This window comes from Paenibacillus sp. JSM ZJ436, from assembly GCF_044383795.1.
Taxonomy (GTDB): Bacteria; Bacillota; Bacilli; order Paenibacillales; family Paenibacillaceae; genus Paenibacillus_AQ; species Paenibacillus_AQ algicola.
Window position 1 is genome coordinate 1 of sequence record NZ_JBISEO010000002.1, and the last position, 442478, is coordinate 442478.

The 442478-nt window shown below is 52.4% G+C and carries 363 protein-coding genes, 1 tRNA gene, 1 other RNA gene and 7 pseudogenes; 107 read left to right on the forward strand and 265 right to left on the reverse strand.

Annotation, left to right across the window (positions count from 1 at the left end; genetic code table 11):
- The 7 genes from ACH6EH_RS02350 to ACH6EH_RS02380 form a co-directional block, all read right to left on the reverse strand.
- The coding region (locus ACH6EH_RS02350) for a helix-turn-helix domain-containing protein (protein WP_397330965.1) at window positions 1–250 on the reverse strand (250 nt) is incomplete at its 3' end.
- Window positions 251–355: 105 nt separating this feature from the next.
- On the reverse strand, window positions 356–1273 hold the full coding sequence (gene rbsB, locus ACH6EH_RS02355; protein ID WP_208204206.1) for a ribose ABC transporter substrate-binding protein RbsB: 918 nt from the start codon (window positions 1271–1273) through the stop codon (window positions 356–358).
- Between the two features lie 14 nt (window positions 1274–1287).
- The gene (rbsC, locus tag ACH6EH_RS02360; protein WP_138224417.1) at window positions 1288–2256 is read right to left on the reverse strand and encodes a ribose ABC transporter permease RbsC; all 969 of its coding nucleotides are present in this window, start codon (window positions 2254–2256) and stop codon (window positions 1288–1290) included.
- A gap of 1 nt (window position 2257) precedes the next feature.
- Window positions 2258–3739, reverse strand: coding sequence for a sugar ABC transporter ATP-binding protein (locus ACH6EH_RS02365; protein WP_397330966.1), 1482 nt, complete (start codon window positions 3737–3739; stop codon window positions 2258–2260).
- 17 nt (window positions 3740–3756) lie between these two features.
- The gene (gene rbsD / locus ACH6EH_RS02370; protein WP_208204207.1) at window positions 3757–4155 is read right to left on the reverse strand and encodes a D-ribose pyranase; all 399 of its coding nucleotides are present in this window, start codon (window positions 4153–4155) and stop codon (window positions 3757–3759) included.
- A 1-nt stretch (window position 4156) separates the two neighbouring features.
- Window positions 4157–5035: a ribokinase gene (gene rbsK, locus ACH6EH_RS02375; RefSeq protein WP_397330967.1), complete on the reverse strand. Its 879-nt coding sequence runs from the start codon at window positions 5033–5035 to the stop codon at window positions 4157–4159.
- The gene (locus ACH6EH_RS02380) at window positions 5035–6018 is read right to left on the reverse strand and encodes a LacI family DNA-binding transcriptional regulator (protein ID WP_138224409.1); all 984 of its coding nucleotides are present in this window, start codon (window positions 6016–6018) and stop codon (window positions 5035–5037) included. The genes rbsK and ACH6EH_RS02380 overlap by 1 nt, the downstream gene beginning before the upstream one ends.
- Window positions 6019–6446: 428 nt before the next feature.
- On the opposite strand from ACH6EH_RS02380, the gene cyoE reads away from it, so the two are divergent.
- Window positions 6447–7370, forward strand: coding sequence for a heme o synthase (cyoE, locus tag ACH6EH_RS02385; RefSeq protein WP_397331241.1), 924 nt, complete (start codon window positions 6447–6449; stop codon window positions 7368–7370).
- Between the two features lie 72 nt (window positions 7371–7442).
- On the opposite strand, the gene ACH6EH_RS02390 is transcribed toward cyoE, so the two are convergent.
- Window positions 7443–8336 (reverse strand): exosporium glycoprotein BclB-related protein, encoded by an 894-nt coding sequence (locus ACH6EH_RS02390; protein WP_397330968.1) that lies wholly within the window; start codon window positions 8334–8336, stop codon window positions 7443–7445.
- Window positions 8337–8523: 187 nt separating this feature from the next.
- Between ACH6EH_RS02390 and ACH6EH_RS02395 the strand changes: the two genes are divergently transcribed.
- The 5 genes from ACH6EH_RS02395 to ACH6EH_RS02415 are packed head-to-tail and all read left to right on the forward strand — an operon-like array spanning window position 8524 to window position 11147.
- Entirely contained in the window at window positions 8524–8886 is a 363-nt protein-coding gene (locus ACH6EH_RS02395; protein WP_397330969.1) for an alpha-helical endospore appendage domain-containing protein, read from the forward strand.
- Complete coding sequence (locus ACH6EH_RS02400) at window positions 8852–9175, forward strand: alpha-helical endospore appendage domain-containing protein (protein ID WP_397330970.1); 324 nt, start codon at window positions 8852–8854, stop codon at window positions 9173–9175. Before ACH6EH_RS02395 ends, ACH6EH_RS02400 begins: the two co-directional genes overlap by 35 nt.
- A 36-nt stretch (window positions 9176–9211) precedes the next feature.
- Window positions 9212–9595: an alpha-helical endospore appendage domain-containing protein gene (locus ACH6EH_RS02405; protein WP_397330971.1), complete on the forward strand. Its 384-nt coding sequence runs from the start codon at window positions 9212–9214 to the stop codon at window positions 9593–9595.
- 40 nt (window positions 9596–9635) lie between these two features.
- Window positions 9636–10190 carry a hypothetical protein gene (locus ACH6EH_RS02410; RefSeq protein WP_397330972.1) on the forward strand — a complete coding sequence of 185 codons (555 nt, stop codon included), beginning with the start codon at window positions 9636–9638 and terminating at the stop codon, window positions 10188–10190.
- A 24-nt stretch (window positions 10191–10214) separates the two neighbouring features.
- A complete protein-coding gene (locus ACH6EH_RS02415; RefSeq protein ID WP_397330973.1) occupies window positions 10215–11147 on the forward strand; it encodes an MBL fold metallo-hydrolase in 933 nt (310 codons plus the stop codon).
- A 37-nt stretch (window positions 11148–11184) separates the two neighbouring features.
- On the opposite strand, the gene ACH6EH_RS02420 is transcribed toward ACH6EH_RS02415, so the two are convergent.
- The 6 genes from ACH6EH_RS02420 to ACH6EH_RS02445 all read right to left on the reverse strand — a co-directional run bounded on the left by ACH6EH_RS02420 (window position 11185) and on the right by ACH6EH_RS02445 (window position 16919).
- Window positions 11185–12264, reverse strand: a complete 1080-nt coding sequence (locus ACH6EH_RS02420; protein WP_397330974.1) for a glycosyltransferase — start codon at window positions 12262–12264, stop codon at window positions 11185–11187.
- A gap of 51 nt (window positions 12265–12315) precedes the next feature.
- Window positions 12316–13341 (reverse strand): sugar phosphate nucleotidyltransferase, encoded by a 1026-nt coding sequence (locus tag ACH6EH_RS02425; RefSeq protein ID WP_397330975.1) that lies wholly within the window; start codon window positions 13339–13341, stop codon window positions 12316–12318.
- Window positions 13338–14336, reverse strand: coding sequence for a GDP-mannose 4,6-dehydratase (gmd, locus tag ACH6EH_RS02430; protein WP_397330976.1), 999 nt, complete (start codon window positions 14334–14336; stop codon window positions 13338–13340). Before gmd ends, ACH6EH_RS02425 begins: the two co-directional genes overlap by 4 nt.
- 198 nt (window positions 14337–14534) lie before the next feature.
- On the reverse strand, window positions 14535–14876 hold the full coding sequence (locus ACH6EH_RS02435) for an alpha-helical endospore appendage domain-containing protein (protein ID WP_397330977.1): 342 nt from the start codon (window positions 14874–14876) through the stop codon (window positions 14535–14537).
- Window positions 14877–14965: 89 nt separating this feature from the next.
- Window positions 14966–15700, reverse strand: coding sequence for a DUF11 domain-containing protein (locus ACH6EH_RS02440; RefSeq protein ID WP_397330978.1), 735 nt, complete (start codon window positions 15698–15700; stop codon window positions 14966–14968).
- Between the two features lie 97 nt (window positions 15701–15797).
- Window positions 15798–16919 carry a glycosyltransferase gene (locus ACH6EH_RS02445; RefSeq protein ID WP_397330979.1) on the reverse strand — a complete coding sequence of 374 codons (1122 nt, stop codon included), beginning with the start codon at window positions 16917–16919 and terminating at the stop codon, window positions 15798–15800.
- A gap of 144 nt (window positions 16920–17063) precedes the next feature.
- Between ACH6EH_RS02445 and ACH6EH_RS02450 the strand changes: the two genes are divergently transcribed.
- Window positions 17064–20321 (forward strand): glycosyltransferase, encoded by a 3258-nt coding sequence (locus tag ACH6EH_RS02450; protein WP_397330980.1) that lies wholly within the window; start codon window positions 17064–17066, stop codon window positions 20319–20321.
- On the forward strand, window positions 20308–21117 hold the full coding sequence (locus ACH6EH_RS02455) for an FkbM family methyltransferase (protein WP_397330981.1): 810 nt from the start codon (window positions 20308–20310) through the stop codon (window positions 21115–21117). The genes ACH6EH_RS02450 and ACH6EH_RS02455 overlap by 14 nt, the downstream gene beginning before the upstream one ends.
- Before the next feature lie 139 nt (window positions 21118–21256).
- On the opposite strand, the gene ACH6EH_RS02460 is transcribed toward ACH6EH_RS02455, so the two are convergent.
- The gene (locus ACH6EH_RS02460; RefSeq protein WP_397330982.1) at window positions 21257–22480 is read right to left on the reverse strand and encodes a TraB/GumN family protein; all 1224 of its coding nucleotides are present in this window, start codon (window positions 22478–22480) and stop codon (window positions 21257–21259) included.
- A gap of 191 nt (window positions 22481–22671) precedes the next feature.
- On the opposite strand from ACH6EH_RS02460, the gene ACH6EH_RS02465 reads away from it, so the two are divergent.
- The 5 genes from ACH6EH_RS02465 to ACH6EH_RS02485 all read left to right on the forward strand — a co-directional run bounded on the left by ACH6EH_RS02465 (window position 22672) and on the right by ACH6EH_RS02485 (window position 27184).
- A complete protein-coding gene (locus ACH6EH_RS02465) occupies window positions 22672–23106 on the forward strand; it encodes a hypothetical protein (RefSeq protein ID WP_397330983.1) in 435 nt (144 codons plus the stop codon).
- Window positions 23107–23129: 23 nt separating this feature from the next.
- Complete coding sequence (locus ACH6EH_RS02470) at window positions 23130–23507, forward strand: hypothetical protein (protein ID WP_138224377.1); 378 nt, start codon at window positions 23130–23132, stop codon at window positions 23505–23507.
- Window positions 23508–23643: 136 nt separating this feature from the next.
- Complete coding sequence (locus ACH6EH_RS02475) at window positions 23644–24876, forward strand: glycosyltransferase family 2 protein (RefSeq protein ID WP_397330984.1); 1233 nt, start codon at window positions 23644–23646, stop codon at window positions 24874–24876.
- Window positions 24873–25940 (forward strand): glycosyltransferase family 4 protein, encoded by a 1068-nt coding sequence (locus ACH6EH_RS02480; protein WP_397330985.1) that lies wholly within the window; start codon window positions 24873–24875, stop codon window positions 25938–25940. Before ACH6EH_RS02475 ends, ACH6EH_RS02480 begins: the two co-directional genes overlap by 4 nt.
- The gene (locus ACH6EH_RS02485) at window positions 25937–27184 is read left to right on the forward strand and encodes a sialidase family protein (RefSeq protein WP_397330986.1); all 1248 of its coding nucleotides are present in this window, start codon (window positions 25937–25939) and stop codon (window positions 27182–27184) included. Before ACH6EH_RS02480 ends, ACH6EH_RS02485 begins: the two co-directional genes overlap by 4 nt.
- 21 nt (window positions 27185–27205) lie before the next feature.
- On the opposite strand, the gene ACH6EH_RS02490 is transcribed toward ACH6EH_RS02485, so the two are convergent.
- Window positions 27206–28099: an AraC family transcriptional regulator gene (locus ACH6EH_RS02490; RefSeq protein WP_397330987.1), complete on the reverse strand. Its 894-nt coding sequence runs from the start codon at window positions 28097–28099 to the stop codon at window positions 27206–27208.
- Between the two features lie 180 nt (window positions 28100–28279).
- Between ACH6EH_RS02490 and ACH6EH_RS02495 the strand changes: the two genes are divergently transcribed.
- A complete protein-coding gene (locus tag ACH6EH_RS02495; RefSeq protein ID WP_397330988.1) occupies window positions 28280–29107 on the forward strand; it encodes a phytanoyl-CoA dioxygenase family protein in 828 nt (275 codons plus the stop codon).
- A 58-nt stretch (window positions 29108–29165) separates the two neighbouring features.
- On the opposite strand, the gene ACH6EH_RS02500 is transcribed toward ACH6EH_RS02495, so the two are convergent.
- From ACH6EH_RS02500 to ACH6EH_RS02530, 7 genes are all read right to left on the reverse strand, one after another.
- Window positions 29166–30584: a hypothetical protein gene (locus ACH6EH_RS02500; RefSeq protein ID WP_397331242.1), complete on the reverse strand. Its 1419-nt coding sequence runs from the start codon at window positions 30582–30584 to the stop codon at window positions 29166–29168.
- Window positions 30585–30830: 246 nt separating this feature from the next.
- Window positions 30831–31748, reverse strand: coding sequence for an NAD(P)/FAD-dependent oxidoreductase (locus tag ACH6EH_RS02505; RefSeq protein ID WP_397330989.1), 918 nt, complete (start codon window positions 31746–31748; stop codon window positions 30831–30833).
- 58 nt (window positions 31749–31806) lie between these two features.
- Window positions 31807–32301 (reverse strand): RrF2 family transcriptional regulator, encoded by a 495-nt coding sequence (locus ACH6EH_RS02510; RefSeq protein ID WP_138224360.1) that lies wholly within the window; start codon window positions 32299–32301, stop codon window positions 31807–31809.
- Between the two features lie 266 nt (window positions 32302–32567).
- A complete protein-coding gene (locus tag ACH6EH_RS02515) occupies window positions 32568–34145 on the reverse strand; it encodes a tetratricopeptide repeat protein (RefSeq protein WP_397330990.1) in 1578 nt (525 codons plus the stop codon).
- A gap of 17 nt (window positions 34146–34162) precedes the next feature.
- Window positions 34163–34843 (reverse strand): ABC transporter ATP-binding protein, encoded by a 681-nt coding sequence (locus ACH6EH_RS02520; protein WP_397330991.1) that lies wholly within the window; start codon window positions 34841–34843, stop codon window positions 34163–34165.
- A gap of 24 nt (window positions 34844–34867) precedes the next feature.
- The gene (locus tag ACH6EH_RS02525) at window positions 34868–35842 is read right to left on the reverse strand and encodes an ABC transporter permease (protein WP_397330992.1); all 975 of its coding nucleotides are present in this window, start codon (window positions 35840–35842) and stop codon (window positions 34868–34870) included.
- Window positions 35843–35860: 18 nt separating this feature from the next.
- On the reverse strand, window positions 35861–36940 hold the full coding sequence (locus ACH6EH_RS02530) for a hypothetical protein (RefSeq protein WP_397330993.1): 1080 nt from the start codon (window positions 36938–36940) through the stop codon (window positions 35861–35863).
- Between the two features lie 403 nt (window positions 36941–37343).
- Here ACH6EH_RS02530 and ACH6EH_RS02535 point away from each other — a divergent pair, with 403 nt between their 5' ends.
- From ACH6EH_RS02535 to ACH6EH_RS02550, 4 genes are all read left to right on the forward strand, one after another.
- Window positions 37344–37739, forward strand: coding sequence for a hypothetical protein (locus ACH6EH_RS02535; RefSeq protein WP_397330994.1), 396 nt, complete (start codon window positions 37344–37346; stop codon window positions 37737–37739).
- 9 nt (window positions 37740–37748) lie between these two features.
- A protein-coding gene (locus tag ACH6EH_RS02540) for an IS5 family transposase (protein WP_397330995.1) occupies window positions 37749–38512 on the forward strand; the annotation gives its coding sequence in 2 pieces (ribosomal slippage) (window positions 37749–38090 and window positions 38093–38512; 762 coding nt in all).
- A 126-nt stretch (window positions 38513–38638) separates the two neighbouring features.
- Window positions 38639–38905: a S8 family serine peptidase gene (locus ACH6EH_RS02545; protein WP_397331243.1), complete on the forward strand. Its 267-nt coding sequence runs from the start codon at window positions 38639–38641 to the stop codon at window positions 38903–38905.
- A gap of 384 nt (window positions 38906–39289) precedes the next feature.
- Window positions 39290–39715 (forward strand): hypothetical protein, encoded by a 426-nt coding sequence (locus tag ACH6EH_RS02550; RefSeq protein WP_397330996.1) that lies wholly within the window; start codon window positions 39290–39292, stop codon window positions 39713–39715.
- 187 nt (window positions 39716–39902) lie between these two features.
- On the opposite strand, the gene ACH6EH_RS02555 is transcribed toward ACH6EH_RS02550, so the two are convergent.
- The 3 genes from ACH6EH_RS02555 to ACH6EH_RS02565 form a co-directional block, all read right to left on the reverse strand.
- Window positions 39903–40328 (reverse strand): NUDIX hydrolase, encoded by a 426-nt coding sequence (locus ACH6EH_RS02555; RefSeq protein ID WP_397331244.1) that lies wholly within the window; start codon window positions 40326–40328, stop codon window positions 39903–39905.
- Window positions 40329–40441: 113 nt separating this feature from the next.
- Window positions 40442–41068, reverse strand: coding sequence for a type 1 glutamine amidotransferase family protein (locus tag ACH6EH_RS02560; RefSeq protein WP_397330997.1), 627 nt, complete (start codon window positions 41066–41068; stop codon window positions 40442–40444).
- A gap of 110 nt (window positions 41069–41178) precedes the next feature.
- Complete coding sequence (locus ACH6EH_RS02565; protein WP_397330998.1) at window positions 41179–42141, reverse strand: helix-turn-helix transcriptional regulator; 963 nt, start codon at window positions 42139–42141, stop codon at window positions 41179–41181.
- 254 nt (window positions 42142–42395) lie between these two features.
- Here ACH6EH_RS02565 and ACH6EH_RS02570 point away from each other — a divergent pair, with 254 nt between their 5' ends.
- Complete coding sequence (locus ACH6EH_RS02570; protein ID WP_397330999.1) at window positions 42396–42893, forward strand: hypothetical protein; 498 nt, start codon at window positions 42396–42398, stop codon at window positions 42891–42893.
- A gap of 365 nt (window positions 42894–43258) precedes the next feature.
- Here ACH6EH_RS02570 and ACH6EH_RS02575 read toward each other — a convergent pair whose 3' ends face one another.
- From ACH6EH_RS02575 to ACH6EH_RS02635, 13 genes are all read right to left on the reverse strand, one after another.
- Window positions 43259–44560, reverse strand: a complete 1302-nt coding sequence (locus ACH6EH_RS02575; RefSeq protein WP_397331000.1) for an ABC transporter permease — start codon at window positions 44558–44560, stop codon at window positions 43259–43261.
- Window positions 44553–45455 carry an ABC transporter ATP-binding protein gene (locus ACH6EH_RS02580; RefSeq protein WP_397331001.1) on the reverse strand — a complete coding sequence of 301 codons (903 nt, stop codon included), beginning with the start codon at window positions 45453–45455 and terminating at the stop codon, window positions 44553–44555. The genes ACH6EH_RS02575 and ACH6EH_RS02580 overlap by 8 nt, the downstream gene beginning before the upstream one ends.
- A gap of 18 nt (window positions 45456–45473) precedes the next feature.
- The gene (locus tag ACH6EH_RS02585) at window positions 45474–46376 is read right to left on the reverse strand and encodes an ATP-binding cassette domain-containing protein (RefSeq protein WP_397331245.1); all 903 of its coding nucleotides are present in this window, start codon (window positions 46374–46376) and stop codon (window positions 45474–45476) included.
- The gene (locus ACH6EH_RS02590) at window positions 46376–46780 is read right to left on the reverse strand and encodes a GntR family transcriptional regulator (protein WP_397331002.1); all 405 of its coding nucleotides are present in this window, start codon (window positions 46778–46780) and stop codon (window positions 46376–46378) included. The genes ACH6EH_RS02585 and ACH6EH_RS02590 overlap by 1 nt, the downstream gene beginning before the upstream one ends.
- A gap of 55 nt (window positions 46781–46835) precedes the next feature.
- The gene (locus tag ACH6EH_RS02595) at window positions 46836–47561 is read right to left on the reverse strand and encodes a hypothetical protein (protein WP_397331003.1); all 726 of its coding nucleotides are present in this window, start codon (window positions 47559–47561) and stop codon (window positions 46836–46838) included.
- 260 nt (window positions 47562–47821) lie between these two features.
- Window positions 47822–48289, reverse strand: a complete 468-nt coding sequence (locus ACH6EH_RS02600) for a DUF420 domain-containing protein (protein WP_397331004.1) — start codon at window positions 48287–48289, stop codon at window positions 47822–47824.
- Window positions 48290–48343: 54 nt separating this feature from the next.
- Entirely contained in the window at window positions 48344–49255 is a 912-nt protein-coding gene (ctaG, locus tag ACH6EH_RS02605) for a cytochrome c oxidase assembly factor CtaG (protein ID WP_138224345.1), read from the reverse strand.
- A gap of 190 nt (window positions 49256–49445) precedes the next feature.
- A complete protein-coding gene (locus ACH6EH_RS02610) occupies window positions 49446–49769 on the reverse strand; it encodes a cytochrome C oxidase subunit IV family protein (protein ID WP_138224344.1) in 324 nt (107 codons plus the stop codon).
- Window positions 49770–49772: 3 nt separating this feature from the next.
- Window positions 49773–50399, reverse strand: a complete 627-nt coding sequence (locus ACH6EH_RS02615) for a cytochrome (ubi)quinol oxidase subunit III (RefSeq protein WP_138224343.1) — start codon at window positions 50397–50399, stop codon at window positions 49773–49775.
- Window positions 50396–52243 (reverse strand): cytochrome c oxidase subunit I, encoded by a 1848-nt coding sequence (ctaD, locus tag ACH6EH_RS02620; RefSeq protein WP_138227595.1) that lies wholly within the window; start codon window positions 52241–52243, stop codon window positions 50396–50398. Before ctaD ends, ACH6EH_RS02615 begins: the two co-directional genes overlap by 4 nt.
- A gap of 104 nt (window positions 52244–52347) precedes the next feature.
- Window positions 52348–53397 carry a cytochrome c oxidase subunit II gene (gene coxB / locus ACH6EH_RS02625; protein ID WP_397331006.1) on the reverse strand — a complete coding sequence of 350 codons (1050 nt, stop codon included), beginning with the start codon at window positions 53395–53397 and terminating at the stop codon, window positions 52348–52350.
- 407 nt (window positions 53398–53804) lie between these two features.
- Window positions 53805–54554 (reverse strand): type I methionyl aminopeptidase, encoded by a 750-nt coding sequence (map, locus tag ACH6EH_RS02630; protein WP_397331007.1) that lies wholly within the window; start codon window positions 54552–54554, stop codon window positions 53805–53807.
- A gap of 165 nt (window positions 54555–54719) precedes the next feature.
- Window positions 54720–54908, reverse strand: a complete 189-nt coding sequence (locus tag ACH6EH_RS02635) for a hypothetical protein (protein ID WP_138224340.1) — start codon at window positions 54906–54908, stop codon at window positions 54720–54722.
- Between the two features lie 355 nt (window positions 54909–55263).
- Here ACH6EH_RS02635 and ACH6EH_RS02640 point away from each other — a divergent pair, with 355 nt between their 5' ends.
- The 3 genes from ACH6EH_RS02640 (at window position 55264) to ACH6EH_RS02650 (ending at window position 57178) form a co-directional block, all read left to right on the forward strand.
- Window positions 55264–56292 (forward strand): serine hydrolase domain-containing protein, encoded by a 1029-nt coding sequence (locus ACH6EH_RS02640; protein ID WP_397331008.1) that lies wholly within the window; start codon window positions 55264–55266, stop codon window positions 56290–56292.
- Window positions 56293–56463: 171 nt separating this feature from the next.
- Window positions 56464–56742, forward strand: a complete 279-nt coding sequence (locus tag ACH6EH_RS02645) for a transposase (RefSeq protein ID WP_138224338.1) — start codon at window positions 56464–56466, stop codon at window positions 56740–56742.
- Window positions 56743–56839: 97 nt separating this feature from the next.
- Complete coding sequence (locus ACH6EH_RS02650; protein WP_138224337.1) at window positions 56840–57178, forward strand: DUF4870 domain-containing protein; 339 nt, start codon at window positions 56840–56842, stop codon at window positions 57176–57178.
- Window positions 57179–57557: 379 nt separating this feature from the next.
- Here the strand turns inward: ACH6EH_RS02650 and ACH6EH_RS02655 are convergent, their stop codons facing one another.
- The 4 genes from ACH6EH_RS02655 to ACH6EH_RS02670 form a co-directional block, all read right to left on the reverse strand.
- On the reverse strand, window positions 57558–58655 hold the full coding sequence (locus ACH6EH_RS02655; RefSeq protein WP_397331009.1) for a metallophosphoesterase: 1098 nt from the start codon (window positions 58653–58655) through the stop codon (window positions 57558–57560).
- Window positions 58656–58750: 95 nt separating this feature from the next.
- On the reverse strand, window positions 58751–59056 hold the full coding sequence (locus tag ACH6EH_RS02660; protein WP_397331010.1) for a hypothetical protein: 306 nt from the start codon (window positions 59054–59056) through the stop codon (window positions 58751–58753).
- 101 nt (window positions 59057–59157) lie between these two features.
- Window positions 59158–60030 (reverse strand): TrmB family transcriptional regulator, encoded by an 873-nt coding sequence (locus ACH6EH_RS02665; RefSeq protein ID WP_397331011.1) that lies wholly within the window; start codon window positions 60028–60030, stop codon window positions 59158–59160.
- A gap of 123 nt (window positions 60031–60153) precedes the next feature.
- On the reverse strand, window positions 60154–61005 hold the full coding sequence (locus tag ACH6EH_RS02670) for a zinc ribbon domain-containing protein (protein WP_397331012.1): 852 nt from the start codon (window positions 61003–61005) through the stop codon (window positions 60154–60156).
- Window positions 61006–61311: 306 nt separating this feature from the next.
- On the opposite strand from ACH6EH_RS02670, the gene ACH6EH_RS02675 reads away from it, so the two are divergent.
- Window positions 61312–61680: a hypothetical protein gene (locus ACH6EH_RS02675; protein WP_138224331.1), complete on the forward strand. Its 369-nt coding sequence runs from the start codon at window positions 61312–61314 to the stop codon at window positions 61678–61680.
- Between the two features lie 136 nt (window positions 61681–61816).
- On the opposite strand, the gene ACH6EH_RS02680 is transcribed toward ACH6EH_RS02675, so the two are convergent.
- The 3 genes from ACH6EH_RS02680 to ACH6EH_RS02690 all read right to left on the reverse strand — a co-directional run bounded on the left by ACH6EH_RS02680 (window position 61817) and on the right by ACH6EH_RS02690 (window position 67165).
- Window positions 61817–62812, reverse strand: a complete 996-nt coding sequence (locus ACH6EH_RS02680) for a D-alanyl-D-alanine carboxypeptidase family protein (RefSeq protein WP_397331013.1) — start codon at window positions 62810–62812, stop codon at window positions 61817–61819.
- Window positions 62813–63250: 438 nt separating this feature from the next.
- On the reverse strand, window positions 63251–63943 hold the full coding sequence (locus ACH6EH_RS02685) for a hypothetical protein (protein WP_397331014.1): 693 nt from the start codon (window positions 63941–63943) through the stop codon (window positions 63251–63253).
- Between the two features lie 60 nt (window positions 63944–64003).
- On the reverse strand, window positions 64004–67165 hold the full coding sequence (locus ACH6EH_RS02690; RefSeq protein WP_397331015.1) for a DEAD/DEAH box helicase: 3162 nt from the start codon (window positions 67163–67165) through the stop codon (window positions 64004–64006).
- Between the two features lie 213 nt (window positions 67166–67378).
- On the opposite strand from ACH6EH_RS02690, the gene ACH6EH_RS02695 reads away from it, so the two are divergent.
- Entirely contained in the window at window positions 67379–68134 is a 756-nt protein-coding gene (locus ACH6EH_RS02695) for a tryptophan-rich sensory protein (protein ID WP_397331016.1), read from the forward strand.
- A gap of 84 nt (window positions 68135–68218) precedes the next feature.
- Here ACH6EH_RS02695 and ACH6EH_RS02700 read toward each other — a convergent pair whose 3' ends face one another.
- From ACH6EH_RS02700 to ACH6EH_RS02750, 11 genes are all read right to left on the reverse strand, one after another.
- Window positions 68219–68602 carry a RidA family protein gene (locus tag ACH6EH_RS02700; RefSeq protein ID WP_397331017.1) on the reverse strand — a complete coding sequence of 128 codons (384 nt, stop codon included), beginning with the start codon at window positions 68600–68602 and terminating at the stop codon, window positions 68219–68221.
- A 76-nt stretch (window positions 68603–68678) separates the two neighbouring features.
- Window positions 68679–69359, reverse strand: a complete 681-nt coding sequence (locus ACH6EH_RS02705) for an oxidoreductase (RefSeq protein WP_397331018.1) — start codon at window positions 69357–69359, stop codon at window positions 68679–68681.
- A gap of 24 nt (window positions 69360–69383) precedes the next feature.
- Window positions 69384–70685, reverse strand: coding sequence for an MFS transporter (locus ACH6EH_RS02710; RefSeq protein WP_397331019.1), 1302 nt, complete (start codon window positions 70683–70685; stop codon window positions 69384–69386).
- A 75-nt stretch (window positions 70686–70760) separates the two neighbouring features.
- A complete protein-coding gene (locus tag ACH6EH_RS02715) occupies window positions 70761–72176 on the reverse strand; it encodes an ATP-binding protein (RefSeq protein ID WP_397331020.1) in 1416 nt (471 codons plus the stop codon).
- Window positions 72177–73097: 921 nt separating this feature from the next.
- Complete coding sequence (locus ACH6EH_RS02720) at window positions 73098–73385, reverse strand: hypothetical protein (RefSeq protein ID WP_233281110.1); 288 nt, start codon at window positions 73383–73385, stop codon at window positions 73098–73100.
- A gap of 199 nt (window positions 73386–73584) precedes the next feature.
- On the reverse strand, window positions 73585–74196 hold the full coding sequence (locus ACH6EH_RS02725) for a class D sortase (RefSeq protein ID WP_397331021.1): 612 nt from the start codon (window positions 74194–74196) through the stop codon (window positions 73585–73587).
- A gap of 41 nt (window positions 74197–74237) precedes the next feature.
- Window positions 74238–76226: a hypothetical protein gene (locus ACH6EH_RS02730; protein WP_397331022.1), complete on the reverse strand. Its 1989-nt coding sequence runs from the start codon at window positions 76224–76226 to the stop codon at window positions 74238–74240.
- A gap of 12 nt (window positions 76227–76238) precedes the next feature.
- Window positions 76239–77684 carry a hypothetical protein gene (locus ACH6EH_RS02735; RefSeq protein ID WP_397331023.1) on the reverse strand — a complete coding sequence of 482 codons (1446 nt, stop codon included), beginning with the start codon at window positions 77682–77684 and terminating at the stop codon, window positions 76239–76241.
- Between the two features lie 187 nt (window positions 77685–77871).
- Entirely contained in the window at window positions 77872–78072 is a 201-nt protein-coding gene (locus ACH6EH_RS02740) for a twin-arginine translocase TatA/TatE family subunit (RefSeq protein ID WP_138224320.1), read from the reverse strand.
- A gap of 115 nt (window positions 78073–78187) precedes the next feature.
- The gene (locus ACH6EH_RS02745; RefSeq protein ID WP_233281109.1) at window positions 78188–78757 is read right to left on the reverse strand and encodes a RidA family protein; all 570 of its coding nucleotides are present in this window, start codon (window positions 78755–78757) and stop codon (window positions 78188–78190) included.
- Between the two features lie 76 nt (window positions 78758–78833).
- Window positions 78834–80441, reverse strand: a complete 1608-nt coding sequence (locus ACH6EH_RS02750; protein ID WP_397331024.1) for a flavin monoamine oxidase family protein — start codon at window positions 80439–80441, stop codon at window positions 78834–78836.
- Between the two features lie 270 nt (window positions 80442–80711).
- Between ACH6EH_RS02750 and ACH6EH_RS02755 the strand changes: the two genes are divergently transcribed.
- Window positions 80712–80957, forward strand: a complete 246-nt coding sequence (locus ACH6EH_RS02755) for a MerR family transcriptional regulator (RefSeq protein ID WP_138224318.1) — start codon at window positions 80712–80714, stop codon at window positions 80955–80957.
- Window positions 80958–81007: 50 nt separating this feature from the next.
- On the forward strand, window positions 81008–81763 hold the full coding sequence (gene tatC, locus ACH6EH_RS02760; protein WP_397331025.1) for a twin-arginine translocase subunit TatC: 756 nt from the start codon (window positions 81008–81010) through the stop codon (window positions 81761–81763).
- Window positions 81764–81783: 20 nt separating this feature from the next.
- Here the strand turns inward: tatC and ACH6EH_RS02765 are convergent, their stop codons facing one another.
- Window positions 81784–83280 (reverse strand): HD domain-containing phosphohydrolase, encoded by a 1497-nt coding sequence (locus ACH6EH_RS02765; RefSeq protein ID WP_397331026.1) that lies wholly within the window; start codon window positions 83278–83280, stop codon window positions 81784–81786.
- 554 nt (window positions 83281–83834) lie between these two features.
- Here ACH6EH_RS02765 and ACH6EH_RS02770 point away from each other — a divergent pair.
- Both ACH6EH_RS02770 and ACH6EH_RS02775 read left to right on the forward strand, forming a co-directional pair.
- A complete protein-coding gene (locus tag ACH6EH_RS02770) occupies window positions 83835–87221 on the forward strand; it encodes a WIAG-tail domain (protein WP_397331027.1) in 3387 nt (1128 codons plus the stop codon).
- Window positions 87222–87400: 179 nt separating this feature from the next.
- Window positions 87401–87625: a DUF2642 domain-containing protein gene (locus ACH6EH_RS02775; protein WP_397331246.1), complete on the forward strand. Its 225-nt coding sequence runs from the start codon at window positions 87401–87403 to the stop codon at window positions 87623–87625.
- A 124-nt stretch (window positions 87626–87749) separates the two neighbouring features.
- Here ACH6EH_RS02775 and ACH6EH_RS02780 read toward each other — a convergent pair whose 3' ends face one another.
- Entirely contained in the window at window positions 87750–88313 is a 564-nt protein-coding gene (locus ACH6EH_RS02780; protein WP_138224314.1) for a hypothetical protein, read from the reverse strand.
- 8 nt (window positions 88314–88321) lie between these two features.
- Window positions 88322–88984 (reverse strand): cobalamin B12-binding domain-containing protein, encoded by a 663-nt coding sequence (locus ACH6EH_RS02785; RefSeq protein ID WP_397331247.1) that lies wholly within the window; start codon window positions 88982–88984, stop codon window positions 88322–88324.
- Between the two features lie 256 nt (window positions 88985–89240).
- On the opposite strand from ACH6EH_RS02785, the gene ACH6EH_RS02790 reads away from it, so the two are divergent.
- Window positions 89241–89648, forward strand: coding sequence for a hypothetical protein (locus ACH6EH_RS02790; protein ID WP_397331028.1), 408 nt, complete (start codon window positions 89241–89243; stop codon window positions 89646–89648).
- A gap of 4 nt (window positions 89649–89652) precedes the next feature.
- A complete protein-coding gene (locus ACH6EH_RS02795) occupies window positions 89653–93294 on the forward strand; it encodes a CheR family methyltransferase (RefSeq protein ID WP_397331029.1) in 3642 nt (1213 codons plus the stop codon).
- A gap of 250 nt (window positions 93295–93544) precedes the next feature.
- Here the strand turns inward: ACH6EH_RS02795 and ACH6EH_RS02800 are convergent, their stop codons facing one another.
- Window positions 93545–94306: an N-acetylmuramoyl-L-alanine amidase gene (locus ACH6EH_RS02800; RefSeq protein ID WP_397331030.1), complete on the reverse strand. Its 762-nt coding sequence runs from the start codon at window positions 94304–94306 to the stop codon at window positions 93545–93547.
- Window positions 94307–94856: 550 nt separating this feature from the next.
- Here ACH6EH_RS02800 and ACH6EH_RS02805 point away from each other — a divergent pair.
- Together ACH6EH_RS02805 and ACH6EH_RS02810 are read left to right on the forward strand one after the other, a co-directional pair.
- On the forward strand, window positions 94857–95051 hold the full coding sequence (locus tag ACH6EH_RS02805; RefSeq protein ID WP_397331031.1) for a hypothetical protein: 195 nt from the start codon (window positions 94857–94859) through the stop codon (window positions 95049–95051).
- Window positions 95052–95102: 51 nt separating this feature from the next.
- The gene (locus tag ACH6EH_RS02810; RefSeq protein WP_397331032.1) at window positions 95103–95234 is read left to right on the forward strand and encodes a hypothetical protein; all 132 of its coding nucleotides are present in this window, start codon (window positions 95103–95105) and stop codon (window positions 95232–95234) included.
- Here the strand turns inward: ACH6EH_RS02810 and ACH6EH_RS02815 are convergent.
- Window positions 95212–95517, reverse strand: coding sequence for an MTH1187 family thiamine-binding protein (locus tag ACH6EH_RS02815; protein ID WP_397331033.1), 306 nt, complete (start codon window positions 95515–95517; stop codon window positions 95212–95214). The genes ACH6EH_RS02810 and ACH6EH_RS02815 overlap by 23 nt on opposite strands.
- Before the next feature lie 1098 nt (window positions 95518–96615).
- On the opposite strand from ACH6EH_RS02815, the gene ACH6EH_RS02820 reads away from it, so the two are divergent.
- From ACH6EH_RS02820 to ACH6EH_RS02830, 3 genes are all read left to right on the forward strand, one after another.
- Window positions 96616–98949, forward strand: coding sequence for a ribonucleoside-diphosphate reductase subunit alpha (locus ACH6EH_RS02820; RefSeq protein ID WP_138224308.1), 2334 nt, complete (start codon window positions 96616–96618; stop codon window positions 98947–98949).
- 1245 nt (window positions 98950–100194) lie between these two features.
- Entirely contained in the window at window positions 100195–101226 is a 1032-nt protein-coding gene (locus tag ACH6EH_RS02825) for a ribonucleotide-diphosphate reductase subunit beta (RefSeq protein ID WP_138224307.1), read from the forward strand.
- Window positions 101227–101423: 197 nt separating this feature from the next.
- Complete coding sequence (locus ACH6EH_RS02830; RefSeq protein ID WP_397331034.1) at window positions 101424–101588, forward strand: hypothetical protein; 165 nt, start codon at window positions 101424–101426, stop codon at window positions 101586–101588.
- A gap of 6 nt (window positions 101589–101594) precedes the next feature.
- Here ACH6EH_RS02830 and ACH6EH_RS02835 read toward each other — a convergent pair whose 3' ends face one another.
- The 3 genes from ACH6EH_RS02835 to ssuE form a co-directional block, all read right to left on the reverse strand.
- Window positions 101595–102329: an AAA family ATPase gene (locus tag ACH6EH_RS02835; protein WP_208204524.1), complete on the reverse strand. Its 735-nt coding sequence runs from the start codon at window positions 102327–102329 to the stop codon at window positions 101595–101597.
- Between the two features lie 75 nt (window positions 102330–102404).
- Window positions 102405–102995, reverse strand: coding sequence for a P-loop nucleotide/nucleoside kinase family protein (locus tag ACH6EH_RS02840; RefSeq protein ID WP_138224305.1), 591 nt, complete (start codon window positions 102993–102995; stop codon window positions 102405–102407).
- 34 nt (window positions 102996–103029) lie between these two features.
- Complete coding sequence (gene ssuE, locus ACH6EH_RS02845) at window positions 103030–103587, reverse strand: NADPH-dependent FMN reductase (RefSeq protein WP_138224304.1); 558 nt, start codon at window positions 103585–103587, stop codon at window positions 103030–103032.
- 667 nt (window positions 103588–104254) lie between these two features.
- Here ssuE and ACH6EH_RS02850 point away from each other — a divergent pair.
- A complete protein-coding gene (locus ACH6EH_RS02850) occupies window positions 104255–104707 on the forward strand; it encodes a hypothetical protein (RefSeq protein ID WP_138224303.1) in 453 nt (150 codons plus the stop codon).
- Here the strand turns inward: ACH6EH_RS02850 and ACH6EH_RS02855 are convergent.
- Both ACH6EH_RS02855 and ACH6EH_RS02860 read right to left on the reverse strand, forming a co-directional pair.
- Complete coding sequence (locus tag ACH6EH_RS02855; RefSeq protein WP_397331035.1) at window positions 104702–106525, reverse strand: NAD(P)H-hydrate dehydratase; 1824 nt, start codon at window positions 106523–106525, stop codon at window positions 104702–104704. The two genes, ACH6EH_RS02850 and ACH6EH_RS02855, sit on opposite strands and share 6 nt — an antisense overlap.
- 43 nt (window positions 106526–106568) lie before the next feature.
- Complete coding sequence (locus tag ACH6EH_RS02860) at window positions 106569–107201, reverse strand: NAD(P)-dependent oxidoreductase (protein WP_138224301.1); 633 nt, start codon at window positions 107199–107201, stop codon at window positions 106569–106571.
- 946 nt (window positions 107202–108147) lie between these two features.
- On the opposite strand from ACH6EH_RS02860, the gene ACH6EH_RS02865 reads away from it, so the two are divergent.
- On the forward strand, window positions 108148–109089 hold the full coding sequence (locus ACH6EH_RS02865; RefSeq protein ID WP_397331036.1) for a hypothetical protein: 942 nt from the start codon (window positions 108148–108150) through the stop codon (window positions 109087–109089).
- A gap of 184 nt (window positions 109090–109273) precedes the next feature.
- Here ACH6EH_RS02865 and ACH6EH_RS02870 read toward each other — a convergent pair whose 3' ends face one another.
- Window positions 109274–110338, reverse strand: a complete 1065-nt coding sequence (locus ACH6EH_RS02870; RefSeq protein ID WP_397331037.1) for a lactonase family protein — start codon at window positions 110336–110338, stop codon at window positions 109274–109276.
- Between the two features lie 210 nt (window positions 110339–110548).
- Between ACH6EH_RS02870 and ACH6EH_RS02875 the strand changes: the two genes are divergently transcribed.
- Together ACH6EH_RS02875 and ACH6EH_RS02880 are read left to right on the forward strand one after the other, a co-directional pair.
- Window positions 110549–111715 (forward strand): stalk domain-containing protein, encoded by a 1167-nt coding sequence (locus tag ACH6EH_RS02875; RefSeq protein WP_397331038.1) that lies wholly within the window; start codon window positions 110549–110551, stop codon window positions 111713–111715.
- Between the two features lie 146 nt (window positions 111716–111861).
- Window positions 111862–112293, forward strand: a complete 432-nt coding sequence (locus ACH6EH_RS02880) for a hypothetical protein (protein WP_138224298.1) — start codon at window positions 111862–111864, stop codon at window positions 112291–112293.
- 82 nt (window positions 112294–112375) lie between these two features.
- Here the strand turns inward: ACH6EH_RS02880 and ACH6EH_RS02885 are convergent, their stop codons facing one another.
- From ACH6EH_RS02885 to ACH6EH_RS02900, 4 genes are all read right to left on the reverse strand, one after another.
- Window positions 112376–112510, reverse strand: a complete 135-nt coding sequence (locus ACH6EH_RS02885) for a hypothetical protein (RefSeq protein ID WP_397331039.1) — start codon at window positions 112508–112510, stop codon at window positions 112376–112378.
- Window positions 112486–112695 carry a hypothetical protein gene (locus tag ACH6EH_RS02890; protein ID WP_397331040.1) on the reverse strand — a complete coding sequence of 70 codons (210 nt, stop codon included), beginning with the start codon at window positions 112693–112695 and terminating at the stop codon, window positions 112486–112488. The genes ACH6EH_RS02885 and ACH6EH_RS02890 overlap by 25 nt, the downstream gene beginning before the upstream one ends.
- A complete protein-coding gene (locus ACH6EH_RS02895) occupies window positions 112688–113221 on the reverse strand; it encodes a sigma-70 family RNA polymerase sigma factor (RefSeq protein WP_397331041.1) in 534 nt (177 codons plus the stop codon). Before ACH6EH_RS02895 ends, ACH6EH_RS02890 begins: the two co-directional genes overlap by 8 nt.
- Window positions 113222–113306: 85 nt before the next feature.
- The gene (locus ACH6EH_RS02900) at window positions 113307–113501 is read right to left on the reverse strand and encodes a hypothetical protein (protein ID WP_138224295.1); all 195 of its coding nucleotides are present in this window, start codon (window positions 113499–113501) and stop codon (window positions 113307–113309) included.
- Between the two features lie 215 nt (window positions 113502–113716).
- Between ACH6EH_RS02900 and ACH6EH_RS02905 the strand changes: the two genes are divergently transcribed.
- Complete coding sequence (locus tag ACH6EH_RS02905; protein ID WP_397331042.1) at window positions 113717–114430, forward strand: MBL fold metallo-hydrolase; 714 nt, start codon at window positions 113717–113719, stop codon at window positions 114428–114430.
- A gap of 99 nt (window positions 114431–114529) precedes the next feature.
- Window positions 114530–115027, forward strand: coding sequence for a CcdC family protein (locus tag ACH6EH_RS02910; protein WP_483875077.1), 498 nt, complete (start codon window positions 114530–114532; stop codon window positions 115025–115027).
- 141 nt (window positions 115028–115168) lie between these two features.
- On the opposite strand, the gene ACH6EH_RS02915 is transcribed toward ACH6EH_RS02910, so the two are convergent.
- The 11 genes and pseudogenes from ACH6EH_RS02915 to ACH6EH_RS02965 form a co-directional block, all read right to left on the reverse strand.
- Window positions 115169–116551: an MASE4 domain-containing protein gene (locus tag ACH6EH_RS02915; RefSeq protein WP_397331043.1), complete on the reverse strand. Its 1383-nt coding sequence runs from the start codon at window positions 116549–116551 to the stop codon at window positions 115169–115171.
- A gap of 214 nt (window positions 116552–116765) precedes the next feature.
- Window positions 116766–117782, reverse strand: coding sequence for an NADP-dependent oxidoreductase (locus tag ACH6EH_RS02920; protein ID WP_397331044.1), 1017 nt, complete (start codon window positions 117780–117782; stop codon window positions 116766–116768).
- A gap of 128 nt (window positions 117783–117910) precedes the next feature.
- On the reverse strand, window positions 117911–119041 hold the full coding sequence (locus ACH6EH_RS02925) for an MBL fold metallo-hydrolase (protein WP_397331045.1): 1131 nt from the start codon (window positions 119039–119041) through the stop codon (window positions 117911–117913).
- 58 nt (window positions 119042–119099) lie between these two features.
- Window positions 119100–119657, reverse strand: coding sequence for a sulfurtransferase TusA family protein (locus tag ACH6EH_RS02930; RefSeq protein WP_397331249.1), 558 nt, complete (start codon window positions 119655–119657; stop codon window positions 119100–119102).
- A gap of 93 nt (window positions 119658–119750) precedes the next feature.
- On the reverse strand, window positions 119751–120236 hold the full coding sequence (locus ACH6EH_RS02935) for a DsrE/DsrF/DrsH-like family protein (protein ID WP_208204514.1): 486 nt from the start codon (window positions 120234–120236) through the stop codon (window positions 119751–119753).
- Window positions 120237–120332: 96 nt separating this feature from the next.
- Window positions 120333–120560 (reverse strand): annotated as a pseudogene (locus ACH6EH_RS02940) (sulfurtransferase TusA family protein); the annotation flags it as partial.
- Between the two features lie 112 nt (window positions 120561–120672).
- Window positions 120673–120933: a metal-sensitive transcriptional regulator gene (locus ACH6EH_RS02945; protein WP_138224288.1), complete on the reverse strand. Its 261-nt coding sequence runs from the start codon at window positions 120931–120933 to the stop codon at window positions 120673–120675.
- Between the two features lie 215 nt (window positions 120934–121148).
- Window positions 121149–123584 carry an EAL domain-containing protein gene (locus ACH6EH_RS02950; protein WP_397331046.1) on the reverse strand — a complete coding sequence of 812 codons (2436 nt, stop codon included), beginning with the start codon at window positions 123582–123584 and terminating at the stop codon, window positions 121149–121151.
- A gap of 15 nt (window positions 123585–123599) precedes the next feature.
- Window positions 123600–125165, reverse strand: a complete 1566-nt coding sequence (locus ACH6EH_RS02955; RefSeq protein ID WP_397331048.1) for a methyl-accepting chemotaxis protein — start codon at window positions 125163–125165, stop codon at window positions 123600–123602.
- Between the two features lie 142 nt (window positions 125166–125307).
- Complete coding sequence (locus ACH6EH_RS02960; RefSeq protein ID WP_397331049.1) at window positions 125308–126444, reverse strand: response regulator; 1137 nt, start codon at window positions 126442–126444, stop codon at window positions 125308–125310.
- Window positions 126422–129571, reverse strand: a complete 3150-nt coding sequence (locus ACH6EH_RS02965) for a hybrid sensor histidine kinase/response regulator (protein WP_397331250.1) — start codon at window positions 129569–129571, stop codon at window positions 126422–126424. The genes ACH6EH_RS02960 and ACH6EH_RS02965 overlap by 23 nt, the downstream gene beginning before the upstream one ends.
- Before the next feature lie 309 nt (window positions 129572–129880).
- On the opposite strand from ACH6EH_RS02965, the gene ACH6EH_RS02970 reads away from it, so the two are divergent.
- Together ACH6EH_RS02970 and ACH6EH_RS02975 are read left to right on the forward strand one after the other, a co-directional pair.
- Window positions 129881–131629, forward strand: a complete 1749-nt coding sequence (locus tag ACH6EH_RS02970; RefSeq protein ID WP_397331251.1) for an alpha-glycosidase — start codon at window positions 129881–129883, stop codon at window positions 131627–131629.
- A 414-nt stretch (window positions 131630–132043) separates the two neighbouring features.
- Window positions 132044–137653 carry an S-layer homology domain-containing protein gene (locus ACH6EH_RS02975; RefSeq protein WP_397331050.1) on the forward strand — a complete coding sequence of 1870 codons (5610 nt, stop codon included), beginning with the start codon at window positions 132044–132046 and terminating at the stop codon, window positions 137651–137653.
- Window positions 137654–137885: 232 nt separating this feature from the next.
- Here the strand turns inward: ACH6EH_RS02975 and ACH6EH_RS02980 are convergent, their stop codons facing one another.
- The 7 genes from ACH6EH_RS02980 to ACH6EH_RS03010 all read right to left on the reverse strand — a co-directional run bounded on the left by ACH6EH_RS02980 (window position 137886) and on the right by ACH6EH_RS03010 (window position 146604).
- A complete protein-coding gene (locus ACH6EH_RS02980) occupies window positions 137886–140078 on the reverse strand; it encodes an alpha-galactosidase (RefSeq protein ID WP_397331051.1) in 2193 nt (730 codons plus the stop codon).
- A 115-nt stretch (window positions 140079–140193) separates the two neighbouring features.
- On the reverse strand, window positions 140194–140931 hold the full coding sequence (locus ACH6EH_RS02985) for an ABC transporter permease (protein WP_397331052.1): 738 nt from the start codon (window positions 140929–140931) through the stop codon (window positions 140194–140196).
- 2 nt (window positions 140932–140933) lie between these two features.
- A complete protein-coding gene (locus ACH6EH_RS02990) occupies window positions 140934–141650 on the reverse strand; it encodes an ABC transporter permease (protein ID WP_397331053.1) in 717 nt (238 codons plus the stop codon).
- The gene (locus ACH6EH_RS02995; protein WP_397331252.1) at window positions 141647–142567 is read right to left on the reverse strand and encodes an ABC transporter ATP-binding protein; all 921 of its coding nucleotides are present in this window, start codon (window positions 142565–142567) and stop codon (window positions 141647–141649) included. The genes ACH6EH_RS02990 and ACH6EH_RS02995 overlap by 4 nt, the downstream gene beginning before the upstream one ends.
- A gap of 64 nt (window positions 142568–142631) precedes the next feature.
- The gene (locus ACH6EH_RS03000; RefSeq protein WP_397331054.1) at window positions 142632–144056 is read right to left on the reverse strand and encodes a sensor histidine kinase; all 1425 of its coding nucleotides are present in this window, start codon (window positions 144054–144056) and stop codon (window positions 142632–142634) included.
- Window positions 144053–144727, reverse strand: coding sequence for a response regulator transcription factor (locus tag ACH6EH_RS03005; RefSeq protein ID WP_397331055.1), 675 nt, complete (start codon window positions 144725–144727; stop codon window positions 144053–144055). Before ACH6EH_RS03005 ends, ACH6EH_RS03000 begins: the two co-directional genes overlap by 4 nt.
- 143 nt (window positions 144728–144870) lie before the next feature.
- The gene (locus tag ACH6EH_RS03010) at window positions 144871–146604 is read right to left on the reverse strand and encodes an alpha-amylase family glycosyl hydrolase (protein WP_397331056.1); all 1734 of its coding nucleotides are present in this window, start codon (window positions 146602–146604) and stop codon (window positions 144871–144873) included.
- A 517-nt stretch (window positions 146605–147121) separates the two neighbouring features.
- On the opposite strand from ACH6EH_RS03010, the gene ACH6EH_RS03015 reads away from it, so the two are divergent.
- The 3 genes from ACH6EH_RS03015 (at window position 147122) to ACH6EH_RS03025 (ending at window position 151465) form a co-directional block, all read left to right on the forward strand.
- On the forward strand, window positions 147122–148159 hold the full coding sequence (locus tag ACH6EH_RS03015; protein ID WP_397331057.1) for a LacI family DNA-binding transcriptional regulator: 1038 nt from the start codon (window positions 147122–147124) through the stop codon (window positions 148157–148159).
- 202 nt (window positions 148160–148361) lie between these two features.
- A complete protein-coding gene (pgmB, locus tag ACH6EH_RS03020; RefSeq protein WP_397331058.1) occupies window positions 148362–149033 on the forward strand; it encodes a beta-phosphoglucomutase in 672 nt (223 codons plus the stop codon).
- Between the two features lie 110 nt (window positions 149034–149143).
- Window positions 149144–151465: a glycoside hydrolase family 65 protein gene (locus tag ACH6EH_RS03025; RefSeq protein ID WP_397331059.1), complete on the forward strand. Its 2322-nt coding sequence runs from the start codon at window positions 149144–149146 to the stop codon at window positions 151463–151465.
- A gap of 378 nt (window positions 151466–151843) precedes the next feature.
- Here ACH6EH_RS03025 and ACH6EH_RS03030 read toward each other — a convergent pair whose 3' ends face one another.
- The 3 genes from ACH6EH_RS03030 to ACH6EH_RS03040 form a co-directional block, all read right to left on the reverse strand.
- A complete protein-coding gene (locus tag ACH6EH_RS03030; RefSeq protein WP_397331060.1) occupies window positions 151844–152533 on the reverse strand; it encodes a copper homeostasis protein CutC in 690 nt (229 codons plus the stop codon).
- 2 nt (window positions 152534–152535) lie between these two features.
- Window positions 152536–153582, reverse strand: coding sequence for an EAL domain-containing protein (locus ACH6EH_RS03035; RefSeq protein ID WP_397331061.1), 1047 nt, complete (start codon window positions 153580–153582; stop codon window positions 152536–152538).
- A 211-nt stretch (window positions 153583–153793) separates the two neighbouring features.
- Window positions 153794–154210, reverse strand: coding sequence for a pyridoxamine 5'-phosphate oxidase family protein (locus ACH6EH_RS03040; RefSeq protein WP_397331253.1), 417 nt, complete (start codon window positions 154208–154210; stop codon window positions 153794–153796).
- A gap of 134 nt (window positions 154211–154344) precedes the next feature.
- Between ACH6EH_RS03040 and ACH6EH_RS03045 the strand changes: the two genes are divergently transcribed.
- From ACH6EH_RS03045 to ACH6EH_RS03070, 6 genes are all read left to right on the forward strand, one after another.
- Window positions 154345–154728, forward strand: coding sequence for a VOC family protein (locus ACH6EH_RS03045; protein WP_397331062.1), 384 nt, complete (start codon window positions 154345–154347; stop codon window positions 154726–154728).
- Window positions 154729–155052: 324 nt separating this feature from the next.
- Window positions 155053–156072 (forward strand): ABC transporter substrate-binding protein, encoded by a 1020-nt coding sequence (locus ACH6EH_RS03050; protein ID WP_397331254.1) that lies wholly within the window; start codon window positions 155053–155055, stop codon window positions 156070–156072.
- Window positions 156073–156113: 41 nt separating this feature from the next.
- Complete coding sequence (locus tag ACH6EH_RS03055) at window positions 156114–156407, forward strand: MTH1187 family thiamine-binding protein (RefSeq protein WP_397331063.1); 294 nt, start codon at window positions 156114–156116, stop codon at window positions 156405–156407.
- The gene (locus ACH6EH_RS03060) at window positions 156404–157201 is read left to right on the forward strand and encodes an ABC transporter permease (RefSeq protein WP_397331064.1); all 798 of its coding nucleotides are present in this window, start codon (window positions 156404–156406) and stop codon (window positions 157199–157201) included. The genes ACH6EH_RS03055 and ACH6EH_RS03060 overlap by 4 nt, the downstream gene beginning before the upstream one ends.
- Window positions 157198–158013 (forward strand): ABC transporter ATP-binding protein, encoded by an 816-nt coding sequence (locus ACH6EH_RS03065; protein ID WP_397331065.1) that lies wholly within the window; start codon window positions 157198–157200, stop codon window positions 158011–158013. Before ACH6EH_RS03060 ends, ACH6EH_RS03065 begins: the two co-directional genes overlap by 4 nt.
- Before the next feature lie 52 nt (window positions 158014–158065).
- Window positions 158066–158926 carry a TatD family hydrolase gene (locus ACH6EH_RS03070; RefSeq protein WP_397331066.1) on the forward strand — a complete coding sequence of 287 codons (861 nt, stop codon included), beginning with the start codon at window positions 158066–158068 and terminating at the stop codon, window positions 158924–158926.
- Here the strand turns inward: ACH6EH_RS03070 and ACH6EH_RS03075 are convergent.
- From ACH6EH_RS03075 to ACH6EH_RS03085, 3 genes are read right to left on the reverse strand one after another with little or no spacing between them, the layout of a single operon-like run.
- Window positions 158845–159648 (reverse strand): exodeoxyribonuclease III, encoded by an 804-nt coding sequence (locus tag ACH6EH_RS03075; RefSeq protein WP_397331067.1) that lies wholly within the window; start codon window positions 159646–159648, stop codon window positions 158845–158847. The genes ACH6EH_RS03070 and ACH6EH_RS03075 overlap by 82 nt on opposite strands.
- 59 nt (window positions 159649–159707) lie before the next feature.
- Window positions 159708–160454 (reverse strand): oxygen-insensitive NADPH nitroreductase, encoded by a 747-nt coding sequence (nfsA, locus tag ACH6EH_RS03080; RefSeq protein ID WP_397331068.1) that lies wholly within the window; start codon window positions 160452–160454, stop codon window positions 159708–159710.
- Window positions 160455–160484: 30 nt separating this feature from the next.
- Complete coding sequence (locus tag ACH6EH_RS03085; protein WP_397331069.1) at window positions 160485–160694, reverse strand: cation transporter; 210 nt, start codon at window positions 160692–160694, stop codon at window positions 160485–160487.
- Window positions 160695–161005: 311 nt separating this feature from the next.
- On the opposite strand from ACH6EH_RS03085, the gene ACH6EH_RS03090 reads away from it, so the two are divergent.
- The 7 genes from ACH6EH_RS03090 to ACH6EH_RS03120 all read left to right on the forward strand — a co-directional run bounded on the left by ACH6EH_RS03090 (window position 161006) and on the right by ACH6EH_RS03120 (window position 170920).
- The gene (locus ACH6EH_RS03090) at window positions 161006–161605 is read left to right on the forward strand and encodes a DUF5317 domain-containing protein (RefSeq protein WP_397331070.1); all 600 of its coding nucleotides are present in this window, start codon (window positions 161006–161008) and stop codon (window positions 161603–161605) included.
- 282 nt (window positions 161606–161887) lie between these two features.
- Window positions 161888–163741: a bifunctional diguanylate cyclase/phosphohydrolase gene (locus tag ACH6EH_RS03095; protein ID WP_397331071.1), complete on the forward strand. Its 1854-nt coding sequence runs from the start codon at window positions 161888–161890 to the stop codon at window positions 163739–163741.
- Window positions 163742–163825: 84 nt separating this feature from the next.
- Window positions 163826–164056, forward strand: a complete 231-nt coding sequence (locus ACH6EH_RS03100) for a hypothetical protein (RefSeq protein ID WP_138224265.1) — start codon at window positions 163826–163828, stop codon at window positions 164054–164056.
- A 214-nt stretch (window positions 164057–164270) separates the two neighbouring features.
- Window positions 164271–165425, forward strand: a complete 1155-nt coding sequence (locus ACH6EH_RS03105) for an ArnT family glycosyltransferase (protein ID WP_397331072.1) — start codon at window positions 164271–164273, stop codon at window positions 165423–165425.
- Between the two features lie 124 nt (window positions 165426–165549).
- Window positions 165550–166524: an aldo/keto reductase gene (locus tag ACH6EH_RS03110; protein ID WP_138224264.1), complete on the forward strand. Its 975-nt coding sequence runs from the start codon at window positions 165550–165552 to the stop codon at window positions 166522–166524.
- A gap of 204 nt (window positions 166525–166728) precedes the next feature.
- Entirely contained in the window at window positions 166729–169191 is a 2463-nt protein-coding gene (locus ACH6EH_RS03115) for a UvrD-helicase domain-containing protein (protein ID WP_397331073.1), read from the forward strand.
- 220 nt (window positions 169192–169411) lie between these two features.
- Window positions 169412–170920, forward strand: coding sequence for an MDR family MFS transporter (locus ACH6EH_RS03120; RefSeq protein ID WP_397331074.1), 1509 nt, complete (start codon window positions 169412–169414; stop codon window positions 170918–170920).
- 112 nt (window positions 170921–171032) lie between these two features.
- Here the strand turns inward: ACH6EH_RS03120 and ACH6EH_RS03125 are convergent, their stop codons facing one another.
- From ACH6EH_RS03125 to ACH6EH_RS03140, 4 genes are all read right to left on the reverse strand, one after another.
- Window positions 171033–171872, reverse strand: a complete 840-nt coding sequence (locus ACH6EH_RS03125; protein ID WP_397331075.1) for an aldo/keto reductase — start codon at window positions 171870–171872, stop codon at window positions 171033–171035.
- A gap of 152 nt (window positions 171873–172024) precedes the next feature.
- A complete protein-coding gene (locus tag ACH6EH_RS03130) occupies window positions 172025–174118 on the reverse strand; it encodes a serine hydrolase domain-containing protein (RefSeq protein WP_397331076.1) in 2094 nt (697 codons plus the stop codon).
- A gap of 148 nt (window positions 174119–174266) precedes the next feature.
- Window positions 174267–174632, reverse strand: coding sequence for a hypothetical protein (locus ACH6EH_RS03135; protein ID WP_233281104.1), 366 nt, complete (start codon window positions 174630–174632; stop codon window positions 174267–174269).
- Window positions 174633–174780: 148 nt separating this feature from the next.
- Window positions 174781–175374, reverse strand: a complete 594-nt coding sequence (locus ACH6EH_RS03140) for a nitroreductase family protein (RefSeq protein WP_397331077.1) — start codon at window positions 175372–175374, stop codon at window positions 174781–174783.
- Window positions 175375–175656: 282 nt separating this feature from the next.
- Here ACH6EH_RS03140 and ACH6EH_RS03145 point away from each other — a divergent pair, with 282 nt between their 5' ends.
- Window positions 175657–175803, forward strand: coding sequence for a hypothetical protein (locus ACH6EH_RS03145; RefSeq protein ID WP_208203574.1), 147 nt, complete (start codon window positions 175657–175659; stop codon window positions 175801–175803).
- A gap of 114 nt (window positions 175804–175917) precedes the next feature.
- Here the strand turns inward: ACH6EH_RS03145 and ACH6EH_RS03150 are convergent, their stop codons facing one another.
- The 5 genes from ACH6EH_RS03150 to ACH6EH_RS03170 form a co-directional block, all read right to left on the reverse strand.
- A complete protein-coding gene (locus tag ACH6EH_RS03150; protein ID WP_397331078.1) occupies window positions 175918–176715 on the reverse strand; it encodes a formate/nitrite transporter family protein in 798 nt (265 codons plus the stop codon).
- Window positions 176716–176960: 245 nt separating this feature from the next.
- Entirely contained in the window at window positions 176961–177137 is a 177-nt protein-coding gene (locus ACH6EH_RS03155) for a hypothetical protein (RefSeq protein ID WP_397331079.1), read from the reverse strand.
- Window positions 177138–177330: 193 nt separating this feature from the next.
- Window positions 177331–177609 (reverse strand): cold-shock protein, encoded by a 279-nt coding sequence (locus tag ACH6EH_RS03160; RefSeq protein ID WP_397331080.1) that lies wholly within the window; start codon window positions 177607–177609, stop codon window positions 177331–177333.
- Window positions 177610–177688: 79 nt separating this feature from the next.
- Window positions 177689–177889 (reverse strand): cold-shock protein CspD, encoded by a 201-nt coding sequence (gene cspD / locus ACH6EH_RS03165; protein WP_006207896.1) that lies wholly within the window; start codon window positions 177887–177889, stop codon window positions 177689–177691.
- Window positions 177890–178160: 271 nt separating this feature from the next.
- Complete coding sequence (locus ACH6EH_RS03170) at window positions 178161–178625, reverse strand: pyridoxamine 5'-phosphate oxidase family protein (protein WP_397331081.1); 465 nt, start codon at window positions 178623–178625, stop codon at window positions 178161–178163.
- Window positions 178626–178751: 126 nt separating this feature from the next.
- On the opposite strand from ACH6EH_RS03170, the gene ACH6EH_RS03175 reads away from it, so the two are divergent.
- Window positions 178752–179198: a DUF6376 family protein gene (locus ACH6EH_RS03175; protein WP_397331082.1), complete on the forward strand. Its 447-nt coding sequence runs from the start codon at window positions 178752–178754 to the stop codon at window positions 179196–179198.
- 158 nt (window positions 179199–179356) lie between these two features.
- On the opposite strand, the gene ACH6EH_RS03180 is transcribed toward ACH6EH_RS03175, so the two are convergent.
- From ACH6EH_RS03180 to ACH6EH_RS03250, 15 genes are all read right to left on the reverse strand, one after another.
- On the reverse strand, window positions 179357–179779 hold the full coding sequence (locus ACH6EH_RS03180; RefSeq protein WP_397331083.1) for a DUF1801 domain-containing protein: 423 nt from the start codon (window positions 179777–179779) through the stop codon (window positions 179357–179359).
- A gap of 172 nt (window positions 179780–179951) precedes the next feature.
- Entirely contained in the window at window positions 179952–180740 is a 789-nt protein-coding gene (locus ACH6EH_RS03185; protein WP_397331255.1) for a LamB/YcsF family protein, read from the reverse strand.
- Window positions 180741–180752: 12 nt separating this feature from the next.
- A complete protein-coding gene (locus ACH6EH_RS03190; RefSeq protein ID WP_397331084.1) occupies window positions 180753–181763 on the reverse strand; it encodes a 5-oxoprolinase subunit C family protein in 1011 nt (336 codons plus the stop codon).
- Window positions 181760–182485, reverse strand: coding sequence for a 5-oxoprolinase subunit PxpB (gene pxpB / locus ACH6EH_RS03195; protein ID WP_397331256.1), 726 nt, complete (start codon window positions 182483–182485; stop codon window positions 181760–181762). The genes ACH6EH_RS03190 and pxpB overlap by 4 nt, the downstream gene beginning before the upstream one ends.
- A gap of 167 nt (window positions 182486–182652) precedes the next feature.
- Complete coding sequence (locus ACH6EH_RS03200) at window positions 182653–183654, reverse strand: zinc-dependent alcohol dehydrogenase (RefSeq protein WP_397331085.1); 1002 nt, start codon at window positions 183652–183654, stop codon at window positions 182653–182655.
- Window positions 183651–185912 carry a helix-turn-helix domain-containing protein gene (locus ACH6EH_RS03205; RefSeq protein ID WP_397331086.1) on the reverse strand — a complete coding sequence of 754 codons (2262 nt, stop codon included), beginning with the start codon at window positions 185910–185912 and terminating at the stop codon, window positions 183651–183653. The genes ACH6EH_RS03200 and ACH6EH_RS03205 overlap by 4 nt, the downstream gene beginning before the upstream one ends.
- A 63-nt stretch (window positions 185913–185975) precedes the next feature.
- Window positions 185976–186848 carry a carbohydrate ABC transporter permease gene (locus ACH6EH_RS03210; protein ID WP_138224247.1) on the reverse strand — a complete coding sequence of 291 codons (873 nt, stop codon included), beginning with the start codon at window positions 186846–186848 and terminating at the stop codon, window positions 185976–185978.
- Complete coding sequence (locus tag ACH6EH_RS03215) at window positions 186842–187807, reverse strand: ABC transporter permease (protein ID WP_138224246.1); 966 nt, start codon at window positions 187805–187807, stop codon at window positions 186842–186844. Before ACH6EH_RS03215 ends, ACH6EH_RS03210 begins: the two co-directional genes overlap by 7 nt.
- Before the next feature lie 78 nt (window positions 187808–187885).
- Entirely contained in the window at window positions 187886–189499 is a 1614-nt protein-coding gene (locus ACH6EH_RS03220) for an extracellular solute-binding protein (protein ID WP_138224245.1), read from the reverse strand.
- Between the two features lie 474 nt (window positions 189500–189973).
- Window positions 189974–190873, reverse strand: coding sequence for a Gfo/Idh/MocA family oxidoreductase (locus tag ACH6EH_RS03225; protein ID WP_397331087.1), 900 nt, complete (start codon window positions 190871–190873; stop codon window positions 189974–189976).
- Window positions 190870–191805 (reverse strand): L-serine ammonia-lyase, iron-sulfur-dependent, subunit alpha, encoded by a 936-nt coding sequence (gene sdaAA, locus ACH6EH_RS03230; RefSeq protein WP_397331088.1) that lies wholly within the window; start codon window positions 191803–191805, stop codon window positions 190870–190872. The genes ACH6EH_RS03225 and sdaAA overlap by 4 nt, the downstream gene beginning before the upstream one ends.
- Window positions 191802–192488: an L-serine ammonia-lyase, iron-sulfur-dependent subunit beta gene (sdaAB, locus tag ACH6EH_RS03235; protein WP_138224242.1), complete on the reverse strand. Its 687-nt coding sequence runs from the start codon at window positions 192486–192488 to the stop codon at window positions 191802–191804. Before sdaAB ends, sdaAA begins: the two co-directional genes overlap by 4 nt.
- Window positions 192489–192545: 57 nt before the next feature.
- Window positions 192546–193616, reverse strand: a complete 1071-nt coding sequence (locus tag ACH6EH_RS03240; RefSeq protein WP_397331089.1) for a dihydrodipicolinate synthase family protein — start codon at window positions 193614–193616, stop codon at window positions 192546–192548.
- 1 nt (window position 193617) lies between these two features.
- Window positions 193618–194634, reverse strand: a complete 1017-nt coding sequence (locus tag ACH6EH_RS03245) for an NAD-dependent epimerase/dehydratase family protein (RefSeq protein WP_397331090.1) — start codon at window positions 194632–194634, stop codon at window positions 193618–193620.
- A gap of 123 nt (window positions 194635–194757) precedes the next feature.
- Window positions 194758–196101, reverse strand: coding sequence for a hypothetical protein (locus ACH6EH_RS03250; protein WP_138227577.1), 1344 nt, complete (start codon window positions 196099–196101; stop codon window positions 194758–194760).
- Window positions 196102–196339: 238 nt separating this feature from the next.
- Here ACH6EH_RS03250 and ACH6EH_RS03255 point away from each other — a divergent pair, with 238 nt between their 5' ends.
- From ACH6EH_RS03255 to ACH6EH_RS03270, 4 genes and pseudogenes are all read left to right on the forward strand, one after another.
- Window positions 196340–197191, forward strand: coding sequence for an AraC family transcriptional regulator (locus ACH6EH_RS03255; protein ID WP_397331091.1), 852 nt, complete (start codon window positions 196340–196342; stop codon window positions 197189–197191).
- A gap of 17 nt (window positions 197192–197208) precedes the next feature.
- Entirely contained in the window at window positions 197209–197733 is a 525-nt protein-coding gene (locus ACH6EH_RS03260; RefSeq protein WP_397331092.1) for a hypothetical protein, read from the forward strand.
- Between the two features lie 318 nt (window positions 197734–198051).
- A pseudogene (locus ACH6EH_RS03265) lies at window positions 198052–199006 on the forward strand (IS30 family transposase).
- Window positions 199007–199082: 76 nt separating this feature from the next.
- Window positions 199083–199877, forward strand: a complete 795-nt coding sequence (locus ACH6EH_RS03270) for a helix-turn-helix domain-containing protein (RefSeq protein ID WP_397331093.1) — start codon at window positions 199083–199085, stop codon at window positions 199875–199877.
- Between the two features lie 53 nt (window positions 199878–199930).
- On the opposite strand, the gene ACH6EH_RS03275 is transcribed toward ACH6EH_RS03270, so the two are convergent.
- The 13 genes from ACH6EH_RS03275 to ACH6EH_RS03335 all read right to left on the reverse strand — a co-directional run bounded on the left by ACH6EH_RS03275 (window position 199931) and on the right by ACH6EH_RS03335 (window position 214309).
- Entirely contained in the window at window positions 199931–200956 is a 1026-nt protein-coding gene (locus ACH6EH_RS03275; RefSeq protein ID WP_397331094.1) for a hypothetical protein, read from the reverse strand.
- Window positions 200957–200960: 4 nt separating this feature from the next.
- Window positions 200961–202160: a cytochrome P450 gene (locus ACH6EH_RS03280; protein WP_397331096.1), complete on the reverse strand. Its 1200-nt coding sequence runs from the start codon at window positions 202158–202160 to the stop codon at window positions 200961–200963.
- A 26-nt stretch (window positions 202161–202186) separates the two neighbouring features.
- Entirely contained in the window at window positions 202187–202861 is a 675-nt protein-coding gene (locus ACH6EH_RS03285) for an RraA family protein (RefSeq protein WP_397331097.1), read from the reverse strand.
- A complete protein-coding gene (locus tag ACH6EH_RS03290; protein ID WP_175415148.1) occupies window positions 202836–203129 on the reverse strand; it encodes an acyl carrier protein in 294 nt (97 codons plus the stop codon). The genes ACH6EH_RS03285 and ACH6EH_RS03290 overlap by 26 nt, the downstream gene beginning before the upstream one ends.
- A 40-nt stretch (window positions 203130–203169) precedes the next feature.
- Window positions 203170–204732 (reverse strand): amino acid adenylation domain-containing protein, encoded by a 1563-nt coding sequence (locus ACH6EH_RS03295; protein WP_397331098.1) that lies wholly within the window; start codon window positions 204730–204732, stop codon window positions 203170–203172.
- Between the two features lie 6 nt (window positions 204733–204738).
- Entirely contained in the window at window positions 204739–206454 is a 1716-nt protein-coding gene (locus ACH6EH_RS03300; RefSeq protein WP_397331099.1) for an ABC transporter ATP-binding protein, read from the reverse strand.
- The gene (locus ACH6EH_RS03305; protein ID WP_397331100.1) at window positions 206451–208202 is read right to left on the reverse strand and encodes an ABC transporter ATP-binding protein; all 1752 of its coding nucleotides are present in this window, start codon (window positions 208200–208202) and stop codon (window positions 206451–206453) included. The genes ACH6EH_RS03300 and ACH6EH_RS03305 overlap by 4 nt, the downstream gene beginning before the upstream one ends.
- 13 nt (window positions 208203–208215) lie before the next feature.
- Window positions 208216–209424 (reverse strand): aminotransferase class III-fold pyridoxal phosphate-dependent enzyme, encoded by a 1209-nt coding sequence (locus ACH6EH_RS03310; protein WP_397331101.1) that lies wholly within the window; start codon window positions 209422–209424, stop codon window positions 208216–208218.
- Between the two features lie 5 nt (window positions 209425–209429).
- Window positions 209430–211193 (reverse strand): thiamine pyrophosphate-binding protein, encoded by a 1764-nt coding sequence (locus ACH6EH_RS03315; protein WP_397331102.1) that lies wholly within the window; start codon window positions 211191–211193, stop codon window positions 209430–209432.
- Window positions 211186–212379 (reverse strand): pyridoxal phosphate-dependent aminotransferase, encoded by a 1194-nt coding sequence (locus ACH6EH_RS03320; protein ID WP_397331103.1) that lies wholly within the window; start codon window positions 212377–212379, stop codon window positions 211186–211188. Before ACH6EH_RS03320 ends, ACH6EH_RS03315 begins: the two co-directional genes overlap by 8 nt.
- The gene (locus ACH6EH_RS03325) at window positions 212376–213185 is read right to left on the reverse strand and encodes a class I SAM-dependent methyltransferase (protein WP_397331105.1); all 810 of its coding nucleotides are present in this window, start codon (window positions 213183–213185) and stop codon (window positions 212376–212378) included. The genes ACH6EH_RS03320 and ACH6EH_RS03325 overlap by 4 nt, the downstream gene beginning before the upstream one ends.
- A gap of 328 nt (window positions 213186–213513) precedes the next feature.
- On the reverse strand, window positions 213514–213885 hold the full coding sequence (locus tag ACH6EH_RS03330) for a hypothetical protein (RefSeq protein ID WP_397331106.1): 372 nt from the start codon (window positions 213883–213885) through the stop codon (window positions 213514–213516).
- A 121-nt stretch (window positions 213886–214006) separates the two neighbouring features.
- Window positions 214007–214309, reverse strand: coding sequence for a hypothetical protein (locus ACH6EH_RS03335; RefSeq protein ID WP_397331107.1), 303 nt, complete (start codon window positions 214307–214309; stop codon window positions 214007–214009).
- Between the two features lie 233 nt (window positions 214310–214542).
- On the opposite strand from ACH6EH_RS03335, the gene ACH6EH_RS03340 reads away from it, so the two are divergent.
- Window positions 214543–215121, forward strand: a complete 579-nt coding sequence (locus ACH6EH_RS03340; protein ID WP_397331108.1) for a hypothetical protein — start codon at window positions 214543–214545, stop codon at window positions 215119–215121.
- Between the two features lie 75 nt (window positions 215122–215196).
- Here the strand turns inward: ACH6EH_RS03340 and ACH6EH_RS03345 are convergent, their stop codons facing one another.
- From ACH6EH_RS03345 to ACH6EH_RS03370, 6 genes are all read right to left on the reverse strand, one after another.
- Window positions 215197–215847 (reverse strand): peroxiredoxin-like family protein, encoded by a 651-nt coding sequence (locus tag ACH6EH_RS03345; protein ID WP_138224223.1) that lies wholly within the window; start codon window positions 215845–215847, stop codon window positions 215197–215199.
- 125 nt (window positions 215848–215972) lie between these two features.
- Entirely contained in the window at window positions 215973–216290 is a 318-nt protein-coding gene (locus ACH6EH_RS03350; RefSeq protein ID WP_397331109.1) for an ArsR/SmtB family transcription factor, read from the reverse strand.
- Between the two features lie 56 nt (window positions 216291–216346).
- Window positions 216347–217009: an NUDIX hydrolase gene (locus ACH6EH_RS03355; protein ID WP_397331110.1), complete on the reverse strand. Its 663-nt coding sequence runs from the start codon at window positions 217007–217009 to the stop codon at window positions 216347–216349.
- Window positions 216966–218207: a cation:proton antiporter gene (locus ACH6EH_RS03360; protein ID WP_208203594.1), complete on the reverse strand. Its 1242-nt coding sequence runs from the start codon at window positions 218205–218207 to the stop codon at window positions 216966–216968. Before ACH6EH_RS03360 ends, ACH6EH_RS03355 begins: the two co-directional genes overlap by 44 nt.
- 358 nt (window positions 218208–218565) lie before the next feature.
- Window positions 218566–219990 (reverse strand): aspartate ammonia-lyase, encoded by a 1425-nt coding sequence (locus ACH6EH_RS03365; protein WP_397331111.1) that lies wholly within the window; start codon window positions 219988–219990, stop codon window positions 218566–218568.
- 124 nt (window positions 219991–220114) lie between these two features.
- Complete coding sequence (locus tag ACH6EH_RS03370) at window positions 220115–220975, reverse strand: endonuclease/exonuclease/phosphatase family protein (protein ID WP_397331257.1); 861 nt, start codon at window positions 220973–220975, stop codon at window positions 220115–220117.
- 234 nt (window positions 220976–221209) lie between these two features.
- On the opposite strand from ACH6EH_RS03370, the gene ACH6EH_RS03375 reads away from it, so the two are divergent.
- The 4 genes from ACH6EH_RS03375 to ACH6EH_RS03390 all read left to right on the forward strand — a co-directional run bounded on the left by ACH6EH_RS03375 (window position 221210) and on the right by ACH6EH_RS03390 (window position 227903).
- Window positions 221210–222277 (forward strand): helix-turn-helix domain-containing protein, encoded by a 1068-nt coding sequence (locus ACH6EH_RS03375; RefSeq protein ID WP_397331112.1) that lies wholly within the window; start codon window positions 221210–221212, stop codon window positions 222275–222277.
- 156 nt (window positions 222278–222433) lie between these two features.
- Window positions 222434–224296, forward strand: coding sequence for a class I mannose-6-phosphate isomerase (locus ACH6EH_RS03380; protein WP_397331113.1), 1863 nt, complete (start codon window positions 222434–222436; stop codon window positions 224294–224296).
- Entirely contained in the window at window positions 224293–225336 is a 1044-nt protein-coding gene (locus ACH6EH_RS03385) for an ROK family protein (RefSeq protein WP_397331114.1), read from the forward strand. Before ACH6EH_RS03380 ends, ACH6EH_RS03385 begins: the two co-directional genes overlap by 4 nt.
- Window positions 225333–227903 carry a glycoside hydrolase family 38 N-terminal domain-containing protein gene (locus tag ACH6EH_RS03390; protein WP_397331115.1) on the forward strand — a complete coding sequence of 857 codons (2571 nt, stop codon included), beginning with the start codon at window positions 225333–225335 and terminating at the stop codon, window positions 227901–227903. The genes ACH6EH_RS03385 and ACH6EH_RS03390 overlap by 4 nt, the downstream gene beginning before the upstream one ends.
- Window positions 227904–227960: 57 nt before the next feature.
- On the opposite strand, the gene ACH6EH_RS03395 is transcribed toward ACH6EH_RS03390, so the two are convergent.
- From ACH6EH_RS03395 to ACH6EH_RS03410, 4 genes are all read right to left on the reverse strand, one after another.
- The gene (locus tag ACH6EH_RS03395) at window positions 227961–228086 is read right to left on the reverse strand and encodes an IS3 family transposase (protein ID WP_397331116.1); all 126 of its coding nucleotides are present in this window, start codon (window positions 228084–228086) and stop codon (window positions 227961–227963) included.
- Window positions 228087–228277: 191 nt separating this feature from the next.
- Window positions 228278–228481 (reverse strand): hypothetical protein, encoded by a 204-nt coding sequence (locus tag ACH6EH_RS03400; protein ID WP_397331117.1) that lies wholly within the window; start codon window positions 228479–228481, stop codon window positions 228278–228280.
- Window positions 228471–229061 carry a hypothetical protein gene (locus ACH6EH_RS03405; RefSeq protein ID WP_397331118.1) on the reverse strand — a complete coding sequence of 197 codons (591 nt, stop codon included), beginning with the start codon at window positions 229059–229061 and terminating at the stop codon, window positions 228471–228473. Before ACH6EH_RS03405 ends, ACH6EH_RS03400 begins: the two co-directional genes overlap by 11 nt.
- 96 nt (window positions 229062–229157) lie before the next feature.
- A complete protein-coding gene (locus tag ACH6EH_RS03410) occupies window positions 229158–229931 on the reverse strand; it encodes a sugar phosphate isomerase/epimerase family protein (RefSeq protein ID WP_397331119.1) in 774 nt (257 codons plus the stop codon).
- 140 nt (window positions 229932–230071) lie between these two features.
- Between ACH6EH_RS03410 and ACH6EH_RS03415 the strand changes: the two genes are divergently transcribed.
- The 5 genes from ACH6EH_RS03415 (at window position 230072) to udk (ending at window position 237556) form a co-directional block, all read left to right on the forward strand.
- On the forward strand, window positions 230072–230893 hold the full coding sequence (locus ACH6EH_RS03415) for an AraC family transcriptional regulator (protein ID WP_397331120.1): 822 nt from the start codon (window positions 230072–230074) through the stop codon (window positions 230891–230893).
- Between the two features lie 103 nt (window positions 230894–230996).
- Window positions 230997–232667, forward strand: coding sequence for an SWIM zinc finger family protein (locus tag ACH6EH_RS03420; RefSeq protein WP_397331121.1), 1671 nt, complete (start codon window positions 230997–230999; stop codon window positions 232665–232667).
- A complete protein-coding gene (locus tag ACH6EH_RS03425) occupies window positions 232664–235816 on the forward strand; it encodes a DEAD/DEAH box helicase (protein ID WP_397331122.1) in 3153 nt (1050 codons plus the stop codon). The genes ACH6EH_RS03420 and ACH6EH_RS03425 overlap by 4 nt, the downstream gene beginning before the upstream one ends.
- A gap of 105 nt (window positions 235817–235921) precedes the next feature.
- The gene (locus tag ACH6EH_RS03430) at window positions 235922–236779 is read left to right on the forward strand and encodes a glycosyltransferase family protein (protein ID WP_397331123.1); all 858 of its coding nucleotides are present in this window, start codon (window positions 235922–235924) and stop codon (window positions 236777–236779) included.
- A 144-nt stretch (window positions 236780–236923) separates the two neighbouring features.
- Window positions 236924–237556 (forward strand): uridine kinase, encoded by a 633-nt coding sequence (gene udk / locus ACH6EH_RS03435; protein ID WP_397331124.1) that lies wholly within the window; start codon window positions 236924–236926, stop codon window positions 237554–237556.
- A 175-nt stretch (window positions 237557–237731) separates the two neighbouring features.
- Here udk and ACH6EH_RS03440 read toward each other — a convergent pair whose 3' ends face one another.
- The 3 genes from ACH6EH_RS03440 to ACH6EH_RS03450 form a co-directional block, all read right to left on the reverse strand.
- Window positions 237732–245309: a pullulanase gene (locus tag ACH6EH_RS03440; protein ID WP_397331125.1), complete on the reverse strand. Its 7578-nt coding sequence runs from the start codon at window positions 245307–245309 to the stop codon at window positions 237732–237734.
- A gap of 232 nt (window positions 245310–245541) precedes the next feature.
- A complete protein-coding gene (locus ACH6EH_RS03445) occupies window positions 245542–246834 on the reverse strand; it encodes an ABC transporter substrate-binding protein (protein ID WP_397331126.1) in 1293 nt (430 codons plus the stop codon).
- A 19-nt stretch (window positions 246835–246853) separates the two neighbouring features.
- Window positions 246854–248122 carry a response regulator gene (locus ACH6EH_RS03450; RefSeq protein ID WP_397331127.1) on the reverse strand — a complete coding sequence of 423 codons (1269 nt, stop codon included), beginning with the start codon at window positions 248120–248122 and terminating at the stop codon, window positions 246854–246856.
- Between the two features lie 204 nt (window positions 248123–248326).
- Here ACH6EH_RS03450 and ACH6EH_RS03455 point away from each other — a divergent pair, with 204 nt between their 5' ends.
- A complete protein-coding gene (locus ACH6EH_RS03455) occupies window positions 248327–250084 on the forward strand; it encodes a sensor histidine kinase (protein ID WP_397331128.1) in 1758 nt (585 codons plus the stop codon).
- 141 nt (window positions 250085–250225) lie between these two features.
- On the opposite strand, the gene ACH6EH_RS03460 is transcribed toward ACH6EH_RS03455, so the two are convergent.
- A complete protein-coding gene (locus ACH6EH_RS03460) occupies window positions 250226–251449 on the reverse strand; it encodes a family 8 glycosyl hydrolase (protein ID WP_397331129.1) in 1224 nt (407 codons plus the stop codon).
- A 250-nt stretch (window positions 251450–251699) separates the two neighbouring features.
- Here ACH6EH_RS03460 and ACH6EH_RS03465 point away from each other — a divergent pair, with 250 nt between their 5' ends.
- The 4 genes from ACH6EH_RS03465 to ACH6EH_RS03480 all read left to right on the forward strand — a co-directional run bounded on the left by ACH6EH_RS03465 (window position 251700) and on the right by ACH6EH_RS03480 (window position 256486).
- A complete protein-coding gene (locus ACH6EH_RS03465; RefSeq protein ID WP_397331130.1) occupies window positions 251700–253007 on the forward strand; it encodes an ABC transporter substrate-binding protein in 1308 nt (435 codons plus the stop codon).
- Window positions 253008–253091: 84 nt separating this feature from the next.
- Window positions 253092–254012, forward strand: a complete 921-nt coding sequence (locus ACH6EH_RS03470) for a carbohydrate ABC transporter permease (protein ID WP_397331131.1) — start codon at window positions 253092–253094, stop codon at window positions 254010–254012.
- Between the two features lie 9 nt (window positions 254013–254021).
- Entirely contained in the window at window positions 254022–254843 is an 822-nt protein-coding gene (locus ACH6EH_RS03475; RefSeq protein WP_397331132.1) for a carbohydrate ABC transporter permease, read from the forward strand.
- A 47-nt stretch (window positions 254844–254890) separates the two neighbouring features.
- Entirely contained in the window at window positions 254891–256486 is a 1596-nt protein-coding gene (locus ACH6EH_RS03480; RefSeq protein WP_397331133.1) for a glycoside hydrolase family 43 protein, read from the forward strand.
- 322 nt (window positions 256487–256808) lie between these two features.
- Here the strand turns inward: ACH6EH_RS03480 and ACH6EH_RS03485 are convergent, their stop codons facing one another.
- From ACH6EH_RS03485 to ACH6EH_RS03540, 12 genes are all read right to left on the reverse strand, one after another.
- Window positions 256809–258569 carry a sensor histidine kinase gene (locus ACH6EH_RS03485; protein ID WP_397331134.1) on the reverse strand — a complete coding sequence of 587 codons (1761 nt, stop codon included), beginning with the start codon at window positions 258567–258569 and terminating at the stop codon, window positions 256809–256811.
- Between the two features lie 14 nt (window positions 258570–258583).
- Window positions 258584–260191 (reverse strand): response regulator, encoded by a 1608-nt coding sequence (locus ACH6EH_RS03490; RefSeq protein ID WP_397331135.1) that lies wholly within the window; start codon window positions 260189–260191, stop codon window positions 258584–258586.
- A gap of 36 nt (window positions 260192–260227) precedes the next feature.
- Window positions 260228–261520 carry a sulfatase family protein gene (locus tag ACH6EH_RS03495; RefSeq protein ID WP_397331136.1) on the reverse strand — a complete coding sequence of 431 codons (1293 nt, stop codon included), beginning with the start codon at window positions 261518–261520 and terminating at the stop codon, window positions 260228–260230.
- Between the two features lie 2 nt (window positions 261521–261522).
- On the reverse strand, window positions 261523–262605 hold the full coding sequence (locus ACH6EH_RS03500; protein WP_397331137.1) for a glycoside hydrolase family 88 protein: 1083 nt from the start codon (window positions 262603–262605) through the stop codon (window positions 261523–261525).
- A gap of 77 nt (window positions 262606–262682) precedes the next feature.
- Window positions 262683–265064: a hypothetical protein gene (locus ACH6EH_RS03505; protein ID WP_397331138.1), complete on the reverse strand. Its 2382-nt coding sequence runs from the start codon at window positions 265062–265064 to the stop codon at window positions 262683–262685.
- A gap of 23 nt (window positions 265065–265087) precedes the next feature.
- Entirely contained in the window at window positions 265088–266581 is a 1494-nt protein-coding gene (locus tag ACH6EH_RS03510; RefSeq protein WP_397331139.1) for an ABC transporter substrate-binding protein, read from the reverse strand.
- A gap of 82 nt (window positions 266582–266663) precedes the next feature.
- Entirely contained in the window at window positions 266664–267509 is an 846-nt protein-coding gene (locus tag ACH6EH_RS03515; protein ID WP_397331140.1) for a carbohydrate ABC transporter permease, read from the reverse strand.
- Window positions 267510–267542: 33 nt separating this feature from the next.
- Entirely contained in the window at window positions 267543–268481 is a 939-nt protein-coding gene (locus ACH6EH_RS03520) for a carbohydrate ABC transporter permease (protein WP_397331141.1), read from the reverse strand.
- 474 nt (window positions 268482–268955) lie between these two features.
- Window positions 268956–270338 (reverse strand): MATE family efflux transporter, encoded by a 1383-nt coding sequence (locus ACH6EH_RS03525; RefSeq protein WP_397331142.1) that lies wholly within the window; start codon window positions 270336–270338, stop codon window positions 268956–268958.
- A 135-nt stretch (window positions 270339–270473) separates the two neighbouring features.
- A complete protein-coding gene (locus ACH6EH_RS03530) occupies window positions 270474–271454 on the reverse strand; it encodes a glycoside hydrolase family 43 protein (protein WP_397331143.1) in 981 nt (326 codons plus the stop codon).
- Window positions 271451–272752, reverse strand: a complete 1302-nt coding sequence (locus tag ACH6EH_RS03535) for a helix-turn-helix transcriptional regulator (protein WP_397331144.1) — start codon at window positions 272750–272752, stop codon at window positions 271451–271453. Before ACH6EH_RS03535 ends, ACH6EH_RS03530 begins: the two co-directional genes overlap by 4 nt.
- Before the next feature lie 66 nt (window positions 272753–272818).
- Window positions 272819–274000, reverse strand: coding sequence for a helix-turn-helix domain-containing protein (locus tag ACH6EH_RS03540; RefSeq protein ID WP_397331145.1), 1182 nt, complete (start codon window positions 273998–274000; stop codon window positions 272819–272821).
- Between the two features lie 226 nt (window positions 274001–274226).
- On the opposite strand from ACH6EH_RS03540, the gene ACH6EH_RS03545 reads away from it, so the two are divergent.
- Entirely contained in the window at window positions 274227–274670 is a 444-nt protein-coding gene (locus tag ACH6EH_RS03545) for a DUF2500 domain-containing protein (protein WP_397331146.1), read from the forward strand.
- Between the two features lie 93 nt (window positions 274671–274763).
- Here the strand turns inward: ACH6EH_RS03545 and ACH6EH_RS03550 are convergent, their stop codons facing one another.
- The 19 genes from ACH6EH_RS03550 to ACH6EH_RS03640 all read right to left on the reverse strand — a co-directional run bounded on the left by ACH6EH_RS03550 (window position 274764) and on the right by ACH6EH_RS03640 (window position 295990).
- A complete protein-coding gene (locus tag ACH6EH_RS03550; protein WP_397331147.1) occupies window positions 274764–276434 on the reverse strand; it encodes a DUF4179 domain-containing protein in 1671 nt (556 codons plus the stop codon).
- Entirely contained in the window at window positions 276421–276954 is a 534-nt protein-coding gene (locus ACH6EH_RS03555; protein WP_397331148.1) for an RNA polymerase sigma factor, read from the reverse strand. The genes ACH6EH_RS03550 and ACH6EH_RS03555 overlap by 14 nt, the downstream gene beginning before the upstream one ends.
- 214 nt (window positions 276955–277168) lie before the next feature.
- A complete protein-coding gene (locus tag ACH6EH_RS03560; protein ID WP_138224190.1) occupies window positions 277169–278119 on the reverse strand; it encodes an ABC transporter permease in 951 nt (316 codons plus the stop codon).
- Window positions 278120–278123: 4 nt separating this feature from the next.
- Window positions 278124–279176: an ABC transporter permease gene (locus ACH6EH_RS03565; protein ID WP_138224189.1), complete on the reverse strand. Its 1053-nt coding sequence runs from the start codon at window positions 279174–279176 to the stop codon at window positions 278124–278126.
- Complete coding sequence (locus tag ACH6EH_RS03570) at window positions 279173–280702, reverse strand: ABC transporter ATP-binding protein (RefSeq protein ID WP_397331149.1); 1530 nt, start codon at window positions 280700–280702, stop codon at window positions 279173–279175. The genes ACH6EH_RS03565 and ACH6EH_RS03570 overlap by 4 nt, the downstream gene beginning before the upstream one ends.
- Before the next feature lie 126 nt (window positions 280703–280828).
- Complete coding sequence (locus ACH6EH_RS03575) at window positions 280829–281941, reverse strand: BMP family lipoprotein (RefSeq protein WP_397331150.1); 1113 nt, start codon at window positions 281939–281941, stop codon at window positions 280829–280831.
- A 185-nt stretch (window positions 281942–282126) separates the two neighbouring features.
- On the reverse strand, window positions 282127–284763 hold the full coding sequence (locus tag ACH6EH_RS03580) for a cation-translocating P-type ATPase (RefSeq protein WP_397331151.1): 2637 nt from the start codon (window positions 284761–284763) through the stop codon (window positions 282127–282129).
- Window positions 284764–284994: 231 nt separating this feature from the next.
- On the reverse strand, window positions 284995–285621 hold the full coding sequence (locus ACH6EH_RS03585; protein ID WP_138224185.1) for a hypothetical protein: 627 nt from the start codon (window positions 285619–285621) through the stop codon (window positions 284995–284997).
- Entirely contained in the window at window positions 285603–286475 is an 873-nt protein-coding gene (locus tag ACH6EH_RS03590) for an ABC transporter ATP-binding protein (RefSeq protein WP_397331152.1), read from the reverse strand. Before ACH6EH_RS03590 ends, ACH6EH_RS03585 begins: the two co-directional genes overlap by 19 nt.
- Window positions 286462–288147: a hypothetical protein gene (locus tag ACH6EH_RS03595; protein ID WP_397331153.1), complete on the reverse strand. Its 1686-nt coding sequence runs from the start codon at window positions 288145–288147 to the stop codon at window positions 286462–286464. Before ACH6EH_RS03595 ends, ACH6EH_RS03590 begins: the two co-directional genes overlap by 14 nt.
- 241 nt (window positions 288148–288388) lie before the next feature.
- Entirely contained in the window at window positions 288389–288766 is a 378-nt protein-coding gene (locus tag ACH6EH_RS03600; protein WP_138224182.1) for a hypothetical protein, read from the reverse strand.
- Between the two features lie 715 nt (window positions 288767–289481).
- On the reverse strand, window positions 289482–290348 hold the full coding sequence (locus tag ACH6EH_RS03605; RefSeq protein ID WP_397331154.1) for a helix-turn-helix transcriptional regulator: 867 nt from the start codon (window positions 290346–290348) through the stop codon (window positions 289482–289484).
- Between the two features lie 23 nt (window positions 290349–290371).
- Window positions 290372–291109, reverse strand: coding sequence for a phytanoyl-CoA dioxygenase family protein (locus tag ACH6EH_RS03610; RefSeq protein ID WP_397331155.1), 738 nt, complete (start codon window positions 291107–291109; stop codon window positions 290372–290374).
- Window positions 291110–291419: 310 nt separating this feature from the next.
- A complete protein-coding gene (locus tag ACH6EH_RS03615; RefSeq protein ID WP_233281098.1) occupies window positions 291420–291560 on the reverse strand; it encodes a hypothetical protein in 141 nt (46 codons plus the stop codon).
- 147 nt (window positions 291561–291707) lie between these two features.
- Entirely contained in the window at window positions 291708–292730 is a 1023-nt protein-coding gene (locus ACH6EH_RS03620; RefSeq protein WP_397331156.1) for an SPFH domain-containing protein, read from the reverse strand.
- A 29-nt stretch (window positions 292731–292759) separates the two neighbouring features.
- Window positions 292760–293632, reverse strand: a complete 873-nt coding sequence (locus ACH6EH_RS03625; protein ID WP_483875078.1) for a TPM domain-containing protein — start codon at window positions 293630–293632, stop codon at window positions 292760–292762.
- A complete protein-coding gene (locus ACH6EH_RS03630; protein ID WP_208203647.1) occupies window positions 293629–294660 on the reverse strand; it encodes a TFIIB-type zinc ribbon-containing protein in 1032 nt (343 codons plus the stop codon). Before ACH6EH_RS03630 ends, ACH6EH_RS03625 begins: the two co-directional genes overlap by 4 nt.
- Before the next feature lie 27 nt (window positions 294661–294687).
- Entirely contained in the window at window positions 294688–295311 is a 624-nt protein-coding gene (locus ACH6EH_RS03635; protein WP_397331157.1) for a PspA/IM30 family protein, read from the reverse strand.
- Window positions 295312–295351: 40 nt separating this feature from the next.
- Window positions 295352–295990, reverse strand: coding sequence for a hypothetical protein (locus tag ACH6EH_RS03640; RefSeq protein ID WP_397331158.1), 639 nt, complete (start codon window positions 295988–295990; stop codon window positions 295352–295354).
- 307 nt (window positions 295991–296297) lie between these two features.
- Here ACH6EH_RS03640 and ACH6EH_RS03645 point away from each other — a divergent pair, with 307 nt between their 5' ends.
- The 4 genes from ACH6EH_RS03645 (at window position 296298) to ACH6EH_RS03660 (ending at window position 302378) form a co-directional block, all read left to right on the forward strand.
- Window positions 296298–300236 carry an endo-1,4-beta-xylanase gene (locus ACH6EH_RS03645; RefSeq protein ID WP_397331159.1) on the forward strand — a complete coding sequence of 1313 codons (3939 nt, stop codon included), beginning with the start codon at window positions 296298–296300 and terminating at the stop codon, window positions 300234–300236.
- Between the two features lie 171 nt (window positions 300237–300407).
- Window positions 300408–301100, forward strand: a complete 693-nt coding sequence (locus tag ACH6EH_RS03650; protein ID WP_325053172.1) for a DUF421 domain-containing protein — start codon at window positions 300408–300410, stop codon at window positions 301098–301100.
- 49 nt (window positions 301101–301149) lie between these two features.
- The gene (locus ACH6EH_RS03655) at window positions 301150–302136 is read left to right on the forward strand and encodes a dimethylarginine dimethylaminohydrolase family protein (protein WP_397331161.1); all 987 of its coding nucleotides are present in this window, start codon (window positions 301150–301152) and stop codon (window positions 302134–302136) included.
- A 65-nt stretch (window positions 302137–302201) separates the two neighbouring features.
- A complete protein-coding gene (locus ACH6EH_RS03660; RefSeq protein WP_175415141.1) occupies window positions 302202–302378 on the forward strand; it encodes a hypothetical protein in 177 nt (58 codons plus the stop codon).
- Window positions 302379–302496: 118 nt separating this feature from the next.
- On the opposite strand, the gene bglS is transcribed toward ACH6EH_RS03660, so the two are convergent.
- Complete coding sequence (gene bglS, locus ACH6EH_RS03665) at window positions 302497–303207, reverse strand: beta-glucanase (protein ID WP_397331162.1); 711 nt, start codon at window positions 303205–303207, stop codon at window positions 302497–302499.
- A gap of 210 nt (window positions 303208–303417) precedes the next feature.
- Window positions 303418–303648, reverse strand: a pseudogene (locus tag ACH6EH_RS20210) (IS4 family transposase); the annotation flags it as partial.
- Between the two features lie 24 nt (window positions 303649–303672).
- Between ACH6EH_RS20210 and ACH6EH_RS03670 the strand changes: the two are divergent.
- Entirely contained in the window at window positions 303673–303789 is a 117-nt protein-coding gene (locus tag ACH6EH_RS03670; RefSeq protein WP_138227568.1) for an IS3 family transposase, read from the forward strand.
- A gap of 55 nt (window positions 303790–303844) precedes the next feature.
- Here ACH6EH_RS03670 and ACH6EH_RS03675 read toward each other — a convergent pair whose 3' ends face one another.
- From ACH6EH_RS03675 to ACH6EH_RS03700, 6 genes are all read right to left on the reverse strand, one after another.
- A complete protein-coding gene (locus tag ACH6EH_RS03675) occupies window positions 303845–304195 on the reverse strand; it encodes a DUF3221 domain-containing protein (protein ID WP_397331163.1) in 351 nt (116 codons plus the stop codon).
- 337 nt (window positions 304196–304532) lie between these two features.
- Window positions 304533–304802, reverse strand: coding sequence for a type II toxin-antitoxin system RelE family toxin (locus ACH6EH_RS03680; protein WP_138224169.1), 270 nt, complete (start codon window positions 304800–304802; stop codon window positions 304533–304535).
- Window positions 304786–305013 carry a hypothetical protein gene (locus ACH6EH_RS03685; protein WP_208203653.1) on the reverse strand — a complete coding sequence of 76 codons (228 nt, stop codon included), beginning with the start codon at window positions 305011–305013 and terminating at the stop codon, window positions 304786–304788. Before ACH6EH_RS03685 ends, ACH6EH_RS03680 begins: the two co-directional genes overlap by 17 nt.
- Window positions 305014–305290: 277 nt before the next feature.
- Entirely contained in the window at window positions 305291–305779 is a 489-nt protein-coding gene (locus tag ACH6EH_RS03690) for a GyrI-like domain-containing protein (RefSeq protein WP_138224167.1), read from the reverse strand.
- Window positions 305780–305966: 187 nt separating this feature from the next.
- Window positions 305967–306431, reverse strand: coding sequence for a hypothetical protein (locus tag ACH6EH_RS03695; protein WP_397331164.1), 465 nt, complete (start codon window positions 306429–306431; stop codon window positions 305967–305969).
- A 170-nt stretch (window positions 306432–306601) separates the two neighbouring features.
- Window positions 306602–307276, reverse strand: a complete 675-nt coding sequence (locus ACH6EH_RS03700) for a class I SAM-dependent methyltransferase (RefSeq protein WP_397331165.1) — start codon at window positions 307274–307276, stop codon at window positions 306602–306604.
- Between the two features lie 238 nt (window positions 307277–307514).
- Here ACH6EH_RS03700 and ACH6EH_RS03705 point away from each other — a divergent pair.
- Window positions 307515–307957, forward strand: a pseudogene (locus ACH6EH_RS03705) (transposase); the annotation flags it as partial.
- A gap of 86 nt (window positions 307958–308043) precedes the next feature.
- Here ACH6EH_RS03705 and ACH6EH_RS03710 read toward each other — a convergent pair.
- From ACH6EH_RS03710 to ACH6EH_RS03745, 8 genes are all read right to left on the reverse strand, one after another.
- Window positions 308044–309663 (reverse strand): response regulator, encoded by a 1620-nt coding sequence (locus ACH6EH_RS03710; RefSeq protein ID WP_397331166.1) that lies wholly within the window; start codon window positions 309661–309663, stop codon window positions 308044–308046.
- Window positions 309641–311350: a sensor histidine kinase gene (locus tag ACH6EH_RS03715; protein WP_397331167.1), complete on the reverse strand. Its 1710-nt coding sequence runs from the start codon at window positions 311348–311350 to the stop codon at window positions 309641–309643. The genes ACH6EH_RS03710 and ACH6EH_RS03715 overlap by 23 nt, the downstream gene beginning before the upstream one ends.
- Before the next feature lie 83 nt (window positions 311351–311433).
- Window positions 311434–313134 (reverse strand): extracellular solute-binding protein, encoded by a 1701-nt coding sequence (locus tag ACH6EH_RS03720; protein WP_138224163.1) that lies wholly within the window; start codon window positions 313132–313134, stop codon window positions 311434–311436.
- 121 nt (window positions 313135–313255) lie between these two features.
- A complete protein-coding gene (locus tag ACH6EH_RS03725; RefSeq protein WP_138224161.1) occupies window positions 313256–314134 on the reverse strand; it encodes a carbohydrate ABC transporter permease in 879 nt (292 codons plus the stop codon).
- Window positions 314135–314152: 18 nt separating this feature from the next.
- Complete coding sequence (locus ACH6EH_RS03730) at window positions 314153–315124, reverse strand: ABC transporter permease (RefSeq protein WP_138224159.1); 972 nt, start codon at window positions 315122–315124, stop codon at window positions 314153–314155.
- Window positions 315125–315348: 224 nt separating this feature from the next.
- Window positions 315349–318771, reverse strand: coding sequence for an endo-1,4-beta-xylanase (locus ACH6EH_RS03735; protein WP_397331168.1), 3423 nt, complete (start codon window positions 318769–318771; stop codon window positions 315349–315351).
- Window positions 318772–318982: 211 nt separating this feature from the next.
- The gene (locus ACH6EH_RS03740) at window positions 318983–319366 is read right to left on the reverse strand and encodes a hypothetical protein (RefSeq protein WP_397331169.1); all 384 of its coding nucleotides are present in this window, start codon (window positions 319364–319366) and stop codon (window positions 318983–318985) included.
- Window positions 319367–319409: 43 nt separating this feature from the next.
- Window positions 319410–320525: a response regulator gene (locus ACH6EH_RS03745; protein ID WP_397331170.1), complete on the reverse strand. Its 1116-nt coding sequence runs from the start codon at window positions 320523–320525 to the stop codon at window positions 319410–319412.
- 206 nt (window positions 320526–320731) lie between these two features.
- On the opposite strand from ACH6EH_RS03745, the gene ACH6EH_RS03750 reads away from it, so the two are divergent.
- Window positions 320732–322402: a DUF11 domain-containing protein gene (locus ACH6EH_RS03750; protein WP_397331171.1), complete on the forward strand. Its 1671-nt coding sequence runs from the start codon at window positions 320732–320734 to the stop codon at window positions 322400–322402.
- Window positions 322403–322460: 58 nt separating this feature from the next.
- On the opposite strand, the gene ACH6EH_RS03755 is transcribed toward ACH6EH_RS03750, so the two are convergent.
- Together ACH6EH_RS03755 and ACH6EH_RS03760 are read right to left on the reverse strand one after the other, a co-directional pair.
- Window positions 322461–322952, reverse strand: a complete 492-nt coding sequence (locus tag ACH6EH_RS03755) for a fasciclin domain-containing protein (RefSeq protein ID WP_138224154.1) — start codon at window positions 322950–322952, stop codon at window positions 322461–322463.
- A gap of 208 nt (window positions 322953–323160) precedes the next feature.
- Entirely contained in the window at window positions 323161–324588 is a 1428-nt protein-coding gene (locus tag ACH6EH_RS03760; protein WP_397331172.1) for an FAD-dependent oxidoreductase, read from the reverse strand.
- 212 nt (window positions 324589–324800) lie between these two features.
- On the opposite strand from ACH6EH_RS03760, the gene ACH6EH_RS03765 reads away from it, so the two are divergent.
- Window positions 324801–325271, forward strand: coding sequence for a MarR family winged helix-turn-helix transcriptional regulator (locus ACH6EH_RS03765; protein WP_397331173.1), 471 nt, complete (start codon window positions 324801–324803; stop codon window positions 325269–325271).
- Window positions 325272–325356: 85 nt separating this feature from the next.
- Here the strand turns inward: ACH6EH_RS03765 and ACH6EH_RS03770 are convergent, their stop codons facing one another.
- From ACH6EH_RS03770 to ACH6EH_RS03795, 6 genes are all read right to left on the reverse strand, one after another.
- Window positions 325357–325779 (reverse strand): hypothetical protein, encoded by a 423-nt coding sequence (locus ACH6EH_RS03770; protein WP_397331174.1) that lies wholly within the window; start codon window positions 325777–325779, stop codon window positions 325357–325359.
- Window positions 325780–325928: 149 nt separating this feature from the next.
- A complete protein-coding gene (rarD, locus tag ACH6EH_RS03775; RefSeq protein WP_138224150.1) occupies window positions 325929–326807 on the reverse strand; it encodes an EamA family transporter RarD in 879 nt (292 codons plus the stop codon).
- A 101-nt stretch (window positions 326808–326908) separates the two neighbouring features.
- Entirely contained in the window at window positions 326909–327151 is a 243-nt protein-coding gene (locus tag ACH6EH_RS03780; RefSeq protein ID WP_397331175.1) for a helix-turn-helix domain-containing protein, read from the reverse strand.
- 210 nt (window positions 327152–327361) lie between these two features.
- On the reverse strand, window positions 327362–327670 hold the full coding sequence (locus ACH6EH_RS03785; protein ID WP_397331176.1) for a hypothetical protein: 309 nt from the start codon (window positions 327668–327670) through the stop codon (window positions 327362–327364).
- A 299-nt stretch (window positions 327671–327969) separates the two neighbouring features.
- The gene (locus ACH6EH_RS03790) at window positions 327970–328419 is read right to left on the reverse strand and encodes a hypothetical protein (RefSeq protein ID WP_397331177.1); all 450 of its coding nucleotides are present in this window, start codon (window positions 328417–328419) and stop codon (window positions 327970–327972) included.
- Window positions 328420–328778: 359 nt separating this feature from the next.
- The gene (locus tag ACH6EH_RS03795) at window positions 328779–331778 is read right to left on the reverse strand and encodes an amidase family protein (RefSeq protein ID WP_397331178.1); all 3000 of its coding nucleotides are present in this window, start codon (window positions 331776–331778) and stop codon (window positions 328779–328781) included.
- Between the two features lie 1199 nt (window positions 331779–332977).
- Between ACH6EH_RS03795 and ACH6EH_RS20215 the strand changes: the two are divergent.
- Window positions 332978–333310, forward strand: a pseudogene (locus tag ACH6EH_RS20215) (transposase); the annotation flags it as partial.
- Window positions 333311–333455: 145 nt separating this feature from the next.
- Here the strand turns inward: ACH6EH_RS20215 and ACH6EH_RS03800 are convergent.
- From ACH6EH_RS03800 to ACH6EH_RS03825, 6 genes are all read right to left on the reverse strand, one after another.
- The gene (locus tag ACH6EH_RS03800) at window positions 333456–337262 is read right to left on the reverse strand and encodes a GH32 C-terminal domain-containing protein (RefSeq protein ID WP_397331259.1); all 3807 of its coding nucleotides are present in this window, start codon (window positions 337260–337262) and stop codon (window positions 333456–333458) included.
- 2 nt (window positions 337263–337264) lie between these two features.
- On the reverse strand, window positions 337265–338149 hold the full coding sequence (locus ACH6EH_RS03805; RefSeq protein ID WP_397331179.1) for an ROK family protein: 885 nt from the start codon (window positions 338147–338149) through the stop codon (window positions 337265–337267).
- Window positions 338150–338171: 22 nt separating this feature from the next.
- On the reverse strand, window positions 338172–339647 hold the full coding sequence (locus tag ACH6EH_RS03810) for a glycoside hydrolase family 32 protein (protein ID WP_397331180.1): 1476 nt from the start codon (window positions 339645–339647) through the stop codon (window positions 338172–338174).
- A gap of 136 nt (window positions 339648–339783) precedes the next feature.
- Window positions 339784–341364: an ABC transporter substrate-binding protein gene (locus ACH6EH_RS03815; protein WP_397331260.1), complete on the reverse strand. Its 1581-nt coding sequence runs from the start codon at window positions 341362–341364 to the stop codon at window positions 339784–339786.
- Between the two features lie 87 nt (window positions 341365–341451).
- Window positions 341452–342333: a carbohydrate ABC transporter permease gene (locus ACH6EH_RS03820; RefSeq protein WP_397331181.1), complete on the reverse strand. Its 882-nt coding sequence runs from the start codon at window positions 342331–342333 to the stop codon at window positions 341452–341454.
- A gap of 17 nt (window positions 342334–342350) precedes the next feature.
- A complete protein-coding gene (locus ACH6EH_RS03825; RefSeq protein ID WP_397331261.1) occupies window positions 342351–343235 on the reverse strand; it encodes an ABC transporter permease in 885 nt (294 codons plus the stop codon).
- Window positions 343236–343782: 547 nt separating this feature from the next.
- Here ACH6EH_RS03825 and ACH6EH_RS03830 point away from each other — a divergent pair.
- A complete protein-coding gene (locus ACH6EH_RS03830; RefSeq protein WP_397331182.1) occupies window positions 343783–344820 on the forward strand; it encodes a LacI family DNA-binding transcriptional regulator in 1038 nt (345 codons plus the stop codon).
- A 109-nt stretch (window positions 344821–344929) separates the two neighbouring features.
- On the opposite strand, the pseudogene ACH6EH_RS03835 reads toward ACH6EH_RS03830, so the two are convergent.
- A pseudogene (locus tag ACH6EH_RS03835) lies at window positions 344930–345145 on the reverse strand (helix-turn-helix transcriptional regulator); the annotation flags it as partial.
- 176 nt (window positions 345146–345321) lie between these two features.
- Between ACH6EH_RS03835 and ACH6EH_RS03840 the strand changes: the two are divergent.
- On the forward strand, window positions 345322–345585 hold the full coding sequence (locus ACH6EH_RS03840; protein ID WP_208204663.1) for an AbrB/MazE/SpoVT family DNA-binding domain-containing protein: 264 nt from the start codon (window positions 345322–345324) through the stop codon (window positions 345583–345585).
- Window positions 345582–345989, forward strand: coding sequence for a type II toxin-antitoxin system death-on-curing family toxin (locus ACH6EH_RS03845; RefSeq protein WP_397331183.1), 408 nt, complete (start codon window positions 345582–345584; stop codon window positions 345987–345989). Before ACH6EH_RS03840 ends, ACH6EH_RS03845 begins: the two co-directional genes overlap by 4 nt.
- Before the next feature lie 461 nt (window positions 345990–346450).
- On the opposite strand, the gene ACH6EH_RS03850 is transcribed toward ACH6EH_RS03845, so the two are convergent.
- From ACH6EH_RS03850 to ACH6EH_RS03925, 16 genes and pseudogenes are all read right to left on the reverse strand, one after another.
- Window positions 346451–346687 carry a hypothetical protein gene (locus tag ACH6EH_RS03850; protein WP_397331184.1) on the reverse strand — a complete coding sequence of 79 codons (237 nt, stop codon included), beginning with the start codon at window positions 346685–346687 and terminating at the stop codon, window positions 346451–346453.
- Between the two features lie 169 nt (window positions 346688–346856).
- A pseudogene (locus ACH6EH_RS03855) lies at window positions 346857–347687 on the reverse strand (tyrosine-type recombinase/integrase).
- 9 nt (window positions 347688–347696) lie between these two features.
- A complete protein-coding gene (locus tag ACH6EH_RS03860; protein ID WP_397331185.1) occupies window positions 347697–347972 on the reverse strand; it encodes a hypothetical protein in 276 nt (91 codons plus the stop codon).
- A gap of 53 nt (window positions 347973–348025) precedes the next feature.
- Window positions 348026–348244, reverse strand: a complete 219-nt coding sequence (locus tag ACH6EH_RS03865; protein ID WP_397331186.1) for a helix-turn-helix domain-containing protein — start codon at window positions 348242–348244, stop codon at window positions 348026–348028.
- A gap of 833 nt (window positions 348245–349077) precedes the next feature.
- Window positions 349078–350484 carry a restriction endonuclease subunit S gene (locus ACH6EH_RS03870; protein ID WP_397331187.1) on the reverse strand — a complete coding sequence of 469 codons (1407 nt, stop codon included), beginning with the start codon at window positions 350482–350484 and terminating at the stop codon, window positions 349078–349080.
- 1 nt (window position 350485) lies between these two features.
- On the reverse strand, window positions 350486–351955 hold the full coding sequence (locus ACH6EH_RS03875) for a class I SAM-dependent DNA methyltransferase (RefSeq protein WP_397331188.1): 1470 nt from the start codon (window positions 351953–351955) through the stop codon (window positions 350486–350488).
- 30 nt (window positions 351956–351985) lie between these two features.
- Window positions 351986–354346 (reverse strand): EcoAI/FtnUII family type I restriction enzme subunit R, encoded by a 2361-nt coding sequence (gene hsdR, locus ACH6EH_RS03880; protein ID WP_397331189.1) that lies wholly within the window; start codon window positions 354344–354346, stop codon window positions 351986–351988.
- A 35-nt stretch (window positions 354347–354381) separates the two neighbouring features.
- Complete coding sequence (locus ACH6EH_RS03885) at window positions 354382–354555, reverse strand: helix-turn-helix domain-containing protein (RefSeq protein ID WP_397331262.1); 174 nt, start codon at window positions 354553–354555, stop codon at window positions 354382–354384.
- Between the two features lie 295 nt (window positions 354556–354850).
- A tRNA-Ala gene (locus ACH6EH_RS03890) sits at window positions 354851–354923 on the reverse strand.
- Between the two features lie 298 nt (window positions 354924–355221).
- Window positions 355222–356061 carry an MAE_28990/MAE_18760 family HEPN-like nuclease gene (locus ACH6EH_RS03895; RefSeq protein WP_397331190.1) on the reverse strand — a complete coding sequence of 280 codons (840 nt, stop codon included), beginning with the start codon at window positions 356059–356061 and terminating at the stop codon, window positions 355222–355224.
- The gene (locus tag ACH6EH_RS03900; RefSeq protein WP_397331191.1) at window positions 356058–357164 is read right to left on the reverse strand and encodes a GmrSD restriction endonuclease domain-containing protein; all 1107 of its coding nucleotides are present in this window, start codon (window positions 357162–357164) and stop codon (window positions 356058–356060) included. The genes ACH6EH_RS03895 and ACH6EH_RS03900 overlap by 4 nt, the downstream gene beginning before the upstream one ends.
- A 361-nt stretch (window positions 357165–357525) precedes the next feature.
- Window positions 357526–357890, reverse strand: a transfer-messenger RNA (tmRNA) gene (ssrA, locus tag ACH6EH_RS03905).
- 309 nt (window positions 357891–358199) lie between these two features.
- Entirely contained in the window at window positions 358200–358679 is a 480-nt protein-coding gene (gene smpB, locus ACH6EH_RS03910) for an SsrA-binding protein SmpB (protein ID WP_397331192.1), read from the reverse strand.
- Between the two features lie 249 nt (window positions 358680–358928).
- Entirely contained in the window at window positions 358929–361571 is a 2643-nt protein-coding gene (rnr, locus tag ACH6EH_RS03915) for a ribonuclease R (protein ID WP_397331194.1), read from the reverse strand.
- A 235-nt stretch (window positions 361572–361806) separates the two neighbouring features.
- Window positions 361807–362037: a preprotein translocase subunit SecG gene (gene secG / locus ACH6EH_RS03920; RefSeq protein ID WP_138224126.1), complete on the reverse strand. Its 231-nt coding sequence runs from the start codon at window positions 362035–362037 to the stop codon at window positions 361807–361809.
- 152 nt (window positions 362038–362189) lie between these two features.
- A complete protein-coding gene (locus tag ACH6EH_RS03925; RefSeq protein ID WP_397331195.1) occupies window positions 362190–362486 on the reverse strand; it encodes a hypothetical protein in 297 nt (98 codons plus the stop codon).
- A 116-nt stretch (window positions 362487–362602) separates the two neighbouring features.
- On the opposite strand from ACH6EH_RS03925, the gene ACH6EH_RS03930 reads away from it, so the two are divergent.
- The 3 genes from ACH6EH_RS03930 to ACH6EH_RS03940 are packed head-to-tail and all read left to right on the forward strand — an operon-like array spanning window position 362603 to window position 364968.
- Window positions 362603–362929: an ArsR/SmtB family transcription factor gene (locus ACH6EH_RS03930; protein WP_208204670.1), complete on the forward strand. Its 327-nt coding sequence runs from the start codon at window positions 362603–362605 to the stop codon at window positions 362927–362929.
- A complete protein-coding gene (locus ACH6EH_RS03935; protein WP_397331196.1) occupies window positions 362926–363903 on the forward strand; it encodes a cation diffusion facilitator family transporter in 978 nt (325 codons plus the stop codon). Before ACH6EH_RS03930 ends, ACH6EH_RS03935 begins: the two co-directional genes overlap by 4 nt.
- 9 nt (window positions 363904–363912) lie before the next feature.
- Complete coding sequence (locus tag ACH6EH_RS03940; RefSeq protein ID WP_397331197.1) at window positions 363913–364968, forward strand: flavin-containing monooxygenase; 1056 nt, start codon at window positions 363913–363915, stop codon at window positions 364966–364968.
- 101 nt (window positions 364969–365069) lie between these two features.
- Here ACH6EH_RS03940 and ACH6EH_RS03945 read toward each other — a convergent pair whose 3' ends face one another.
- Window positions 365070–365429 (reverse strand): winged helix-turn-helix transcriptional regulator, encoded by a 360-nt coding sequence (locus ACH6EH_RS03945; protein ID WP_397331199.1) that lies wholly within the window; start codon window positions 365427–365429, stop codon window positions 365070–365072.
- A gap of 208 nt (window positions 365430–365637) precedes the next feature.
- Between ACH6EH_RS03945 and ACH6EH_RS03950 the strand changes: the two genes are divergently transcribed.
- Entirely contained in the window at window positions 365638–366852 is a 1215-nt protein-coding gene (locus ACH6EH_RS03950; RefSeq protein ID WP_397331200.1) for an MFS transporter, read from the forward strand.
- Window positions 366853–366997: 145 nt separating this feature from the next.
- A complete protein-coding gene (locus tag ACH6EH_RS03955) occupies window positions 366998–368173 on the forward strand; it encodes an acyl-CoA dehydrogenase family protein (protein ID WP_397331201.1) in 1176 nt (391 codons plus the stop codon).
- A gap of 144 nt (window positions 368174–368317) precedes the next feature.
- Here the strand turns inward: ACH6EH_RS03955 and ACH6EH_RS03960 are convergent, their stop codons facing one another.
- The 4 genes from ACH6EH_RS03960 to ACH6EH_RS03975 form a co-directional block, all read right to left on the reverse strand.
- Window positions 368318–369922: a BCCT family transporter gene (locus ACH6EH_RS03960; RefSeq protein ID WP_397331203.1), complete on the reverse strand. Its 1605-nt coding sequence runs from the start codon at window positions 369920–369922 to the stop codon at window positions 368318–368320.
- Between the two features lie 188 nt (window positions 369923–370110).
- Window positions 370111–372315 carry a DEAD/DEAH box helicase gene (locus tag ACH6EH_RS03965; RefSeq protein ID WP_397331205.1) on the reverse strand — a complete coding sequence of 735 codons (2205 nt, stop codon included), beginning with the start codon at window positions 372313–372315 and terminating at the stop codon, window positions 370111–370113.
- Window positions 372312–373667: an ATP-binding protein gene (locus ACH6EH_RS03970; protein WP_397331206.1), complete on the reverse strand. Its 1356-nt coding sequence runs from the start codon at window positions 373665–373667 to the stop codon at window positions 372312–372314. Before ACH6EH_RS03970 ends, ACH6EH_RS03965 begins: the two co-directional genes overlap by 4 nt.
- A 7-nt stretch (window positions 373668–373674) precedes the next feature.
- Window positions 373675–375399, reverse strand: a complete 1725-nt coding sequence (locus ACH6EH_RS03975) for a TerB N-terminal domain-containing protein (RefSeq protein ID WP_397331207.1) — start codon at window positions 375397–375399, stop codon at window positions 373675–373677.
- On the opposite strand from ACH6EH_RS03975, the gene ACH6EH_RS03980 reads away from it, so the two are divergent.
- From ACH6EH_RS03980 to ACH6EH_RS03995, 4 genes are all read left to right on the forward strand, one after another.
- Window positions 375390–375677, forward strand: a complete 288-nt coding sequence (locus ACH6EH_RS03980) for a hypothetical protein (RefSeq protein ID WP_397331208.1) — start codon at window positions 375390–375392, stop codon at window positions 375675–375677. The genes ACH6EH_RS03975 and ACH6EH_RS03980 overlap by 10 nt on opposite strands.
- 129 nt (window positions 375678–375806) lie before the next feature.
- Window positions 375807–376508 carry a M50 family metallopeptidase gene (locus ACH6EH_RS03985; RefSeq protein WP_397331209.1) on the forward strand — a complete coding sequence of 234 codons (702 nt, stop codon included), beginning with the start codon at window positions 375807–375809 and terminating at the stop codon, window positions 376506–376508.
- Window positions 376509–376710: 202 nt separating this feature from the next.
- Window positions 376711–378537 carry an ABC transporter ATP-binding protein gene (locus ACH6EH_RS03990; RefSeq protein ID WP_397331210.1) on the forward strand — a complete coding sequence of 609 codons (1827 nt, stop codon included), beginning with the start codon at window positions 376711–376713 and terminating at the stop codon, window positions 378535–378537.
- Entirely contained in the window at window positions 378497–380230 is a 1734-nt protein-coding gene (locus tag ACH6EH_RS03995; RefSeq protein WP_397331211.1) for an ABC transporter ATP-binding protein, read from the forward strand. The genes ACH6EH_RS03990 and ACH6EH_RS03995 overlap by 41 nt, the downstream gene beginning before the upstream one ends.
- 79 nt (window positions 380231–380309) lie before the next feature.
- Here the strand turns inward: ACH6EH_RS03995 and ACH6EH_RS04000 are convergent, their stop codons facing one another.
- From ACH6EH_RS04000 to ACH6EH_RS04025, 6 genes are all read right to left on the reverse strand, one after another.
- Window positions 380310–380741 carry a hypothetical protein gene (locus tag ACH6EH_RS04000; RefSeq protein WP_397331212.1) on the reverse strand — a complete coding sequence of 144 codons (432 nt, stop codon included), beginning with the start codon at window positions 380739–380741 and terminating at the stop codon, window positions 380310–380312.
- Between the two features lies 1 nt (window position 380742).
- Window positions 380743–381135, reverse strand: coding sequence for a hypothetical protein (locus tag ACH6EH_RS04005; protein ID WP_397331213.1), 393 nt, complete (start codon window positions 381133–381135; stop codon window positions 380743–380745).
- 220 nt (window positions 381136–381355) lie between these two features.
- Window positions 381356–382570, reverse strand: coding sequence for a chromate efflux transporter (chrA, locus tag ACH6EH_RS04010; RefSeq protein ID WP_397331214.1), 1215 nt, complete (start codon window positions 382568–382570; stop codon window positions 381356–381358).
- 353 nt (window positions 382571–382923) lie between these two features.
- Entirely contained in the window at window positions 382924–385941 is a 3018-nt protein-coding gene (locus tag ACH6EH_RS04015) for a glycoside hydrolase family 2 TIM barrel-domain containing protein (protein ID WP_397331215.1), read from the reverse strand.
- 160 nt (window positions 385942–386101) lie between these two features.
- On the reverse strand, window positions 386102–387667 hold the full coding sequence (locus ACH6EH_RS04020) for a sulfatase-like hydrolase/transferase (RefSeq protein ID WP_397331216.1): 1566 nt from the start codon (window positions 387665–387667) through the stop codon (window positions 386102–386104).
- A gap of 69 nt (window positions 387668–387736) precedes the next feature.
- Window positions 387737–389983 (reverse strand): FAD-dependent oxidoreductase, encoded by a 2247-nt coding sequence (locus ACH6EH_RS04025; RefSeq protein WP_397331217.1) that lies wholly within the window; start codon window positions 389981–389983, stop codon window positions 387737–387739.
- A gap of 146 nt (window positions 389984–390129) precedes the next feature.
- On the opposite strand from ACH6EH_RS04025, the gene ACH6EH_RS04030 reads away from it, so the two are divergent.
- On the forward strand, window positions 390130–390933 hold the full coding sequence (locus ACH6EH_RS04030) for a helix-turn-helix domain-containing protein (RefSeq protein WP_138224098.1): 804 nt from the start codon (window positions 390130–390132) through the stop codon (window positions 390931–390933).
- An 81-nt stretch (window positions 390934–391014) separates the two neighbouring features.
- Here the strand turns inward: ACH6EH_RS04030 and ACH6EH_RS04035 are convergent, their stop codons facing one another.
- The 13 genes from ACH6EH_RS04035 to ACH6EH_RS04095 all read right to left on the reverse strand — a co-directional run bounded on the left by ACH6EH_RS04035 (window position 391015) and on the right by ACH6EH_RS04095 (window position 414569).
- Window positions 391015–393369 carry a beta-galactosidase gene (locus ACH6EH_RS04035; RefSeq protein WP_138224097.1) on the reverse strand — a complete coding sequence of 785 codons (2355 nt, stop codon included), beginning with the start codon at window positions 393367–393369 and terminating at the stop codon, window positions 391015–391017.
- A gap of 210 nt (window positions 393370–393579) precedes the next feature.
- Entirely contained in the window at window positions 393580–399714 is a 6135-nt protein-coding gene (locus tag ACH6EH_RS04040; RefSeq protein WP_397331218.1) for an S-layer homology domain-containing protein, read from the reverse strand.
- Window positions 399715–399934: 220 nt separating this feature from the next.
- Window positions 399935–400747 (reverse strand): sugar phosphate isomerase/epimerase family protein, encoded by an 813-nt coding sequence (locus ACH6EH_RS04045; protein ID WP_243896132.1) that lies wholly within the window; start codon window positions 400745–400747, stop codon window positions 399935–399937.
- Between the two features lie 607 nt (window positions 400748–401354).
- Window positions 401355–401441 carry a hypothetical protein gene (locus ACH6EH_RS04050; protein WP_397331263.1) on the reverse strand — a complete coding sequence of 29 codons (87 nt, stop codon included), beginning with the start codon at window positions 401439–401441 and terminating at the stop codon, window positions 401355–401357.
- Window positions 401438–403078 carry an extracellular solute-binding protein gene (locus ACH6EH_RS04055; RefSeq protein WP_208204301.1) on the reverse strand — a complete coding sequence of 547 codons (1641 nt, stop codon included), beginning with the start codon at window positions 403076–403078 and terminating at the stop codon, window positions 401438–401440. The genes ACH6EH_RS04050 and ACH6EH_RS04055 overlap by 4 nt, the downstream gene beginning before the upstream one ends.
- 319 nt (window positions 403079–403397) lie before the next feature.
- Window positions 403398–405278: a glycoside hydrolase family 127 protein gene (locus tag ACH6EH_RS04060; protein ID WP_397331221.1), complete on the reverse strand. Its 1881-nt coding sequence runs from the start codon at window positions 405276–405278 to the stop codon at window positions 403398–403400.
- Window positions 405279–405364: 86 nt separating this feature from the next.
- Complete coding sequence (locus tag ACH6EH_RS04065) at window positions 405365–406984, reverse strand: extracellular solute-binding protein (RefSeq protein WP_138224090.1); 1620 nt, start codon at window positions 406982–406984, stop codon at window positions 405365–405367.
- A 57-nt stretch (window positions 406985–407041) separates the two neighbouring features.
- On the reverse strand, window positions 407042–407932 hold the full coding sequence (locus tag ACH6EH_RS04070) for a carbohydrate ABC transporter permease (RefSeq protein WP_397331222.1): 891 nt from the start codon (window positions 407930–407932) through the stop codon (window positions 407042–407044).
- Window positions 407933–407945: 13 nt separating this feature from the next.
- Window positions 407946–408839 carry an ABC transporter permease gene (locus tag ACH6EH_RS04075; protein WP_138224088.1) on the reverse strand — a complete coding sequence of 298 codons (894 nt, stop codon included), beginning with the start codon at window positions 408837–408839 and terminating at the stop codon, window positions 407946–407948.
- Between the two features lie 189 nt (window positions 408840–409028).
- On the reverse strand, window positions 409029–411197 hold the full coding sequence (locus tag ACH6EH_RS04080) for a helix-turn-helix domain-containing protein (protein WP_397331223.1): 2169 nt from the start codon (window positions 411195–411197) through the stop codon (window positions 409029–409031).
- A gap of 199 nt (window positions 411198–411396) precedes the next feature.
- Entirely contained in the window at window positions 411397–412749 is a 1353-nt protein-coding gene (locus tag ACH6EH_RS04085) for an ABC transporter substrate-binding protein (protein ID WP_208204297.1), read from the reverse strand.
- Window positions 412750–412820: 71 nt separating this feature from the next.
- On the reverse strand, window positions 412821–413651 hold the full coding sequence (locus tag ACH6EH_RS04090; protein ID WP_233281091.1) for a carbohydrate ABC transporter permease: 831 nt from the start codon (window positions 413649–413651) through the stop codon (window positions 412821–412823).
- Window positions 413652–413669: 18 nt separating this feature from the next.
- Complete coding sequence (locus ACH6EH_RS04095; RefSeq protein ID WP_397331224.1) at window positions 413670–414569, reverse strand: carbohydrate ABC transporter permease; 900 nt, start codon at window positions 414567–414569, stop codon at window positions 413670–413672.
- 231 nt (window positions 414570–414800) lie between these two features.
- Here ACH6EH_RS04095 and ACH6EH_RS04100 point away from each other — a divergent pair, with 231 nt between their 5' ends.
- Window positions 414801–416390 carry a sulfatase family protein gene (locus ACH6EH_RS04100; protein ID WP_397331226.1) on the forward strand — a complete coding sequence of 530 codons (1590 nt, stop codon included), beginning with the start codon at window positions 414801–414803 and terminating at the stop codon, window positions 416388–416390.
- Window positions 416391–416664: 274 nt separating this feature from the next.
- On the opposite strand, the gene galB is transcribed toward ACH6EH_RS04100, so the two are convergent.
- Both galB and ACH6EH_RS04110 read right to left on the reverse strand, forming a co-directional pair.
- A complete protein-coding gene (gene galB, locus ACH6EH_RS04105; RefSeq protein ID WP_397331227.1) occupies window positions 416665–419100 on the reverse strand; it encodes a beta-galactosidase GalB in 2436 nt (811 codons plus the stop codon).
- Window positions 419101–419120: 20 nt separating this feature from the next.
- Window positions 419121–420629 (reverse strand): sulfatase family protein, encoded by a 1509-nt coding sequence (locus ACH6EH_RS04110; protein WP_175415125.1) that lies wholly within the window; start codon window positions 420627–420629, stop codon window positions 419121–419123.
- A gap of 124 nt (window positions 420630–420753) precedes the next feature.
- On the opposite strand from ACH6EH_RS04110, the gene ACH6EH_RS04115 reads away from it, so the two are divergent.
- Complete coding sequence (locus ACH6EH_RS04115) at window positions 420754–421611, forward strand: AraC family transcriptional regulator (RefSeq protein ID WP_397331228.1); 858 nt, start codon at window positions 420754–420756, stop codon at window positions 421609–421611.
- 140 nt (window positions 421612–421751) lie between these two features.
- Here ACH6EH_RS04115 and ACH6EH_RS04120 read toward each other — a convergent pair whose 3' ends face one another.
- The 6 genes from ACH6EH_RS04120 to ACH6EH_RS04145 all read right to left on the reverse strand — a co-directional run bounded on the left by ACH6EH_RS04120 (window position 421752) and on the right by ACH6EH_RS04145 (window position 428657).
- Window positions 421752–423155 (reverse strand): sulfatase family protein, encoded by a 1404-nt coding sequence (locus tag ACH6EH_RS04120; protein WP_397331229.1) that lies wholly within the window; start codon window positions 423153–423155, stop codon window positions 421752–421754.
- 21 nt (window positions 423156–423176) lie between these two features.
- Window positions 423177–424580, reverse strand: coding sequence for a sulfatase family protein (locus ACH6EH_RS04125; protein ID WP_397331230.1), 1404 nt, complete (start codon window positions 424578–424580; stop codon window positions 423177–423179).
- Window positions 424577–425437 carry a helix-turn-helix domain-containing protein gene (locus ACH6EH_RS04130; RefSeq protein WP_397331231.1) on the reverse strand — a complete coding sequence of 287 codons (861 nt, stop codon included), beginning with the start codon at window positions 425435–425437 and terminating at the stop codon, window positions 424577–424579. Before ACH6EH_RS04130 ends, ACH6EH_RS04125 begins: the two co-directional genes overlap by 4 nt.
- Window positions 425438–425478: 41 nt before the next feature.
- Complete coding sequence (locus tag ACH6EH_RS04135) at window positions 425479–426114, reverse strand: bifunctional 4-hydroxy-2-oxoglutarate aldolase/2-dehydro-3-deoxy-phosphogluconate aldolase (RefSeq protein WP_138224066.1); 636 nt, start codon at window positions 426112–426114, stop codon at window positions 425479–425481.
- A complete protein-coding gene (locus ACH6EH_RS04140; protein WP_397331232.1) occupies window positions 426111–427142 on the reverse strand; it encodes a 2-dehydro-3-deoxygalactonokinase in 1032 nt (343 codons plus the stop codon). Before ACH6EH_RS04140 ends, ACH6EH_RS04135 begins: the two co-directional genes overlap by 4 nt.
- Before the next feature lie 93 nt (window positions 427143–427235).
- Window positions 427236–428657, reverse strand: a complete 1422-nt coding sequence (locus ACH6EH_RS04145) for an aldehyde dehydrogenase family protein (protein WP_397331233.1) — start codon at window positions 428655–428657, stop codon at window positions 427236–427238.
- 210 nt (window positions 428658–428867) lie between these two features.
- Here ACH6EH_RS04145 and ACH6EH_RS04150 point away from each other — a divergent pair, with 210 nt between their 5' ends.
- A complete protein-coding gene (locus ACH6EH_RS04150; protein ID WP_138224063.1) occupies window positions 428868–429656 on the forward strand; it encodes an IclR family transcriptional regulator in 789 nt (262 codons plus the stop codon).
- A 93-nt stretch (window positions 429657–429749) separates the two neighbouring features.
- On the opposite strand, the gene ACH6EH_RS04155 is transcribed toward ACH6EH_RS04150, so the two are convergent.
- Window positions 429750–430898, reverse strand: a complete 1149-nt coding sequence (locus ACH6EH_RS04155; protein ID WP_208204283.1) for a mandelate racemase/muconate lactonizing enzyme family protein — start codon at window positions 430896–430898, stop codon at window positions 429750–429752.
- Between the two features lie 226 nt (window positions 430899–431124).
- Here ACH6EH_RS04155 and ACH6EH_RS04160 point away from each other — a divergent pair, with 226 nt between their 5' ends.
- Window positions 431125–433038: a glycoside hydrolase family 127 protein gene (locus ACH6EH_RS04160; RefSeq protein ID WP_397331234.1), complete on the forward strand. Its 1914-nt coding sequence runs from the start codon at window positions 431125–431127 to the stop codon at window positions 433036–433038.
- Window positions 433039–433160: 122 nt separating this feature from the next.
- On the opposite strand, the gene ACH6EH_RS04165 is transcribed toward ACH6EH_RS04160, so the two are convergent.
- From ACH6EH_RS04165 to ACH6EH_RS04195, 7 genes are all read right to left on the reverse strand, one after another.
- Complete coding sequence (locus ACH6EH_RS04165) at window positions 433161–434597, reverse strand: hypothetical protein (protein ID WP_397331235.1); 1437 nt, start codon at window positions 434595–434597, stop codon at window positions 433161–433163.
- A gap of 281 nt (window positions 434598–434878) precedes the next feature.
- Window positions 434879–436165: a phosphopyruvate hydratase gene (eno, locus tag ACH6EH_RS04170; protein WP_397331236.1), complete on the reverse strand. Its 1287-nt coding sequence runs from the start codon at window positions 436163–436165 to the stop codon at window positions 434879–434881.
- Between the two features lie 72 nt (window positions 436166–436237).
- Window positions 436238–437782: a 2,3-bisphosphoglycerate-independent phosphoglycerate mutase gene (gene gpmI / locus ACH6EH_RS04175; protein WP_397331237.1), complete on the reverse strand. Its 1545-nt coding sequence runs from the start codon at window positions 437780–437782 to the stop codon at window positions 436238–436240.
- Window position 437783: 1 nt separating this feature from the next.
- The gene (gene tpiA, locus ACH6EH_RS04180) at window positions 437784–438533 is read right to left on the reverse strand and encodes a triose-phosphate isomerase (protein WP_138224055.1); all 750 of its coding nucleotides are present in this window, start codon (window positions 438531–438533) and stop codon (window positions 437784–437786) included.
- A gap of 91 nt (window positions 438534–438624) precedes the next feature.
- Window positions 438625–439806: a phosphoglycerate kinase gene (locus ACH6EH_RS04185; protein WP_397331238.1), complete on the reverse strand. Its 1182-nt coding sequence runs from the start codon at window positions 439804–439806 to the stop codon at window positions 438625–438627.
- Window positions 439807–439944: 138 nt separating this feature from the next.
- Entirely contained in the window at window positions 439945–440949 is a 1005-nt protein-coding gene (gap, locus tag ACH6EH_RS04190) for a type I glyceraldehyde-3-phosphate dehydrogenase (RefSeq protein ID WP_397331239.1), read from the reverse strand.
- Between the two features lie 105 nt (window positions 440950–441054).
- Entirely contained in the window at window positions 441055–442101 is a 1047-nt protein-coding gene (locus tag ACH6EH_RS04195) for a sugar-binding transcriptional regulator (RefSeq protein ID WP_397331240.1), read from the reverse strand.
- Window positions 442102–442478: the final 377 nt, after the last annotated feature.

Below are 442478 nucleotides of genomic sequence, written 5' to 3' on the forward strand. Positions count from 1 at the left end.
ACTTTGATAGTCCACTATTCAAATAATCCAGTACTGCTTGGAGTTTAAGCTCCGCAGAGTAACTTCGATAATGGGTCCGTACTTCTAGGCCTTCATATCCGTGAACCTCATAACGACGTCTCCATTTAGCAAGAGTTGATTTAGAAATACCGTATTTTTTCACTGCAGCCTTAACTCCGATATGTCCCAGTCTGATTTCTTGAATAATGGCAAATTTCTCTGAGGCACTCCGCTCTATTTTTCTGGACACAAAAAATGCTCCCCTCACGAAAACAGGTTTTATTATTTCACCTGTCTACCGTAAAGGGAGCATATCAGATTTCAAGTCCTGAAGGAGACAGCCCCCTGCTCTTTATTATTCTTTAATCACCAGCTTCAGCGGTGCCGGAATGACCTCCTCAACCTCTTTGCCGGAGGTGACATCCACGGCGGCCTGTACAGCCAGCTGACCGATCAGCTCTGGCTGCTGCGCAACCGTAGCCGTTAGCTTGCCGGCCTCAATGGACTTCAATGCATCGTCATTGCCGTCAAAGCCGATCACCATAATGTCCTTGCCCGAGCTTTGAATCGCTTCAATAGCTCCCAGCGCCATCTCGTCATTATGAGCGAAGACCGCCTTCACATCCGGGTTGCCCTGGAGCAGATTCTCCATAACGTTCAGTCCCTTCGTCCGGTCGAAATCAGCAGCCTGCTTGGCAACGACATCCAGCTCCAGGTCAGCTACATCATGAAAGCCCTGACCGCGTTCGCGGGTAGCGGACGCTCCCGGCACTCCCTCCAGCTCAATGACCTTCGTGTTCTTGCCCAATTCTTTTACAATATGCTCTGCCGCCATCTGGCCGCCCTTTACGTTATCGGAAGCGACGAGCGCTTCCACCTCACCCTGGTCCGCGGAGCGGTCAAGCGTGATCACAGGAATGCCGATGCTGTTCGCAGTCTGTACTACGGTCGAAATGGCCGCCGAATCGGTTGGATTAATGAGCAGGACATGAACGCCCTGCTGGATCAAATCATCCACGTCATTGCTCTGCTTCGCAGAGTCGTTCTGCGCGTCGACGACAATGACCTCCATCCCCTGCTTGGCGGCCTCCTCTACAACACCATCCTTTAATGAAACGAAGAAGGGGTTATTCAGCGTAGATACGGACAAGCCAATCTTGAGATCCTTCACATCGCCGCTGAGCTTGGGCTTGGCCCATTCAGGCGGCTCCATGGAACAGCCGGTGATGAACACCAGCAGGAGCGACAGGAGAAACAGGTTCGCTTTTTTCATCGGGAATTTCCTCCTTACACCGTTTTCTTCCGGTCGAGCAGAACGGCTATCGCAATAACAACGCCCTTGACGACCATCTGATAAAATGAATTGACGCCCAGCAGGTTCAGGCCGTTATTCAGCGTTCCGATAATCAGTACGCCGATTAATGTACCCACAATCCGGCCTCGACCTCCGGTCAGGCTGGTGCCGCCAAGCACTACGGCTGCGATGGCATCCAGCTCATAGGAGGTGCCCGCTGTCGGCTGTGCCGAGTTCAGACGGGACGTCAGGATCGCTCCGGCCAGGGCGGACAGCATGCCTGCCAGGGAGTAAATCATAATTTTTACACGAGATACCTTGATACCGGACACAATGGATGCTTTCTCATTACCGCCAATGGCATAGGTTTTGCGTCCGAAGGAGGTCTTGTGCAGAATGATCCACAGCACGGCGAAGGTAAGAATCATGGTAATCGCCGGAACCGGAATGCCGAGCAAGTAGCCGCGTCCAAACAGCTGGAACGGAAGGCTGTCACCAAGGCCGGTAATCGGGTTCCCCTCGGTATAGACCAGCGTGAGTCCGCGGAATATGGTCATCGTCGCGAGTGTAGCGATAAATGGAGCCATTTTGCCTTTCGTAATGAGCAGGCCGTTGACCGCACCCATGATCCCCCCGGCTGCACAGCCGATAATAATGGCGAAGATCGGGTCCACGCCTGCGACCATCAGATTGGCAACGAGTGCGCTGGAAAGCGCCAGGATGGAGCCTACGGACAAGTCGATACCGCCGGTCAGAATTACGAATGTCATCCCGAATGCGATCAGGGCGTTAATAGATACCTGACGCAGCAGGTTGAGTATATTCAGCGGCTCAAGAAAGCTTGGGTTCATGACAGAGACGATCACAATCAGGATGATCAGTCCGAGCAGCGGACCGAGCTTCTGGGTGAATTGGCCAAGCTTGAAGTTTCTTTCCGCTTTAGGTTCATTGAGGGTTGTCATGTTACTGACCTCCTGTAGCTAGTGTCATAATCTGTTCCTGGGTAGCTTCGCTGCCCTTCACTTCTCCGGCAATCCGGCCTTCATGGACGACCAGAATGCGGTCACTCATGCCGAGCACCTCCGGCAGCTCCGAGGAGACCATCAGGATGGCAACCCCGCGCTCGGTCAGCTCGTTCATCAGCTGATAGATTTCACGCTTCGCGCCGACATCCACCCCGCGGGTCGGCTCGTCGAGAATGAGGACACTCGGGCCAATCCCGATCCATTTGGCGATGACCACTTTCTGCTGGTTACCGCCGGAAAGGCTGCCAGCCGGCGTTTCAGTCGTATGCGTCTTGATCTGCAGCCGCTTCACGAGCGTATCCACGAACTCCTGCTCCTTGCGGGTGGAGATAAAGCCCTTTGAGGAGAAGCTGAACAGATTCGGCAGCGCCATATTCTCGCGGACTGAGAAATCCAGTACGAGGCCCTCATCCTTCCGGTCCTCCGTAATCAGGCCGATGCCATGCTTTACGGCATCATCGGGCTTGCGGATGGACACCTTTTTGCCGCGAATCCACACCTCACCGCTGCTCAGCGGATCGAGCCCGAAGATGGCCCGCATCATCTCGGTGCGGCCTGCTCCCATCAGCCCGGATACACCGACGATTTCTCCGGCTCTGACCGAGAAGCTGACATTCTCAAACCGGCCTTTGCCGCTGATGCCCTTGACCTCCAGCACGGTTTCGCCTGGTGACGGGCTGCGCGCCGGATAGCGCTCGGTCAGCTCCCGGCCGACCATTTTGCGAACGACCTCATCAAAGCTGGTGTCCGGGATGGGCTTGGTGTCCACGGTTTTGCCATCGCGCATAACGGTAATCCGGTCACACACCGCGAAGATTTCCTCCATCCGGTGGGAGATGTAGACGATGGACACACCCTGCTTCTTCAAGGAGTCAATGACCTCGAACAGCTTGCGGATCTCCCGCTCGGTCAAGGCGGCGGTAGGCTCATCCATAATAATGACCTTGGCTTTCGTCATCAGCGCTTTGGCAATTTCAATCATCTGCTGCTGACCAACCGAGCACATTCCCGCCTCCTGGGAGAGAGGAATGCTGACCGACAGTCTGGAGAACTGCTCCTCGGCCATGGCCTTCATCTGCTTCTGGTTCAGTACCCCGAGCCGGGACGTAATCTCCTTCCCGATAAACAGGTTGTCCAGCACGGTCATGTCCGGCCAAATGTTCAGCTCCTGATGGATAAAAGCGATTCCATAATCCTCCGCCTCCCGCGGGCTGGAAAAAGCAATCTTTTGCCCGTCAATCGAAATGCTTCCCTGATCCCGGCTGTGAAGGCCGGTCAATATATTCATCAGCGTCGATTTACCGGCGCCGTTCTCACCCATCAGGGCATGAACCTCTCCCCCGGTCAAGTCAAAGTCGACACCGGTCAGCACCTGGTTTGTGCCGAAGGCTTTATGAATGTTGCTCATCTGGATATGCATAATGGTTAATCCTCCTCTTATCCAAAATGAACGCCCGACTGCAAAATACAATTCGCATAGGGTCTGGCTTCCCCGGTTCGGATGATAGCCTTCGCCTGCCGGGTCAGCTCCTTGAATTGCTCATGTGGAACCTGGGATAGGGTACTGTCCGGAAAGGCTCCCTCTATATATTGCATGGTTTCCATATTTACAGAATTTATCTCCTCAGCGACAATAACGCGTTCCACCACCATGTCCGCCGCCACGGCGCTCACGACGTCCTGAAAGCCCGGAGTCCCTTGCGTCACCGCCAGGTCAATCTTCAGCACGCCCGGAGGCACCGGGAGCCCGAGATCGGCGATGACAATCAGATCGGTATGGCCAAGATCGGCCAGCACCTTCGCAATATGGCTGTTCACCATGCCCTGCTTCTTCATCTTAAAGGCTCCCTTCGACGTCGCTGCGCTGCGGCATTCCGCCTTGAGCGCCAAACTTGGTTACCGACAGCGCTGCTGCCCTGTTGGCAAACCGGAGGCTGTCCTGCAGACTCTGACCTTCCGCGAGTGCAGTGGCTAACGCCCCGTTAAAAGTGTCTCCTGCCCCTGTGGTATCTACCGCTTCGACCGCATAGCCGGGCACGACAACCTCCTGCTCTCCATCAAAATACCGGACGCCCGCTTTGCCCTCGGTAACAATCAGCTTGTTCGGATAGCGCCTCAGCACCTCGCCAAGCGGCATTCCCTGGAACAGGATGGCTGCCTCATGCTCATTCGGCGTAATATAAGCGGCACGCTCAATGACAGACGGCGGCACCGGACGTGCCGGAGCGGGGTTCAGCATCAGCGGCACGCCGTACTCCTGACACAGCTCGCTCACATGAACGACCGTCTCTTCCGGAATTTCCTGCTGAATCATGACGATGTCTGCATCCCGGATCGCTGCGGACGCCCGGTCCACATAAGCCGGAGTGATGCAATCATTCGCGGCTTTAACGACGACAATGCTGTTATCACCTTCCGCGAGCACAATATGTGCTGTACCGCTCTCCATACCTGTAACCGGTTCCACATAGTCCGTATGAATCCCGTTCTCCTTGAAGTTATTCAAAATGATCTTACCTAGATGATCATCCCCGACACAGCCGACCATCGTGACGTCTGCTCCCAGTCTGGCCGCTGCAACGGCCTGATTCGCTCCCTTACCGCCGGGCACCGTCTTGAAGCTGTCGCCCAGCACCGTCTCCCCGGCACCGGGGCGCTTGCTGGAGGTGACGACCAGATCCATTGAGGAGCTGCCAATTACCGTTATTCTTGCCATTACAATTCCACCTTTCGGGTTGTCTGCCGCTCGATAAAAGAGACTGCAAATTGGATATTTCTGCGTTCTACATAGGCTTCCTCGATCAAGGCAATGATCAAATCTGCCGCCGCCCTGCCCATCTCATAGGCCGGCTGATGAATCGTCGACAGGGAAGGGGTTAACAACCGGCTCAGCGGAATGTCGTCAAATCCGATGATCTGCACATCCTGCGGCACCTTCTTCCCAAGCCGTACAGCCTCCTGCAAGACAGCAAAGGCTACAATATCATTACTTGCAATAATGCCATCACTGTCCGGATATTGCCGGAACAGCTCCTGTGCCCACGCTTCTGCTTCTGTAAAAGAGAACGAGTCTGTCTTCAGCACCTGATAGGATGCTCCCAGCTTCTCAAGCTGCTCCGCCGCTCCCTCATAACGGTCCATGGCTGTCCTTACAGCAGCAGGTCCCTGAATAATGACGATTCGGGCGCTTCCGCGCTGAACCAGCTCCCGGGCAGCCTGCCTGCCGCCCTCTCTGCCGTCTGCATAGACGCTCGGGCTGTCATTCACAGTCCGGTCCAGAAACACAACCGGGATCTTGAGACCTGTATACATTTCATGGTCAGGCGCATGGGTTGAAGAAATAACACCTACCACATTATTCTGCAAAAAGGTTTGAATATATTCCGTTTCCTTCTCCCGGCTTTCATCACTGTTGCCGAGAATAACCCGGTAGTCCTGCTCCTGCAGCCGATCCTCGACCCCACGGGCAAGCTGGGGAAAGTACGGGTTCGTGATATCAGGGAGCAGCAAGCCGATCAGCTTGGATTTTCTCTTGTATAGAGATCGTGCTACCTCATTGGGCGTATAATTCAGCTCCCGGACCGCATCCTCTACTCTGCGCCGGGTATCTTCATGAACGTAACCGCTCTCGTTGATGACCCGGGAGACGGTTGCTACCGACACCCCCGCAGCCTGAGCCACTTGCTTGATCGTTGCCATCCTTGTTATCACTCCGTTTATAAGCATGTTTCATTCCATAGGTACATGTGTCGTTACAAGCACGCTTCATCATACTAATCTCTATGTAACCCGTTACACACTGTGCGAAAGTCAGTCTGTAACCGGTTACAGGTATAAGTTAACACAATTGTTTTCTTGATGCAAGCGTTTCATTGATGGAAGATTCAACCTCTATTGGATCGATAGTTATGTGCTTTTTGCGGAACACGGGCTGCCAAATATGAAGCTTCGTGCAAGAAAATGCTACTGCACTCCCTATACTTTGTGGTAAGATATTGATATTTGAGTAAAATGTCGGCTTAAAATTGACATTATTATTAATATTGTGACTTTATCGCAAAAAGCCGAAGCCGGAATGCTATAATTGTAAAGCACACGAATATTCTAAAATGGAAAGTGAGCAGATGATGATAAATAATAGATCACAGGCGAACCTTACACTGGAGTACAAGCCATTCTCCAAAGCTCTAGGCGAAACCGTCAAAACCGGAATTATCCGCTCCAATATGATCGCCGTGTTTACCGGCCTGTGCATGGCGCTTTATGTTTATGATGCCTCCATTGCGGAGCACTGGCTCGCTATTCTCGCCTCCCTGGTCGGCTCCTCCTTCATCATTGGAGCTGCAGGTGCCTTTAACAACCTGTATGACCGGGATATTGACGCGGTGATGGAGCGCACCCGCAACCGGCCTACGGTCACCGGACAGGTGGACACCCGAACCGGTCTGGCGCTGGGGATCTTCCTTACCGTTGCCGGAACATTGCTGCTGCTGTTTGCCTCACCGATGGCTGCCTTGTTCGCACTCCTCGGCCTTTTTCTATATATGATTCCCTATACGATGTGGACGAAACGCCGCACCGTCTATAATACCGAAGTCGGAAGCATTTCCGGCGCAGTCCCCCCTTTGATCGGCTGGTCGGTCATTTCGCATGACTATGCCCATGCCGGAATCTGGGCACTCGTGATTACAATGATTCTCTGGCAGATGCCCCACTTCTACTGTATCGCCATCCGGCGCTTTGACGAGTATAAAGCGGCGGGTGTCCCGATGCTGCCTGTGGTGAAAGGGATTAAACGCGCCTATACGCAGAGTAATGTTTATCTGGTCCTGCTGAGCGCGTCCAGCTTCCTGTTCTGGTCGTTCAGCCCCATCGTAGCTGTCATTGTCCTGCTGATTAACCTGGCTTGGCTGGTGACCAGCTTCAAGACCTATAATCCAGCGGAGCAGAAGGCCTGGGCTACGAAGATGTTTATCTTCTCCATTCAGCACTTGATTCTCGTGTACCTCGTCATTGTGCTGTACTCCCTGATTGCTAAAGCGCTACTCTAATGACGGACAGGCATACAAAATAAGCTCATCCTGCAGTTGATGCGGGGATGAGCTTATTTTAGTGGGCATCATTTAATTAATCGTAATCCCTGCTCCGGCATAGCCGACGACCAGGTTTATCAAGCTCAAGCCCGATGCTGTTGCCTCAAAGGCCAGCAGCAGCCGATCCTCAGCAGCAACCGGAATAGCCAGCCCGGAATTCAACCCGTTGCTCGTCGTTCCAACCGCAACCGCACCCGATAAAGACGGCGCCAGCGTTACGAAGCCTCCCGGAATCGCGACAAAGGTGTTGCTAGGCGGCGAGGCTCGATACAACTGCGCTGTAATGGTGACCGTGCTGCCGATCAGGTTCAGGGCAACGGTCGTACTGAAGAAGGCCGCAATATCGGTAATCGTCCCTGCACGCGGAGCCGAGAATGCAAAATTCAGCAGGTTGCCGCCAACACCTGTCAAATCTATAGTTCCTCCAAGCACACTGACTCCGGCGACCGAGCTCCCAAAACCAATTAAGCCGACCGTGCCTACAAGACCGCCTGCAACCGTTGTCAGTGCTACAGGCAGCCCAGAAGCGTATGGAATGACTGCTCCGGCGCCTGCCGCTCCGGTTGCTCCCGTAGGTCCGGTAGGTCCTGTCGGGCCTGTTGCTCCGGTAGTTCCTGTTCCTCCTCCGGTTGCAACGGCACCTAATACACTTTCCAGCTTGTGCTGCAGCAGCATTTCCTTCTTCAGCAATTCCTGCATGGTGCTCTTCACGCTGGAGTCTACCGCAATCAAATCATTTATCGTTGAAGGCACAGTAAGTCCCGGCAGTGTGCCGACCGCGTATTGAATTTTTTCAGCCTCGGCATTAATGATGTGTCCCAAACCTAATTCTTCAATAGCGATGGAAGCAAGAAGCAGATTTAACGCATCATCTCTTGTGACCGTGATACTCGGCGTCACATTGGGGATATTCGCTTGCGACAAGGCCAGTCACCCTCTTTCGATAAGATATTTACGCTATACGGTATGCTGCATCTGTCCATCAGGCTTGAGCCATTGTCCATACTAGCCAAGAAAAATGCTCGCAGCAGTAATAATCCGCCTGCTGTAAGACATAGGTATAAGTGCTTGCAGTATACGGTTATGGTACCCGAAGAAAGAGGTGAACCGCTTGTCACAGCCCAGCCTCTCTAATGCTCCTGATTCCGCTGCCAACGTCAGCATTACCATTCATGAGGCCGAAGCTTTATGTCTCACCGCCATTGCACTAACCGAGCTCTCGCTAGCTCACGTTATGCATTCAGAAGCGAAGAAGACTCAACGTCTGCTGGCAGCATACCCCCAGCATGAGAAGGTCCAATCCCGGGAGCTGTGCAGGCTCCTCCTGAATGATACCGCGTCTCTGGACATGATGCAGAGCATTATTAAGCAAGAGATGCTGCTGCAGTCCAGGGTAGAAAGCATCGTGGAGCTTTACACAGAAAGAGAGGTGATCAAGCATGTCCATGCCCAACATTCCGGATATACGTCCTGAAATCACATTGAAGAGGAAAGAAGCGATCAACCTGCTGCTGTCCTCCATCGCTCTGGAAGAGATCGGATTGTCCCATATCATTAACGCCGAGGGCGAAAAAATCCAGCGCTTTGTAAAAGACCACTGCGTAGATCTGGAGGACATCTTAAGAATTAACCGCAGTGTCGAGCTCATGCTCCGCAATGTGATCAAGAACCAGATGCTGCTGCAGTTCAAGCTGGAGGATGTCATGCAGCTCGATCTCAAAGAGCATACAGACTATGATGACGACTGCTATCCGGAGGAGTAGTACAAACGATCAGCTTAGTAACCAGGAGGTCATATTATGCCGTTCGATCCTTCCCTCCATGAGCCCGGGCACTGGGATGAGGCGGTTTCGAAGCTGCTGACATCCATCTCCGCCGAGGAGGAAGCTCTCGCTACACTGATGAACGCCGAAGCTCAAAAAATTCTTGCCTTTATTCATCAGGATCCCGCCCTCTCTAATGCACCTTCCAGCCAAGAGTACATTCAATTCAATCATGCCATTACGAGAATGCTCGATACGATTCTGATGACGAAATGGATGCTTATGAAAAAAATGGATTCCGTATTGTTTTATCAGTCCTCTGAAAAAGAACTTAAAGAATCGGGCGGGGCCAGCACGGACCAAAAGCGGATGCCGGAATACTGGGATGAGCTTGCCCGGGACGAAGGCATGGACTATTAAACCCTTCTTTAAGCTTCGTAATGGTAAGGTGGGGAAGTCATTGAATGATTCTCATCACAGGTCGCACTACACCGCTTCTGTTTACGCAGGAGCCATTCTACGCTGGGTCGGGCTCTATGCCAACAAAGCCTCGGCGCTTCATGAGCAGGATCAAGTCATTGCCGTTCGCATCAGCACCAGGCAGCTGGGCTTGCTCGAACGGCTTCTAGATTTACATGCTGATCATGATCTTTCCAAGCAGGAGAACCCTGCTTGGAATCAGGAGCAGCTCCTTGAATTAACGACTCTCTGGAGTCAACTAACCAATGATACGGGTCTGCTAAAGCCTTGCAGAGCTTCATGGATCTCCATTCAACAAAAACTGAATATCCCGGCGGCAGGCGCTAAGCCCAAGTTAAGCTCACCCTCTTCCGCCAAGCCCGCCAAGCAGAGCAACACGAAGAAAAGATCAAAGGCAAGGCCTAATCCCAAGCCTCCTGCAGCCCTGTTTATATCCACCCTTGGAGGACCATCCAAAAAACACAATCCGGACCGGAAAGAAGAAGCTGCGTTCATGGCCATGATAGGTTCAAAAAAGTATAGTATCAAATATTAATCTGATGGACAGGAGCGGAAGAAAATGTCTAAGCCTACTTTCATTCAAGTCGCCGGCAATACGTATTGCTGGTCTGGAAAATACGCGATCGGAGGATATCTGAATCCCTCAACCCGCGAAGCCCATTTGATTGACAGCGGTCCGGATTTTAAGACGGCCGAGCTTATAGAGCAGGATCTCACGGATAAGGGATATACTTTAAGCAGCATTCTTTTAACCCATGCTCATCTGGCGAGTGCCAAGGGAGCCTCTTATTTGAAAGAGATGCATCCCTATCTGAAGTGCTATGCTTCCCCTCTCTCGGCTACCATTGTTAACGATCCCGGTGCCAGTGCAGTGATGAACATGCTAGATTATGCCCCGCAGCAGCAGGATGCCAGAGCGGAAATTCTCGTAACAGAGAGCATCCCTTACCATGACGGCGTGTTTTTCATTCAGGGAGTCAAGTTTTCATTTGTGACCTTGCCCGGGCACTTTCCGGGAATGTTCGGTATTCTAACCCCGGATCAGGTTTTATTTTGTGCCGACGCCCTGTTTGGAGCCCGAACCTTGTCCAAGCAGAAGCTGCTTATGTTTACGGACCCCGGTAACGCCAAGCAGTCCCTTCAGAAGCTTAAATCCATCCGGGCCAGCCACTATGTGCTGTATCACGGAGGGCTGGAGAAGGATATAAGCAGCCTGATTCAGCAAAATCTGCAGTGTCTCGATGATATGTATCAGCAGATCCAGGATATCATCAAGCATTACCAAGGCCAGACCTTTGATATTATTGTACAAAAGCTCATGCAGCGCTATGGCATTGATGACCATGAGGACCATTACGAGCTTGTAAGAGTGATCGCACGCTCTAATATCAACCAGCTGCTGAAAGAAGGCAGAATCCGTAAAAAGGTCGCCGGAGGCATCCTGATGTACAGTACTGAGCAGCCTGTTTACGATGGGGCCCCTTCTCTGTAGCTTCATGGAAGGGGCTTATCATACTGGGTATCCAGGTTCAATGACCCGCCTTATCCTGCATCATCTGCTTCATAAAATGATAATTGTACATAATAATAGGATGCTCCGGTTGATAGCTTCTTGCTTGTTCGTTGTGGAAATAAGCCTCGTCGAGCTTACCCATACAGCTGTAGGACAAGCACAGCTTGAGATGAGGAATCCATGTTGAATACGCTTCATTCACGAGAGACATATGCTCCTTAGGCAGCTCATAGGAAAGCGCCTGCTCAAACCAGTACGCTGCCGTACGATATTCACGCTTTTCCAGCAAATGCTCCCCGAATGCACAGCAAAACTCCGGCCGGGGCTGATCGTATTCCAGTGTCTGAAGCCAGGATTGCAGCGATTTTTCCTTCTGCCCCAGCTTTTGATAACAATCTGCTTTACGCATGCAGGCCTGAATTTGGTCCTCCACCCACCCCTGCTGCTTCAAGAAACGGTCATAATATTGTATGGCTTTCTCATGCTGCCCGTGCTCGCTTAATTCGTTACCGAAATAATACATATCTCTTGAGGAAAAAGGCAGGTTCTCCTCTTCGCGCTTCAGATATATCCTCAGATTGCGGTCTGAATGGCTCTTCATCTTCCCATGAACGATTGCTGGAGAAGCGTGATAGATGTTGCCTGACACCTCCAGATATTCATGCACCGCTCCAATCCATGTAAAACCGCGGTCTGAGCGCACGATCCGATTACGGCGAAGAGAGGACGCAGCGCCCCCAGAGGGATTCATGCTTAGATAATAGGGCAGTGTTACACTGTCAATGTCCTCAGGAAGCTGCTTCAATGCAAGAAAGGCCTCTTCGTCGCCTTCCTTCAAGTAATCATCGGCATCCAGCCAGAGAATATATGGCATAGTGGCGAGGCTGAAGGCATAATTCCGGGCCGCAGAGAAATCATCGATCCATGTGAAATCGACAACCCGGTCTGCAAAGACTGCCGCAATCTCCTTCGTCCGGTCTGTGGATCCCGTATCAACGATAATGATTTCATCTACCAGGCGGTGAATGGAGCTTAAGCACCGCTCCAGCACCTCTTCTTCATCCCTGACAATCATGCATAGGCTGATCTGAATCATGTCCTCTCCTCCCCATGAAAGCTTCTTTATTTCCCAAGCCCTGTACGCACATCAAGGCTTGGGATCTTCCGTGATCTCGGGATGCTCGGCGAGCAGCAGCTTGATGTCATCACAGGCCTCTCTGGAAGTTACCAGAATACCATGGTCCGTAGCCACAATCATCAAGTTTGACACACCTATACATACGACCGGAACATCCGTCAAATTCATGGCGGTAACAGCCTCGGTGCCTCTCCGGTAAACCTTGCTTTCAAAATGCGGGTGGCCCATCGTATCGACCAAGCGATCCAGACTTCCGATATCGGTCCATCGGCCATGGAACGGGACTACTACAATATCCGGGGTTTTCTCCAGCACTTCGTAATCAAAGCTGATGGCAGGCAGGCTGCTATAGCCTGCCTGGCAAGCTGGATAGCTTGCGGGATCCCCTTTGCTCTGTACATATTGCTTCATAAAGGACAAGCGAAAGATAAACACTCCGCTGTTCCACAGCGCTCCCTCTGATATGAGCTCAAATGCCCGGTCCAGAGCCGGCTTCTCGACAAACTGCGAAATGCCATAAACCGGTCCTGCCGGATGAGCGGTTTCAAGCTGTGGAACAATATAGCCGTACTTTCCGGAGGGTTCGGTCGGCTCAATTCCAAGCAGGGCAATGTTCACTTGACACCAGTCCAGCCGCTGCGGCATGGCAGCCAGAAGGTCCACGAAATCTTCTTCTATATACAAGTCGGCAGGACAGAAACAGACCAGCTCATCCTCTGGCAGCTTCAGCTCATCCAGCAGATACAGCGAGCTCAAGCATATACTGGGAAAGGTGTCCCTTCTTTCCGGCTCGACAATGATGCGGGGACCCCATGGCAGGCAGCTGGAGATCTGCTCTTCATGCTCCGCCATGGAGGATACCAGCACATCATCAGGGCTGAATTTCTGCAGCATCAGCCGGGCATTTCGGGCGAGAATCGCTTCCATATTCCCTGCTTCGTCCTGAAACAGAGGAATAAATTGCTTGGGCACCGACGATCTCGATAGCGGCCATAGCCTGCTTCCGGTACCTCCCGACATAAATACGACCTTCATGAGTCATGGCAGCCTTTTTTCAGTTTCAGCTCCTCCTTGACCCGCCTCAGATCACTCTCCACCATCATCCCTGCCAGCTGCTCGATGCGGGTTCTGGCCTTCCACCCCAGCTGCTGCTGTGCTTTCGAAGCATCACCGAGCAAAATATCGACTTCAGCAGGCCGATACAGCTTCGGATCCACCTGTACATGCTGTTTCCAATCCAGATTCACATAATCAAATGCCATTTTGCAAAAATCCTGCACGGATGTCGTCTGGCCGGTCGCAATCACGTAATCATCCGGCTGGTCTTGCTGCAGCATCAGCCACATCGCTTCTACGAAATCGCCGGCAAAGCCCCAGTCTCTCTTGGCCTCCAAATTCCCCAGCTGAACCTGATCCATGAGTCCGCAGCTAATTCTGGCCACGGCATCGGTAATCTTCCGGGTTACGAACTGAATGCCCCTTAACGGAGATTCATGATTAAACAGAATGCCGCTGCAAGCAAATAAGCCATGGCTTTCCCGGTAGTTTACCGTCATCCAGTGGGAGAACAGCTTGGCTACACCATACGGGCTTCTGGGATAAAAAGGCGTCCCCTCCGTTTGCTGCTGATGCTGGATTTTACCAAACATCTCACTGGAAGAGGCCTGATAGAATCGGCAATCCGGTCTCACCAGACGCGCAGCCTCCAGTAAATTCAAGGCTCCCAGGCCTGTAATTTGAGAGGTTAGAATAGGCTGATTCCACGATGCCCCTACAAAGCTCTGGGCCGCCAGGTTATATATTTCGTCCGGCTTATAGACCTCCAGCAGCTTGATGACCGAGGAAATATCCACGACATCTCCTTCTACAAGCTTGACCTGATCCAGAATGTTCAGCTCCTGTAACCTCCACAGGTTCGGAGTGCTTCGCTGCGGATGCATTCCGATGACCTCATAGCCTTTGGATAGCAGTAATTGAGCCAGATAAGCTCCGTCTTGGCCGGTAATTCCCGTAATGAAAGCTGTTGTCATCGTGGTCCTCCTTCAATAGGCGTATGTGTATTAAACATAATTTGTTTACTTTATGCGCAGCAGGCGCCTGGTGTGCGGGATATCGTAAGGCCTATGATATGAAATCAAGGTGGACAAAAGAAGGTGGACAAAAGAAAGAAATGGCTTGCATCTGTCGTACAATGCAAGCCATTATGAACGTAATTAAAGAGGATCTATTTAAGTTCCAATGACCGGATTTCCAGGAGAAACTTGAATCAGGTCCAGCACATTTTCAAACTTGAATTGCAGCAGCATTTCTTTTTTGATGACATCCTGAAGTGTTCTTCTGACACTGGAGTTGACGAGCAGCAGGTTGGAGATCGTAATATCCCCTGGAACGAGCGTGGACGTGGTTGGCGTCAAGGTTCCCAGAACGAATTGAAGCTTCTCAGCCTCGGCATTAATAATGTGAGCCAGGGCAAGCTCCTCCAGAGCAATGGAAGACAACAGTAAAGGTACCGTCTGACCCAGTGTGATACTAATGCTCGGAGTAATATTAGGGATATTTGCTTGTGACATAACTCTACACCTCACTAATTTGTTTTTTTACATGGTATGCCGGTCACTGAAAACCGGTATACGCTTTTGTCCCGTGTCAATTGCCGTTTCTATGGCACGATCGCTTGAGTCTCCTCCACGGTTTGCACAGGCGCCGTTTCATTCGAGGTCACCGTTGATGTATTACTCAGCACACCGCTTACCAGAGACGTAACTAAACCGTTGAAGGTAATTACTCGAACCTCACCCGGCAGCAGGGTACCTACATTACAAATAACTGTTCCACCTACAGGCAGGCCTACAAGAACACAGTCCGCAGGCAAGGACAACACATTAAGTGTAAAGGTTGGGCCAAGCGGGCCTGCAACCGGCGGGAGCGTATCCGTCACAATAACATTCGTGGCTGTACCAGGACCCGTATTCGTTACAGTTATCGTGTAGGTGAGCACGGTAGGGCCAAGAACAATCACCGGATCCGGATTATCGGTTTTTTCAATCGTGAGCACTGGAGGCGGTGGAGGGGGCGGTGTTACAATCTGGATAAGGTCAAGCACATTTTCAAACTTGAACTCAAGCAGCATTTCCTTCTTGATGACATCCTGAAGTGTTCTGCGTACGCTCTGATCTACAAGCAACAAATTCGATACTGTCACGGTCGCCGGAGTCAGTGCTGTTGCAGCAGGGCCTAAGGTCCCCAGAACATATTGCAGCTTCTCAGCCTCCGCGTTCATCAAATGAGCGAGTGCAACCTCTTCCAAGGCAATGGAGGAAAGTAACAACGGAATCGTTTGATTGATAGTAATACCGACACTCGGCGTAATATTGGGTATACCCGCTTGTGACATATTTTCACCTCTTTCACTGTGGCAGTTGTAGCCGTTGTGGAACTACACCGCATTATATTCCTCTTCTGCGAAAATGACTTGGCGTTTGCCTAGAAAATTAATTCAATTTCATCTTCAGCTTGTTTAAAGCCTCTATCGACTCGGCATGCTGCGGGTAGATCATTAGCGCCTGCTCATAGCACTTTTTCGCCTCTTGGTTATTTTTCAGGAGCTCCTGACACATCCCCTTATAATGCCAAGCCTGAAAGCTTCCCAGACCCTTCTGGGTGAGATGCGCCAGATTGGAATCCCCGATCTCAAGGCACTGCTCAAATGCCTCCAAGGCCGCTTCAAATTTCTTCAGCTGCATCAGTACAACGCCCTTGTAAAACACAAGATCCACATAATCCGGATACAGCATAATCGCCTTTTCAATCGCGGGATATGCACCATCATAGCTTCCTACACTGATCAGAATGGAATACTTCAGTTTGTACAGCAGCGAAGGCGGAGTCAGCCTGTTGCTCAGAAACAACACAATTGAGCGGTTGGTATGCTGAAAAGACTCGTTCAGCTTCTTCAGCCGGTAGCACTCGGACGCCATGTGATAATGCAGCCAGGGGTCCTCTGGGTTATCGGACAGCGCCTGTTGCAGCAGCTGCAGATTTCGTTTGGCTTTATCCTTCACCTGAACCTGTGACTCCAGATAACCGTAGTGCCATAGCGTTACCGTTGCATTGCTCATACGCTGAAGCATCTGACTACCGCTGCCGAACACTTCTTCCACATTGAGTGCCTCATGAATTTGGTTGCGGAATTGAAATCCGATGCCATTCCGGAACATTCGGGGATGCGAGATCTGGATAATATGATGATCATCCACTTCAGTGCCGTAATAATTGTTCAATTGAAAAGAAAACAGATCATATTCCTCAGTCATGGCCAGCTGCTTCAGCAGCTCTCCTCCTTCGCCGAGCTCTTCATCGGCATCCAGCCAGAGAATCCATTGTCCGCGGGCTTGGTGCAATCCGAAATTTCTAGCCTCTGCAAAATGCTCATTCCATGTGTAATCAAGCACTTTCGCACCATACTCCTTACAGATCGCCGGCGTTTCATCCGTTGAACCGGTATCTACAATGATCATCTCATCCACATAGGGGCTCACGCTGCTTAAACATCGGCCGATACAGTCCGCTTCGTTTTTGACAATCATACAAAGCGAGATTACAGGCGTCTCCACAATCAGTTCCTCCTCCTTTTAGTGTTATTTAGTTTATGTGCTGAATAACCATGAAGTGTAGATATTCGGAAATTAGCTCCCTAGTGTGATGAAGCGGCACTTCGGCTGCCAGCCCGATCAAAACCAAAAGAAGGTGAAAAACCTGTGAGTAGAACCCTGAGCATAACTTGGGAAGGTGACTTCTCCAAAACCAACAGCCTGGCTCTAGTGAATGCCCATATCTATGAGCAGCTGGTGGAGGATTCCCGCTTTCAGCTGCATCGATTTCCGGAGGATCGGCCTGATCCGGCGGAAATCCATATCTCCCACTTATGGCCGCCCAGACTGACCAGGCCGTCGGGTGCAGAGTATTGGATCAGTATCTTGCCCTGGGAATTCGGGGCCGTCCCGGTCACCTGGTATATGTCCATGAAATATGATATGGATGAGATCTGGGTGTACAGCCAGCACAACAAGAACAGCTACATAGCATCCGGCATTCCGGGAAACAAGATTCGTGTGCTGCCCTTGGCAGTGGACCCGGACATCTTCAAGCCGGAAGAGAAAGAAGAGTCCTCTGCCTCTATAGACACTTCCTTTCGCTTTCTGTATGTTGGCGGCAGCATTGCCCGGAAAGGCTTTGATATTCTGCTGGATGCGTACCTGGAGGAATTCAGCCCGGAAGAGCCCGTCAGCCTGATTGTGAAGGATCATGGAAACACCACGCATTATCATGGAATTTCCATGCAGCAGCGCGTGCTGGATACCAAAGACAACCCGCAGTCTCCGCAGATTCTTTATACCGATCTCCACTTAAGCAGCCAGCAATTAGCAGACCTGTACCGAAGCTGTGACTGTGCGGTGTTTCCGTTTCGGGGAGAAGGGTTCGGCCTTCCTATTGCGGAGGCTGCTGCCTGCGGCACTGCAGTCATCGTGCCGGACCAGGGGCCTGCCTCTGAATGGCTGAACCATGATGAGGCTATATTCGTTCCCTCCAGGCTGTTTAGACATCCGGAAGCGAAGATTGGGGATTTGGCGACACTGGATGAACCCACCTGGATTGATATTGACAAAAAAGCGCTGCAAGCTGCCATGAGATATGCCTTTCAGCATCGTGATGCCATCCATTTGAAGGGCAGGCTGGCCAGCAGCAACATACGCTCCAGCTACACCTGGCAGCAGACTGCTTCCCTGGCAGGCCGCTATATCCTGGATCTCTGGTCCCGGCAGTTTGCCTGGTGCGGTCCATCTGCAGAACAGCAGCTTCGGCGGGAGCTGGCAGCTGTATCCGCCTGCAGCCAACGGGAACAGGAGGTCAAGGCTGAGGGCCTGCTGGCCGCCCTCGTCCAGCGGTTTCCTCACTATGCCTCTCTTCATATGCAGCTAGCCTCAAAATATATTGCAGCACGCCGGTTTCTGCAGGCGATATCCCTGCTCGTACCCATTACAGAACAAGCTTCAGAGGAAGGACAGTCCCGTTATTCCGACTTGACGGATGAAAGCATCGGGACCGCCTGGATGCTGCTGGCTGTCTGCTATAGTGAAATGCAGTCCTGGTCCCTCGCTATTCACGCCTTCAATGAGGCCAAGAAGCTTCATATTCCGGTGCATTCGTTACAAATCCCTTATTTTCAGGTGGCTGTAAGAGCGCTCCGGCTTCTACTCGGGGAGTTGCATAAGGAGATGGGGGAAACGTATCTTGATCTCAATGCCGATGTGAACGCGGTAGAGGAGTTTCAGAAAGCCCTGGACTGCACTCCCGGGATGGAGAAGGCCGTGCAGCGTCTAGAAGAAGTGAAGGAGCTCAGAGAAGCCGGAGCCAAGAAGGTCTCATCGTTATTTACCAATAATGGTCGGCTCCTCTCGGCGGCAAAAGGGGACTGCGGTAAGGTTCAATGGGTCTGGTCTTCGCATTCGGAGGTTTCTTCAGACATTCAGCCTTTATGGGAGAAGGCCGCCATGTCGTGGTTTCATCCCGGTCAACAGGTCCTCTGGGTGGAGGCCGGAGAGTCGCTCGCGGAATATGACGCCGCAAGCGTATATGCTTCTGTTGTCCTGCTGCTGAGTGAGGGCATAGACACCCAGGAGCTTATTGACTGGACCACTTGGTGCTCCAGCCGCGCTGCCGCTGGCAGTACGCTCATCGTATACCAGGGTCAAGCCGCTACCGAGTCATTTAGCGCGGTATGCTCGCTGCTGGAATATGGCATCTGGAGCCTGAAAGGCCAAGGCACCCTTCATGACCCTGAGGATGGCCGGCTGAATGCCTACAAAGCATTTCAGCGTGAAGAGATTGGTATTCACTGGGACTGCCCGTTCTATAATGCGACTGGATATGCTTCGGAGCAGCGGCATTTTATCGAGAGCCTGAAACCGCACCCCTACCTGATCAAGGTCCGGGCTATGGATGCGGCAAGATCTGTACCTGAACCGCCGGAAGAGCAGATCGGGAATGCATACGCCGTATTCAAGCAGCCTCCGCTGGTTCACATGCAAGCCGCTCCTGCCCACTTATTCAGCATGCCCCGCGCCCCGATCAGCATTGGCCGGACCATGTTCGAGACGGACCGGATCCCGGCAGATTGGGTTCAGGTGCTCAATACATTGACAGAGGTGTGGGTGCCTTCGCAGTTTAACTTTGACACCTTTGTAGCTTCCGGTGTGGATCCTTTGAAGCTTCAGGTGGTACCCGGTGTGCTGGATGAACGAAAATATTCTCTTACTTCACTACAACGCTCAGCCATTCCAGGAGCCCGCAGCTTTGCTTTTCTTTCCGTATTTGACTGGAGCATCCGTAAGGGCTGGGACTTACTGCTTCGAGCTTATTTATCCAGCTTCACAGAGGAAGACGATGTCACTTTGGTGCTGAAGGTGAGCCAGATTAATGAGCCCAATGCTCGAATATCCCAGCTCATTGAACAGTTTACAAGGGAGCTACAGCTTCATTCTCCTCCGCATGTGCTAGTCCTCGATGCTCGCCTGACGGAGCAGGAAATGCTGGAGCTGTACGCTTCCTGTCATGCTTTTGTCCTGCCTACACGAGGTGAGGGCTGGGGGCGGCCCTACATGGAGGCTATGGCCTTGGAGGTACCGGTCATCGGGACGAATTGGAGTGCTCAGCTGGAATTTATGAATGAGCAGAACAGCTATTTAATTGATGTCGAGCGGTTAGTTGAAGTCCCCCCTTCCATGCCTGCTCACTTCAAGGGTCATATGTGGGCAGAGCCCAGCATCGAGCATCTGATCCAGCTTCTGCGCGATGTATATCGCCGCTATGATCAAGCCAAGCAGCGGGCGCAAATTGGAAGACAAAGCATTTTTCCTAAATATTCAACACAGAGCATTGGCAGGATCATCAACCGGAATCTAGAGCGGGTCATCACCCAATATTACGAAACCGAGGTGTATCATGAGCAGAGTTAGCGCCTATCTTGGAGATTACACGTATTTAACCCAACTGGAGGCCGGCCCTAAAATCTATGTCGATACCCGCGAGCTGTCCATGAGTGCCCATCTGATTGCTGACGGCTTCTGGGAGTCCTGGATTTCCAAGCTGTTCACCGCCTCCCTCTCTCCAGGAGCAACGGTTCTGGACATTGGAGCCAACTGCGGCTACTATTCGCTGATTGCTGCCATGCATACAGGAGCTGGCGGCAAGGTCCATACCTTTGAGCCTAACCCTTTTCACCACCAGAATTTATTAAAGAGCAAGCTTATTAACGGGTTCTATCATATGGAAATTCATAAAGCTGCGCTGAGTGATCAGGAAGGCACGCTGTCTCTGTATTCTCCAACCATGCTTACGGCTTCAGCCAGCATTATTGAAAGCCTGGTTTCGGCCATTAAGGATACAGATCCCCTCCAGGCCATTGAAGTACGCACGGTCCGGCTGCGGGATTACCTGCCTGACGTTGTTGCCGATGTCATCAAGGTTGACATCGAAGGCGCGGAGCCGCTCATCCTCGATGATCTTGTAGAAATTCTGGAACGTAAGCAGGGCTCCAAGCTGTTTATGGAATACAACCAGAAGGCGTGGGAGATGCAGGGCTATGACTGTCTCGCACTGCTGGATAAATTTCGAAGCAGGCAATACAGCATTTATATCATCGGCCACGATCAGTTGCTGACGCTGGTATCGCCGGAGGAGCTGATTCAATTGACCGCAAATGCGACTCATTTCGACTTGTTCATTACCAAGCCGGCCAGCGCGGCTGGCTAAGGCAGTTGCGAAGGGATTTATATCGTTTAAAAAAGGAGTCGCCATGGCAAGAATATCTTGCCATGCGACTCCTTTTACATCTTGATCCGCTATGCGTATATCGATCGTCTACATTAGAATATGATGCCCGTCTTGCCGACTACTTCCGCTTCACCGTATAGCCCTTGTCCTCCAGCAGCTTGATGATACCATGCTCACCCAGATAATGCGCTGCCCCGACGACAATGAAATACTCCTCATTCTTGCCGTTCCGGAGATAGCCATCAATCTTGTCGGCCATTCCAATGTTACGGTCAATCAGCATCGCCTGAACATACTCTGCATCCTCCGAGACGCTGTTTGTCAGCTCCAGCAGCTGCTCTTCGTTGCCCGTTTTCCACATTTGGGCCATCTGATTCACACTCTGGTCCAGTTGGTTGAACTGCTCCAGCGCAGTGTTCAGGTTGCGCTCCTGCAGCTCCTGAGAGAAGCCGTTAAACATGCTCAGCTGGGATTCGTAGGATTCAAGCTCCAGCACAGGAATGCTCTTCTCCATGGCCTTCTGAACAAAATACAGATCAATCCCCGCTGCAGCCTCATAGCCCGCCGCCGACGCCTGCAGGCTGCCCAGCGTGCTCTCTACCACCCACGGCTTGAAGACATCCAGTGCATCCGGCGCAATACCGCTCTGACGGAGCACTTCTCCCAGCTTGGCATACGTATCTGCGGAGATATGATCCTTCAGGGTGGTGCCATCCTGGTACATACCGAGCTTCATGATAAGCTGCTGCTGAGCCTCATCCGCCGCTTTGCTTACATCAATCTCGACGCCCAGATAGTCCGCCTCGGCAAAAGCTTCATCAAACTCCGGGCGCAGCGGATAGAAGCTCTCGTCCGCAATATGCATGGAGCCGACCAAATATACGGTATTGCCACCGCTCTCTACCTCCCACATAAACCCGCGGCCCGCAGCAGCCTGTACCGCCTCCTTGACAGAAGCCGTAAGAATGACCGTACGGGTCTTGGCATCCCAGGCTACCGTATAGCCGGCAGCCTCTCCGACCACCCGGATCGGAGCGTAGGTGACACCGTTCATCTTCAGAAGCTTGGCTTTCAGAATCTTAGAATCTCCGTCCGTAATAACGTAGATCGTATCCTCCGAAGCCTGAGCCAGCTTCGCGCCCAGCTCCTGCAGTGTCCATCTCAGCGGTACATACGTTGTACCCTTCTCCACCATCGGCTTGCTTGTGCTGTACTCCAGCACCTGTCCTTCCATGCTTACTGCCGGTGATACAGGCGCGGCGTAAGCCGGGGCTGCGGCCGTTGCCAGCAATCCGGCTGAGATCATCAGCGATAGCAGCGCCTGATTCCAATTCTTTTTCATCGGGTACGCTCCTTTTCCTATGTATCTTCTATTAGACCCTGCTATTTTACCATATCCTTCATCGTCTTTCATTTGGATGCACTGCCTTGCGAGCTATCGAAGTCTATCAAATTGTACGCATTGCCCGCGGTGATCATCCACGCTTTGTCTTGACCAGAAGCATACGATACCGAGAAAGGAGATGATCACTTATGCCTGCACAGTTTCTGGATTCAAAGACATCCCAGAATGCCAGCTACGCCAATTCCATTGCTATTCCGCTGTCCATCATAGGCGTCCCTCAGCTCATTGCCCAGCAGACGCTCGATCTTTCAGCCGGAGGAGCTGGTCTGACCCGGGTTGAATTTTCCGGTGTACTTGCTGTTCAGCTTCCACTGCTACCGGTAGCCACTACCGTAACCGTGTTTGTAACCCGGGGATTGACACCATCCGACACCATCGTATTCTCGGCTGCCCGAAGCCTGGATCTCTCAATCCTGGGTCCGCAATTAATTGCCTTCTCCGGTTCGGACTTCAATGCGCCGAATACGACAGCTGCTGCTTATTCTGTATTTGTAAGCACCACCGCCCTTGGCGTTACGCGTGTCGGACCGGAAAGCTTCAATTTCACCGGCACCTCGGATTAAAGTGAAAAGAGGAGGTCTGTACCATGGCGACCTTTACAACCAGCTTAATTACCAATACCCGGGCAACCGGAACTGCGGCTACGAACCTGATCGTTAACTCCAGAAACCTCGGCTCTTCCAGTGCCTCCATTGTAGTTGTCGTGTTTGGCGTTCCGGAGTCCACGCTGATTCTGACTCCCCTGTACGTCACCGGCTTTACACTGCCCGCCAATTCAGCAAACATCCGCCAGTTCTTCATAGCCGGCAATGTCTCTTATGAGGTTCAATACAGTATCACTTCACCGTTCAGCCAAGTCGTGATGTCCAGCTATGGCATCGATGAGTTCGGAAATCTCGTTACAGACCAGCGGGTGCTGCAGTCCGAGCTGACTCCAACGAACAGCTTGTCGATCCCGGTCTAGGATTCACCTCAAAGAGAGCAGGCGGCTGCAGAGCATCCTGCTCTCTTTCTCATGAAGAGACGATTCGCACAGGCATCTTCCTGTGGCTGCCGTATACTGTGCTGTAACTGAATGTATAAAAAAAGAGGTGGCTTGCATGATCGACGTAGGTGTTGTGATGCCATTATACAAGCAAGAGCCCGAATTTCTACGAGCGGCTATAGACTCCCTTCGCAGCCAGCGCTACGAGCATTTTATCGTGATCGTAGTCATAGACGGGGCTCCGGAGATGGAGCCGCTTGTTCGGGAATATATCGGTGAAGACGACCGTTTCGTTCTTCTGCCGCAGCCGGAGAACCGAGGAGTTGCTGCAGCCCTGAACAAGGGCTTCGAGGAGCTGTTCACCTTTCCGGACATTCGATATGTAACCTGGGTCTCCAGCGACAATATTTATTATCCCGATTTCCTGCAGCGGCTTCGTCAGCGGCTGTCAGAGGGACCGGAGGAGCTGGGCCTGGTATACTCCTCCTTTCAGTCCATATCGAATGAGGGGACGCCCTTGCACAGTGAATATCAGCTGGCTGCCCAGCGCAAGTATCAATCCAGCGCTAAAGACAAGCTGCTGGATGCCTGTATCATCGGCGTGTCCTTCATGTACAAGGCTCAATATGCGAAGCTTATTGACGGATATCATATGGTACCTGTAGAGGATTATGAATATTGGCTGCGTCTGACCGAGCATTGTGATATCCGCTATTTGCCTGTAGAGCTGATGGACTACCGCGTTGACTCCACCTTCAGTGTATCCGCCTCCCTGAAGGACGAAGCCCGGCATCGCCAGTGGAGATATACGTACCATCTGGCACGCCATCAGGCACGAGTGCGCCAAGGCATTCCGCATGCCCTCACGGTTATCTACCCCCTGTCCACCGTCAGTCCTGTGGACGTGGCAAGAATCGAGAATTTGTATGATCAAAGCTTCAGCAATTACGTCACGGCCATTCTGGATTTAAGTCCAGATGAAAGTGTATCCGCCGCTCTATCCAATATTCCGCATCCACTGACCAAATTCATGTGGCTGCCGGGGGAACGAGAAGAGCAGGTAGTCTATTATGCAGCACAGATGATCGAGACTCCCTTCGCCATGATGATCGGCACTGAGCCTTTTGCTGCAGTCACTGATCTGGAGGTGCTCACGAAGCAGCTGCTCAAAGCTCCGGCCGAGGTGGAATCTAATTACTACAACAGCACTCATTCCGATGTCGATTACCGCTATCCGGGTGTGCCGTTTCAGTTTCGTGCGATTCAGCACGAGCTGTTTAGGACCGACTCGCTTCGGGCCCGGCTGAAGACGTACATGATGTCACAAAGACAGGAGGGCTTGCTATGAAGGTGCTCTTTACCTTTTTCAATCCCAGCGGCGGCATGGAAACCTTGAATCGGGTGCGTTGCAAAGCCTTAATGCAGCACGGCATCGAATGCCATTTGTTGTACACCTATGATGGAGAGGGACGAAAGAACATCAAGGGCATTAAGACCTTCATTCTATCTAATCCGGAGCAGATTCAAGCTCTAATCCGCCGGGAGCATTACGATACCATTGTCATCTGTTCCGATATTCAATTAATGGAATGGATGCATCAATGGGGCTATACTGGCCATCTCATTTATGAAATCCAGGGACTCGGCACCGTGGAAACGGCCCGGGAAATTCTGGTGGATTACCAAGCCCGCATTGAAGCTTATGCAACGGCGCTGCTCTATCCCCGAACCTCTCATATTCAAAATATGATGAAGGAGCTCTTTCCCGGCAAGCTGCACTTCTGCTTTGACAACCCGCTCGATACCGAGCGCTTTCATTACATTCCTTATCCGCCTAAGCCCTTTCCTATTCTGGGATGGATCGGGCGAATTGAGAAGAACAAGAACTGGAGAGATTTTCTGAAGCTCGGCGCGGCCTTGAAGCAGCGGTATCCGGATATGTATCTATGGATGTTCGGCGATGATACCCTGTTTCATCCCCAAGAGCAGGCGGCGTTTCAGCAGATGGTGGCGGAACTGCAGCTGTCCGAAGCATTAATTCAGTACTCCAACGTCCCGCATGAGATTATGGCCGACTATTTATCCATCATTGGCGACTCCGGCGGTTTGCTGTGCTCGACATCCATCACGGAAGGGTTCGGATATGCAGTAGCTGAAGCGATGCTCTGCCGATGCCCTGTGCTGGCTACAGATTCCGATGGCATCAGAGCCTTTCTCTATCCCGGCAAAACCGGACTGTTCTACGAGATGGGGAATATCGAGCAGGCGCTACGTTCTGCTCTGTTGATGATGGAGAATGCTGTTCTTCGAAGCCTCATTGTAGATAGCGCCGAGGCATTGATGCACCAGCGATTCTCGGCTGCGCATTATGTCCGTCATTTTAATTCCATGCATAAGGTGCTGGATCCATGACCATATTTAATTTTCAAGTGACTCCGGGCGGCCCGCCCCGCTTCGAGCCTACGATTGCTGTCAATTTGCTCAGTGTTAACAATATGGTGGCGACCTCCGTTTATTTTGAAGGCAATATCCCCTTGGTCGGGGCGTATACCTCGTTTGACGGCGGCGGCACCTGGAATGTGCAGGTTCTGCCTTTACCAGATGGCTTCACCGGTTCCGAGGCGCCATTTGTCGCCTATGCGTTCCCTTCTACCTTCGTCATCGCGGTGCATGCGTTTCCCGGCGCTTTCAGCGGCACGACGGTGGTCTACCGTTCTACAGATAACGGAGTCACCTTTTCTCCTCCGGTCACCGTAGCTCCGGGCTATGGGCTGTACATCAATAATGATGAGCCGGCGATTGAGGTGGACAATGCGACGGCCAGCCCTTTTATCGGCAATTTCTATGCTGCTTATAACCGCCAGTTCAACATTGAGGCCAATGCCCGATCGGTCGCTTTCTTTCAGCGTTCTCTCGATCAGGGGGTAACCTGGGAGCAGCCAGTGCTGCTGTCCAGCCCCAGCGATGTCGTAGAACGTCCTGATATTACCGTAAGCCAGACCGGCAGTGTGTTTGCAACATGGATTACGACGAATCCTCCCTCGCCTACCTTTTTTCTAAGGAGATCTCTGGATGGGGGGCAGACCTTTGAGCCGTCCGTCGTGATCTCCCCCGTGGATCTGGTGCCGATCGTGCTGCCGGTCCCCGGATACGGATTCCGCGTACTGACCTTTCCTAATATTGCAGCAGATATTACAACGCTTTCGACCTCCGGCAACCTGTATGCCGTCTGGCAGGATTTCCGCTTGGGCTATTCGGATATTTTCTTCTCGAAATCTACCGATCAGGGGCAGAGCTGGTCTCCACCGGTTCCGATCACCGGTGCACCTGCCAATTCCCAGAGCTTTTTTCCGGCATTGGATGTGGATCCGTTAGTCGGTGTCGTGAATGTCATTTATTACTCAAACCGGATCGATGGCTTTGACCTGGATGTATTTACTGCGCGTTCCATTGACGGCGGCAATACGTTTACCAATCAGCGGGTCACCGCCCAATCCTTTAACCCCAACGAAGGCAGCCCTACCCCGGTTCCGCTCATTGGAGATTATATCGACATCAAAAGCGTCCCTCCCTACGGCTATATCGGCACCTGGACCGACACTGTAACGGGAACGCAGACGATTTTTGCCGGATTTAACACAGATCCGGTAGCTTGAAGCGAGCGGTTAATGAGTGTATTACAGGTGCGGAGATGAGCCTTGCCTGCGATACTTTCCGGGCGAGAAGCCCATGCGGGATTTGAACATTTTGGAAAAATGATGGACGCTGGAGAATCCGCAATATGCCGCGATTTCCTCCTGGGTCCAATCAGACTGCCGCAGCAGCTCGCAAGCGTGCTGGATGCGCATATGGAGTAAATACTGATGCGGCGACATGCCGTACTGCAGCTTGAATACGTCATGAAATCGTGAGACGGACAGGTTAGCCCGGCGGGCCATATCCGCTAATGTCAAAGGCTCACTGAGGTGCAGAGAGAAGTAAGAGGTGATCCAGCTCAAGGCCTGAGGCGCCGGAGCCTGCGACAGCCTGGACTCCGGCTCATAGTACTCCAGAATTCGGAGAAAGACCTCCGTCATGGCCGCTTGAGCCCGAAGCTGCGACATGGGGGTGTGCTTACGCCAATGCTCCACGGCAATCAGGAAGGCGTTCCGGATCCGGCTTGTCAGCGCAGCTGGCAGCTTGACCGGGATCGCAGTCCCCAGCACCTCATCCAGCCTTGGCTGCAGTAAAGAAGAATAGGCCTGAAGATCGACCTGCCCGGCACGGGTCGGAAATCCGTCCTCTCTTTTCTCGTTATAGAAGACATCCAGATGAGCGTAGGGCGTAATGGTGTTCGTAACGCCTTCAAGCGAATGCAGCGTATGGGGCTGCAGCAGACAGAACTCCCCGGCATGAAAGCTTACCTTCTCCCCCTCGATCCAGAAACAGCAGGTGCCTTCCTGGATATAGATCAGGAGATAATCCAGCAGACGCCGAACCGGCATCGACCATGGCTTTCGCACTGCGTAATCGCATTCCCTGATATAGGGCAGCAGCGGCTGCTTGGATAATACATGTGATAAGGTATTCATGCTGAGCCTCCTGTCCGGGTTTCGGATATTCCTTCATACTGGTTCCCTTATTGTACCTTGATCTTTGCGCCTATGGCAGTAGTTTTTGATCAAAATGCAGGCCTTCTGGATAAAGCCAGCAGCCAGACAGGCAGATATAGTAAAGAGGCAGGGAATTGAAAAAAACAGGAGGCTCAATCCATGGAGCTATTGAATCAGGAGCTGCAGGCAGACTACTCGCTGTCCGCGGAGCAGATCGAAGAATATCGGCAGCAAGGACACGTTTTTTTGCCAAATGTGGCAAGCCCGGAGCTTGCCGCTGCCTACGAGGAACACATCACGAAGCTCGTGATGAAGCACAATTACCATAACAAGCCGGTCCAAGAGCGGGATACCTACGGCAAAGCTTTCATCCAAGTAGGAAATCTGTGGACGCTGGATGAGCAAATTCAACGCTTCGTCACCGCAGTCCGCTTTGCCAAAATTGCAGCCGAGCTGATGGGGGTAGACGGGGTGCGGATCTACCACGACCAAGCTTTGTTCAAGGAGCCGGGAGGCGGTCATACGCCGTGGCACCAGGACCAGATCTACTGGCCTTTGGATACGGCAAATACCATTACCATGTGGATGCCTCTCGTTCCGGTTCCGCAAGAGGTCGGCACGATGACATTTGCTTCAGGAAGCCACAAGCTGGGCTATGTGAGCCGCAAGGAAATTTCCGATGAGTCCCACACTACACTGGGTCAGTTCATTGAGGCCAAGCACATTCCGCAGGTCAACTACGGGGCGATGGCTGCCGGAGATGCGACCTTCCACGCGGGGTGGACGATCCATAGCGCTCCCGGTAACCCGACAGACCAGATGCGTAAAGTGATGACGATCATTTATGTAGCTGACGGTACGGTGATCGCCAACCCGGAGAGTAAGGCGCAGGAGAGCGATTTGAACAAATGGCTGCCCGGACTGGCTCCTGGCGACCTCGCTGCCAGCCCCCTTAATCCTCTCGTCTATCAAGCGGGCAGTAAATAAGCTGGATCAACCAAGAGCCGGAGCAGGCCTGCTCCGGCTCTTCCTGTTCAGAACCTGCTCAGATGAGAAAAATCGCGGCGGCTGTTGTCACCAGCAGCCCGATCAGCACCGGCTTGAGATTCCGGCGCGCCAGCTCAAACGGACTGACTCCGCAAATGGCGGCCGCAGGGATCAATGCCCACGGCACGAGCGTACCGCCGCCCACCCAGATCGCGGCCACCTGGCCCAGTGCCGTTAAGGTTGCTGCATCTGATCCTGTAGCTGCAGCAAAGAGCTGGGCAATAGATCCCGCGAGGGAAATGCCGGAGAAGCCGGAGCCGTCCAGCCCGGTGATGACTCCGGTGATCGTCAGCGTCACTGCACCGACGGCACCGTTCAGCGGTACAACGCCGGCCAAGGCCATGCCCAGATCGTTGACAATGCCCTGCGAGCCTTCCGGCAGGACGGCGCCATACAGCTCCGTCAGGGCCGCATCGCCAAGATAGAAGAACGCCGCGATCGGGATAACAGGGCCGAACACCTTGAAGCCGAATACCAGCCCGTCAATCATATAAGACGTTACCTTTTCCAGACCCTGGTTCCGATGTGCCAGCAGCGTGACCCCGACCAGAATGAAGACGGCCGTCCCGCCCACCAGCGCAGTCGCATCCCCGCCCTGGAGCTGAAGCATGAACATTGCGGCGACATCGGCCACAAACAGCAGCGGAATGATCACAGCCAGAGCGCGCCGGAGATTTCGCGTGAGCACGGGCGGGGCTCCCTCATCCTGATCACTGCCGCGAAGCGCCCCGGCTGCTGACGGCTCTGCTACCAGCCCATCCCGCCAGGTGCCGTTCTTCAGATCCCGCCGCATCATCCAGAAGGCTGCGCTCGTAGTCACCAGCCCCATAATGATGACCAGCGGTACGCTTGCCTGAATGACACTGGACACCGGGAGTCCCGCAGCATCTGCCGTCAGCTTCGGAGCGCCCTGGATGATGTAGTCACCGGACAATGCAATCCCGTGGCCGAACAAATTCATCGCTACGGCCGCTCCTAGCGCAGGCAGGCCAACACGGGCTGCTACCGGGAGCACCACCGCTCCAATCAGGGCGACTGCCGGAGACGGCCAGAAGAAAAAGGAGGTCAGCATCATAATCAGACCAATCCCCCAGAAAGCCATCGCCGGGGTCTTGATGAAGCTCGTCAGCGGAGCCACCATCGTCTCATGGATGCCCGTGCGGATCAGCACCCGGCTCATGGCCACAATGATGGAAATGATCATAATGGTGCCCATTAGCTCCTTAGTAGCATAGATGAACGAATGAAATACCCCGGACACCGATCCAACCAGCGTCTCGGCTGCCAAGAATCCCAGAGCAAATAACCCCGCCACACAAATCATTGTTGTATCCCGTCGCCGGATCATTAGCGTCAGAATGAACACGATAAACGCCAGATATACATAATGAATGCCCGTTAATGAAATACCTACCACCCCGATCACACCCTCTCATCATTCAAAAGTGGTGCTATACCGTATGCTTGGGCATAGGCAATGGTTCTTCATTTACGGGAGCATGGGCATTCGCTGATCCTGAAGAGAAATCAGCACCTTGCCGTAGCGTCCCCCCTCCTGAACCGTAACCGTGCCGGATTCATCCCCTTTACGCGCATGCTCTCCAGCTTGACGCCACTCTCATCTTTCCAGGCCTTTTCCATATAGCATCATCGTAAAAATGGTTCATGCCTCTCTCCTCCAAGCCTCCATATTCAGTTCATTATTGAGGATCACCGCGGCCAGAGATCCTGACGATGCGGCAGCAATAGTCTGATGGAACGGGGATGCGGCATCGCCGGCACTAAACACCCCGGGAAGGCTCGTTTTGCCGAGCTCATTAACTACGACCGCTCCGGCCTCCGTCATCTCGCACCCGATGCTTTGCGGTAAATCCGAGCCTGTCGTCAGCTGAGGCTTGAAAAAGATCCCCCGGCATGCCACCGCCGTTCCGTCTTCCAGCACCACCTCCTGCACAAGGCCGTCACGGGATTCAATCCTCCGGATTGGCGAATCAAACAGCGGCACCCCTTTTCTCTTCAGCTCCTCTCGCTCGGCATCTGTCAGCTCATCCGGTCCGTTCGTGCAGACCGAGAAAACATCTGTCCATCCTGCGATCACAGGAGCAAAATGCAGCAGCTCCTTCCCTTTCTGAATAATAACGAGCGGCTGGTCTCTCAATTCCCATCCATCACAGTAGGGGCAGACAAAGGCGCTTTTTCCGTACACCTCCGCAAGTCCTGGAATGTGCAGCGGAGAGTCCTTCATTCCTACAGCGAACAGTATTTTCTTGCCATTGAATACTGTGCCTTCCGATGATTGAAGCTGGAACGCGCCGTCTGCTCCGGAGATTGACGTTACGCTTTCCCCGTAAATGGATACCGAAGGATAGGCGCCCAGCTCTTCTCTGGCCATTCTGCGAAATTCGCTCGGCGCCACGCCGTCACGGGTCAGAAAGCCATGCATCCGGGAAGTTACCGCATTCCGAGGGCGTTCTGCATCGATAAGTGCAACCTCTTTCCTTGCCCTACCCAGCACGAGAGCCGCGTTCATTCCGGCCGGACCCCCGCCAATCACAACAACATCCACGTGAATATTCTTCATTTTTCCCTAACCTCCAATATAGATCTATAATATCCATAATTAAAGCGCAAGAAGCTCATTACTTCTTGTCTTCTTGCGGGCTGCAGGAAGTCAGTGCCTCATCCAGAACCGACTGGATGGTATGCTCCTGCAAATACTGGTACAGCTGCTGTTCGGCGCCGAGCATGACTTTCTCAACCAGGCATACCTTCGGTTTGTGGCGACACTGGACATCCTCCGTGGCTGCACCCGGCTCCTGCCCCACTAGTAATTGGTGCTGCTGGGATCTGGAGTTCGAGCATTCAAACAGCTGCTGCCGTCCTTCGATCACCAGAATGACATCCAGAAAGGAAATCTGTTCTGCCGGCCTCGCCAGCTCATATCCGCCATTCACTCCGGGGACCGCACGAATGATGCCATCCTGCCTCAGCTTGGACATAATCTTGGACAGATAGCTTTCGGAGACGCCCAGCGTGCTGGACAGGGCCTTGATCCCTACATTCTGACTTTTCCCGGAAAGTCCCAGGTGGATTAAGGCATGCAAGGCATAGTCTGTGCTTTTGGAAAACTGCAAGGGTCTTCTCCTTTCCGTGTTACGTCGATGACTATTATAGATAGCTAGTATCCATAATATATGTTAGCGGGGATCGCGTCAACAGGATTGCCCGGCTGGTTGATGTGGCGGGACCGCGGGGGATAGCACAACCGCGGGATATGGCTGTACCGGTGAGTAAGGGGGGAGGTCATTCTTTTCCAGGTGAAGGTCAGGGTAAACACATAGCCGTTTGGAGCTTCGGCCTCGAAGCTCCAAACGGCCATGTAAGGATGAATCTATACTTGTTACATACTCAGATCGGTCGATGGCTCGAAATGGTCAAGCAAGGCCATAGCCTCCTCGTGATCCGGCTCCAGCTCTAACAATTCCCGCAAATACTGCACTGCCTCCTCCATCAGATCCAGCTCAAAGCAGCAGATCGCCAGGCAATAATAGACGGTGGATGGAACCTCATCATAGCGCTGCTGGACGGATATCTCCAGATAGCGCTTGGAGTGCTCATACAGTTCCATCTCAAACAGGATCAATCCCGCATCCAGTGCTACATCGTAGCGCTGTGCCAGAACGTAGTAGGAGGACCACATACGTTCAATGCCGCTCAGCAAATCCTGCTTCTCCTCATCGTTCGCGTCCGGCAACAGCTCGGAGAGCCGTTTGGTGCTCTGCACGAAAAACTCTGTGTCATAGCCTCCTAGACGCCAGAAGCTGAAGATCTGCTGTAAGCCCATATGATCCAGACGGACATCCACCCATTCCTTCAGACTGAAAAACTCATCCGGACCAAAGCGTTCAATGCTTCGACGGTATGCTAAACGCGTATGTGCGTACTGCTTGGGATTGTTCAGGCTGAGAATACAGCCTACATTTAAATTCTTGTAGTGCTGAGAGGGAAATAACGCTTCTCCTCCTCTCTCCTCAAACACATGCTGAAACGCGTGGTAGTTCGCCGTCAAAGAAAAGCTGCCATGCAATGTCAAAATGGGCGGCTCTGCAAATTTCCAGCTATCAAGGAGATGATCTCCCTTGTCAGCCGTTATGAGCAAAAAGCCTTGCTCCGATAACCGGGATAAACGCTCTAAACAATCCAGTCCGGCAGCAGGAAATAAAATATGCGAGTCCTCCAGCTCCTCCTGATACAACGCAATCGTACTGCGGTACGGGTAAGAAAGATGTTCATACTTCGGTTCCCGCCGGTGCTCATAGCTCAGCGTGATTTGATCCAGCCACTCGGAAGGACGCAAGGAATTCGCTGACTGTACAGGTGCTTCAATATACACATCCGCTTCATAGATGCTCCCATCGCCAACATAAATCAGCTCTTGCGGGATGCTGTCAAAGAAGTAGTTTCCGATAATAATTAACGGCTGCTTCACATCCCCCGGATGCAGGGTAGCTCCCGATACAATCAGGTTCAGCTCGGTATCCCGGACAGCATCAAAGCGCGCAAAATCCAGAATTCCCTCAGTAATAAAAGACTGCAAGGCGGGATGCTCCCTCCAAGCCACCACATTACTCATGGGCAGATCTGTCATAATATACTGGAAGGGAGGCAGCTCCATTCCCGCATAATCCCGGAGCTCACATAATTCCTGCAGCACATGATAAGCCAGGCGTCCGGCGCCGGCGCCAAGCTCCACAATGTACACTACGGAGTCCGCACCGTCTTCCTGATTCATCCGATCCTGAAGAAATCCCAGAATCATCTCTGCATAGGCTCCGGCAATCATCGGATTGCTCGTTACATATTGAGGAACCTGGTCATTTCTCCAGGCCTCTGTGCCTTTCTCTTCATAATACTGTCGCTGCACATTCCATATAGGTGCCTCACTAAACCGGTAACGCTGCTTGCTTAAATCTGACATGTACACAATCCTGCTTTCTACAATAGGTTTAATCCTGTTTCACTTAAACGATACACTTTATTGGCCCGCTCAGCCACCTCTATGTCGTGGGTAACGATTACAAGGGTCAGCTTCTCCTCCTGATGCAGTCTTTGGAGAAGATCCAGAATTTCATGGGTTATGTCAGAATCTAAATTTCCTGTAGGCTCATCCGCAATGAGCAGCTTCGGCTTATTGACCAGTGCTCTTGCAATGGCCACCCGCTGCTTTTGTCCTCCGGAAAGCTCACTCGGGAACACCCGCTCTTTACCCGATATTTGTAACTGCTCCAATACCTCCATAATCCGCTGCCTCCGCTGGTGCTTATTCAGCTTGTTGGCATAAATCAACGGGATCTCTACATTTTCAAAAACGGTCATATCCGTAATAAGCTTGAAATCCTGGAACACGAAGCCGATCATTTCATTCCTTACCTTGGTATACTCTTTATTAGATAAAGTGTCAACAGCCTGATCATGAAGCCAAATGCTCCCGCGATCCGGCTTGTCCAGCAAGCCGATAATATGAAGCAGTGTAGATTTTCCCACTCCAGAAGTACCTAGAATCGCAATATAATCGCCTGACTGAATTTCTAGTGTAATGTCCTCCAGTACCTTCAAGGAGCTCTTTGGATTGCTGGTATGAATATAGGACTTGCATATATGAGAGAGGGTTAACATAAGCAGGCCTCCTTATTCTCGGCTTCACGATAGATGGCTGATCAGGGGAGTATTTTTAAATTTGAAGAATGGCAGGACAGATAACAACGTCATGCATGTCAATACCAGCAGAGCAGCTAGAACGGTCCAGGGCAGCTGCTGTACATAATCAGGCTCATAGTAATAGACAACGAAGGATGACAATATGGTTGAACATAGTAGTATAGGCAGAGACATCATCATAAACTGCAGATTGTAGCTCAGTATAATATGTGTTCTGGAGGCTCCCAACAGCAGATGAATCGCCCAATTACTTTTGTTTCGCAAGTAGTCTAATAACACGGCTCCCAGATGACCGATGGCGAAGCATACCATAATCGATATCGTAAAGATCAGGAACACTAACGAAAGTCCTTTCGCGGTATTGAGACTTTCCTGGCTTGCACCCAGGACATTTTCCAAATGGAAGTACAAGTCTCCCCCATGCTGTCCCAGAATTTGCAGTAATGTACGCTTGGTTTCAGGGTTTACCTCCCCTTGGATCCAGGCATAAGTGACACTTGAGGAATGATTCGGCGGAAGTGAAGTCACTTCAGTGCTCTCCGATAAATAACGATAGCCCAGCCTCGATAATAGATCCCATTGGATCCCTTTGTCTGATACTACTGTTTTGTAAAGCTCTTCGCTTAATAATAGTATTGTCTTGCCGTCTTGCCCTGCTTCAAAGCTGCCTATGTAAACCTTGATCTTATCTACGCTCTGCAGCTGTGTCATCAGCTCACTGCTGAACTGAAACGGCTGCCTGCCGCTTTCTGAGGTCGCTCTACCATGGACGTTAATATTGTATAAATCCGAACCAAATGCATGCTTATACATCCGGATACTATGTTCCACACCAAGGTATATGGTGAGCACGGTAACGAAAAGCGTCAAAGCCATGCCCAATTGAAAAGCCGATAGCAGCGTTTTGGCCTTGGAGCGCATAATTCTCCGCCAAGCCAGTTGGAAGGTATACAGCAACTTCGATGCTCCTTTTCCTTAATGAAAATGTAATTCCTTGTGCAGGTTTCTTAAGTCAATGCTCCGAATCCAGATATAGCCGAAAATAATGGTAATCCCCATAGCAATAGCAATGATACCGCTAACTACAGACAGACTCATGTCCAACGGAATGTTCACTTGTTCCATGACAAGCTTGAGCACATACAGAAGCGGCAGCATAAGGATATACGCACAAAACGTATACACAAACAACTCCACATATATCTGCCTGTACACACTTCTCTTACCGCCTCCAAACACAAACATCAACGACCACTTCAAATGATCCCGCTCAAACTTATACACTAGCAGGGAGATAATATTGACCAGAGTGAACAGCCATAACAAGATGCACAGAATGATAGCAATAGCATGGGATTTGTTGGCTTGTGCCATCTCTTCAGCCTTAAACGCCTCATAGCTCGACAGCGAGGCATCCGGATTATAGGACTTCAGCACGTCTAGCACTTCATCATACACCGATTGGGAAAAAGAACTGAACTGAATGACCGCCGTAGTCATTGTTGGTGATACGTTGTCCGGGCTTACCAGCATATTGGATTCTAGAAGTGTGTCAAAGCGAACAGCCTTTTCATGGTAGACTTCTTCGACCAAAAGTGACTCCCCAAGAAGCTCCAGAGCTTCTCCTTGGGGATGTATTGCGGGCAATAACTTCTCCGCAGTTTTCGGAGTAATATGTATTCGATCACTATGAGTCTGGAGTACGCGGAGTTTCTCCTTGTCTACGCCTTCGAATAAGAGCAGATCTTCATTAGCCCAGCGAACAGGCAGCTCCTCCACCGTATATTTTGAAAACACTTGTACTGCTGTATTACCTCCATACCCGAATCCGAGCACGCCTTCGATCTCCAGGAGCTTCTGATGGAGACCCCGGGCATTAGCCCAGCTCAAAGTCGATATACCATCTTCATTGAGCAGATAATAGTTCTCCCCTTGATAAAAAGAGCTTTGCTGATCCTGATAGTTACTATACACATTCATCAAAGTAGCTGAAGGAAACAGCATCGCAGCGACTAAAACGACAACGATCACAATGCTGAACACTTTGTTTCTCACTATGCTCTGCATTGCACTCCTAAATTCATAATATAATAGGTTTTTCATCTTCCATATTATAGCAATGATTACAGGTATGATCAACGATAACTCCTTATTGAATAGAGCTCATCAGCTCATAAAAACAGCCAGGCTGTGAGTGTATTTTTGTTATCTACACAATCATGCCATAGTGTAGCAAATCCGTTGTTGAAAATTACAGGTATCATATGTTGATTCTACTAACCGTGTAAGAAGTACGCATATTTATGCAGGTAATTTGAACGCAGCGTTTGCCAACTAACCGACAGCAAGAGCGGTAATTGGTGGTACGGATTATTACAGGTGATTAATAGTTTAAAATACCAATATAAGTAATATAATTAAATACTTCCTAAGAAGTAAGATTAGGAGTAACTGCCCTATGGAAAAGAATAAAGAAATTGTCTTCAATGCTACTATTTTTTCTGCAATACTAGCTGTAATTGTAGGATGGTTTATGGCCTCCGTCAGTGCTAGTAGTCAGGGGCTAAATCCTGATGATCGGTTTATTCCGTTTATAAGTTTATTCCTGCTTTTGTACGTCTTCAATTTAGTTGTTAGTATTATTAATTATGTGCTAGGTCGGATAATTTATAGCTTACCAGTACGCCTCCTGATCTTTAATGCATTTGGGATAATTATTATTTTAGGAATCAGATATATCCTTGATGATCCCATCTTTTTAGCAGCATATTCAACATTCGTGTTGTTTTCTTTTATCACGGTGTATTTTACTAGGGCGTGTCTTCAAACCACTCGGGTTGACTTAATCTGGTAAAATAAAGGTATGAGACAACGATACGAGTTACGTGACGACCAGTGGGACAAGATGAAAGACTTGCTGCCTGCGGAGCGGAAAGCTCAGGGCGGCCGGCCTGCCAAAGACAACCGAACTATGATCAATGCAATGCTGTGGATTGCTCGAAGCGGAGCGCCATGGCGCGATTTACCGAAATATTACGGACCATGGAAATCGGTCTACACTCGATTTCGACGCTGGGAGAAAGCAGGTGTATTCCATCAAGTTTTAGAGTGCCTCGCATCGGAACCCGATTTGGAAAGCTTAATGATTGATGCCTCGATCGTCCGTGTACATCAGCATGGTGCTGGCGCAAAAGGGGGCCAGACAAGCAAGCAATCGGGAGATCCCGAGGAGGCATAACTACGAAAATTCATGCGGTCGTTGATGCGTTAGGATGCCCGCTGAGCATCGTTCTTTCTCCTGGCAACACACATGATTGTGTGATTGGATATGAGATGCTTCAGAATCTGGATTTAACCAATAAGCAAGTCATCGCAGATCGAGGTTATGACACTAATCAAATTCTCGATCTACTGAAGGAACAGCAAGCTACATCGGTTATTCCACCTAAGAAGAACCGTGTAGAGCAACGAAAATGTGACTGGTGGTTGTACAAAGAACGCCACTTAGTCGAATGCTTTTTCAATAAACTGAAGAAATATCGACGTTTGGCTACTCGCTATGAGAAGCTGGCCTGTACCTTTGCGGCCTTTTTATCCTTGGCATCTAGCTTAGTTTGGCTTGCCTAGGTTTGAAGACACGCCCTAAGTCAAAAAAAAATTTCAAAAAAAGGCAGCTTCGGAGTGATAACCGAAGCTGCCTTTCATGAATTCACTTAACCCACAGATATTCTGATATGTGTTCTAAAAAAAGCTATAGATAGTGGGATAATAATCATTACTTCTGCAGGAAATGATATGACTAAGCAAGACCTATATCCTTCCGTATACCCAGGAGTCATAACTGTGACGTCTTTAGATAAAGAAAACAACCATTTATATACAAATAATTTCAATGATCATCTAACAATTAGTACTCCAGGAGTAGATATTTCAACCTCTTTAGTAGATAAAGAGAAGAATGAAGTTACTTTGTCTTTTGAAAAATCAAGACCTATTAGATATTTTCAGCAAGACATCTGATGATATTGGAAAAGCAGGAAAATATCCACATTACGGTTATGGTATAATAAATGTCAAAAGGATATTTGAATATATGAATAATAACTAAAATAAAGTAATATAATTGAGCATTTTGCATAATTCTAATTTTGACGTAAAGACAGCAGGATTCATTCGGATCAAAGCGGATCCAGTAGCTTGATTCTAAAAACCCCGTCATTGACATGGGCCGGCATGACTTCTAGAGAGCTGCCAAAAGTGCACGCAAAATGCCTTCTCTGCAATGCCCGCCAGCCCCTCGGGTGAACGACTTCTCAGTTCTTTCATGTACGGACGAAGACCAGACTTTCTTGGAAAATATAAACATTTATAACCTAAGACAATACATTAAAGGGGGAAACGAAGATGAAAACTAAGTTTTTATTTATATTGTTCAATTCACTTTTTATATTTTTATTGCTTGTATCATGCAGTCCAGATAAAGACCAAACGGAGTTAGACCTATTGATCGATGCTATGCATGATTCAAGTTTGAAGCTTGAAAAAAATCACCCTTCTATTGAAACCACACATTTTGCATACAATTCTGATGAGAACACATTTTATTTAGGGTTAACATTTAAAGATGGCAAAGTCCCGTCACTTGACCAACTAAAAGCTATATTTGATGAATACTTATTTAAAGCAGCCGAAGTAACAAATGAAAATGACTGGAAGATTGCCTTTGAGAATTATGCTATTAATTTTGAACAGTTGCTTACAGACAACAAAACAAAACTTCTTGCAATCAAAAAAATCAATTCTGAAGAAATTGAATTACAGAGTAATTAAAGCTTGCTTCCTCGCTACACTAAGTGGCTGAAGTCTGATTGAGTATGAAACCGCCTCCTTGTAACATGGCGGCGGTTCTATACAATATATGACACATACAAGATAACTGCTTCTTCGCTCTTCCTGATGTTTAGTATCAGACTCTGGATGGTTCCTGTACTAAATTATAGATCTAGATTGTTAACACTTAACACTCACCTTGAAAAGTATAGGGAGATGAAGATTTCAGCAGTCCTTCCACTCCATTTTTATGGTAAGGCATTAAGTGGTTAGCAGTATTTATATCCACCCATCTTATCTCTACAATTTCATTCTCGTCTTCGACGGTGACTTCTCCTTCGATGACTTTCGCACGGAAGGTAATGATTAGAGCATGATGTCCTTGATTTCCGTGTTCTAAAAAAAAAGCTTCATTAACCGCAATTACATTCCCTACTTCGATTGCTAAACCAGTTTCTTCTTTCGTTTCTCGAATAACTGCTTGCTCTAACGTTTCCCATTTTTCTACGGCCCCACCTGGTAGAGACCATCCGCTACCTTTGTTATGTACCATTAGAACCTTTTCTACCCTATCATCATAGATCAACGCATAAACAACATCTACTCTCTTCAAATCATCCACGCCTTCAATTCTATTCATCTTGATTAAGATGGTTTAGGATTTATGCTATAAACTTTATATTCCAGATTATAGCGATGATTACAGGTATGATCAACGATAAATCCTTACTGAATAGAGCTCATCAGCTCATAGAAATAGCCAGGCTCCTGAGTTTTATTCAGATGATACCAGGCATGTAGGGTTTGGGGTGACCATACATTTAACACGGTTAATACATGCAACGAGAATTCTAATGGAGCTACGCCGGAGGCCGTGATTAACATTCCGTCTGTGACAGCAGACTCCGCTTTGTAATAGGCTTCGCCTGTATAAGAAGGACAAATCATCTTCAGGTAGGACAGATCATTGCTAGTGTGTGCACGTGAGTCTAACAAGCCTGCTAGAGCCAGTCCCATGGTAGCACCGCAAATGGCTCCAACTAAGATATTCTTCCTTAAACACAGTTCGGCTATCTCTAGGATGGGAACGTGAATAGCTTCTGTCCACGTATTCCCACCAGGCAAAATCAGAGCATCTATGCTTGTTACGCTGCACTCATCTACGGTGAGATCAGGTACTATGGTCAATCCCCCCATGGTGGTCACCGGCGTCTTCTCGATCCCTACCGTTACTATTCGCGCCGGGGCCACCCCTTGTCTGAAGTATCTTCCGGAGTTCAGCTCCGCGGTTACATAACCGATTTCCCAGTCAGACATCGTATCAAATACATAAAGATATACCGTATGATTCATTTCCAATTCTCCTCATCAAGTTCGTTGTATGTACAGCACCATTCATCAGTCGTGAGTGGATGTTATCATCATAAAACAACTTCACTGACAGCTGCTGTCAGTGAAGTTGTTTAGCCTTGATAATATTCCATCAAATCTGAGGCAACCTCCACAAGTTTATTTTTCAAACCCTGCGGCTCTATGACTTGAATGGATTTCCCGTAAGGAAGAATAATAGATGGAACGTAGGTATACAGTGCCTCTTCTTCCAGTACAAACACAGCTTGCGTGGATGTCCGCTCTAGTAGATGATGCTCCAAAAACCAATGCATACATAGATTATCCAGCGCTCCGGCCCTGCCACGAATCTTACATGCAATGTATCCGGATTTATCGACTGCGTCAGGCAATAGATTGTTCATAAAAAAAGAACGCACCGAGAAATCCTGAGGACGCCTGAAGCTGCAGTCCGTGGAGGTAACGCTCAGAATACGTTCAACTCGAAAGCTGCGAATCTCCTTTCGCAGGCGGCAAAACGCAATGATGTACCATTTATGATTCCAATTAACGACGCCATAAGGGTCGATTACCCGATTAGGAGACCGCTCTTCATAACGGTTACGATAAGTAATGTCTACAGACCTTTCATGGGCGACAGCTTGCTCCAATTGCTGCAATACCGGCTGTATAGCCGGGTTCCCCTTGCGGTTAATAACTTCAAATCCGGCTAAGTGGTGGCTAAGTATATGTTCCTGCTCATGATTGGAGTACATTTTCAGCTTGGATGCTGCCTGCTCTAAGGCCTCACCTAAAGGGTACCCGGCTTCTTTGGCAAACAGAGCGGCCTGGAGCAAGGCCTTGTTCTCATCCATACTGAATCTCAGTGGAGATTGGATGAAATGATGCAGCAAGCTGTATCCACCATGATGTCCGGCATCAGAAATGATCGGAACACCGCTGGCACATAGTGCATCAATATACCGGTAAACGGTTCTAATGTTGATCTCCAGCTTTTCTGACATTTGCTTTGCAGTATATTTCTTTCCCGAATTCAGCATCCATAGAATGGCCAGCATGCTATCATTTTTTGGCATAAAATAAACCTCACATGGTTTCCATTGATTCTTCTATATCCATCATACTACTATATCCTCTTTCATTAAGACATCGATTTCTATGCAGCTGAGGCCACAAGTGACCTGTAAGCTTTGATGTCGATCAACAAAAGTCAGTAGAATCAAATCAAGCTTGATCCCAATATATGGTATGATAATCACGTATATAAATCTAAATCAGTATATTACAATTTGTAAAGTTATTCTCAAAAAATTGTTAAGGAGAAGATTGAATGAGAAAATCTATTTTGTTGGTGCAGATGTTATTATGCAGTATGCTTCTGATCTCATGCTCCGTTCCAGAGCGCACAAATCAAGGCAATGAGCCAGAAGAAGTTTTGTCAGGGATAAATATATCGATTTACAACGATAATTCAATTAAGCCACAACCTGAGTTATTTGATGTCGAATCCGAAGCAGACCTATTAAGTACTACCGTTCGTGAGATTGAAAATGCTGATCCTGCCCCAGTAACTATACCGACGATAGATGAAATAAATAGAATTTTGATTCTCGAATTTACCTACGAGAAGAAAGGGGAGACTACTTCTAAGACAGACTACTACATAATGATTTGGGATAATAGCGAAAAGTACTATATTAAAAAGTTTACAATGACACGTGATTTCTATTACGATAAATACGACGAACGGGCGAAAGAAAAGATCCTCCAAAGTGTAGGTTCTGATAACTGGAGATCCATTCTCCCATTAACGATATTGACGAATTAAGTTTGAATCAGCAGCTTACTGGGAAATTCGTGTTCAAGGTCGGCAAAGCATGACGATCAGGACCCTCTTGCGATGAGCAGGGGGTTCTTGTGTTGGCGGCTATTCTTGTTTCCGGTATTTCAGTATAATGGAGGCTACGTTTTACCAGATACCCCTTTCCACTACTTTTTGCATTGAGCCAGGATTAAACAAGTTATTTTATATTTTGTTCTGAACATAAAATAAAAAAGACCAGCTAGATCAAGAATCTGAATAAGCTGGTCTTTCCATTTAGTCTCATTTTATTAATGATATAAAAAGTCTCATGTAAAACTAAACTCTTACTCTTTGATAAAAATTACTCACAATATATTACACCACACCACCTAAATCTTATACGCCTTCATCGCCTTGCGCAGCTCTTTAAAGCTCGGACGCTTGCCGTACATGAGGACGCCGGTCCGGTAGATTTTGGCTGCAAGCCAGCCGAAGACCAGGATGGAAACCAGCAGAATGCCCAGGGATACAAGAACTTCCCACAGCGGGGCATCGCCCAGGCCAATCCTTACGATCACGGAGGTCGGGGAGACGAATGGAATGTAGGAGGACACCTTCATCAATGTAGAATTTGGAGCTCCCAGGCTGAAGATGGCAATGTAAAAGGCTGCCAGGGACAGCATGGTGATCGGCATAATCGCCTGTCCCAGATCCTCGGTGCGGCTTACGATCGAGCCTACGGCTGCGAACAGCACCGCATACAGGAAGTACCCGAAAATGTAGAACAGCAGGCCAAAGACCAGCAGCATCGGATCAACTGCACCGAAGTTGAGATCCAGAGAAGCCATAGCGTCTGTATTGTGCGGCAGCATCAGATTCACTACGGCGACAATGACAAAGGTCAGGATTTGCGTAAGCCCCAGCAGAAACATCCCAATGATTTTGCCAAACATCTGGCTTAGTGGTGAGACGCTTGTGATCAGAATCTCCATAATCCGGGAGCTTTTCTCCGTTGTGACCTCGGAAGCAATCATATTGCCTGTGCTCATCAGGGTGACGAAGAACAGAATGACCAGTGCATACACGATAATGAAATTAATCGGCTCATTGGATGCCGCTTCCTCCGCTTCTGGCTCGCTGTTACCTGCTCCCGCTTCCTCTACACTGCGGGTGCTAATCTGAACCGGCGTGTTAATCTCCTGAATCTGCTCATCACTCAAGCTAAGATCATTCAGCACCGCACGGGTCTTTGCGCCTTGAAGTGAAGCCTGCAGAACCGCCTGCAGCTGAGGCTCCAGCACGTCATCCTCCGAGCTGTAGATGACCGCCGGGAAGCTTTGACCTTCCTGGGCCTCAAAACGGATATAGCCGTCAATCAGGCCGCTCGAAACGTCGGAATTCAGCATCGTCTCGTCGAGCGTATCATACTGGATCAGCTTATACTGTGCCGCCATCTCCTCCATCGTGCTTTGGAGCTCTTCGGCGATGGCTGCCTGCTCACCATAGACAAGCCCGATTTGCTGCGGGGCTCCGCCCTGGTCTTCCTGATCACCGCTGAACAGCTGAATGAAAAATGGAATATTAATACCAATCGTAATTAACAGGGCAAAGATCAAGGTCGATACCACAAAAGATTTCGTTCGAACCTTATTCATAAACGTAAACCGGATTACCGTCCACATGTTATTCATTGGATTCACCCACCGCCTTGATAAAGATTTGATTCAATGTCGGCTCCTTCACCTCAAACCGGTGCACCGTACTCTGCGCCATCGCCAGCTGCAGTATCTCCTGGGCTGCGCTCTCTGCTTGAATGCGAATCAGATAGCCGTCCTCCAGCCGATCAACCTGGGTAACACTGGCAATCCGGTCCAATCCATTAACCTCTCCCGACGTGCCTAGTGTAACGTCTTCTCTCGGATACCGGGATTTGATCTCCTTAATGCCGCCCTGAACAACCGTATTCGACCGGTGCAAAATCGTAATATTCCGGCACAGCTCCTCAACATGCTCCATACGGTGAGTCGAGAACAAAATGCTGGTGCCTTGATCCCGCAGCTCTCTCACCGTAGACTTCAGCAGCTCTACGTTCACCGGATCCAGTCCGCTGAAGGCTTCATCCAGAATCAGAATTTGCGGCCGATGTACGACTGCGGCAATAAAGCCCATCTTCTGCTGATTGCCCTTAGACAGCTCTTCGATCTTCTTGTTGTAATACTCCGGAACCTCAAACCGATCCAGCCAGTAGCGGATGCTCTGGTCGGCGTCCTTGGATGACATCCCCCGCAGCTGAGCCAGGTACGAAATCTGCTCACTGACCTTCACCTTGGGATACAGACCCCGCTCTTCCGGCAAATAGCCCATGATCTGGCGAAGCTCCTTATTGTAAGGCTGACCGTTGTACAAAATCTTCCCTTCATCGGGGTAGATCAAGCCAAGCACCATCCGCATCGTTGTCGTCTTGCCGGCTCCGTTCGCGCCCAGCAGCCCGTAAATCTCTCCTTCCTCCACCTGAAGTGAGATTTGGTTTACTGCGGTTTTGTCCGCGTAAATTTTTACGACCTCTTCCAATTGCAATCGCTGCATCCTTCTGGTCTCCTCTCTTTATGGCCGAACCGCTCCGGGCTCACTGCCTTGAATCCACAGATCCAGTACTTCATCCAGTTCTAATGCTCTTGTCTTCAGCAGCTTCAATTCTGACGATTGCAGGATCTGCTCCACCGCCATACACTCTGTTGTAACAAAAGAAATCTTCCCCGCGCCCTCCGGCTTCCAGCTCACAATGCCCGGAAGCTCCTCCACCAGCTCAGCGTCTGCACTGATCCAGCATTCCTTCCAATTGTCCAGCAGGCTGTCCTTCTCTACCATCCCGAGCACCTTGCCGTGATGCATGAGCACAATATAGTCTGCCAGGCGGCGCACTTCGTCCACGATGTGCGTGGACAGGATAATCGTCGTTTCGCCGCCCTTCATGCATTCCTGCAGCTGATGAATCATCTGTTTCCAGGCGAATGGATCAAGCCCGGAGGAAGGCTCATCCAGCAGCAGCAGTCTCGGCCTTGGCGCCAGCGCGGCCGCAATTTCGAACTTGCGGCGCTCCCCCTTGGACATACTGCCCAGCTTCATCCCCCGGGGCACTCCGAATACCGACAGCAGCTCGTCAAAATAATATCCGTCCCACGTATCGTACCACTGCGACCGGAAGGCCGCGGCAGCCTCCACAGTACTATGCTTCTCTTCCACACTAAGCTGCTCCGGCACAAAGCCAATCTGCTTGCGAATATGTAAGGGAAGCTCATTACAGTGGCTCTCATGAAGCCACGTAATCTCTCCTTCATCCGGAATGACCGCTTGAATAAGCATATTCATGAGCGTGCTTTTGCCCGATCCGTTTGGACCCACTATAGCGACAATATAGCCTTCCGGAATAGACAGTGTAATAGGCCCGATCCGCTTCGTGCGCCGATGCTTCGTTACACCATGCATTTCAATCAGTGCCGGCTCCATCATCCTTCCCCCCCTTTTCCCTGGTACTTCTGCTGCAGCATGGCCTCAAACAGGACTCGAAGCTCCTGCTCGCTGCAATGGACCGACAAGGCTGTATTCACGGCTCCCTCCAGCGCCTGAAGCACCGCATCCTGCTTGAACTGCTGCCTTGCCTCCTCACCAACCCCGGCCACAAACGTTCCCGTCCCCTGCCTCGTTCTTAGCAGCCCTTCATTCTCCAAATCCTGATATACCCTTCTGACCGTAATCACACTACAGTTCAGTCCGCTTGCAAATTCCCGAATCGATGGCAGCATGGTGCCCTCCTCAACCTCACCGGTAATAATAAGTGAACGCAGTTGGGTTTCAATCTGGTGATATAAAGGCTCGGCACTGTGCTCATTGATCTGGATCGGGATCCGCACCCATGGTCACCTCTCTTCTATGTACTCTTTAGACACCGCTCAAGTTTCATCTCATTTACATCAGGTCCCGTTTTTTCATCCGGCGACACGTTAGCCGCAGCGCGCATCCGTAGCTAACAAGCCCCGTCAGCACCGTAATATATAGCCATGGAGTCATCAGCCCATACTCCTGTGAGCTCGCCATGATTCGATGAATCAAGCTGAAACGCAAACCGGCAGTTTGAATCCCGATCAAGACGAGGACAAACGCGCCAACGACCGCCATGGTCATCCAAAAATACCGTTTGCCGCTCTTCATAAACTCCAGGTAAATATACATGCCGTATACCATAAGCCCGAACCCGATCCAGGTGATGCTGAACAGAATGTACGCACTGAGTGAAACGTAATCCTTCACCCCGTCGCCCGGAAGCAGATACACGGCTCCAAAAAAGATCACCCCATTAAATATAAAAGCGAGCAGGCCAAGAATGCCTCGACTGAGCACGACAGCCTCCAAGGGGATCGGCAGGCTTTTGTAAAAATAAAGCATTTGCGTGTAGGAGTCCTCGCTCAAATACTTAAAGGCCCTTCTGGAAAGATAGAAGCCCAGCATTGGCGTAAAGATCATAAGCCAAATGTCGTAAAAAGGCAGAGGTGCGGTTTGCTGAAATGCGGTCTTTAACATGAGCCCGAATGAAGCCCCCGCATACAGCATAAATACGGAAGTCCATAGCACCATCCATTTATCCTGCCGGAATTCCTTGATGATAATTTGGGTGACCTGCTGCGATAAAGTCAAATTCTTCACCTCCCATTTCCAATAGACTTCAGGTCCGACGGTCCTCCTGTTTCTCAAGCGGCCTCTACCCGATGTGCTTACTTGAAAACTATGTGTGCTTACTGTATATATCTTTATACACACTATAGATGGCAAACCCAATTCCTGTCAACCTTTAATTGCTGACTCCATTTCTTTGACCTTATACGAATGTAACAAAACAGGCGCTCCAAGAGATCCTCGATCTCTCGAAACGCCTGTACTTGCAAGTATAACCGTCCCTACTCTATGCCAAAAATCGCTTTCCACACTGGCGCGGTATGACCGCCCGGGTACAGGAGGTACAGCAGTACATATACCGCTACGCCTGTAATGGCGGTAATAAACCAGATCACCGAGGTAATGCGGCCCCATTTCCGGTGCTTTGCATATTTTTCCTTGAAGCCAAGCACCAAGGTGCTAATGCCGAACACGGCTGCAACCGTGGCCAGGACAATGTGGAAGATCAGAAACACCTGATAAAATGGCTTGAGATCATCCGGTCCGCCCCAGGTCGTATTGCCAACAAATATGGTGCGCGAGCTGTAAATAATAAAGAAAATCACCGCGGCAATCGCAGCCAGGATCATCGTCTTTTTGTGCGCTGCGCGCTTGCCTTTTATGATGAGCCCCCACCCGATCGCAACCAGCACGGCACTGATCACAATGAATGTTGTGCTGATGGTGGGAAACAAGAAATACAGATCCATGATTATCCTCCTTCGTTATGATGCGGTGATGCCAATTACTCCAGCCTGCCTGGTTTAGCTCAGCATGCCGCTCGCAGATGATACCTCTGCCGGCAGCGGATCATCCTCTTCATTCTCCCGCTTGTACCAATGGAAGAACACGTAAGCCAGCATGGAAGCGAATATAATCTCCTGGAAAAACTTCATGATAATCCCGCCGACTCTCTGATCCACCTTGGGATCCATCACACCGAAAAATTCCGGTCCGCCAAAGCGGTTCAGCAGTGCCGAAGGGTCACCAGATACACAGTATCCCATCGCCTTGGCCCAGATGGCCGGATCACTGTACGTCGCATACATCGGCTCACTTGCAAAAATAATGAGTGCACACGCCGGTGTCAGCAGCACCATGTTCAAGAAAATGAAGCCCATCTTTGCAAGCCCTGTTGACCGGTCCTTCTCCGGAATCGGCTGCAGGATCGACCACCACATCAGAATGGAGGCAATGAACAGAATCAAATAGTATGCCCGGTGCACCCAGAAATTAAGCATCACAAAGTCATGGATCGCCGGGAAATGGTACAGCGAGAACAAGCCGTTAAACAATACCGCTGATAATACAGGACGCGTTAGAAAGCCTAAGGACCGCCCAAACGGATTGACCCGGTCGAAGGAGCGCCACAGCCACACGGGAATGCCGAGAATCAGCAGCGGTGTCGCCACCAGATAAGACATGGCCATACTTACCATATGGAATGAGAACATCGTATGTCCCAGCAGGCTGACAGGACCGCCCTGCGCGATATACATCGACAGCATCCCGCTGACAAACAGCAGCTTTCGGCCGGCTGATACCGGTTCACTCCCTTGAAACCGGCTTGACAAGGGACCCGTCACCGCGAAATAGGCTGCGGTCAGCAGCAGCATAAAGGCGAGAAACAACGGACTCCACTGCTCTTCAAACGTAAAATATTCCAAGCCCAGCATGTAAAAAACCTCCCCCTACCGGGTCAAATCTGTCGAAATTGTGACAAGGGCCTTTAACGAGAGAGAAACGGTATAGCTGCCATCCTGGGCAGGAACCGTTTCTGTAGAAATGCAGGATCGCTTGTCCTGCCATATCCGTAATCTTGATCTTGAAAAAAAGAGGTGGCGCAAAAGCCCACCTCTTCGTATTTTACCACCAAACCCAATAGATTGCCATGACGATTGCCGTGCTTGCCACAAAGAATCCACCGACCATAAACAGAATTGGCATCAGATGGCCTTTATCCTTCAAGTGCATCCAGTAGCCCATTTGCACGAACACCTGAAGCACTGCCATAACGAGCAGCAGAATGATCGTAAAGGCCGGGTTCACATCACCGGCAGCTACTGCCGCAAAGGCAATCGCGGTGAGCACGATGGAGAAAATGAACACTACAATATGCTTTTGGGGACCTTCTGTACGATGACGATGCCTTACTGCCTGATTCTCCGGTTGCTGTTGATTTGCAGCCATTTCTTAGCCCACCTTTCCAAGAAGGTATACGACCGAGAAAATAAACACCCACACGACGTCGATAAAGTGCCAGTACATGGCGGATACATAAACCTTAGGTGCCGTAACGACAGTCAGGCCCTTTCTATACAGCTGAGCAATCAGCAAGCCGATCCAGACTACCCCGAACGCAACGTGAGCGCCGTGAAAGCCGACCAAGGTATAAAATGCGGATGAGAATGCACTCGTCGTCAACCCGAATGATTCATGTGCAACGTACTCGTAAAACTCATAAATTTCCAGGCCCAGGAACGCCAGACCCAAAGCGACCGTAACGATGAGCCATACCTTCAGCTTCTGAAGATCGTGGCGGTGCATCGCCTGGATGGCGAACACACTGGTCAAGCTGCTGACCAGCAGGATTGCAGTAGCAATCGCTGTGATCGGCAGAGAGAACAATTCCGCAGCCGTAGGGCCGTCATTGTTGGAATTGCGAAGTGCAAGGAATGTTGCGAAAAGCGTACCGAAGAGTACGGCTTCCCCGCCCAGGAAGAGCCAGAAGCCGAGCGTCTTGTTGCGGCCCTCGAGGGTCGCTTTTTCGGGCTCGTGAGGAAGCTCTCCGTTTACGTGCTCTGCGTGTGCGGATGTCATGCTTTTTCCTCCTCTTCCTGATCTTCCGGTTCAATATGATAGCCTGGGTCATCGATCAGGGAACGAGTGATCATAGCCCCGAACGTAATCAGCAGACCGACAATCAGAACAAGATAGTTGTTAAAGATAAACGACATGAATGAGTTATTGAAGCCTTCTCTGCTGAACATGAAACCCAGACCTGCGATGAACAGACCCAAGGACATAATGAACGGCAGAATGGAAGGAGACGGCATATGAATCGAGCCAACCGGCTCCGCAGGCGTCATGCCCTTGTTCCCGGACATTTTCTCTTTCCACAGGGCATCAATACCGCGTACAAGCGGAGTCTGCTTGAAATTGTACTCCGGCGGAGGAGAAGGAATACTCCACTCCAGTGTACGTCCATCTTCCCATGGATCGGCCTTGGCATTCTTCGGCTTCTTGCTAGTGATGATGATGTTGTACAGGAACAGCAGAATACCTACGCCCATCAACAGGGCACCGATCGTACTGATCAGGTTCAGGGTGTCAAAATTCTGGTTCGGCAGGTACGAAACGATCCGACGCTGCATTCCCAGCAGACCCAGGAAGTGCTGTACAAAGAACGTCAGGTGGAAGCCAATTGCAAAGGTCCAGAAGGTCCATTTGCCGATCGGCTCGCTCAGCATACGTCCGAACATCTTCGGCCACCAGTAATGGAGACCCGACAGCAGGCCGAATACCAGACCGCCGACAATAACATAGTGGAAATGCGCAACTACAAAATACGTATCATGATACTGGTAATCCGCGGGTGCGGATGCCAGCATAACGCCGGTCACGCCGCCCATAACGAACGTCGGAATGAAGCCGACAGCGAACAGGTTGGCGGTCGGGAACGAAATCTGGCCGCCCCACATGGTGAAAAGCCAGTTAAAGATCTTAATCCCTGTAGGGACCGCAATCAGCATGGTTGCAATGGAGAACAGTGCATTCGCCACCGGACCCAGGCCCGTTGTAAACATATGGTGAGCCCAGACCATGAAGCCCAGGAACGCGATCAGAATGGTCGCAAACACCATGGAGCTGTAGCCGAACAGACGCTTACGGGAGAATGTAGGAATAACGTCAGAAATAATACCGAAGGCCGGCAGAATCAGGATGTACACCTCAGGGTGTCCGAAGATCCAGAAAATATGCTGCCACAGTACCGGGCTGCCGCCCGCTGCTACATCAAAGAAATTAGCGTCCAGGATCCGGTCAAAGCTCAAAAGAACCAGACCGACGGTAATTGCCGGGAACGCGAACAGGATCATAGCCGATGTAATGAAGGATGCCCAGGTAAACATAGGCATTCTCATGTAAGACATGCCTGGTGCGCGCATCGTAATGATCGTTACCAGGAAGTTAATACCGCCGATCAGAGTTCCGAGACCGGCAATCTGAAGACCGATCGTATAGAAGTCAACCCCGTGGCTGTCACTGTATGTCGAGGAGGACAACGGTGTATATGCCGTCCAGCCTGCATCCGGTGCGCCGCCCATAACCCAGCTCAGGTTCAGCAGAACACCACCGAACAGGAACGTCCAGAAGCCCAGCGAGTTCAGAAACGGGAACGCAACGTCACGTGCACCGATCTGCAGCGGTATGACCGCATTCATTAATGCAAAGATGACGGGCATAACGCCCAGGAAGATCATTGTCGTCCCGTGCATTGTAATCAATTCGTTAAATACTTGAGCCGATACGAAATCATTCATCGGCTTGATCAGCTGAAGCCGGATCAGAATCGCTTCAATGCCGCCGATTCCGAAGAAAAAACCACCCGCAATCAGATACAGTATGCCGATTTTTTTGTGATCGACTGTGGTCAGCCAGTCCATGATGCCGGTATAGCGCTTTACGCTATGATGGTGGTCGCCATGGACATGACCTTGAGCCTGTGCTTGAGCCAAGGTTTGTACCCCCTTCTAAAGTCCTTGCTGTATTAGTAATCCAACTTGTAATTGGCCAGGTAATCGGCAATCTGCTCAATCTCTTCGTCGCTGAATCCGAGCTCTTTCGGATCAGGCATGGTGTTGCCAGGCTTAACCTCCTGCGGCTCGGAGAGCCATTGTACCAGGTTGTCCTTCACCGGGCTGGAGCCTTTTGCACCGTTAATATCATTCAGCAGAATTCCAGCGATCGTCTCCCGGGAGCCGATCCCTGTCAGATTAGGGCCTAAAAATCCACCTTGGTCACCTACAGCATGGCAGGAGAGACAGTTGGTTTTGAACTTCTCAGCCAGCTGGCTGTCTTCAGGCAGCACGGCCGGCGCTTTGAATGCTTCCACCCAAGCGTCGAATTGTTCAGCTTCAACCGCTTTCACGCGGAATTCCATATATCCGTGTGACTGACCGCACAGCTCTGCACATTTACCAATGTATGTACCTGGGTTTCCTGTACTGAGACTCATATGGTTGATGGAGCCGTCCGGATTCGTATCCGTCTTACCCGCCAGAGAAGGCACCCAGAAGGAGTGAAGCACGTCTGCTGTTCTCAAACGCAGTGCTACCTCACGGTCAACTGGCATCAAGAGCTCTTGAGCGGTTGTAATGTCGTATTGAGGATAACTGAATTCCCACCAGAATTGATGGCCAGTAACCTCAACCTGGAGAACCCCTTCCTCATTCCATTTGTCTTCGCCATAAGCGAATACCTTTTGAATCGTTGGAACTGCAAGCACGATTACGAGGAGAAGCGGAATCGCTGTCCAGATAATCTCGAGCTTGTGGTTGCCTTCAACCTGTACCGGCACTTCGTTCTGGCCCGGTTTTCTGCGGAACTTGATCAGTACATACGCCGCGATTACAAACACGACCACGACCACAAGAGCCATAATCGAGATTGAAATCGTGATCAATCCCAGCTGTCCTTCAGCCACCGGACCTTGTGGATTCAATACTGACAAGTCCTCACGGCCGCAGCCGGACAAGAGCAAAGAAAACATGGCCAACAAAGGAAGAAGACGCTTTAGAGCCTGCCACCGTTTCATCATTGATCTACCCCACTTTTCCGATTTTCGTAGACTACCATCCAAGCGCGAACAGCGGTAATCTACCTGCAGTATCACGGATGAAGTAATCCTGTCCATTAAAGCAATCACCTATTAAATATAAGTTTAAGGTCACCTTTTGTCAATGATTCACAAGGAGTTCACAAATTGTTCGAAAAGATGTCAAAGTCGCGCCACGACTGAGTTTGTAAACGTTTTCATATGTAGTCTGCAACATTTGCGAACCGCTTGCAGCTTCCTTGTCTTCTTGACATCGACATAATGTAACACGCACTGCTATATGTACATATTTGGACATGCTCACTCTAGCATTCATGCGGCGGCAGCAGCTAGAATAGTCCCTAAAGCCTTCGCCTCTTGGTCTCAGCCGCCTTCAAATCTCTCAATCCTTACTCCGTCAAAATGAGCGGCCCGCCCTTCGTGATCCCAATGGTATGCTCATACTGGACTCCGAGCGTTCCATCTGCCGCAGAGATTGTCCACCCGTCCTCCTCCCACAGCACGGCTCCTGTAGGACCCAGCGTAAATACCGGCTCAATGGTGATGACCATGCCCTCTTTCAGGCGCCGGCCTTTGCCGGGGGTGCCGAAGCTAGGAATATCCGGCGGCTCGTGCAGCTGCTGACCTATGCCATGGCCCACCAGCATCTTGACTACACCGTAGCCGCCTTTTTGCGCAGCACTCTCCAGTATGTAGCCGATATCTCCGATAGTCTGACCGACCCGGGCCTGCTGGATCCCGGCGAATAAAGCAGCCTGTGTGTGCGACATCAGCCTCGCCGCTTCCTTGCAGGGCGTCCCGGCCGCATAGGTCCAGCCGCGGTCTGCCAGCCACCCATTCTTGTTGACGACCAGATCGATTTTTACAATGTCACCGGCCTTTAGAGGCTCTGGCTTCGGAAATCCGTGGCAAATCTGGTGATTGACCGAGGCACAGGTCGCGAACGGAAATCCCTTATGTCCTTTTTGCTCGGGATAGGCTCCGGCCTGCCGCAGAAATTCCTCCACTCTTTCGTCGATTTCCAGTGTCGTGGCACCGGGCCTTACCCATTGCTCAATCTGGCGGTGACAGGCAGCCGCGATGGCTCCTGCTTCACGTATGTAGGCCATTTCCTCTTTGCTTTTCAGGTTGATTCTCATACCGCTTCACTCCTCTACCATCATGCTCGCCCGCGCGATGTCCTTCCTTCTTACTATATGACGGCAAAGCACGCAAAAAAACCGTTCCCGGGTAATTTCCAGAAACGGTTTAACCATTTATCATCACAAAGCAGTATCAACCACTCTCTGAAAGAAAGCTTTTCTTTAAGATACGGAAGAATTCAGACGGCCGAGCTCGTGCTCCACAACCAGGGTCAGTTCTTCCTCATACCCCCCCATGATATGGTATTTCCGGACATACTCCTTTACAAATTTCTTCGGATCCTTTGGCCGGAAAATTCGTGTCATTTCCCGCAGACTTTCTTTAACCTCATTGTGACCTTTCGTTGCCATGACGATCCCTCCCAAAACGTTTGGAATAACAATTCGTTAAGAGAATGCCGAAAAGATCTACCCGTTAAATTAAATTTCTGCCATGCTTCCCACGGTGATAGGTTGAACCTCAGCAACTTACCGTGCATCTGACACTACATACCACAAAAGCAGCTAACTGAATCATTTATGTATTGTATCATATTCCACTGTTTGTTTCATCTTTCCCAAAAAATGTTTTCCGTTTTGCGGATATGCTCATAAGCTGAGGCGTCGTTTTGGTTAAAATATCAGCAGATCGCTTATGCATTCTATATCAAAGCTGATGCTGCCTGGATTGCAACCTGCTGGCAGGGCTTAAGAGGAGGCGTTCGTCATGCCAAAGACACCCGCTGTATCTATTTTGTCTGCACCTGTACAAAGCTATTCCAGCCTGCCCACTGCTGCTCCAGAGGACCAAGGGTGCGAGCCGTCTCTGCTGGAGCAGGCACATCTGCAGATCGACAGGCGCTATCCCAAAATGAAAAGCTTTCTCGTGCTCCGTCACGGAAAGCTGGTCTATGAGCAGTACTATAACGGACATCATGCCGGAGCACTGAACGATCTCAGGTCTGCTACCAAGAGCTTCACTTCCATCCTGTTCGGCATCGCACTTGAAGAGAAGCTTCTCCCGCCTCTGGATACGCCGGTGCTCTCCGTACTGGGCAAGTATATGAACAGGCCCGGTCACCGCCTCCTGTCCAGCGTGAGCTTTCATCATCTGCTGAGCATGACTGCAGGCTTTCGGTGGAAAACTGGCAACAAGCTGGGTGAGCCGCTCATTCACCAATTTCACCGTAACCGGCGCTGGGCCTCCTTTGCACTTTCGCTGCCTATAGATGAAGAGCGCATAGGCAGCTTCCAATACCGGAGCACGGACTCCCATCTGCTCTCGGTTGCGATCAGCGAGGGGTCCGGACAGGATGCCTACGCTTTTGCCGCCGACAGGCTGTTCGGTCCGCTGGATATTCACCACTCCGCCTGGGCGCCCAGCCCGGAAGGGCATAGCATGGGTCACGTCGGCCTCTATCTGACCTCTCGGGACATGGCTAAATTCGGACAGTGCTGCCTCCAGCATGGAGAGTGGGAAGGAACGCAGCTGATCCCGGCATCCTGGCTTGCACTTGCGCTTAGCACCCAAACGGAAGGCTATCCCGCCTTCGGTGATTATGGTTACCAATGGTGGTCGGGCAAAATCAACGGACAGCCCTACTCCCTCGCCCACGGACACGGAGGTCAGCAAATTTACCTGTTCCCGGGTCTGGATGCGGTGGTCGTATTCACCCAGGACAGCCACGTAAGCCGCTGGAAAAACCCCCGCCGGCTCTTGGAGCAATATGTGCTCCAATCTATGGGGGCCGGCTAGCGCGGCGTGGCTGCGGAGCCGGGCGGAGCTGGGGCGGAGCCGGGTGCGCCACCTCCATGGATAATTGGGCGCGGAACTGGAGAGGTTATGTGTATATCCGCCGCTGCTGTTTATGAAGGACTGCGCGGCGGCATGGCACTATTTTCTTTTTTCGAAAGGAGCGAGACCGAAATGGCCGGAAAAGATAAAGAAATGCCTCCTATTTCCAGAGAAGAAGTGGAGGTTGACGGTGTGTATACCGATGAGGCTGGGCATGAGGAGCATCTGATGCGCGGCGAAACGTTTCCTGCCGACCCTGTGTTGGGAACGACGGAGTGGCGCCTTAGGGAATACGATTTTGAGAACCATCACGAGGGCCGCACGGATGAGCGCATGGTCGTGAAAGCTAAAAGGCACGGCAAGCAGGACAAGCTGGATCCGCGATACAGCAACGCAGACGGTCAAGGCTAGACTCCTCCCATGAGGACCGAGGCGAGGCTTAGCGGCATACTTTGTCCGCTCCATTCATAAGGTAGAGTAGCTTGCCTTAAGACAAGGAGTTGGTGCAATGTCTCCCTTTAAATCGTCTACCGGAATGCCGGAGAACCTGGCTGGTACGCTCTGCTATCTTTTTCCGATGGTGGGCGGCATCCTCTTCCTCGCATTGGAAAAAAGAAGCCGCTACGTCTTGTTCCACGCTCTGCAGTCTCTGCTGGCCTTCGGCATCCTTGCCCTCGCCCATCTGCTCTCCGGGGCCGTGCCCCTGATCGGGCTGCTGGCGACTGCTCTGCTGGGTCTCGTCAGCGTGCTGCTGTGGCTCATGATGATGATCCACGCCGCACAAGGGCGCTGGTATAAGCTGCCCTGGATCGGGTATTTTGCGGAAAAACAGATCACGCGAATGTAAGTAAGCCTGAAGCTGGGCCTCGAGAAAACTTGAAGAGGGTGTCCCGAAGTAAATTCGGGACACCCTCTTGTTTTATCTTTACGCGGCTGCCACGCCTTACGGCCCATCGAACGCGAAAAACCGAACTCGTTTCGCGGTCACGGTGCCTTACGGCCCATTGAACGCGAAATACCGAACTCGTTGCGCGGTCACGGCGCCTGGCGGCTCATCGAACGCGAAATACCGAACTCGTTGCGCGACCACCGCGCCTGGCGGCTCAACGAACGCGAAAAACCGAACTCGTTTCGCGGTCACGACGCCCTACCGCGCCTCAAGGCGCCCGCACCGCTCCACGCGCCCCCAGCACCACACAGACGGCCCGCGCCCACACGCCGCTCACCTACGGCTGAAAGGTGACCTCGATCTGCACGATCTCCGAGCGCGAGCCGAGGCGGATGGGCGGTCCCCAGAAGCCGTAGCCGGAGGTTACGATGGAGTGCATGCTGCCTTTTTGCAGATAGCCCCAATCATTCTCAAACATCGCGCCGGTAATGAGATTGCCAGGGAACACCTGACCGTTGTGGGTATGCCCCGACACGACCAGGTCCGTCCCTGCCTCCTGCGCTTCGTCCAAAGCGTTCGGCTGGTGATCCAGCAGCAGCACGGGCGCGGTCAAATCGCGTCCACTCAGGATTTGCGACAGCTCCGCCCGACCTGCATCCTGCTTGTCCCGCCGTCCCGCAATCGTTATGCCCTGCACCTCGGCCGTTTCATCATAGAGCACCTGCATTCCGCTTTGCTCCAAAGCTGCGATCAGCTCGGTGATCTCTCCATCAAAGCGGTCGTGGTTTCCAAGCGAGGTGTACACCCCGTATTTACTCTGAATTCCCTTCAGCAGCTCCACCATGCCGAGGTCCAGGTAAGCCTCCAGATCATCGTCAATGACATCCCCCGGAATCAGCACGAGATCCGGCTGCAGCCGGTTCATCTCCTCTACCATTCTTTCGGCATGCCCGGCGCCGGATAACAGTCCAAAGTGCATATCTGCCGCCATCACGATGTTCAGAGACTCCACCTCTGCAGCTTTGGGAATAGTAACCTCATAAGAGCGGACTACCGGACTATAAGCGTTGTAAATTCCGAAGCCAATAATAGCGGCCGACAGCACCAGTACCGTGATTCCGGCTCTTTTCTCCGTCCGATGGGAGTGCAAAGAAGCCAGCTTCATCACCCACAGCAGCAAATGCGTCAGCGGCAGCAACAGAATGAGAACATAAAAGAGCGCCATCCAGTATGATCCGATCATACTCAGAATTGTGACGCCGCCAAAAAACCGCCCCAGAATAAACGAGGTCGAAACAACGGTCAGTATGATAATATATGCGGCCTTCAGCCAGCGGGCCGGCTTTGGACTCATCCACTTCCACAGGCTACGGCCAATGTAGTAGACCAGCAGTGCGTAAACAAGCAGTATGGCAATCCCAGCAGCTATAAACATGTTCAGTCCCCTTTTTTGATATATACGGTATGAACTCTATTATAGCAAGCAGGCACGGGATATCCCAGCGGCGGGGTACGAGCCCCCGATCACGCCTAGAAGCCGGCTCGCTTCGGGGAGAGCAGCTCATTCAATATCGACTTCAGATTGTGGTCCTCCTGATGCTTCTCCTCACCAAGATCGAGCTCATTTACGCGAATGTAGCGAAAATCCGGGTCCAGGCCGGCCGGCAAAAACCGCTGGCTGTCGTCCGGGTCCGGTACCACGTGCAGATCCATGTTCGCAAACATGCCGATCAGATCTTCCCCCGTCGGCCGCTCGCCCTGCTCCACAAAGATCAAGCCCCGCAGCTTCTTGGGCCCATCTTTCTGAACGACAGTGAAATGAACGATACATTCCATACTCTCATCTCCTTCATGGTTTAGAACCTAATGTTGAACCATAACCAGGGTGACTTCTATGTTACCCAATGTACCCACGCTCTAAAAAAATAAACGCACCGCTAAGGTGCGCTTATCCGGTCTCTTTTTTGACTGGCAGGCCGGTCATTTCCTTTCATGGCTTCAATGCCCAACTCATCCTCGGGCTCCGGGCTCAGATACTCCTTCTGAATAACATCAAAATGAGCACCATAGCGCTCCTCGAGCTCCTTGCCCATATCCTGCTCCAGCTCAAACAGCACCAGCTCCTGCGAGAACTGGCTCAAGAGCAGCTCCACCATAACGGGATGCGTAGTCACGAGCGCGCTGGTGTCCAGCTCGCCCCCTCTCATGCCAATCATGCACCATGCGCGGTCCACGACCAGCGAGAACTTGCGGCCGCCCCTTTTGCGCTCCTGGGTTCCCTTCCAGCCCGGCCAGGCCAGGGTGCGGGAAATCCCCTGCTCGCTGCTCTCGCATGCCCACAGCACGCGGACACCGCGGGATTCCGCAGCAGCAAGCTCCTTCTGCAGCAGCGCTGCTTCCTCACGCCACAAATCCACCACGATCTCCTCTCTAGCCCCTGCCAGCTGCCGAGCGGCCTGATCCAGCACCGCCTTGTCGCCGTCGCTTTGGGTAAAGGAGTCCTGGACGCCCTCCGGCCGGGGCAAAATCTTCTCTACAAATGCAAGCGACGACTCTACCCGCTCGGAAATGAGCCGGGTCAGCTCCTCCGGACGCAGCGCTTTGTAACGGGCCGGCTCTCCCGGCTCCTTCAGCAGTGCGCCCTGACGCTCCAGGCGCTGCATGGCTGCATACACATTCGAGCGGGATGCGCCCAGCCGCTTCGCAATCTCGTACCCCCCCGCCGGGCCGTGGCGAGCCAGCTCCACGATGATTTTGGATTCAATCTCGGTAAAACCGAGGCTGCGCAGATGATGCAGTAACTGTTCCATACTTATGTCCTCCCCGTGCTGTTTACGGCTTCTGATCTCCTGACGCATCTTGCGGATCGTCACCATTCATGAATCCGGACCAGATCCCGCGCTGGTTGGCGTGCGGTGCTCAGACCTTCTGAATCAAATTTGCTCGGCGCCGCACCGCGGACACCACTTCGAGCCTTTCGTGAGATCGCCGCTGCAGATCTGGCATTTCACCGTATCTCTGTCCAAGCCCTCTGCCGCAGCTGCATCCCGGCTCTGATTGTTCTCCTGCCAGAAGCGGATTCTGCGATCCAGTTCCAGCTGACGCTCTCTCTCCCGCTCCAGCTCCTCCAGATGACGGCGTTCCCGTCCCTTCTCCTCCTGCTGCCGGCGCACATGCTCTTCCTCCGGTTCGTAGGAATCCTCGTCGGGGCCGTAATCCTCGTATTCCGTTCCAAAAGAGTACTCATCGTCCTCTTCAAGGCTATGGTTCTGCCCCTGCTCCTTCTCATCCTTGCCAGCACGATACTTGTAGCCTTCGTCCGGATCGCGCTCCGCCGCTGCCGTTTCTTCCCGGTACAGTGACTCTTCTGCAGCGTCCTCATACACGCTGTCCTGAGTCCGTTCTGTACGCCGCACCTCATAGGACGGCTTGCGGCCTTCCTGCTTGCTGCCGCAATACGGACAGAAGTTAACGTCCAGCGGTACGGTACGGCCGCACTGACAGAGGCGCTCATTTTTCATAACGGCGATTCGTCCGCGCAAGCTGTAAATCTGCTCCTCCAGCTCATCGCACGCTTTGGCCAGGCTGACCATTTCCTTCTCCGCAAGACTCATATCCTGGGAACGGTAGCCTTCATAAAAAACCTTTCCCATCTCGGTATAATAGCTGTTCTTCTGCTGTTCAATCTCCGAAATCCGGCTGTTCAGCTTATTGATCTCGACGACATGCTGAGCTTTTTCGGTCGCTTTGTTCGCACCGTCCTTCAGCCTCTGCAAAATATTCATATCGCTTCTCCTCCTTCATTTCCCGCGGGTAATCATCCTATTGTTTTCAATCCTTGCAAGTATATGCTCACTCTCAGGCTCTTTGGTATGGCGCGTGCGCCTTTTCATAATATGTATGCTGTAAGTTGCAAACGACAAGAGCTGACTCTATCATACCAAATTTGCAAGCCTTTGAAAAAAAAGAAGCAAGTCACAAAGCTCAGCTTCCTGCTATGATTCACCCGGCTGCGGGCAGTGTAAACAATGGATATACTTTCATTACACTCCGGGAGCCCCCGGGCAAACGAGATCACGGAGGGATTTTTTATGAGCGAGAACAAAAAGTACTATATATCGATTGCGCACAACCTGATCCAGGAAGAGCCTTACGATTCGAATGAATTTGTTGTATATGTCGATGACGATCAGCTCGTGAAATTAAGAGATTTAATGAAGGATGCCTCGGGCAGCGACAAGCATGCGTTTCTCCGCACCTTTATTCCGTACAAATCAGCGGATCACGACGAGGCGGTGGAGGAGCATGATGACACTGTAATTGCCTTATACAGCTACATCTACCGGTTCGGAGACGAAACCGCAAGGAAGACGATCAAGGACATGAACATTATTCCGAAGCTGGTGGAGGACACGGGGTATGACGATCCCGGCTATGAAGGATCTCCGCTCAACAAATAAAATAAATGCCGTGCAGGAAGCAGGGATCCGGTGACAGGATGCCTGCTTTTTGGGCATGACAAAGGGCCAGCTTCCTTCCGAAGCTGGTTCCTTGTCGTCTGTAAGGAGAGCAGATGCCTCTTCATTAGCTTGGCGTTTACAGCTTGATGAAATCCGCGTCAAGATACTCCTCCAGCGTCAATCCGCTCTCGGCTATGTCCAGAGCAAGGTCTTTGCCTACATAGCGAAGGTGCCAGGGCTCGTATACATAGCCGGTTACGTCCTCTTCGCCCTGAGGATAGCGGATGATAAAGCCATACTCCGGCGCATGCTGTGCCAGCCACTTCCCTTCGGCGGTCTCGCCAAAGGCAGCGCTGAGCTCATTGCCGGCACTCGGAGAAGAAACATCCATCGCAAGCCCCGTCTGATGCTCGCTCGTTCCAGGGAGCGCACTGATTCTGGCGGCTTCAGCTTCGCCCTTGGTGCGGACATGGTTCTGATACACCGATTGCTGACGCTCGTAGGAGCGGTAGCCGGAAATGGCACGGAGCTCCATGCCGTCTTTCTCTGCAGCGGCAAACAGCCCCTCCAGTGCCGCAGCCGCCTCGGTGCGCATCAGACGCTTCTCATGGGGCTCATTGAAAGAAAACGGCACCTTCGGCTCCCTCAAATCCGCAGGCTCGTAGCCTTCCGGCAGGCTGCGCTGCTTGTTCACCACTACGGCGGGGGAGCTCTCATTGGTGACGATCCACTGCCCGCTCTGCTCACGCACCGTCGCCTGCAGCGCTTGCTCGATACGCATGGCCGTCACATGATCTGTCTCCTCGCCGGGCTGTCGATCTGCTTGCGGATCTGTCTGCGGGTCCGGAGCTGCTGCCGTACCCGGACTCTCTGCCTCCTCCTGCTGCGGATTCTCTGCAGAGCCGGATGGTGTCTCCTCCGGAGATGCTGCTTGGAGATCTTCTGGCGCTCCTTCTTCTTGCGGAGCAGCGTCCTTTATCTCTGCTGGTGGCTGTTGATTATACTGAGTATGCAGGCTCGACCCTTCGGCGCTGCCTGAGCCTTCTGACTTGCAGCCGGATAACAGGGCTCCGGTGAGTATCATGCAGCCCAGCAAAGTACTTGCCCTGCGGGCTCCTGCTTGTATATTCATTCCTAATTCTCTCCTTATGCCAATCATCGTACCCCCATTGTACTCCACCACCGAAGCTGTGGACAAACCCTATTCCGCCGTATGAAAAAAAGCACAGGCCTTCCCTTCAGCCCTGCGCCAGCTATGGCGCGGGGTTGAAGGGACAGCCTGTGCTAGTGCGCGGGGCGCGCGGGGCGGGGGCGCGGGGCGCACGGCGCGGGGCGCACGGCGCGGGGCGCACGGCGCGGGGCGCATGGCGCGGGCGGGGGCGCGGGGCGCGGGGCGCGTGGCGCGGGGCGCCTAGCGCGCGCCCGGGCGGCGGCGCTCCGCCGCGTGGCGCAGCACCAGCGCGAGCGCCTCCTCGGCGCGGGCGCGCACGGCGCGGGGCGCACGGCGCGGGCGCGGGGCGCATGGCGCGGGGCGCACGGCGCGTGACGCGTGGCGCGTGGCGCGGGGCGCCTAGCGCGCGCCCGGGCGGCGGCGCTCCGCCGCGTGGCGCAGCACCAGCGCGAGCGCCTCCTCGGCGCGGGCGCCGGGCAGCAGGCCGGCCCAGTCTCCGGCCGGCCGCAGCGCTTCCGGTGGAGGCGGGGGCTTTACGCCCACCTCCACCTCCGCCAGCAGCTGCCCGGGGCGGTGCAGCCGCCCCTCGCCTGCGGCCTCGGCCAGCCACTCGCCCGGAGAAGGCCCGGCAGGGGCCTTCTCCTTCGGCGCGGCGGCTGATCCGGCGGCCTCGCTGCCGGCTGCCGGCGCTGACGCCTGCGCCCATGCGGCGAAGACGCCCGCCAGCAGCGCCTCGCGCGGCAAGCCGAGCAGCACCAGGCGCAGAAGCGGCTCTGCCGCCAGCTGCTCCCGTGCAGCGGCCAGCACCGCAGCAGCATGGCTGCAGGCAGTGCCTTCGCAGGAGCAGCCCACAACTGCTTCTTCATCCATCACAGATGAAGACAAAGGCGCCAGCCACTCTGGCAGCTTGCCCTGCAGCAAGCCGTACAGCGCCTGCGGATCGGCTGCAAAACGCGCCAGCACCTCCTCTTTGGCCCCCGCATCATGACGCAGCGGAATGGCCGCCTCCAGCGGCGGCTCCCCCGGCACACTTCCCTTAATCTCGCCCTCTGAGAAGCAAAGAGCTATCTCGCCAGCCTGTCGCTGCTCCATCACATGCATCCTCCTTTACCGGCCCCTCCGCCTTCCAATAAGCCTCCAACGGCGCCCCATTTACATCCAGTCCTGGCTTTGCAGCTCGATTAATTGCTGAAGCTCCTTATCCGACATTTCGGTCAGCCACGTTTCACCTGAGCCCACAACCTGCTCCGAGAGAGATTTCTTCTGCTCAATGAGCTCATCAATCCGCTCCTCCAGTGTGCCTTGGCAGATCAGCTTGTGCACCTGGACATTCTTGTACTGTCCAATCCGGAATGCCCGGTCTGTCGCCTGATTCTCCACCGCCGGATTCCACCAGCGGTCGTAGTGAATGACATGGTTCGCACGGGTCAGATTCAAACCGACTCCGCCTGCCTTCAAGGAGAGCACGAATACGCGCGAGCCCTCCCCTTCCTGAAAGCTGCGTATCATCTCATCCCGGTCCTTTTTGGGAACGCCGCCGTGGAGGAAGGACGGAGCCTCACCATAGCGCTTCTCCAGCAGCTTCACGAGCAGCGACCCCATCCCGACATACTGGGTAAAAATAAGCGCCGATTCACCCACATCCGCAATGCTGTCCAGAATTTCCAGCAGCCGCTCCATCTTCCCCGACTGCTCACTGCGCAGCGGCCTGCCCTCTTCTCCCTGAAACAGCACGGGATGATCACAAATCTGCTTCAGCTTGGTGAGCGAGGACAGCACCAGTCCCTTGCGGGCAATACCCGTGCTTGCACCGAGCTGGCCAACCATTTCGTCCACGACAGCCTGATACAGCGCTCCTTGCACCTCGGTCAGCCGGCAATACGACTTCAGCTCCAGCTTCTCCGGAAGATCCTTCTGGATATCAGGATCACTCTTCAGGCGCCGCAGCATGAACGGAGAGACCAGGCGGTGCAGCTCGCGCAGACGCTCCTGCTGTCCTTCGCCCAGCACATACCGCTGACGGAACGCATGAAAAGTCCCCAGATAACCGGGATTCAGAAATTGAAAAATCGACCATAGCTCTGCCAGCCGATTCTCAACCGGCGTTCCGGTCATTGCCACCCGGTGGGGGGCGGAGAGCTTCATCACGCTCTGGGCCTGCTTCGTGCGGTAATTCTTAATGTACTGCGCCTCATCCAAAATCACACTTGACCACGAAATGGCCGATAGCTCCGGACCGTCCCGCCCTGCCAGATGATACGTCGTCAGCACGATATCGCAGCTCATGGCCTCCTGCTCAAATGCTGCACCGCGCAGCCTTCGGGTGCCGTGATGCGTATAAACACTCAGCCTCGGGGCAAAGCGCTGCAGCTCCCGATGCCAGTTGCCGAGGAGAGAGGTCGGGCAGACGATGAGCACGGGGCTCCGGTCTGCCGCGGCATCGGTCTGTGCGGTAGTCCCGCCATCCTCCTGCAGCTGCTGCCAGCCCGCAGCTCCGCCGAGCCCTTGCGGCCGGTCCAGCAGGCAGGTAATCACCTGAACGGTCTTACCGAGCCCCATATCGTCCGCGAGGCAGACGCCGAAGCCCAGCTCCCGCATCAGGCTGAGCCATTGATAGCCCTTCACCTGATACGGCCGCAGCTGTCCCTGAAGCTCTCCCGGTACAGGGCGCAGCGGCACCTTTTTGACCCCGTCACCGGACAACAGCGAAGACAGCAGGCCTGCGCTCTCGACCTCTTCGATAAACAGTCCCTTCCACAGCCGGTCTTCGTCCAGCTCTGCGGTAAGGTGAATCCATTCCGACAGCTCCATTTCTCCCTGTTCATGCCGCTTCATAAAGCGAAGCACCTGATTAATCTCCTTCAGGTCTACCTCAATCCACTCGCCCCGGAATTGTACATAGGGCATGTTAGCTTCGGCAAGCGCCGCAAGCTCGTGACGGGAGAGGCGCAGCCCGCCCACGGCCGCTGACACTTCAAAGGACACGAGCTGATGCATGCCCAGCACCGGTGCCGGCTTATCGCCTCCCATAGAGCTGTCCAGATTCATTTTGAGAGAGAGTCCGGCCCGTTTCTTGCCTTCCCGGCTCCAGCGTGAAGGCATCTGAACCTTGATGCCTCCTTTGTTCAGCTTCGGTACCGACTGCTTCAGAAACAATCGCAGCCCGTCAAGAGGCAGAGAACAGCCTTCTGGAGCCGGGCCTTTCAACCCTTCCCGGCATTCCGGAGACAGCTCTGCCGCCCGCCCCAGCTCCAGCAGCAGCTGCTCCCGAATGCCGGGATAGACCAAGCCGCGCAGTAAACGATCCTGCTCCTCCCCCTGCCAGATCGCTCTGGCGGGCAGCAGCAGGCCTTCATCCTGCCGGCTGCCGGCCCAGAACGAGATTCGCCACTGCTCTTCTCCTTCCTGAAGCGGAGGCTCCAGGCGAAGCTGAAGTGCAAGCGTCCCCTGCTCCGGCGGCAGCTCTTCTCCCTGGATCAGCGGCATCGCAGTCTGTCCCGTTTCCTCGACTTCGCGAGCCAGCTCTTCCATTTCTTCTACTGCGCCCTGAAGCGGAATTTCCCGGTGGATCGTCAGCAGGCTATTCCACCACAGCTCACTGAGCGGTGAACGCCCGCGCCGGTAATCCCTCAAATATCGGGACAGTCGGCTGCCGGCTGTCCGAACAGCTTCTCGGCCTTCAGCATCCAATAACGCGGACAAGAAAGAATAGAGCACGGTCGCTCCCGCCTCTTCCCGGCTGGCAGGCTCACTGCCGGCCAGCGCCGCCGGAGCACCGTAGCCGATCGGCGGCATACTGGCGGCCAGCTTCAGAAACACATCTGCCGCTTTCCCCGTCAACTGAGGCTTCCAAACCGCTTTTAGCATCCGCGTCGTTACGCTCCGGCGTCTGCCGCTCAGCGGAAGCTCCGCCGTTCCCGGCGCAATCTGCCCATGCTGCAGCAGCTCCTGTGCAAACGCCGCAACGACTGCCCAGTACGTCATTTCTTCACCCAAATCCAGGCCTTGCTGTTTATATATATCAGCATCCAGGGTCAGCAGAAACTGCAGCGCATCCAGCGGCTGCAGCGCCAAGCCCTCCAGCGTTCTTCCACCTAGGCTTTTCCGATCGCTCCGCCGTCCATTCTCCGCCAGAACGGAAGGAAATCGCATTTCCGCCAGCCTGAGCACAGCCGCAGCAAAAGGGCGGCTGCCGTCAGGCAGCTGTATTTTTTTCACGGTTCTTCTCCAGGCATCCACCTTAGGCTCCGACATTTCGCCGGAGAAACAAAAAAACACATCTCCAAGCCATACGCCATACAGCGGTTGATTCATCGTTGTCTCCTGTCTTTTTCCTGCTTAACAGATATTATTCCTATTCTATACGATTACCCGTCAATTTCAAAACAAGTTATAAACTTCGGTATTTATTAACCTCAAGGTTAATTTAATGAGAAATGGGTAAGTTCAATATAACGTGCATATGCTTGTTTAGAGATCCAGCTCCGCAAGATGCATTTCATGCTTTGGGTAAAAGGAGGAGACCGAATGCAAACAAAAAATCCTTACCGCTGGTGGAACCTGATTGCTTTTATCGCCACGATCGCGGTCAACTATCTGTCCAACGCTCTGCCGCTGGGCGGACGCAACACCCGGGAAATTTCCGATCAATTCTACATTTACATGACCCCGGCAAGCTACGCGTTTACGATCTGGTCGGTCATTTATGTGCTGCTGGCGGGGTTTATCATCTATCAACTGCGCAGCAGCACGGGCTCCAGGGACTCGGTGCTTGATATTGGCCCCTGGTTTATAATAAGCAGTGCTTTGAATATTGCCTGGTTGTTTTTGTGGCACCATTTGTATATCGAGTGGTCGGTACTGGTCATGCTGCTGCTGCTGGCATCCCTCTTTATCATTCACCGCAAAACCCGTATTCTGCGGCCCACCATCGGGGAAGCCCTGCTGATCAAGCTGCCGTTCAGCCTTTACCTGGGCTGGATCTGCGCCGCTTCTCTCGTTAATATCGGCACTCTGATTTACAAGAACGAATGGTCTCCATTCGGCTTGTCCCAGCTTGGCTGGAGCATTGCCCTTCTCTGCATCGGCGCGCTTCTCGTCATTGCAATCAGTTTCCCTACGAGGGACTGGGTGCTGCCGCTTGTATTCGTTTGGGCCTTGATTGCTATTGCAGTAGAGCATCGCGAGGAAGATGTTCTGATGGTCACGGCTTTTGGGCTGGCAGCTGCCATTTTCTTGTACGCTGTGTACCTGTTTATATTCAGAAGACATCGTTCTTCATAAATCCTGTCATGCATGCAAAAAGCTGCCTGTCACCTCCATCCGGAGCATGACAGGCAGCTTTTATGTGCATAAGCCGGCTGCTGTTTATTCCTTCACCTTCGCAATAACCTCGATCTCGACTAAGCCATCCTTCGGCAGACGAGCTACCTCCACGGCGCTGCGCGCCGGATACGGCTCTTGAAAGAAGCTGCCGTACACTTCATTCATCGCCGCGAAGTCGTTCATATCCTTCAGAAACACCGTCGTTTTGAACACGTGCTCCAGGCCGGCTCCGGCTTCCTCCAGAATCGCTTTTACATTCTGAAGCGCCGTTCTGGTCTGTTCGGTGATGCCTTCAGCAAACTGGCCGCTACTAGGATCGAGGCCCAGCTGACCTGAAGTGTAGATTACGCCTCCGACCTCTACGGCCTGGCTGTATGGACCGATGGCCCCTGGCGCTTTGCTGGTGCTGATTATGTTTTTGCCCATTGGATATTCCCCTCTCTTGAATGGCTTTCGCTAAGTCTCCCTGCATGCTTGCACGATATTTTCGTTTAGACTTGCCTTACTGCTCTTGCATTGTATCATCCCCGAGGACATGAATCACATCATTCGGATACACATGGGTCCCGCGCGTCTGACTGAAGGAAATGTTCACCATGGCCCGGGCGACCTTCGAAGCAGGAACGGCCCGGTACGGGGCCAGCTTCCCGCGAAACAGGAAATCCAGACGGCGCATGACTACAGAAGCCACATCCTCACCCAAACGGCGCTCACTCCGATCCCCCAGCAGCAGCGAGGGACGAAACAGATGTACGCCTTGAAATGGGAGGTGTGACAACGCCTCCTCGACTTCACCCTTGACCCGGCTATAAAACGCTTTGGAGGAGCGGCTTGCCCCCATACTGCTTACGGCCAGAAATTGCGGCACTCCACTCTCCAGCGCCAAAGCGGCGCCAGAGAGGACATACTCCTCGTCCACCTTACGGAACGCCTCTTGAGAGCCCGCTTTCTTGATCGTGGTTCCAAGACAGCTGAATACCTGATCCACGCCTTCAAAAGCCTTCTTGTACCTCGGCAGCTCATCCCAGTCTATAAGGATCACGTTCAGCTTGGGATGCTTGTAATCCGGCTCGCGGCGGACCAGAATACGAACCTCTTCGACGTTGTCACTTGCTAAGAGCTGCTGCGTGACCTCTTGTCCTACAAGGCCTGTCGCTCCCATTACGAGAGACGTTATTCCCATCCGTAACTCCTCCTGTCGCTTTCCTTATAAGGCCGCCTGCTTTTCGCCGAGCAGCACTCTTCGTCCCAGCAGCCATGCCGTCAGCAGCATGAGCACCCCAACCAGCAGCTGAAATCCGTAATGCTGCATCCATTCAGGCGCATCCAGCAGCAGCTTGAACACCTGGCCGCCAATCAGCGGCCCCAGAAATGCAGCCACGCCGGTAATGGCGGAATACATTGCAATGAACATGGGGCGATCCCCTTTTGGCGTATCCCCAATCATAAAATTAAAGGCCAGCTGGTTGAAGCCGCCGACGCCTGCGCCCAGCAGCATATGCGACACCAGCAGCACCGGAATGACCGGCAGCACGGAGAGCAGACCCCATGCCATTGAGGAGGCCGCGATCAGCGGCAGCGTCCAGAAGAGCAGCGTCCGGTTGGAGAATCGAGCATTCAAATTGCCCCAGACGTAGAAGCCAATCATCATCACCGCGGTCTGGGATACCGTCATCATGGACACGACGGAGTAGCTGATCTCCAGCACATCCAGCATGGCATAGGAATATAGCGGCACCACCAGCGTCTGCAGAAACAGCCAGCCGCCGAGAAACAGTGTCGATTTTATAAAGGGCTGATCTGACAGCGGCTTGCGCACCATCGGCCAGAACCGGGTTTCCTTCGAGCGCTCAAACGGCGGATCCGGATACAGAAAGAACAGCGGAAGATTCGCCGCCATTGCCACCCAGGCAACCGCGAATAGAATCAGAAAGCCCTTGCCGCCCGGATACCAGTCCAGAATCAGGCCGCCTGCGAACAGCACCACTGCACCCAGGGCGTTCAGCATCGTGTTGCGAATGCCGAAATACCGACCTCGAACCTTGGCAGGCACCATGTCACTGATCACCGAGGTCCATAGCATGCCCGAGACCGTCCCGGCGATAAACGCAGCAGAATAGAGCACGAGAAACACCGGGATCCACCACTCTCGGTCAAACACAAACGGGATTAGTCCCGTCGTTCCCCACAAAATACGGTTCAGAGCCGTCGAGATGATCATCGCCTTCTTGCGGTACTGCAGGCGCTGAACGAGATAAGCCGTCAGAATCTGAATAATGTTGAAAAAAGTCGTCACGGCGAGGACGAAGCCGATCATGCCGGACTCCGCTCCCAGGTAAAGCAGATAGCCCGTCAGGAACGGACCTCCCAGCAGCGTCTGGTACGTTACGGCAGGCACACCCTCCCAGTTGGCAATGAGCAGGTGCTTGCGGTGACGCGAGGTAAGACGCTGAGGTCTGTATGCAACTCTTACGGCCTTGATGGGGATACACTCCTTCGATGTCTTCAAATGGCTGACCCAATTCTCTTTGACCCCATTCTACACCCGGATCCGCCGCTGTCAATAAGAAGGAATGAAAAATTTTCATAGCTTTTTTTCAGGATTGCGAAGCGGCAGATACAGCGAAAAGGTACTCCCCTCTGCCGGGCTGCTGACTACCTCGATAAAGCCGTCCAGCAGCCGTGCCAGATCCCGGCTGATCGACAGCCCGAGCCCGGTGCCCCCATATTTCCGCGTAATGGAGGTGTCGCCCTGCTCAAACGCTTCAAAGATCAAGGCCTGCTGATTTTTTGGAATTCCAATACCGGTATCCGTAACAGAAACGACCAGCCACTCGATGTCAGACTCCCCATCTCGTTCAGATCTCACCGTCAGCCTTACACTGCCCTCCGACGTAAATTTAAAAGCATTGGAGAGCAGGTTGCGTACAATCTGATTCACCCTCTGCGGATCAGAGATAAAGCGTTCCGGAACGTCCTCCCCCAGCTCCAGCTCAAAGACAAGGCCCTGCTTCGCAGCCGTTACCTCAAAGGACATATGAAGCATGTATATCATTTCCCGGATGTTGATATCCTCCATCGTAATATCCAGATGTCCTGCCTCTACTTTGGATAAATCCAGCACGTCGTTCACGAGATTTAACAGATCGTAGCCTGATACGTGAATCAGCCTTGCATATTCCATCGTTCCCTCCGGCAGCTTGCCTTCATCGCCTTCGTGAATCAGCTGGGCCAGGTTGATGATGCTGTTCAGCGGAGTGCGCAGCTCATGCGACATATTCGCAACAAACTCGCTTTTGTATTGGGACGCCAGCGCCAACTCCTTGGCGCGCTCCTCCAGGATGAGCTGTGCGCGCTCCAGCGCGTCTTTTTGACGGGATAGCTCGGCATTGACGATTCGAAGCTGTCTCATTCGGCTCAGCTCCTGATAAAACTCATGAAATAGCAGCGCACAGCCCGCGCTCAGCACCAGCCCCAGCGGGAACGTTCTGACGGCGACCAGGCGCAGAAATTCCTCTACCGGAAGCACGCCAAACACGGCTATATTGATCGTATTCATCACATTGACGGCAGCCACCACCACAAAGCCTTTCACGTAGAGCGAACGGTGGCTTCGCCGGAACCAGACATTCAGACAAGCGCTTAATATACCCAGCAGCGTCAAATTAACGAAACCCGCCACGGCGGCTTCATTCAAACCAAAGGTAAACCGCAGCAGCCCGATCCCCGTCCCGATGATGACCAGCGGAAAAGCCCGGGGGTAACCGAACACCGCGATAATCAAAGGCACAAAGCGCAGATCAAAGATGATGTCCTCGCTGACGCGATACCCGAAGAAGGAGCAGGCCCAGCCTCCCAAAATAAGCAGCAGGATGGAAACGAAATACATCGTAAAGGTTGAGGTACGGCTGAGCACATATTTATAAAACAGATTAGCCAGATACGCTGCCGTAAGCAGCACCGCCGTATTTACCAGAAATGTCGTTAAAAACGAGTTCATGAACCCTCCCGCGCGTGATCTGTCGTTTTACGCTGTAAGATCATACTTGAATAACATGATAGATTGTATCATAAATGCTTCATGCCTCGTTGCACGATTTCGCACCAAGCGCGCCCCATGAACGCGAAATTCCGCGTTCGTCGCGCCAGTTCGCTCCAATCGCGGTCCATGAACGTGAAAAACCGCGCTCGTTGTAGCGCCAGAACGGGTCTGGAGCAAACGAATGCGAAAAACCGAACTCGTTGCGCCGCCAGCACGGATACGGAGCAAACGAATGCGAATAACCGCACTCGTTGCGCCACCTGCACGGGTCTGGAGCAAACGAACGCGAAAAACCGAACTCGTCGCGCCGCCAGCACGGATCTGGAGCAAACGAATGCGAAAAACCGAACTCGTTGCGCCGCTAGCACGGATATAGAGCAAACGAACGCGAAAAAACGAACTCGTTGCAGCGCCAGCACAGATATAGAGCAAACGAACGCGAAAAAACGAACTCGTTGCAGCGCCAGCACGGATCTGGAGTAAACAAACGCGAAAAAACGAACTCATAACGCCACCAGCACGGATCTGGAGTAAACGAATACGAAAAACCGAACTCGTTGCGCCGCTAGCACGGATCTATATCGAGCGAAAGCGAAATTCCGAATTAATTTAGCATCTACCGCCCTCGGGCACGCCTCAATCGCCCGCGCATGAAACGGTCGCAAGGGGATGTCCCATAAGTAACCTCAGAAACCAAGAGACAGCCTACCTTAATCGAAAAATTATCAAAAACAAAAAAATAGCCGTGCAAGAACAACGCTCAAGCACCGCTATTTTACCTTGGACAAACTAAAAAAGGGGAGTTCCTCAATCATCTTCAATGACTGAGGAACAGCCCCTCCGAGCTTCACGCAGCACCTTTTAGGACGAATGCGGCGGTCAGGCTCGATTTGCGCTTTTTTTCCATATTGTCAACCAGGAGGTCAGAGGATTCCGCTCCCGGCTAAGCCAGCCCCTCACTCCGGTCACTTCTTCCTCCTCGGAGCGTGCAGCGGCGGCTTGCACCATCGCAGCTTCCGCTTCAGGCAAAGAGAGGAGCTCTTCGTTCGTCATCGTGTAATACTTCAAATGATACGTGCTCACCGTATCCCCTTGAAGCGTCACCACATGATCGTCACGGATTTCAATGATTCTGCCGGTCACTACCTTGCTGTTATACATAATCATCGCCTCTCCCTGCCTTGGATTTGTGCCGCCTCGGTTTCTGCGGTCGTCGCCACTGCCTCCCGGTATCTTTACTGGTCCTACTTGTTTTGTTCCGTCCCGTCATCACGATTGCTTATAAGTGTCGTTACCCGCTTGAAGTCAGGATGAATCGGTGCTTCATGGATTACCGCTATTCACTGATGGCGACTGCCAAAAGAGCTTAATCCACTTGAATACCTGTCACCAGCAGCCTGTAGGCGTTGGAATAATTGGGGTAGCAGGTGACCAGCGTCATCCGGCTCTCCCCGGGCACCGGGCGCACAGCATCGATTTTATCCGGTGTAACCACCTGAAGACTTACCACTTTATAGCGCAGCACCCCCTCGCTCGTATGATAGCTGAATACATCCCCTTCCCGGGCCTGATGGAGTGTGTTGAAAAACTTTCCCGTAATACCGGAACGATGTCCAGCAATTACAGCATGACTTCCATCTGTCCCCGGCACATCCTCTCCCATGATGCCAAGCGCATGATTCAGCTCCTCCTCCGACACGCCGGATACCACAGCAGCATCCACCCCGATCGATGGATATTTCAAAACACCCTCCGCTGCTGTTGCTACACCTTGGATCTCCTTCGGCGCCGCGACCGATGCACTCTGTGTGCGTGCGATACCGGGTTTTTCCGATACTGCACGTGGATGAGACTGGCTGGCTTGCGGATTTTCATACACCTGTTCATGGTATACCGCTGCCTTCAAATCCTTTTGAATCCGGTCGGTTTCCAAAGTGGTGTGCAGCACCTGCACCAATGTGACAAGGCCTGCCAGCATTGTAAAAATACCTGCTGTTATAAATCGCCGCCGGGAGCGCATTACAGCTTCCCCCGGAGGGTCGGATATGCGGTCAGGCCCGCTCCCAGGAGCAGCAGCGCCAAGGCTACTACTACCAGCCAGCTGCTGTCGAGAAGTCCTCCTGTTCTCGGGAAGCTCCCTTCTTGAATGGAAGCGTCAGTACCTGCCAGCAGTGGTGTGAATGCAGCGTTACCAGACAGAGATGCCTCTGCCCGCTCACCACTATAGCTGTATCCTAAGCTGCCGGCTGCGCTTCCGTTGCCTTCTGTAAGCGACACCTCACCAGTCCTCGGACGAGAGCTGTTTAAGCCGTCTGTCGCTCCGGCTTGCTCTCCACTACCGCCTTCAACAGCGCCAGGATCGGCATTACTGCTATTGCTTTCTCCTGTGGAACTATCTTCGGATGCGTCTGTATTACCAGCCGCAAAGCCATCTGAGCCCTCTCCGCCAGCGTTGTCACCTCCGGTATTGTCTCCTCCAGTGTTGTCTCCTCCGGTGTTGTCACTTCCGGTGTTGTCGCCGCCGGTGTTGTCTCCACCAGCGTTGTCTCCACCAGTGTTGTCTCCGCCAGCGTTGTCTCCGCCAGCGTTGTCGCCGCCAGCGTTATCACCTCCGGTATTGTCTCCACCAGCGTTGTCGCCGCCAGTGTTGTCGCCTCCAGCGTTGTCTCCTCCGGTGTTGTCTCCTCCGGTGTTGTCGCCGCCAGTGTTGTCGCCACCAGTGTTGTCTCCGCCAGTGTTGTCTCCTCCGGCGTTGTCACCTCCGGTGTTGTCTCCGCCGGTGTTGTCTCCACCAGCGTTGTCGCCGCCAGCGTTGTCATCTTGTCCTGGGATGGTCTGGCTGGAGCTTGTGAGAACGCCAAGGTTCAAATCCAAGGGCAGGAAGACTGGCGACAGATTTACTCTAACTCCTGAGCGTTCCGTATAACGTGTACCGTCATCGTTACGGCTTGCGACTGTTTCCAAAACAGACAGCTCTGTGTCACCTATAATTCCATCAAGCAGATCAAGATCGAGCAGCGCTCGCTCACTTGTTTTTGCGTCACCCTGAACTCCTTCACGGTGACTGCCCTTCACCTCATGCTCATGCTCCAGCACACCCACATGCAGACGGTCGCCCAGCACGCTATCCTTGATATCCAGGTCTACCAGGGCACGCTTCTCCCGCTTCTGACTTTCGCTCACCTCGGGATCAGCATCGTCGCCCTGAACTCCTTCACGCTGACTGCCCTTCACCTCATGCTCATGCTCCAGCACACCCACATGCAGGCGGTCGCCCAGCACGCTTTCCTTGAGATCCAGGTCTACCAGGGCACGCTTCTCCCGCTTCTGACTTTCGCTCACCTCGGGATTAGCATCGTCGCCCTGAACTCCTTCACGCTGGCTGCCCTTCACCTCATGCTCATGCTCCAGCACACCCACATGCAGACGTTCGCCCAGCACGCTTTCCTTGAGATCCAGATCCACCAGGGCACGCTTCTCCCGCTTCTGACTTTCGCTCACCTCGGGATTAGCCTCTTCTCCCTGAACTCCTTCACGGTGACTGCCCTTCACCTCATGCTCATGCTCCAGCACACCCACATGCAGACGGTCGCCCAGCACGCTTTCCTTGAGATCCAGGTCCACCAATGCACGCTTCTCCCGCTTCTGACTTTCGCTCACCTCGGGATCAGCATCTTGCTCATCCATGTTTCCTTGATCTCCATACTGCTCATTATTGCTTCCTGGATCGGCATTTTCCTCCTCGGTGCTTTCGTGATCAGTACCCTCTTCGCTCTGGCCTCCTTCATGATGGCTGTCCTTCTCCCCATGCTCATGCTCCAGCACTCCCACATGCACCTTCTCTACGAGCGGGAGCTTATCCAGCCGGATTTCGAGCAGCGCGCGCGAGCTTGACTCGTTTGCATTCCTTTCCGCTGCAGCCTCCACAGAAGCACCGCCAACCGTGGCAGCAAACAACACCGGAACACTCACTGCCGCAGCCATAACCCATTTATTTGTCCATTTCATATTCATCTCTCCTTATTTTGAGTTTGTGTAATCCTCTGCAAAATAAGGAGAGCGCTGTGGCGGAAGTCCTGCAGGCTCAGCTATCCACTGACTATTCAGCGCATACAGCGAGCCGGGCCATGCAGACGGGGATGATTCCGGACTCGAAACCGGGCTTCCATCTGTCAGAAAAGATAAGAGCCAGATCCCTATTGATCCGATCCCGGCTGTACCGGTGGACTGGGCGTTCTGGGCATACAACAGCGGCGTGCTGTAAATTTTGTAAAAGAAAGCGTTATCAAAGATAGCTTCAGCATTCCCTCTTGTCTGCTCCAAGAATACTCCCGAATCAACACGGGGTCCCGCATTGTCCTGCGCCGCTTCTGTCATTCCCAAGACCTGAGGTACCTCCTGCGAATCTTGCTGTCGCTGCTTCGGAGCGAACGCGTCTGCAGCTCCGTTTTGGAAAGCTGCTGCAGCATCAACGCTGTTCTCTTCAGTCTCCTGCAGCTCATCCTTCTCCGATGTGTCAGGTGTGCTCTCCCGCGGTCGGTCTTCTTCCTTCTCTGTCACTCGTGAGGATGCTTCCCGCTCTTTACCGGTCACTGCGACAGGCTTCGGGGGATTTAGCCCAAGCCTTACTTTATCCTCCGAATGCTCACGATCTGCGCGGACATCACTAGGTGCCGGATCAGACTGTGTAAAAATCGGCCGCTCCGGCTGTGATGCATCTTCCGGAATTTGTGGAAGCTCCTGCTCGGGCTCTTCCGGCGCCTCCGGCGGCTTCACTGGAGCTGGCGGCTTCGATGGCTGTGCCGGCTTCACCGGTATCAGCGTCACTGACGTCTCCTTCACCTGACTCAACAACTTATCCGTTTCACGGAGCACATTCTCTGCCGTCTCTTCCACGGTGTTTACCGCACCCTTACCGGTTTCCTTCACCGCAGCTACGCCGTTTCGCACCGTGCCTGACAGCATCTTGCCTGTCTCGCGGACCGTCTTACCTGCTGCCTTCACGGTTTCTGTTACGATCACCTCCGGCTCATGAGCCGATTCCAGTACCTTCTGCACCGTCTCTCTGGTATGCCGAACAGCTTCTGAAGACGTGCCTGCACCATTTCTCAATGTGCTTTCAGCCAGTTCCGCTACGGGCTCCAGTGTCTCTCCCACGCCCTGCACCGCCTCTTCCACTGTCCACTCTACGCCTGAAGCCGTTTCCTTCAGCGTCTGCTCCAGGGCATCTCCTGTATCCTCTACCGTATTACGGGCATCGGATAACGTCTTCTTTACCGAATCACTGACGCCGGACACCGAATCCTTGAGACCGCTCAGCCCCCGCTGCAACGACAGCATATGACCAGCCTGGCCCTTACCTTCAGCAGCAGGCTTTAACTCTTCTGCATAGGCGTCACTTCCGGCTTGAAGCGTGAACAGCAGGATAAAGCTGCCAAGAACGAAAGGCCATACGCGGTTGTTCATTTCACGTTTTCACCTCCTTTCTCCTCCTTAATACCCATATTAACTAATCAAGACACAAAAAATGGAACAAAACCCAACCTTTTTTCGACAGCATATAACAACAAGGAAAACGCAGGACAAAGACCCGGCCAAAGGCCGGGTCGGTTGGATGATATGATATCCTGCACGGCGCAAAGCCCGCCAACATTCAGTCCTTGGATTTCAGCAGCCCGCTCTTTTCCTCTTCTTCCTTACGGTCATCGCCGACCAGCTCCCGGGCCGAGGATTTGAATTCAAACAAGGTCCGGCCCACGGCTCTTCCCAGCTCCGGCAGCTTCGACGGACCGAACAGAATTAGCACCACAATCAGCACCATCATCACGCCGGCAAAGCCAACATTTTGAAACATAATCTCACTTCCCTTCATATATAGTCATGAATCGTCATCCGTGCTGTGCTTCGCAATGACCCCGCTTGCGATCGGAAGCCGTAACACAAGCCTTACCTGTGACGATCGACTCCAGTCACCTGACTTTGGGATACACAGCGACGGCTTCGATCTCGATCAGCCAATCCGGACTGACCAGACTGGCTACACCCACCGTTGAGCGGGCAGGCTTCACCGGATTGGACTCGGTGTTAAAGAACTCGGCATAGGCATCAAACCAGCCCTTGTAATCAAACGCATCGTCCTTCGCAGCATCCGGCGTAATGTATACCCGCAGATATACCACATCCTTCATGCCCAGCCCCTGCTCCTGCAGCTGCTTCTCAATGGCCTTCAATACCCCGATTCCCTGAGTCTTTGTATCTCCGTAGCGCTCATATACCGTCTTTCCTTCCTTGTTCAGCAGCGGCGGCACGGTGCCGCTGGTATACAGCGTGGAGTAGCCTTGCGGCACGATCACACCGCTGGAAATGGATGAGGAGGGACTTCCATAAAATCCGGGACCTGCCGAAACCTTAATGGCCTGAATGACCGGAGTCTCGGCCGGTTTATCGGCGGCATACACCGTGGCTCCTGCGAGGCTGAAGAGCAGGGCCATGGCCGCTGCATACTTCAGCTTTTGATCCAGCTTCATTTTCGTTTTCATCACAATCTTCCTCTCTATTCCAGGATCTGATTCTATACATTAGTCACAGTAAATCCGAAAGCTTCCGAGGCTCACTTTAAGCCTTCATCACCCGCTCATGCAGCTCCTTGACGACAATCTGGGCGGATTCGATCGCTCCGGACTGCCAGCCTGTCATATAGCTGAGATGCTCTCCGGCAAGATAGATGCGGCGATCCGGCTTGCATAAGACCGGGTAAAAGGATTTGCGGTCATCGGCACTGTATGAGGCCCATCCGCCTTCCTGGAATTTTGTTTTTTTCCAATCAATCGAGAAGGATGACTCGAACTCCTTGGCATACTGGGGATGAATTTTACCGCCTTGGGCAAGCGCGTGGCGCTCTCTCTCCAAGAATGACATCCGGCCCAGCTTATCGGCGTTGCCGCCAAAGGCATAGTAGCCCAGCACCACCCCTTTTTTGGAAAAATAATCGTTCGGCGGATAATAGATTTGGGTGATGTCCATGTTCGTGAGCGAGTTCCCTCCATAAAGCTGGTCATCCTCTTCCCAGAAGCGCCGCTGAAACTGGAGTCCAATCTTTCCGGCAGAAGCGTAATTCGTGCTGGCAATCGCCTTCGACATCTCCGGGGAAAAATCAGCCGGTATATGCTTCAGCACACTCAGCGGAATCGTACAAATACAGTAATCGCCGGTGATCTCCTTCTCCCCTCCGCTGCCAGGGCTGCTATACACGATCTTAACGCCATCCTCTGATTGGGAGATTCTTTTAACCTCCGTGCGGTAGCGGATGATATTATTCCCGACTCTTTTAACGAAGGCATCCACGATTTTGTCCATACCGCCAACAGGATGGAACATCATCATCTGCTGGTCATAGCTGTACTCATTGCTGAAATACCTGCCGAAGCCGGAATCAATAATCGATTTCAGATCAAAAGGGTCCCGGCGCACCCCGCCGTCCAAGGCCCCGCCCGGCTCCTCTTTGTAGCCTCCGCGTGAAGAGCCCTTGTAGAACAGATCCGGACTCAGATCCCCCTCTGCCCGCAAATAGTCAACCAGCTTGCTTTTCTCCTCGGCGGTAAGCGGCAGGTCGAGCCGGTTCTGATGGACTGCTTTGGCAAGCATTTCCGCCGTATAGCCGCGCACGTCGGCTTTGGCTGCTCTCTTCGGCACCCGGCGGTTGGATAAGGCCCCCACATTCTCGTTGTAGTAGAACCCGCTTTCGTTCACATTGTTAAACGGCTCCACGGCAATCCCGAATTTACGGCAATAATCCATCGTAACATGAAATTGAGGAATCCTCATTGGACCCGCGTTGAAGTAAAGCCCTTGATCAAAGCGCGCGGTCTGCCGTACGGTGCCGAGCTCCGCCACCGAGGTCCCTTTACGAACCGTCCAGCACCGGCCTCCTGCAAACTCCTTCGCCTCCAGGATGGTACAGTCATAGCCGGCCAGCCCCAGCTCATAGGCAGCGGTAAGTCCGGCAATACCGGCCCCCAGAATGATAACCTTCTGGCCTTTCCGGCCACTAAGCTTTAAGTCGTTGACGCCCGGGGGCACATATTCAGCCGCTTTCAGCGTTTGTGGGGCCAGCAGCCCCATCGTTCCCATCAAGCTAAATACCGCTGCCGAGCCTCCCACCTTGCCGACAGCCGTTAGAAATTGCCTCCGCGTCATTTCCTCCGGTTTATCCTGAACTGCCATGTCACCCACTCCTTTGCCGTGAAATCAGGTTATGCGCTGATCTTAGCAAAGAATTCCGGATTTGAGTTAAATTATGTAAGAAATCCTTACACACTAATTTTATTTTCTGAAAGATAATTGATTTTTTGATAATAATTACATAGAATCAGATTCATATCCTCATGGAAATCATTTCAATACGTGTAAACCTCAATGAGAAAGGAGGTTTAGGTTATATCAGATAACATAACATGTTAGATTATTATACGTTCAAGAATGGAGGCGGCAGCTGTGGAGAACAAAGTCATGAGTATAGGTGTCGTTCGCGAGCTTACCGGCCTTACCGAGAGACAAATTCGGTATTATGAGCAGAGAAAGCTTATTTTTCCGGAAAGAACGAAGGGAGGCAACCGCAGATACTCGTTTGAGGACGTCAACAAGCTGATCTATATTCATCAGAAGATGCAGGAGGGATTTAATACGGTCGAGCTCCGGGAACCACCTAAACCGCGCCGGCGGGGCTGTGCCCCCGCTTGAGCCACCAGACAGCACCTGTCAAAGCCCCCTTAGGGAAGGAGTCGATCAATATGGATGTACAACAAGCCATGAGTCTTGGCAGCCACCTTGCCGAGCTTCGCAAAAGGATCATCGCAGTGGCCGTTGTATTTGCGGGCGCTATGATCGCCGGGCTGCTTGCTGCTCCCGGGTGTCTGGCCTTTATGAAGCTGCATTCCCCCGCCTTTCAGGTCACCTGGAATGTATTCTCGCCTTGGGACGGACTACGCATCTATATGGGCATTGCCTTGGTGCTCTCGCTCATTGTAGCCCTTCCCTTCACGCTGTATCAGCTCTGGCTGTTCGTCAAGGACGGACTGCAGCCGGTGGAGCAGAAGGCGGCCCTGAAGTTCATTCCCTTCTCGGCTCTGTGCTTCATTCTTGGCCTGGCCTTCGCGTATTTTGTCGTGTTCCCTATGAGCCTGGCCTTCACGACGAAGGTGAATACGGAGATGGAGCTTGTCGAGACGTATGGTGTCGCTGCTTATTTCGGCTTTATGTTCAACATCATCGTGCCTCTAGCTCTGGCATTCGAGCTTCCCGCCGTGGTCCTCTTCCTGACCCGGATCGGCCTGCTCAACCCGGCACTGCTGCATTCAATGCGGCGCTATGCCTATCTGCTGCTTGTGATCATTTCCGCACTGATCTCGCCTCCGGACCTGGTCTCCCATCTGATGGTCGCTGTGCCGATGATTGCTCTCTACGAGGGAAGCGTCCTTCTGGCGGGCTGGATGCATCGGCGGGAGCAGTCCCGCACAGACAAAACCGGACTTCGGCATACTGCCTAAGTCCGGTCCCTCCACATGCTTTATGCTGTTTCCAGATTGCGCCGCATATGCTGAACGAACATCCCTGCGAAATCAGGATCCCATTGACTTCCACGCCCTTGCTCCAGGATGTCCAGTGCCTCGGCCTGGCTCATCCCCCGCCGGTAAGGGCGGTCGGAGGTCATGGCATCATAAGCATCCGCGACGGCAATAATCCGGCCGAACAGCGGAATGTCCTTGCCCTGCAGGCCATCAGGATATCCGTGACCGTCATATCTCTCGTGATGGGACCGCACTCCCTCCAGGAAAGGTGCCATAGCATCCGGCGGCTCGATCTGCTTCAGAATATTTTCCCCTTGTGCCGGATGGGTCTTCACCTGGAAGAACTCCTCTTCGGTCAGGCGGCCTTCTTTGAGCAGGATGCTGTCCCGGAGCCCGATTTTGCCGATATCATGCAGCAGTGCTGTTTTGTGAAGAATATCAATACTATGGGCGTTCAGACCTGCCAATTGGCCAATAATGACGGAATATTCAGCAACTCTCAGCGAATGACCTGCGGTATAGGGGTCTCTTGCATCCAGGGCTGCGGCCAGCGCGGCAAAATAGCTCTCCAGCAGCTTGCGGTTCCGCTCCTCCCGCAGCTGCAGTCCCCGAACCATCATATTGAAGCCGGCGATCAGGCTGGAGAATTCATCCGAATACAGATTGGAGGTCTGAATGAAGCGTCCCTCCTTCACCGTATCCATTGCTTTATACAGCTGACGCAGCGGTCGGTTGACGTCCTGCGTCATGAGCAGTGCACCAATATAGGCGAAGCCTACGCCGAGCATTAGAATGATGCCTGCCCAGCCCCAGTAGCCTCGCGATATTTCCTCATAGAACTGCCCCATATGCACCCGAACCGCCAGGCTGAACAGGAACAGCGGACAAGTCCCGATCAGCATCGCACTGAGCAGGAATTTGGTGCGGATGGAGGTAAACACATGTCCTTCCAGCGAAAAGTCTACGCCATATCGAATGAGCGCGAGCCGGCGCAGCTCGCGAACAATGGGCCGGATCGCGGCAACCGTCAGAAAAAACTCGATCATCGCATGACAGCTGGCGACCATGACCGCACCCAGCACTGCAATCCAGATGTAGGACAGCGGGATGCTCAGCAGCCCGGCATGAATCATCCATACGGTAGCGATCAGCGCGGGAATGGACATGCCCAGAAGATGAGGACCGTAAATACGATAGACTGCCAGCGACGGCATCCGGTGGGTTCGAAGATAGGCTGCCTCCAGCTGATCCAGCGCGGCGTCCTCCTCCAGCAGGGCACTGCGAATGATTCCAATATGCTTGAAAAAAACAAAAAGCTCCACCGCGAGCATTACGACAAAGGATCCACCTAAAATGCTCAGCAGCCGGAAGCTTTCTATATAGGAAACATTAAGGGTTGTGGTCATCAATGCACCGCCGACGAGCAGAACGGCGATCAAGGAGCCAATCATATAATTTCGAATTAGCTGACGCAGAAAGGACTTATACAGCTGCATGCCAGTGCCTACTTTCTCTGTAATTGTTTATATTTAGAAATATCGGCTGAAACGGCGAAAAAATCAAGCGGTTTATTTTTAGATGGAGCGCGCAGACACCTATGATTTGCATTTTCTGAAAAAGTATGATAATATTTTCAATATGGATATGAAGTTTAACCCCGATGGATTCCTCTTCAAACCGGATTTCACTTACCTTCACTGAAGTTGTTAAATTCCTATTTACTAACCCAAAAGTATGAGTTTTACAGGATGTTTTTTTTCTGATTCACACTGGAGCGGTCATCGGAGCCGCAAGGACGAAAGAGAGGCAGGGCTTTTGTTGTTTTGGAAAGTTCGTTCCATCTGACTTCAACTGGAACCGTCTGCACAGCTGCTTGGCTGTCAGGGGTTAAATTTTATATTGGTGCTATGCATTGGGACTATACTAAAGCACCCCCTAGAGCACCCGGCAGCGCTGCCGGGTGCTTTTTTGCCTTTCCAGTGACAGCCGCCCAGCGTGCCGCATAGGATGCCGGAGATGATCCATTCTCTCGCGAAGGAGCGTGCAGTGCTTGAAAAAACGTGGAAAACACTCCAGCAGCAAAGATCCCGGCCAGCGCTATCAGGTCAGCGCCAGCTTGAAGGAAATCGATCTGGCACAGCCCAGTGGAAAGGCGAAGACCAAGGAAGCGTCGATCCGTCAGGCTGCTCCTGCCGTCCTGCCAGCCGAAGCCGCAGCGGAGCCCGTGCAAAGCGGCTTCTCCGATGCAGAACACGAGGAGCCGGCTGGGGAGACAGCCGCTCCTGCAGGAGCCACAGAGCAGGCGGAGATGCTGGCAGCTTATCCGGAGCAGCTGCTAAAGGAACGGCTGCTCCCGTCCAAAGCCCCTGTTATTCATACAGAGGATATCGGAAAGGCCGCTGTCACCGAGTCCAATCTTGCAGCCCGCGCCGTGACGGCAGCCAAGCTGGCCCCCGGCTCGGTCGGCAGCGACAAGCTGCAGGATCAATGCGTCACGACCATTCACCTGGCTGACGAAAGCGTCACATCCAGCAAGCTGGCGTCAGCCAGCATTACTGCCGAGCATTTGGCTGGCGGCATTGTGACCGGGCAGAGCATTGCCGATCATGCTATCACAGCAAGCCACATCAAGCCGGGCAGCATTGATGCAGGCAAGCTGGGACTGCAGGCGGTTCAGTCTCAGCATATCGCCGATGGCGCTGTGCTTCCGCGCCACCTTAGTCTAAGCAGTGTTCCGGGCCAGCTGCTGGAGGACGAAGCGATTACGGAAGACAAAATCGCCTCCGGCAGCGTCAATACCCACCATCTCGCCAACGAAGCTGTCCATACCGCCAAGCTGGCAGAGCAGGCCGTCACCACCGCCATTATTCGCGACGGCGCCGTGAATGGTGCCAAGCTGCAGCCCGGCTCCATTCAGGGCATTCATCTGGAGCCGGCAAGCATCACCGGTTTGTCTCTGTCTCCCGGAGCTGTCGGCCGGGAACAGCTGGCAGAGCATGCGGTGGGCCCGCAGCAGCTGGAGAACGGCTGCATTACCTCTGCTCACATTGCGGAGGGAGCCATTACGGCGCAGCATCTGGCTGCGGGACTGATCGGTCCCGCGCAGCTTCAGCCTGCCTCCATCGGCAGTCAGCAGCTGACCCCCGGCGAGATTCAGACACGCCATCTGAGCGACGCCGCTGTCACCAGCCTGAAGCTGGCCGAGCAAGCCGTGGGCACCTCCAAGCTGGTAGAGCAAGCCGTCACCGCTTCGAAGATTGCAGATCAGAGCATCCTGCCGCAAAAGCTCAGCGACGGGGCCGTGCACACACGCCACATTGCCAGCGGCGCCATCAAGAGGGAGCAGCTGGCGCTAGAAGCTGTGGTGTCCGCACATCTTTCGCCACAATCCATTCAAGGCGGTCATATTCAGGACGGAGCCATTGCCGCCCAGCACCTGAGTGCAGGCCTGGTTGATAGTGCTGCCATCGCTCCGGAGTCCATTCAGGAGCACCATCTGGCCTGTGATTCCATCACGTCCTCCCACCTCCAGGACCAGGCGGTGACAGCATCCAAGCTGGCCCCGGAAAGCGTGGACAGCCGCAAGCTCGCCCCCGGCGCCGTCTTTGGCCCCGCTATCGCTGCCGAAGGCGTGAACGCCGATCATCTGGTGCCCGGCCTCATTTCGGAAATCCATCTCGGCACTGGCAGCGTAAGTGCAGCTGCCCTTCAAGATCAGGCCGTGCAGCAAGAGCATCTGGCAGATCGCGCGCTGATCGCGCGCCATTTCACCGTGGAGTGCGTCCCTAGCCCTGCCCTTGCGCCTGCCTCTGTAACCTCTGCCAAACTGGCGGCAGGCTCAGTTACGGAGCAGGCGTTAGCGGACGGAGCGATTTATCCGCAGCATCTGGCTGATCATGCGGTCACCGCACTTAAGCTCTCTCCGGAAAGCGTCACAACCGACAAGCTGACCGACCTCTCTGTTCATACTGCCAAGCTGGCTGAAGGCAGCGTCACCTCCACCAAAATTAAAGATGCCGCCATTACCGAAGCCCATCTGGCTGAAGGGATTATTGGACATCGGCATTTCACGCCGGAGGTGCTGGAATCCCTGTCGATCCAGGACAGCAGCATTACCATCCGGCAGCTGCAGGATCAATCCATTGGTCCGGAGAAGCTGCAGCTCTACGCGGTGAACAGCATCCATCTTGCGCCTTCCTCTGTGACAGCTGTCGCTATTCAAAGCGGAACCATCCGGGAAGTCCATCTGGCAGACAACGCGATTGAGGCCCGGCACCTGGCTCCGGAAAGCATAGAAGGCCGACATGTGGCTCCGGAAACCTTATACGGCTATCACCTTAAAAACAGCAGCGTTACCCTCTCCCATCTGGCAGAGGACGTCCGCTCCCCGGATTTACTGCCCGACGGCAGCATCGGGGGCGACAAGCTGCAGAAGAAGTCACTCTCGGCAGAGCATCTGCAGTCAGGAGCTGTTACAGAGCAGGAGCTGAGCGACGGGGCTGTCAGTGGAAGCAAGCTCCAGCCTTCCTCTATCGCCTCCATTCATATGCAGCCTGGCGCCGTACAAAGTGAACAGCTGGCGGCGGAAGCCGTGGAGTCGCGCCATGTGAAGCCCCATACCATTGACAGCTCCCTGCTCGCACCGGGCGCCGTGGACGGGACACATCTGCAGCTAAATACCATTGATGCCCGGCATCTGACGGCAGGTGTCGTTCATGCAGAGCATCTTGAAGAAAACTGCGTGCGGGAGCAGCATCTGGCAGACCATAGCCTATCCTCCCGCCATTTCTCTCCGGAAGCCGTAAACGGCATCCATATTGCACCATCAAGCATCGGGAAAGAGCACCTTCAGGACGCCGTGATTGGCCGGGAGCAGCTCCAGCCGGACAGTCTGGGAGCGGCGCATCTGCAAGCGGGAGCGGTGCAGTCCCGGCACATCGCAGAAGGCGCGATTCTGCCTCGCCACCTTAAGCCAAGCAGCATTGGAGGCCGGCATCTGGAGGCCGGTGCCATTACAGGCGAGCAGGTCATGGATGCCTCCCTGACCGGCGACAAGCTGGCAGACGGGGCTGTCTCAGGACCTCAGCTTGCCGCGGGCTCGATCGACAGCTCTCATCTGACCTCCGGCGCAGTTCAGCTGGAGCATCTCGGATTCGCACCGGTTCGCAGCACTGGACCGTCCTTGCAGCAGTATGGCTTGAGCGCCTTCGTGTTTGCCGGGAATGAGCAGCAGGCTGTCGTCCAGGTCGCCTTTGACGAGGCCTATCCAACCGCCCATTACGTCATTGTGGCGATGAGCAATCATCCTGGACTGCTCGTGTCCCTTAAGGAGCAGCAGGCCAGCTATGCAATATTGGAGGTGCTTCGGCAGCCGGGCTGCACCCAAAGCCATGGCTTTGTATCCTGGATTGCCATGGGCCCCTCTGCTTCTTCATGACAAAGGGCAAGATATATAGCCTGCTTGCAGGCACCGCCCACTGGGCAGCTGCATAGACTGCAAATATGAAAGATACCACGAATGGAGTGAATGTTTTGGGACCGTATTATCAAGCATCGCCTTACACGATGGCGCCTCAGCAGACGATGGGACAGCAACATCAGCAGCATCACCAGCAAATGGAGCATCAGCCGACAGCACAGCCGATTGTAGTCTACCCTGTTGATCCTTATGTCGTGGAGGCGTTCAAGTCCCTTATTGGCAAGTATGTAGTGCTGGAAACGACCCGCGGACGCATTGAGGGCTGCGTGAAGCAGGTGAAGCCGGATCACGTGGTGCTTGAGGTACACGGAAAAATGTGCTTCGTCCGCATTTGCGAAATCGTCTGGATCATGCCGAGCTAACGAGCTCTGGAAAGCTCCTTCTGTCCTGGGAGCTCCACCCCCGTCCAAATCACAAAAATCCCCGGTACCTTCATGAGGGTACCGGGGATTTCTGCGATTTACATAACGCCCATGCAGCCGGGCTTTAATACATCTCCCGGGAAGCATTCTTCAATGCAGTATCGATCAGCTGCCGAATAATATCACTGTAGTCCGTCTGGTGGATCTCCACCAGGCTGGGATGCACCTGATCCAGCAAATCCTTGACGGTTTCCAGCACGCTGCACAGCTCGCGGTTTAGCGTATGGCTTGCGCTCAAATAGCTTCTGGCGCTTCCCGCCTGCCGAACAGCAGGCTCATACATGCCGTTCTCGAGGTTCTCATGGAGACGCTCCAGCCGCTCTGCAACGGCCTTGTACTGCTTGTCCCTGGAGATGCACACCAGATGGCCGCACTCCTCCTCATCCCAGTGCTGATACACTTCAAAGGGCAGCACCTGAGCAGACCGGGTCTTCAGAATCAGCTCTACCCGCTGATCCGTGTGATCCGGCGATATATAGGTTCTTGCCTTATTCAGCGAGCCTTCATCAATGAAGCTGAGCCAGCTGCCGGAAGCTGCAAAGAGGTCTGCTGCCGGCGAAGAGCAGGCAAGAATCTGATAATGCAGATTGACTTTGAAATAAGGCACGGGAAGTTGCTTGTCCTCCATAAGTTCTCTCACCTCATATTGAAATGCGCCGCAGCCTCGCGGCTTGCCGCTTCGTAGGATCGCAGCCAATCGTTCAGGGAGAGCAGGTCGGGAAAGAACAGTGCCCGCTCCCCCAGCGTATTCTGGAGTCCATAGCGGTCAATCAGGCGGCCGCCGATGACGATTATGGGTTCATAGCTCAGGCTCTGCAAGGCCTGAGTGTACTTCATCAAGGTCGGCAGATGATACACGATGGACGCGGACACGCCAATGATCTCGGGCTTCCAGTTCATCGCACTGACCATGGTGTTCTCCAGCGGCAAATTACCGCCATACAGGCGGGTGCTGAAGCCCTGTTCCTGAAACAGGGACGAGACCATTTTAAGGCCAAGATGATGATACTCCCCCTCAACGCACAAGAACATCGCTCTTCCTCCATGTCCCTGCGCCGGCTTTATCTGGTGTGCATACCGCGTAATCATAACATCACAGACCCCTGAGGCCAGATGCTCATCCGCGACGGAGACCAGATTCTGCTCCCACAGACCGCCGATATATTGCATTGCCGGTGTTAGCAGCTGATCATAGATGTACAGACTGTTCCTTCCTGAATCCATATGACGGACCAAGAGGGTCCAGCACTCCTCCGTCAGTCCTTCCAGCATCAGCTCTGCCAGATGCTCAATTTCCATATTCAAGGGCAGCACCTTCTTATCCCCCCGGTAATATCATAACGTTTTACATTGTAATATGATCTTGAAGCTGATGACCAGGGCTATTTTTGGCGATTGAACGTAAGCTTTGTCGAAAGTGACGAGGAAGTCTTTTTTTCTATTATAATGATCAAAACAGGCGATTTCGCTATAAAAAGTGAATGAAGTATGATAATATTTCCAATTACACCGTGAAGTCTATCAATGCATTCAAGCTAGAGAAAGGATGCGGAGCATGGAAACCATGGAAGAGTACGCCGATATGATCCAGCAGGTGATGGATATGATCTATACGGCAGATCCCTCCCTGCTGCAGCGCTACGGGGAACGGGGACGTCATAAATGCCGGGAGGACAACCTTCATCATCTGAAGCATCTGGAGACGGCCTTTCAGCTTGGCAACGCCTCTGTTTTTACCGATTATGCGTTATGGCTTGAGGGAATTTTAAGCAAGCATGCAATGAAAACGCGTACACTTACGGACAATTTCCAATATATGCTGGATTCCCTGGACCTCGCCCGCAGCCTGGATGAGAGAGCCCGGCAAGCTTACCGGCAGTATTTGGAGGCAGCTATTCATGCGCTGCAGCAGCACGAAGCCCGTGAAGCCTCAATGATCACAGCCCAAGGAGAAGGGAACTAGCCCAATGAGCGAAAATGAATTACAGCAGCAATCTGCCAACATCGTGCCGCCTGCGAGCCTTACTCACCCCAAAACGAACGAGCCCGAGAATGAGGAGCATGCGCCGGCCTACGTCGTAGGACTAGGTGCATCTGCGGGCGGGCTGGAGGCGCTGGAGGTATTCTTCGACCATATGCCGCCGGATACCGGCATGGCTTTTGTCGTCGTGCAGCATCTGTCCCCCGATTACAAGAGTCTCATGAGCGAGATTCTTCGCAAATATACGGCCATGAACATCCGCGAAGCGCGGCATGATATGGTCGTCCGTCCTAACTATATTTATCTGACGCCGCCGCGCAAGATTCTGACCATCTCCGGCGGCCGTCTGAAGCTGGCAGAGCCCCTTCCTAACACCACGCTGCACATGCCGATTGATATGTTTTTCAGCTCGCTGGCCCAGGAGTGCAGAAACCAGGCGGTGGCTGTCGTCATGTCCGGTACCGGTACGGACGGGTCCCGCGGCATTCAGGATATTAAGGATACAGGCGGCCTTGTTATTGCACAGGACAGCCACTCGGCCAAATATGACGGCATGCCCAGCAGTGCGCGGCTGTCCGGCAATGCCGATGCGGTGCTGGCTCCCAAGGAAATGACGGAGCGCCTGCTGCTTCACGTGCATGGAGAAGGCTATGAGAATGTATCTACCGTCCGCGAAACGATAACGACGGAGCAGTATATCCAGCTCATCTTCGAGAAGATCCGCCAGGATTGCGGGGTCGATTTTACGTACTACAAGCGCAACAGCGTCCTGCGGCGAATCGAGCGGCGCATGGCCATCCACAATGTGCCCAGCATGGCGATGTACATGACGTTTCTCGATGAGCACCGCGAGGAGCTGCAGTCGCTAAGGAAGGATCTGCTGATCGGGGTTACGAATTTCTTCCGCGATTCCGAGGCCTTTAACGTGCTGTACGAGCGGGTGATTCCAGAGCTGTTCGAGCGCAAAAGCTTCGTCAAGGAGATCCGAGTCTGGGTGGCCGGCTGCTCCACCGGCGAGGAGGCGTATTCAGTAGCTATTTTGATGCGCAAATATGCCGAGAGCCTGGAGACGCCGTATTCCATCAAAATTTTTGCCACAGATCTCGACAAGGAATCCATTGAATATGCCAGCCAGGGGATTTACTCCGAAAGCACCATCAGCCACCTGTCCCGGGAAGATCAGGACCGCTTCTTTATCAAGGACGATGATATGTTCCAGGTAAGCAAGGAAATCCGCAAGATGGTCGTCTTTGCACCGCAGAACATCATCAAAGATCCGCCGTTCCGCAATCTGGACCTTATCACCTGCCGCAATATGCTGATCTATCTGCAGCCGGAAATGCAGCAGAAGGTGCTGTCTCTGTTTCATTTTGCCCTGAACCCTGACGGCTTCCTCTTCTTAGGTCCCAGCGAAACGATCGGGCGCTTCACCAACCAGTTTGAGGCGTTTGACCGGAGATGGAATATTTTTACGCACAAAAAAACGTCCGCCGGCGAAGAGCCCCGCATGTTCCAGATGGAGGACCGCCTCGCACAGCCGCAGCCCTTCCGCAGAATGGTCTCCCCTGCCGTGCCGGCCAAGGAAAGCGGACCGAAGCGGCTCGATGACCTGCAGACCACGCTCGTCGAGGAGCACGTGGCCCCAGGCATGATTGTGGACCAGAGTAATGATGTGATTCATCTGAACGGACCCATTAACGAATATCTGATGCTTGCCCAGGGAAAGCCCAGCTGGAATTTGTATAAAATGATCGACCCCCAGGTGTCCGTCGCCGTCTCCTCCGCGGTGCAAAAGGTGCGGGAACAGCGCCGAGGTGTAACGTACCGCTCGTTGACGATCCAGACGAATTTTGGCGAGCGGCAGATCGACCTGCACATCCGTCCCTTCTCCCTCAAGAACAAGATCTATGAGAAATATGTTCTCATCCTGTTCATGGAGCCGGAGCAGCCGGGCTCGGAATCACAGGTGGTGATGCAGCCATTCGAGGTAGACAGCGGCGTGAACCTGCGGATTATGCAGCTGGAGCAGGCGCTGCTCCGGGCGGAGGAATCTCTGCAGGCTACCGTTGAAGAGCTGGAGACGTCCAATGAGGAGCTGCAGGCCACGAATGAGGAGCTGGTTGCGGCGAACGAGGAGCTGCAAAGCGCCAATGAGGAGCTGCAGTCGGTCAACGAGGAGCTGGTCACGGTCAACACCGAGTATCAGTTCAAGATTCAGGAGCTGACGGACGTGAACAACGATATGACCAACTTTTTGGTGAGCACGCGGATCGGGACTATTTTTCTGGATAAGCGGATGTGTGTGCGCCGATTTACTCCGGCGATTACGAAGGAAATCCATCTGATGGATGTCGATTACGGCCGCCCGATTGAGCATATCTCGCACCATTTTAAATACGATACGCTTGTCCAGGACGCTCAGGAGGTGCTGCAGTCGCTGGTTCCTTTTGAGAAGGAAATTCAAAGCCAGAGCGGCACCTGGTACAGCATGCGTATCCTTCCTTACCGGAAGGATGACAACTTTATTAGCGGCGTCGTGCTGACGTTTGTCAATATTACGGACCTCAAAACGGTAAACGAGGAGCTGCAGAAGCTCTCCTATGCGGTCGAGCAAAGCCCGAGCATTACGGCGATCCTGGACCCCGCTGGGCGGATAGAATATGTGAATCCCCGCTATACGGAGGTTACGGGCTTTCATCTGGCCGATGTGAAGGGAAAAAGCATTCGCGAGTGCATGCAGAGCGAGGCCGGCGAGCGGCCGATTGAGCATGTAATGAAGCTGGCTAAGGAGGACGGGCAGTGGATGGGGGAATTGACCGGCTGCAAAAAGAACGGCGAGCTGTTCTGGGAATCGGTCAAAATGATCCCGGTTCGCGACAAGCAGGGCCGCATCATCCACTACGTCAAATTCTCGGAGGATATTACCGACCGCAAGCATGCGGAGGAAATGCTCCGCAAGAATGAAATGCTCTCTGCCGTTGGACAGCTCGCGGCCGGTGTTGCTCATGAAATCCGGAACCCGCTGACCGCCCTGAAGGGCTTCACCAAGCTTATGTCCGGCAAGGGCATGGGCAATGACATGTATATTGATATTATGCTGAACGAGCTGAACCGGATTGAGCAGATCGTCAGCGAGCTGCTGGTGCTCGCCAAGCCGCAGGCTATTGATTTTGTGGAAAAGGACCTGACCCCGATTCTGCAGGACGTGCTTATGCTGCTGGAATCACAGGCCAATATGAACAATGTCGAGATGAACGCCCTGTTTACAGAGGGGCTCTTGGTGTTTGGAGTAGAGAACCAGCTGAAGCAGGTGTTTATCAATATTCTCAAAAATGCGATTGAGGCCATGCCCTCCGGCGGCAGAGTCGATGTGCTCGCCGAGCTGCATGCGGATCAGCAGCAGATCATCGTTCAGTTTATTGATAACGGCACCGGCATTCCGGCAAGCAAGCTGGCCAAGCTCGGAGAGCCCTTTTACTCCACCAAAAACAAAGGCACCGGACTCGGGCTCATGGTCAGCTACAAAATCATTCAAAACCACAAAGGCACCATCCGGTTTGAAAGTGAGGAAGGGCAAGGCACCACGGTCACCATTGCCATTCCGTGCACAGCATCACTGCTGCCGTAACTCCTCTGGTCAATGCTCGCGTGAATTGGTCGAACCGCCGCATTCTTCCGCACTGCGCGCAGCTCTCAGCGCGCGGTGTTCCGCTGCATAACCGCGGTCGATCGACCACATTCTTGCTAGCCGCCTGCTCAAACTGCCGCCCCTCTCGATGCACCGCAGCAGCGGGTATGAGAGGGGCGGCTTTTATCGGTTAACCTTATATTGCTGGTTTCCAGGCCGGGCCCCTGCTCCTGATCGACACTTGGAGAAATTAATCTTTGGCGCTTTGAAGCATAGCCATCAGCTGATTTCGCAGACGATTAAATACGATCGCCGCCTCCTCGCGGGTCAACGGCGCACCAGGACGCTTGCCATCAAACAGCCCGTTCCTCACCGCTTCGTCCCACGCCGCCTGTGCCCATGGGCTGACAGTATGAATATCTCGTGCGGAATTCGGGGTTTCTGCCACTGGGCTCGCCTCCTTTGCTTGTAATCCCAAATGCTTGGCAATGCCGGTAACATGGCCGCTGACCAGCGCCGCAATGACCTCATTCTGCTTCAGCTTGGCGGCATCTGAGGCTACATCCACAAACAGGTTCTCAGTCAATACCGCTGGCATAGTACTTTCCCTGACCATGTGAAAGTTCGCGCTTTTCTGTCCCCGATCATTGACCCCAAACGGACGCAGGGCCACCATAATGTCGGTATGCAGATGATTTTGCAGCCTTACCGACTCACTGCTCGGCTTAGTGTAGCGAAAAGACTCAAAACCCCCGGAGCCGCCCCCGGCATTACAATGGATCGAGATCAGAATATCCGCTCCGGCCCGATTCGCCGCTGCGGTGCGCTCCGGCAGCTCCAGAAACTCATCCGTGGAACGCGACATGAGCACCTGCACCTCTTGATACTCCGCCTCCAGCCGCTGCTGGATGCCTTTAGCTATCGCGAGCACCACATTTTTCTCCTGCAGCCCGTTTCCAGACGCTCCCGGGTCTGTCCCTCCGTGACCGGCGTCAATCCATACCTTTTTCACGAATCATCCCCTCTTTCCTGACTTCATGCAGCCGGGCTGCCCACACACTCCCGGATCGGTTCCGCCGGGACCGACGGCGATCTACAACTACTTAGCTGATCTAGTGCAGTTGGCATGCAGACGCTCCAGAATCTATCTCCCGGTTATCTACCGGCGATTCACACCTACTTAGCCGACCTGGTGCAGCTGGCATGCTGACGCTCCAGAATCTATCTCCCGGTTACCGACCGGCGATTCACACCTTCTTAGCTGACCGGGTGTAGTTGGCCTCCCTCCTCTCCTCCCCGCTGCATGTACAAACATTGTATTCAACGAATCTTGTAAACGGCTGTGCATTTGCAGGAAGACTTGCATATTCTTTATAAATGTGCGGATGGTATCAGTTTCATTCTTGAACCCATTGTGCTAAAGTGGCTTACCACATCATATCTATTCCTTTTTATGCAGCCATCATGAATCAAAAAGGAGGTCAGAGCCATGCCTACAGCAGATGCAGACAGCGTAAGCCGCTGCTCCAGACGGTTTAGACGACCCCGCCAGGACCTACGCATTGTCCGGCAAGGAACTGTATGACCAAATTCAGCTGGATGAAAAAACCGATTACGCCGGCGTAACCCTAAAATCCGTCGTACATATCCGGGAACTGGCGTCTGATGAGGCAGAGCGGTTAAGAATGGACCCGTTTCTCATCATCTCGGATCAGAAATACAGCAAGTATGTAGAAATCATTAACTTGTCCAAATGAGGGCCGTACACATGCTGGCCTTGGAGCAGGGCGGCGGTTCGCCGCTGCTTTATGGCCGGCATGGGTGCGGCTCGGCCGCAGCAGCGCTTTGCCTCGGGCCAAGAGCTGCATGCGATGCGGTACGCCCGCAGTGATCCCGCGGCCAGCCGCTGTGGAACAGCTACTGCCCCAGCTTCTCCATGACCGACTGCAGCTTCTGTCTGCTGGAGCCCGCCTTGTCACGGCGATCGTCGATTTTGACCGAAGTGGACACCCGCTTCGCCCCACACATAAATGGCGCTTCATGCAGAGCAGCAATCGCCTTCCAAATATCACCCAGCTCGCCTTCAATGATGGTGCTCATGGAAGTCAGCTCGAAAGTAACCCCCTCCTGCTGCTCCAATACCCGCTGCATTCCCACTACATATGCGCTCAAAGACGTGCTCTCCGTACCAATCGGTATAATGGTTACCTCTGCGATCGCCATACGTATAACCTCCTGCCTTCAGATTTAGGATGCCTTTATTCTAACAGCTTTATGATGAAGAGAAGTAGTTTTGTGCACGCACGAGTGCTGGGCGTATTTTGGCACGGCCGGGCGTGCGCTTATCAATATATATGCGCACACTCAAGCATTGCTGGCTTGCCTGCTCGTGTGTACGCTTCATGCTCTACACTGGCTAGCCCATGCTCTCCTCAGCTCATGCTCTACATCTACACTAGCCCATGCTCTACATCTACACTAGCTCACGCTCTCCTCAGCTCATGCTCTAACGGTTGCCACAGTGCTTATTGTTGCTCTATCGGGAACAAACCAATTCTAGCGGTTGTGAGCGTGCTTATTTGGTGGAAACAGTCGCTGTGAGGCATCAAATTGCTAAAATAACTCGTCTGGCAACCGTTAGAATTAAAGTAACCTTGGATTTGACGCATTAGCGCTCGTGGCAACCGTTAGAGAGCCAGAGTCAGTGCCAGATCCGCCCCTCCGCGCCTGCACCTGCACCTGCACCTGCACCTGCACCCCCTCCCTCCCCCACCTCGCCCCCACACCCATCAACCAGCGAAGCAGCCCATACCACACTCCACTGCACACAGCCAGTGACAAAAATAGCAATCTCTCAGATCCGGTGAATCTGCGTAAAAATTGACGCATTTCGTCAATATCTGTGGATTCCCACTCTCTTTTGTGAGTTTCTACATTGGCAGTTTGCCCGGTGATTTGCTATAATTCATTTTGTGCTTTTTTGAAGATTATCGTTTACAGATACAACATATTGGGTTAAATTAAGTATCACTAACCAAATATAGTGTGTGTAGGGGTTCTGAACATATTTACATATGCTCCGGACCGAACGGGAAGCATGGCGAAAATCCATGAGCTCCCTCCTATATGCCTAGCACCTGCTTCTTTCGGGAATCAGGCACGTGTTTGCGGATCGCGTCTGTACATACACACTCAGACAGCATTTTAACCCACAGCGCACAATAGCATTTTCAGCCTTCCCAGGGAGGTTGGTCGAAAATGTTTTTTTCTTGTCTTGCTTTTTTGCTTTTATTTTTCCTAAGGAAGGTAGGGAATTGATGTATGCCACAACTCGTAGTCAAGCCCAATAACCGTCAGCTGGCTTTTGATGAAATCCGCCTCTCTGTGTATGCGGACCGTATTTTGAAGGACCTGGATATGCTCGATAAGGAAAGACTGCTGCGCGGGGTAACTGCAAAGCTTCGCGGTGAGCAGGTCTCCGGTGAGGAGATCAGCAATGCGTTCACCATGTCCGCCCTGGAGCTGGTCAGCAAAGAGGAGCCCAACTGGAAATTCGCGGCAGCCCGCTCCCTCCTGACGTCATTATATAAAAAAGCGGCCAACCACCGCAGATATAAAGCTTATCCGGAAGAGCCCTACGGCGCTCTGTACCCGCTCATCACAGAGCTGGTGCAAAAAGGGATTTACCGCGAAGAGCTGCTCTCCTGCTACACCAAGGCTCAAATTGAGGAGCTCGCAGATACGATTGACTACTCCCGCGATCTTCTGTTCGATTATATCGGACTGCTGACGCTGGCCGAGCGGTACCTGGCTACGGATTTTGACGGCCGGGTCATGGAGCTGCCGCAGGAGCGCTACATGGTCATCGCCATGTACCTGATGCACAAAGAGCCGGAAGACAAGCGCCTGGAGCTCGTGAAGGAAGCCTACTGGGCTATGAGCAACCTGTACATGACGGCCGCTACGCCTACCATGTCCAACGCCGGCAAAAAAGTCGCCGGACAGCTGTCCAGCTGCTTTATTGATACGGTGGATGACTCGCTGGAGGGGATTTTTGATTCCAACACCGATGTAGCACGCCTGAGCAAAATGGGCGGCGGCATCGGCGTATACCTCGGCAAGGTACGCGCACGCGGCTCGGACATCCGGGGTCACAAGAACACCAGCTCCGGCGTGATCCCGTGGATCCGTCAGCTGAACAACACCGCTGTCAGCGTGGACCAGCTGGGTACCCGCAAGGGCGCCGTGGCTGTATACCTGGACGTGTTCCACAAGGACATTCTCGCCTTTCTCGACTTGAAGCTGAACAACGGGGATGAGCGTATGCGAGCGCACGACGTGTTCCACGGCGTATGCCTGCCTGACCTGTTCATGGAGGCGGTTGAGGCCCGGGACGAGTGGAGCCTGTTCTGCCCGCATGAAGTGAAGAAAGTGATGGGCTGGAAGAGTGAGGACGGTCGTCCGCTCGGTCTGGAGGATTTTTACGATGCTGCCCAGGGCGATGGCGAGTTCCGCCAAAAATATGCAGAGGCAGTCGCTAATCCGGTTCTGCCGCGCATCACCGTACAAGCCATCGACATTATGAAGCGGATTATGAAGTCCCAGCTGGAGACCGGCACGCCATACATGTTCTACCGTGATACCGTCAACCGGGCGAACCCGAACTCGGCGCATGGCATGATCTACTCCTCCAACCTGTGTACGGAAATTATGCAGAACCAGTCCCAAACGGTCGTTGAGCAGGAAGAGCTGGTTACGAAGGACGGCCAGACCCGGATCGTGATTTCCAAAATCCCTGGTGACTTCGTGGTGTGCAACCTGAACTCGATCCACCTGGCACGCGCAGTGCCTGCTGGCGTCCTGGAGCGTCTCGTGCCGATTCAGGTCCGGATGCTGGACAACGTCATCGACATTAACAATATTGAAGTGCTGCAGGCCCAGTACACGAACAGCCAATACCGCGCGGTCGGCCTGGGAACGTTCGGGCTTCACCACCTTTTGGCTCTGGAGGGCATCCGCTGGGAGTCTGATGAGGCGGTCGCTTATAACGACAATCTGTATGAGCATATTAACTATCTGCTGGTTAAATCCAGCATGGAGCTCGCCAAGGAAAAAGGTCACTATCCGAAGTTCAAGGGCTCGGATTGGGAAAGCGGCGAATATTTCACCTTCCGCGGCTACACCGACGGCGAGCATGTAGGCCAATTCGTAACCACCGAGCAATGGCGCGAGCTGCAGCAGGAGGTTCAGCAGAACGGTGTCCGGAATGCATGGCTGTTCGCCATCGCTCCGAACGGCTCCACCTCGATCATCGCCGGCTCCACCGCCAGCATCGATCCGTTGTACGAGCTCTTGTCTTATGAAGAAAAAACAACCTACAAGATCGCGAATCCGGCTCCGGATCTGTCGGACAAGACAATCTGGTATTACAAAACGGCATTCCTGATTGACCAGCACTGGTCCATCAAGATGGCTGCGGCCCGCCAGCGTCACGTAGACCAGGCACAAAGCTTTAACCTGTATGTCCGTCCGGACATCCGCGCTTCGGAGTTCCTGGAGCTGCACCTGCATGCCTGGAAAGCAGGCATCAAGTCCACGTACTATGTACGCAGCCGGGCACTGACGATTGAAGAATGCGAGTCCTGCGCAAGCTAAAGCTTTTCGAATCCCTCCCAAACCCTCCCTTTCCAAAGGGAGGGCCCCAAGGGCTCTGCCCTCTGGACTCCCAAAAGTAAACCCATGCAGGGTGCGAGTGTGGCGGAGATACGGAGCTTGGGTGCTAGGAGCGCTTTCCCCCTTCGGGGACGCTTCACGATGGTGCAGACCCGATGGAGCGGCTGTCGTGCTTGGGATGAGGTACCTTCATGCTTGGAGCGCTCTCCCTTCGGGATTTGCTGGAAGTTAGGTGCAGACCCGATGGAGCGGCTGCGGTGCTTGGGATGAGATGCCTTCCTGCTTGGAGCGCTCTCCCTTCGGGATTTGCTGGAAGTTAGGGGCAGACCCGATGGAGGGGCTGTGGCGCGTGAGATGAGGTACCTTCCTGCTTGGAGCGCTCTCCCTTCGGGATTTGCTGGAAGTTAGGTGCAGACCCGATGGAGCGGCTGTCGTGCTTGGGATGAGATGCCTTCCTGCTTGGAGCGCTCTCCCTTCGGGATTTGCTGGAAGTTAGGTGCAGACCCGATGGAGCGGCTGCGGTGCTTGGGATGAGATGCCTTCCTGCTTGGAGCGCTCTCCCTTCGGGATTTGCTGGAAGTTAGGGGCAGACCCGATGGAGGGGCTGTGGCGCGTGAGATGAGGTACCTTCCTGCTTGGAGCGCTCTCCCTTCGGGATTTGCTGGAAGTTAGGTGCAGACCCGATGGAGCGGCTGTCGTGCTTGGGATGAGATGCCTTCCTGCTTGGAGCGCTCTCCCTTCGGGATTTGCTGGAAGTTAGGGGCAGACCCGATGGAGCGGCTGCGGTGCTTGGGATGAGATGCCTTCCTGCTTGGAGCGCTCTCCCTTCGGGATTTGCTGGAAGTTAGGGGCAGACCCGATGGAGCGGCTGTGGCGCTTGAGATGAGGTGCCTTCCTGCTTGGAGCGCTCTCCCTTCGGGATTTGCTGGAAGTTAGGTGCAGACCCGATGGACGGGCTGCGGCGCTTGAGATGAGGTCCCTTCCTGCTTGGAGCGCTCTCCCTTCGGGATTTGCTGGAAGTTAGGTGCAAACCCGATGGAGGGGCTGCAGGCTCCGCTAAAGCGGGCTTGTACGATAGAGCATCGCTGGCATCGTTTGAATAGACTAAGAAAAAAACTTCGTAGGGTGAGGATATCTGATCTGAGGACGCCTTTGGGTGGACAACAGTGGAGAAAGAGCAGATATCCGAACTCCCCCTAATATAGATTGCAAGGAGAGAGAACGAGCATGCAGATGCAAAAGATTTTTAACACGGAAGCGCCGAACCGCTCTACCCGTATCATTGAAGGAGAATGCTCCGGCATTCTGAACTGGAACGACATCCGTATGCCGCATATGTACAAGCTGTACAAGGTTCTGCTTCTGAACCACTGGATCGCGGATGAGATCCCGATGTCCAAGGATGCACAGCAGTTTTCCCGCCTGGATCCGGAGGAGCAGCGCACCTTTAAAATCAACATTTCACTGCTCGCGGTGCTGGACTCCATGCAGACCATGTTTGTCAGCGATGTGAAGCGTTACTTTACAGATTCCTCGCTGGAGGCGATTTCCGCGATTATCGGTCAGCAGGAGGTCGTGCATAACCAATCCTATTCTTACGTGCTGTCTTCAATCGTATCCGAGCAGGAGCAGAAGGAGATTTTTGAGTATTGGAAGCATGATCCGGTCCTGCTGGACCGCAACCGGTTTATCGCTGATATTTATCAGTCCTTCCGTGACAATCCGTCGCCGCAGACGTTTTTTGAAGCGATGGTTGCGGATTTGATTCTGGAAGGCATCTTCTTCTACAGCACGTTCGCCTTCTTCTACAACCTGGCCCGTGATCAGAAGATGATGTCCACCAGCCAGATGATTTCCTATATTCAACGTGACGAGAACCAGCACTGCTACTTCTTTGCCGAGGTGTTCAAGCAGCTGCTGAAGGACTTCCCTGAGCTGGATACCCCGGAAAACAACGACTACATCTACCGCACGGTAAACCGCGCTGTCGAGCTGGAAACCAACTGGGCGCACTATACGCTTAGCAAGGTTAAAGGCATTGATCTGAACGAGCTGGCGGACTATATCAAGTTTATTGCTAACCGCCGCCTGAGCATGATGGGTCTCGACAAAGCCTATGAGGGCGTGGACGTGAACTGCATGCCGTGGATCAAGCCGTTCTCCGATGAAGCCTTGAATGCGACGAAAACGGACTTTTTTGAAGCCAAATCGCGCAACTACGGCAAGGTCGGCGACGATAACGGATTTGACGATTTGTAAGACTCCGATCAGCAGTCCATGTGCTGAATCAACAACAAGAACCGTTCTTTCCCCCTCGGGGACAGGACGGTTCTTTTTTGGGCATAAGGTCAACCTTAACACAACGAATTCCGTTGTTTATATTTGCTTTGGGGGTATCGGTGTTCTTATGTGATCTGATCCGTGAAAGCCAGGTTGTGAATAGCTTTGTCGCCAGCATGAGCTTTTGGGTCGTTGCTGTCGCATTCATGATCGGATTTGAGAAAACGGGGTTGAGCGAGAAAAAGGTACCTCTTCTTTATGGTGTCCTTGTGGCCCTCGTCGGGGTGTTTATCGAATTTCTGGTGGAGCCGCAGGATATATTATCCTTGTTCCCGCTTTGAAAAAGCTTAATCCCGTAACAGCTCCCGAAGCATGCCCTCCCGGTGATTCACGAATTCCTTCATAATCAGAAAGTGGTCGGTGTCTTCCAGGCTGCAGCGCTCCAGACCGTCGTCGGTCAGCTTGTAGATGAGGGCGTCGGGGTATGCCATGACAATCGGTGAATGCGTGGATATAATAAACTGGGATTCCGCCTTGACCAGATCATGAATGCGCGTCAACAGCGCCATCTGGCGCAAGGGAGACAGCGCCGCCTCCGGCTCATCCATGATGTACAATCCCTGACCGCTGAACCGGTGCAGAAATGCCGCAAAGAAGGATTCCCCATGTGACTGCGCATGGAGCGAGGTTCCGCCGTAGTTATGGGATGCTTCCAGGGCATCCACCTCCGAGGCAACGTTATAATAGCTCTCCGCCCGGAAGAAAAAGCCGTCCTTCGGCCGGCGTGCTCCCCGCACCGTCCGAAGATATTGATGAAGCTCCGAATGCGTCTCGCGGGTCGCAAACGAGAAGTTCACCGTTCCGCCCTCCGCATTAAAGCCCATGGCCACAGCGATGGCTTCCAGCATCGTCGATTTGCCCATGCCATTTTCCCCGACAATGTAAGTAACCCGTGGATGAAGCTCCAGCTGCTCCAGCGCCGATACGGCCGGGAGATGAAAGGGATAGGCGTCGAACGAAGGAACCTGTTCCTTCAAAAGCTGCACGCTGCGCAAATAGGCGGTTGTGAAGTCGAGTGCCATGGGTTGTCCTCCTCTGCTGCACAAAAGCGGCACCTCCAGCTCTTCGCCGGAACATGCCGCTTGTGGCCTGATCTGTTATGCTCCTGTTACAAAACGGTACAGCCCTTCTACCTTCTCCTCGGTCAGCGGACCGCTGTTATCAAACACAAGAATCGAGCTCTCCGGGATATCCCAGTTCACCTCGGGCACGAAGTTGACGCGGGTCTTGAAGTCATCCCAGTGCTCCAGCTTCCATTGGTCACGCTCGGTTTGACGGTCGATGATGCGCTCCTTCTGCAGCTCCATATCCTCCAGGGCGACCACCACCACCTTCACGTCTACCTCCTGCTTGCTGCGTCCCGCTGCTGACAGCACGTCCTCCATCCACTGGGGATTCTTAAGCTCGGAGGTGAACGGGGAAATCATGAATACGTTCTGGCCGGCATTCAGATTCTCGATGCAAATATCCTTCGTCGTATCATATTCCAGGTCCCGCAGATGTTCCTTGTAAAATGCGGAGTCCCGATCATTGGGATCCAATCCGTTGCTCTCCAGAAATTTCTCCACAAAACGCCCGCCCACCGTATCCCGGTCCAAAAAAGCGGCCGGAATGCGCACCGCGAGCTTCTTCGCAACCGTTGTCTTGCCGGTTCCGGCTACGCCAACAAAAAAGACCAGCTTCTGCATGTCTATCTCTCCTCTACATTGTAAAGCGTATTCTTTACTTCTGCTCCTGCCTTTGGGCAATCCGCAGCCCGGTTTCGGCAATAAGCTCCTCTAATGCGGCATGAAGCCGCTCCTGCAGCACCTCGGCGATCTCAAGGCCCCCCTCTTCCGTGCGGGCGACCTGGGCATCTACAGCATAAACGCCGCCCAGGATGAATCGGGCGCCCATCGACGAGAGCACGGGCTTCAACGAGTAGTCGATGGATAACAGGTGCGCCAGGCTGCCGCCGATAAACAGGGGCAGGATGATTTTGCCGGCCAGCCCTTTTTGCGGAATGAGATCCAGAAACGTCTTCAGAACACCTGTAAAGGACGCCTTGTACACTGGACTGGCAATAATGACGGCATCGGCTTCAGCAACCAGGCCATTAGCCTTGATCACATACTCGCTATCGAACCGGGCCAGGATCAGATCCTCTGCCGGCAATTGAGCGACATCGATCCGGCTTACCTCATAGCCTGCGGCCTCCAGACCCTTCTCCGCCTGTTCCATCAAAGCGGTAAGGCGCGAGCCGGGCGTGGGACTTCCGTTAATGATAACTGCTTTCTTCATGCTGTATCCTCCTGCCTTTCGGAAATGGGTATACAGCCCTGCAGGCCAAGCTGGCGAAAACCGGGGTGCGGGTGCTCAAGCGAGCCTGCAGGACATCCGGGTTCAGACAAAAAGGACCTTACAAGCTGCTGCAATGTCCCTCCGGGCTCAACACGTTTGAGGTCTTCTGATATGTATCTGATCTAGGTGGAAGCCTTTGGCTTCAAGTTGTAATCATGTTATCAATCTGCTGCGCTGTTTGTCAATGCCGCGACACCTCACTGCATTCCTGCCGGGCAAGGGAGTAAACCTGGCGTAGAACCTTGCGTAGAACCTTGCATAAAACAGGCGTAGAATCGGCGCAAAGCCTGCATAAAGGCTGGGATAGCGTCTTTTCATCGTTCACCGGGTTAATGCTTCATGCCGTAAAGCCTTCATGTCTTAAATGATTCAGGCTGGCGAAGCATTCACCCCGTGAAGCTTCACCCTATCAAACATTCATGACATAAAGCTTCATGCCATAAACTGCAAGGTGCCCATCGCCCAGAACTTGATGGCATGACATGAGGATGAACAAGGTGAATATTCATGGAGCCCCTCGCAAGTCCCGGCACGTTCCGCAGGGCCGCGGCATAGTTATAAAGCACAGACCTACGGATTGTAATATGGACGCAGGAGGGACGGCTTGATGGAATCCGGAAAAATCAGTACAAACAGCCGGATGGATGTCGGTATCTATGCATTGAACAAGCTGGCGGGCGCCGGCACTGTGCTGGTGCTGCTTAGTCTGCTGTCGTGGGGCTGGCCACAAAGCTGGGAGAGCTTATCTGCCATGCTGGGGGCAGATATCCCGATGGAGCACTGGGTTTACGGCTATGCCCTGATCGCCTCGCTCGTCGCCGATGCGATCATTTCGCTGCTGCCGGCGTTAAGCCGTGCCCGGCAGGCGGCTATCTATGGAGCCGCCGGCTTCTTGTCGTTTGCTCTGCTGACCGGGGAGGATGAGCAAATGATCTGGCTGCGCGGAGTCGTGGGCATGGCTATTCTCCTGATTTTTGTCTGGAGCCGAAGGGTGCTCGCCACCCGGCCGCTGCGGACGATTCTATGTGCTTTGATCATTCCGCTGTTCTGCCTGTTATAGCGCTTCGATCAGATCTCCGGCGGTAACGGAGGAGAAATGGCCGCGTAAAGCCGCGGCTCTTTCACCTGCCAACCCGTGCAGGCGTACGCCCAGGGCTGCCGCCTGTGGACCGGACAAGCCTTGAGCCAGCAGCCCGGCGATGATGCCGGTCAGCACATCGCCCGTGCCGCCTGTAGCCATGCCGGGGTGTCCTGTCACGTTGACGAAGGCGCGACCGTCCGGCCCGGCAACCACCGTCCGGGAGCCCTTCAGGACAAGCGTCACGCCATGGCGCACGGCATAGCCGATCGCGGCGCCGATGCGGTCCTGCTGCACCTGAGATATGGTCATCCCTGAGAGGCGGGCCATTTCTCCAGGATGAGGGGTAAGCACCGTCTCGGAATCCCTGGGTGCCCAGTCGGCGAAATCCTCTGCCGCTGCGAGGGCATTAAGCGCGTCAGCATCCAGGACGAGAGGGACCGTGGACTGCTCCCACAAGCGGCGAAGCCACCGGCCGTCTCCGGAAAAGCGCCCGATGCCGGGACCTGCCGCCAGAACGTCCCGGCTCTGTAGCAGCTTCAGGATGTCTGTCGCGGAGTCCTCGTGCCAGCTGCCGCTTGTCCCCTCGGCAGCCTGCACTGGCGAGAGCATAAGCTCCGGTGCTGCGCCGCTCATCGGCAGCAGCAGCTCGTCCGGCAGCGCCCAGGTGACAAGGCCGCTGCCGGCGCGCAGCGCGGCACGTGAGCACAGCAGGCCGGCGCCGCTCATTGTGCGGCTGCCTGCTGTGACCAGCACATGGCCGTACGTGCCTTTATGGCCGTCGGCCGTGCGGGGGCGCGCCGGATCGCAGCGAAGCTCGGCGCGCAGCACCTCCGGCGTGAGGAGGAACGACTTCACGCCGTGGCCTTGACACAGCGCCGAGGGAATGCCGATGGAGCGGACGACGACCCGGCCGGCGGCCTCCGCGCCGGGGTACTGCACCAGGCCTCGCTTGAGGAACGCGAGGCAGACCGTCACCGCTGCATGGATGCAGGGCTCCTGCAGCGCGCCGGTATCGGCGTCCAGTCCGCTGGGAATATCCGCGGACACGATCGGCAGGCCGCTGTCATTCGCGGCCTGAATCATCGCGGCGTAAGCGCCGCGGGGCGCGCCCTGCGCGCCCGTACCCAGCAGCGCGTCCACGATGCCGGTGTACGCGCCCCAATCCACGGCCGACGATGCCCGGCCGTGGACCTCCAGCGGGATGCCGAGTGCCTCGGCGGCATCCCGCTGGAGCGCAGCCTCGCCGGCCAGCGCCTCACGCTCGGCCGCGTACAGGATCGTGACGCGCACACCTGCGTCACGCAAGTGCCGGGCGGCGGCTGCACCGTCGCCGCCGTTACTGCCCTTGCCCGCGAGCACCAGCCAGTGCTCCTCGGGGTCATCCGGCAGATGCAGTGCGGCATCTGCCTCAATGCCGGGCGAGGGATAGACAGCCTCGCCGCTCTCCCCCGGCGCAGCATGCCTGTCTCGCGCCGCGCCGGGCTGCAGCTCGCCAGGGGCAGGAGCCGCCGGACCCGTCATGCCAACATGACTCTGCCAAGCGCTGGCGGCCTCTCCTGTTACAGACAGGCCCGCAGCGCGATCTCCTCTTGCTCCAGCCGCATCGTGAGCCCTTCCTGCTCCTGGAGCAGCCGCCTTCCTCCGGCCTTCATGGCCCCGCCGCTCCCGGCACAGGCGCAGCACCTCCTCGGCGATGGCCTTGCCCGCATTTTCCATCAGCGCTACGGCAGGAATGCCGAGAACCTCGATGGCATGGCGGTCCAGCTCCCGCATCTGCTCTCTGTTCACGATATACATGCAAGCCCCTCCTTTGCGCGTTGCTTATTTTACGACCGGCTGATCAGTAGCCTACAGTAAACCGCGCCCGGATAAACTGCGGGTCCTCCAGCTCATCCAGCATGGCCACGGCATAATCTTCAATTGAAATACGGCTGGACCCGCTCTCGTCCACCACCAGATGATCCATGCCAATGCGGAACTGGCCGCTCCGCTTGCCCGGTTCGATCATGGCTGCGGGACTCAGATAGGTCCAGTCAAGATCTGACGCTTTATAAATCTCAAGCGCATCGCTATGCGCTTGAGCGACGGGCCGAAGCTCAGCCGGAAATTCCGCTGTGTTCATCAGCATTTCTCCGTTCTCGGCCACCAGGCTTCCCGCCCCGCCTACAACCAAAAGACGGCTTACCCCACTCCGCCGGCAGGCTTCCAGCTGATTGCGGGCTGCCTCCAGCAGCTCCTCTTCCTGCCCAAACTGCGGGCCGTAGGCACTGATCACTGCCTCTGCGCCGCGAACGGCCTCCGTCAAGGCATCCGGGTCCAGCGTGCTGGCTTCAGCCACATGGATTTTGTCCCGATAAGCTTCCAGCTTGTCCGGATTGCGCACTACGGCCGTCACCTGATGGCCCCGGCGCAGCGCCTCCTCCAAAATACTTTTGCCAATACTTCCTGCCGCTCCGATAATTACTGTTCTCATTACGTATTCGCTCCTTTGCTGTGGTCTCAGATCTACCGTGCCATGCGCCAGATATAGTATGTTATGATTCATAGCGATCCCATTCGCTTCTTCATGAATCCTTTTCCAGCTTCGGCCTTGTGATGGCAGCTTTCTTAAATACTTAGCCCTCTTCTTTTCCTTTCAAACGCTTTGAGCTGATTTCACAGCACCCCTTCTGTAACCCCAAAGCGACAAAAAAAGCACCCGCCCTCTCCATCCCCTACCCCCTGCAGACACCATGCCTGATCGGCGGATGACGCTGCAGTATGCTTTGGGAATGGTTAAGAACGAATGCTTCTATCGTATACGCTCTTCCTGCATTTGCCCAGCATTCCTGCTGGCTAAGCGGCAAGAAGGAGAAGCAGCACATAGCCGACGGTCAGCTTTGCCCGCTGTACAGGCGCTTTAGAAACCGTAACCTGATTCATTCTCGTTCCCCCTTTATGAGCAGCTTTATTTGTATACTTGCGTTTATTTTTTTCTTATAACCAATAATGTTTCCTTAATGCAAATTATAAGGGATGGAATACGTCCTCGCAAGTCTTTTTTCGCCAAAAACAAGCCTATTTCTTGCTTCCATCAGCGAGGATTCCGCACCCAGGGGATGTTGTCCCGAATGGTTCGCATAGTAACAGGCCGCGCATTTTCTAAGCAGCATGAAGGACGGGATAACCCCCGTCAATCGGCGGCCACGAGCCGGTGTACTGCCAAGCCTCCGCACTGTGTCCGGCTCCATCGCGGCAACCCTATAAAGCCCGGAGCCCTGCGCCATTTATATGACCAGCATCGAGGGAGAACATCCCCTCTGCCACGCCCGGCGCGTCACGGTATGACCTTTATGGGTATTTCATTACACTGTGCCTGTCTTGAAATCATGTTCTTCTTATGCAATAGTGAAATGTAGAATATGTAAGGAGGGATTGGCTTGTCCCTTGCGGAATGGATTGACGGTTTTTTTGGCTCTATAGAGGGGCTGCTTGCAGTCCTGCTTGCCGCTGCAGTGTTTCTTGGCTTATACATATATACCTCCTCCCGGCTGCAGGCCGAACGAACCGAAGCGCTGGAGCGGATCCGGCAATCCCTGACCTTGTATACACAGCTGGCCGGACCGCTCTCTGCAGCTGTAAACCGGCTGGATCACGACCCGGAAGCAGACGGGCAGCTGGCCGCTCTCCTGCTGGAATGCAAGGCGGCTGACCGCCTGACTCCGCAGCTGCTGGAGCAGATCAACGCGTACCTGAAGGACCGGGATCACGCCCGTCTGCCCCGGCTTAGCCGGTCCCTTGAATCCGAGATGAACACTCTCGTAGCGGAACGCGGGGAAACCCTGCGCCGCCTGGAGACTCCAGGCTTCGGACTTGGACTCTGGCTGCTCCTGAAGCCGGCGGTTCCCGGCCTGCTGTTCCTAGCGGTAGTGCTCCTGAGCTCCGCCCTGATCACCCGGCTGCGGGAGCCGTCCAGCTGGACACAGCCCGAGCTCTGGCTGCTGTGGCTGTCCTCCATGCTGGCTGCACTATCCGTGTACCGGCTCCTGATGGATGCCCGGCGCAGGCTTCCCGGATCACTCTTTTACGGACTTCATCTGCTTATTGCGGCGGCGGCTCTGCCTTTGTTCTTTTGGCCCGAGGCAGCATACTATACGCTGGCATCGCAGCTGATGCTCTATGCCGCCGGCTTCTGGTTTCAATCGGCTCCATCGCGCAAGGAAAGGCCTTACGCCGGTCACCCCGAGCTGCTGGAGCAGTTCCGAGAGCGCACCTCTGCTTCTCCGGAAGCTGAAGACAACGCCGCCGGGGAGCCGGTTCGCCGTGCACCAGAGCCACGAACTCCGCGCCGCGGCAAAGCGCGCCGAAGCCCGAAGAGCTAGCGACGGCACAGGTCGCGCTGCTCGCAGCGCACCCCGATACCGCAGGCACGATCTCGCGCCCTCACACAACGCAGGCACGATCTCACGTCCGCACAACGCAGACAGGCAGATGAGCAACGCTCATCTGCCTGTCTTTTCAACTTGCCCTGGCACCTCCGCGCTTACCGCCAAACATCACGAGAGCTTATGCCTTCACCGCCGGCATGACGCATACGGGATGCGGCAGCTCCAGGCTGAAGCCGGTCTCTTCCAATCGTCCGCTGTCGGAATGAATGCGGTAGGAGACGATGCAGTTGCTGTCCTGGTTGGCTGACATCAAATACCCGCCCGGCACGAGAGTAAAGTGGCGCGGCGTTTTTCCGCCGGAGGACACCCAGTTTACGGCTGACAGCATGCCGCTGTCCTCGTCGATGTTCATCTGCACCAGGCTGTCATGTCCCCGATTGGATGCGTACAGAAAACGGCCGCAAGGCGATATTGCAAGCTGCGCTGCTGTATTTTCCTCCATCACAACATCAGTGGGCAATGTGGACGTATGCTGCATCGTCTTTAAATCCCCGAAGGTGGAGTCGTAGGCGAAGAACGTAACGGTATTATTCAGCTCGTTAATGGCATACATCCATCTCCCGTTCGGATGAAAAGCGACATGGCGCGGGCCTGAGCCGGGAGGCATCTTGACTTCACGGTGGGTGACCAGCTTGCCCTCCTCCAGCCGGTACATATTGATGCTGTCCATCCCAAGGTCACAGACAATGACATACTCCTGGTTCGGATCCTGGAACACCGAATGCGGATGGGCCTCCGACTGGCGGTCATCCCGCTCCCCGCGGCCGCTGTGGCGAATGAGGGAGGACAGCTCCCCCAGGGCGCCGTCTTGTTGCAGCTCCAGTACCGAAATATGTCCGTCCCCATATCCTGTAGTGAACAGATATTTCCCGTCGCCCGAGCGTGACACATGGCATGCACCGGAAGAATCGGTGCTCTTGCGGTTCAGCTCCTCCAGCTTCTGCGTCTGCGGATCAGCCGCATATGCAATCACCTCGCTGTGCTCCTGCTCACTGGCAGCATACAATACATTGTTTAGGGCGTCCCAGTCCAGAAACGTCGGATTCGTAACGCCGGCCATACCATGAAGCGCCTTTAGCTCTCCAGTCTCCAGATTAAGAGAAGCCAGATGGATGCTCTCCTCCTCCTTCGCCCGGTATGACCCTATGTAAACATAAATCAGGTTTTCGTTATCGACTGTCATCCCTGCACACTCCTTCACGTTATGATTCATTATGTATTACCCACACGCATGTCGTGCTTACCTCCCTGCAGCTTATTTTTATGACATACTGTATATTTAATCATCCCAAGTATTTCTTTTACAGATAGTTATTGCCTAGTCGCTTGTTGTCTTGTACGATAATTCAAGCGTGACCTGCGCTGAATATTATCGAAAAGGGGAATGCAATCCATGTTCAAAAAGAGAATAGGGCTGCTCGTTGCTGCGCTCCTGCTGCTCCTGGGCAGTACGGTACAACCAGCTCCGGCCCACGCCCAAAGCTCTGTCACCGTTCTGTTGGACGGCAAAGCGGTCTCCTTTCAGTCCGCTCCCGTGATCAAGAACGGAGTCACCTTCGTTCCGTTCCGCCCGCTGTTCGAGGCGCTCGGCTACAAGGTCAGCTGGAGCTCCGCCTCCAAAAAGGTGACAGGCTCCTTCCTGGACCAGCAGCTGGAAATGAAGGCAGGCTCTACTCAAGTCTCCGTCAACGGAAAGACGACAGCCCTGCAAGCTGCGCCGTATATTGCCGGTGGCAGTACGCTGGTGCCGCTGCGCTTCGTGGCTGAATCTACCGGATATCCGGTAAAATGGGATGCCAAGAGCCGTAACATCCTCATTGACCGCCAATCGGCTTTTGCCAAAGCCAGTGTCGAGATCAAGAAGCTCTATGCTGACATGGCAGCGGCTGTCACCCGCGGGGACTACAAGGCTGCCCTCACTGCAATTCATCCCAATTCTCCGCATATCAACAGCTACATTATGAGCTATGACAATATGGCCACCCGAAGCGGCAAGCAAAGCGCTTATGTGTCGGACGTACAGGTGATTGGCAGTGTTGCCGTTGCCAAGGTCGTGAAGACCCAGGTGCGTACTGGCGGGCCTTTTGACTGGGATTATACCATTGCGAAGCAAATGATCCTGAAGCCGGACGCCGCCGGTGCCTGGAAAGAATACGACAGCTTGAATGACGAAGTATTCGTGCACGTGCCGGATGGTCTGATCGAAGCCCGGCCTGCGGTAGATGCAGCCGCCAAGCTGGCGCTGGAGAACGTGCTGAAGCAATATACACAAGCCTTCAACCAGAAGGATCTCAAGGCCGTCCGTTCCTTTGTAGTTTCGGACTCCCCTTACGACTATGAGGTTGTTACAGCTGCCGAGGAAGGCTTCTTCCAGCTTGACTTCACCCTGGAATCCGTGCCGGTGGCTGTCGTGCATTACGATGAGCAGGATGCGGTACTGCTCGTGAATGAAATCTTTGACGAAGACGGCGAGAAGAGTGCAGCCGAGCTGCTGTACTGGTTCAAGCAGGAGAGCGGCACCTGGCGAATTGCTGAAGTGCTGTTCGTTGAAGAGGAATAGCTGCGGCGGATGCCAATCGTTTTTTGGACAGGGAGTTCAGGTCGGTCTGAACCGGGAATGCCGTGCACCGTGGGTCTTTGGGCCAAGGTTTGGGTAAAAGGTTAGCATTGAGAGAGGTGCACGCTACCCAAGGAGGCTAAATTGCGATGAATATAGAATCCGAGATCCAGGTTCGTTTTCCTTGCCGCCAATGTCAGGACAGCATTCAGGTCAGCTTCACCCAAGAACAGCTTGCCCATGTCCAATGTACACAATGCGGCTATGATTATACATTGATGAAGCCAGCCATTGGTGAAGAGATTTTGCTCGACTGGGAACAGGAGGCGGCCTATCAGAGGCTTCGCGCCGAAAAAACCGAGCAGGACAAGCTCGCCCTGATGTCTCTGGTGATCAAGGTGATCGAGCTGCTCACCTGGCGCGATGAAGGCAGCGGTCATATCCGCGCCCTGGAGACACTGCGGCAGTGGCTGCTGCTGAACGGCGTACCCAAGCCGTTAATTGAGCTGCTAGACGCCAAGGCTCCCATCCCCTACGAGATGATCCAGCGGGAGATGAGCAAGCCGCAGAGCCAGGTATAAGCTCTGCCATAACATAGAAGCCGTACCGCAGGATGCAGCATCTTTGCGGTACGGCTATTGGCTATTGCTGCGCCTTATGATCTTAACGGATGGGAAGCTCCATCGGCTGCTTCATGACCTGAGTCTGCCCCCCCAGCTCGAACACTAATGGTCCCTTGTATGCCTGTGGCTCAATGTGCACCTCAAACGTCGTTATCGGATACTCAGTCCTGCCCATAGCATCCAGATGGCTGCAGCCAGTGCTATAGCTGCCACCAGCCCTCTCTTACGCTGTTTAATCCGTTTCCCTCGAACCATTCCGTGCCGGACAGCTTCCTCCAGCTTCTCGTCTGTAACCTGCTCTGCTTCACTTCTGACGTGATCCATGTATTCCCGCAGCCGGGTTTCCTCCGGGTTATGCATGTCTAAAGACGCCTCCCGGCTGTACCTCAAGCTGCAACAGCTTTAAGCCCTGGTGCAGCCGGCTGTTCACTGTGTCTTCGGGGCACTTCAATACAGCAGCAATATCGGCAGCCGTCAGATCCGCAGCATACCGCAGCATCAGTACATGTCTGTACTTGGGCTTCATACGCTCCAGCCTCTGCTCCAGGTCCGAATCACGGTCACTCATTATTTTCCCGTGATTGTCTGAATAGATCTGTTCCGTGGGAATCCCTCGTCTTCTTACCTTCTGTTCATCCGCACAGCAGCGAATCAGAATCGCGATTATCCACGGTGTGAACAGCTCCGGCTTCCGCAGCCTTCCGCACCCGGTCCAGGCGCGTTCCACCGTTTCCTGCAGCACCTTCAAAGCGTCCTCCTCGTTACGTAAATAGCTGCATGCAATGCTGTACATCCTTCTTCTCAGCAGACTCATTAATTCGGCAAATGCAGTCTCGCTGCCCAGGCAGGCACTTCCCGCCAGGTCGCTATAGGTTCTCTCTTCCATCCTGAAGCTCCTTCCCGTTCACCTCATATAAATAAGGCCACCCCTTAAAGGACAGCCTCTAATCTGCTAAGGATGATGATTTCATTCAGCGGCTCTTCTGCTTGTGCAGGCTCGTCCGGTAATGCACAACAGCGTATCCAATGCTGGAAAGCAGCAGCACGAGTGCTGTAAACCAGATGACGGGCAGGAGGTAGGGAGAATATTTGCCGGCCAGATAGAGTAAAAAAATCGTATTTCCGTACAGGATCACAAGTCCTGCTGCACGATAATAAAGCTTCATCCCCATTCCCCCTAATGACCGCGTCAAATTTAACATACCATGGCATTTGTTAACAATATGTTAACTCATATGGAAGAAAATTTCACTCCATATTTGGAAAAAAATAAAACTTTATGTAATGTTCATGTTCATCACCGCCCTGGTTCTGCTTGTTTCCAAGAGTAGGAATTTGCTAGAATCAGATGACAAGAATTGAAGTGGTGAGGTGATGTTTGTTGAAAACCACAGTTCTGCATCAGGTCACTCAGCTGACATTTATGCCTCTCTTTTTTCCGGTTAATGTGTACTTGGTGGAAGAAGAGAATGGATTAACCTTGATTGACTGCGGCATGTCGTTCATGCAGCAAGGAATTACAGAAGCAGCCTCACGTATAGGCAAGCCGATCACCACAATCCTGCTGACCCATGCTCACCCGGACCATGTCGGCGCTCTGGACGGACTGAAGCAGAGGTTTCCCGAGGCGGAGCTTGCCATCTCTGCCCGGGATGCGCTTCTGCTGCGGGGGGACACCTCGCTGGCGCCCGGCGAACCGGATGCTCCGTTGAAGAACAGCCTCAAGGGTATACAGGCGGTCCCGGACCGGTTATTGAAGGACGGAGACCTGATTGTCTCCCTGCAGGCGGTGGCTTCGCCGGGACATACACCTGGTCACATGGCATTCTTAGATCGCCGCAGCGGTGTACTCATCGCTGGAGATGCCTTTCAGACGCGCGGCGGCATGGCCGTTTCCGGGGATGTCCGCTGGAGTTTTCCTTTCCCCGCCTGGGCAACCTGGCATAAGGCAACCGCGCTTCACAGTGCCCGCCGGCTGAGCGATCTGCGCCCACAGGTCCTGGCCTGCGGTCATGGCAGCATGGTGCTGCAGCCATACGATGCCATGCAGCAGGTGGTCGCGAGAGCAGCATCCCGTTTTGAAGGGCATCGGTAAGTCTCAGGTCACTTCTCTCATGTTGCCGGCGATACTTCTATGATATAATGGTTTAAGCATAGAGACTGTGACATTATTCATAGAAAGAGGTCCTGAATTGTGGTGCAACTGGATTTTAACTCCCCAATTCTTCAAATAGGCTCCACGGTTGGCATGCTGGTTATGGCTCTTGCAGTCATCCTCATCCGAGTGAAAGCCAGCCATCGCCCGGTAACGGTCCGGAAGATTATTATTCCCCCGCTCGGAATGACGACTGGCTTCCTTATGTTCGTAGTACCTGAGGTTCGTATTCCCCTGCTGTGGGCTATCGTATCCTTTCTCGTGGGCTGGTTTATCTTCTCCTATCCGCTGATTCGCGGCACGCGGTTTGAGCTGGTAGAGGGGCAGGTATTTATCCAGCGCTCACGCAGCTTTGTATTCATCCTGCTGGGACTGCTTACGGTGAGGCTGCTGCTTCATACGTATATTGAGCGGCATATTTCCATTCCGCAGACCGGGGCGCTGTTCTTCCTGCTGGCCTACGGCATGATCACGCACTGGCGTGTGTCCATGTACCGGCAGTACGTCCGGATTACCGGACCGAATCCGGCAGCCTGACTCAGGAGACGAGAGCTTCTTAGCTTCATAAACAGACAGAACAAAATCGTCCACGTTTCTCATCGGCCCTGCAAGGCCGCTGAAAGACGTGGACGATTTTTAGATTTGAATATGATATGCACAGAGCTCACTTAATGAGCATCAGGAGGTCTTCTGGTCGTAGACGTGCATCAGCCCGTCCTCCGCCTTCGCCACCCGGTTGCGGCCCGATTCCTTGGCTCGATACAGTGCCTGATCTGCCTGCTCCAGCAGCCCATCTCCCGTGTCCTGCTCCTCTAGAACCCGGCCATGCAGGCCGACGCTGATACTGAGCAGGCTGCTGGTCCTGGACTGCTCATGCGGGAGCCCAAGACGGACGACGGCCTTCCGGGCATGCTCTCCGAATATTGCCGCCTGTTCGCTGTCACTCTTCTCCATAATGACGGCAAATTCCTCACCGCCATACCGGTAGGCTGTCGTATGCGGGAAGGTGATTGACGTCTCCATCAGCGCCCAGGCTACCCTCTTCAGAGCATGATCACCGCCCAGATGACCGTAATGGTCATTGTAGGCTTTAAAATGATCAACGTCGATCAGCAGCACCGAAAGCGGCGTTCCCTGAGCTTTGGAAGCTTGCAGCGCCTTGTCCAGCTTCTCGTCAAAGGCTCGGCGATTCGGAATACCTGTCAGTCCATCTACCTCCGACAGGCGTGTCAGCCTTTCATTGGCTTCCTCCAGCCGCATCCGCGATCGCAGCAGCTGCTCCCGGTTCCGGACCAGACGCACGTACAGCTTGTTGACCTCGTACATGAGCGAGCAAATAACGACCGTGGCCGAGATCAGCGAGTTCGTGCGGGCAGCATACCAGCCCAGACTGTAGCGGGCTCCCGAGTACAAGGTCAACGTCACATCCATTAGAAAAGCAAATACCGCTACGCTCAGCCACAAATGCAATACGCTTCTTCCTCGGTGCACCCATAATAGCAGCAGGAGCGCCACCAGGTTCAACCCCCAGACCACGGGTCCGATCCCCGACTCCAGCAGCATGCGGAAGTTCCCCTTCTGGATAATCCGGGGTAGAAAATCATTGCCGATCGTAACGAGCAGATAAAGGAGAAAGACGACGCCGAACACCAGTAGTACTGCCAAGACCCCCGCAGCCTTAATCCACTTCACCGCAAGTGGCGAAATCGACTTCCGCCCGCTCCATAGGTACAGCATTATGCCCGTGGGAAACCCGCCATGCCATAACACCCACAGCCATATCGCGCTCTGATCACCCGCTCCGATGAGACCCATCTCCGAGAACACGCCTGGAAAGGTGAGAATATGCGGAATTGTTATTAATGCTGTATATAAATAGGTACAGGAAAGGACCAGCAGCGGTAGCGACCGCGTAGCCCGAAATTGACTGAATAGCAAATAAGACGTCAGAAAGTCACCCAGCACGAACCAGGAAATGAAGCCCGGCAGGAACGGCTTGACTTCGAACAGTATCCGGGAGCCGAATGGCAGGACGAGAATGGACACCACAAAAATGGACAAGGCTACCCAAATTGCAACACGCTTCTGCGTGCTACTTGAAGGAATATGGAGCAGCTGATGAGATTCTCTGGGGATCTCAAGCATGGGCAACTACCGCACTTTCTATCAGGAAATAATGGAATTTAAAATATCAATGTATCCGATTTTCCGTCAAAAAACAAGCCCTTTTCTACACAAAACTACAATTGGTAAAAAAGGGCTTGGGACCTTTGGATTATTCTGTGATTTCGCTTACCTTGACCAGCTGCTTGCCGAGGTTCTCGCCGGTAAACAGTCCGAGAAAAGCTTCTACCGTATGATCAAAGCCGTCCACAATGTGCTCGGCATGCTTAAGCTGGCCGCTTTGGAGCCAGCCCGCTAGCTCCGGCAGGGCTTTTCCGAATTCTGCGGCATAATCGCCGACGAGAAAGCCCTTCATGACCGCCGTATTTTTGAGAAGCTGTGTTTGCATCCGCGGACCGATATCAGGCTGTTGAAGATTATATAGAGCAATCTGGCCGCATATAGGAATTCTTGCATTCTTGTTCAGCAGGGACAACACCGCGTCAGAGACCTCTCCGCCCACATTGTCGAAGTAGACATCGACCCCATTCGGACATGCCTGCTCTAAGGCGCTTTGCAGATTCGTCTCTGTACGGTAGTTGACTGCGGCATCGAAGCCCAGCTCCTGAACCAGATAGTTGTTCTTCTCGTCCGAGCCGGCAATGCCGACCACGCGGGCGCCTTTAATCTTGGCAATCTGCCCTACAATCATCCCCACCGCACCGGCGGCACCGGAGACAACCACCGTCTCGCCTTCCTTCGGCTGCCCGATATCCAGCAGTCCGAAATAAGCGGTGAGCCCTGTCATGCCCAGCACCCCCAGCGCCGTCGAGACCGGAGCGAGTTCAGGGTCAACACGGCGCAGCGTGTCGGTAGCTGCCGCAGCATAGCGCTGCCAGCCCCACAGGCCGGCTACAATATCTCCCTGCTTCCACTCGGGATCTGTAGACTCCATAATCTGCCCGATGCTGCCGCCCTTTATAACGTCTCCCAGCTCATACGGAGCCGCGTAGCTTTTGGCAGAGCTCATACGTCCCCGCATATAAGGATCAACCGATACATACAGCGTCCTCACCAGCACCTCCCCCGCCTGGGGTACCGGAAGCTGCTCCTCCTGAATCGAGAAGTCCTCTGCTGTCGGCATACCTTCGGGACGATTTGTAAGAATGATTTTTTCGTTTACAGACATGTTTGTCCGCCTCCTTTATTACGCTGCCGATCCAGCTGCTGCATCGGCGGCGTTCTCAGCCCAGTGCTGCACCCTGTATTTATACCCCATTTTGCCGGATCATATTAATACTGCGCTATTTCATCTGCCTATGATCTCACTGCACAGCGGTTAGGTCCAATCTCCATCTCCCGCTCGCGGTCCGGCGCTGCGTCAAGTCTTCCCATGTTTCTCTGGCGAATCTCTTCATAGCTGTTCGGCTGGGGCGGCAGATTCTGACTGACCAAGGACATAAATTCATCGGAATCCTTCACGTTCAGCCCGTGATTCTCGCGGTACAGCTGGCCCAGACTTCTTGCGACCGTGCCGTCCTCATTCAGCTCATCCACGTTCATATAGTGAGCCGGCAGCACAATCAGCGCTTCCGCCAGCTCTTGGTAGCGCTCGTATAGGGTGCTTCTGAGGTGCTGTGCCCAGTCCCGGGCCTGGCCTGCAAGATCCGGACGACCGATGGAGTCGATAAACAGGATATCCCCGGTGAACAAGTACCGCTCATCTACAATCAAGGATGTGGAGCCAATGGTATGCCCGGGGGAGTATACAGCCTCCACCTGAGTCCCCTGCATTCCAAGCGGCAGCACCGTACCGTCAGTCAGTGCGTGGTAAGCAAAGGTGACCTCCTGCGCGTCCTCTTCAGGAAGCCAGTATGAAGCCCCGGTCTCTTGTGCCAGCCTGCGGCCGCCGGAAATATGGTCTGCATGCAAATGCGTGTCGATAACATGCGTAATCTGAATCCCCCGCTCTGCTGCAAAATCGATATACAAAGACGTTATGCGCGACGCATCCACGACAATCCCCTCATTGCCGGATATGACTATATAGGAGAGACAGCCCTTACCATAGCGAAGAAACTGATACAGCTCCCCTCCGCCCTTCAGATCTCCGATCTTCACAGGCACCAGATGCTCACTCCAGGCCTTCATGCCGCCCTTTAAATAAGCAGCCTTTCTTCCCTGCTCCACCAGCATGTCTGCCACCATCACCGATGAGCCCTCTTTAGCGCAGACGACCAGTACTTCCTGGTCCGCGGGCAGCCGATCCACAATATCCTCCACCCCGTCCAGAAGCTCAAAGTAAGGAACATTCAGATAGGTGAAGCCTTTCCCTTCCAGCTTCCATTCCTTAAAGTCGGACGGATTACGCACATCCAGAATAAACAACGGCTTTTGTTCCATGATCCGTTGTGCAGCTTCTTGCAGCTCCATCGCTCTTGGTGTCACAGTTTCTTCCTCCTCTTCTCTATGAATGACATCCCCTTCAGCCGTCCTTGGCTGCAGGTTAAAGCTGACTTCTTATATAACCGCTCCATTCCTTCATACCCGGCACGACGTTGATCACCTGCTGGAATCCTGCCCTCTTCAGCAGGACCGCCGCGAGATCACTTCGTGTTCCGCTGCGGCAGATCACATACACCGGTTTGCTCTGATCCAGCTCGCCTGAGCGGCTCTCCAGCTCCCCAAGAGGGATGGATACGGCTCCGGGGATATGGCCGAATACGTATTCCGCCGGCTCCCTCACATCCAGTAGGATGAATGGGTCGGCAGAGTCCAGCTTCTGCTCCAGCTCCGCGAGACTGCAAACCTCTGCAAACTGTCGTTCCTGCCCCTCCTCCCCCGACGCTTTGCGGAGGTAATGCTTCAGCACTCCCTCTGCTTCCACCGTCCCGAGATACTGATGCCTCATCCCTTCTGCCCAGGCCTTCATATCGGCGGTCGAGCCCGGATCTGTAGCCTGTACCTCCAGCACCCGTCCTTCCTCCAGCTCTTTCATCGCCTTTTTCGTGCGGACAATCGGCAGGGGACAAGCCAGGCCCTTGGCATCCAGCGTCATATCCATTTTCAGATTCACGATTACACACTCCTCTTATTACCCCTATGGGTATAATGAAAGCTAAAAAAATATATCCCTCTTGCTGTAGACGTCCTTGCATCATATAAACAGATTCACGTTCCCGTCCTGCGCCTCTCCCAGATAAGCTGCAACGCCAGCGTATTCGATATCCTCCAGCAGCTCTTCCTTTTGCAGACCCAGCAGGTCCATCGTCATCGTGCAGGCAACCAGCTTCACATCCTGCTCCTTGGCCATCTCAATCAGCTGCGGCAGCGGAACCGCATTGTGCTTGCGAATGACCTCCTTGATCATTTTGGGACCCATGCCTGCAAAATTCATCTTGGAAAGGCCCATACGATCTGCCCCCCGCGGCATCATGCGCCCAAACATCCGGTCCAGCCATCCCTTCTTCCTTCCCGGCTTCACCATTTCGTCCTTGCGGAGCGTGTTGAGACCCCAGAAGGTATGAAAAATGGTCACCTCATGATCGTAAGCCGCCGCCCCGTTCGCAATAATGTACGCTGCCATGGCTTTATCGTAATCACCGCTGAACAGAACAATGGTCGTTTTTTTTGTTGGATTCAATGGAAACGGCTCCTCCCTGTCATGAAGCTGCAATCAGCTGCACAACACTTTATCATTTTTAGTACCCCGTAGGGTATATAAAAAGCTAAAAAAATAACCCTTTCGGATCAAAAACGTCAAAACACCCTTGTCTTCAGTATGCTGCAGCAGCTCATGTCCGCCGGATTTCGTCCATGCCATCATATCGCTAAGCGCTCCCTGATCCGTGGCCTGTACCTCCAGTACCTGCCCGGATTGCAGCTCTTTCATAGCCTTTTTCGTGTTGACGATCGGCATCGGGCAGGCCATGCCCTTTACGTCGAGATGGTGATGAATTGGATTCATAGATGAATGACCTCCTGAGATTTGTATTATAATTAATACCCATAGGGGTATATTAAAGGACAACGCAAAGGCTGTCAACCTTTACGTGTACACACCTTCTGCGCACCTGCACTCATCTGCTCTTAACCAGCAGATTCACGGCTTGCTGAACGAGCTCCTCCGTGCTTTCTCCGCGCTCCTCGGCTTCCTTGACGCATTCCACCAAATTGGAGCTCACAACAACACCAATGGTGCGGTCAATGGCTGTTCTCGCGGCGGATAGCTGGGTAATGACTTCCTTGCAGTCCTTATGCTCCTCCATCATCTTCAGAATGCCGCGGAGCTGGCCTTCAATACGCTTGACCCGGTTTTTCATCTGATCATTATATTCCATCTGTCTGGTGCCTCCTCGCTATGCTTCATGCCTTGCTATATATCACGACCGCTGTACGCAGCCGCTGCGGGTTCCTTGAATGACCCCAATATATACCGCTAAGGGTATACTGTCAACTGCGTACTTTCTGTAAGAAGAGTTCTGGCGCACCAAAAAGCCCGCCCCTCGATGAGGAACGAGCTCATGTTGATACAGAATACGAGGCACCCGCTTGCTTATGCCTTGGAGGATACCTCGCGCTGCGGTACGAAGAAGCCTTGCTCGACATCCGAAGCGGGCAGCGGTCTGCTGTAGAAATAGCCCTGAATCTTCCGACAGTCGCTTTCGGTCAGGATGTCCAGCTGCTCCTGGGTCTCAATCCCCTCTGCCACGACATCCATATTTAAGTGCTGGGCCATGGCGATGATCGTGGCGACAATCGCTTTGTCGTTGACGTTACTCGCAATGTCGCGGATAAAGGAACGGTCAATCTTCAGCTTCTGAATGGGCAGATGCTTCAGATAGCTCAGGGAGCTGTAGCCGGTCCCGAAATCATCCAGACTGATTCGGATGCCATGCTCCGTGAGGGAATGCAGGATGCCCGTGGACACGGTAGGGTCCATCATCATGCTCTCGGTAATTTCCAGCTCCAAATACTGCGGCGGAAGCCCGGTCTCGTCCAGGATGGAGATAATAAATTCTGCCAGATTCTCCTGGTGAAACTGCTGGGAGGACAAGTTGACGGATACCGGAATGAGCGGACCTCCGGCAGTATGCCACTCCTTCATCTGGCGGCACGCTTCGCGCAGCACCCAGGAGCCCAGCTCATGGATGAGCCCCGTCTCCTCGGCAATCGGAATGAACACCCCAGGGGAGACGATTCCCCGGGTAGCGTGCTTCCATCTCACAAGCGCTTCAATGCCAATCATCTTGCTGTCGCTGGAGCGGATCTGAGGCTGATAGCACAGCATGAACTCCTCACGCTCAAACGCCCGGCGTAAATCAGCCTCCAGCTCCATTTTCTCACGAAGCTGCTCATTAAGCTCCCGGGAATACAGCCGGTAACCATTCTTCCCGTTCTTCTTAACCTCGTACATCGCCGTATCGGCGTTCTTGAGCAGCTGCGCAGCATTGTCCCCGTCCATAGGATACACGGCGATCCCGATGCTTGCCGTGACATAGAAATCGGTATCCTTCAGGCGGTAGGGCTGGCTGATCATACGGATGATATCCTGAGCCATGACGGCCACATGCTCCTGATCGAATTCTGCATGGCTGAGGAGTGTGAATTCATCGCCGCCCATCCGGGACAATGTAACGTGGTTATCTTTCAGCGCCACCTGAATCCGGCGGCTCACCTCCTGCAGAAACATATCTCCGTACGTGTGCCCCATGGAATCGTTGATCATTTTGAACCGGTCGATATCCAGGACCATGACCGCAAACGGAGTATTCTTCTCCTGAATCTTCTCATTCAGAATCTGATGGAACCTCCGCCGGTTCGGCAGTCCGGTCAGCTCGTCATGATGCGCCTGATGCTGGATTTTTTCTTTCGAGCGCTTGTCCTCGGTAACATCGCGAGCGATGATATAATTGCCAACTACCTCTTCATTGAGCTTGACGGGGATGTTGATCACACTCAGCTCCACTCGTCGGCCATCCTGATGATAAATCGCCGTCTCGTACCGCTGGATGACGCCTTGCAAAGAGGCCAGAAACTTCATCCGGGTCTTCTCCTGCTCCTCTTCGGCAATAAAGGAAAAAATCTGATCAATCGTCTGCCGGCGCAGCCAGTCTCCGTCCAGTCCGGTCAGCCTGCAGACGGCATCGTTATACTCAATAATCCGGTAATCGAGATCCACGGAAATGATGCCGTCCTGATTGTTGTCGAACAAGGACTTGTACCATTTCTCGCTGACCTCAAGCTCCGATTCTTTGCTGGAGAAGCGGTTGGATATGTAAATCCCGAACAGGGACAGTCCCAGCGTCATCAGCGTGGCTCCGGCGATCAGATAGGCGAGCAGCTTCTGATCCAGAATGACGCCGTTCTCGTTGACAGCGACACCTGGATGAAACTCTGCCGCATACATGCCGGTATAATGCATTCCCACGACCGCAGCGCCCATAATCAGGCCGCTTGCCAGCTTCTTGATCGATTCCTGCCCCTTATGCTCACTCCCGAAATACAGTGACAGCCACAGCGCAGTAATCGAGGCCACCACAGCAATCAGAATAGAGGCCGCGAACAGGAGGGGCTTGTAGGTAATGTGGATCTGCATGGCCGCCATCCCGATGTAGTGCATGGCCACAATGCCGCTGGCGAGCAGAAGTCCGCCGGCGACCAGCTTTTTACGGCCTATGGTGCCCCGGCCGACGATGAACAATGCCAGGAAGGAAGCCAGGATGACCACTACGACCGATAACAGGACGGTCAGCAGATCATAGGCAATCGGGACGGGCAGCGAGAAGGCCAGCATGCCCACGAAATGCATGGACCACACGCCCATGCCCATCGCAATCGAGCCGAACAGCAGCCAGCCCCATCGCTGCCAGCCGCTGGACTTGCTGATTCGGACGACGAACCCGAGAACGGTATAAGAAGCCACCACGGCTACAATGTAGGAAAAAACGACGAGTGCCGTATCATAGCTGCCCTGCCATGAGTGATCCATAGAATGATTCACAGCTTAAGCCCCTTCCCCAGATGCTGTCTTCCGACCCGGCATGACCAGAAACCGCTGCTGCAGCGCCGCGCTAAGCTGCTTCAGCTTCAGGATCTCTTCCTCCACCTGATTTGAGAATTGTACCTGCTGATCGCACCGTGCAGCGAGCTCTTCCATAGAAACCAACCCTTCTTCAATAAATGCACTCATTTGATTCATATCACCGGCTGCGCCGGACGTTTCTCCCTGGATTATGCTGAGCTTGCCGTCGATCGATTGCATGAAGGAGAGCACCTCTTCCATCGCGGCCTGAACCTGCTCAAAATCCTGATGGAAGGTCGCGAACTCCTGCTCTGTCTGCAGGATCGCCGCCTCGCTTTTTTCCACCTCGGCCACGGTCTCTACGGCTTCCCGGTAGATAGCTTCCATCATAGACTGGATCTCTCCTGCCGCCTTGCGGCTGTGCATGGAAAGCTTTCTCACCTCTTGGGCGACCACCGTAAACCCAGCCCCGTGCTCTCCTGCCCGGGCCGCCTCTACCGCGGCGTTCAGTGACAGCAGATGCGTCTGCTCAGCCACCTCCTGGATATTGCGGGACATGGACTGTGCGGCCTCCATCGATTGCAGCAGCAGGCTCAGCGTATTCTTGACGTGATCAGCGGAGGACCTCACCTGGCGGTTATGCTCCGCCAACTGCTGCACCTTGCTCTGGCTCTCCTTCATTTCGCGGCGCTTCCGCTCTGCGGTGGCGTTCATGACCTGCGACGCTCCATACGCCTCCAGTACCGAGGCGTTGATGGACGAGAGCCGTTCATCCATCTGATCCATCGACTGAACCTGCTCTCCCAGCCCTTCGGACATCTCGCCAGATGCGATGGAAATCTCGCCGGTCAGCTTCCGGTTCGCCTCTGCCTTGCTGCTGACAAGAGACAGCGCCTCGTCCATGCTCCGGGACAGCTCTTTCGTTTCCTGAATCAAGGTCAGCAGCTGACGGGATTTCTCCTCCTTCTCCGCTTCCAGTTGCCGGTAAATGCTCTGCTTGGAACGGATCTGGAGCACCGTTGCGCTGGAGGTAAGAATCAGAAACAGGGCGTGGATCACCAGCATCAGGAACGGATAATCGCTAACGCCGAACACTAGCATCGGTACTGCGAAATAGCCACCCAGATGCTGAATCGCAAACAGGACGGTCATGATCAGCACAAGCCGGACACTTTCGTAATAGGCGATCGTGGCCAGCACCATAAAGATCGAAAAGTGAAACTCAACCGAGCCCCCGCTGCCGCTGATGATAGAAATACTGGCAAAGGTCAGGGCGGTTGCGATCACGCCCGGAAGCCATGTCGAAGAGCCCCTGCTGCGCCAGTATAAATAGGTACACACCAGCCAGAGCGCCAGGGAAATTAGCAGCAGGACATTTTGCCCCGCAAGCACTGAGGGTGAGAGAACAATGGGTCCGGCATGACCGCCGTGGACGCCGGCATCATGCCGGAATGGGTTTACTAACCGGGTCATTGCAAAAATCAACACATTTAAAATAACAGCAGCAGTGACAATCCATAGCATCAGCTTGTTTTTCCGCTCTAACATGAACGCATATTCTTCCTTTCATCCGCACCTTCGCAGTCTGTTTATATACCTTTATTGTAATAAAAGGGTTTGAAACATTTCTGAAACCAAGGTGCTGATTCATTCTGCTGTATCCACTGCTGCCTACTAGTCCCCTGCCCGGTCAGTCCAGCGAGCGGTCCTGCGAACGGCTCCAGCTGCGAAACCAGGTCTGTATTTCCTCCCGCGGCGCGGCGTCGAACTGCTCCTCAAGCATATCCTGCAGCTGCCGGTACTGGTGTTCTACCGAAAAGCGATCCTTAAGCCGGGCATAGATGAGCATAAGCTCGTGATAGAACAGCTCCTCCTCCGGAAGAATGCCCTGTGCCCGCCGGTACAGTTCGGCCGCCGCCTCTAAGGCCTCCTGCTCCTGATACCAGCCGGCGATGTTCTTAACGTGCTGCAGCCACTTATGCCTCAGCCTGTGACGCTCCGGTTCTGCCCAGGCATAGCCGTACCGGGATAAATAATCGCCGGTGTACATCTCACAAATAGACAGATGCTGGGGCAGCGTATTTCTTGTAAGGGCAGGCGCCTCTCGCAGCCTTTTCTCCCAGATGTCTACGTCCAGCTCCATTCCGCCAGGGTCGAGGCGGTACCCCTCCTCGCTGTTCAGGATCTGAACAGGCAGCTGCTCGTCCTGCATCAGCTTGCGGATCTGGTATACTGCGGTGTAGAGCTGAGTGGTTCCTTTTTTCCACTCGGTCTCCGGCCATAGCTGCTCAATGATGACCTGCTTGGGCATGAGCCTGCCCCGATGATGCAATAAATAAAGAAACAGCTCCTGAGCCTTGAAGGTCTTCCATTTCAGTGCCTGTGGAGCGGCATCCCGGCGCTCCAGCTGGAAGGAGCGAAATAACTGGAGCACAGGGGCTTCAGCCGGAAGTGCAGGCGCTATATACCGCATACAGTGCTGCAGCCGCTCCGTCAGCTTGATGAGCCGGTCTCGATAAATCGGCTTCAGCACATAGTCCTGAGCATACAGCTCAAACGCCTTGACGGCGTATTCTTCATATACCGTCACGAATACGATGAATAGCTCCGGGAGCTGCTCTCTTACTACTTCGGCCAGCTGGATCCCGCTCATTTCCGGCATTTCAATATCCAGGAACAGCACCTGCGGCTGCAGCTTCAGGATATGCCCCAGCGCCTGCACCGGGTCCTGAAAGGTCCCAATGATATCCCAGCCGCTAATGCTTCCAAGCTCCTCTGCGAGGTGCTCCAGAGCCAGCGGCTCATCATCCACGAGAATCGCTCTCACAGCGTCCACTCCTCTCCAGCGGCAGATGGACCGACACCTCTGTCCCCTCTCCGGGCACACTGATGATACTCAGTCCCTTGCCGTAAATTCGTCTCAGCCGGGAATCAATGTTGCGGATGCCTACGCCCGAGCTTGATGTGCTTGATGTGCTTGAAGAGCCTGGAGATACAGAAGCTCCGCGCCCTTGCAGAGCCTTGCCTGCATCCATACCGACACCATTGTCGATCACCTTGATTACAATCTCTCCGGCTTCTTTATATACCTTTACCTGAACCAAGCCACCACTGGACTGCTTCATGATCCCGTGACGAACCGCGTTCTCGACCAGCGGCTGGATGGTAAGCGGCGGCAACCGGAAGCTGTCACACTCAATGTCCAGCTCATAACGCAGCCGCTCCCTGAACCGAACCTGCTCGATGTGAAGATACGATTTGACCAGCGACAGTTCTCTTGCAAACGGACTGAGCTGCTCGGCAGGGTCAAAGCGGAAGCTGCCCCGCAGATAATTGCCGAGCTCCATCATCAGCTCCATCATTTCCCCCGGCCGGCTCTTGCTGAGCGCGGCGATGGAGTTCAGTGTATTGAAGAGGAAATGAGGCTTGATCTGTGCCTGCAAAAAAGCCAGCTCCATCTGGATCTGCTCGCCCACTGCACGCTTGAGCTCCAGCAGCGTCTGCACCCGAACCCGCAGCTCGGACGGCTCGATGGGCTTGGCCAGAAAATCATTGGCTCCCGCCTCCCTCGCCGCGATCGCATGGTTCGGGTAGCCTTTGGAGGTCAGGATAAGAATGGGCAGCTCCGCCAGAGAATACTGCCGCCGCAGCTTCCGGCATAGCTCCAGCCCGGATAAGCCCGGCAGCGCCTTGTTCAGAATGAGCAGGTCGCTGCGAGAGATCAGTTCTGGCTGCTTCAGCACGGCTGACCCATCCCTCGCGGTCATGACGTGATGTCCATCCAGCTCCAGCAGCCTTTTCACAATCTCAACATTCAGCTCATCCTCATCCACCAGGAGAATGCTGCCCCCGCGCTGAGGCTCACGGCTCCAAGAAAGCCATCCGTCTTTCTGTATGCTCTCGCTTGCCGGAAGAGATTGCATCATCTGATCCCGGAGGATTTCAGGCGACGGTCTTCCGGCCTCAGAGGCCTCAATATGTTCCACTTGTTTCCATACTGGCGGCTGAGGAGCTTGCGGCAAAGGCTCTGCATCCTCCGGTGCCCGGAGAAGCGTCAAGTCCATGTCCAAGCCGTTCTCGCGGAAATCGAGGCTTGCCTCGTGCAGGCCGGTCAGCTGCTTCAACAGCAGGAGTCCAAGCTGCTGACTCTGGCTGGCTTCATTCCATGGCTGCTCCTCTTCCCATGCCTTGCGAAACTGGGCATGAGCAGCAGCCGCGCCGCTACCGGATAACGAGATCCGCAGCACCGCCTGATCCCCGGCTGCTTTCGCCTGCAGCGTCATTGCACCGCCGTCCATCTTCCGGTTAAGCAGTCTCAGCAGGATTCCGAGCAGCTGTACCAGCCGCTTCTCGTCAGCCTGAACGTACAGGGAGCGCGGCACCTCCTGACAGACCACTTCACCGTGGCCGTGCAGCGGCTGGGACAGCTCATGCAGCCGCTGCTCCATAACCTCCTCCAGCACCCGGGACAGGCGTACCGGGCGCAGCTGAAGCGCTAAGTCTCCCCCGCGAAGCCGGCTTACATCGACGGCTTCATTCATCAGCTCTGTCGCTGACCAGCCGATCGCCGTTATCAGCCGGAGATCACTTTGCAGCTCCGGCGTCAGCGGTTCAGGGCCATGTAGTCTGGCGTTCGCCACACTAAGGATCGTCTGGATCGGAGTGTGAAGCTGCTGGGAAATGCCCAACAGAAGCTGATCCTTCCGCATATCTGCCTCTCTCCACTCCCGGATGGAATGACGGGCTTGCCGATAAGCCCGGAAGAACTGCAGCACCAGAAGCATAGTCATCATCATGCTGAAGCCCAGTACCTGTCCGAAATAGACCGGCTCTGAAATGTCGTATCCAAGAATGCGGAGCATGTTCAGCAGAGAGAGGGCGGCGAACATGCAGAATGCCAAAAACTCAAACCTTGCCTGCTGTTCCCCTTGCTTCATAGCTGCAACCAGCAGCGCCAGCACAAGCCCGTGAATCAGCGTTGATATCAACAGCCAAAGCCATAACAGCGTCGTCGTCACAGAGGTCGGAAAGATCAGCACACCGACAACGAATGCCGAAGATACCCCCAGAATACGGGTCCGCCACATGTGAACCGCCAGATATTCATACCGGCTGCTAACATATAGAAACAAAAAAATGACAATGCCGATGGAGCCCGCCCAGTGAATAGGAATCACATGTCCGCTCTCCACCGAGGGCCACAGAACGTAAATCCAGCGGTAGCCCTGCATCATCGTCACGAGCATATTACAGACAAAAAAACAAGCCAGATAGAAATAGCCGCCGCCGCGGGCATGGGCATGAATGACGCCGAACAGCAGCGCAAACAGCGCAAAGGCGACCAGAATGCCGAATTCAAACGCGGCCTGCTGCTGCAGCTTCCGGTCAATTTCGGCGGATGGTCCCATTTCAATCGCCTGAATGATGCCGCCGCTAACCGCATGGTCATAGTTAGACACCTGGATCAGCAGCTCCATAACGCCTTCGCGGTCCTTGACGTCTGTGGCGTAGGGCCGCACCTGTCCGACGTGGCCCTTCTCGCTTAAGGCCACCTCGCCATCGTCACCTGCCAGTGTGCCGTTGACGTACACTCGGTGCGCACTGCGAATGAGTGGCACGAGCAATGATTGCGGACCTGCCCGCTCTGGCTCCAGCAGAATGCTCAGGCGAAACGTGCCTGAGGTCAGCGCGCTGACGCCGGGTTGTTTCCAGTTCCCTGGCACCTTCTGAATCTCAGGCTCCAGCACGGCATGGGCGGGATTGTCCAGCAGCTCGCCCGGATAGAACTCCCACTCCCCTTTCAGCGGGATGATCTCCTGCCCAAGACCCTCCCACGACCTCAGATCGAGCGTACCCTGCTCCGCCGCCGGAGGGGGATCTGTATCTATAAAGCTGATTATATTTACGATGGTCAGCAGCACCAGCAGTGCTGCCGTGAATCCCGTCCATTTCACATTGTTCAAGGCGGTTTCCTCCAGTATGTACGGGAAGTCTGTCTCTTTTGTATCGGTCAGTAACCTTGAATTTTTGGTACCTTTCAGCAAATCTTCATGTTGTATATTTAAGGAAACGGGTAATTTTATAAAAAGCTGTCTGCCGCCATCTTGCTCAATAGAACCAGCCGTGTTATATTCTTAGTAAATCGTTTGCACAAACGGTAACAGCATAAATTTGAAGGCAATGTTATCTTACAGGTACAACCTCGGCTATACTTAGTCCTGGCTGTACCTTTTTTATGATTCCATTGGAGGAGGACAATGATGATGTTATTGGAAGCCGTATATCACCGCCCGCGGAAAAATTGGTCTTATGCCTATGATGGACGCACGGTCCACCTGAGAATTCGCACGAAGAAAAACGACATGACAGAAGTGTATGCCCTTACAGGCGACAAATATTTATGGGATCAGACAATGGAGTACATCCCGATGGAGAAGCTTTCGTCTGATGAGCTTTTTGATTATTGGGAGTGTGAGACCCAGCCTCCTTACCGCCGCCTGAAATACGGCTTCCTGCTGCAGCAGGGACGGGAAAAGCGCTGGATGTCCGAGTACGGCTTCCACGAAGAGCCGCCTGCGAATCCGGACCGGCTGTTTGAGTATCCGTTTATCAATCCCGTGGACGTGTTCCAGACGCCGGATTGGGTGAAGGACGCGGTATTTTATCAGATTTTTCCGGAGCGCTTTGCTAACGGCGACACCTCGAACGATCCAGAGGGTGCCCTGCCTTGGGGCAGTGCGGAGCCGAGCCGGGACAATTTTTTTGGCGGGGACCTGCAAGGGGTTATGGACCACCTGGATTACCTTAGCGAGCTGGGCGTCAATGCCATCTATTTCACACCGCTGTTCACAGCGACGACGAATCATAAATACGATACCGAAGATTATATGATGATTGACCCGCAGTTCGGGGACAAGGACACCTTGAAGCAGCTTGTAGATCTCTGCCATGAGCGGGGTATCCGGGTGCTGCTGGATGCGGTGTTTAACCACTCCGGGCGCACGTTCGCTCCCTTTGTGGATGTTCAGAAGAACGGCGAGAATTCCCGGTACAAGGACTGGTTCTATGTTCGTTCTCTTCCGCTGGAAGTGGTGGACGGCATCCCGACCTATGATACTTTTGCTTTCGAGCCGCTGATGCCGAAGCTGAACACCGAAAATCCGGAAGTGAAGGAGTATTTGCTGAAGGCTGCGGAGTATTGGATCACCGAGACGGGGATCGACGGCTGGCGCCTGGATGTGGCGAATGAGGTTGGTCATCAGTTCTGGCGCGAATTCCGTCAGGTCGTCAAAAAAGCGAACCCTGACGCCTACATCCTCGGTGAGGTATGGCATGAATCCTCCATTTGGCTGGAGGGCGACCAGTTCGATGCCGTCATGAACTATCCGTTCACGAACGCTGTGCTGGATTTCTTTATCCAGCAGTCGATTGACGCCGAGAAGTTCTCCTTCATGCTCGGCAGACAGCTGGCCGGTTATCCGCGCCAGGCGAGCGAGGTGGCATTCAATCTGCTGGACAGTCATGATACGGCACGTCTACTGACACTCGCCGGCGGCGACAAGCGCCTTATGAAGCTGGCGGCGATGTTCCAGTTCACTTACTCCGGCACGCCTTGCATCTACTACGGCGATGAAATCGGTATGGAAGGCGGACATGATCCAGGCTGCCGCGCATGCATGGAGTGGGATACCGCCAAGCAGGATCGGGAGCTGTTCCACTTCTACCAGAAGCTCATTTCCCTGCGCAAGGAGCACTCAGCTCTGCGTACAGGCTCGTTCCATTTCCTGACGGCTGAGAATCAGAGCGGGAAGCTGGCATACCGCCGTGAGGACGATCAGGAGTCCATCATCATCCTGGTCAACAATGACAAAATGGGCCAGACGCTCAGCGTCCCCGCCAATGAAGCCAAGTGGACCAATCTATGGACCCAGGAAGAAGTACAGGCTGCAAAAGGCCGTCTCAGCGTGAAGCTGCCCGCGTACGGGTTTGCCATCTTAAAGGCCGAGGCATAGGCAGCTAAACCCCGGGGCTGTCTCAAAAGAAAGTTCTCTCATCTGAAGAAACAGCGCTTCATGAAGATAAGGTAATATTATAGAGATGGCGGTGCTTAGGGAGTTATTCCCGGCGCCGCCATTTCTGTCTTACAGCAAGCCTCGCCGTATCGCCTAGTGTTTGCATATAGAATTTCACAGATACTTAATATACCGAATACAAGGAGTTAACAGTTGATCTTTATACTAATTCTATTCATGGGATTAAATACCTATGCCAGAGAGGGGACAGTCCATAAATAAAACGGGCTTACATATCGGCTTCAGAACACTTTTTAGATAAGGCAGACCAAATTTACTTCCAGAGAAAAGGTGAGAAACAGCATGAAAAAAAGAACTCGACAATATTTAGCTGCATTTTTAACACTCCCCATCATGACAGGATTATGGCCTCATACTCCCGTACAAGCCGCGGACTCTGGCCTTCCCTCCTTCGAACAGAAGGTATGGCTTACCGAGATTTATCCCAATGATATCGCGCGCCACGAAACCTACACAGGGCTCAGCGGCAGCACGATTGACAGCATGGATTATATTGAAGTTTATAACGGCTCTGATACAGAGCTTGATTTTGGCGCAGATTACGATCTGGTTTACAACGACACAGGCGAATTGCCGCTCACATTTAACGAAGCCGAAGTGAAAATCCCGGCCCGAAGCACAGCTGTGTTTTGGGTTCGTCGTGTAGACCTGGAGAAAAGCGATGTTACGATGCCGTCCGAGGCCGATTTCCGCGCAAGTCTCGGTGTTCCGGATGAGGTGCCTGTCTTCTCGGTGAACAATCAGAAAGCACTGAAAAATTCAACGGCCACCGTAAGAATCGTTTCCAAGAGTACGAGTGAAATCATGTCTTCTTATACCTATGTCACAGCAGATGCGGGGGCAGTGGAAGGCACCAGTGTACATTTTCGTGCCGCAGCAAATGCCATCGACGCCGTTCCCATTGCCAAACAAGCGCCTTCATCAGCCGGACAGGTGAGCGAAGAGCAAACTAGTCTTTCTCTTAAACCTCAGCTTGCAGCGGGAACCGTTAACCGTATGAGTGAAAGCTCGGCGATGGTGACCTTTACTTCCAACAAAGCCGGAGCTTATTTTTACGCTGCTGTGCCTCATGGTGAAACGGCTCCAACTATTGATACGACAGGAAATGGTACACCTATCGATGCAGGTGAGAACAACGTTCCGCTTACAGCGCTCTCTGCTGGCGCGCAGGATCTTTATGTTGTTCTCAAGGACACATCCGGCGAAACAAGCCAGCCCCTGCTCATGCTCATTCCGGCCTATGCGACTATTGCGACCGGAGGGGTATACCTGACCGAAATCTATCCCAACGATATTCCGCGTAATCAGTCGTACACAGGACTCAGTGGGTCGACCATCGACAGCATGGATTATATCGAGGTCTATAACACATCCGATACAGAGCTGGACTTTGGCAACAGCTTCGACCTGGTCTATACCGACCTGGATGTAGCCGTGGTCTCTGACTTGCGACTGACCTTTAACGAAGCTGAGGTGAAGATTCCGGCTCAAAGCGCAGCTGTGTTCTGGGTCCGTCGTGTGGACCTGGAAAAAAGCGACGTTACGATGCCGTCCGAGGCCGATTTCCGCGCAAGTCTCGGTGTTCCAGATGTGGTGCCTGTGTTCTCGGTAAACAATCAGAAAGCGCTGAAAAACACGACTGCCCGTATTTCCATCATAGCCAAAGGCAGTCAGGAACCGGTATCCTCATACACCTATATCTCTACGGACGCCGGCTCCGAAGAGGGCAGCAGTGTTCAACTTCAGGCTGCAGAGGGCGTGGCTACCGCCGTCCCGATTGGCAAGAAGGCCTCGCCTACCGCCGGTCAAGTGAACGAGCAGCAAAAAACAGTGATTCAAGATTCCGGTGTTGTTCCTGTGTTGAAACGACTCGGGAATGATGAAGAATTCAATACTATTCAGGAAGGTACGGATCTCAGCATACCCTACGCCTACACCGATTCCACCGGAATCCGGAGCTTTACCGTCTTTTACCGCACGGATTCATCCGACGAGTGGACCGCTCAGCCATCCAACTCATTCAATACGCGGACACCAGGTAAGTTCTATGTAGAGATTGGAGCAGACAAGTTTCTGAATGCCTCCTATATTGAATATTATCTGGAAGCTAGAAATATTTTTCACCCAACGGAATCGCAGGTTCACAGGGTACATGTAGCCGGCAGTCCGCCGGTAACCGGCTTGCGCCCAAACCTGTCAGAGGGGCAGATTCTCTCCGGCAAGGTTGACATCACAGGAAGATCCTCTGATAACGCGGAGGTTGCCATCCAAATCGATGGCGCTGCGGTGGACACCTCCCGCACATTGGAGCAGGGTGCTTACTTTACCTTGGACATCAATGGACTGGATGGGCGCAAAAATGCCGTTCTGGTTAACGGAACCCTCGTACAGGTGTTCTCGCGCTGGTATAATGTGCTGCCTTCCCGTGCGATCAAGATTGACCCTCACCTCTTTCAAGTCAACTCGGACGGGAACGCTGAAGTTACGATTCAGATCCTCGCCGGTACGGAGATTGACGCGTTGGATATTTCGTCTGGCACCCAGAGCGATAACTTCAATGTGACAGGCTTTCAGCTTGTGCTGCAAGATGGAACCAAGCTGCAGCCTGACGGGGCGGTTCATTCCTCCGATCTCATCACGCTGAACAGCAGCAAACGCTCTGTGGAGCTGCACTTTACGATCCCAGCCGGATCCATGAATGCCAATCGCATGACTTGGGATACGACAAAGACCCCAGATGGAAACCATACGATTTCTATGTCGACAAGTACGGAAAATCTGGATCTTAACGTTGTTGTAGACAACACGGCACCGGTCATTTCGGCCGATGTTCCAGCGCATATTAATAGCAGCTTTACGTTCGAACCTGGTTACAGTGATCTGTCCGAGGTGCTGGAGGAGACACTGATGCTCAAGCTGGACGGAACTCTGCTGGAAGGGACAAGCTTTAACGGCTCATCCCTGGCACCGGGAACCCATGAACTGACTGCCGCCGTACAGGATGTTCACGGTAATACCGGCACACGTACCTGGACCTTTACATCTAGCGTAAACGTTCCATCTTTCTCGTCGCTCTCTTCTTCTGACGTGAAGACCGATTCGGCCAAATTGACCGCTGTTCTTGGCCGCGGAGCGGATTCAGTGGTGTCTTTTCATGAAGCAACAGCTCTTACTGTAGGCAACGGCATCAAAGTCTATCAGGGAAGCGGTGATGACACAGCGGCGGCTGAAGCCGGTGTGATCGGAACGGTCTCCTCTACCAACGGCAGCTTGCCTTATCAACTGTATGAATTCGACGTCAATAATGGGGACACTTCTCTAAGGTTTGAGCTCGAAGCTGGCACGGATTACGGCAAGGATGTTCGCCTTTATGTGCGCAGTAATGATGCCAGCCGCTGGCTTCCGCTCTTGTCCACGAAGGAAGAAGGCAAGGTGTCAACAGTATTTGAAACCAAGGACTATGCTGCAGACGGTAAAGTGTATGTACTTGCCCAGGGCCGAGGCGCCGAGTTGCCTCCTGTTACTGCCGCCAGCCGTCCAAGCACGGTAAAAAACAATTACGTCTGGGACGGTACACGAGAACCGGAGCAATATGACTTCGCAATTGCCTGGACTACGGATGAGCAGTACTACTCGGAAAGTTACCCGTGGAACTTCGAAACCCGCAACCGGTACATCGTCAATAACAAGGAGCGTATGGACCTCCGTTATCTCGTGAATACCGGTGACCTTGTAGACGATATTGACGAGACCTATCAATGGGAGCATGCTGATCAATACATGAAGATCCTGGAGGAAGCTGGGTTGCCCTACGGCGTATTAGCCGGTAACCATGACATCGCCAACCATAACGCCAGGTATGAGAATTATCAGAGTTACTTCGGAGCAAACCGCTTTAGCGAAAGCTCTGTCTATGGACAGTCCTACAAGAATAACCTGGGCCATTACGATCTGGTGACGGCCGGTGGCCAGGACATGATTTTTGTATATATGAGCTACGATTATGACCGGAGCGCAGCAGACTGGATGAATGAGGTTCTGGCCAAGTATTCGGACCGTATGGCTGTGCTGGCCTTCCATAGTTATACCAACGGTTCAGGAGAGCAGGACGCACACGGCCTCTTCTTCCAAAACGAAGTAGTTGCAAAAAATCCGAATGTCGTCATGGTTCTTAATGGACATTATCACGGAGCGGCTATCAACGTTGCAGGCTTTGATGACGATGGAGATGGCATCAAGGAACGAAACGTTTATCAGATTCTGACCGATTACCAGTCCGGGAATGAGGGCGGGGATGCTTACTATCAGACCCTGTATTTTGATCTGGCGAACGGAAAAGTATACGTTATTTCCTACTCTCCGAAGCTGGATGATTTCAGTTATTACAATGTGTCCAAGCTGCCTTCTTACGATATGGGCCTGAAAGCGACCGATTTGGACACTTTCGAGCTCCGTATGGACTTCGACACCGCTCCGAAGACGTTGAACGTCAAGGCTGTGGACGCTGTCCTTTATGACAACAATGCACTCGGCACGGTAGAAGCCACAGATGCGAAGGCTTCCCTTGCAGCCAAAAACCTCTCTGCAGAAGCGACCTTCTCCTGGATTGCTATTGCAGCAAACGCCGCCGGCAAGGCTTACAGCGAGCTTTCCACATTGACGGGTGTTAATCCTCCGCCTGTCGGCAATCCGGGCAGCAGCGGTGAGACCCCTGCTCCAGGTAACCCTGGTATGGATATCAGCACACAGGGCGGAACAACGACGATTAGCAGCACCGTCTCCGGCATCTCTAGCAGTTCCGGCCGAATGGCGGCAAGCGTGGAGACTGGAGTATTGTCGAAGCTGATCGACAGCGCGATACAAGCAGAATCGTCCGGAAACAAGGCGGTCGTGAAGCTTACGCTTGCGACAGAAGCATCAGTCCAGGCTGTAGATCTCAGCATCCCGAAGGATGCGTTCAGCAGCCTTGCAGACGGCACAGCCGCCAAGCTTATGGTGAATGTCGAACGCCTCGGAGCCGTGACCTTTGATGCTGCTGCCGTTGATGCCATTCATGCAGCCTCACTCACCGGCGATATCCGAATCAGCATAGACCGCAAAGACACCATGGAACTTACGGATGACGCAAAAGCGAAGATTGGCAATCGGCCGGTATACGGCTTTACCGTATACTCCGGCAACCGAAACATTACCGAACTCGGAGACGGCAGTGCGAGCATTCGTCTACCATATATTCCAGGTGCAAGCGAGGATCCAAACGCCATTGTCGTCTACTCCATCCAGGATAACGGCATATTGAAACCGGCCCGCGGCGCATATCATGCGACTTCCGGCACAATAGAGCTTAAGACCATGCATGTATCCACATTCGCCATCGGCTACCATAAGGTAACGTTCAGCGACGTGACCGCGGCACACTGGAGTCATGCTGCGGTGACCTATCTGGCAGCGCGTGAGATTACGGATGGCACCGGAAATGGCGCTTATAGTCCAAGCGCGAAATTAACCAGAGGCCAGTTCATCGTAATGCTAATGCGCACCTATGGCATCGATCCTGACGAGGATTCTGTGAATAACTTCTCCGATGCGGGAGATACCTATTACTCGGATTATCTTGCTGCATCCAAGCGGCTTGGTCTTTCCTCCGGTGTAGGAGACAACAAGTTCGCACCCGAGCGCGAGATTACGAGACAAGACATGTTCATGCTCCTGTACCGCACTCTGGAGATGCTAAACGAAGTGCCGGGAGAGAACGGAGAGAAAGCCACTCTCTCCACAGGCGACTTCAGCGACGCAGACCAGATTTCCAGCTACGCGCTGGAAGCGATGGAGCACTTGGCAGCAAGCGGTATGATTACCGGCAACGGCGGCAAGCTCAACCCGAAAAGCACAACTACTCGAGCAGAGATGGCTCAGGTGCTTTATAATTTGCTCTCCCGCTAAAAAGTAGAACTATATGTTTTAGTGAAAAACTATAGCGTAACTAAAAAAGAAAACATCCGCTATCCTCTACTTGGAAGCGGATGTTTTCTTTTTGTGCCCTTACCTATACGCGTGTGAAACAGGAGTTTGCCTCCACCCATCTCACACGGGTTCAGCCTGGGCTGCGCTCATTTTAGTGCGGCTTCACTCTGATTGTCCCAATGCAAGCACCACATTGGTTCGTCCCCGACAGCTATTCTACGGCCTTCAATCGCACCCACATACTGGAGAAATCGCCATGCAGGGAGGACACGGGCAGTCCGGCAGCCATAAGCCGGTCGCCGCCCATCACTTCTCCATCGGCTCCTATCTGGTAGTCCTTGCCGGCATCCAGCCCTGCCAGCTGGACGCGCTGCAGTGGACCGTTTGGCTCAGCCAGCACCTTGAAATAGAACAACAGTGCTTCGCTTTTGTCCGGGCTCACGAACATCCACGCCGTCTCATTGCCCTCGAACGGGCTCAGCAGCCGGTACAGATCGCCCTGCTGAACCAGGCCGCGGATTTCTTTGTAATCCTTGACCTGCTGTGCTGCAATCTCCTTCTCTTCCTCCGTCCAGCGGGTCAGATCCAGCTCATAGCCGAAGTTGCCAGACATGGCCACATCGCCGCGGAACGAAAGCGAGGTCGTCCGCTCCACCTGATGGTTCGGCACAGCCGACACATGCGCTCCCATCGTGGAAACCGGATATACCAGACTCGTTCCGTATTGGATTTTCAGGCGCTCAACGGCGTCCGTATTGTCACTCGTCCAGGTCTGGGGCATGTAGTACAGAATGCCGGGGTCAAAGCGTCCGCCGCCGCCGGAGCAGCTCTCGAACAAAATATCCGGAAACTCTGTTGTAATCCGCTCCAGCAGCCCGTAAAGCCCCAGCATATAACGATGCGCCGTTTCCCGCTGCAAATGTGCAGGCAGCGCCGCCGAGCCAATCTCCGTCATGTTGCGGTTCATATCCCATTTTACATAAGAGATCGGTACGTTTCTAAAAATATCACTCAGCCGCTCATACACATACGTCCGGACATCCTCCCGCGACATATCCAAAATCAGCTGCTCGCGGGCTTCCGTCCGCCGGCGGTTCGGCACATGGAGGCACCAGTCCGGATGACTCCGGTACAGGTCACTGTCCGGAGATACCATCTCCGGCTCAAACCAGAGGCCAAACTGCAGCCCCGTCGCCCGTACCCGCTCCGCCAGATCCGCCAGGCCGCCCGGCAGCTTCCGCCGATCCTCATACCAGTCTCCAAGCGAGCTGTTGTCCTTGTCCCGGCGTCCAAACCAGCCGTCATCCAGCACGAACAGCTCAATCCCCAGCTCACTGCCCGCTTTGGCGATCTCCTCAATCTTATCTGCATTGAAATCAAAATAAGTCGCTTCCCAGTTGTTGATCAGAATCGGCCGCTCCCGGTCGCGGTGAACGCCCCGGCACAGACGGGTGCGGTACAAACGGTGATACTCGCGGGACATCCCGCCCAGCCCCTCGTCCGAATAGACTAGCACGGCTTCCGGGGTCTGAAACCCTTCTCCCGGATTCAGCTGCCAGGAGAAATCAAACGGATTCATCCCGATCTGCAGCCGTGCCATCCCGAACTGCTCCACCTCAGCCTCCGCCATAAAGCTGCCGCTGTAAACAAGGCTGAAGCCATATGCATCGCCTGTATGCTCTGTGGTCTCCGGGCGGACCAGCGCCATGAACGGGTTCAGCTGATGCGAGCTGGAGCCCCGCCGGCTGCCGATCGAAGTGCTTCCCGGTGCCAGTCTGCGGCGCTGAATATGACGCTCGCGAGCCCATGCCCCGGACAAATACAACACCTCATAACGGCTGTCCGCAAAATCCAGGGAAGCGCTAAGCGCGCGCTCCAGAGCAAGCGTCTCTTCTCCCCCGTTCTCAAACCGGACCGAGCGTGTGATCGCGCTAAAATCTGCAAACACCGAATAGCACAGCACCACCTTCAGTCCTGTAACGTGATCGGCAAGCGTCAGCTCCAGCGTCTCCGCCTCGCGCTCCTGCTCGACATAAACGGCTGGCAGTCCTTCAAGCTCGGGCTTGCCAGCATAAATGGCATGCGATTCATAAACCAGCTCCGTAATCCGGGAGCCGTTCTCTAGCTTCACCTGGTATCCTGGACTTCGGAAATCACTGGATCCATACTGCGGATATTCCTGTGGAAGCGTATCTAATGAGATCGTTTTGTCATCCGGAACCGTGTTCGGAGTGAACGAGGAACGAAGCTCATATTTCAGCATCCCTCCCAGATTGCTGCCCTGGCGAAGCTTGGGACCATAATAGACATGGGCTGCGTAGCCCCGAACAATTTGAATGATATAGCTGGAGTTTTTGGATTGAAGATGAAACAATTCATGGTTCTTGTCAACATAAATAGGCATCAATATACCTCCTGAATAATAGGATGAGCATGACTTCATTCTACTAGCTTATCCAGGAGAAGTAACTTCATTGAAGTGATTCTCTGTATGGACTTTTGTGTCATATTGCCTTTCCCTATACTTCTTTTCGCTGGATATAGACCAGTCCGGCAGCAAAAAACAATATGAATCCGCCCATCACCATAAGCATCCATGTTTGCAGCGGTACTACAAACGCTCCGAAGCCTGTTTCCCCTGACGGCACCATCGCCAGCAGTGGCTGGGCCCATGGATAGTAGGGAGCGTACTGCACCGAGTTCGCCACAAGCATATTCGGAATAGTAAACACCACATTCAGAGCTAGCGGAGCAGCAAAGCTGCTCCAGATTGTAGATAATAACAGCTGTAAGGCCGCCAGCGGCAGACAGGCTGCCCAGCCCCCAAGCAAGCTTGTTAACAGCATATCCCAAGGTAAGGGGGCATGCACGCCATAATACCAGCCTGCACTGAACACCGCTGCCAGAAACAGAAGCTGCACTCCGCCAATAAGAATAGCCACGACGGTGAGCTTGGCGCAATATAGCGCCGTGCGGGAAACCGGAGTCACCAGCAGCTGCTTCCATCCGCCGCTGGCATGCTCGTAGCGGCATATCATCGCTCCAAATATCCCGGTCAAGATCGGCAGGAAGAGCAAGGCGTGCACGCTTGTCATCGTTCCTGCCAGAACATGCCAAGGCATGTCGCTTTCGGGAGCTCCATTTCCGATGCTGATCAGCAGAGCCAGCAAGGGACTGAGCAGCAGATGCAGCCAAATTCGAGAAGAGGACAGCTTCAGCCATTCGGATGACAGAGCTCTGAAGTAATACGTCATCATGCCTAGTCTACATCCTTTCGGTGGAAATGAATCGCTCCTGCCAGGCCGATTAACGCACTCAGGACCAGGCCGGCTCCAATCACTTTGCCTTGTCCAGGACCCTGATAAGCCAGCAGCGGCCACTTCAGCGGAGCATAGTCCGGCAACTGGATGGCAAACAAGGACACAATCGCTGCCGTTACACCGATGCTGACAGGGATGCCTTGATTCTTGAGATGAATGGACATCCACAGCTGGATGGCAAGCAGCGGCAGCGTCCCCGCTAGCGGCGCGAAGCTAATCCGCAGAATGTCATAGACCGGCATCTCATTCACTGGCATTCCGAGCATGAGGCCCAGACCAATGATACCGACGAACAGCAGCGCACATGAGAAGCATAGCAATATACAAAGGACCACAAATTTTGAACTAAACACCGCGGTCCGGCTGATCGGCAAAGCCAGCAGCTGCTTCCAGGAGCTGTGCTGGTGCTCCACATTGGCCAGTAGCGAGCTGAGTAATGCCGATCCCAGAATGAGGGCAATGGGCACAAAGCTAAAGATGTTCTCCAGCAGACCGCCCCACATATCCGCAGCATAAGCCTTCATCAAGTAATCGAAACGCAGTCCGTAATTCAGCGCCTGCATGCCAATGAGTCCGATGGGACCAATCACGGCCAGCAGCCAGATGCCCTTCCCCCGGATCTTCAGCTCTTCCGCAAATAACGCCCGGCTCATCATAGGCTGTTTCCCTTTCCGACGATCTCCATAAAGATGTCCTCCAGCGACCTGCGCTTCTCCTCCACCCGGTATACCATATGGTGCTGTTCTACCAGCTGCCGAACGACATCGGCTACTTGGACATCCGGCATCGGTGCAAGGTCCAGCATACCGGCCCGCAGCCTGCCACGGCATCCCAGCTTCAAAGCGAGTCCCAGCGCATCTTCAGGATCAGATACGCTGAACGTAAAGCCCTCGGAGGCTTGGGATACCAGCTTACGTACGGTGTCCTGATAGACCAGTTTGCCTTCTCGAATAATCCCGACCCGGCCAGCCATTAATTCAATTTCGCTTAACAGGTGGCTGGATACGAGAACCGTGACCCCGTATCGCAGGGGCATGCTTACGATCAGCTCCCGAATCTCCTGAATGCCGGCCGGATCCAGCCCGTTCGTCGGCTCGTCCAGAATGAGCAGCTCAGGACTGCCCAGCAGCGAAGCGGCAATACCGAGCCGCTGCTTCATTCCAAGCGAATATCCTTTAACCGGCCTCTTGGCTTCCCGGGTCAGTGAGACCATGTCCAGCACCTCGTCAATCCGTTGTTTAGGCACCGCCAGAATGCGGCGAAGTGCTTCCAGATTTTCAACAGCGCTCAGATGTCCGTAATAAGAAGGGGACTCTACGAGCGAACCTGTCCGCCTTAAAATAGTCAGCTTTTCCTTCTTCAAATCCCGGCCGAATATCTCAATGACACCGTGTGTCGGCTGGATCAAGCCCAGCAGCATGCGGATGGTGGTCGTCTTCCCCGCCCCGTTCGGTCCCAGAAAACCGTAAATATCTCCCTTCGCAATCTGCAGATTCACCTGATCCACGACGGCACGCTTTTTGTACATTTTGGTCAGCCCTTTGGTTTCGATAACCCATTCAGCCACATTCATCACCTCGGAATTCACTTTAAAGCTCCAAGGTTAAATACCGGTTCCCTCCCTGTTTAAAATTAGGTTAAATTTCACGTCCTCCCTCACGTCCTGCTGGCTGCGACAACGTAAACACCGTCCCTTGCGTCCCGGATTGGATCTGACAGTCAATTTCCATTTCTTTCGCCAAAAAATGAACGATGGCCAGGCCTATTCCAGACCCCGTTCCCGGCGTTTTTGCATCCATTCCCGGACCCTTATCGCTGATCAACAGCGCCTGTACCCCGTTATCAAGCACGGTCCTATGAATGCCAATATAACCGCCGCCTTTAGCATGACGGACTACATTTTGGAACAGATTATCCAACAGACGCTTGAACCAGAGCTCGTCGATCCTCCACACCCAGGCTCCGTCCTGCAGCTCGATGTCCAGCTCAATCCCCTCCTTCTCCCAGAGAGGATACCAGGCCGCCGCGCATTCCCGAACGAGCCGCAAAAGGTCAAGAGGTTCCCGCTGCAGAAGCACTTTGCCGCTCGTCAGCAAGCTATAAGAGAGAAGATTGTCGATCAATGCTCCCAGGTCTTGGATTTTGGATTCCATCAGATGCAGTGATTTCCGGCCGTTGATTGACAAGGCTTCCTGCTCCATTGAAAAAATATGGCTGCGGATCACGGTCAGCGGAGTGCGGAGATCATGCGACAAGTTGGCAATCAGTGACTTCCGCAGCTCCGCCTCCTCCTGCTCCCGGTGCCTGCTTTTCGCCAGCTGCTCTACCATAGCGTTATAGCCAGCCTCCAGCTGACCAATCTCATCGGATCTGTTCATCACAACCGGCTGTGGCAGCGCATGGTCATTGGAGGAGGTCATCGCATCCCGAAGGCGAAGCAGCCTTTTACGAATTCGGACAAAAAACAGCCAGGAGATTACGATAAACATCAGGGCTATCAGCATGAGCAGAATGAAGTACAGGATGGACTCTCCGCTGCTATTGGCGCTCTGATAGAGATGTTTACGCGGAAGCTGAATAACCATAAAACCCTGGCTGCTGCTCCATTCGCCCCCTATAAAAGCGACAGAGGTAAAGGGATCTCCGTTCACCGCCCGCTTCATAAAAGCTACCGCCTCAACCGCTGACCACAGCGCTGGCACAGACTCCCCGTTCGAAAGCGTCAGCCGGGTCCGGTTCTCCCCATCTACCCAGAACATCGATGCCTCCGGATACATATCCTTCAGCTGGATGAGCCGCTCTTCAATCTCGGTGGGAGAAGCAGTATTCAATGCTTCTGCTTCCGCATGCCATAAAGTCTCCAGCTCCACTCCATTGGTGTAGCGCTCGTCCTTGGATACCGCTTGGTTCTGGATTAAATCGTTCACATACCCATACATCACGCCGCTCAACGGAAATACAATCGGTAAAAAGAGCATCGCAATGCATACAATCAGCAGATAGCGGGATGTGAGCGAGTTCCGGTAGCCTCTTCTCTTCCGCTGCCAAGGCAGCCGTGTCATGACCGCACCCTGTAGCCTAATCCACGCACAGTTTCGATAACGGTAGGAGCGGCAGGATCGTTTTCCAGCTTTTCACGCAAATATCGAATATGCACCATCAGGGTCTTGTCTCCTTCAATATAGGACTCCCCCCACACGGCCTCATAGATTTGCTCTTTGGTCATCACCCGGCCCTGATGGCGTAACAAGTACTTGAATATCTGAAACTGCTTGCCGGTAAGCATGACTTCTTCGCCGCTCTCGATATTCACCACCCGGTTCTCTTCCTCATATACCTTTAAGTGCTGCAGTCTGGCTGGCTCAGGGGAGGATACCGAGAAACGCCGCCGCAGCACTTCGATTCTGGCTGCCAGCTCATCCGGATGAAACGGTTTCGTGAGATAGTCGTCCGCGAACTGGAGACCTTCAAGCTTGTCATCAATGGAGGTTCGTGCCGTGAGCAGCAGGATCGGAAGACCGGGACAGGCTTTTTTCAAGCGCTGACCCACTGTAAAGCCGTCAAGTCCCGGCAGCATCACGTCCAGGATGGCCAGGCTGCAGTCTTTTGCGCTCTCTATAGCCCGCTCACCGCTTCTCAGCCACACAACGCTGTACCCTCTTTCTTGCAAAAAGCTGCTGACCCACTGGGCAATATCGCGATCATCTTCTATGTATAACAAGCTTCTGTTCACTTGAGTTGATCCTCCTTCATCTCACCATCTGCTATGCATTATAGCATGCACGTAAAGATGACTACCTTGTGAGCTGATTACTGGCTCAGCGCAACATCAAAAAGAGCCTGACTCTCCTTGCGCACTGAGTCAGGCTCCTTCCATTATTCCAGCACTACCGTGGTGTATCCCGGCAGGGTCAGCTCACGGCCCTGCAGCACCGCTTGCTCCGAGGTGGAGCGGGACAGCGTTGTGAAGCCGCCGGCTGCAGCTTCATCGAGCGTAATCCGGACCTCGGCTCCTGACAGGTTATGCATCACGAGCGCCTGCAGCTTCTCCGTGCTTCGGGTATATGCCATGACGCTGCCATGACCAGAGGCGTACTGTCCGATGTTTCCGTCCCGCAGCGCAGGAAGGTCGTTGCGCCAGCGAATAAGATTTCGGTAGCGTACCAGCAAAGAGTCTTCACGCTGCAGCTGCTCACTGACCCCCTCCGTGCGGCCGCTGCCATTGAAGGTCATCGGCTCCCAATTCGTCTGGGCAGCATCCTTCTCCCCGCTTGACCAGACCATGGGCTCACGAATGCGCTCATCCGGCTTCGCTCCCTGCATGCCGATCTCTTCGCCGTAATAGATGAATGGATTTCCTGGCAGCGTCAGCAGAATGCCGGCCGCCATCTTCGCTTGCTTCTCCTGATTCCGCAGCTGCGTCATCACCCGGTTCTGATCATGGTTCGCGAGGAATACCGCATCCGTAAACTGCCCCCCGGACACTTTGCTGAACAGGCCATAGGTCCGCTCCAGCGTAAAGGCCAGATTATTGTCTTTGCCGCTCTGAACGGCACTCAGAATTTTCTCCGCCAGGCCAAAGTTAAATCCGGAGTCAAACGCCTGATCGAGATACGGAGCAATGGAGGCCGCTGAATTCTCCCACACCTCGCCCACAATATATGCATCCGGATTCACCTCATCCATGCTTTTGCGGAAATCCTGCCACCAAGCGGTATTCTTGGCTGTGGTGCTTTCAGACTTATCTGCCGCCAGGTCCTCGTAAATATGCTTCGCTGCATCGAGGCGAAATCCATCCACACCCTGCTTCAGCCAGAACTGCCCGATGTCCTTCATTTCCTTCTGAACATCTGGATTGTTCAGGTTCAAATCCGGCATGCCGCCCCAAAAAATACCGAGGTAATGCGCTCCGTTCTTCTCATGCCATGGGTTGCCCCCACCGGCTGCGCTGACGCCGGTCGGCTCTTTCCCCTGATCCTCTGCCCATACATACCAGTCTCGTTGATCCGAGCTCACGTCTGATGAAGCTTCCAGAAACCAGGGATGCTCCACACTGGAGTGGTTCACGACCAGATCCATAATGATCTTGATTCCCCGCTTGTGTGCTTCGTCCATCAGGCGCCGGAAATCCTCCAGCGTGCCATACTCCGGATGAATATCCCGGTAGTCTGTGACATCATATCCATGATAGGACGGGGACGGATTAACCGGCATCAGCCAGATTCCGGTGACGCCAAGATCATCCGTCGTTTCGGGCTTGCCGTCGTTCAGGTAGTCCAGCTTGCTGATGATGCCGTTCAGATCCCCAATGCCATCTCCGTTCGAATCCGCAAAGGACCTCACAAAAATCTCATAATACACCTCGGACGGCTGTTCATCCACAGCTGCCGCCGCACCGCTTTCCTGTCCTTCTCCTGCTCCGGCACCGCCTTCAGCGGGAGCGGCCTTCTCTGCCGCCGGCTGCTCCACTGCCGTTCCCATCTCACCCTCCGGCTCTCCTGCTTCCTTCCCGCTGCCGCACCCCGTCACAATCCCGCCTGCCAGAAGGGCCGAGAGCGCCGCTGCCGCCCATTTTCGCGTTGCCTGTCTCTGTTTGCTCTTCACCGTCATCCCTTGTTCTTCCTTTCGCTATAAAATGGTGCAAACGATTGCTTAAACACATAGCTTCAGTCACTCATCAAGTCTTTCTTTCGCTGATTCAGCTTGAATAAGATCTCAAACCACCCTTTGTATCCGCTTTCTACTTTATGTTAATTCGCTTTCAATTCCATTTCTATCTTACCTTAATTCGCAATAATGTTAAACCGTTTGCACAAAATTTCTGTTGAAGTGCACCTGCACAATACCTCTCTATCTCATTCAATCACTTGAAATCGGCAGATTTCTTTGTTTTTCAAACGTTATCTTCCTGAACCGGACCCGTGCTGCATGTATTTACAAGTACCGGAATACGCGATAAGATAACAGTATGTAACCGTTTAATTTGTAAATGGGCATCAGCAAAGGCTGGGCAGTGACATCCTATTACAGCCGCTGTACATTCAATCGCTTGACTTCAGCTTCACTTTCAATCCATTTCAATGAGTGACTATAACTTAGGCAAACGGTTCCACCGGAGGAGGTTATCATGTCTGTAACAATTAAAGATGTTGCTAAAAAGGCGGGCGTATCTCCTTCCACGGTTTCCCGGGTGCTTTCCAATCATCCCAGAATCAGCAGAGAAACCTCTCGCCGCGTCAAGGATATTATGGAAGAGCTCGGCTACCACCCGAATATAATGGCCAAAAGCCTCGTTTCTAAAACGACCGAAAGCATTTGCGTGATCCTGCCCAAGCCCGCTGAGGAGCTGTTCCTCAACCTGTTCTTCATGGAGCTGATCCGGGGGATTGTAGCCCAGGCCAACCGCGCCGGGTATGATGTTCTGATCAGCTCGGGCGGCAATGAGAAGGAAGAGGTTGAAGCGGTATCGCGCCTGCTGCACGGGCGCCGGGTAGATGGGGCAATCCTGCTGTACTCCCGCCAGGACGACCCGGTCGTCAATTTTCTGAAGACTCATGATTATCCGTTCGTGCTGGTCGGTCGAAGCGACAGCTACCCCGATATTTTGTCCGTCGATACCGACAACGTGCAGGCTGCATATGATGCGACCCGGCATCTCATTGCTCAAGGGCATGAGCGGATCGGCTTTGTCAGCGGTCCTCCGAATCTGGTTGTGTCCAAGGACCGGCTTGAAGGGTACAATCGAGCACTGACTGATTGCGGAATTACATTGCGCAAGGACTGGATCGTCGAGGGAGAATTTCTGCAGGACAGCGGCTACCGAGCCATGTCCTTCTTTATGAATCTGCCGGAACGCCCGACAGCGCTCGTCATCGTGGATGACATTGTCTCATTCGGTGTTCTGCGCGGCCTGCATGAGCTGGGCTATAAGGTGCCGGAGGACGTATCTATTATAAGCTTTAACAACATTTCGCTCACGGAGCTGTCCACCCCGCCGCTAAGCAGTGTGGATATCGGCATTTACAATCTGGGCTATACCGCATCACAGGCGCTGATCCAGAACATTCGCCATGATGGAAGCTCGGTGCTGCCGAACCGCTATGTCATTCCGCACCGGCTTATGATTCGTGAATCGTCCATGTACTCTATGCCGAGATCGCTCTAGCCGGCATTCAGGCTGGCACAGCACGGCTGATCAAGAGACTGCCAGCCGATAAAGCAGCAGAATAATAGAAGCATATCAATGCTTCTATTATTTTTAAGGCTCGTTCAAACGTTTGCACATAAAAATAAATCTGATTTATGCGCCCGGCGAGCATACTATCCCTACAGGGTCGCCGGGATGAACATTGAAGGAGGAGAAACCTATGACACCGATTAAAGCCTGTCTGTTCGATCTGGACGGTGTTCTTGTAGATACCGCCAAATACCACTACATTGCCTGGAGGCAGCTCGCACAAGAGCTGGGCTTCACCTTTACGGAAGAAGATAACGAGCGGCTGAAGGGCGTTAGCCGCATGGCCTCGCTGGACATTCTGCTCAGCATCGGCGGACTGGAGCTGACGGAGGAGGAGAAGCTGCGACTGGCGGAGTCGAAGAATGAACGCTATGTGGAGTACATTTCGCGTATGGATGCCTCGGAGATTTTACCGGGTGCGCTGGAGCTGCTTCAAGCTCTGAGATCACAGGGCATCAAGGTCGCTCTCGGCTCCGCCAGCAAGAATGCCATGCGGATTCTGGACAACACGGGCCTCACCCCGTATTTTGACGCCATCGTGGACGGCAATAAGACCGTCAGCGCGAAGCCGGACCCCGAGGTATTTCTCTTGGGCGCCAAAGAGGTGGGCGTGCTGCCTGAGGAGGCGGTCGTCTTCGAGGATGCCGAGGCTGGGATTGAAGCTGCACGCCGCGCCGGGATGCGCAGCGTGGGGATCGGCTCGGCGGATCAGCTGGGCCAGGCGGACGTTGTGCTGTCCTCGCTGTCAGGCTTTTCTGTGAAGCAGCTTAAGGAATTGGAGCACCTCCCTGCTCCAAGATAAGCGCAGCTTGTGCTGCCGAGCTTTTTTTGCAGCCTGGATTTCGCAGATATGCAATTTGCCGATATGGCATAACATATACAATCTTATCATTCATAAAGGAGCCGTTGATCATGAAACAATATTTGAAACTGAACGAATGGTCGATTATCGAGGAAGGCTTTGACCCGCATAACCATGAAATTTCCGAAAGTATTTTTAGTATTGGTAACGGATATATGGGACAGCGCGCCAATTTCGAGGAGCAGTACAGCGGTCCATCGCTGCAAGGCAGCTATATGGCCGGTGTCTACTACCCCGACAAGACGCGCGTCGGCTGGTGGAAGAACGGGTACCCTGAATATTTTGCCAAGGTGCTGAACAGCACGAACTGGATCGGCATTGACGTTGAGATCGACGGGACGCCGCTGGATATATTCCAGTGCACCGTGAAGGATTTTGTGCGGACCTTGAACATGAAGGAAGGCGTGCTGTCCCGCAGCTTTACGGCGGTGCTGGAGGATGGCAAGGAGCTGAGAGTCTCCTCCTCCCGCTTCGTCAGCATCGTGCGCCATGAGATCGGCAGCATCCGTTATAGTGTGACCCCTCTGAATTTTGAAGGCACCCTGACCTTCACGCCTTACCTCGACGGTGACGTGAAGAACAAGGATTCCAACTATGACGAGAAATTCTGGCTGGAGGTGTTCCGCGAAGCCGGGGAGTCCACCTCCGTGCTGACGGTGAAGACGAAAAAGCTGGATTTCCATGTGACCTCTGCCATGACTTTTGAGGCGGCAAGAAGCGGCGAGAAGCTCACGCTCACACCTCAAGCCGTAGAGAAAGAGAAATATGTCGGCAGCCGCTTCAGCATTCAGGCTGGTCAGGGCCAGGAAGTTACGCTCTTTAAATATGTGGCCAATGTCACCTCGCGTGATCACGGTCTGGGCCAGCTGAGTGATCAGGCCCGCCATCTGCTGGAGCAGGCAGTTCAGGCCGGCTACAGTGAGCTGGAGCGCGAGCATAAGGCAGCCTGGCTCGACAAATGGAAGGAAAGCGATATTGTCATCGAGGGCGATGTTGCGGCGCAGCAGGCGATCCGGTTTAATATTTTTCAGCTGAACCAGACCTATAGCGGCGAGGACGACCGCCTGAACATCGGACCCAAGGGCTTCACCGGCGAGAAATACGGCGGCAGCACCTACTGGGATACCGAGGCTTACTGTCTGCCGTTCTATCTCAGCACGGCGGATGCCGGCATCTCGCGTAATCTGTTAATTTACCGCTACAAGCACCTGGAAAAAGCTAAAGAAAACGCGAAGAAGCTGGGCTTCACCAAAGGCGCGCTGTACCCAATGGTGACGATGAACGGCGAGGAGTGCCACAATGAGTGGGAAATTACGTTTGAGGAAATCCACCGTAACGGCGCGATTGCTTATGCCATTTATAATTATGTGAATTACACAGGGGATACGGCGTACCTGGGCCAATACGGCCTGGAGGTGCTGGCGGAAATTTCACGCTTCTGGGAGCAGCGTGTCCAGTATTCTGAGGCGAAGCAGCAGTATGTAATGCTCGGTGTTACCGGACCGAACGAATATGAGAATAACGTCAATAACAACTGGTACACAAACCGCATTGCGTCCTGGACGATGGAGTATACGCTGGAGGTGCTGGAGCAGCTGCAGCGCGAGGAGCCGGAGCGTTATGGAGAGCTGATCTCCAAGCTGGAGCTGAAGGACGAGGAAACGACTCAATGGCGTCATATCATCGACAAGATGTACTATCCGGAGGATGCAGAGCGCGGCATTTTCCTGCAGCAGGACGGCTTCCTGGACAAAGAGCTGCTGCCGGTGAAGAGCCTCGATCCTGCTCACCTGCCCCTGAATCAGAAATGGTCATGGGACCGCATTCTGCGCTCTGTGTATATCAAGCAGGCCGATGTGCTGCAGGGACTGTTCTTCCTGGGAGACCGATATGATCTGGAGACGAAAAAACGGAACTTCGATTTCTATGAGCCGTTCACCGTCCATGAATCCTCGCTCTCCCCATGTGTCCACTCCATTCTGGCCTGCGAGCTGGGATATCAGGAGAAGGCGTATGAGATGTACCTGCGTACGGCGCGCCTGGATCTGGACAACTACAACAACGATACCGAAGACGGCTGCCATACGACCAGCATGGCAGGCACCTGGATGTCGGTCGTTCACGGCTTCGGCGGCTTGAAGGTAAGGGACGGCGTCCTGCACCTAGATCCGTTTGTTCCCGGACACTGGACCTCCTTCTCCTTCAAGGTGATGTTCCGCGGCGCCCGCCTGAATGTCAAGGTGAGCGAGCAGGACATCGTCATCCTGAACGAAACCGATACGGCAGTTACACTGAAGGCGGCCGGCCAGGACTTCCATCTGGAGGGCCGCGGTGAAGCCAAGGCTTCCCGTACGGTGAAGGCAGGCAGCTAGGATTGTTCTTTTCTCCTCTGCTCCCGATCCGAGCAGACATCCGGGCATTCAGCCCCTAACCAACTAAAAGGGGCTGTCCCAAAAGTAGATTCTTGTTTAACGAGGCAGCTCGCTTGAGTGAGATATGAAGCAAAAATAAAGACATGGTGGGGTCAGGGAGGTTATTCCAGCACCGCCATGAAACCGCTCCTTTTTAGATGGTTGCTAGACACTTCCATTCTACTAAAGGGCGGTTTCTTTGTGTTACCTGTGTTTTGGGGGCAATAGCGAGGGGAGGAACGTTTCGTACGCGGAGCATCTCGCAACAACAAACGAGGCCATCCCCCAAGACCCTAGATCTTGTGGGACAGCCTCTTTGGTGCTGTAATTATTGTTCCCTTACCGAAGCAGCTGAACAAGCCGCTGCAGCGCTGCCGGATAGATCGGTGCCAGCAGGCTGTGATCCATCCGCACGGCTGAGCCGTAGTGAACCTCCTGGACCCCGGTCTGCCGGAGAAATGCTCTGATCCCGTCCACTTGCAGCCCGCCGCCCGCCAAGATCGCAAGCGCAGTGCCGTGAGCGGCCTCAACCAGCTGCTTGAGCCGGGACACAGACTGAAAGGCGGGCAGGCGGCCGCCTGCAGTCAGCACCCGGGTCACCTGGGGATACTTCAGCAGCACCTGAATCCCTGACAAGGGATCCTCCAGCTCATCAAAAGCCCGGTGAAACGTCACCTGCAGCTCTCCTGTCCGGGCCAGCAGCCTCTGAAGACCCTCCTCGTCAATGATTCCTTCCGGAGTCAGCAGGCCGAGCACAATGCCTTGGGCACCGGCTTCAGAGATCGCCTGGATCTCCTCCATCATCGTCTCCAGATCTGCCTCGCTGTAGATAAAGCTCCGGCTGTGCGGCCGAACCATCACATGCACCGGAATATCGACGCGGCGCAGCACCTGGCGGACCAGGCCAATTCCCGGCGTCAGTCCGCCTTCTGTCACGGCCGTAATCAGCTCCAGCCGGTCTGCGCCGTGCTGCTGTGCGAGCAGCGCATCCTCTACGGTGGATGCAATGACTTCCAGCTTGACCCTCATGCTCAGGTTGCCTTGCGTGTACGGTTGTAATCCAGCGGCGGCTGCGGAGAAGGCTTGCCGAACAGATAGCCCTGTGCCAGATCCATGCCGATCTCGCGCGCGAATTGAAACTCCTCCGGTCGTTCAATCCCTTCGGCCAGCACATAGGCTCCGAAGCCCTTGGCCGTCTCTGTAATGATCCGCAGCTTCTGCTGCTTCTCCCCGCTTTCATCACAGCGGTCAATCAGGCTGCGGTCAATCTTGACATAATCAGGCTTCAAAAGCACCATCTGCTCCAGTGTCGAGTAGCCGGAGCCGACATCGTCCATCGCAACGGAAATGCCATTGCGCCGGTAAACCTCAAAGATGGATTGAAGATGCCGGGCATTGTCCACCTTTTCAGTCTCGACCACCTCAAATACAAAGTCCGCCGGATCAAGATTCAAGCGGTTAATCGCTTGGAACGTATGAGTCAGACAATAGTCGGGATTATAAATGGATGAGGGCAGAAAGTTCACAAATCTCTTGATGCCGTTTGGCAGCCACATCGCGCTCGTCTCAATCGCCGAAATCCGGGCGGAGCGGTCGAGGAACGAGTGCAGGCCCGTCTCCCGCGCAGTGTCGAAGAGCTGATAAGGCTGGAAGGGCGTCCCGCCCTCCCGGGGACGGAGCAGGAACTCATAGGCGACAATCCCGCCGCTGCGGTCGACAATGGGCTGCATGAAGCTGGTAAACTGCTGCTCGGTAATAATCTGCACAACGTCAAAATGCTTCAGGCGTTCCTCAAACTGACGCAAAGGAATCCACTTCTCCCGAATGGGCCGAACCTTTTTGCCGGTAATCATCAGATCCAGCTCTTCTCTCTGGCCAACAGACAGCTTCTTCATGGACTGCATCAGAAACAGGACGTCCTCCCGGCTATGGTAAGCTACCATGCACCGGCCTTCATGCTCGCGCACAGCTAGCCCGCCGCTCTCCAACAGCAGGGTCACTTCCGTTAATGCCGGACGTATATAAACGTATCCTTCATCCTCAATCGGTTCTGGTATGGAGCAGCTATCGCATTGCATCGTATTCCTCCTAGGCAGATCGTTTATATATTTTTTTATCGACACAATCCCTCATAAATATTTAAAACCGGTTAGGTCTTAAGGATTAATTATGTATAACCTAATCATACTTATTGCCCAGCAGGATGTAAAGTTTTAACTATAACTTGAAAAAAGACCTGCATATGCAGGCCTTTCCTTTGTCGAATCTTCGCTATTGATTAATCGCTGCTTACTTCTCCCATACCTGCAGCTCCCCGCCGTGAGGGGTATACTCAATGCGCTGCGCCTCGATTTCAAGAATGACATAATCCGGATCATCCGGACCGCTGAACCAGCGTTTGAAATCCTCGTTCCACAACTCATTGCGCAGCTGCTCCTGCTTGGTAACGCGGGCGAGGCCCTGCAGCTCGATCACGTCTTTGGAGCCGCCCTCTTCATAGCCGGCCAGGACGTAAACGTTCGGATTCTCCTCCAGCTCTTCTACCTTGTGAGTCTTGCGGTCTGTCGCCAGGTGCAGGTTCACTCCATCATGAAACAGTGCCATATATCGAACCTTGGGCTTGTTGCCCTCCACGGTCGCGAATGAGCAAAATTTGTTGTGGTTCAGCGCTTCAGCAATCTTCTTCTCTAATGTAGTATGGTCCATCATGCATGGCTCCTTTCCAAAATAGACATCGTATCTATAGTGTACCCGTTTGCCCGGATATGAACCTTGACAGTGCGATTTGACATGCTATGCTTGGGCTTGTTGGTTCATTCAGATTTTAGGAGGCGGCACTCATGGCAAAAAAACGACTGGATCATGTCGGTATTATGGTGCGTGACATGGATCGGAGCATTTCTTTTTACACCTCGGTCATCGGACTGGAGCTGAAAGGAAGAATGATGCATAGCAACGGCGTCATCGAGCTTGCATTCCTTGGCTTCCAGGGCGACGAGGAGACAGAGGTCGAGCTCATTCAAGGCTATAACGACAATCTTCCGGAGGAAGGCAAGGTGCATCACTTTGCAGTCAGCACCGACGACATTGAAGAGGAATACGCACGCGTAAAGGGATTGAACGTTCCACAGCTGGATGAGGACATCGTTACGTTGCCGAACGGAAGCCGTTATTTCTTTTTTCAGGGACCTGAAGGCGAGCGCATCGAATTCTTCCAGAGGTAACGCTTCCTTATAAAAGGTGAGCTTGCTGGACAAGCGGAAACCTGCAGGTCTATAATTACTCGTAATCATCAAAAACATGCAGTCCAACTTCATCATCCCACGGGGAGCTGGGAATCGGCCGGCTGAGATTGTGTCCCTTACTGACACTGACCCTTGAACCTGATCTGGGTAATGCCAGCGTAGGTAACTTGCAGCGGCCAGCTATTGAAGCTTGGCTTGGAACCTGTTCTGCTGTGAACCGCCCCGCTGACGCGGGGCGTTTTTGTTAGGATTCAGATTCATAGGTTGAAGAGTGGGACTGCCCAAAAGGAGAGAAGCTTCATGATCAAGCATCCGAGATGGCTCGCACTGCTCATCTGCAGCCTGCTTCTGTTTATAGCCGGCTGCGGAAATGTACAGAAGGAAGCATCGAATGAAGGAGAACAGAGCCCTGCCGGCAGCCCGGCGCAGCAAAGTGACGTTACGCTGATGCTCGACTGGACCGCCAACACGAATCATACCGGCCTGTATGCGGCCCGGGATTTAGGCTATTACGAGGAAGAAGGTCTCAACGTCAGCATTGTCCAGCCTGGGGCCGGCGGGACTGACGCCATGGTAGCTGCAGGTCAGGCCGAGTTTGGCGTCAGCTATCAGGAGAGTGTCACCCTGGCCCGGACACAAGACGTGCCTCTGGTATCTATTGCCGCTGTAATACAGCATAATACCTCCGGCTTTGCTGCTCCGGTGGACCGTAATATGAAGACTGCGGCTGATTTTGAAGGCAAGAAGTACGGCGGCTGGGGCTCCCCGGTCGAAGAAGCGGTCATGAAATCCATGATGGATCAAGAGGGCGCTGACGTCAGCAAGGTCCAGATGATTAATCTGGGAGATGCGGATTATTTTACGGCGGTGAAGCGGGATATTGATTTTGCCTGGATCTTCTACGCGTGGACAGGCATTGAAGCCGAGCTTCGCGGAGAGCCGCTGGATATGATCTACGTGAAGGATTACTCTGAAGCTCTCGATTACTACACCCCTGTGCTCGTCACCAGCGAGGACCTAATTGCACAGCAGCCGGAGCTGGTAAAGGCCTTTATGCGTGCAACCGCGAAGGGCTATCAATACGCGATCGACCAGCCGGAGGCTGCGGCAGCTCTGCTGTCCAAAGCGGTACCGGAGCTGGATCAGGAGCTCGTCTTAGCGAGCCAGAAGTGGCTCAGCCCGAAATATCAGGATGATGCCGCCCGCTGGGGCGAGCAGAAGGCCGAGGTTTGGAAGGGCTATGCAGACTGGATGTTTGAGCGCGAGCTGCTGGACAAGCAGATTGAAGCAGACCAGACGTTCACGAATGATTTTCTGCCTTAACTGCCTTTAGGATAATGACAATATAGGAAGGATGAGATCTAATGGCTACTACCCTGCTGAGCATTCAGGTCATTCCCAAGACGCCGGACGGACGCGACAGCATCCCGTTCGTCGATGAAGCGATCAAGGTTATTCAGCGCTCCGGCGTGAAATATGAGGTACACGCCCTGGAGACAACTCTGGAGGGCGAGCTGCCCCAGCTGCTCCAGATTGTGAACGAGATTCACGAGGCTTTGCTTCAGGCTGGCTGTCCCGGCGTCATCTCCCAGGTCAAAATTGCCCAATATCCCTCAGGCATCAGTATGGATCAGCTAACGGAGAAATACCGCCCATGAACATGTGGTGGAGAAGCGTGTGGCCGCCCGTTGTGGCGGTCCTTCTCTTTTTGGGGGCATGGCAGCTGGCTGTTGTATGGCTAGGGGTCGAGTCCTGGATTCTGCCTTCTCCTGCCGGCATTGCCCAGGAGGCTGTGAGTGGAGCACCCGGACTGGTTGGACATACAATGGCCACGCTGCGCCTGACGCTCTCCGGGTTTGCCATCGGCACGGCGGTGGGACTTGCCCTTGCACTGCTGCTGCATCTGGTACCCTGGCTTCGCACGGCCCTATATCCCCTGCTTGTGATCAGTCAGAATGTACCGACGATTGCGCTGGCTCCGCTGCTGATGATCTGGTTCGGCTTCGGCCTGCTCCCGAAGATCATCGTCATTACACTCGTCTGCTTTTTTCCGGTCGCCGTTGCTGCCCTGGACGGACTTTCCCGAAGTGATGTAATGATGATGAATTACATGAAAATGGCCGGCGCCGGAAGATGGCAGACCTTTACCAAGCTGGAGCTGCCCCATGCACTGCCGGCCCTGTTCTCCGGTCTGCGGATTGCCGCTACCTATTCTGTCATGGGAGCTGTGATCGGAGAGTGGATCGGCTCGAACAAGGGCATCGGCTACTACATGCTGCTCCAAAGATCGGCTTATCGGACAGACCGGGTCTTCGTTGCCATTGCCATCATTGTACTGCTCAGCCTTATCATGGTAGGGCTGATCGCTCTGCTAGAGAAGCGCCTGGTCCGATGGGGCCACAATAACCGGGATGACCATGATCACGAATCACGCCAGGAGGTGAGCGTATGACCAGCAAGCGGCAGGAGCATTCAAACCGGGAGCAGCCTGACACGCAGGCCCCCGCTCTAGAAGTAAAGGGCATTCACAAGACGTTCCACAGCCGCCGCCAACGTGTTCAGGTGCTAGAAGGGATTAGCCTCACTGTTCAGCCGGGGCAGTTCGTGTCCATGATCGGACCTTCGGGCAGTGGCAAAAGCACCCTGTTCCATGTGATCGGCGGGCTGATCCACCCCGACCAAGGCAGCATTATGATGCATGACGAGGAGGTGACCGGCTCCAAGGGCAGAGTGGCCTACATGCCGCAGCAGCCAGCCTTGTTTCCTTGGCGGACTACGCTGGACAACATCATTCTGCCTCGTGAGCTTGCCGGAATGTCCCGCGAGCAGGCCCGAGCGGAAGCCGCCCGCCTGATGGAACACGCCGGCCTGCACGGGTTCGAGCAGGCATTTCCCGAGACGCTGTCGGGCGGAATGCAGCAGCGTGCCGCATTTCTGCGCGCACTGATGAGCCCGCAGGAGCTCATGTGCCTCGATGAGCCCTTCAGTGCGCTGGATGCACTGACACGCAGCGACATGCAGCGCTGGCTGCTGGATCTGTGGGAGGAGCATCGCCGCTCCGTATTGATGATCACGCATCACATTGAGGAAGCGCTGCTGCTGTCGGACGTCATCTATGTCCTCTCCCGGCGGCCGGCGCAGATTCTGAAGACCATTCATGTCCCGTTTCCGCGGCCTCGAAGCGAGGAGCTGCTCCTGGATCCGGACTTTCTTTCATTAAAGCAAGAGCTCGCCGAAACGATGCGGCATGAGATACACAGGTAGCAAGCCTGCGATCGGCACATTCATAGAAGGAAAAGAAGGAGGCAAATCTCCCATGCAATCATCTTACATCGATACTCATATTCATCTGGACGCTTACTCAGCAGAGGCGCAGGGTACTATTCTGGCGGAGCTGGCCGGCTGCGGCGTGACCTCGTTAATCAGTGTTTCCATGGGGCTGGAATCTGCCCGAAGCAATCTTCTGCTCTCACGTCAGCATGCCTCGGTGAAGCCGGCCTTCGGCTTCCATCCCGAACAGCCTCTTCCAACGGCGGAAGAGGCTGATGAGCTGTTCTTATTTATGGAGCATCATCTGAAGGATATGGCCGCGGTAGGCGAGGTGGGCTTGCCTTACTATACCCGAATCGAGGCTGAAGCCCGGGGGGAAATCTGGGACAACCGGCCCTATGAGCAGCTCCTGGAGCGATTTATCGCATTTGCTGCCAAGCACAGCAAGCCGATTGTGCTTCATGCCGTGTATGAGGATGCGGATGTAGCCTATGCTCTCCTGGAAAAACACGGCATGCTGGCTGCTGCGCACTTCCACTGGTTTAAAGGCAGCGCCGATACCATCGAGCGGCTTGCGCAGGGCGGCTCCTTTATCTCCTTCACCCCGGATCTTCTCTATGAGGAGGACATTCAGGAGCTCGCCAGGCGCTACCCCGCAGAGCAGGTCATGACCGAGACGGACGGGCCTTGGCCATTCGAGGGCCCCTTCGCCGGCCGTCTGACCCATCCCTGCATGACTGCTGAGGTTGCAGCGGCCTGGGCGGAAATTACCGGCATAGAGGCTCAGTCCGCAGTAGAGCTGCTTTACCGCAACGCCCTCAGGTTCTACCGACTGGAGGAAGCCGCTGCAGGATCAGAGTTCAATACCCTCTCAGGCAAGTCGATGGACAAGGACACCGGACAGTGATCACTGCCGTGTACACTGCAATGGATATCGGCGTCTAGCAGCTGATCTGCAAGAGAGGCCGAGACGAGAAAATAATCAATTCTCCAGCCAATATTCCGCTCCCTTACCTTCGGCATATAAGACCACCAGCTGTAGACGTCGCCTCTGTCCGGATACAGGTGCCGGAATGTATCCAGAAAGCCGGCGCCTAGCAGCTCGGTCATTTTCCCCCGTTCCTCCAGGGTGAAGCCGGAGTTGCCCAGGTTGGCTCTGGCGTTCTTCAGGTCGAGCTCCTGATGGGCAACATTGAGATCTCCGCATACAATGACCGGCTTGCTAGCGTTCAGCTGCAGCAGATAGCGGCGGAACCGATCCTCCCACTCCAGCCGGTATGGCAGACGGCTCAAATCTCTCCTGGCATTCGGCGTATACACATTAACAAGGAAAAAGCTTTCAAATTCAAGAGTCAGCATCCGCCCTTCCGGCTCATGATCCTCTTCCATCCCATAGCGTACCGACAGCGGCGTAAGACGGCTGAATACAGCCGTCCCGGAATAGCCCTTCTGTTCTGCGTAGTTCCAGTACTGTAGATACTCCGGCCCCAAGTCCAGCTCAATCTGCCCTGCCTGCAGCTTGCTTTCCTGCAGGCAGAACAGGTCGGCATCCAACTCTCTGAACACGTCCATAAACCCTTTCTTCACACAGGCCCGCAGGCCATTCACATTCCAAGATACAAGCTTCAACTGCGATGTCCCCCTGATCTGGCAGCATTGAGGTCTTCTCCCTCACCGGTCACCGCCTTCTAGCGCTTCAGCAACCCCCGCCGCTCCAGATAATCCTTCATATGCAGGCGCACCGGCTCTGCCAGGCGCTTGGCCATGAAGGCTGACCATCCCGCAGGCGGCTGGCCTCCTCCAGTACGTTCACTCATATAGGTGCGGTAAGCTTCATCATATATCTGCACCTGGCCTGCGATCCCGGAAGCATCATACTTGCCGTGATGCAGCACGCCCTTTAGCGGCAGCCGCGGACGCACGTCAGGCTGCTGGTCCGGATAGCCGACACACATCCCGAATACAGGGTATACCCGCTCCGGTAGCTCCAGCAGCGCTGAAATGCGCTCGATCTCATTACGAACGCCGCCGATATACACAATGCCCAGTCCCAGCGATTCTGCCGCTACAGCCGAATTCTGCGCAGCCAGTGCGGTATCTACCGTCGCAACAATAAAATTCTCCACCGAATCAATATAAGATTCCTGTTCTTCCATGTAAGGCTTTCCTGCCTGCTGCAATCGGTATAGATCTGCACACCACACCAGAAATACCGGACATTGCTCGATATAAGCCTGATGCCCTGCCAAAGCGGCTAGCTCACATTTCATGTCGGCATCCCGTATGGCAATGACGCTGTAGGCCTGTACGTTACTGGAGCTGGACGCCATCTGACCTGCCGCAATGATCTGCTCCAGCTGGTCGTCACTGACCTCTTTAGAGCTATACTTACGAATCGAGCGATGATTCATCAGCACCTCGATAGTTTCATTCATGTGAAATCACTCCCCTCTATACGGGATCAGCTATTCCAGAATTGCTGCTTCGTAGCCCTGCTCTTCAATTGCAGCAATAACTTCTGCCGGATTCACCGAGCCTTCATTGTATTCTACCGTGACGATTCCCGCTTCCAGATCCACCGTACCGGATACACCGGCCTCCTTCAACGCCGCCTGAATCGCGTTCACGCAGTGTCCGCAGGACATTCCTTGTACCTTTAATACCGTTTGCTTCATTATAAGATTCCTCCCGGATTATAAAATGGTTTAGAACCTCATAGTACTATACCCCCCTACTTTATGTAAAGGATTGTAGAACACCAGGCTCTGTCTAAAAAACCTGGCGAAAATCGCTGAAATGAGGATTTAAATCCCCAAAAATTGCTGATATAATGAACTGGAATATATTTCTCTTTGGCATCTGAGCATCTCTGACAATATTTTTTCTTTTTTTCTCGGCAACAAGAAGGATTTTCCTTTTTCAGGTCGAATTTCATTAATCACAAGCTTCATGAAGAAAATCGACGATAGAGGAAAGTGAGATTGTTATGGTTTTTGATGGCATTATCCTAGGTCTGATTGTCGGTATGATCCGGGGCGGTTTGAAGCAGGGACTCCATGCTTTTGGACAGCTCAAGCTGAAGGGCGGATGGATATTTCCGGTGCTGCTTCTGATTCAGCTAGTTATCTTTGCGGTGCAGGACCAATCCTCCTTCGTAGCCTCAATCAGCAGTTATGTATTTATGGGTATATACATTGTAGGTATGGCCTTCTTATGGATGAACCGTAATCAGCCGGGATTCGGCTGGATTCTGACAGGTGTCTTCCTTAACTTTCTGGTTATGGCCGTGAATGGAGGCCGGATGCCCGTGTCGCTGCAGGCAGCTTCCGTGCTGGATCCCTACTATGTGGACATGCTGAGTCAGGGCACAGTGATTACCAAGCATTACCTGCTTGATGAATCTACACGCCTTCCCTTCCTTGGCGACATTATTCCCTTATCTCCCCCGTATCCGAGAAGCCAAGCCATCAGCATTGGCGATATCGTAATGAACGTCGGGATCTTTATCTACATTGTCCAGCTCATGAGTGGAGACAAGAAGAAGGCGGAGAAGAATAAGCCGCTTGAAACAGGCAGCAGCGCCTAATCTTTGAGAACTACATAATTCACATACATCAGATCACTATGTAAAGGAGGGAAAAGACATGAAAAAAATCGAGAATGTTAAATATTCCCGTATCGTATTTAACGCAGTGATCGTAGCTTCCGTACTGGTTGCTCTGACTTCCGGCTTCAAATTCGTATAAGAATAAGATATACAAAAGAACAGGCTGATATCAGCCTGTTCTTTTGTATATCTCATTGTTTTGATTTGATTTATACTTTAAAATGTGGAGACACCATCAAGTATTCCGAGGAGAAACAGCCCATGTCGTTTTTAAAGCGGGAACGGACCCTGAAGATTAACTCCAGCCAGTGGTATTTCATTATTATTTCATTGTTCGGAATTATCGTATTTGGTTTAGTTAACAAGGCAGATTTTCTAAACTATTCCTTACAGGAATGGACGTGGCTTTATGCATTAACTGGCGCGACTCTAATTCTCGATTATTTCACTTTTCAGCTTCCTCCTAAAGGTAACGGTCAATCTATGGATTCTTCCGTTTACTTAGCCTGCATGTTTATTTATGGTCCTTCATTTGCACTTTCCGTATGTTTACTCACATTAATTATAGCTTCTATTTATCATCACGCCCCTTTCTGGAAAAATCTAGCTAACTTTAGTATTTATGTGTTAATGATCACCGGATCGTCATATATTTTTCAAATCACCGGCGGAAATACAGGTGGGCTCGAGAATGAACAAATTGTTTCATATCTCGCCGCTCTGACAACTTATTTTATAATCAATGTCTTAGTTATTGGCTTTTATTATGTAATTTTAATGAAGAGCACACTGTATGAAGCATTGAAGATCTTTTTCAAAGATATTATCGTCGTATATTTAAGCACTCTCATCTTGTCACTAGCTCTAACGATTTTAATTAGCAGTAATGGCGTATTTGGCTTAGCCCTCTTCATTGCACTCAGCACGATGCTCTCCTACTCCTTCAAGCAGCTGTTCACCATGTACAATGACATTCAGGAGAAGGCAACGCGCGACCAGCGAACAGGACTGTTCAATCATAGTTACTTCGAAAGTCTGCTGGATGAAGAGATTGTAAAGGCTTCCCAGAACGACACACCGCTGTCTCTGGTTATGATTGATATTGATGACTTCAAAAAATATAACGATCAGTTCGGCCATCTGAAGGGAGATATGCTGCTCGGATTTCTGGGCCATTTTCTCCATGAGGAGTGTGAGCCTGCAGAGGTCGTAGCCTCCCGCTTCGGGGGTGAAGAATTTACGATTCTGATGCCGGGGTACGATGAAGGCGCCGCCTCAGAGTTTGTGAACCGGCTGCGCAAGAAGCTGAATGACACGTATTATGAAGGAGTGGAAATCTTTCCTTCCGGCTGCCTGTCCTTCTCTGCCGGCATCGCCTCCCACCGGGTAGACATTCATGATAAAGCCCAGCTGGTGGATTTTGCCGACCAGGCCATGTACTATGCCAAGAAGCAGGGCAAGAACAATGTACATATCTATGGGTCCAGCTCCGCCAAGGAGCATGAGATTGATTTTGCCGAGGATGTACGGGATATTGAGCAGCAGCTGAAGCTGTTCCTGTACAAGGATGTTGACACCTTTAAGCACTCCAAGCGGGTCTTCCGCTATGCGATGGATATGAGTACGGTGCTGAAGCTCGACAGTGTGGACCGGCGGCATTTCATCCTGGGCGCGCTAATCCACGATATCGGCAAACTGGAAATACCATGGGGCATTCTTAACAAGAAGGGCAAGCTGACCGCCGAGGAATGGGAAACGGTGAAGAATCATGTCGTATGGGGCAAGCGCATCGCTGAAACGAACGAAAAGCTGAAGGAGCTGGTGCCGTTCATCGAGCTTCATCATGAGCGTTACGACGGCGGCGGCTATCCTCACGGCTACAGCGGCAAGCAAATTCCGCGCCTGTGCCGGATGCTGACGATCATTGACTCCTTCGACGCGATGACGACCGAACGGCCTTATCAGAAGACGAAGACCTACGAGGAAGGCATTGCCGAGCTGCGCCGATGCTCAGGCACCCAGTTTGATCCGGAGCTGACCGAGCTGTTTATCGGGTATATGGAGCAGCGTATGCTGGAGCAGCAGCAGCCGGCAGCCGGCATGGAATCCTCTTGACAGGACCCGAAGGGTTTCCCCGTTATGTTTGATTCTCCTCCAAAACAGGTAAAAAGGAGTATCAAACTAAACGAGGTGATTTCCATGCCACAATCTAATAAAAACCTTCCTCTGGATCACGGACCGGGTCATACCGACCATGCCGAGCAATATCCGACAGAGAAGGAGAGCCTGTTTGACAAGTTCAAAAGCGAAGAAACCGTGGACTCGATCCCTATGGAGGACCTGAACTTGGAGAAGCAGGAAGAGAAACGCAAGGACGGGACCTCCAAAGACAGCTCCTCCAGTGAGGACAAATATCACAGCGGCTTCTAAAAACAGCCTGGAAGCTGTCCGGCAGGATCAGCCCCTACTCTTTGGCTTCTCATATGACCAGCATTTTAGCAGCGGCTCCGTGTGTACGGAGCCTTTTTTTACGCCGCGCTATGGGGCTGGAGCGCCTGAAATTTAGGAAGAGAGGAAAGCCGGACTTTCTTTCCCGCTCCCGTTTCATTAAGATAAGAGATAGAACGAATATGATAAAAATGGAGTGGACAATTTGTTTTCCATCTGGTCCTTGAACCGCCTGAACCGCAAAGTGCTCCTGGGGCTCATTGTCATTGTGTTTCTATTGTCATGCCTGCTTGTTGCAGCCGGAGATTCCAAGAACCCGAGAACGGCTGTGATTGAAATGGAACAGCAGTATATGACCAGCGCCCTGCTGATCAGCCGTGACGGAGCCGGAGACGGCTCCAGCGCCGTTTCCGGGGTCATGCCCGGGGTTCCGTTAATGATCTTCGCCCTGATCCAGCTGTTCGGGGAGGAAGACACCGCCTTTACCGCATACCGGATCATCCAATGTATCCTGCATGCCGTTTCTGTCTATCTGGTATTCGTGCTGGCGAGGTACATGTTCAACACCACGACTGCACTGCTCGCTGCTATTATCTACGCCTTGTACTGGCCTGCCTACGGTCTCGCCCGGCTCATTCTGCCGGATATGACCATGCAGACACTGATGCTGCTGCTCGTATGCTCAGTAATTGCTGCATTAGAGCTGAGGCAGCTAGCCTGGTATGCAGCCGCCGGCGTGCTGACCGCCGCCGTTGCCTGCTTCAATCTGCAAGCACTGCTGTATCCCGGGGTATTCCTGATCCTGTGGTATATTTACAAAAGTCCGATGAGATACATACTATGGGGTACGCTCCTGATCGCCGGCGGCTATATCCTCGTGCTGTCGCCATGGTGGCTTAGCCTGCCGCGATTTCAGAAGCTGATGTATCTCCCAGGTCCCTGGAATCTCGCACCACTATGGCTGGAAGCCCGATTTATTGAAGGGAATCCGCTAGTGTATCTGTTCCGCAGTGTCTTTGGAGGTCTGTCCACACGGTACGCAGGCCGCTTCGCTGACCCTGACACCCGGCGGGTTGTGCAGTCCGCGCTCGACTTCGTGCGGCTGGTGCTGCTGTATGCCGGTGTGGCCGGCCTGATCTGGTCCGTATGGAAATACCGGCTTAAGCGACAGCTTCCGGTTCTGCTGACGCTGGGCTACTTCATCGCCGCGGAAGCGGCAGTTCCCAGCATTGACGGGACCGGCTTTCCGTACGGCGTATTTATTCTGCTATATACGGCTTTCCTGGCTAACAAAGCCGTCATTTATGGACATAAGACCAGTCTGCTACGCAGTCTGGAACGCAGCCGGTAAGGCTCGGCTTCGCTCGCAGCCGTGCCCAGGAGAGCCGCTGTCTTGATACTGGAAGATCACGTAGAAATGCATGTGCCTCAAGGGGTATAGCTAACAATGATACTTATGGGAGGTTATGAATGATATGAGCATTATGCCTTTAAACCGCCGGAATGTGCCGGCAAGCCGTCTCGTGCTGGGATGCATGGGGCTTGGCGGAGATTGGGATGAAAGCCCAATTACGTCTTTGCATCTCAAAGAAGCCCATGAAGCCGTGGATGCCGCTTTGGCTGTAGGAATCAACATGTATGACCATGCCGACATCTATACGCGCGGCAAGGCCGAAGAAGTGTTCGGCCAGGTCCTGAAGGAACGTCCCGAGCTTCGGGAGAGCATGATTATTCAGAGCAAGTGCGGAATCCGTTTTGCGGAGCAGAACGGGGTGCCGGGGCGCTACGACTTCTCCAAGGAGCATATCATTCATAGTGTGGACGGCTCTTTGAAACGGCTTGGCATTGAATACCTGGACCTGCTGCTGCTGCACCGTCCTGACCCGCTGATGGACCCTTCCGAGGTCGCGGAAGCGCTGGAGGATTTGAAGGCATCCGGCAAGGTTCGCCATTTTGGCGTCTCCAATATGCATGCCGGCCAGATTTCACTGCTGCAGGCCTATACGAAGGAGCCATTCATCGTTAATCAGCTGCAGATGAGTCTACAGCATCTGGGCTGGCTGGATGCAGGCGTTCATGTCAACCAGGAGGCTTTTCAGAACCATACGTTCCCGGCGGGCACGCTGGAATACTGTCAGCAGAACAACATCCAGATCCAGGCCTGGGGCTCTCTTGCCAGAGGCTTGTACACCGGACGAGCTGTGGAGCAGCTGCCCGAGGATATTCAAGAAACGGCTGCGCTGATCCAGCGCCTGGCTCAAGAGAAGGAGGCATCCCCGGAAGCCGTGCTTCTGGCCTGGCTGATGAAGCATCCGGCGGGCATCCAGCCGGTGATCGGCACCCGTAATCCGGACCGGATCCGCGCCTGCGGCGGTGCGGAGCTGGTTGAGCTGACGCGGGAGGAATGGTATTCCCTGTACGTAAGTGCGCGCGGCAAAGCTTTGCCATAAGCGGCATCCCGTACCGTTAAGAGCTGCACCTCCAGGACCACAAAATCCTGAGGGCAGCTCTTTTCTTTATGCTATTGGTCTATTGGTGCAGGCTTCCCGTCACGGTCTTCCTTGCAAGACATCAGCAATTTCCTTTGCCAGTCCGCTGCAATTCCGGTACACTGGGAGGGCTGTTTTTAAATTACAATGACAGGTGATTCACATATGACTCATTTCTTTAAACGACCCTTCGGCAGTCAGCGGCGTGACCTTCCCTTTGCAGGGCTGACCTCCTCCCGCAGCAGCCGCGAGCTGGTACGCAGTACAGACCGGGATGCTCCCTTCTTCCGCGGCCTGGAGGAGCAGGGGCTGTTCCTGAATGCAGCGCAGATTCAAGCGGTACGCCACGGAGAAGGCCCGCTGCTGACGCTGGCCGGAGCGGGCTCCGGCAAGACGTCCGTGCTGGTCAGCCGCGCCGGGCATCTCATTGCTGCCGGCGGAGCAGACCCCGGCTCCATCCTGCTGGTCACATTCTCCTCCAAGGCTGCAGCCGAAATGAAGGAGCGGATTCGGGCACTGCCGGGCATTCGTAATCGGGAGGCCGAGCAGGTAACAGCCCGGACCTTTCATTCATTTTTCCTGTACATTTTGCGCACGCGCGGCTACCGGCAGGAAATTCTGAGCAATACCAGGCATCAGCAATTCATCGTGAAGCGGATTTTGCGGGAGATGGGCCTTGCGGACCGCTATGAGGCCGAGACGCTGTTATCGCTGTGGTCCGCCTATCGCCTGAACATGGCAGGACTGGACGAGCTTCCGGCCAGCACCCCGGCAGAGGTGGAGACCCGGCAGGTTTTTGCCAGATATGAGACGTGGAAGGAAGAGCATGGCCAGATGGATTTTGACGATATTCTTGTCTGGGCCCACCGCCTTCTACAGAACGATCAGCCCCTGCTGCATTCACTGCAACGCCGCTTCCGTTATGTCATGGTCGATGAATTCCAGGATACCGGCCTGCTGCCCTATGAGCTCATCCAAATGCTTGTGAAGCCTCATCGCAATCTCATGGTGGTGGGAGATGACGATCAGACCATTTACAGCTTCAACGGCGCCCGGCATGAGTTTATTCTTCACTTTGACCAAGCCTTTCCCGGTGCCAGGGTCATTACCCTGGACATCAATTACCGCTCGCTGTCGAGCATTGTGGGGCTGGGCAATGAGATCATCCAGCACAACCAGCTGCGGCGCCCCAAAACACTGCAATCCACCCGAAAAAGCGATCAGGTTCCGCTCTACCTCCGCCCCAATGATCCGGATGAGGAGGCCTCGCTCCTGCTGAGCTCGATCCAGGAGGCCGTAAATGAGAACCGCAGACCATACGGGGATTACTGTATCCTGTACCGGACCTCACATAACAGCCGGGCCATATTCGAGCAGCTGGTGCTGGCGGGACTTCCGTTTATCCACTATGAGCAGAACGATCTGTTCTATGAGCAGTGGATGGTGAAGCCAGTGATGGAGCATCTGAGGCTGTCGCTCGATCGTCGCAATTTCCAGGCGCTGGGCGGGATTTTGCCAACGCTGTATATCAACCGGGAGAGAGGGATGGAGCATATCCTGCAGCAGGACACCCCCCGCCCTAAAAAAGGTCCCCTCTCCCATCTGCTCACCTTCCCCGGCTTGAAGGATTTTCAGATAGAGCAGGTTCGGGAGCGGTCGAAGCTGATTAAATCTCTGAAGCTCATGGAGCCGGCAGAAGCGATTCGGGAGATCCGGGTGCGGTTCTACGACAAATTTATGGAAGCCGACCGGGGCAAGGATCTGACGCTGCATAAGGAATTCATCCAGGAGGGACTGGATGAGCTGGAGGCGTCCGCCAAGCGGTTCAAGGATATTCCCTCCTTCCTTGCCTTCGTCGATGCATTGATTCAGGTTCACGGGGACATGATGCACCGCAAAAAGGATGAGCATGCCGACGCCATCAAGCTCATGACCATTCACAAGTCCAAGGGGCTGGAGTTTCCGGTGGTCTGCCTGATCGGCGCGTCTGACGGCATTCTGCCGCACACCTCCGCCCTGCAGGCTGCACAGCGCGACGACAGCCGCCCGCTCACGGCCCGGGAGCAGAAGGGCGACGAGGCGCTGGAAGAGGAGCGGCGGCTTGCTTATGTTGCCGTCACCCGCGCCCGTGATGAGCTGATCATCAGCTCGCCGGGCTATTACCGGGGACGGAAGATGGAGGTATCGCGCTTTCTTCAGAGCGTCTTCCACATCAAGGCGCAGCCGGAGAGCGGGGATGGGCGCACTGGCAGCGCCAGCGCGGGCAGCAGCGGCAGCCGGGCTGGCAGCGGCAGCCGGGCGGGCAGCAGCGGCCCGGCTGCCAGCGACGGTGCGGGCAGGCGCTGGGCGCTGCAGCGCACGGACGCCGCGGCCCCCGCTGCCGGGCGGCGCGGTGCGAAGCCGGCAGGCCGCGGCGCGGCGCAGGCCAGCGCGGCGCCGGTGACCCCGCAGCGGGCGCCGGCCGAGCCGGTCCGCGCGTGGGTGTGCAGCGGGGCCGGCTGCCGCGGCTGGCAGCGCATGGACCACCCGGCGGGCCCGAGCAGCGCCGCGGTCCCCGCTGGCAGCAAGGCCTGCCCGCTGTGCGGCGCGCCCATGCAAGCGGGCATGAAGCAGGCAGCCAAGCGATAACCGTCGCCTGCGTCACATCCCGCACTGATGCATCCCAAGCCAGAGGCCAGCCGCCTCTGGCTCTTTAGTTTAGCTGGCCCCGAGCAGCAACCTCCCCTTCGCCCCAGCGTTTTCCTGTTTTTCCTGTTCGACTTGCCATGCTTATCCTGGAAGGGCTAAAATAGAGACAGCACGTTGCTTTATATACCACTATATACATACAAAAAAGGAGCCGCAACGAATGAATGCACAGCAAAGCCATATCAAGCTGGTCGTCACCGCGCTTCTGCTCGGTATTCTGATGTCCGCGATGGATAACACGATTGTAGCGACGGCCATGTACACCATTGTGGAGGATCTCGGCGGGTTTGATCAGATCGTATGGGTTACCTCAGCCTACATGGTTGCCGTCATGGCCGGTACCCCGATCTTCGGGAAACTGTCGGATATGTATGGACGGAAGCGCTTTTTTGTATTCGGTCTGTTGATTTTCCTGCTCGGCTCGGCGCTGTGCGGTCTGGCGGACAGTATGATGCAGCTGATCATCTTCCGAGCTATTCAGGGTATCGGCGGCGGTGCCTTGATGCCGATTGCCTTTACGATTGTGTTCGATTTATTTCCGCCGGAGAAGAGAGGACGGATGACGGGACTGCTCGGCGCTGTCTTCGGCACATCCAGCATTCTGGGGCCGCTGCTCGGCGCTTTTATTACAGACAGCATCGGCTGGGAGTGGGTCTTTTATGTCAATCTCCCCATCGGGCTAGTCTCCCTCGTGCTCATTCTCGTCTTCTATAAGGAAACCCTGTCCCGGGTTCAGCAAAAAATCGACTGGACCGGTGCCGCAACCCTCGTCGGCGCGATCATCTGCCTGATGTTCGGTCTGGAGCTGGGAGGTCAGGCGTATGCATGGGACTCTATTCAGATCCTGAGCCTGCTCGGGGGCTTTCTGTTGCTCTTCTTTCTATTTATCTGGGCAGAGAAGCGGGCGAGTGAGCCGATCATTTCCTTCAACATGTTCCGCAAGCGTCTGTTTGCCGCCAGCAATGCTGTCGCGCTCTGTTATGGTGCAGGCTTTATCGTCGCCACCGTCTATATCCCGATCTTTATCGCCGGGGTTTATGGAGGCTCTGCGACCGACTCCGGCTTGATGCTGATGCCGATGATGCTGGGCAGTGTAGCCGGAAGTCAGATCGGCGGACTGCTGACGACCAAGACTACCTTCCGCAACATCATGATCCTCTCGGTCATCTGTTTTGTCACCGGCCTCTTTGCATTAAGCACGCTGTCGCCGGACACGCCGCGGGGCTGGCTCACGGTTTATATGATCCTGACAGGCTTCGGTGTGGGCTTCTCCTTCTCCGTGCTCAGTATTGCGTCGATTCACAATTTTGAAGCGCGTCAGCGGGGAGCTGCCACTTCAACCAACTCGTTCCTGCGCTCGCTCGGGATGACGGTCGGCATTACAGTGTTCGGCATTATCCAGCGCAATGCCCTGACGAACCGCCTGGCGGATACCGCTTCCCAAGCCCCGGGCAGCCTGCCGATCGATTCAGAGTTTACACCGAGCACTGAGGCGCTCCAGCAGCTGCCGCCGGAGGCTCGGGAGCTCGTGACCGGTCTGCTGGCCGACTCCATCACTCAGGCCTTTGCCTGGGCGCTGGTTCCCGCAGGACTGGCCGTATTCTTCGTGCTTATGATGGGGAAGGAACGGGTTCAGGTGAACAAGAAGCCGGCCATGTCCGGCTCATAGTGGATGGACATAGGCGCAATGAATACGACAAAGAGAGGCCTTGCGGACTTCCCCGCAAGGCCTCTCTTCTTGCTACACTTCTTCTCTTGCTTAGATCTTGCACAGATCTTGCTTAGAAGAGGAATTCGTCCGGGTTCGGACCAAAGCGCTTGTTCTCGTTCAGGCTGTCCAGCTGTGCCAGATCCTCTGCTGAAAGCTCGAAATCAAAAATATCTCCGTTCTCCCGAATCCGGTGCTCCTTCACGGATTTGGGAATAACGATAATGCCATGCTGGAGATCCCAGCGCAGAATGATCTGGGCCGGAGTCTTGCTGTATTTTGCAGCCAGCTCGGTAATGACCGGATGATCCAGGCGACCCTGCATCAGCGGGCTCCAGGCTTCCAGCACAATGCCCTGCTCCTGGCAATATTGAAGCAGCTCCTTCTGGCTGTTCAGCGGGTGCAGCTCAACCTGGTTTACGGTCGGTACGACACCGGAATCCTCGATAATATCCCGAAGGTGATGAATCTGGAAATTGCTGACCCCGATCGAACGCACCAATCCCTGCTCCTGCAGATAGATGAGCGCCTTCCAGGTTTCCTTGTACTTATCCTTCCCCGGCCAGTGGATCAGGTACAGGTCTACATAATCCAGTCCCAGCTTCTTCAGACTGGTTTCACAAGCCTGAAGAGTCGCTTCATACCCCTGATCATCATTCCATACCTTCGTGGTAATGAACAGCTCCTCACGCGGCACGCCGCATTCGCGGATGGCCTGTCCTACCCCTTCTTCATTGCCATAAATGGCCGCAGTATCAATGCTGCGGTAACCGGCCGCAATGGCAGACTTTACCGCGTGGATGACTTCTTCGCCTTCCTTACTCTTGTATACGCCGAGGCCCAGCCACGGCATCTGAACGCCGTCACGCAGCGTAGGCCCTTCATTCAAAACAGGATGCTCCGGATGAGTCATAGTCAATTCCTCCTAAAGGCAAGTTGGATTCGGCAGGCAAGTGCCGCCTATATAGTATACTCCTTCCGGCGGAACGTCTCAAATGTACCTCTATGACCCCTCCGCAGCGTTAGCCTCAGTCTCTGTCACCTACATCGCTGCCGCCGCTAGAGCTACGGGCTCAAGGTCACATCGAAGGCAGACCCGGCAGCACCCAGGAATACGATGGAGCCGTTCTCTGGCAGCTTCACCGCCTGGTTACCGGAGATGATGGAATAATACAGACATGCCCCTTGCCCGTCATAAACGGCGAATGCGCTATGAAGCGGAAGCGCCACCTTCATCGCCTTACCGGCCGCCGCAGCCGGAATCGTAAACCAGCGGGCATAGCCGTCATTACCGATCGTCACCTTCGACCGCTTGCCGGCATACAGCCCCTTGATGCTGTCTCCGCTCACGAACAAGGTTCCGGCTGCTTCCAGATATTCTTTGCCCTGCTGCTTGTAGAAGCTGAAATCCATCGTATCCCGGCTGCCCACGCCCGGCACCTCATGCTGACTTCGCGCAGTGTTCGGACCCGTAATCTTCTTGTCGAGCAGATAGCCCTTCATACTGGGGTCCCGCACAATGGCTATGGAAGGCTCCTGCAAAAAATAAGCCATGGAGCTGTACTTCTCGTTCAGCGGATAATATTTCAGTCCTTCCCGCTGCTCCCACGCGGCAGCCGAAGCTTCATCCAGCTTGTGGCTTTGAAGCTTTTCGCCTGAGTATAGTGATGTTGCCATCTGCCCCAGTCCCGGTGCGGATGCATATTCCTGAACCCAGATGTACGTGCGGCCGTTACTTTCCGTTACGAACGTAATCTTCACTGTGCCCTCATCATTCAAAAAGCTGCCATCCTTCGTGTACACATACTCTTGTGCGGGAAGCTCCGGCATAATGGGCATAGTCAGAATCAGACGTCCCTCTTCCTTCACCGTTGCCTGAAGCACCTGATTTGTGGAGACATAGCGGCCGGCAACATCCATAACCTCTTTCGGCATCGGTGCAGGCACCGGCTTGCCGAAGGATTTCTCCGGCTGGATGGCTTGAATCTCCCCCTCCGCTTTCAGCTGCTGGAGCAATAGCTCGCTCGCCATGATCTGGTTCAGCGCGCTGCTGCCGCCAGAGGACAAGACGGCCGCTGCCATATCATGCTCCGGAAGAACGATGAGAGAAGCGTGGTACACAATCGCATCGCCGCCTTTGGCTAATGCCTGAATACCGTAATTCTCGAACGGGAACAGCCGTACACTATCCCACCCCAGTCCATAATCGATAGAATTATCGGCATCCTTCGGCCACATCCCTTTCTTGTACTCCTCCTGTGCCATGATCTTGGCAGAAGAGAAGGACAAGACGGATTCCGCCCCGCCTGTAAACACCTTGGAGAATTTCACTAAATCCTCCGCTGTGGAGTAAATCCCGCCGGTGCCAATCGCATTGACAACTGCATCCGGAAGCTGGACATCAAAGCCGGGGTAAAAGATTCCCGCCCGTGCAGTGTCCTCTAGCTGATCCTGAGGAGTCTTCGTATGCTCCAGCTTCAGGGGCTCCGTAAAATGCTGATGAATAAAGGCCGTAAAGGATTGACCGCTAACGCGTTCAACCAGAAGCTCCGCCAGCGTAAAGCTGTCATTGCTGTAAACCGAATAGGCCCCAGGCTGTGCCTTCAATGTCTGCTTCGAAAGGTTGCTCAACAGGTTGTCATGCGCAGCCGTATCATGATCTTCAAACAAAAAAGCGTTAGCCAGCGTGGACCCATGCAGGCCGGAGGAATGATTAAGCAGCATACGCGGCGTGATCTGCTTATACCGCTCATCCTTCATCGTGAAATCCGGCATATACTGGATAAGCGGAGTGTCCAGCTGAAGCTTGCCCTGTTCCACCAGCTTCATAACGGACGCGGCGGTAAACATTTTGCTCGTCGAGCCGATCCCGTACATCGTTTGCGGCGTTAACGAAATCTGGCCTTCTGCATCATGGATGCCGCTGACCCCCGATAACACCAGTTCCTCTCCATCCAGAAGCGCATACTGTACACTTGTTACACCGTACTGCTCTGTCAGCAGCGACGCTTTCTGGGATGCCAGAGTCTCCAGCTTCGAGGCAGCCTCCGTCTGCGAGACCTGCTTCTGATCTTCAGCCGCCATCGCGCCTGGCGACAGGAGCGGATTGAGTGTGAGTGTAACCGATAATGATAGCAGCCACAGCCATTTCTTCTTCAACCTAACAACCTCCTCAGCAAATTTTTCCTTACTTAGTACGGTTCAGTCATCCAATCGGTTCAAAAAAAATAAAAACCGGATTTTCTGCGAATAAAAGCAGAAAATCCGGCTCTTCTTGCCGGCACAAGCGTCCCCTTGATTGCCGGTCTTATCTTACGCGCTTAAATATACCTACGGCCAGCAGGATGCATGCCACGATAAATACATACGGTCCGCTGCCGGCAGCATTCACACTGCTGCCCAGGAAATCTACAGACTTTGAAGAAATATAAATGATGCTGAAAATAACACCTGCAGCTGCCAGTATATACCCCAGCAGCTTGTTCAGGCGCTGCTCGCGGATCACCACGATCAGCGGATACAAAAACAACAGAAAGAAAAACACGGCGCCCTGCCCGAACCCGTTCTGGGAAGCGAACCCGATATCCACCCAGTCAAAAAATAAAGATACAAATGCTGCACAGGCTGCAATAAAGATCAGTTTACCGCCTATATCCCACTTCTGAAAATTCACTACAATAGCCTCCTATGTACGTTCATGTCGTTTAGCCGGGGACTGGCCTTATTTCGACAAATATAGGTCTATTATACCAAAATTTTCAGCGATTTGGTAGGATTTTAGGCAGGGTTTCGACCGATTAGGACCCGTTAGGAAGGAACGATTAGGACTCCAGACGGCGTGTTGACTGGTCAATAAAGGTCGTCTTGGATGCAGCGCTCTCGCGGCGGCCTTCCTTCGGCGTCATGTCCGGCTCTCCGATGTAAAGGAAGCCGAGCATTTTATCCCGTTCTCCCAAGCCAAAGGCTTCGTTCACCTGTGGCTTGTAGCAGAAATCACCGGTTCTCCATACCGCGCCAAGACCCAGGCCATGGATTTCGAGCAGCATGTTCTGAATCGCAGCGAACGCAGCCCCGTATTCCTCCAGCTCAATCACTTTAGGATCATCGGCTGGCGCGACAGCAACACCAATCACCAGTGGAGCCCGGTAGGCTCGGCCGATCGCTGCTTCGCGGGCTGCAGCCAGCTCCTCTTCACTTTTGTCTTGAGCACTGGCTTCGGAAATATCAGCCATGACATGGCCCAGCAGGTCACGTCCACCGCCGGTCATGACGAAGAACCGCCAAGGCTCTGTATGTCTATGCGTCGGGGCCCAGGTTCCTGCCTCCAGAATCTGCTCGATCTTGTCCTGCGAAATCGGTGTATCCTGCACCTTGCCGATACTGCGGCGAGTTCGGATCGCTTCATGAATATTCATACGTTAGCCTCCTCGAAAATCGTTATACAATTAGCTTCTATTGTATCAAATAAAGGGCGCTCCTCATAGGGGAGCCGGACAAGGACACATACGAACACAAAAGCTTGTCTGATCAAAATGTTGTCGCCAAAATTTGCAGAAAAGCCCTTGCAATTACCCCGGAACCCTTTATAATAAAGATAAACATACCTGATAATGATTATCATTACCGAGTCAGTGAGCATCAAGAGCTTCCACGCTGATCGGTATGAATTCCAAACATAAAGGAGAACCGGATCCCCTATGAGAGAGCACCCTCGGCGTACAAACCTGCAGGTAGACGATTACCTGGATCTGTTGAATCTAGCCATTCAGCTCGGTGATCTGAAGTGGCAGAAGGAAATTACACGCAAGATGGAAATGAACCTGAAGCCTGTAACCCCGGCTTAATTGAAATATAGATGTGGTAGATAAGAACCGGATGCCTCGCGGCTTGAATGCGCGGCATCCGGTTTTTTTTGCAGGACAATTTAAAGACGGCCTGCACCGCAGGCCGATCCCTCGTTAACGCACCTGGTCCTGATTCTGATCCAGATTCGGCTTGTTCACATAGTGGTACATAAAGGCCATAAATACACTGCCGCCAATCAGGTTCCCGAGCGTCACCGGCACCAAATTGTAGACGGCTCCAGAGAGCGAGATGGTGTCCGGATGATCCACGACAAGCGCAATGGCGAAGGTACACATATTTGCGATGCTGTGCTCATAGCCGGAGATGAAGAAGCAGAATACGAACAGCATCATCGCAAACAGCTTGGGCCCGTCAGACTTCATCCCCATCGGGATGAAAAAGGCCAGGCAGACAAGCCAGTTACACAGGATTCCCCGGAAAAAGAGCTCTGTCCACGGCGTATGCATCTTTTTATCGACAACAGACAGCAGAAATCCATTCACCTCAGGAGCATGAAATAATCCTGTGAGATAGATCAGCAGTGCAAATACGGCCGCGCCGACAATATTGCCGAAGTAGCTGGCCACCCACAGCTTGATGGTATCGACCCAGCGGAGCTTTCGCCGCAGCGTACCGTAGGTGTAATAGAATGCATTTCCTGTAAACAGATCCCCGCCCCCGAAGGCGATGAGAATAATAGCGGCCCCAAACGTCAGCGCAGCCATAGGGTACATGGCCGGAGAGTCCACCGCGTAAAAATAACTGCCTGTTCGGAAGGCCACAATGACCCCGAAGCCGATAAACATACTGGCTAACGCCGAGCGCGCCAAATAACGAAGGGGACTTTGCTGAAACAGCCTCATTTTCTTGAGGGCCAGCTTCTCCACTTCATAAAGTGATTGAGTTTCCATGGTGCCACATCCTTTAGCTTCATTCCCATTATCTGATCTTCAACGACCGACTCCTAGTCACAGTATACCTAAATTCTCCCATCTAAACTGTGATATAGTTCACAATTCAGGAAGGATCAGGTTATGCCGCCGATCCAGGATTGCTGCATCAAAAAAAGGCGCGAACCGCAGACCTCCGTCTCCGGCTCACGCCTTTTATATGAAACAGTCATTACGCACCCGAAGCGGGCCCGCTTTAGCCAAGCCTACTTGTCGTTGTTTTCGTTCTCACTGTTTTCCAGCTTATTCTCATGCTCCATCTGATACTTCTCCCGCATCAGCTTCTGCATGATAAACTTCTCCTGCCCATTCAGGCCTTCCTGATTGTCCTGCAGAATCATGTTGTCGATGTTGCGTTTCAGCACCTCATTTTGCGTATTCAAAATACGGTTCCTCCTTTGGAATTTATGCGATTTTCCGCATGTTTTTATACATAACCCCTAAAATAGGGGATCATGTAATAACTAACCGCTGCCGTCTATTTTGTAACGGTCTTGCGTTCGTCAGACGATGCGGGAGTCGTACATTTTCGAAAAGATACCGACCGTATCTGCGCCGCTTTCGTGGCCCTAGCCGCTATTTCCGATCAATCAGAATCCCTTTGCCAAGTGATTTTTGCTTCTTATTCGTATTGACGAGTAAGGGCAGCATCCTGCTTTCCTTCTCCATCGGAGACTGGCAGAGCTGACATACCGGCTCTGTTGCAAAAGCAAAGTCATCCCGGATCCATCCCTTGCAATCATCCTTAGTACAGGACCACACCTCGGTCATTTCCTCCGGCACAGCTTCCATCGCATTCTTGCGCGAATACATGAGTACGCCTCCTTGTCCCGTCTTGCGAATATTGGCTTTCATCCTGGTTATACAGCTCACCAGAACCTGAAAACAAAGCTGCCCTTAATGTCACACATTAAGGGCAGGCGTTGTTACATTATTACAGCTTTACCACGTTTTCAGCTTGTGGTCCGCGGTTTCCTTCAACGATGTTGAATTCTACGCGTTGACCTTCGTCCAACGTTTTGAAGCCGTCGCCTTGAATCGCGCTGAAGTGAACGAATACATCGTTACCGCCTTCAACTTCGATAAAGCCGAAGCCTTTCTCTGCATTAAACCATTTAACAGTTCCTGTTTGCATAGTAGTGTACCTCCTTTAAAGATTTACATGACCTTTTTTACTTCGTTAACGAATAAAAAAATTCACATATTGTACAAGGTTATTCATCATATAACAACCCTCTACAATGTGTGATTTCAGGTCGCTCTAGTGATACCTATATTATCACACCTAACGTGTGTTGGCAAGGTGAAGCGTAATTCCGTGAGCAATTTATAAACTTATCTTATGCAAATATTGCCTGAAATATAACTTGTTCTCCTAAAAAAGGCGGCGTCTGCCGCCCCTTCCCTCATTGCCTTAGCTCCTCCAGCGTTTCTCTCCAGCGGGCCAGCACCTCCTCCGGCTGCTTAAGCCGGTAGGTTACGCCACATACAATATCGGCGTAAGGAGCCTGGTCCTCCCGGATGGCCTCTATCCTGGCCTCGAAGCGCTCTCGCGGATGCCGGGCGGAAGCCAGCGTAGCCAGATGCACAAGGACGAGGCGGATGTAATACATTTTTGCCCCGTGAACCAGTACGATCGTCGCTTTACCCGTCCGTATCACATTCCCGGTCGTCATCGTTCCCGGCCAAAGCGCCAGCCGCAGCACGTCCTCCTGCAGGGCGATTATCTCCCCGGCACCGATCATTGCACAATGCGGCCAGCCGTCCTCACACTGCGTGAGCAGCTGGATGCCTTCGCCCTGTTTCTCCTCCAGGTTCTCTCCATCCAGCAGACGGCACAGCTGCTCTGGAAGCTTGATTGAATGAGACATGACTCTCTCTCCCCGTGGTATTCATATTCGTTGACGTTATTTTACCAATTCAGATATGTCAATTTCAACAGACCCTGTCACGGGGTAATGACTTAGCAAAATCACATCCTGCGGGAGGTAGCTCTTATGAAAGCAATATGGCGCATTCCGGGCATCGTGCTGATCCTTTTGGTTTTGTCCGGTTGTTCTCTTTTGGAAGATGTAGATCAATCTTTGGATTACAGTGATGAGGCGACCCGGTTCGTGAATGAAACGGTGGCGTTTGCCAACCAGGTTCCACAGCTGGCAGAGGAGGCTGCGAACAACAGTGAGATTTTGCAGCAGCTGAAGGAGCGGCTTGGGGACATGAAGCAGAGCATCTCGGAGTTTAACGGACTGGAGGCTCCCTCTTTTGCACAGGATTTTCATGACCAGCTCACAAGCTATAACGACACACTTAGCGGCCAAATTGACGAGTACTCCACTCAGCTCGAGAACGGCGTGACAAATTTTGAGAACACCAAAATGGCCGATACGCTGGGGCAGATCGAAGGCGCCTTAAGTGAGCTGGGCAACTTCGGAGAAGGGGAATAATCTTGGAGTATTAATGGAGCGAAATCAAGAACAAGAGCAGGCTATCGATGCAGATAGCCTACTCTTGTGTTGCGCGCGAAAAGTCATTTGACAAGTAGTCTCAAATGCGTGGCGAAGCCTCTTGAAAAATGAGGAAATTACAGTATTAACCACCACAATTACGCCTCCGGATACATCTCCTGCAAATACGCTACAGAATGCTGGATCATCTTGCGCAGAACAGACTCGTCAATGTCTGCCAGCTTGTTTACATATACACAGGATTTGCCGGTGGTATGCTTGCCCAGCTGCTCCAGCAGCGCCTCTCGTTCCGGCTCACAGGCGGACAGGTACAGACTGATCTTCGCCTTGCGCGGAGAGAAGCCCACCAGGGGCGCATCTCCTTCGTGGCCGGTTGCATACTTGTAATGGTAAGAACCGAAGCCAATGATGCTCGGCCCCCACATGACAGGAGGATACCCGGTTGTCTCCGCAAAAATATCTAACAGCCGGTAGGCATCCTCTTTTTTCTTCGGATGGTCTACAGCCTCTATAAATTCAATAACATTCTCGTCACTGGGGAGGGTCTTTTGCTCGTACATGGGCACGGCTCCTCTCGATTATAATGGTTCCTGCCTCTTATGCCCGCTTCTGGTCAGCCGATGCTCTTCAAGGTCCCTATCAATTGACCCCTGTAGGCGGGATGGATCACGAACTGGGGCTGGGATCGGGATTGATTCTGGAATAGGGCGGGTAGCCGCAGATGAACCGGGATCAAGCCTGTCCGTTAACGCGCGGGACTGCTGCCCCCGCTGCCTGCAGCCGGATGCCGGACTGCTGCAGGGCGCTATGAATCTTCTTCGCAAAAGCGGCGGCATGCTCGCCGTCTCCATGAATACAGACCGTGTCTGCACGGATGGAGACGTCGATGCCCTGCTGTGACAGCACCTTGCCTTCGTCAATCATCCGAATGACCTGAAGCACCGCCTCATCATCGTTAGTAATCAGGGCATCCGGCAGGCGCCGGGACGTAAGCGAGCCGTCTACCTGGTAGGTACGGTCCGAGAATACCTCGCTCGCGGTTCGCAGACCTGCCCGCTCTCCTGCGGCAATCAGCTCACTGCCGGCCAGACCGAACAGCATGAGGCCGGGATCCACCGCATACACGGCTTCCGCTACCGCCTCCGCGAGCTTCGGCTGGTACGCTGCCATATTGTACAATTCGCCATGCGGCTTCACATGCTGCATGGCTCCGCCTTCAGCGCGGATAAAGCCCCACAGCGCGCCGATCTGGTATACGACCAGATCATAAGCCTCCTGCGGCGTAATATCCATTCGCCGGCGGCCAAAGCCGGCCAAGTCCTGCAGGCCGGGATGCGCGCCCAAGGCGGCTCCTTTGTCCAGCGCCATCGTCACCGTCCGGCGCATCGTTGCTGCATCCCCTGCATGAAAGCCGCAGGCGATATTGACCGAGGTTACGTACTCCATCAGCTCCTCATCAGAGCCCAGTGTATACGCACCGAAGCTCTCACCCATGTCACAGTTCAGATCTACTCTCTTCATCATGCCCCTCCTCTACCGCCTGAATTGCAGTACAATGCTCTGTTCTAATTGCCTCAGCCTCAGCTCTGCCTGAAGCAGGAGCTCCTGGGCCTCCTGCAGAGTGACCCGCTGAAACCGTACCCGGCAGCCCGGCTTTCCCTGCGCCAGCAGCGGCAGATCGGCAGTAATCACCTGACCGGCTCTGGGGTAGCCCCCGGTCGTCTGCCGATCAGCCATCAGCACGATGGGATGGCCGTCCGGGGGCAGCTGCACGGTGCCAAACGTGACCGGCACTGATGCCAGCTCCCTGGAAATGCCCAGCCGCAGCGGCTTGCCGGCCAGACGGCAGCCCATCCGGTCCGATTGCGGCTGCAGCGTGAACGTTCCAGAGAACAGCTCTCTTTGGCTCTCCTCCTCCAGCCAGTGCAGTTCAGGACCTTCCAGAAGGCGCAGCACGGGATACTCTTCATACTTCGGCAGCAGCGTCTCCGAGATCCGCCAGCTCACCGTCCCAAACTGCGCCTCCCGGTCCATTCCTTTCAGGATTGCGGTCAGCAGAGGCTCTATTGCTTCGTCCCTTGCCCCGACGGGCAAGACATCTCCGGCCCTAAGCGCTCTGCCCTTCAGGCCGCCGAGGCCGGCTCGGAGATAGGTCGAGCGGCTGTTCATGACGAGCGGCACATCCAGTCCGCCGGATATCGCCAGAACCCCCCGGCAGCCCCGCTTCGGGGCATCCACGGTAAGAGTACTGCCCGCCGGCACATATACCGGCCGCCACAGCGGCAGCGGGGAGCCGTTGATGTGCGCGCGGAAATCGCCGCCGCAAATCGCAATCAGCGCGGCATCCTGAAATTCAAGCACCGGGCCCAGCAGCGTCATCTCCAGCGCCGCGTACCCCGGGGGATTTCCTACCAGCAGGTTACCTGCCCGATGGGCAAAGGTGTCCATCGGGCCGCTGACCACGACGCCATACTGCTGAAAGCCATAACGCCCGCTGTCCTGAATCGTCGTCAGGAGTCCGGGCCTGTGTACATGAATGCTCATGGTGACGTTCCTTCCCATGTCTCGTATTCCCGTCGCGTGATAGGGTAGAACCGGAGCATGTCGCCTGCCTTCAGAAGCGCCGGAGGCTGCCGGTCGGGGAGGAACAGCGCTGCCGGCGTCCGGCCAATCAGCTGCCAGCCGCCCGGGGTGCTGATGGGGTACACTCCGGTCTGCTCTCCCGCTATGCCTACAGAGCCCGCAGGGACGAAGAGCCTAGGTGTCGCTTTACGCGGAGCGGCAATCCGCCGATCCATGCCTCCCAGATACGGAAAGCCCGGAGCGAAGCCCAGCATATGCACCTGATACGGCACCCCGTGATGAATAGAGATCACCTCCTCCACGCTCAGTCCACTCAGCGCTGCGACCTCTTCCAGATCAGGACCGAATTCCCCACCGTAGCATACAGGAATGTAGACCACGCTTTCAGGGGGCACCTGCTGCTCTTGCTGAGTCTGCACGAGAGCGTCAAGTTTCCCCACAACGATCTCATAGGGAAGAAGAGTCCCGCTCCCGAGTGCCTGACCTTCGGCCTCCTTATACACCAACACGGGATCATAGATCACGGTCACGGAGGTGAATGCCGGAATGTATTCCACCATGCCCTTTAAGGGCTGCTCCGCCAAAGCTCGTGCCAGCATGCGTACTCCGGCGCGGACGACGCTGTTGTTCTCCTTCCCGAAGGAAACGACGACCGCATGGTCGCCTTCAGGCTGAATCTGTATTTGCTGCAAGCGCCTGCCTCCTCTCCTGACCCTCCATAGATAGGTACAGCATAGCATAGCAGGGACGGAGACGTCAGCCGCATTAAAGGCTCTTTCAGCATCAGAAAAAGCCCCGGCTCCCACCCTTCCAGGGAACCGGGACTCCTATACAACACTGCTCTGCAGCTTCAACAATCACCATATTTGAAGACCGTCCCCATCACGGATGACGCCGAACCATAGGCGTGATACGCTTCCTCCGCCGCTTGTACAGGAACGATACGCGAGATGAGCGGCTTTATATCGATCCGCTTCTCGGCGAGAAGACGGATGAACTCCGCCGTATTGCGCCCTTCCGTCCAGCGTACGAAGCCGATGGGGTAGTCCTTGTTGTCCAATTCATAGCCAGTGTCATAGCGTCCGGGGCCTCCCGCACGCGAGATGAGCACCTGGGCTTCCTTCCGGAACATCTTGCCCCGGCTGAAATTCATCGTCAGATCACCGACCATGACGACCTTGCCCTTATCCATAATCCAGTCCAGCGAGGCGTTAATCAGCTCTTCGCCGGGACCGCCGGCGCAGAGCAGCACAGCGTCCGCCCCGTGACCACCTGTGAGCGTGTCCACGGCCTTCTCCAGCTCTTCCTGCGTGTCATAAGTATGGATTATGCGTTTCTTGAGGCTGTCTGCCCGCTCCGGATTGAGATCATAGCCAAGCACCTGATAGGCGGCTGCAGAAGATATCTGAGCGATGATTTGGCCCAAGATGCCCAGTCCGACGACGACGACCGATTCGCCGAAGCGCAGATCGGCCGTCCGCAGCGCATGAATGGCAATGGCGCCCAGGCCTGCAAAGGCAGCCTCCTCCAAGCTGACCTCATCCGGAACTGGAGCGACCAGATTGGCCGGAACTCCAAGCTCCTCTGCATGACGCACATACGGCGCCCCGTAACAGGCGACGCGCTGTCCAAGATGAAGACGACTTACCCCTTCTCCGAGCTCTGTCACGATGCCGGCGGCACTATAGCCGATCACAATCTGCTTCTCCGAAGCCCGGCGGATAAAGGTCATCTCCGTTCCCGGACTGATGGCCGAATACACGGTTTGTATCCGTACATGCCCTGCTGGCAGGGCTGGACGCTCTACCTCGGCCAGGCTCACCTTTCCATGCTGTGTAGCAACTGCTTTCATCGTATGGCTCTCCCTTCTCCACCCTGCTCCGCGGCTTTCTTCCGGTACTCGCTGGGAGATACACCGCAATATTTCTTAAACGTGGTTGTGAATGTCGATGAGTTCGTGTACCCCGTCTTCTCGCCGATCTCGGCAATACTGAGGTCAGAGTGCTTGAGATATTCCCTGGCATGAGACAGCCGGACCTTGTTCAGGTATTCCACAAAGTTCACGCCAAAGGTTTTCTTGAAATAGTTGGAAAAATACTTTGAGCTGGTCTCCAGCACCTCCGCCATATGATCCAGGTACAAATTCTCCATATAATGAAGCTCGATATATTGAGAAATAAACGCCGGATCCAGCTTGCTGCGGGAATCCACACTGCGCATCGCGCCGATGCGGCGCAGCCCTTCCTGCAGCGTCTCCCGGACAGACTGGGCATGTCCCGACTCCTGCAGCCGTCTCATCACCTCGGTTTCAAGCCGGAACAGCTCATAGCGACTCCCCTCCGTGACATCACCCTGCCGGAGCATCACATACATCATGCTCTTGGCCATATGCACCAGCTGATGATGCTGAATATGGCGCTCCGTGTATTCCTCAATGACGTCATCTACGAGCTCCGCGGCCTCATCCTGCTTGCCTGCCAGCAAGCAGTTCGACAGCTTCTCGATCTTGTGGAGCGGAAAATGGATTTCCGCGGCCTGAAAGCTCGCTTCCGCATCAATCAGCGTCTCCCGGCCTCCGGCATCCCGGTACTCAAAGCCCGCCTGGATTTCCTGGTAGGCATCCCGGCAGTTCACAATCTTGGACTCATACACCCGGCTGACACAGCCCTGAAGCCGGAAGCCCTGCAGCTCCTGCCGCTCCGCCTCCTTCAGGACCATCTCCAGAGTGCGCAGCAGCTGCCGCCGCCCTGCCGGCAGCTCTACAGAGAGCAGCAGCAGAAATTTCAGATGGTCCTCATGAAAGACGACAGCCTGCTCCAGCCCCTGCACCACCGCTTCCCGAAGGCGCGCTGTCACCTCTTCCATCGTAAGCTCCGGCGCGCCTCCCGGCGCTGCAGAGGTCAAGTGGACAGAAGCCATCATGAAATACCTGCGCTGAAACCAGTCCGCATAATGATTCTGGAGCTGGATTTCGTACTCCCTGGAGTGGGAGTAGCCCTCCAGCATCTGCAGAAAGACGCCCCGCTGAATTTCGGCGTCCACCAGCTGCATCTGATTTTTGAGAGATTCGTTCTCCCGCTGGATCTTCACAATGCCGCTCTGGATTTTCACAAAATCATTGCCCTTCAGATTGGAGCTGCCCAGCAGCTGCGCGATATTGCGGACCGGCCGGTACAGATAAATGCTCAGCAGAATTGACAGCAGTCCCGCAAGCACAATAGCTCCGTACATAATGAGCTGGTTCGCACTCGTGACCGAGCCGATATTCTGGAACTGATAGGGCAGCTTGTTAATGTAAATAAAGCCGTTATAGTCCGATTTGTAGAAGTTATACTCGAAATCCTCCCGCTTGAGCGAGCCCTCACTGGATGGATTGAAGTAGACATCGTTCAGGATATCCACCAGATCCAGATTTTTCTCCGTACTCAGAATGAGATTGCGGTCACCATCCATAACGATCAGCGAGGCCCCGGGAATCATTCCCTTGAGGTCGATGCTGTTCAGCAGCCGGTTCACATCAATGAGCACCATAAGCTTCTTGCTGGACATACTCAGCCGGCTGCTGTCTACCGCAACGATCAGCTCTCTCTTCGTGCTGGAGTCAATCTCCTTGTACGTCTCTGCGGGAAAGACCGTGAAATCATGCTCCGAGCGGATAAAGTTCTGCCAGAACACGGAATTGTACTTGAGGTTCGTATACTTCCGGTCGAACAAGGCTTCCATGCTGCTGGTGCCTTTGGGTGTAATGACGAGCTTGTAATCGTACGTAATCATGGCATTTTCCACAAAATCCATCGTCGATACCATCCGCGCCAGGCTGTCCTCCAGCGACAGCACCTTCTCCATATCCGTCTGCCCGCTGCTGTTCGTAATCTGATTGAACGGCAGCGCGTGGATGTTAAACATCAGGTTATTGATCGAGGTGAAGCTGGCGTCAAACGACTGGATAATGTTGCGGATGACCATCCGGTTGTTCTCCGTCACTTTTTCATAGATGCCGGAGATGGAGTTTTTGTAAACCATATAGTTGAAGATAAACATGATGCCGACGACCAGCTGCAGAGCGAAAAAAATCTGTAGCAATCCTCTGTTCGCGATCAATCGATTCAAATGGATCACCTCTCTTGATGCCATTCCTTATTAACACCATGTTATACTCCCGCGGGACTGGCGTCACCCTTTTTCGGAGCCGAGCATGACGCCCTTGGCGAAGTATTTTTGTGCAAAAGGGTAGATCAGCAGCACAGGCACCATCGCCAGCACGATCGTAGCGTTCTTCATCGCCTGCGGCGCCAGGGCCGAGGCATCTACCAGATTGGCGTTCACCCCGCCCTCCGAGAAGATGAGCATATCCCGCAGCACTACCTGCAGCGGATACATATTCGCATCGTTCAAATAAATCAGCGGCAGGAAGAAGCTGTTCCAGTGACCCATGAAATAAAACAGCCCGATCGAGGCCAGCGCCGGCTTGGAGAGCGGAATCATAATCTGGAACAGAATCCGGTACTCCGAGGCTCCGTCCATGACGGCGGCTTCGCGCAGGCCTTCCGACATATTTTCATAGAAGCTCTTCAGGATGATCAGCTCGAACGTCCAGATGGCATTGGGCAGCACGAGCGCCCATACCGTATCAATCATGCCCAGCTCCTGTACGATCAGATAGTTGGGAATAATGCCGGGATTCAGGAACATGGTCAGGATAATGGCCACCATGAAAAACTTGCGGCCGAAAAATCCGGCCCGGGACAGCGGATAGGCCGCGATGGCTGTAAAGAGCAGATTAATCGTCGTCCCCAGCACCGTATAGAAAATAGTATTCAAGTATGCACGCGGTATCCGGTCATCCTGCAGCACCTGGGCATAGGCATCCAGATTGAAGCCGACCGGGAACAGAGCGACTCTGCCCTGCAGCACGGCCGCCGTGTCACTGAACGACACCGCCGTAATATACAAAATCGGATAAATCGTAATAATCGCCAGGCAGATCAAGATGATGGCGTTAACGACAGAGAACAGTGAGAGGTGTTTGACGCTGAATTTTACCATAGTCCCTTCCCTCCCAGTCTTCGGCTCATGTAGTTGGACGACAGCAGCAGAACCATGGCCACGAGAGCCTCAAACAGACCCACAGCCGCCGCATAGCTGTAGTTCGCCTCCAGCAAGCCCTTCCGGTACACGAAGGTGGAGAAGACATCGGCCACATCGTACGTCATCGGATTGTAGAGCAGGAGCACCTTCTCATAGCCGATCCGCAGCAGCTGACCGGTCTTCAGGACAAACATGATAATGATGGTCGGCATCAGAGACGGAAGCGTAATATTAAAAATCATATGCCGCCGCTTGGCACCGTCCACCCTGGCCGCCTCATACAGTGAGGGGCTGATGCCCGCAATGGCCGCCATATAAATAATGGCCTCGTAGCCGGTATGGGTCCAGATATCGGATATGATATAAATCGGGCGGAACCAGTTCGGATCAATCAGGAAATACTTGCTCTCGAACCCGAACACCGAAAGAATCTGATTGATGATGCCGTTATTCGGTGACAGGAAATCAATGACCATACTGCTGATAATGACGACCGACAGAAAAGAAGGCATGTAGCTGATCGTCTGAACGGATTTCTTGAACCATTTCACCCGCACCTCGTTCAGCAAAATGGCCAAAATAATCGGAAACGGGAACGAGAACACCATGGAGGTGACGCCGAGAATGAGCGTATTCTTGAACAGCTTCCAGAAATCCTGGCCGCTGAAGAAGTTGATGAAATGCTTGAGGCCTACCCAGGGACTTTCGATAATGCCTGTAAATACACTGTAGTCCTTAAATGCAATGAGCAGCCCGTACAGCGGGCCATAACGGAAGATCAGATAGAACAGGAAGCAGGGAATGAACAGAATCAGCAGCTGCCTGTCGCGCTTCATGTGCTGAAAAGCTGTCAGCTTGCGGCGAGGCGCCGATTTTTTAGGTGGTGTGCTTGCTGCTTCCACGCCGGCCTGTGACATGAGGGTTCCTCCTTTAGATCATGAGCAGCATCCGGCAGAGCGGATGCTGCATTGATCTTTTTTTACAGGTTCAGTGGCTTACTGGGAAGCCGAATCCAGACGCTTCTGGGCATTGTTGAACACTTCTGCCAGTTTATCTGCACCCTGAGCGGTAGCCGTCTTCTGCCACTCTTCCCACTGTGCATCACCGTAGCTCTTGTTCAGAATGTACTTGGAGTTAAATTCATTGGAAGCCTTCTGCAGGTTCACCTGAAGCTCGGCAATGCTCGAAACCTCTTCATCGGTAAAATTCAGCACCGGCTCCAGCGGCTCAAAGCTGTTCGCTTCCAGGCGCTTGTCTTGAGCCTCCTGCTCCTTCTCCGTAAAGCTGTAGTAGACGCTGCGCTGATCGGAGTTCACGTACATGCCCTGTACCCACAGGCCATAATTGTCTTCCAGCACCTTAATATCTACGAGCGGCACATCCGTCAGCTCCGGATACACGGCTTTGCCGTCCTTCATCTCGAACGTTTCGCCTTCTACCCCCATCGTTACCAGTGTTGCACCGGACGGGCTTGCGAGGTAATCCAGCAGCTTGAGCGCGGCTTCCTTGTTCTTGCCGTTGCTGACCGCGATGCTGAAGTCCGGCGTGATCTTCGGCAGTGTCGCACCATTGCCTGTCGGACCTACCGGTGTTCCGTATCTCAGGTCATAATTCGGGTTGGTATCTTTGATCTGGTTGTAGAACATATCCAGGCGGCCAATCCAATCCCAGGTCACGAACGCTTTGTTGCTGGTCGTCATCTTGGCCGTCCAGTTGTCGGACGTATCGGTCAGGAATTCCGGATCCATCAGACCCTCGTTATACAGCTTCTTCATGAAATCCAGCATGTCCTTATGCTCCGGTTGAATGGAAGCATATTTCCATGTCTTGGAATCCTCATCATAGTAGATCGGATAGTTTGGTCCGCCGATGCCCCAGCCATAAGCCCAGTCCCGGAAGATGTATTCCTTCGTCTTGGAAGCATATGGATAGGAATCCGGGTAAGCTTCCTTCAGCTTCTTGAGAGCCTCATAGAACTCTTCAGTGTTGCTCCACTCTTCAATCCCCAGCTCGTCAAATACATCCTTCCGGTACAGGAAGCCATGGTTAACATCACGGGCAATGTTCGCGACCGGCCAGGTGTAGATATTGCCCTTCTCATCGCCGTAGGATGGAATCACCCAAGGGTTCTCCTCGACGAACAGACGCTTGAAGTTAGGCAGCATATCGAGATGCTCGTTAATAGCTACGACTGCATTTTGCTGGCCGATTTTTTTCAATTCACTGGATTTCAGGCCGTGGAAAATGTCCGGAAGCTTCCCGGAAGCTACTACCACTCTCAATTTATCGTTATACGTTGCAGGAGAATACGCCTGGAAGTCGATCGTGATGCCTGTACGCTTCTCGATTTCCTTCGCGATCAGAGAGTCATTCAGATCCGTCTTCTCACTCGCTACCATAAAGGTGACCGTGGTCGGTTCATCCACCAGTGGGAGCGCCAGACCTCCAGTATCGCCGTACTGATCCGGATCTGCCGGCTGCTCGGCCTGCTTATCCGGCTCCGCCGGCGTTGGTGCAGGCTCTGCGGCTTCCTTGTCTCCGCCGCAAGCCGCCAGCAGTGTCATCAATAAGGTAAAAACAAGTGCCATACTCAGCCATTTCTTGGACATGTTTATTCCTCCTGTCGTGCTTCATTAGAATAGGTGTTGCTCCTTGCCAAACTGCTTTGCAGAACCCCCGAGCTTTTGTTGTTCATACTCCTTGATGTTTCAACAGCCTCAAAAAACGCCTCCTTTCTGCCGCTTTCCTTTCCTCTTTCGCAAGAGGCAGATCCGGTGTATGCCCGGCAGCCGCTGCGGTTGAAAGCGTCGGTTTTTTCTACCCACCCCCATCTTAAAAACGCTTCCACTTATCGTAAAGCGCCGTATTTCATCCAGCTGTCGATCCGGAAGGGCAAACCTGCCAAGTTAACGAAAAACGTTGATATATCAACGTTTTTGGCGTGTAGAAAATGCTAAAGTGGTAGAAATAGAGCAAATACAGATTGTATTTTTGTTCAAATTCCATATTTCACAAGCCGGCTGCAGATCCCCATCCCTGACACCTATCTGTCCTGACCGTGAAAGGTCTTGCAGGCAGGGCAGCTATACTGTTACCCTGATTCCTTGCTTCCGGCTGATCTCGGCTGCCTCCAGAAATGCAATCACCTCGATCGAGTGCGAGAAGGGAAGCGGAGACTGCCCGGTCTTGAACAGGTTCATGACCTGCTCCAGCAAATCTGCATAGATTGGCTTGCCCGACGCCTGGGCATCAACATAGGTATGGCTTCCGAAGCGGTGAAGAAGCGCGCCAAAGCGATAATTCCCTTTCCGGTTCCCTCGTATCGTACCGATCCGTCCATCCTGCCATATGCCGGTTAACAGATCATGCTGCGGTGAAGAAGCGGCATACACCTCCCGGCAGCCCGGTCCCATGATGGAAAACAGCATCTCTGCCGCATGAATGCCGTACCAGAAATAATGGGACTGTGTCGGCTCCACCTCCATCGGTCCATGCACCTCAGCGCCGAGTATGGACTCCCGGCCGTCAGCGAGTGCTTGGGCCAGGCTGTCAGCATAACGCAGGGCAGATGCGCTCATCACTGGCACTCCGTACTGCTGCGCCGCTGCCTGGATCTGTGCGGCGTCCCAAGCGCTCAAGGCGAGCGGCTTGTCGATGAACACCGGCTTGCCGTAAGGGGCCAGCCGGCGAAACAGCTTCGCATGGACCCGCCCGTCCCCTGACAGCAGCATCAGGGCATCACAGGCTTCGGCCGCCTCCTCCGGCGTCTGCGTTATGAAGACACCATAATGATCCCGGAGGGTGGCCGTATAGCCACCGACCCGGGAAATGCTCCGCTCTATATCCGGAGAGCCGCCGGGGTATGCGGCAGTTACCACACCCCCCGGAACATGCCAGGCTCCCTCTTCTTCATGCAGCAGCTTCGTAAAGGCGACGCAATGCGAGGTATCAAGGCCGATCAGGCCAATCCGCACGGCACTCATTTCCGATCTCCCGGGTCCTCAGAGGTTTCAGAGGAGGTATTGCAGGAGGTGCCGGGGGAAGAGCCGTACAGATCCTTTAGAATTTTTTTGCCGGTCGGTGTCTGAGCCAGTCCCCCCTTGGCCGTCTCCCGGTGTTTGGACGGCATTGCTGTGCCCACCTCCAGCATGACCTCCACAACTTCGTCGGAGGGAATGACGCTGCGCACGCCGGCGAGCGCCATATCGGCCGCTGCCAGCGCCGTTACAGCCCCGAATCCGTTGCGGACGATGCATGGAATTTCGACCAGCCCCCCGACGGGATCACAGATGAGGCCCAGGGAATTCTTGAGCGCCAATCCTACAGCGTGTACCGCCTGCTCCGGGCTTCCGCCCCGCAGCTCCGTCAGCGCTCCGGCCGCCATCCCGATCGCGGACCCCACCTCGGCCTGACAGCCGCCCTCGGCACCAGAGATGAAGGAGTTGTTCGCAATGACATAGCCGATCGCTCCCGCTGCGAACAGCCCCATCACCAGCTGCTCATCCTCCCATCCCAGCCGCTGCTGCGAGCTGACAAACACGCCGGGGATAATGCCGCAGGAGCCAGCCGTCGGCGTCGCTATAATCCGGCCCATGGAGGCGTTCACCTCCGAGACGGAGAGCGCATAAGCAAGAGCCGTACATGCCTCGGCTCCCAGGGAAGGCATGCTGCTTCCCAGGTAGTCCATGACCCGTACGGCATCTCCTCCCGTAAGTCCGCTGCGGGAGGGCACCGGTTCATGAATACCGCGGTGGACGGCCTCCTTCATCACTTCATAATACTCTGCCATCTGTCTGAAGATCTGTTCCACCGGCTGGCCGGTTTCCTTACCCTGCTCCGACAGCATCAGCTGCCCGATCGTGCTGCCTTCCTCGCGGCAGCACTCTACCAGCTGCGATAACGTTGCAAATTTCATCCTTCCTGCCTCCTCTGATTGAGATCGGCCAAGATCACGCGGTGGACGTGGTCCAGGCTGCGGATGACAGCCATCAGCTCCGGCGATACCGCCTCGTCGGTCTCCACTACGGTTACGGCCTCGCGGCCGCGACCCTTACGGTCCACATCCATATAGCCGATGTTGACGCCGGAATGACCGAGGATGGTTGAAATCCGGGCCACCATGCCCGGCGTATCCTGATGAAACACGATTAACACGGGATAATTCATGGTGCATTTCACGTCAAAGCCATTAATACCGAGCAGCTCCACATTGCCTCCGCCGATGGAAGCCCCGAGAATCGTATCCTCCCGTCCGCTTGCCTCCTTCAGCTTCAGCAGCACGGTGTTAGGATGGTAGGCTGCATGGCTGGCGGTCTTGAAGCTCAGCTTCATACCCGCCTCCTCAGCCAGCGTCAGAGAATGGCGAATCCGGATATCATCGGCCGGGAAGTCCATCAGCCCGCCGACCACGGCCAGATCCGTGCCGTGCCCGCGGTAGGTATCGGCGAAGGAGCCGTAGAATACGATCTCCGCCTCCGCAGGAAATGCGCCGAATATGCGCCGCGCTGTCCTGCCAATCACCACCGCACCCGCGGTGTGAGAGCTGGAGGGCCCCACCATGCTGGGCCCAATAATTGAGAAAACATCTTTAAATCGCACGGCATTCCCTCCTCTTCTGCTGCAGCCAGCCTTCACGGTTGGATGAATGATTCTAAGCTAATCCGCGAGCCATTGTGCCAAATGCTCCCGCACAAATGCATCATCATTCAGATGCGGATAATCCCGGTATACGCGGTCAATCTCCTCCATTTGTCCCGGTGACAGCTGCTCTGCAGGATTCAGGCACCATGTGCCCTCCAGCAGGCCTTGACGGCGAAGCACCTCATGAATGCCCGGTATACAGCCATGGAATTGATTCCCCGGATCGAAAAAGGCAGCGTTACTGTCGGTCACTTCAATGTTGCGGGTCAGCCATTCCGGGGAGATGGGCCCGCCCTGGGCGCGTAATTCCTTGATCTCCTCCAGCAGCTGAACGGCTTGGTGCGTCCATACGGCCCAGTGACCGAGCAGGCCGCCAATGACGGGCTTCTCCACGATCTCTTCCCCTACCTTGAACCGGTATGTCGTCAGCAGGTCATTGATAATGTTGTCATCATTGCCCGTGTACAGGGAAATCTCATCCCGCCGGCTGGAGCCGCATACTGCACGGGCTACGTCGATCGTCTGGTAGCGGTTGAACGGAGCCATTTTGATCGCCACGACATTCGGAATCTCGGCAAATCGCTGCCAGAACGGGAAGCTGAAGCTTCGACCGCCCACTGACGGCTGCAGGTAGAACCCGATGACCGGCATTCGCTGTGCAATATCTTCGGTTCTGGCCAGCAGATCGTCCTCTCCCAGGTCCTGGAGCCCGCCCATCGACAGCAGCGCCGCATCATAGCCGAGCTCTAGCGCGGTTTCTGCTTCTTGTATCGCCTGTTCTGTCGGTCCGCATACCCCGGCTACCATCAGAAAAGGCCGCTCCAGCTCTGCCTTGCGGATCTCCTCTGCAGCCAGGCGCAGCACCGGCTCATAGAGCTCTACGCCCGGGTCACGGATTTCGAACTGGGTTGAATGAACGCCAACAGCGATGCCGCCGGCACCAGAAGCCGCATAGTAACGGGTCAATGCCCGCTGCCGCTTCTCATCCAGCTTGCGGTCTGCATTCAGCGCGAGCGGATGCGCCGGAATGACCAGGCCCTCAGCCAGCGCCCGCGCTTTGTCGGGAGAGAGTCTGCTTGCGTCCATATCAGAATTTCCCCTTTCTTTCCTGAAAATGTGTCGGCTTGTTCCAGGTATGTCCGCCCGCCTGCACCCATTCCGCCGTCCAGTCGATCAGCTGCAGCAGCGATACACGGGGATAGCCGAACAGCTGATGGGACCGCGATGCATTATTCAGCAGCGCCGTGTCCGATTCGGTACCGGTCAGCAGCGCTTCCTTCCCGAGCCGCTTCGCCAGCTCTCCCGCTGCCCAGCGGATCGACATCGTCTCGGGTCCTGTTACATTCAGAATCGCCGGAGGTGTGCCGCAATGATTCAGACAGCGCAGTGCCATTTCATTGGCATCCCCCTGCCAGATGACATTCGCGTAGCCCATGGTAACGTCAATCTCCCGTCCCTCCTGAATCGCCTTCGCCAGCTCCAACAGCACTCCATACCGCATATCGATGGCATAGTTCAGGCGATAGATCGTCATCGGGGTTTGATTCTGATGGGCAAAATATTCAAACACACGCTCTCTGCCCAGACAGGATTGCGCATATTCGCCAATCGGCTCGGGGGCTACGGATTCATTCACCCCGCCGCTGCCGACCGGAGAGAACGGATAGACGTTGCCGGAAGAGAACACAACGATGCGCGAATGCTTGTATTTCTCGGCCACGCGTCCGGGAAGATAGGCATTCATCGCCCATGTGAAATACTCCCGCCCTGTCGTGCCGAATTTATTGCCCGCCATATAGATGACATTTCGAGCGTCGGGGAGACGCTGCAGCTCCTCATCATTCAGCAGATCGCATGCGATCGTCTTCACGCCCGCCGCTTCCAGCTCCTGTCTCGCCTGGGCATTGGAGAAGCGGGACACCCCGATAATTTGCTTGCTGAGCCCTCCCTGCCGCACCGCATTTGCTGCTAACCGCGCCAGGCTGGGTCCCATTTTGCCGCCTACACCCAGGATCAGGATATCGCCTTCCATGGCAGCCAGATCATCTATCAGCGCCTGTGATGGCTCCGCGAGCCGCGCTTCAAGCTCCTCTACCGTCTTCATATTTTTCAGCTCCTTTATGCTTCTTCTCCCCTTCATCATAACGAGCCGTTAAATATAAAGACAAATCTTTTAATCGTCTTTAAATGAAGCTGCTCACGCTGGAATGAGCCTTATTTCTCCCGGTTACAGAAAAGCTTTCTCCAGAAAAACAAACCGGAAAATCTGCCGCGGCCGTCCGCGCGGCACCTTCTCCATACCGGATATTTCAACAAGTCCGTTGTCGATCCACAGCAGGAGCAGCCGGTGTGCGCTGCGCACGGTAATGTCCAGCAGATAAGCCAGCTCGTGCACCTTGTACTCGTATTTGCCAAACCGGGCGCGCTGATGCAGCAGCTTGCTGAGATAAGCGCTCGTCATGCCTGCATCCTCTGCCTGCTTGATCAGGGCAGCATCGGTGAAGGACAGCACATCCCGTACAGGGTCGGCCATCTCCAGCGGCCCGATCAGGGTGCCGTTCTCCCGGACGATAAAGCAGGTATTGCCGCCAGCCTCCTTCGCCTTGCGCATCGCTGCGCGGGCGCTCGTGCCTGCCGCGCTGGCCGTACGTCCAAAGCCCATCCCGATGCTCAGGGAAATGCCATGTGTCTTGTTCAGCTCCTTCGCGAGCGGAATGCTCTTGTATCCTCCGCTTTCTCTCTCAAAAATACCGCGGGTCGTAAAGAACAAATACTCATCGCCGCCCATAGGAGTCAAATAGCCGTCAAGCGCCTCTACATAATCGAGCACCATCCGGTGAATGTCCAGCTTCAGCTTCTGCACCTCATGCTCCGTGCTGCGCTTCAGCGCCTCACTGCTGAAGTCATCCACATTGATCATGCCGACCACGATCTGGCTCTCCCGGTTCCGCCGGGAGCTTGTGGACAGCAGGGCCCGCTCCAGAGAGACCACAATGTCCTGACTGGACGGCCGCAGCCATACACTTGGTACGCCGCGGTTCGCAAGCTCCACGGCGGCCGACTCCAGGCCGGTAAAGGCGATGGCGGATGCCCCCGACCGATAATGCGCTTCATGGAAGTCTGCCAGCTGCGCTGGCGCCGCATAAGCCGGACCGTCATAGATCTGGACATCGCTATGCTGCATACCCATCTCCTTCAGACTGCGCCGTACCATGGCTTCGGTCAGGCTGTCTACCGAGAAGCCGCCGGTAAGCCTGCCTGTGCGGAGCGCATAAAAGAGTCCCCGGTACAGCCCGGCTTCCGTCACCGGCACATAGCTGACCGGAATAGGCAGGGTCAGTTGCTCCTTCACCTTACGCCGCGACAACGGATCGGCAAGAAGCAGCACCTCGACATCTGGAGCCAGGTCTGCAGCAAGCGTCACAGCCTCGTCCTCCCCGGTACAGCTTCTTGCGATCGGCGCAAAGGAAGGAAACGATTCCAAAACACGGAGAATCTGCTCCACCACTTGCTTCGGACCTATAATTCCAATTGAAATTTGCGGTTCTGGCCGTTGCTGCTGGTCTGTCATCATATCACTCTCCTCACAGGGCACAGACCCTCCACCTCGCAGTGCCTATACCCGGGTCTTTATGTCCCATCATAAGGCGCCGGGCTGAGTCTGCGCAATGCCCCATACGCTTTGCTGCTCTTCCTGGTGCCTTGTACCGGTCCTTCCCCGGCAGCATTCAGGGGGTCAACAAGCGGGAGCTTTTGTATTAGAATAAGAGATATCTACATTCAAGAAATCACATGAAAGGCGTGTCCCTATGTCCCGATTAATGGTCGATATGTTTCATTCTCCGTCGGATAATCCACTGGATCTCCGTCTGCGTTTTTTTGGCAGGGAGGAATGCCAGCCTGGACACGCCTGGGGGCCCGGTCTGCGGGACTCCTATATCATTCACTTTATTCATAGCGGCCAAGGCCGTTTTCATATTGGAGAGCACAGTTATGATCTGCAGGCAGGCCAGGGATTCATGATTCCGCCCGCCACGCTGGTCCATTATGAGGCAGACCTGGAGGACCCATGGATCTACTCCTGGTACGGCTTCTCCGGCGTTCAGGCGAAGCCGCTGATGCAGCAGGCCGGGATGACGGTCACTCAGCCGATCTTCGATACCCGCGGCGGCGAGCCTTCGGAAGACGGAGGATTTCACACCTTTCACCAGGAGCTTGTCGCGGCCCGCGACAAGCGCAGCCGGGATGTACTCAGCCTCAGCATTTTGTACCGCCTGATGGCTGAGCTGATTCAGTGCTCCCCGGAGCAGACTCCCTCCTCTGCCGCGCAGCCGGCCTCTCCGAAGGAGGCCTACATCCGCCAGGCTGTCGCCTACATCGAGAATCATTACAGCCAGCGGGTGACCGTCCAGGACATCGCCGATGAGGTGGGCCTCGACCGCACCTACCTGTCCGGTCTGTTCAAGACCAGGTACGGTCTTCCGCTGCAGGCCTTTTTACTGGAGTACCGAATGAGCCGGGCCGCCGAGCTCCTGCGGAATCACGCCCTGTCTGTCAGCGACGTCTCCCGCTCGGTCGGCTACACCGACCCGTTTCTGTTCTCCAAAATGTTCAAAAAAGCGACCGGCCTCTCCCCCACCTCCATGCGCGATAAGCAGTAGCAGGTGGCAGGGGGCTGGTGGATACGAATGCGAGGAATTATCATGAAACGAGGGTCAGCTCATTTCCGGAATCTGCCCTTACAGCTTCAATAGCCATTGATTCTGTTAATGAAGACCAAGTATTTCGGGCAGAGCAGCAAACCGGTCAGGGAACACTTTTCATGATTTCAAAGGGCCGGGAAGAACGAGGACATCTGCTTGTATCGAGCACATTAGGACAAGAAGGAGATCAAACTTTTCAGAGCGATTATGCCGAAGTCTATAGGCAAGATAATCATGACAAGGTGTTATTAGAGCTGCCTGCCTTTCTATTTATTCAGACCACTGATGAAAAGCTCCCCTTTCAGCATGTGAGCTTTACAAATGCCGATGTTTACATCCTTACTCCTCAACACAAGACGGGATATGGTGTAGAAGGATACGTATTTGCCGTGGATAAGCATCATGGCGATGCATTTCCATTAGAAATGCATCGCCATGGCAAAACTGATCAATCTCTTCTCTACTCCCTTTTTGTTCGCTTGGCAGCGCAACCGACTTAGGAGTGAAAGTCTCCAGCACACCGTGAGGTGGCGAAAGTGCAGAGCTGACAGTGCGCAGTTCGTGAGGATGCTTACGGAGGGTCTAAGGGCAAATCCCGGGGCGTAGGATTTTATATTTTACTCATATGTTTATATTTTCCTCTCGACCGTTAGCGGCTCCATCAATGAACTTTACAGAAGAAAGTCTGGTGATGTAATATTATTCCATGACAAATTGTAATATGAGGTCCGACACCTAGAAAAACAAAAGGCCCACGCTGGTTTCGTGTACAATGGAAGTCACCACAACATCCCATTTAGACACAGGAGAAACCAAACATGAGCTACTCTCATCTTAGCATAATTGAACGAGGACAACTACAAACATTACAGCTTGGTTGATCCACAGGAAAGATAGCCCGCCAACCAGGCCGTCATCACGCTACAATTGCGAGAGAGATCCGTCGTGGCTGTACCCCAAACGGCTATGAAGCGGAGCCGGTTCAGCTCGCTTACCACGAGCGTAGAGTCTCGAGTACGCCTGTAGGTAAGTTCACCAACCGAAACGCTTGCTGAAGAGTTGAATCTCAAACTGCAGGAGACCTGGTCGCCTGAGCAGATCGTAGCGAAACGTCGAATCGAAGGCAAGACGTTCGTTTCTTTTAAGACGATCTATCGATGGCTATACCAGGGCCGTTTGGCAGTTGGAGAAATTAAAGTGCTGAGACATAAGGGCAACGTCGGAAGCCTCTTGAAAAGCGCGGCCGTTTTCTCATCGGTACTCCCATTAGCAAAAGGCCGAGAAAGGTTCGTAAGGGGTCGACATTTGGCCATTGGGAACTCGATACCGTCGTCACCAGCCGTGGCAAAAGCAAGGCATGCGCCGCCACGTTTGTCGAACGAAAAACGCGTTTGTATGTCGCCTTATACTTACCCGATCGAACCGTTCACTCTATGGAAGTTGTTTTCGGAGTCGTAGCAAGCCAATATCCGCAAGGCACGATGAAGACGGCCACAACCGATCAAGGGAAGGAATTTGCTTGCTATGCGAACCTGGAAGCTGTTTATGGAGTCAAGGTTTATTTTGCAAATCCTTACTCTTCCTGGCAGCGAGGCTCAAACGCTAACGGCCTCCTCCGTGAGTGGGTTCTTCCCGAAAAGGCACAATTTCTCTTTGGTTTCCGACGAAGAATTGGCTAGCGCCGTCCGATTGATTAACAACCGGCCTCACAAATGCCTAGGATGGCGCTCAGCTCACGAAGCTTTCATGGAAGAAGTGTCGCACTTAGCTTGACAATCTGCCCTATAAAAAAACAACTGAACTTAATAATCAAGGGGGGGGGAATACAATCATTATATACAAGCTTTCATTGCCACACACCGACTTATTGATTGATGTAGCAGAGGAGACAGAGGATGAACCTCATGAGCATTCAGATAAATATCAATTGCTCATCCCTTTAAGCGGCAAAGTAGATTCACACTTTTCTGCTCATTGCTACTCATTAAAGAATGGAACTGCTTCCATTAAGAATCCCTCTGTAATCCATTGGCATACGATTAAGGAAAAAGCTAAATCTGTCATTATCTCTTGGAATCGCGAAGAGTTTCACAATTGGTGTATTTGCTCAGGGTACATGGATGAAATTGAATTCTACGAGATCCAGTCAATCAATACCACTGAGTTTATGAAGTATATCAACAAGTGGACGGTTAATTACCTTAATGACAACAATAATGCTGAACCAGAGACTATTCAATCTGAGGTTTTTGAAGTCCTCAGCAAACTCACAACTGGCAGCCATGAACACAAGAGCTGCTCGCTCTTCTCCCATGTGGTGTTGGATCATTATATTAAACAGTCCGTGGAGTATATCCACGAACATTATACAGATAACATTTCACTTGAGATGCTTATGGCTGTTTCGAAACAGAGTAAGTACCACTTTATACGCTCCTTCAAAAAACATACTGGCTATTCACCATATAATTATTTGCTGCAAGTTCGAATCCGTAAAGCTCAAGAGCTGTTAAAACAGAAAAAATTAAGTATCCAGGAGATTAGCGAACAACTTAGCTTCTCAAGCCAAAGCCATTTCCATCGGACATTCGTAAACATTATTGGTATAACCCCTAGTGAATACCGCAAAAACTACGGTCCCTGATGCCACAGCTACACGAATGAAAGGCCTGGCTGAAATGATTCAGCCAGGCTTTATTAAGCTGGTCTGTATACCGCCAACTTATGCTCAATCTCCTGCATAATAGCATATTCCTGCCGATGAATATGCTGCAAAGCGACTACAATCCGGTCAATGACTTTGTTATCCTTGACTCTCTTGTATTTTAGTAAGTAGTTCCGCAATAAGACTGTTTGCTCAACAAGCGGTCCATACTTCTCTAGTACGGAAGCGTCTAGCACTTTTTTATGTACCAGCCGGTTAAGCCTCTTCAGCATGACATGCTTATGCTCCCACATCAGATGGGAGGGCCGGATATCAAAGGTCGTATCTCCTTTTTGCAAAGCGTGCAAATATTGGATGATATACGTATACGTCTCAAGACCAAAGCAATCCGTTTTTTTCCATTCCTCCTTGTATAAGTTTCGTTGAGTTGAATACGTGTAGTCGTGGATCAGCTGGCTGATACGAGTTAGATCCAACCCATAGCGTGCTTCTTCATAGTGTCCCAGGTGTAGATGGGATTGCCAGTCCTGCTCATTCTTATTCGCATAAAATGCTTGCTCAACTAAGGCATACGGAATCTCCGACGGCAAATACTGACCGTCACGATAGCCGAGCAAGTTGAAGGTTTGTTTACGGTCATCGTAACCGTAGATTTGTTTGCCGGCAATATAGTGCGTAACACCATAATCGCTCGAATCAGGTAAATAATAAACATCAAGAAACGGCCGAACATAGTACTGGTCCTGCAGGGCGCGCTTAAAAAATTGGACGACGTCCCCTTCGCTTCCAACGTATTGATTTGGAATAGCGTAGGTCCACATGAATGGGCAAGAGTTATAGTTGCTGTGATAATCATCGCCGTTATCGCAATAATTAATAGAAACGTTTCGATTTGTTTCAAAGTCACGACTGCACCAAATTTGAATATAATTGCTGTACAACCAATCCAAATAATCATCTTTAAACGAAATACCAGCAAATACTGTTGCATGATGCTCATAGGTCGAAATCATCGGTTTCAAGTTAACCGGCAGCACGATTTGATCTATTATTTTCAAATGACTAACCCCTTATCGAACAGCTTGTAATTTGACATGCAGGCTCTAATTGTATAAAAACCTCCTGCGGGCAGCGAAAGCTCCTTCCTCTGATTTCAGGAAGCGCTAAGCCTTGCCTCGGTGCTATGACATAGCGCTTGAAAAACTCCTTGAATATCAGTTCAAGTTCTTTCTGGGCAAGCAGTGTTCCAATGCAATGGTGACTGCCGGCTCCAAACGCCATCGTATGCTTTTCCCTGCGGTAAATATCCCAGCGATCGGCATGATCGTAGATCTCCTCATCCCGATTTGCACTTGCTAGCAGAAGCTGAACCGCCGACCCCTTTGGGATAGTAACATCTTGGATGACCACCTTCTCCTTCGCTATTCTTAACGTAGAGTGAAGCGGCGGCTCCAATCTTAGCGTCTCCTTAATTACGCGCGGCAGAAGCTCAGTATCTTGCTGCAACTCCTTCAACGTCTCAGGGTTGCGGAGCAGACAGGTAATTACGTTGGCGATCGTACCCATCGTCGTGTCTGTCCCTGCTGAAAGTAGGAGCATGACATGACGTACTAGCTCAGCCTCCGTCAGCAGCTCGCTCCCCGGATTGGGCAGAAGCTCGGCAAGCAGTGAACCAGGCTCGAAGGAAGGCGTAAGACGAATAGTTTCCAGAATATACGCCTGAAGTTGATCCGCGGAAGTTAACGCTTGCGTCATACTTTCCTTAGAGTTATCCAGGTAGCGCATGATGGGACGCATCACAGTGAATACCCAATCCGAATGCTCGACAGGAAGGCCTAATATCCGCATAATGACACCGATTGGGATCGCTGCAGCAAAGCCGCTGATTACTTCTAATTCCGTACAGGCGCCTAATCTGTCGAAACGCTTCTGCACGACTTCGTTAATGATTCCCTCCAGCACGGTGTTAACTTCGCCTGATTTGAACTTCTTTCCCAGTGCAGCGCGAATCCGCTGATGATGCTCGCCCTCCATATCGATAATGGTAGGGCCGAACAGATGTCTGGTAGTTCGAAAGACATGTTCCGCCGTAAAGTGATCCCGATCCATCAGTATATCGCGAATTAAAGAATCCTTTGATATATAAAAGCTGCGGTTAGCCTCCGACCAAAAAACCGGCTTGTTATTCCGTAAATAGGCATAAACATCCCAAGGGTTCCGCTGATATTCGTGACTTTCCAGCTCGATGTCGATCACTCTCATTGTCCTGACACCTTCCTTTAATTTGTTTAAGCTTCAAATTTCAGCTCCGCTTTACCTGCAACAAAGTCATGAAGTCCGCACAAATCCGAAAGCCTTTCCCCGCCTGCTATCCGCTGCCGCAAATCTTCTTCCCGGTTCCGGAGCATCATGGCTGCTTTGTAGACCGTCTTCATATACTTCTTCTTTATGAGAAGAACGCCGTCGCTGTCAGCGAAAATCCAGTCCATTGGCTCGAGCTCTATTCCATCCAGTACAACAGTTGCGGGTATGGCAGCGGATGCCGCTTTTGCTGTTTTCGCCGATACGAAAGTTACGCTGTTTGAAAACACCGGGAAGCCCATATTCTCGATCACATCGATATCTCTGACTGCACCGTTAACAATCAGCCCTTCGAGCCCTTGCTGCTTGGCAGCTGTTACAAAGATATCACCCGCCAATGCTTCCGATTTACCGCTTTGGTTTTGCACGAACAAAACCGAACCGGCCGGAGCCGCGTCAAGCGCTTGCAAGCAAGGAAGCATGTCGTTGTCGGTTATGACCGGAAATACGGGACCTGCCAGCTTCTTTATTGATGTACGGGTAGTTAGGGAAATCTTTAAGTAAGTACTATACTGCATAGCTGCATCATGCAACTGCGCACACCCCAAGAGCTGAAAACTCTGCTTCATCTCGGTCTCAAAATCTTTCATCGTGATAGCCATCGCTTATGCCCCCAACCGTTACTTTATTCGCAATAAAGATATGATAAATGCCCTCAATCGTATAGAAATTGCGAAGTTGATAGTTTTCAATAGCAATCTCTTCTCCCGTCATTTCTTCCAAGTAAATGATCATCTCGACCATATTGAGGGAATCGATATATCCGGCCTCCAGCAGGTTAGTGGTATCGTCAATCTCCCTTACCTCCTGATCCAAATTGATCGATTGGAGAAATGTTAGAAATTGTTGTTTGAACTCTTCTTTTTGCATTGTTTTAGCCATCCTTTCCCAAATGAAATATTGAATAGCGTTACGAAGTTGCTTGTCGACTGTATGCCAAGAGCGCTTTTGTGTCGATCTTTCCGTTAATGGTTACCGGCATTACATCGATAAAGAAAAATCGGGATGGCAGCATGTAAGCAGGCAGAGCCAGCGCACAATACTTTCGCAGTTCCTCCTTGACCGGAGTTGTCCTCGGAGCAGGCACAAGGAACGCCCAGATCGCCGCTCCTGCCTCCGTACTCTGCAGAATGATCTCCGCCTCATGAACATCTGGGTGAGTCAGCAGACGGTTCTGGATCTCCCCGAGTTCCACCCTGTTGCCTTGTACTTTGACCTGATGGTCCTTGCGTCCCTTGTAGAAAAAGTGTCCGTTCGTCCCCATGTAAGCTAGGTCCCCCGTCCTGAAGACCTTTTCTTTGCCTTCTGGCCGGAGAGGATGCGGCACAAGCGCCCTTTGTGTAAGCTCCTCATCCTTCCAATAGCCCGAGAATAGGATCGGTCCTCCAAGATATAGCTCGCCAATCACTCCTACCTCCTTAATAGGCCGCCCCTCTTCATCGATTAAGAGCATTTCGGCTCCCGGTATGCCTCGCCCTATGCTGAGGCAGGATGGTTTCGACTCCAGCTCCGGCTTAACATCGTGAAAAGTGCAGGCTACTGATTCCGATTGGCCAAAGCAGTTAATAATACGGCTCAATCCTGGTAGGATGGATTTAAGCTTAACAAGCTCTATTACCGGAAAGCTTTCACCGGCGAACAGGACTGCTTCTAGGCTCAGCAGGTCGTAGATGGGCTCGCTTACCTTCTGTAGCAAATGGCGCCAAATCGAGGGCACACCGTTCATTTGGGTAACCTGATGGTCGCATAAATACCGAACCATGCGCTTAGGCTGGTGCACGAGAATATTGGGAACCTGGACCAGTGCAGCACCGCTTCCAAGTGCTAAACCCAAATCTAACAGGGATAAATCAAACTGCAGGGGTGAGATCGTGCCGATACGAGCATGAGCTGAAACACCACATGTCTCTATCATTCCTTTGTAAAAGGCTACCACCGCCTGATGGCTCATCATAATCCCTTTCGGAAGTCCCGTCGTACCCGAAGTAAAGATCATGTAGCATAAATCTACCTCGCTGCTTACTCTTGTTACTTGCGTCTCATTTGGCTGAAGCCGCAGTGAAGTTCGATGGATGAGCCACTCCGCCTCTACATGAATCTGACAGATCCCTTGCGTTTCAAGCACCCTTTCGCCCTCTTTATCCTGAATGTGAAGTACCGCACCGGTTAATACAGCGATATCTTCCAACCGAGCTTGGGGAGAATCCGGACTCACCGGGACAAAGACAGCCCCCAGTTTTGAAATTGCAATCAGCAGCGCCACTGCGGTCGGAGTAGGATGCATCTCGAGTAGTATACGCTCCCCAGCTTTTATTCCTATTTTTTTCAACTGAACTGCAAATTGCAGAACTCGTTCATTCAGCTGCCGATAGGTCCATGGTTTGCCCCGATGGATAATTGCTTCTACTTCCGAACGGGTTTGCACATGCTGTAATAGGAACTCATGAAATAGAACAGGCCTTTCGTTCGTCAATTAACTTCACTCCTTAACAAATTCCAGCACGTCAACCTGTGATTTGTGCATGGATTCATACTCATAGAGAGAAAAGTAATGCCCCTTACTGCTCATTAACTCCGCATGAGTGCCGGACTCTACGATCTCTCCGTCCTTAAGAACGAGGATCGTGTCTGCGTTCAAGATGGTTGACAAGCGGTGTGCGATAATTAAGGTGGCAAAGCTCTCCTTACGCTTATAGATGGCGCTCATGAGCTGCTTTTCGGATAAGTAATCCAGTGCAGAAGTTGGCTCATCCAGAATTAATAGCTGGGGGCCAGACTTAAGCAGAGTCCTCATTAGTGACATTCTCTGCTTTTGGCCTCCAGAGAATCCAGAAAGGTCGTTGGAAACAGGGGTGTCATACCCTTTTTCCCGCTGTTCAATAAAACGGTGAATGCCAAGCTGCTTTGCCAGCTCGACCACCTGTTGAAACGGAGCCTGAGAACTTCCATAGGTCAGGTTATAACGCAGCGTTTCTGTAAAAAGAAACATCTGCTGCTCAGCGTAGGCAACTTTTTGTCTCCAGGACGTCCCCTCCATGTCAGCCAGCTTATGGTTTGCGTTTACAGTGATGCTTCCGCTATTAGGAGCATGGAGCTTCAGCAATAACTCGCAGATTGTTGACTTCCCTCCACCACTCAGCCCGACTATGGCGATCACCTTGCCACGCTCCAACGTGAAGCTGACATTCTTTAATATGGGCTCTCTGCCCGGGTAACTGAATGCCACCTGGTTAAAGTCGATGCGCTCAATTTTCTCTGGCGGTACAGTTCCCTGCTGGTAAGTATCCGGGGAGAGCTCCAGTACTTCCGCAATACGCAACGAAGAAATTCGATACTTTTTGTACCGATGAACCCACTGAGACGCAACCCCGAAGGTTTGAATAAGCGGAAAATATAATGAGATCGCAGTCACCAAATAACCGATTGTAATCTGCTGCTTTAGGAGCAGATAAGCCGCTGAGCCATAGATCAAACCCGTAATGATCGCCTCAATGGTTTTGAGAACAGCTTCATTCATCCACGATAGCCTTGAAGTATGCTCTTCAACTGCCCTTGACTGCTGGACGACTTGCGATAGTTTCCTTCGCTCCCACTCGGTTTTACCCGAGATGATGGTCAGAGGAAGAATCTGAATGCCTTCCCGGACATATTCGTTATACAGGTCCCGAGTCCCCATGTTCCTTGCATAGACCTGTGACAGCCGAGGGGCTATAAACTTTGTCTGAAGCATATACAAAAGTCCTCCGAGCAGGACAATCACCATCAGGACCGGATTCAACCGCCAAAGCACTACAGAAATCAAAAGGAATACAGCACAGTGTTCCACCATTTCAAGCTTCATCTTTTCATGATCAGCCGCCTGTTGAACGTCATCTGTGCTTCTCGTTACCACTTCGCCTGTTTTGGAGGTTGAAAAAAACTGAATAGGTACCTGGAGTGCTCGTGACAGCAAACGGCTTCGTAGTCTGGCCGCCCGATGCTCGCTCCAGTTCGTTAAACTAAAGGCTCTTCCCCACTCCAATAAGCCTTGGGCGATCGGTATCACGCAAATTCCGATCAATAGGACGACATACCCTTCCCAATTACTTGCTGTTAGCAAATCAATAAGCTGCCCTGTAATGACAGGGAAAGAAAGTATCGTGAGTTGAAGTAGCAGCGAGAACAGAATGGTGAAGACAACATATTTTCTTTTCACGCAGACCCCTCCACACTTTCTTCCAGATTAAATCGATACTGTTCACGATAAAGCTGGAAATACAGCCCTTTTTCCTGGAGCAGTTCCATGTGTGAGCCCGATTCGGCAATTCGCCCATCCTCTATGACAATGATCTGATCCGTGTGGTGAAGAGTAGCAAGGCGGTGAGCTATGATTAAGGTTGTCTTATTCTTGCACAGACGCTCCAATGCAAGCTGAACCAAATGCTCGGATTCAAGATCCAGCGATGCCGTGGCTTCATCAAGCACGATAATTTCTGGATTCTGCAAGAAAGCTCTTGCAATTGAAAGTCGCTGCTTCTGCCCCCCAGACAACTGGATTCCTCTTTCCCCGATTAATGTATCTAATCCGTTCTCAAGGCTCTCGACGAACTCCTTTAAATAGGCAGAATCAAGCGCCTGATAAATTTCCGTATCGCTTTTGCCATCCAGGCCGTAAGTGGTATTGGCTCTTATGGTGCCATTAAGCAGATACGGCTGCTGGGTAATGAAGCAGATACGGCTTCGCACATGGCTTATGCTCCAATCCGCAAGTGGCCTTCCGTCCAGTCTTATCACCCCCTCCGAGGGAGCCTCAAGTCCAATAAAGAGATTGGCAAGTGTCGTTTTTCCCACCCCAGAAATACCAACTATCCCAATAGATACACCTGGATTAATGTCAAAATTAAATCGGTCCAACACCTTCATCTGGTCGTATTGGAAAGTGACATTTTCAAACGAGATACCTCCACGAATTGAATCGACATGAGTCCATTCACTCCCTTTTCCGTACGGCTCATCGGGCAGTTGCTCAATTTCATATAAACGCTGCACATGGACCTTGAACTCCTGCATCATCATGCCATAGCGAGATACCTGCCAGACAAAGGCGCGAATTTGTCCCAATAGCCCTGCAGCAACCAGAATATTTCCAATTGTGGTCTGTCCCGTATACACCTTATAGCCTAGGTAACCGTAGACGATGATTTCCGGTAGCAGAATCATCAATATGTTCAGGAGAAGTAAAGAGCTGAAAACGTGAATATGGTGAAGCTGAATCCCGATATGCTTTTTCTGGACTAGTTCAAACCGCTCTTTCTCCTGCAATTCCGTTCCGTTCAGCTTAATGCTTCTGATCCCCTGGATTAGCTCCCGAACAGTACGAATGATTTGGCCGTTAGATTCCGCCTGCTCGTTAAACGTGTACCCTTTCTTTCTAAATATTAAGACTCGAAAATAGATATAGGGTATGAAAACAAGCGCAAACAGCAGCGGAATCATAGGATCAATATTGGCAATCACCACGAAGCTGATAACGGCTGATAAGGTTACGGCACAAACATCCCGCATAATGAGCAAAATCTTTTCCTGAATTACCTGGACGGTATTGGTCGCTCGCTGATATAAGGAATCTGTCCCTATCGCCATAAGGTCGCGTAGACGTTTTTGGTGGAATAGTGTAAAGAGTCTGACTTTGATTGAACTGATGACTTGATGAATCATCATGTCGAGTAAATATTTGGACGTCGATTGCAACAACGAGCTTAATACGAAAGAACCAGCGATTAAAACCGCGTATAAAGCGACCAGCTGAACTTCCATGGAAGGTATGGCGACATCAACCATTCTTCCCACCATTACATGCGGTACAACGATAAAAGCGCTCGATACCGCCATGACCACAAACCAGGTCCAAAGCCGTTTTTGCGTGCCGGCAAATAAACGCCATGTATACCGGAGAAGCTCCATATGAACCCTTCTTTCAGACCAAAGAATGCCCAGTCTTTAATACAAGTGATTGAATGCTATCAAGGATTTCGCTGAGGGAATGTTCCAACATTTCCGGAGTTATTGTGACTGGCGGAGCAATTCTCACCCGCTCACCTTTTGCCCCACCGGTAAAAATAAGAATCCCCTTCTCCATACAGGCCTGCACCAGTTGTTTTCCTCGAATGCCTTCCATCTCAAAGGATAAAGTAGGACCTGTTACGTACAGCTTCTTTACCTGCTCAAATCTGGACACTTGTCGACCGAAGTTCAATAGAAATTCCTCTACGATGCGGCATCGTTCCTCGATATTGTTCGCATCGATAAATCGAGCCACTGACATTGAAGCGTAGCATCCAAGCGCCGAGGTCTGGAATGTATGCGCCAGAAACAAATCCTCTTGAATCTGCTCCGCATAGGCCTTCGGATACACCACTGCCGAGAATGGATACAGCCCATTGGTCATTGATTTGCTAAATAAGTGTATATCCGGTTGGAGTTCGAGCTGCTGTGCCATGCTCAGGCTACCATGCCGATAATACCCGCATTGAATTTCGTCTGCTATAACAACAACACCATGTTCTTGAGCTGCATCGATCAGCCGGTTCAGCCACTGCCGGTCAAGCGGAATATAACCGTTAGCTCCCTGAATGGGTTCAAAAACAAAGCAGGAAATGTCCGACCAATTAATATAAACCTCATGCCCGAATGGAATTTCTACACCGTACGGAGCTAATGCGTTAAGCAGACCGGTATATTGCAGGGCATGCGTTTTATGCGTGTTGGTAATGCTCAATGCGTCCAATCCCAGTCCATGGAAGGAGCCGCTCAGGTATGCCACCTTTCCCTGTTTTATTCGCTGCGCAATCGAAATTGCTGCAGATACAGCTGCACTGCCTCCCACCTGGTAGAGCACCTCATGCTCAGGCAACTTTAATTTGCCAGTCAACCACTCGCTGAAGTCCTTTGCTTCCTCCGGATAGAAGCAAGCCGCAATATCTGCGGGATAGGCTTCAAACGGAACAATTTGGCTGTTGCAATGACCAAAGTTGCAAGAGCCATAAGCGCTCATCATATCCACGTAAGTCCTCAAATCCCCATGCTCATCGCGAAGCACTAGCGTTTCGTTATGAGCCGTAACCAGCGTCAGGTTTTTACCATATATCGACTTCTCGTCAAAATTACTTAGTGACACGTTCATCATTCCTCTTAATATCGATTTTGAATAAGCTGGTTCAGTACCTTTAAATCCTCGCTAGACGAATGTTCTCTCGTCGGCTTGGTCAGCTTCCACTGCTGATAGCGAATCAGCTGCCTGGCTTTAGCCACTGGAACCGCATCGTTTATTCTTACATCCAGTAGTAAAGGACGTTCATGGTGCCGAAAAGATTCACATGCCTCTTCCAGGGCCTCGGGACTTTCAATTAGCATAGCTTCTACACCCAGGGATTCACCGAACTTGACAAAATCTATGGGGGCATAGGTTGTTCCGACAATGTTTCCATCGTAATAAGATTTCTGAGCAGCATAAATCGATCCATACTTCTCATTGTTTAAATTCACCCATAGAACCGGAATGTTGTAGCTGACTGCCGTGGCCAGTTCCATTGCAGTTTGCCTGAATCCTCCGTCTCCGAAGACAGCGACCACATAGCGGTCGGGCAATCCTACCTTCACACCGATTGCGGCAGCTGGTGTATATCCAATCGAGGCTTGGTTCACCGCTTCAATATGACGGTTGGCACCGGAAAGCTTCAGATGGGTTTCCGTCCATGTCACTGAGTCCGAGACCCAAACCGTTTGCTCAGCCGGTATAGCTTTTTGGATCAGCTCAACTACTTCCACAGGGTGAAGCTTCCCTTCTTCTTCCGAATGGACGACTCTCTGTGCTCTGGCAGCATCAAACTTTGATTTGGTTGCTCGCACCGCCTCCTCCGCAAACTTCAGGCCCTTTTTATGCTCACCGGCCGCCTGAAGCAGAACCGTCAGAAACGCCTGCGCATCCGCATGGACAGCCAGATCCGGTTCATAATTCTTACCGATTTGCGTCTGATCAATATCGACGTGAACAAGCCGCGGCTTGGAGAATGACGGGTCCCAACACTGCGTAGTAAATTCGCTCATCGAAACCCCTACCGCTATCAGCAGATCTGCATGGCGATCCAAATAATAGTTCGCGCTTGAATCGCCGTACATCCCCACACAGCCTAAAGCTAAGGGATGCGCCTCGTCCACGATCCCCTTTCCCCGGAGAGTTGTTGCAACTGGTATGCCTTTATCAGCTAGACGCTTGGCTATCGAGGCCACTTCGTCCGTTTGGCAGCCCGCTCCAAGCAGCAAGAGAGGCTTCTCTGATCCCTCTGTTAATCTATGAATTTCCCTTATAGTGTTTTCAGGCATAACCGGCAATGAACGGGTGAGTGACGGCTTGAGCCCGAAGAATGGTATACGTGTTTGTAGCACATCGATAGGTATGCAAAGATGAACCGGCCCCTTTCTCCCTTCCAGTAGGGCATGCTCAGCAACTTGTAGCGAATCCAGCACCTCTTCTGCGCTAGTCACCATTTTGGAAAGCTTCGTCACTTTGGCGAAAAACTCTTCCATATGAATCGAACGTCCGATTCCAGCCGATTCCTGCAGAGCTCCTTTCCCAAATTGGCTGGTCGGAACCTGCCCTGTTATGAAAAGCACGGGCTGGGAGTCCGAATAGGAATTGTATATTCCGCTTAATGCATTCGTTGCCCCTATACCTGTTGTTGTAATGACACACCCCACTTTCCCCGTAGCTTTGGCATAACCGTCCGCCATTAGCGCCGCACCATATTCATGCTGGGACAAAATAAACGGGATCTCATGGCGAGCTGCCGAGTCAATAAGGGGCAGCACATAGCTTCCAGGAATTCCAAATAAGCGGTCTACCTTCAACTTTTTCAACCAAATCGATATAATATCTTTTACGAATTCGTTATCCATTACAGCCCCCTAAAAAGTCATCCAGATGAGCGGCACAACACATAATCATTTCGTCTGGCTTAGACAGGGTCAGCCTGCACCATCTGCCGGTTTCCTCCTCAAACTCACTGCCCGGTACGAGCAGAACACCTGTTCGTTCGAAAAGATCAGAGCAAAAGCTGTGATCATCCTTAAAAAGCGACGGAATCTCAAACCAGACAAAGAAGGTGCCCGTTCCCTGAAAGTACTTGATACGATGCGTGTCGAGAATCTCACTTATAATTCTGAACCTGCGCGAATAGCAACTGTTGTTCGCTTCGAAGTACGATTCCAGCTCGCCATTCCGATCTGCTTGAAGCAGGCGCGCTCCAGCATACTGAACAGGCTTGAAGACGGAAACATCAGTAAGCGTCTTCACCTGCTTCAGCTTTTGAATAAGATGCGAATTGCCTGCAGCAAAGCCGAGCCGTATCCCAGGAAGATTATAGTCCTTGGAGAACGAATGCATTTCTATACAGCAGTCCATTGCCCCCGGAACGCTAAGGATAGAGTAATCCTCAAATATCTCGCTTTTTGAAATCCTCCCGTAAACGCGGTCTAGGCATAAATATATGTTATGGCTACGTACCCATTGAACAAGCTGCTCTGCCGACTCCTTTGTCAGGACCGTTCCAGTAGGATTATTCGGGTAATTCATATACAATAGCCGAACGGGTCGAGAGCCAATCTTCTTTAAATCAGGAAAATAATTTTCATCGAACATCGTATGCAATGCAATTGGGATTCCTCCAGCCATACGGATCGCTTGCTTGTAAATAGGATAACCGGGCGTTACGTATGCGCCGTACTCTCCTTTTTCTAGTATACCGAGAGCTAGGTGAGCAATCCCCTCTTTCACCCCCAGAAGAGGCAGTACATGCTCATGGCGATCTAAGGTTGTGCTATATTTAACTCGATACCAGTCTTGAATACTGTTCAGTAAATAATCCTCACCATAGAGTGCAGGATAAGCACAAGCTCCATCTTGATTCAATCCAAGAGCAAGTTCTTCCCAGAATTGAGACGGAGGAGGGAGATCTGGCTCGCCGATACTCAAATCAAAAACAGCCTTGCCTGCGCGTTTGGCCGCTTTGATCTGCTCATCAATTTTGTCGAAATAGTTTTTCTCCGATTCGGATCGTGTGACTTGGTCAAACACTGCGCTCATATAACTCTAACCCCTTCAACAGCGAGTAAATACATTTCATGCTCCATCGCCAGCTCGCGAACCCATTCCCGATAATCTTGCTCCGCTGCCGAGCGGTCTGCCTCTGTTAAATATTGATCCTCTACTAGCTGATGCCCCCGGCTCGCAGCAACCTCCGCCCAAATTCCCGCTGCGGTTTCAAAACCTTCCCATCCTCTGACGCTTATTTCCGATTGATTCGTTACGCTCACCTGAGTTAATGCATTTTGCTTAAAATAAACTTCCAGCTGATCCGCAATGGCATTGTCCATTCCAACATCGCTCCGCCAATCTAAAAACCTGCGATAGAAATGCACCATGGATGCAGGAAACTCCGGTTCTGTGCGGAGCTTTTCATGATTATAATCAAGCACCAACACCTTTCCTCCCAGCTTTACTGCCCGAATCATTCGCTGTAGCGCTAACTCGGGCTGATCCAGCCATTGAAGTACACGGGAGGCATTGACAATATCGAAGGCTGCCTCATAACCCATCTGATAAATATCCATCACTTCAAACGACAGCTGCGGAATATGCCGGTACCGTTCCTTTGCTTCTATAATTAATGCTTCGCTGCTGTCTATACCAACGACTTTGCCGCCAGGGCCAACCAGTTCTGCAATGCCGTAGGTTATCGCTCCGCTTCCGCAACCAACGTCCAGTATGTGCATGCCTGGCTTGACTAATTCGCTCAACCGTTTGTTTGAGTGGTGTATGGACCTGCTGTTCAAGATCCGGTTAGTACTTTGCGGCATCTTTGCTCTGTTTAATGCTTGTTGGCTCATCATTAGCCGCCTCCTTTTATCCTCCCTTGGTTAATTTCATATTATTGAAATGGTGACTTGTATACTATTGTTAAAGTTGCTGAAGCTGGGAGCAACTTTTAACAATTTAGCAAAAGGGAATATATTCTTGTCCCTCTACATGTACCGCTAAAGAACAAGAACTGTACCCATTGCTGAGACTTGCACCCTTTCACCTTGCTGCAATAAAATAAAACCCCGTTAGTTTTAAATCTTCAACGGAGAAATGTTAAAATTGTCCTGCATTAGGCTGTTTATCGAGGTTTTAAATACACCGACTATTATTTAATAACTGCACTTGCCAATAACAACTTCAATAATTTGTAAGTTTAAAAATCCGACAGGATCCCTGTGCAGCTTTGAGCTCCGTTTTAATTTCAACTAGGGTAGCTCCGGCTTGAGTTTGGTAGTAAATATACTCAATTATGCTCTGCCTTTTTTGTGAGCGATAGCGTTGTATGCCATAGATTAAATTCGTCTGCCCAGCATAGATGCAGCACATCGAAGCGAACATGAGTAACGTCAGATAACGATCAATCGCTTCGGTGGAACAAACTTGGTAGCGATCCATCGACAGTTGAACCTTGGCGGTTCGGAAATAGGTTTCATTGGCCCAGCGCTTGCTGTAATAGCCTAGAATTTCTTCGTTTGTCAGTGCGACATCCGTGCTTAAAAATGCCTTCATTCGTTTAGGATCCAGTTCGTCACTTTCTTCCCAACACAGTAGCAGCACAGAATTCTCTATCCAATTTAACTTCCTTTCATAGCGATACACCTAATAAGCGGAGGAGCCGATGGTCACTAGATCAGTATCCGATTTCGAGCTTATAGGAAGCAAAATTTTTGAGCGACTGCCGAATACCTTGAGGATAGAAGATGCGATTGGTTTTTAAACCACTAATGACATGAAAGCCCTGTTTTACACTGCATTGAAGCACCGTAGACGACGGATACCAAGAATCCATCAGCACGTAGGTCGGCTGATTGGACGTCCGAACAGATTGAATGATGTCGCAGGCCAGATCAATTTTGCTCTTTCCTTCAGGATCGTAACGTTCCAAAGCAAATGGATATACCTCATCGCCTGTACGAAGTAGCGTTTGAACCACCGTGTGGCCATAGACATTTCCGCCTTTAAGATGAGAATACTGGAACGAAGCTCCTTGTATGGTGTCCACAGCCTGTGACGAAGCGCTGGTTTAGTGAAAAAAAGGGCGAGCTTCCAGTGTTTAAAGTAGTTGTTCCAATGGCCATGCTGTGATAACGTATTCGTATGAGACATATCTTCTCTCTCCTGCGTAGGTAGTTGGTGGTACTTCTATTTTACGCTTGAGAGTTAAGTATGTCTCTATTTACATTTCATGGAACTGGTTTTGAGCAAGTACAGTTTAAAGATGAAATTAAAGGTACTACTCGTATTAATGTATTTGCAACCGATTCGGAAGGAAACAACTATGTAAACGGAGAACTTGTCAACGTCGAAGAAGTTGAGGAACCTAAAATAACTACTATGAACAAAGAGGGTCACTGGAAGTATACGAATTATAACTGCGACTATCATACACAATGTTACTTATATACCGGTTCAGGAGCTTCTTTTAATCTTCAAGAAGTAGAAAATGTTTATAAAGAAGCCTGGATATTTAAAAACAGCACTAATAATTCAACACTCTCTGACTTTAAACTTTATGCAACTCAGATTGCCAATGCTGTTGATGATTACCATTTTTCCGGTGCAGTATACACTCTAGCCATAGCTGGAATGGTTGCAGCAATGCCTGCTTGGGAAAGCATAAACGACGCTATGAGCAACTCGTTTTTCAAGGGGCTTCGCCGCACACTTCCAACTGCTTATCAAGTTTTTTTGTTTTTCGCACGAAAAAGAGCGGGCTATCTTCCGATAACCTGCTCTTTTTCGTGATATTGGTCCAAGACCTTAACTAAATGTCATTGTCCCTCCGGATGCCCTTCCTTCTCACCGCGCTAGCGGCGCTTCTTACTTATGATTGTTCAGAAAGCTGACGACCTCAGCCGGGTTCAGACGCTCGGTGTAGTTGGCGTTGGAGCTGGCCAGCACGACTTTGCGGTCGGTGTTGATGACGAAGGTACCCGGTACCGGCAGGCTCCATGGCTCGTCAGTGCCGTTGTACTCGGACAGCTGGATGTTGAACTTGTCAGAGTACGTGCGGATCAGCTGATCCGGCAGGGTAAAGTACAGATTGTACGCCTTGATTACCTCATAGGTATCATCACTGAGCACTTCAAAGGACAGCTCGTTCTTCTCCTTTGTGGAGAGAGACGCGTCCGGCTTCTGCGGGCTGATCGCCATCAGGGACGCTCCGGCCGCTTGAAGCTCAGGCAGCACGTTCTGGTATGCTTTCAGCTCCAGATTGCAATACGGGCACCAGCCGCCGCGGTAAAACGTCAGCACGACAGGGCCTTTCTCCAGCTGTTTATATAAAGAAACCTGGTTTCCGGCTGCGTTCGGCAGCACAAAATCCGGGGCCTCCTCGCCGACTTGAAGACCGGTGGCCACGCCAGATTCAATTAACTCCTTCGTTGCCGCCTCTACGCTGTCCAGCACCTCCTGCGGTGCGTTAGCCATAAAGCCTTCTCTTGCCTTGGTCAATTCTGCTGTTAAATCCATGAATGCGGGGCCTCCTTTAAGGTTTTATAATTCGATAACTATCGAACATAGATACCATAGCATGTTTTACGCCAGGATTCAAATTCGGCAGCAGTCTGCCGCAGATAGGTTGCCCCAACACCCATTTAAATATCTTCGTCTTTAACCGAGACCAGCGATTCCAGCAGCCCAGGGAATTTTCCGTTCATCTCCTCCTTGCGAAGAGAATAAATATGCTCCTTCCCCTCAATTCGGCCTTGAATAAGGCCGGCCTCGCGAAGAATCTTGATATGGTGGGACACGGTAGATTTGTTCAGCATAAGAGAATTGGAATACGCCGTGCAGTTGTTCTCTCCACTGTGGTAGAGGCAGCGTACCATTCGTATGCGGTTGGGCTCACTTAGCGCCTGAAGCACCTTGGAATAGGGGATGGTCTCCAGCGGCGGGTGATATAAATTTTTCATAAATGGCATTGCACCTCCAATCTAAAGCGAAGCTTTCTGTCGCCACATGCCGCAGATCAGCCTGGATCCTTGGCCAAGCGCTGAAACAGCACCTCGTAGTATTCTGGCGTTTGAGGAGTGATGTCCTCGGCGCTTACTCTGCGGCTGACAGAGCGCAGCTCCCCGGTAGTCTCATCGTAGAGAACGCCCTTCATCACCACACTGTCGCGGCGGCCGGAGATCAGCTCCATGAATTCCTGAATCGTGGGGCGGAACAGCCCGGAAATTTCGCTTTTTTGAAAATCATACTCCTCTAGCTGCCGACCGCATTCGTAGATATAAATATGTGTCATTTCCCGGTCCTTCAGCTTCCCGTCGACGTAATCCTGCCGTACCTGACCACAGTATTCGAGATCCTGTACTTCCGCGGTCACGCCCAGCTCCTCCGCCAGCTCTCTCACGCCATCCTCGATCTTCTCTCCGGCGAGCAAATGTCCAGCGCAGGAAATGTCCAGATACCCCGGAAAGGTATCCTTATCCTGATGGCGCAGCTGCAGAAGCAGGCCGTCTTCCTCATCACCGGACGAACCGTAAACCCAGCAGTGAAAGGTCTGATGCCAGTACCCTTCCCGGTGTACCTTCTCCCGTGTCTCGGTGCCCAGCCAGTTCATGCTGCGATCGTAGATATCCAGCAGCTCATGCTCCGACATCGTCTGCTGCACCGCCTTTCTGTCCGCCAAGTCCCAGCTTCAGCACCAGCGGCTTGATGGATAAGCCCTGCACGAGCAGCGAGAAGAGCACAACACTGAACGTCAGGACGAGCACATCCTCCCGGCCCTCAAAGCTTGAGGGAAGGCTCAATGCGAGCGCAATAGACAGACTGCCCTTCAGGCCGCCCCAGTTGAGGATAATTTTCCATGCGCCGGAGAAATCCTTTAGCCAGGAGAGGCTTACATAAAGCGCAAAGGTACGGGCAGCCACCACGGTAACCACAGCAGCTGCGATGAGGCCCCATTTGTCGGTGAAATCAATGTTTTTGATCTCCAGGCCGACCATGAGAAAAATCAGCGAGTTCGCCACCAGTGTCACCACATCCCAAAACGAGTTAATATTCGTCTCCGTCGTCTGCGACATTCCGATGCGAGAGCCGTAGCTGCCAAAGATCAGACCGCCCACGACCACGGCAATGACGCCGGATACATGAAAATGCTCCGCAATAAAGTAGCTGCCGAAGAACAGCAGCATGGAAAATGCAATCTCCAGCGGATAGTCATCATACAGACGGATCAGCTGCGAGAACAGGAAACCCAGCACCGCACCTACCGCAATCCCGCCCAGACTGAACTTCAGGAACAGCAGCAGGCCGCTGCCAAGCCCGGCCCATCCCATCTCCAGATAGGTCAGAAGATACACGGACGAGATCTGAAACAGCACGACGGCAATGCCGTCATTAAACAGCGACTCGCCTTCGATGATGGTGACGATCTTTTTGGGAACACCCAGTGATTTAAAAATAGAGATGACACTGATCGGGTCGGTAGCGCTCATGAGCGCCCCGAAGGTAAACGCGACCGCGAGCGGAAGGCCCAGCACATAGTGACCGGTCAGTGCCACGATCAGGAAGGATAACAGCGTCCCGCAAAGCGCGAGTGCCAGGACCGGCTTGCTCTGCTCGCGCAAATGCGAGAAGGGCAGCTTCAGCGTAGCATCTCCGAGCAATATCGGCAGAAACAAGGAAATGACAATGGCCTGAAACACGTCCGATTGGGTAATAAACGCCTCCGCTTCCTCCAGGAAAGGAACATTCGTGACGCCCAGCAGCAAGCCGACGATGACGAGAGCGATAGAGTAGGTCAAGTTGATTTTTTTGGCAATCGCAATGACTCCGACCGATACCGCCAGCAGCACGAGCAGCTGGATAAAAATATCATGAAACATGCCGTGACCTCCTGTTGCTTGATATGTATATATAAACATTGTACCACCTTCTTGCAGCCCCTGTTGAGGAAACCGGTGCAGAGTTTATACATGAAATGGTGAACATCCAGAATCCAGAACGGGTATTTGCACAACTCGCGAAGGCCAACGTATTCTCTAAACTACTCACTGTTCCTTCTCATGGCACGATCTGGGCTGGCGTTAATATCGCGAAGGTAAATGGGTTTTAATTTACTCGTCGAATCGTCGCTTTCTTTTCCTCCATGGTGGACCTCACCACCAAATTATTGCCCATGCCAGGCGCACATAAAAGATCCAGGCCCCCGGCTAGCGCCGAAAAGCCTGGATCTTTCGCTGTCTATTGGTTCAGCAAAAATTGCTCACCTGCAATGCCTGGAGAGGTCATATGATACGGATCCAGAATGACAGCAATCTGCTCCTCGGTAAGCAGCCCCTTCTCCAGAATGATTTCCTTCACGCTCTGCCCGGTCTGCTGTGCCTCCTTCACAAGCCGGGATGCCACATCGTACCCCAGATGCGGATTCAACGCCGTAATAATACCGTAGCTCGTATCGACATAATGGCGGCAGCGCTCGATATTAGCTTCCAGCTCCTGGATCAGGTTCTGATGGAAGACCTCCATGCCGTTCTTCATTATTTTGATGGAATGCATCAGATTGTTTGCCGCCACCGGCACCATCACGTTCAGCTCGAACTGTCCCGCCTCGCAGGCCAGACAAATGGTGTGGTCATTGCCCATAACCTGGAACGCAATCTGGTTCATAACCTCCGCCATGACCGGGTTCACCTTGCCCGGCATGATCGACGACCCCGGCTGACGGGCGGGCAGAAGCAGCTCGTTGAAGCCGGCTTTCGGGCCGGAGGCCATCATCCGGATGTCATTGCACATTTTGGAGATATTTACGGCGCACACCTTCAAGGCTGCGGAAAGCTCCAGATAGGCATCCGTATTCTGCGTCGCATCTACCAGGTCATCCGCCAGCGCCAGCGGAATTCCGGTCTGCTCCTGCAGCCGGGAAACGACGCTGTCCATATACTCTACCGGTGCATTCAGCCCGGTACCGACCGCCGTTGCGCCCATATTAATCTTCAGCAGCCCCTCTGTGGCCCGCTCGATCCGCACAATGTCGCGGTTCAGCACTCTAGCATAGGCACCGAATTCCTGTCCCAGGCGGATGGGAACCGCGTCCTGCAGATGGGTGCGCCCCATCTTGATCACATGATCGAACTGCTTTGCCTTCTTCTCAATGCCCTCCACCAGGCTGCGGAATGACGCCAGCAGCTCATGTGCCAGCCGGTAAGCCGCAATCCGGATGGCCGTCGGGATCGCATCATTGGTGGATTGGGACATATTGACATGGTTGTTCGGGCTGCAGTGAAAATAATCTCCTTTGCTCTTGCCCAGATGCTCCAGCGCCCGATTCGCCAGAACCTCATTCATATTCATATTTATGGAGGTGCCTGCACCCCCCTGTATAGAATCGACGATAAATTCCGAACGGTATTGACCGGCCATGATCTCGTCAGCAGCCGTGATGACCGCTTCTCCGATCTTCTTCGGCAGCAGCCCCAGCTGCATATTTGAAAGTGCTGCAGCCTTCTTCACTTCTGCCAGAGCGGAGATCAGCTCCGCATGGACGGGCACCCCGCTGATCGGGAAATTCTCTACCGCGCGAACGGTATTGATCCCGTAGTACGCCTCGGACGGAAGCTTCTTTTCCCCCAGAAAATCCTTCTCTAACCGGTAATTTACGTCTGTCATTGACATCACCATAACCTTTTTTATTTCATTTCCGGACCAAAAGCTGACACGGCCGGTTACATATACATTCGATCCCTACAGACAGATTCCTTTATTGCTCCCGCCGCAATTTCAAGTCCAGCTATTACTGTTCTTCTATACTATGCGCAAGAGATCCATCTTGTCGGTCTGCAACCTCAGCCAGCACGCCAAAATGATCCGACACCACCGTTCCCCGCTCCCCGTTCATCACCACGTAATGGCTCTTCACCTCTACCGGAAGATGGGAAATGATGTAGTCGATGCGGAGTGGAGACTTGTTGTTCTCCCAGCCGGCAATGTTCTTGAGCACGGTAAATCCCTCGTCCCGCTCCCTGGCCAAGGTGTACAGGTCATGCCAGCCATGCTGCAAAATATAGTCATAGCCTTCTTGACGTATCTGCGCGACATTATTGAAGTCCCCCATCACGTACAGCGGTCCATCCCGGTACGGCTTTAATCGCTCTTCTGTCTGATCCCATTGCCCGCGAAACGGCTCCTCATCCTCCCACCAGCCATAGTGTCCGTTCACGAACCAGGTGTCCTCCCCTTGTGGACAGGTTCTTACGCCAAGGATTTTGCGGGTACGGTAGCTCTCGTAATCACGGAGCTGCGATACATGATGGGACCAGGCTTCCTTAATGGGACTCCTGGACAGTACGGCCAATCCCTCATCATATACAGCAAAGCCGACATGCACCGGCACCCAGGTCCAGTAATAAGAGAGGCCCAGACCCTGCAGCTCCTGCTGCAGCACATAGGCATAATTATCCTCCGTGATCGGTACCCCTTCTTCGACTGGAGCATAAAGCTCCAGCTCGCAAGTTTTTACCAAAGGCGTGTTCATACCCTGGTTGACCTCCTGCAGCGCCACAAGCTCTACCGACTGCTCCTTGATAAAATGGGCCAGCTGCCTGATCTTGTCCCGCTGCGCCTCCTCCTGCCATGCATGAGTATTCAGTGTCATTAGCTTCAAAATATCACCTGCTGTCGTTTAGATTGAAATGTTTTATTTATGCCCTTACGAGACAGAGTTCAGACTATAGAAGGATCTGCTGTCCCTCCTGAAGGCTTCCCTGCACATGCCGCCCTTTCCTGCTGAAACAGGATCGTTTACACTTTGGATACGAGAGCATGACCCGTTAAAGAATCCGAAGCCGCCTGCGCCCAGGCGAGTGATCCCTAAAGGAGAGGTTCGCCCGTGACAAGCCCCCCCATTGCCCTCATTCAAGGGTTCAAAAAAGCAAACGCCCTGCTGAACGTGACCCTGCAGCAGATCATCCATCCCGAAGCTGCGCTTCATGTGCATTACTGGGGATTTATGCCGCAGCATTTCGATAATACGGAGCATAAGCACTCCTTCTTCGAAGCGTGCTATGTGCTGGACGGCACCGGCTCCTATATTGAAGGAGATACCGAGCACCCGCTGGAGGCCGGAGCCCTGTTTCTCTCCCGCCCCGGCATCCCGCACCAGATCCGCAGCCGGGACGGTCTTGCCTTGTGCTATGTCGCCTTCGAGCTGCTCTCTCCCCCGAGAGAGCGTTCTGGAGCGACAGCTGTGAAGGGCCCGGCAGACGTCGCCTCAGGGTCCGGCGGCTCAGACGCCTTTCGCGGTGCCCTCAGCAGGCTCGCAGCGGAAGGCATCTGCGTGCTTCCCGGCGGAAGCCTGGCCGCCCAGCCGGCGGTCATGCTATGGCATTCCTTGCTGTCCTGGTTTCAGCCGGGGCGTTCCGAGGCGGGGGTGCCGCCCCTGCTGCTGCAGAGCACGGCTCTCTCGCTCCTCCTCGCTCTGATTCAGGGGCATAGTCCGCCCAAGCCGCAGCAGGCCTCACCACCCGGCCCCGCCGAGGAAGGCGGAATGCTGATGCGCCAAGCCGAGCTGTTCATTAAAGATAATCTGGGCGAGGCGCTGTCTCTGGAACGGGTCGCCGGCTATTTACATATTACCCCGCGGCATTTGACCCGCAGCTTCCGGAAATTCAGGCAGCAATCCTTCGTCCATTATGTACAGGAGCAGCGGGTACAACGAGCCAAGCAGCTTCTCCTCCACACCGAGCTTCAGATCAAGGAGATTTCTGCGCTGTGCGGGTTTGAGTCTGTACATTATTTTACCCGGATCTTTACGATTAAGCTCGGTGTCAGCCCCGCCCGCTTTCGGCGTTCCCAATTCACGGAAGGACGCTTCGATTCCCGGGACCGGGCGAGCGCGCCCTTCTCTCCTAAGGCGGAGGACAGTAATCTCCCTTCTTCCGGCAACGACAGTCCATAGCCTCTCTCCCCTTCTCCAGAGAAAGGCTGCGGATTCAGACTCTGCACTCTCCATGTCCTGATATTACAAAAACAGATCCTCTTTTTGCAAAGACGCTCTGCTGCTCTCCTTCTACAATGAACCTATACGCGATTGTTGCAGAAGGAGGGAGTTATTGTGGAGCAGCATTCCCACACATCATTTAACCGTTACCCCATTAATCGGCTAAAATCACCGGAGTTCGTTAACGAGCTGCAAAGCGGCATCGACGCTTTCACAGCGCATATTCTAACGGGCGCGGATCATCCGGAGCCTGCCGGCCCTCTTCGGGTCTGCCTCGACGGGACCCATGGCGCGCATTTCAAGAGTCTGACCTCTGCGCTGGAGCAGGTCTGTATAGAGCAAAAAAAATCACTGCACATCCTTCACACCGCTGCCTATCTGAAGCCGGAGGCTCAGCTGCGGGAGGAGATGGCCCGTTATCTGACAGATAACCGGGCTTTCGGCTATACCGCGCAGGAGGTGCGCCCGATGAATTATTTCCGGGAAGACGCCTTGGCTCAGGTCCAGCAGGATTTGAACGCCCCCGGCATTGACATTTGTGTGCTGGCAGGGCCTGGTGCCGCTCTGCTGACCCCGGGTTGGCCGCAGCTGTCTTACTATATTGACCTTTCCCGGGAAAACCAGCAGCTGCTGCATTCACAGGGTATGGGCAGCTTCGGCCTGGGGAATACCGCAGACAAGGTTGAAACCTATAAGGACTGTTATTTCCTGCAATGGCCGGTCTGGGAGCCGTACCGCCGGGACTGGCTGCATCATTTCGGGCAGCTCTCTGCAGCAGGTCATGAAGCCTGCTATATGGATCTGAACCGGGATGAGCAGCCGGTATTTCTGCCGGTTACTGCTCTGCATCGTATGCTTGATCAGCTGGCGGGCCAGCCGTTCCGGGTAAAGCCGTTTTTTGCACCGGGCATTTGGGGCGGGCAGTATCTGAAGGAGCTGTGTGACCTGCCCAAAGAGTGGGACAACTGCGCCTGGGGCTTTGAGCCGATTGCGCCGGAGAACACGCTGCTGATCGGGGTGGAGGACCAGGTTCTGGAGCTTCCCTTCCCTCTCCTGATGGAAGCCGCGCCGAGCTCCATTCTGGGAACGCGGAATGCGGAGCTGTTCGGGGACTATTTTCCAATTCGGTTCGACTTTCTGGATACGATGGACGGCGGGCGCTTGAGCGTGCAGGTGCATCCGCAGCAGCAATATATTGAACAGGTTTTTAATGAGCATATGACACAGCAGGAATCCTATTACGTGATGGAGCACAAGCCCGGCTCGACGGTGTATCTGGGATTGACCACGGGAACGACCAAGGACATTCTGCTGGACGCCGTGGAGGAAGCTCATGCCACCAGCGTTCCGCTCGATGTTCCCCGATATGTAAATGAATATACAGCGGAAAAAGGGGCGCTCTACCTTATTCCGCCCGGCACCGTGCACTGCTCCGGACAGAACAATCTCGTGCTTGAGATCTCCTCGACCCCGTGGTGGTTTACGTTCAAAATTTACGATTATTTGCGCCGGGATGCCGATGGCAAGCCGCGCCCGATGAATCCGGGGCATGCCCGCCAGAACATCAAGAACGACATGGACACCCAAGCCGCCGAGAATGGCCTGATCCCAAAGCCAGTCGCCGTTCGGCGCCAGGGCGACAATCTGGAGGAGCTGCTGGGCCAGCGGGAGGATCTGCTGTTTCAGGTGAAACGGCTGAAGCTGACAGATGTCTGGACCGATGACACCAATGGTGAGTTTGTCATGTTTAATCTGGTAGAGGGCCAGCGGGTCCGCCTGATCCCGTTAGACAAAACATCCGCGGCGGTGGAGTGGGGCTATGCCGAGGCGTACATTGTTCCCGCAAGTCTCGGGCCTTATCGGCTGGAGAATGCATCAGAGGGCCCGTGCACGCTGATTGCCGCCCGGGTCAGCCCGGAGTGGAATCACCCCCTGCTGCCATTCACCCGCGCGCTGAGCGGAGCGCAGTTCCAGTGACGTCTGTCGTGACGGGAACAAGTGTCAAGGACTCGGCGGTGCGGCCCAAGCTTACACTAGTCCTGGATGCCGGAGGCACCATGCTCAAGGGCGCCGTGCTGCGTAATGGCAAGCGTGTGCCCGGCATTCAATTGAAGCAGCCTTCCCGCGCCCAGGACGATGCAGCACACATCGTCGCCGGATTCGCCCATGCCTGTATAGACCTGCTGGAGCAGTACCTCTCTCAGGAGCAAGGGCTGGAGGGAAGGCTGAATGCAGGGCGACTGGAGGGGCTGCAGGACGAACGGCTGAAAGTGTCCCATCCGATAGGGATCGGCTTTGCTTTTCCGGGGCCTTTTGATTACAAGGAGGGCATCGCCCTTCTGCAGGGGGTCGGCAAATACGATGCCTTGTATGGTCAGTCCGTTCGAAGCCTGCTGAAGCAGCAGCTTCTCTCGCTGAAAACAGCTTTTCCGGCGCCGGCCTTGAACGCGCTGGCTGAGGCCGACATCCGTTTCGGCAATGATGCGCTTATGTTCGGGGCAGGGGCAGCCCTGCGGTACCCTTGTGAGCGGCTCATCTGCCTGACGCTCGGGACCGGACTCGGCTCCGCGTTTATCGACCGGGGCCGCGTCGTCGCTGGCGTTCAGGGAGTGCCTGCGAGCGGAATGCTGTATGCACAGACCTTTGAGGGAGCGCCCGTGGACGACCAGTTCGGGCGGCGCGGCCTGCTGCAGTTAGCCGCCTCTCAAGGCTTGCTGCAGCCTGATATGGATGTAGCGGAGCTGGCGGCTGCAGCGGCGGCAGGTGATGAGCCTTGCCTGGCGCTGTTTCACTCCTACGGCGAACGGCTCGGAAGCATGCTGCTGCCTTATGTGATGGATTTCCGTCCAGACCGAATTCTCCTGGGCGGACAGATCTCCAACAGCTGGGAACTGTGGAGAGCTGCTCTGCAGCGCATCCTTGCGCCCAGCGGCGTCAGCCTGGTTCAGCTGCCGGATACGATGTCCTGTGTGTACCAGGGCATCCATCGGCTTTTTGAAGAAGATGAGCAGGATTGAAAACCACTTTACAGCCAAGACCGAAGCGGCTGGTGATCCGAGCCGAGCCGAATTTATTTGAAACTGGAGGTCATTTTACGATGAGCGCTATTCCGAAAAACAATCATAAGCCTTCCCGTCCCTGGACAATCTACGCCATTCACCACTCTCATACAGACATTGGCTATACCGAGCGTCAGGAGCGCATTGAGCAGTACCATGTGGATTTCATCCGTCAGGCCGTAAAAATATCCGAAGCCGCGCACCGTGGAGAGCGACCGGATTGGAAGCCGTTCCGGTGGACCTGCGAGACTTTTTGGGCGGTGGAAAAATTTCTGGAGTCTGCTTCTGCAGATGAGCAGGAAGCCTTCCAGCAGGCTGTCCTTCGGGGAGATATTGAGCTGTCCGGTACGTATCTCAATATGACGGAGCTGCCGGATTACGATCTGCTGCTTCGCAATCACAGCAAGGCGCAGCAATATGCAGCCACCTTTGGCCACCACATCGACAGCGCCATGACCGCCGACATTAACGGCTACAGCTGGGGGTATGCCTCGAGCCTGCTTGAGAACAACATTCAGCACCTGTTCTCCTGCATTCACACGCACCATGGCATGTATCCGCTGGGACGCAAGCAGACGCCATTCTGGTGGGAAACGCCAGACGGTGAGAAGCTGCTCGTATGGAACGGCGAGCATTATATGTTCGGCAACGAGCTCGGGTTCTGCCCGGATGCGCTCGGCAAGTACATGGCCCGGGATGAAATCCAGCATAACCTGATGGAGCCGGAAGAGCTTCACAATGAAATTGCCGAGATCCGGATTAACCGCTATTTGTGGAATCTGGAGCAAGAGGAGTATCCGTACGGCTTCGTACCCATTATGGTATCGGGTCTGGGAACGGATAACGCCTCTCCGAACAGTGATATTGCAACCTGGATTGCGGACTGGAACGCCCGGTACGGCGAGCAGATTATGATTCAGCAGACTACGCTGACTGAATTTTTCTCGGTGCTGAAGCAGCAGGATCTTTCCGGCATTCCGGTGCACCGCGGCGACTGGCCGGACTGGTGGACCGACGGTGTAGCGTCGACCGCGATGCATACTCAGATTTACCGGGATGCCCAGCGCACGCTGCGCAAGGTCAAGTCTCTGGATCCGCAGCATCAGGCGGTTTCGGCAGCGCGTGTAGAGGAGGCGGCCCAGGCACTGACGATGTACGCAGAGCACACCTGGGGCTACCATTCCTCCGTGTGGGAGCCATGGCATCCACAGGTGCAAATGCTGGAGGTCCGCAAGCAGGCATATGCCGCTCAAGCAAGCGTGCTGGCGCACCGGGCACTGGATGAGACGCTGGCGGCTCGGGGCAGTGCCCTGCTGGCTCCGCACCGGGCGCTGCGCTACGAGGTGATTAACACCGAGCCCCGTGAAGCCACGCTGCAGGTGACGCTGCCGCTGGACTCTTGGGAGATGGTCATTCTCGACAAGCAGTACGAGCTGATTGATGAAGCTGACGGCTCGACCCTGGCATGCCAGCCGACCCGCTCGCTGCAGCTGGTGACGGAGCTGACACTGGCACCGGGAGAATCCCGGAAGCTGCTGCTGCGCCAGGTTGATCCCAGCGAGGTCTCCCCGTCCCAGCGCATCATGACTGCCCGGAACATAGCTTCTGTCGCGGCGGATGGTGTGGACGATGTCCGCAAAGCGACTGCGCCGGAGGGCCGCATCGTATTCAGCAGCCAGGCGGTGGAATCGGACAGCCTGCGCATTGAGTGGCAGGAGGGCGTCGGCATTACCGCATGGTATGACAAGCAGCGTGATGCAGACCTGCTGGACCCGGAGCGCAAGCATGCTCCGTTCACACCGGTGTATGAGGTCACGCCGGCAGCCGATCTCAGTGATGCGCAGCAGGTTGTAGGCGCCCGCTCCCGCATGGGGCGCAACCGCAAAGGACCGAATGTCCAGCGGGACGCCGGGCGTCTGTCCCGGGTGAAGCTGCTGGATAACGGACCGCTGTTCGCGCTTGTAGAGTTTGTGTTTGAGGTTAAGGGCATGTCCTACTACGCCCTGCACGTCAAAATGTATACGCAGCAGCCTCGCGTTGAGGTCGGAGTGCGCTTCCATAAGGACAGCGTATGGCTGGCGGAGAATGTTTATGTGGCGCTGCCGTTTACGCTGGGTGCGGACGCAGAGCTATATGCAGATAAAGCGGGCAGCCCGGTTCGCCCATGGGTCGATCAGCTTCCTTACAGCCTGCTGGATTATACCAGCGTGCAGGAGGGTCTTTTCTGGCAGGACGCCGGGCAAGGCGACGTGCTGGCTCTGTCCATGCCGGATACGCCGCTCGTGCAGCTCGGCTCCCTGGATCCGCAGCCTCGCCTGCTGCACGGTATGCAGGCCGAGGGCAGCCGTCCATCCACGTATGCTTGGATCCTGACGAACTACTGGGAGACCAATTTCAAAGCAACGCTCGGCGGTTTTTACGAGTTCCGCTATGCCGTGGAAGCACTCCGCGGCATCGCCAAGCCGGAGCAAGCCGTGCAGGCGCTGCACGCCTCCACGGGCGGCTTCACCGTGCACCGCATTTAAGAAATCACCCCCGCTGTGTTTGGTCAGGACCGCATTTAGCAGACATGAAAAAAAGCCCTAGACTGCAAGCTGACGCCGGTACTCAACCGGCGTCAGCTTATTTAGTTTTCCCTTTGCTCTTCCCTTGTTGTAGGAGTGAACGTATTCCTCCATTCGCCTTTGTGCCTCTTCAATGCTACTCATGTGATAAGCAATGATTTCACCGCTGGGGATGCTTTATTCAGTGAATACATAAGCTTTAAGCTCCTGAAATTCGTCCTTTTTCCCCATTAGCCATTCCACTTCATCATGACTTGCCATTTAATTTACATGATCCTCGTCGAGAATGATTTGAACTGCTGGTATTAACTCCTTATTTCCCTCATCCATTTCATCTAAAATAAAAGGAATAGCCGGAACACCAAGATCCACCAATGCTTTAATTTTTCTTCGTCACTCAGCTTGTTGGAGCTAACAGTTTCATGAACTTTGCCTGGCGTTAAAGATAGCTGCTTTTTCCATTGGAGAGAAAATTCATTTCCTGTCTCCCAAGCTCCTCTTCTCTTAAGATCGACTTTAGAGATTTTTTCAGCAGCCATAGGTGTGCACGGGTGCGGCGGCACGGCGCAGGTGTACCCGGCGGAGGGCCGCGGGCGCTTCGGCGACGGAACGAACGCGCTTTTTCGCGTTCGTTGGGGCCGCGGGCGCCTCGGCGGCGGAGCGAACGCGCTTTTTCGCGTTCGTTGGGGCCGCGGGCGCTTCGGCGGCGGAACGAACGCGCTTTTTCGCGTTCGTTGGGGCCGCGGGCGCTTCAGCGGCGGAACGAACGCGCTTTTTCGCGTTCGTTGGGGCCGCAGGCGCTTCGGCGGGGTAACGAACGCGCTTTTTCGCGTTCGTTGGGGCCGCGGGCGCTTCGGCGACGGAACGAACGCGCTTTTTCGCGTTCGTTGGGGCCGCGGGCGCCTCGGCGGGGTAACGAACGCGCTTTTTCGCGTTCGTTGGGGCCGCGGGCGCTTCGGCGGCGGAACGAACGCGCTTTTTCGCGTTCGTTGGGGCCGCGGGCGCTTCGGCGGGGTAACGAACGCGCTTTTTCGCGTTCGTTGGGGCCGCAGGCGCTTCGGCGACGGAACGAACGCGCTTTTTCGCGTTCGTCCCGCCCGCCAGCGCACCCGCACCCACGCTCCCCCGCACCCACACCAAAAATCCCGCCGGCGCACCGCAGAATCAACTCTGCACATGCGCCAGCGGGATCGCCGGCTTGACTTGCATTCACTTTTACAACTGGTTCAGATAGTTGTTCTTCACCCAGTTCATGCTGTTCTCGATGCTCTGCAGCGGCGGGTTCTGGCAAACGTCCTGCTCCACGATCAGCCACTGGGTTCCTGCGTCCGAGGCTGCCTGGATGACCGCCGGCAGATCCACAACGCCCTGGCTCAGCTCCAGGGTCTTGATATTGCCCTCAGCATCCTTGTCAAAATCCTTCAAGTGCAGCAGCGGCAGGCGTCCGGCATACTTGTTGATGTAAGCAATCGGGTCATGACCGGCAAACTGGACCCAGCATACGTCCATCTCTACCTGAACATATTCCGGAGAAGTCGCCGCGTACATCGCATCAAATACGGTTTCGCTGCCGACCTGATCCGTAAATTCAAATGCGTGGTTGTGATACCCAAACACCATTCCCTGCTTCGCAGCTTCCGCTCCCGCTTCCTCCAGGAACGAGAACAGCGCTTTCCAATCTTCCTCGGTTTCCCGGTCTTCCGGGGCCACGTAAGGACACATCATGTACTTCGCGCCAATGGTTTTCAGGTACTGGATCTCCTTCTGCAGATCCTCCCGGAGCAGATGCAGTCCCACATGTGCGCCGATCGCCTTTAAGCCGAGCTCGTCCAGCAGACTCTTCATTTCCTCTGCCGGGATACCGCCGTAGCCTGCAAATTCCACGCCCTCATAGCCGAGCTCTGCGACCTTGCGAAGGGTGCCCTTGAAGTCAGCCGCCGTTTCGTCACGCAGTGTGTACAATTGCAAACCGATACCCATTTTTCTCATTTGCGAAGACACCTCTATTCAAAAGTTTAAATGATTGCTCTATCTGGTACCATCATAATGTATTTTAAGCTAAAATGAACATAAACTATATTCCATCTACATGAACTATCTGCTTATTTTTACATTGAGGTGTTGATTTCATGCCAGAGGCCAGACTGCTGATCTGCGACTATTCTTACCATAGCGCGACATTTCATACGAGTCACAAAAACGGATTGACTACCTATCTGTTCCGTCTGCAGACCGAAGGGTCATGTACGGTATTTTGCAATGGCCAGGAGCACCATGTTCAGGCAGGAGACCTGCTGCTGCTGGAGCCGGGCGATGTTTACGAGCTGCAAATCCGGGAGGATCAGGACGGGCGTTTGGCGAGCGGCGATTATTATATGTTCTGTGACGGAGAGTGGATCAAGCAATGGTGGAAAAGGATGAACCGCCAGCGGGTCAGCCGCATTCCGATGGACGACCATATGCTCGGCCTGTGGAGACAGCTGCTGCTGGAGAAGCGCCGGGGACTGGAAGGCGAGAATGGCGAGCTGATCGGGTATTTGCTGCGGGGGCTGTGTCTTTGTCTAGACCGGGCAATGACGGAAAATAAAACCGCTGACCGCTCCGCCTTTACCGCCTTGCGGCTGAAACGGTTTATCGAGGAGCATGCGACCGTCACCTTCAAGCTGGAGGAAGCGGCCTTGCATGTCGGGCTGAGCCTGTCCCGGGCCGTCCAGCTGTTCAAAGCCTGCTATGGCAAAACGATGATTCAATACGCGCTGGAAATTCGCCTGAACGCCGCCGTGGAGCGAATGAAATACAGCTCCATGACGCTGGAGGAAATTGCAGAAACCTGCGGCTTTGCCAGCTATTCGTATTTTCACCGGGTGTTCCGTTCCAAATACGGCATGCCGCCTGTGAAGTACAGAGAGAAGAAGCAGCAGATGACGCTCCCCGCCGAGCCGCTGCCATAACGCGGGAGCCTGTGAGGGAAACCCTCGATCTGCGGTTTCATCGCAACCCGGGATATGTTAGATTAGAGCCAGAAACTTTGCAGCTTTATAGGAGATGAATAGGATGAATCTTGCCCAGCCGCTGGATGATCTGGAATGGCAGGAGCTGATTGAAGATACTGCACAATATTTTAATGAAATTATGCTGAAGCGCGGATTCCAGTACTATAAGCAGCAGCGTGTACGCGACCTGGAGATCACGGATTCCGGAGACATCAGCGCCGGTGTATCCGGCACCGAGCCGTATTATGTACGCCTGTATCCTGCCGATCTTCAGCGCAGCATATGCAGCTGTCCGGTCGAAACACGCTGCAAGCATCTCGCTGCGGCCTTGCTGGAGGCCGCTTCCCGGCAGGGACGGTCGATCACGGCGCTCGTGAACGCCCACTCCGCCCCGCTGCTGTCACGCCGCAGCAAAGTGACTTCAGCAGCACGCGGCACAGGCACTCCCCAGGACGAGCTTGATCACGGTAAGCCTCAGCTCCAGAAGCTGCTTCAAACCGCTCCGCGGTTAGGGGAGCTTTCCATTGCGGAGTGGCATGAATTTTTCCGCCAAGCCTCGCTGCTGCCGGGTGTCGCTGTGACGCATTCGATGTACTCCCGCAGCGCGATGGATGCCATTCAGCAGCTCAAGCCAGCAGGCGCAAAGCTGAGCATGGCGTCCTTTACTACGCTGTATGATTTCAACGCGAGCCTGTTTATTCTGGGTCAGCTGATTGGACAGTCCAAGAACAGCAATGGTGCGACCCTGTTCATGGGCTACCATGTGCAAATGGCAGCAGAGCAGCTGCTGAATAGCATGACGAACCAGCTGGACTCCGGCAAATGGAGCTTTCGCATTCAGGAAATGAAGGAACGCGAGACCTTGCTGCTGCAGGGTACGATTGATTTTTTGCGTGACAAGATGCTCTCCGGTGCACCCAAAAGCCCAACCTACTATCAGGTGTACAGTCTGCTTTGGGCCCGAGGAATTGCACCCTACAGCTTCAATGCCGCCTTTTATGAGCGGGAGCTGCAGCAGCTGGAGACGGCCGCTAACGAGAAGCAGCCCCCGGCTTCGAGCTCTATCAGCCTGATGGCATCTGCCCTGATGCACTTTTATTTGAAGCAGGACGAGGCTTGCTGGGACAAGCTGTACGGCGCCGATGAAGTCATGCACATCCATCCTTATGATCTGTTTCAATTTCTGGATGCCGTGGAGCAAAATAAAGACGGGCACCGGCTTGTTCGCTGGCTGGTAGAAACGGGGCCGCTGTTTGCCCATTACAATAATCCATACATGAGCCAGTATATGAGCTTCTGGGAGCAGGCTTTAGAATGGGTTCCTCAAGCAGAGGCCCAGATGTGGGACACACTCACCGCGATGCTTCCGTTCTCCAAAGTCATCTACGACGATGCCCTGTGGAGCCGCGGACAGTGGCGCCGCTGGATCGATCTGCAGCTGAGCACCGAGCGCGAGCCGCTGGATTATCGTGTCAGTGTGCTGGCACCCATTGAAAAAGAAGAGCCGGAGCTGCTCCTCCCCTTCTATCATCAGGCCGTGGAGCGCTATGTGCTGCAGAAGAACCGCAGCAGCTACAAATCAGCAGTCAAGCTGCTGAAACGGCTGGCCAAGCTGTACAAGAAGCTGAAGCAGCCGGAGCGCTGGGAGCTGTTTCTGGATGCATTTATCGAACGTCACAGCAGACTTCGTGCCCTGCATGAAGAAATGCGGAGAGGAAAGCTGTTATCATGATCGGATCTGCCCTGACTATCCATGTACAAATTACGCTAAGCGCCTACGGCGATGCGCTGATCTACGGTTCCCTGGACTCCGGTGCTTACGTGCCCGGCCTCTACCTGAAGCAGCGGCTGTTCGCTTGGCACGAGGAATCTTTTTATGGCACCGCCCTGGAGGTGCAGAAGCTTCAGGAGGTGGAGCTCGTCGTCCTGCCTGCCGAGCAGGTGCTGCCCTACTTTGCGAAGCTGCCCCTGCTCTCTCACATATCATGGAAATGGGGCGAGGAGAGCCTGCCCTTTATTGAAGCAGCCCCCGCTCTGATGGAGCTTGTCCGCAGCCGGAAATTCGTGCCTGAATTTGAAGCCTACCGAGAAGGCCGGCTGCAATGGCTGTGGGAATCCCGGCAGCTGGAGCCGTCCAGCCGTTCGGTGGTGGCTCAACTGCAGGAGGACCCCCTGTTCAGTGCAGGAATCCGGTCTGCCTTCACAGCAGCGGTGTTCCAGCAGAGCTACGGCACGGAGGCGGCGGCAGCTGACCTGCGGCGGGAATATCCGCTCCTGTTCGCTGCGGATCGCTCCGCCGCCGCCGGTATGGACGCCGAGGCCTGGCTGCTGTCCATCGGCTGGAAAGCCGATACCGCGCCGTTTCGTCCCCTGCTGCAGCTGCTGGAGCCGGAGGAGGAAGAGACTCACTGGCGCCTGACGCTGGTGCTGCAGGACAAGGAGGATCACTCCAGCCTCATGCCGATCACGCTCTCCGGCGATGGAGCGGCCTCCGGTAGCTGGCCCGAGAGCTGGACGCCGTTTGTGACGGAGCGTGCAGCGGGATGGCTGGAACGGCTGCGCGGCGCACTGCCGGACGGAATGCTGTCCGGCGGTGACGATCTGTTCGGCGAGCCGCTTACCGGCGAGGAGGCCTGGCGCTTTCTGAGCGCTGAAAGCCAGCGTTTGCTGCAAACCGGCTGGCAGGTGCTGCTGCCGGCATGGTGGGAGGCGGCCAGCCGCAAGCGGCCGCGGCTGCGCGCGAAATTACGCTCGGGCGAAGGCCAGGAACGCGGTCAAGGCAGCTCCCTGTTCGGCCTGGATTCGCTCGTCAATTTCGATTGGCGGATTGCAATCGGCAATGCCGATCTGAGCGAAGCCGAGTTTGCACAGCTGGTTGCACAGAACCAGCGGCTCGTGAAATTCCGGGGCCAGTGGATTGCGCTCGACCCGGCGCTTATTGCCCAAATCCGCCAGGCGATGGCAGGTGTGGACCCTTCGGAGGGACTGTCCTTTCAGGATATTTTGCACCTGCATCTTCTGGAGAGCGGACAGGCGGATGAGGATGAGAGCTCTTCCGAGGACAGCGAGGACAAATCGCCGGAGCGCATCCGGCTGGAGGTAGAGCTCAACGAGCATCTGCTGCACCTTATCTCCCAGCTTGGAGGCCAGAGCGAATGGCCGCAAATGCCTGTGCCGGCCGGCCTTAGGGCAGAGCTGCGGCATTACCAGCATGAGGGATATTCCTGGCTCGCCTTCCTGCGCCGGTTCGGTCTCGGGGCTTGTCTGGCAGACGATATGGGCCTTGGCAAAACCATTCAATACATTACCTACCTCCTGCATATGAAGGAAGCTGCGATAGAAGAAGCCCGCATGCAGGATGGAAATAGGATGGAAGCTGCTTCAGACAAAGACCACGACGCAGGCGCCGGCGACCAAGGCCGGCCTGCTCGCACGCCTTCCCTGCTGATCTGCCCCACCTCGGTGCTTGGAAACTGGCAGAAGGAGCTGAGCCGCTTTGGGCCATCCATTCGCGTCATGCTCCATTATGGCAGCAAGCGGTACAGCAGCGAGGAATTCCTGGCCGAAGCGATGGAGGCGGACCTTGTCCTGACCTCCTATGCGACCGCAGCGCTGGATCAGGAGCTGCTGCAGGGCATGAAGTGGGATTCCATCTGCCTGGACGAAGCGCAAAATATTAAAAATGCGCAGACGAAGCAGTCCACAGCGGTACGGAGCTTTCCGGCAAGGCATCGCATTGCCCTGACCGGAACGCCGATCGAGAACAAGCTGGCGGAGCTGTGGTCCATCTATGATTTTATTAATCCCGGCTATTTGGGCGGATTACGGGCGTTCACGCAGCGCTTTATTCAGGCTATTGAGAAGGGGCAGAGCGAAGAGAAAACCGCTGATCTGCAAAAGCTCGTCAAGCCATTCATGCTGCGACGCAAGAAAAAAGACCCCCATATCCAGCTAGACCTGCCGGATAAAAACGAGATGAAAACCTACATTCATCTGACCCAGGAGCAGGGCGTCTTGTACGATCAGACGGTCAATCAGCTGCTGGAGCAGATGAACAAGCTGGAAGGCATTGAGCGCAAAGGCGCCATTCTATCCACCTTGACCCGGCTGAAGCAGCTGTGCGATCATCCGCTCCTGATCAGCCGCGAGGCGCTGCCGCTGAAGGAGAAGGAATCCGCCGAAGGGTTGTCCTCTCGTCAGCTGCAGCCGGCAGGTTTGGCAGAGCAAAGCGCTCTGGAGGGTGACCCTGCAGGGGAAGCCGCAACAGGCAGGCGAGGCTCCAAGGCCTCATCCTCCACGCCGCAGCTGGATACGGAGAGCATCATCAGCCGCTCAGCCAAGCTGGAGCGCCTGATCGCGCTCGTCAAAGAGCTGCGGGAAGAGGGCGAGCGCTGTCTCATCTTCACGCAATACATCGGCATGGGCGAGATGCTGCAGCAGGTGCTGCGCCAAGAGCTCGGCGAGCCGGTGCTGTATCTGAATGGCAGCACGACCAAGACCGCCCGGGACAAAATGATCGAGCAGTTCCAGTCGCAGGTCCTGCCGGCAGAGCAGCAGCCCGGTGTGTTTATTCTATCGCTGAAGGCCGGCGGCGTCGGCCTAAATCTGACGGCTGCGAACCATGTATTTCACTACGACCGCTGGTGGAACCCGGCAGTTGAGAATCAGGCGACCGACCGCGCCTATCGAATGGGCCAAACCAAGGATGTACAGGTGCATAAATTTATTGCCCTGGGCACGCTGGAGGAACGGATTGATGAGATGCTGGAGAGCAAGCAGCAGCTGAGCGACAACATTATTACTTCAAGTGAGGGCTGGATTACGGAGCTGTCCACGGAAGAGCTGAAGGATTTGTTTACCTTAAAACGAGACTGGGCGTAAGCCGGAAAGAGCAATGCCCTGCCGGGCTTTAGGCATAGAACACCGCGATACGCGGCCTGTGAAATTTATGAAAATCGTAAATTTGAGCCAGGAGGAGATTCATTAATGTCTTTTATGAAGCCCTCGCTGATTCAGGCCTATGGCAGCTACGAGATTCCCGATATGATTCAACGCCTGTTCCAGCTGAGTCATTCACTTGCAGCACAAGGTATCGACATGAGCATGATTGGCTTTCGCATGGAGGATAGCTATTTTGCTTATTCTATTACACCGCCGGACCTTATTCCTTTTGCCAGCACTGGGGGGGATGGCATTCACTTCGGTTTTTTAACCGAATTCGGGAGGATCTCCCAGCTGGAGGAAGCCAGCATTGTCTGTGTCACTCCTACAGACGATCCTCCTATCCGCTTGATGGCACGAAACCTTCAGGAGTTTCTGGATCTGATTGTATCCGTTCATCACGTAGAAACCCTGGAACGCTGGTGGGCGTACAAAGGTCTGAACCAGCCCCCATGGGAGGAAGAAGCCTGGGCTGACGATACTCCGCTGTGGCTTCAAGAACACCATCAGGTCATCCAGGAAGCACTGAAGCAGCATTTTGGAGCAGCCCCCCGGCCAGTCCTCCCCTATTTCCAGGAGATCCTGCTGGAAAGGCAGCAAAATTGCGCGATTGACACTTCCGACGGATTGGGAATCGTAGGCAGCTCTGCTGCCTCTGCTGGACGCTATCCCTTTAGGGACGGGTGTCCGGAGGATGAGGCGGAGCTGCAGCGGATGAGCGCTTTTTTTATGACGTCCTGTCTGGAAGAGAAGCTTGCGATGCTCCGGGATTTAAACTTCAGGTATGTGCATGATGCTATGGGCCCTCCTTCTCCCGTTTTTGAATTAATGCAGCAATTTCTGCTTTCACTTGTCCTGCAGGCGGAGGCTGACCGAATGTTTGTCATTGATCGCTTCGAATGATAGAGCCGTACATCGCTTAAGGCCCGCAGCTCATTCACCATCCCTGAAGGTTCCAGTGCTTCGCAAGGTGAAATACGGCCGCTGCTGTGGTACAATACTGAAATTGCAACGCACGAACACCTTAGGGAGGTTTAGGGAAACACCATGCTCATTATTGGAATCGCCGGCGGCACCGGCTCTGGCAAAACAACGGTGGCCCGCTCGGTTATTGATCGTCTGGGACCCGGTAAAGTGACATTTATATCTCAGGATAATTATTATAAGGACAACCCCCACCTCAGTCTGGAGGAGCGGGAGAGCATCAATTATGATCACCCGTTTGCTTTTGACACCGAGCTGCTGGTAGAGCATCTCCAGCTGCTGAAATCGGGTCAGCGTGCAGAAGCCCCGGTGTATGACTTTACTACCCATGCCCGCTCCAAGCAGAAGACGGTAGAGCTTACACCCGGTCATATCACGATCCTTGAAGGCCTGCATGTGCTGTCGGATGAGAATCTGCGCCCGCTGCTGGACATCAAGGTATTCGTGGATACGGATCCGGATGTACGGATTCTGCGCCGGGTGGTGCGCGATATCGAGGATCGCGGCCGCACCATCCAGTCGATTTATGATCAATATCTGAGCACGGTCAAGCCCATGCACGAGGCCTTTATCGAGCCCTCAAAGAAGTACGCTGACATTATTATCCCCGAAGGCGGAGAGAATGAGGTCGGCATTCAGCTGCTGTCGATTCTGACCGAGAAATATTTAAGCGGTGAACGCACCTGGGGCAGCTAGAGCAGCCATTTTCGCTCACCCCACACAAGAAAGGCTGGCGCCAAAGTGCGCCAGCCTTTCTTGTTGTATTCTTTTTCATGGCAATCAGCCTGTCAGCCGCCTCTTCAGTTGCATTGCAGGCAGACCCGCAATCAACACGGACCCTGCTTGAGATGGAGAAGGAACCGCGATGCGATTACTCCAGCGCCTTCAGCAGATTCAACACAGCTTGCGCGCTCTGGGCCCGGGTCGTCCAGCCCTTCGGCTCAAATGCACCGCCAGGGTGGCCCTGCATAAGACCGAGGAATGCCGCCTGGTTGACCTGTTTCTCAGCCCAGTGTGAAATATGCTCCTGATCCTTCATGCCAGAATTCTCTGCTGCCGGAGCTTCATGCTGGAGCGTATAAGCTCTTACCAGCATAACCGCCATTTCCTCCCGGGTAATGCTGTCATTCGGTGCGAAGACGTTACCGCCCTTGCCGCTGACGAGTCCATGCTGATAAGCGGTCTGAAGGTCTGCGGCATACCACGCATCACGGGACACATCCTTAAAGGTGCTGCCTGCTGTATTCACAGGCTCCAATCCCAGCGCCCGCACAAGCATGGCGGCGAATTGTGCCCGGGTCAGCTTCTGTGCCGGACTGAAGGCTTTGGCACTCGTTCCTTGTACAATATGCTTCGCGGCCAGCTCCTTCACCGCATTCTGCGCCCAATGTCCGTTCAGATCGGTGAAAATCTTCTCGTACTCCAGCACAGCATACTTGCTGAAATGTCCTGCCTCTGCCTCAATCTGTCCATCCTTCAAGCGGCCTCCGGCATATGTGATGCTTCCGTCATCCTGCAGATGGTATACTCCTGCCCAGCTGGCGTTGATTCCCGGAAGCAGATCGAAGGTCAGTGTGACCGGCGACTCAAACTGCTCCAGCTTCCATTCCGCCCCTCCTGCAGCCTTGACACTCAGATGCAGGTCATACATCACGCTGCCCGGCTTGAGGTTAACCCCCGGAGTTTGACGCTCGGCTTCAAGTACCAGAGCCTTCGCATCCGCAAGCGGCGCTTCTTGCACAAGCAGCGAAATTGTGGATGCCTTCTGCTGCTCGGCAGACACCAGCTTCTGCAATGCCTGCAGCAAAGCCGAAGGCAAGGTGATCTTGATGCCATTCTTACTCACTTCCACCGACTGTCCGTTCAGAAGATCCCCAGCTCCGATGGGAAGCAGCAGCTCTTGATCCCCAGCGCCCAGCTTAACCGATACCGGGGCCTGTGGATTGTTCAATAAAGCCTCACTGATCTGAACAGTGCCCTTAGCTGGCGTACTCACTGGCGCTCCGCTTCCTGGAGCTGGCCCGCTTCCGCCATTGCCATTGCCGTTACCATTGCCATTGCCGTTACCGCTTTCTGCTGCGCTTGCCAAAATCACAGTGCCGCCATCTGCCATAGCCGGAAGAAGAACACTCACCGTCTGATCCGACTTCACTTTATACTGCTTTCCGCTGTACAGATCAGCAGCCATGCTTCCCGCCGGGAATGGCACTTTAAAGCTGACCATCCGCTCCTGTGTTCCGACATGAAGCGCAGTGACAAGATGCTTATTCTCATACTCCTTGTCAAATGCCAGATACTTCTCGTCATCTGAAGCGACAATCGAGGTCCGAACACCCTTCGAGAAAATCCCGGAATGCTCGGCACGAATCTTCAGCAGCTTCCGGTAATGCTCTAGCAGCTTCTTCTCGCTCTCCACCTGATCCCACGGCATATCCGTACGATTCTCGCTAAAATTGCCTTTGTCGAGATCTCCTGAGGCACTGCCGGAACGTCCGAGCTCCTCTCCGTAATAAATGACAGGTTGCCCTTTCGATGTAATCTGCAGTGCTGCAGCAGTCATCAGCTTCGCTTTGTCTCCGTTCACGTAGTGTGACAGGAAGCCGTTCTCATCATGGCTGCTCAGGAATTGTCCCATCATCTGCGTGTTATCCAGCCTGGCTTCCCGCTCAGCCAGATAAGACTCTACGTCTTCAACACGGCCATTCACAAAATCACGCGCTCGTCCTTTAAAGCCGAAATCCAGCAGGCCGTCCATCTGTCCGCTTTGCAGCGTTCCGCCATCATTATCCAGCGTACCGCCATAATATTCGCCGATCAGTTTGAATTCCGGATCGATGGCTGTAAGAGCGTTCTTGAACGCCTTCCAGGTGGCTTCCTCCACATGCTTCACGGTATCTACACGGAAATAGTCAATTGTGTCTCCGCGGTCCGTCCGGGCACGCTCCAGCCAGCCTGCCTGCCAGTCAATGATTTGCCGGCGCACGTCCGGATCCTCCGTGATCAGATCGGGCAGTCCTGACAATTCTCCCCGCAGCGGATCATCCGTTGTGGACAGCTTAGTATCCCGGAGCATCCCTTCAAACCGGGCTTTGTCGTCCTGGGCCACCGGGGCTGTGTCACCTGGCTTCAAGCCATAGCCTGTATGATTCAGCACAACATCCACCATGATTTTGATGCCTCGGTCATGTGCTTTGTCAATCAGCTCCTTGAACGTATCCAGATCACCCAGATGCTCATCCAGCTTCGTAAAATCCTTGGCCCAATATCCATGATATCCATACTGAATGCCGTTAGAGTTTGCTTTGACATTGTAATCAATGTTATCGACAATAGGTGTGATCCACAGCGTGTTGACTCCGAGCTCCTGAATGTAATCAAGCTTATCAATCAGCCCCCGGAAATCTCCGCCGTGATATGCCTCCAGATGGTCCTTGTTTACGTTCTCATTATTAGAGGCATCACCATCCATAAAGCGATCCGTCAGTACAAAATAAATGCGCGCCTCATCCCAGTCAAACTCCGCTTTAGCGGCCGCTTCGGCTGACTTTACCGTGACTTCAGCCGTCCCCTTATGGAAGTTGCCATACTGGTCTATCAGCGTAATGCCAATGGACTTGCGCCCAGACGGGATCCCTTCCTTTACGGCGATGCTCTGCTCCAGCAGCTCCAAATCCAGCTTCACTTGAGATGATCCCCCCAGTGAACTTAGATCCAGGTACCCGGCTTGGAAGGAGACAGGACCCTCTTCTTCTGAAACAGATACCGCCACCTTCAGCACGGCATGTTCCTTATAAGAAATGCTTTCACGTTGTACAGAGCCGGTCACGTTCACCACAGGCTTGACATAGATCACCACAGATTTGCCGTCTTGCGTATTCTTCGGATCGGAGACCTCCACCGTCTCTCCGTCTGTGGTGACAAGAAAGCTGTATTCATGAGTACCGGGCACGGCATTGTGCCACGTATAGCTGAACCATTCTTTCTCAGGATCGTACGTCATGACCTCTTCCCGGCTGCCGATCTTGAGAGACACACTGTCCATGGTATCCATCGCGTTCTCGCGGAATTTAGCCTCATCCCGATAGACAAACGTAATATTTCCGCCCTCCAGCAACGGTCCTGTAGGGCTTGGCACTATAGTAAGCTCCTTCTTCATGCTGGTAATATACACCTTCGTAAAGGCTTCGCCCGGCGTAAGCGGAATGTTACGATCATCCGGGTAGTCCTGCTTGGTGCCGTCCCAGCCTGTTCCCTTGCGAAGTACAAATCCGATACTGCTCGTGTTCGCGGCTACTTCCACAAGTACTGTGGCCATGCCACTCTCAAAGACTTCGAAATCAATCTGGTCGTTCTTGACTCCAGTGTCCCATATCCAGAGATTCCAGTCCTCATAGTCGGCATCCGGCCGAATGTAGTTGATCTGAACATAGCGCTTGCCGGCGGTTACTTTAGTCACCTTCACCGTGACTTCCTGCTGACTGCCCTGATAGCTGATCGTGATGACTGCAGTACCTGCTCGGTGGCCGGTAATCAGGCCTGAAGAACTGACACTTGCGACATCAGCATTGCTTGATACATAGGCAGCCTGCTTCGTAATGGTTCTGCGGCTCTCATCGTTATAGATCGCGTGAACGATCGCCTGGCGGGTCTGGCCTACTCCCACAGTGTAGCTCGATTGATCTGCAGCCACCGATGTCAATGCAATGGGATCACTGGCGGTTTTGATCACTACGGCAGTGAGAGGCTCCAGTGTAATGGAGCTTGAATCCAGATCAAAGCCCGAGGCTTGCTTTACTTTAGCGGTGCCGGCTTCGTCGTTGTCCACGATGACCGTGCCTGAGGTCAGGTCCTTGGACAGCGTCATTGTCCGTGAGACTTTATCGCCATTGACGAACACATAGTATTGTCCCGAAGCATCCGTGGCCTTGGTCGTATAGCCAATGGCTACGTCCTGGGCCCCAATCTCCGGAATGGACAGCAGCGACACGCGGCTGTTAATGAGCTCCTGATCCCCGAGCCGGAAAGCGTCGCTGGATTTGCGCAGCTGGATCAGGCCGGCGGTATATTCCTTCGTCACGTGATTAACCGGGAATACGTCCTTATTCGTCGCCTTCTCCCAATCAAACTTATTAATTGCATCCGATGAATCGTAGGAATCGTGTACGAAATAACCGAATGTCTTGCCGCTCTGATCCTTCAGTTCGTGATATTTCTGCTGCGGCACGCCCTCTCCCAGCCACTGCTTCGTACGGCCATATTCCTGTCCCGCATGCAGAAAGGCGGTGCCTTGAGAGGTCAGAATCAGCAGATTGCCCAGCCGAATCCGCTTGTGAATTTCCAGATCATTCTCTGCATTTGCCGGATCCTTCTTGGTCGCCTGGGCAATAATGTCGTACAGCGGCAAATTGTCGTGCGCCTCAATATACTGCACGACGTCTCCCGGGTCATCCTCTTTCATATTGCCCGGCTGCGCCTTGATATTGTTAAAGATCATGTCTACACTTTGCTTGCCCCCTGTAATAAATCGAGGCTCTCCTTCACTGCCGTAGCCGGATTTCAGCGCATTCCGGAACTCGTCAGAGAATACGCCGACGTCATCCGTGCGGTCCATCCAGTTCTGATCGGCTCCTTGTCCTGCAAGAGCAGGATCTGCCTGAGCACCCTTAAATGTAATCCAGCCCTCCCCAATGAACAGGGCATCCGGATTGATTTCGGCTGCGGCGTCATAAGCGCGTTGTACCGCATCCTGTGTAGCATCGCCCATCATATCCCAGCGCATGCCGTCAATTTTATATTCCTCAAACCAGTATTTGACGGAATCCACCATCAGCTTCTCTGCCATCTTGCGATTGGTTGCCAGGTTGTTACCAAAATCGCCAAGGAATTTACCATTCACATCCTGAAAAGCATAATATCCGGGCACAATGTCATTCAGGAAATCCGACTTGGCCATATGGGTATACACCACATCCAGCACTACACCCATCTCGGCCTCATGGATGGCATCAATCATATTTTTCAGCTCACGGATTCTCAGCTCCGGATCCTGTGGATTCACCGAATATGCACCGTCCGGCGAGAAATAGCTGTGCGGGTCATAGCCCCAGTTATACTCGTTGTTTCCAGCAGAGTAGTTCAGCTCACGATTCTTCATCTTGGACTCATCGCCGTAGTACCAGGCCATCACCGGCAGCAGCTGCACATGGGTGACGCCAAGTGATTTGATGTAGTCCAGCTTATGCTTGAACGCTTCGAAAGAGCCCCATTGTGCGTTGTGCAAATCATCTTCAATGGAAGGATCTGACGTAAAGTCGCGGACATGAATCTCCCAGATGATCGCATCCTCCCGCTGTTCATAGCCCGGAATTTGGGCAAAGTCATAGCCTTCCGGATTCGTTTCGCTCAGATCCACAATCGCAGCCTTGCCCACGATGTCTCCATCCGGACCCGCTTTGCCCGTCGTGTCGACCCGGAACTCGGCCATGGACTTGGCATATGGATCCAGCACTCGCTTGGACACTCCCTCATGCGTGACCTCATACTGATAAAAGGTTCCTCTGAAATCTTCGATATCGAAATCGCCGCGCTCGAGGCGGACAGACCAGACACCCTGTTCCTGACGCTGCAGCTCCTTAGTACCGATCACTGTGGTGCTGTCATCCTTGCCGTATACATCGACCGTCACCTTGCTCGCCGTCGGCGCCCACAGCTTCAGTACAGCTTCTCCGTCAGCATACACAGCACCGAGATCGTTACCATCATACGCATATTCCTGATCGAGGTATCTCCAGCCCTTGCTCGCGGTGACGGTCTTCCCGAGAAAAGTGACCTGCAGCGGCACCTGATCCATGGTGAATGAAGCGGTCAGCTCTACGGTCTGGGGACCGGTGACAGCAGCTTCAGTAATGCCAATGCTCTGATCGCCGCTTTTCAGCTGGACGCCTTCCTTCAGGGATTCCGGCGTCAAACCTGCCGTCATCGTATAGTTCAGGCGCAGCTTGCCTTGAGACAGTACCTCCGCTGAGATCAGGCCGGTCGGCACTTCTCCGTACGGGGACGTATAGACGGTATTATCGCCTTCTCGAATAAACAGATGACGGTAACGGTCAGCCAGGCTGAAGGATTTGTCCCCCCCGTCTTTCCCGTTGTCGCCCACAGCGGGATCCAGAACGATTAAATTAATCTTTGCTCCCTGCGGCTGCAACGGAACATCCAGGTAGGCACCATACCCATCCAGCTGCTCTTGCAAGAAACGGGTAGCGCCGTTCGGGTAATTTGTTGAAGGAGATGCGACATCGCCCCACAGCCACAAGGCATATGCAGAGTAGTTCTGGTCCTCACGCTGATAGTGAATCCGGACGGTGTCTGCCGGCAGGTCCACCGGCTCGTACGTATACACCTCGTCTGTGCCCTGCTTCAGCCACACCTCGTTCATCTCCGGGGTGATCAGGCTGAACACTTTGTCTCCTCCGTCTTTCTGTTCAGTCATACGATTCATCACGACAAGTCCAATCTTGGATGCTCCATGCTGAATCGGCAGATCCACGAAGGCACCGTAATGATCCTGTTGTCCTTCAGGAAACGGTGTAGCGCCTTTCGGCCAATTCTGTGAGGGCTCGGCGACGTCGTTAAAGATCCACAAGGCCCAGCCTTCATAATTAGCATCTGTGCGCTGATAATGTACACGTAAATGTCCATCCGCAACCGGAAGCCCCGGATCTTGCGGAACGGGTGCAAGCTTTATGTCCTCAGCAATCTCATGAGTGTCTGCATCGTACGTGAAGGTGACCTTTGCATCCCGCTCCACGTTCAGCGACATCGGGGTGCCATCCTCGGGATACAGCCTGCCTGCGCCAGGATCACCCAGCGCCACCTGATACTGATGATCCCCTGCATATACATCGGCCGTAACGGAGTAGATTCCATTCAGACCATCATCACTCATGAGGAGCGCCGGGCTGTTCTCTATTCCATTTTGGAAGCTGCCAATGACTCTCGGAAGGTGATCTTGCTCTAGAGGTATGTAGTAAGAGGAGTCGGCAACAGCGTGTGTCTTATGATTATAGTAAAAGGTAACCTCTGTCTCCTGTGACAGGGAAAGCTTGATATTCCCATTATCACTCTGTTTGCCGGGAGACGTGTAATGGTCATTGCCGTAGCTTTGATCCCATGTGCCCCCGACAGCCACTTTATATTCATACTCGCCAGCCGGAAGCTTCCCGGTAAACCGGTATTCATCCGGTCCCGTTGGGGTCATAGCGGTTTCAGCAGCATCCGGCTTCCAGTCTGAGGCTGCACCCAGCTTGGATTGCAGATCGCCCACGACAACCACCTGTAGTGCCTGCGAGTCCGTGGCCGCCTGAACCGGCGGGATGCCGATCAGAGAGCAGAGCATGGTTACAATCAGAATAATAGAGCATAATTTCTTGCTTTGAACAGCCGATAACATAGATCAAGTCCTCCTTTATAGATGGGTGAACTCACGCCTGCATCTTCACTTGAGCAAACGTTTGCATAAATGGCATGATCCTCCTTCCTTGATTTGATCAGCAGCGACAGGATGTGACATTATTCATAGAAGCGCTTACATCAATAAGTGTGTAAACGTTTGCATTTATTTTACGGCTGGAGATGCTTCCCGTCAATCAGAATTTTCAGGAAGCGCTCCTGAGAGGGACACCCTATGGCAGCTCCTGCTCCAACTCAATCTCAATTCGTTGCATGGCAATATCCCAGGCTTCTTCGGTACCGATGACATCCTGCTCCACCTTCTGGAGAACATCAAACATGACTTTGGCAATCAGGAATTGGTCGGAGCCCTCATAGGTAGGCTTGATTTGACCCGCAATTTGGCTGTAAATTCGCCCTGTCGGCGCATCATTAAAAAAAGGATCGGTATGCTCCATAATGACGGGATCTGAGAACAACTCCGGCATGGAAGGAAAATTCCCGTTAGATTTAAACAGCTGCACCTGCTGTTCCGCCTGGGTCAGCCAGTTGATCAGATCATAGGATTCACGATGATGCCTCCCTCCCTTAGGAAGCGTCAGGAAAGAGCCGCCGTAATTGCCCGCAATCTGTGGGATAAAGGTCATATCCCATTTCCCTCCAGCAGCCGGTGCGTTTTTTTTCAATATCTCAATGATCCAGGAAGGAGCAAAGGCTACCGCAAACTCTCCTTGCTGCAGACCTCTGCTCCATTCAGGAGAAAACATCGGCAGGCTGGCCGACAACCCTTTTTCCTTAGCTTTCATGACAGCCGACCAGGCCCGGTAAACATCGGGATTACGGTGCACAATAAGCTCCCCGTTGTCCTTGTCATAATACTGCTCCTCCGCCTGTCCCAAGATAACCCGGTATAGCATATCGAGATTGTCAATCATATGCTTTCCTGTCTTACGCTGCAGCTGATCGGCCGTATCGAGAAAATCTTCCCAACTGGACATGTTTTTCGTCACCTCTGAAGGCTCCGACGGCAACCCCGCCTGCTCAAAGAAATCCCTGCGGTAGGCCATGGCGATCGGGCCAATATCCGTCGGCAGACCGAGCAGAAACTGTCCATCCTTCGTTATGGCCTGCTGCCATTTCCACGAAAGAAACTCCCCTTCTCTCTCTCCTGCATCATAATTCAGCAGGTTCTCAAACGACCCTGACAACTCCTTGAACCGTTCCATAAAGCTGATTTCGACAAGCGCCACATCAGGCACTCCGTTGCCGGAAGCGAGCGTCGTCTGCAGCTTGTTGGATAGCTCCGGATATGAAGAGGTATGGATATGTACTCGGATATCCGGATGCTCCTGCTCGTAGATATCTATAAGCGGCTCCAGCCCCGAGCCCGGAAACAGCCACAACGTAATCTCTTTGATGGACCCCGGCTTGTTCTCTTCAGACCTAGAAACATTAGAGCAACCGGGAAGCGGAAGCAAAGCTATCATCAAGACCAATCCGATCAATCGATGGAGTCTCTTGTTCATGGTGCTCCTCCTCTCCATTTTACAAATCAGCCTGTCGACTATTTTGATATTCCTGAGGCGTGATTCCGGTATATTTTTTAAACGTTTGACTGAAGTAAGCCGGGTCCTTGAAACCCACCTGATCGCACACCTCATATACCCTGATTCTAAAGTCCTCCAACAGCCGCTTCGCCTGCCTCACACGAACGAGATTCAAATAATAATTGAAACTGTGGCCGGTATCCTCTTTAAATATCCTCCCCAGGTACGTAGGGTTCATGTACACCTCATCAGCCAGCATCCGGAGAGACAGATTTTCCGGATACCGTTCGTCGATAACCTGCAGCATATGCTCGACCACCCGGCGCTTTCCTTTCTCTGACATATCCAAAACTTCGTCCTCGCCCGGCATCTCCTCGCGGCCAACTTCCGTGTAAGTATAAATGTGCTTATCAGAGTGCTGGAGTGCAGTCTGCATAGCCTGATAACTCTCCCGGTAACGGCGCGGCACTTCACTTTGATGCTGGGCCGGCGTTGAGATGCCGATCTGTACCAGCAGCTTCAGATTATTTCGGATCACTGCATGCAACTCATCAGCTACAGTTTCCATTTCAGACAATGACCTCTTTTTCTCGTTGAACAGATAGATTACCAAATGATCCTCTTCCATGATGCCGACCGCTTTAACATGCGGCTCCAACCATTCCTCGGAAATATTCTTGACAGCATTCAGCGCCTGCTGCTCATTCCATATTGAGTGCGACATCGGGGCTTTCATCGCCATACACAGCAAATAAATACACTGATAGGCAGGCAAAATAGATTGGTTGAAATACGGAATTGGTATGCCGTAGAGCAAATCGTTCAGGTGCTTCTCCAGCACGTGGGAGTGCCTTAACTGCTCCACCTGTCTTTGAAATCTCTGCAGCTTGTGCTCTTCCGCATGCTTTTCAATCACATTTAAGATTTCCACAGAGTCGCACGGCTTTAGCAAATAATCAGAAACATGATACTTCATCGCTTGACGCGCGTAAGAGAAATCTGCATAGCCGGTCAGCAACACGATCCTGATGTCAGGATTAAATTCATAAATCCTGCGGCACAGCTCCAGCCCGTCCATTCTCGGCATCCGCACATCGGTAATCACCAGATCCACAGGGTGTGCCTGTATCATACGAAAAGCTTCTTCTCCATGCTGCGCTTCTCCGGCAATCCGGTATTCAACGCTTGCCTCACGGATTGCTTCCGTCAAGGCTTCTCTCACAAACCGCTCGTCATCGACAACCAGAATGTTCAATATGATGATCACCTCTGTGATGAAACAATTCTTTCTTTAAATTATGATCCAAAACTTGGAGATGAGAAATATTAAAAATCATATTTTTCTAAAAAAAATTATACCACACCGCACCGGAGTAAATATAAATCGTTCAAGTTCTTGCCGTTATGAGTTAGGATACTATTAAATAGCTCTTCAATGACAGGTCTAGGCCGAAGATTCCGGGGGATCGACATGAAACGTAAACGCAAGCAAACGATATTCGCCCAGCTGCTGACGGGATTTTCTTTAATTCTGGTGCTTTTGTTAACGACCATCGGGTACTTTACGTACCGCATCAGTTCTGAGGTTGTGCTGGACAAGACGTCCCGGTTTCTCACGGAATCGGTGAAGCAAATGAACCAGAAGCTGGATATTCTCTTACAGGAATTTGATACCTTGACGCTTGACATTGGTTTTGATCCGGTACTTCAGCGGGCCTTGCAGGCTCCCGGGGATAGTGAGGAAATCAGCACATTTGACATTGAGAAGCATCTGAATCAGAAAATGAGATTTGTAGGCAGTGATGTGCTGGTGCTGGTTATGGGCAGCAATAACCGTTACTTCTCCACGTCCAGCTCCTACTACTTTTTATGGAAGAAAATCGAAGATATTAAGGGGTACAACTGGTACGAGCAGGCTTTAAACAATGAAGGCAAAATCCATTGGTTCTCCGACATGGTATGGCATCTGGAGAAAAAGCCGGCACTGGTCGGAATCCGTCAGATTCGAAACTGGGGGAGCCTCGATGGTCTAGGCATAATGCTGATCGCCCTCCCTCTGGAAACGATTGACAACCAGTTTCAAAACCAGCAGGATAGTCCTTTCGACAAAATACAAATTCGTGATTCATACCGTAATATTGTGTACTCTACCTATGAAGAAGAGATTGGCATCAGCAAGCCAGAGAACTTCCTTCGCCGCGAAGCAGGCGGTGATACAGGTATTCAGTATTCTGCTAATACCAGCCGATACTGGACCTCCATTACTTCCGCCTATAGTGGCTGGAATATAATTGCCTATGTCAAGCCGGAGGAAATCGTGGGCGGACTGAACCGTGTACAACGCAACATTATGCTGATCGGCCTGTTCGGCAGCCTGTTCGCGCTGGCCCTGGCCGTGTTCTTCTCCTGGTCGGTCGCCCGGCCGATCCGCATGCTGTCCATCAAGCTGAACAAAACCGAACGCGGCTCCCTGACGCCGATCCGAACCCGAATGAGAAACCGCGAGGTGGAAGGCCTGTTCCAAAGCTTCAACCAGATGCTGGCCAACCTGGATGAGACGATCCTCGACCTGTCGCGGAGGCAGATCAGCGAGCGGCAGGCTCAGCTGGTTGCGTTGAAGGCGCAGTTTCGCCCGCACTTTTTATACAACACCTTAAACACCATCTACTGGACACTGCACCGCAAGAAGCTGACCGAGGAATCCCGAATGGTCATTACGCTGAGCCATTTGCTCCGATACAGCATTGATGGCCGGAGTGAGCTCGTTACGCTGGAGGAAGACATCGGGCAGCTGAACCGGTATGTGTATTTACAGCAGCTGCGTTATGGCGACAAGCTTTCTGTCCGGCTGGATATTCCAGCTGCACTGTACAGCGCCCTGATCATGCGCCTGTTGTTTCAGCCGCTGGTTGAGAATGCGATCGTGCACGGGCTGGAGACATCAGAGGAAGAGCATTGGATCATCCAGATTACCGGCTTCCAAGAGGGTGGACTGCTGCACCTGACGGTGGAGGACAACGGCATTGGCATGAACAGCGACCAATCGCTGCAGGCACTTACCCTGCCGGAGGATGATGCGGACCCGCCCGATCTGCATACAGGCATCGGCCTGTCGAACCTTCAAAACCGCATTCGTCTGTATTACGGCGCCGAATACGGAATTTCGTTAAGCGACAGCTCGCTGGGCGGGCTGAGGGTGGACATCACCCTGCCGCTGGAGATCCGCTGAAGGAAGGCAGCCCTCGAGCGCAAGCTCCGAAGCATCACACGGCGGCTTGCGCTGGACTCACTGACAGCCGCCGCGAACAACAAACAGGGCAGCTCCGACAGATGAACAATCTGCTGGAGCTGCCCTGTTTGAGGTGAGGCGTTATGGCTCGATGATTTGATATTGCCCGCTTGCCGCCAGCAGGCTGAACATGTACAGCATGGAATCATAGTACCGGTATTGGCCGGTCGGGACGTCCATATCCCACAATCGCTGCGCAAACTGCAGCCGATCTTCATGGGTGGAAATCATGGAAGCTGCCCCATTCACTGCAATCAAGCCCGAGGAACGGTTATCCGCCATCGGCTTCCCCTCCACAGTATACCTGGCCACATACCGGTCAATGCCCTCTTTTATAAAAAATTGATGCAGCTGTTCTATATAGCCCCTTCTCCACTCAGACTGCTCGCCGCCATGCCAGATCTCGTCCAGCGTGACGTTGAGAGCAACCCGGTGGGCATCGTAGGAGAACAGATAATGATCGCCGTTCCGGTAAGGCACTCCATCAAAGGTAGTATAATTGGCCATAAGCCCGGTGTCCGGGTGTGCTGCCTGAGCCCAGAACGCCCGGCTGACCTTGGCCATTTCCGCCCAGCGCTCACGGTCCGTCTCTGCCCATCTGGCCCACAGCTCGTAAAAGGCAGGCAGATGGTAGGAAGGGTCTGTATATCCCTTGCCTGAGGTCCAGGGCACAAATACAATCTGATTCCGTTCCTCATCAAACATATTATAGCCCTCACCGTCATCGGCTTGATGCAGCATCGCCTGCAGTATCTTGTTTCCCTGCTCCCGGTAATGATAGATGCCTTCGCCGTCTCCCCAGCGGTTGGAAGCAAACAGAAGCGCCATGGCAAAATACTCCTCGCCATCCGGTGCCGGATTGCTGTCAAGCACATCCCCCTTCGGGGTATTATGCCAGGAGAAATAATGCTTGAACGGACCCTCCTCATGCTGCATATACGTGACGGCCCACTTCCACAAGCGGTCAAACTCCTCCTTCTTATCCAGCTGAACCGCAATCATCATCCCGTAGGACATTCCCTCGGTGCGTACATCCTGATAACCGGTATCCAGAATATAAGCCATGTCTTCCCCCACTGGGTAGTAAATCCGTTCCTGCTCGTCATTCCCATAAAACATTTGCTTCCACGCCTGATCCAGCTTGGCCGAGATGTCCTCCTCGCTTTTGCCAAGCTCCTGAAACACGCTGCGGTACGTCTTGGGCGACGCTTCCTCTTTACCGGCCCTCTCCCGAGCCCACAGCAGGGCCACACCGATCAGCACGGCTGCAAGTATAACGAAGAGCTTTAAGCTTTTTGTATTCATCGTATTCCTCCTTGCTGCATGATTACGGTTCATTGTAACTGGGCGTGCAGGGAGCAGCCTATGGGCCAAACATGTGATAACTTGTGAAAAAACGACCTTTTCTAAAGCCCGCTTGCGCCGGCATCGTAAAGTAGTCGATTTTATACAAGAGATGTAATGTTCCTCCTATACCGATGCTTACGGGGATGCCCTAGAATTTGTATCAAGGATTCACATTCCTTAAAACTAAGAATACAGGGGGCTCTTTACCATGAAAAAACGTTTGGGCACTTTGCTGGCATGCCTGCTTCTGGTTTTCACAGCCGCTTGCTCCTCGGGCAAGAGTGAAGAAGGCACATCAACTGGCGGCGAGGCCGCAGGCAAATCGGAATCTTCTAACGGCAAGGTCGAATTATCTTTATGGATGTTCACCGGCACCGGCCTTGAGGGCTTGATTGAGAAGTATCAGAAAGAGAACGAGAACATCAAGATCAATGTACAGACCCAGGAGTACAACGATCACCATAACGGCTTAATGACAGCGCTTGCGGCAGGCAGCGGCGGACCGGATATCGCGATGATCGAGGTCGGCTTTATCGACAAGTTCAAGTCGGACGAGAAGTTGTTCCACAATCTGGCGGACTACGGCGCTAATGACGTTATGGGTGATTACCTGGAATGGAAGCGCGTTCAGGCTTCAAACCAGGATGGCTCGTTCATTTACGGCATCCCTACCGATGTCGGTCCAATGGCTATGTATTACCGTACAGACATCTTCGAGCAGGCTGGATTGCCGACAGAGCCGGCAGCCGTTGCTGAGTTGATGCCGACTTGGGAGAAATTCATTGAAGTGGGCAAGACCATCAAGGACAAGACCGGTAAGCCAATGGTTTATGGCGCCGATATCGTCTATCAGAGCATTCGGGGACAGGCTAAAGAACAGTATTTTAACAGCAACGGAGATTTGATTGTAGAGACAAATCCGGCCATCAAACGGGCATGGGATCTGTCCACTGAAGTTGCTGAAAGCGGACTCGCAGCCAAAATCTCGGCTTGGTCACCGGAGTGGGGAGCAGGGATGAACAACGGTGATTTCTCTGTCATGCTGGGTCCTTCCTGGATGGTGGGCTATATGAAAGGAAATGCGCCGGACTCTTCCGGCAAATGGAATTTGGCACCAATGCCAGAAGGATCCGGCAACTGGGGCGGTTCATTCATGACGGTACCAAGCCAGAGCAAGCATCCGAAAGAAGCCATGGACTTCCTGAAATGGCTGCTTTCTCCGGAACAGCAGCTGCAGCTGTTTAAGGATACTGGCTCGAATTTCCCGTCCACACCAGCAGTGTATGATGATCCGGCGATTCAATCATATACCGATGAATTTTTCCAAAACGCGCCTTTGGGCAAAACCTTCTCAGATGCCGCGAAGAAAGTCGTTCCTGTATACCTTGGACCGGACCACATTACCGTGGATACACCGATCCTGCAGGCACTCGCTAACGTAGAGCGCAACGGAGAAGCTGCCGATGCAGCCTGGAAAACAGCGATTGATCAGGTCAAGCGTGATCTCAGACGCTAAACCTGTCTGCACATTAATTTCATAATTGTTGATGCGCCGATGGACATCTGCTCCGTTCGGCGCATCCTCTTCTAAAGGAGGACCATGATGAACACACCCGGTGAATCCAAGCTATGGCATAAACAATCCTTCAAGGACCATGTGTCTGCTTATCTTTATTTACTGCCGTTTTTCTTAATATTTGGAATCTTTACGCTTTTCCCTGTCTTCTGGTCGGCTTATATCTCGTTCTTCTCGTGGGATGTGCTCGGCACCAAGAAGTACATCGGCTTCCAAAACTATATCTGGCTGTTTACAGATGATCCGAAGTTCTGGAAATCTGTCCTGAACACGTTCAGCATCTGGCTCATGTCCACCCTCCCGAACCTGTTTCTCGCCCTGGTGCTGGCTAATATTCTGAATCAGCGCTTTATCAAAGGCAAGAAGCTGTTCCGCCTTGGCGTCATTATTCCGAACATTACCTCACTCGTTGCGGTGGCGGTCATCTTCGGCAGCTTCTTCGGATACAATTACGGCCTGATCAACTATTTCCTCTCCGAGCTTGGCCTGGATAAATATGATTGGGGCGCTTCCTACTGGGGAGCTCAGTTTGCGGTCGCGGTCATGGTGATCTGGAGATGGACCGGATATAATGCTGTCATCTATCTGGCGGCGCTGCAGAGCATTCCGGCAGATCTGTATGAAGCGGCGAGAATTGACGGCGCCTCCAGGACACAGCAATTTTTCAAAATTACGATTCCGATGATCCGGCCCATGATTATTTTTACAGTCATTATGTCTACGATTGGCGGCATGCAGCTGTTCGTCGAGCCGCTCATCTTCTCCGGACCTACAGGCGGACCTGAGGGCCAGACCTTGACGATGGTGCTGTATTTGTACACCGAAGCGTTCACCAATAACAATTACGGCTATGCATCGGCTATCGCCTGGATGCTGTTCCTGATCATTTTGCTGTTCTCGATGTTCAACAACTTCCTGACCAAAAAAATCAACTCTGCCCAATAGGAGGAAACCATGAAATCTTTACAACGCCTGCTTACCTACAGCCTGCTTATTCTGACGTTTCTGGTGTCCGTGTTTCCTTTTTACTGGATGCTGGTTATCGCTTCACACCCCACCTCGGAGGCAAACAAGTTTCCGCCGAACTTCATTCCCGGCGACCTGTTTATCACGAATGTGCAGACGATGCTGGATCAGATTGATTTTGTAGGAGCCCTGCTCAATTCGGTCTTCGTATCTACGACCGTTACCATTGCCCAGCTATTCTTCTGTGCGCTGGCGGCCTTCGCGTTCTCCAGACTCCAGTTTAAGGGCAAGCACTTTCTGTTTGTATTTATCATCGGTACCCTGATGATCCCGGGCCAGCTTGGACTGGTTCCATCCTACATGATTATGACCCGCCTGGACTGGATCAACAGCTTCAATGCGCTTATTGTGCCGGGCCTGGTCAGCGCCTTCGGTATTTTCTGGATCAAGCAGTATATGGATACGACCCTGCATCCGGAGCTCGTAGAATCTGCCAGAATGGACGGCTGCTCCAACTTTCAGACCTTTTGGCGCATCGCTCTTCCCACGATTTCGCCGGCCATGGCTACGCTGGCTATTCTGACCTTTATGTATCAATGGAACGACTTTCTCTGGCCCTCGATCGTCCTGAAGGATTCGGCGGTGCACACCATCCAGATTGCGCTGCGGAATCTGAATAAGGTGTACTTCCGCGATGTCTCGGTCATTATGGCCGGCACCTTCCTGGCAACGATTCCGCTGCTGGTGGTGTTCGTCGCCTCCAGCCGCTATTTCATATCGGGAATTACAGCCGGAGCCGTGAAGGGCTAGCCCGCAGATAGGGAGCCTGCATTTCAACATGATAGGGGTGACACTGCATGCACATGATTACCAATCCGATTCTGCGGGGATTTAACCCGGACCCTTCTATTCTGAGGGTAGAGGAGGATTATTATATTGCGACATCGACGTTTGAATGGTTTCCGGGCGTGCAGATTCACCATTCCAGGGATTTGGTGAACTGGCGCCTGCTGACTCATCCGCTGCAGCACCGGGAGCAGCTGAATATGTCCGGCAATCCGAACTCCGGCGGTGTCTGGGCACCGCATCTCAGCTTTGACGGCGCGTTATATTATCTGGTATATACCAACGTCCGAAGCTTGACCGGTGTTTATAAAGACACTCCCAACTATGTAGTCACCGCAAAGCATATTACCGGCCCCTGGTCGGACCCGGTGTACCTGAACAGCAGCGGCTTTGACCCTTCTCTGTTTCACGACCGGGACGGGAAGAAGTGGCTAGTGAATATGGTGTGGGATCACCGCAAGGGCCGAAATCCCTTTAAAGGCATTGTGCTGCAGGAGTATTCCGTGCAAGAGCAGCGGCTGGTTGGCCCGATTCAGACGATCTTTGAGGGAACCTCGCTTGGCTGCACCGAGGGTCCGCATATTTATCGCATAGAGAACTATTATTACCTCCTCGTTGCTGAAGGCGGCACCGGCTATGAGCATGCGGTGACGCTTGCGCGGTCCAGAAGCTTGACAGGTCCATATGAGGCCGATCCGCTCAATCCCGTGCTGACCTCTAGCCATCACGAGTCCCTGCCGCTGCAGAAGGCCGGCCATGGCAGCCTGGTTCAGACTAGCACCGGAGAATGGTACATGGCTCACCTGTGCGCCCGGCCGCTGCCCGGAAGAAAGCAATGCCACCTGGGGCGGGAGACGGCGATTCAGCGCTGTCACTGGACAGATGACGGCTGGCTGCGCGTTGCCGATCTGCAGCACCTGCCGCAGGAGAAGGTCGCCGGGCCTGCGCTCCCGCTGGCTCCTGTGGAGAAGGAGCCGGCCCTGGATCATTTTGACCATCCGGCACTCAGTCCTTCGTTCAGCACGCTGCGGGAGCCGGCCGATCCCTCCTGGCTCAGCCTGGAGGAGCGGCCGGGATGGCTTCGCTTGAGGGGACGCGAGTCCTTGAACTCCTGGCACGCTCAGAGCCTTACAGCCAAACGACTGGCTTCGTTTACGTGTGAAGTCGAAACCCGGCTTCAATTCGAGCCGAAGTCCTTTCAGCAGATGGCAGGGCTCATCGCTTATTACAACACGAAGAATTACTATTACGTTCACGTCACCCGAGAAGAAACGGCCGGCAAGTGCCTTCAGCTGATCTCGGTCGTGCAGGGACAATATGATGAGCTCACGGAGCCGATACCGCTTCACGGCACCGAGCCGGTCTATCTGAAGGTATGCTTTCACTACGACGTCCTGCAGTTCTATGCCTCCGTGGACGGTTCACATTGGAGCTCCATCGGCCCTGCCCTTGATGCCGGCTGTCTTTCCGATGAAGCCGCTACCACCTTTCATAATGGTGTCTTTACAGACTGGGGCTTTACCGGAACCTTTGTCGGTGTCTGCGTTCAGGATTTATCCGGTCAACGCCTCCATGCGGACTTCGATTATTTCTCCTTGAAAGAATGAGAACAGCAAAGAACCTCTACGGAAGAGCGGAGCATAGGGCTCCAGCTATTCTATAGAGGTTTATTGAGAAAGCCGAGCCACAGGAAGGATCGGATGAATTTCCGGGCATCCTGAATGTTCCCCCGTCCGATACATTGGCCAACGACCGTGACAATCGTCAACGATAACGCTGCCGCGGGAATCCACGCTACTAACGGCTGAAACTCGCCTTAGCGGTGGCTTGAGGTACCAGGATCTCCTGCTCACCATACTCGCTGGTGAGCTTCTTTTTGCATATGCCGTTGTTTCATTGTAGTAGTTCTGGGAGTTTATACATTCCATTTTACAGATTCAGTTCTGACGAAACGATCGGGATCGCAATAGTCACTCTAGTCCCAGGATATTCCATATTCTCATAATAAAAAAGAAAAGCATCTCCGAAATACAAATTCAATCTCTGTACGATATTGTTTATGCCATATCCAGTTGACACTATTTCTCCACTAAGGCGTCTACGCATTTCTTGAGAGTCTATACCAACACCATTATCTTCCATAATAAACAATATATAGTTACTATTCTGTTTCACACTTAAACGAATAACACCTTGTCCAAATCGATGACGAAATCCATGCTCAATCGCATTCTCAGCTAGAGGTTGAAGTATTAGCTTTAAAGTAATACATGACAACAATGATTCATCAACATCTTCAATCACTTCAATGTGATTCCCATGTCTAATATTTTGAATCTCCATATAGCACCGAAAATGCTCCAGTTCTTTCCCAATCTCAATAAACTCTTTTCCTTGATTCAGACTGAGACGAAACAATCTGGATAATGAATTCACCATTCTGCTTATAGGTTCTGCCTTGAATTCTACCGCCATCCAATGAATCGCGTTTAGTGTATTGTATAAAAAATGAGGATTTATCTGCGCTTGCAATGCTTTGAGTTCTGACTCGCGTTGCTTCTGTTGTTCAATACGAAGTTCCTTCATCATATCCCTTAATCGTATGACCATTTTATTATATTCGGTTTCTAGCATCCTTAATTCGCCATACGAATTGACCTGCACCCCGAAATTAAAATGTTCTCGTTCAACATGTCGCATGGATATAATCAATCGCTTGATTGGAGCAGACATAGCTTTAGACAGCCACATACTAAAAAATGCAGACGCAAGTAGAATAGTAACAGAAATAATAATCGTCACATTGCGAATATTATTGATCTTCATTCTAATCGTATCCAAAGAAATTAGATGGATCAGCCTCCACCCAGTCTCTCGGAGCTGCACTTCATTGAATATGTAATCATCATTATATCCTTCTTGATGAGCGTCGAATGTTTCACCCATGCTTAGAAATGCATTTGGAGTCATAACTTCGTTTTGGTCATTCAATACAAACATTTGATCATTGGTACCATTACTTATATTGTCATAAATTTCTGACATCAATTTCGGATCGAGTTTCAATATGACCGTGCCTAAATACTCGAATTCACGAGATATGATATTTTGGACATAAACAATAGCTTCAGGTTGTTCTGTTCCAACAGTACCGCCGAGAGCCCCCCAAAATGGTCGGCCTTGTATGAACAACTTATCGCTCTGAATTTCCTGTGGAATCAAATATATATCAGACAATTTAAAGTGCAAAGAATTTATATCGTCATAGGGGAATACCAGGTTCACTCCGTTACCACCAGAAATATGCATAGATATTACATATTTGGTATCATTTCCTAATATATTTGGAAATATATTATCCAGAAAGGAGTGCTCCAGTATATATTGGGTATATTGATCCTTTAATTCCGCTTGGGTTAGATTATTGAACAGAGGACTACTCCCAATCTTTGTTGTTGAATCAATAATGTCCTTCATTCGACGATCGACGTTCTTGCCTGTTTGAACTAATGTTTGATTTGAGTATTTGACCACATTCTCAAGAGTTTGCTGGTTCAATTGGATATAACTTAAAGTCCCAATCGAAACTATAGGAATTGTAAACAACAGTATATATGAAACAAGTAGTTTCTTTGAAAACGCCATGTTTAATATTTTGTTACTAATTGAACGCACAACTTTTGCGAACATCGGCAACCCCCATATTATAAGCCTCTGTATTGGGTGGGGGTTACCCCCGTCGTTTGTTTAAACAACTTGCTGAAATAATAGATGTTGCGATATCCCACTTTATCAGCAATTTCAAACACTTTTAAATCCGTGTTCGCAAGTAAATATCTGGCCTGATCAATTCGCAGCTCTGTTAAATATTCAGCAAAGCCCTTTTTTAACGTACTTTTTATCAATGAACTGCAATAATTAGGTGATAACCCTAATTGAAAAGCGATTTTCTCAAGTGTCAACTCTTCGTTATAATGAACCTTCATGTAGTCTATCATTCTCTTTACATACATATCTTGAAGAGATCGGCTTCGGTAACTCAACATTTCCATAACTTTTAAATAAAGATCATGGAACCATTCTTGAATTTGCTTCAGTGTATCCTTCTGCTTTAGCTCAAATAATACATCTGGTCTATTCTCATAGATCGCTTCCTTCTCTCCCATCTCCACTATTGTTATTGATGTCAGTAGCAGCAATCGATCAAGAGCAGCATATAATTCATCAGGATCGAAGATTTCTTTTTCAACCAGTGCAAACAAGCTATCTATTGCATTATGCACTGTTTCAAGGTTACGAAGCTTTATTCCGTCCAAGATTTCCTTCTGAACTGCCTGCCAACGATACGGGAGAGGTTGTGCTCTTTCACTAATTTCACTGGATAGAATTACCTTATCCGAGAAAAACAATCGAAATCCCAACATTCGCGTAGCTTCAACGAACGATTCTTGAATGGACAATGGCTTCTTAATGCAGTAACCATAACTTAAGAATATGTTCATTTTCAATATATTTTTTACTTTAAATTGCAGTTCTTCGAATAATCGATGATTCAGATTAGAGCCCTCAGAGTTGCACTTTACAATAATTGGCCAATACTCTTTGGTGAATTCAGGTGCAATAAAATCTAGTTCCCCTTCCAGCAATTCACGAACTAAATTTGCTACTGCAAATCTAGCAACAAAGATATTGTGTTGTTCATGGTGCCAGCGCATTTCCTCATGACTAAAGTGTTTCTCGGTCTCTAATCGGATTACTACGACCCGATATTGAACAGAATCAAGCTTGATATTCAAGTAGTTCAGCCAGTCCATTAACACGCTCTCCGATTGTATTCGACCGTACAACCAATCGTAAATTACGTTTTCCCTTAAATATGGAAGGCTTGCATGTAATTGATTCTCCGCTTTATTGAGGAACAAATCCATATTCTCTTTCTCTTGAATCATATCCCGTATACGGGTAATTGCTTTCTCAAGCTCATTCAACTGCACTGGTTTTAATAAGTAGTCTTTCACGTCATAGGCAATAGCTTTCTGGGCATATTTAAATTCATCGTACCCCGTCATGATAATGAATTTAATACCGCGATCAATATCGTAAACCGTTTCAATAAGTTGAATGCCATCCATTATCGGCATACGAATATCCGTAATGACTAAATCAACTTTGTGTTGCTCTATAATTTCAATCGCTTCATTACCGTTTCTTGCTGTATAAACATCTCCAAACCCTAATCTATTCCAGTCTATATTCTCTTTCATGATTCTTAAGATTAAGAACTCATCATCAACCAACATGGCCGTATACATATTAGCTTGCACCGCCTCAATCTATGCGTGTCCCACTTATCTTGGAGTGACGGTGGAACCTTCTGGAGCTAAAATAGGACCATCCAGTAACGGATCCTCTGTTTGTTCCATCCATTGAACAAGCTTCTGATGCAATTCCTCCCTAATATGAGAATAGTTTGATTCGTCAATCAAGTTCGTTCGCTCTAGGGGGTCAATAAAGAGGTCGTAAAGTTGAGCTTTAGTCTGCTTTGGTCTTAAATTCATCCAATCAATATCGATCAGGAAACTTTTTGGATGTGAGCCATCAATATTTGTGAGAACAATATTTGGTTCTTCATAGTATACGATATACTTGTAACGAAGCGTACGGACGCATCGCATTGGCTCATAACTGGCATGATAGTTTACTTCCGCAAACAATTCATTACGAACAATATCCGTCTCTTTATTCAGTAGTGGAAGCAGTGACAAGCCCTGCAACCAATCCGGCTGCTTAATGCCAAGCCAATCACATATAGTAGGATATAAGTCCAATTGTGAGACAAGTGAGTCGACAACCTCTCCTTGCCTCTTATTACCGGGGAACTGCAGCATCAAAGCTACTCCGATGCCGGAATCCGTCAAGTTACATTTCATATTCGGATACGCAATGCCATGATCGGTTGTTAAAATGACCATCGTTTCCTGATCAAGTCCCGTCTCTACCAATGCTTCCATGATAATACCAACACATTTGTCGGCAACTCTCACTGCACTTAAATATCCTGCAGTATCAGCCCTATTACCCGGAGTATCTGCTATCATAAAGGGAGTCATGACATAATCGGGCTTTATATCCTCTTCAATCTTTGGAAAATTACGATGTGGATAGAACAGGCCCATAGACAAAAAGAAAGGCTTTGTTTTGGGCTCTCTTAAATATTCCGCTGCGGATTTGGCATTATGAATATCCCACCATGTCCGATCTTCTTCTATTGACTTGCGCATATGGATATTTTTATCTCCCAATATTATTTCATAACCTAACATCGACGCATGAGGTGCTTCGTGTTGAATGCCACATAACGCGGTCTCATATCCATTTCGCTTTAGAAAGCAGGATAAATGTGTTTCATAATCATTCCACTGAAAACCTCTGTGCGCCAAACCAAACATACCTACAGTATGCGGCGCCATACCGGACAATAAACCTGTTCTGCTCGGCGAACAGGTTGGACCAGCACAATACGCATTCCGAAACATGACACTATTGTTAGCGAACTCCATCATATTCGGTGCCGGCACCGGAGCACCATACGGCTCAATCCATCTTCCCATGTCGTGGGTGTGCAAATAAATAATATTCAATATCAGTTCTCCTTATATACAAGATAATCGGCATATTCACAAAGTGCTAATAACGCGAGACCTTGGGTAAATGGCGTAACATAGCATTCTCTGTCTTGGTATTCTTGCCATGACTCCAGTATTGGCGTGCCGCCCGAACCATTCAACACATAACCTTCTTCATCGATCCACCCTTGAAGCCGTTTAACAGCTCGGATAGCCATCTGTGAATGCTTCTCATCGACAAATCCTAAACGGATTCCCTTCATAACGGCATAAGCAATTCCCGCGGTCACTGAAGCTTCTGCATAAGTATCAGGATGGTCTAATACTGTCCTCCAACCACCCTCAGGACATTCCAGTGACGACAGAGAAGTTAGTTGTTGTTCCAACATTTTGATTATTGTGTCTCGGAGTGGATGATCGGAAGCGAGTTCGAGTAATTCAATTGCAGAGACTGCGATCCAGGCATTTCCCCTGCCCCATTTGACGCCAAGATGTCGCTTCTGCTGATCAGACCAACCGTGAAAATACAACCCATCTCTCACATCACGTAGATGATTCATATGAAGCAGCAACTGGTGAAGGCCTGAATCGATGTAGACGGAATTCCCTAATAACTTGCCTCTGGTCACCAAATAAATCACGCTCATAAACAACGTATCTGCCCACACTTGGTCACTATGCGACTTATGTTCAGTCGTATGAGCAATGGCTCCGGATGATATTCTGGGAGCGTCATTTAACACATATTCGTCATAGGTCTGAAATAATGCAGTCACTTCCGGCGATAGATCGGTTACCTTCTGCATTAACAAAATAGGAAGCATCATTGCGTTAGTGTTAACGCTTAAATTGGGTATATTATCCAAGTTATGGTACACCCATTCCTTCATGGCTCTCACATATTCATAGTTCTCGTTCCGTGCGAAGGCTTGATATATGCCGTAGAAAGCCACACCCATGTTCCAGCTCCAACTATCCCAGCGCCAAGACTGTTCCTCTTGTAAAGAATAATGAAGACTCTGATGCAAAGTTACTTTGACCATTTGATCAATCTTTGTTGTTACCCAAACACTTGAATCGCATTTCATTCCCTCGTTCATAACAACTCTCCACATCTACAAATTTTTATAGTGTACAAAAACGGCAACAGCCGTTTTTGTACACTATCTACCAGTAGTTAATTGGGGTTAAAGCTTAAATCGTTTGTAATCAAAATACGATCAATTTCCGAATTAGCTTCTTTCCCGTGATTGTTAATAAAATGCGTTCCTCTATGCAAATATCGCAGTGGCACATCAATCCATTCAAATGAATTATAGGTGTATCCTTCAACCTTGTTATGATTAAATCCCGCATTGTCTTTATTAAACTTATGATAAAAGGAGTTAGAACCCCCTCCCGAGAAATACACTCTGTACCACACTCTCCAATCATCCGTGTGCGGTATATTAACGCCTATCCCCGCCGTGAAAGGATTGTCGGGCGTTGTACTTGTTACCGGTACAAATATCGTTTTCCCATTTGATGCCCCCACTCTGTTATTTTGTAAAAATCCATCAAGAACCATATCTTCTGCTTCGATATAAAGGTATTTGTTGGAGATCGCTGGTACTTGCCAATTCGGATAAGACAAAGTACCCGAAACTCTCACCGTTTTACTGAGGTTATCGTCCAACGAATAACTCACATAATTGGATTTTAATAAATAGTTATTGTCGAATTCCGTGTCATTCACTTGACGCGAATGAATCGTGTTCGTAGACAGATCCTCTTGGATATACAATTCATCCACATTATCGGAGAAATTAATCGAATGCAATCCACCGCTAAACTTTTGAGCTTTCGACATACCTGATAATAAGCTGTAAAAGTCATTATGTGACATACCATCCGCTTTCTCCAATCTAATCGCATAACCCATTCTTCTGTCCGATTCGATCAAAGATACATTCGATTTACTATATAATACATAATTAGTTAAAGTGAACACCTGCTCACTATCTACCGTCTCTTCTTTCAACACGATCGGCAAAGAATTTGTTGCGACAGCATGCCCGGTTATGGAGATCACATCGGACTCCAGGAATCGGATTCCAATATAAGTGTCCCCTAAACGGTAAGTCAGAATGTCGGATGTGGACAAGGCTATATCAGTTCCGTCCCAGGTGCTATTATTTATACGAATATTGTTGTAATTGCCGCCAGGTGCTATTCTTCCTTTCAAGCCGAGATAACCCTTAGAGTAAATTTCCTTGTCCGTCGCACCTTTTGGATCAAAATTATAGCTTATAATCGCTTTATTCTCGTGTTGCACCGATGTTATCCAATGATGATTGAAATCATCTTCACCACGAGGGATATCGTCCGTTTGGAAATAAACACCATCCCTCTTACTACCGTTGTTTGCGATTATTTGCAAATCCAGTTCCTGTTCTTCACCGCTCAATTGCTTTTTGGTTGTATTAGTAATACCTAAACTGCTCCTTCTACCTGATTGTGTAGACAAAGAGAATTCATCATTAGAAAAAACCTGAACGTCAACTCGACTGAAGTGCGCTTGCCATGAAGTACTTGCAGCGTGTTTTTTGTTATAATAAATACCTTTTACATTCTGAATGGGCTGATAGTTGCTCAACAGTAATTCTACTCTCGGCTTATCAATCAAGCTTAGTGAACCTTCTTCGAGATAGAGGTATAGTGCAGTCAATACCGATGTGTTCGTTTCAGAGCCACTACTTCCTTTTGCACGTGAAGACACAGAAGAGATCATCTTACTGTTAGGTTCCACGTTGTGAACCAGCATGTACCAATGGAACTCCACAAGTTCTTTTAACTTGTTTTGCAATGTAGAATTGGACGCCTCACTGTACGCATTCTGTAGTGCAGCCAACTGAACAATATCGTAATTGTGAGATGAGTATTCATTGATGCCAAATTGTTTTGTAAATTCATAATACCTATTTGTCCATTCCAAAGCCTGGGATTCATTCCCTAATCCAACCATTGCATCAATCATGCCCAGATATATATTCCCATACCAGAGCGGCACATCATCCTCCATGTTTCGAATGCCTATTTCTGCTAGATTTAGAACATCTACTAGTTCATCCTGAACATCATTTTCTAAATCAGCATAATAGTGGTTAAAAATATAGGCAAGCGATGGTACAGAAAACACAACGACATTTTTGTCTGTAACTGCTAGGTCGCCATATACCTTCACGAACAAACCTTTATCACTTCCGGTTTTGATTTGCAATTGGAAAGCGTTCCGCAATAGTTCATTGACTGTATTAATATCGTCACTCGTTTTATTCACATCCTGCAGATAACATTGTGCCAGCCAGATAGCGTCCCTTGTATAATAATCGGAGCTTCCTTGAGGATCCTGTACTAAATGCAAATCAGAATTGTAATAAGGTTCGTAATAGGCGATACATTTCTCGATCAATTGTTGCTTTCGTTCATTAAAATTATAATTATCTGCGAAACTGGTATGATCCGGCCACAGGCTGAAAATTATCCCAAGCATCATTACGATTAAAATCTGTTTTTTCAAGAGTAACACCTACCCTGCAGAATTTATTGTAGTGCTTGATAATTTTCTTCTAGATAATCTTGCGTTGGATCCCAATTCGGAAAGATAAAATCATCCTTACTGACATCAATACCTTCAGAGCTTACTTCTTTGATCGCTGCTTCAAGACCTTTATTTAATTTATCGTTCAAATCGCTTAATGCCTTTTCTAAATCATAGTTATCTTTACTGACATACATTTGAATGATTTCATTAATATTAGGCTTTATTTTATTCTGATTTAGAGAACCAAGTTTCTGAATCACCTTTGAAACCTCTGGATTACGAATTGCTGGATCCGGCTCGATTCTGACATGTTTCATGTGAAGATCATAGAACGTTTTAAATTCGGGATATGGGTATAATGACTCATCCTTGTTCAACTCCGACATTGGGCTTAATGCAACTCCCGATTTGATAAATTCCTTGAAGTATTCCTTAGATCCCAACGCCTCAATTACTGCTCCTGCGGCTTCCGGGTTCGGGGTGTTCTTATTTACAACAAACCCTACATTCTCCGCAATTGATCCCATTAAGTAAGGAGTCGATCCATCCTTGGTCGGTACCGGCGCCATATTAAAGTTTGCATCAGGGACATCGCGTTTGATTAGCCACATGCGTGATCGCTGGTCGATCATAAACCCAACCTTCCCTTCACCTAACATCACATATGCTTCACTTCGTTTAATCGTATAAGAAGATGGCAATAAGCTACCGTCTTCTTTGAGTAGTTTGATGAAGCCTAATGTTTCCTGCCAAATCGGTTCATCATAGACATACTTCCCTGTCCTCCAATTTATTCCATTCTGTACTGAACCAATCTCCGGATCCGATCCTGCTGCAAGTGGGCGAATTTTGTTCTGCAAAAATCCAAGTTCCGAAAAAGCGAACACTATACCATATTTTTCGCCGTTTCCTTTCTCCGTGATTGTTTTCGACATTTCACGCAGCTCTGCCCATGTCTTTGGAGGAGCGTTATATCCCGCATCCTTCAATACATCGACGTTATAATAAAGCATGTCGGCGTATTCTAGCCCTTTCTGTGGGTAAGAATAAATCTGTCCATTGATTTTATTAATACCCTCAACAAATGAGCCCTTGTCAAATGCATCAATCCATTCTTGACTCACAATATTATTAATTGGTTGGATCCAACCATTGTCAATAATTTTGCGAATATCTGCACCGTCTGGGGTATGGAAAATGTCAGGTAAGTCGTTTGAAGCAACAGCAGCTTGTATAGCAGTATTATATTCAGATTTCGCAATGTATCGAACATTAACACTAATTTTCCCTTTGTTCTTTTCATTAAATTCATTAATGACCTTAACTGCCGGACCTTCTCCATTCAGTACATCCTGATATCCCCATAATTCAATTACCGTTTCCTTGTTTTCATTAATATCTCCCTCTGACGTGCTCCCATTGGGACTACAGGCTGATAACAATAAACATACAAATGTTAGAAACAGAAACATAAGTCCTCTTTGTATTGACATTTCTAACTGCCTCCTTTTTTTGTAAGACTATCTTAATACCTATATGTTAACAGCATATAGATGCTGCTTACATCCAAGACACTTATCCTTTCACAGCTCCTGCCACACCCTCAACAAAGTATCGTTGAAAGCAAATGAACACCACAATAATAGGTATCAAAGAGATGCTGGCCGCAGCTGCCATCCCTGTCCAATCCACACTAAACTCACCAACAAACTGGTACATTCCTACACCTAACGTACGTATATCTGGATTTGTAATGGAAAAAATCAATGGGACAAGAAAGGCATTCCATGCCCACATAAATTGAAGAATCGATGTTGTCGCGATAATCGGTTTTGATAAGGGCAACATAACTTGCACAAACGTTCGAAGAAAACCACAGCCATCAATTTCACTTGCTTCCTCCAACTCCTTAGGTAACTTGCTAAAATGGGCAGTAAACAACAAGATGAACAAGACGTGAGCTTGCGCAGTTTCTCCTAGGATCATTCCTAGCATTGTCCCATTCAAACCGATAGAATTGATTAACATATAAATCGGTATGATGGTAAATCCTTTAGGCATAAATAATGTAGCCGTAATTAATACTATAAACAGTTTACGTCCATGAAAGTGATATCTGCCTAACACATAACCGGTCATCGCACATAAGCTGACTACAATCAGCACAACGGATGTAGTGAACACAACGCTACTCATAAAATAGCTAGAAAAATTAGCAACATTCCATGCCCGGTCATAATTCTCCCACTGTAATTCCTCCGGAATGAGCGAAATGCCACCAATGATATATTCCGAATTTGTTTTCAGGGATGATGCAATCATCCAGATAAACGGGTAAATCCAAACAATTCCTAATGTCGTTAATAAACAATAAACAATAAATCTGGGGATGCTTCTTTTGATATATTGAGCTCTTCTCACACCTAACACCTCGTCTATTTTCTTGATTGACTTTTAACCTATACTTTTTTTACTCTTCCCCCCGGTAAACTTAACAAACAAGCCCATAACTAGAGAGACTAGAAAAACAGCTACTCCATACAATATACCTGCTGCTGAGGCAAACCCAATTCGTGCAACACCATCTTCAGCCGCGAAGGCGTATCGGTATACGTACACATCCACCATATCTGTTGCAAAAGCTGGTCCGCCTCCGGTCATTGTTTGAACCAAATCAAACACATGCAACGCGTTGACTGCGGATAAAAGCATGATGACAGTGCCTATCGGGATAAGCAGTGGTATAGTGATATGTCGAAAACTTTGAACAATTGAAGCACCATCGACCTTGGCCGCTTCATATAAGTCTTGCGGAAGAGACTGTAATCCCGCCAACCAATAGATCATTTTCATCCCGAATGTTTTCCATATTCCAACTAAAAGAACAACGATAAACGCAGTATCTGTAGAGCCCAGCCAATCGATCGCTTGGTTAATGATACCAAGGCTAAGCAAAACTTCATTAACTAAGCCTTTGTAAGCCCCGAAGATAAACCGCATCACAACACCGACAACGGCAGTCGTCGTAACAACAGGAAGAAAAATAAGCAGACGATAGAACGATGCGCCCTTAAGCCATTTCGCATTCAGCAACAATGCCATTAACAGTGCAAGTGGCACTTGAATCACCACAATGCCAAACATGAACACAAAGCTGTTACGAAATGCATTCCAAAAATAAGAATCGGATAAAATTTCAACAAAATTTTCGACACCTATAAAATTCTCTAAAGGACCTAGACCATCCCACTCAAAAAAACTGTACACATAACTCATAATCATCGGATAAATGGTAAACGCAAGATAAAGCAATAACTGAGGCAAGATAAATAAATAACACCACATCATTTTTTTGTTTTTTAATTTCACTAACGATCGTTCATTCATTTGCATGCTTCATCAACTCTTTCGTTTTATTCTTATCCAAGTATATTGGCTTCTTAATACATCCCGAAACCTCACAACCTTACAATTATTTATATTAATTTCATGAATTCCGTTAGTAATATCACACTGGATACCGATTCCAGAGGCGCTATAAAAAGATTGCAAGACAATTCGTATGTGGATGAACAAATAAGAACTTTAGCGCAGTCAGCGCACCGTGAATTAACCTTGTATGTTGATAAGTACTACTTGAGAATGTGTGAAAAAAAGTATAAATATATCCATTTTTTATACATTTAACTCCCGACAAATGGCGCAAGATACTTCAACTTTCTTTTCAATCCAGGAATACTATCTCGGAGAAGCTGTTTATTGATTATTCAGGCCTGAGCTCCCTGAAAGAATGAGAACAGCAAAGAACCTCTACGGAAGAGCGGAGCATAGGGCTCCAGCTATTCTATAGAGGTTCATTTTGTCTTGTTAGATCAGCTTGTGCGCATACCACTTCTTCCCGCGCAGACGCCAGAGGAAGATGGCTCCCCGCACGCCCCACTCCGAATTCATTGCTAGCCAAACGCCCAGAATGCCCATACCCAGCGTAATACCGAGCACATAGCCCAGAATGACCCGGAACAGCCACATCGTCAGCATGGAGGTGATGGAGGTGAATTTGGAATCTCCTGCTGCTCTCAATGCCGAAGGTAATATGAAGCTGATCGCCCATAAAGGCACCTGCATGATCGTATTGATCAGCAGAACCAGGAACAGATCATCCACGATGTCCGGCGGCGGATCAAACAGGCTGACCAGCGGGTGAAACAGCGGCATGACAATCAATCCGGTCAGCAGCAGCGATAGAGAACCGAGCCACAGAAAGGAACGGATGAACTTCCGCGCATCCTGAATATCCCCCCGCCCAATACACTGGCCGACCACCGTGACGATCGTCAGCGATAACGCTGCCGCGGGAATCTGGGTAATACCGGCCAAGGCGCCGCTGATCGCATGGGTCGCGATGGCGTAGGTGCCCAGGCTGACAATGAAGATCTGTGTGAGCAGCTTCCCGCCGTTGAAGAACATCTGCTCGGCCGCGAAGGGAACCCCGATAAACATAATCTTGCGCAGCATGGATACCGGGAAGTGAAACAGATCGCGGACCCGCAGATGAAGAGTCCCGTCCAGCTTGAACAGATAGTACAGGGCACAGGCCGCACCGACATAGCGGGCAATATTAATGGCCAGGGTCAATCCGTTGACCCCCATATCCATCAGCAGCACAAACACAACATTCAGCGCCACATACAGAAGATTCATGATCAGCGAGAGCACGAGCGAAGCCCGGCTTCGGCCAATCCCGCGCAATACCCCGCATACCGCCTGAACGATCCCGATACCGACATAGGATATACTGCTGCCGATGAGATAGGTTCGGGCGTTACCCAGCACCTCCGGGGAGGCCGAGCCGAATAGCAGCGACAGCACAGGATTGTGAAATGCCACCAGCAGCATGCCGATCCCGAAGGCAATCATGCTGACCGAGGCCACCGTTGCTGCTCCAGCCCTCGATACCATGTAGTTATCGCCGCTTCCCTTGTACTGCGCCACCACCACCGTTCCGCCGGTAGCGACCGCGACAAACAGGCTGATCATAAACATATTGAGCGAATCCACCATATTGACCGCACTGACCGCGGATACGCCGGAGGAGCTGATCATTGCGGTATTGATCAGGTTCAAGCCGATAATGAAAGCCTGATCCACCAGAATCGGCAAGAACAGGGCAAAAATCTGCCGATAATCCATCGACTCACCGCTGAAATATTTGTCCAGCAAGCCTGAAAGCCGCCATCTGGAAGGCTGCATCTGCATCACATTCTTTACTGTTTTATTGGCCGTCTCTTTTGACTAGGAGGATAGCACTCCGCCCCGTGCCTGTCAATGAAAGCGCATAAAAAAATGTGATGGCCAGACATTTCGGCCTGGCCTTGGATCTCGTGATCAATAGGGCTTTATCGTTACAATGGTTCCGTCCTCGTTATAGGTCAGCTCCGTATACTTCACACAGCGCAGGTGATTCACGCCGCCGGAGAGAGAGCTGTCATGGTAGAACAGATACCATTTGTCCTGAAATTTCACAATGGAATGATGGGTCGTCCAGCCGATGACCGGCTCCAGAATCACGCCCTGATACGTGTACGGACCATACAGATCACCGCTGACCGCATACACCAGCTTGTGGGTCGTTCCGGTGGAGTAGGACAAGTAGTACAGATCTTCATGCTTGTGGATCCAGGGTCCTTCAAAATATCGGCGCTCCTCATCCCCGGCCCGCAGCGGCTGACCTGTTTCGTCCAGAATGACGATCTCCTTGGGCTCGTGCTGAAAGGACCTCATATCGGATGACAGCAGCGCTGCCCGAGGACCGATTGCCGCTTGATCGGGAGCAGGACCCTCTCCTTCCGGGTTAAAGCTGCCTTCCTGCCATTTCTCCAGCTGCCCGCCCCATAAGCCGCCAAAAAACATATAGGCCAGTCCGCTATCATCTACATAGACCGCCGGATCAATGCTGAAGCTGCCTTCCATGTAGCTTGCCTCCGGCTGAAACGGACCCTCCGGCGCCGTGCTGACGGCGACGCCAATTCGGAAGATGCCGTCGTGATCTCTTGCCGGAAAGAACAGATAATACTTGCCGTCCTTTGAGGCAGCATCCGGGGCCCACAGCTGGGCAGACGCCCAGGGAATGTCGTTGAGGTGCAGCGCCTGGCCGTGATCTGTCACCGGTGCGCCCGGCGCATCCATAGACAGCACATGGTAATCCTCCATCGCATATTGATCGCCATTATCGTTCGTTTCTCCTGCATGCTCCAGATCATGCGAAGGGTACACATAAATACGTCCATTGAATACGTGTGCCGAGGGGTCGGCCGTATAGATATGAGTTACCAGCGGCTCGTTGGGCTTCTTGCTTTCAGTTGTCATGGTTTCAGATGCTCCTTTAAACTGGGAATAGATTTTCTGTACTGCATCGGGGAGATGTGAAGCCTTTTCTCAAACTCCTTCAAAAAATGGCTGTAATTACTGTAGCCGACGCGCTCGGCAATTTCGGTGATGCTATACTGTACCTCCTGCAGCAGCCGGGCTGCTTCCTGTATTCGCAGATCGTGGACGAAGATATGAAAGCTGACTCCATTCTTCTTCCTCAGCAGCTGTCCAAGATACGCGGGATGCAGATAAAATCGCTTCGCCAGGCTTTTTATGCTGAGCTTCTCCTGGTAATGCTCCTTCAGATACGCATTGATTTCCTGGACAACGCCGAGGGCCTCCTCCTCCCTGCACGACAGCAGCTGCCGAAAGCATTCCTGTCCATACTGGGACACCCGCTCCATAAGCGGCTCCAATCCAATGACAGACAGATCCACCTCCAGGAAATCCGGCGGCTCGGCAGCGGCGGCAGGATGCCGAGACATCGACCGCCGGACATACTCCCGGACGTGATGCATGCAGTATGCGGTCATGGTCTTCACCTGCTCCGGATGCACCCGGCGGGCTTTGAAGCCTGCCGCCGCCGTAGCGGCCGCGTCTACATATTCGGCCCAATCCAGCGTGGCGAGCGAACCCAAGATCCGGTTCAACCACGGTGCAGCTTCAGCATAATCGTTCGTGAAGCCTCTCCCTTGCACCGAGTGAATGCTCAGGACCCCCATATACGTGATGTCATAAAATTTATGCGCTATGGCCTCCTGCGCATCCCGCATGCTGGCCGCTATATGCAGAATCGAGGCTTGGCTGGACCCGCAAGCCATGTGGGTCCGAAAGCGTGCCAGCCTTACTGACAGATCCTGCAGCCGCTTGTCCAGCTCCCGCTGCGGCCCATATCCTCTGACCGCGAACACGATGGCCCATTGCCGCTCGGTCAGTGGCACCAGATACAGCTGCTCCTGTTCCCAAAGAAAGTGCTGAAGCCGCTGCTGTAGATCGCGTGAGCAGGGATCGGCACTGTGGATCAAGCACACCTGCCATCTAGCCCCTGACAGGTCCAGCGACTGCAGGATGGCCATGGCCTCCTCAGACAGCCCATGTCCTCGGAGCACAGCCTGTAAGGCTGTACTCCGAGCCTCCTGCTGTGCCGCCAGATGAATGAGCTGCTGCTTGTTGTGCGCTGACAGCCCCTCACATAGCAGATGGCTCCCCTTCATGAAAGAGCTTGTCTTCCTTGGCCTCCAGCCCTCGCTGGCTATCCGCCTTTCTTTCCGGTCTTTGAATGTGAATGATCCCAAGCATACTCCCTCCTTCCGGTATCCCGTCTGGCAAAAAGAGGCGTCACGGCAAGCTTCGGCCCTGATTTATTGCTGTCTGTACACCGTGGGCAGCAGCCCTGTTGTCCGCTTGAACATACGGATGAAATAATCCGCGTTGGAATAACCGACCTCCATGGCAATCTGATGTATGCTGCTCCCGGTATGTCTTAACAGCCGCTTGGCTTCTTCAATGCGCCGGCTGTGAATATAGGCCTTGAAGGAAACCCCGACTCTGCGTTTGATGATATATCCCAAATAATTAGGGTTCATATGAACGGCACGGGCCAGCTCCTGAAGCTGCAGGCCACTTCTGTACTCCTGATTGATCCGGGAGATGGCCTGCTCTACAGGACTGCTCTCCTTTCCCTCGTGCAATGAATCCAGAAGGACAGCCGCCTCATCATACAGGGTAAGGCCATAGGCTTTCAGTGTGAGGTAAGTGCTCAGCTCCTCCAGGCTCCCAGACCGGTACCTGAGACGTTCTAGGAGGGGAGCACCGTCACCGCCAAGCTGTGTAATCCGCCTGCACACCTCCAGCTCCAGCATGGAAATCCGAAGCCGAATCATGACAACATCCGGGACTCCCTTCTTCGTGAGGCGGAGTACCTGCTCCAGCTCCCTTACAAACAGCTCCCGCTCATGCTTCTCGATTCTGGCTGCCTCCAGGTGTACATCGTCCTCCAAGGTGAGTTCCGCCACTGCAGCGCTGCGCCTTCCCCCGCTTATAAAGCCGCTTCCAGCTTCATACTGCTTCTGTAGCAGCAGCTTTAATGCACTGGCATATAACGCATGAATAGAACCTCTTCCCCTCATCACAGGACTTATGGCGATCAGCACTGAAGGCCATACAGAGGCAAGGCGGCTGTACAGCTGCTCTCCTGCAGCATCAACGGCTTGGGGAGCTTTTAATATGACCAGCATCCGGCCTGCAGAGTCTGTAAACAGCTGATCCCAGGACAGGCACAGGCTCTCTTGAACCTGCTTCTGAAGCAGCGGGCTTTGTTCGCGGGTCTGAATCAGCATGCAGCTTAACGCATCCTCGCTTTCGATGCGCCATAGATCATACAGCTCCCGCTCCAGGGCGGGAGCCGTTTCTCCCTGCAGCAGAGTCTTCAGAAGATGATTGTAATACCATGCAAGACGCCGCCGCTCCAGCTCCTCCTGCGCAACATTTCGAGGCTTAGTCATGGTCTGCGGCAGCCCGTCCATCAACAGCCTGTGAATCACCCTTCCACCTCCAGGAGCCGGGATCTCACCCGGCATATCATTTCAGACCCGTTGCTCTCTTTATCATAAGGCTACCCTTTAAAGCATGTCATCCGAGGTAAATGTGCTATATATATCAAAAATTTGAGGTTAGACCGCAGGTGCGGATCATTTTTTTACTGAAACATCTCGCAGTATGGTAACGTATAACAATAATCACCATAACCGTATGAAGGAGGAAAATGATATGTTCTCAGATCCGATGGATGGGGGCTTTGGAGGTGGATTTGGAGGTGGACCGGGGCCTGTCTTTGAATTTATGTTTAACGTGTTTCCGATTATATTCGGTATCGTATTTGTGTTTATTCTATACACCATCATTCGCAGCGCCGTGCAGCATGCCAAGAATGCCCGCGCTCCCCGGGAGTCTTCGTATGTCCGGATTATTTCCAAGCGGACAGAGGTGACCCGCTCCAGCCACAATCATCATGATCACCACCATAACAGCAGCTCCTCCCGAACGTACTATTACATTACGCTGGAATTTGACAACGGGGAGCGAAAGGAATATCTGGACGTGAAAAAGCTGTACGGTCTTGTTACCGAAGGGGATACAGGCTATGCCGCGGTTCAGGGAGACTGGATCGTTGATTTTGAGCGGGAGCAGCCGGGAAGGCAAGCCGGCTTGTAGAAAGTTCTAATTTTACCGGGAACTCCAATGACACAATAACAACCGCCCTTTGTCACCTCATCGGCTTAGGGGCGGCTGTTATAGATGGGCAGGTTATTGCCCTGATCTCAATGGAATACTTAGCTCTTCTTTCGGAGCTTCTGTGGTATACATCCATACATAAACTGGCAGCTCTTGTGCTGTAAAGTTCTCGTAGACATCCATGTGGCGGTTATCCCCATCCCCCTTCAGCCCTGTCTTGGCTCGTTTCGCGTAATTACGTTTACCTCCCTCTTCCAAATAATAGGTCTGGTTTACGCCGCCAAACCGGGAATCCTGGCTTGAGGACTCCACATACAGATGACCGTCTTTTCGGTAATAGGTGAATTGAACAGGATACGCTCCCAGGCTGACCTCTACGCTTTGGCGCTGCTCGGAAATCCGGTTTAACAGAATCGGGGTTCCGTCCCCCTCGTGCTCATCGATCCGATGCTTGGCCACCAGCGTCATTGGAAGTCCCGCCAACTCGTCCGCCTTCAAGCCGTTCATTTCAAACCTTAGCTCGGTGGATTTTGAATAGTCTATAAGGCCGCTCCCACCCTGAAGGACGGTCTCTCCTGCATGAAGCTCAAACCTTTGATATGGCAGGAGCAGAACCTTCTCTTGATGCTTCAGGATCACCCGAACCTGGGTAGGTGTGATGATCAGCTCATGCACAGAGGTTCCACCCGGCACCTGCGGCAGCGGCACGTTCAGCTTCTCTTGGAAGGTGCTCTTCTCCATTTGTTTCTTGGAAAGCTGCAAGTCGATTCCCCATACTCCTGTTGACGTTCGGGCAGCTCGGCTATACACCATCTCAAAACGCGTATCCTCCTTCTGAAGCTGCTCGGCACTGAATACCTGCTCATTGATGACCTCACCGGGCTTACCCGGAGTCCCGAAAATTCCCGGCTTGCGCGCTGCCGTTCGATGCTGGTCAGATTTCTGCTCTATCTCGATCCGGACCCAGCCTGCTTGTTCTGGCTTGAAGTTCTCGGCGAATCGAAATACAGACCGCAGCAGCACTTCTCCTTCAGACTGGGGAAAGGATTGAATCAACAGTGACTCCACCCCATCCCGGCCGATCTTCAACTCTTGTGCTTCCGATTGCTTCGGATTGTACGATACCGGAAAGCGCGCCTCCTCCATGAAATGCACATCTTCGATGCCAAAGGTCAATTCACTCAGGGAACCGCTCGGTACCCATTCACTTTCAAAATATCCCTGTACCACTCCAAGCTGTTCATTATATCTCTGGTTAAAATCACCTTTAATGAGCTTTCCCTTATCATCTCTCAAGCTCAACTGGCCATAATCTATGGATTGTCCCTCCGTCACCGGACCAGGATCCAGTGAATATAGCAGAACCGTCCGATTCTCATCCGTAAAGGCGGTGTGTACCGTCAGCGTAATCCCGTTTCGGGTCACGGACTGCTCAATGGTTTGCCCGAGTCCATCCTCCAGAGCGGTCATGATCCCTGAGCGGTACGACAGAAGGTCAGACCAGTCATACTGAATGGCCGCATAGACCGGTACAGCCACCAGCGCTGCAGAGATCCCGAGGATCATAGCCGCTCTCTTGTGGAACCGCTGAGACACTACAGGCGTCCAGGACTTCACCCCAGCTTCGGCCTCGGTATGCAGCTCATTCTGCTGAATACGGCCCCACATCGCTTCAAAGTCTGGATAGGGTACGCCTCTGTCACTTTTCATCTGATTCTTGAGATCTCGTTCAAGGTGCTCCATACTGTCGTTCACCTCTCATATCATATAATTCCTTGCTTTCCAGCTTGCCCCGCAGCAGCTTGAGGGCTTTATGCAGCCGGGATTTTACCGTCCCTTGAGGCAAATTCAGCGACTGTGCAATTTCAGCGGTAGACAGCTCTCCAAGGTATCGAAGAACCACCACGGCCATGAGCTTCTCAGGCAATTGTCCCAGCAGCTTCTCCCACTCTTCCGACGATTCCCGCTTCAGCACCTGCGCATCTACAATAGGAACCGAAGCCTCTTGATGCTTCCGCATCCACTGCAGCTGAGGCTGCTTTACGGTTCGCCTCTGCTGCTTGCGCAGCAGATTCAAGCAGTGATTGACAGAGATCCGCAAAATCCAGGCTCGCAGCTGCTCAATCTCGTGCCAATCCTGGCGAAATACGGTGACGAATACGTCATGACATACATCCTCCGCATCCTGAACGTTACGCAGCATATAATAGCAGGTACGGTATACATCTTTGTTATAAGCATCAAACAGCTCTCGATCTGTCAATTTCAGAGCCCTCCTTTCCGGTACGTGATGTAATATAAACAACGGACCGGCTAAAACGGTTCATTATTTCGGACAAAAAGCAGACAAAAAAGACAGCCTCCGCTTTGGACGGTTCAACACGGTCCAAGCGGAGGCTGTCTGTATTTCATACATAGGTTCTATCACGTAACGCATAAGCTCCTCATCCGCAAAGCATGGCCTCGTAGACGTTCCCCTACCGCTTGCCGGAATCGAACGGCTCACCAACCGCTTTCGGTGCGTTAGAGGACTTGGAGAAGATGACCAGGGCAATCAGGGTGACCACGTACGGGAACACCTTTAGCACTACGGGCGGAATAACCGCCAGCGACGGAATGACCTGGGACACGTTCGCCACGGTGCTTGCAAACCCGAAGAAGAAGGTTGCGGCAAGCACACCCAGCGGCCTCCACTGACCGAAGATCAAGGACGCCAGCGCCAGGAAGCCAAGACCCGAGACGTTACCATTAAATTCTCCGGAGTAGGTCATGAGGATGGCGGCACCGCCAAGACCCGAGAAAGCACCGGAGATCAGCACGCCGGCGTAACGCATGGACTGCACCCGCACCCCGGCAGCTTCAGCCGCGTGCGGATGCTCTCCGCAGGCGCGCAGGCGCATTCCGAACGGCGTCTTGTACAGAACGACCGTGCTGACGGCGAGAATAATAAGCACGAACCAGGTCACAGGGTTACTCCGCGTGAAGAATAAATCCCCCAGAAAGGGAATGTCCGAGAGCAGCGGCACATTGAAGGGCTCAAAGATGCTGATGCGGATATTCCCGCTGCCCGTCATGTTCCGCGCGAGAAAGATCGTCAACGCGCCGGCGATCAGATTGATGGCCGTACCGCTAATGATCTGATTCGCGCTGAGGTTGATGCTGGCAAACGCATGCAGCACCGAGAACAGCATGCCGGCTGCCATAGCTGCCAGCAAGCCTACCCACAGCACCCAGGGCGCATCTCCATATTGCTCCTGAAGCTTGAAGGTCACAAAGGCGCCCATGAAGGAGCCGATGATCATCAAGCCGTCCAGACCAATGTTGACCACGCCGCTCCGTTCACTGAACAGGGCACCCAGGGCGGTAATCAGCAGCGGAATCGTGAACACGATCGCGTAGGGAAAAATTTGCTCAAGTGTCGTCCACATTGGTTCAGCCCCCCTGCTTCTTGTTCGCCGCACGGCGTGATTTGTATTTACGATACAAGCGATCCACGAGAATGCTCGTCGCTGCAAAATAAATAATAATCGCGATGATCGAATCCGCAATTTCCGGCGGTATATCGGTCATGGCGTTCATAAAGCCCCGGCCAGAGTAAAGCAGGCCGAAGAAAATAGCAGCCAGCAGCACGCCGAGCGGTGCGTTGGCACCCAGCAGTGCAACGGCAATGCCGTCAAAGCCCTGGCTCGGCAGGATGCCGATCTGAATGCTTGAGGCATTGCCCGTATACTGGGTTACTCCCGCAAGGCCTGCGATGCCGCCGGAGATAAACATCGACAGCACGATGCTCCGCTGCACCCCGATGCCGGCATACTCTGCCGCATGACGATTAAAGCCGACTGCCTTCAGCTCGTAGCCGAGCGTTGTTTTTTGAATCAGGAAGGCCACCAGAACAACACTGATCAAGGCGACGAACAGGCCCAGATTGATGTAGGAGCCTTGAAACAAATCGCTAAGCCCCTGCTGCTGGAGCAGGGCATTGGCCGGAAGCTGCCGGGATTCCGTCTCGCTGCTTCCCTTGAAGTAGGAAGGCACCGCATAGAACACAATCCAGTAGGCAATCCAGTTCATCATAATGGTGCTGACCACCTCATGCACGTTGTACCGGGCCTTTAGAATGCCCGGCACCAGCGCCCACAGCGCCCCGCCGATAAAGCCGGCAAGCACAATGACGACCAGAAGAAGGGCGCGGGGCAAGTCCAGCCAGTGGCCGACCGCCGTTGCACAGAAGCCGCCAAACAGCATCTGCCCCGCGGCCCCGATATTGAAGAGGCCGGTGCGGAACGCGAACGCGACGGACAGGCCTGTCAGAATGAGCGGGGTGGCGGTAGCGAGGGTGTTCCCGATCCGCTCCGGATTTTTCAGGCCGCCCTCGATCAGATATTTAAAGCCTTCCACCGGGTTGTGACCGGTTACAGCCATGAGCAGAACTCCGGCCAGCAGTCCGAGCAGGACGGCGACAAACGATTTTATACTGTTGTTCATGCGCTGCCCTCCTCTTTGCCATAACCGGCCATCATCAGGCCCAGCTCCTGTTCATTCGTTTCGGAAGCGTTCACGATGCCGACCAGCTCCCCGCTGTTAATGACCGCAATGCGGTCAGAGAGATTCAGAATTTCATCAAGCTCCAGCGAGACGAGCAGCACGGCTTTCCCTTTGTCCCGCTGCTCTACCAGGCGGCGGTGAATGTATTCAATCGATCCTACGTCCAGGCCCCGCGTGGGCTGCACAGCGATGAGGAGATCGGGATCACGCTCCACCTCACGCCCGATAATGGCCTTCTGCTGGTTCCCTCCGGACAGCGAGCGGGCCACAGAGCGGACACCGCTGCCAGAGCGCACGTCAAAGCTCTCAATAATATGCTCCGCATGCTCCCGCATCGCGTTCGGCTTCAGCAATCCATTTCGGGAAAATGGCGGCCGGTTGTACACTTCCAGCATCATATTCTCTTCCAGGCTGTAATCCAGCACAAGCCCGCGCTTGTGGCGGTCCTCCGGAATATGCCCGATGCCTCTGTCATTCCGCTCCCGGATCGACAGCTCGTGAATCGGCTTGCCGCTCAGCAGCACCTCGCCGCTCTCGGCCTTCTGCAGGCCGGTAATGGCCTCGATGAGCTCGGTCTGGCCATTGCCGTCCACGCCTGCAATGCCGACAATCTCGCCGGCGTGAACGCTCAGGCTAAAGCGCTTCAGCGCTTCTACCTTCTTGCTGTTCTTCACCGTCAGAGACGACACCTCCAGCACAGCAGCACCCGGAGTGCTCGCGGTCTTATCCACCTTGAAGGATACGCTGCGGCCGACCATCATCTCCGCCATGGCCTCCCGGCTCGTCTCCGCCACATCCACGGTGCCGATCGTCTTGCCGCGGCGGATGACGGTGCAGCGGTCTGCCACTGCCTTGATCTCCTTCAGCTTATGGGTGATAAGAATGATGGACTTGCCTTCCTTGGTCAGGTTCTTCATGATTTCCTGGAGATCGGTAATCTCCTGAGGAGTCAGCACCGCCGTCGGCTCGTCAAAGATAAGCACATCTGCATTGCGGTAAAGCATCTTCAGAATCTCCACCCGTTGCTGCATCCCGACCGAAATATCCTCAATCTTCGCATAAGGGTCCACGTTCAGGCCGTACTGCTTCGACAGCTCCCCGATCCGCTTCGCGGCCCTGTCCGTATCCATGAACAGTCCGAACTTGCGGGTTTCATAGCCCAAAATAATATTCTCCGTCACGGTAAACGGCTCGACCAGCTTAAAGTGCTGATGCACCATGCCAATGCCCAGCTTGTTGGCAACGTTCGGGCTCGTGATCCGCACTTCCTTGCCTTCGACCAGAATCCGGCCTCGATCCGGCTGATACATCCCGAACAGAATGCTCATCAGGGTCGATTTACCTGCGCCGTTTTCCCCGAGCAGAGCGTGAATCTCCCCTTTTCGCAATCTGAGTGTAATATCGTCGTTGGCAACGATGCCCGTGAATTCCTTTCGGATGCCCTCCATCTCGACAACGTAGTCCATAGGTTCGGCTCTCTCCTTCTTCATCCCCGAAGGCCGGGGAGTCTTCAGCATCCATAAGCTCTGTTCCTTACTCTCAACAAAAAAGACGGATAGCTTCTCCGTCTGTTTTGTTGCGGGTTGACTGGATTACTGGATCAGGTCGCCCTGCTCTGCAGATACCGTAATCTCACCGGATTTGATTTTGCCGAGAACTTCCTCTACCTGCTTCAGCACGTCCTCGCTCAGGTTCGGGTTCTCTTCCGGCAGGCCTACACCGTCAGACTTTGCATCCAGCGTAAGAGTCTGTCCGCCCGGGAAGCTGCCGTCCATCTCTGCCTTGATCATATCGTAGGCAGCCTGGTCCACCTTCTTCACCGCCGAGGTCAGCACGACGGACTTGCCGTCTCCGTATGCTCCATCCTCATACTGGTCTACGTCAACGCCGACCATCCATACCGCTTCTCCGCCCTTCGCGCGGGTTACTGCCTCTTGAATAGCACCGACACCCACACCGCCGGCTGCCGCGAAGACAACATCCACGCCGCGGTCATACATTTGTGCCGCAAGCTGTCCGCCTGCTGCTACGTTATCGAAGGTGCCTTGGTATACGACATTCTCCTTCTTGATCGTTACGTTTGTGCCGAGGTTCTCATTGGCGTAGCTCAGGCCCTGCTGGAAGCCCCAGTTGAACTTCTGTACCGGTGGAATCTGAATGCCGCCGATGAAGCCCGCTTCGCCTTCCTTCAGCTGCAGCGCAGAGGCAACACCTGCGAGGAAGCCGGATTCCTGCTCCGCGAAGAAGATAGAAACTGTGTTCTCAGCTACGACGGGCGCCGCGCCCTGCTCTCCGGAATTCGGAGCGCCGTCGATCAGAACAAACTTCGCATCCTTATACTTCTCCTGCGCCTTGAAAATCGCCGTTTCGAACTTGAAGCCTGGTGTCACGATGAGTCTGTAGTCTGCATCATACAGATTGCCGATCTCCTTCGTATACTCCGCCTCTGTCGTGCCCGCCGGCTTGAGATATTTCATCTCGATGCCGAACTCCTCGCTTGCTCTCTTGATTCCCTCATAAGTGCCCTGGTTAAAGGACTTATCATCGATGGTGCCTGCGTCCGTAACCATTCCTACCGTAAAGCTAGCTTTCGGTGCTTCTCCTCCAGCTCCGCTGGTTGCACCTTCCTCCGGTTTACTTCCGCAGCCTGCAAGCATGGTAACCGACAGTGCGAGACTGATTAAAGACATGACCCCTTTTTTCATATGGGAAGACCCTCCTAGATAATTTGCTGACAACGCGATGTTTGTCCTATTTACAATATATTAATAAATGTACCGCTTTTCAACTTAAATGTTCGTCTTTCAAGCCAAATGCACCTTTAACGCGGTAAAACGTTGGAGGAGTAAATAGCAGATTCCGAACAGCAAGCAACCGACCAGACGCTTCCTCAGGCTGCCCGCTCAGGCTTGCGGATTTGCCTGGTCACCAGCTTGATGATTTCGTTGATGATCAGCGGAATGAGCGCCAGACCAATGACCAGTCCCCAATCGGAGAGGCTCAGGTTCTGCACCTTGAAGGCCGCCGCGAGCACGGGTACGCTGATGGAGATGAACTGCAGCACCAGGCCGGTCAGCACCGCCCCCACCAGATATTTATTGGAGAAGACTCCGATTTGAAAAATCGACTTGGTCGCGCTCCGCTTCGTAAATGCGTAAAACAGCTGCGACGCAGCCAGAACGACAAAAGCCATCGTCCGCGCATAGGTCATGGCGTCATCCGGGATATCGGAATCTCCCAGGCTGTAGCCAAACTCCCGCAGGCCGAGATAAAAAGCCAGCAGGGTCAGGCTTCCGATCAGCAGCCCGCCCAGCACAGCATTCACAGCGGCGCCGCCGGCGAAAAAGCTCTCCTTCGGATCGCGCGGCTTCTTCTTCATAATATCCTTTTCACCGGGATCTATACCCAGCGCGATGGCGGGCAAAGTGTCCGTAACCAGGTTGATCCACAAAATCTGTGTCGCCAGCAGCGGTAGCGGCCAGAAGAACAGGATGGAGGCGAGAATGGCCACGACCTCCCCGAAGTTACATGACAGCAGGAAGGTGACGGTCTTGCGGATATTACCATAAATGTTCCGCCCTTCCCGGATGGCGTGCACAATCGTCGTAAAGTTGTCATCGGTCAAAATCATATCACTGGCGCCCTTGGATACATCCGTGCCGGTGATGCCCATGGCAACCCCGATGTCTGCATTTTTGAGAGAAGGTGCGTCATTGACGCCATCGCCGGTCATGGAAACGATATTGCCCTGCGCCCGCAGCGCCTTCACAATCTTGACCTTGTGCTCGGGAGACACGCGGGCAAAGACGCGCACATCCTTGATGCGGCTCGCGAACTGTTCTTCGGACAGCTCGTCGATCTCGGCTCCGGTCATGCTCTGGCTGAGATCCTTCGCAATGTCCAGCTCCCTCGCAATGGCAACCGCCGTATTCTTGTGGTCCCCGGTGATCATGACCGGTGTAATGCCGGCCATTTTGGCCTCGCGGATGGAATCCTTCACCTCGGTCCGCGGCGGATCGATCATGCCGACAAAGCCGAGGAAGGTTAAGTCCTGTTCCATGTCCTGCGGCTCCACCCTGGAGGGGCTGTCCTTAAAGGCCGCGGCCAGAACCCGGAGTGCCTGATCGGACATTTCTTCAGCCGCCTGCAAATACTGCTGCTTCAGCGCCTCTGTCATCGGTACCGTTTCTCCGCCAACCCTGGCAGAGGTGGAGATACGCAGCAGCTGGTCGATCGCGCCCTTTGTGTGAACCCGGAACCCGCCCGGGACCGTGTTTAGCGTAGACATGAGCTTGCGGTCGGAATCAAATGGCCTCTCGGATACACGCTTGAATTCCGTTTCGAGGTTTCTTTTGGATAACCCCTGCTCTTCTCCTTCATACACCAGTGCAATCTCGGTAGGGTCGCCGGTAGCCTCGCCATCATGAATGCTGGCATCACTGCACAGGACAAAGGCCCGCAGCATGTCCTGCTGAGTTTCCGGGTGAGCCTCCGGTATACTATAGCGCTTTACGACGGTCATTTTGTTCTGGGTCAGCGTTCCCGTCTTGTCAGAGCAGATAATGTTAACCGAGCCGAGCGTTTCGACGGCAGGGAGCTTTTTGACGATAGCGTTGATCTTGGACATTCGTGTGACGCCAAGCGACAGCACGATTGCTACAATCGCCGGAAGTCCTTCCGGAATAGCCGCCACTGCAAGACTGATCGCTGTCAGGAACAGCTCGAACAGCTCCCGGCCCTGGATAAGGCCGATCACGAAGATAAGCACGCACACCCCGATGGCAATATAGCCCAGAAACCTGCCGAGCTCCTCCAGCTTCTGCTGCAGTGGGGTCAGCTTCTGCTCGTCGGTGTCCAGCGCCTGGGCGATTTTGCCCATCTCGGTGTCCATTGCCGTGCCGACCACGACTCCTTCGCCGCGTCCGTAAGTGACCAGGGTGGACATGAACGCCATGTTGGAGCGGTCTCCCACCGGTGTCTTGGGATGCTCGTGCACGGCTTCTGCGTGCTTGTCCGAAGGCACCGACTCTCCGGTCAGCGCGGATTCCTCAATCTGCAGATTCGCGCTGTCCAGCAGCCGGACGTCGGCGGGGATGAATCTGCCTGCATCCAGGATGACCACATCTCCCGGCACGAGGTTGACGGAGTCGATTTCCTTCACAGCCCCGTCCCGGCGAACCAGGGATCTCGGGGCAGTCATTTGCTGCAGCGCCTCAATGGCTTTTTCCGCCTTCTGCTCCTGAAATACTCCGATTGCTGCATTCAGCAGCACCACCGCCAGAATGATTACAGCATCCATATACTCGCCAACGATCAGCGTGACGACCGCGGCGCCGAGGAGGACGTAGATGAGCATATCCTTCAACTGGGCAAAAAACAGGGCCGCCACACTCTTCTTCGGCTTTCCCTTCAGCTGGTTCGGGCCATGCTGCTCTCGCCTGGCTGCGGCTTCCTCCGCGCTCAGTCCCTTGGCAGGATCTACGTTTAGCTTCTCCAGCACTGCTTCTCTTGTTTCCGAGAACCACATCCTACCAACACCTCTTTATTCATATGTGTGTCAAGCATCCGTTACGGGTATTGTAAACAGGCAGAGGGATAATTAACCGGGATTTGTGGAATTCGCGGCGGGGTGAAGGCAGGCGGCGGGTTTGGAGTCATTGTATTCCTTCCGGACGATATTACCTTATGTCGACAAAGCAAAAACAGCCCATCGGCCATAATTCCGCCAACAGGCTTTCAACCAGCTGTTGCTCTTCCTTCAATCTTTCAGCAAATGGAACCGCTCTCGAAAGCGGATTAGCTGTACAGTCCCGAACAGGGCCACCAGACAGAAAACTCCTTGCTCAAGCAGGTAAACGTCCGAGGGTAGCCCTGTAACCTGGCGGTACCATTGCATGAGGTAGAGAGGTCCCTGCCCGCTCCCGCCGGTAAACAATCCGAAAAAAAGAAAAATCAACCCGCCGCAAAGACCGAATGCACTATTCTTAAAAAGTGTGGTAATCAGGGCGATAAGCAGCATGTACATAAGAACCGAGATGCATCCTCCTGCCACCTGCGCAGGCGTGTAATAACGGTGAAGCACAGATGTGAACAAACCTGCATACAACAAGCTCATTAGAAGTGGACGTACAGCGCCTGCACGCCATGGCGATACGGGCAGCGTGATCCACAGCTCCTTCTGATAAGCTGATCCGATAGACGACATCAGTCCAACCACCGGGAAGGCCAGGCTTGGGTACAGCAAAAATACGGCCAAATCTTTGGCAAGCTGCTGCGATGAAGAGCCAGCTAAAATGACAACCAGCCACAGCATAATCGGAATTAACAGCAACGGTCGCTGTGTTTTCCACACAAATCGCCACTGTATTACTTCCTGTTTAACCAAACCATATAGCCCTCCTCCAATGTAGGCTGCAACGGCTGCGCATCTTCCGAAGGCTTGGAGGCCGCAACCACCCGTATATGATAGAGCCCTTCCTGCTGCTCTTTCAGGTCGGTAATAAAAACGGATGGATCGCTGCGGAGCTGCTCGTACTTCCCCTGTTCAGTCTGAAGTCCCCACACGCTGCCTGCCGCATATGCCACTACCTCACGCACATGGTCATGTGATTGAAGCCAGCCCTTGTTCATCAGCAGTACACGGTCACAGGTTACGGACACATCTTCCGTTATATGGGTGGATAGAAGAACCGCTCTGCTGTGACCCAGCCGTTTAATCAGATTCCGGAAACGGATCCTCTCCTCAGGATCAAGACCTGCGGTCGGTTCATCCACAAGCAGAAGCGCAGGCTCATGAATTATTGCTTGCGCAATGCCCAGCCGCTGTTTCATGCCTCCAGAAAGTGAACGAACCTTCTCCCTCCCCACCTCTTCCAGATTAACCTCTCTCAACACTTCATTCATTCGTTTATTGATGCTGCTACTGTTCATTCCCCGCATACTTGCGATATAGTCCAGATACTCCCTAACTGTCAGAGAGGGAAATAATCCGATGTGCTGCGGCAAGTAGCCAATGTCCGCGCGAAGCTTCTCCATATTGGCTGAGGTCCATTCTACCCCGTTCAGCAACAGCCTTCCCCCACTAGCCTTATGATAGGTAGCGAGGATGCGCAGCAGCGTTGTTTTTCCGGCTCCGTTTGGACCCAGCAGGCCGGTTATCCCTTTCTCCAGTGTGAAGGTCGCTTCCTGCAAGGCTGTCTTGGATCCATAGCGCTTTGTCAGCTGTTCAGCCACCAGCATTTGTTTTCCCCTCCAAATCCTTCATTATACGTTCAGGTGTCAGAAGACCGCCGGTTTGTTGATACCACATCCGGAGCATCTGTTCCTTCTCCTGCTCTGGCAGCTCCATATATACCGTGCGGATACGTTTCACAACATCTTCTCCGAAGATAGATTTATAGTAAATATCCGTCGAGGGATTCTTCATGTTACCGAAATACAGGGCTGCAAACAGCCGGGTATCCTTCATCCCGCTACCTCCTGTTTCCGATCCCCTTAAGAACATGACGTTCAATAAGGATTCAGACTGAAGCAGCCTCTCATCCTGGTACACGAAGAATTCATCGGGATTGGCGGTGAACTGCTGCATGGTTGTGATCATATAACCGCGGACAGGCAACTCCGCTCCTGCACCAAGCCTCTCCTTCGCTTCCTCGACCAAGCGTGCCAGCTCGTTATGGCCACGTTCCACAGACCGCCTATCCTTAAAAGCTGGGCTTATAATCTCTCCTGCCTTCTTATAGGCGCCGTAAATAATCGTCGGTCCGTATGCTTTTCCTTCCCACATCCCATCTCCCAAGGCAGACAGATTTGTCCAAACTAGTTTATGATCTAACCCCTTCAAATCCAACCGATATGTTTCCTTAAGGCCATGGTGATACGGATCCGCAGCCTCAAGCGGATGCATAGGGTACCAGGGTAATGCCGAGGGCAGCTCAAAGAAACTAGGTCCCACAGAAGCGTAAGTGTGAGTAACCAAGCTGAGCATCAATCTTCCTTCAGCCGCAGGCAGCTTTAATTTAAGTTGACCCTCTTGCTGAGAAACCGGGATAAGCAGGTCTCCGAACCTCGCTTCCACCACTTGAAAATCATCCAAAAGCGCCAGTGTGATTACGTCAACCTCAGCCTTTATATCCACTTCATAGACATAAGACAGATCATGATTGCTTCGCCCATGCTCAAGTCTGATTTCGACGTTATCGATCGCATATTTCAGCTCTTCCTCATTTAGCGGCGCAGCCGCTTGGTAAACCAACACCGGGTCACCACCTGATAAATAGGGAACATGTGAAGAGACGACAGGCAGCGTAAGAGCCGCAGCCATGACAATATATGCGATTTTTCTTGTCAGACCTTTCCACACTACCGCCGCGTATATGCCAACTGTCAAAAGCAGGGCGGCAAGCCGCTGTATATAAAAACCTATATTTATCTGTTGACTTTCCATGTCATAGATACCAAAAATTTGTTCAATATTCGGATCGCCTATCACCAGCCAGCCTGATACCTCCAACGGCAGAAATTCTCCAAATGCCATTGTGTTATAAGGCATGATCAGAAACCAAACCAGTACAATAAGCACATAACTGTATAGGCTGCTGAGCAGAGAGTAAATCACATATCCCAGAACAACAGTCAGGAAGAATGGAAACCACCAGCACAACCACGTATATACTAAGGCCTGCGTGATTTTCTCAGCACTTCCTCCGCCGTGCGTTCCAACAATATACAAACTTACTGCCGTAAAGAATATTAGATAAAAAGCGCTTGTTAGAAGCAGCCAGTAAACAAACTTTCCCATGCGATACCTTGTGTAACCGGGTAGAGTGCGCACGAGCTCATACTGGTTCCAGCGCTGTTCCGACCGCGCTTCCTCAGCCCCATATAAAAAAAACAAAAGACTTGCCGCCATAATGAAATACACCATTCCCGGAAAAACATCAAAACTCGTAAGATTAGATCTCGGGAGGATTATCGATAACGCTATACATAAACCGAATATACTTAGCCATAGAGGCGACCTCAAAAGCTGAAGCCACTGTTTGCGGATTGTTGAAACCATAGATCACCATACTTCCTGAGCTTAATCAATAAATTTAAAGCGTAATTTAAAGAAGGGCTCGAAGGGTAGTATAATTAAGTAAGCTGTATAATTAGTTCGTGATGCTGGATGTGACTCCGAGAGATTTGTCACCTGAAGCTGTTACATTGTAAGCTTCACTTGAACTCAGCCAATAGCTAGTACTTTGCGAAGGTTGTCCGTTATAGTACACAGTGTGTGTATAGAGCAGGTCATCAGGCCAGTATCTGATAAATTTGTACAATTTACCATATCCAGTTCCCGTACCCGCTGTAACACTAGTAGCGAAAGTACCATACTGGCCCAAACCTGATATAGAAACACTTTCATGGGTTGAAGTGTCATTTACAGGTTTGGTCGCAGTAGCCGTAGCGGCATAAACATTGGCGGACGCAAAGAGAAGTCCAGCAACTGAAGCAATCCCTACTACCTTTTTAAAAGTCGATTTCAAATTTAGCCCTCCTCAATTCCCCTCACGAGCCCAATTACAATATAACCCATATATGGATTTATGAACAATAGTAAGAATGTACCAAATATGTGACATGACTCTCTAGTTACATAGTACTTAACATAAGTTGGAATACTGGGGAGCGGATGTGGATACGCGATTTGTTCAAGTCAATGCATGTAGAATCATCCGGCTTGGCTCCTAATAGAGATGCATGAGGTCGTAAAATGAATACAACGAGCTGTCCCTCTGCGCAGAGCGCGAGGAATTCGAATTCATTGAGACAGATGTGTTCGTACTTAAGAGTGCGGAAATATACTGTCCGGCTGTTATCTGTTTCCCGGCCCTTGCCATCCATAGAGATCTTTACATCTGCTTTTTCAAGCAGTTCAAGATAGTCAGCATTGGAAAAATGGGAATTCTGGTCACTGTTCATTATCTCGGGTTAGCACTGGCTGAGAGCACATTTGAGGCACTTAAAAACAAAGCCTTTTTGAGGGTGTTGGACAGCTCGTAATCGAGGATTTTTCGAGTGTACCCATTCGGTGATGTTTTGAACAGGTACATGTGAGAAAGCAAGTGCATTCAATCATGCTTTAGAGTTCCTGGCATCGGAACCCGATTTGGAAAGCTTAATTATGGATGCCTCCATCGTTCGTGTACATTAGCGTGGGACTGGCGCAAAAGAGGAATCTGGCTATACAGACTGGAAGCGCTAAACAGGCTCACCGCCCCGGTTCTTGCGAAACTGTCTGGGCGAGCAGCCATAGCGGCGCTTAAACAGGCGCTCGAAGTGAGTCATCGTGCCAAACCCTGCCGCGAAGCCGATCTCCGTCACCGGCAGATCACTGCTTAGCAGCAGCCGGGAGGAGAATTGCAGCCGTTTGTCATTAACGTAGGCTTGAAAAGGAATGCCGACCTGCTTGCGGAAGCACTCACTGAAATAGTTAGGTGCAAGGCCTGCATAGGCTGCGGCGGTGCTCAGCGGGATGGGCTCGCGAAAATGATACTGAATCATGTCCACCGCCTTGACGATGGATGGATGCAGCTTGTTCTTGAGATCATTCCGTGGTGACCCTGCCGCATTCAGGCCTTCTCCAGGCAAAGCTCTTGCCATTACGATGAGGATCCGCTCGAAGCACCCCTGTATAAGCATGGGGCTGCCCCAGCTCATTGGCTCCGTCTCCTTGCGGATCTGTTCAAAGGCCTGCTCCACCTCCCGGGCTTCCTCCCCGGCGAAGGTGTACTGAAGCCATCCTCGATGACGCAGAACCTCCTCCAGCAAGCCCGGACGGACAAAGCCGCCCTCAAATATGAAATCATACAGCTCGATCGTACTGTGCTCATCGGGAATAATCTCGTGAAAGTCGGCCGTCGTCAGCAGAAAGGTCATCCCTCGTTCCAGACGAAACCGCTCCCCGTTCACAACATGCCAGCCGGAGCCGGAGATCACAAACGCCATCTCGAAGAAATCATGCCAATGCGTCTCAATGGGATCGCGGATCTCATGCCTGAACAGACGAAAAGAGGAGGACAAATCGAGAAATGAGCTGCCCAATAAACGCTCGGGTGCTTCTTTCATCTGATGTCCTCCTCTACATAAAATTAGGCGTTTACGAACGAGTTGCCAGCGAGGTCCTTACCCCGGGCAAGCCAAATTTGGTGGCCATGGTTCTTCTCGGTAATCACCTGTGCATCGGTAGCAAAGTAGCGCATGGTATAACCGCAGCGGCGGTGCTCACTTGTGTTGGCAGCGGCTCCGTGAATAATTCGGGAGTCGTGCAGCGAGCACTGACCTGGCTCCAGCTCGAAGTATACAGCTTGATCGGGATCAATATTTTTGATTTCGGTATCAAAAATATTCTTCTCTCCGTCCACTGCCTCATAATCAGAAAATCCGTTATTATGCGTGCCCGGAATGACTCGCATGCAGCCGTTCTCCTTCGTGCTGTGGTCAATGGCGATCCACACGGTCACGATCTTGTCAAAACGGGACAGTCTGCCCTTCCAATAAGCGGAGTCTTCATGCCATGGCGTCTGTCTGCCCACCAGCGGCTCCTTGCAGATGAAATGACTGGACCACAGTCCGATGTTCGGGCCAATGATAGGCTCCACCAGATCCAGCACTTCATCACTCAGCAGGAATTTCAGCAGCCTCTCATCCCGAAAATGGGGCGTATCCAGCTCACTGTTCAGCTTTTTGCCGACCAGCTCCCACTGCTCCTCAAAAATGCTGCTCAGCTCCTGCATCTTGTCTGCCGAAAATAGCTGTTTCTTATGAAGCATATAGCCATTCTTCTCGTAAAATTCAATTTCGTCACGGGTCAGCGATGAATCAGCCATGGTTATGACCTCCATTATAGTTGATGTTGCCGGCTATTTCATCATACGTCCTGCCCGCTCTTAAATCTTCGCGTTCCTTCCGATAAACTCAACCGATTTTACGATGATGCTTCCTAGAGCCGATGATTTCTCCGCCATGATACCAATATTGCGTTGTATTCGTATTCCTTCATGAAGTTTTACATTGCGTTTACAATTCAAGCATCTATAAGCATCACAAAAAAAAGCAGCACCGCTGCATGCGGTACTGCTGTCTCCATCATTTCATCCGGCTTCTGCTTAATGCGCCTGTCCTCACGGCAGGCAGGCCTTACTTCCGCCGATGCCGGGTCATTCTGCTATATACGATAAATGCCGCGATAATCATCGCCCCAAAGCCGATATTGCTTGCCGTCTCCGCCTCCACACCGAACAGCATACACAAATTGGTGACCAGGCTGTTCGTTAACATTGCCGTCAGTATGAGCATCAACGGCCGCCATATGTTGTACCTTCTCATCTCCCAAGACCCACTCCCGACTAACCTTGCCTCAAGGTTTAAGTTTCCTGCCATTATATCACAAAAAGGCGGCGCTTACATGAACAACGTAAGCCCTTGTCAGCTCAGCTTGTGGCCGCAGTTCGGGCAGAAGTTGCCGCCTTCATTCTTGGCGCCGCAGTTGGGACAGAAGTTCGGCTTTGCCGCTGGCTCTCCAGAGGAGGACGTCTTCCCACCTTGACCTGACCCCTCAGCGGAGGAAGGAGCCTTCTCTGGGGATGAGGACGGCTGCTGCCGATCCGGGTTCATATGCTTGAGCATGTCCTGGGCCATATTCATGCCCATCATCATGCCCGCCATATCGGAGGCCGCCCCGCCACCCTGCATTTTGCCGGAGGCCATGCCATCGGTCAGGCTGACCTGCTGGTACTTCTGCAGGTTGCCGATCATTTCATGCGAGGCCGTCTTCGTGATCATATCCTGAATTTCCTGCGGGTAATTGAAGCTCATCACCTGGAAGCCGGTAATCGTAATGCCATAGCCCAGCATCTCCATATCCAGATCCTCGCGGATCCCCCGGGCAATCTCGTAAGCGTTCCCCTGCAGATTGAACATATCCTTGCCCTCGCGGCTGATCCACTTCATGAGCAGCTGATCCAGCACCGAGGTGATGCGGAGCTTGACGTCCTCCACCAGATAGCTCTTTTTGACGCCGGCAATCTTATCAATCAGCGTGACATAATCCTTCACCTTGAACTGAAACGTACCGTTCGCCCGGATCGGCATACCGCCTGGCAGCTGTGGTGTCTGAATAAGCACAGGGTTCTGCGTTCCCCAGCGCACCGTGAATTCCTTCGTATTTACAAACAGCACCTCGACCCGCATCCCGCTGTTGAAGCCAAACTTGAAGCCCTTCAGCGTGGACAGGAACGGAATAATATCGGATTCAACATTGAACGTGCCCTCATCCTCAAAAATCCCCTCGATTTTGCCGTTATTAATAAACACCGCGTCCTGTCCGGGACGGATCACAAGCCGGCTGCCCTTCTTGATCTCCCGACTGTCCCATTTCCAAAAAATCATATCCTCCCGAAACTCTTCCCACTCCACAACATCCGCAAACTGATTTCTGAAAAACCCCATACTTCATGCACTCCTTTCTCGATCCGGTTCTAAAATGAGCCCCGGCTGCCGCTGCGAGAGTGTCCGCCTCCCGTAGTACCGCCGGCCGGCCCGCTGTTGCTCTTCGGAATCTTGGTCTTCGTAACGGTGGTGCGAATATATTGATCCTCCCGGTCCAGTACACCGGAGGAGGCTGAATTCTCGTAGCTGCGTCGATTGACGGTCATTCGCCCGCCAGAGCGGTAGGCCATGATGCCAACGACCCCGGCTCCGATCGCTGCAGATACCAGGAGCTGAAACCATGTCTGATGCAGCACGAATTCTCCATTCTCCCCCTGGCTAACGTTCCGGTTCACACCCGGACTGCCATTGCGGTCTGTCCCTCCATAAGCAGCTGAGCCTGTGTCCGGCACGATGCCAAGATAGCGGTAGGCTTCCGTAATATAGGTCTCAAACGCCTCGGCATAGCTTCCTTCAGTCAAAGCCGGTGTAATCTGGCGGCGGATTTGGTCCAGCCTGCCGGAGTTTAAATAGCTTTCCGCTTTCTGGAAGCCGCCCAAGTCTACCTCGCGGTAATTCATGTCGAGCGTCAGGATGACCGTATTGCCAAAAGGCTGGTCATATCCCGGTGCGTACTCGTCATAGAAATCATTCGTAATATTTGCGACATCTCGGCCTTCCCGGTTTAAGGTGGTCAGGATGATAATATCCGTCTCCCGCTCCGCGCCAAGCTTCCCGGCCAGCTCATTCAGCCGTTCATATTCCTTGGGGCTGAGCAATCCCGCGTCATCCCAGATCAGCTGTTTGTCTGACGGCGGGACTGACGGCTCTCCCTTTACCACGGCAGGGAAGCTATAAAGCAGGAGCACTGCCAGCATCAGCAGGCCTCCTGTACGCAGTCTTGCAAATATCCCTGACTTCACCACAGACTCCCTCCCATCGTCCACGATGCCAGCCTTAAGGCGACAAAGGCCGCGCCGCTCACGCCCGCAAACCATCCGAACACCTTGGCTTTGCTGATCGGCGGCTTGCCGACAATCTTCCCGGTCTGCCCGTTCATGGCAAAGGTGTGCTCTGCGCTGTTGTAATCATAATACACCATCCATACCGGAAAGAGCGCGTACTTGGCCTGTTCTACAGAGGTGTCAATGGAGGTGTCTCCATAAGTGACATGCGTATATCCGGTAATGGTGGAGGCGATATAGTCATCAATATAGCTGCGAATTCTCCGCTCCGCACGAGGCAGCAGCTCCTTGTCGTCATAGCTGTATTTCTCGGCTATATAACCCGCCAGATACGGCGTCTTGAAATCCTTCAGCTGCTCATAGGGAAACGGCTCCAGCTTGTCCATCAGCTCGTCGTTCATTTTCTCGGCGGCATCCACTGGCAGCTTCGTCAGATCCAGCACGAGCTTGCGATATACCTTGTAGTGGTCTGTCTCCGTGTACCGATAATCTCCGCGCGTATAGGTTCTGACCTTGATGGCCTGCGCGTGAACCTCCACCCGGTTATGTAAGTCATACAGCCAGAACGGAACATAGATCCCTGTCATGCCCTTGATCCGGCTGGCTTTCATGAAGCCTCTTGGCGTCAGCAGCCCCTTTCGGCACCATTTGCGGAACGCTTCCTCCGCCTGAGCCTTGCTGATGGCAAAAGGAATGACCCAGGCCGGTGCCAGCGCCCCGCTTAACCGATCCCCCAATACAACAGCCGAGCCGCAGAAGCTGCAGCGGGTAGCCGACGTCTCCGGCTCGGTCATCAGCACCGCGCCGCAGCTTGTACAGGAGTACTGCTTCACCTCCCCCTCTGTGAATACCTCCTGCGTCAAGGGATCGGGAATAGCTTCAATATTGTCCTTTCTGCCGCAGCTCGGACAGGACAGCATCCCGCTCTCACTATCATAATTCATGCCGCTGCCGCAATTCGGACATTTGTACGCAATGACTGGCATTCGCCTCACCTCCCCTCTGTCTGTCCCTTACGGGGCCTGCCGAATCAGCTCGTCAAACAGCTCATCAAAGCTCTTCTCCTGACGCTCTGATCTTAACTCAGCCAGCGCCTCTGCTTCATAAAGTGCAAGATCCGCTTTCTCTTCCAGCATGCCCAAGGGAGCGTCAATCGGCCCGGCAGGGTCGCTGCCGCCTTGATTCTGCTGCTGCAGCCGCGCTTCCGCCATCGTATGCTTCACCCTGGCATGCCGGGCTTCCAGATCCCGCACGTCGGCAACCAGCTTGCCCCTCAGCTCCTGCAGCCGGGCCGCTTCCTCTGTGGCAGCCAGGAGGTCTGCCTGCAGCGGCTCGACCTTCTTCTCCTGCTGCTCCTTCATATCCTGGAAGGAACGGGCCTTGCCTTCATCGCCCGACTCCTGGGCTTTCGCGGCATACCGCTCCAGCCGGTGAAGCTCCTCGCGCGCTTCATCCAGCGCCCGACGGGCCCGCCCCTGCGCCGCCTCTGCAGCGGCTGCCTCTGCCTTCAGCTGTCCCAGATTGCGGCCCAGCTCCTCCAAATATCGGCGGACGGCCCGTTCCGGATCCTCCGCCTGCTCCATGACTGACGGAAAGCTGCTTGACATTAGTTGAGTAAAACGTGACAGAATTCCCATAGAACTCCTCCTTATTCACACTTGTAGTTATGCTGCCCCATCAGGCAGCTTCGCGGCTCCGGTGCCGGGTCAGCCACAAATAGAGCAGCAGGCCGACAATCGGGAACAGGCCCATCCAGGATATCCCTGAAGGGTACGGTTTCCGCTGATCATCACGGTAAATCCCATACACCGACAGCAGAGTCAGCACGAGAAAATCCAGACTCATCACGTGGACGAATTGGGAGGACTGAAAAGCTGCCTGATAGGCCTCCATACTCCCTTGTGTCAGCCCCCAGCCGATAACCGCCAGGGTGCCTGCGATCAGCAGCCACAAAAACCACCCTGACCCCGCGAGTCCCTGCACCCAGCGGGGGGCGCGGTTTTTTCTAAAGGAGCTTTGTCGCTCTTCCCCTTGCAGCACATAGTACGGAATCAGCGCAAAGGCTCCCAGTCCAAAGGCCGCCAAAGAGAACGGCCAAGCGGGAACGGTACCCCGGTCACTGCGCAGCAGCAAACAGGCAAAAGCAATCGGGAACAGCCCCAGCATCGAGAACAGGGCCATCAGCGACGGCTCCTTCGACTGCAGCGTAATCAGCTCCTTGAACAGGGGATCGTCTCCTGCCCCCTGCCCCGGTGCGAGCCATGCCGCATAGACGATAAATGCCAGCCACAGGGCCAGCCAGCTCCAGCGTAACATAGGATTCCTCCTGACATTGGATTTAGTCATGCCTGGCATGTCGTCCATTACCCGGCACGCACGTTCATTTAAACGAGCTCCTGCCCCCTGCCCTTCCGCTCTCCGTTCGGTCAGGTCCTATAAATGCTTCTACCTTTATCTTAACAAACGTGTGATTCGCTGTATAACATCTTTAATTTTCGCAGTGTAGTGCGAGAGGCTCTGCGCTATCATGATTCTGTGAAGGGAGGCTCCGGGAAATCACTGTATTTATGAGAGCGTTTTATTTCTTAACAAAGCTTCATTCTTACGTAAAGGGGTGCATATTGTGCGAACATTCAAGCAGATGATGGCCGCTGTGCTTGCGGCCGTTTTGTTCATTCCGGCTTTACCGCCTGAAGCGGCAGCTGAGCCAGAATCAGCGGCTGCGTCGACTTCTGTTGTATACGAGGAGCATTTTGCAAACGATACCAGCGTGGCGGTTGCAAACGGTAATGCCCGCCTGGAGTACGTCAGTGACAAGCCTTTCGAGCTTCAAGACGATGCTGCAGCGCTATATGTCCATAGCCGCAGCAAGGACTGGGACGCCGCTGATTTTAAATTTGAGGACATCGGATTGGAGAATGGAGTCACCTATACCGTAACGGCGTCCGTCTACGTAGATGCTGATGTGCCGCTTCCTGCGGGAGCCAAAGCTGCGCTGCAGACGGTAAACAGCTACAGCAATCATGTCGAGGTTGATTATAAGTCCGGGGGCACTGTGATTCTGGAGAAGGAGTTCACGGCAGACCAGAACCGCGATGTAGCCCTTCGGATCAAGTCTAATGAAGCTGGGGCGGCGGTTCCTTTTTATATCGGTCATGTGCTTATTACCAAGACACCCGGCACGGACCCGGAGCAGCCCCCTTCTGCACCTGTCCGGGAGTGGTCCACCATAACGTTTGAACATGGTCAGGTCAATGGCTTTGAGGGCCGGAACGGTACGGAGCAGCTTACTCTTGTTTCTGGGGAGAATCATAGCTCAGGCGGTAGCTTTGCGCTAAAGACAGAAGGCCGCTCCGACACCTGGCATGGACCGAGCCTGCGCATCGACCCCTATATAGTGCAAGGCGCGGAATATACGATCAGCGCTTGGGTCAAGCTGATCTCTCCGGAGAGTGCCGATCTGCAGCTGTCCACGCAGATTGGTACCGAGAACAGTGCCAGCTATGTAACGCTGGATAAGGAGAGCGTCACAGCCGAGAGCGGATGGATAGAGCTGAAGGGCACCTATCGCTATAACAATGTCAGCAGCGGAGTGCTGACGATTTATGTAGAGAGCTCCAGCAGCACGGCCTCTTTTTATCTCGATGATGTGCATCTGGAGCGTACTGACTCAGGACCAATCGCTATCCAGCCTGATCTGGAGGCGCTCAAGGACGTCTATGCATCTCAATTTCTCATAGGCGCTGCCATTACAGCGGAGGATCTGGAAGGCATCCGCTTGGAGCTGCTAAGCAAGCACCATAACACAGCAACAGCCGAGAATGCCATGAAGCCGGAAGCGTTGCAGCCGCAAAAGGGGACGTATACCTTTGAGGCTGCAGATCAAATGGTCAATGCCGCCCTGGATGCGGGACTCCGCATGCATGGACATGTTCTCGTATGGCATCAGCAGTCTCCTGCCTGGATGACCACGCGTCCCGGTGAGGGTTCTCCGCTCGATCGCGAGGAAGCATTAGACAATATGAGGTCGCATATTCGCACGGTGATGGAGCATTTTGGAGACCGGATGATTTCGTGGGATGTTGTGAACGAAGCCATAAACGATAACCCCTCCTCCCCGGAGCAATGGAAAGGCTCACTGCGCCAGTCGCCCTGGTACCACGCTATCGGCCCTGATTATGTCGAGCAGGCTTTTCTGGCAGCGAGAGAGGTGCTGGATGAGAATCCCGACTGGGATATCAAGCTGTACTACAATGATTACAATGAAGACAACCGGAACAAGGCCACGGCCATCTACCACATGGTCAAGGAGATCAATGAGAGGTACAGTCAGGAACATCCCGGCAAGCTTCTCATTGATGGTATTGGCATGCAGGGCCACTACGGCTTGAATACGAACCCGGACAATGTGAAAGCTTCCCTGGAACGCTTCATTTCATTAGGCGTGGAGATCAGCATTACGGAGCTGGACATTCAGGCCGGCAGTGACTATCAGATGACGAAGCAGCAGGCTGATGCGCAGGGCTACATCTATGCGAGACTCTTTCAGCTGTATGAACAGTATGCCGAGCACATCAGCCGCGTCACCTTCTGGGGGCTAGAGGACAGCAAAAGCTGGAGAGCGGCGTTTAACCCGCTCGTGTTTGACCGGAATTTACAAGCGAAGCCTGCCTACTACGGTATTGTAGACCCTGACACGTTTATCGCCGGGTATCAGCCGGTGCTCCCGGAAGGGAACTTCACTTCGGCAAGCTATGCTGCTTCCCCAGTTGCTATCGACGGGATCGAGGATGCCGCATGGAATTCTGCCACCGCCATTCCGGTCAATCAGTACCAGATGGCTTGGCAGGGTGCGACCGGAACCGCAAAGGCATTGTGGGATGATCAATATCTCTATGTGCTGGTCAAGGTAAACGATGGTCAGCTCGACAAGAGCAGCCCCAACCCTTGGGAGCAGGATTCTATTGAGGTTTTTGTGGATGAGAATGACGAGAAGACGACCTACTATCAGCAGGATGACGGACAATATCGCGTCAATTATGATAATGAAACGTCCTTTAATCCAGAACCTGCTCCTGCAGGCTTCAAATCCTCTACACGGACCAGCGGCAGCATGTATACCGTTGAGCTCCAGATTCCTCTGCGTGAGGTAAAGCCTGGCAACGGAGCCCGCCTCGGATTTGATGTTCAGATCAACGACGCAAGGAATGGGTCCCGCCAAAGTGTTGCTGCCTGGAACGATACCACAGGCAATGCTTATATGGATACCTCTGTATTCGGCACCCTGCACCTGACGGGCAAGCCGGCTGCTGGTAGCAGCGACGTGCCGGGAAGCACCATTACCGTTCCTGCGAACAACCCGGATGGCTCCGTGACTGTTCATGACGGCGTCATAACTCTGAAGCCGCAGGCAGCCTTGAAGCAGGGACGCATGCAAGCCGTCGTTTCTGCAGCACTGCTGCAGAAGGCGCTGCAGTCATCGCAGACCGCCGGGGAGCGAGGACGTCAGATGATGATTGATGTGCCCGGTCTAAAGGGAACGGCCGGTCTGGATCTACAGCTGCCGATGTCCGAGCTGCAGGCGCTGGAGGGCTGGGAGCTGGTCATTCCCTCTGACGCAGCCAAGCTAACGATCCCGGGCCAGGCGCTGAACCAAGCCACCAAAGGTAAAGGTATACAGGCTCAGGGCTTCATCACCCTGTCCTTGGATCACCACGTTAGCCCGCGGCCGGGAATGAGTATGCCGCCTCTTCCGGGGAATCGTCCGGCTCTTCGGGTCAGCCTGCTTCATGGAGATACACTTCTTCCTTGGGACCAGGCCGGCATGCCGATTCAAGCTGAGATATTCTATACACCTTCAGCAGCCGAAGCTAATCATCAGGAACAGATCGTCGTCTGGCACATGGATGATCAAGGCGTACCCACACCTGTCGTCAGCAGCCGTTACGATGATTCTACACAAGCGGTCCGCTTCTCGATGAAGAAGTTGGGGACCTACGCCGTAACGTATGCGGCGAAGCCATTTGCTGATGTCACGCGCGTTCCTTGGGCGGAGCAAGCCGTTCATGCCATGGCTGCACGCGGTGTGATTCAGGGGACCACCCCGCAGACGTTCTCGCCAGGCGATACGATGACCCGGGCCGGATTCGCTGCGCTGCTGGTCCGGATGCTGGATCTTCCGGCTGCTGATCCCTCCGGCCGCTCCTTCAGCGATGCTGCCGCGGCGAACGCTCTTCAGGCTGAGGTTGCTGCCGCATTAGAGCTTGGGATCATTAGCGGATATGCTGATGGCACCTTCAGGCCAGAGCAGCCGCTGAAGCGCCAGGATATGATGGTCATGGCGGTACGGGCTCTGAAAGCCGGCGGAAAAACGCTCGGCGAGCCCCAAGACTTGACCCGGTTTAAAGACGCGGCTGCCCTCTCGGGGTATGCTAAGGAAAGTGCTGCAATCATGACCGGGGAGGGTCTGGTTCATGGCAGGAACCAAGCTCTCGCACCGCAGGAGCTCATGACCCGCGCAGAAGCAGCGGTCATTCTGTATCGAATCTGGAGCCTGGAATAAGGCAAGAAAGCCGGTGCGCTGCACCGGCTTTTGTTATGCCATTTGAATGGGCTGTCCTCAGGCTAAAACTCTCCATTTCCAGCCATACTATGGCACAAAAGGAAACCTTCGTAGTCCTGTGAACCGCTGTGGCGCCTGCGGGAGACGACAGACAGAAAGGATGAAGTGCCTGTGCTGGAATGGATGAAGGATTGTGCAGTCGTGCTGGGAAGAATTGTGACCATCTTCCCCCTGATGCTGATCATTACACTATTTATGGGTAGACGCTCCATCGGAGAGCTGCCTATCTTTGATTACCTGATCGTGCTGGCTCTTGGCGCTGTCGTAGGCGCGGACATTGCCGATCCTCAGATTCAGCATCTGCCGACGGCGTTCGCGATTGTGGTCATCGGTATTTTTCAGAAAATATTTTCGTATGCGGTCATCACCTTCCGCAAGTTTGGAAAGTGGGTCACGTTCGAGCCGGTCATTGTGATCCACCATGGAAAGCTCATCTACCCTAACATCAAGAAGGCGCGGTACACGATCGATAATATTTTGCAGATGCTGCGTGAAAATCTGGTCTTTAACCCCAGCACGGTAGAGCTGGCTCTGATTGAGCCTAACGGACAGCTGAGCATCCTGGAAAAATCCCATACACAAGGTGCCTCCCCCCTCGTGTTTCCCCTCATTCGGGAGGGGCGGATCGAGCCCCGTGTGCTGGCATCGTTTCAACTGGAGGCATCATGGGTGCACGAGGAGCTGCGCCGGATGGACATTTCCCTGGAGGATGTTTTTCTGGCCACGATGGATGGGAAGCTTCGCTTGCACATTACGCTTTACCAAGAGCAGGAGCATCTCAATCTGCCGCCGCTGCATTATTAATAAACAGGACCGCCTTGTGGTGCCATTCTTCTAATCAAAGGAGCTGCCTATGCAACAGAACTTTTTCTCGCTGTCACGCAAGCTGGTACAAGAACCGTTTCAACACCCGCCTCTGCTGCAATCGGTATGGGGCAAGCCTTGGGGCATGAGAAGTCCGGTCGGTGCCATTCGGCAAGTGCTCATGCATCGTCCCGGACACGAAGTTCTGCTGCTGGATGAGAACAGCGGGGCGATCGAATCCGGGCCGCTGCTGTTGCAGCATATTCAAGGCTGTCTGCCCAAGAATAGTCCTGTACAGTCTGTTGACTTGAGCGTGCTGCAGGAGCAGCATGACCATCTGGCCGCTGTCCTGAAGCAGCACGGTGTCGAAGTGCTGGGTCTGGAAGGCACGGTAGAGCATTTTCCCGAAGCGATATTCACCCGGGATGGAGGCATGGTGGTGCCAGGCGGCATCATACTGTCCAGACCTGCGCTCCATGTCCGTCATGGGGAGACTCCCCTCCTCGCTTCCACACTTAACCGGGCCGGAATGCCAATTCTCGGCATGATACAGGGAAAAGGGCTCGCAGAGGGGGGCAGCTTCACGATGCTGGATGACAGGACCGCGGTCATCGGCCGTTCGGAACGCGTCAATGCTGACGGCATTCACCAGGTGAAGCAGCTGCTCTCACTGCAGGACATCGAACTGATGACCTTAGAGTTGCCGGCTTCCATCATTCATCTGGATGAAGCCTTTGTGATTGTGGATCATCAGAAAGCTCTAGTGAACATTGCTGTACTGCCATTCTGGTTTCTGGATGAGCTACAGCAGCGGGGCTTTGAGCTGCTGCAGGTGCACCCCCAGGACCCCATGCTGAGTATCAATGTATTCGCCCTCTCGCCCGGTCAGGTGCTGTGCTCCAAGAGCGGAGTCCGTACCCTGGAGCTGCTATCCCGGAATGGCGTGGAAGCGATCCCTGTCGACGTCTCGGAAATTCACAAATTGGGCGGCGGCATTCATTGCTGTATTCTCCCGCTCATGCGGGATTACGTATAGCGGCGGTGCAGTCGGCAAATACTACCTTGCACCCTATTTTGACGCAGCGAAGGAGGCGGCTTACTGTGAATACAGAGCATCCGGACAAAAACCTGGTCAACACGGTAAAAGAGCTGGAGCACACTCCCGTGAACAGCCTGGAGGCGCAGCAGCAGCAACAGGCCCGCAACGACCGCAGGAAGCAATCCCTGCACGACCAGAACGGTAAATACAAGGAGAGCGAAGGCGGCAATTATCGCTAGCTAGCTTGCAGGGCCTGCGTTAGCACTGCGCTGGCGAGGCTGATACTGAAGCTATCAGCTGATCTAAGCAAGCACCAAAAAGCGGCCGGGAACGGCCGCTTTTTGGTGAGCAACCAACCTAGTTGCCCGTATATTTAACCCAATCGTAGTAAGCGTATAATGGATTAGCTCCATTGTAGGGTCCCAGCCAGCCGTCTACCCCGGTACCGTTCCAAAGGTTCATCATGATCTTCCCTGGAGTCTTCGGAATATTGGAGGTCGCGGTGTGCTTCTTCACTCCATCCACGTACCATGTAATGGAGCCTGGCTGCCAGTCAAAAGCATAGGTGTGGTAGCTCTTGGAGGCATCAAAGCCAAGATCCACTACTTTCTCGTGACCGCCCACGCCATTGGTATAATAATTAAATTGTACCTTCGTCGTGTCCTTGCCTAAGAATTCAATATCGATTTCGTCCCATTGTGTACCATCTGACGGGCCCGTATAAGTAAAGAAGGAAGAAACAACTCCGGTGTTCTTGGCAGGCTTCATGCTGACCTCGTACAGCCCGTAACCGAATTTAGCCGTAGAGCGGTACTCTCCGCAATCGTATTTATTTGTAGAAGGGCTTGTAAGTGCTAGACGAAGCTTTCCGTCACTCGTAAACGTTGCATTCTTTGCCCGCCAGGTACAGTTGAACATAGCCCCGTTAGACCATCCATCGGCTTTCTCCCACTTCTGTGAATTATGCGAGGTCAAAGGCTCCCATAATGAGGTCGCTCCAAAAGCCGTACCCGCCAATGAAGCCAGCAGAACCAGTGAAGAACAAAGGGCAATCCATCTTTTTTTCATTTGCAATTTGCTCACCTTCCCAATCTGTATTTTTTTCCTGACATGCACGCAGCTGAATGGCTTCACTGTGCCCCCTTCCTATGGTTAGGTTAGATGCAAGCTAATTGTATCCCTGTTTGAAGACGCTTTCTATAACAAGAAGTTTACTTTCATGACGATTTGTTAAGGGGACTCTGATCTTGAGATCTCAACTTTTGCAGCTCAAATTTGTCAGATATAACTGGGCAAATCGGTAATCCATTGCTGTAGTTGTGATTGAATGACTTTTGTCATGTTCTTATTTGATTTCTTAGCCATATCTTCATGAATTTGAATGAGCTGCTGTAAAGCTACGGCCCAATCCAGTTGGCTGACTTCGTCGTAGAACAGATGAAATAAATCACCTAAGGTGTCGTTGTCGGTACTCTGCCGCTGTTGCCAATCCAGTAGTATGGATCGAGAAGCATTGAAGAAGCATAAAGGAGAATTGAGGAATGCATTCACTTTTATAACAAGGGAAGAGCACAGAGAAAACTAAATAAGCTGACGCCGGTTGAGTACCGGCACCAGCTTGCAGCCCAGGGCTTTTTCAATGTCTACTAAATGGGGGCTTGACCAAAGCAATCCACAAAAGCGTTTTTTAAAATTTTAAATGACACTAGTTCTTGACTTTTACGGTAGCATTGGCTTGGGCGGGATAGGAGTTTTTAATTACTCCTTCAATACCTAACTCCACATTATCACCTATTGCTATAGTGTCATACACTTCTGGATTTTTGAGCGTTATCCAAATTGCATCAGGTTGGTTTTGTTTGAGAAGTTCTGATACTGACATGTTGCCAGTTTCAAGTTCAGGTTTATGCCTGACCACCAATATTTTCTGGTCTTCTTTTGCAATCACATAGCCACTTGAACGATCCCATTTCTCAGGATTGATTGATTCATTTCCAGAGCAACTAACAATAAACAAGAAAAGACAAGGTAATACAAGCAAACTCCACCTTTTCATTCATATTCCTCCTAAAACTGTTGTACCTTCCTCAATAATTGACGGTTTTCCCCTATAGAATGTTGCTATCAAATTCATACTAAATTTCGTTGTCAGGCTCTGGGATACATCGGATTAGAGGATACTTTTTACGTTTCCATGCCAGGGTTGTCTGGCTGATTATACTTCCATGCATTGAGTTTACTTCTTAGAATCCACTTCTTCTACTTCGACTGGAACAAGGAGCGACAGATACGCAGCGTGAATGTGTTGTTATAAGATGTTATTGCCTTCCTGAATAACCTTCAAAAATTCCATTAAATCCAAATGACCTAACAGATTTTGTTAGGGCATGATGTCATTTGTATACGTCTCCTCTTGGTCCTACTCGTACTACATATATTATTAATTCTTTATCCTTGATTTCATAGATGATTCTAAAATTCCCTACTCGCAATCTGAAAATTTGTTCTTCAGATCCCTTCATTCTCTTTACATTCGGAGCATCAAATGGATCATTACACAACAGATCCAGGGCTTTAAAAATTCTCCTTATCATTGGTTTATCTAGTTTTACAAGTGTCTTTTCAGCATCATTCGAAAATTCAACTCTATATTTCGAACTCACGCTTCAAGTCCTCCAATGATTTTGTTTGTCCATTCTGATATTCAATTCGACCTTTTTCTAATGCCTTTAAATCATCGCTTGTTAAATACTCGTCTTCTTCATCCGCTTGTTTTTCGAGTAACCAAGATAAAAAGCTCTTGGCTACTAATTTATTCGTATCGTTCAGATGATCCAAAATATTGTCGATATCATCGTGTTTTGAAGCACTCATGGGTAATAGCCTCCTTTAGATTGCTCTACCTTATTATACGCCAATTTATAAGAACGCTCCAGAAAATGTTGATTTTATACACTTCCTGAGTTCACATTCAATATAGCACTTGCGCTAATTTCTTATAACGTTCTGGCATTTACGAACTCCCGTAGGGCGTTGTCGCAGCAACCACTTCCTCGCACCCACGTCTGCGACCGAGGGCGCCAGCCCGATGCGTGAATACGTGTTATATGAAGGACTTGCCTTCCTACAATTTGCTTAATAATGCTCTTCTTTACTTATCCAGTATTCTTTCTATCGGAAAATATAAGTACAGGTTCCCATTTGTCTCATTTGGTTTATAATATTCATGCACTGCCCCTACGATCGAATAACCATTGCTCGGCAGATACTCATTAACCATATATTTAAATTCCCTTTGATATGTATTTTGATTACATTGAATAACAGCATATTTATACGATGGGATGATCCATTTAGTCCATCCTGCCGGAGCAACGCAATGATCTAATACCTCGCAACCTGCTAAATATTTCCCTTGGTCGGTCCAACGCTCAAAACTTTCCGATATATCGCTCATTGCCCCCCAAAGACCAACTAGATTTCCTTCTTCATTTGTCTTCGCTAAATTCTGAATTTCCCCGAATTCATTATTGGCCTCTTGCCAAAGAGCAGGTATCCATTTGGGACCTTCCGCCGCTAATCCTTGTCCTAATTTACCGATTACCGTAAATGATCCCTTGTCTTCAATCTGAACTGACATAACAGAGCTCCTTTATGGTTTTATAATTTTATAGGTTTGCAAATCTTTCATATAACGTTTCTCATATTCACGACGCCCGGTCATAGCCGGGTGTGTCCCAGCAACCACTTCTTCGACTTTGCTTCTGGGACCGAGGGCAAATGCCCGATGCGTGAATATGTGAGTCTGTAGTATTAATTCTGTCTTCTTAGCTTCTACTCTCAATTTCTTTAATAATACTTTCAAATAGTCCTTCATTAATTATCTTTTCCATGATGATATTATGTTCTCTAATAAGTCGAATTCTATTGTTAAGATCACTTTCTGTCATTATTACTGGTCTAAGATCATCAAGTCTGTTTAAAAAATTGAATAATAAGTACAAATCTGAATCATTATAATTTACCAATACTTCTTTCCATTCTAAGTTCATATTCAAAACCTTATATTGAGGTATTGTTTTTTCATCATTATTTAACATTTCTTCAATGTTTAATTGGGCTGATTTTAATTCATATGCAGCTGCATCGTAATCAACAAATTGAACTTTTATATCCAAAATCATTAATGTGTAAGAGACTATAGATGCAATCACTCCCCCAACTATTGCCCCAACAACGGCAGCCAACATACCTGTTGGTTGCCTTTTATTTACTACTTCATTGATAAACATAAGAACCCCCAGAATTAATATTTCCGATAACGTTTCTCATATTCACGACGCCCGGCGTAAGCCGGGTATGTCCCAGCAACCACTTCTTCGAATTTACTTCTGGGACCGAGGGCGAATTTCAGATGCGTTAATATGATGTTAGATGATGTGGATGGCTTCTTGGATTACTTTCAAGGCTTTTGTGCTTTCCAAATGTATTTATAATCTTTTATTTGAATTATTCCGTTAAACGTATTTTCATCAATCATTTTTTCCAGTTCATCCTTATATCGTTCTTCACTGTAATCTGGGTTTCCAGGAATATCAGAAACAAATTTTATATACTCATTTCTATTAGGGAATATAATTCTCGATTCCTTATATTCTCTAATTTCAATCCTTATAAAACCATTTTGTTGAAGTCGTTCTTTAACAAGTTCTAGTGCGCCTGAATGAATCCCAAACACTGTCCCTCCAGATCGAAGAATTCGACTATGATTTAGGATTGATGTTGGCCCTTTTCTATCGTATATAAGATCAAATTGTTCATCTTTGAATGGTAACTCTTCTTTTGTTGAGGTAAATACAAATTCAATGTTATCTCTTCCCACTTGATTTGATTTAGCAATTTTTATTAATTCAATCGAATTATCAAGTCCCACAATTGATTTCGCAAATTGTGACATTCTGATTGTAAAATCACCATGACCACAACCTGCATCTAACACCTGACAAAAGTTAGGAAGAAGTTCAATTAATTCTTGTTCATAAATATCTTCGGCATTAATGCCTTCTATTAGAAATTTAGCATTTGTTTTATAACCGCCATTTCGTAAAGCGATAGAGTTATACCAATCTACTCCCATGAGTGACCTCCAAAGGCTTTTTTACAGCCATTTCACCTAACGTCATATCTGCGAACTTCGTAAATAACTCCATATGTAAAGTATTCGCGAAATCAATGAACTACCCCTGCCGGTAGCTGAATAAATTAGATCAATACTTAAATACTCAACTTTCGCAGAGCGAAAATCGACTCAATTGCATGATGTAACTGAAGAAATGACATATTCAATATCATGTTGCGAAATAGAAAAACACCACTTGTTTCATCACAAAAATTGGTTTCGTTTGCTGGAAAGTGGTAAGGGAGCAACGTTCCCTGGAAAGACACCGTGTATCGTTTCTTAAATCATAGCGCCGATCGGGTATCTGTCTTTATAGTCGATGATTCTATGTTTGAACGTAATCGCAGCAAGGCGGTTGCATTGCTTTCCAGATGTAAGGACCATGCGAGCGGCTGTTACTACAAAGGTTTTCGAATGCTTACACTGGGCTGGTCAGATGGGCACACGTTTATCCCCTCAACTTCTCCTTGCTGGCTTCGCTCAAGTCGCAAGTGAATGGAATTATAGACGGTATCGATCAGCGGACGTCCGGCTACAAAAGACGGATGGAGGCACGCCTGCCCGCACCTGAGGTGGCCCGCAATAATCGATCAAGCGCTTTCGACAGGCATGCAAGCTTCTTACATGTTCACAAATACAGCAATGGTTGCCGATTCGCCCAGTTATATCAAGGATTATCTGCCAAATTTAAGCTGCGAACGTTGAGTTAAGATGAAATGAGCTTGTTATTTCACGCCCGTTTTTTCACGATAATCCTGAGGTGTCATCCCGAATTCGTCCTTGAACACCTTGATAAAATATTGGGAGTTGGAATAGCCGAGCTGCTCGGAGATTTCATACACCTTGGCGTCCGAGTCTCTGAGCTGTGCCAAAGCCCGCTCCATCTTCAGTTTATGAATATAATCACTGATGCTGCTCCCTGTAACCTGCTTGAACAGCCTGGATACGTAAGAGGGATGCAGAGACACATGATCCGCGACAGTCTGAAGACTGGCATTTGCATAGCTCACATCTAAAAAGCTGGAAATTTCCTGAATGATCTTCTGCTGATTCGTTTGCGTATCCGTCTCCAGCTGGTCCTTTAACAGCTCGGCAAGCTCTTCACCCCACCGCATAAGCTGCTCCATTGAGCGAAACGAGGACTTATGCATTCGTTCATATCCCACCAGATCGGATAGAAGCTTCTGATTCTTGTGGGCAATATAATGAAAGGAAGATAACAGCAAGCTCCGAATTTCTTCAAAATATTCTTCACTGCACCCCTCCCAGCTGTCATATTCCTGCTGAATACGCGCAAGCCGTTCCTTATAGCCCTCCCACTGCCCGGTCTCCAGCAGATGAATAAGGGTCGGAGGCTCATACAGTATTCTTAACGGCTGTACCTGCGCCTGCTGGGGACGTCCACCTACGGAGAGCAGATAGCCCTGCCGGCTCCCCACCTGCTGCTTCAGGGCATACACAGCATCCTCGTACATCTTGCGCACATCCTGAGTGAATAATCCGGGGTTGGATACAACGACCGAAATGCCGCCCTTTAAATACTCATTCACGTTATAGTGCAATTGATCTGCCTTGTTGTTCAGCTGCTTGAGCACCTGTTCCGGGCACAGGCCCTTGCCTTCCTCCTTATATTTCAGAAGAAACACCAGATATTCGTACGGGTCCCGGCACTGCCAGACTACAAAGCTATCACCAAAAATCTCTTCCGCAATGTTAATGACAGCGTATTCAAATAGCAGCTGACTGTCTGAACCGTAGTTGGTAAAGCGCTCCTCCAAACGAACCAGGACCAAGTGAACAACCTCCTGCTCGTGGATGGAGATCTGATAGTGATTCATTTTGTCCGCCAGCTCATCCGGCCTGAATTTCTTGCCCTGTACCAGCTCACTCAGCAGCTTATCCTTCAGCATGGGCAGGTGTTCTCGGAAAGCCAGCTTTGCAAGATCTAATGAGGCGGCCATGCTCAGCTCCTCATGAATTTTGGTCACGGTTGCATGCAGTGTCGCTCGCAGCTGACTTTGATCCAGAGGCTTGACCAGATACTCCAGCACCCCATGCTTCAGAGCCTCGACAGCATATTCAAAATCAGAGAAGCCTGTCAGCAGAATACACTTGGTATGGGGATGATGCTCTTTAACCAAGCCCACCAATTCCAGTCCATTCATCCCCGGCATCGCGATGTCGGTAATGAGAATATCTACAGGATGCTCCTGCAGGATCTGTGCAGCCTGGACGCCGGAGTACGCTTGATGGACCTTGCCAATGCCGAACTCCTCCCAGGGAAAGGCGATCGTTAAATCGTCTACGACATAATGCTCGTCATCAACCAATAAAATCTGCAGCATGCTCATCATCTCCTTTCTGTATCTGGATCCGGTAGCAGGTTCCCTTGAAGGGAGTGGATTCTATGATCAACCCGGAATTTTTCCCATAATATAGACGCAGTCGCTGGTGTACATTGCGGATGCCCGCACCCAGAGCGCCGTCCTGGGGGATTACGTCATCCATATGCCGCTGTATAGCCAGTGTTCTCTCCTCCGTCATCCCTACTCCATTGTCCTCGATGACAATCTGAAAGCCGTGCTTCATCGGTTCTGTCCGGATTGACACAATCCCGGACTGCATCCCCGGCTCAATGCCATGCTTCACACAATTCTCGACAAGCGGCTGCAGAATCATTCTTGGCACTCGCTCATCGTATAAGCTTTCTGAAATATGAATATCAAAAGCAATTTCACGTTTACGGAGTTGAACAATGGATAGAAAATGCTTTACAAAGGTAAACTCTTCCATCAAGGTAGCATCCACCAGCTCGATCTTGTGGATGTACCGGCAGTAAGACCCCAGATGCAGGGTCATGGCGGTCACCGACTCATGGTCCTTCACGCTCGCCTTGCTTTGTATATAATTCAGACAATTGAACAAAAAATGCGGATTGATCTGAGCCTGATACTGGCGCAGCTTCGCTTCTTTCACTTCAATCTCGATGAGGAGCACCTGTTCAATCAGCCTTTGCGTATTCTCAGCCATTCGATTAAACGAATTGCCGAGCACTGAGAACTCGTTGGCATCGAGGCTATCCACGCGGCTGGACAGATCTCCACGATCAAAACGGTTGATCGCGGTCCGAAGCGCCTGAACGGGCTGCTGAACCTGCTTCCGCAGCAGCAGAGTGTAGCAGATGACTCCCCCCAGCACCATCAGCACTGCGTAAAGAAAATACTGGTTATTGCGGGAAATTTGCTGGGTATATTGGCTCTTGGGATGGTAGTCTATAAAATAAAGATCGAGCTCATCGGATTTCATGTAATTCACCACGTACGCGGTCCCCTGATCCCGGAGGGAAAATGAGCCGCTCAGACCCTGAATCTGCTGGGCCATCGCCGGATATGCATCCTGAAGAAGCCCTGAATCCTTGGTGATAAATGTATTTTGGGCGGAATCGTACAGCAAGGGAGTTCCCGAATTATACTGCTCCACCATTTTCGTGATGTTCTCCAGCGATATTCTGACCTCGATCAGAAGTACACTGAAAGGGCTGCGCATAATATAGGAATAATAGCCGGCTTCCGGATTCTCCATATGGATCGTCCATTCATGATATTGGTCATCCGGCAGCTTAAAGCTGCTAAAGGAAAAGGAATTCACCGAGGAGATCATCTCTTTTTCATTGGGATAGTAGAGAATCACCGTGTTGTTCCAGGTTGTGGAGGCCGAATTCAGTGCGAGCTTATCCATAATGGCAATCTTGTTTTCGTACCGGGCATATCTGTCGCCGGATTTGATCGCCTCGGGGAAGCTTCTCACCGTTGAGTCCTGGGATAGTGTCATGGTGTTCATCAGCACCTGTTCGAATTGCGTCGTAAGCTGAGAGGTAATAAACCGCATATCATTCATTTTGTTTTTGTTCACTTCGGTCTGAATGACCTTGAGATTTAAGCTGTTAATATACCAGAAAGCGATCACAAAAATCGCCACCATAAACAGAAGAAAGTAAAACAGTTTCTGAAAGATGGACAATTTCGTGATCACAGCTGACGCCCCCTAAGGTTTGAGGATGAACATAGAGCATGAAGGGCAGCCTGGATGGCTGCCCTCTCTGGCCTGCACCTCTATTATTGTTGAACTTGAACCGACTGGTACCAAGCGTTTACTTCTTCAGTGATCTTGTCACCACCGCTTGATTTCCATTTTTCCACAAAGGTATCAAATTCGTCAACCGGAGATTTGCCGTAAATAATTTTGTTCAAAATCTCCTTCTCCAGCTTGCCCAGCATGTCTCCACGAGACAGCTGAGTCGCGGTTGGGGCACCCGTGAACATTTCCGGCATCACAGCATCCTGTTGCTCTACAACAATCTTGGCAGCTTGAATCTGCTCCGGAAGGCGTTCGGACAGAACCTTCTCATACTGATTGGTAGGCTCAGCACCATCTGCAAGCTTCGCCAGGGTGTTCATTAACAGGTCTGGTACAATCGCACCATCAAAGGTCAGTGTATAACGGATGGCATCTACCCAGCCGCCAGGAATCTGGTCGCTCTGCTGTTCCCGGTATACTTCGCCGTTTGGACCCAAATCATAGTCATACCCTTTTGCAAAACCGTTCGCGAAGGTCTCGCTTTCCGGATTTGCCCAGTGATCGAACAGATAGTTCTGGTAAACGAAGAACGCGTCTTTATGCTTCATATCCTTGTTAATCAGTACCGCGCCGCTGCTGATGGCCGTGCCATGACGTCCAATTTTGCCATCCGGTCCTGCCGGTAGAGGGTAGGCTTTAAACTCTGCATCCGGAACGTTAGCTTTCAAATCCGGAAGCGGCCAGCCTGTCATCCAGTAAGGACCGACAATAATTCCTGACTTTCCTGCCGTAAAGGCTTCTGTTGCTTTCACTTCATCGTACAGACCGGATTCGGCAGAAATATAGCCTTTATCCATCCATTCCTGCATCTTCTGTAGGGCTGGCTTCATTTCCGGCTGAACAGATCCGTAAGCAAGCTGGTTATCTGCCGTCTTGTTCCATTGGTTAGGCATGGCGCCGAACATTCCGAAGATCCAGCCGGAGTCGGACATCCATGTATTCAGGTTGTTCTTGAAGCCCACCGAAAGCGCCGTGGTATCCTTCTTCCCGTTTCCATCCGGATCCTGATTCGTGAACGCATCCATGACGGTTTCGAGCTCGGCGAGATTGGTTGGCGCCTGTAGATTCAGCTTCTTCAGCCAATCCTCCCGGATGTACATGACAGGATCATTATTGTAGGCATTTTCCAGAATCGGAACACCCATTCTTTTACCATCGCGCATTAACGGATTCCATACCTCAGGATGCTGTGCCATAGCATTCTTATAAGATTCAGAAGCGTATTTATCGAATAATTCCCCTGCGTCGGTAAACTGCTCGCTATCAATTAAATCTGCAATCAGAGCAGGATTGCCCCGGTAGACAACAATGTCAGGCATCTCTTCGCCGGCGGTCAGCATGAGCCGCAGCTTGGTTTCATAAGCATTGTTCTGCTCGGTGACCGTCCACAGGTATTTAATATCAATGCCAAGCGTTTCCTTCGCCCACTTCGTGTGGACGTTGTTCTCGATGTTCTCCCCGTTCTTGAATTTCACGTTGCTTTGAATCGGGAATACGGTCGAGATGGTTACCGGCTCTGTGTATTTGCCATTCTCGAACGGAGCGGAGTAGAAGCTCTCTTCACCCGTGCTTGCCTCTTCCGGCTGTTCTTCTTTCGTACCGGTGCAGCCAGCCAGCGTACTGGATAACATTACCGTGCTAAGTAAAGCCATGATCGTGGTTTTCATTTTCTTTGCCATGGTAGGAACCCCCTTATTCATCTTGAGCATTTCATATGTGTACACACGTACAGGATGTTGTGCAAATGAGACTCTGTAATCCGGTCCCTCACCTCCAATCCGGCGATTGTTACAAGCATGACTATTCTTTGACCGCCCCGAGCACGATCCCTTTTACGAAAAACCGCTGCAGAAACGGATACACCAGCAGGATCGGTGCCATGCCGATAAAGATCTGGGCCGCCTTCACCGTTCTCTGCGAAATGTTCTCCAGATCCTCCGGACGGACAGACACTTTACTGAAATCCTGTTGTACAATGACGGTCTGCAAATAAGAGGCTAGCGGATATTTCTCGTAATCCGTCATAAACAACAGGCCGTCAAACCATGAATTCCAGTGCCCGACCAGGGTAAACAGAGAAAGCGTGGCCAGGGCAGGCGTTGAAATGGGCAGGTACACACTGATCAGTGTCCGGAGGTGCCCTGCGCCGTCAATTAACGAGGCCTCTTCCATCTCTTTAGGGATTCCCCGAAAGAAATTCAGCAGCAGGATCATGTTCCAGACCGAGACCGCACCCGGCAGGATCAGCACCCACATCGTGTTGAGGAGCTCCAGATTTCGGATCAGGATGTAAAAAGGCACTAAGCCTCCGCTGAACAGCATGGTGAATACAAAATACCAGATGTAGATGTTTCTTCGTTTAAAGCTGCTGTTCTCCTTGGATAAAGGGTACGCTGCAAAAATGACAATGAGCATCCCTATCACAGTACCGAGAACGGTACGCTGAACCGTGACCCAGATCGATCTTAGAAAGTTTTCATTCGCCATGGTCTTTACATAGGCATCCCAGGTGAAGTCTACCGGCCACAGCTTGACCAGGTTCGCACTCGCTGCCGCCTTGCCGCTGAAGGAAACCGCCAGAATATGAACCAAGGGAATGATACATATAAGTGAAATGACAATCATGAAGACGATGTTGAACACATTGAACGTTTGATAAGCCTTGGATTTATGATACACGTCTTGATGGCCCCCTCTCTAAAAAATGCGGTAATTCGCTAGTTTATAGGCCATACGGTAAGCGGCTACAATCAGAACAAAGCTGACAATGGATTTGAACAGACCGACCGCCGTGGAGAAGCTGAATTTCCCTCCGATAATGCCGTAGCGATAAACAAAGGTGTCGATAATATCTCCTTTGTCGAAGACGAGGGCATTGTACAGATTGAAAATCTGATCAAAGCCTCCATTCAGAATGTTACCTAGAGCCAGAGTTCCTACCACAATGGTAATCGGCAGCATGGAAGGAATCGTGATCGACCAGGTCTGCTGCCATCTCCCCGCTCCGTCCACCTCTGCCGCCTCATACAGCGCAGGGTTGACGCCAGCCAATGCTGCAAGGAACACGATGGTGTTGAAGCCGAATTCCTTCCAGACATCACTGACTACGACGACAAAGCGGAACCAGTCTCCGTCTCCCAGGAAGAAGATTGGCTTTATGCCGAACACAGCTGTCAGTGTCTGGTTGACAAGGCCGCCATTCTGCGCGAGCAAATCAATCAGGATTCCGCCGACCAGCACCCAGGACAGGAAGTGCGGCATGTACACGATCGTCTGCACTACTTTCTTGAACATCGCTCTGCGAATTTCATTCAAGAGGAGCGCAAAGATGAAGGGAACGACCAGGTTGGCTACCATCTTCAGTCCGGCGATAATGACTGTGTTCCAAATGACCTGAACGTTCTCCGGGATACTGAACAGAAATTCAAAGTGCTCCAGTCCGACCCACTCTGATCCCGTCATGCCCAGTGCCGGCTTGAAATTTTGAAATGCCATCACTAAACCGGCCATCGGAATATATGAGAAGATAAACGTCAGAATGAGTGCGGGCAAAAGCATCATATCGAGCACAATGTTCTTTCTCCATTTCGAGCCTTTCCGGGTTGAAGCAGCCACTGCCGTGCTCTTCCCGGTTGCGTCTTGCTTGTGTACTACCTCCGTTTGTTTCATAAGCATGCTTCCCTTCTGGGCCCACCGTAGTGAACCGTTCTTCTACATTTATCTTATCGTCCATGGAGTTTCAGATACACGATAAATTGACAGCATTCATAACAAATTGTTGATATCCTCGCGGTCGGTAACAACACGGCAGCGACAAAAGAACGCCCCCGCGCGGCTGAACCTGTCACAATCCCAGGTCCAATCACACAGGGGCGCTGTACTTGTCACCAATGCTAGTCTAGCTGCTCCAGCAGCGCTTTAATCTCCGGATCCAGAGAAAGCATACGGTAGATCACGGTCATGGCTTCGGCGCGTGAAGCCTCCGCCTTGGGTGCAAATCTGTCATTTCCCTTTCCTGTTATAATGCCGGATTTTGCCGCTTGAGTGATGGCCTCGGAGGCATAGGTGTTCTGCAGGTCTTGAAAGACACCATGCTCTGAGACGCTCGGAAGGCTCGGCAGATCAATCATTCGGGATAAAATAACAATCATTTCCTCCCGGGTGATGGATTGATTCGGTCTGAAACTGCCGTCCTTATAGCCATGAATAATTCCGGCTGCCGCGAAATCGGCAATGGAAGCCTGGGCCCAATGCTTGCTCGTATCCTTGAATGACACCTGCTGTGTCCCCGTGACGTCCAGAAGCTTGGACAATACCGCCACGAACTCCGCACGGGTTACCGCTTTGTCCGGCTTGACGGTACCGTCAGGATAGCCCTGAATAACGTCTAGCTGGACCCATTTCTTGATCGTCTTGGCGGCCCAGTGATCCGTGATGTCCTGGAACGTTACCCGCGTTGGCGAGCCTGTAACACGTGTAACAAGAGCGTCAATCTTGGCAGCCGCATTCTTCACCACACCGCTCTTGAAGACAGACGGCACGGACGGTGCCGGCGTTGGCGCCGGTGTTGGCGCTGGTGCCGGCGTTGGTGCTGGTGCTGGTGCTGGCGCTGGTGCTGGTGCTGGTGCTGGCGTTGGCGCTGGCGTTGGCACTGGTGCCGGAGTTGGCACTGGCGCCGGAGTTGGCACTGGCGCCGCAAACGTCAGAATTCCAAATTGCGACGTATTTTGCCACGAGTCATTTGTTGGATCGTTCCATTTGCTTGAAGCCCGCACTCCCTCGCCCTGATCATCATTGATCTGAAGATCAAATCCGATCGACTGCCCTGCTTGTGGAGATACGGCACCCAGCTTGATTTTCACTTCCATATCATAGCCGTCGTCTGTTGTAACCACCGCACTTTCCAATCGGTCTGCAGAAGCACCGCCAGTAAAGGAAAGCTCATTCCGAATATTGATGCGGTATTGACTGTCATCGCCTTGATAGTACGACGTTCTCTGATGGTTCTCATCCAGAAAAATCTCTACAGAATCCTGGAACCACGGCTCCGGCGCATCTGCACGCAGCAGCGGGTCTTTGACCTTCAAGAAGATCAGCAGGCTGTTCTCTTTCCACATCGTCCAAGCCTCTGCGGTTGCACTCTTTGGCGCGGTCGTCTTTTGAACTAGCATAGGCTCTGCCTGATCCCAGGCACCTTCTTTTACGCCATCAATGACAGCCGATCCATGAACAGCTTCTACAGATTTGGGCATGGCGGCCAATCGAATCAGGCCATAGTTCCGGGTGTCATCATCCTGCTGCAGCGTTCGATCATTCCAGTAAATCGGGGCAACTGTAGAGCCGCTTCCGTCTGTAACGACAACGTCAAAGCCGATCAGACTGCCGGCCTGAGGCTCTATCGTGGACCACGGAATGGCTGCTTCTACGCTATAGCCGGCAGCACCTGGTCTAACCATTGTCGTGATTCCTTCTGGTCCCGGGTTAGAACGCGGGATCACTACCTTCCGGACACCCGGCCCCAATGATCCGGACTCGTCGTTCGCCTCATTGAAATACAGCTCCACCTTATCCCCGGAATTCACGGTGCTGTCCTGGACATCCACCTTAATATGAAGGTGATCTTCATCCCACAGAATCTGATGCGAAGCACGCAACGAATCCTGTTCAGACAGCTGCGACCTCACAGCCTTTTTCCATAGTGGATCTTCTTGAGCTGTCTGCTCTGGCGATCCGAAAAGTCCAGCAGACACCTGCCGAATGACCGGCAAACGGGAAGGATCGGCAAGACCCCAATAGGCATCCTTGGCTTTTAGATTTTTGTCGAACAGCATCGCATGACGGTTATAGCTTTTCTCATCCTGAAGTCCCCAGATGGTGACAGAGGAAATATGTTCACTGTATTTCTTGTAAACCTCCATCAGCTCCAAATACCGATACCCCTGCCGGGCTTCCACATCTGCCGGCAACGGCGTATCGACACTCACTCCGGAATCGACATCCAGCTCGGTAATTTGAATATCCAGGCCCAGCTCGGAATATTGCTTGATCGTTTTCTCAACCTCTTCGATAGAAGGAGAATACAGCAAATGGTGAGATTGCAGACCGACCCCGTCAATCAGATCCTTTTCCTTTAGTGTTTTTAACAGCTCATAGATGTGCGCTCTCTTGGACGGAACCTCTGTGTAATAGTCGTTGTAGTACAGCTTGGCATCCGGATCCGCTTTGCGCGCGAACTCAAACGCTTTTTCAATATAATCAGGTCCGATTTGTGTATACCAAGGTGTTATCCGCAGACCATTCTCATCCCCGCCGTTGTCGGCTATCACTTCATTCGCGACGTCCCACGCATCAATCTTGCCCTTGTAGCGCTGCATGACGGTCGTAATATACTCATCGAGTCGCTGCAGCAGCAGCTCCCGGCTTGCCGGCTCGCCATCCGGACCTGTAAACATCCACTCCGCTGCATCAATATGCCACAGCAATGCATGTCCCCGAATGTCCATGTTATTCTCTTCTGCAAATTGTACATAGCGATCCGCTACTTCAAAGTTATATTTATCCTCTCCCAAAGAGATAAATTTAGGCTTCATCTCATAGGTAGCCGTGATGCTGTTAAAATGCTTTTTCAACAGCTCTGCATAGGAGCCCTCCAGCTGCCAGGTGTACACAGCCGCTCCCATCTTGAAATCATTAGCATACACCTCATAAAGAGACGGAAGATCCTGAATCTCTAAAGGAGCAGCAGGCTCGATGACAGCTTCGTCTACATAAAAAGCCAATGTATCCACGGGCTCTGGCATGCGGTATGGCGTTTCGACATAAAGAGACAGCTCCGAAGGAGCATTGCTGTATCGGTAGCTTCCCTCCAGCAGGTGCCACTTCTCCCACTCCTCCTTCGTGATGGTTACCTGATCCGGAACCACATAGTTATCACTTTCCGACTTGTTAAATACCGTTAGCTGTAGGGTTTGGTTTGCCTGCGGCTCCTCCTTCAGGCGGACATATACCGAAATCTGATAATCCTGATTGGGAAGCAGGCGATCCTTCAGATCCAGCATAGGACCATGATAGGTTCTTTGCCGGCCCTCCACGAGCATACTGTGCTGACCGCTGTAGTACACGTCATTCGTGACGCTTAAGCTCTCATTCTCACCTCTTTTCACCCAGCCCTGGAGCGTGCCATCCTCAAAATCCGTACTGATCCTTTCTACAGCGCTGTCCGCATCCGCCTGACTCATCAAGCCCTGGGGTGACAGCATCGTCATGATCATCAAGATGGTAAGCATAATCGCAATGCTTGCTTTGCCTTTGTTCATGGGAATCCTCCTTATGAATGTATATCGATAGCTTAATCTTGATTATATCCAGCGCTGCTTCGGCTCTATATAACAAATACGTGATTCATATAACAAATCAGTGCTGCAAAAAACAGATCGAGCGGGCATCAGAAAAAGCCGTCATCTGTGAATGATGACGACTCTCTGAGCTTGCTTTTGTGTATAGACCTTTAGCACTTACTCGCCAAGCTTATGACTCAACGCCTTCAGTCTTCTTGGCAGCTGCTTCATCCAGGACCTGGTCCAGGAGGAGGGCCAGGCGGCCATCATGGTCTCTTTGCAGCGCCTCAGCCACTCGCCCCAGCCGAATTTCGTGCTCTCGCTCCCGCTCCAGCTGAAGCTTCTTGTCACGGTAGGGTGCGATATCTTCTTCTTCTTCTGCTCCTTCACCTTCAAGCTGGGCAATCTTCTGATCCAGCAGCAGCATGTGCAGCTGAACTTTCGCCAGCGGTGTCAACGGGCTGGCAAAATAGCCGGTGTCCACCAGCACTTCTTCCCCGACGCCAAAATAAGCGGCGAGCGCCTGCAGCCGTTCCTGGGGAATGGGCCTGCGCTTCTTGATAACAACAGACATAATTTATGTCAAGGAGGGCTGAAAACAACCTTTCCAATTCATGTTACCGCAAGTCGCTGTATAGCTTCCTCAAACCTTGGGGCGGCTCCTCCCCCAGCTCCTCTCGGAAGCTGCGTTTTATTTTTTCATAATGGGCTATAAAAGAAGTCCGTTGCTGTAATCCGTCATAGGCTCTGAGCAGCACCTCATGCCCTTCTTCATCCAGAGGGGCCTCCTCCAGCAGAGGCAGAAGAAGCTCTACCGCCTCATGATACCGGTGCTGCCCGGTCTGCCAGGCTGCCAGCTTCCTGGACAAGGCTCTGTAGCAGCGGGACATGCGCTCCCGCTCACCTTCGCACCAGGGATAATCCCTGCCTGCAAAAAGCGGCCCTTTATACAGCTTCACCGCCTCTGTTAAAGCCTTGACGTTCTCCCTGTTTACTTGGGGTGCTTGTCCTGCCTCCTCCAGTGCAATGTAATCGCAAGGGTCGTCACACTCCAGCCGGTAAAATCCGCGCTGTGAGGAAATACGGACAGCCAGTCCGTGGTCCTTGAGGCTCTTCTTCATCCGGTAGACGGCCATATGCAGATTATGATTGACCTTCTCTGTCGACACGATGTCCGGCCATAGCAAATCGCCCAGCGTCCACTTGGACACGTCCGTGTTCCGGTGTACAAGCAAGTAGGCGAACAGCTCTTCCGCCTTTGCTGTCGGAAACCGGACCGGCTCGGGCTGTCCCGCCTTGTGCAGCTCCAGGCCGCCCAGGCATGCAATTGAGGCCCCTTCCTGATCTTCCACCACCGCCGGTCTTGATCCAAGCTTCCGCCTGATTACCCGGTCCACACTGCCCTGCAGCAGCACAGGATCGACCGGCTTCAGCAGGTAATCCACCGCCTGTACGCGAAACGCCTCCAGCGCATACTGGTGGTAAGCGCTCACAAAGATGACCTCTATCTCCTCCTCCATATCCAATAGCGCAGCTGCCAGCTCCAGACCGTTCATCCCTGGCATTTCGATATCCAGAAGCACCAGATGAGGCCGGCATTCCTGCAGCTGCTGCAGCAGCTCTGCAGGATTGGTGAACGCACCGGTAAGCTCTACCCCCTTCATAGACCGGATGAGTCCGCTCAGTACGTTCAGAGCCGGCCTTTCATCATCCAGCAGGGCAACTCTCAGCATAAGGCATCTCCTCCTTCATCGATCCGTATCTCTGCCAGCACCTGGCCGCATATTCGTTTCTTATTATTATAGCATCTGGATGGAGAGCGGGATGCCTATCGCTGCCAGTATCCGCAGCATTTCCACGCCTGCATACTGGCAAACATCCACTCCTCCATGAGATAAGCATCATAAGCTAGAGTATACAAGAAGGGGTGTGGTAAACATTGGCCGTCATTAATCGTTTTGACACGACCATCAATGGTGCTATTACCTTTACGGGGAATACGATCGGGCTCAGTAAGCAGCTAAATACGAACAATCAAGGAGATCAGGATGCGATCGGGGCTATGGCCACGCCGAATCCATTGAGCCAGGTCAATGATTTCCCTCCGGGTACAACGCTTAACTTTCAAGAAAATGCAGCCAGCGCCGTGCTGCAGCTGCCCGCACAGAGTACCGTGCTGTATGCGGAATTAATCTGGTCCGGCAGCTATAATGTTGCAGGACAAGATCTTTCGGCTTTTATTAACGATAATGTCTCGTTCACAACACCGGCCGGCAGCTTTTCGATTCCTTTCGATCCTGCTACAGCCGCTACTATTTTAGGAGTATTATATATCCGTTCCGCTAATGTAACTTCCCTTGTCCAAGCAGCCGGCGTGGGGACTTATACGGTAGGGGACATTGTGGCTACGACCTCTGCCATCAACAATACGACCAACTCCGGCGGCTGGACCCTGATGGTTGCCTATCAGAATCCGACGCTGCCTATTCGTAACATGTCTATTTTTGTAGCCAGTGAGTTCGTCAGTATCGGCTCCGGAAGTACACCCTTTAACATTTCAGGCTTCTTTACACCGACTACCGGTCCCGTTAATGGCCGGCTGCAGGTCAGCTCCCTGGAGGGAGATTCCAACCGGATTGGGGATCAGCTATTGTTCGGGCCTACGGTAGGAACGCTGACACCGGTGTCGGGTCCCAATAACCCGATTGATAATTTTTTTGCTTCCCAAATTAACGGCGATGATGGAACCCTGGACACCTCCGGCACCTTCGGCAATCTCAATCAGCCGCTCGGGATCAATGCCGATGGCCGCAGACAAGGCTATGACATTACGAACATAGACGTCTCCCCCCAGCTGGTTAACGCGCAGACGGATGCCGTCATTCAGGGCACGACCTCCGGAGATGCCTATGTCATTAACGGGGTCGGGCTGCAAATCGACGTCAACGCCCCCCGGTTTGAAGCACTTAAAAGCGCAGACGTCTCTGTAGTCAGTCCAGGCGATGTCATTACGTACACGGTGGAGATTACTAATACAGGCACCGCCGATGCCACCGTCGTGGTCATGTTCGACGCTTCACCAGAGTGTACCTCTTTTGTACCAAACAGTGTCATCGTCGATGGAGTTCCGCAGCCCGGCGCAACCCCGGCCAACTTGCCGCTGGGGACCATTATTCCAGGTCAGACGGTTATTGTGCAATATCAACTCGTTGTCACTTGCGTTCCCCCATCCGGGCAATATGTCAATGAGGCGCTGTTCGAGTTCCAGTTTCAAAGTGAGCCGGGCGGTCCCATCCTTACTGGCTTCGGTGCCTCCAATCCGCTTGTGATTCAGTCGCTGCAGCAATATTATGCGGTTAACCTGGCTGCCATTGCTCTGGCTGAGCTCAGTCAGGCCCATATTATGAACTCCGAGGCCGAGAAGCTGCAGACCGTGCTCGGAACCGCCAGCCTTCCTGTGATCACGCCCTCCCTCGTTAATTTTAATCAGCTGATCCAGGTGAACTCTTCGGTTGAAGCCACTCTTGAAACCCTGAGTGCCCAGGAAATCGTTCTGCTGCAGCGATTTGAGCATATCTTAAGAGGCCTTTCAGTCACACCGGGCACTTAATCGCAAAAAAAACCATCCCGCAGGATGGTTTCATGTTAAGCCGGCTGTTACAGCCGGTTTATTTGTGCTTTGGCTGCGGCAGCAGCACCTGATCAATGACATGAATGACGCCATTGGAAGCCAGAATATCCGGTTTCACCACATTTGCATCATTCACCTTCACCGGATTCGTGGAGATCGTTACATCGCTGCCCTGCAGCGTTTTGACCTTCATTCCGTCTTTAAGATCGGTAGACAGAACCTTGCCCGGCACCACATGGTACAGCAAAATATCCTTCAAATCCTTGCGTGCAAGCAGCTCTTCTGCAGTGATGTCCAGCTGCTTCAGCAGAGCGGCAAACGCCTCATCGGTTGGCGCGAACACCGTGAACGGTCCGCTGCCCTTCAGCGTTTCCACCAGGCCGGCTTGCTCCAGCGCTTTGACAAGGATCGAGAACTGTCCGGCTGCGACCGCAGTATCCACGACGTCTTTTCGTTCCTCAGCATTCGCCATGCCCAGCGGCATCATCAGCAGACTCAGGGTCATCAGCAGCAGCAATGTTTTTTTCATTCCATGTTTCCTCCTTCGGGGTATAGGTACCTATGTACCTTTCGTTACGTATAAATCATGACCCAAGGAGAGGAACATTATGTATTTCTTCCGTGCTTACTGTTATGAAAAAAAATCCAGGCTTCTGTCATCGAACAAAAAGCCTGGATGTACTTGCAGCCGAAGCCATGCCAGCCCTCCAGTCACGGCATGGCTGACATGGACGACATTAGCCGCAGCAGCCTGATTCAGGTTGCGACGCGGTGCAGGCGTCCTCCGGGTCCGACGATGCGCGGGGAACGCTGCACACTCCTGTTTCCGGCAGCACCAGCTCAACCTTTTGCGCAGCTTCCAGATCGCCGGCCAGATAAGCTGCAATGGATCTTACCTGCTCATAGCCGGTCGCCATCAGGAAGGTTGGCGCCCGGCCATAGCTCTTCATGCCTGCCGTATAGAAGTAGGGATCGCCATGGCGCAGCTCACGCTCCCCGTGAGGCCGTACCGTGCCACAGCTATGCTCATTGGGATCAATCAGGGGCGCCAGCGCCTCGACGCTTTCGGTCGCCGGATCAATGGTGAGCCGAATTTCACTCAGGAAGGAATAGTCTGGCCGGCTGCCCGTATTCACGATGATTTCATCCAGCCTGTCGATGACCATCGTGCCAGCTGCTCCCGTACCGAGCAGCTGCAGCTTCCCTCCCTGGCCACTCACCTGCTCTACTCGAAAAGGTGTCACTGCCGTGATCTGATCTGCATCCATTAGCTGATGAATCCGGCTTCCCAAGGCTCCCCGCGCCTCCAGCTGGTCATCGCCCTCCCCGCCGTAGGCTTCCTCCACGGTACGTTTGCGCAGAATCCAGATCAGCTCGGTCGCAGGAACCTCGGCCTTCAGGGTGGCCAGATCGAGCAGGGTGTTGATCGCAGAGTGTCCGCTGCCGATCACGGCCACCCGCTTGCCGGCGTATCTCGATTTCTGTTCACCGGAAATGTCCGGAATGCCATAGGTCACTTGGTCTGCCCACGAGCGCTCCTCCCGAGTCCATACGCCATCAGCCTGGAGCGGATTTGGCTGACCCCAAGTTCCGGATGCATCAATAACCGCTCTTGCCTCTACGCGGGAAGTGACGCCGTCCTGCTCGACATACAGCACGAAGGGAAATGCTTCGCGGCCGGCAGACTTCATCTTGTCAGTGCCTCTTCTGGACAGGGAGACCACCTTCGTATTCAGCCGGATATGCGGCTTCAGCGGCGGCACCTGAGCCAAGGGCTCCAGGTACTGCTCTACCAGCTCCCGTCCCAGCGGCAGCTCATCAGACTTCGGCGCCTCCCAGCCGTGCTGGCGCAGCAGACGGGCCGCGGCCTGATCCACGTTGTACTGCCAGGTCGAGAAGAGCTGGACATGTCCCCATTGACGTATATGATGTCCTACCGCATCCCCCGCTTCAAACAGCACAAAAGACTGCCCTCTCTCCGCCAGCTGCGCAGCAGCCGCAAGTCCGATCGGGCCTGCCCCGATGATCGCTACAGGCAGGTGAGCGTGCTGCTGCACTGGCGCATCCGCTTGAACTACGGAGGCAGCTGGCTTTGTTTCCGCACCCCCTGCTCCCTTCGGGGTACAGCACGAGGCTCCTGTTTCCTTGAACTCAATCGGTTTCATGTGTAACTCCTCCTTGTTTAGTTCATGTCTACTCTTCCACTGCTACCCATGCTACGCTAATTATTTGCATTATGCAAGTATTATCGTGTAAAATCAGGTATTGTTACGGGTACAGCTGCAGACTTTCTTTCTGAGCACCTGCCCATCCCGTATAACACAGAGATTGTGGTATCCTAGAATCAAAGATCCCTGTAGATGGAGATGATAAATCTATGGAGCATGCCCGCGAGCTGTTTCAGATTATGACCCGCCGCTTTGGCTTTTTGAACAAGCATTGCTGCAGTGTGGGAGATACCGATATTACTCTGGTTCAGAGCCATATTTTATATGAGGTGGACCGGCAGCATAACCCTTCCATGCAGCAGGTTGCCGACACGCTGGGTACGGATATTACGACCTTCAGCAGACAAGCCCAGTCCCTGATCAAAATGAATCTCATCATCAAGCAGCAGGATCCTCGGGACCGCAGAGTGTATACTCTTGCGCTTACCCCTGAAGGGCAATCCATTGCTGCCGCTATTGACCATCAGATGAACGATTACCTGAGCGAGGTCTTTTCCTATATGAGCCCCTCTGATCAGGAACAGGTGCTGCACGCTGTAAGTCTGTTTAATGAAGCCATGGCCAAATCAGACCGCTGCTGCAGTCCCTTGTCCAGCGGAGGCTGCGGCGGCTCCAGATAAAATTAAGTTAAAGCCACCTGGTGCTTCAATACGCCTGTTAATGAGTGGGAAAAGGCACCGTAATCATCACTCACCTCGGATTTCCTCAAAATATAGGAGCCATCACTCCATCGATAATCGTTATTTCAGCAGCTCCCAGGAGATGGTCGCTCAAGAAGTGCGTCCATACTTCAATGCTCTGCCCGTCCTGCAGGTCCGAGATCGCCGCGATCTCTCTTACTCCATCCTCGGTTTTTTTAAACACCCGCGTCTCTTTCGTAAAAGCAAATCCCTTCGGAGCATCCAACACTTCATTCACAGCCTCCCCCTGAAAAGTCAAAGTGCCTTCGTATCGAATGAAGTCCAGTTGTTTGGAGGAAATCTGCACCTCGCTGACGGTTCCCACGGACAGCCATTGTTTTTCATCAGGAACAGGGGTCATGACGGAGCGGTAATAAAATAAACACAGAACATATACCGCGACGCCTAGTGCGATCATGACTCCTGTCATTTTGACTTTGTAGCTCATGCTCTCCCTCCTCTACAAATCCTCTTACATCTTTTGTTATTTGAATTATATATTACTTGGGATGGAAGGATAAGAATAAAAAAATAAGGACGGATCAAAATCCGTCCTTACAGGCGGCTATCACAGCCTCTTCCCAATCCGTATGGCCGTCAGCTCACTTTGGCGAGTCTTGCACTGCGTACTGAGGCTGCCGCGTACACAATCAGGGCAGTCCAGATGAGCACAAAGCCAACAAGCACCAGCGGCGAGACGGCTTCCTTAAACACAAACACACTCAGCAGCAGCATGATCGTGGGTCCAATATATTGGACGAAACCGAGCGTAGACAGCGACATCCGGGCAGCCGCCCGGGCAAAGAACAACAGCGGCAGCGCCGTGACCACTCCGGAAAGCAGCAATCCGACAAACATGGCTGGAGACAGCGTCCATGCTGTTGCTTGTCCCGCAGCCGCTAGATACATCCAATAGATCAGGGCGATGGGCAGAATCACAGCCGTCTCCGACAATAAGCCGACCGAGGCCTCTTGCTTGATCTTCTTCTTCGCAAGGCCGTACAGACCAAACGAGAACGCCAGTGACATGGAAACCCACGGGAAGCGTCCGTAATCGACTGCGATGATGAGTACGGCAATACCGGCAATCGCAATGGCGAGCCATTGTCCACGGTTCGGTTTTTCCTGGAGGAACACCACAGCCAGCACGACGTTCAGCAGCGGGTTCAAATAATAACCGAGACTGGTTTCCACAACATGACCATGGTTCACAGCCCATATAAAAATGAGCCAGTTTATCGCGATCAGCACTCCGCTTGCCGCAAGAGGCAGCAGAAGCGCACGGCTCGACATGATCACCTTGATGTCACCAAAACGGCGCTGGGCCGCGACCAGTATGCCGACGAAGACGAACGACCAGACCACCCGGTGAGACAGAATTTCCCCTGCTGGCACGTCGCCCAGCCACTTCCAATAAAGCGGGAGTACCCCCCACATGATATACGCTATGATCGCGTTAACTAACCCGTTATTCATTCAAGCGTTCCTCTTCTCTCTTCGATGTCTGAACGAATTATATGCCTAAATGACCATATAAGTAAAGACTTCAAGCTTTTCGTAGAAGGGAACCGCCGATGTCAGTCTTGCTCAATGTCTGTGGCTTTTTGCGGGCTTGGAGTGACTTCATACAAATCAGTCACATTGCAGCCGATGGAATCGGCAATAGCGATCGCCGCTTTAAGCGGCATGACTCGTTTGTTGTCGATATAATCATGCACCCGCTCCGGCTTCATGTGCAGGTCTTTGGCCAGCCAAGATACTGACTTTCCGGACTCCAGCAATCGTTCATGTAACAAACAGCGTCCCAGTTCAAACTTCAAGCTATACCCGCCTCCTTCAATGATACGATTCATATGCTTTCCGCATTTAGCTTCATGACGATGAAAAACGCTGCTCCAATCAGAGCGGACAGGAAGAGAAACGGCTTTTTATTAAGCTTTTTTTGAGCCACCCAGGTTCCGTAGGAGCAGATAAGCGCCGTGCTTGTAAAAAACATTAGAAAGTAAACGCCCTCCGGCGAAAATACAAATTTAAAATTGCTCACGCTGAATGAGCCCATCATAAATGCAACCATGGTAATCGGAATGATCCCCACGCCTATAAACGCTGCTGTTTGAAGCCAAAAATAATATCTGCGGATGGCCCTCAAGAGCACTACGCAAAGAAAAAAATAATGAAGTACCGACTGTAAAAAAAGTAACCAGCGTCCAGGTCATCAGCAGTTCCAGGTTTATAAAAAACCTGCCGCTCGTTACCCAGAGAGAAATGATATACGTTAGCATACCCGCTATATAACCGGTAATAGCGACCCAAATGTAAAAAAGATTTTCACGCTTCACCCTGCCACTCCCTTACTATTTCTCGATGCATAACATTTCAGGATCCGGCCCCAGTTTTGCACACGACCTGTCCACCTGCGGGTGACATCGACCGTCACCCATTAGAAACCTGCCGCTAGTTACCCAGAGAGAAATGATATACGTCTTCCTGCAAAAACGTCATCACTGCATTCTCACGCACTCGTTTATTACTGCTTCATATAGTAAACATGCACCTGATTGCCTGGCTTACTTCCATGCATGTGGCTTGGCTTTTTTCATAATCTCTTGGATATGCTCTCGCAAAATTGTCCAAAGACCTATGGTATGATTCTGGTTCGTGAATGAAATAATGATGGAACTGACCACACGTTGAGGTTGTATTTCTCCATTGTCCGGTGGCTTGCTGTTACCTCCCAGCCTTCTTTCCTCCCTAATGATGGCTTCACGTTCAGCGGCTGAACCTCATGTATATCCTTCTCGGATATCTCTTTAATTTCTGAAATTTCAATGGATTTCACCGAGAGAATTCCTGTACGGCTGTTACGTTGTGCTTCACTTGGAAAATTCGTTAATCGTCGATCTGGAGAATAACTATTTACGTAGCTTTCCCAGTCCTCGTTATTGATCGAGTGTACATATTTTTTTATCGACTTTGGTACAGTACTTATTAATGGATCTGCGCTTGAGGCATGAATATCAATTCTAATTCCTGTGAGGCCAACAAAAGTGAAAACAACAGCGGCCAAAGTCATTACATATCGTTTCATACATTGAACCAAGTGTTTAACGCCCCCTCCAAATTCCTTATTCTATTTAATAACAGATTTATGTAGCAAGAAGTAACGTTTTTTATTGAATGGTTTTGAAGTCATTGCGATGCCCGACTGAGTGAAGGTCGTTGGGGAAGGGCTCCATGAATGCACGATGTATCAAGAAATGAACAAAAACCCGCAAGCACGACACTCTGAAGGGAGTGGACGGCTTGCGGATTTTTGTCTGACAGTAAAATAAAACGAATTTACAGGCTTTAAGCGTGGCGGCCTCATAGGACAAAGGATAAAGCCGGAGAATGCCGCTACATCGGCATTCTCCGGCTTTTTGCCGCAGGTGAAGACAGGGGGATGATTTATTGCTCCAGATCTAACACGATAGATATAATTTTGGCCGTTTCGCTGCGGAGAATGTTTCCTGTTGGCGCAAAGCGATTATTGGGCATGCCGCTCATGATGCCTAGCTTCTGCACGGTTTGAACCGCATCAGCCGCATAAGCTGCAATATCGCTATGATCGGCAAAGCCGACGGATTCTTGGGAACCTGATACTGTAATTCCTTTATAAGACAAATATCGATTAATCATAACGGCTGCGTTTTGACGGCTAATCATTTTATTAGGCGCAAACGTCCCATCCGCAAATCCGTCTACGATGCCAGCTTGCTCGGCCCATTTGACATAAGGCGCATAATAGGCGCTGCTGTTTACATCGCTAAATGACGTACTTCCGTCTTCATCGCTAACTTGATTCATTCGACCAAGCAGGGTGACGAACATCCCTCTTGTCATAGCCTGGCTTGGCGAGAACTCGGTTACGGAGGTTCCCTTCACAATACCGTCAGCAATAAGATCGCTAATATATTGCACAGCCCAGTTATTCGCAATGTCTGTAAATGCCGCCAGCTCTGGCAATGGTGACAGCGAAGGCGTCAGGCTGGACTGTACATGTCCATTGGATTGAGCTGTGTATGCGTAGGCATATCCCATCAAATCTCCATCCGAATAGGCTTTGCCCTGCAATTGAAAGCCTATTGGCTGATCATGATCGTTGACCCCGGCAGGGAAAATAACAGTAGGTACGCCGGAAGCAGAGGACTGCGGATCAAGACGGCCAAAGCTTGGCTGAATGGAATCGTTGAGATGAATATCGCTCAGCTCTGTAGGGTAGAGGAGAACGTCAACGCCTTCTTCATCCATCCAGTTGTGCAGCAGCTCGCGGTAGTTGGCCCGGTAGTCCTCGAATGCCTGAAGTGCTTCCTCCGTCATTGCGCCTGCGCCTGTATAGGTTGAGGTTGGATTCATGATTTGGGTAGGGTCTGTATACGGATTGTCTGGATGAGCCTCAATCCATTGACTCCAGCCTTCATAACGGGTGTCACCGGTAAAGTCGCGAGTTGGCGCTTTTGGCGGGGCGCTAATTTCTTTAATGGTTGCGCCTGCTTCAACAAAGTGAACAAATTGTGCGCGCATGGCGTCGCTTGTGCCGCTTGTGCCAAACGGATCATTAAAGGCTCCTGCCGGAACGCCTATTACCTTGCCTTTAAGCGCATCCTCGCGCAGGAAGGATTGCCAATCCGTTGGACGATGTCCGTCGGATACATCATCATAAGGATCGTTCGGGTTTCCAATAGCGGTCGCTTCCAGCAGCAAGGCGAGATCGGGAAGGGAACGAGCAATCATGCCCGTATAATCCTGAATAATGGTAAGTGGCATTGTGCCTGCCGTGCTTTGCATGCCATCGGTTCCGCGCAGACTGAACAGGCTGGCAGCTCCCGAAGGTCCCCACAGCGAGTCGCCTGTTTGCGTGCCAAATGCTGCTGCCGCAAAGCTGGATGCCACAGCGACTGCCGATCCTCCGCTGGAGCCAATGGAGCTTCTTGAAGGATCAAAGGCGTTCCAAACCGGTCCAAATGTGCTAAAGCTGAAGTGGCCGTCGCGGGCGAATTCGGCAAGATTTGCTTTGCCAAAAATAATGGCTCCTGCTTCACGAAGCTTTGCAACCTGCCATGCATCCTCAGGCGACTGATAATCCCGGAACAGGTCCGAGCCGCCGGTTGTTGGCATGTTCTTCGTATCAATAATATCTTTAACCAAAATAGGAATGCCTAGCAAAGGACGTGTATCTCCATTGGCGCGAGCGAGGTCGGCTTCTCTTGCCTGCTGCATCGCATCCGGCGCAATCATAATGACCGAGTTAAGACCAAGCGGTCCCTCGTCATACGCAGCAATACGGTCGATGTAAGCCTTCGTAATTTGTTGTGCGTTCGTTTTGCCAGATTCCATATCAGCCAGCAATTCCGTAATGGTTTTACCAGTGACATTGTATAGTGAGGTTGTACTTACAATGGGTGTAGTCACTGGATTAGTTGCGGCATCCGGCAGCGTTATATCCGTGTTGTCGCAATCCGCGTCGATGACACTGGCAGTGACCAGAGCGTCGAGATCATAGTTGCTGAGGCTGCATACTGCGCCTGTCGGTAAATCGCTGAAGTCAGGGTGCTCTGACAGCTCTTCTGCAACAGTCTGCACCAGCTTGACCTGTGAACCAGCAGCAAGCTCGGCGGATACCTCGGATTGGCCTGTTACAACGAAATGGGCCAGTGAGCGAGTTTGCTGAGGCGGAAGCTCCAAAGAATAAATTAGTCCATAATGATTGGCTTCATCGCCTGTCAGCGCTAATGGGTTAGTGAAGGGATCGCGAAGGAAATTGCCTGTGCGATTCAAGCTCCCCACAAATCCGCCTGTGCCAATCGTTGTGGCTGAAGGTCCATTAAAGCTGGCCGATTCTTCCCCGTCGGAAGGAGTATAGAAGGACACCCAGTGGTCGGTGTTGTCGATCGTTGCATCTCCACTTGATGTGGTAGAGATTGCGCTTTGGTTGGTTGACGTATTGTAGCCAAGTTGACCGCCAAAGGCGACCTCCACATAAATAGTTTCATTGGTTGTGTTTGTGAAGGTGTCGAAGAAACGCCCGGAGTTATTACTTTTATCCAGCTTGATTTCACGCTTTACGGCAACGCCGTCAATGGTAACGGCATTGGTGCTTGAGTATGTGTCTACGCCATCAAAGGTAAGTCCAAATCCGCGAAGCAGCACGCCATCCAGCAAATTGTCGGAGCCAATGACGTGCATACGAATTCCGCCAAAGCCCATCAGCGCCCGGGAATCTGTGCTGCGTACGCTGCCAGTGTCCAGGCCAGTTGGCGCCTTCGTGTAATTTACAACCCAGCTATCGTCAACAACAGACGCAGATGCTGCTTGTGCAGTCAAAGGCATTGAGATTGCGGAAATAGTAAGTGAAAGTGAGAGAGCTGCTGTCATATAAAGCTTGTTCTTAATAAGAGTTTTTTTCAACTTCGCACCATCCTCTTGAGAGTATTTAAGTTTCTGATCAGGGATTAATAGATATAGCGAGGTATTACGCAAAATTTATGTAATGTAAAATGACACATGAGTTGGATATTGCGTACTACCCCTCCTTTATTTTTTTGTTTCGTGTCAGATAACATAACTTAAATCAGATTATAATGATAATACGCTCTAATTTCAATGACAATTTTTATTTAATCTAAGAACATATATTACACATACATGACATCATAATGTCGAAGATGATTGCGCCACTGAAGAACTTGACATTTTTCAAGTGGTCGATAAAGCCAAACAAAAAAGAAGATGTCTGCACCCCTTTATTGGGTTATACATCTTCTATCTATAGGTTATTGTGTTGTACCTCCGTTGGGAATAAATATGGAAAAACATCTGCAAATCCTGTATTACTGCACGTCCTACCTTTTGCTGCGTGTAAATAACAGCCCATATGAAATACAGTAATGAATTAAACCAATCAAGGAAGCTAAGGAAATAGAGATTAATCTCATATTGACACTCCAGATATCTTTAATAATAAAGTATAGCGTATAAACGCAATACAATATTGCGTTGATCCCAAACTTAAATGTTGCCTTTTTAATGAGCCATTGATTAGTTAAAAATGAGAATATTGAAAAAAATAAAGCGAAAAAGCTCGGTAAAAATACTAGGATCATGAAGATATCAGAAAATAAAGGAAATTCATTATCAACATACTTCGGCCAGAAAATAGTAATACCCAAAATCGAGAGCGCCGCAGTAAAGTAAATCCATATTTTCAATATACTACTCAATCTAAACACCCTTTTTATGCGTTTCATCGATCTACTGTGTCTGTCTCTGTCTATGCCTTTTGTTGTTTGTTGGGTCTTATAACAATACAGGATTAGCGATTGTTTTTCCATTTTCATCCTGGTTTATTTCGTCAAGCACTGATTTTTGTTTTGAGTTGGTTTAAATTCATTTAAGTGCAAGGCGGCAGGAAAAAACACGCTAGACCCTTTTCGTTTGCAGGTTTTACACGGTTGCTGCTTTGCCGTTGCTTACCAATCGAATGGCAGTACGAATTAATTCGAGTTACATATTCTGGTTAATCAACAGGCTTGATAAAAAAACCATGTTGGTTTCGTGTACAATGGAAGTCACCACAACATCCCATTTAGACACGGAAGAAACCAAACATGAGCTACTCCTGTCTTAGCATAATTGAACGAGGACAACTACAAACATTACATCAACTGGGTTGATCGGCATGAAAGATAGCCCGCCAACTAGGTCGTCATCACGCTACGATTGCGAGAGAGATCCGTCATGGCTGCACGAAGGACGGCTATGAAGCAGAGCCTGCTCAGCGTGCCTACCACGAGCGTAGAGTCTCGAGCACACCTGTGGGTAAGTATACCGAAACGCTTGCCCAGGAGTTGAATTTGAAGGTGTTGGAGACGTGGTCCCTAGAGCAGATTGCAGAGAAACGACGAGTCGAACGAAAGCCTTTCGTTTGCTTGAACAGCTTGGAGAATCCCATCAACATTCATCCTGCCTCTTCTCCAAACATAGTAATTTGCCCTTCATCGTTTAATCCTGCGAGCAGGTTTTCGATATATAGAAGAAGAGTTACCAGACATAGCAACTCCTCCCTCATATCGATCTTCCTCAATATTAATTCGTAAGGATCCATCTTTGCCGATCCAGGGCTGGGTCCAGCTCGTTTAGCAGCAGTGCTGTTCCATCCTCTGACACCCCCAGTGCTTTCCTGTGATGAACTGAGATAATATTTACGGTCCCATCATCATGCTTATGGAGAATCCAGCGCTGATTGTTGTAGCCGAGATAGTGGTACAGTTGAAGCTTGTTCTGACCTGTATCCAGGTCAAGTGCCTGGCCAGCTGTTGTACGAATAGAATAGGAACCTGCATCGTCTCCTGTCGGGACAAGGATCCACTTCTGATCCGAAGCAGCATTAGCTTCTTTCAAGACAACAGCTTCACCATTAGCAAGATTTGCTGTATAGATCGATTTCTGCTGCCCTGCATTTACAAGTCGGGTCGTGGTCAAATGGGCAGGCGCTTCTCCGCTTACATTAACGTTCTGGTATGAAGCGTGTCCGCCAAATACATGGAGTCCAAAATGGCCTTCTGCAAATGTACCATCCTGCAGGTCTATCACCTTCTTACCGTCTACATGCACCACGATATGCGGCCCATCCGCTTCAATTTTCACTTTGTAGGTTTGCCCCGCCCGGATGAAAGCTGGGACTTTCGCTAATACCTGGCGATCCTCAAAGCGCCCATCCATTTTATAAAATAGACGTATGGACTTCATGTTTGGATCCAGATTCAGATAGTACCCGCTGCGTCCATCTTCGCTCGTACGAAACAAGACCGAGCCTGCTCCTCCGGACTTACCAAGCATCATATCTGCTTCGTAAGTAAAATTCCCTGCCTTCTGCTCAGCGATATAATGGGCATCACTGAAGTAATGACCACGAATTCCATTTTCACTTACAACCCAGGAAGCGGCTGATACATCTTTAACCCACCCACTCAAATTGGTATGAAATTCTCCTCCTGAGACTTTGACAAGAACATTAGCATAAGCTTTCCCATTCGGTGTGGAAACGGTAATGATGGACTCCCCTTCTTTTTTCGCTACAATGGCTGCCTGTGAGGATTGATCCGCTGCATTCACTCCAACCACATCTTCATTACTGGACTTCCATTTGACCCGCTGAACCCCATTTCCAGGGCTATTTTCCACCATCGCCAGAAGTGTATCGGTCTGCCCTTTACTCAGTTCAAGATCAGTTGTATCCGTAGCGATTCTGGTCGTTCCGTTTGTGTCTTGATTCCATACGGAGCCAAGCTGGTTTACTGCTAGAGATATAATCTTGACGCTCCCGCCTTTAGTATAAACACTCATTCCTCTGCTGGCCGGGTCCGGGAAAATGACTTCGGAGAAGACCACTTTACCGCCGTTCCCGAAAACCTCAACCGAGGATTCGTCAACCAGTATGCGCAGCTTGATGCGCCTATTCTCTGCCTGCATATGCGCATCATGCCTTGTGCTGAACTGGCTGGAGAAATCCGTTACTCCAGAATCAGAACGATCGACAAACACTTTGCTTTCGCCTGGTTTGTAAGCCACAATGGTCTTCTCGACTGCACCCTCCCGAACGTTAAAACCAAACTCTGTAACCTTACTACCTGCTGGGATTTCCACCTCAGCCTCAATCTCATAAGCACCTGAAATAACCCCTTTCAAGAGGTTTTGTGAAGAAGGGCTCAAAACTTTGTTAGCAGCAGAATATAATGGGGTTCGCAGCGATTCCAGCTCGTTAATTGGACTTTGGGCAAGCCGAATTCCCTCGTTCGTCGTTACTAATGAGACTTCTCTCGGGATGGTCAGTTCTCCCTTCCAATGTATCGTAGGGAAAGCAAATGGGTAATCCCAGTTGGTCATCCAGGCCATCATGACCCTGCGGTGATCAGGCATATTGGCAAATGACATAGACGCGTAAAATTCTTTGCCAAAGTCTGTCCGCAGCACCTTCCCTGCCGGATTATCATTCATGAATTTTCCATCCGCTGTTAATTGGCCGACGAAATATTCAGCATCCGATCCGCCTGTTTTCGGATTTGCACCAGTACTAATCATAAGAACCCATTTCTTCTGTGAAGTCCCGTCTACCGAAAGCTGGAATAAGTCAGGGCATTCCCATACTCCACCGCGAACGTAATCGCCATATCCCCAATTATCCGTCAAAGTCCAATCAACCAGATTGGTCGAAGTGAAGAAGCGGATATGATCGCCACCGGATACCACCATAACCCATCTATTATTCTCATCATCACGGACTACTTTCGGATCACGGAAATCCCAACCGCCAGGATCTTCTCCATTCTTGCCTGGATTCTCGATAACGATCGGACGTTCCTTGGAATATTCCCAGGTACGACCTCTGTCCTTGCTGTAAGCCAGACCGATTCGCTGGTTTCCGTTCGGGCCATCAGGATTAAAGGAGGTGTAGTATGCGATTAAGCCCTTCCCGCCTGAATCCCCGAATAAGCCTGACGCATTCGATAAATCTGCCACTGCAGACCCAGACCATACATGGCCGTGATCATTCCAAGGAAGTGCAGTTGGAAGCCGCTTCCAGTTTAGCATATCTGTGCTGACGGCATGTGCCCATGTGCCTCCATCCTGATGGAAGAGGTGATACTCTCCTTCGAAGTAAACCAGTCCATTGGGATCACTTGCAGATCCTCGAATGGGCGTATAATGATACTGGGGACGATATTTTTCAGTATAATATTGGCTGGCCTCTGTCATGTATGTATCCTGGAAGTAGGCCGTCCCCTGGATGACTGTGATTCCTGCATTTCCATTCGTGTAGGCTTTATCTGTTACATCAATGGCGGCCGGTGTGTATCCGTCCAGAAAGACCTGAATTCGATTCCCCGCTGCTTTGATCTCCACATGATGTTTTGCCCCTGGCTGGCTCGGATAGGTACGATATGAACTTGCAATCATCGTTCTGCTGTCTTTCATCAAGTTCACACGCACCTGATCTCCTTCCTTCGCCAGTACTGCTTTATATCCCTTTACTCCATCCGCTGATGCACGAAATGTGAGCGCTGCGACCGAATCATGAAGAAGTGAGATATTACCTTCATATACAAAATCAGCTGCCTGTTTGGTGAACACTTGCTGTGACCTTATTTGATTAACTGCAGTTCCTTTTATGCCGCGAAGATCAGGCTGCCATAATCCTGTATTTGTTACCGCGGGGCCAAGATTTCCTTTCAAATCGCTTACCATTATGTTCTGAAACAGGGCAGAACCATCCCACACATGGAGTCCGAGCTTACCGGTACGATAAGCAGTGTCCTGAACATCAATCACCGGCTTGTATTGATTGCCCCAATATACCTTCAGTGAGGATCCTTCCGCCTTCACCTTAAGATGATAAATTTCGCCTTCCTTTACAGTGACCTGGCGCTCTTCTTTTAATTCGCCCTCACCACTGCCTGCATCCCGCAGACGAATCACACCTGCACTCGGTACAATTTGAAGCATATAGGAATTCCAGCCATCTTCATTTGAGCGGAAAACTAAAGTAGCATCCGCCTTCATATCCCTGATCATTACGTCGGCTTCGTAAATAAAATCATCTGACGCCGTTTCAGAGAGTGCCATGACATTTTCCTTTGGATCTGAAGTCAGGAAGATTCCTTCAGAAGTATCCTCCAGTTTCCCCTTCCCTTGGATGTGCCAGCCTGTCAAATTCGTATCTGCATTGATCGCGCTTTCAAAAATAGACAGCTCCTCCTTCGCCAGTTGGTTTACCTGCTGATCAGCTTGCGCAGCCCATCCCTTATCGGGATTAGCTGCGTCAATGCTTGCCAAATTCATCATTAGCCCTGCTGTCATTAGTGAACATAATGCAGATTTTATTTTTTTGTTCATTTTCATTCCCTCTTTTCATTTAATGCTTTCAGGCCAAGTGCCACAGCACCGCATAATCCGGCTTGCTGGCCGAGACCTGGTGGCACAATATAATCGTCGATGTGATCCAAAATGGTTCTGGAATCCACATATCCGTTCAAATTCTGCAGCACCGCTTCCCGAATGAGCGGGAATAGCTGCGGCTGCTGCATAACCCCGCCGCCCAGAATGATCTTCTGAGGCGAGTTCAACAATATAGCACTCGTAATACTCTGAGCCATGTAGTATGCTTCGAACTCCCATGCGATGTGCTCCATGGGAAGCTCATCACCCTTCTTTCCCCACCTGGCTTCAATTGCAGGACCTGAAGCAAGTCCTTCCAGACAGTCCCCATGATAGAGACAAGTCCCTGCAAATCCATCCTCAGGATGACGTCTCGTAAGAACATGGCCGCCTTCTGGATGAACAAGACCGTGAATTAATTGGCCTTCCAAATATATTCCGATACCCACGCCGGTACCCACTGTATAATACAAACAGCTGGACAAACCTTTGGCAGCGCCCCACTTCGCCTCACCAAACGCCGCTGCATTAACGTCTGTGTCCCATCCGAATGGAACTGGAAAGACTTTTTTCAAAGTGCCCAGCATATCGTAATTAGCCCAGCCCGGCTTGGGTGTTGTTGTCACATAGCCATACATCCGGCTATCTGGGCGAAGGTCGATCGGGCCAAAAGACCCAACTCCGATCGCTTCTGCCTGTTTGCCTTGAAAATATTGAATCACTTTGGGTAATGTCAGCTCAGGATGTTCTGTGGGAAAACTGATCTGTTCCTCAATTTCCCCATTTTCATTACCGATGCCGCATACAAACTTAGTCCCGCCCGCTTCAATCGCTCCTATTCGCATGCATAATACTCCTCTCGGTGATTTAATTCTTCTCCTGCTTATCAGCCGGAATAAGCTTATAAATATCCAGGGAAATCAGCAGGTCATTCTCTGCAAACACAGCAATACCGCTGGATTCTGGTTTAGGGAATATTAAATCCGTAATCACGGCCTGGCCTCCATTACTGAACACCTCAACGGAAGAGCGATCCACATATATACGAAGATCATAGGAAGGCCCCGCTGCCTTCAATTTTGCTGAATGATGTCCTTGGAAATGTTCGTGGAAATCATGCTGACCTGAAGCCATTCGATCTACATACAATTCCTCTGTGTCCCCATGAATACCGATTACGGTTTGCTGGCCTGCACCCACTCTTACCTTGAAGCTCGCAGACTTGTGCCTTGGGAACTGGGCAACAATCTCATAAGATTCCAGGTTTAACTCGTTAAGACGAGCATTAATATCTTTTACCGCTGCGTCTTTCATAGATAGAACCCGAATACGGGCTGACTCCATTTCTCTTGCCGGCTTCTGAACAAGAATAACTTCGCCATTTCTCGATTCGAGGTAAAGCTCTCTTGCAATCGTCATTGCACCGCGGAATACTTCTGTCGGCGTCTGGTTCGCATACATCCAGTTGCTCATCCAGCCGATAAACAGACGTCTTCCATCTTCAGCAGGCATATCAGACCAGCTTACACCTGCATAATTATCCCTTCCATAGTCAAGCCAGCGAACGTTCATAGAATCTTCGTCTGGGGTGAACACCTTTCCGTCAAAGTCACCTGTAAAATACTGTGTTCTGGATCCTTCCACAAAAGCGGGGTCCGCACCGATGCTCACCAGCATCACCCATTTTGTATTCGATGGATCACCGTCAATGGCAAGTGGAAACAGGTCCGGGCATTCCCACACGCCGTCATGAGAACCTATTCCTTCTCCAAATTCGCTGGCAAATGTCCAGCTTTTCAGGTCAGGGGAGTGATATAGACATACCGTTTGACCACAAGCGATAATCATCACCCACTGGTTTGTCTCTTTATGCCAGAACACCTTAGGATCACGAAAATCAATGAAGGACTCATGTTCCAGTACCGGATTTCCCTCATATCTCGTCCAGGTTCTTCCCTTATCTTTACTGTAGGCCAAGCTTTGGCGCTGAATGGCCGGTTTGCCGTCCGGCATTTCCAAGTGATGTGTAAATATCGCGACCAGGCCTGGTTTATCTTCAAAAAATTCGGTTGTATTATTCCAGTCGACTACGGCACTGCCCGAAAAAATCATTCCCAGCTCATCTGGAGCAAGTGCGATAGGCAGCTCCTCCCAGCTAACAAGATCATTGCTGACCGCGTGGCCCCAATGCATAGGCCCCCAGGTCATACCGTCTGGATGGTGCTGAAAGAACAGATGATATTCTCCCTCAAAATAAACCATCCCATTGGGATCGTTCATCCACTTTTCCCTTGGTGAAAAATGATAGACTCCGCGGTAATTTTGTTTCGCAATGGTAGACATTATCGTTTTCTCCTTTACTCCCCGTAATTTGGAGGTCCTTAAACTAAGACCTTCTCTCTTTTATAAAAGAAGGTCGTGTACAGCAGCTCAGCTGCATGGAACACGCCCTTCACGGTTTATCTTTCAAAGTTAGTTATTATCTAGTTGCTCTGTCATATCCACCTTGTTTGATTTCAAGCCACTCTTGCAGTCCTAATCGATCCAGTTCTTTCAGATATTCATCCCACTGTTCGTCGATTTTGCCATTCTGATACCATTCCGTACGCATTCTAAGCACATAGGCGAACAAGTCTGTCTCAATCGTCGTAAGGCGATCAAGCTCTTCAATGGAATTGAATATGCTTGGCATTACGTTTTCGGCTTTCATGTTAGGCGCCATAATATTCTTAATAATATCCATTCTGCCCTTGGCATCATCCGGCATGGTTGTATATTTTCCGTAGTAGGAATCAAGGATCGCTAATGGCCCGCCAATACTTGTCTTCTCCCGCAGTTCAACAGGTGCTGCACCTTCCAGCGGCAAATGCTTCAGCATCCCCTTCGCTTCATCCCATTCGAAGATATTCTGCTGTTTGTCGTCACCATAAGTTCCCCAGTTATTCTGTACCGATTGGACCGGGTCGTACAGCTGATCTACCCATTTCGCTGTTGTTTCCACATTCTTATTGGCGCTGGTGATCACCATCTTGCCGCGTCCTAAGCCAAGTGCATTGGTTCTTGTTACGTTAACTTCGCCATCTGGACCGGCAAGCGGCGGCATCACATCGTAAGTATCATTCGCCCCGGTGATGTTGGCTTTATCCCATGAGAAATATAGTCCATATCTCTGATCCTTGCCTTTTGCAAGATAAGTGCTCCAGTCCTGTGTATAGGCTTCAATATCAATGAGTCCTTCTTTGTACAGCTCATTAATGTATGAAACGGCTTCTTTGTAGTCCTCGTGAGCCGCTGTAAATATTACTTTCCCGTCATCGCTTACTACCGCATGGTCAGGGTTCTCACCCAGTCCGAACGATCCAAAGAGGAACGCCAAATCTTCTGCTCCCGGCCTGTTAATAAAAGATAAAGGAATTTCGTCGGCTTTACCGTTCCCGTTAGGATCCTGGGTCTTGAATGCAATCAATACTTTTTTTAATTCCTCCGTTGTAGTCGGCATATCGAGACCTAAATTCTCAAGCCATTCCACATTGATCCAGGGCATACTGTCTACCGCCTGGATCCTTTCTTTACCTTCACCCAGCTCTTCAATCCACGGGAATGCATAAATATTACCGTCTGGTGCAGTAATCATGCTCTTGTAAGCTGGAGCTTCTTCAAGTACTTTTTTAAAGTTAGGCATATGGTTCTCAATAAGATCATTCAGCGGAATAATAGCACCGTCTTTAGCAAGCTTTAGCAGCTCATAGTCGCTGTAGTCGGCGTTAAAAATAGCATCTGGGAGGTCCCCGCTGGCCACAGCCAAGTTTCTTTTTTCAACAAATACATCATGGGTGAAATTCTTCCAGTTAATATGAACATTCGTCTTTTCTTCAAGCCGTTGATTGATCAGCTTCTCATTCGGATCCGCTGGCGCAAGCGGTGAGCTCTGTGTAATAAAGTTCAGTGTTACCTTACCGTTTGGATCCTGTTCTTTACTGGCTGCACCTCCTTCTCCACCACTGCCGCATGCAGTAAGAAACATAAGAGAAGCAAGCACAGTTGCAGACGCAACCTTCATTGAACCTCTTGGTTTTGTTAATCTTTTCATAGAATATGACCTCCCAATTTAAATGAAATAACCTTTAATCTATGTGCAGCCCGTCTCCTATTTAAGGGAACCGACCATAACACCTTTTTCAAAGTACTTTTGGAAGAAAGGATACATAATGAGGAGCGGCAAGCTGGAAACAACGATGGCTGCATACTTGATGATTTCAGATAGTCGTTTCATTTCTGCCATGGCGAGCTGGTCGCTGATCATGCCCGGATCCACCTGATTCTGGATCAAAATGGAACGAAGAACGAGCTGCAGCGGGTGAAGATTAGGATTATCTAAATAAATCATTGCGTCAAAGTAGGAATTCCACTGTCCCACAAAGGCATAAAGTGCGAGCACGAAAATAATCGGTTTGGAGAGCGGCAGTACAATACCGAGGAAGATACGCATCTCCGTTGCTCCATCTACATTGGCGGCTTCCTTTAACTCATGGGGTACTCCTTTAAAAAAGGTCCTGGAAAGAATGATGTTCCATACATTCACTGCTCCGGGAATGATCACGGCCCAGACCGTATTCAACAGACCCAGGTCTTTCACAAGGAGATATGTAGGGATAAGTCCGCCTCCAAAAAACATGGTGATAATAAACAATGTCATGAAGAATCCCTTTCCTTTAAGCCTGTCGTCGGACAGAGCGTACCCTGCACAGATGGAGACTAGAACAGTAAGGATGGCAAATGAAGCAGAGTATAAAACAGCGTTCCCAAAACCTCGAATCATCGCCGGATTGGAAAGAATCTTCTTATACCCTTCTACTGACCAGTCTGAAGGATTGAATGATAATCCTGTACTGAGCAGCATGGATGGATCCATGAAGGATGCGACAACAACGTAAACCAAGGGAACGACCACGACAAGTACGGCCAGCGTCAGAAAGATCGCATTCAGCATGAGTATAAAGCGGTCCAGACCGGAATGTTTAATTGGCATGACTTGCTGCTCCTTTCTTAGTAAAGACCTTCGCCCTCATTCAGTTTCTTCACGATGAAGTTCACAGTGATGAGCAATATGACATTGATGATTGAGTTAAACAGCCCTACTGCGGCTGAATAAGCATAGTCGCCTGACTGCAAACCGATTTTGTAAACGTAAGTTGGTATAATTTCAGATGTTGGCAGGTTCATTGCTGTTTGCATAAGGTAAGCTTTCTCGAATCCGATCGACATGATCCCACCGGCTGCAAGGATAAACACGATTGCCATAATCGGCCGTATGGTGGGCAGATCAATATGGCTTATTCTCTGTAGAAGATTAGCACCATCGAGATTGGCTGCATGATGTAATTCAGGATCAACATTAGCGAGCGCCGCTACATAAATAATGGATGCCCAGCCGGCCCCGGTCCAAATATCAGACAATATGTAAATCCAGCGAAAGTACTCAGGACGTGACATGAACATGATGGGCTCACCTGTAACCCAGGTAAAGAGCTGGTTCACCGGTCCCGTTGGGGATAAGAAGATAAACAGCATCCCTACCACTACGACGACAGAAATAAAGTTAGGCGCATATAAGAACAATTGAATATTCTTCTTAGCCCCCGCGCGGCGTATCTGATTCAGCATCAACGCAAGCAGGATCGGAACGGGAAAGCCCAAAATCAGACCGAAAAAGCTTAATTTAAGCGTATTCATAAAGATAACTTCGAAATTGGGAGAAGAAAGGAACTTCTCGAAGTTGTACAAGCCTACCCAGTCACTTCCCACAATCCCTTTGATAGGGCTGAAATCTTTAAAGGCGATAATCGCACCATACATCGGACCATATTTGAAAATAAGCGTCAGAATCACAGCCGGCGCAATCAAAATATAAAGAAAGTAGTGCTTCTTCATATAGTCAAGTAAGGTACCCTTGTGTCTAATTACCGTTGTTCTGTTGTCGACTTCTAATGATTTGTGCAATTGCCTTTACCTCCGTTCTACAAAAAGTTTACATTTTCCATGCAGTAAGGGCTTTCACGAACGAACTTTTGTGTTAAACTCTGTCCTGCTGCATTTACAATTTATCAAACACCATCTCTCTCGTCAATAGTTTTTGTAAAAATAATTTGTGCATTTTAAAATATAATTTGTTCATAATCAGGAATATAATTTTACATAAGCACATTTATACACTTCAAGTTTCACAAATCAATAGAAACACTTGCCTATTCTTAGTATTTTCTCTAGTTTTTTGAGTTGAACTCATGTGTTTAACTATACATATCTATAATCCCTCTCTTTCCTTCTAGGCTTAAATGTAAACTAAATTGTTCATTTGTAAAATCGGATTGCTATTCCAGACAAATTATTATAAATTAGAAAGAGTTATTGATAAATAGAGCACGGTTCATGGGGGATTTAGAACAGGAATATAGAATTTAGAGGTGGAATGACATACATGGCTAGGGAAAAAGTAACCATACAAGATATTGCAGATGCTTTGGGAATCTCCAGGAATACAGCTTCCAAAGCCTTAAACGGAGCAAGCAGCATACCCGAAGAAACGAGAAACAGAGTAATTAGAAAAGCGATAGAGTTAAAATATAAACAATTTGCATTTATGGAGACCGAAAGTAATCTCTCGAGAAACACGGGGAATATAGCCTTATTGACAGAAAATTTACCGAACACTTCCCACTTTGGATCGACACTCATCAGCGGACTCGAAAAGCGGATCAGTGCCGAAGGATATAATTTATCCATTCATATTATAAGAGACATTGAGCAGGAATCCCTGTCCCTCCCTAAAAACTTTGATGTATCCAATGTGGACGGAATTATTTGCATTGAGTTATTCAATTTGGAATACAGCAAGCTGATCACCAGCCTTGGAATCCCTACGATCTTTATCGACTGCTCTGCCCATGCGTGCTACCCTGATTTTGAAGCTGATGTGCTTCTCATGGAGAACGAACACAGTACTTACCAGCTTACCAAAAAGTTAATTGATGGCGGTTACACATCTTTGGGGTTTATCGGAGACTACAACCACTGTAGAAGTTTTAATGAAAGATGGGTTGGCTTTAATCGCGCCCTAAACGAATCAGGGATTCAGCTCGATCTCTCGCAATGTATTCTCGACGACGATCGACTATTTTCCTCAAGTCCAGAGTGGGCTGACGCAAGACTGAGCCAAATCCGCGAGTTCCCTTCTGCATTTGTCTGTGCTAACGATTACATCGCCGTTACCTTCATGAGGTCAATCAAGAACACGTTGGCTATTCCCAATGACATCGTCATTTGCGGCTTTGATAACGGTCCTGAATCCAGCATTGTTGAACCTCATCTCACAACCGTCCATATTTACAGTAATGAGATGGGTGTCAAGGCAGCTGAAATGCTGCTCTCCCGTATGAATGATCCGAAGCAGCCCTATCAGGTCTCTCATATCTTTACCAAACTGATTATAAGAGATTCCACACCTAATATCAGTTGAACAATTTCAAAACCCAAAGACTATACGAGAAAAGCGACCTATCTAGGTCGCTTTTCTCGTACGAGGCACCATCATTCACTCTCCCGCTGTCCCTGTCACTCTTTGGTTATTATAATGAATGGTCCCCCATGCCTTTAATCATATGGGCTTCTCTGTACTGACCCGGACTTATGCCCACATGCTTCTTGAAAACGTGGCAGAAATACCGCTGATTATCGTATCCGACGCTATGTGATATTTTGGATATTTTATATCTATTTTCCCTGAGTAGCTCTTTCGCTTTCCGAATGCGAAGTAAAGTCATATATTCCATGATGGTCTGCCCGGTCGATTTTACTAAATGGAAGGCCTCTTTTCAGATTATTTTCCCTGTTACTGGATAATTAACAGGCCTGTTACCTACACTAAATAGTTTAAATTTCATCTTTTTTAGTTTAAACCCTAACTGCATAACTGTATAATTGTTATAACAGCTGAATATGATGATAAGGAGGAACTCTAATGAATAGGATGATCGAGATGGAACGGAAAGTGACCAAATTCGGCAACAGCCTTGGTATAACCATGACTGATGCTTTAAAACAAATTGGACTGGACCACGGTGATATAGTCAATATTGATGTTAGCCCCGCTACTGGAGAAATTATTATTAGAAAATCAACGAAAGTATCATTGCCTGAAGGAATTAGTGCAGACTTCATGGATACATTGACAGATGTCATTGAGGAATACGATCAAACGCTTCGAGGACTTAAAGACAGATGACCTCCACTCGCTATTTATCCGTCCAAGAAGTAATAGCTATCAATGTAGCCATGATACAAAGATATAGTATAGGAGAACATATAGGAGTTAAAGAACCTGGATTGCTCGAATCGGCTGTCCATCGACCTCAATCTTCTGTCTTTGGTGAAGATGCTTATCCTACTATTTTCGAGAAAGCTGCGGCTTTGTTCGAATCGCTTGGACAAAACCATCCTTTTCACAATGCCAACAAACGAACCGCTTTTACAGCACTGGTTGTGTTCCTGCGTTATGATGGCCTGCATTTTAAGATGGATACAAAAAAAGCCGAGGATTTTACGGTCGATATGGTTAATCATCTAATCGACCGCCCACAAACGGCTGCGATCATTGAAGCTCACTGCATCACGATCCCGAGATCATAAGACGCAAAAACACCATCCTCATGCGGATGGTGTTCATGTTGGTGGAGGCGAGGGGAGTCGAACGAGCGTACCCTTTCTCCTTACCTTTGTTGCCATGTCCCCTTTTATCCTAGTGTGTCACGCTTTGTTGGGGGTTCATTTCTTATTCCGTCTCTTCACAGTTTAGCTCATATTGCCCGAATTTATCGCTTTCGTCTACGGTTGTCTACAAGGAACGGACAGGATCTTGTCCTGAGTCCATCAGATTTTAACTTATGCTAGTCTCACCTTCGCCGTGCCGCGCAGCAGCTCCAGCAGTATCAGCTGGGGGATTAGAAAGATTGGGTCGACGCAAGTCAAGGCTAGTAATGAACCCTTCGCGGCCTTGACTTACTCACTTAAAACATGACCCCCATCTTCGGAGCACTGGCTCACTCATGACCTAATAGCGGCTCTATTTCATCGAAATATTCAGTCCCTCGTTAATTCTCATCATCTTCTTCGCTCATACTTTTCTCTACATCTTTATTTGTTTCGTAACTTAATACCTTTTTAAAGTTACAATCACCATTATTACAATACAACACTGTTCGGATTCCGTCTGCATGATAATGTATGTCAATATATTCGGATGTTGGCAATAAATCGTTTCCACATATCGGGCATTCTGACGGAATATTTTCCTCGTCTACAGAAAAGCTTTTGTCATATTTGCTCATTAAAGCATGCCTCCATTTTTATGAACTTAGATTCTAAGAATACCATCTCCATACCAAAGATAATAGTAGTCCTTTCTTTTAATTCAAAAACGGTATATCTAAGTCAGATGATAATTTCAACTGCTATTAAAAAAAACGCGAGTTCCGTTTAAGGAACCCGCATCTGCGTCTAAGATAACACCTTACTCATGACACTCAGCTTTTCTTTATGCGTGTTGTCGAACAAATGGGTGTATATCCGACTGGTCGTGCCTATATCCGAGTGACCCATAATCTCCGAGATGGCTTTGATATCTACACCTTCTGAGTACATGACACTGGCAAAGGTGTGCCGCAAGTCATGCAGCCTAATCCGGGGCAACTCATGCTTTCTCAAGAAATCCAAGAAGTGTTCAGATACCGAGTTGACTCAATAAGGCTTCCCATCATCCCGGACAAAGACATAATCGGAATCGTGGTATAGTCTTCCCAGACGCTCTCTCTGCTTATCTTGCCAAGCCTTGTGAAAAACTAATAAATTGTAAACCTCATCAACAATATGCATAGATCTTCTGCTCTTCTCCGTCTTTGGCATTTTGACAATATTGTTGTTGTCCCCTGCCGCTGTACGAACCTCAATAATTTGAAGAACTCTTTGATCGAGATCGACATGCTCCCACCGCAATCCAGTTATCTCTTCGCGCCGCAACCCTTGACCGACCGCGAGGTAAACAGGAACTTCCAGCTTCGTCCCCCTCACCTTTTTGAGCAACAGCTTAATCTGCTCTTTGGTATAACTCTTACCGACAAACTTAACTCCTTTCGGCTGGGTAACACCTTCCATTACATTTCGATGTACCAAGCTCTGTTTAAGTCCAAAATCAAGCGCTTTATGGAGCAGTGCATGATGCCTGCGAATCGAGTTAGCGGACAATTTCTTCCCTTTGCTCAAATAGCTGTAGTACTCTTGAATGATAACGGCATTCAAATCCTGGAGTTTTATGTTGCCCATGTAAGGCACAAGGTGGTTCTAAACAATATTTCGATAACCGTACGCCGTTGTCTCTTGACAGTTTTCTTCCACGTATAGTTTCATCCATCTTTCCAAATGTTCAGCAACTGTGAATTCGTTCTTCATCACAAGCATACCGCGTTGCTGGTTGTAGTCGAATTCCGTCTTTAATTTAATGGCTTCCGCCTCTGTGTCGACTGTTTTGAATTTGCGTATACGCTTGCCATCCTCGGCTTTTCCATACTCGAAGGTCACTCTGAACTTACCATTTACTTTGCTATAACTCGCTGCCATTTCAATCACCTCATCAATGTATTGGGAGGGGGCAAAAGCCCCCGAGGAACTTCCTACAAATCGATCTTACCGTAGAGTGTTTTGGACAAGTAACTATCCAGTTCGTCTGAACGAATCAATATCTTCTTTCCGACAACCATCTTCGGAAAGTCCGATTGGCTTACCAATCGATAAATCGAGTTCTTTCCTAAAGGGAGAATTTCCGACAGTTGGGATACCGTATAATATAAAGGTTGATTAGCTTCACTATATAAAGCTTGAGTAGCTTCCACGATAATTGCCTCCAATCAATTTATTTACTTATTTTGTATTAACTTGTAACACGAGGGGAGTCAAGTCATTTGAAGATAAATCTCTACGACAACTTCGCAATGTGAGAAAATTTGTTCTGTTTATCAAAGAGCATCCAATCAACTCCGCCAGTTCCGGGCACCCCAGCCCTCGAGGTGAAGCTTGCCGGAAACCCTAGCACCGAGCGGCTGAAAACAATTTACCCCGCCTGTCTGCAGCCGCCTAGAGCAACTCCGGCGTTTTAAAAATAAATGTCCGGCGGGTACAGCCTAGTCATCAGAATAACGATACGTCCGGCTGATGACCTGATTAGTGCGCCCAAACCCAGCTGTCAGTCTGCAACCGCGCCTCCCAAACTACATCGCCCAGACGATTACTGGGAAGTTTGCGGCGGTGGTGCCAGATGCTTACTGAATCTCCCTCCTACCCGGTTGTCGAAACGTGTCTACAACGAGATTGACGAAAGTCTGTGCGCTCTGTTCTATTACCTAACCAAGCCGGAGCTAACCTATGAACTAATCGAAGTGCAGAGCCGCAGCTTCCTGTATATCGATCCTCCTTACACGCCGGAGCAAATGAGTCCGGACGATCATTACAACGTCAACTGGTCGAATGGACATGGGGAACGCCTCCTTGGAAGTTTGGTATATATTACCTTCTTTATAGGAGGTTCACAACAAGGTATTCTCATTGTTTTAGTTTTATTTAATTGTCGCATAAAAAAGCCAGGTCATCCTCAATACCCCGGATTGGGGATAATCGGACGATCTGGCTTGAAGGTTGTATTGAGTGATCAAAGGTTTAGGCGATGGATTCACTTTGCCAATTGCTTTGTGTAAGGCATTAGTTCTTCGATCTTGACTACGATTCTCTTTTGTTCTTCGATTGGAGGGAGTGGGATGATGCAATGCCTTAAAGTTTCTTGAGTAATTTGATTTATTGTAGTAGTACCAGTCTCCGGTAACATTGAGTTTCGGAAGTACGCTGAATTAATTATATAAAGAATGTACTCATTGCATACACTCCTGTATATTGCCATGAATGCACCAAAGCTCATTCCTCCTTTGTCAATCATCGCAGCCTTACCTACTAGCCTCTTACTTCCATTCCTAGCACAAATCAAGATATCCCCAGTTTGACACATCTTATTATCTGGGATAGTACAGGATACTTTAACAAGGTCGTTGTAGTCTAATTGTCCATCCTGAATATTACTAGAGCGCAGTACAATTGTGCCTTCATTTGTAATATCGGTCGGCTTATATGTTAAACCAATGTTCGTCATCCCTATTTCACCAAGCCTAACCCACTTCCAACTCTCGGGAATGTCGAAGGGGATCTCATCCTCCGTAATAGCTGGCAGGGGCTTCTCTCGCTTAATCTTGCCTTCCTTCACCAGACGTGCTTTTTCTGCTTGAATCTGCTGATACAGTTCCTCGGCGGTTCCTTCATCCTGCCGTTGTTCAACAAGTTTGCCCTTGATGGCATAATGCAGAATCGACTTTTGCATTTCCTCTGGGAATTTCTTGTTGAATTCCTCCACCTTGGCATGGGCGTCGTCGTATTGATCAACGTAAGGCAATAGTTCCTCAATCTTGGCCACGATGCGTTTTTGTTCTTCGAGTGGGGGGAGGGGAATTGGTAATTTCACAATATTACTAACAGCTAACCCCGGTTGGGCTGTAGCTGTAGCATATTGATTGAGATTAAGTGCTCTTAAAAAGTAGCCACTCCACATAGCATCTGTTAAGCCAAAGCAATCGACTAAAACCGCATGCTCCGTTGCGTAAAACTTTCCATAAGCAAAGTTAATATTTCCACACAATGCTCCTTGTCGACCAATCAGTGCATATGTACCTTCCCTATTAAAATTCTGTACATATCCTCTTAATCCATTACCACCGTAACATGGGAATACGAACTCTTCAGACTTATCATCGGAAATGTTAGCAGCAGTAATATTTTTTCCTGCTTGCAAATTGAATACATCTCCGATTCTAATCCATTCCCAACTCACTGGAATGTCGAAAGGAATCTCATCCTCCGTAATTTCTGGCAAAGGTTTCTCACGTTTGATCTTTCCTTCGTTGACCAACCTCTGCTTTTCGGCCCGAATTTGTTCTAGCAGTTCCTTCGCAGTTCCTTCTTCTTGCCGCTGTTCCACGAGCTTGCCTTGGATCGCCAGTTGGAGGATGCTGTTCTTTAAATCTTGTCCGTTCATCTCATTTACCCCCAAGCATGGATGTGATCTGCTCGAGTACATGATCGATTTCTGCGTTCAGAGATGCCCGTTTCTCCTGGTATTCCTGAATCAGTGCCATTGGCTCAAGGATGACTTCTTCCTCATGAGGGAAGCCGCAAAGGTCAATATTGTAGCTTCGGTCTATAATTTCTTGGATGGAATACCGTTTCGCTTTCGGATGACCATCGACTTCGATATCCTCCCGGTTAACCCACCATGCTAGGGCATCAGCAAAATGTTCCAGCTTCATCGGGCGCGTTTTCGAGAAGTTCTTTACCCCCTCGGGCATATCGAGACGATAAAACCATGTAGCATCAGTCGGCTTCGTGTGATCAAAAAACAAGATGTTCGTCCGAATCGACGTATATGGAGCAAACACACTATGCGGCATTCTGACCACCGTATGGACGTTAAACTCGCTGAACAATTTCTTCTTTATGTTGAACTTCGCATTGTCCGTCCCAAACAAAAAGCCATCGGGAATAATGACCGCTGCCCTACCGTCTCGCTTTAAGCGGTACATAATTACATTCATAAAAAGGTCGGCCGTTTCCGAACTACGAAGCTCTGTCGGGAAATTGGCTTTCACGCTTTCCTTCTCGCTTCCGCCATAAGGAGGATTCATCAAGATGACGTTGAAAGGTTCCAGCTTCCGCATCTCTTTGTAATCCATCTCCAGCGCATTGCCGTGGAGGATGTCGGGGTCATCCAGATCGTGAATGAGCATATTGGTGACGCACAGTAGATGGGGCAAGGATTTCTTCTCGATACCGTACACCGACTGGTTATACATTTCCCGATTTTCGAGCGAGTTGCCGACTTGTGGCTCCAGCGCATTCAATGCCGAGGTCAAGAAGCCCCCGGTACCGCAAGCGAAGTCACCAATTTTCTCACCGAGTACAGGCTTAATCACCTCTACCATAAAGTCGGTAACAGCTCGGGGCGTATAGAATTCTCCGGCATTTCCAGCGCTTTGCAGATCTTTCAAGAAGGACTCGTAGATCGCTCCAAATTCGTGGCGCTCCTTATACTCGGTGAAGTCAATCTCGTCGATAATATTGATCACTTGCCGTAAGAGTACACCATCTTTTTGATAGTTGTTCGCGTCTTCAAACGCAGATTTTACGATGAGTTGCCGCATCGGCGTATCCTCATCGATCTCAATATTTTTAAGTGCAGGAAATAACGTGTTGTTGACAAAATCCAATAGCGTGTCCCCGGTCAATGCTTGTCCGTCTTTATGATCCACTGCCCAATCTCTCCACTGTAGTCCTGCTGGAATGATTGACTTGTAATCATCGACAACAAGCTCCCACATTTCTTCCTTGGCATCGTAGATCTTTAAGAACAGCATCCAAACGATCTGCTCGATTCGCTGGGCATCGCCATTGACCCCCGAGTCATTCCGCATCACATCTTGAATTCTTTTGACAATATTCCGTATGGTCATCCTTCGTACCTGCCTTGTCTTCGTTGTGGTTTACGCATAGTAAATTTCGTTCTTCAACTCTTGAATGGCTTTCAAATAAGCCTCTTTACCTCCGAATGCTTTGACGATTTTCATCGGGCTGCCCATCTGGGCGAATTCCTTGAGCATGAGCACCTTGGTGTCTTCGATTTCTTTAATTCCGTCATTGGCGTACTTGTTGAGCAACCCTTCAATGACTTGCTGCGCGATATCGGAGTACTGGTATAGATAATGCCTCTTCTTCACTTGTTCGGCCCGCTCTAACTTGGTGAGCGGCGGCTTGTCGTAGGCAAGGTGGCAAATGAGGTCGAAATCATCCAATTCGTTATCGCCAAGTTCTGCTCTGACCGCATCAAGCCATACGCCGCGCTCTTGAAGTTCGTCTATGATGGCTTGTTTTTTCTCGGCTTGGCTCCATGAGCGCAAGAAGTCGTCTAGCCTCGCATAATGTTGCAAGATGTTCTTCTTCGTGTAATCGATCAGGCTCTCCGTGATGAGCTTACCATCTTGCCCTACATATTGCACGCGCTCGGAAAGCACCGTTACCGCCACGTCTCCGATGTAATATTTGCGGGGCTTCTCTTGTTCGCCATCGTCAGTGTTATTTCCTACCCCGGAGCCATATCCCGGCGGGTTTTCCCTTGTGCCGTCATCTCCACCTTCTGGTTCGGGGTAGCCAGCTTCCGGATCATCAACAGGATCATCCTGATCCAGATCAATGACCACTTCCGGTCGACCGTCAAAGGCGGGATCGGCGAACAGGCGGCTGGAGTTCCGGAAGTCCATGATGGTAAAATACGTTTTGCCGTACTCTTCAAGCAGCCGGGTACCCCGACCGATGATCTGCTTAAATTCGGTCATACTGTTAATGTTATTTTCCAGCACAATCAACTTGCACATCTTCGCGTCTACCCCGGTTGTCATGAGCTTGCTCGTGACCGCGATGACCGGGTAGGGGCTCTCCTCATCGATGAAGTTTTCAAGCTGCGCTTTACCTTCATCGTTGTCCCCCGTAATTCGCATAATGTACCGATGATTCTGGGCATACAAGTCTTGATTCGCTTGAATCAGAGCTTGTCTCATCCGCTCCGCATGCTCAATGTCGATACAGAACACAATCGTCTTACTCATTCGATCCGTCTTCTGCAAAAACTCGGTGATTTTGGCTGCGACGACCCTGGTGCGATCATCGATGACTAAGGTGCGGTCAAAGTCCTTCACATTGTACTCGCGATCTTCAATTTCGTTGCCATATGTATCGATTTTCCCGTCTTCGGGTCGATAGCCTTCCAAGTCTTTATCCAATCCGATACGAATTACTTTATAAGGAGCGAGGAAGCCATCGTCAATGCCTTGCTTGAGTGAGTATTCATAGATCGGCTCGCCAAAGTATGAGAAGCTTGACGCATCCTGCGTCTCGATAGGTGTGGCGGTACACCCAATATGAGTAGCGGCTGAAAAGTAGTTAAGAACCTTCCGCCATGCAGACTCTTCCTTGGCGCTACCCCGATGACACTCATCTATGACAATGAGATCGAAGAAGCTCGGCTGAAACTGTCGGAACGTTTCCTCACCATTTTCGCCCGTCAATTGCTGGTATAGCGCGAGATAGATTTCATAGGAACTATCCAGATTCTTATTCTGCACCTTGATCATCTTGCCGCCAAAAGGCTTAAAGTCCCCAGACATTGTCTGGTCTACCAATACATTGCGGTCGGCAAGAAATAGGATCTTCTTCTTTAACCCCGATTTCCAAAGCCGATAAATCATCTGAAACGTCATGTACGTCTTACCCGTTCCAGTGGCGCTCACGAGTAAGATGCGTTCTTGCCCCCTTGCCACAGCATCAACCGTTCGATTAATCGCGATGCGTTGGTAGTACCTTGGCGTTTTATATTGCGGTACATAGTAATACGGCTCCAGCATCACTTGCTCTTCCGCCGCACTAATGTTCTTGTCGCGCAAATAGCGGCGATATAGCTCATCCGGAGAGGGGAAGGCTTGGAGCGCCAGTTCCCGAACTTCACCTGTAATGAGATTCTGTTCGACGAAAGCATCGCCATTGGATGCGTAGACATAACTGATGTCCAGTGCCTTGGCATACTCAATGGCTTGCTGCAAGCCTGCACCGACCGGTTGTCGGTTGTCCTTGGCTTCAATGATAGCAAGTGGAACGTTCGTTTTATAAAAGAGCACATAATCGGCACGCCTCTTCCGACCGCGAGCCGTCATGTTTCCACGCAAAATGATTCTACCGGCTGTAAATGCATATTCCATCCGAACTTGCCGTTTCAAGTCCCAGCCCGCATCCGTAACCGCTGGCGTAATATACTGGGCTTTTATATCTTCTTCCGATAACGATCCTTTTCCCATACGCCCATTCCTCCCCTCATCATGAGTAAGCCTGTTTACTCAAATTCAAATTCGACAATGTCGCCGATATTACAATTGAGACACTTGCAGATTTTATAGAGACTCTCCAAATTGACAGGCTGTCGCTTCCCAAGTCGAGCCAAGGTGTTGAAGGTAAGCCCTGCCTGATCTTTCAGAACGGTCTTATTCATCTTCTTTTCGATTAACAGTTTTCACAACTTATCGTAACTGTTCACCATATGAAGTCCTCCTATTGAGCGGACAACGTAGCTCATTTCATTATATCATAGGACTAAACAGGGAAATGAGAAAACCTTACAATAAAGCAAGATGATAAAAACCTAGCTTCTGTAATATCGGGCGTATATTGATCCAGTCTTCCACTTCCACAGAGTCAACGAACAGTCGCAAGAACACTTTGCCAGAAACATCCTAGCCAAATCAGCTAACAACCTTTTCTTAAAAACAAAAAAACGGCATCTCTGCCGTTTTGTCATAGTTGTTTGGTGGAGACTAGCGGGATCGAACCGCTAACCTCTTGCATGCCATGCAAGCGCTCCAGCTGAGCTAAGCCCCCACTATAATCAATTCCTGCTTTTTATGGATGTAAATGCTTCATGGTGTTCTCCCACGGATGGTCAGATGATGCTGATTGAGGAGACCAGCTGCTGCTCGTTTGCGGGTTCTATCGAGTTGGTACAAGTGGATGGGCTTGGACATGGGAACGCCTCCTCAGAAGTTTTGTGTATGTTATCTTCTTTTCGGAGTCTTATCAAGGTATTCTCATAGTTTTAATAGTATTTATTAACATGAAAAAAGCATCTGCAGCGGTGGGCTGGAGATGCACGACTAATGCGGAGGAAGTATAAATTTCACTATGCAGACAAACTCGCTACGCCAGTATTAAATAATACTAAAGCTATAGAATATTGTAAGATCTGGACTTTCATTTTAGCATCTTCAAGTTCATTAACTGATATATCATTTTGAAAACTAGACCCATGCGCAATTGAGTGCCTCTTCCTCAACAGTTCATCTAAAAATACAATCCATAAAGAATCTTCTCTTGCTAATTTTCCACCCTTAATAGATATTCCATAATGGCCCAAATTTATGTTATACGGAAAACTCGCAATTGATTGTCTTGTATAGTTTCTTAAATTCTCCAAAAGAACATGTGTCTCTGAACTACTATTTTCAAAAACGATATCTAAAGAAGACATATGCAACAGTTTAAAGAAGTCCTTTACACCGAAATTGTTAAGAATAGTTTCAATAACTGAGGGAGATGGATTTTTATTACGATCATATAAAAATGGTTCTACTGTAAGTCGGGCATTTAACTCACCGAATTTCTCCATCAGCCTCCCTTGTATTTTATTATCGATACCACCGCTATCGTTTATAGTTGACAAGAATAAACTGCAATAAGTTTTCTGAATACGTTTGGGTAACTCACTAAACACACAATGATGATTTAGATCCTTAATCAATGTGGATGCAGCCTCTTTCATAAAACCTTCCAAGTGAGCAACCAATAACACTACTGCCGATCTACATAGTACATTTTTTACTGCATCGTTACTATGTTGTTTTATTTCTTCTATAAGTAGTTCTATCTCAGTCCACCGAGCGCCTAACTCCTCAATAAATAGTGAAGCAAATGTACTCGTTCCTGCTACTTCAGACATGGTTTGATTATCAACAAGACTCATTTGAGCAGCCCCTTGACTGCGTCAATTCGAGTGGAGACCTTTTCTTTATCATTTACACTTCCAGATACTGAATCAAAAAAGTTACTATTTTTAAATAACTCCTTAAAGGTTGTGCTATTTAATTTTGAAAAATCAGGATCATCTAGGTTAACTTCATCCGCAACAGCTATTGCTAATGCATCATACACTGCAGCATTAAATTTCGACATCTGAACAAATTCTAGATTTTCGAATCTGTATTTTGCGAATGCCTGATCCCCAAAGTGTTCCCTTATAACTTTCATTGTTTTCACAAATTGACTTCTTAGACCAATCAGTTCATCATCTGAGAGCTTATTAAGTTCTTCCATGGAATCGGAAAGGAATACCTTGAAGCCCTTTTTTAAATTCTTATAGTTATTATTTTGCAAAGCGAAGAAGCGTAGAACTAGTTCGACATCCTCCATCTTTTGAACTTTTTTACTTTCATCAGGTTTATCGAGACTAATTTGGTTTAAGACTCTGAAATCTTCTTGTTTAGCAAGATCCTTTATTAATTTATTAAATGATCCCCTGTATATCGCATTTCTTAATTCCTGCGCCTCTAATTTAACAGATCCCGAGTTTAGCCTTTCAAATATGTCATACTTGACTTGTGGGTCAAGCGTAGAATCAATTCTCAAGCACTTGATTGTCCTCTCCTCTAATCTACGTATCAAAAAGGGGGGTAAGTCCTTATACTTAGAACCGTTCAATGGCTTCAATACTTCCATTCCCTCTAAAGCCAATTCATTTGTCATAAAATTATAAATTGCCGTCAAACGCTGCTGACCATCAATAACTGAGTACCTTGCCAAACCATCGGCATCGTCAGCATCAACATCAACATCTTGAGATAGATAAACCAAAGGAACTGGAATATTGAGGATCAAGCTTTCAATTAATTTTGATGATGTTTCTTCACTCCATCTATGATTTCTTTGGTACTCTGGATCGAGCTTAATTGTCTTTCTTGTAATTTTCTTCACCAAAGTTTCCAAATCATACTCAATACTTTGCGTTTTAACAGTACGTTTCTTAGCAAGTTGCTGTAATTCAGCTAAATTTTTTTTCAATGTATTCAAAGATTCAACCCCTTAATTTCCTAAGTGGAATTTATTGAAATTTACATGAACGTCAAATTGAGAGCTATACACATTATTATAACACTATGCTTGACAATTATCTTCAATACCTTAAAGTGGACAGCGGATTAGACTATCTTACATTGGATTGAAGGAGATACGAAATTGGCCTAACTGAGTACTCCAGCATTTTTTTTCTGATCTTCAACAGTATTGACATAAGTGCGTTGGACTAAATATATCAGTAGACAAAGTGTCTACGAAAAAACCACCTTCAACATCGCCAAAAAAGCTGATGTCTACGGTGGTCTACGAACTTGGACATAACAAAAGCCCAGACCGCATGAGGTCGGGCTTTTCATGGTGGAGGCGAGGGGAGTCGAACCCCTGTCCGAAGATAACGACAACACAAGCTTCTACGGGTGTAGTCACGGCTTTGATGTCACCCGAGTATCGCCCCGTAACCGGCTATACGTTGGGTCAGCCTGATTGTCTTCTTCAGCACACCCCAGGCGGAGATGTGACAGCGTATCCCACTAAAGTTGAGCCCTCATCCCGGTACATGGGCGATACAGAGCGAGAGCACGCTCACAGGTTATTAAGCTGCGAAAGCGTAGTTGTTTTGTTGTTTGCCGTTTAATAGGCTTTAGCGTTGATGAAGTGGACGCGTCCCCACTACCCGCTACTCATGCCCGAACTACCCCCGTCGAATCCAAGAACGCCCCCTTAATAAGGTGAACCTCGCGGTTAAGCAAAGCCTCACACAAAAAAGGGATAGATGGATTAGATCTGAAGATGATCAAGCCAAGCAGATTCATCTATTCCAAAACCCTTTCCCTCCAAGAAAGGATTTTGAAGCAACAAGCTTGTTGTCAAAGATCTTAATAAAGATCAAGGATCGCTTACATCAGTTAGTATATCACATTATCTATCAAAATGATATACAGATCACAGGGAAAGCAGCTAATTGCTGCCAGCCCGTGTGATTATGCTTATAAAACCGTAGAATTACCGCTTCTTCCTCATGCGGCAGACTTACCGCGCCACCTTCTGCTTCTCCCGCAGAGCCCGCTGAATGTCCCGCTGGGCATCCCGCTTCGCAGCGGTGTCGCGCTTGTCATACTGCTTCTTACCCTTACCGAGGCCAATCAGCAGCTTCGCATAGCCGTTGCGGATATAAATCTTCAGCGGCACAATAGAATAGCCTTCCTGCTTGGACAAGCCGAGCAGCTTGTTGATCTGGACTTTATGCAGCAGCAGCTTGCGTGTTCGCGTCGGGTCCAGCGGATTGCTGCGGTTTCCCTGCTCGAACGGGCTGATATGCATGTTGTGGATATGAACCTCACCGTTCCGAATCGTGGCAAAAGCGTCCCCGATGTTCGCACGCCCGTTGCGCAATGACTTGATCTCCGTTCCGGACAGCACCATGCCGGCTTCATACGTATCTTCGATGAAGTAATCATGGGAAGCTTTTTTGTTCTGGGCCAGAACCTTCCCGTCACTTTTCTTACCCATAGGATCACTCCTTAGCTTCATAAATATATGGTCACCCTGGTGAAAAAGACCTCCGGTAAACGCATCCTGACAGCGGTTCACCAGAAGTCCATTGTATCAACTGCATCCTCCAAAAGCAAGGCGGGGCCTGCCCTCCGGCATCGGTGACCCCCGCAAATACACTAGAGTCTCATTGCCGCACTTTAGCCGAGGAATTTAGCCTAAAAGGAGCAGCGAAGGGTGTCCCTCCCGCTTTTCTGCCTGACACCCTTACTTTTTGATCTTCCGTACAAAAGCTGCCGTGCTGCCGCCCTTCTTGCGCTTGCGGCCGCCACCGCCATTTCCCGGACCAGGCGATGCGCCTTCCCCGATAAAAATGCCGCTGCCAGACGTCTTCTTGCGCCGGCTGCCGCCTTTGCCGCTGCCGGCATTGCGATCGAAGCCGGTCGAGCTCGCGCCCTGCGAGCTGTAGCCGCCCTTGCCGCTGCCAAAGGCGAAGCTGCGCGGCGTCTCCTCGCTGCGGCCCAGGCTCACGCCGCCACCGCTGCTGCCGCCTGCAGCGCCACCGGCACCGCCGGCGTCTCCTCGCTTGCTGCGCCTTGGCTTTCCGCTCGCATCGCCGGCTGCGGCGGGCTGTGCATCGCCGCCGCGCTTGCCGCGGCCGCCCTTGGCCCCGCCGCGCCCGCCATGATCGCGGCCTCCGAAGCCTCGGCCGCCACCGCCAGCACCGCCGCTGCGCTTGCCGGCGCCGCCTCCGAAGCCGCCTTCACGGCGCGGCTTCATATCCACCATCTCGAAATCGATGGTGTGCTCCTCCATGTTCACGTTCGCCACGCGAACCTTGACCTCATCGCCGATACGGAACATTTTGGACGTCCGCTCGCCGATAAGCAGCATGTGACGCTCATCAAAATGATAATAATCGTCGCTCAGCGCGCTAAGGCGGATCAAGCCCTCAACCGTATTCTCCAGCTCGATAAACATGCCGAAGCTTGTTACGCTGCTGATCATGCCCTCAAACTCTTCGCCTACCTTATCGAGCATATACTCCGCTTTCTTCAGCGCCTCGGTGTCGCGTTCGGCATCCACTGCCACACGCTCCCGCTCGGAGGATTGCTGAGCAATATCCGGCATTTTAGCGCCCAAATATTCCTGACGCTGCTCCGTCAGCGTATTGCCGTTCTCGAACACCTCGCGAATGACGCGGTGAATGACGAGATCCGGGTAACGCCGGATCGGAGAGGTGAAGTGAGAGTAGAACTCCGCCGCCAGTCCGAAATGCCCCGTGCTCTCAGCATCATATTTCGCCTGCTTCATCGACCGGAGCATCATCGTGCTCAGTACAGTCTGCTCCTTCGTGCCCTGAATGTCCTCCAGCAAGTACTGCAGCGCGCGCGGATGAATCGAATTGCCCCGTCCCTTGACATGGTGTCCGAAATTCGCCGCAAACGCCATAAAATTCTGCAGCTTCTCCGGGTCCGGCTCCTCATGAATCCGGTACAGGAACGGCACCTTCAGCCAGTGAAAATGCTCTGCCACCGTCTCATTCGCAGCCAGCATGAATTCCTCAATAATCTGCTCGGCGATGGAGCGCTCGCGCTTCACAATATCGACCGCCTTGCCGCTCTCATCGACAATGACCTTGGATTCCACAAAATCAAAATCCACCGCGCCCCGCCGCATCCGCCGGTCCCGCAGCTTCATTGCCAGCTCGCGCATGAGGCGGAAATCATCGACCAGCTCGCTATAGCGCTCGATGAGCTCCGGGTCCACGTCCAGGAGAATTTTGCGCACATTGCTGTACGTCATCCGTTCCTTCGTCTTAATCACGCTCGTGAAGACGTCATGCTTGACGACTTTCATCTGCTCGTTAAATTCCATCTCGCACGACAGCGTCAAGCGATCCACCTGCGGATTCAAGCTGCAAATGCCGTTCGACAGGCGGTGCGGCAGCATCGGAATAACCCGGTCAACCAAGTAGACACTGCAGCCCCGTGCATACGCTTCCTGATCCAATGCCGATCCTTCCCGCACATAGTAGCCGACGTCGGCAATGTGTACGCCCAGTCTGTAATGACCGTTAGGAAGACGCTCCACGTTCACGGCATCATCCAGGTCTTTCGCGTCCTCGCCGTCAATCGTCACAATGTTCAGCCCGCGCAGATCCCGTCTGCCCTGCTTCACAATCTCTTCCTCGGTAATGGAGCTCGGCGCCTGCTCCGCTTCAGCCAGCACCTCTTCCGGGAAGCCCTCGGGCAGCTGATGCTTGCGGATGATGGACAAAATATCGACGCCCGGGTCATCCTTATGCCCCAGCACCTCCACCACTTCACCTTCCGCCGCTGCACGGCCTTCCGGATAGCTGAGCAGCTTGACGACGACCTTTTCGCCGTCCACTGCTCCGTTCATTCCTTGTCTCGGGATAAAAATATCCCGGTTAATCCGCTTGTCATCCGGAATGACAAAGCCATACACCTCATGGTTCTGAAACACACCCACAATCTGGGTTACCGCACGCGTAACGATCCGGACGACCTCACCTTCCAGTTTGCCCCCGGCATGGCTTTGGGAGGTGACGCGCAGCAGCACAATATCTCCGTTCATTGCGCTTTTCAGGTCATTGGCATGGATGTATACATCAGGATGCTCCCGATCATCAGGAATCAGGAAAGCAAAGCCCTTCGCATGAGCTTGGATCCGTCCGCGCACCAGGTCCATCCGCTCCGGCACACCGTAGCGGTTCGTGCGGGTCAGCAGAATTTGTCCCGATTGCTCCAGCTCATTCAGCAGCTTCAAAAATTCGCGGAAATCTCCCGCATCCTCAATCCCGAAATGCTGCTCCAGCTCCTGGTATGTCATCGGCTTATAGGCGGTTTCCCGCATAAATTCCAGTAATGTCTGTTCTGTTATCATCTTTTCACCTCAAGAAAACGTGGCATAAGTGTAAACCTGTATTCATTCAACCTTTACCTATATATACCCATAACCTAGTATACACGAATTTAATCGAAGGTATCCTTAGGTCAGGCTCCAGGGAAAGCCGAAGTGGGAAATCATGCAATCTCAGGAATTATGTACATTGGAAAAATGGTATAAAAAAACCTCCGCTCTCTTCCGAACTGAAAAAAGCGAAGGTTCTATGTTCATTCTATTTCAGCATCGCGACAATAACAGCAGTGACAATAAAGCCTACAGCGATGACAACGGTGGTGCGCTGCAGCACCAGGTCCATCCCGCGAGCCTTTGTCTTCCCGAAAAGATGTTCAGCACCGCCGGAGATGGCACCAGCAAGACCCGCACTTTTACCCTTCTGAAGAAGAACGACCACGATCATAGCGATCGAAAAAATAACCAGCAGAACCTCCCAAAACATTACCATACCTTCCACCTCCCAAGCGAGTAAACATCATCAATATAAAAAACACCATTATTATTCTACCACAGTGAATTGCAGGTTGACAAGAAAGATAAAGCGACTTCCGGCTCTTTTCCTTATCCCAAAAGCCTATTATTACCTTAACTTGAGTTCGTTTATTCCAGATTTACCACAACGGCGCGATCGAGTTTTTCGCGTTCGTTGGGCGCGGGGGCGGGCGGCGGACGCATCGGGTTTGGTTTTTCGCATTCATTTGCTCCAGAACCGCTCACCGCCGCATCGAGTTCGGTTTTTCGCATTCGTTGGGCGCGGGGGCGGCATTCGGACTCATCGAGTTTAGTTTTTCGCATTCGTTGGGCGCGGGGGCGGCATTCGGACGTATCGAGTTCGGTTTTTCGCGTTCGTTGGGCGCGGGGGCGGGCGGCGCGCCCATCGAGTTCGGTTTTTCGCATTCGTTGGGCACGGAAACCGCCCACCGAGGCAAAAGGAGTTGCAATCTGTCGCACATCTTTGTATTCTATATATGAGCATATGCTCATATATAGAATACAAAGGGCGGCGAATGTATATGGAGGCTCATGAGCACTCTTTTTTACAAGCACAGACGGTTGAGGATGTATCCCGGATATTTAAAGCATTGTCAGACCCCACGCGCATTAAGATCCTATATATGCTCGCTCAGGAGGAGTGTACGGTGGGTCATATTACGGAGGTGCTAGATATTTCCCAGTCAGCAGTATCGCACCAGTTAAGCCTGCTGCGGACGATGCGTCTGGTCAAAAGCCGGCGGGAGGGCACCAGCATGATCTACTCCTGCGATGATAATCACGTCATATCCTTACTTAATCAGGCGGTCTGTCACGCCGAGCAATGTCAGGAGGCTGAAACGCTATGAGCTCTCACTCTCATTCCCATCACGGGCATAGCCACGATCATACGTGTCACGGTCATGGCCATGGCCATCATGGACACCACCACGGTCATCATCACGGGCTGGACCCCCAGGGCAATAAAAAAGGCCTGCTTCTCGCGTTAGGCATCACGTTCAGCATTATGCTGCTTGAGTTTTTTGGGGGGCTGCTGACGAACAGTCTGGCCCTGCTCTCGGACAGCGGCCATATGCTGAGTGATACGGTCTCGCTGCTGCTTAGCCTGGCTGCCGTCTCTTTTGCTTCCCGGCCATCCTCTCCGAAGCGGACGTTTGGCTTTTACCGGTTTGAGATTCTGGCAGCGCTGCTCAATGGGGTGACGCTGTTTGTTGTGGCCGGCTTCATTATGTGGGAAGCGTATGGACGTTTTACCGAGCCACCCGAAGTGGCCAGCGGCTCCATGATGCTGATTGCGTCCATCGGTCTCGCCGCTAATGTGCTGAGCGCCTGGGCACTGATGCGAAAAGGCGATGTCAAGAACAACATCAATTTGCGCAGTGCCTACCTGCATGTGCTGGGGGATGCTCTGGGCTCTGTAGGTGCCATTGCAGCAGGCGCGGTTATGCTGCTCTTCGGCTGGTATATCGCGGACCCCATCATCAGCGTAGTGGTAGCCCTCTTGATCTTGCGCGGCGCTTGGGGCGTAATTACGCATACCGTGCATATCCTGATGGAGGGGACGCCGGCTCATGTGAATGCCGCTGATGTTGAGGACGTTCTGAGCCGCATTCCTGGCGTTACAGAGGTGCATGATCTCCATATCTGGAGTATTACCTCGGGCCTGGATTCACTCAGCTGCCACCTGGTTATTACCGATGGACAGAATTCCCAGATTGTGCTGCAGGCTGCGATTACGACCATCGCTGAGCGATTCGGAATTGACCACACCACGATTCAGATTGAAACCCCGGCAACCCGGCATGCCGAGCTGAAGGTGTAGGTGCTGCAGATGAATACACATGTGGATATCCTTATTATAGGGGCAGGCCAAGCGGGATTAGCTGCCGCCTACCATCTGAGTAAGACAACGATAAATTTCCTGCTGATCGGGCAAGAATCACGTATTGGAGATCCCTGGAGACAGAGATATGACTCTCTGATCACCTTTACTCCCCGTGCCTACAATGCGCTGCCCGGTCTTTTGCTGGAGGGGAATCCAGACGGCTGCAGCAGCAAGGACGAGATTGCCGATAGCCTGGAGCAGTATGCTCGGCATTACAGCTTCCCGATGCAGCTGGGTGTTAAAGTTCAGAGACTGGAGCGGACAGCCGCTGGATTTGCAGTCACTACGAGTCAAGGTGAGATTCAAGCACGACAGGTCATTGTGGCGACAGGCCCTTTTCAAAAGCCGCACCTTCCTCCCTTTGCTCAGCAGCTATCCGAAAATATCCGCCAAATGCATACCTCGGAATACGTAAACCCCTCCTCCCTTCAGCAAGGCTACGTTCTGATCGTTGGGGCAGGCAACTCCGGTGCGCAGATCGCCGCGGAGCTGTCTATGGAGCGGGAGGTTCATCTCTCTGCAGGGCAGCGTCTGAAATTCATGCCGCTTACTTTTTGGGGTAAAAGCATGTTCTGGTGGTTGAAACACAGTGGCGTGCTTCGTGCCTCCGCTGACAGCCCGGCAGGCCGATGGCTTCGCGCTAAAGGCGATCCCATTTTTGGCACAGAGGTGAAGCGTGCGTTAAGGTCCGATGCCGTCACTATCAAGCCAAGGACCGTAGCAGCCAAACAGGATGTGATGCTCTTTGAGGATGGCACCCAAGCCGTGTATCCCAACATTATATGGGCTACCGGATTTCGGCCTGATTACGGCTGGATAAAGGTTCCCGGGGTGCTGGATGGCGAGGGCAGGCCCCTGCACCAGCGCGGGATCTCTTCGGTCCAAGGCTTGTTCTTTCTGGGGCTGCCATGGCAGCAACGCAGAGATTCCGCACTCCTGGGAGGAGTGGGACGCGATGCAGAATACATTGTGCAATGGATCAGGAAGAGCCGCCGAGGCTGAAGGCAGGAGCACCCGCATAAGAGTTTATCCTCAGTCTCACCGCCCGGTCCATCCTGCTGAGTGCATTTGGTGATTACGGCTGAGTCCTCCCGCCGGTAAAGTCACGATGAAGTTCCTGCAGTCTGAGGCTCTCCCTCCGTCATCAAGGTCTGGCCCGTCTTCTTCATATGGCACTCTCCCCAGGCGCACATCGTATCCAGGATCGGCTTCATCGACCAGCCGTACTCCGTTAAGGAGTACACCACCTTGGGAGGCACCTGTTCAAAAATCTGCCGCTTCAAAAGCCCCGCCTCCTCCAGCTCTCGCAGCTGCTGGGTCAGCATTTTCTGGGTAATGCCGGGCATAAGGCGCTTCAGCTCACTGGTGCGCTTTTCCCCCTTATCCAGATGGCATAAAATAACGACCTTCCATTTTCCTCCGATGACCTCCAGGGTCGCTTCAACCGGTATATTATAGGCCACAAGCCCCGCCCTCCTCATTTCGTATACTCTGATATGTGAAGTGCACCTTTCTCGAGCCTGCAAAAAACATAGGTACTTAAAGGTGCCTACAGTACTTTAAAGTGCGTACTTACCTCTGACATTCTACCGCCCTATAATAGCATTTGTCCGCCGGATGTAAAGCATTCGGGGCTTGGACAAATTTGTTATATCAGGAGGCTTCCTCTATATGAACTCTAATAGTAACCCTGCAGCCCTGCCTGCTTCAAAAGCCGGAACCCCCTCATCCCGTTGGGCGCTGTTCGCGCTCGCCGTCAGTGCATTCGGCATTGGAACGACCGAATTTGTGCCGGTGGGACTGTTATCTTCCATCGCAGACGATATGAGCATCCGGATCACCTTGGCCGGCCTGCTCATCTCCATCTATGCGGTCGGTGTCGCTGCCGGTGCACCCGTGCTGACAGCATTGACCAACCGGATGAGCCGCAAAAGCCTGCTGCTCTCCCTGATGGTGCTGTTCATTGTAGGCAACACTGCCGCTGCCTTATCGCAAAGCTTTGCGCTTCTGCTTACAGCCAGAGTCGTTACAGCATTTGCACACGGCGTATTCTTCTCGATCGGCTCAACCATCGCGGTCCAGCTCGTTCCTGCGGAGAAAAAAGCCAGCGCCATCGCTCTCATGTTCACAGGTCTGACCGTCGCCACCGTGACCGGCGTGCCTCTGGGCACATATATTGGTCAGGGCTTTGGCTGGAGAGCTACTTTTGCCGGTGTAGCGGGACTTGGCGTTATCGCCCTCCTTGCGCTATCCGTGCTAATTCCAAAGAATTTGAAGCAGCCGCCTCCAGCCAAGTTCCAGGACATGCTTCGGCTGTTGACTCATCCCTCTATTCTGACCGGACTTGGCATGACAGCCCTTGGCTACGGAGGAACCTTTGTCGCTTTTACCTACCTGACTCCGATGCTGCAGGATGTCGTCGGACTCAAGCCCTCCGCCGTAGGTATTGTACTGCTTATTTATGGCCTTGCCGTTGCTGCCGGTAATGAGATCGGCGGACGATGGGCGAACCGGAATCCGGTGTCGGCCCTCCGTTACATGTTCATCATCCAGGCAGCTGTGCTCATTCTGATGTCTCTCGTTATCCCGTTCCGGGTCGCAGGACTGGCGGCTGTGATCCTGATGGGACTGTTCGCCTTCATGAACGTGCCGGGCCTGCAGCTGTATACGGTGCAAATGGCTGAGAAGTATGTGCCCTCGGCTGTTGACGTAGCCTCGGCGCTGAACATTGCCGCATTCAACGTCGGGATCGCTTTAGGCGCCACCATCGGGGGGATCGCCGTGGATACGATTGGCATCCGGCATACGCCTTGGATCGGCAGCCTGATGGTTCTTGCCGCCGCTGCCCTGGCGATTCATGCCACCCGGCAGTCTGCAAAAAGATAGCACAAGCGCCTCAAGCATTCCCTCTTATGCTTACAGCGTGCTTCTCCCGTCTCGCGGGGGCAGAGAGACCGGGTGTCCCGTGCAATGATATTTCCCTTTGTGTTATTATGTGTACGAATCCGATTGGAATGCTAGGAGGGACGCCATGAGCTTGTTACGAGAGCAATATATCCGGAATGATATTGAACGAGAGCGCCTCAAGAAGCTGCGGGAGCTGGCCATGCGGTTTGCGAAGCGGGCTCCGAAGCATGATGAGGAGGGCTCTTTTCCATTTGATAACTTTGAAGATCTCCGCCAAGGCGGCTACAACGGGCTAACTGTGCCTAAGTCACACGGCGGAGAAGAAATTTCATTATATGAGCTGGTGCAGGTTCAAGAGTGCCTTGGCTGGGGCGACGGCTCCACGGCGCTCGGCTTTGGCTGGCATCTGGGCCAGCTTCTGTATCTGCGGACGAGCGGTAAATGGCCGGAGCCTCTGTTTGAAGAGCTGTGCCGGGATGTCATTCAAGAGGGCTCCCTCCTGAATGTGTTCGGCAGTGAAGCCGGCACGGGCAGCCCAAGCCGAGGCGGCAAGCCTGCCACCACTGCAGAACGTATCACAGGAGGCTATAGAGTCAACGGCCGCAAGACCTTCAGCACGCTTTCACCTATACTGGACCGTTTTGTCGTCACTGCGACGGTCACCCCGGAGGACACCGTGAGTGAATTTCTGGTGAAACGCTCCGAGGCCGTGAAGGTCATTGAAACCTGGAATACGATGGGGATGCGCTCGACCGGCAGTCATGATGTGGTGCTGGAAGAGGTTTTTGTCCCTGAGGAAGCACGCATCGTAACCGGAAGCGGCACCGATGACGGCAGCGGGTGGCTGCTCCATATTCCGGCCTGTTATGCCGGGATCGCGATGGCTGCAAGAGACTTTGCCGTGGAATTCGCAGGCACCTACTCCCCGAACAGCCTTCCCGGACCGATCGGAGAGGTGCCGACGGTACGGCAGCTCATCGGGCAGATGGAGGCCGAGCTGCGCACTGCGCGGTCTGTGCTTTATGAAGCGGCGGCTGTCTGGGACAGCCAGCCTCAGCTGCGGCCCGGCCTGCGCCCGCAGCTTGGGCTGGCCAAGCATGTCGTCACGAACCGCGCGCTTCAGGTCGTAGACCTCGCCATGCGGATTGTCGGCGGAACCAGCCTCTCCAAGGCTTTGCCGCTGGAGCGTTACGCCCGGGACATCCGGGCGGGCCTGTTCAATCCGCCTATGGATAATATGCTGCTGGACCAGCTCGCTAAAGAAGCGCTGGGAGAGTTTGGCGGCAGCAGCGCACTATAAATATAAGCCAACAGGCAGTCGTAAAGACCATGCCCTGCTAGCTTGGTTAAATGTAAAGCAGTTCTTCACTGACCTCGCCCGGCGGCGGGGTTTTTGCTGTTCCATTAGATTGACACGTCCTGCGTCCTGCACATTGCTCAAGGCTCACCGCTGCTTCCTGCTCTTATTGACGGCTTCCTCCAGCCGCTTGAAGCGTTTCACGTCGGCCTTGCGGATCGGCAGCGGTTCTCCCTTGAACATGCGGATGACTGCAATCACCAGCAGCAGCAAGATGATAGTGAACGGCAGTGCCGAGATCAGGGAAGCGGTCTGCAGCGCTTCAAGGCCTCCGGTATAAAGGAGCACGCCTGCAATGGAGGCCATCAGAATGCCCCAGACCATTTTTACATAAAATGGGGGATTCAGGCTGCCCGAGGTCGTCATGCTGGACAAAATATACGTCGCCGAGTCCGCCGAAGTGATGAGGAACGTCAGGATCAGAAGGAGAGACAGCACATGTACAATATCTGACAGCGGCAGCAGCTCAATCAATTCAAAAAGCGCTGTCGATACGTCATGATAAACGGCTGTAGCAATGCCTGCATTCTGGTTCATATCGAGCCACAGCGCGGTTCCGCCAAACACCGCCATCCACATACAGGCAATCAGCGGCGGCACAACCATAACTCCCAGAATAAACTCCCGGACGGTCCGCCCCCGGGATACGCGCGCGACAAAGGCACCGACAAACGGGGACCAGGCAATCGCCCACGCCCAATAAAAAATCGTCCACTTGCGCACCCATTCCCCGCCCGCATAAGGCTGCAGCCGCAGGCTGTACTGAATGAAGTTCGAGATGTAATCGCCGATCGCCAGCGTAAAGGTTTCAAGGATAAAGACACTGGGACCTGCGAAGAACACAAAGAGCAGAAAGGCCAGCGCCATGCCGAGATTAAAATTACTCAAATATTTTATACCCTTGTCCAGCCCTGTGGTGGTCGAGATCATATAGCAGATAAAAATGAGGCCCAGCACGCCGATCTGCAGCAGCGGTGTATTCTCCCACCCTGTCAGGATGCTCACGCCCCCGCCCATTTGCAGAACGCCCAAGCCTACGGAGGTGGCGACACCCATCACGGTGGCAATGACCGCCAGAATGTCGATGGTGTCCTTCACAGCCCGTTTTTGTCCGGTGATCGGCTCGAGGGCGGTGGATACGAGGCCGTCTTTCTTTTTGCGGAATTGGAAAAAGGCAATGACTAACCCCACCAGCGCGAAGACCGACCACTGACTGATGCCGAAGTGAAAGAACGCATAGCCCATAGCTACCCGGGCGGCTTCAATGGATTGTGATTCCATGCCGGCAAACGGCGGCGTAAAGAAATGCGTCATTGGCTCCGCCACGCCCCAGAACACTAGGCCCACCCCGAAGCCGGCAGAGAACAGCATGCCGATCCAGGTAAAGAAGGGATAATCCGGCTTTTGGGCATCATCCTGCCCCAGACGGATGCCTCCGTATTTGCTGATCGCAACGCCGAACAAGAACAGAATGATCATAAAGATGGACAGCAGATAGAACCAGCCGAAATAGTTCGTCGTCAGGTTAAACAAGTAGGCCGCCGCATGGCCGAACTTCTCCGGAATGACAGCGCCCAGCACAGCCAGCACCCCAATCAGAAGTGCCGAAATCGTAAACACCATGTTCGTCATTAATTTACCTTTCAACTGCATCACCTCGGAAAAGTATGTATTGTGGCGCGTCCATCTCATTATGTCCACATCCACCCAGATCTCATGTAGCATGCTACCGTGAATTTTTCCGTATGCCTGCTTGTTTAAGGTCTCCGATCCCGAGTTAAACTGGAATTTCACGTGGATGACCCGCGCCTTTAACCCAGCGGTTATTCCAACTACTTAAACAAAAACACTGCCTGATTATACAGGCGGTTCTCAATCCCTTAATGATCCTTCAAGCCTCGCAGCGCATCACTCAGCCCTTCAAGATCCAGGCCGTCTACGGCAAATGCCGTGCGCAGCAGATCCGGCTTGACGAATTCATCGTATTTGCCCAAATATGGCGCCTCTTTCGGATCAAGCAGCGACTCGGGCCCGGCGACAAGGCATTCGTCCAGCTCTCCGGCGATGGCATCCATCAGCTGCTCCGGGGTCGTCTTGCCCGCGACCACCATATAATACGGCTCCATGGGTACGATGGACCGCAGGGAGTGGGCGCCAGCAAGATTGTGCTTCAGCAGCCGCTCCAGCGTACGGAATGGCTTGCTGCCCGCCCAGGGCAGGACAAACATGGAGTCTCCCCCCGCAGGTATGACGGTGCTGTTCAGCAGCCCGCTCTCCCGGGCGAGACGCCGGGCCCGCTCCAGCCGCTGCACTGCACCTGGCGCCAGATAAGGATACAGCGTGCTGTCATCGAGAACCTGGCGCATTTTGCGGACGACCCTGGTATGGATGTCTCCGCCTGCACCAAGCCAAAGGGTATCAACCTTGCCCTTGGATGATTTGACGTACAGCGCCTTATGCCGGGGATCGACCTCCTCCACCTTCCACAGCTTGCCGGCCAGCGAGAAGCAGTAGCCTGGCGGCGGCACGGTCGTGATGGAGCCGATCTCCTCCGACCCGTTATACACGACATGCTCTTCATCGTCTTTGAACACCGCGTAGAAGCGGAAATGGTTCACGATGCGCTCTCCCGTCAGGCCGATAATGAGCGGCCCTTCATCGGTGCGCTGGATATGGTCTGTCTGCAGCAGATAATTCAGAAAATCCCTGTACTCTGCCGCCGTGAAGCCGCGAAAAACAGGCAGCGTCAGCACCGCCTTCGCCAGCTCGGCCGGCTCGGCTTCCCCCATGCTTTTCAGAATGCTCATCGTCTGATGATACAAGAGCCCGACCGGCTTCTGCCGCAGTGTCAGCGGCTCCACCCACCTCTCGTGAACATACAGCTCAATGACCGCGATCGCGCGCAGCAGCATCCAGGGCATGCGCGCCGGGAGCTGTGCAGTTTCATCCTCTTCCTCCGGACATAGAAACAGCATCTCCGATGCCTGTCCACGTCTGCCGGAGCGCCCCAGCCGCTGCACAAAGCTGGAGCAGCTGTACGGGGCACCGAGCTGCACGACCCGCTCCAGCTCGCCCAGGTCAATGCCCAGCTCCAGCGTCAGCGTGGCGGCGGCTACAGCAGGACCGGGGCCGCTGCGCAGCGCCGCCTCGGCTTCCTCCCGCAGCATCGAGGAAATGCTGCCGTGATGAACATGAAATACATCCGGCTCCTGACGCTTCGCAGCCACCCCCCGCATTTCCAGTGTCGTCAGCTCGGCATCGGAGCGGCTGTTCGTAAAGATGAGCGCTTTATGACGGCGGGTCGTGTCATACATATAATCGTAGTATGCTTTCTCCGCGTGCTCCCGCTGCTCCGCCTTCTTCTCATCCCGTGCATCCGGAAATGAAAAATGCTCGACGCTGATCCGCAAGCGGCGCGATCCTGGCGGGGACACCACCTCCGCCAGTTCTTTCGTGCCGGCCGCCAGCCATCCGGCCGCCGTGTCATAATCCTTGAGGGTGGCAGACAGCCCGATACGGCGCGGCGTGCAGGCTGCCATCCGCTCGATTCGGGTCAGCTGGCTCAGCACCTGAATCCCCCGGTCTGCCCCCATAAAGGCGTGCACTTCGTCAATAATGACATACCGCAGGTCGTGAAACAGCGCCGGAATGGCATTCGGGCGATTCATAAGCAGTCCTTCCAACGATTCCGGTGTAATCTGCAGCACGCCGGAAGGATTTTGCATCAGCTTGGTCTTCTCCTCCTGCGACACATCCCCATGCCAGTGCCATACCGGCACCTCTCCCTCCCGAAGCAATTCCTGAATCCGCTCAAACTGGTCATTAATGAGTGCCTTCAGCGGACCAATGTACAGAATGCCAACCGAGGACGAGGGGGCTTCATACAGTCCTGTCAGTGCCGGAAAAAAAGCCGCCTCCGTCTTCCCCGACGCCGTCCCCGATGCGATTAGAAGATGATGAGAGGTGTCCAGCAGCACCCGGCAGGCCTCCACCTGTGCTTCGCGCAGGGTGTCCCAGCGTTTGCGGTACATGTATTCGCGGATGAAGGGAGCCAGCCTGTAGAACAGATGACCCTGGCTGCTCATAGCTCAAACTCCGCCAGGAAATCATCACTGTCATCCTCCTGGTTCTCATTGGAGCTGGATTTGGCGCCTGTAGACGCCGAAGTCTGTGCCGGTGAGGACCGCTTCCCGAGCAGCGTGTCAAAATCACTGTCCGGGTGCTGATGCAGCGTATGCAGCAGATCCAGGAAATCCCGGACGACCTCGCGCGGAGTCAGCAGCTCCTCAGCGCCGAGGCGGTTTACCGCATTTTGCATAAAGGCAACCAGCTGCGCATCCTCCAGCGCCGCCGGATATTGATAATGCAGTGCATGAATGTCCCGCAGCTTCTGAAGCAGAATGAGAATCTCTTCATGCGACAGCATGCTCAGCGTAAGAATGGGCGAGCTGTAGGTGCGGTACGACTGCGAGCCGTAGCGCCCGTCGATCAGGCGCGAGCGCAGCGCGTCATAGCTGAACAGCCCCCGCCGCTCATCCTCGACGAACTGAGGCGTACCGCCCAGCAGAATACCAAGATGCCGGGCCTTGCCCTGCATCGTATCATTGAACAGCGTCAGCAGCTTCTCATAGTTGCTTTGGCGGGATACGGTATTCGTGATTTTGTATAGATTGACACCCTCGTCGATGAAGAGCAGCAGCCCCTTGTATCCAATCAATGCTGTAAATTCCGCCCACAGCTTCATGTAGTCGTACCAGCTCTCATCATCAATGATCATTCCGACTCCGAGCTCCTGCCGCGCCTCTGTGCGCGTCCGGTATTCCCCCCGAAGCCAGCGCAGGGCCGCCTGCTTGACATCATCATCTCCCAGCTTGCAGCCTTTCCAATATGCCGTCAGCACCTTGGCAAAATCAAAGCCGTGCACCAGGCTCTGCATACTGCCCGTCACTTCAAAAATCCGCTGCTCCACCCTCAGGCTAAAGCCAGGATCATCGGCGGAGATGCCCTCCTTCTGAACCAAGGACTGCTGGATGGCAGAGATCCATTTCTGGAGGATGACCTCCAGCGCTCCGCCGTCCGGGCGTGTCCGGGTGGACAGGTGAGTCATAAGCTCACGGTAGGTGGCAAGGCCCTGTCCCTTCGTCCCCACCAGGCGCCGCTCCGGCGACAGATCCGCATCGGCCACGACGAAATCCCGGTCCATCGCATAGTTGCGAAGAATCTGGAGCAGAAAGCTCTTGCCGCTGCCATACCGCCCGCTGATCAGGCGAAAGGCTGCACCGCCCTCCTGAATATTGTCCATATCCTGCAATATCGCTTCGACCTCAGGTTTGCGGCCCACCGCAATGTGCTCCAGCCCGACTCGCGGCACGACACCGGCCGTCAACGAGTTCATCAGCGCGGTCGTCAGCCGCCGCGGAATTTTTAACTCAGTCATCTCTTGATCACCTCTTCGTGAAATCCAGCATATCTGCATAATCCTCCAGCAAAGCATCTCCATCTATTAAAAGATCGCCGATCCATTCCATCGCCGCCTCGTTAATCTCATCCAGCAGCAGTTCTGGCATGGAGCCGGCACGCTCTGCTGCTGCCTGCCGAGCAGCAGGCCCCAGATTGTGCTTCAGTGCATACAGCATCTCCAGCTGCGGAGGCGTCAGTCTCAACGCCAGCTCCTGCCACTCCTGTCCCAGCTGCTCCGTATTCCAGTGTATCCCGCCATCGGCCGTGTTGTCCCAAGAAGGAGGGACAGGCGCCGCCCCGGCAAAAGATTCGCTCTCATCCGGTGCAGGAGATTTCTGGTCCTCAGACTCCGGCTCTTCCACCATAAGCAGGTCCCGCACGAGATCCGACTCCTGCTGCAGCCGCTGCAGCTTGTCCGGATCAATAGTGACCACGGGCGCCGGCGGCTGGGGCGCTTTCACGCCGGCGCCGAGCTCTTTTTCCAAATAACGTCGGATGAGCTTACCGAGCCCTGGCTCGACACTCACGCCCTTCAGCCGCCCTTTAAAGTGCATCAGCTCTCTCAGCACGTTCTCGGTCAAGCGGACCAGCTGTGTGAGAAACGCCCGGAGAGGTGAATAGGCGGACAGCTTCATATAGCGCACAGTTACCGTGCGTCCAAACAGGCTCTCGTCGTATACTGCCGTCCGGAACAGCGGCCGCTCCGCGTTAATCTCAGGCGGTCTAAAGCGCTCCAGCAGGCGACCGGCTCCCGTCTTCTCTCCGTAAGCATCTGCCAGAGCAATCACTTTGGGGACATAGGTCTTCAGCGCCTTACTGCCGGATTCCTGGAAAAAACGGCTCTTCTCGGGATCGACATCCAGCAGCTCCCGAAGCACGTCCCAATTCAGCTCAACGGGACGGGCGCTGAACCGCCGCAGCCACTCCCGCTCCCGAAGCTCGGGCGAGAGGCTGCGGGGGAGCTTGTCCAGGACGTCCGCTTCCGGCAGCTCCAGGCCGTGCACCCGGGCAAAATCAAACCGCCACTCTCTCAGATAACTGTCGAGCTTACGGTACCGGCCGCGGTAAGCAAGCCAGACCTGATTCAGCAGCTGCCAGCCCTGCTGCGGCCCGCTCCAGCCGATGCCGTGAATTAGCTCATATATATAGAGAAACAGGTAGGAAAGGTCCGTGTCCGGGTAGCTTCCGGAACGCACCTCCTCCCTCCAGTAGAAATACCAGCGCTCCTGCGGCGGTGACATTTCACTGTACACCGGCCAGTAGCTCTTGAACGGAGTGAAGGGCGCCTGCGGCTCCGCATGCCACTCCAGCTCCTTGGCCCGCAGGTAAAACTGCTGCTCACGCGTGTAATATCTTACACCATCAAAAGACGGGGGCACGCTAGAGGCCGGCAGCGTCGAAACCTCGGGAGAAGGCGGCGTCGGCCGCGTCAGCGCGTGACCAGCATGGCTGGCTGCGCCTGAGGGCTGCTCCCCTGACGGTCCAAAATCCAGCTCCGCCAAGGTAAGCTGTCCTGTGAAAGCCTCTTGGCTGTCGCCCGTGAATTTCTCTGGCTCCCGCAGGGCAGCCTCGGTCTCCTGCATGGCCGCTTCTGTTTCCTGGTGCCTGCGTACTGCAGACTCCTCCGGAATTCTCAGCTCCCGCTCTTCGCCGCCCAGCTGAAACTCAGCAAAGGTGAGCTGCAGGTCATGGCTCCGCCATGACTTCACTTTTGGCCCCTCCTGGCGGGAAACTTCGTGTACCTGACCCGGTCGGGGGCTTTGATGCCGCTGCTCCGATCTGGAGCTTTGATGCGGCTGCTCGGATCTGGGGCTTTCGCGTGGCTGCTCTGACCTGGGGCTCACGCCTCCGCTGCTCTCTCGCTTGGCGTGGCGGGGTCTGCGTTCCGGTTCCTGTGGCTGCGTCACGGCCTCTCACCTCCTTTTTGTCCACTTCGTCTCTCTATTGTACCACTCCCCGCGAGGAGCTGGATTCGTTTGTACAATGACTGTATTGCCGTCTATACTTGATATAGGCGAGCTTTCATGGAACATACGTTCCATTTTATCACAACATGAATCGCCCTGTCTGTATGTTCCACAGCCCATCGCAGACTTCCTGTAGAAAGGATTATGATATGAACAAGTGGATCAAAACGATTCTGTATCTGGTTGGCGCCGCCATCTTGACCCGACTCATTCCTTTTTCCTCCTGGTTCCGCATTATGGACACCATGGTGCATGAGCTGGGCCATGCGCTCGCGACCCTCGCTTTGTCCGGACGGGTACTGAGCATCGAGCTGAATCCGGATCACAGCGGCGTGACCTACTCCCTCGTAGCACCGGGATGGAAGTCCCTCGTCGTTTCCATGGCAGGATATATTCCGGCCTCCCTGTTCTCTGTGCTGATGTTTTACGTTTATGCCCGCCAGAAGCAGGGACAGGGGCTGCTAGCTATAACTGTAACCGCACTGCTCATGATCATCCTGTTCGTCCGCAACGGCTACGGCATCTGGTGGCTCTCCATCTTCATTGTGATTACCCTTGTCTTCTATTTGATTGGTGGAAAAATCCGAAATGCCTACTATCTCTTACTCGCTTTCCTCTGCCTGGAGGAATCGGTCATGGGACCGGTAACGCTGCTCATCTATGGAGTCATTACTCCGGCGCGTGCCGGCGATGCGGCGAATCTCGCCCATCAGACCCCTCTGCCTGCAGTCGTGTGGGCGCTGATCTTTTTAGCCTTTGCCCTGTGGTGCGCCAAGCTCGCGCTGCAGCTGTTCTGGGGCAGGCGGTCAGCATCAGGCCGCAGCCTGGACATGAGCGCGCGGCTGCGCTAGCACCGCGCCGCGCCAGGCGCCCGCTCCTCTGCTCGATGCTCCAGCGCAGCAGAGCTACCCTCTTTTTTTGCAGCTGGTTGCAGCTGCCAACCGCATAATGATAGCGCTTAAATTCTCTGTTGACGGAAGTCAAGCGACTCCTGTAATATGGATTTCACTTGGAATTTATTCGGTGTCATAGCAGAAACTAGGGGGTAACCGGGTGGACGCAGCGGGAGATGGTCAAATCAGAAATACCTTGAAGAACAAATGGAGCGCTTATCAAGAACGGAGAGAGACCTATTTCTGGGTGCTGTCCTATTTGAAGCCTTACCGCGGGAGTTTGATCGCCCTCATCGTGATGGGACTTGTTCTCGCGCTTGGCGAGATTAGCATTCCGCAATTTTTACGCTATCTCATTGACGTGGTAGTTCCTGAGAAGAGCAACACACTATTTTTCACAGCGCTGGCCGTATTGATCCTTGTTCTGGGATTGATGTTTGCAGCGACGGCCCTTTGCAACATTCTGGAACGCTCGGTGCAGGAGAAGGCCGCCCGGGATTTACAGCTCAGCCTGTTCACACATCTAAGGAAGCTGGGCTTTGCTTACTATGAGCAGCACCCGACCGGAGAAACCCTGTCTCTGTTCAACCACAACCTGACGGCGGTTCAGAAGATCTACACCCAATACCTGCCCCTCATCATCCGGCATCTGCTACTCATTCTGGTGCCCCTGGTCATGGTACTCCATATGAACACGAAGCTGACGCTTTTCATTCTTCCATGCTATTTCCTCTACTATTTGATAGGTCCTGCTATTGATGGAAAGACAGCGATGTATTTTAAACAGCAAACCCAGGAGCGGGAACGACTAAATCAGAAAATTTATAATTCGGTCAGTTCACTGGTAGAAGTGCGTGCTTTTGGCGCGACCTCCTGGGAAGTGGGGCGTTTTACGGAAACATATGAGCAATATGCAAAAACCCGTCTCGGCTCCCTGCTCTACCGGCATCTGCAATTCTCTTTTCGAATGACGGCTACAGCCGTCGGAGTCATCCTGATGTACATCCTCGGCTCTCAATCAATTACAAGTGGCAGCATGAGTGTGGGCACTTTCGTATCATTTACCATCTACATATTGATGATCTTCCGCTCGATCGGGCGTTTGACTTTTCAACTGCTGGAGCAAAGCTACTGTATAGGCCAGGCACAGCTATTGTATGAATATGCTCAGCACAAGCCTGTGGTTCAAGAAGACCGAAAGCCCCGGTTCCTCTCTGACATTGCCGGAGCGTTGACGTTCAGCGAGGTTCATTTCAGCTATAAGGGACGTTCACCGGTGATCACGGGATTTACAGCACAGATTCTTCCCGGGCAAAAGACGGCTCTCGTAGGGACTAGCGGCGGCGGAAAATCGACACTGCTCAAGCTGGTAGGCCGGTTTTACGATTCGGATCAAGGTCAGATTCTACTGGATGGCGTCCCCTTGACCGAGCTCTCCCTAAGTCAAATTCGGGAATCGATCGGCATCGTGTTTCAAGAAACGTATCTATTCGGTTTGTCCATCCAGGAAAATATCCGCTTCGGTCGACCGGATGCCTCTCAAGCGGACATCATTGCGGCTGCAAAGGCCGCCTTCATTCATGATTTCATATTGGAGCTGCCAGAGGGATATAACACCTTGGTCGGTGAGCGGGGCATCCGGCTTTCCGGCGGCCAGAAGCAAAGAATTGCTATTGCAAGAATGTTTATCAAGAATCCGTCCATCATCCTATTGGATGAAGCGACTGCCTCACTGGATACAGTCAGTGAAAAAGCGGTACAGCATGCGCTGCAGGCGCTGCTAGCAAGCCGGACCACCATTGCGGTAGCCCACCGGATTTCTACGATCCGCGATTACGATCAGATTATCGTGATTGATCAGGGAAAAGCGGTGGAGCAAGGTACCTATGAGGAGCTTGTCAGGCAGCAGGGCATCTTTTATCAGCTGGTAAAGGGGGAGGAGCTTCATGAAGAGCAGCTTGGCTTGGATATGGCCATTCATACGTAGAAGCAAGGGCTGGTATCTGTTCGGTTTTGTCATTATGATGGCAGAAACGGCCTTTTCCCTTGGGGGAACCTGGGTTCAGAAATGGATCATTGATGATGTTTTTATCGCGGGTGAGACGGAGCATGCCCTGACCTACTTTGTACTGCTGGGGGTTTGTCTGTTTGCGGCTCCTGTACTCTTTACAGCGACAGCCATGGTGCATCACAGAATCGGCTATGCACTGCGCATCACGTTAGGAAAGCTTGTTATGAACCATCTGTACCACCTGCCGCTTTCGCATATTCAGAAGGAACGAAGTGCGCGGTTTACAGATTATCTCGTGAAGGACATTTATACGGTGGGCGGCGGCGTTTCATACCAGATGCCAAAGGCACTGCAGCGCGTAGTGTCCGCGGTCGTGATCATGATCATTATCGGCAGCGTCAGCCTGATGCTGCTGCTCTCTACCACCGTGCTGTGTCTCAGCTTTATGGCGTTGGGACGCTATTTGGGAGAAAAGGTTCGGTCAAGCTCACGTCAGGTAGCCGATCGGAAAACAGCGCTCACTGTACATATGGAAGAAGGCATTGCCGCTACCAAGGAAGTCGTCGCCTTTCACCGGGAAGCCTGGGAGCTGGAGCGGTATCATCGGTTGTTTAAGCCTTATATGGAAGAAGTAATGAAAGCAGGACGTCTGGAGAACAAGCAAATGATTCTCAGTCAGCCGTTGAAATGGTCTGCCACTTTAGTCGTTCTGGCCTTTGGTGGCTATCAGGTGATGCAGGGCACGATGAGCGCCGGCTTGCTCATCGTGCTATGGCAATATTCCTCGAGCTTAATGGATGATTTCCATATGATTTTTGAGCATGCCATGCAGGGCGCGCGCCTGGTCGGTACCATTGACCGACTGAAGCGGATTACAGACGTCGAGAAAATGGCGGATGGAAGCCAAGCCTTCACAGAACCGATCACCTCTATGGAGCTCAAAAAGGTAAGCTTCTCCTTTCAAGCGGAGGCGGGGCAGCCCATCCTGCAGGAGCTGGACATGACACTGAAGGTAGGCAAGAAAAATGCCATCGTCGGAGCCAGCGGCGGCGGAAAATCCACCATATCCAAGCTGCTGGCCCGGTTCTATGAGCCAGAGGCAGGGGACATTGAGGTGAACGGTCATTCGCTTTCTCTCCTGCTAAGGCAGGATTGGTCGGAGCGGGTATGCATTGTCCTCCAGGAGCCGTACTTCTTCCCGGAGTCCATCCGCACCAATCTGACGATGGGACGAGCTCACATCTCGGACGAGGAGTTGATGGCGCTCTGTAAGGCCATGTATATTGACGATTTCATCAACTCACTGCCGCTGGGTCTGGATCAGGAGATCGGAGAACGCGGTGTAATGCTCTCCGGGGGCCAGCGTCAGCGTCTTTCACTCGTTCGCGCACTCGCTGCACGGCCAGAGGTGCTCATTCTGGACGAGGCGACCTCGGCGCTGGATTTGGAAACGGAGCGTAAAATTCAGCGCAGCCTGGATACGCTGCGGGAAGGGCTGACAACCATCGTCATCGCTCACAGATTGTCTACGATCCGCAACGCTGACGTCATTTTCGTCATAGACAAAGGTGCATTGGTGGAGGAAGGGAACCACGACATCCTGCTGGCGCAGGATGGGCTGTACCGAAAGCTGCTGCGGGGCGAAGAAGAAGCCACCGGCGTCGCCTGAAAGATGGTGGAGCAATCCACCGGCCTCGGCGCTGGGGCGGTTCAGAAGTAAATGAATGCGAAAATTCGAACTCATTGCGTCACTCGGGCGGATCAGCACCAAATGAACTCGAAATACCGAACTCGTTGCCCCACTCGGGCGGTTCAGCACCAAACGAACTGGAAAAACCGAACTCATTGCCCCGCTTGGGCGGTTCAGCACCAAATGAACGCGAAAAACCGAACTCATTGCCCCACTTGGGCGGTTCAGCACCAAACGAACTCGAAATACCGAACTCATTGCCCCACTTGGGCGGTTCAGCACCAAACGAACTCGAAAAACCGAACTCATTGCCCCACTCGGGCGGATCAGCACCAAACGAACTCGAAATACCGAACTCATTGCCCCACTTGGGCGGATCGGCACCAAACGAATGCGAAAAACCGAACTCATTGCCCCACTTGGGCGGTTCAGCACCAAACGAACTCGAAATACCGAACTCGCTGCGCCGCTGGATCTCACCCTGTCGCACTCTACTGCAGCCGGAAGCTCATTAACACCTCCCGATCCGCTGCCAAGGTGGCCCATGCCAGAAACGCAGTCAGCAGGAAGGCTATTGTGAAGCTGATCATATGCCGCCGCGTGTGCCGGATATATTTCTTCTCCAGCCAGCCGTTAAAGCATAGGTACAGTGCACCCGCAGCCAGAATACCCTGCATCATTCTGAACGGGTCTATTACAGCATTGAAGTCAATCAGCAGGATGCCGAACACAACGGTACCCATCATCAAGGTTGAAGCGATATACCACTTTTTCCCCGCTTTGTCACTCAGCTTCTCATGACGATGCTCGCTCTTGACGAGAATTAGGTTTAAGACGATCGACACTACAGATATAACGAACCCTACAATTCCAATGACGTTCATGGTTTGTCCTCCTTCTTCCACGCATGGATGACAGCCCTGCTAGGCTGCATACCGCCTTCTTATATTAACGTCTCCAGCTTGGCAGAAGTTTGTACCCTTTCAGACAGCCGCAGACGATGCCGATGCTAATGCAGGAGCACAGCTTCAGCCGTCTTGCCGCATGTGAAAAGCCCGGCACCGCTTGTACAGCGAGTCCGGGCTTCAAATAACACGAAGTGCATCAAATCAAAGTCAGCAGCGTGCCGCCAAGCGCTCCCGCGATGACGATCACCCACGGCGGAAGCTTCCAGAAGACGAGCATGAGGAAAAAGACAGCGGCCATGGCAAAATCCGCCGGCGACAGAATCGTCGTCGTCCACAGCGGATCATAAAGCGCGGCCAGCAGGATGCCGACGACTGCGGCATTGATTCCGACCAGGGCGCCTTGCACCTTGGGATTGCGGCGCATAGCGTTCCAGAACGGCAGCGTGCCGATAATGAGCAGAAACGCAGGCAGAAAAATCGCAGCGGTGGCGATCACTGCGCCGGAAATGCCGCCAGCCAGTGTCCCCAGAAATGCCGCGAAGGTAAACAGCGGGCCCGGCACGGCCTGGGCTGCACCGTAGCCGGCCAGGAAGTCCTCTTTGTTCACCCAGCCCGCCGGTACGACCTCTCGCTCCAGCAGCGGCAGCACAACATGACCTCCACCGAACACCAGCGAGCCGGACCGGTAGAAGCTGTCAAACAGCGGCAGCCAGCCGCTGACCGCTCCCTGTCGAAGCAGCGGCAGCGCTGCCAGCAGCGCCGCGAACAGCACCAGACAGAAGAGCGCGACTCCGCGCTTCACGGGGATATTCAGATCCGTGACCTCCGGGGTCTCGGCTTTGCGGTACATCCACAGCCCGAACAGTCCCGCTGCGACAATGATGCCGACCTGACTGAACACCGACTGCCACAGCAGCGCGATAGAGGCTGCCGCGATAGCCAGTGTCGCCCGGCTTCGATCCGGTGCCAGCTTCTGGCCCATCCCGAGTATCGCATGGGCCACGATCGCTACGGCGACCAGCTTCAGTCCGTGAATCCAGCCCGCATTGCCCAGATCCATCCCCTGCAGCAGCAGAGCGAACAGCACCAAGGCCACAACGGAAGGCAGCGTGAACCCGAGCCAGGCGATCAGCCCGCCTACAAGCCCTCCGCGAATGACGCCAATGCCGATGCCGACCTGACTGCTGGCCGGTCCGGGAAGGAACTGGCACAGCGCGACCAGATCTGCATAGCTTCGTTCATCCATCCATTTACGCCGCCGTATGTATTCGTTGTGAAAATACCCAATGTGCGCAACCGGTCCGCCAAAGGACGTCAACCCAAGCTTCGTGGACACCGCCAGTACCTCCAGATAGGTGCCTGCCTTCCCTTTTGACCCGTAACGGGCAGCAGCTTGCTCCTTGCTCTCCATGAGCTCTCATCCCTCCAAATCTTATAGTCTCTCTATACCACACTTTATCCACCCACTTCATCACAGCGTCCCGATACCGGCTCTCACAGGAAAGCCAGCGGTCGGTCTGCTCATGACACATCCATTTTGTGGGTCCCACACTATCTATATCATGGACGATAACATCCGGAAAAGTAAATACACCATGCTGTTTTTTTATGGGAGCCATGAGCCTGCAGCCCTTCCCCCATCACAGGGGACTACAGGCTCATTATGCATGCAGATCGGCTCCTTTGCTCTAGAATTACCAAGCCAGCGGCAGACAAAAAAAGCCGCCCTGCTGTGAAATCAGGACGGCTTAGATGCAAAAGCTGCTATTCGTCTTCGGTCAGAATGGGAGTCATCCGCAGCTCAAAGGCCATGTCCTTATCGCTCAGCTGATACTGCTCCAGGAGATCCGTTCCGCAGGAGCTGGAGCCGATCCCGTTCATTTTGTAATCCAGATGCACGATCGTCTCCTTGCGTCTACGCAAGGAATACGTATGCTTCGCCTGAGTCATATCCTCCGGCGTGTAGTGCAGCGCCTGGAACGAGAACTCCGAGCCCGGGCTGGTGAACAGAAGGCCCATACCGAGTGCATTGCTGACAGAAGCCCACTCTGTTCCATACCGCGAGCCATTCTCCTGCGGCACAACATAGGAATGGTGCATCTGATCGACGGTCAGCTCATATTTGCTTTTTCTAACGCTTTGACGCTTGTCGATATAGCTTTCATGCGGTCCGTAGCCAAAGTACTCCACCTGCTCATTGCCTGCCGGCATGACGAGCTGCAGCCCGAAGCGAGGCAGATACGGCAGATCCTCCCGCACCTGAACGGACGTGTTCAGCGTGATCGCTCCGGCGCCGTCCACCTCCCAAACAGCCTTGCCCTTGAGCAGCGGCAGCTTGATGTTGCAGGTCAGTGCGAAGTCCACCTCGATTTGTACCCGCTTCTCTGATACCTCGGTGACCTCGGCGCGGTAGACCTTCGTGATGGCGCGGTCATAGCCTTCCTTGCTCCAGAGCACCTTGATCTTGCGGTCATTATCTGCGGGCGCCCGCCAAATGCTGAACTGCGGCTTGCCCTGAAGCAGCGGCACACCATGCTTGGTGATCTTCGTAAATGTCCCGGCGTGAAGATCGAATACATGCAGGAAATCAAAGCCCTCCACGATCACCTCAACGTCCCGCTGCTCTACCGTAATATCCGGCAGTACCCGCAGATCGGCAGCCGGTGCAGGCACAGAAGCCGGCATTGGCAGCTCGAACTGCTCACTGGTCAGCTCATGCCCTGCCGCTGCCCATGGCTTGTCGGTGCGCTGCGTTACGAACAGATTAAGGAACCAGCGTCCTGCCGTATGAGGAACCGAATAAGGAATGGTCACGATCTCTGTGCCATGAGGAGGCGTTTGCAGCGACGGCAGCTCTCCCTGCTCCACGGTTTCGCCGTCAAGCTCGACCTTCCAGCTCATGACGACATCTGACAGGTCGATAAAGTCATAGCGATTACTTACGCGAACCTTGCCCTCGGCGGCATCCTCCGCCTCCAGCAGCACGGGCGCCATCACCTTTTTCAGCTCCAGCAGGTTCGTATGAGGAATCCGGTCCGGGCTGACGAGCCCGTCAATACAGAAGTTCCCGTCGTTCTGCACATCGCCGAAATCGCCGCCATAGCCATAGAACGTCTGCCCATCCGGGGATTCCGCCTTGATGCCGTGGTCACACCACTCCCATACACAGCCGCCCATCAGCTTCGGATAGGCATAGATCACGTCCCAGTAATCCTTCAAGTCTCCGCAGCTGTTGCCCATGGCATGGCTGTACTCGCATTGCAGCAGGGGCTTGGTCTGGCTCTCATCACTGCCGTAAGCAATCAGCTCCTGCACGGTGGCATACATTCTGCTGTTCATATCCAGGCAGCTGGTATCAGGATGGCCGTTATATTTCAGCGCCGCCCCTTCGTAGTGCACGGGACGTGTCGTGTCGCGCTCCCGGGTCCAGCGTGCCATCGCGATATGATTTACGCCATAGCCGGATTCATTGCCCATAGACCAGATCACCACGGACGGGTGGTTCTTGTCCCGTTCAACCATGCGGACAGCACGGTCGAGGAAGGCTGCTTCCCACTCCGGATTTTTCGTAAGCATATGATAGTCTCCGGCATGCAGCACACCGTGCGCCTCCAGATCCGCCTCATCAATGACATAGAAGCCGTACTGGTCGCATAAATCCAGAAATCTCGGGTCATTCGGGTAATGGGAGGTCCGGATCGTGTTGATGTTATGCTGCTTCATCAGCTTCAAATCCTGAATCATATGCTTCAGCGGAATCGTCTGTCCCAGCTCCGGATGGGAATCGTGACGGTTGACGCCCTTCAGCTTGATGTCCTGGCCGTTGATGCGGAATACGCCGTCCACCACTTCTACTTTGCGGAGTCCGACATGAAAATGCAGCACCTCACCCGCACCGCTGACCAGCAGCGAATACAAATACGGATTCTCTGCACTCCACAGCACCGGGCTTGCGATGTCCAGGCGCAGCGTTTCCTTACCCTTCACCCGGGCCGTGCTGGAGCTGACCTCGTGCCCCGCTGCATCCAGCAGCTGAACCTGCACCTCCACACTGCCATGGCTCTCGACATCGCAGCGCAGTGAGGCCTGCTTGTAGTCCGCCGATAAATCAGCCTGATAGAACACGTCGCGGATTCTTTCCTGACTGCGGGCAAGCAGATACACATCTCTGAAAATACCCGAGTAACGCCAGGCATCCTGATCCTCCAGATAGGTGCCGTCGCACCATTTGAGCACCATAAGGGCCATGCGGTTCTTGCCGCTGCGCACATAAGAACTCAGATCGAATTCCGCCGGAATGCGGCTGCCTTGGCTATAGCCGACAAACGCACCGTTCACCCACAAATAGAAGCAGGAATTCACGCCTTCAAAGACGACATGCGCTGCCTGGTCCTTCCAATCGCCGGATACGTTAAATTCCCGGATGTACAGCCCCGCCGGATTCTCGTCCGGGACGAAGGGCGGATCGCACGGAATCGGATAATTCACATTGCAGTACTGCATCTGGTCATACCCGTTAGACTGCCAGCAGGAAGGCACCAGCAGGTCGTCCCAGCCAGAGTAATCATAAGTCTCCTCGTAGAAAGCCTCCTTCACCTCCTGCACACTGCGGTGGTAGCGGAACTTCCATTGTCCATTCAGGGTTTGGTAAAAAGGGGATTTGCCGCGCTTCCCCTGTCTTGCCGATTCTGTATTGGCATACGGTATATAGTAAGCTCTCGGGGCTTCCCGATTGAGATGAAGCACGTCAAGATTTTCCCAGACCTTCTGCAGATCCTTCATTAAATAACCTCCCGAGTACAAAAAATGATGTTTCCAAGACCCGGATACCTGACCTCGGCATCGCAGGCCTTATTCCCATCATATCTGCTGTGCGGTCTCTTTTCCCATGCACATACCCTCACAATAGTAGTACTATTTTTACCTCGTTGCTGAAGTAGTACTATCTTGACTTCTCTGCGCCGGCTCGCCCCAGCTGCTTGATTGTTCCGCCGGCCCGCATCAGGGTCTGCATACGGGCCAGATTGTCTCCCTGCAGCAGATGATAGCTGTTCACCGTATTACGGGCCTGCTGCATATCGTCAAGATCAGCCAGCGGCCCAAGGCCCGCCCGCCAGGCTAGAAGCCTCTGCAGCAGTGCCTCCCTGACGGCGGCATGGGCGGGGTCCTGGAACAGATTATGTGTCTCCCCGGGGTCCTGATCCAGGTGATACAGCTCGCCCTCCACCACGTCATCGAGGAACATATGCGTGTACTTCAGATAGTGGTCGTTCATCAGCCGGTCGTGCAGCTCTTCCTGCCCCGGATACCAGGTAAGCTTCCAGGCTCCCTTGCGGATCATCAGTGCCGGCTCGCGCTGCAAGCCGCCTGTAAAAATATGCCCGAACACCTCATCCTTGGCGACTCCCGGCTCTCCCTGGAGCATGGGCAGAAGAGACTGCCCCTGCACGCCGCCCGGAATGTCAATTCCGGCAGCATCCAGGAGTGTCGGCATAATATCTATAATTTCTGCGAAAGCCTCATACGTTCCCTGGTGCTTGCTCTTCGGAAACTTGATCAGAAGGGGAATCCGGGACACCTCTTCATAGAGGATCCCCCATTTCTCGATAAAGCCGTGCTCGCCCATCATGGAGCCGTGATCCGATGTAAAGACGATGATGGAATCCTCGTACAGCCCGAGCTCCTTCAGTCTGCCAAGTACCTGACCGACCCGGTCATCCACATGCGTAACCAGGCCGTAATAGCTGGCCAGGCTGCGGCGGTAATCCTCCTCCGTCAAGCGGTCAAACCCCCGCGCCCGGTAATAATAACGGTGCAGCAGCGGTTTGGTGGAGAGATCCTCCTTCCACGTATCCGGCAGTCGCATTTCCCGGTAGTCATACATCGATGCATAAGGCTCTGCCGGAAAATACGGCGTATGCGGATCAATGATCGACAGCCGGTGGAACAGCGGCCGTTCACTGTCCTTGAGGTCGTTCAGCCGCTCTACATACGCTGTGGTCAGCAGCGAGTCGGCGGTTTCCCCGGGCTTTTGCGGATTAACGCCGTGGATGACGAGTGAAACCTCTCCTTCATTTTTTTTGTAGACACTGTTCTTCAGCAGCTCGCGATTCGTAACGCCGAACACCCCGACCTCTCCGCCGGCAAACTGGCCGCGGGGGTAATGCTCCTCAAAGCCGAAGGTGCCCGGTGTGTTAAAGTGGATTTTGCCGTAGTTGATCGTGTGATACCCGTGTTGACTCATGGTGCTGTACAGCGAGTGCTCATCCTCCACCGGAGCGAAGGCGTTGTCCAGCACGCCGTGACTGAGACCGTAGCGTCCGGTAGCCAGACTGACCCGCGCCGGAGCGCACATCGGGCAGCTCGTATACGCATTCGTAAATACAGCACAGTCCTTGGCGAATTGATCCAGATGGGGCGTCTGCACCGTGCTGTGGCCCCGGAATCCCAGCGTGTCGGCCCGCAATTCATCCGTCATTATAAAAAACACATGCGGCTTCTTGGCCATCCCGTTCCTGCCTCCTTTAGCTGCAGCTTCTGCAGTTTTGTCCTTTGCGCTGGCATGTCTGACACCATGCTACTCGTAGGCGCGAATCTCATACACACCCACCCGCCTGGCGCCATTCGTCTTATGGAAGACGACCTTCAGCTCATTCGTAAGGAACGGCTGAAAGGACAGCTTGTTCACCCGCTTGTAATTGTCTGTTACGGTGATCAGCTCGTGGTACGCTCCATTTTTCTTGCCATAGACGGTATAGTCCTTGACCAGGGTCGGGAAGATATTGAAATCCTGATAAATCTCCAGGTTGTCATAGTGGTAGTTGAGATTGGAGTCAAAAACAAGCTGCATGCGGCTGACGTTCCGCGCCTCCTTCAAGCTCACCGTAATGCTTTCATCCCCCTCAGTCGGTGCAGAAAGCCACAGATTAGGCAGCCCATGGTTCCTCGACAAGCCATTGTTCAGGTTACCGCCGTTATAGATGTCCTGCTCTGTACCCGTCCGGTAGCAAGGAAGCCCCTTCTCCGCACGCCACATTTCTTTCTTCACTTCCAGGGTGTCAATATCGCAGAAGGTTGTGCGGCGGTTCATGGCATGCTTTTTGAGGAAAAATACACCGTTCAGCTCGTCATCACACATGCCCAGCTGAATCGACTCATTCGGCTCGAATTCGATGAACAGCTTGCCGTTCTCGCTCTCGCCGCTTAGAGGCAGGTTCACCCACTGCAGCTCGGAGCTGGCCGGAACGGTAATCTCCCCTTCATACAGCTTGTGCTGCGGCGAGTAGTTCTGCAGCTTGCTCGGGACGTAAACGGTATACCGCAGACGGGCCTCCCTCTGACTGCTCAGACGCAGCGCCAGCTGCTGAACAGGCTCCTTCACCGGCACGATGAACGCGTACCGGCCATCCAGCGGCAGACTGAAATCTGCCTGCTCCAGGAAGGAAGGCTGCACGGAGCTGACCTGAATGTCAGCTTGACGGCACAGATCAAGCGGATCGTGGCTGCGCTTCCCGATGATGTATTGGTCATTCGCCAGCAGCAGCTGCTGCAGCTCCTCCATATGCTGCTCGTAAATATCTCTTGGCTGCACATGGTACTTCTTGCACAGATGAGCGGCTGCCGCGCAGGACTGGCCCAGCACCGCCAGCGTAGCCATGACGCGCGTCGTACCAAAGGCTACGTGGGTGGTGGACATGCAGCGGCTGGCTACAAACAGATTGTTTACATTTTTGGAGTAGCAGCTGCGGTAGGGAATCGAGTACACGCCCCGCAGCACGAAATGGCGGGTCGTCATATCCTTCGAGAAGAAGCCCTCCACCGCATGCAGGTCGATGGACCAGCCGCCGAAGCCGATCGTATCCTCGAAATCCTTCTGCTCCACAATATCCTCTTCTGTCAGGATATAATCGCCCATCAGCCTTCTGGATTCTCTCTTGCCCGGAACACCGCTCACATACTCCAAATCGTACTGGGAAGCGTCATAATTGCCGCTGTTCTTGATATGATTCCAGATCCCGTAGACGAGCTCTCTGTGGTTTTGCATAATTTCCTCGTTCTCGCGGATGGGGTCCTTTCCATGGCCAATTTCGTAAAACCACTGCATCCGGTATGCCTCATAGCGGGAATTTCCTGGGATGCGGTCGGGAATCTGGCGGTGCTGCAGCGCCTCCTCAACCTTCAGGCTTTGGGCAAATTCCGGCATCACGAACCGTGCAGGACGCCCGGTGTCTTTGGAGTACCAGGACAGCGTGCTCAGCAGCATGTTCTGGTCTGCCTCATCCGGAGCAATCCGTTCGTTAAATTCCGACTTTGCTTCCCGCCCGGTACGGTACTCCGCCCCGGCAAGATAGCCGACCGTCCCGTCTCCGGTATCGTCGAGAAACAGCGGGCTGTAGAAGTCAAAGCGCTTCTCCGCGCCCAGCTGTGATCCGGACACATACAGGATGTTACCGCTTCCATCGGTTTCGACTTTATCTATGTTGGTATTCAGAAACAGCGATACATTCGGCTCACCCAGGACAAAATCCAGCAGAATCGTTTCCCATAAATACGCATTGCCCTGCGGATTTCGATACAGATTCTCCAGGCGTAGCTCTTCCATAATGCCCGACTCCCGGGCGTAGAAGTTAAACTCCTGGGCACCGTCGGCGCCGACCACATTGATCCGGTTCTCAGGGCTTGCATTGCCGCCTAAATACCCCCGGTTATTAATTAAGGATACTTTCATGCCAAGTCTTGCGGCCTGGATCGCCGCACAGATGCCCGGCATTCCGCCTCCGACAATCGTCAGGTCCCGCTCCACCTTGATTGGTGTAAATTCCATCAGACTTCCTCCTTCGCATTTACCATATATCCATATGATAGTCCAGCATCCCGTCTTTAAAAATACACGCAACTGCAAGATTGATATCTTATATCAACTTCTATACAATGTCTTTTAAATCGAAGTGTAAAGGAGGAGTTGTCCCCATGGAGCAGCGTGTCATGATGAACCGCAGCGAGCTGCCTGCTTTAATTACAATGGGGGTGTTCAAGCCGGCGCAGCCCTGGATTCACGTCGACCGGATCTTGAATATGGATACCCTGCTGTATGTCGTGGACGGAGAAGTGACCGTGTGTGAGGAGGAGATTGACTATACCTTGAGCAGCGGACAAGCTTTTTTTCTCAAAAATCAGTGCCGTCACTGGGGCAAATCCCCCGTCGCGCCCGGCTCGACCTGGTACTGGGTCTCCTTCGTGCCGTTTCAGCCCCGGGCAGAGCAAGAGCCGCTCTTTCTGCCGAAGCAGCTTACCTTGTCCTCCCCGGAGTCGTTTATGGATATCCTGAACGCCATGCTGCGGCTATACCGCTCTGCCGCGCCGTTCAGCACGGAGCGCATGAACGGCCTGCTCTATCAGGCGCTGTACGAGCTGCTGCAGCAGGACCTGCAGCAAAGAGAGAAGCACCGCGGCTCCGCGCTTTCCTCTCGGATCATCGCCTGCCTGAAGCAGCAGCTGGAGCAGCCCTTTGACAGCAAGAGAATTGCCGACCGTCTGAGCATGAACTACACCTATTTGGGGCGGGTGTTCAAAGCCGATACCGGCAGCACGATCAATGAATACTACCGGAAGCTCAAAATCCAGCGTGCTATTGAGCTGATGCACGCCGAAGCGCTGAACCTATCCCAGATCAGCGAGCAGCTCCAGTTTCCGAATCCCTATTATTTCAGCCGGGTGTTCAAGCAGGTCACCGGCCTGTCGCCGCGTGATTATCAGCAGCAGCTGTATCGGTAGCAAGAGAAAGGGACGCTCCACCGGATCAAGCTTCGGTGGAGCGTCCCTTGTTGTTACGTGAGATACAGCGCGACCGGTGCCTTACGGCACCGGCTTCACCTCCAGCAGCAGCACCTGCTCTGAACCGAGGCTGAAGCTCGCTGGCGAGCTTTTGCCGGTCATCAGGTTTTTGACGGTAACATTTTTGTTGTTCGCCATTTTGAGGCTGATATTGGAGGTGTTCTTTCCAACGTTCACGATCGTCATCAGGTAGGTGTTCGTGCCATGCGGCACAACCCGCCAGAAGGCTCCCTTGGAAGGCAAACCATTGTTCTCGGTCAGGACCACCGGTGGCAGCTGACCTTTGGCCGACAGCTCTGTTGTTACTCGGGATGCAATGCCGGACACGGCATTGTTCGTCATCTTGATCAGCTTGCCGGTACCTGCGGTCAGGGTCTTCGCGCGCGGCTGCTTGTATTCATTGAACTTGAGGCTGACATCATCCAGGATGACGGTTCCCCCGTTATCCAGATAAATTTGCAGTGCGTTAAATTCCGCTTCGGTGACTTCCTCCGTCTTGCGGACTACGATGACATCCCAATCCGAGTTCGGCTGCTTGAAAATAATGTTCTTCGTGGCAAAGCCGAGCGGTACCCCGCTAAAGTACATGGACTCATACAGATCAAATTGATCCTGCATGTAATTGAAGTCGTTGATCGCGGCCGCTTCAGAGTAGAACAGCCGAACCGGCTTACGCTCCCGCTGGAACTTGACGATCTCATTCGAGAAGGCGTTCATGTCCATCATCGTCTTGGTCAGCTCCTGCGCCACTCTCGGCTGCTGGGCTACCGAAGCCGCATAGGACTCGCCGAGACCGCCAGTAGCATTCTGCAGCCGCTCCTCGATCGAGCCGTCAGCGTTACGGCCCCAGAACCAGGTCAGGCCCCCGTTCAAGCCGTGAATCGTCGTCTGCCAGTATGTGGAGCGCACATACTCGGGCTTCATGTACAGATCCCGGTACTGCGTTGTCGACAGCAGATGCACCTCGGAATTAAAGTGAGGCTTGTTCGGGCTGACGGAATCCATAAAGTCATACGACATCGCCATCTCTTCCCAGTAGTAGGCGTACTTGGACTCCCAGCTCTCCGGACCGGTACTGTTCATGTTCCGCTTGCGAATCTTTGCATCGTCGCCGATGATCTCGGTCATCTCGGTCAGGGCCTCAAAGTCGATGCCATGATCCCGAGGGCCCTCGACGAAGAGGTCTGGCATAAGCTTCAGCTGAGTCCGGGCTGCAGGATCATATTTCTTGATCTCATCATGCAGGAAGGTCAGCCATTCAGTTCCCCGATCCATGTTGAAGCGTGACCAGTCATACCAGATCGGAGTGTTCTTGTAAGAGGCATCCAGTGGAATGGCAAGATTCACCTGGCTGAAGCTGCTGTAGCTTGTCCCCCACAGCCCGTTCAGCTTGGCAATCGTGCCGTGCTTGGCCTCAAGCCATGTTCTGAACTTGCTCATCGTATACGTAGACACATTGGAAACGGCCGCCCAATGCCCTTTCGCCGTAAACCAGTGCGGTTCATTAGCGAGAATGTAGCCGAGCTTGGTGTAGTTTTTGCCGGCCGTCGTCGGGATGGTTCCCTTGAAGACATCCTTCCAGATCTCCCGCACCTGCGGGTGGTCAATGTCATACTTTGTGAAGAAGCTCTGCCCCTTCAAAATCTCTGGTCCATACTTGGTGGCTGCCCATTGCGGCAGCGGATCATGCCACAGCATAAGGTAGCCGGCTGTATTGGTCGGGCGATTCTTCAGATCAGCCAGCTTCGTCTGATCGATGGTTCCGGCCTCGTCCAGCGCGAAGATCGGGCTGATGGCCTTTGGATGATCCAGCTTGCCTAAATATTCGTTATACAGTGTCGGATCGGAGGTTGGAATATTCAGCGGCTTGGAGAAGTAATCGTACAGGAACACCGGCTTTCCGTTAGACATGAACTGATCATTCTGCACCGTAATATTCGACCAGTTGACCTTGGACACTGCGCGGCGCGTCACCGCTCCGCTCATGACCTGATTCAATTCGGTTTTGGCTGTATCCAGCATCTGACTGACTTCTCTGCGCTCAAAATTGGGCAGGTCATTCGCCAGCTGCTGCGCATTATTCTGGAACAGCTTGACCCGCTCGAACTGGGCCTTGTTCTTCGCAACGTTGGCGGCATCCCAGTCTGCGTATTTAATAAATTCACTTGCCATCCATGCCGCACTTTCCTCCCGGGTGGTGTCAATGCCACTTCCTTTCGCTTGTGTGATCAACGCGTTCAGCTCGCCCAGCTTTCTGACAGCCTCCTGCTTCGGGGTTTCAGCAGCGAACGCGATCGAGAAACGGTCTGCTGCGGTCATGCCCATGATCAATCCGACACATAAGGTCAGGCTGATCAGCTTCTGTTTGGTTCCCATCCATGCACCTCCATTTAAATTTAAAATTTAATTTCACACTTAGAATATTTAACATTGGATGTTAAGTCAATACATTTTTTATATATTTTTCAAGTTTGTAATGGAGCAGCTTCAAGGCATGAAGGAAAAGAAGCACGCTCTGCTGTAGAGCGGCTTCTTTCCAATGCTTTGCCTCCATTCCTATGCTTTGCTAGTTCCTGTGTCCTGCATTTATGGAAGCTCCAGCAGACGCTCCACCAGCACGGCCGCCTGGGCGCGTGTAGTGAGCTCCTTCGGACCAAATTGCCCGTTGCCTGATCCCTGCAGCAAGCCGGAGGCCTGCATGGCCTTCACACTGGCTGCCGCGTATCCGGCAATCAGCCCCTCATCCTTAAAGGCCTTTGCAGAACCGCTGCCCTCTGGCAGTGAAATCCCCTCTGCTGTCAGCAAGCGATGCACGATGACCGCCATCTCTTGTCTTGTGATGGAGTCATGAACACCGAAGCTGCCATCCGGCTTGCCGGAAATGATGCCGAGCGACTGTGCTGTGCCGAGCGCACCACTGTACCAGGCTCCCTGCTTCACGTCGCTGAAGGTAGAGGCAGCCTTCTCGCCAGAGCCAAGCTCAAAAGCGTTAACGAGCATTTGAACAAACTCGGCACGGCTCACTTGCTGCGCTGGCTGAAAGGCTCCCGAACCAGTGCCCTGCACGATTTCCCGCGCTGCCAGAGACAGAATGCTTTCCTCAGCCCATGGGACCGTTGAAAGATCCTTGAAGCTGACGTTTGCTGACGCTGCAGTATAGTAGCTGAAATGCTTCACATGGAATACAAGCGTTCCCGTCTTCTCGTCATAGCGGCTGTTCTTCACGGTCGTCAGCTCACTGTTGTCGTTGATGTAATAAGCAACGATATGCTTCGGCTTCTCGCCTCCCTTCAGCGTATAGGGAAGCTGCAGCTCCACGGATGCCCCATTGCCGAAATGGCTGATTGCCGCGCCATCCACAGACAAGGTGAAGTCGTAGACCGGATTGTCTTTGACAATAGCCCGTGCCTTCTCGCTGTCCAGCGTTACAGAAGTCTTCTTGACGGTGAGCTCTACGGTTTGGGCGTTAGGGCTCAAAGCTTTCTGCAGCATGGACGGCGGGATCGAAACGACAGCGAGACCGGTGTCAATACTCAGCTTGGTAATCTGCGCCTTGCCTGCAGCGCTCACGCTGGAAGCCGGAAGCTGCAGCTGCACTTCATTGGCGGCAGCCGGCAGCTCTACCTGGATACGCACGCTGCCGTTTACAGCCTGTTCCACTGCACTTTGCAGCAGGCTGCCAGACAGCTTGGAGCGCACAACACCGTTCACAATGGTGTCTGCTGTCACTTTCACTGGAGCGGCAGGCTGTTTAACAGGTCCGCTATTGCCTGGGACCGAGCTTCCGCCTCCTGCTGCTCCGCCAGTCGTTCCGCCAGGAGTTCCACCAATCGTTCCGCCAGGGCTTCCACCGGTGCCCGGATCACCGTTTGTTCCTCCATCTGAGCCGTCACCGCTGCCTGGCTGCCCGGATTGTGGCAGCACCTGAAGCTCCAGCAGCATGACTCCTTCCGGCTTTAATGTCCAGGACGTGCCGAGGCTTTGGCCTGTCATCATGTCTGTCACTGTAAATGCGGCATTGCCGGCCATCGCCGCCTGCAGGGAAGCCTCGTGCTTGCCCAAATTCACAACCGTCATCATGTAACGGTCGTCACCCTGTGGCACAACACGCCACATGGCCCCGCGCTGATTGGAAGGGTTCGTCTCCATCAGCTTGACCGGTGACAGACTGCCTTGCTGCTCCAGCACAGTAAATGCCTGCTTGGCCAGGCTGGCAGGGGATGTGTCCGCCGGCTGATACAGCACACCGCTTCCTTGTGTCAAGGATGCTGTGCGCGGCTTTTTGTACTGAGTTAGCTTCAGGCTGGCATCATCCGTAATCACCGTTCCGCCTGCATTCAAATAAGACTGAAGCGCCTCAAACTCAGCGTCTGTCACTTCCTCGGTCTTGCGGATCACGACAGCATCCCAGCTGGAATGCGGCTGCTTCTCCAGCATGCTTGCTGTCACAAACCCGACCGGCACTCCGTTAAAGAACAGAGCCTCGTACAGCTCAAATTGATCCTCCATATAATGCGTATCATTAATGGCCGCCGTTTCAGAGTAGAAGATCCGCACGGGCTTGCGCTGCTCCTGAAACTTCACAATCTCTTCAGAGAACGCGTTCAAATCCATCATCGTCTTGCTTAACTCATTGGCTACCCGTGGCTGCTGAGCCACCGTTCCCGGATAGGACTCCAGCAGTCCCTGCACCGAGGTCGTCATCAGACGATTCTCAATGGAGCCATCCGGATTGCGTCCCCAGAACCAGGTAAAGCCCGCATCCATACCGAGCAGTGTCGCCAGCCAGTAGGTGTTGCGTACATACTCCGGCTTCATGTACAGATCGCGGTAAGCGACAGTGGACAGGAAATGCACCTCTGAGTTGATATGCGCCTTATCCGGGCTGACCGAGGACATAAAATCGTAGGACATGGCCAGCTCTTTCCACATATAGGAGTAGTGCTCCTTCCAATCCTCCGCCTGTCCGGTTGATTTGAAGTTCTCCTTCCGGGTCTTCGCATCATCGCCAATGATGTCGACCATCTCAGTCAGCTTCTCAAAGTCGATGCCATGGGTCCGATTGTCCTCTACGAACAGGTCCGGCATAATCTTAATATGCGTATTCGCCTGCGGATCATTTGCCTTCACCTGCTCATGAAGGAAGCCCAGCCATTCTGTTCCCCGCTCCATATTGAACAGGCTGACATCATAGCCGATCGGTGTGCCTTTATACTTCTTATCCATAGGAATGACGCTCTGCGCAGCGGCATCAAAGCTTGCATAGCTCGTTCCCCACAAAGCATTCAGATTGCTCAGTGTTTGATGGCGCTCCTCCAGCCACTCCGCGAATTGCTTCAGAGCAAGGTCGGAAATCCCCTCTTGGCCGTTTGCTTTTCTAGGAGTTGCCCAGTGGCCCTTCTCCAGGAACCAGTGCGGCTCGTTCGCCAGCAAATATCCCAGCTCCGTATAAGGCTTTCCGCTCGTGATGGGTCCGGTCTGCTTCAGCACATGGCTCCAAATCGAACGAATTTCCGGGTGATTAATATCGTATTTCGTAAACGTCGTAATACCGTCACGCAGCGTCTCCCCGTGCTTGCTGGTCGCCCAGGCCGGAGCAGGATCATGCCACAAGATGGTATAGCCCATATTGTTGCTCGGACGATTCTGTAAATCACCATACTTGTCTGCCGTCGGCGTACCCTTTTCATCGCTTACAAAGCTAGGATTGATGGATTTGGGCAGGTCGATTTTGCCGAGATAGTCATTGTACAGGGTTGCGTTGTCCTTCGGCACATCAAGCGGCTTGGAGAAATAGTCGTGCAGGAACACCGGCTTGCCTTCACTGTAGAAATTACTTCCCTTCAGCTCAATGCCGTCCCAATCCACGAGCCGCACCGGCCGCCGCACAATTGAGCCGTTCAGCACTCCGGTCAGCTCGGCAATCGCCGTATCCAGCAGCGCGATGACTTCTGTCCGCTGGAACTCCGGCAGCTCCTGAGCCAGCTCCTCCGGTGACTTGCCGCCCGGGCTGTAGGATGGAATCACGCCGAACATCTTTTTGTTCACATCTATATTTTTCTCATCCCAATCGGCATACTTGTCATACTCTTTCGCGAACCAGACCGCACCCTTCTCCCGCTCGGTATCGAGCTTACGGGCCTGTGCTTGCAGGATCAAAGCTTCGAGCTCGCTAATCTTGGACTGAATGCGTGCTTTGAGCTCCGCGGCCGACAATGCGCCGTATTTCAAAATACTCTTCGATATAACGCCGCCATTGTTCAAGTCCGCTTCAACCGTCGCCGTCCGGCCATCCTCCGCCTTCACAGTCACGGTCACCTTCTTCTGCTCCATCGACTTGACGGTCAGATAGATGCGTCCGTCCTGAATCTTGGCGGTCAGAGCCGTTTCATCCGAGGATTCAGCTGATTGTCCAACCATACCCAGCTTGGACTCTGTATTGGTAATGCTGGCATCGATGTAGGTTCCGCTGGATTGCACGGCAATTTCCTTCGGAATGGAACCGATCACCGTCAGCTCTGCACCTGACTGTACACTCAAATCCGTAGTCAGTGATGTGATGAGCGGCTTCAAGACCGTTGCTTTACCTGATGTAATCTCCATGCGATTCTTTGCATACATGCTGAGAATAGAGTTTGGCTCTACCCGGAGCATCCCGGTGTTCCCAATCGTTTCGCCCTTGCCCTTGATATACATCGCACTGCCCGGCTCAAACACGGCAGAGCCAATGCCGCTTCCTCCAACAATACCATTGCCGATAATGAAGCCCTCGTCCCGGAAGTCCTGCAGCTGACCCTTGACCTGGATCATGGCATGAACCGTCATCTGAGCCGTGAACTTCAGCCGCACGTTCGCGGGCACCGTCAGCTTTTTCGTTACCGTTACCGGCTTGAACACTTCCACGACCTGGAACGTCTTCTCGCCTACCCTCTCATCGGCCAAGCGTTTGGCCACAGGCTCTGCGCTGCCGCTCAGCCCGTTCAGGGCCGTCAGGAGCTCTTCTGCCGTCGTAATCTCTGCGGCCTGCACCGCGCCTGGCTGCTTCGCAGCGTTAAAGGCTTGAACGGCAGCCTCTAATGCGGCAGCGGCAGTCTGATAATCGCTCTCCGCCGCTGAGCTGTTGTTCTTCGTCACGATTGCGGCATCCACACGATCTGCGAGGTCATCTCGCTTCACTTGGGTGACCCAGTATTGATCCGACGTAAGTCCCGCCCCGTCCACGCTGACCGGCGTGGAATCCAGATTCGTCGCTGCCAGCCGGATCAGCTCATTCAGCCTGACCAGGCCAGCGCTAACCGGCGTATAGTCCACACCGGCTCCAATATTGGAAGAGACGGCATTAAATACGGCCTCAGAGGCTACCGTAATCCGCTGCACCACTGACGTTTCCACCGGCTTCGCCAGCGTAACTATACCGGAAGCGATGCGCATATGATGATTTCCTTGCACCTCTACGCTAGAGTCTGAACCCAGCTTGAATATACCGTTTGGACCTACCACCTCGGTGCCCTGCTGATAGTAACTGCTTCCCGTGCGGAACACCACGACACCGGAGCCGTTACCGGCAAGACCTGCTCCCCGTTTGTCCGGTGTACGGCTGTCCTGAACGGTGCCGAGTACAGTGACCGATGTATTCACCGTCAGGTCGGCAAAGCTTTGCAGCTTCACGCCCGCCGGAATAGACATCGGCTCTCCAATAGTGATGGCTTCATACAGCTCCACGGTATTTCCGCTTAGCTTCACCTTCGTATCATCCACTGTGATATGCTTCAGCGCATCCGCCAGATCCTGTGCCGTCTTGATCTCGGCAGGCACACCTGTACGCGTGCCATTCTGCTTGGCAGCATCAAAGGCTTGGACTGCGGCTGTCAATGCAGCCTCACCTTCCGTGACCTGACTCTGTGTGGCCGCTTCATCGTCTCTAATGCCGATAGCCGATTGAATGGCTGTCATGAAAGCATCTGCAGCCGAGGCAGTGACCCATTTTCCGGTGGATGGCACCTCACTGCCGTCCACGCTGACTGCCGTGGCGTCCTTGTTCGCCATCGCCGCAGAGATCGCCTGGACCAGTGCTGCCTTGTCTGCTGTCGGACCGGATCCTGGAGGGGAAGGCAAGATCAAGACAACGTCGTTATGGATGACTCCGTTAACCTCGAATTTGGCTCCCTCTGCAACCTCAATCACCTTGAACATGTCTGATGTCACCGTCTTGCCGGCCGGCACGGTAACCGTCCCGGAGGCTACGTACAGCCGGCTGTTCGCCAGCAGCTTTACGCTGGAATTCGGCCCCGGCTGAATGACGCCGGCCGCTCCTACAATCTCAGCGCCTTGCTGGTAGTAGCTGCTTCCCGAATTCAGCAGCACCGAGCCCGTGCCGGTGCCGACAACACCGTCCCGGCGAAAATCAAGGCCCCGGCTGTCCTGCAGCTTCCCGTCTACTATCATTTCATCCTGAATGCCGATCTTTAAGAATAGCTGCAGCTTCACGCCGCTCGGTACGTTAAAGGTCTCATTCAGCGTCACAGGAGTACTGACCTGCACCGTTGCATTGGCGTCAGCCAGTTTAATCTTGGTAGCATCCCCGCCTGCGTCCACTTTCGTGCGCAGATACTCCATAAGCTGCTGTGCATCCGTAATCACGGCAGCTTGCAGCGGAGCAGGTGGAACCACCAATGCTGCAATGAGACTCAGGCTCAAAAATAAGGACAATAATCTTTTCATGTCGGCCTCCTTATAAAAGCGTTTACATTTTGTGAGCTTATGGTACTTCATTCCTTAACCTGTCTACAATCAGCGGTTTTTTGCGGGCGTATGCGAAAACAGGAAAGCCCCAAACCCCTTGCTGCATAAGGGATTTGGGGCTTTGTCCCGATTTAGCATACTGCATGCCATGACAAAGCGGAGGCCTCTCGACGAGAGCCCCCCGGCCATTCGTATCAGACTATAAGGACGCGAACCTTTCCCCAGCACGATGGGCCATCCAGAGATTAACCTCCCATAGACTCGACACCGGCTGATTCGTAAACGCCAGGGTCGGCATGTAAGGCACCGGTCCGAATTCAGGCGTAAAAGTCGTTACCGTTTCTCCCTGCTCTGAGCGGTGCTTTAGCATAGACTCCCACCAGCCTTCGAAGCATTCCCGCTCCCGGGTCCATTCCGGCGCGCCCGGATGCGGAACCTGCGGCCCCTGGGTATGACCAATCCGGCCGTGAATATGATGAGTATGCCGGATGGCGAGAGCCAGATCCTCCTCCAGATCTCCCAGCAGCGATTCACACACATTCGTCCAGTGACTGAAATCCGCGGTAATCTTCAGCTCCGGGAACTTGCGCAGCAGCCTCGCCGTCGTCCATGGGGTAAACATGGCCCGGTGACGATGAGTTTCATGAGCAATGATCATCCCATGCTGTTCTTCGGTACGCAGGGCGCTTTCGAAAAATGTATCCTGCTCGGCATCGCTCATGCGGTCCCTTGCACTGTGCGAAACGATATGTACCGGCTGGAATGCCGCTGCTCTCTCCACTTGTTCCTGAAAGCTTCGGATATGGTCCTCCACGCTGTCTCCTCCGCTAACCACCTGAGCGATATACCCCAGCGAATGAGACTGTAACGCCTTCCGAAATTCCTCTTCCCGCTCCTGCGGCGGCAGCGGACATTCAATACCCGTAAAGCCGGCCTCTGCGGCCTTGCTGCACAGCTCCTCAAAGCTTCCATGCAAGCCCCATAACGCCATATACACATTCAGCTTCATCATTGCATATTCCCTCCTCTGATGTCTGTAACGCACCCTCACTTGACGGGGCCTCTTCTCCGCTTTCGACAGTTGCATGTGCAAGCGGCTCCATACAGTGTATCAGATTACACTTCCTTCAATATACAATATACAATCCTTTTCAAGGCTTGAATTTAAACGTTACCGATAGGATGTTGCACTTTACCGACCTCTTGAGTCCTTCAGAGTAAATTTGGTAGATTAGGGTGTTACGAGTTCCCCCTCCTGCCTCGGACAGATTATCCCTACACCACATGATGTATGATTATTATAAAGTAATAAGAGCTAGAATCATCCAGTCGTTCTACCTACTATGACAATCAAAGGAACCTCTGCCTAACTCATTTTGGTAGCGTCAAGAAGTTTGTGTAAAACAACAATAATTTGTGGTCCTTGTATTGCTGTAGATGCCTTGTCCCAAAAAGCCTCCTGTATCAAGCTTTTCAGCTTCTTAACCCCCAACTGGTGAAATTCAGCAGAGGGATTTGAAACGCTCTGAGAGGCAAATTACAGGCAATATAAAGGGACTGCTCCCCGGAGATTTGAAATCTTTCGGGAGCAGCCCCTCTTCAGGCTTTAGCTTGAACCATCATACTCGCGGGAACCAGACGCTCATATCACTTTCCTCCCGGTTCGCCCAGGAGAAATACGGGATCAGCTTGATGTAAAGATTTATTTCCCGTTTGCTGCATCATAGTATTTCTGATAAAGAGCTACATACTCATCCACTCTCAGCTTCTTCAGCTGAGCCAGGTGTTTATCCCAATCGGCATCGCTGAAGCCGTTCATAACGAATTTGGCAAAGGTGCTGGCATAGTAGCCGTTCTTGCCATTCAGATCCAGGTTAATGGCAGCAAGCGTCTCGCCGTCTTCAGCAGACCACAGCATATCGTGAATGAGCTCAGTAGATGCAAACGGCATATACATCTTGTAATGCTCCCGCTTCTCATCCGCCTGATCATCAATCAGTCGATCTACCATATCCTTCAGCACCATTACCGCAGCGCCGTTGCCCGGGGCCTCCGAGTGCTTAAAGTCACCGGAATTCATGCCTTCCGGAACCGGCTGCTTGTCAAAAGTACCGTCCGGATTCTCCTTCACGGTCAAACCAATCGGTCCGACCTCGAACTGGAAGCTCAGCTTTTCTTCATACATCGTGTCCATCCATTTCAGCGTTACTTCCGGGTGTTTGTTATTGGACGTAATAGCGAATGCTCCCTTGCTAAGCGATACCGGCATCCGCAGCCAGCCTTGTTCGCCGTTGGCGCCCTTCAGCGGCAGTACCGGAACATAATCCTCATTGAACGTGCCAAATGCTCCTTGGTTGGAGTAGGTGAAGAATGAACCGATCGGAACATCCTCACTGCGCACCTTCGTCAGATACGTGTTCTGGTCATGAGTAAAGACCTCCGGATCAATCAGCTTCTCTTTGAACAGCTTGTTCATATACTGCATGTAGTTCTCGTACTCCGGCTGCTCCGGCGCATACTTCACAGTGCCGTTGTCCACATACAGATTGTTGCGCGGATCATCCAGCTTGATGCCAAAAGAGCCTGCCAGAGCATTCGCCCCATTCTGGGCATTGTTAAAGAGGAAGGAGAATGGAACCTCATCCGGCTTGCCGTTTCCGTTCGGATCCTTCTCTTTAAACGCTTTCAAGACGTTATAGAAGTCATCAATTGTCTCTGGCATAGACAGTCCGAGCTGATCCAGCCATTTCTTGTTAATGAACAGGACAGATCCAATTTCATTGAAATCTCTTTCGACAAAGGTTGGAAGCGTATAAATATGACCGTCCGGTGCGGTAAGCATCTTCTTGAACTCCGGACGCTGCTCGAACACCTTCTGCAGATTAGGCGCATACTGCTCAATCATGCCCTCCAGTGGAATCAGAGCACCCTGACTGCCCAGCTTGACGATCTCCTGATCCAGCAGCACACCCCGTCCGTAAAATACGTCCGGCAGATCGCCGCTCGCGATAATAATGTTTTTCTTCTCCGCCAGATGCTCCCAGCCTACCTGAGTCCATTCCACGTCTACATTGGTCATCTCATTCAGCTCTTTGAACATCTGCATTTCATTGTAGTCCTTCTTGACCTGCGGCGCCGTATTGGCAAGAACCTTTAGCTTCACCGGCTCCGCCAGTGGAAACTTGAATTTGTCCTCTGCATTCGCATTCGCGTTCGGCGTTTCCCCCTGAGTCTTAGGTTTCTCCGCAGCCGTCGGCGTGCTGCCTCCTCCCGAGCACCCGCCGATGAACAGCGACATTGCAGCCATTACACTTACACAGGGGACCAGCCATTTCTTTCTCATGTGTACAACCTCCCAAAATAATGGTTTGTCTATCATGACCCTCGTCATTTATGAAGCGCTTACATCTGGTTGTGAGATCACAATAGCAGACATCAGCTGCTGCCCGCAATCAGCCAAAATCGCCAGACATATGCGAAACCTCGACGTCCCAAAAACCCTTATATATCAAGCTTTTCAGCTTCCTAACCCCCAATTGGTGAAATTCAGCAGAGGGATTTGGAACGCTCTGAGAGGCAGATTACAGGCAATATAAAGGGGCTGCTCCCCGGAGATCGAAATCTTTCGGGAGCAGCCCCTCTTCAGGCTTCAGCTGGAACTATTATGCTCGCGGGAACCAGACGCTCATATCATTTTCCTCCCGGTTCGCCCAGGAGAAATACGGGATCAGCCTTACCGTCACGGTCTGATTCTGATCCTGCACCAGCGGATGATACAGTGCATCGCCCTTCGGCCGGATCACCATCTCTGTCTGCAAGCCTACCATATGATAAGGCATCTCGGCAATTGGCACCTCTTGGAAAACAGCTTGGGTAGGAAGTGCCAGCTCATCCAGAGTGGCATCCCCGGAAATATCACAGCCCTCCAGGCAGTAGACGACCGGTCCCCGCTTCACGGCAACCATTCCATTCGCCTGCTCGACCATCGGATTGGCCTGATACAGCTGCGCCTTCATCGGCAGCTGGATGTTGATTTCTTCTCCCACCTGAACCGTCACTTCATGAATACCGCTTTGAATCGGCTGACCGTTGCAGGTCGCATCGGTGCACCACGCCGGAATCCGGAAGGAGAGCTTCATGCCCCCTGCCGGCGCCTGGTCAACGTAAATTTTGACCTCTTGATCCCACGGGTAATGGGTTTCCATGCGCAGCTTCACCGGGTCTCCGTTCGCCAGCTGGGAGTCCAGCTCACAGCCTGCGAACAGGTTAATCGCTACCCCTTGCTCGGAGGTGGAGTAGATCCACTTCGGCATGCCTGTCAAGGTTCTCCACAGCTGCGGCGGACAGCACCAGCAGCCAAACGTGACAAACCGTTCATTCGGTGCATGCGCGTATTGGCGAAAGGTCGGCTTGATGCGTTCATGAACACGGTGTGACAGCGGATTCGCATAGAAGTACCGGGTCATGTCCAGACTGCCCCCAGAGATGCCGGCATTGTAGAGAATGCTTTCCATCCAGTCGCCGTATACAGCCTTGTTCGTCACATGCAGCATCCGGTGTGCCCACATCGCAGCTGCGATATTCGCACAGGTCTCATTGTACGCGATTCGGTTCGGCAAATTGAATTCATCGCCGAACGCCTCTTGAACCCGGTCTCCCCGCTCGGACACGCCTTCATAGATCGGACATACGCCGCCTGTAATATAAATTCTCCGGCTGATCATATCATTCCAGATTCGTTCCAGTGCCGTCAGCAAGGTCTCATCCCGGGTATAGGCATACACATCCGCGGCCCCGGCGTACAGATAAGAAGCCGTTACCGCATGACCGACAGGCTTATATTCCTCACGCAGTGCGACGCGGTTCTGATTCTGGTCTCCGTTGCCCTGCTTCGTGCCGCGCATGGTCACGAAAATGTCCGCCAGCTCCAAATAACGCTGTGTTCCGGTCAGACGATACAGATCCACGAGTCCCATGATCTGACTCGGGTTGAAGCAGAAGTCGCCCAGCTCCGCATTCAGCGGCATAAATACCGTGCACAAGTAATCAGCACAACGGACGGCGACCTTCAGCAAGCGGTCATCCCCTGCCGCTTCATACAGTGCGCAGGCTGCCGTGAATAAATGCCCGATGTTATACAGCTCGTGATGACCCGGATGCTGCCACCGCTCCTTGTCTGTCAGCAGAATCTGGGTGTTGATGTATCCATCCGGCTCCTGGGAGGCTTCGATCCAGGGAATATACTTGTCCAGGATTTCCAGAATCTGCGGATCCTTGGTTACGGCATATTGATTGGCACAGCCTTCTATAAATTTATAGCAATCGCCATCCGACCAGTCATTGTCGTGAAAAGTTCCTTCCAGCTCTCCGGCAGCAATGCCGAAATTAATCAGGCGCGCAGCATTGTCCGGATGCATCAAAGAGCTTTCCATGCTCTTGATGACGTGCATGTAATCATCTACGCGATTTCCCCAGAACCCTCCGGTTAATTTCGCTTCTCCCAGCTTAACGGGCTGAAACTTGGCGATCGTGTGCGTACTCATAGCGATTTCTCCCTTCATCTTCTTCATATTGAATATTGAATAAAAAGCTGGACCTGTTCATACCCAGGTCCAGCTCCAGAGCTCAATTATTTACCGTTTGCTGTATCGTAGTACTTCTGATACAGCGCAACGTATTCATCCACCTTCAGCTTCTTCAGCTGTGCCAGGTGATTGTCCCAATCGGCCTGGGTGAAGCCGTTCATGACAAATTTGGCAAAGGTGCTTGCATAGTATCCATTTTTACCGTTCAGGTCGAGGTTGATGGCGGCCAGCTTCTCGCCGTCCTCAGCGGACCACAGCATATCCTGAATGACATCCTTGGATGCGAACGGATCGTACATTTCATAGTACTCCCGCTTCTCATCCGCCTGCTCGTCGATCAGGCGGTCTACCACATCCTGCAGCACGATCACCGTTGCACCGTTACCTGGCGCTTCGGAGTGCTTGAAGTCACCCGAGTTCATGCCGTCCGGAATCGGCATTTTGTCAAACGTACCATCCGGATTTTCCTTCACCGTCACACCGATCGGACCAATCTCAAACTGGAAGCTCAGCATTTCTTCAAACATGGCATCCATCCACTTCAACGTCACTTCCGGATGCTCATTCGAAGCTGTGATAGCAAAAGATCCTTTAACAACTGCAGCTGGCATACGCAGCCAACCTTGCTTCCCGTCCGGACCCTTCAGCGTAGGAACCGGCACATAATCCTCATTCAGGTTCCCAAATACGCTGCGTTGGGAATAGCCGAAGAAGGCGCCAATCGGAACATCCGTGCTTCTTACCTTTGTCAGGTACGTATTCTGGTCATGCGTGAACACTTCCTGATCTACCAGGTTTTCCTTGAACAGCTTGTTCAAATATTCCAGGTATGTCTGGTATTCCGGCTGCTCCGGAGCATATTTAACGGTGCCGTTATCCACATACAGGTTGTTCCGCGGATCGTCCTGCTTGATTCCGAAGGAGCCGGCCAGCGAGTTCGAGCCGTTCTGTGCATTGTTGAACAGGAAGGAGAATGGAACCTCGTCTGCCTTGCCGTTGCCATTCGGGTCTTTCTCCTTGAACGCTTTCAGAGCTTCATAGAATTCGTCTGTCGTCGTCGGAACAGCCATGCCCAGCTGGTCCAGCCACTTCTTGTTAATGAACAGAACGGATGGAATTTCGTTGAAATCACGCTCGACGAACGTAGGCAGAGAGTAGATATGGCCGTCTGTAGCCGTCAGCATGGTTTTGAAATCAGGGCGCTGCTCAAACACTTTTTTCAGGTTAGGTGCATGCTGCTCGATGAGATCCTCCAGTGGAATAATCGCTCCCTGGCTGCCCAGCTTCACGATTTCCTGATCCAGCAGTACGCCTCGTCCATAAAATGCATCCGGCAGGTCTCCGCTGGCAATAACGATGTTCTTCTTCTCAGCCAACTGCTCCCAGCCTACTTGAGTCCATTCCACATCGACATTCGTTAATTCTTTCAGCTCTTTGAACATCTGCATTTCGTTATAGTTCTTCTTGACCTGCGGCGGGGTGCTTGCCAGAATCTCCAGCTTAACCGGCTTCTCCAGCGGAAATTGAATTTCTGTTGCCTCTGCGGCCTTGCCCTGATCCTTATCGGATGACGACGGTGTGCTTTCCGAGCTAGAGCAGCCGCTCAGCAGCAGCACAGCAGCCAGCATGGCGCTCATGCCTGCAGACCATTTTTTGTTTCTCATTTCTCTTGACCTCCTGGGTATAATTTCTAATGAAGCTTGTATATTCATGAAGCTCTATTAGCCTTTAACAGAGCCGATCATGACACCTTTGACGAAATAACGCTGCAGGAACGGATACAGCACAAGCACCGGCAGACTTGCCACCACGACCATGCCGTATTTGACCAGGCCTGCTACCTTCTGTTCTTCCACCGCGTCCTTGGAGCTGTCGATCATATCCAACTGGGCTTCGCTGACGATCAGAATTTTGCGGAGAACAATCTGCAGCGGATGCAGACTCGCATCATTCAGATAAATCAGAGCCTGGAAATAGGAATTCCACAGTGCCACGGCATTGAACAGCACCATAACGGCAATGATCGGCAGAGACAGCGGAATCACCATCCGAATGAAAAATTTGAAGTTACCGCAGCCGTCCATCATGGCGGCCTCCAGCATCTCGCCCGGAATCGTGTTCTGGAAGAAGGTTCTCACGATAATGAGCTGATATACACTGACCGCACCTGGAACGATCATGGCCCAGATGGTGTTCACCATGCCAAGCTCCTTCACCAGCAGGTACGTCGGGATCAGTCCGCCGTTAAAGAACATGGTGAACAGGATCAGGATCATCAGCACCCCGGAGAATGGAAGATCCTTGCGTGACAAGGCGTAACCGCCCGTGATGATCAGGCTGACACGGAACAGGGTTCCGAAGAAGGTATAAAAGATCGAGTTCGAATACCCCCGCCAGATTTCATCATCGTTAAAAATCCGTTCATAGCCGATCCAGGTCACATCCTTCGGCAGGAAGCGAATCTGTCCGGAATTGACAAGATCCGGGTTGCTGATGGAGGCCACAATAATGAAATACAGCGGATAAATGACCACGAACAGGATGCCGCAGAACAGCAGGACATTGAACCAGTCAAACAGCCTGTCGGATCTACTTTTGTTTAATACGTCCATTTCTTTTCCCCTCCTACCACAGACTCGCCTTGCCGAAGCGTTTGGCAATCAGATTGACAGTGACCAGCAAAATACAGTTTACAACGGAGTTGAACATCCCGATCGCCGCAGAATAGCTGTACTGTGCATTGAGCAAGCCACTCTTGTACACATACGTCTGAATGATCTCCGCCGAGTTGATGTTAAGCGGATTCTGCATCAGGTATACCTTCTCGAAGCCGACGGACATAAAGCTGCCGATGTTTAGAATGAGCAGGACGATGACCGTAGGCATGATGCCCGGCAAATCAATATGGATGATGCGCTTTAATTTGCTTGCACCGTCTACGACAGCGGATTCATGAAGCTCCGGACTGATGGACGTCAGTGCTGCCAGATAAATAATGGTGCCCCAGCCTGCGTTCTGCCACACCCCGGACCACACGAAGATCGAAGCGAACCATTCCGCTTTGGCCATGAAATACTGGCTTTCAATGCCGAGGCCCATCAGCATGTGGTTAATGACTCCACTGCTAGGCGACAGGAACAGGTACAGCATCCCGACGACAACGACAGTGGAAATAAAGTGCGGTGCGTACGTGACGGTCTGGACCAGCTTCTTGAAGCGCTGGCTCGTCAGCTGATTGATCAGCAGCGCGAGGATGACCGGAATCGGGAACAATGCGAGCTCGTACAAGCTGATCGTCAGCGTGTTGAAGAGAATTTCCCAGAACTTGTAGTTCTCAAAGAACCGCTGGAAGTTCTCGAAGCCGACCCATGGACTGTCGGCAATACCTTTGAAAGGCAGGAAATCCTTAAAGGCGATTTGTAAGCCATAAATCGGGCCATATTCAAAAATGGCGAAATAAATCAGTGTAGGAAGCAGCAGCAAGTATAGTTCATAGTGCCTTTTCCATTGCTTCAGCAAAGCATTCCCCTCCCGTGCGTTTTCAAAATGTTGATCGTGGTTTTAAGCGCTTTCACCGTGATGCAAATTATAATACCAACCACCTGATCAAGTGCGCAATCAGCGAAATTCAGAGCGATATGCGAAATTTAAAAAGCCCGAAAACCCTTGATAGATAAGGGTTTTCGGGCCTGCCTAAGGAGGATCTGCTCACTTCTTGTCTTCATTCTGCTGCAGCCGCTTCCGGTACTCTCCCGGCGTCAGCTGAACCTCGGCCTTAAATTTGCGAATGAAGCTTGAAGGATCGCTGTAACCGATTTTTTGAACGATTTCGGCAATCGACAGATCGGTGTCGATGAGCAGCCGTTGGGCCTTGTTAATTCGAATGGCATGCAGATGCTCCGAGATCGTCTGGCCGGTCTGCTCCTTGAAATATCGCGACAGCGAAGAAATCGACTGGGAGAAGTGACTGGACATGCTCTGGATGCTGAACTGCGGATCGGCATATTTCTGCTGCAGCAGCTCGATCATCTCCTGAAGCAGAATACGGTCCTGCTCTACTGGCGCTTCCTTCATCAGCAGCGGCCGAATCTGCTCGAACGTGCTCCAGACGATTTCGTCCATTTGCTGATAAGAGGTGCAGGAGGTCAGGGCAATGACATCAGGGTATGCCACCGACATTCCCCTCTCCGCTCCAGCCTCGGCCGCAGCCTTCACCAGGGTATTAATCAAATCAAAATAAATGTACTTCGCGGACAGCAGCGAGGAGCTGCTGCTATGAATATGCTCCAGCAGCTGCTTCATATGCTGCTTCACCTTATCGGTATCATGGTCACGCAGCAGCATCGGCAGCGTCTGGAACTGCTGCGCAGAGTATACGGGCAGCTTCTGATGCTCCTGATTCAGCTGATGTGGCAGAATAACACGGTCTTTTCCCAGAATAAGCCGGTACTGCAGCGCTGTCGTTGCGCTGATATACGATTTCGGAAGCAGGGTCAGATCGTCCACGGCCTCTCCGACCCCGATCGTCCACATCAAATCCGTCGCTTCCTTCAGCCTCTGATGCCACTCGTTCCAGCTCTCGACCCCGCCGGATTCCGGCGGGCAGGACTGAATCCAGATCCACTGCTCCGGCTGAATCGTATCAATGGAGTATAGCTCCATGGATTCCGGCACCATCGACCTCCACAACGCCGGAAGACGTTCACGGATCAGACTCATCTTGCCTCCCGGATGAGCCTGGATACAGACTACCCGGTACTGATCGGCCTTCAAGGTGATGCCAAGCGCAGTCCCCTGCTCCTGAAACGCGGACCATTCCCGAATCTGTCCCGACAGCAGCTGATTCAGCAGCTGCTGCCGCAGGGCTGGGCGTCCGCGCTCCACCTGGGATTCCAGCGTGTGGCTGCGATCGCTCATATAATCGAAGGCCGAGCGCAGCTTCTCCAGTCCGCCGGAGGGGCTCTCGCCCTGGGCAGGCTGGAGCTTGCTCTCTACCACATCAATCAGCTTGCGCAGCGGATGATAGTGAACGTTCATATTGATATAAATAATGCTGGACCCCACAAACAAGATAAGGGCCAGTGCAATCCCGGCCTTCAGCTGCACCTGGTCAATCGGCTTCATCAGCTCCGTCTCCGACACAACGGTCACATAGGTCCAGCCGGAGGAAGCCGAGATCACTTTGGATACATAATATTGGTCGTCATCCAGCCTGCGGATTTCACTGCTTCCCGCCTCTACATCCAGCAAGCCCTCTGGAACACCTTCGGCATCGGCTAGAGAAGCGACCAGCTGTCCCTGTGCATCCAGAATATACACATTGCTCTTACGGTAAGGCAGGAAGGAGGAGAACATCTGATTGACCTTCTTCTCCTTGATCAGAAAGAGCAGGGTGCCCTTGTTCTTGCTGGTGGAACCGAAGGCCGGAACAGGAACGGCATAGCTGATATACCGGTCCGAGCGCGGATGCTCCAGCGATTGGCTGGCATTCGCGGCATTGACCGCAGGTACGTCCGACCCCAGCAGAACCAGGTATTGATCATAGGTCAGATACTGGCTCAGAAACATGTTATAGAACACGACGGACAGATAGGTGCTTTTGGAAGAGATCAGAAGGTCCTGATTTCTGGCTTTATACACGACCTCCGAGAAGAACGCATTGGCTTCCGCATACAGGCTGATCTTGTCCTTCGCCTCATAAATGGAATAAATACTGCTCAGCCGCTCCGGATCAAATTCCCGCCGCACGGACAGCTGAACGGCAATGTTTCGCATCTCCGCCAATTGGCCATCCATCGTATCCCTCACCTGCTCAAGCATCGCCCGGTTGGACTGCTGCACCTGAGTTTGAAGCGTTGACACAATATAATGATTCAAAAAAAGGCCGATGACGATAACAGGAAGGATCAGCAACAAGGCATAGGAAATTAGATATTTGTAAAAAAGCGACAGGTTCTTTAATTTCTTCAGCCCAGCAAATCGCACCTTTCATCTCACCTCTTCTCTCCAAATCCCGGCATAAAGACCTCTATCCAGTGCGAAAAGCCGCACTGGATAGGATATTTTTGCCGGTAGCTTACTTTTCCTGAATGGTCTTGTCACCCCGGGTCTTGATGTTCTGAATCGTTTGCTGCACGTCCTGCTCCTTCACGAGGTACTTCTCTATCTCCTCGTTGATGACCTTTTCGTATTTCACGTTGTTTGGACCCATGACCTTCTCCCCGACAAACTCAGTCTCTTCGTTCGCAAAAATGCTCTTCAGCTGCTCTACCGTAATATCATCCTCCGCGAGCGCTTCACCGAATACCGCGAACAGCTCATCCTGGGAAACCGTACGGTTTGCGGATTCAGAGGAATCAGCATACTTTGCGGCCAGTCTGCTCAGCTCGATCGCAATGTCCAGCGCAAGCTCCGGATTGGCCGAGGTTGGCGAGATACCGAAACCGTTTACGATGCCCCAGGTTTTCGTCTTCTCGCCGCTGTCTACCGGAAGCGGAGCGACGCCGAGCTTCCAATCGCGAGGGAACTTCTCTTTATCTGCAGCCCATGGCAGCACCCAGCCGCCCTGGATATTCATGCCGTACTGGCCATTCATAAAGGCCGGAGGATCGATCTTGGATGTTACGGTATTGGCATGGGTCGGCATACTCTGATCGACATGCATCATATTATAGATTCGTTCCATGGATCTTGTAAACACAGGGTCCTCGATATTGGACAGCCCTTCAGCGGTATAGAACTGCTCGCCGCCGCCCAGTGCCATGATAGCATCGCCATACCAGAAGGTGCCCCACGGCAGGTAGAATGCGCCATATTTCTTGGCTGCCCCTTCCCCTGTCGTCAGCTTTTTGGCCACCTCGCGGTATTGATCCCAGGTCATTGGGACTTTTGCATCCGGATAAGGTACACCCGCCTGATCAAAGAGCGATTTGTTATAATACAGCGCCCATCTTGTAATGTTATGCGGCACTATGAACAGCTCGCCATTGTTGCTGGCGTTGTCTGCATACGGGCCGAACTCTTCTTTAAAATCCACCCCGATCGATTTGGACAGCTCGTCAAGCGGTACAATCGTGCCGGCATCCGCCCACTGCTGCTGAATCATTGGATTCGCCACCACGATAATGTCCACCTGGGCCCCCGAGGCGATTGCAATCGGCACAGAGGTCAGGAAATCCGCTTCTCTCCCGTGGAAATCAAACGTCACATGGCTGTACTTGTCCAGCTTCTGGATTTCCTCCATCGCCTTCTTCATCTTGATATCCTCGTCGATGCCGTTCAGATGAATGACCATCTTGACAGGTTCTTTCCCATCCGTTCCCTTCGCACCGCTTCCCTGGGTCTTGCCCTCCTCCGAGCCGCTGCTGCAGGCTACAACTGAGGTCAGCACCAGCATCAGACAAAGAAGCTTGAGCATCGTAGTTCTCACATTGAACATCCCCTTTTTATTTCATTATAAGTTCACTGCACAAGACGGCAGCCGCCGAGCCCGCACAGGAGCTATCCCTTGACGCCAGACAACGCAACCCCTTCTACAAAATGCTTCTGTGCAAACAGATACACCACGATGATCGGAATCAACGCCAGCGTTGCTCCTGCCATCTGGACCGCAAAATTCGTAGAGTACTGTCCCTTGAAGCTTGCAATTCCGACACTGAGCACCTGCTTCAGCGGATCATTAATGTAGATCAAAGCGCTGAAGTACTCATTCCAGCCCCACGTAAACGCCAGAATGAACAGCGCCGTAATCTGAGACTTCGCAAGCGGCAGAATGATTCTCAGGAAGGTGGTGTACTCATTACAGCCATCGATTCTCGCAGCATGAATGAGATCATTCGGAATCGAGGTGAAGAACTGACGCATCAGGAAGATGGAAAACGCATTGAACATCCATGGCAGCGCTACGCTCAGTACGTTGTTAATCAGCCCCAGAGACTTAAAAATCATAAACTGCGGGATAATCCGAACCTCCACCGGAATCATCATTGTGGCGATGAAGAGAAAGAAAATGATATTTCGGCCGGCAAAATCCAGCTTCGCAAAAGCATAGCCTGCCAGTGTGCTCACGAACAGGACGAAGAAGACGATGTACACCGTAACCAGCGCGGTGTTCATATACCAGTGTGCGAACGGGAATTCAGTCACCGCTGCGACATAATTGCTTGTATTTAAGGTTTCCGGAATCCACACAATCGGCATCTGGAAGACTTCGCTCTCATACTTGAAGGAAGCGGAGATCATCCAGGCCAGCGGAAATACCATCACGATGCCCAATATAGCAAGCAGTACGGTACGAATCAGTCCGGATACCATGGTGAAACGTTGAACCACTGCTGCCACCCCCTCACGTTAAGTGTATTTGACCCACGCCTTCTGACCGATCCACTGCACCATCGTGATGATGACCACAAGCACGAAGAACACCCAGGATACGGCAGACGCATAGCCCATCTCATATTGCTTGAAGGCGGTATCGTAGATGTGATACACCATCGTCACCGAGGCCGTACCGGGCCCGCCCTGTGTCATAACCATAACCTCTGCGAAGATTTGAAAGGAGGAAATGATCGACGTAATGACCAGGAAGAAGGTGGTCGGCGAGATCATCGGAACCGTAATCCGCAAAAATTGCTGCAGCCGGCTCGCTCCATCTATTGAGGCGGCTTCATAATATGTACTTGATATTCCCTGCAGGCCTGCCAGATAGATGACGATGCAGTACCCGATATTTTTCCAGATCCAGAACAAGGCAATCGTGGGCAACGCCCACTTTACACTCGTAGCCCAGCCCGGCAGTGCTTCCACGCCCAGAGAACGCAGCACCCCATTGACAGGACCGTACTCCGGATGGAACAGCGCCGAGAACACCAGCGCCGCCGCTGTGATCGTTGTGATGTAGGGCACGAAATACATCGCCCGCAGCAAGCCCCGCCCCAAGATTTTCGTATTCAAAAAGGCGGCAATCACAAGCGACAGGATCAGCAGCACGGGAACCGCCATCGCGACCAGCAGAATGTTGTTCACAAAGCCGATGCGAAAGTATTCGTTCTGAAATACATCTCCGTAGTTTTCCAGCCCGACGAATGTAGAGCCTGACGCCCCTTTGAACATGTTCCAGTCCATAAAGCTTAAATATAAGGAGTGGAACAGCGGATAGGCCATGAACAGCACATATCCGATGACAGCCGGCAGTACAAAGGAATAGCCAACCAGGCTGTCCCGCAGGCTCACCTTCACTTTGGTCTCCATAATCTACCTCCCTAAAACTTCTGCCTTGAAGCCTAACTTCAGTCCTACAAATTAAATATAAAATGACATTACATATTTATATATTAAAAAAAGCGCTTACAAATGTCAACGAATTTAAAAAAAATAGCATGGCATAATATTTAATTATAAAATTATTGACTATATATAAACGTAGGAGTATGTTTAATTTATACGTTCGTTATCGCCGCACAATCTATCATCATTAAAGGAGTGATCCCGTTGACGACGAATGCCCGACCGCATGTGTTTTTTCTGATGTGTGATGAGCTTAGAGCCGACAGCCTGGGGTTCATGGGGAATTCTGTAGTTCAGACTCCTCATCTTGATGAGCTCTCCCGGGACTCTGTCATTTTTGAGAACGCCTACACGAACTGTCCGATGTGTGTCCCTGCCAGGGCCAGCATGATGACAGGACGCAATCCGCTGAGCAACGGCGTGCTGGACAATGCCATGAGGATGGTAGAGGATGAGAAGCCTCTTCCCGACCTGCTTCGCAAGAGCGGCTATACAACCACGATGTTCGGCAAGCTTCATGTCCACCGGACCCCGGAGGAATGCGGCTTTGATGAATTCAAGTTTGGATATCCGGACCCGAACACCAGCTTCCTCGGCATCCAGGACCCGGAGGTCCGCAAGAAGGCCACCTTCAAGAAGAATGAAGGCGATATCCCGTTGGTCATTCACGGCGAGAGCCCTACGCACCCGGATCAGACCTCATGCTCCCGTCTGACGGAGGACTACATTCAGCGCATGGAACAGATTGCTGCGGATGAGAAGCCGATCTTCCACTACCTGTCGCTGATGGACCCGCACACACCGTACATGCCGACCAAACCTTACTCGGAGATGTATAACCCTGACGAGCTGCCGCTGCCGCAGAATGCCGGACGCACGCTGGCTGACAAGCCGATTACACAGCGCTACTTCCACAAGGTGCGCGGCTTTGACAAACTGAATGAAGAGGATTACCGCAAGAGTCTGGCCAGCTATTATGGCCTGGTCACCCATGTGGATGACCGCATCGGCAAAGTCATTGCCCGGCTGAAGGAGCTGGGGCTATATGAGGATTCACTCATTATCTTCACTTCGGACCATGGATCGATGATGGGGGAGCACGGCTTTATCGAGAAATGGGGCCATATGTACGAGCCCGTCGTCCGCATTCCGCTGCTGGTCAAGCTGCCGGGCAATCTGAATTCCGGATCTCGTCTGGACACGTTCGCGGAAATCATCGACCTGCTGCCAACCGTTCTGGATGCAGCCGGGGTAGACATCCCGGAAGAGGTTCAAGGCATGAGCCTGCTGCCGGTCTGCCGGGGCGAGCGCAAAGTTCACCGAACGGAAGCGCACAGCCAGTATTTCTGCGGCTCCATCCACGTTGAGCCTGCCCTTATGATTCGGAATCATGACTTCAAGCTGACGGTGTATCCAGAGCAGGAGTCCATTCATGAGAAGCTGTATGGCGATCATTATCTAAAGTACTCTGCATTCTTTGATCAGCCGCTTGTAGAGGGAGAGCTTTACGATCTCCACAACGACCCTTATGAGGAGCGCAACCTGTTCGATGACCCGGCTTACGCACAGCAGCAAGCCCAGCTTCTGTCCAAGCTGACAGAGTGGAAGGCAGGGCTAGGCCCGCTGGCCGATTACCGGGGACTGAAGCAGGCGAATATGAAAACCCTGTACAAATTTATTCTGGATCAAGCGAACAACTGGACCAAAGTGTCGGATGCCTTGAAGGCAGACCAGGGACTGACCCAGTGCGCCAGACAGAAGAGAGAAATCTCCGTAGAATCCTAAAAAGCATTGTTCGCTACCCGGATGTCAGCATCCGGGTAGCGTACAGATCAAAAGCGCCGGAATCCTGATAATTTACTCGGATTCCGGCGCTTTTTAAATGAGACGGTATCAAATTAAAAAAAGATGACCTCTAAAGAAAACAGAGGTCATCTACGTGCTAACTCTATAAAACTTTCTACAATCCAAGCGACGATCACATTCAAAGCCTAGATATTGGAATTGGAACTTCATAGGGTGGCTTGTCAGCCTGACTGCTGACTATCCGCCGCGGCCGTCAGATATGGCAAGCGATCTCCAGTCTTCCGGACTGGAGCGACGGCACCTCGGCTAGGAGCACTGCGTTCCCTCCCTCCCCCGCCCTGGACCGCACAATAACCAGGCATTTGCCGTGGAACGCCTGCATGTCACGGGCACTGAAGGGAATGATGCTGGTGGGGTCGCCGTTATCTACGGCTGCAATTTCACCCGGTCCCTGCAGCAGGAAGGATACGTTGTGATCGGCATGGGGACAGAGTCTTCCCTGTTCATCTACAATGCTCACTGTAATAAAGGACAGGTCCTCTCCATCCGCCTGAATGACAGTCCGGTCCGCCTCCAGCAGAACGCGGGCTGGCGCTCCGGCAGTATGGACCTCATGTGTCATGACCTGTGATCCGTCTTTATCATACGCGATGACCGACAGCACCCCGGGCTCATAAGGTACCGCATCCCAGCGCAGACGGTAGCGCTCCGGCAGCGAAACCGGGGATTTGTGCCGGATGCCGAGGGATTGTCCGTTCAGGAACAGCTCGGCAGCCGGATAAGTCGTGTAGCAGAACACAGGAATCGGTCTGCCTTCCTCCCCTTCCCAATTCCAATGCGGCAGCAGATGCAGCACCGGCTTCGTGCTCCACTGGCTCTGGTACAGATAATACCGATCCTTGGGAAACCCGCATAAGTCCACAATGCCAAAATACGAGCTGCGGCTCGGCCACTCTGTCCGGTAAGGCGTCGGCTCGCCCAGATAATCGAACCCGGTCCAGACGAATTCGCCCAGCATATACGGCAGATCGTCCTGGGCCATAAACTCCTGATCCGGTGTCGTCCCCCAAGGCGGAGCACTCAGATCATAGGAGCTGGCCTGCAGATCCCGCTTCGGCTCCATGGGGATCTCTTTGACGGCAGGCAGGTGATACACACCCCGGGAGCTTACCGTTGAAGCCGTCTCGCTGCCGTACATGATCCAGTCCGGATGCTGTCGATGATATTCCTCATACCGGTGCGGCTTGTAATTCCAGCCCGGGATGTCGACAGCGGCCGCCAGGCCGTTCGCAATGGCATCATCGGACATGCTGAAGCCTGCGGTCACAGGACGGGTCGGGTCTGCATCATGGGCAATGGCGGTGAGAAAAGCTGTCGTGGACGCCCCGCTCTCCAGCCGCTGCTCGCGCATCTCGTTCCCGATGCTCCACATGATAATGGAGGGATGGTTGCGGTCGCGGGTGATCATAGCCCGTAAATCTTTTTCCGCCCATTCCTGGAACAGCCGGTGATATCCGTTCTGCACCTTCCCTTCACCCCATTCGTCGAAAGCCTCATCAATGACCAGCAGCCCCATCTCATCGCATAAATCGAGAAGCTCCGGCGCCGGCGGGTTGTGGCTCATCCGAATGGCGTTGCAGCCCATGGCCTGCATCAGCTCCAGCTGCCGCTCCATGGCTCTTACGTGAACAGCCGCTCCCAGTGGACCCAGGTCATGATGCAGGCAGACCCCTTTCAGCTTGAGCCGCTTCCCGTTCAGCTGAAACCCTTCCTGCGCGTCAAAGGAAATACTCCTTATGCCAAAAGGCGTCTCGTACCGATCCACCTCCTCCCCGTTCAGCAGCAGCATAGAAACCGCCCGATAGAGCCGGGGGTGCTCCGTGCACCACAGCTCCGGATGCTCAACATAAAGATGCTGCTCAAGCTCCGCCTGGCCGCTGATCTGCTCAAAAATAGTGTCTTCAGCGCACATATGGCCGCTCGGATCAAGCAGCTGCGTGACCAGCTGGGCCAGAGCCGGCTGAGCGCCGGTGCTACTTACGCTCGTACGGATGTTAATGGCTGCGCCCTGCTCTGTTACCTCAGGCGTCGTAATATAGGTACCCCAAGGATTGACATGCAAGGATTCCTTGATGACCAGCCTGACCTGCCGGTAAATGCCGGCTCCGGGGTACCAGCGGGATGCGCTGGGCAGTGAGCAGACCTGCACCGCCAGCACATTATCTTCACCATAGATTACATGGTCGGTGAGATCGAAGACGAAGGATGTATAGCCGTAGGGCCAGGACCCGCAGGATACTCCGTTCATATACACGGTGCTGTTGGACATCACCCCGTCGAACTCCACCGTAATCCGCCGGCCTTCCCACATCTTCGGGATCTTTAGATGCTGGCGGTACCAGCCCATCCCGACGATCGGAAGCGCCCCGGTCCGGCCGACATGCGTAATGTGGTCTTTAATGCCATCCTCCATCACGGAATTGACATGGACATCATGATCCTCGTGAAAGGGTCCTGCAATGGCCCAGTCATGCGGTACCCGGACCGTCTCCCAGTAGCTGTCATCCAGGTGAACCTGGTATCCCCGCAGCGGATCGGCCTCCTCCAGCGCATGGCGCGTAAATTTCCAGCCTTCCTTCAGCGGGATGATCTGCCTTCCCTGTCTACCCTGTCTGGCTTCATCGGTCATGGCGGTCTCCTCCCTCACGGTTACGCTCCAAAAATCCGCGGCATCGGCATCGGTTCAATGCCCAGCTCCGCCCATGCATATTTGAGCAGCAGCTCGCTTTTCAGCTGCTGACTGTCCGGATCGTCCCATACATTGTTCAGCTCCTGCGGGTCCTGCTGCAGATCGAACAGCTCGCCATAGGTCTGGTTATAATACACTGTCAGCTTATAGCGGTCATTGACATAGGATTTTTGATGGATCGTCGTCGGCTCATGCCGGAACTCGCACAAAATGTGATCCCGGGCACGGCTCTTGCGTCCCAGCCACACCTCGGATTGATCCACACCCGTCATCTGAGGGGGAATCTTGAGGCCGGCAAGGGACAACAGGGTCGGCGCCAGATCCACCAGCGATACCATCGCATCGCTCTGCAGATCCGCTTCCACCTGTCCCGGGTACCGGACAATGAACGGCACCTTGATCAGATCCTCATACATGAAGCCGCCCTTGGCCTGAAGACCGTGCTGGCCGAAGAAATGTCCGTGATCTGAGGTGAAGACGATGATCGTATTGTCCGCCAATCCCAGCTCATCCAGAGAATCCAGAATGCGGCCAATGTATTTATCCATCATACTGACCATGCCATAGTAGGTCGCTACCAGCTGCTTGCGTTCCTCCTCCGGCAGCAGATGGGAGTGGTATCCATGAATGGACTGGCCGCTCTCGCGCAAGGAGGAGAAATCCGGAGAGGCCTGCTGGGTTTGGCCAAAATGCGGCGGATTGCGGTCATGCTCTCCCGGCACAACAGCCGGAATGCTCAGCTCATTGGGATCATACATCTTATCCCACGGCGCTGGCACCAGATATGGCGGATGCGGATCAAAGAAGCTCGCCCAGAGGAAAAAACTCTCGTCCTCCTGCTGGTAGCGCTGCAGCTGTGCCTCAGTTCGCTCGGCAATCCAGGTGTTATAGTGGTATTCCTCCGGAATGTCCCAGGTGTGCTGCTTCTTGGGATCCATGGTGCCGGTAGGCGCCATGAAATAATCTCTCCAATGGGTGCAGCCCTTCTCCTCCAGCCAGATGGCATAGTGCTGTCCAACGTGCGCCTCATTCGTATGGTTCCGGGCCAGCTCCACGTGGTTAAAGCCGTAGAAATTCTCGTTAAACTGCCGCCAGAACTCCAGGTCCTGCAGCAGCGGATACGACTCCAGCGATGGATACTCCTCCGTGCTGCGCAGCGGCTGAAAGTGAGCCTTTCCAATCAGTGCAGTCTGATAGCCCGCGCTCTGGAAGGAGTCACCGACGACCTCCCGGTCCTCCATAAGCTTGGTCCCGAGCGTCCAGGCCCCATGCTGGCTCGGGTACTGGCCTGTGATGATCGATGCGCGTGTCGGGGTGCAGGTCGGGTTGGGACAATAGGCACGCTGAAAGGTAGTACCCTCCCGCACGAGCCGGTCCAGATTCGGGGTGGACAGCTCCGGTTGAAAAGCTCCGATCGTATTCCAGTGCTGCTGGTCACTCGTGATTAGCAAAATGTTGGGCTTCTTCATGATTTCACTCCTTACATTTCTTGTTCTTATCCATGATCGTATAGCCAACTCTCCCTTTAATACATGCCAAAATGTTATAATAATGTACAAAATGTTAGCTGTAAGCCAAAGGGGAGAAGAGCATATGAAGCTGGAGGAGAATCCGCAGGAGTATGCCGACGTCCGGCTGCAGGTGCCCAGCGAGTTCCAGCAGCGGAGCGGCCTGTGTCTGCTGCGCTCCGGCATGAGCCGGACCAAGCCTCATTACGAGATCGGACCGCGGAAATTGATTCACTACAGTTTGCATTTTGTCATTAAAGGCACCCTGGAGCTGCAGGACGAGAATTCCACCTACCTTCTGGAAGCCGGCACGATGTTCTGCTTGTTCCCGGACATCACCTACCGCTATAAAAAAGCCTCCGAAAAGCCGCTGGAGCTATGCTGGCTCTTACTCGACGGCTTCCTGGTACGCCCTGCCCTTTCCATGCTCGGCATTCAAGAGCACAAGCCCTTCGCCGTGCAGCCCTGGGGCCAGCAGATGAAGCTGCTGCATGAGCGCATTCATCACACCATCGGCAAAGACTCGCCGCTGCAGCAGCAGAGCCTGCTGTACGAGCTGCTGCAGCTGCTGCAAACCACCCAGGAGAGCGGAGCCGGACGCGAGCCTTCCGCATGGCTGGAATACTGCGCGCTCTACATGCAGCTGCATTATTCCGAGCCGCTGCGCGTCGAGGCGCTCGCTGTAGAGGCGGGAGTGCACCGGTCGTATTTTTCCGCTGCCTTCCGCAAGCATTTCGGTCAGTCGCCCAAGCAGTACCTGACCTCCATCCGCATGAAGAAAGCGCTGGAGCTGCTGGAGAGCCCAGGCCTGCCCATCCAGGAAATTGCCCTGACCGTGGGCTATCCCGACCTGTTCATGTTTACACGCGCCTTCACCTCCTACTTCGGCGAGGCGCCGACGGAGTACCGGAAGCGGGGCACCCGCTCCGGCGAACCGGATTAGCAGCCCTGAGTCGAAAGCGCCTGCCCTGCACCTGAACTCCCAATGAATCGCAAGCCCAAAAAAGCCGCCCCCCCCTTCCTCGGGAGAGCGGCTATAGAACCGGCAGCGGAACGGCTGCCCGCGGATAAAATGGTACAGGGTTAAATCTCCGGTGTTCCGATATTCCACGGAATGTTCCATTTCGGAATCGCCCGGTACATGTGGTTGAGGATGATGCGGGTGCCTTCGAGCTTATGCTGCTGATAGCTCGGATCATCCCACAGATTGGTAGTCTCCTTCGGATCCTGCTTCAGATCGTACAGCTCGCCGTAATCCCGGTCCATATAGTGCACGGTCTTAATGCCGTTATAGATGCAGCCCTTGATTGCACCGGCTTCCATATAGACCGCATCTCTGACCTTGATCTCCTTGGCATGATCCCAGTAGCCGTTGTACGAGAAGCCAGACAGCTCCTGTGGCACCTGGGCTTCAGCAGCTTCCAGGCAAGTGGCTGCAATGTCGATATTCAGCACCTCATCCGCAATTTCCATGCCTTTGAAGCCCTTGATCGGCGGCTTCACGAACAAGGGAACTCGCATCAGGCTGTCACTCAGGCATTGCAGCTTCTCCACCATGCCGAAGTCGCCCATAAAATCGCCGTGATCCGAGGTATAAATAATGAGCGTATCCTCGTACATATCATGATCCTTCAGCATTTGGATCACTTCGCCGATCTTCTGATCCATCAACGTAATGTTCGCGTAGTAGGAGCGCTTCGTTTTCTTGAACTGTTCTTCGGTGAAGTCCTTCAGATATATTTGGGCATAGGAATCCATGCCCTTGAATTGAGGCGGCTTCTGGTCCAGCTGCTCATAGGTCGTCTCCGGAGACGAAAGGCCATCCAGCTCATACCGATCCGCATACTCTGTGCCTTCCAGATCGTAAGGATGATGCGGGCCGGAGAAGGACAGCGTGAAGAACCACGGCTTGGCGTCTGCGTCTGGCTTTTCTTGAAGCTTTTTTCCCAGCCAGGTCTTGCCCAGCTCTCCTAAAAAATCATCCAGATGATACTTCGTATCCACGTTCCACCGGCCGCCGCTGATGAATTCCCGCGTGTACACCGATTTGCGGTCAATGCCGTTTTGCTCAAGGAAATCCAGGTACGGCTGAATATACTGATTCTCGGCGAACGCGCCGTGGCCATCAATGATCATCTCATCATCAAAGCCCCGCCGGATCTCGGAGCCTGCAAAATGCTGCTTGCCGACCACCGCCGTATGATAGCCCGCCTCCTGCAGCCGTGTCATAAAGGTCGTCTCCTCTGCCGGCAGCTGGGTGATATAAGAAGGGCACTGACATTCCGACGGGAATTTCCCGGTCATAATCGCAGCCCTGGAGGGCACACAGGACGGGTTGGCACAGCGGGCGTTACTAAAGAACACGCTATCCTGAATCAGGTTATCCAGATGGGGCGTATGCACCTCGGGATTAATGCAGGAAAAGGTATCATTGCGCTGCTGGTCAGTCATTAGAAATAAAATATTCGGTCTTTTTTTGATGGACATATCAGGTTGACTCTCCTTCTGCTATATTTGTGGAGCTTTGTCATTCCAGGGCATATGAGAGCGCTCTCCAAGTGCCAGCAGCTCATCCATCAGCAAGGACTTCAGCTGCTCCTTCACGCCAGAGGCGCTCGCATTCTCCCACAGATTATGCCGTTCCCAAGGGTCCTCCTTGAGGTGATACAGCTCGCCGTACGGACGTCCCCGGTAATAGACCAGCTTCCATGACTCATTCCGTACCGCGCGCAAATCTCCGGCTTCCAGGTACACGGTGTCCTTGACCGGCTTTTCAGCACCCGGCTTCCAGAACGGGCTGAGGTCTACACTGTCCATATTGCCGGGCACCTGTGCGCCTGCGGCGCTCAGGCAGGTCGCTGCAATATCGAGATTGGAGACGAAGGCCTCCTCGGTTCTGCCCGTAAATCCGGAAACCGGTGGCTTGATGAGAAACGGAACGCGCATCAGCACCTCGGACAGGTACTGGCCCTTGCCCATCATCCCGAAATCGCCCATATATTCCCCGTGATCGGATGTAAACAGAATCAGGGTGTTGTCATATTCGCCGGCGGCCTTCAGCTCGGTGATCACCTCGCCGATCTTTTGGTCAATAAGACTCATGTTGGCATAATAGGAGAGCCTCGTCTCTCTCAGCTCCTGCTTCGTCATCCCGTTTGCCATAGCCCCGCCGGGATTTCCCTGCCCCGTGACGAGCTGCTGCCTAAAGTGCGGCGGCTTGCTGTCCAGATCGCTCTCTTCGGTCAGCGGCAGGTCGATGTCCTCCAGCCGGTAGCCTGTCTCCTGCGGCAGTCCCGCCCCGTCAAAAGGCATATGCGGACCGGGGAAGGACAGGCAGCAATACCAGGGCTGTCCCTTAGGCCGCTGGTGCCTTAGCCAGGACTTGCACAGCTCGCCGATATAATCGTCAATATGGTACCTGGCCTCCGTAATCCAGCGCTGGCTGTAGCGGTTCACCCGCTCGCTGAGCTGTGAGGTTCTGGTGAAGCCCGCAGCTTTCAGAAACTTCATGTATGAGGTCTCCGACTCTCCCTCGATGTCCCAATCCCCCGGCCCGTGCAGGTCGATAATATCGGCATGATCATAGCCCCGATCAATGAGCGAATCCCCAAAATGCTGCTTGCCCAGAACCGCGGTATAGTAGCCTTGCTGCTGCAGCAGAGATGTAAAGGTCACCTCATGAGGGGGGAGATGGGTGATATAGGTTGGAGCACCGCACTTGCTGGGATAACGCCCGGTTATAATAGCCGCTCTTGCCGGCACACAGGACGGATTCGTCGTATAGGCCCGCGTGAAGGAGATTCCTTCTCGTGCCAGCTGATCCAGGTGCGGGGTTCTTACCGCAGAATTGACGGTGCCCAGTGTGTCGAACCGCTGCTCATCGGTCATGATGAACAAAATATTAGGTCTCAAGCCTGTTCGCCTCCCCGCTCCTTGACGCCCGATCCGGTGAAATCGCCGCTGGAGGTGTAATCGTAATATCCTTTTTTCAAAAAGGAAGTGGGATTGGTGCCCGTGACCTGCTTGAATACACGCGTGAAATAGTACGGATTCGAGTAGCCCAGCTTCTCGCTAATCTGCGAGATGTTCATGGAGCTTTCGCTGAACAAGCGGATCGCTTCCTTGATCTTCTGCTCCATGATGTACCGCTGGATGGACAGACCCGCCGTCTTCGAGAACACCCGGCTGATATAGGAGTAATTCATCGAGAGCGACTGGGTTAAGTCCGTCGAGCGGATTTCCTCGTGAATATGGCTGTGGACGAACTTTTTTACGTCGGTGACCAGCTTCTGATTGCCGCTCTTCCTCCGGTTCATTTCCCGGTACAGATCCAGCAGCAAATCCAGCGTGCCGACCTTCAGCTTGAGGTCATCATAATCCGAGCCGCTGATATAGTGGTCCAGCAGCTTGGTCAGCCGGACCGAGGTGCGCTGGTAATCCTCCACCTCCAGCCATTTCATTTCTACCGAGCCCGGGGTAACGGCTTGCGCCGGCGTGAACGTAATCCAGTTCCACTCCGAGCCCGCCTGGGTTTTCTTATGGCCGTAATGCCGGACACCGTGCTTCATGAAGAACACCTGTCCGGGGCCGATGTAGTACTCTTCGTCGGCCTCAATAATATGGACGAGCCCTTTTCTGACGAAAATGAGCACATCACTGTCTACGATCCGGTCCATATGGGCCCAGACGTCCTGAGTGCGAAACAGCCCCATATTTTGTACGTCGGGAAGAGCATCCAGATTGAATTGAACGCCGTTTATCACCGGCACTCACCTCCTTCTCCTTACCTTGAAGCCGCGCCGGGCCCGACTTAATTACCGGAGAGGCTTTGCACCATCTTGGCAGTATTGGACTCAATGCTTCCATAATCACCGGCATGAATTTCCTTCATCGTAACCAGGCTGCTGCCCAGGCCGACACCGACTGCGCCATTTCCAATATACTCCCGGGCATTCTGCGCATTCACACCGCCGACGGCAATAATCTTCGCCTGATTTAACGGAGCCAGGATTTCCTTCACATAGCTGGGTCCGAAGGAAGAGCACGGGAACAGTTTCACGTACCTGGCACCCGCTTCCATCGCCCGCACGACCTCTGTCGGTGTCATGGCACCGGGAAGCGGCAGCACCTCGCGCGCAAGAGCGCTCTCAATCACCGCCTCGCTGACGTGAGGGGAGATCAGGAACTCTGCTCCCGCCGCCATGGCCTCCTTGGCATCCTGAGCGTTCATGACCGTGCCGGCTCCAATTCGCATGCGTCCCTCGAAGGCTGCTCTCATCTCGGCAATGCCAGACAGCGCACCCTCCGAATTCAGCGTAATTTCAGCCAGGCGTACTCCGCCGGCGTACAGGGCCTCCATCACCTTGTTCAAGCGGTCCGGGGGAACATTCCTTAAAATAGCAATGATTTGATGCTGCTCGATATTTTCCTGTACAGTCTTTGTCATGACGTCAAACCTCCCATGTAATATTGATACAGCGCAGCAGCTCCGTACACGCTCAGCAAGTCGGACTCCTCCTCGGAAATGACTTCAATCTGCAGTCCGGGATAGGCTTCAGCGAGAATCGGGGCTGTGAGCGACGGATACAGCGGTTTACCATAGAGCACAATCCGCTCCACGCCTTCCAGCAGGTACGGAGTAAGCATGGCCAGATCCATGGCGATCACCACGCCCAGCAAGAAGCTGCTTACTGCCCCCTTGCTGTGGCCGGATAACAGCCGCAGGGTCCGTACCGAGAAGAGCGCATGACCCGTGCCATATGTCCGGGCTGCCTGAAGCCCCTTCTGTACCCAGGGAAGCTCCGGCACCACCTCGTCCAGCGAAAGCACGCTGTCCTTCAGGATGGTATGCTGGGACACGGCCATCAGAAGCTCCCCGGACACAGAGGTCAGGCAGCCCTCGATGGATGATCCGCGCACCTTCATCCATTTATGGTGAGAGCCGTAATGCATCACGAGCTGGCCGTCGTCACGGCGGATCGGATGCTCCTTGTCTCTCTCTGCCAGGAAGGATACATCGTGATCCTGTGCTGCATAGCGACTCAAATATCCGCATAGCTCCGTCTCTTCTCCCCGCATCATATCACATTCCTCTTCCGGCTCCCGAATGAATTTAATGCCCGGTACGAACAGGATCGGGTGGGGAATAACATCAGCGAACAGCTGCTGCTCCATCCGTGCTGCTACAGCTCTGCCATCCACCGGCCCCGGCACATGAGCCACTTCATGCAGCCCGGCGTTCGACGTGATCATGCCGGAGGCAACCACCGCCTCCACCTGTGACATAAGCTCAGGATGGAGCGCGCACAGCTCAGTATAGCTTTCTTTCAATGCAGCCTTTAACGGCTCGCTGCTGCCGGCAATCGCCACATCCTTGGCCCCGGCCGGCTTCTTTATGCTTGCAACCAGTGTATGGTGATCCAGCAGCCTCATCCGGCAGTTGGTCGTCCCACAGTCAATGACTAACAGCTTCACATTGCTTCCCCCTAAATCCCTAAATAAACAGCAAGGGACGGGCAGATGTGTCTCAGCCCGCCCCCGCTTGATGGGATCCCTTATGGTTGAATCCTATTTACGAATAGAAATACGCTTGATGTAGTAGTACTCCTCCAGGCTGTAAGTGGAGCAGTCTTTACCGACGCCGCTCTCCTTCATGCCGCCATGCGGAAGTGCTACAGTGTAGTGCGGACCGTTGACACATACCGTTCCGGCCTCCAGCGACTCCGAAATGTACAGAATATGCTGCAGATTCGTGCCGAACACATAGGAAGCAAGGCCGAACTCCGTGCTGTTCGCTTCCTTGACGACCTCCTCAACCTCCCGGAACGTCATCAGCGACAGCACCGGACCGAAGATCTCTTCCTTGAAAATATCCATATCCGGGCGCACGCCGCTGATGACTGTCGGCTCCAGATAGTAGCCTTTGCTCTTGTCTGCAGGTACGCTGCCGCCAGCTTCAATGGCCGCTCCTGCCGCTAATGCAGAAGCAATCAGCTTCTGTACCCGGCTCCGGTGCCCATCTGTAATCATTGGGCCCATACCAGCGCCGGACTCCCGTCCCCAGCCCAGAGTGATCTGCTTCGTCTTCTCTACAACCTTTGCTTTGAAAGCCTCCTGCACGGATTCGTGAACAAAGACGCGGTTCGGTGAGACACAGATCTGACCGGCGTTCCCGAACTTCAGGGATACCAGCTGGCTCGCAGCCTGCTCCAGATCAGCATCCGCAAGCACGATGGCCGGCGCATTGCCTCCCAGCTCCAGCGAATAGCGCTTGATCGACGTATTGGATTGCCCGATGATCGCTTTGCCGGCCGCGGTTGAGCCGATCAACGTGATCATCCGCGGAATCGTGCTCTGATTCATCACGGCCGCGAGCTTCAGCGTGTCCCCGGTAATGACATTGATGACACCTGCCGGGAATCCGATTTCTTCAGCGATTGCACCGATCATTAGTGTCGAGAGCGGTGTTAACGGCGACGGCTTCAGCACGCAGGTGCAGCCCGAGGCTAGCACCGGACCGAGCTTGTAGGCAAGGTTCAGCATCGGAAAGTTCCAGGCCAGATAGCCGACAACGACGCCGACCGGCTGTCTTTTGATCAGATTCATATATGAATTGTCTTCGTCTTCAATAATTCGTCCATGCAGGCGTTTGGCTTCCTCATAATAGTAACGCAGGCAGCGGGGCAGCATGTCGAAATCCTCTTCCGCTTGAGCCAGCGGCTTGCCGGTCTCGCTCATCAGCACATCCAGGATCTGCTCCCGCTTCTCCTCAATCGCTTGTGCCAGACGCTCCATCCACTCTCCACGCTGCAGCAGCGGAGTTTTGGACCATGCCGGGAATGCCTTCTCGGCGCTCTTTAATGCAGCTTCGGCTTGAGCTTCTGTGGCCATGCGCAGTTCTCCGGCCAGCTCCTCTGTCGCAGGATTGTGGACCGACATCACATCGCCCAGACCCTCTACGGCAATTCCACCAATATAATGACTGTACATTGCCTCCAACTCCATTTTTAAATTTGTATTCTATATTTAAATGATAACGACAGCGTTTTCAGCTGTCAATGCTTAACTTTAAATATTGAGGTAGTTTTTATATATAGTTCACGCAATGAATGCGTTTTCTACAATGATTGGGCTTCATTTATGGTATAATCCCTAGTATGAGTAACGAAAGAACAGGAAGTCGGAGGCGGCTCTTCAATCATGACAACGACCAAGAAGTATAAAGCTCCCGCTGCGGAGAAGATGCTGGACATTTTGGAGTTAATGGCAAAAGAGAACAAGTATTTCTCAGTCACTGAATTGAGTCAGCGGCTGAGCATTTCGTCCAACTCGGTCTTTCGGATTATGAAGGAGCTGGAGGACAAGAAGTTTATTCAAAAAAACCCGTTGGACAGCTCGTACCAGCTGACCGGCAAGCTGTATTATCTCGGCAGCTCCATCGGTAACCGGATTGCGCTGAAGAATATTGCGGAAGCGTCCATGCTGCTCCTGCGCGACTACACCCGGGAAACCACCCTGCTCACCAAGCTGGGCTCCCTCGGCCGGACGCTCGTGGTGGATCAGCTGGAGAGCCTGGAGCCGATCAAGTTTCTGTCCACGGTGGGCCTGGAGTACCCTTCCCACACCTCGGCGATGGGCAAATGCCTGCTCGCCTTCAGCCCGCCCAGCGTGCTGGAGCAATACCTGGAGCATAACGAGCTGACGCCCGTTACCTCCTCCTCGATTGCACATCCTTCCAGGCTGAAGGAGCAGCTGGAGCAGATCCGCGAGACCGGCTATGCGACCGACATGGAGGAATCCTGCGAAGGGCTGCGCTGCCTCGGAGCGCCGATCTTTAACGCTGTCGGCGAGATCGAGGGCGCGATCGGTATTTCCGGCCCGATCTTCCGGATGTCCAAGGATCATATGAACCGCTATAACAAGAAGCTGCTGGAGCAGGCCCGGCACATTTCCGAGCTGCTGGGCTACGATGCTTCACGGAAGGCTTAACAGCTTGACGCGTCCTGGCGCATTGGCCAGCAGATGACAATAGTCCCGGCACCATATGGTGCCGGGACTGTTTGTTGTATGTGCAGGGCTTGTTTATATCGTGGTGCCGTACTGCTCAATAATATCTCGGTTAATCTCAACACCAAGGCCCGGTGCCGTTGGAATGGCAACCATCCCGTTCTGCAGGGTGATGGCATTATGGATCAGCGCGGCCCGGAACGGATGGGAGGACTGGTCGTACTCCAGCATGGGCTCCTCCGGAGCCAGTGCGAGAGGGGCCGGAGCCAGGGTAGCGATGAACTGCAGCGAGGCCGCAAGGCCAATGCCGGAGCCCCAGACGTGCGGGATGACCATCGTATTCCACGCCTGCGCCATGGCTGCAATTTTGCGGCACTCGGTAAACCCTCCGGCCGAGCACAGATCCGGCTGCAAAATATCCAGCGCTCCTTGCGAAATCCAGCTCCGGTAGCCCGTTTTGCCGAACAGATTCTCGCCGGCGGCGATCAGGGTGCCGGTGAGGTGGCGAATGGACAGATATCCCTCCTGATCCTCCGGTGCCAGCAGCTCTTCCAGGAAATACAGCTTCTGCTCGCGGCACTCCAGCATCAGTCTTCGGGCGAGGCCCGCATTGTACGCTCCGTTGGCATCAGCCATCAGCCGTACGTCAGGCCCGATGGCTTCCCGCACGGCAGAAATGAGCGCGAGATCCTCCTCTATGCCGAAGCCGATCTTCAGCTTCATCGCACGCAGCCCGTTCTCTTTATGGCGAAGCGCCTCCTCTACTCCATCCTCAGGATAACGCCCCTTCTCGGTCCGGTAAAACCCTGTCGCATAAGGCATGACCTCTTGACGGTACATGCCGCCAAGCAGCCGGCTGACCGGCTGGCCGCATGCTTTCCCTTTAATGTCCCACAGGGCGATATCAATCCCGCTAATGGCATTCACAGCCGCCCCGCCCTGTCCGTAGGGTCTTGATTTATTGTACATTTCCTCCCACAGCACATCAGAGTCGAATGGATTTCTGCCGATCAGCAGCGGAGCAAACGCATGGCGGATAAACGCTCCGGCAATTTCCGGCGGCTGCAGCCCATGGCACAGGCATTCACCCCAGCCGGTAATGCCTTCATCTGTCTGAATTTCTACAATAACCGAGGAACGCTGGTGCACCCAGCCTTGCGAGAAGTAAAAGGGCTCATCCAGCGGAGATGTAAGAATGTGCACGCGCAGATCCGTAATGTTCATGGGAAACCTCCAGGGTACTATTTTTTTACCAATGTATATCTATATGATTTTTATGTCAATTGCCTATTTATATTTAAATAGCGGGAGATTGTAAACGCAACCATTGCTTCTAGCCCTAACAGGTAAAAATAGTACTACTTTTGTTCTTTCTACTGCATGGAGGGGGAAGGGGAATGAGACTACAATGGCTGTAATAACATTACTTTTTTCTACAGGAGGGCTACCCTTGAAACATGACATTCGTAAAGTAAAACCTCTTCAAATGACAGATGCCCGCTGGACGTCCGGATTCTGGGCGGACCGCTTTGGACTTGCGCACCACGAAATGATCGACTCGATGGAGGAGGCGCTCCAGGTCAAGGAGAACGGTGCCTATATGCCTAACTTCGAAGTGGCTGCCGGCCTGAAATCCGACAGACATTATGGTGAGGACTGGTCTGACGGTGACTGCTACAAGTTCCTGGAAGCGTGTGCACATGTTTATGCGCTGACGAAAGACCCTAAACTGGATGAGAAGATGGACAAGTATATCGGCTTTATCGCCAAGGCTCAGGACGATGACGGTTATATCAGCACCAACGTCCAGCTTAGCCATAAGCAGCGCTGGGGACAGCGGATTTTTCACGAGGATTATAACTTTGGTCATCTCCTGACTGCTGCATGCGTACACCACACAGCGACCGGCAAGGACAATTTCCTGAACGTTGCGATCAAAGCGGCGGACTATTTGAATCATACCTTCAATCCTTGTCCGAAGCATCTGATCCACTACGGCTGGAACCCGTCCAACATTATGGGCCTGGTGGATTTGTACCGCATTACAGGCAATGAGCAGCACCTGAAGCTGGCTGATATTTTCATGACTATGAGAGGCGCAGGCTACGGCGGCGAGGATCAGAACCAGGACCGCACTCCGCTTCGTGAAGAGTCTGAGGCCACTGGCCATGCGGTAACTGCGGTGTATCTGTATGCCGGGGCGGCGGATGTGTATGCTCATACTCAAGAGGAAGCAATTATGAACGCGCTGGAGAAGATCTGGGACAACATGTACCTCAAAAAAATGTACATCACCGGCGGCATCGGCTCCATCTACAATGGTCTTTCTCCGAACGGGGACAAAATCTGGGAAGCCTTTGGCACGGACTATCATCTTCCGAACCGTTCCGCATATACCGAAACGTGCGCGAACATCGGGAATGCCATGTGGTCTATGCGGATGTTTGACCTGACTCAGAATCCTAAATATATGGATGTCTTTGAAAGAGTCGTATATAACAACCTGCTGGGCTCCATGTCCATTGACGGCCATCATTTCTGCTACACCAACCCGCTGGAAACGCGCGGCGGCAAGCTGTTTAACCACTCCTCGCTGCAGACCCAGCATTTCCGGACGCAGCGCTGGTTCACCCATACCTGCTACTGCTGCCCGCCGCAGGTGCTGCGTACAGTAGCCAAGCTGAATCAATGGGCTTACGGACAATCCAGTGAAGGCTTGTACGTTCATCTCTACAGCGGCAATGAGCTGAAGACGGTTCTGGAATCCGGAGAAACATTGGAGCTGGACGTGCAGACTGCCTTTCCGGCCGAGGAAACCGTCTCGTTGACCGTGAAGAGCAGCCTGAGTGAGGAAACCTCCATCTTCCTGCGCATTCCGGCCTGGGCGGAAAAAGCTTCTGTGAAGGTTAACGGCAAGGCGCTGGAAGGCGTTGCGGCAGGAAGCTATTTCGAGATCCGTCAGGCCTGGAAGTCAGGCGACGTTATTGAGCTTGTCCTGCCTATGCAGATCCGCATGATCGCAGCGAATCCGATGGTTGAGGAAGCGCGCGGACAAGTCGCTTTCACATACGGTCCTTTCGTCTACTGCCTGGAGAGCATTGATCTTCCGGAAGGCACTGGCATCGATCAAATCCGGATCCCGCATCAGATCCAGCTGAGCGCCCAGTACGACGGGGAGCTGCTGGGCGGTGTAGCCCGTCTTCAGGGAACGGCTGTGAAGCTTCCCGCTGCGGATCATAGCGATGCACTGTACAAGCCGTTCTCGCCTGTACAGACCGAAGACATCCAGATCAGCCTCGTCCCTTACTACGCCTGGAACAATCGCGGGCATAGCGATATGTCGGTCTGGCTGCCACTGATTTAGCAGATTATAAAGCGGCCGCCCTCTGCAGTATAGTAGAGGGCGGCCGGATTTTTTTGATTCATTCAAGAAATGAAAGAGGCAGCGAGCCGGTTCTCCCGGCCGCTGCCTTTTTTGCATCTAACCTAGTAATCCTTGATCTGTGCATCGGTCAGAGGCTGATTGTTCTTGTTTCTGGCATCCTCCCGATACAGCACGCCGCCGTTTGTAGCCAGAGAATGACTGAAGCCGACCGACTGGATGTTAGCATTGCTGTAGTCCAGCGTGTAGGTTCCGCGCTCGACACTGAAGGTTGTATCACTGCGGTACTCATGGGACAGCATCAGCACGGGAACGACCGGCGAGGTGATCCGCTTCGTGCCGCAGATAGACACAGCATAGTCGCTGTAATCTCCATTGCCCTCACGCTTGTTGTAGTCGATATAGAACAGGTCTGAAATTGCGAACCACGCCAGCTTGTTCGGGCTTTGCTTCGTCAGCTTGATATTGCCCTTCAGCTTCACATTCTCGAAGCGGCCGCGGTCGCGGTGAACATCATAGGTTTGTCCGTTATAGGTTACGGTCACCTTATCATCCGCATGGAACTCGGACACATCGGAATGAATCGCAAAGGCACTGTCTGTAGCCGTAATATTCGTTAGCGTAATGTCCCGGTTTACCTTCGCATGCGCTTTCAGATACACCGCCGCAAAGCCGTTCTTGTTGTGGACATTGACCAGCTCAACATTGCGGATTGCGCCCAGGTTCGGTCCGGACATGCTGGTATTGTCTGTGTCCTTGCCGCTGCCTGGCTCCAGGCGGACGGTAACGCCGTTCTCTCCGTCGATGTTGCGGAGCAGAACATTATCGCCTGCAAACAGCTGCACCGTAGCATAGCCGCCGTGAATCTTAGTCGCACTGACATCCTGTACCACGCCTTGCGTCGGAACCAGGCCAAAGATCGGGTTATAGATCTGCTCCCCGTTCACCAGCAGCCTGCCGGGACTGCCATCCTGATAAGGTACAAGCACGACGAACGGCTGGCCTTCATAATTCCCGTTAATATGAATGCCCGAGACCGCGAAGTTCTTGACGTTCGTGAGGCGCACGGGACGCTTGTCCCCGCCTTTATTGCCCTTGGTATTGATTGTGAAGCGGCCCGGGCCGATGGAGGACAGCTCAATATTCTGAATACGGGGCGCATCCACCGTTGCCGGGCGAATATCGAACAAAATATTGCTCGACATATTGAAGACGGCTCCCTGGTTCACTTCAATTCTCGTGTTGGATTTATTAATTTTCATTGTACCCAGATTGTACGTTCCTGCAGCGAACTGGATAATGCCGCCGCCATCCAGCTTGGCTTGAATCGAGCTGAGACTCTCTCCAGGCGATACCAGCTTTTTATTTCCCGCCGTTACTTTATTCTCGAAGTACACCTTGCCGCCGTAAGACGTGGTGCCGATGCCCTGGAAGGTCGCGGGATCTCCCACCGCTGCAGATGCCGGGGCGGGAGTCATTCCCGCGGTCAGCACCAGTACCACAGCCAGACAGGCTTTACTTAACCATGAACGCTTTTTCATTATAGTCCTCCTCTATCATCCTAAAATTGATCCTGCAGCTTGCGGCCTTTCTCGTTCTTGTGTCATCCTCTCCCTTCCCGATTACATCGCGCTATACTTCATACTATATTTATATAGCGCTTACATTTGAAACAGCAAAAAGAGCTGTCTCTAGTAAGAATATACATCCGAGTTTATATATAGTCAATACTTTTATATTTGGTTATCGTGAAATAGGCTTCTCCATGACAAAAAAAAGCCCGGCTTCACCTGCTAGAGCAGGGAACCGGGCTTGGCTTCAATTACTTCTTCAAGTTGTAGAACGACTTCAGGCCGTTGTACTGAGCGAGCTCACCCAGCATGTCCTCAATGCGGAGCAGCTGGTTGTACTTCGCTACGCGGTCGGTACGGGATGGAGCACCGGTCTTGATCTGACCCGCATTGGTTGCCACTGCGATGTCTGCAATCGTGCTGTCCTCGGACTCGCCGGAACGGTGGGAGATTACAGCTGTGTAGCCTGCGCGCTTCGCCATTTCGATAGCGTCAAAGGTTTCCGTCAGCGTACCGATTTGGTTTACTTTGATCAGGATGGAGTTACCGATACCTTCTTGAATGCCTCTGCCCAGACGCTCGGTGTTCGTTACGAACAGATCGTCACCCACCAGCTGGATTTTGTCACCCAGCTTCTCAGTCAGCAGCTTCCAGCCTTCCCAATCGTCCTCGGAGCAGCCGTCCTCGATCGTAACGATCGGGTATTTGTCTACCCAGGAAGCCAGAAGGTCTACGAACTCTGCAGGCGTATAGGACTTGCCTTCGCCTTCCAGCTCGTATTTGCCGTCTTTGAAAAATTCTGTGGAAGCTACGTCCATACCGAGCAATACATCTTCGCCTGGCTTGTAGCCGGCTTTCTCGATCGCTTCGATAATGGAAGACAGTGCGTCCTCGTTGGACGTGAAGTTCGGTGCGAAGCCGCCCTCGTCGCCAACAGCCGTGTTGAGGCCTTTACTTTTCAGTACGGACTTCAGGTTGTGGAAGATTTCAGCGCCCATACGCAGCGCTTCCTTGAAGGATTCAGCGCCGACAGGCAGAACCATGAACTCTTGAACGTCTACGTTGTTGTCCGCATGAGCACCGCCGTTAACGATGTTCATCATCGGAACCGGAAGCTGCTTCGCGTTGAAGCCGCCCAGGTAAGCATACAATGGGAGATCCAGCGCATCTGCTGCAGCGCGGGCTACAGCCATGGATACTGCCAGAATCGCGTTCGCGCCCAGCTTGCCTTTGTTCGGCGTGCCGTCGAGCTCGATCATCAGCTTGTCGATGCCAACCTGATCCAGCGCGTCCATGCCGATCACTTCTGGAGCGATCACTTCGTTCACGTTCTTCACAGCTTGCAGAACACCTTTACCCAGGTAGCGGCTGTTGTCGCCGTCACGAAGCTCAACCGCCTCGTGCACCCCGGTGGAAGCACCGGATGGTACGATAGCGCGGCCAATGGCGCCGGATTCCAGATAAATTTCAACCTCTACAGTCGGGTTGCCGCGGGAGTCCAGGACTTCGCGTGCGTATACGTCAGAAATAATGGTCATGAGTAGAGTCTCCTTTATATTATATTTTCATCTTGATGTTAGTGTAAGCTTACCATAGCCCGGGGGCCTGTTTCATCCACGTGCCGCGATCATGGAGGTGCCTGTCATTTCCTGCGGCTTCTCCAGGTTCATCAGATCGAGAATCGTTGGAGCGATGTCGGCCAGAATGCCGCCTTCCCGAAGCGTGATGCTCTCATCGGTAACGATGAACGGAACCGGATTCGTGGTGTGTGCCGTGAACGGACGTCCGTTCTCGTCAAATACCATATCCGCGTTACCGTGATCCGCTGTAATCAGGACAACGCCGCCCTTGGCAAGAACCGCGTCCACGACTTTGCCGACGCACTCATCCGTCGTTTCCACGGCCTTGATCGTGGGCTCCAGCATGCCGGAGTGTCCCACCATATCAGGGTTGGCAAAATTCAGGATGATCGCGTCATGCTTATCCGCCTCAATCTCCTTCACGCAGGCATCGGCGACCTCGTAAGCGCTCATCTCCGGCTGCAGGTCATAGGTAGCGACCTTTGGCGAATTGATCAGCACCCGAGTCTCACCCGGCAGCTCAACATCCCGGCCGCCGCTGAAGAAAAAGGTGACATGCGGATACTTCTCCGTCTCCGCAATCCGCAGCTGCTTCTTGTTGTTCTGCACGAGCACTTCTCCAAGCGTGTTGTCGAGGTTCTTCGGCTTGTAGGCAACAAAGCCCTCTACCGTTTCACTGAACAGGGTCAGGCAGACGAAATGCAGCCCTTCCGGGGACTTCGGTCCGCGGTCAAAGCCGGGGAAGTCCTTGTTCGTAAACACCTGAGACAGCTGAATCGCCCGGTCTGGACGGAAGTTCAGGAAGATGACCGAATCCCCGCTGTCCACCGTAGCTACCGGCTGGCCCTGGCTGTCCACCATAACCGTCGGCTCAAGGAACTCGTCATAGATCGATTTCTCATACGAGTCATGAATGGCTTGCAGAGGATCCACATATTTCGGGCCCTCCCCATATACCATAGCACGATAGGTCTTCTCGACCCGATCCCAGCGCTTGTCACGGTCCATGGCAAAATAACGCCCCGATACCGTAGCAATTTTGCCCACGCCGACCTCTTCAATCTTGGCAAGCAGATCGTGAATGAACTGCTTCCCGCTGTCCGGTGCCACATCGCGGCCATCCATAAAGGCATGGATATAAACCTCGTCCAGCTCTTCCTTCTTGGCCAGGTCGAGCATCGCGAACAGATGTGCAATATGACTGTGTACGCCGCCGTCCGATACGAGGCCGTACAGATGAAGCTTCCGATTGTTCTGCTTGGCAGCGCGAATAGCTCCTACCAGCGTCTCATTCTCGAAAAATTCACCATCCCGGATCGACTTCGTAATCCGGGTCAGATCCTGATACACGATCCGGCCGGCACCGATATTCAGATGACCTACCTCGGAGTTGCCCATCTGGCCTTCCGGCAAGCCTACGGCTTCGCCGCAGGCTGTGAGCGTCGTGTTAGGATACTGCTTCAGGTAACGGTCATAATTCGGCTTATTCGCCTGGGCGACGGCATTCCCTGTAGTCGTGTTGCGCAGGCCGAAGCCGTCCATAATGATTAATGCGACGGGTCTTGATGCAGACATCTTACTTCGCCCCCTCAACGAGCTGGATGTACGAAGCAGGCTGCAGGCTCGCCCCTCCGACCAACGCACCGTCGATGTCGCTTTGTCCCATATACTCTGCCACGTTCTCCGGCTTCACGCTGCCGCCGTACTGAATGCGTACCTGGGAAGCCACGCTCTCCCCGTACATGCCCTGTACCAGCTCACGGATATAGGAGATAACTTCATTGGCGTCCTGGGAAGTGGAGGATTTGCCGGTGCCGATGGCCCATACCGGTTCGTATGCAATAATAGCCTGCACTGCTTGTTCTGCAGTCACATCTGCAAATGCAGCTTCCGTCTGAACCTTGCACACATCCTTCGTCTTTCCAGCTTCACGCTCTTCCAGGCTTTCGCCGACACAAACGATAGGCAGCAGTCCGTGCCGGAATGCCGCATGCATTTTCTTGTTGACGCTCTCGTCGGTTTCGTTGAAATACTGGCGGCGCTCGGAATGGCCGATGATGACATAATCCACGCCCAGGTCCTTCAGCATCCCTCCGCTGATTTCGCCTGTGAATGCCCCTTGATCTTCAAAATGCAGGTTCTGCGCACCGATCTTGATGCCCGTGCCTTCCGCTGCTTTTACCAGTGCAGGAAGAGTAGTGAAGGGCGCACAAATCACGCTTTCTACACCTTCTACAGCGCTGTTCTTGATTTCTTGCACGAATGCTTCTGCTTCCGGAATCGTCTTAAACATCTTCCAGTTGCCGGCAATAATAGGTGTTCTCACACGGTTCAACTCCTTTGATTCGCTGGAGCATCCGGACCTTCATCTGTGCGCCCGCATGCCCCTGCTGTCAAAATAACTCTATCTCAAGATACTACTTATCGTTCAGGGCTACAACACCAGGAAGCGCCTTGCCTTCCATAAACTCTAAGGAAGCGCCGCCGCCTGTAGAGATATGATCCATCCGGTCTGCCAGCTGGAATTTCTCAGCCGCAGCTGCAGAATCGCCACCGCCGATCACCGTGTACGCTTCCGTCTCCGCACAAGCCTGTGCGACCTGACGTGTACCATAGGAGAACGGCTCGATTTCGAACACGCCCATAGGTCCGTTCCATACGACCAGCTTGGAGTTCTTGATCACATCGGCATACAGCTCACGCGTCTTCGGTCCGATGTCCACGCCTTCCCAGCCGGCAGGAATGCCGTCGATGCCTACGATCTGGGTATTCGCACTTGCGCTGAAGTCATCAGCCACGACAATGTCCACCGGAAGGTAGAAGTTCTTGCCCAGCTCCTTCGCCTTCTCCAGGAAGCCGAGTGCGGTATCCAGCTTGGAATCATCGCACAGGGACAGGCCGATTTCATGGCCTTGTGCCTTCAGGAAGGTGTAGGTCAAGCCGCCGCCGATGATGATGTTGTCAGCCAGGGTAAGCAGATGGTTGATGACGTCGATTTTGTCTTTTACTTTGGAGCCGCCAACGATCGCTGTAAAAGGACGATCAGGGTTAGACAGCGCCTTGCCGAGCACGGACAATTCTTTCTCCATCAGAAGGCCGGATACGGCCGGAAGATGATGCGCAATGCCTTCTGTAGAAGCATGGGCACGGTGAGCCGCACCGAACGCATCATTGACGAACAGGTCTGCCAGCTCTGCGAATTGCTTCGCAAGCTCAGGGTCATTCTTCTCTTCGCCCGGGTAGAAGCGAACGTTCTCCAGCACGAGCACCTCTCCAGCCTGCATGCTCTGGATCTTGGATTTCACCGCGTCACCTACAGCCTCATCGGCTTTGGCTACCGGCTGGCCCAGCAGCTCGGACAGGCGCTCGCTTGCTGGTGTCAAGCGGAGTTCTTCTACAACCTCGCCCTTCGGACGGCCCATATGGCTCGCCAGAATGACCTTCGCACCCTGCTCTACCAGGTACTTAATGGTCGGCAGCGTTTCACGGATCCGGGTGTCGTCGGTAATTTTGCCGTTTTCGAGCGGCACATTAAAATCAACACGGACAAATACCGCTTTGCCTTTTACTTCTACATCACGCACACTTTTCTTGTTCATCTCCACGTTCCTCCTAAGAAAACTATTCTCCTCACCAACAGCAGGCGGCTCTCTTTTTCTCTATAAAAAACGTTTCATTACAAACCAAAGAGGAGCACCTCAGGGAACCCCTCTTCGATTTATAGCACAATCTAATAATTACAGACCTTTGCTTGCGATGTAAGCAGCCAGGTCAACGACACGGTTGGAGTAGCCCCACTCGTTGTCATACCAGGAAACGACTTTAACCATGTTGTCACCAACAACCATAGTGGACAGGGAGTCGATGGTGGAGGAAGCTGGGTCACTGTTGTAGTCGCTGGATACGAGCGGCTCTTCAGAGAAGTTCATGATGCCTTTCAGCGGGCCTTCAGCAGCAGCTTTCAGCGCACCGTTAACTTCTTCCATCGTTACGTTCTTGGACAGCTCAACCACGAGGTCTGTCACGGAAACGTTCTTCGTAGGTACACGCATAGCCATACCGTTCAGCTTGCCTTTCAGCTGTGGCAGAACCAGGCTGACGGCTTTAGCTGCGCCCGTTGTGGAAGGAATGATGTTCTCGGCAGCAGCACGGGCACGACGCAGGTCTTTATGCGGCAGATCCAGTACTTGCTGGTCATTCGTGTAAGAATGAACCGTCGTCATCATGCCTTTTACGATACCGAACTGCTCGTCAAGCACTTTCGCGAAAGGAGCAAGACAGTTCGTTGTGCAGGATGCGTTGGAGATTACATTGTGGTTCGCTGCATCATACTTGTCTTCGTTTACGCCCATAACGATCGTGATGTCTTCGTTCGTTGCCGGAGCGGAGATGATAACCTTCTTCGCGCCGCCCTTCAGGTGAGCTTCTGCTTTCTCCTTCGCTGTGAAGATCCCTGTGGATTCTACTACGATTTCAACGCCATGCTCGCCCCAAGGCAATGCTTCAGGGTTACGCTCTGCAAATACCTTTACTTCGCGGCCGTTTACGATCAGCGCGCCTTCTTTAGCTTCAACTGTCGCGTTCAGTCTGCCGTGCGTCGTGTCGTATTTCAACAGGTGTGCAAGCGTGCTTACATCTGTCAAGTCGTTGATCGCTACGATTTCTACATCGTTGTTGTTCAGCGCTGCGCGGAACACGTTACGTCCGATACGTCCAAATCCGTTAATACCTACTTTAACCATGAGTAATTCCCTCCATATAGTGAAAGTTTTATTTATTCAAGACAGACCGTAAAGCCCGTCGAGACAACACATTCATAAAAAACACATTCTGTGAATTCCAAACATCTACGGCTCGCGCCTGCATGCAATTCTTGCACAGAGCTCTACGGCCGCCGCTTCATCGAGAACCAGAATGTCCTCTTGTCCGAACTTCAGCACGGAGTGAATGGCCTTTGCCTTGCTCACCCCGCCTGCGATTCCGATAATAATCTCCGTCCGGACAATGTCCTCCAGCCTGAGGCCCAGCGTCAGCATGCGGTGCACAACGGTGCCTTCTTCACTGAAATAGTAGCCGAAGGATTCCGCGACCGCTCCCTCCTTGCGGAGGTCCTCCATCGCCTCGGACCCCAGCCGGCGCCGGCGCGCCATCTCCATGGCATCCCCGATGCCGTGAATAATGATCCGGGAGCTGCGAATGGAATCTACAATTTCCTGGATATTGGGATCCTGGACCAGGGACTGATACGCATCATCGCTCAGTAAATCCGGTACATGCAGCAGGCGGTACTCAGCTCCCACCTTCTTGGCCATCTTGGAAGCAATCGTATTCGCCTGAATCTCCACGCTCTCGCCGAGACCGCCCCGCGCTGGCACGAACCATGCGCCCTTCAGGGGCCCGCCAGCCGGCGAGCCCATCTGCTCTGCCACCTCAGCCAGCGTGGAGCCGCCGGTCACCGCGATCGTATCTCCGATGCGGGCCTCCTGCAGCAGCGCTCTCGCGCCGGCGCGGCCAAGCTCGCGCTTGACATCCGGCGAGGACTCGCTGTCTCCTGGCACGACGACGACCTTGCGAAGCCCGTAAGCCTCGCGAATCTGCTCTTCAAGATCGTCCAGCCCGAACAGGTCCTTCATTGCCGGCTCCAGCTGGTCCAGCAGCAACTCGCCGCTGCGGCTGATGCGCATGCCAAGGCTCTCGATTTCCAGCAGTCCCTGGGACTTCAGGAAATCGGTCTCTGCTCGCAGCACCCGCTCGGTCATAGCCAGAGACGCTGCAAGGGTTCGGCGGCCGACCATGCCTTGAGAGCGAATCTGCCGCAGCACCGTATATCTTCGCTTCAGAGTGTCCATCAGATCGGGCAGAAGCTGCTCTTGTATTTCTAATAAATGACGCATACCTTCCACTCCCGCAACTTCGTCTTTGGAGTTTGGTCTGGTGGTCAAAAAATGTCCCAGCTAAACTTTTTCAGTCCCACTAACATTCTAACGAATATCCGTGGCGGTTGCAAGTGTACCGAAAGTATATTTCTCCGCCCTTCTCCTTCTTATTCATGTCCATGAGAGATAAAATATAGCTTCCTCGCTACACTAAGTGGCTGAAGTCTGATTTCTAAAAATTATGTCAATACTGCCTGATAAGAATATTGATAGGGTGGTCATGACGATGTGGACTCCAATTAGCAATAAAGATAACCTGATTGCAGAGATGTTTCGAGTTGCAATGGCGCTTGAGAAACCATGGGAACTCACGCACATTGAATATGATGATCAGG

Coding starts and splice junctions, on each gene's coding strand:
- rbsB (WP_208204206.1), bottom strand. CDS start 1,273: ATGAAAAAAGCGAACCTGTTTCTCCTGTCGCTCCTGCTGGTGTTCATC.
- rbsC (WP_138224417.1), bottom strand. CDS start 2,256: ATGACAACCCTCAATGAACCTAAAGCGGAAAGAAACTTCAAGCTTGGC.
- ACH6EH_RS02365 (WP_397330966.1), bottom strand. CDS start 3,739: ATGCATATCCAGATGAGCAACATTCATAAAGCCTTCGGCACAAACCAG.
- rbsD (WP_208204207.1), bottom strand. CDS start 4,155: ATGAAGAAGCAGGGCATGGTGAACAGCCATATTGCGAAGGTGCTGGCC.
- rbsK (WP_397330967.1), bottom strand. CDS start 5,035: ATGGCAAGAATAACGGTAATTGGCAGCTCCTCAATGGATCTGGTCGTC.
- ACH6EH_RS02380 (WP_138224409.1), bottom strand. CDS start 6,018: ATGGCAACGATCAAGCAAGTGGCTCAGGCTGCGGGGGTGTCGGTAGCA.
- cyoE (WP_397331241.1), top strand. CDS start 6,447: ATGATAAATAATAGATCACAGGCGAACCTTACACTGGAGTACAAGCCA.
- ACH6EH_RS02400 (WP_397330970.1), top strand. CDS start 8,852: ATGTCCATGCCCAACATTCCGGATATACGTCCTGAAATCACATTGAAG.
- ACH6EH_RS02405 (WP_397330971.1), top strand. CDS start 9,212: ATGCCGTTCGATCCTTCCCTCCATGAGCCCGGGCACTGGGATGAGGCG.
- ACH6EH_RS02415 (WP_397330973.1), top strand. CDS start 10,215: ATGTCTAAGCCTACTTTCATTCAAGTCGCCGGCAATACGTATTGCTGG.
- ACH6EH_RS02420 (WP_397330974.1), bottom strand. CDS start 12,264: ATGATTCAGATCAGCCTATGCATGATTGTCAGGGATGAAGAAGAGGTG.
- ACH6EH_RS02425 (WP_397330975.1), bottom strand. CDS start 13,341: ATGAAGGTCGTATTTATGTCGGGAGGTACCGGAAGCAGGCTATGGCCG.
- gmd (WP_397330976.1), bottom strand. CDS start 14,336: ATGACAACAGCTTTCATTACGGGAATTACCGGCCAAGACGGAGCTTAT.
- ACH6EH_RS02435 (WP_397330977.1), bottom strand. CDS start 14,876: ATGTCACAAGCAAATATCCCTAATATTACTCCGAGCATTAGTATCACA.
- ACH6EH_RS02440 (WP_397330978.1), bottom strand. CDS start 15,700: ATGTCACAAGCGGGTATACCCAATATTACGCCGAGTGTCGGTATTACT.
- ACH6EH_RS02455 (WP_397330981.1), top strand. CDS start 20,308: ATGAGCAGAGTTAGCGCCTATCTTGGAGATTACACGTATTTAACCCAA.
- ACH6EH_RS02460 (WP_397330982.1), bottom strand. CDS start 22,480: ATGAAAAAGAATTGGAATCAGGCGCTGCTATCGCTGATGATCTCAGCC.
- ACH6EH_RS02465 (WP_397330983.1), top strand. CDS start 22,672: ATGCCTGCACAGTTTCTGGATTCAAAGACATCCCAGAATGCCAGCTAC.
- ACH6EH_RS02470 (WP_138224377.1), top strand. CDS start 23,130: ATGGCGACCTTTACAACCAGCTTAATTACCAATACCCGGGCAACCGGA.
- ACH6EH_RS02475 (WP_397330984.1), top strand. CDS start 23,644: ATGATCGACGTAGGTGTTGTGATGCCATTATACAAGCAAGAGCCCGAA.
- ACH6EH_RS02480 (WP_397330985.1), top strand. CDS start 24,873: ATGAAGGTGCTCTTTACCTTTTTCAATCCCAGCGGCGGCATGGAAACC.
- ACH6EH_RS02485 (WP_397330986.1), top strand. CDS start 25,937: ATGACCATATTTAATTTTCAAGTGACTCCGGGCGGCCCGCCCCGCTTC.
- ACH6EH_RS02490 (WP_397330987.1), bottom strand. CDS start 28,099: ATGAATACCTTATCACATGTATTATCCAAGCAGCCGCTGCTGCCCTAT.
- ACH6EH_RS02495 (WP_397330988.1), top strand. CDS start 28,280: ATGGAGCTATTGAATCAGGAGCTGCAGGCAGACTACTCGCTGTCCGCG.
- ACH6EH_RS02505 (WP_397330989.1), bottom strand. CDS start 31,748: ATGAAGAATATTCACGTGGATGTTGTTGTGATTGGCGGGGGTCCGGCC.
- ACH6EH_RS02515 (WP_397330990.1), bottom strand. CDS start 34,145: ATGTCAGATTTAAGCAAGCAGCGTTACCGGTTTAGTGAGGCACCTATA.
- ACH6EH_RS02520 (WP_397330991.1), bottom strand. CDS start 34,843: ATGTTAACCCTCTCTCATATATGCAAGTCCTATATTCATACCAGCAAT.
- ACH6EH_RS02535 (WP_397330994.1), top strand. CDS start 37,344: ATGGAAAAGAATAAAGAAATTGTCTTCAATGCTACTATTTTTTCTGCA.
- ACH6EH_RS02550 (WP_397330996.1), top strand. CDS start 39,290: ATGAAAACTAAGTTTTTATTTATATTGTTCAATTCACTTTTTATATTT.
- ACH6EH_RS02560 (WP_397330997.1), bottom strand. CDS start 41,068: ATGAATCATACGGTATATCTTTATGTATTTGATACGATGTCTGACTGG.
- ACH6EH_RS02565 (WP_397330998.1), bottom strand. CDS start 42,141: ATGCCAAAAAATGATAGCATGCTGGCCATTCTATGGATGCTGAATTCG.
- ACH6EH_RS02570 (WP_397330999.1), top strand. CDS start 42,396: ATGAGAAAATCTATTTTGTTGGTGCAGATGTTATTATGCAGTATGCTT.
- ACH6EH_RS02575 (WP_397331000.1), bottom strand. CDS start 44,560: ATGAATAACATGTGGACGGTAATCCGGTTTACGTTTATGAATAAGGTT.
- ACH6EH_RS02580 (WP_397331001.1), bottom strand. CDS start 45,455: ATGCAGCGATTGCAATTGGAAGAGGTCGTAAAAATTTACGCGGACAAA.
- ACH6EH_RS02585 (WP_397331245.1), bottom strand. CDS start 46,376: ATGGAGCCGGCACTGATTGAAATGCATGGTGTAACGAAGCATCGGCGC.
- ACH6EH_RS02600 (WP_397331004.1), bottom strand. CDS start 48,289: ATGGATCTGTATTTCTTGTTTCCCACCATCAGCACAACATTCATTGTG.
- ctaG (WP_138224345.1), bottom strand. CDS start 49,255: ATGCTGGGCTTGGAATATTTTACGTTTGAAGAGCAGTGGAGTCCGTTG.
- ACH6EH_RS02610 (WP_138224344.1), bottom strand. CDS start 49,769: ATGGCTGCAAATCAACAGCAACCGGAGAATCAGGCAGTAAGGCATCGT.
- ACH6EH_RS02615 (WP_138224343.1), bottom strand. CDS start 50,399: ATGACATCCGCACACGCAGAGCACGTAAACGGAGAGCTTCCTCACGAG.
- ctaD (WP_138227595.1), bottom strand. CDS start 52,243: ATGGACTGGCTGACCACAGTCGATCACAAAAAAATCGGCATACTGTAT.
- coxB (WP_397331006.1), bottom strand. CDS start 53,397: ATGATGAAACGGTGGCAGGCTCTAAAGCGTCTTCTTCCTTTGTTGGCC.
- map (WP_397331007.1), bottom strand. CDS start 54,554: ATGAGAATCAACCTGAAAAGCAAAGAGGAAATGGCCTACATACGTGAA.
- ACH6EH_RS02635 (WP_138224340.1), bottom strand. CDS start 54,908: ATGGCAACGAAAGGTCACAATGAGGTTAAAGAAAGTCTGCGGGAAATG.
- ACH6EH_RS02640 (WP_397331008.1), top strand. CDS start 55,264: ATGCCAAAGACACCCGCTGTATCTATTTTGTCTGCACCTGTACAAAGC.
- ACH6EH_RS02645 (WP_138224338.1), top strand. CDS start 56,464: ATGGCCGGAAAAGATAAAGAAATGCCTCCTATTTCCAGAGAAGAAGTG.
- ACH6EH_RS02650 (WP_138224337.1), top strand. CDS start 56,840: ATGTCTCCCTTTAAATCGTCTACCGGAATGCCGGAGAACCTGGCTGGT.
- ACH6EH_RS02655 (WP_397331009.1), bottom strand. CDS start 58,655: ATGTTTATAGCTGCTGGGATTGCCATACTGCTTGTTTACGCACTGCTG.
- ACH6EH_RS02660 (WP_397331010.1), bottom strand. CDS start 59,056: ATGGAATGTATCGTTCATTTCACTGTCGTTCAGAAAGATGGGCCCAAG.
- ACH6EH_RS02665 (WP_397331011.1), bottom strand. CDS start 60,030: ATGGAACAGTTACTGCATCATCTGCGCAGCCTCGGTTTTACCGAGATT.
- ACH6EH_RS02670 (WP_397331012.1), bottom strand. CDS start 61,005: ATGAATATTTTGCAGAGGCTGAAGGACGGTGCGAACAAAGCGACCGAA.
- ACH6EH_RS02675 (WP_138224331.1), top strand. CDS start 61,312: ATGAGCGAGAACAAAAAGTACTATATATCGATTGCGCACAACCTGATC.
- ACH6EH_RS02680 (WP_397331013.1), bottom strand. CDS start 62,812: ATGAATATACAAGCAGGAGCCCGCAGGGCAAGTACTTTGCTGGGCTGC.
- ACH6EH_RS02685 (WP_397331014.1), bottom strand. CDS start 63,943: ATGGAGCAGCGACAGGCTGGCGAGATAGCTCTTTGCTTCTCAGAGGGC.
- ACH6EH_RS02690 (WP_397331015.1), bottom strand. CDS start 67,165: ATGAATCAACCGCTGTATGGCGTATGGCTTGGAGATGTGTTTTTTTGT.
- ACH6EH_RS02695 (WP_397331016.1), top strand. CDS start 67,379: ATGCAAACAAAAAATCCTTACCGCTGGTGGAACCTGATTGCTTTTATC.
- ACH6EH_RS02700 (WP_397331017.1), bottom strand. CDS start 68,602: ATGGGCAAAAACATAATCAGCACCAGCAAAGCGCCAGGGGCCATCGGT.
- ACH6EH_RS02705 (WP_397331018.1), bottom strand. CDS start 69,359: ATGGGAATAACGTCTCTCGTAATGGGAGCGACAGGCCTTGTAGGACAA.
- ACH6EH_RS02715 (WP_397331020.1), bottom strand. CDS start 72,176: ATGAACTCGTTTTTAACGACATTTCTGGTAAATACGGCGGTGCTGCTT.
- ACH6EH_RS02720 (WP_233281110.1), bottom strand. CDS start 73,385: ATGATTATGTATAACAGCAAGGTAGTGACCGGCAGAATCATTGAAATC.
- ACH6EH_RS02725 (WP_397331021.1), bottom strand. CDS start 74,196: ATGCTGGCAGGCCTTGTCACATTGGTGCAGGTGCTGCACACCACTTTG.
- ACH6EH_RS02730 (WP_397331022.1), bottom strand. CDS start 76,226: ATGAAATGGACAAATAAATGGGTTATGGCTGCGGCAGTGAGTGTTCCG.
- ACH6EH_RS02735 (WP_397331023.1), bottom strand. CDS start 77,684: ATGAACAACCGCGTATGGCCTTTCGTTCTTGGCAGCTTTATCCTGCTG.
- ACH6EH_RS02740 (WP_138224320.1), bottom strand. CDS start 78,072: ATGTTTCAAAATGTTGGCTTTGCCGGCGTGATGATGGTGCTGATTGTG.
- ACH6EH_RS02745 (WP_233281109.1), bottom strand. CDS start 78,757: ATGAAAACGAAAATGAAGCTGGATCAAAAGCTGAAGTATGCAGCGGCC.
- ACH6EH_RS02750 (WP_397331024.1), bottom strand. CDS start 80,441: ATGGCAGTTCAGGATAAACCGGAGGAAATGACGCGGAGGCAATTTCTA.
- tatC (WP_397331025.1), top strand. CDS start 81,008: ATGGATGTACAACAAGCCATGAGTCTTGGCAGCCACCTTGCCGAGCTT.
- ACH6EH_RS02765 (WP_397331026.1), bottom strand. CDS start 83,280: ATGCAGCTGTATAAGTCCTTTCTGCGTCAGCTAATTCGAAATTATATG.
- ACH6EH_RS02775 (WP_397331246.1), top strand. CDS start 87,401: ATGGAGCATCAGCCGACAGCACAGCCGATTGTAGTCTACCCTGTTGAT.
- ACH6EH_RS02780 (WP_138224314.1), bottom strand. CDS start 88,313: ATGGAGGACAAGCAACTTCCCGTGCCTTATTTCAAAGTCAATCTGCAT.
- ACH6EH_RS02785 (WP_397331247.1), bottom strand. CDS start 88,984: ATGGAAATTGAGCATCTGGCAGAGCTGATGCTGGAAGGACTGACGGAG.
- ACH6EH_RS02790 (WP_397331028.1), top strand. CDS start 89,241: ATGGAAACCATGGAAGAGTACGCCGATATGATCCAGCAGGTGATGGAT.
- ACH6EH_RS02795 (WP_397331029.1), top strand. CDS start 89,653: ATGAGCGAAAATGAATTACAGCAGCAATCTGCCAACATCGTGCCGCCT.
- ACH6EH_RS02810 (WP_397331032.1), top strand. CDS start 95,103: ATGGCCGGCATGGGTGCGGCTCGGCCGCAGCAGCGCTTTGCCTCGGGC.
- ACH6EH_RS02815 (WP_397331033.1), bottom strand. CDS start 95,517: ATGGCGATCGCAGAGGTAACCATTATACCGATTGGTACGGAGAGCACG.
- ACH6EH_RS02820 (WP_138224308.1), top strand. CDS start 96,616: ATGCCACAACTCGTAGTCAAGCCCAATAACCGTCAGCTGGCTTTTGAT.
- ACH6EH_RS02825 (WP_138224307.1), top strand. CDS start 100,195: ATGCAGATGCAAAAGATTTTTAACACGGAAGCGCCGAACCGCTCTACC.
- ACH6EH_RS02830 (WP_397331034.1), top strand. CDS start 101,424: ATGAGCTTTTGGGTCGTTGCTGTCGCATTCATGATCGGATTTGAGAAA.
- ACH6EH_RS02835 (WP_208204524.1), bottom strand. CDS start 102,329: ATGGCACTCGACTTCACAACCGCCTATTTGCGCAGCGTGCAGCTTTTG.
- ACH6EH_RS02840 (WP_138224305.1), bottom strand. CDS start 102,995: ATGCAGAAGCTGGTCTTTTTTGTTGGCGTAGCCGGAACCGGCAAGACA.
- ssuE (WP_138224304.1), bottom strand. CDS start 103,587: ATGAAGAAAGCAGTTATCATTAACGGAAGTCCCACGCCCGGCTCGCGC.
- ACH6EH_RS02850 (WP_138224303.1), top strand. CDS start 104,255: ATGGAATCCGGAAAAATCAGTACAAACAGCCGGATGGATGTCGGTATC.
- ACH6EH_RS02855 (WP_397331035.1), bottom strand. CDS start 106,525: ATGTATATCGTGAACAGAGAGCAGATGCGGGAGCTGGACCGCCATGCC.
- ACH6EH_RS02860 (WP_138224301.1), bottom strand. CDS start 107,201: ATGAGAACAGTAATTATCGGAGCGGCAGGAAGTATTGGCAAAAGTATT.
- ACH6EH_RS02870 (WP_397331037.1), bottom strand. CDS start 110,338: ATGACAGTCGATAACGAAAACCTGATTTATGTTTACATAGGGTCATAC.
- ACH6EH_RS02875 (WP_397331038.1), top strand. CDS start 110,549: ATGTTCAAAAAGAGAATAGGGCTGCTCGTTGCTGCGCTCCTGCTGCTC.
- ACH6EH_RS02880 (WP_138224298.1), top strand. CDS start 111,862: ATGAATATAGAATCCGAGATCCAGGTTCGTTTTCCTTGCCGCCAATGT.
- ACH6EH_RS02885 (WP_397331039.1), bottom strand. CDS start 112,510: ATGGGCAGGACTGAGTATCCGATAACGACGTTTGAGGTGCACATTGAG.
- ACH6EH_RS02890 (WP_397331040.1), bottom strand. CDS start 112,695: ATGCATAACCCGGAGGAAACCCGGCTGCGGGAATACATGGATCACGTC.
- ACH6EH_RS02895 (WP_397331041.1), bottom strand. CDS start 113,221: ATGGAAGAGAGAACCTATAGCGACCTGGCGGGAAGTGCCTGCCTGGGC.
- ACH6EH_RS02900 (WP_138224295.1), bottom strand. CDS start 113,501: ATGAAGCTTTATTATCGTGCAGCAGGACTTGTGATCCTGTACGGAAAT.
- ACH6EH_RS02920 (WP_397331044.1), bottom strand. CDS start 117,782: ATGTCTGTAAACGAAAAAATCATTCTTACAAATCGTCCCGAAGGTATG.
- ACH6EH_RS02930 (WP_397331249.1), bottom strand. CDS start 119,657: ATGGATATGACGCTGGATGCCAAGGGCCTGGCTTGTCCCCTGCCGATT.
- ACH6EH_RS02945 (WP_138224288.1), bottom strand. CDS start 120,933: ATGGAATATAATGATCAGATGAAAAACCGGGTCAAGCGTATTGAAGGC.
- ACH6EH_RS02950 (WP_397331046.1), bottom strand. CDS start 123,584: ATGGATCACTCATGGCAGGGCAGCTATGATACGGCACTCGTCGTTTTT.
- ACH6EH_RS02955 (WP_397331048.1), bottom strand. CDS start 125,165: ATGTTAGAGCGGAAAAACAAGCTGATGCTATGGATTGTCACTGCTGCT.
- ACH6EH_RS02970 (WP_397331251.1), top strand. CDS start 129,881: ATGTTATTGGAAGCCGTATATCACCGCCCGCGGAAAAATTGGTCTTAT.
- ACH6EH_RS02975 (WP_397331050.1), top strand. CDS start 132,044: ATGACAGGATTATGGCCTCATACTCCCGTACAAGCCGCGGACTCTGGC.
- ACH6EH_RS02980 (WP_397331051.1), bottom strand. CDS start 140,078: ATGCCTATTTATGTTGACAAGAACCATGAATTGTTTCATCTTCAATCC.
- ACH6EH_RS02985 (WP_397331052.1), bottom strand. CDS start 140,931: ATGATGACGTATTACTTCAGAGCTCTGTCATCCGAATGGCTGAAGCTG.
- ACH6EH_RS02990 (WP_397331053.1), bottom strand. CDS start 141,650: ATGATGAGCCGGGCGTTATTTGCGGAAGAGCTGAAGATCCGGGGGAAG.
- ACH6EH_RS02995 (WP_397331252.1), bottom strand. CDS start 142,567: ATGAATGTGGCTGAATGGGTTATCGAAACCAAAGGGCTGACCAAAATG.
- ACH6EH_RS03000 (WP_397331054.1), bottom strand. CDS start 144,056: ATGACACGGCTGCCTTGGCAGCGGAAGAGAAGAGGCTACCGGAACTCG.
- ACH6EH_RS03010 (WP_397331056.1), bottom strand. CDS start 146,604: ATGACGGTGAAGAGCAAACAGAGACAGGCAACGCGAAAATGGGCGGCA.
- ACH6EH_RS03015 (WP_397331057.1), top strand. CDS start 147,122: ATGTCTGTAACAATTAAAGATGTTGCTAAAAAGGCGGGCGTATCTCCT.
- pgmB (WP_397331058.1), top strand. CDS start 148,362: ATGACACCGATTAAAGCCTGTCTGTTCGATCTGGACGGTGTTCTTGTA.
- ACH6EH_RS03025 (WP_397331059.1), top strand. CDS start 149,144: ATGAAACAATATTTGAAACTGAACGAATGGTCGATTATCGAGGAAGGC.
- ACH6EH_RS03030 (WP_397331060.1), bottom strand. CDS start 152,533: ATGAGGGTCAAGCTGGAAGTCATTGCATCCACCGTAGAGGATGCGCTG.
- ACH6EH_RS03035 (WP_397331061.1), bottom strand. CDS start 153,582: ATGCAATGCGATAGCTGCTCCATACCAGAACCGATTGAGGATGAAGGA.
- ACH6EH_RS03040 (WP_397331253.1), bottom strand. CDS start 154,210: ATGGACCATACTACATTAGAGAAGAAGATTGCTGAAGCGCTGAACCAC.
- ACH6EH_RS03045 (WP_397331062.1), top strand. CDS start 154,345: ATGGCAAAAAAACGACTGGATCATGTCGGTATTATGGTGCGTGACATG.
- ACH6EH_RS03055 (WP_397331063.1), top strand. CDS start 156,114: ATGGCTACTACCCTGCTGAGCATTCAGGTCATTCCCAAGACGCCGGAC.
- ACH6EH_RS03060 (WP_397331064.1), top strand. CDS start 156,404: ATGAACATGTGGTGGAGAAGCGTGTGGCCGCCCGTTGTGGCGGTCCTT.
- ACH6EH_RS03065 (WP_397331065.1), top strand. CDS start 157,198: ATGACCAGCAAGCGGCAGGAGCATTCAAACCGGGAGCAGCCTGACACG.
- ACH6EH_RS03070 (WP_397331066.1), top strand. CDS start 158,066: ATGCAATCATCTTACATCGATACTCATATTCATCTGGACGCTTACTCA.
- nfsA (WP_397331068.1), bottom strand. CDS start 160,454: ATGAATGAAACTATCGAGGTGCTGATGAATCATCGCTCGATTCGTAAG.
- ACH6EH_RS03085 (WP_397331069.1), bottom strand. CDS start 160,694: ATGAAGCAAACGGTATTAAAGGTACAAGGAATGTCCTGCGGACACTGC.
- ACH6EH_RS03090 (WP_397331070.1), top strand. CDS start 161,006: ATGGTTTTTGATGGCATTATCCTAGGTCTGATTGTCGGTATGATCCGG.
- ACH6EH_RS03095 (WP_397331071.1), top strand. CDS start 161,888: ATGTCGTTTTTAAAGCGGGAACGGACCCTGAAGATTAACTCCAGCCAG.
- ACH6EH_RS03100 (WP_138224265.1), top strand. CDS start 163,826: ATGCCACAATCTAATAAAAACCTTCCTCTGGATCACGGACCGGGTCAT.
- ACH6EH_RS03110 (WP_138224264.1), top strand. CDS start 165,550: ATGAGCATTATGCCTTTAAACCGCCGGAATGTGCCGGCAAGCCGTCTC.
- ACH6EH_RS03115 (WP_397331073.1), top strand. CDS start 166,729: ATGACTCATTTCTTTAAACGACCCTTCGGCAGTCAGCGGCGTGACCTT.
- ACH6EH_RS03120 (WP_397331074.1), top strand. CDS start 169,412: ATGAATGCACAGCAAAGCCATATCAAGCTGGTCGTCACCGCGCTTCTG.
- ACH6EH_RS03125 (WP_397331075.1), bottom strand. CDS start 171,872: ATGACTCATCCGGAGCATCCTGTTTTGAATGAAGGGCCTACGCTGCGT.
- ACH6EH_RS03140 (WP_397331077.1), bottom strand. CDS start 175,374: ATGAATATTCATGAAGCGATCCGAACTCGCCGCAGTATCGGCAAGGTG.
- ACH6EH_RS03145 (WP_208203574.1), top strand. CDS start 175,657: ATGAGAGAGCACCCTCGGCGTACAAACCTGCAGGTAGACGATTACCTG.
- ACH6EH_RS03150 (WP_397331078.1), bottom strand. CDS start 176,715: ATGGAAACTCAATCACTTTATGAAGTGGAGAAGCTGGCCCTCAAGAAA.
- ACH6EH_RS03160 (WP_397331080.1), bottom strand. CDS start 177,609: ATGAAAGCCAATATTCGCAAGACGGGACAAGGAGGCGTACTCATGTAT.
- cspD (WP_006207896.1), bottom strand. CDS start 177,889: ATGCAAACAGGAACTGTTAAATGGTTTAATGCAGAGAAAGGCTTCGGC.
- ACH6EH_RS03170 (WP_397331081.1), bottom strand. CDS start 178,625: ATGTCTCATTCAATCAAGCTTCCAGAGCAGCTGTGCCGTCTGCTGGAT.
- ACH6EH_RS03175 (WP_397331082.1), top strand. CDS start 178,752: ATGAAAGCAATATGGCGCATTCCGGGCATCGTGCTGATCCTTTTGGTT.
- ACH6EH_RS03180 (WP_397331083.1), bottom strand. CDS start 179,779: ATGTACGAGCAAAAGACCCTCCCCAGTGACGAGAATGTTATTGAATTT.
- ACH6EH_RS03185 (WP_397331255.1), bottom strand. CDS start 180,740: ATGAAGAGAGTAGATCTGAACTGTGACATGGGTGAGAGCTTCGGTGCG.
- ACH6EH_RS03190 (WP_397331084.1), bottom strand. CDS start 181,763: ATGAGCATTCATGTACACAGGCCCGGACTCCTGACGACGATTCAGGAC.
- ACH6EH_RS03200 (WP_397331085.1), bottom strand. CDS start 183,654: ATGAAAGCAGTTGCTACACAGCATGGAAAGGTGAGCCTGGCCGAGGTA.
- ACH6EH_RS03210 (WP_138224247.1), bottom strand. CDS start 186,848: ATGGTAAAATTCAGCGTCAAACACCTCTCACTGTTCTCTGTCGTTAAC.
- ACH6EH_RS03215 (WP_138224246.1), bottom strand. CDS start 187,807: ATGTCACAGGCCGGCGTGGAAGCAGCAAGCACACCACCTAAAAAATCG.
- ACH6EH_RS03220 (WP_138224245.1), bottom strand. CDS start 189,499: ATGTCCAAGAAATGGCTGAGTATGGCACTTGTTTTTACCTTATTGATG.
- ACH6EH_RS03225 (WP_397331087.1), bottom strand. CDS start 190,873: ATGAGTGCCGTGCGGATTGGCCTGATCGGCCTTGATACCTCGCATTGC.
- sdaAA (WP_397331088.1), bottom strand. CDS start 191,805: ATGAAATTTGCAACGTTATCGCAGCTGGTAGAGTGCTGCCGCGAGGAA.
- ACH6EH_RS03240 (WP_397331089.1), bottom strand. CDS start 193,616: ATGGACGCAAGCAGACTCTCTCCCGACAAAGCGCGGGCGCTGGCTGAG.
- ACH6EH_RS03245 (WP_397331090.1), bottom strand. CDS start 194,634: ATGAAGACGGTAGAGGAGCTTGAAGCGCGGCTCGCGGAGCCATCACAG.
- ACH6EH_RS03250 (WP_138227577.1), bottom strand. CDS start 196,101: ATGACAGACCAGCAGCAACGGCCAGAACCGCAAATTTCAATTGGAATT.
- ACH6EH_RS03255 (WP_397331091.1), top strand. CDS start 196,340: ATGTCCCGATTAATGGTCGATATGTTTCATTCTCCGTCGGATAATCCA.
- ACH6EH_RS03280 (WP_397331096.1), bottom strand. CDS start 202,160: ATGAGAGTGATCGACATCGAGCTGGAAAGTCACGAATATCAGCGGAAC.
- ACH6EH_RS03285 (WP_397331097.1), bottom strand. CDS start 202,861: ATGGCTATCACGATGAAAGATTTTGAGACCGAGATGAAGCAGAGTTTT.
- ACH6EH_RS03290 (WP_175415148.1), bottom strand. CDS start 203,129: ATGCAAAAAGAAGAGTTCAAACAACAATTTCTAACATTTCTCCAATCG.
- ACH6EH_RS03305 (WP_397331100.1), bottom strand. CDS start 208,202: ATGGAGCTTCTCCGGTATACATGGCGTTTATTTGCCGGCACGCAAAAA.
- ACH6EH_RS03310 (WP_397331101.1), bottom strand. CDS start 209,424: ATGATGAACGTGTCACTAAGTAATTTTGACGAGAAGTCGATATATGGT.
- ACH6EH_RS03315 (WP_397331102.1), bottom strand. CDS start 211,193: ATGGATAACGAATTCGTAAAAGATATTATATCGATTTGGTTGAAAAAG.
- ACH6EH_RS03320 (WP_397331103.1), bottom strand. CDS start 212,379: ATGAGCGCAGTGTTTGACCAAGTCACACGATCCGAATCGGAGAAAAAC.
- ACH6EH_RS03325 (WP_397331105.1), bottom strand. CDS start 213,185: ATGATGAGCCAACAAGCATTAAACAGAGCAAAGATGCCGCAAAGTACT.
- ACH6EH_RS03330 (WP_397331106.1), bottom strand. CDS start 213,885: ATGAAGGCATTTTTAAGCACGGATGTCGCACTGACAAACGAAGAAATT.
- ACH6EH_RS03340 (WP_397331108.1), top strand. CDS start 214,543: ATGTCTCTATTTACATTTCATGGAACTGGTTTTGAGCAAGTACAGTTT.
- ACH6EH_RS03345 (WP_138224223.1), bottom strand. CDS start 215,847: ATGGATTTAACAGCAGAATTGACCAAGGCAAGAGAAGGCTTTATGGCT.
- ACH6EH_RS03350 (WP_397331109.1), bottom strand. CDS start 216,290: ATGAAAAATTTATATCACCCGCCGCTGGAGACCATCCCCTATTCCAAG.
- ACH6EH_RS03360 (WP_208203594.1), bottom strand. CDS start 218,207: ATGTTTCATGATATTTTTATCCAGCTGCTCGTGCTGCTGGCGGTATCG.
- ACH6EH_RS03365 (WP_397331111.1), bottom strand. CDS start 219,990: ATGACAGACGTAAATTACCGGTTAGAGAAGGATTTTCTGGGGGAAAAG.
- ACH6EH_RS03370 (WP_397331257.1), bottom strand. CDS start 220,975: ATGACACTGAATACTCATGCATGGCAGGAGGAGGCGCAGCGGGACAAG.
- ACH6EH_RS03395 (WP_397331116.1), bottom strand. CDS start 228,086: ATGAGTAGCATTGAAGAGGCACAAAGGCGAATGGAGGAATACGTTCAC.
- ACH6EH_RS03400 (WP_397331117.1), bottom strand. CDS start 228,481: ATGGCTGCTGAAAAAATCTCTAAAGTCGATCTTAAGAGAAGAGGAGCT.
- ACH6EH_RS03410 (WP_397331119.1), bottom strand. CDS start 229,931: ATGAGAAAAATGGGTATCGGTTTGCAATTGTACACACTGCGTGACGAA.
- ACH6EH_RS03415 (WP_397331120.1), top strand. CDS start 230,072: ATGCCAGAGGCCAGACTGCTGATCTGCGACTATTCTTACCATAGCGCG.
- ACH6EH_RS03420 (WP_397331121.1), top strand. CDS start 230,997: ATGAATCTTGCCCAGCCGCTGGATGATCTGGAATGGCAGGAGCTGATT.
- ACH6EH_RS03425 (WP_397331122.1), top strand. CDS start 232,664: ATGATCGGATCTGCCCTGACTATCCATGTACAAATTACGCTAAGCGCC.
- ACH6EH_RS03430 (WP_397331123.1), top strand. CDS start 235,922: ATGTCTTTTATGAAGCCCTCGCTGATTCAGGCCTATGGCAGCTACGAG.
- udk (WP_397331124.1), top strand. CDS start 236,924: ATGCTCATTATTGGAATCGCCGGCGGCACCGGCTCTGGCAAAACAACG.
- ACH6EH_RS03440 (WP_397331125.1), bottom strand. CDS start 245,309: ATGTTATCGGCTGTTCAAAGCAAGAAATTATGCTCTATTATTCTGATT.
- ACH6EH_RS03445 (WP_397331126.1), bottom strand. CDS start 246,834: ATGAACAAGAGACTCCATCGATTGATCGGATTGGTCTTGATGATAGCT.
- ACH6EH_RS03455 (WP_397331128.1), top strand. CDS start 248,327: ATGAAACGTAAACGCAAGCAAACGATATTCGCCCAGCTGCTGACGGGA.
- ACH6EH_RS03460 (WP_397331129.1), bottom strand. CDS start 251,449: ATGAATACAAAAAGCTTAAAGCTCTTCGTTATACTTGCAGCCGTGCTG.
- ACH6EH_RS03465 (WP_397331130.1), top strand. CDS start 251,700: ATGAAAAAACGTTTGGGCACTTTGCTGGCATGCCTGCTTCTGGTTTTC.
- ACH6EH_RS03470 (WP_397331131.1), top strand. CDS start 253,092: ATGATGAACACACCCGGTGAATCCAAGCTATGGCATAAACAATCCTTC.
- ACH6EH_RS03475 (WP_397331132.1), top strand. CDS start 254,022: ATGAAATCTTTACAACGCCTGCTTACCTACAGCCTGCTTATTCTGACG.
- ACH6EH_RS03480 (WP_397331133.1), top strand. CDS start 254,891: ATGCACATGATTACCAATCCGATTCTGCGGGGATTTAACCCGGACCCT.
- ACH6EH_RS03485 (WP_397331134.1), bottom strand. CDS start 258,569: ATGTTCGCAAAAGTTGTGCGTTCAATTAGTAACAAAATATTAAACATG.
- ACH6EH_RS03490 (WP_397331135.1), bottom strand. CDS start 260,191: ATGTATACGGCCATGTTGGTTGATGATGAGTTCTTAATCTTAAGAATC.
- ACH6EH_RS03500 (WP_397331137.1), bottom strand. CDS start 262,605: ATGAACGAGGGAATGAAATGCGATTCAAGTGTTTGGGTAACAACAAAG.
- ACH6EH_RS03510 (WP_397331139.1), bottom strand. CDS start 266,581: ATGTCAATACAAAGAGGACTTATGTTTCTGTTTCTAACATTTGTATGT.
- ACH6EH_RS03520 (WP_397331141.1), bottom strand. CDS start 268,481: ATGCAAATGAATGAACGATCGTTAGTGAAATTAAAAAACAAAAAAATG.
- ACH6EH_RS03525 (WP_397331142.1), bottom strand. CDS start 270,338: ATGCAGCCTTCCAGATGGCGGCTTTCAGGCTTGCTGGACAAATATTTC.
- ACH6EH_RS03530 (WP_397331143.1), bottom strand. CDS start 271,454: ATGACAACTGAAAGCAAGAAGCCCAACGAGCCGCTGGTAACTCATATC.
- ACH6EH_RS03545 (WP_397331146.1), top strand. CDS start 274,227: ATGTTCTCAGATCCGATGGATGGGGGCTTTGGAGGTGGATTTGGAGGT.
- ACH6EH_RS03550 (WP_397331147.1), bottom strand. CDS start 276,434: ATGGAGCACCTTGAACGAGATCTCAAGAATCAGATGAAAAGTGACAGA.
- ACH6EH_RS03560 (WP_138224190.1), bottom strand. CDS start 278,119: ATGTGGACGACACTTGAGCAAATTTTTCCCTACGCGATCGTGTTCACG.
- ACH6EH_RS03565 (WP_138224189.1), bottom strand. CDS start 279,176: ATGAACAACAGTATAAAATCGTTTGTCGCCGTCCTGCTCGGACTGCTG.
- ACH6EH_RS03570 (WP_397331149.1), bottom strand. CDS start 280,702: ATGGACTACGTTGTCGAGATGGAGGGCATCCGAAAGGAATTCACGGGC.
- ACH6EH_RS03575 (WP_397331150.1), bottom strand. CDS start 281,941: ATGAAAAAAGGGGTCATGTCTTTAATCAGTCTCGCACTGTCGGTTACC.
- ACH6EH_RS03580 (WP_397331151.1), bottom strand. CDS start 284,763: ATGTGGTTCTCGGAAACAAGAGAAGCAGTGCTGGAGAAGCTAAACGTA.
- ACH6EH_RS03590 (WP_397331152.1), bottom strand. CDS start 286,475: ATGCTGGTGGCTGAACAGCTGACAAAGCGCTATGGATCCAAGACAGCC.
- ACH6EH_RS03595 (WP_397331153.1), bottom strand. CDS start 288,147: ATGGCGGCAAGTCTTTTGTTTTTTTTATATGGGGCTGAGGAAGCGCGG.
- ACH6EH_RS03605 (WP_397331154.1), bottom strand. CDS start 290,348: ATGAAAGAAGCACCCGAGCGTTTATTGGGCAGCTCATTTCTCGATTTG.
- ACH6EH_RS03610 (WP_397331155.1), bottom strand. CDS start 291,109: ATGGCTGATTCATCGCTGACCCGTGACGAAATTGAATTTTACGAGAAG.
- ACH6EH_RS03615 (WP_233281098.1), bottom strand. CDS start 291,560: ATGTTAACGAACAGCCTGGTCACCAATTTGTGTATGCTGTTCGGTGTG.
- ACH6EH_RS03620 (WP_397331156.1), bottom strand. CDS start 292,730: ATGGGGTTTTTCAGAAATCAGTTTGCGGATGTTGTGGAGTGGGAAGAG.
- ACH6EH_RS03630 (WP_208203647.1), bottom strand. CDS start 294,660: ATGCCAGTCATTGCGTACAAATGTCCGAATTGCGGCAGCGGCATGAAT.
- ACH6EH_RS03635 (WP_397331157.1), bottom strand. CDS start 295,311: ATGGGAATTCTGTCACGTTTTACTCAACTAATGTCAAGCAGCTTTCCG.
- ACH6EH_RS03640 (WP_397331158.1), bottom strand. CDS start 295,990: ATGTTACGCTGGAGCTGGCTGGCCCTGTGGCTGGCATTTATCGTCTAT.
- ACH6EH_RS03655 (WP_397331161.1), top strand. CDS start 301,150: ATGCAACAGAACTTTTTCTCGCTGTCACGCAAGCTGGTACAAGAACCG.
- bglS (WP_397331162.1), bottom strand. CDS start 303,207: ATGAAAAAAAGATGGATTGCCCTTTGTTCTTCACTGGTTCTGCTGGCT.
- ACH6EH_RS03675 (WP_397331163.1), bottom strand. CDS start 304,195: ATGAAAAGGTGGAGTTTGCTTGTATTACCTTGTCTTTTCTTGTTTATT.
- ACH6EH_RS03685 (WP_208203653.1), bottom strand. CDS start 305,013: ATGAGTGCTTCAAAACACGATGATATCGACAATATTTTGGATCATCTG.
- ACH6EH_RS03690 (WP_138224167.1), bottom strand. CDS start 305,779: ATGTCAGTTCAGATTGAAGACAAGGGATCATTTACGGTAATCGGTAAA.
- ACH6EH_RS03695 (WP_397331164.1), bottom strand. CDS start 306,431: ATGTTTATCAATGAAGTAGTAAATAAAAGGCAACCAACAGGTATGTTG.
- ACH6EH_RS03700 (WP_397331165.1), bottom strand. CDS start 307,276: ATGGGAGTAGATTGGTATAACTCTATCGCTTTACGAAATGGCGGTTAT.
- ACH6EH_RS03710 (WP_397331166.1), bottom strand. CDS start 309,663: ATGCTGCAGATTTTATTGGTTGATGACGAGCATTATGTCGTAGACGAT.
- ACH6EH_RS03720 (WP_138224163.1), bottom strand. CDS start 313,134: ATGGCAAAGAAAATGAAAACCACGATCATGGCTTTACTTAGCACGGTA.
- ACH6EH_RS03730 (WP_138224159.1), bottom strand. CDS start 315,124: ATGAAACAAACGGAGGTAGTACACAAGCAAGACGCAACCGGGAAGAGC.
- ACH6EH_RS03735 (WP_397331168.1), bottom strand. CDS start 318,771: ATGAACAAAGGCAAAGCAAGCATTGCGATTATGCTTACCATCTTGATG.
- ACH6EH_RS03740 (WP_397331169.1), bottom strand. CDS start 319,366: ATGTCTGTTGTTATCAAGAAGCGCAGGCCCATTCCCCAGGAACGGCTG.
- ACH6EH_RS03745 (WP_397331170.1), bottom strand. CDS start 320,525: ATGCTGAGAGTTGCCCTGCTGGATGATGAAAGGCCGGCTCTGAACGTA.
- ACH6EH_RS03755 (WP_138224154.1), bottom strand. CDS start 322,952: ATGAAAAAAACATTGCTGCTGCTGATGACCCTGAGTCTGCTGATGATG.
- ACH6EH_RS03760 (WP_397331172.1), bottom strand. CDS start 324,588: ATGAAACCGATTGAGTTCAAGGAAACAGGAGCCTCGTGCTGTACCCCG.
- ACH6EH_RS03765 (WP_397331173.1), top strand. CDS start 324,801: ATGGAGCATGCCCGCGAGCTGTTTCAGATTATGACCCGCCGCTTTGGC.
- ACH6EH_RS03770 (WP_397331174.1), bottom strand. CDS start 325,779: ATGAGCTACAAAGTCAAAATGACAGGAGTCATGATCGCACTAGGCGTC.
- rarD (WP_138224150.1), bottom strand. CDS start 326,807: ATGAATAACGGGTTAGTTAACGCGATCATAGCGTATATCATGTGGGGG.
- ACH6EH_RS03790 (WP_397331177.1), bottom strand. CDS start 328,419: ATGAAACGATATGTAATGACTTTGGCCGCTGTTGTTTTCACTTTTGTT.
- ACH6EH_RS03800 (WP_397331259.1), bottom strand. CDS start 337,262: ATGAACAAAAAAATAAAATCTGCATTATGTTCACTAATGACAGCAGGG.
- ACH6EH_RS03805 (WP_397331179.1), bottom strand. CDS start 338,149: ATGCGAATAGGAGCGATTGAAGCGGGCGGGACTAAGTTTGTATGCGGC.
- ACH6EH_RS03810 (WP_397331180.1), bottom strand. CDS start 339,647: ATGTCTACCATTGCGAAACAAAATTACCGCGGAGTCTATCATTTTTCA.
- ACH6EH_RS03815 (WP_397331260.1), bottom strand. CDS start 341,364: ATGAAGGTTGCGTCTGCAACTGTGCTTGCTTCTCTTATGTTTCTTACT.
- ACH6EH_RS03820 (WP_397331181.1), bottom strand. CDS start 342,333: ATGCCAATTAAACATTCCGGTCTGGACCGCTTTATACTCATGCTGAAT.
- ACH6EH_RS03825 (WP_397331261.1), bottom strand. CDS start 343,235: ATGAAGAAGCACTACTTTCTTTATATTTTGATTGCGCCGGCTGTGATT.
- ACH6EH_RS03830 (WP_397331182.1), top strand. CDS start 343,783: ATGGCTAGGGAAAAAGTAACCATACAAGATATTGCAGATGCTTTGGGA.
- ACH6EH_RS03840 (WP_208204663.1), top strand. CDS start 345,322: ATGAATAGGATGATCGAGATGGAACGGAAAGTGACCAAATTCGGCAAC.
- ACH6EH_RS03845 (WP_397331183.1), top strand. CDS start 345,582: ATGACCTCCACTCGCTATTTATCCGTCCAAGAAGTAATAGCTATCAAT.
- ACH6EH_RS03850 (WP_397331184.1), bottom strand. CDS start 346,687: ATGAGCAAATATGACAAAAGCTTTTCTGTAGACGAGGAAAATATTCCG.
- ACH6EH_RS03860 (WP_397331185.1), bottom strand. CDS start 347,972: ATGGCAGCGAGTTATAGCAAAGTAAATGGTAAGTTCAGAGTGACCTTC.
- ACH6EH_RS03870 (WP_397331187.1), bottom strand. CDS start 350,484: ATGAACGGACAAGATTTAAAGAACAGCATCCTCCAACTGGCGATCCAA.
- ACH6EH_RS03875 (WP_397331188.1), bottom strand. CDS start 351,955: ATGACCATACGGAATATTGTCAAAAGAATTCAAGATGTGATGCGGAAT.
- hsdR (WP_397331189.1), bottom strand. CDS start 354,346: ATGGGAAAAGGATCGTTATCGGAAGAAGATATAAAAGCCCAGTATATT.
- ACH6EH_RS03895 (WP_397331190.1), bottom strand. CDS start 356,061: ATGAGTCTTGTTGATAATCAAACCATGTCTGAAGTAGCAGGAACGAGT.
- smpB (WP_397331192.1), bottom strand. CDS start 358,679: ATGGGTAAGAAAAGTGACGGGAAGGTTCTGGCCCAGAACAAAAAAGCT.
- rnr (WP_397331194.1), bottom strand. CDS start 361,571: ATGATAACAGAACAGACATTACTGGAATTTATGCGGGAAACCGCCTAT.
- secG (WP_138224126.1), bottom strand. CDS start 362,037: ATGGTAATGTTTTGGGAGGTTCTGCTGGTTATTTTTTCGATCGCTATG.
- ACH6EH_RS03925 (WP_397331195.1), bottom strand. CDS start 362,486: ATGCGAAAAACCGAACTCGATGGGCGCGCCGCCCGCCCCCGCGCCCAA.
- ACH6EH_RS03930 (WP_208204670.1), top strand. CDS start 362,603: ATGGAGGCTCATGAGCACTCTTTTTTACAAGCACAGACGGTTGAGGAT.
- ACH6EH_RS03935 (WP_397331196.1), top strand. CDS start 362,926: ATGAGCTCTCACTCTCATTCCCATCACGGGCATAGCCACGATCATACG.
- ACH6EH_RS03940 (WP_397331197.1), top strand. CDS start 363,913: ATGAATACACATGTGGATATCCTTATTATAGGGGCAGGCCAAGCGGGA.
- ACH6EH_RS03950 (WP_397331200.1), top strand. CDS start 365,638: ATGAACTCTAATAGTAACCCTGCAGCCCTGCCTGCTTCAAAAGCCGGA.
- ACH6EH_RS03955 (WP_397331201.1), top strand. CDS start 366,998: ATGAGCTTGTTACGAGAGCAATATATCCGGAATGATATTGAACGAGAG.
- ACH6EH_RS03960 (WP_397331203.1), bottom strand. CDS start 369,922: ATGAGATGGACGCGCCACAATACATACTTTTCCGAGGTGATGCAGTTG.
- ACH6EH_RS03965 (WP_397331205.1), bottom strand. CDS start 372,315: ATGAGCAGCCAGGGTCATCTGTTCTACAGGCTGGCTCCCTTCATCCGC.
- ACH6EH_RS03970 (WP_397331206.1), bottom strand. CDS start 373,667: ATGACTGAGTTAAAAATTCCGCGGCGGCTGACGACCGCGCTGATGAAC.
- ACH6EH_RS03980 (WP_397331208.1), top strand. CDS start 375,390: ATGACTTCACTTTTGGCCCCTCCTGGCGGGAAACTTCGTGTACCTGAC.
- ACH6EH_RS03985 (WP_397331209.1), top strand. CDS start 375,807: ATGAACAAGTGGATCAAAACGATTCTGTATCTGGTTGGCGCCGCCATC.
- ACH6EH_RS03995 (WP_397331211.1), top strand. CDS start 378,497: ATGAAGAGCAGCTTGGCTTGGATATGGCCATTCATACGTAGAAGCAAG.
- ACH6EH_RS04005 (WP_397331213.1), bottom strand. CDS start 381,135: ATGAACGTCATTGGAATTGTAGGGTTCGTTATATCTGTAGTGTCGATC.
- chrA (WP_397331214.1), bottom strand. CDS start 382,570: ATGGAGAGCAAGGAGCAAGCTGCTGCCCGTTACGGGTCAAAAGGGAAG.
- ACH6EH_RS04015 (WP_397331215.1), bottom strand. CDS start 385,941: ATGAAGGATCTGCAGAAGGTCTGGGAAAATCTTGACGTGCTTCATCTC.
- ACH6EH_RS04020 (WP_397331216.1), bottom strand. CDS start 387,667: ATGGCCAAGAAGCCGCATGTGTTTTTTATAATGACGGATGAATTGCGG.
- ACH6EH_RS04025 (WP_397331217.1), bottom strand. CDS start 389,983: ATGGAATTTACACCAATCAAGGTGGAGCGGGACCTGACGATTGTCGGA.
- ACH6EH_RS04030 (WP_138224098.1), top strand. CDS start 390,130: ATGGAGCAGCGTGTCATGATGAACCGCAGCGAGCTGCCTGCTTTAATT.
- ACH6EH_RS04035 (WP_138224097.1), bottom strand. CDS start 393,369: ATGGGAACCAAACAGAAGCTGATCAGCCTGACCTTATGTGTCGGATTG.
- ACH6EH_RS04040 (WP_397331218.1), bottom strand. CDS start 399,714: ATGAAAAGATTATTGTCCTTATTTTTGAGCCTGAGTCTCATTGCAGCA.
- ACH6EH_RS04045 (WP_243896132.1), bottom strand. CDS start 400,747: ATGATGAAGCTGAATGTGTATATGGCGTTATGGGGCTTGCATGGAAGC.
- ACH6EH_RS04055 (WP_208204301.1), bottom strand. CDS start 403,078: ATGAGAAAGAAATGGCTGGTCCCCTGTGTAAGTGTAATGGCTGCAATG.
- ACH6EH_RS04060 (WP_397331221.1), bottom strand. CDS start 405,278: ATGAGTACGCACACGATCGCCAAGTTTCAGCCCGTTAAGCTGGGAGAA.
- ACH6EH_RS04065 (WP_138224090.1), bottom strand. CDS start 406,984: ATGAGAAACAAAAAATGGTCTGCAGGCATGAGCGCCATGCTGGCTGCT.
- ACH6EH_RS04070 (WP_397331222.1), bottom strand. CDS start 407,932: ATGGACGTATTAAACAAAAGTAGATCCGACAGGCTGTTTGACTGGTTC.
- ACH6EH_RS04095 (WP_397331224.1), bottom strand. CDS start 414,569: ATGGAGACCAAAGTGAAGGTGAGCCTGCGGGACAGCCTGGTTGGCTAT.
- galB (WP_397331227.1), bottom strand. CDS start 419,100: ATGACCGATGAAGCCAGACAGGGTAGACAGGGAAGGCAGATCATCCCG.
- ACH6EH_RS04110 (WP_175415125.1), bottom strand. CDS start 420,629: ATGAAGAAGCCCAACATTTTGCTAATCACGAGTGACCAGCAGCACTGG.
- ACH6EH_RS04115 (WP_397331228.1), top strand. CDS start 420,754: ATGAAGCTGGAGGAGAATCCGCAGGAGTATGCCGACGTCCGGCTGCAG.
- ACH6EH_RS04120 (WP_397331229.1), bottom strand. CDS start 423,155: ATGTCCATCAAAAAAAGACCGAATATTTTATTTCTAATGACTGACCAG.
- ACH6EH_RS04135 (WP_138224066.1), bottom strand. CDS start 426,114: ATGACAAAGACTGTACAGGAAAATATCGAGCAGCATCAAATCATTGCT.
- ACH6EH_RS04145 (WP_397331233.1), bottom strand. CDS start 428,657: ATGTACAGTCATTATATTGGTGGAATTGCCGTAGAGGGTCTGGGCGAT.
- ACH6EH_RS04150 (WP_138224063.1), top strand. CDS start 428,868: ATGACAACGACCAAGAAGTATAAAGCTCCCGCTGCGGAGAAGATGCTG.
- ACH6EH_RS04155 (WP_208204283.1), bottom strand. CDS start 430,898: ATGAACATTACGGATCTGCGCGTGCACATTCTTACATCTCCGCTGGAT.
- ACH6EH_RS04165 (WP_397331235.1), bottom strand. CDS start 434,597: ATGAAAAAGCGTTCATGGTTAAGTAAAGCCTGTCTGGCTGTGGTACTG.
- eno (WP_397331236.1), bottom strand. CDS start 436,165: ATGACCATTATTTCTGACGTATACGCACGCGAAGTCCTGGACTCCCGC.
- gpmI (WP_397331237.1), bottom strand. CDS start 437,782: ATGTCTGCATCAAGACCCGTCGCATTAATCATTATGGACGGCTTCGGC.
- ACH6EH_RS04185 (WP_397331238.1), bottom strand. CDS start 439,806: ATGAACAAGAAAAGTGTGCGTGATGTAGAAGTAAAAGGCAAAGCGGTA.
- gap (WP_397331239.1), bottom strand. CDS start 440,949: ATGGTTAAAGTAGGTATTAACGGATTTGGACGTATCGGACGTAACGTG.
- ACH6EH_RS04195 (WP_397331240.1), bottom strand. CDS start 442,101: ATGCGTCATTTATTAGAAATACAAGAGCAGCTTCTGCCCGATCTGATG.